Source organism: Ignavibacteriales bacterium, from assembly GCA_016709155.1.
Taxonomy (GTDB): domain Bacteria; phylum Bacteroidota; class Ignavibacteria; order Ignavibacteriales; family Ignavibacteriaceae; genus JADJEI01.
In genome coordinates, this window is record JADJEI010000001.1 from 1,095,755 (window position 1) to 1,557,127 (window position 461,373).

Annotated in this window: 349 protein-coding genes, 3 tRNA genes, 3 rRNA genes, 1 other RNA gene and 19 pseudogenes (2 of these 375 only partly in view); 193 read left to right on the plus strand and 182 right to left on the minus strand. The window is 35.9% G+C overall.

Features of this window, described 5'->3' with window-relative positions; genetic code table 11:
- On the plus strand, positions 1 to 424 hold the 3' portion of the coding sequence (locus tag IPH11_05630; protein MBK6913155.1) for a thioredoxin family protein. The gene continues 41 nt to the left of window position 1, outside the view; 424 of the gene's 465 nt are visible here — the last part of the coding sequence; its start codon lies beyond the left edge, outside the window; its stop codon occupies positions 422 to 424.
- A 55-nt stretch (positions 425 to 479) separates the two neighbouring features.
- Here the strand turns inward: IPH11_05630 and IPH11_05635 are convergent, their stop codons facing one another.
- Both IPH11_05635 and IPH11_05640 read right to left on the minus strand, forming a co-directional pair.
- Complete coding sequence (locus IPH11_05635) at positions 480 to 1,688, minus strand: aminotransferase class I/II-fold pyridoxal phosphate-dependent enzyme (GenBank protein ID MBK6913156.1); 1,209 nt, start codon at positions 1,686 to 1,688, stop codon at positions 480 to 482.
- A 35-nt stretch (positions 1,689 to 1,723) separates the two neighbouring features.
- Positions 1,724 to 2,203 carry an Lrp/AsnC family transcriptional regulator gene (locus tag IPH11_05640; protein MBK6913157.1) on the minus strand — a complete coding sequence of 160 codons (480 nt, stop codon included), beginning with the start codon at positions 2,201 to 2,203 and terminating at the stop codon, positions 1,724 to 1,726.
- A gap of 225 nt (positions 2,204 to 2,428) precedes the next feature.
- Here IPH11_05640 and rpiA point away from each other — a divergent pair, with 225 nt between their 5' ends.
- Entirely contained in the window at positions 2,429 to 3,094 is a 666-nt protein-coding gene (gene rpiA / locus IPH11_05645) for a ribose-5-phosphate isomerase RpiA (GenBank protein MBK6913158.1), read from the plus strand.
- 443 nt (positions 3,095 to 3,537) lie between these two features.
- Here rpiA and IPH11_05650 read toward each other — a convergent pair whose 3' ends face one another.
- From IPH11_05650 to IPH11_05695, 10 genes are all read right to left on the minus strand, one after another.
- On the minus strand, positions 3,538 to 4,119 hold the full coding sequence (locus IPH11_05650; protein MBK6913159.1) for a hypothetical protein: 582 nt from the start codon (positions 4,117 to 4,119) through the stop codon (positions 3,538 to 3,540).
- Between the two features lie 247 nt (positions 4,120 to 4,366).
- Positions 4,367 to 7,945 carry a CotH kinase family protein gene (locus IPH11_05655; protein MBK6913160.1) on the minus strand — a complete coding sequence of 1,193 codons (3,579 nt, stop codon included), beginning with the start codon at positions 7,943 to 7,945 and terminating at the stop codon, positions 4,367 to 4,369.
- A gap of 57 nt (positions 7,946 to 8,002) precedes the next feature.
- On the minus strand, positions 8,003 to 10,252 hold the full coding sequence (locus IPH11_05660; GenBank protein MBK6913161.1) for a glycoside hydrolase family 3 C-terminal domain-containing protein: 2,250 nt from the start codon (positions 10,250 to 10,252) through the stop codon (positions 8,003 to 8,005).
- Positions 10,253 to 10,263: 11 nt separating this feature from the next.
- Positions 10,264 to 12,075 (minus strand): family 16 glycosylhydrolase, encoded by a 1,812-nt coding sequence (locus tag IPH11_05665; protein ID MBK6913162.1) that lies wholly within the window; start codon positions 12,073 to 12,075, stop codon positions 10,264 to 10,266.
- Positions 12,076 to 12,155: 80 nt separating this feature from the next.
- A complete protein-coding gene (locus IPH11_05670; GenBank protein MBK6913163.1) occupies positions 12,156 to 13,181 on the minus strand; it encodes a PorV/PorQ family protein in 1,026 nt (341 codons plus the stop codon).
- Positions 13,182 to 13,195: 14 nt separating this feature from the next.
- Positions 13,196 to 16,318 carry a hypothetical protein gene (locus tag IPH11_05675; protein MBK6913164.1) on the minus strand — a complete coding sequence of 1,041 codons (3,123 nt, stop codon included), beginning with the start codon at positions 16,316 to 16,318 and terminating at the stop codon, positions 13,196 to 13,198.
- A gap of 19 nt (positions 16,319 to 16,337) precedes the next feature.
- Complete coding sequence (locus IPH11_05680; protein ID MBK6913165.1) at positions 16,338 to 19,064, minus strand: TonB-dependent receptor; 2,727 nt, start codon at positions 19,062 to 19,064, stop codon at positions 16,338 to 16,340.
- A gap of 95 nt (positions 19,065 to 19,159) precedes the next feature.
- Positions 19,160 to 21,784 (minus strand): T9SS type A sorting domain-containing protein, encoded by a 2,625-nt coding sequence (locus IPH11_05685; GenBank protein ID MBK6913166.1) that lies wholly within the window; start codon positions 21,782 to 21,784, stop codon positions 19,160 to 19,162.
- Positions 21,785 to 21,832: 48 nt separating this feature from the next.
- A complete protein-coding gene (locus IPH11_05690; protein MBK6913167.1) occupies positions 21,833 to 22,765 on the minus strand; it encodes a hypothetical protein in 933 nt (310 codons plus the stop codon).
- Complete coding sequence (locus IPH11_05695; protein ID MBK6913168.1) at positions 22,684 to 23,460, minus strand: hypothetical protein; 777 nt, start codon at positions 23,458 to 23,460, stop codon at positions 22,684 to 22,686. The genes IPH11_05690 and IPH11_05695 overlap by 82 nt, the downstream gene beginning before the upstream one ends.
- 267 nt (positions 23,461 to 23,727) lie before the next feature.
- Here IPH11_05695 and IPH11_05700 point away from each other — a divergent pair, with 267 nt between their 5' ends.
- A complete protein-coding gene (locus IPH11_05700) occupies positions 23,728 to 24,210 on the plus strand; it encodes a hypothetical protein (protein ID MBK6913169.1) in 483 nt (160 codons plus the stop codon).
- Positions 24,211 to 24,797: 587 nt separating this feature from the next.
- On the opposite strand, the gene IPH11_05705 is transcribed toward IPH11_05700, so the two are convergent.
- Positions 24,798 to 25,574 carry an SGNH/GDSL hydrolase family protein gene (locus IPH11_05705; protein MBK6913170.1) on the minus strand — a complete coding sequence of 259 codons (777 nt, stop codon included), beginning with the start codon at positions 25,572 to 25,574 and terminating at the stop codon, positions 24,798 to 24,800.
- A 201-nt stretch (positions 25,575 to 25,775) separates the two neighbouring features.
- Positions 25,776 to 28,301 (minus strand): glycoside hydrolase family 3 C-terminal domain-containing protein, encoded by a 2,526-nt coding sequence (locus IPH11_05710; protein MBK6913171.1) that lies wholly within the window; start codon positions 28,299 to 28,301, stop codon positions 25,776 to 25,778.
- 153 nt (positions 28,302 to 28,454) lie between these two features.
- Between IPH11_05710 and IPH11_05715 the strand changes: the two genes are divergently transcribed.
- Positions 28,455 to 28,685, plus strand: coding sequence for a hypothetical protein (locus IPH11_05715; GenBank protein MBK6913172.1), 231 nt, complete (start codon positions 28,455 to 28,457; stop codon positions 28,683 to 28,685).
- 245 nt (positions 28,686 to 28,930) lie between these two features.
- Positions 28,931 to 30,098, plus strand: a pseudogene (locus IPH11_05720) (IS4 family transposase).
- Here the strand turns inward: IPH11_05720 and IPH11_05725 are convergent.
- From IPH11_05725 to IPH11_05765, 9 genes are all read right to left on the minus strand, one after another.
- The gene (locus tag IPH11_05725; protein MBK6913173.1) at positions 30,062 to 31,258 is read right to left on the minus strand and encodes a hypothetical protein; all 1,197 of its coding nucleotides are present in this window, start codon (positions 31,256 to 31,258) and stop codon (positions 30,062 to 30,064) included. The pseudogene IPH11_05720 and the gene IPH11_05725 sit on opposite strands and share 37 nt — an antisense overlap.
- Positions 31,259 to 31,363: 105 nt before the next feature.
- Positions 31,364 to 32,632: a glycoside hydrolase family 5 protein gene (locus IPH11_05730; protein ID MBK6913174.1), complete on the minus strand. Its 1,269-nt coding sequence runs from the start codon at positions 32,630 to 32,632 to the stop codon at positions 31,364 to 31,366.
- Between the two features lie 138 nt (positions 32,633 to 32,770).
- The gene (locus IPH11_05735; GenBank protein ID MBK6913175.1) at positions 32,771 to 32,986 is read right to left on the minus strand and encodes a hypothetical protein; all 216 of its coding nucleotides are present in this window, start codon (positions 32,984 to 32,986) and stop codon (positions 32,771 to 32,773) included.
- A 33-nt stretch (positions 32,987 to 33,019) separates the two neighbouring features.
- Complete coding sequence (locus IPH11_05740) at positions 33,020 to 33,706, minus strand: prolyl oligopeptidase family serine peptidase (GenBank protein ID MBK6913176.1); 687 nt, start codon at positions 33,704 to 33,706, stop codon at positions 33,020 to 33,022.
- Positions 33,707 to 33,795: 89 nt separating this feature from the next.
- Complete coding sequence (locus IPH11_05745) at positions 33,796 to 34,635, minus strand: glycoside hydrolase family 16 protein (GenBank protein ID MBK6913177.1); 840 nt, start codon at positions 34,633 to 34,635, stop codon at positions 33,796 to 33,798.
- A 107-nt stretch (positions 34,636 to 34,742) separates the two neighbouring features.
- Positions 34,743 to 36,992 (minus strand): beta-glucosidase BglX, encoded by a 2,250-nt coding sequence (gene bglX / locus IPH11_05750; protein MBK6913178.1) that lies wholly within the window; start codon positions 36,990 to 36,992, stop codon positions 34,743 to 34,745.
- Positions 36,993 to 37,014: 22 nt separating this feature from the next.
- Positions 37,015 to 38,685, minus strand: a complete 1,671-nt coding sequence (locus tag IPH11_05755; protein MBK6913179.1) for a glycoside hydrolase family 3 C-terminal domain-containing protein — start codon at positions 38,683 to 38,685, stop codon at positions 37,015 to 37,017.
- A gap of 163 nt (positions 38,686 to 38,848) precedes the next feature.
- Complete coding sequence (locus IPH11_05760) at positions 38,849 to 39,817, minus strand: ROK family protein (protein ID MBK6913180.1); 969 nt, start codon at positions 39,815 to 39,817, stop codon at positions 38,849 to 38,851.
- 9 nt (positions 39,818 to 39,826) lie between these two features.
- The gene (locus IPH11_05765; protein MBK6913181.1) at positions 39,827 to 41,335 is read right to left on the minus strand and encodes a sugar MFS transporter; all 1,509 of its coding nucleotides are present in this window, start codon (positions 41,333 to 41,335) and stop codon (positions 39,827 to 39,829) included.
- Between the two features lie 298 nt (positions 41,336 to 41,633).
- On the opposite strand from IPH11_05765, the gene IPH11_05770 reads away from it, so the two are divergent.
- The 5 genes and pseudogenes from IPH11_05770 to IPH11_05790 all read left to right on the plus strand — a co-directional run bounded on the left by IPH11_05770 (position 41,634) and on the right by IPH11_05790 (position 50,322).
- Complete coding sequence (locus IPH11_05770; protein MBK6913182.1) at positions 41,634 to 42,947, plus strand: extracellular solute-binding protein; 1,314 nt, start codon at positions 41,634 to 41,636, stop codon at positions 42,945 to 42,947.
- A gap of 5 nt (positions 42,948 to 42,952) precedes the next feature.
- Complete coding sequence (locus IPH11_05775; GenBank protein MBK6913183.1) at positions 42,953 to 44,431, plus strand: ATP-binding protein; 1,479 nt, start codon at positions 42,953 to 42,955, stop codon at positions 44,429 to 44,431.
- A 14-nt stretch (positions 44,432 to 44,445) separates the two neighbouring features.
- A pseudogene (locus IPH11_05780) lies at positions 44,446 to 45,905 on the plus strand (sigma-54-dependent Fis family transcriptional regulator).
- Positions 45,906 to 46,066: 161 nt separating this feature from the next.
- Positions 46,067 to 48,424, plus strand: coding sequence for a beta galactosidase jelly roll domain-containing protein (locus IPH11_05785; GenBank protein MBK6913184.1), 2,358 nt, complete (start codon positions 46,067 to 46,069; stop codon positions 48,422 to 48,424).
- A 41-nt stretch (positions 48,425 to 48,465) separates the two neighbouring features.
- Positions 48,466 to 50,322: a cellulase family glycosylhydrolase gene (locus tag IPH11_05790; protein MBK6913185.1), complete on the plus strand. Its 1,857-nt coding sequence runs from the start codon at positions 48,466 to 48,468 to the stop codon at positions 50,320 to 50,322.
- Positions 50,323 to 50,656: 334 nt separating this feature from the next.
- Here the strand turns inward: IPH11_05790 and IPH11_05795 are convergent, their stop codons facing one another.
- The 3 genes from IPH11_05795 to eno form a co-directional block, all read right to left on the minus strand.
- Positions 50,657 to 50,857 carry a hypothetical protein gene (locus tag IPH11_05795; GenBank protein ID MBK6913186.1) on the minus strand — a complete coding sequence of 67 codons (201 nt, stop codon included), beginning with the start codon at positions 50,855 to 50,857 and terminating at the stop codon, positions 50,657 to 50,659.
- A gap of 76 nt (positions 50,858 to 50,933) precedes the next feature.
- Positions 50,934 to 52,325: a type I glutamate--ammonia ligase gene (glnA, locus tag IPH11_05800; protein ID MBK6913187.1), complete on the minus strand. Its 1,392-nt coding sequence runs from the start codon at positions 52,323 to 52,325 to the stop codon at positions 50,934 to 50,936.
- Between the two features lie 77 nt (positions 52,326 to 52,402).
- Positions 52,403 to 53,698 carry a phosphopyruvate hydratase gene (gene eno / locus IPH11_05805; GenBank protein ID MBK6913188.1) on the minus strand — a complete coding sequence of 432 codons (1,296 nt, stop codon included), beginning with the start codon at positions 53,696 to 53,698 and terminating at the stop codon, positions 52,403 to 52,405.
- A gap of 191 nt (positions 53,699 to 53,889) precedes the next feature.
- Here eno and IPH11_05810 point away from each other — a divergent pair, with 191 nt between their 5' ends.
- The 4 genes from IPH11_05810 (at position 53,890) to arsS (ending at position 57,148) form a co-directional block, all read left to right on the plus strand.
- A complete protein-coding gene (locus IPH11_05810) occupies positions 53,890 to 54,789 on the plus strand; it encodes an EamA family transporter (GenBank protein ID MBK6913189.1) in 900 nt (299 codons plus the stop codon).
- Positions 54,790 to 54,904: 115 nt separating this feature from the next.
- Positions 54,905 to 55,651 carry a DUF2064 domain-containing protein gene (locus tag IPH11_05815; protein ID MBK6913190.1) on the plus strand — a complete coding sequence of 249 codons (747 nt, stop codon included), beginning with the start codon at positions 54,905 to 54,907 and terminating at the stop codon, positions 55,649 to 55,651.
- 92 nt (positions 55,652 to 55,743) lie between these two features.
- Positions 55,744 to 56,076 carry a carboxymuconolactone decarboxylase family protein gene (locus tag IPH11_05820; GenBank protein MBK6913191.1) on the plus strand — a complete coding sequence of 111 codons (333 nt, stop codon included), beginning with the start codon at positions 55,744 to 55,746 and terminating at the stop codon, positions 56,074 to 56,076.
- A gap of 43 nt (positions 56,077 to 56,119) precedes the next feature.
- Entirely contained in the window at positions 56,120 to 57,148 is a 1,029-nt protein-coding gene (gene arsS / locus IPH11_05825) for an arsenosugar biosynthesis radical SAM protein ArsS (protein MBK6913192.1), read from the plus strand.
- 68 nt (positions 57,149 to 57,216) lie between these two features.
- Here the strand turns inward: arsS and IPH11_05830 are convergent, their stop codons facing one another.
- From IPH11_05830 to IPH11_05850, 5 genes and pseudogenes are all read right to left on the minus strand, one after another.
- On the minus strand, positions 57,217 to 57,792 hold the full coding sequence (locus IPH11_05830) for a T9SS type A sorting domain-containing protein (protein ID MBK6913193.1): 576 nt from the start codon (positions 57,790 to 57,792) through the stop codon (positions 57,217 to 57,219).
- 976 nt (positions 57,793 to 58,768) lie between these two features.
- The gene (locus IPH11_05835; protein ID MBK6913194.1) at positions 58,769 to 59,671 is read right to left on the minus strand and encodes a hypothetical protein; all 903 of its coding nucleotides are present in this window, start codon (positions 59,669 to 59,671) and stop codon (positions 58,769 to 58,771) included.
- Between the two features lie 69 nt (positions 59,672 to 59,740).
- Positions 59,741 to 59,975 (minus strand): annotated as a pseudogene (locus IPH11_05840) (T9SS type A sorting domain-containing protein).
- Positions 59,976 to 60,337: 362 nt separating this feature from the next.
- Positions 60,338 to 61,159, minus strand: coding sequence for a hypothetical protein (locus IPH11_05845; GenBank protein ID MBK6913195.1), 822 nt, complete (start codon positions 61,157 to 61,159; stop codon positions 60,338 to 60,340).
- A 232-nt stretch (positions 61,160 to 61,391) separates the two neighbouring features.
- Positions 61,392 to 63,755 carry a lamin tail domain-containing protein gene (locus IPH11_05850; protein ID MBK6913196.1) on the minus strand — a complete coding sequence of 788 codons (2,364 nt, stop codon included), beginning with the start codon at positions 63,753 to 63,755 and terminating at the stop codon, positions 61,392 to 61,394.
- 341 nt (positions 63,756 to 64,096) lie between these two features.
- Between IPH11_05850 and IPH11_05855 the strand changes: the two genes are divergently transcribed.
- On the plus strand, positions 64,097 to 65,014 hold the full coding sequence (locus IPH11_05855; protein ID MBK6913197.1) for a TIGR01777 family protein: 918 nt from the start codon (positions 64,097 to 64,099) through the stop codon (positions 65,012 to 65,014).
- A 148-nt stretch (positions 65,015 to 65,162) separates the two neighbouring features.
- Here the strand turns inward: IPH11_05855 and IPH11_05860 are convergent, their stop codons facing one another.
- Together IPH11_05860 and IPH11_05865 are read right to left on the minus strand one after the other, a co-directional pair.
- A complete protein-coding gene (locus IPH11_05860) occupies positions 65,163 to 66,491 on the minus strand; it encodes an adenosylhomocysteinase (GenBank protein MBK6913198.1) in 1,329 nt (442 codons plus the stop codon).
- Between the two features lie 90 nt (positions 66,492 to 66,581).
- Entirely contained in the window at positions 66,582 to 67,730 is a 1,149-nt protein-coding gene (locus IPH11_05865) for a methionine adenosyltransferase (GenBank protein MBK6913199.1), read from the minus strand.
- Positions 67,731 to 67,876: 146 nt separating this feature from the next.
- On the opposite strand from IPH11_05865, the gene IPH11_05870 reads away from it, so the two are divergent.
- Entirely contained in the window at positions 67,877 to 68,836 is a 960-nt protein-coding gene (locus tag IPH11_05870; protein MBK6913200.1) for a nitronate monooxygenase, read from the plus strand.
- Between the two features lie 56 nt (positions 68,837 to 68,892).
- On the opposite strand, the pseudogene IPH11_05875 reads toward IPH11_05870, so the two are convergent.
- Together IPH11_05875 and IPH11_05880 are read right to left on the minus strand one after the other, a co-directional pair.
- Positions 68,893 to 70,123: pseudogene (locus IPH11_05875) on the minus strand (4-hydroxy-3-methylbut-2-enyl diphosphate reductase).
- Between the two features lie 41 nt (positions 70,124 to 70,164).
- Entirely contained in the window at positions 70,165 to 70,638 is a 474-nt protein-coding gene (locus IPH11_05880) for a hypothetical protein (GenBank protein ID MBK6913201.1), read from the minus strand.
- Between the two features lie 78 nt (positions 70,639 to 70,716).
- Here IPH11_05880 and prfA point away from each other — a divergent pair, with 78 nt between their 5' ends.
- Positions 70,717 to 71,796: a peptide chain release factor 1 gene (gene prfA, locus IPH11_05885; protein ID MBK6913202.1), complete on the plus strand. Its 1,080-nt coding sequence runs from the start codon at positions 70,717 to 70,719 to the stop codon at positions 71,794 to 71,796.
- 18 nt (positions 71,797 to 71,814) lie between these two features.
- On the opposite strand, the gene IPH11_05890 is transcribed toward prfA, so the two are convergent.
- The 7 genes from IPH11_05890 to IPH11_05920 form a co-directional block, all read right to left on the minus strand.
- A complete protein-coding gene (locus tag IPH11_05890) occupies positions 71,815 to 72,090 on the minus strand; it encodes a hypothetical protein (GenBank protein MBK6913203.1) in 276 nt (91 codons plus the stop codon).
- Positions 72,091 to 72,264: 174 nt separating this feature from the next.
- Complete coding sequence (locus IPH11_05895; GenBank protein MBK6913204.1) at positions 72,265 to 73,833, minus strand: response regulator; 1,569 nt, start codon at positions 73,831 to 73,833, stop codon at positions 72,265 to 72,267.
- Positions 73,834 to 73,891: 58 nt separating this feature from the next.
- Entirely contained in the window at positions 73,892 to 74,230 is a 339-nt protein-coding gene (locus IPH11_05900) for an STAS domain-containing protein (GenBank protein MBK6913205.1), read from the minus strand.
- A 22-nt stretch (positions 74,231 to 74,252) separates the two neighbouring features.
- Positions 74,253 to 75,635: a sigma-54-dependent Fis family transcriptional regulator gene (locus IPH11_05905; protein ID MBK6913206.1), complete on the minus strand. Its 1,383-nt coding sequence runs from the start codon at positions 75,633 to 75,635 to the stop codon at positions 74,253 to 74,255.
- Complete coding sequence (locus IPH11_05910) at positions 75,636 to 77,273, minus strand: PAS domain-containing sensor histidine kinase (GenBank protein ID MBK6913207.1); 1,638 nt, start codon at positions 77,271 to 77,273, stop codon at positions 75,636 to 75,638.
- An 84-nt stretch (positions 77,274 to 77,357) separates the two neighbouring features.
- Positions 77,358 to 80,729: a hypothetical protein gene (locus tag IPH11_05915; protein ID MBK6913208.1), complete on the minus strand. Its 3,372-nt coding sequence runs from the start codon at positions 80,727 to 80,729 to the stop codon at positions 77,358 to 77,360.
- A gap of 5 nt (positions 80,730 to 80,734) precedes the next feature.
- Complete coding sequence (locus tag IPH11_05920; protein MBK6913209.1) at positions 80,735 to 81,418, minus strand: DUF4159 domain-containing protein; 684 nt, start codon at positions 81,416 to 81,418, stop codon at positions 80,735 to 80,737.
- A gap of 105 nt (positions 81,419 to 81,523) precedes the next feature.
- On the opposite strand from IPH11_05920, the gene IPH11_05925 reads away from it, so the two are divergent.
- The 3 genes from IPH11_05925 to IPH11_05935 all read left to right on the plus strand — a co-directional run bounded on the left by IPH11_05925 (position 81,524) and on the right by IPH11_05935 (position 83,739).
- The gene (locus tag IPH11_05925; protein MBK6913210.1) at positions 81,524 to 82,927 is read left to right on the plus strand and encodes a hypothetical protein; all 1,404 of its coding nucleotides are present in this window, start codon (positions 81,524 to 81,526) and stop codon (positions 82,925 to 82,927) included.
- Positions 82,928 to 82,952: 25 nt separating this feature from the next.
- Positions 82,953 to 83,417, plus strand: coding sequence for an EVE domain-containing protein (locus IPH11_05930; protein MBK6913211.1), 465 nt, complete (start codon positions 82,953 to 82,955; stop codon positions 83,415 to 83,417).
- A gap of 142 nt (positions 83,418 to 83,559) precedes the next feature.
- On the plus strand, positions 83,560 to 83,739 hold the full coding sequence (locus IPH11_05935) for a hypothetical protein (GenBank protein ID MBK6913212.1): 180 nt from the start codon (positions 83,560 to 83,562) through the stop codon (positions 83,737 to 83,739).
- Here IPH11_05935 and IPH11_05940 read toward each other — a convergent pair.
- Complete coding sequence (locus IPH11_05940) at positions 83,720 to 84,151, minus strand: GNAT family N-acetyltransferase (protein MBK6913213.1); 432 nt, start codon at positions 84,149 to 84,151, stop codon at positions 83,720 to 83,722. The genes IPH11_05935 and IPH11_05940 overlap by 20 nt on opposite strands.
- Positions 84,148 to 85,509 carry a DNA recombination protein RmuC gene (gene rmuC / locus IPH11_05945; protein MBK6913214.1) on the minus strand — a complete coding sequence of 454 codons (1,362 nt, stop codon included), beginning with the start codon at positions 85,507 to 85,509 and terminating at the stop codon, positions 84,148 to 84,150. Before rmuC ends, IPH11_05940 begins: the two co-directional genes overlap by 4 nt.
- A gap of 308 nt (positions 85,510 to 85,817) precedes the next feature.
- Between rmuC and IPH11_05950 the strand changes: the two genes are divergently transcribed.
- The gene (locus tag IPH11_05950; GenBank protein MBK6913215.1) at positions 85,818 to 85,967 is read left to right on the plus strand and encodes a hypothetical protein; all 150 of its coding nucleotides are present in this window, start codon (positions 85,818 to 85,820) and stop codon (positions 85,965 to 85,967) included.
- Positions 85,968 to 85,969: 2 nt separating this feature from the next.
- Here IPH11_05950 and hflX read toward each other — a convergent pair whose 3' ends face one another.
- Entirely contained in the window at positions 85,970 to 87,232 is a 1,263-nt protein-coding gene (gene hflX, locus IPH11_05955) for a GTPase HflX (protein MBK6913216.1), read from the minus strand.
- A gap of 3 nt (positions 87,233 to 87,235) precedes the next feature.
- Positions 87,236 to 89,335: a BatA and WFA domain-containing protein gene (locus IPH11_05960; GenBank protein ID MBK6913217.1), complete on the minus strand. Its 2,100-nt coding sequence runs from the start codon at positions 89,333 to 89,335 to the stop codon at positions 87,236 to 87,238.
- A gap of 219 nt (positions 89,336 to 89,554) precedes the next feature.
- Here IPH11_05960 and IPH11_05965 point away from each other — a divergent pair, with 219 nt between their 5' ends.
- The 3 genes from IPH11_05965 to IPH11_05975 all read left to right on the plus strand — a co-directional run bounded on the left by IPH11_05965 (position 89,555) and on the right by IPH11_05975 (position 90,923).
- Positions 89,555 to 90,022, plus strand: coding sequence for a MarR family transcriptional regulator (locus IPH11_05965; protein ID MBK6913218.1), 468 nt, complete (start codon positions 89,555 to 89,557; stop codon positions 90,020 to 90,022).
- A gap of 65 nt (positions 90,023 to 90,087) precedes the next feature.
- On the plus strand, positions 90,088 to 90,558 hold the full coding sequence (locus IPH11_05970; protein MBK6913219.1) for a DoxX family protein: 471 nt from the start codon (positions 90,088 to 90,090) through the stop codon (positions 90,556 to 90,558).
- Positions 90,559 to 90,572: 14 nt separating this feature from the next.
- Positions 90,573 to 90,923 (plus strand): nuclear transport factor 2 family protein, encoded by a 351-nt coding sequence (locus IPH11_05975; GenBank protein MBK6913220.1) that lies wholly within the window; start codon positions 90,573 to 90,575, stop codon positions 90,921 to 90,923.
- 46 nt (positions 90,924 to 90,969) lie between these two features.
- Here IPH11_05975 and IPH11_05980 read toward each other — a convergent pair whose 3' ends face one another.
- Entirely contained in the window at positions 90,970 to 91,635 is a 666-nt protein-coding gene (locus tag IPH11_05980; protein ID MBK6913221.1) for a T9SS type A sorting domain-containing protein, read from the minus strand.
- 294 nt (positions 91,636 to 91,929) lie between these two features.
- On the opposite strand from IPH11_05980, the pseudogene IPH11_05985 reads away from it, so the two are divergent.
- From IPH11_05985 to IPH11_06025, 9 genes and pseudogenes are all read left to right on the plus strand, one after another.
- Positions 91,930 to 94,394: pseudogene (locus IPH11_05985) on the plus strand (leucine--tRNA ligase).
- A 93-nt stretch (positions 94,395 to 94,487) separates the two neighbouring features.
- Entirely contained in the window at positions 94,488 to 95,765 is a 1,278-nt protein-coding gene (gene serS / locus IPH11_05990; protein ID MBK6913222.1) for a serine--tRNA ligase, read from the plus strand.
- Positions 95,766 to 95,770: 5 nt separating this feature from the next.
- Positions 95,771 to 96,789 (plus strand): annotated as a pseudogene (locus tag IPH11_05995) (DUF1016 family protein).
- A 111-nt stretch (positions 96,790 to 96,900) separates the two neighbouring features.
- Positions 96,901 to 98,649, plus strand: a complete 1,749-nt coding sequence (locus IPH11_06000; protein MBK6913223.1) for an ABC transporter ATP-binding protein — start codon at positions 96,901 to 96,903, stop codon at positions 98,647 to 98,649.
- The gene (locus IPH11_06005; protein MBK6913224.1) at positions 98,649 to 100,439 is read left to right on the plus strand and encodes an ABC transporter ATP-binding protein; all 1,791 of its coding nucleotides are present in this window, start codon (positions 98,649 to 98,651) and stop codon (positions 100,437 to 100,439) included. The genes IPH11_06000 and IPH11_06005 overlap by 1 nt, the downstream gene beginning before the upstream one ends.
- 26 nt (positions 100,440 to 100,465) lie before the next feature.
- The gene (gene fbp, locus IPH11_06010) at positions 100,466 to 101,485 is read left to right on the plus strand and encodes a class 1 fructose-bisphosphatase (GenBank protein ID MBK6913225.1); all 1,020 of its coding nucleotides are present in this window, start codon (positions 100,466 to 100,468) and stop codon (positions 101,483 to 101,485) included.
- An 845-nt stretch (positions 101,486 to 102,330) separates the two neighbouring features.
- Complete coding sequence (locus IPH11_06015) at positions 102,331 to 102,957, plus strand: hypothetical protein (GenBank protein ID MBK6913226.1); 627 nt, start codon at positions 102,331 to 102,333, stop codon at positions 102,955 to 102,957.
- Positions 102,958 to 103,226: 269 nt separating this feature from the next.
- Positions 103,227 to 103,976 (plus strand): hypothetical protein, encoded by a 750-nt coding sequence (locus IPH11_06020; GenBank protein MBK6913227.1) that lies wholly within the window; start codon positions 103,227 to 103,229, stop codon positions 103,974 to 103,976.
- A gap of 20 nt (positions 103,977 to 103,996) precedes the next feature.
- Positions 103,997 to 104,704, plus strand: coding sequence for a hypothetical protein (locus IPH11_06025; protein ID MBK6913228.1), 708 nt, complete (start codon positions 103,997 to 103,999; stop codon positions 104,702 to 104,704).
- 18 nt (positions 104,705 to 104,722) lie between these two features.
- Here the strand turns inward: IPH11_06025 and IPH11_06030 are convergent, their stop codons facing one another.
- A complete protein-coding gene (locus IPH11_06030) occupies positions 104,723 to 104,989 on the minus strand; it encodes a hypothetical protein (protein MBK6913229.1) in 267 nt (88 codons plus the stop codon).
- 58 nt (positions 104,990 to 105,047) lie between these two features.
- Here IPH11_06030 and IPH11_06035 point away from each other — a divergent pair, with 58 nt between their 5' ends.
- Positions 105,048 to 106,094: a glycosyltransferase family 9 protein gene (locus IPH11_06035; protein ID MBK6913230.1), complete on the plus strand. Its 1,047-nt coding sequence runs from the start codon at positions 105,048 to 105,050 to the stop codon at positions 106,092 to 106,094.
- Complete coding sequence (locus IPH11_06040; protein ID MBK6913231.1) at positions 106,091 to 107,368, plus strand: 3-deoxy-D-manno-octulosonic acid transferase; 1,278 nt, start codon at positions 106,091 to 106,093, stop codon at positions 107,366 to 107,368. Before IPH11_06035 ends, IPH11_06040 begins: the two co-directional genes overlap by 4 nt.
- Here the strand turns inward: IPH11_06040 and IPH11_06045 are convergent.
- The 20 genes and pseudogenes from IPH11_06045 to IPH11_06140 all read right to left on the minus strand — a co-directional run bounded on the left by IPH11_06045 (position 107,365) and on the right by IPH11_06140 (position 129,169).
- Positions 107,365 to 107,871: a DinB family protein gene (locus IPH11_06045; GenBank protein MBK6913232.1), complete on the minus strand. Its 507-nt coding sequence runs from the start codon at positions 107,869 to 107,871 to the stop codon at positions 107,365 to 107,367. The two genes, IPH11_06040 and IPH11_06045, sit on opposite strands and share 4 nt — an antisense overlap.
- Before the next feature lie 88 nt (positions 107,872 to 107,959).
- Entirely contained in the window at positions 107,960 to 108,313 is a 354-nt protein-coding gene (gene sugE, locus IPH11_06050) for a quaternary ammonium compound efflux SMR transporter SugE (GenBank protein ID MBK6913233.1), read from the minus strand.
- A gap of 15 nt (positions 108,314 to 108,328) precedes the next feature.
- Positions 108,329 to 108,643: a hypothetical protein gene (locus tag IPH11_06055; GenBank protein MBK6913234.1), complete on the minus strand. Its 315-nt coding sequence runs from the start codon at positions 108,641 to 108,643 to the stop codon at positions 108,329 to 108,331.
- A 305-nt stretch (positions 108,644 to 108,948) separates the two neighbouring features.
- Positions 108,949 to 109,386: a hypothetical protein gene (locus IPH11_06060; protein ID MBK6913235.1), complete on the minus strand. Its 438-nt coding sequence runs from the start codon at positions 109,384 to 109,386 to the stop codon at positions 108,949 to 108,951.
- Between the two features lie 62 nt (positions 109,387 to 109,448).
- Positions 109,449 to 112,232, minus strand: coding sequence for an excinuclease ABC subunit UvrA (uvrA, locus tag IPH11_06065; GenBank protein ID MBK6913236.1), 2,784 nt, complete (start codon positions 112,230 to 112,232; stop codon positions 109,449 to 109,451).
- Between the two features lie 144 nt (positions 112,233 to 112,376).
- Positions 112,377 to 113,090, minus strand: a complete 714-nt coding sequence (locus tag IPH11_06070) for a sulfite exporter TauE/SafE family protein (GenBank protein MBK6913237.1) — start codon at positions 113,088 to 113,090, stop codon at positions 112,377 to 112,379.
- 11 nt (positions 113,091 to 113,101) lie between these two features.
- Complete coding sequence (locus IPH11_06075; protein MBK6913238.1) at positions 113,102 to 113,554, minus strand: FixH family protein; 453 nt, start codon at positions 113,552 to 113,554, stop codon at positions 113,102 to 113,104.
- Positions 113,541 to 115,006, minus strand: a pseudogene (ccoG, locus tag IPH11_06080) (cytochrome c oxidase accessory protein CcoG). The gene IPH11_06075 and the pseudogene ccoG overlap by 14 nt, the downstream one beginning before the upstream one ends.
- Before the next feature lie 22 nt (positions 115,007 to 115,028).
- Positions 115,029 to 115,898, minus strand: coding sequence for a c-type cytochrome (locus IPH11_06085; GenBank protein ID MBK6913239.1), 870 nt, complete (start codon positions 115,896 to 115,898; stop codon positions 115,029 to 115,031).
- Entirely contained in the window at positions 115,873 to 116,079 is a 207-nt protein-coding gene (locus IPH11_06090; GenBank protein ID MBK6913240.1) for a cbb3-type cytochrome c oxidase subunit 3, read from the minus strand. Before IPH11_06090 ends, IPH11_06085 begins: the two co-directional genes overlap by 26 nt.
- A gap of 13 nt (positions 116,080 to 116,092) precedes the next feature.
- A complete protein-coding gene (gene ccoN / locus IPH11_06095; GenBank protein MBK6913241.1) occupies positions 116,093 to 118,222 on the minus strand; it encodes a cytochrome-c oxidase, cbb3-type subunit I in 2,130 nt (709 codons plus the stop codon).
- 35 nt (positions 118,223 to 118,257) lie between these two features.
- Positions 118,258 to 118,428: a cbb3-type cytochrome oxidase assembly protein CcoS gene (ccoS, locus tag IPH11_06100; protein MBK6913242.1), complete on the minus strand. Its 171-nt coding sequence runs from the start codon at positions 118,426 to 118,428 to the stop codon at positions 118,258 to 118,260.
- A complete protein-coding gene (locus IPH11_06105; GenBank protein ID MBK6913243.1) occupies positions 118,416 to 120,842 on the minus strand; it encodes a heavy metal translocating P-type ATPase metal-binding domain-containing protein in 2,427 nt (808 codons plus the stop codon). The genes ccoS and IPH11_06105 overlap by 13 nt, the downstream gene beginning before the upstream one ends.
- A 208-nt stretch (positions 120,843 to 121,050) precedes the next feature.
- Positions 121,051 to 121,515, minus strand: coding sequence for a DUF2269 family protein (locus IPH11_06110; GenBank protein MBK6913244.1), 465 nt, complete (start codon positions 121,513 to 121,515; stop codon positions 121,051 to 121,053).
- Between the two features lie 79 nt (positions 121,516 to 121,594).
- Positions 121,595 to 121,711, minus strand: a 5S ribosomal RNA gene (gene rrf / locus IPH11_06115).
- A 91-nt stretch (positions 121,712 to 121,802) separates the two neighbouring features.
- A 23S ribosomal RNA gene (locus IPH11_06120) occupies positions 121,803 to 124,807 on the minus strand.
- A gap of 132 nt (positions 124,808 to 124,939) precedes the next feature.
- Positions 124,940 to 125,012 (minus strand) — tRNA-Ala (locus IPH11_06125).
- A gap of 52 nt (positions 125,013 to 125,064) precedes the next feature.
- Positions 125,065 to 125,138 (minus strand) — tRNA-Ile (locus tag IPH11_06130).
- 93 nt (positions 125,139 to 125,231) lie between these two features.
- Positions 125,232 to 126,776 (minus strand): 16S ribosomal RNA (locus tag IPH11_06135).
- Together the 16S, 23S and 5S rRNA genes with 2 tRNA genes alongside form the textbook arrangement of a ribosomal RNA operon.
- A 336-nt stretch (positions 126,777 to 127,112) precedes the next feature.
- Positions 127,113 to 129,169: pseudogene (locus IPH11_06140) on the minus strand (acetate--CoA ligase family protein).
- A 168-nt stretch (positions 129,170 to 129,337) separates the two neighbouring features.
- Between IPH11_06140 and IPH11_06145 the strand changes: the two are divergent.
- The 4 genes and pseudogenes from IPH11_06145 (at position 129,338) to IPH11_06160 (ending at position 132,307) form a co-directional block, all read left to right on the plus strand.
- On the plus strand, positions 129,338 to 129,553 hold the full coding sequence (locus IPH11_06145) for a hypothetical protein (GenBank protein ID MBK6913245.1): 216 nt from the start codon (positions 129,338 to 129,340) through the stop codon (positions 129,551 to 129,553).
- Entirely contained in the window at positions 129,519 to 131,108 is a 1,590-nt protein-coding gene (locus tag IPH11_06150) for a hydrolase (GenBank protein MBK6913246.1), read from the plus strand. Before IPH11_06145 ends, IPH11_06150 begins: the two co-directional genes overlap by 35 nt.
- A complete protein-coding gene (locus IPH11_06155) occupies positions 131,074 to 131,529 on the plus strand; it encodes a hypothetical protein (GenBank protein ID MBK6913247.1) in 456 nt (151 codons plus the stop codon). Before IPH11_06150 ends, IPH11_06155 begins: the two co-directional genes overlap by 35 nt.
- A 128-nt stretch (positions 131,530 to 131,657) precedes the next feature.
- Positions 131,658 to 132,307: pseudogene (locus IPH11_06160) on the plus strand (NUDIX hydrolase).
- Between the two features lie 2 nt (positions 132,308 to 132,309).
- On the opposite strand, the gene IPH11_06165 reads toward IPH11_06160, so the two are convergent.
- From IPH11_06165 to IPH11_06185, 5 genes and pseudogenes are all read right to left on the minus strand, one after another.
- Positions 132,310 to 132,780 (minus strand): (4Fe-4S)-binding protein, encoded by a 471-nt coding sequence (locus tag IPH11_06165; protein MBK6913248.1) that lies wholly within the window; start codon positions 132,778 to 132,780, stop codon positions 132,310 to 132,312.
- A 91-nt stretch (positions 132,781 to 132,871) separates the two neighbouring features.
- Positions 132,872 to 133,768 carry a hypothetical protein gene (locus IPH11_06170; GenBank protein MBK6913249.1) on the minus strand — a complete coding sequence of 299 codons (897 nt, stop codon included), beginning with the start codon at positions 133,766 to 133,768 and terminating at the stop codon, positions 132,872 to 132,874.
- Between the two features lie 560 nt (positions 133,769 to 134,328).
- Positions 134,329 to 135,004: pseudogene (locus IPH11_06175) on the minus strand (phage antirepressor protein).
- The gene (locus IPH11_06180; protein ID MBK6913250.1) at positions 134,976 to 136,574 is read right to left on the minus strand and encodes a proline--tRNA ligase; all 1,599 of its coding nucleotides are present in this window, start codon (positions 136,572 to 136,574) and stop codon (positions 134,976 to 134,978) included. The pseudogene IPH11_06175 and the gene IPH11_06180 overlap by 29 nt, the downstream one beginning before the upstream one ends.
- A 201-nt stretch (positions 136,575 to 136,775) precedes the next feature.
- Positions 136,776 to 137,033 carry a hypothetical protein gene (locus IPH11_06185; GenBank protein ID MBK6913251.1) on the minus strand — a complete coding sequence of 86 codons (258 nt, stop codon included), beginning with the start codon at positions 137,031 to 137,033 and terminating at the stop codon, positions 136,776 to 136,778.
- Positions 137,034 to 137,272: 239 nt separating this feature from the next.
- Here IPH11_06185 and IPH11_06190 point away from each other — a divergent pair.
- Together IPH11_06190 and IPH11_06195 are read left to right on the plus strand one after the other, a co-directional pair.
- Positions 137,273 to 138,572 (plus strand): annotated as a pseudogene (locus tag IPH11_06190) (sodium:proton antiporter).
- Positions 138,573 to 138,587: 15 nt separating this feature from the next.
- Positions 138,588 to 139,142, plus strand: coding sequence for an inorganic diphosphatase (locus tag IPH11_06195; GenBank protein ID MBK6913252.1), 555 nt, complete (start codon positions 138,588 to 138,590; stop codon positions 139,140 to 139,142).
- A 19-nt stretch (positions 139,143 to 139,161) separates the two neighbouring features.
- Here IPH11_06195 and IPH11_06200 read toward each other — a convergent pair whose 3' ends face one another.
- The 9 genes from IPH11_06200 to IPH11_06240 form a co-directional block, all read right to left on the minus strand.
- Positions 139,162 to 140,376, minus strand: coding sequence for a U32 family peptidase (locus IPH11_06200; GenBank protein ID MBK6913253.1), 1,215 nt, complete (start codon positions 140,374 to 140,376; stop codon positions 139,162 to 139,164).
- An 83-nt stretch (positions 140,377 to 140,459) separates the two neighbouring features.
- On the minus strand, positions 140,460 to 141,707 hold the full coding sequence (pepT, locus tag IPH11_06205; protein MBK6913254.1) for a peptidase T: 1,248 nt from the start codon (positions 141,705 to 141,707) through the stop codon (positions 140,460 to 140,462).
- A gap of 35 nt (positions 141,708 to 141,742) precedes the next feature.
- On the minus strand, positions 141,743 to 143,206 hold the full coding sequence (locus tag IPH11_06210) for an OmpA family protein (protein ID MBK6913255.1): 1,464 nt from the start codon (positions 143,204 to 143,206) through the stop codon (positions 141,743 to 141,745).
- 113 nt (positions 143,207 to 143,319) lie between these two features.
- Positions 143,320 to 143,667 (minus strand): hypothetical protein, encoded by a 348-nt coding sequence (locus IPH11_06215; GenBank protein MBK6913256.1) that lies wholly within the window; start codon positions 143,665 to 143,667, stop codon positions 143,320 to 143,322.
- Positions 143,668 to 143,679: 12 nt separating this feature from the next.
- The gene (locus IPH11_06220) at positions 143,680 to 145,113 is read right to left on the minus strand and encodes a hypothetical protein (GenBank protein MBK6913257.1); all 1,434 of its coding nucleotides are present in this window, start codon (positions 145,111 to 145,113) and stop codon (positions 143,680 to 143,682) included.
- A gap of 11 nt (positions 145,114 to 145,124) precedes the next feature.
- Complete coding sequence (locus IPH11_06225; GenBank protein MBK6913258.1) at positions 145,125 to 146,387, minus strand: hypothetical protein; 1,263 nt, start codon at positions 146,385 to 146,387, stop codon at positions 145,125 to 145,127.
- Positions 146,388 to 146,587: 200 nt separating this feature from the next.
- Positions 146,588 to 146,746, minus strand: a complete 159-nt coding sequence (locus IPH11_06230) for a T9SS type A sorting domain-containing protein (GenBank protein ID MBK6913259.1) — start codon at positions 146,744 to 146,746, stop codon at positions 146,588 to 146,590.
- A gap of 1 nt (position 146,747) precedes the next feature.
- Positions 146,748 to 146,900, minus strand: a complete 153-nt coding sequence (locus IPH11_06235; protein MBK6913260.1) for a hypothetical protein — start codon at positions 146,898 to 146,900, stop codon at positions 146,748 to 146,750.
- A complete protein-coding gene (locus IPH11_06240) occupies positions 146,897 to 148,183 on the minus strand; it encodes a carboxypeptidase regulatory-like domain-containing protein (protein MBK6913261.1) in 1,287 nt (428 codons plus the stop codon). The genes IPH11_06235 and IPH11_06240 overlap by 4 nt, the downstream gene beginning before the upstream one ends.
- A 70-nt stretch (positions 148,184 to 148,253) precedes the next feature.
- Here IPH11_06240 and IPH11_06245 point away from each other — a divergent pair, with 70 nt between their 5' ends.
- The 13 genes from IPH11_06245 (at position 148,254) to IPH11_06305 (ending at position 169,843) form a co-directional block, all read left to right on the plus strand.
- Positions 148,254 to 148,811, plus strand: coding sequence for an RNA polymerase sigma factor (locus IPH11_06245; protein ID MBK6913262.1), 558 nt, complete (start codon positions 148,254 to 148,256; stop codon positions 148,809 to 148,811).
- Between the two features lie 57 nt (positions 148,812 to 148,868).
- Positions 148,869 to 149,837 carry a hypothetical protein gene (locus IPH11_06250; protein ID MBK6913263.1) on the plus strand — a complete coding sequence of 323 codons (969 nt, stop codon included), beginning with the start codon at positions 148,869 to 148,871 and terminating at the stop codon, positions 149,835 to 149,837.
- Between the two features lie 10 nt (positions 149,838 to 149,847).
- A complete protein-coding gene (locus tag IPH11_06255) occupies positions 149,848 to 153,315 on the plus strand; it encodes a CHAT domain-containing protein (protein ID MBK6913264.1) in 3,468 nt (1,155 codons plus the stop codon).
- Between the two features lie 210 nt (positions 153,316 to 153,525).
- Positions 153,526 to 154,983, plus strand: coding sequence for a hypothetical protein (locus IPH11_06260; GenBank protein MBK6913265.1), 1,458 nt, complete (start codon positions 153,526 to 153,528; stop codon positions 154,981 to 154,983).
- 34 nt (positions 154,984 to 155,017) lie between these two features.
- Entirely contained in the window at positions 155,018 to 155,404 is a 387-nt protein-coding gene (locus IPH11_06265) for a hypothetical protein (GenBank protein MBK6913266.1), read from the plus strand.
- A gap of 201 nt (positions 155,405 to 155,605) precedes the next feature.
- Positions 155,606 to 156,661, plus strand: coding sequence for a T9SS type A sorting domain-containing protein (locus IPH11_06270; GenBank protein ID MBK6913267.1), 1,056 nt, complete (start codon positions 155,606 to 155,608; stop codon positions 156,659 to 156,661).
- 194 nt (positions 156,662 to 156,855) lie between these two features.
- The gene (locus IPH11_06275) at positions 156,856 to 159,438 is read left to right on the plus strand and encodes a TonB-dependent receptor (protein ID MBK6913268.1); all 2,583 of its coding nucleotides are present in this window, start codon (positions 156,856 to 156,858) and stop codon (positions 159,436 to 159,438) included.
- 14 nt (positions 159,439 to 159,452) lie between these two features.
- Entirely contained in the window at positions 159,453 to 162,569 is a 3,117-nt protein-coding gene (locus tag IPH11_06280) for a hypothetical protein (GenBank protein ID MBK6913269.1), read from the plus strand.
- 27 nt (positions 162,570 to 162,596) lie between these two features.
- Entirely contained in the window at positions 162,597 to 163,616 is a 1,020-nt protein-coding gene (locus IPH11_06285; GenBank protein MBK6913270.1) for a PorV/PorQ family protein, read from the plus strand.
- Between the two features lie 191 nt (positions 163,617 to 163,807).
- The gene (locus IPH11_06290) at positions 163,808 to 165,823 is read left to right on the plus strand and encodes an insulinase family protein (GenBank protein ID MBK6913271.1); all 2,016 of its coding nucleotides are present in this window, start codon (positions 163,808 to 163,810) and stop codon (positions 165,821 to 165,823) included.
- Complete coding sequence (locus tag IPH11_06295; GenBank protein ID MBK6913272.1) at positions 165,721 to 166,413, plus strand: insulinase family protein; 693 nt, start codon at positions 165,721 to 165,723, stop codon at positions 166,411 to 166,413. Before IPH11_06290 ends, IPH11_06295 begins: the two co-directional genes overlap by 103 nt.
- 40 nt (positions 166,414 to 166,453) lie before the next feature.
- Positions 166,454 to 169,270 (plus strand): M20/M25/M40 family metallo-hydrolase, encoded by a 2,817-nt coding sequence (locus tag IPH11_06300; GenBank protein ID MBK6913273.1) that lies wholly within the window; start codon positions 166,454 to 166,456, stop codon positions 169,268 to 169,270.
- 12 nt (positions 169,271 to 169,282) lie between these two features.
- Positions 169,283 to 169,843 carry a PDZ domain-containing protein gene (locus IPH11_06305; protein ID MBK6913274.1) on the plus strand — a complete coding sequence of 187 codons (561 nt, stop codon included), beginning with the start codon at positions 169,283 to 169,285 and terminating at the stop codon, positions 169,841 to 169,843.
- A 127-nt stretch (positions 169,844 to 169,970) separates the two neighbouring features.
- Here the strand turns inward: IPH11_06305 and ispD are convergent, their stop codons facing one another.
- From ispD to IPH11_06365, 12 genes are all read right to left on the minus strand, one after another.
- Positions 169,971 to 170,645, minus strand: coding sequence for a 2-C-methyl-D-erythritol 4-phosphate cytidylyltransferase (ispD, locus tag IPH11_06310; protein ID MBK6913275.1), 675 nt, complete (start codon positions 170,643 to 170,645; stop codon positions 169,971 to 169,973).
- The gene (gene queA, locus IPH11_06315; protein MBK6913276.1) at positions 170,642 to 171,673 is read right to left on the minus strand and encodes a tRNA preQ1(34) S-adenosylmethionine ribosyltransferase-isomerase QueA; all 1,032 of its coding nucleotides are present in this window, start codon (positions 171,671 to 171,673) and stop codon (positions 170,642 to 170,644) included. The genes ispD and queA overlap by 4 nt, the downstream gene beginning before the upstream one ends.
- A 68-nt stretch (positions 171,674 to 171,741) precedes the next feature.
- On the minus strand, positions 171,742 to 174,540 hold the full coding sequence (locus tag IPH11_06320) for a pyruvate, phosphate dikinase (protein ID MBK6913277.1): 2,799 nt from the start codon (positions 174,538 to 174,540) through the stop codon (positions 171,742 to 171,744).
- A 54-nt stretch (positions 174,541 to 174,594) separates the two neighbouring features.
- The gene (gene lpxK, locus IPH11_06325) at positions 174,595 to 175,638 is read right to left on the minus strand and encodes a tetraacyldisaccharide 4'-kinase (protein MBK6913278.1); all 1,044 of its coding nucleotides are present in this window, start codon (positions 175,636 to 175,638) and stop codon (positions 174,595 to 174,597) included.
- A 173-nt stretch (positions 175,639 to 175,811) separates the two neighbouring features.
- Positions 175,812 to 176,300, minus strand: a complete 489-nt coding sequence (locus tag IPH11_06330) for a DUF374 domain-containing protein (GenBank protein ID MBK6913279.1) — start codon at positions 176,298 to 176,300, stop codon at positions 175,812 to 175,814.
- The gene (gene lpxB, locus IPH11_06335) at positions 176,287 to 177,432 is read right to left on the minus strand and encodes a lipid-A-disaccharide synthase (GenBank protein MBK6913280.1); all 1,146 of its coding nucleotides are present in this window, start codon (positions 177,430 to 177,432) and stop codon (positions 176,287 to 176,289) included. The genes IPH11_06330 and lpxB overlap by 14 nt, the downstream gene beginning before the upstream one ends.
- A gap of 3 nt (positions 177,433 to 177,435) precedes the next feature.
- Entirely contained in the window at positions 177,436 to 178,038 is a 603-nt protein-coding gene (locus tag IPH11_06340; GenBank protein MBK6913281.1) for an isoprenylcysteine carboxylmethyltransferase family protein, read from the minus strand.
- 25 nt (positions 178,039 to 178,063) lie between these two features.
- Positions 178,064 to 178,783, minus strand: a complete 720-nt coding sequence (locus IPH11_06345; GenBank protein ID MBK6913282.1) for an MtnX-like HAD-IB family phosphatase — start codon at positions 178,781 to 178,783, stop codon at positions 178,064 to 178,066.
- A gap of 1 nt (position 178,784) precedes the next feature.
- A complete protein-coding gene (locus tag IPH11_06350) occupies positions 178,785 to 180,632 on the minus strand; it encodes a hypothetical protein (GenBank protein MBK6913283.1) in 1,848 nt (615 codons plus the stop codon).
- Between the two features lie 135 nt (positions 180,633 to 180,767).
- Entirely contained in the window at positions 180,768 to 184,358 is a 3,591-nt protein-coding gene (smc, locus tag IPH11_06355) for a chromosome segregation protein SMC (GenBank protein MBK6913284.1), read from the minus strand.
- Between the two features lie 12 nt (positions 184,359 to 184,370).
- The gene (locus tag IPH11_06360) at positions 184,371 to 186,956 is read right to left on the minus strand and encodes a hypothetical protein (protein ID MBK6913285.1); all 2,586 of its coding nucleotides are present in this window, start codon (positions 186,954 to 186,956) and stop codon (positions 184,371 to 184,373) included.
- 114 nt (positions 186,957 to 187,070) lie between these two features.
- Positions 187,071 to 187,826: a triose-phosphate isomerase gene (locus tag IPH11_06365; protein ID MBK6913286.1), complete on the minus strand. Its 756-nt coding sequence runs from the start codon at positions 187,824 to 187,826 to the stop codon at positions 187,071 to 187,073.
- Positions 187,827 to 187,943: 117 nt separating this feature from the next.
- Between IPH11_06365 and IPH11_06370 the strand changes: the two genes are divergently transcribed.
- The 10 genes from IPH11_06370 (at position 187,944) to IPH11_06415 (ending at position 201,631) form a co-directional block, all read left to right on the plus strand.
- Positions 187,944 to 189,104, plus strand: coding sequence for an MFS transporter (locus IPH11_06370; GenBank protein ID MBK6913287.1), 1,161 nt, complete (start codon positions 187,944 to 187,946; stop codon positions 189,102 to 189,104).
- 736 nt (positions 189,105 to 189,840) lie between these two features.
- Positions 189,841 to 190,878, plus strand: a complete 1,038-nt coding sequence (locus IPH11_06375; GenBank protein ID MBK6913288.1) for an SPASM domain-containing protein — start codon at positions 189,841 to 189,843, stop codon at positions 190,876 to 190,878.
- Between the two features lie 100 nt (positions 190,879 to 190,978).
- Complete coding sequence (locus IPH11_06380; protein MBK6913289.1) at positions 190,979 to 191,926, plus strand: AEC family transporter; 948 nt, start codon at positions 190,979 to 190,981, stop codon at positions 191,924 to 191,926.
- Between the two features lie 192 nt (positions 191,927 to 192,118).
- Complete coding sequence (gene gpmA, locus IPH11_06385; protein MBK6913290.1) at positions 192,119 to 192,865, plus strand: 2,3-diphosphoglycerate-dependent phosphoglycerate mutase; 747 nt, start codon at positions 192,119 to 192,121, stop codon at positions 192,863 to 192,865.
- A 210-nt stretch (positions 192,866 to 193,075) separates the two neighbouring features.
- On the plus strand, positions 193,076 to 194,647 hold the full coding sequence (locus tag IPH11_06390) for a DUF4301 family protein (protein MBK6913291.1): 1,572 nt from the start codon (positions 193,076 to 193,078) through the stop codon (positions 194,645 to 194,647).
- A gap of 17 nt (positions 194,648 to 194,664) precedes the next feature.
- Entirely contained in the window at positions 194,665 to 195,915 is a 1,251-nt protein-coding gene (locus tag IPH11_06395; protein MBK6913292.1) for a hypothetical protein, read from the plus strand.
- Positions 195,885 to 196,586 (plus strand): hypothetical protein, encoded by a 702-nt coding sequence (locus IPH11_06400; GenBank protein MBK6913293.1) that lies wholly within the window; start codon positions 195,885 to 195,887, stop codon positions 196,584 to 196,586. The genes IPH11_06395 and IPH11_06400 overlap by 31 nt, the downstream gene beginning before the upstream one ends.
- Positions 196,587 to 196,598: 12 nt before the next feature.
- Complete coding sequence (locus IPH11_06405) at positions 196,599 to 199,547, plus strand: GH92 family glycosyl hydrolase (protein ID MBK6913294.1); 2,949 nt, start codon at positions 196,599 to 196,601, stop codon at positions 199,545 to 199,547.
- The gene (locus tag IPH11_06410) at positions 199,544 to 200,518 is read left to right on the plus strand and encodes a glycoside hydrolase family 130 protein (GenBank protein MBK6913295.1); all 975 of its coding nucleotides are present in this window, start codon (positions 199,544 to 199,546) and stop codon (positions 200,516 to 200,518) included. The genes IPH11_06405 and IPH11_06410 overlap by 4 nt, the downstream gene beginning before the upstream one ends.
- 9 nt (positions 200,519 to 200,527) lie before the next feature.
- Positions 200,528 to 201,631: a carbohydrate-binding family 9-like protein gene (locus IPH11_06415; GenBank protein ID MBK6913296.1), complete on the plus strand. Its 1,104-nt coding sequence runs from the start codon at positions 200,528 to 200,530 to the stop codon at positions 201,629 to 201,631.
- Positions 201,632 to 201,634: 3 nt separating this feature from the next.
- On the opposite strand, the gene IPH11_06420 is transcribed toward IPH11_06415, so the two are convergent.
- Complete coding sequence (locus IPH11_06420; protein ID MBK6913297.1) at positions 201,635 to 202,198, minus strand: hypothetical protein; 564 nt, start codon at positions 202,196 to 202,198, stop codon at positions 201,635 to 201,637.
- A gap of 270 nt (positions 202,199 to 202,468) precedes the next feature.
- Positions 202,469 to 203,263 carry a hypothetical protein gene (locus IPH11_06425; GenBank protein ID MBK6913298.1) on the minus strand — a complete coding sequence of 265 codons (795 nt, stop codon included), beginning with the start codon at positions 203,261 to 203,263 and terminating at the stop codon, positions 202,469 to 202,471.
- A 398-nt stretch (positions 203,264 to 203,661) separates the two neighbouring features.
- Here IPH11_06425 and IPH11_06430 point away from each other — a divergent pair, with 398 nt between their 5' ends.
- From IPH11_06430 to IPH11_06450, 5 genes are all read left to right on the plus strand, one after another.
- Positions 203,662 to 204,954, plus strand: coding sequence for a T9SS type A sorting domain-containing protein (locus IPH11_06430; GenBank protein MBK6913299.1), 1,293 nt, complete (start codon positions 203,662 to 203,664; stop codon positions 204,952 to 204,954).
- 146 nt (positions 204,955 to 205,100) lie between these two features.
- A complete protein-coding gene (locus tag IPH11_06435; protein MBK6913300.1) occupies positions 205,101 to 206,945 on the plus strand; it encodes a tetratricopeptide repeat protein in 1,845 nt (614 codons plus the stop codon).
- A gap of 7 nt (positions 206,946 to 206,952) precedes the next feature.
- Entirely contained in the window at positions 206,953 to 208,206 is a 1,254-nt protein-coding gene (gene clpX / locus IPH11_06440) for an ATP-dependent Clp protease ATP-binding subunit ClpX (protein MBK6913301.1), read from the plus strand.
- A 27-nt stretch (positions 208,207 to 208,233) separates the two neighbouring features.
- Positions 208,234 to 209,490 carry an asparagine synthetase B gene (locus IPH11_06445; protein ID MBK6913302.1) on the plus strand — a complete coding sequence of 419 codons (1,257 nt, stop codon included), beginning with the start codon at positions 208,234 to 208,236 and terminating at the stop codon, positions 209,488 to 209,490.
- Between the two features lie 48 nt (positions 209,491 to 209,538).
- A complete protein-coding gene (locus IPH11_06450) occupies positions 209,539 to 210,195 on the plus strand; it encodes a fumarylacetoacetate hydrolase family protein (protein MBK6913303.1) in 657 nt (218 codons plus the stop codon).
- A 4-nt stretch (positions 210,196 to 210,199) separates the two neighbouring features.
- On the opposite strand, the gene ruvA is transcribed toward IPH11_06450, so the two are convergent.
- The 9 genes and pseudogenes from ruvA to IPH11_06495 all read right to left on the minus strand — a co-directional run bounded on the left by ruvA (position 210,200) and on the right by IPH11_06495 (position 219,610).
- The gene (gene ruvA / locus IPH11_06455) at positions 210,200 to 210,781 is read right to left on the minus strand and encodes a Holliday junction branch migration protein RuvA (GenBank protein MBK6913304.1); all 582 of its coding nucleotides are present in this window, start codon (positions 210,779 to 210,781) and stop codon (positions 210,200 to 210,202) included.
- A 7-nt stretch (positions 210,782 to 210,788) separates the two neighbouring features.
- Positions 210,789 to 211,324 (minus strand): annotated as a pseudogene (gene ruvC / locus IPH11_06460) (crossover junction endodeoxyribonuclease RuvC).
- A gap of 54 nt (positions 211,325 to 211,378) precedes the next feature.
- Complete coding sequence (locus IPH11_06465) at positions 211,379 to 212,104, minus strand: YebC/PmpR family DNA-binding transcriptional regulator (protein MBK6913305.1); 726 nt, start codon at positions 212,102 to 212,104, stop codon at positions 211,379 to 211,381.
- Positions 212,105 to 212,125: 21 nt separating this feature from the next.
- Positions 212,126 to 213,835: a single-stranded-DNA-specific exonuclease RecJ gene (gene recJ, locus IPH11_06470; protein MBK6913306.1), complete on the minus strand. Its 1,710-nt coding sequence runs from the start codon at positions 213,833 to 213,835 to the stop codon at positions 212,126 to 212,128.
- 27 nt (positions 213,836 to 213,862) lie between these two features.
- An RNA gene (rnpB, locus tag IPH11_06475) (RNase P RNA component class A) lies at positions 213,863 to 214,274 on the minus strand.
- 251 nt (positions 214,275 to 214,525) lie between these two features.
- Positions 214,526 to 215,248: a hypothetical protein gene (locus IPH11_06480; GenBank protein MBK6913307.1), complete on the minus strand. Its 723-nt coding sequence runs from the start codon at positions 215,246 to 215,248 to the stop codon at positions 214,526 to 214,528.
- A gap of 11 nt (positions 215,249 to 215,259) precedes the next feature.
- Positions 215,260 to 216,369, minus strand: a complete 1,110-nt coding sequence (locus IPH11_06485) for a Nif3-like dinuclear metal center hexameric protein (protein ID MBK6913308.1) — start codon at positions 216,367 to 216,369, stop codon at positions 215,260 to 215,262.
- 180 nt (positions 216,370 to 216,549) lie between these two features.
- Entirely contained in the window at positions 216,550 to 218,556 is a 2,007-nt protein-coding gene (gene ispG, locus IPH11_06490) for a (E)-4-hydroxy-3-methylbut-2-enyl-diphosphate synthase (protein MBK6913309.1), read from the minus strand.
- A 268-nt stretch (positions 218,557 to 218,824) separates the two neighbouring features.
- Positions 218,825 to 219,610 carry a class I SAM-dependent methyltransferase gene (locus IPH11_06495; GenBank protein MBK6913310.1) on the minus strand — a complete coding sequence of 262 codons (786 nt, stop codon included), beginning with the start codon at positions 219,608 to 219,610 and terminating at the stop codon, positions 218,825 to 218,827.
- A 204-nt stretch (positions 219,611 to 219,814) separates the two neighbouring features.
- On the opposite strand from IPH11_06495, the gene IPH11_06500 reads away from it, so the two are divergent.
- The 7 genes from IPH11_06500 to IPH11_06530 all read left to right on the plus strand — a co-directional run bounded on the left by IPH11_06500 (position 219,815) and on the right by IPH11_06530 (position 227,542).
- Entirely contained in the window at positions 219,815 to 221,347 is a 1,533-nt protein-coding gene (locus tag IPH11_06500; GenBank protein ID MBK6913311.1) for a DNA primase, read from the plus strand.
- 10 nt (positions 221,348 to 221,357) lie between these two features.
- Positions 221,358 to 221,696 carry a hypothetical protein gene (locus tag IPH11_06505; protein MBK6913312.1) on the plus strand — a complete coding sequence of 113 codons (339 nt, stop codon included), beginning with the start codon at positions 221,358 to 221,360 and terminating at the stop codon, positions 221,694 to 221,696.
- Positions 221,697 to 221,966: 270 nt separating this feature from the next.
- Entirely contained in the window at positions 221,967 to 224,135 is a 2,169-nt protein-coding gene (gene recQ / locus IPH11_06510) for a DNA helicase RecQ (GenBank protein MBK6913313.1), read from the plus strand.
- A gap of 176 nt (positions 224,136 to 224,311) precedes the next feature.
- A complete protein-coding gene (locus IPH11_06515) occupies positions 224,312 to 224,500 on the plus strand; it encodes a 4Fe-4S binding protein (GenBank protein ID MBK6913314.1) in 189 nt (62 codons plus the stop codon).
- 56 nt (positions 224,501 to 224,556) lie between these two features.
- Entirely contained in the window at positions 224,557 to 224,919 is a 363-nt protein-coding gene (locus tag IPH11_06520; protein MBK6913315.1) for a four helix bundle protein, read from the plus strand.
- A gap of 80 nt (positions 224,920 to 224,999) precedes the next feature.
- Positions 225,000 to 226,166: an NAD(P)/FAD-dependent oxidoreductase gene (locus tag IPH11_06525; protein MBK6913316.1), complete on the plus strand. Its 1,167-nt coding sequence runs from the start codon at positions 225,000 to 225,002 to the stop codon at positions 226,164 to 226,166.
- A 791-nt stretch (positions 226,167 to 226,957) separates the two neighbouring features.
- A complete protein-coding gene (locus tag IPH11_06530; protein ID MBK6913317.1) occupies positions 226,958 to 227,542 on the plus strand; it encodes a T9SS type A sorting domain-containing protein in 585 nt (194 codons plus the stop codon).
- Between the two features lie 128 nt (positions 227,543 to 227,670).
- On the opposite strand, the gene IPH11_06535 is transcribed toward IPH11_06530, so the two are convergent.
- A complete protein-coding gene (locus IPH11_06535) occupies positions 227,671 to 228,552 on the minus strand; it encodes a T9SS type A sorting domain-containing protein (protein MBK6913318.1) in 882 nt (293 codons plus the stop codon).
- A 300-nt stretch (positions 228,553 to 228,852) separates the two neighbouring features.
- A tRNA-Ser gene (locus IPH11_06540) sits at positions 228,853 to 228,938 on the minus strand.
- A 128-nt stretch (positions 228,939 to 229,066) separates the two neighbouring features.
- On the opposite strand from IPH11_06540, the gene hisN reads away from it, so the two are divergent.
- Positions 229,067 to 229,849, plus strand: a complete 783-nt coding sequence (hisN, locus tag IPH11_06545) for a histidinol-phosphatase (protein MBK6913319.1) — start codon at positions 229,067 to 229,069, stop codon at positions 229,847 to 229,849.
- A gap of 9 nt (positions 229,850 to 229,858) precedes the next feature.
- On the opposite strand, the gene IPH11_06550 is transcribed toward hisN, so the two are convergent.
- The 4 genes from IPH11_06550 to IPH11_06565 form a co-directional block, all read right to left on the minus strand.
- Positions 229,859 to 230,611, minus strand: a complete 753-nt coding sequence (locus IPH11_06550) for a hypothetical protein (protein MBK6913320.1) — start codon at positions 230,609 to 230,611, stop codon at positions 229,859 to 229,861.
- A 99-nt stretch (positions 230,612 to 230,710) separates the two neighbouring features.
- A complete protein-coding gene (locus tag IPH11_06555; GenBank protein ID MBK6913321.1) occupies positions 230,711 to 231,859 on the minus strand; it encodes a hypothetical protein in 1,149 nt (382 codons plus the stop codon).
- 14 nt (positions 231,860 to 231,873) lie between these two features.
- Positions 231,874 to 232,713: a hypothetical protein gene (locus IPH11_06560; protein ID MBK6913322.1), complete on the minus strand. Its 840-nt coding sequence runs from the start codon at positions 232,711 to 232,713 to the stop codon at positions 231,874 to 231,876.
- A gap of 125 nt (positions 232,714 to 232,838) precedes the next feature.
- Entirely contained in the window at positions 232,839 to 233,819 is a 981-nt protein-coding gene (locus IPH11_06565) for a hypothetical protein (GenBank protein MBK6913323.1), read from the minus strand.
- Between the two features lie 504 nt (positions 233,820 to 234,323).
- Here IPH11_06565 and IPH11_06570 point away from each other — a divergent pair.
- From IPH11_06570 to IPH11_06600, 7 genes and pseudogenes are all read left to right on the plus strand, one after another.
- Positions 234,324 to 235,797 (plus strand): annotated as a pseudogene (locus IPH11_06570) (glycosidase).
- 30 nt (positions 235,798 to 235,827) lie between these two features.
- Positions 235,828 to 236,517 carry a glycosyltransferase family 2 protein gene (locus IPH11_06575; GenBank protein ID MBK6913324.1) on the plus strand — a complete coding sequence of 230 codons (690 nt, stop codon included), beginning with the start codon at positions 235,828 to 235,830 and terminating at the stop codon, positions 236,515 to 236,517.
- A 3-nt stretch (positions 236,518 to 236,520) separates the two neighbouring features.
- Positions 236,521 to 237,864: a TIGR04283 family arsenosugar biosynthesis glycosyltransferase gene (locus IPH11_06580; GenBank protein MBK6913325.1), complete on the plus strand. Its 1,344-nt coding sequence runs from the start codon at positions 236,521 to 236,523 to the stop codon at positions 237,862 to 237,864.
- 61 nt (positions 237,865 to 237,925) lie between these two features.
- A complete protein-coding gene (locus IPH11_06585) occupies positions 237,926 to 238,531 on the plus strand; it encodes a DUF547 domain-containing protein (protein MBK6913326.1) in 606 nt (201 codons plus the stop codon).
- Complete coding sequence (locus IPH11_06590) at positions 238,512 to 238,658, plus strand: hypothetical protein (GenBank protein MBK6913327.1); 147 nt, start codon at positions 238,512 to 238,514, stop codon at positions 238,656 to 238,658. Before IPH11_06585 ends, IPH11_06590 begins: the two co-directional genes overlap by 20 nt.
- Positions 238,659 to 238,692: 34 nt before the next feature.
- Positions 238,693 to 238,908 (plus strand): hypothetical protein, encoded by a 216-nt coding sequence (locus IPH11_06595; protein MBK6913328.1) that lies wholly within the window; start codon positions 238,693 to 238,695, stop codon positions 238,906 to 238,908.
- Positions 238,909 to 238,922: 14 nt separating this feature from the next.
- Positions 238,923 to 239,453, plus strand: a complete 531-nt coding sequence (locus IPH11_06600) for a TlpA family protein disulfide reductase (GenBank protein ID MBK6913329.1) — start codon at positions 238,923 to 238,925, stop codon at positions 239,451 to 239,453.
- Between the two features lie 77 nt (positions 239,454 to 239,530).
- On the opposite strand, the gene IPH11_06605 is transcribed toward IPH11_06600, so the two are convergent.
- The 3 genes from IPH11_06605 to IPH11_06615 form a co-directional block, all read right to left on the minus strand.
- Positions 239,531 to 240,562 carry a PorV/PorQ family protein gene (locus tag IPH11_06605; GenBank protein MBK6913330.1) on the minus strand — a complete coding sequence of 344 codons (1,032 nt, stop codon included), beginning with the start codon at positions 240,560 to 240,562 and terminating at the stop codon, positions 239,531 to 239,533.
- Positions 240,563 to 240,834: 272 nt separating this feature from the next.
- The gene (locus IPH11_06610) at positions 240,835 to 241,077 is read right to left on the minus strand and encodes a thioredoxin family protein (protein MBK6913331.1); all 243 of its coding nucleotides are present in this window, start codon (positions 241,075 to 241,077) and stop codon (positions 240,835 to 240,837) included.
- 66 nt (positions 241,078 to 241,143) lie between these two features.
- Positions 241,144 to 241,833, minus strand: coding sequence for a Crp/Fnr family transcriptional regulator (locus IPH11_06615; GenBank protein MBK6913332.1), 690 nt, complete (start codon positions 241,831 to 241,833; stop codon positions 241,144 to 241,146).
- A 449-nt stretch (positions 241,834 to 242,282) separates the two neighbouring features.
- On the opposite strand from IPH11_06615, the gene IPH11_06620 reads away from it, so the two are divergent.
- Both IPH11_06620 and IPH11_06625 read left to right on the plus strand, forming a co-directional pair.
- Entirely contained in the window at positions 242,283 to 244,490 is a 2,208-nt protein-coding gene (locus tag IPH11_06620) for a family 20 glycosylhydrolase (protein MBK6913333.1), read from the plus strand.
- 15 nt (positions 244,491 to 244,505) lie between these two features.
- Complete coding sequence (locus tag IPH11_06625) at positions 244,506 to 245,555, plus strand: N(4)-(beta-N-acetylglucosaminyl)-L-asparaginase (protein MBK6913334.1); 1,050 nt, start codon at positions 244,506 to 244,508, stop codon at positions 245,553 to 245,555.
- A 192-nt stretch (positions 245,556 to 245,747) separates the two neighbouring features.
- Here the strand turns inward: IPH11_06625 and IPH11_06630 are convergent, their stop codons facing one another.
- On the minus strand, positions 245,748 to 246,626 hold the full coding sequence (locus tag IPH11_06630; protein ID MBK6913335.1) for an endonuclease/exonuclease/phosphatase family protein: 879 nt from the start codon (positions 246,624 to 246,626) through the stop codon (positions 245,748 to 245,750).
- A 52-nt stretch (positions 246,627 to 246,678) separates the two neighbouring features.
- On the opposite strand from IPH11_06630, the gene IPH11_06635 reads away from it, so the two are divergent.
- A complete protein-coding gene (locus IPH11_06635; GenBank protein ID MBK6913336.1) occupies positions 246,679 to 247,335 on the plus strand; it encodes a CoA pyrophosphatase in 657 nt (218 codons plus the stop codon).
- Positions 247,336 to 247,397: 62 nt separating this feature from the next.
- On the opposite strand, the gene IPH11_06640 is transcribed toward IPH11_06635, so the two are convergent.
- The gene (locus tag IPH11_06640; protein MBK6913337.1) at positions 247,398 to 247,634 is read right to left on the minus strand and encodes a hypothetical protein; all 237 of its coding nucleotides are present in this window, start codon (positions 247,632 to 247,634) and stop codon (positions 247,398 to 247,400) included.
- 112 nt (positions 247,635 to 247,746) lie between these two features.
- On the opposite strand from IPH11_06640, the gene IPH11_06645 reads away from it, so the two are divergent.
- The 24 genes and pseudogenes from IPH11_06645 to IPH11_06760 all read left to right on the plus strand — a co-directional run bounded on the left by IPH11_06645 (position 247,747) and on the right by IPH11_06760 (position 277,865).
- Complete coding sequence (locus IPH11_06645; GenBank protein MBK6913338.1) at positions 247,747 to 248,460, plus strand: hypothetical protein; 714 nt, start codon at positions 247,747 to 247,749, stop codon at positions 248,458 to 248,460.
- A gap of 292 nt (positions 248,461 to 248,752) precedes the next feature.
- Positions 248,753 to 251,470: an SLBB domain-containing protein gene (locus IPH11_06650; GenBank protein MBK6913339.1), complete on the plus strand. Its 2,718-nt coding sequence runs from the start codon at positions 248,753 to 248,755 to the stop codon at positions 251,468 to 251,470.
- Positions 251,471 to 251,500: 30 nt separating this feature from the next.
- Complete coding sequence (locus IPH11_06655) at positions 251,501 to 252,547, plus strand: hypothetical protein (protein MBK6913340.1); 1,047 nt, start codon at positions 251,501 to 251,503, stop codon at positions 252,545 to 252,547.
- 91 nt (positions 252,548 to 252,638) lie between these two features.
- Positions 252,639 to 253,250: an adenylyl-sulfate kinase gene (cysC, locus tag IPH11_06660; GenBank protein MBK6913341.1), complete on the plus strand. Its 612-nt coding sequence runs from the start codon at positions 252,639 to 252,641 to the stop codon at positions 253,248 to 253,250.
- Between the two features lie 107 nt (positions 253,251 to 253,357).
- Positions 253,358 to 254,239 (plus strand): sulfate adenylyltransferase subunit 2, encoded by an 882-nt coding sequence (locus IPH11_06665; protein ID MBK6913342.1) that lies wholly within the window; start codon positions 253,358 to 253,360, stop codon positions 254,237 to 254,239.
- Between the two features lie 33 nt (positions 254,240 to 254,272).
- A pseudogene (locus tag IPH11_06670) lies at positions 254,273 to 256,068 on the plus strand (adenylyl-sulfate kinase).
- Positions 256,069 to 256,106: 38 nt separating this feature from the next.
- Positions 256,107 to 257,042: a sulfotransferase domain-containing protein gene (locus IPH11_06675; GenBank protein MBK6913343.1), complete on the plus strand. Its 936-nt coding sequence runs from the start codon at positions 256,107 to 256,109 to the stop codon at positions 257,040 to 257,042.
- Positions 257,043 to 257,209: 167 nt separating this feature from the next.
- Entirely contained in the window at positions 257,210 to 257,965 is a 756-nt protein-coding gene (cysQ, locus tag IPH11_06680; GenBank protein ID MBK6913344.1) for a 3'(2'),5'-bisphosphate nucleotidase CysQ, read from the plus strand.
- A gap of 2 nt (positions 257,966 to 257,967) precedes the next feature.
- On the plus strand, positions 257,968 to 258,918 hold the full coding sequence (locus IPH11_06685; protein ID MBK6913345.1) for a sulfotransferase domain-containing protein: 951 nt from the start codon (positions 257,968 to 257,970) through the stop codon (positions 258,916 to 258,918).
- An 18-nt stretch (positions 258,919 to 258,936) separates the two neighbouring features.
- Positions 258,937 to 259,725 carry a sulfotransferase domain-containing protein gene (locus tag IPH11_06690; protein ID MBK6913346.1) on the plus strand — a complete coding sequence of 263 codons (789 nt, stop codon included), beginning with the start codon at positions 258,937 to 258,939 and terminating at the stop codon, positions 259,723 to 259,725.
- A 32-nt stretch (positions 259,726 to 259,757) separates the two neighbouring features.
- Entirely contained in the window at positions 259,758 to 260,579 is an 822-nt protein-coding gene (locus tag IPH11_06695; protein ID MBK6913347.1) for a sulfotransferase domain-containing protein, read from the plus strand.
- 37 nt (positions 260,580 to 260,616) lie between these two features.
- Positions 260,617 to 262,167, plus strand: coding sequence for a flippase (locus tag IPH11_06700; GenBank protein MBK6913348.1), 1,551 nt, complete (start codon positions 260,617 to 260,619; stop codon positions 262,165 to 262,167).
- A gap of 18 nt (positions 262,168 to 262,185) precedes the next feature.
- Positions 262,186 to 263,568 (plus strand): hypothetical protein, encoded by a 1,383-nt coding sequence (locus IPH11_06705; protein ID MBK6913349.1) that lies wholly within the window; start codon positions 262,186 to 262,188, stop codon positions 263,566 to 263,568.
- Positions 263,569 to 263,766: 198 nt separating this feature from the next.
- The gene (locus IPH11_06710; GenBank protein MBK6913350.1) at positions 263,767 to 264,546 is read left to right on the plus strand and encodes a glycosyltransferase; all 780 of its coding nucleotides are present in this window, start codon (positions 263,767 to 263,769) and stop codon (positions 264,544 to 264,546) included.
- A 1-nt stretch (position 264,547) separates the two neighbouring features.
- Complete coding sequence (locus tag IPH11_06715; GenBank protein MBK6913351.1) at positions 264,548 to 266,059, plus strand: hypothetical protein; 1,512 nt, start codon at positions 264,548 to 264,550, stop codon at positions 266,057 to 266,059.
- Between the two features lie 20 nt (positions 266,060 to 266,079).
- On the plus strand, positions 266,080 to 267,081 hold the full coding sequence (locus IPH11_06720; protein ID MBK6913352.1) for a glycosyltransferase family 9 protein: 1,002 nt from the start codon (positions 266,080 to 266,082) through the stop codon (positions 267,079 to 267,081).
- A 146-nt stretch (positions 267,082 to 267,227) separates the two neighbouring features.
- Entirely contained in the window at positions 267,228 to 269,696 is a 2,469-nt protein-coding gene (locus IPH11_06725) for a T9SS type A sorting domain-containing protein (GenBank protein MBK6913353.1), read from the plus strand.
- A 422-nt stretch (positions 269,697 to 270,118) separates the two neighbouring features.
- Entirely contained in the window at positions 270,119 to 270,982 is an 864-nt protein-coding gene (locus tag IPH11_06730) for a sulfotransferase (GenBank protein ID MBK6913354.1), read from the plus strand.
- A 19-nt stretch (positions 270,983 to 271,001) separates the two neighbouring features.
- Positions 271,002 to 272,195: a glycosyltransferase family 4 protein gene (locus IPH11_06735; protein ID MBK6913355.1), complete on the plus strand. Its 1,194-nt coding sequence runs from the start codon at positions 271,002 to 271,004 to the stop codon at positions 272,193 to 272,195.
- On the plus strand, positions 272,179 to 272,958 hold the full coding sequence (locus tag IPH11_06740; protein ID MBK6913356.1) for a hypothetical protein: 780 nt from the start codon (positions 272,179 to 272,181) through the stop codon (positions 272,956 to 272,958). The genes IPH11_06735 and IPH11_06740 overlap by 17 nt, the downstream gene beginning before the upstream one ends.
- Positions 272,959 to 272,987: 29 nt before the next feature.
- On the plus strand, positions 272,988 to 274,295 hold the full coding sequence (locus IPH11_06745) for a UDP-glucose/GDP-mannose dehydrogenase family protein (protein ID MBK6913357.1): 1,308 nt from the start codon (positions 272,988 to 272,990) through the stop codon (positions 274,293 to 274,295).
- 90 nt (positions 274,296 to 274,385) lie between these two features.
- On the plus strand, positions 274,386 to 275,066 hold the full coding sequence (locus IPH11_06750; protein MBK6913358.1) for a WecB/TagA/CpsF family glycosyltransferase: 681 nt from the start codon (positions 274,386 to 274,388) through the stop codon (positions 275,064 to 275,066).
- Complete coding sequence (locus tag IPH11_06755) at positions 275,066 to 276,124, plus strand: NAD-dependent epimerase/dehydratase family protein (protein ID MBK6913359.1); 1,059 nt, start codon at positions 275,066 to 275,068, stop codon at positions 276,122 to 276,124. Before IPH11_06750 ends, IPH11_06755 begins: the two co-directional genes overlap by 1 nt.
- Before the next feature lie 340 nt (positions 276,125 to 276,464).
- Positions 276,465 to 277,865 carry an undecaprenyl-phosphate glucose phosphotransferase gene (locus IPH11_06760; GenBank protein ID MBK6913360.1) on the plus strand — a complete coding sequence of 467 codons (1,401 nt, stop codon included), beginning with the start codon at positions 276,465 to 276,467 and terminating at the stop codon, positions 277,863 to 277,865.
- A 64-nt stretch (positions 277,866 to 277,929) separates the two neighbouring features.
- Here the strand turns inward: IPH11_06760 and IPH11_06765 are convergent, their stop codons facing one another.
- From IPH11_06765 to IPH11_06840, 16 genes and pseudogenes are all read right to left on the minus strand, one after another.
- A complete protein-coding gene (locus IPH11_06765; GenBank protein MBK6913361.1) occupies positions 277,930 to 279,078 on the minus strand; it encodes an acyl-CoA dehydrogenase family protein in 1,149 nt (382 codons plus the stop codon).
- A gap of 2 nt (positions 279,079 to 279,080) precedes the next feature.
- On the minus strand, positions 279,081 to 280,622 hold the full coding sequence (locus IPH11_06770; protein ID MBK6913362.1) for an amino acid adenylation domain-containing protein: 1,542 nt from the start codon (positions 280,620 to 280,622) through the stop codon (positions 279,081 to 279,083).
- A gap of 3 nt (positions 280,623 to 280,625) precedes the next feature.
- Positions 280,626 to 280,881 (minus strand): annotated as a pseudogene (locus IPH11_06775) (acyl carrier protein).
- Positions 280,882 to 280,908: 27 nt separating this feature from the next.
- Positions 280,909 to 281,730 carry an SGNH/GDSL hydrolase family protein gene (locus IPH11_06780; protein MBK6913363.1) on the minus strand — a complete coding sequence of 274 codons (822 nt, stop codon included), beginning with the start codon at positions 281,728 to 281,730 and terminating at the stop codon, positions 280,909 to 280,911.
- Entirely contained in the window at positions 281,675 to 283,192 is a 1,518-nt protein-coding gene (locus IPH11_06785; protein ID MBK6913364.1) for a hypothetical protein, read from the minus strand. Before IPH11_06785 ends, IPH11_06780 begins: the two co-directional genes overlap by 56 nt.
- Before the next feature lie 15 nt (positions 283,193 to 283,207).
- Positions 283,208 to 285,760, minus strand: coding sequence for a hypothetical protein (locus tag IPH11_06790; GenBank protein MBK6913365.1), 2,553 nt, complete (start codon positions 285,758 to 285,760; stop codon positions 283,208 to 283,210).
- 250 nt (positions 285,761 to 286,010) lie between these two features.
- Positions 286,011 to 289,211: a VCBS repeat-containing protein gene (locus IPH11_06795; protein ID MBK6913366.1), complete on the minus strand. Its 3,201-nt coding sequence runs from the start codon at positions 289,209 to 289,211 to the stop codon at positions 286,011 to 286,013.
- 40 nt (positions 289,212 to 289,251) lie between these two features.
- The gene (locus tag IPH11_06800) at positions 289,252 to 289,692 is read right to left on the minus strand and encodes a T9SS type A sorting domain-containing protein (protein ID MBK6913367.1); all 441 of its coding nucleotides are present in this window, start codon (positions 289,690 to 289,692) and stop codon (positions 289,252 to 289,254) included.
- 119 nt (positions 289,693 to 289,811) lie between these two features.
- Positions 289,812 to 292,451: a VCBS repeat-containing protein gene (locus IPH11_06805; protein ID MBK6913368.1), complete on the minus strand. Its 2,640-nt coding sequence runs from the start codon at positions 292,449 to 292,451 to the stop codon at positions 289,812 to 289,814.
- Positions 292,452 to 292,540: 89 nt separating this feature from the next.
- Positions 292,541 to 295,816, minus strand: coding sequence for a VCBS repeat-containing protein (locus IPH11_06810; protein MBK6913369.1), 3,276 nt, complete (start codon positions 295,814 to 295,816; stop codon positions 292,541 to 292,543).
- Positions 295,817 to 295,971: 155 nt separating this feature from the next.
- Positions 295,972 to 296,565, minus strand: a complete 594-nt coding sequence (locus tag IPH11_06815; GenBank protein ID MBK6913370.1) for an ASPIC/UnbV domain-containing protein — start codon at positions 296,563 to 296,565, stop codon at positions 295,972 to 295,974.
- On the minus strand, positions 296,505 to 298,922 hold the full coding sequence (locus IPH11_06820; protein ID MBK6913371.1) for a VCBS repeat-containing protein: 2,418 nt from the start codon (positions 298,920 to 298,922) through the stop codon (positions 296,505 to 296,507). The genes IPH11_06815 and IPH11_06820 overlap by 61 nt, the downstream gene beginning before the upstream one ends.
- Before the next feature lie 370 nt (positions 298,923 to 299,292).
- Positions 299,293 to 300,276 (minus strand): hypothetical protein, encoded by a 984-nt coding sequence (locus tag IPH11_06825; GenBank protein MBK6913372.1) that lies wholly within the window; start codon positions 300,274 to 300,276, stop codon positions 299,293 to 299,295.
- Positions 300,277 to 300,392: 116 nt separating this feature from the next.
- Positions 300,393 to 301,844, minus strand: coding sequence for a glycosyltransferase family 2 protein (locus tag IPH11_06830; protein MBK6913373.1), 1,452 nt, complete (start codon positions 301,842 to 301,844; stop codon positions 300,393 to 300,395).
- Complete coding sequence (locus tag IPH11_06835; GenBank protein MBK6913374.1) at positions 301,837 to 302,955, minus strand: glycosyltransferase family 4 protein; 1,119 nt, start codon at positions 302,953 to 302,955, stop codon at positions 301,837 to 301,839. Before IPH11_06835 ends, IPH11_06830 begins: the two co-directional genes overlap by 8 nt.
- A gap of 8 nt (positions 302,956 to 302,963) precedes the next feature.
- Complete coding sequence (locus IPH11_06840) at positions 302,964 to 304,322, minus strand: SpoIID/LytB domain-containing protein (protein MBK6913375.1); 1,359 nt, start codon at positions 304,320 to 304,322, stop codon at positions 302,964 to 302,966.
- 144 nt (positions 304,323 to 304,466) lie between these two features.
- On the opposite strand from IPH11_06840, the gene rocF reads away from it, so the two are divergent.
- Positions 304,467 to 305,384: an arginase gene (gene rocF, locus IPH11_06845; protein MBK6913376.1), complete on the plus strand. Its 918-nt coding sequence runs from the start codon at positions 304,467 to 304,469 to the stop codon at positions 305,382 to 305,384.
- Positions 305,381 to 305,881 (plus strand): hypothetical protein, encoded by a 501-nt coding sequence (locus IPH11_06850; protein ID MBK6913377.1) that lies wholly within the window; start codon positions 305,381 to 305,383, stop codon positions 305,879 to 305,881. The genes rocF and IPH11_06850 overlap by 4 nt, the downstream gene beginning before the upstream one ends.
- A 2-nt stretch (positions 305,882 to 305,883) precedes the next feature.
- Here the strand turns inward: IPH11_06850 and IPH11_06855 are convergent, their stop codons facing one another.
- Positions 305,884 to 307,059, minus strand: coding sequence for an anti-sigma factor (locus IPH11_06855; protein MBK6913378.1), 1,176 nt, complete (start codon positions 307,057 to 307,059; stop codon positions 305,884 to 305,886).
- Positions 307,056 to 307,487, minus strand: a complete 432-nt coding sequence (locus IPH11_06860; GenBank protein MBK6913379.1) for a sigma-70 family RNA polymerase sigma factor — start codon at positions 307,485 to 307,487, stop codon at positions 307,056 to 307,058. Before IPH11_06860 ends, IPH11_06855 begins: the two co-directional genes overlap by 4 nt.
- Positions 307,488 to 307,813: 326 nt before the next feature.
- On the opposite strand from IPH11_06860, the gene alaS reads away from it, so the two are divergent.
- The 4 genes from alaS (at position 307,814) to IPH11_06880 (ending at position 315,221) form a co-directional block, all read left to right on the plus strand.
- Positions 307,814 to 310,399 carry an alanine--tRNA ligase gene (gene alaS, locus IPH11_06865; protein MBK6913380.1) on the plus strand — a complete coding sequence of 862 codons (2,586 nt, stop codon included), beginning with the start codon at positions 307,814 to 307,816 and terminating at the stop codon, positions 310,397 to 310,399.
- Between the two features lie 63 nt (positions 310,400 to 310,462).
- Positions 310,463 to 311,839: an oxygen-independent coproporphyrinogen III oxidase gene (gene hemN / locus IPH11_06870; protein ID MBK6913381.1), complete on the plus strand. Its 1,377-nt coding sequence runs from the start codon at positions 310,463 to 310,465 to the stop codon at positions 311,837 to 311,839.
- A 1,707-nt stretch (positions 311,840 to 313,546) separates the two neighbouring features.
- A complete protein-coding gene (locus IPH11_06875) occupies positions 313,547 to 313,975 on the plus strand; it encodes a T9SS type A sorting domain-containing protein (GenBank protein ID MBK6913382.1) in 429 nt (142 codons plus the stop codon).
- A 142-nt stretch (positions 313,976 to 314,117) separates the two neighbouring features.
- Positions 314,118 to 315,221, plus strand: coding sequence for a PP2C family protein-serine/threonine phosphatase (locus IPH11_06880; protein ID MBK6913383.1), 1,104 nt, complete (start codon positions 314,118 to 314,120; stop codon positions 315,219 to 315,221).
- An 8-nt stretch (positions 315,222 to 315,229) separates the two neighbouring features.
- Here IPH11_06880 and IPH11_06885 read toward each other — a convergent pair whose 3' ends face one another.
- Positions 315,230 to 315,997, minus strand: coding sequence for a LytTR family transcriptional regulator DNA-binding domain-containing protein (locus IPH11_06885; GenBank protein MBK6913384.1), 768 nt, complete (start codon positions 315,995 to 315,997; stop codon positions 315,230 to 315,232).
- Between the two features lie 273 nt (positions 315,998 to 316,270).
- Here IPH11_06885 and IPH11_06890 point away from each other — a divergent pair, with 273 nt between their 5' ends.
- The 3 genes from IPH11_06890 to ettA all read left to right on the plus strand — a co-directional run bounded on the left by IPH11_06890 (position 316,271) and on the right by ettA (position 320,085).
- Positions 316,271 to 317,005: a hypothetical protein gene (locus IPH11_06890; protein MBK6913385.1), complete on the plus strand. Its 735-nt coding sequence runs from the start codon at positions 316,271 to 316,273 to the stop codon at positions 317,003 to 317,005.
- Positions 317,006 to 317,044: 39 nt separating this feature from the next.
- A complete protein-coding gene (locus IPH11_06895; protein ID MBK6913386.1) occupies positions 317,045 to 318,265 on the plus strand; it encodes an ammonium transporter in 1,221 nt (406 codons plus the stop codon).
- Between the two features lie 113 nt (positions 318,266 to 318,378).
- Positions 318,379 to 320,085 carry an energy-dependent translational throttle protein EttA gene (gene ettA / locus IPH11_06900; GenBank protein MBK6913387.1) on the plus strand — a complete coding sequence of 569 codons (1,707 nt, stop codon included), beginning with the start codon at positions 318,379 to 318,381 and terminating at the stop codon, positions 320,083 to 320,085.
- Positions 320,086 to 320,133: 48 nt separating this feature from the next.
- Here the strand turns inward: ettA and IPH11_06905 are convergent, their stop codons facing one another.
- The 4 genes from IPH11_06905 to IPH11_06920 all read right to left on the minus strand — a co-directional run bounded on the left by IPH11_06905 (position 320,134) and on the right by IPH11_06920 (position 324,146).
- Positions 320,134 to 321,345 carry a M48 family metallopeptidase gene (locus IPH11_06905; GenBank protein ID MBK6913388.1) on the minus strand — a complete coding sequence of 404 codons (1,212 nt, stop codon included), beginning with the start codon at positions 321,343 to 321,345 and terminating at the stop codon, positions 320,134 to 320,136.
- 14 nt (positions 321,346 to 321,359) lie between these two features.
- Positions 321,360 to 321,917 (minus strand): LemA family protein, encoded by a 558-nt coding sequence (locus IPH11_06910; protein ID MBK6913389.1) that lies wholly within the window; start codon positions 321,915 to 321,917, stop codon positions 321,360 to 321,362.
- Positions 321,918 to 321,958: 41 nt separating this feature from the next.
- Positions 321,959 to 322,345 (minus strand): zf-TFIIB domain-containing protein, encoded by a 387-nt coding sequence (locus IPH11_06915; protein ID MBK6913390.1) that lies wholly within the window; start codon positions 322,343 to 322,345, stop codon positions 321,959 to 321,961.
- 490 nt (positions 322,346 to 322,835) lie between these two features.
- Positions 322,836 to 324,146 carry a citrate (Si)-synthase gene (locus tag IPH11_06920; GenBank protein MBK6913391.1) on the minus strand — a complete coding sequence of 437 codons (1,311 nt, stop codon included), beginning with the start codon at positions 324,144 to 324,146 and terminating at the stop codon, positions 322,836 to 322,838.
- A gap of 344 nt (positions 324,147 to 324,490) precedes the next feature.
- Between IPH11_06920 and IPH11_06925 the strand changes: the two genes are divergently transcribed.
- A complete protein-coding gene (locus tag IPH11_06925; GenBank protein ID MBK6913392.1) occupies positions 324,491 to 327,235 on the plus strand; it encodes an insulinase family protein in 2,745 nt (914 codons plus the stop codon).
- A 376-nt stretch (positions 327,236 to 327,611) separates the two neighbouring features.
- Positions 327,612 to 328,466: a c-type cytochrome gene (locus IPH11_06930; GenBank protein ID MBK6913393.1), complete on the plus strand. Its 855-nt coding sequence runs from the start codon at positions 327,612 to 327,614 to the stop codon at positions 328,464 to 328,466.
- Between the two features lie 82 nt (positions 328,467 to 328,548).
- On the opposite strand, the gene IPH11_06935 is transcribed toward IPH11_06930, so the two are convergent.
- Together IPH11_06935 and IPH11_06940 are read right to left on the minus strand one after the other, a co-directional pair.
- Positions 328,549 to 328,809, minus strand: coding sequence for a hypothetical protein (locus IPH11_06935; protein ID MBK6913394.1), 261 nt, complete (start codon positions 328,807 to 328,809; stop codon positions 328,549 to 328,551).
- A gap of 347 nt (positions 328,810 to 329,156) precedes the next feature.
- Positions 329,157 to 329,750, minus strand: a complete 594-nt coding sequence (locus tag IPH11_06940) for a hypothetical protein (protein MBK6913395.1) — start codon at positions 329,748 to 329,750, stop codon at positions 329,157 to 329,159.
- Between the two features lie 247 nt (positions 329,751 to 329,997).
- On the opposite strand from IPH11_06940, the gene IPH11_06945 reads away from it, so the two are divergent.
- Together IPH11_06945 and IPH11_06950 are read left to right on the plus strand one after the other, a co-directional pair.
- A complete protein-coding gene (locus tag IPH11_06945; GenBank protein ID MBK6913396.1) occupies positions 329,998 to 332,022 on the plus strand; it encodes a PAS domain S-box protein in 2,025 nt (674 codons plus the stop codon).
- The gene (locus IPH11_06950; GenBank protein MBK6913397.1) at positions 332,019 to 333,380 is read left to right on the plus strand and encodes a sigma-54-dependent Fis family transcriptional regulator; all 1,362 of its coding nucleotides are present in this window, start codon (positions 332,019 to 332,021) and stop codon (positions 333,378 to 333,380) included. Before IPH11_06945 ends, IPH11_06950 begins: the two co-directional genes overlap by 4 nt.
- Before the next feature lie 38 nt (positions 333,381 to 333,418).
- Here IPH11_06950 and IPH11_06955 read toward each other — a convergent pair whose 3' ends face one another.
- The 3 genes from IPH11_06955 to IPH11_06965 all read right to left on the minus strand — a co-directional run bounded on the left by IPH11_06955 (position 333,419) and on the right by IPH11_06965 (position 336,450).
- Complete coding sequence (locus IPH11_06955) at positions 333,419 to 334,522, minus strand: hypothetical protein (protein MBK6913398.1); 1,104 nt, start codon at positions 334,520 to 334,522, stop codon at positions 333,419 to 333,421.
- Between the two features lie 40 nt (positions 334,523 to 334,562).
- Entirely contained in the window at positions 334,563 to 334,940 is a 378-nt protein-coding gene (locus IPH11_06960; GenBank protein MBK6913399.1) for a hypothetical protein, read from the minus strand.
- Between the two features lie 130 nt (positions 334,941 to 335,070).
- On the minus strand, positions 335,071 to 336,450 hold the full coding sequence (locus IPH11_06965) for a HAMP domain-containing histidine kinase (GenBank protein MBK6913400.1): 1,380 nt from the start codon (positions 336,448 to 336,450) through the stop codon (positions 335,071 to 335,073).
- A gap of 234 nt (positions 336,451 to 336,684) precedes the next feature.
- On the opposite strand from IPH11_06965, the gene IPH11_06970 reads away from it, so the two are divergent.
- Both IPH11_06970 and IPH11_06975 read left to right on the plus strand, forming a co-directional pair.
- The gene (locus IPH11_06970; protein ID MBK6913401.1) at positions 336,685 to 337,158 is read left to right on the plus strand and encodes a YbaK/EbsC family protein; all 474 of its coding nucleotides are present in this window, start codon (positions 336,685 to 336,687) and stop codon (positions 337,156 to 337,158) included.
- 157 nt (positions 337,159 to 337,315) lie between these two features.
- Positions 337,316 to 339,352, plus strand: coding sequence for a M13 family metallopeptidase (locus IPH11_06975; protein MBK6913402.1), 2,037 nt, complete (start codon positions 337,316 to 337,318; stop codon positions 339,350 to 339,352).
- Between the two features lie 230 nt (positions 339,353 to 339,582).
- Here IPH11_06975 and IPH11_06980 read toward each other — a convergent pair whose 3' ends face one another.
- The 7 genes from IPH11_06980 to IPH11_07010 form a co-directional block, all read right to left on the minus strand.
- Positions 339,583 to 340,047, minus strand: coding sequence for a TerB family tellurite resistance protein (locus IPH11_06980; protein ID MBK6913403.1), 465 nt, complete (start codon positions 340,045 to 340,047; stop codon positions 339,583 to 339,585).
- On the minus strand, positions 340,047 to 341,588 hold the full coding sequence (gene malQ, locus IPH11_06985) for a 4-alpha-glucanotransferase (protein ID MBK6913404.1): 1,542 nt from the start codon (positions 341,586 to 341,588) through the stop codon (positions 340,047 to 340,049). Before malQ ends, IPH11_06980 begins: the two co-directional genes overlap by 1 nt.
- Positions 341,589 to 342,307: 719 nt before the next feature.
- A complete protein-coding gene (locus tag IPH11_06990; GenBank protein MBK6913405.1) occupies positions 342,308 to 343,978 on the minus strand; it encodes a T9SS type A sorting domain-containing protein in 1,671 nt (556 codons plus the stop codon).
- Positions 343,979 to 344,116: 138 nt separating this feature from the next.
- Positions 344,117 to 344,668: a hypothetical protein gene (locus tag IPH11_06995; GenBank protein MBK6913406.1), complete on the minus strand. Its 552-nt coding sequence runs from the start codon at positions 344,666 to 344,668 to the stop codon at positions 344,117 to 344,119.
- Entirely contained in the window at positions 344,628 to 344,801 is a 174-nt protein-coding gene (locus IPH11_07000) for a hypothetical protein (protein MBK6913407.1), read from the minus strand. Before IPH11_07000 ends, IPH11_06995 begins: the two co-directional genes overlap by 41 nt.
- Positions 344,802 to 345,061: 260 nt before the next feature.
- A complete protein-coding gene (locus tag IPH11_07005; GenBank protein MBK6913408.1) occupies positions 345,062 to 348,301 on the minus strand; it encodes a PD40 domain-containing protein in 3,240 nt (1,079 codons plus the stop codon).
- A 117-nt stretch (positions 348,302 to 348,418) separates the two neighbouring features.
- Positions 348,419 to 349,210 (minus strand): alpha/beta fold hydrolase, encoded by a 792-nt coding sequence (locus IPH11_07010; protein ID MBK6913409.1) that lies wholly within the window; start codon positions 349,208 to 349,210, stop codon positions 348,419 to 348,421.
- A gap of 128 nt (positions 349,211 to 349,338) precedes the next feature.
- Here IPH11_07010 and IPH11_07015 point away from each other — a divergent pair, with 128 nt between their 5' ends.
- Complete coding sequence (locus tag IPH11_07015) at positions 349,339 to 350,829, plus strand: glycogen synthase (GenBank protein ID MBK6913410.1); 1,491 nt, start codon at positions 349,339 to 349,341, stop codon at positions 350,827 to 350,829.
- A gap of 99 nt (positions 350,830 to 350,928) precedes the next feature.
- Entirely contained in the window at positions 350,929 to 351,585 is a 657-nt protein-coding gene (gene msrA, locus IPH11_07020; GenBank protein ID MBK6913411.1) for a peptide-methionine (S)-S-oxide reductase MsrA, read from the plus strand.
- Here msrA and corA read toward each other — a convergent pair.
- Positions 351,582 to 352,604 (minus strand): magnesium/cobalt transporter CorA, encoded by a 1,023-nt coding sequence (gene corA / locus IPH11_07025; protein MBK6913412.1) that lies wholly within the window; start codon positions 352,602 to 352,604, stop codon positions 351,582 to 351,584. The two genes, msrA and corA, sit on opposite strands and share 4 nt — an antisense overlap.
- 176 nt (positions 352,605 to 352,780) lie before the next feature.
- Between corA and IPH11_07030 the strand changes: the two genes are divergently transcribed.
- The 6 genes and pseudogenes from IPH11_07030 to IPH11_07055 all read left to right on the plus strand — a co-directional run bounded on the left by IPH11_07030 (position 352,781) and on the right by IPH11_07055 (position 358,176).
- Positions 352,781 to 353,071: a hypothetical protein gene (locus IPH11_07030; protein ID MBK6913413.1), complete on the plus strand. Its 291-nt coding sequence runs from the start codon at positions 352,781 to 352,783 to the stop codon at positions 353,069 to 353,071.
- A gap of 20 nt (positions 353,072 to 353,091) precedes the next feature.
- Positions 353,092 to 353,343: a hypothetical protein gene (locus IPH11_07035; GenBank protein ID MBK6913414.1), complete on the plus strand. Its 252-nt coding sequence runs from the start codon at positions 353,092 to 353,094 to the stop codon at positions 353,341 to 353,343.
- A gap of 20 nt (positions 353,344 to 353,363) precedes the next feature.
- Positions 353,364 to 354,071 carry a hypothetical protein gene (locus IPH11_07040; protein MBK6913415.1) on the plus strand — a complete coding sequence of 236 codons (708 nt, stop codon included), beginning with the start codon at positions 353,364 to 353,366 and terminating at the stop codon, positions 354,069 to 354,071.
- Positions 354,004 to 355,089 carry a hypothetical protein gene (locus tag IPH11_07045; protein ID MBK6913416.1) on the plus strand — a complete coding sequence of 362 codons (1,086 nt, stop codon included), beginning with the start codon at positions 354,004 to 354,006 and terminating at the stop codon, positions 355,087 to 355,089. The genes IPH11_07040 and IPH11_07045 overlap by 68 nt, the downstream gene beginning before the upstream one ends.
- Positions 355,090 to 355,181: 92 nt before the next feature.
- Positions 355,182 to 356,383: pseudogene (locus tag IPH11_07050) on the plus strand (ATP-grasp domain-containing protein).
- Between the two features lie 437 nt (positions 356,384 to 356,820).
- Positions 356,821 to 358,176 carry a cytochrome C peroxidase gene (locus IPH11_07055; protein ID MBK6913417.1) on the plus strand — a complete coding sequence of 452 codons (1,356 nt, stop codon included), beginning with the start codon at positions 356,821 to 356,823 and terminating at the stop codon, positions 358,174 to 358,176.
- A gap of 70 nt (positions 358,177 to 358,246) precedes the next feature.
- Here the strand turns inward: IPH11_07055 and IPH11_07060 are convergent, their stop codons facing one another.
- The 4 genes from IPH11_07060 to IPH11_07075 all read right to left on the minus strand — a co-directional run bounded on the left by IPH11_07060 (position 358,247) and on the right by IPH11_07075 (position 362,347).
- A complete protein-coding gene (locus IPH11_07060) occupies positions 358,247 to 360,424 on the minus strand; it encodes a S9 family peptidase (protein ID MBK6913418.1) in 2,178 nt (725 codons plus the stop codon).
- Positions 360,425 to 360,538: 114 nt separating this feature from the next.
- Positions 360,539 to 360,823, minus strand: coding sequence for an N-acetyltransferase (locus IPH11_07065; GenBank protein ID MBK6913419.1), 285 nt, complete (start codon positions 360,821 to 360,823; stop codon positions 360,539 to 360,541).
- Positions 360,824 to 360,950: 127 nt separating this feature from the next.
- On the minus strand, positions 360,951 to 361,556 hold the full coding sequence (locus IPH11_07070; GenBank protein MBK6913420.1) for an HAD family phosphatase: 606 nt from the start codon (positions 361,554 to 361,556) through the stop codon (positions 360,951 to 360,953).
- Positions 361,557 to 361,570: 14 nt separating this feature from the next.
- On the minus strand, positions 361,571 to 362,347 hold the full coding sequence (locus IPH11_07075; GenBank protein MBK6913421.1) for a hypothetical protein: 777 nt from the start codon (positions 362,345 to 362,347) through the stop codon (positions 361,571 to 361,573).
- Between the two features lie 194 nt (positions 362,348 to 362,541).
- Here IPH11_07075 and IPH11_07080 point away from each other — a divergent pair, with 194 nt between their 5' ends.
- On the plus strand, positions 362,542 to 364,956 hold the full coding sequence (locus tag IPH11_07080; protein MBK6913422.1) for a carboxypeptidase-like regulatory domain-containing protein: 2,415 nt from the start codon (positions 362,542 to 362,544) through the stop codon (positions 364,954 to 364,956).
- 53 nt (positions 364,957 to 365,009) lie between these two features.
- Here the strand turns inward: IPH11_07080 and IPH11_07085 are convergent, their stop codons facing one another.
- Complete coding sequence (locus IPH11_07085) at positions 365,010 to 365,264, minus strand: RNA-binding protein (protein MBK6913423.1); 255 nt, start codon at positions 365,262 to 365,264, stop codon at positions 365,010 to 365,012.
- A gap of 375 nt (positions 365,265 to 365,639) precedes the next feature.
- Between IPH11_07085 and IPH11_07090 the strand changes: the two genes are divergently transcribed.
- The 3 genes from IPH11_07090 to IPH11_07100 all read left to right on the plus strand — a co-directional run bounded on the left by IPH11_07090 (position 365,640) and on the right by IPH11_07100 (position 368,142).
- Complete coding sequence (locus IPH11_07090) at positions 365,640 to 366,437, plus strand: alpha/beta hydrolase (protein MBK6913424.1); 798 nt, start codon at positions 365,640 to 365,642, stop codon at positions 366,435 to 366,437.
- A 184-nt stretch (positions 366,438 to 366,621) separates the two neighbouring features.
- Positions 366,622 to 367,467, plus strand: coding sequence for a neutral zinc metallopeptidase (locus IPH11_07095; GenBank protein MBK6913425.1), 846 nt, complete (start codon positions 366,622 to 366,624; stop codon positions 367,465 to 367,467).
- 36 nt (positions 367,468 to 367,503) lie between these two features.
- The gene (locus tag IPH11_07100) at positions 367,504 to 368,142 is read left to right on the plus strand and encodes a hypothetical protein (GenBank protein MBK6913426.1); all 639 of its coding nucleotides are present in this window, start codon (positions 367,504 to 367,506) and stop codon (positions 368,140 to 368,142) included.
- Positions 368,143 to 368,166: 24 nt separating this feature from the next.
- Here IPH11_07100 and gmd read toward each other — a convergent pair whose 3' ends face one another.
- From gmd to mgtE, 7 genes are all read right to left on the minus strand, one after another.
- Positions 368,167 to 369,294 (minus strand): GDP-mannose 4,6-dehydratase, encoded by a 1,128-nt coding sequence (gmd, locus tag IPH11_07105; protein ID MBK6913427.1) that lies wholly within the window; start codon positions 369,292 to 369,294, stop codon positions 368,167 to 368,169.
- A 28-nt stretch (positions 369,295 to 369,322) separates the two neighbouring features.
- Positions 369,323 to 370,291 (minus strand): GDP-L-fucose synthase, encoded by a 969-nt coding sequence (locus IPH11_07110; protein MBK6913428.1) that lies wholly within the window; start codon positions 370,289 to 370,291, stop codon positions 369,323 to 369,325.
- Positions 370,292 to 370,293: 2 nt separating this feature from the next.
- Entirely contained in the window at positions 370,294 to 371,916 is a 1,623-nt protein-coding gene (locus IPH11_07115; protein ID MBK6913429.1) for a hypothetical protein, read from the minus strand.
- Positions 371,917 to 371,998: 82 nt separating this feature from the next.
- A complete protein-coding gene (locus IPH11_07120; GenBank protein ID MBK6913430.1) occupies positions 371,999 to 373,165 on the minus strand; it encodes a DegT/DnrJ/EryC1/StrS family aminotransferase in 1,167 nt (388 codons plus the stop codon).
- An 84-nt stretch (positions 373,166 to 373,249) separates the two neighbouring features.
- The gene (gene rfbC / locus IPH11_07125; protein ID MBK6913431.1) at positions 373,250 to 373,795 is read right to left on the minus strand and encodes a dTDP-4-dehydrorhamnose 3,5-epimerase; all 546 of its coding nucleotides are present in this window, start codon (positions 373,793 to 373,795) and stop codon (positions 373,250 to 373,252) included.
- A complete protein-coding gene (rfbA, locus tag IPH11_07130; protein ID MBK6913432.1) occupies positions 373,782 to 374,666 on the minus strand; it encodes a glucose-1-phosphate thymidylyltransferase RfbA in 885 nt (294 codons plus the stop codon). Before rfbA ends, rfbC begins: the two co-directional genes overlap by 14 nt.
- 76 nt (positions 374,667 to 374,742) lie before the next feature.
- Positions 374,743 to 376,122, minus strand: a complete 1,380-nt coding sequence (mgtE, locus tag IPH11_07135) for a magnesium transporter (protein MBK6913433.1) — start codon at positions 376,120 to 376,122, stop codon at positions 374,743 to 374,745.
- Positions 376,123 to 376,297: 175 nt separating this feature from the next.
- On the opposite strand from mgtE, the gene IPH11_07140 reads away from it, so the two are divergent.
- Positions 376,298 to 377,428, plus strand: a complete 1,131-nt coding sequence (locus tag IPH11_07140; GenBank protein MBK6913434.1) for a 4-phosphoerythronate dehydrogenase — start codon at positions 376,298 to 376,300, stop codon at positions 377,426 to 377,428.
- On the opposite strand, the gene IPH11_07145 is transcribed toward IPH11_07140, so the two are convergent.
- Together IPH11_07145 and IPH11_07150 are read right to left on the minus strand one after the other, a co-directional pair.
- Complete coding sequence (locus IPH11_07145; protein MBK6913435.1) at positions 377,425 to 378,180, minus strand: TonB family protein; 756 nt, start codon at positions 378,178 to 378,180, stop codon at positions 377,425 to 377,427. The genes IPH11_07140 and IPH11_07145 overlap by 4 nt on opposite strands.
- Positions 378,181 to 378,274: 94 nt before the next feature.
- Positions 378,275 to 378,817: a hypothetical protein gene (locus IPH11_07150; GenBank protein MBK6913436.1), complete on the minus strand. Its 543-nt coding sequence runs from the start codon at positions 378,815 to 378,817 to the stop codon at positions 378,275 to 378,277.
- A 93-nt stretch (positions 378,818 to 378,910) separates the two neighbouring features.
- Between IPH11_07150 and IPH11_07155 the strand changes: the two genes are divergently transcribed.
- The 3 genes from IPH11_07155 (at position 378,911) to IPH11_07165 (ending at position 382,164) form a co-directional block, all read left to right on the plus strand.
- Complete coding sequence (locus tag IPH11_07155) at positions 378,911 to 379,738, plus strand: DUF2911 domain-containing protein (protein MBK6913437.1); 828 nt, start codon at positions 378,911 to 378,913, stop codon at positions 379,736 to 379,738.
- Positions 379,739 to 380,026: 288 nt separating this feature from the next.
- Positions 380,027 to 381,508: a TIGR03790 family protein gene (locus IPH11_07160; GenBank protein MBK6913438.1), complete on the plus strand. Its 1,482-nt coding sequence runs from the start codon at positions 380,027 to 380,029 to the stop codon at positions 381,506 to 381,508.
- A gap of 314 nt (positions 381,509 to 381,822) precedes the next feature.
- Positions 381,823 to 382,164: a septal ring lytic transglycosylase RlpA family protein gene (locus IPH11_07165; protein MBK6913439.1), complete on the plus strand. Its 342-nt coding sequence runs from the start codon at positions 381,823 to 381,825 to the stop codon at positions 382,162 to 382,164.
- A 108-nt stretch (positions 382,165 to 382,272) separates the two neighbouring features.
- Here the strand turns inward: IPH11_07165 and IPH11_07170 are convergent, their stop codons facing one another.
- Together IPH11_07170 and plsY are read right to left on the minus strand one after the other, a co-directional pair.
- Positions 382,273 to 383,268, minus strand: a complete 996-nt coding sequence (locus tag IPH11_07170; protein MBK6913440.1) for an NAD(P)H-dependent glycerol-3-phosphate dehydrogenase — start codon at positions 383,266 to 383,268, stop codon at positions 382,273 to 382,275.
- A 12-nt stretch (positions 383,269 to 383,280) separates the two neighbouring features.
- Positions 383,281 to 383,943 carry a glycerol-3-phosphate 1-O-acyltransferase PlsY gene (gene plsY, locus IPH11_07175; GenBank protein MBK6913441.1) on the minus strand — a complete coding sequence of 221 codons (663 nt, stop codon included), beginning with the start codon at positions 383,941 to 383,943 and terminating at the stop codon, positions 383,281 to 383,283.
- Positions 383,944 to 384,158: 215 nt separating this feature from the next.
- On the opposite strand from plsY, the gene IPH11_07180 reads away from it, so the two are divergent.
- Entirely contained in the window at positions 384,159 to 384,323 is a 165-nt protein-coding gene (locus tag IPH11_07180) for a hypothetical protein (protein ID MBK6913442.1), read from the plus strand.
- Between the two features lie 46 nt (positions 384,324 to 384,369).
- Here the strand turns inward: IPH11_07180 and IPH11_07185 are convergent, their stop codons facing one another.
- The 4 genes from IPH11_07185 to IPH11_07200 form a co-directional block, all read right to left on the minus strand.
- Positions 384,370 to 384,888 (minus strand): methylated-DNA--[protein]-cysteine S-methyltransferase, encoded by a 519-nt coding sequence (locus tag IPH11_07185; GenBank protein MBK6913443.1) that lies wholly within the window; start codon positions 384,886 to 384,888, stop codon positions 384,370 to 384,372.
- A 42-nt stretch (positions 384,889 to 384,930) separates the two neighbouring features.
- The gene (locus IPH11_07190) at positions 384,931 to 385,470 is read right to left on the minus strand and encodes a NifU family protein (GenBank protein ID MBK6913444.1); all 540 of its coding nucleotides are present in this window, start codon (positions 385,468 to 385,470) and stop codon (positions 384,931 to 384,933) included.
- Between the two features lie 301 nt (positions 385,471 to 385,771).
- Positions 385,772 to 386,635 carry a hypothetical protein gene (locus IPH11_07195; protein MBK6913445.1) on the minus strand — a complete coding sequence of 288 codons (864 nt, stop codon included), beginning with the start codon at positions 386,633 to 386,635 and terminating at the stop codon, positions 385,772 to 385,774.
- A 118-nt stretch (positions 386,636 to 386,753) separates the two neighbouring features.
- On the minus strand, positions 386,754 to 387,107 hold the full coding sequence (locus IPH11_07200; GenBank protein ID MBK6913446.1) for a hypothetical protein: 354 nt from the start codon (positions 387,105 to 387,107) through the stop codon (positions 386,754 to 386,756).
- A 326-nt stretch (positions 387,108 to 387,433) separates the two neighbouring features.
- On the opposite strand from IPH11_07200, the gene IPH11_07205 reads away from it, so the two are divergent.
- The 34 genes and pseudogenes from IPH11_07205 (at position 387,434) to IPH11_07370 (ending at position 428,582) form a co-directional block, all read left to right on the plus strand.
- Positions 387,434 to 388,405 carry an asparaginase gene (locus IPH11_07205; GenBank protein ID MBK6913447.1) on the plus strand — a complete coding sequence of 324 codons (972 nt, stop codon included), beginning with the start codon at positions 387,434 to 387,436 and terminating at the stop codon, positions 388,403 to 388,405.
- Between the two features lie 63 nt (positions 388,406 to 388,468).
- A complete protein-coding gene (gene lpxA / locus IPH11_07210) occupies positions 388,469 to 389,272 on the plus strand; it encodes an acyl-ACP--UDP-N-acetylglucosamine O-acyltransferase (protein ID MBK6913448.1) in 804 nt (267 codons plus the stop codon).
- A gap of 26 nt (positions 389,273 to 389,298) precedes the next feature.
- The gene (locus IPH11_07215) at positions 389,299 to 390,630 is read left to right on the plus strand and encodes an oligosaccharide flippase family protein (protein ID MBK6913449.1); all 1,332 of its coding nucleotides are present in this window, start codon (positions 389,299 to 389,301) and stop codon (positions 390,628 to 390,630) included.
- Positions 390,631 to 390,634: 4 nt separating this feature from the next.
- Positions 390,635 to 391,648, plus strand: coding sequence for a glycosyltransferase (locus tag IPH11_07220; GenBank protein ID MBK6913450.1), 1,014 nt, complete (start codon positions 390,635 to 390,637; stop codon positions 391,646 to 391,648).
- A complete protein-coding gene (locus IPH11_07225; GenBank protein MBK6913451.1) occupies positions 391,645 to 392,001 on the plus strand; it encodes a hypothetical protein in 357 nt (118 codons plus the stop codon). Before IPH11_07220 ends, IPH11_07225 begins: the two co-directional genes overlap by 4 nt.
- A gap of 41 nt (positions 392,002 to 392,042) precedes the next feature.
- Positions 392,043 to 392,432, plus strand: a complete 390-nt coding sequence (locus IPH11_07230; protein MBK6913452.1) for a DUF268 domain-containing protein — start codon at positions 392,043 to 392,045, stop codon at positions 392,430 to 392,432.
- Positions 392,432 to 393,268, plus strand: coding sequence for a glycosyltransferase family 2 protein (locus IPH11_07235; GenBank protein MBK6913453.1), 837 nt, complete (start codon positions 392,432 to 392,434; stop codon positions 393,266 to 393,268). The genes IPH11_07230 and IPH11_07235 overlap by 1 nt, the downstream gene beginning before the upstream one ends.
- Positions 393,269 to 393,275: 7 nt before the next feature.
- The gene (locus tag IPH11_07240) at positions 393,276 to 394,385 is read left to right on the plus strand and encodes a glycosyltransferase (GenBank protein MBK6913454.1); all 1,110 of its coding nucleotides are present in this window, start codon (positions 393,276 to 393,278) and stop codon (positions 394,383 to 394,385) included.
- A 3-nt stretch (positions 394,386 to 394,388) separates the two neighbouring features.
- The gene (locus IPH11_07245) at positions 394,389 to 395,516 is read left to right on the plus strand and encodes a glycosyltransferase family 4 protein (GenBank protein ID MBK6913455.1); all 1,128 of its coding nucleotides are present in this window, start codon (positions 394,389 to 394,391) and stop codon (positions 395,514 to 395,516) included.
- Positions 395,516 to 396,481 carry a hypothetical protein gene (locus IPH11_07250; GenBank protein MBK6913456.1) on the plus strand — a complete coding sequence of 322 codons (966 nt, stop codon included), beginning with the start codon at positions 395,516 to 395,518 and terminating at the stop codon, positions 396,479 to 396,481. Before IPH11_07245 ends, IPH11_07250 begins: the two co-directional genes overlap by 1 nt.
- Positions 396,430 to 396,912 (plus strand): annotated as a pseudogene (locus IPH11_07255) (sugar transferase). Before IPH11_07250 ends, IPH11_07255 begins: the two are co-directional and overlap by 52 nt.
- Before the next feature lie 52 nt (positions 396,913 to 396,964).
- Positions 396,965 to 400,090 (plus strand): T9SS type A sorting domain-containing protein, encoded by a 3,126-nt coding sequence (locus IPH11_07260; protein ID MBK6913457.1) that lies wholly within the window; start codon positions 396,965 to 396,967, stop codon positions 400,088 to 400,090.
- A gap of 684 nt (positions 400,091 to 400,774) precedes the next feature.
- Positions 400,775 to 401,422: a hypothetical protein gene (locus tag IPH11_07265; protein ID MBK6913458.1), complete on the plus strand. Its 648-nt coding sequence runs from the start codon at positions 400,775 to 400,777 to the stop codon at positions 401,420 to 401,422.
- Positions 401,423 to 401,674: 252 nt separating this feature from the next.
- A complete protein-coding gene (locus IPH11_07270) occupies positions 401,675 to 401,800 on the plus strand; it encodes a T9SS type A sorting domain-containing protein (GenBank protein MBK6913459.1) in 126 nt (41 codons plus the stop codon).
- 954 nt (positions 401,801 to 402,754) lie between these two features.
- Positions 402,755 to 403,177, plus strand: a complete 423-nt coding sequence (locus tag IPH11_07275) for a nuclear transport factor 2 family protein (GenBank protein MBK6913460.1) — start codon at positions 402,755 to 402,757, stop codon at positions 403,175 to 403,177.
- 21 nt (positions 403,178 to 403,198) lie between these two features.
- Positions 403,199 to 403,756: a GNAT family N-acetyltransferase gene (locus IPH11_07280; GenBank protein ID MBK6913461.1), complete on the plus strand. Its 558-nt coding sequence runs from the start codon at positions 403,199 to 403,201 to the stop codon at positions 403,754 to 403,756.
- A 41-nt stretch (positions 403,757 to 403,797) separates the two neighbouring features.
- The gene (locus tag IPH11_07285) at positions 403,798 to 404,298 is read left to right on the plus strand and encodes a cytidine/deoxycytidylate deaminase family protein (protein ID MBK6913462.1); all 501 of its coding nucleotides are present in this window, start codon (positions 403,798 to 403,800) and stop codon (positions 404,296 to 404,298) included.
- A 3-nt stretch (positions 404,299 to 404,301) separates the two neighbouring features.
- Entirely contained in the window at positions 404,302 to 405,174 is an 873-nt protein-coding gene (locus IPH11_07290; GenBank protein ID MBK6913463.1) for a DMT family transporter, read from the plus strand.
- A 142-nt stretch (positions 405,175 to 405,316) separates the two neighbouring features.
- Positions 405,317 to 405,712: a hypothetical protein gene (locus IPH11_07295; protein ID MBK6913464.1), complete on the plus strand. Its 396-nt coding sequence runs from the start codon at positions 405,317 to 405,319 to the stop codon at positions 405,710 to 405,712.
- Positions 405,709 to 406,965: a hypothetical protein gene (locus tag IPH11_07300; GenBank protein ID MBK6913465.1), complete on the plus strand. Its 1,257-nt coding sequence runs from the start codon at positions 405,709 to 405,711 to the stop codon at positions 406,963 to 406,965. Before IPH11_07295 ends, IPH11_07300 begins: the two co-directional genes overlap by 4 nt.
- Positions 406,966 to 407,143: 178 nt before the next feature.
- Complete coding sequence (locus IPH11_07305; GenBank protein ID MBK6913466.1) at positions 407,144 to 407,320, plus strand: hypothetical protein; 177 nt, start codon at positions 407,144 to 407,146, stop codon at positions 407,318 to 407,320.
- Positions 407,321 to 408,632: 1,312 nt separating this feature from the next.
- Positions 408,633 to 409,142 carry a T9SS type A sorting domain-containing protein gene (locus tag IPH11_07310; protein MBK6913467.1) on the plus strand — a complete coding sequence of 170 codons (510 nt, stop codon included), beginning with the start codon at positions 408,633 to 408,635 and terminating at the stop codon, positions 409,140 to 409,142.
- A gap of 349 nt (positions 409,143 to 409,491) precedes the next feature.
- Positions 409,492 to 413,550 carry a response regulator gene (locus IPH11_07315; GenBank protein ID MBK6913468.1) on the plus strand — a complete coding sequence of 1,353 codons (4,059 nt, stop codon included), beginning with the start codon at positions 409,492 to 409,494 and terminating at the stop codon, positions 413,548 to 413,550.
- 683 nt (positions 413,551 to 414,233) lie between these two features.
- Entirely contained in the window at positions 414,234 to 414,887 is a 654-nt protein-coding gene (locus tag IPH11_07320; protein ID MBK6913469.1) for a hypothetical protein, read from the plus strand.
- Positions 414,775 to 415,839, plus strand: coding sequence for a T9SS type A sorting domain-containing protein (locus IPH11_07325; GenBank protein ID MBK6913470.1), 1,065 nt, complete (start codon positions 414,775 to 414,777; stop codon positions 415,837 to 415,839). The genes IPH11_07320 and IPH11_07325 overlap by 113 nt, the downstream gene beginning before the upstream one ends.
- Positions 415,840 to 415,873: 34 nt before the next feature.
- Positions 415,874 to 417,502 (plus strand): T9SS type A sorting domain-containing protein, encoded by a 1,629-nt coding sequence (locus IPH11_07330; GenBank protein ID MBK6913471.1) that lies wholly within the window; start codon positions 415,874 to 415,876, stop codon positions 417,500 to 417,502.
- Positions 417,503 to 417,543: 41 nt separating this feature from the next.
- On the plus strand, positions 417,544 to 418,938 hold the full coding sequence (locus IPH11_07335) for a T9SS type A sorting domain-containing protein (protein MBK6913472.1): 1,395 nt from the start codon (positions 417,544 to 417,546) through the stop codon (positions 418,936 to 418,938).
- Positions 418,939 to 419,103: 165 nt separating this feature from the next.
- Positions 419,104 to 422,109 (plus strand): T9SS type A sorting domain-containing protein, encoded by a 3,006-nt coding sequence (locus IPH11_07340; protein MBK6913473.1) that lies wholly within the window; start codon positions 419,104 to 419,106, stop codon positions 422,107 to 422,109.
- A 454-nt stretch (positions 422,110 to 422,563) separates the two neighbouring features.
- A pseudogene (locus tag IPH11_07345) lies at positions 422,564 to 425,169 on the plus strand (valine--tRNA ligase).
- Positions 425,170 to 425,296: 127 nt separating this feature from the next.
- Complete coding sequence (locus IPH11_07350; GenBank protein ID MBK6913474.1) at positions 425,297 to 425,437, plus strand: hypothetical protein; 141 nt, start codon at positions 425,297 to 425,299, stop codon at positions 425,435 to 425,437.
- 178 nt (positions 425,438 to 425,615) lie between these two features.
- Positions 425,616 to 426,863 (plus strand): DUF1015 domain-containing protein, encoded by a 1,248-nt coding sequence (locus tag IPH11_07355; protein ID MBK6913475.1) that lies wholly within the window; start codon positions 425,616 to 425,618, stop codon positions 426,861 to 426,863.
- Positions 426,864 to 426,968: 105 nt separating this feature from the next.
- Positions 426,969 to 428,073 (plus strand): annotated as a pseudogene (serC, locus tag IPH11_07360) (3-phosphoserine/phosphohydroxythreonine transaminase).
- Positions 428,074 to 428,169: 96 nt separating this feature from the next.
- The gene (locus IPH11_07365) at positions 428,170 to 428,379 is read left to right on the plus strand and encodes a hypothetical protein (protein MBK6913476.1); all 210 of its coding nucleotides are present in this window, start codon (positions 428,170 to 428,172) and stop codon (positions 428,377 to 428,379) included.
- On the plus strand, positions 428,286 to 428,582 hold the full coding sequence (locus IPH11_07370; GenBank protein MBK6913477.1) for a hypothetical protein: 297 nt from the start codon (positions 428,286 to 428,288) through the stop codon (positions 428,580 to 428,582). The genes IPH11_07365 and IPH11_07370 overlap by 94 nt, the downstream gene beginning before the upstream one ends.
- Positions 428,583 to 428,587: 5 nt before the next feature.
- Here the strand turns inward: IPH11_07370 and IPH11_07375 are convergent, their stop codons facing one another.
- Positions 428,588 to 428,968 carry a DUF2203 domain-containing protein gene (locus IPH11_07375; protein ID MBK6913478.1) on the minus strand — a complete coding sequence of 127 codons (381 nt, stop codon included), beginning with the start codon at positions 428,966 to 428,968 and terminating at the stop codon, positions 428,588 to 428,590.
- 113 nt (positions 428,969 to 429,081) lie between these two features.
- Here IPH11_07375 and IPH11_07380 point away from each other — a divergent pair, with 113 nt between their 5' ends.
- Both IPH11_07380 and IPH11_07385 read left to right on the plus strand, forming a co-directional pair.
- Complete coding sequence (locus tag IPH11_07380; GenBank protein ID MBK6913479.1) at positions 429,082 to 429,708, plus strand: thioredoxin family protein; 627 nt, start codon at positions 429,082 to 429,084, stop codon at positions 429,706 to 429,708.
- Positions 429,709 to 429,941: 233 nt separating this feature from the next.
- Entirely contained in the window at positions 429,942 to 432,341 is a 2,400-nt protein-coding gene (locus IPH11_07385) for a M28 family peptidase (GenBank protein ID MBK6913480.1), read from the plus strand.
- A 107-nt stretch (positions 432,342 to 432,448) separates the two neighbouring features.
- Here the strand turns inward: IPH11_07385 and IPH11_07390 are convergent, their stop codons facing one another.
- A complete protein-coding gene (locus IPH11_07390; GenBank protein MBK6913481.1) occupies positions 432,449 to 432,733 on the minus strand; it encodes an HU family DNA-binding protein in 285 nt (94 codons plus the stop codon).
- Positions 432,734 to 432,956: 223 nt separating this feature from the next.
- Here IPH11_07390 and IPH11_07395 point away from each other — a divergent pair, with 223 nt between their 5' ends.
- The 3 genes from IPH11_07395 to IPH11_07405 are packed head-to-tail and all read left to right on the plus strand — an operon-like array spanning position 432,957 to position 436,295.
- The gene (locus IPH11_07395; GenBank protein ID MBK6913482.1) at positions 432,957 to 433,274 is read left to right on the plus strand and encodes a hypothetical protein; all 318 of its coding nucleotides are present in this window, start codon (positions 432,957 to 432,959) and stop codon (positions 433,272 to 433,274) included.
- 39 nt (positions 433,275 to 433,313) lie between these two features.
- Positions 433,314 to 434,906, plus strand: coding sequence for a hypothetical protein (locus IPH11_07400; GenBank protein ID MBK6913483.1), 1,593 nt, complete (start codon positions 433,314 to 433,316; stop codon positions 434,904 to 434,906).
- Positions 434,907 to 434,918: 12 nt separating this feature from the next.
- Positions 434,919 to 436,295 (plus strand): hypothetical protein, encoded by a 1,377-nt coding sequence (locus IPH11_07405; GenBank protein ID MBK6913484.1) that lies wholly within the window; start codon positions 434,919 to 434,921, stop codon positions 436,293 to 436,295.
- Here the strand turns inward: IPH11_07405 and IPH11_07410 are convergent.
- The 5 genes from IPH11_07410 to nifJ form a co-directional block, all read right to left on the minus strand.
- Complete coding sequence (locus tag IPH11_07410) at positions 436,285 to 437,004, minus strand: response regulator (protein ID MBK6913485.1); 720 nt, start codon at positions 437,002 to 437,004, stop codon at positions 436,285 to 436,287. The two genes, IPH11_07405 and IPH11_07410, sit on opposite strands and share 11 nt — an antisense overlap.
- The gene (locus IPH11_07415; GenBank protein ID MBK6913486.1) at positions 437,001 to 438,134 is read right to left on the minus strand and encodes a histidine kinase; all 1,134 of its coding nucleotides are present in this window, start codon (positions 438,132 to 438,134) and stop codon (positions 437,001 to 437,003) included. The genes IPH11_07410 and IPH11_07415 overlap by 4 nt, the downstream gene beginning before the upstream one ends.
- Before the next feature lie 173 nt (positions 438,135 to 438,307).
- A complete protein-coding gene (locus IPH11_07420; protein ID MBK6913487.1) occupies positions 438,308 to 439,453 on the minus strand; it encodes a metallophosphoesterase in 1,146 nt (381 codons plus the stop codon).
- Positions 439,454 to 439,648: 195 nt separating this feature from the next.
- On the minus strand, positions 439,649 to 440,638 hold the full coding sequence (locus tag IPH11_07425; GenBank protein ID MBK6913488.1) for a dihydroorotate dehydrogenase-like protein: 990 nt from the start codon (positions 440,636 to 440,638) through the stop codon (positions 439,649 to 439,651).
- 37 nt (positions 440,639 to 440,675) lie between these two features.
- Complete coding sequence (gene nifJ / locus IPH11_07430) at positions 440,676 to 444,269, minus strand: pyruvate:ferredoxin (flavodoxin) oxidoreductase (GenBank protein ID MBK6913489.1); 3,594 nt, start codon at positions 444,267 to 444,269, stop codon at positions 440,676 to 440,678.
- A 640-nt stretch (positions 444,270 to 444,909) separates the two neighbouring features.
- On the opposite strand from nifJ, the gene IPH11_07435 reads away from it, so the two are divergent.
- From IPH11_07435 to radA, 10 genes are all read left to right on the plus strand, one after another.
- Positions 444,910 to 446,634: a T9SS type A sorting domain-containing protein gene (locus tag IPH11_07435; protein MBK6913490.1), complete on the plus strand. Its 1,725-nt coding sequence runs from the start codon at positions 444,910 to 444,912 to the stop codon at positions 446,632 to 446,634.
- 14 nt (positions 446,635 to 446,648) lie between these two features.
- The gene (locus IPH11_07440) at positions 446,649 to 448,436 is read left to right on the plus strand and encodes a T9SS type A sorting domain-containing protein (protein MBK6913491.1); all 1,788 of its coding nucleotides are present in this window, start codon (positions 446,649 to 446,651) and stop codon (positions 448,434 to 448,436) included.
- A gap of 370 nt (positions 448,437 to 448,806) precedes the next feature.
- The gene (locus IPH11_07445; GenBank protein MBK6913492.1) at positions 448,807 to 449,403 is read left to right on the plus strand and encodes a PH domain-containing protein; all 597 of its coding nucleotides are present in this window, start codon (positions 448,807 to 448,809) and stop codon (positions 449,401 to 449,403) included.
- Positions 449,404 to 449,451: 48 nt separating this feature from the next.
- The gene (gene ccsA, locus IPH11_07450; GenBank protein ID MBK6913493.1) at positions 449,452 to 450,276 is read left to right on the plus strand and encodes a cytochrome c biogenesis protein CcsA; all 825 of its coding nucleotides are present in this window, start codon (positions 449,452 to 449,454) and stop codon (positions 450,274 to 450,276) included.
- A gap of 5 nt (positions 450,277 to 450,281) precedes the next feature.
- Positions 450,282 to 451,577 (plus strand): glutamyl-tRNA reductase, encoded by a 1,296-nt coding sequence (locus IPH11_07455; GenBank protein MBK6913494.1) that lies wholly within the window; start codon positions 450,282 to 450,284, stop codon positions 451,575 to 451,577.
- Complete coding sequence (gene hemC / locus IPH11_07460; protein MBK6913495.1) at positions 451,574 to 452,512, plus strand: hydroxymethylbilane synthase; 939 nt, start codon at positions 451,574 to 451,576, stop codon at positions 452,510 to 452,512. Before IPH11_07455 ends, hemC begins: the two co-directional genes overlap by 4 nt.
- A 2-nt stretch (positions 452,513 to 452,514) precedes the next feature.
- Positions 452,515 to 453,135 (plus strand): hypothetical protein, encoded by a 621-nt coding sequence (locus tag IPH11_07465; protein MBK6913496.1) that lies wholly within the window; start codon positions 452,515 to 452,517, stop codon positions 453,133 to 453,135.
- A 33-nt stretch (positions 453,136 to 453,168) separates the two neighbouring features.
- Positions 453,169 to 453,939, plus strand: coding sequence for a uroporphyrinogen-III synthase (locus IPH11_07470; GenBank protein MBK6913497.1), 771 nt, complete (start codon positions 453,169 to 453,171; stop codon positions 453,937 to 453,939).
- Positions 453,940 to 453,956: 17 nt separating this feature from the next.
- A complete protein-coding gene (locus IPH11_07475) occupies positions 453,957 to 455,012 on the plus strand; it encodes a uroporphyrinogen decarboxylase (protein ID MBK6913498.1) in 1,056 nt (351 codons plus the stop codon).
- Positions 455,013 to 455,032: 20 nt separating this feature from the next.
- Positions 455,033 to 456,382: a DNA repair protein RadA gene (gene radA, locus IPH11_07480; GenBank protein MBK6913499.1), complete on the plus strand. Its 1,350-nt coding sequence runs from the start codon at positions 455,033 to 455,035 to the stop codon at positions 456,380 to 456,382.
- A 1-nt stretch (position 456,383) separates the two neighbouring features.
- Here the strand turns inward: radA and IPH11_07485 are convergent, their stop codons facing one another.
- Positions 456,384 to 457,262, minus strand: a complete 879-nt coding sequence (locus IPH11_07485; protein MBK6913500.1) for a matrixin family metalloprotease — start codon at positions 457,260 to 457,262, stop codon at positions 456,384 to 456,386.
- A gap of 154 nt (positions 457,263 to 457,416) precedes the next feature.
- Complete coding sequence (locus IPH11_07490; protein MBK6913501.1) at positions 457,417 to 459,045, minus strand: alkaline phosphatase family protein; 1,629 nt, start codon at positions 459,043 to 459,045, stop codon at positions 457,417 to 457,419.
- Between the two features lie 204 nt (positions 459,046 to 459,249).
- Here IPH11_07490 and IPH11_07495 point away from each other — a divergent pair, with 204 nt between their 5' ends.
- Positions 459,250 to 459,678: an OsmC family protein gene (locus tag IPH11_07495; protein ID MBK6913502.1), complete on the plus strand. Its 429-nt coding sequence runs from the start codon at positions 459,250 to 459,252 to the stop codon at positions 459,676 to 459,678.
- Positions 459,679 to 459,966: 288 nt separating this feature from the next.
- On the opposite strand, the gene IPH11_07500 is transcribed toward IPH11_07495, so the two are convergent.
- A protein-coding gene (locus tag IPH11_07500; GenBank protein ID MBK6913503.1) for a TonB-dependent receptor crosses the window boundary here: on the minus strand, positions 459,967 to 461,373 show its 3' portion. It continues 876 nt past the right edge of the window; 1,407 of the gene's 2,283 nt are visible here — the last part of the coding sequence; its start codon lies off the right edge, out of view; its stop codon occupies positions 459,967 to 459,969.

A 461,373-nucleotide genomic window follows, 5' to 3' on the forward strand; every position in this document is an offset into this window, starting at 1 on the left:
CACAGGCTTTTTAAATTCTGGCTGCGGAAATACCGGATCAACTGATTCATTGGATTGGCATACAAATCTTGAAGAAGCAATTCAAATAGCTCAAACTGAGAATAAAACTATTCTGGTGAACTTCACGGGTTCAGATTGGTGTCAGTGGTGTAAAAAACTTAGTGCAGAAGTTTTTACGCAAAGTGATTTTGAAAAATATGCAAATGAAAATTTAGTCCTGGTCAAATTAGATTTTCCAAGATCGATTGAACAGACTGTTGAAACAAAAATGTATAACAATAATTTAGCTCAACGTTTTGGCGTTAGAGGATTTCCGACAATTATACTTTTGAACAGCTCAGGAAATTTAATTAATACAACCGGTTATCAACCTGGTGGTGGTGCCGCTTATGTGCAGCATTTAAGATCATTGATAGGATCATAATTGGAAAGAGGAGTAAGCTAAAGATTAATCTCTCATTTTAGCTTACTCCATCCTTTTAGCTTTTTATCATACCAACTTTTATCAGCGAGTTTTTGATTCGTTCAAAAGTGCGTTCAATATTATTATCCAACCCGATAGAGAATCGAATAAGTCCCTCACTAAGTCCCATACTTGCTTGCTCTTCTTTGGGTATTTCAGAAGAAGTACTTGAGCCGGGTGAACTAAATAATGTTTTAAAATAACCGAGACTAACGGCAAGATATCCCACTGATTCTTTTTGCATCGCTTCCATCAACTCATCAGCTTTTTCGATTGTACCGGCATCAAAAGCCAGCATACCACTGTAACCGAATCCTTCGTTCATCAAATTATTCATTAATTGATAACCGCTGTGTGACGGCAGCCCGGGGTAAAAAACTTTTATCCCAATCTTTTCTAAATTTTCTGCGATAAACATTGCATTCTCAGAATGTTTCTTCATTCTGATATGAAGCGAATGCAAATTTTTCAAAATACTTGCAGCGCGGTAACTATCAAGAACAGGACCGAGCAGCATTGACGCACCTGAATTTATATCAGTCAATTGGTTGATAAATTCTTTGGAAGAACAGATACAGCCGGCAACGCAATCACTTGTCCCATTAATATATTTCGTCAATGAGTGAATAACTATATCAGCTCCCAATTGAATTGGCGAAATCACCATAGGGCTAAAAGTGTTATCAACAACCAGATTGAGATTATTTTGTTTGGTGACTTCGGAAAGTTTTGGAATGTCCGCAATTTCTAAAAGCGGGTTGCTTATAGATTCGCAGTATATCATTTTTGTTTTCGAATTGATTAAATTTTTAACAGCATTAATATTACCGGTGTCAACAAAATGAACCTTTATCCCCACCTTCGGAAGAAAGTTTTTGAAAAAAGCATAAGTTCCACCGTAAATCGTTCTGCTGGAAATTATTTCATCACCGCTGCTGCAAATTTGAAGCACTGCACAACTAATAGCAGACATACCGGAGGCTGTTACAATTGCCGATTCACTTCCTTCAAGCTTTGCGAGTGCTTCTGAAAGGTGTTTGTTAGTAGGGTTCCAATGCCGTGAATACAAAAAACATCCTTCAATTTCATGATCGAAAAGATCTTTCATTGTTTTTGGATTTAAAAAAGTATAAGTTGAAGAATCAGTTACTGACGGATTTACATCTCCATATTCTCCAAAGACAAGGTAGTCTTGTATTTCACTGCAGGGATCAAATTTATGCATGGGATTTTCTCCTTCTTTATTAAAATGATTTTTAATTATAGTTCGTCTGTGTTATCAATTGGAATTTTTGTGCTTTGTTTAAAGGCTGATAAAATGAAAGTTGTATTCACTCTGCTGACACCTTTAATTTTTGTCAACTTTTCCAAAATAAATTTTTCATAATCAGGAATGTTTTTCACTACAACTTTCAGTAAAAAATCTTCTTTCCCGGTAACATGAAAACATTCAAGAACTTCTTCTAATTTATTTATCTCTTTTACGAACAGATTAATTGTGGGAAGTTGATGCTGAACTAATGAGACAGAAACCATTGCAAAAGTTTCTCTGCCAACTTTTTGCGGATTTACTAACGCGACATATTTTTCAATTACACCGGAGTTTTCAAGCCGCTTTACCCGCTCGAGCATTGCCGGCGGTGATATACCAACTTTGGAAGCAAGTTCAACATTGGTAATTCTTGCATCAGTCTGTAAAATTTCAAGAATCTTTCTATCAGTTACATTCAGTTTTAACATGAAACAATTCCGAATAAATATTATAAAAATTTATTTCAAATATACTGGTAAATCTACCATAAGCAAACTATAATTATACTTTTATCTTATTATTCCTAATATTATTCTGCTAATATTGATAAATACTTAATCATTGATAATGAATTTCCTTTTAGCATTTAAACCAAATTAAGTACTCTTTACTATTTTGTAAACAAACATTTAAAAATTATTTATGAATATCTTATGAACGAAAAGCAAATCGCTGGAGAAAAAGCAATTGAGTATATTCAAGACGGATTTACAATTGGACTTGGTACAGGTTCAACCGTTTATTATACAATTATGAAACTGGGAGAATTAGTCCGCAGCGGTTTAAGAATTACTGCTGTATCCACTTCAGAAAAAACTACCAAACTTGCCGAAGCACAGGGGATAAAAATCTCTGACATAAATGATGTTCAAAAAATTGATTTAACCATTGACGGCGCTGATGAAGTTGATCAACATTTTAATGGTATTAAAGGAGGAGGAGGTGCATTGCTATATGAAAAGATTGTAGCACTTAATTCAGAAAAGGTAATTTGGGTAATTGATTCTTCAAAACTTGTTGATCAGCTTGGCAAATTTCCTTTGCCGGTTGAAGTAGTACGATTCGGCTGTAAAAAAACTTTTGACAGATTTTCCGCACTCGGCTTTAATCCTGCATTTAGAATGGGAGGACCGTTTTATTACATAACTGATGCTGGAAATTATATCATTGATCTTCAATTAGGCAGGATAGAAAATGCCATGAAACTTGAACAAATTATTAATTCTATCCCCGGTGTTGTAGAATGCGGACTATTTATTGGAATGACTAATACTATTATAGTTGGAAAAAATGGTGATGCTAAAATAATTTTAAAATAAAAGCCTTTACTTTTTTATGGTAAAGGCTCTGAGCTGTTAGGTTGACAGGTTTGCTGGTAAATTTTTTTTATTCTGTCTAAGGATTTATTTGGTACTCAACTTCTTGATCTGATGAGAAACTTTTCGCGAATTGAAGAAAGCAAGAAATCCCAAAGCGACGATGTATGCTAAAACCCCTATTTCTATTGTTGACATGGATAACTCCGAAATTATTTTTATGTTGAATAATTAATTTTGGATTATGGAAACAAGTTTAATGCCATTGAAAACTACTTAATTTTGACTATTTCGGTAAAGTTCGTTACATAATGGATAATTTTGACATGTCTAACTTGTAATAATTACAAGCAAAATTTTCCGCCATAGTTTTTAAATTGGTTTGAAGCCTTCACCAATCAGAATTATTAGCTTATCCTACTTTATTGGAGCGGAAAGTAAATCTCTTATTTTATTATGAACTTCTGAAAATCTACAATCTTGGAAAATGTAGTATTGCTTTTCAGCTCAACTATTTCACCGGGTGGAGTTCCGATTAATTTGGTGGGTGAATAAAAGGCGGGATTGTCAATAATCTTATTGTCGAAATCAATAAAATCCCATCTGCCAAAAAAACTATCACGTAAACTATCTTTTAACAAAACAGTAGCTGAGAATACTAAGTTGGGGTCAAGGTTGCTGTTCCAAATTACTCCAATAGCTTTTATCTGCTTAATCTCAAATATAGAACTACTATCTTGCTGATCAAACGGAATTGTAATTCCATTTTGCTCTGAGATTACCTTATTCAATCTATCCTGGGTTTGCACTCTTTTAAAGTTCATTTCATCAAAAATTTTTTTTATGTCTGCATACCTTTTTTCTGATTGAGCTTTGATTAGTTCATTGTTCAGTTTAACGACTTCTGTAATATCTCCTTTAGCGTCGTTATAAATTTTGGATAAGGGTCCATCAATTTTTTGTGAGCAGTCGATAATTAATAATAGCGTAAGTAGAAGGGGAGAAAAAATTTTGATCAAGTTATTCATACAATTCCAATTATTTTCTTTTAAAATATTAATGTGAAAATATACGAGAATTATTTTGAAGAAAACAACCAGGACTTATTTAGAGTGGTTATTAAAAGAGACTTCTGATGGCATTGCCACACTCTTTCATTCGTGGGCAAAAGGGATATATTATTAAGTTGATTCCCGCTGATGTTTACCCCGATGCGACCGGTGCGAGAATGATGGCAATGCCATTAGCAATTTAATTTTCAGAAGTCTCTAAAAATTATTTCACCAATAAAAGTTTTTTTGTGATATTAAAATCACCCGCCTTCATCCGATAAAAATAAACTCCACTGCTAAGTTGTGATGCATCGAATCTGATAGTATAAAATCCCGGAGGCAATTCCTGCTCAACAAGAGAAGCCACTTCCTTACCAAGCACATCATAAACTTTTATTTCGACAAATTGTTTTTCGGGAATTTGATAATTTATAAATGTAGCCGGATTGAAAGGGTTGGGATAATTATTACTCAAGAAATATTGATCAGGAATTTCCAGGTTTTGTTCATCAAGCGAAGTTACATAAACATCATTCTTTTCACCGGGTGTTCCGTGTCCGGAGGAGGCTGCCCAGCTCCCGGCTAATGAATTATCAAAGTTAGGATTTTTAAGTGACAGTGTTGGCCCATTACCATTTGGCTCGGTTGGCCACGGATATTCATCATCGAACTGAACAGAATCTATAGCATTTCCAGAGTTATCAAATAATCGCACAATATCCCCGGTGGAGGAAAGACCGAACCCCAGATCACCAATTACATTTTTTACATCAGGAAATAAAATTTTGAATGCAGCGGTGTCCCTGCAAATTATCAAATAATCATCTGAGGAAATTTGGACACCGGCGGGAATTATAAATTCATGCGAGTCGTCTGAATCTTTTATTATCCAATTAGATAAATCAACCGGGATGGAAGTATTATTATAAATTTCAATCCAATCTTCAGTGTTAAAATCTGCGGATGAGCTATAATTAATTTCATTTATTACCAGCGGATTTTCTGTCGAATCAACTTCAAAAACTGCAGTAAGGCTTAAATTAGAAATTAACGTGTAGTCAATTTCTGTTTCCGTGCTGTTTACATTACCCTCCCATCTTACAAATTTAAATCCAAAGTTTGGAATAGCTTTAATCTTAATCGGAACCGAATAAAAATATTGTCCAAACCAGGGGAAATCATCCACAAAGATCGAATTGATCTTAATTCTTCCCGCACCCGGATATGAAGATTGAATAAAAACCGGGCCCATACCCTGCAAGTTGAATTCGTCCATAATAAATCCGCGTAATTGTACAATTCTATTAGCGGAAAATTGTCTCATACCTTCAATATTATTTTCCCAATCAACTGCAGACTCGGGCCATTTTGATTTATGTCTTGCCATTTCCTGCAGTAAAGTTCCCCGAAATTCGTTAATAAGATTTATTACTCTTTCAGAAAGGAAAGTGGAATTAAGATGATCCGCAAAAGTATTGATAAATTCATTCCTAAAATCACTATTCAAAGTCAAAGTACGCAGCAAGAAAGTTGACCAGGGTGGGTTAGGCCAGCCGGGACCATTATCTTCTAATGCAAAAGCAAGTGTATTGTGTCTGTATGCGTTTGGATCAAACAGACCAAATCCAAAATCAGTGTCGAATAAAATCCATCTCCATTTGCCCCCGGCAGTCTGTGGGCGCCAAAATTTAATATTGTTTCCGGGCCAATCTGTGTTGTCGAAATATATTTCAGAAACTTCGTATCTAATAAAATTGGAAATGTCCATCATCATTTTTACCCAATCATAATTTGAAGCGACAGTAATATCTTTAGTTTCTAAAAAATTTAATAAATTTTGATAATGGAGGTTTGAGCCGGCGAGTGCATAAGAACCGTCAAGCTCAAGAAGATCAATCGAATCCGGGTTTACATTATTATTATCCGCGATAAAAGTTTCATTAACTTTTTCACGAATGTTATGAATACCCCAATATTCACCATTCAAAAATAAAACAGCGGGACGATACGCCTGATGATCTAACCCAATATCTTTTACTAATGTCTGCATCATACCGTCTCTGAAAATAGAATACATCCAATCATTACCAGCATTACGAAGCACAATGGATTCAAAACTTGATATTGGTTTATCATCAAAGATTTTATAATCAATTTTCTTATCGCCGTAAGTGTCGCGCATAAAAATAGCAAGCGATTTTTGAGCTTGTCCCCTGCTCCAATTTCCAAATATTTTTACTCCGGCATCTCCACTAAAAGCTGCGGAACCATCAGGCTCAAACATTTCGATATGAATTGGTCGTTCCCAATCCTGCCAAAAATTTGCCCCAAAGTACGGATAGCTTGGCTCAGCACTGTCACCAAGCACATATATCCCCCATTGATCATCCCAAAGATTAAAGGGAGCAGTAGAGATAGAAACTACAGGCAATTGTGTTTCAAAATTTATTATGTAAGAATTTGTAATTGTTTTACTAGGTAGTGCACCACTAAGGTAACATACAGCACGAATAGTAGAAGTTTGCGAAATATTTATTGGCAGTACATAAAGATTAGAAGTATCGCCAGGAATAGACCCATCAGTTGTGTAGTAAATCATTGCTCCACTATCCTGTGAACTTAAAGTTAAAGTTAGTGGACCGGAATAAAATCCACTTGCTGCTGAGAAGGATGGTGCACTCGCAATTGTAGTATAACCCAATGTACTATTTGATTGACCCGGTGTTGGTTGAGTAAAATAATTTAGATTGATTGAACCATCGGGGAATCTGCCAAGAGAAATGTCAGTTGGCATTGTAGAATAAATTATACTATCTGCTGTTCCTCCGAGCGGCGAAGTTAGAAACAACCCTCCACCTTGTGAATCCAGTTTAAAATTCGTATGAAGCATGGGGAAATGGAACTCTAATAAATCAGAAGTTCCTCGTGGTTCGGCAGGCGGATTTACCATGCCGAGAGTCAAAAATGGAATCAGAGTTAAGTCTGATGAGCTTGTCCCGTAATTATGCACCTCGATTGACAAAATATTTTCGCCGGGAAGAAGTAAGGATTCAATATCGGGTAAATAATATGATGGGGGCTGCAATCCCTGATACAAAAATGCCTCGATAGCATTATCCGCCCATTGATTCCATGCTGGAATAATTCCCGGTGTTCCGATATTAGCACGAGCAATTTCAACTCCATTTAAGTATGCAACAAATCCATCATCATAATCAACATGCAGAATTGCATATTTAATATTTGTAATATCTTCTATATCAAATTTTTTCCTGACAAACACAGCAATTACATTTGAAGTAATAGTTGAGTCGTCTCCATCACCATAACCAAATCCACTTGGACCTTCCTGCCAAAATTGATCATCAAAATTTACATCCCGCCAATTCGAAGGAGGGGCAGTTACTGCGGAATAATAGCGCCAGCTATCACCTTTGTCAATAATTGTTTCCCAGTGGTTAGCAAAATCATATCTGTTTTTTGAGGAAGCAAATAAATAAATATAGTCTTGCGGGATCAACTGCACTTCGGGGAAAACCCATTTGAACTTGTCAGTTGAATCCTCGCTTAAACCATAATTTAAAAGCGAGATAGTATCTACCGACGAGTTATATAATTCGATCCAATCCGAAAACTCTCCATCTTCATCTTTAATTGTTACCGAGTTGGATGGCATCAATTCATTAATAAAAATATTTTGGGAGAAAACTTCACCCGCGCAAATTGTAAAGAAAAACATTCCTACTAAATAGTAATAGGAAATGTATTCTACTAATCTGTTATGTTTTGCATCATCCTTCATATTATTTAGTGCAAATATATTGATTTAAGGAATCAATACTTTTGACATATAAAAAAATCAATTTAATGTAAATTGAGCCGAAAGTTTATCAATCATTACATTAAACTCACCTGCTTCAATGATTCTTTTGTTGTCTCTTCCTATAAATGAAAGTTGATCCGGAGTAATAGTGAATTCAACTACTTGACTAACCCCGGGCTGCAATGAAATTTTATTCATACCTTTTAATTGTTTTACAGGTCTTGAAACCGAACCAACGAGATCTGAAATGTAAAGCATAACAGCTTCTTTACCCGATTTTTCCCCGGCATTTTTTAAAGTTACCGATACTTTTATTGCTTCATCTTTATTAAAAGATGTTTTATTCAAAGTTAGATTTGAATACTCAAACCTTGTATAACTTAACCCGGATCCAAATGACCATTGAGGGTCATAAGTATTCGAATCGAATTCTTCCATTGGTTTGTGGTCATAGGTTGTAAACCCATTCGTATATTTTGGATATGAGAATGGTAGCTTGCCATCAGGGTTATAATCACCGAAAATTATATCTGCAATTGCCCGTCCACCCTCCATGCCCGGCAGCATAGCTACAAGAATTGAATTCATCCCGGGTTCAATTCTGCTGATTACTCGCGGTCGTCCTTCAAGTAAAACTAAAATTATAGGTTTACCAGTTTTAGATAATTCATCAGCTAATTTCAGTTGTACATCATCGAGTGTAAGATCATTTAGATTGCCGGGAGATTCGCAGTAAGCTTTTTCGCCAAGACACAAAATTACAGCATCAACTCCGGCAGCTTTATCTACTGCTGTTTTAATATCAATTTCAGAATTTAATGTGGTTCCCGGTTCATAAATAACATTATTGCTTCCAACTTTTTTCTGCACTGCTTCGAGTACTGTTAATTTTTCCTGCGGATAGAGCGATTCTTCGTCACCCTGCCATGTAATTGTCCACCCTCCATTCATCACTGAAAGTAAATTTGCGGTTGGCCCGGTTACTAAAATTTTTATTTTTTTAGATAGCGGAAGAACGCTGTCTTCGTTTTTCGTAAGTACGACAGACTCGTGAGCTGCTTGTAAATTTATATCAGAGGATTGAATTGCAGCAAACTTTTTTATCAGAGATTGATCCGGATATGGATTTTCAAACAGACCTAATTCAAATTTCACAGTTAAAATTCTTGAAACTGCTTCATCAATTCTTGTCATCGGAACGGAACCTTCATTAACAAGTTCCAATAAATAATTATAAAAACTAAAATCGTACGGCACCATGCTCATATCTACTCCAGCCATAACAGCCATACGCACAGCATCCTTTGGTGAAACGGCAACTTTATCTCGTGTATAAAGTCTGATTATATCTTCCCAGTCCGAAACTGTAAATCCTTTAAAGTTCAATTCTCCACGCAATACTTCTGTAAGCCAATGATAATCCGAATGCATCGGGATCCCATCAACTTCAGAAGAATTTATCATAATAGTTTTTGCCCCCGCCTTAATTCCAGCTTCGAAAGTGGGAAGGAAATATTCCCGCATCATTCGTTTTGAAATCCATGCCGGGGTTCTGTCCTTTCCATTGATCGGGAAACTGTAACCAAGATAGTGTTTAAGACAAACTGCTATTTTATTTGGAGCGCCGATATTATTTCCTTGTGCGCCTTCGATATAACTGACGCTGATTGAGGAAGCAAGGAAAACATCTTCACCAAATGTCTCCCAAAATCTTGACCACAACGGCTGTCTGCCTATATCCATCACGGGATAGAAATCCCATCGAATTCCTGATGCTCTAACTTCAAGAGATGTGATTTCGCCTGATTTCTTCATCAACCACGGATTAAACGTAGCTGCCATATTTATTGCCTGGGGAAAAAGTGTTGCGCCTTTAGTATAAGTTGCTCCATGAATCGCGTCAATGCCATAGAGAATAGGAATGCCAAGATTGGTTTTTTTTGAAGCAATATCCTGAATCTTAGTAATCACTTCGTGCCAGTATTCTACTGAATAAGCTACGTCATAGACGTTTAGAATTGAGCCAACATGGTATTTAGTAATTGCCTCATCAAGTTTTTGAAGATCAAGTTCGTGACTTGTGTTTTTAGTGCCTTGTGTTTTTGAAACCGCTTGAAGAGTTATTTGAGTCATCTGCCCGATTTTTTCTTCAACTGACATCTTTCCTAAAAGTTCTTTTACTTTGTTTTGAATTATTTCCTGATCAGTTAACTTATGGTACGAAGAGTTAAATCCGACAAAGAAAAAAATCGTAAATAGCGATAGAAGGTATTTTGATAATTTCATATTTGAATAATTTATTTTAATAAAATAATTTTTTGGGTATGTGTTCCATATTTTGACTGCATTGTAGCCAGGTAAACACCTGAACCGATAAGCCTATTGGAGCTGTTAACAGATTGCCATTCTATTTGGTGATAACCAGAAGCAACCTCACCGGCATCTTTACTATAAATTAAATTACCAAGAATGTCGTACACCGAAAAAAAAACAGGACTTTGCTGAGCGAGATAGAATTTTATAATTGTTGAGCCGTTAAAAGGGTTGGGGTAATTTTGTTCAACTTTAAATTGGTTTGGTAAATACTCAGATTCATCCATTAAACCGGTAGTGTTTTGAGTAATTACTATTCCATTCAAAAGTCCATTATTAATTTTTGCAGCAAAATAAATTTCAAGTATTCCATCCTCAACATGAATGTTTGTAAACGGAGCTTCGTAAGCCGAATGACTACCTACGAGCTGGTAAATGTCAAGATTAGTTAATACTTTATTTTCTTCGATATAAACATCAAATTTTCTTTGACCGGTTGATGTGAAGAAATTCTCCGAGAACATCAGCTTAACATCGTAGTTACCATTAGGAACGCGAATTTGATAATTAACATTCCCATTTATTTCCGAGTGATAGATATCATCTTCTGTCGTTCCTGTTATTTGATAAGTATTCGAATATAAATTGCCATCGAGATATCCATATTCAGTAGTTTCATTCCACTCTTGTTCAGCCAGATATCCAAGAGCGGAAACCCCGCCGCAATTAATTTTTATGGGAAATTGAAGTTGTGATGCCATAATCAAACTAATCGCACGTGTGCTCATTGTGTTGGGTGATATGGCTCTATCCTTAATGTTTTGAACAACAATTGTTTTAGTTGAATTTAAATTTAAACCTGTCACACCAAGCTCAACAACTTTAAAGTCAGGTAACAATAACGCTGAATTTATTGTAACATCTGAAATGAAATAATTAGAAACAGTTTCCGCAGATGCCTCATCCAATTCCTCGCTGAAAGCTACGACCACTTTTGATTCAGATTCTCCTCTTGCAAATAAAACTACAGGGGGCTGCACATCAGAGTAACCAAGATTTGTTTCTTTCGTTAAGCACAGAATCAATTTCCCATCCTGAAATACAGCATTCTCCTGAACAAAATCGCAGCCATTTCCTTCAAAAGTATGAGTGGCTTTATCCCACCGACCTGTGTCCCACGAATCGAACTCATCAGTCCAGTCGTGAGTGAAATTATTATCGGTACCATAATCGCCGGCCCCGGGGGTGTAAGAGTAGTAACTTACCCAATCATAGAAAGCGAACGCCGGAAGTGCCTCCGGGTTAAAAACTCCAGCCCAATTTTCATATTGAGGGTTCCAGATATTCATCATGATTTTTTGATCTTTGGTTAGAGTTTGAATATGAGCGCCTGTTTGCCGAAGAACTTCCACGTTATCAATGAACCACGCTACATAATCAGGAGTCCATTCAAAAGCATACGTGTGATAATCGAGATGGGGGGAAGAGAAAAGTGGATAATGTCCCACATGATTAGCCTGGCCCGGTGTGATAGTATTAAACTGAACATCGTTCGGATATCTGCCAAGTATTTCGATATCTATTTCATTCCAGTTTTGGCTTCCGCCTTCATCATGATAGGTAAAGAAAGATGAAAGCATTCCTTCGCGCTGAGCAGATTTTATGCTTGCTTCAAATCTTCCATAAGTGTAAGCTAATTTGGTTCTGTACTCTGCACCTTTATAAATTTTGGCAGAGGAATTTATACTGAAACAGAATATCAGTATTAAAACAAATATAAACTTTAGGTTTATCATAAAATCCTTTCAAAAAAAATCTCTCCTCTGTCCTAAAAATAATTAATCGGCAGAGGAGAGCAAGGAACAACAATGAAAAATTAAAAATTTATTCCCACATTAAATTTTTGAATATTGTTCAGACGACCAAAATCCTGGTAAGCATAATCAACAGATATTGCAACATTACCAAGCAGGCGTTGTTTTAATCCGAATCCAAGAGAAAAAGATTCTTCCGAGTCATCAAGAAATAAAGATTTAAATCCGCCTCTGATAAAAACGAAGTCATTAAAAACATATTCGGCGCCAAGATTTACACTTTCAAAATTGTCGCTGAAGTGCATCGCATCAACAGAAACTGTAATTTCGTTATCATCAATCTTTAGCGGTTGATAAGCAAGACCAACACGGAAATTTAACGGGAGATCCCATTCGTCGGTTTGCAGTTCAGCCGGAATACTTCCGTTATTGCCGGTACTTCCCGGATCGGGGTCATAAAGTACAAGAGCAGAAGTTCCTGTCATTTTCATTTTTGAACCAAAATTAGAGATTGACATACCAAGCACTATACCATCAAAGGGGGTGACATACTGAACACCCATATCGAGGGCTATTGCATTAGCAGACATTTTCCAGATATTTTGGTAAATAAATTTCGGGTTGAATCCGATCGAAAAATTATCAGTTAGCTGAATTGCCCAGGCAATACTGAACGCAGCATCTGAAACCGAAAATGTTTCGCCGGTTCCTTCGGGCTGTTCAACAGTAGTAACATCCATCTCACCATAATCCGACATTGTAAGACTCATTCCAACGGTACCAAAGTCGCCGAGGTTATAAGTCATTGCCATAAAATTATAGTTCAGATCGGCGAACCACTTGGTATGATCAACTACAAAGCCGAATCCCTCCACCTTAGTAATTCCGGCAGGGTTCCAGTAAAGTGCAGTTGGATCATCAGTAACCGCAACGAAGGCACTTCCCATAGCGGTTGCGCGAGCACCCTGCCCGATTGAAAGAAATGGAGCTGCAGTTGTTCCTCTTTTGGATACGCTTGTTAAAAATCCCTGGCTGAATAAAGAGGAGCTGAGTAAAAGAAATAGTATAGATGTAATTATTATTTTCATTTTCATTCTCCGTCTTATTTAATTATCGCAAATTTGCCGATCTTTTCACCAACCCCGGGGGCATCAACGTGATAGACGTACAATCCATAAGCTATATCCATGCCATCTTCCGAGACAAGATTCCATGAAATAGCGCCTTCAGTCGCACTGGTATTTTTATACAGAGTTTTCACAAGCGCTCCTGCAACGGTATAGATCCTGATCGTGCACTCTGCGGGCAGGTTAATAAAATCAATTCGTCTTTCACCGCGCCCGGTTTGATTGAGATTTCTTCGCTCCCAGCTATTCGACGTGATGTATGGATTAGGAACCACTCCAATTTTATCAAGATCATCTTTTGCTTTAGTATTATCAACCTCAGCAGATTTAGTACTGAAGACGAAATAATCTCCTGTGTTAAAGTATTTTTTAGTTTGAATACGGAATATATCTCCCGCTTCGGGGAAAACTGTAAATGGAATTCCAATAGGTTCGAACCACCCGATTTTCCACACATACTTTCTTGTTTCTAAAGTTGAACTATTTTCTAGAAGTAGAATTTCATCGCCTAAAGTTAAAGTCTCGCTTTCATCCTTATCTAACAATTCTATACCAATATCATATCCACCAGTAACATTTCTTGCAACAAAGTTAATCGGAATACCTGTAAATCTTGTGGATTCACTATAATCACCCAGAAATTCAACTTCATAATCTGAAGGCCATGGTAAATCATAATCAGGATATTCACTGTCTTCTGAAACAGGCATATTCAAGGTACTTGAGCCAGTTAGCCATCCAGTATTATCCTGATCAACGGCTACGGAATCAGCATTGTTAATAATTACCGATATACCATCAAAAGGAGTCCCTAATTTGCTCCCGCTAAAGGAGGCAGAATCTATTTCTGCAAAGATAGTATCTATAACTCCGTTTAATTCTCTGGTCAGAGTGTAAGATTTAGTTCGATAATATGGAATTGTATCAACGCCGGTAAAAATAACTTTATATACAGCCCCATCCTTGACTTCAGCTTGACTTAGCAGCACAACATCCATTGAACCAGTACCAAATCCCTCAGTTACTCTTGAGAGATCGCCGATGATTTGCGGCGGGATATAACCGCTCGCCGGTGCATTCGGAACAAGGACAGCGGTGTTAATATCTACAAACTGAACATTGCCCACAAGATCTTCGGTGATGATTTTCGTGTTTTCAGAAGGGATAAGTCCTTTTGTACCTAATAAAGGATCTCCCTGGTCATAAGCAACAAGTGCGTAGTAATATTTCTGTCCATTGACTATATCTTCATCAATATAAGAATGCTGCAGTCCAGTTTCATCTCCGCGCCAGAAATGAGCACCATTAATTCCGACAGGATCCGGTCCTTCAATCCCATCCTTAAGATCAAACTGTGCGATTGGTTTCCAGTACTTTGGCTCACCTTTAGAATCAGTGATGCTTTTGATATCCTGAAACTCTGCTTCCTGGCTTCTGTAAATCATGTAACCTTCAAAATCCTTTTTATATCCGAGCGTAGGGTTTCCCTGTTCAAATCCTAAAAACGGATCGCGGGATTCTTCTGAAATACTATTCCAAAATAGAAAAACTTTTTTATCTCCGGCAACGGCAGTTAAAGTTGGTTTATAAGGAGGCTTGGCAAAATTATAATTTGCATTATAAATCTGCTGAACAGTTTCTTTATTGAAAACCATGTCTTCGTACTCAGTTCCAAAAACAAGTGCAACTGAGAACCTTTCACTTGTATTAATTTTAAGCGGGAAAGGACCCGAGCCAAAAAGAATTTGAATATTCGAATTTTGAATTGTTGTATCGAATGTTGTATAATTCATTTTTTCCCAGATTACATCATCATTCTTAGGCCAGATTGCCGTTGGTCCTTTGTTTGTTAATCTTTCAATTGCAAGACTTGTTAAACCAATTTGATCAGATTCATCTTTATCAGTAATATCAAAATTTGGTTCGCCTAAAGTTGGGACTCCATCACCCTCTCCGACGTCCGGATTAGTGTATTGAGGATCGAACGGACCAACACCATCCTGTCCAACGTCACTATTCAGGGGCTCATTTTCCTCTGCGTCCCAAATACCATTTGCATTTATATCTAGGAACGGAATCCAATCACCATCATTATCAAATCCGTCATCTCTTTTTTCATCCACCATAGGGGCACCATTTATATCAGTATCCTCATCGTCATTAATTCCATTAAAAGAGTTTCCCGGGCTTTCGAGAAACGCATAACCAACATAACCTGGCACCCAATTATCCGGAGGAGCTTTTAAATCGTTATCAAAAGCATAAGTCAGATCTAATAAAGTATTATAGTTAGCATTATCATCTGCACCATCGTCAAGGTCGCCAACTCCTGTATCGCAATAAAATCCAAACAGTGTAGAATCATAATCAGCATCAGCAAGATTAAAAATTTCATAATGCCAAAAAACAATATCTTCGGCAAGTACATGAGACCATTGAAAGCCTCGTGTTTCAACTCTTATCCCCAGTCCTCCTCTTTCAGGAGCAGATAAAATTGGTTGATAAGAATAAGGTGGCCTGTTAAACTCTTTATCTCTCGAGTCATCGTAAACATAGAATGCTTCAACATCGGCGTTAAGAACCCCCCTTCCAAAATAACCATACCAAAATCCATCCCATTCGGAAGTAATTCGAGGTAGGGCGTCAGGCCAGGATTCAGGCCAGGTGGAAGATTTAGTACTGATAGCAGGTTCTTCAGAGGAAGAATTAACATAGCCGGGCACAGGTTCAACAACCCATAGCTCACCGGTAGAAGGATCAATATCAACCTCCTCTCTGTAAGAGGTTTGGGCAGGATGAATAACCTGATTATTACCGGGGGCAATAACTTTTGCAGTTACAATTGGAGTGCAGCCATCAAGATAGCTATGCCCGGTACCTTTGGGCCACTCACCGGAAGGTCTATCCGGCCAGGAGCCAACCTGTCCATCATTTCTAAAAATTGTTCTGATTAGATTTCCATCGAGAATACCTTTTTTACGATAAGTTTTATCGCCAAGCGGATCGTCCCGGTATAATTGCGTCTGAGGATCAACCTGTGCAAGCAGGGTGGTGGAAAATATAATCAGGATTAAAGCAAGTAAAAAATTGTTTTTCATTATTTAAGCTCCATATAATTTAAAATCCTACTCCAAACCCAATTCTTATTTGCCTTGGGGAAGAATAATCTGTAGGGACTTTCAAATATTCTTCTTTGGTATTTAATCCGAAAATTGTGCCTGTATATTCCTCGGCAGCAAGGTCAATTCCTGCACGCCCGGTTGAGCCACTTACTCCATATTCATTTTTAATATCAAGCACGTTGTAAACTATCAAATAACTATTAATGTAGAGTCCGAAAACATCAAATGTTTTTGTTGCCTTCAGATCAAGGTTGACAATTGACGGTTTTCTGCCGTTGTTTTCGAACCTGAGTCCTCTTGTATAACGCGGATCAACTGTGTAGGGGGAACCGGTTCCATAATTAAAAATTAATCCCACACTCCAATCGGATAAATCTCCTACGGTTAAAGAAATATTAAGTGTAGAGGATTGATCCCAATTTAGCGGCACCAACTTCTTTGTTTCTTCAACGGGAGGGTCAGATTGATTATTGTAGAATAGTTGATACGGATCGGATGCATTGCCTTGAGCAAGTTGATAAGTGTAATCAACTTTTGCGCTAAATAAATCGGAATGTCTTTTTTCAATTGTTAAAATTAATCCTTTAACATTTCCATAATCTCTATTAATGAATCGACCGTATGTGAAGCCTTCATAAGTTTCCAGAATTTCCAAGCCAAGTAAATTTCTAATATCGCTGTAATATGCGGTTATGTCAGCAGAGATATTTGGAAATAAAATTTGCTGTAATCCTATTTCGTACTTAACAGTTTTTTGTGCTTTGAGTTCAGGATTGCCGATTACATTATTAACACCTGTTGTTTGATCAATAATATATGCGTTGTTAACGTATAAATTTTCGAAACTTGGTATTTGGAAAAAGTGACCATAAGAAAAGTGAATAGCACCTTGATCCGAAATCGGGAACGACACTCCAAGTCTTGGACTTATTTGCCATTCCGCTTCTGCTTTTCTTGGATCTAAAGTTCCATATTTTGCAATGGTGGTATCATAGAAATTGGGATTGTCAAGCGGGTTTTCCAAATCAATTGGTAAAGTTGTGTTAGAATTAAAATAATCGAATCGTACACCGGCATTAATGATCATAATATCGTATTCCATTTTATCCTGAATGTACCCGGCAAATTCATAGGGTCTCCTTAAATAATAAACATGCTCTGCGGTTCCTTCCTCGCTGTAGCCCGGGGTGAAGATCGCATTTCCAAGTGAATCTATTTGACCTTCAGTTAAATTTCGCATGTTCTTCCAGTGATTCACAATTTCATGAAATCTTGATTCAATGCCTAATTTGATTTTATGTTCTTTGTTCAACTGTGATTCAATCGCAAACATTGCGAGATTGGATTGAGTGTATCTATCATATCTATCTGTTTCATTGCCGCCATAATTAAAAGTATAACTTGAAATAGCGTTGTGTACATTCGGGTCAATATAGCGGGCATCAAGTTCATCGGGATATAAATAACCCCAATATTTATTAAGATTGGAACTGAATTTTAAAGTTGCGAAAGTACTCTGTGATGGGAAAAAAGAAATCTGAAAATTATTTATCGCACTTGTTCCGTAATGATTTTTTGATCCATCAGGAGCAAGCCGCTGTGAATGATTGTAATATTTATTCCATGTGTCATCAAAGAAAAAACTATAACTGAATTTCCAGCTTTCGAGATTATAGGTGAGCTTAGCATTAAAGGATTTCTTTTCATAAGGATTCATAGATACAAAAGCACCATCACCGGTATTATTATTAATAAAGATTTCCGGATGACTTTCATCAGGAATTGTTGGAGGAAGATCGCCAATGTTATAAACCCGTTTGCCGTAAAGCGAACCATCATCGGTAAAATATCTGCCTGTAGCAAAAAACGTAAGTCCATCTAAAAGTTTTGTGGGACCACTTAAACTAAATTGTAAATCCTTCGGTCCGCTTGTATTTACTTTATTAAGATTCCAGAAAATATCGGTGTGATCAGTAAAATAATTTCCAATGTATGCTGAAGCAGTGCCTTCATAATTTTGAGAACCATCCTGCGTTACAATATTTACAACACCGGAAAGCGCCTGACCGTATTCCGCATTAAAAGTTCCGCTGATAACTTCAATCTGTCTGATTGAACTATTCTCAACCTCAATTCCAAGTGAGCCGTTAAACACATCATTAACAGGGATACCGTCAACAAGGTAAGCTACTTCATCACTTCGACCGCCGCGGAAGTGTCCATTAACTACCCCTGCCTGAAGATTAACGATTGCCTGCATATTATCAACAGGCATCATTTTAATATCCTCGGAGGAAACAATAGTGGAAGTGGAAGTAAGATCTTTCGTTATCATTGGTTGTTTTGCCTCCACAACAACTTCCCCAAGTGTGATTGCCCCGGAACTTAATTGAATATCAATTTCAGTTGTGAGATCTATTTTAATAACAACTTTTTCGATTCTTACTTTGTTGTAGCCAACTGCACTTGCAATTAAAGTATATGTGCCGGGAGGAACATTATTAATGTAATAATCTCCTTCCAGATCCGCGGCTGCACCAAAATAAGTCCCTTCTATAATAACATTTGCACCGACAATCGGTTCACCTGTTTCCTGATCTGTTATCTTGCCCCTCACCCTTCCTGTAGTTCCAGCAAATATAAATTCAGAGAAAAGAAGCAGTGAAATAATAACTGCGATCAATGAAAACTTAAACGAGATGCATAGTAATTTTCTTGTCATACTCTTGCCAATATTTTCTTATTTAATCAGATTAAAACTATTATGAATAAAATAAAAGGCAGTCTCTTTTTTCAGAGACTGCCTTTATCATCAAGTTACTTCATTAAAATCATTTTTTTAGTATCGGTAAACGAACCGCTTTCTATCTTGAATAGATAAACACCGGAAGCGAGTGATTCACCATTAAAGTTTACTGTGTATTGACCCGGAGCCTGATTAGTATTCACTAACTCAGCTACCTGACGACCAAGGACATCATAAACCTTTAATGAAACATTACCGGCTTTTTCAATTGAGTAATGAATCTGTGTAGTCGGGTTAAATGGATTAGGATAATTTTGCGACAAGCTGTAATTGGTTACTACCTGTCCGTCGTTTCCTGCATCCAATACCCAGTCTTCTGCCCAGGTATATGACCATTTATTTGGATGCTGCCAACCCACATCCTGATTTGTTGCAGAGTAGAACATTATGCCTTCTCGTTGTGCAACAGGGTCTCCATCATTATCATTAATACCAAAATCAACCGGAATTCTCATTCCCTGAGTAATATATATTCTATCTGTAGTTGCATTCGGATCATTTCTTTTTGTTGCAAGATCACTCAGTAAAATTCTCGCTTCAACTACATAGCCTGAAGGGAATTTTTCACCAAAGAAATAATTTGGACCTTCAACAAGAAGCGAATCATAAGAAGCTGTGCCGTCATCATTTCTGGCAAGCTGCTCATTGAATCTTAGGTGATAGTCAGGATTGTCTCCACGTTGATAGGAAGCATGCATTGCCCCTTCCCAATTATAGAGCCCTAAAAATAAATCAGGTGCATCAAGTAACCAGGAACCTAAAGTTGCATCAACAGGGTAAAAAACATCATCATCTACATCGTAAGCTACATATAAATATTCCTGGTCTATAGCTAACCATGCTGATGCAGAACAATCAGCATCGTCTTCGATAGTATATTGAGGATGACCAAAAGGATCGGTATCATCAGCATACATTTTGAATTCCTGAATTCCCTGCCATTCGCCTAAGTCGCCATCAGCGACAAAGTTTGGAATATCAAATGAAACTACAGCAACTCCAACAGCATCGTTTGTTGTACCGCCGGAAAATCCGGGTTCGCCGATATTTCCAGCAAAATCGGTACATACGATTGCGTAGTAAAAAGTTACTGATTCACTTACTTTAGGAGATAATAGTAAATGTTCATAAACCTGAATATCTTCGGGAATATTAGGAGCAATTAAATCAACACCGGGAGCTGTAATATCGGTAATAGGATTATTGCTTGCATAAACATCATAATGCTCACCTGATTCATCAGGTACATCAGCCCAGGTTACTAAGTTAGTATTTGTGCCGGGAAATACTGCAATGGATTGAGGAGCCGGAGGAGGCTCATGATCATCAAATTGGAAACCTGATTGTTGAAGAACATCGAACAAAAGAGTTCCTGATAGTTGTTCACCTTGTGTTCCATACTCATTACCTCCACCCGAAAGTTCAATTTTCCAGGCAACTATTGAGGTGGGGTTAAATTGCTGATCACCTTGAGGATTCCACCAGGGTTGAGCAAAGCCGTCATTCGGAAAGTGCTGATGCCCGTCAGGATCTGTCCAGATCAGTCCGGTATCCAATGGCATATAATATCTTGTCCATTCCGAAGCCTGGTCAAGATCAATTGGAACCTCTAAAACCCAGTCCTCATTTACACCGGTATTATTCTCTATAACAAAGAAGCGCATTGTTAAACGATCGTTTGTTCCAACATGAGGAGTAGGATTTTTTATAAAAAGATCTAATGCAGTTCTGTTTCCAAAACTATCAGGAGGGGCTGCAAGGTTTCTTTGCATGTTAAGATAACCGCCCCAGCTTTCGGAACAGTTAACCGTATAATCTAACTCCATAGAACCTGTTCCTTCAACATAGTCCGAATTGTTATTGGATAATGTAGCGGAACCTGTAAAAGCATCAACTACAAAAAAGTCGGAAGGAGTATCATCAAAAGTATGAAGTGGTGTATAGCGGCTTCCGATTACTTCCATTTTATCTAAAAGAATTGAACCCGAGGCAGTTGGGGGAGGTGTTCCGCCGCCTGCTGTTAGATAAACAAACGCCATTTCAAATCCTTTAATTTTATCAAGTTGGAGAGTACCATCGCCATCAGCGAATTGATATACAAATCCCTGGGTATTGTCACCTCCTTGTTCTATCTCTACTAATGGCATCAAGACATTTATCCAACCGCCTGAAACATCTGAAAAATCAATTGCTGTATGATGCAGCCAAAGGTCTCTTTCACCTGCGGCATTAATTTCGGCAAGCTTGACTTCCATAAAAAATGTACCATCCTGACTAAATGCAACCGGATTAGTAACTTTATACCACATACTTAGATGAGTGCCGGTAGAAAAATCAAGATAAGGTAGAGCATCTGTATTGCCGGGTGTATATGTGGTCCTTACGCCATAGCCGCCCCAGCCTTCGGCACCTTCGATAGAATAATCAACCTTCATTGATCCCGTGCCTTCATAATGGTCGGGATCATTACTAAGGTTCATAAAACTAGCAGTGCCATTGGTAAACCAGTTCACATTCAACTCAGGCGGGTCAAGAAAAAAGGGACCAACCGCATTGTCGAAATTTTGAACAACCCATTGCGCCTGAGAGATAGACACAACGGATAATATGAAAAGAACTGTTAAAAATCTTTTCATTTTGTTTCTCCTTTTGTTTGTTAAAGTTAGTTATTTATTATTTTCTGTTTAGTTCCACAAACTCCAAACGCTTACTACTATCAGTACTATCACCCCTGACATAATTAAATTCATTCTAATATCTTTTACTTTTTTAAATGATGGAAAAGCCAGCATTAATTCAGAAAAATTTTCGTTCAGTGAAAATTGCAATCTATTGCTTTGCTTTACCTCTCTTGCCCTGAATATAAAACTTAAACTAAAAATCAGAACTGTGCTGCTGATAAAAAGAAAAACTGCGAAGTGTAAAAAGTTGATTTGTACGAGCCAGTTAAATATAGGGTTATCAACAACGTTCCATTTAATTAATAATTCAGTGAGCAATCTTCCCAATCCGATAAACTCTCCTATAACTAATGTGTAAATAGCAGCCTTAGCATTAATATTTTTGAAAAATATTCCGACAAGAAATACTGCCGTTATAGGAGGGGCTACAAATGCCTGCACTGATTGAAGAAATAAATAAATCTGTGAGTTAAGCATTTTCATTAATGGAACAGTCAAAATAGCGGCAACGACAATTGCCGTACTCGCAAGCCTTCCAACTAATACTAATTTTCTATCGCTTGCTTCGGGATGCTTTAATTTATAAAAATCATTTGTGAATAAAACCGCTGTACTGTTAAATACACCGGAGAGTGAAGACATAATAGCCGCCAATAATCCTGCGATCACTAACCCCTTTATTCCCGAAGGAAGAATATTACTTGCAATTAAAAATGAATACGCCTCATCGCCGTTAATTTCAGGATAGAGAGCAACAGCGATGAGACCGGGAACCACCAATACAAAAATAGGAAGCACTTTTAAGAGCGCAGCTAACAATGAACCACGTCGTGCATCATTCAAAGACCTTGCACTCAAAACTCTCTGAACGATATATTGATCCGTGCACCAGTACCAGAATGCAATAATAGGTGCGCCAAAATTATCCCCGTCCACGGATAATCCGGGTCGCTGATAGGTTTGAACATATTAAAAAAATCACCCGGCAGTTTCTGCTCAAGTCCGCTGAAGCCGCCTACTTTATCCAATCCGAAAAACAACAAAGCGCTTGCGCCGGCAATCAGCACCAAACCTTGTATCATCTGTGTGCGCATTACTGCATTTGCGCCGCCGATTACGGTATAAAGTCCGGTTATCAAAACTATTATTATTGATGAAGTATAAATGTTCAATCCGAAAATATTATAGAAAAGTAATCCGCCTGCAAAAAGTGTGACAAGAATTTTAGTAAACAGATAAATTAAAATCGAAAACGCTGCAAAAAATTTTCTTATCCTTCTATCAAATCTCTGCTCTAAAAATTCAGGCATTGTTACTACGCCTGATTTTAAGAAAATCGGCGCCAGGAACCATCCGAGAAATATTAAAATAAAAATCGCCATTAACTCGAACTGCCCGACAGCTAATCCTCTTGCAGAACCTGAGCCTGCTAATCCAATAAAATGTTCACTCGAAATATTTGTAGCAAAAATTGTAATGCCTATGGTTATCCAGCCCATATTTCTTCCAGCAAGAAAATAGTCTGAATAACTTTTATCTTTTTTCCTTGATGAATAAAAGCCAATGCTCAAAACTACTATCAAGTAGCCGAACAGAATTAAACCATCAAAAGTGCTGAATGTGCCTATCAATTTTAGCCGGATTTTTTTTCATTTTTTAAGGCAGAAATAATGCCAGCAAAAATACTTCAATCGTATTGCTGTTTGCTCTTTTTTTATAGGTTTAGTAAGTGAGAACTACAATTGCTTATTAAATTGATAAGCAGAGGTTATTATTTTAATAAACCTTATCCTGTAAAAGAATTTATACGAGTAAGGGAATTTTTCTAATTTAGAATTGTAAAGGATTAATATTTAATAATTGTGCTTTTAATGAATAAGTAATCTGTGGAATTAACAATGCTAAGAAAAATCTTCATTGTCTTTTTGACCGCTACAATTTTCATTAGCTGTACCTCTCCCTATTATTTAGAAAAGCCTTACGACACAACTCAATCAATTCAGACATTAAATAAAATCAACTATCTTGGCGCACATTTTAATTCTGAAATCCAATTTGTTGATGGAAAGGAAGTGTCAGCTGATTGGTTGAATGTTTCAGGTGATACATTAACTTATGTCCGGGAAGAGTTATCAGATACGCTCAATGTTTTAATTAGTGAATTGGATTACATCGAAATAGAAAACACTACGAGAAGTACAATAGTGGGGATAATATTCGGAATTGTATTTTCCGCTGCGCTGGGTGTTGCTCTTTCACTTGGCTCAAGTAGCGAATTAGGCGGCTACGGCATTTTAATAGCATTTGCACTTTCATTTGGTCTCGGATATTATTCCGGTTCTTCTATTAATGATGTTGAAATTTTTTATTTCCATCATTGAATTTGAACATCAAAAAAAAGTCCTGCCTACCAAGCGAGGCTCTTTATAAGAAGTACTTTTCGCTAAGCAAATTATTAAAAAAAAGACATCTTCCTCGTTTCAAAAAAGCAGCCATTATGCAGTTATAAAAATAAATTCCACCCGGCAACTATTTCCTCTAAAAATCATCCTAAGTCTCGAAAATCGCTTGTTTTCGCACAGTTTATCAGACATTCTACGCCAGTGGCATCGTCACCCGTACAGATTATTCCTCCACCGGTACCAGGCGCGGCTCCACCAGTACTGAAAATGGTTCCACCAGTACCAGTGAAGTCACAACCAGTGCCAGTGATGTCACAACCAGTACCAGTGATGTCTCCGTCGGTACCAGTGGTGATCCAACCAGTACTGATTACATCTCTATCAGTGCCAGTGAAATCTCCATCAGTACTGATGATGTCTAAATCAGTACCAGTGAAGTCTCCACCAGTACAGATGACGCCTCTATCAGTACCGATAATGTCTCTTTCAGTACCGGTGCCGCTGCCATCCGCAGCGTTTATAAAAAAAGTCCCTTATTAAAAAGCGGGACTTTTATTTATTGGTGTTCAATTTTTTATTTGCTGCGCTATAAATTTTGCCATAGCCTTATGCCCTAGAATAGAAAAATGAATCCCGTCACCGAAGAGATAGTAGTCGTCAACATTTTCATCAATATTAAAAGCAGCAGCGCAATCGTGAGTTTTTATACTTGAGAATTTTAATTTCTTAGTTAATAATTTTTGGGGGGAGTTTCTTTGTCTGTATAAATTATCACGCAACTGATATTCATAAGGCAGTAAAAATAAATTAACATTTAATTGGTTTTCTTTTGCGAGGCTATCAATTTCAATTAAATCGTTAAGAGCTTGCTTGAAATGTTTATCCTCTCTTTTATAAAAGTTTTTATCATATAGATAATAAGCTTTTGGGCGATCCGAAATAATGCTCTTGAGCAAATGATAGAAATGGTAATTATTCCGCAGGAAAATTACTATCTCATTCCAAAAGGAATCATTTGCAATTTCAGGTGAATCGGAAACGGGAAGGTTGGAGTAAACATCATTCAAACACCAGAAGATGTAAATGTGTTTTATTCCTGATTCATTTTTTTCATCATCAATTAACTTTTTGACAATGTTTTTGTAGTCGTGACTTGAATACCCGATTAAGGAAGGGTTAAGAATTGTAATCATAGCAGACGAATTATTAAGTATGCCCGCAAATGTCGAATCATTTTCTACTCCGATACCCATCGTGACAGAATCTCCGAGAAATAAAATTTTATTTTTTGATTTTCTTCCGGATGAGTATTGCAAGAATCCTGATTCATCAACTCGTTTCAATACATCGGAACTTAGTCCAAATGAGTTTGGCTATATCCCTGCGAATCATAAAAAACGCTATTCTTTAATAACGATTGTTGTGTGCCGGGGAGTTTTATTTCAGGATAAAATATTCTTGTACCTGCTTCTAGAAGAAAAAAAAGTAGGATCACCACAATGAAATTATATATGAAACTAAAAAAGAATTCTCTTTTCAAAATATTACTTCAAACTAAATTTTTCTCTCAACTTAATATCCTGTGATGAACTTCCAATTAAGATTTCAAACTCACCATTTTCTGCAGTCCATCCTTTTGTTTTGGGATCAAAGAATGAAAGCGCTGATTTATCAATTATCATTTCAACAGTTTTTTCTTCGCCAGGATTTAAACTTACTTTCTTAAATGATTTTAATTCCTTCACTGGGCGATCAACACTTGATTGTACATCTTTAACGTAAAGCTGAACAACTTCACTCCCTTTTACATTTCCCGTATTCTCAACTTTTAATGTTACAGTTAATTTATTGTTCTTTGTGATTTCTTTTGATGACAATTTTAAGTCATTGTATTTAAATGTTGTATAACTTAAACCAAACCCAAAAGGGAAAAGTGGTTTGATATTATTCTTTTCAAAATGTCTGTAACCAACATAGATTCCATCTTCATAAACTGTTGTGCTGTCTAATTTTTTATAAGTATCATAAGCAGAACAATCTTCCCATCGTTTTGGGAAAGTCAATGGTAATTTGCCGGATGGATTAGTTTCTCCAAGTAAAACTTCTGCAATTGCATTGCCAGATTGTTCACCTGCAAACCATGCTTCAATCAAGCCATCAACATTATCTAACCATTTATCCATTAAAACAGGTGAGCCGGTTGTTAAGACAACAATTGTATTTGGATTTACATCTGCAACTCCTCTAATTAAATCATCCTGTTCGTTTGGAAGCACCAAATCTTTTCTGTCAAATCCTTCGCTTTCATAATTAGCATTTGTCCCAGCAAAAATTATTACAATATCAGAATTCTTTGCGGTTGTAATTGCATCAGTAATCAATTGATCATTTGGTTTTCTCCATCCAAATTTTACTATGGCACCGCCACCGTTTTCATAATACTCTAATTTTATTTTGTAAAGATTGCCTGCAACTAACTTTTTATTGTAAGAATTGGTTAAGTAAGCATGATCGTTCCAATCGTTTATTACAAGCTCATCATCTATATATAATCGTACACCATCATCACTACCAACATCAAAAGTAATTGCTCCTGATTTTTCGGGTTTTACATATCCTGTCCATCTAACAGAAAAATTATCTTTTTGAAAATCTTCAAACGGACCCTCATCATTCCACATAAAGTTTATTTGATTATCGACTATCACTTTTACCGGTTCGCCTTCAAGATTCATATTAGTAAAATATTCGCCTTTCAATCCATTTTCTTTTTGATTTTTTTCTGTGAATAAAAATTTAGGGTCAATTGGATTTGTATCACCATTGATCATCGAACCCTGAGCAAAATTAATCTTTACTTTGCTGCCTATTTTATTTTGCAATGCTTCAAGCGGACTAACAGATTTAAATGGTACAACCATTGAACTGCCACCACCACCAGTAACTGCCACTTTACTGTTAGGTCCAATTACGGCTATTGATTTTATTTTATTCAAATCTAATGGAAGAATAGAATTATCATTCTTTAATAATACAATTCCTTCTTTTGCAATATTTAATGCAACTTGTTTATGCTCATCAGTATTAACTTTTGTTGAATCAAATTTATAATCGTCAAACAACCCAATTGTAAACATTACTCTTAAGATTCTTCTAACTTTATCATCAAGTTTTGATACGCTGAGTTCGCCGCTTTTAAGTTTATCTAGAAGAGTTTCTTTGTTTAAATATTTTCCCTCTGGCATTTCAAGATCTAATCCACCGTTAAAGACAGGAAGAGAAGTATGAACAGCGCCCCAATCGGACATAACCAATCCGTTGAACTTCCATTTATTTTTTAATACATCAACCAATAGAAAATCATTTTCGCTGCAATAAGGACCATTCAGTTTATTGTACGCACACATAACTGCAAGCACATTTGCTTCTTCAACTGCCGATTTGAAAGCAGGAAAGTATATTTCATTCAAAGTTCGTTCATCAACAATTGTGTTTACAAAATCGCGTTGATGTTCCTGGTTATTTGCTGCAAAATGTTTTACTGTTGCAACAACATTTTCTTTCTGCACACCTTTTATATAATTAACGGCAATGCGAGAAGTAAGAAATGGATCTTCACCAAAGCTTTCAAAATTTCTTCCGCCCATTGGAATGCGAGCAATGTTAACGCAAGGAGCCAGAATTACATTCCTGCCTTTCGCTTTTGTTTCTGTCGCAAGAACTTTTCCAAACTCAGTTACGATATCTGGATTCCAGGTTGCGCCAAGTAAAATTCCGGATGGCAAAGCGGTTGAATTATCCCAGCGGACGCCAAGCGGACCATCAGACATATTTAATGGTGGAATGTTAAGTCGTTTAATAGCTTTTGTTTCAAACCCGGTTCCGCCAAGCATTTCAATTTTTTCTTCAAGCGTCATTCGCTTTAACAGGTCTTCAACTCGTTCTTCGATACATAAAGATTTATTTAAATAAGCAGATTTCATTTTTATTCCTTCACCACTGTCTTTAAAGCTTAGTGATATAAAAGCTATTACTATTATTGATAATACAATAAGTAGTTTTGATTTCATCGCATTTATCCTTTTAAAAGGTTTTATGAATAATTCACTAAAAATATTTACTCAATCTTTATGGTGTGTTTACCTTTAGTGATTTTAAAACTTTTATAATTGTTATTTCCGTGTTCAACGTTTAACTCAAAATCATTATCACAAATAACTTTGATGTTAATTGGAGAAATTACTTTTTCTCTTTTCTCAGCAATCACTGAAACATTAACATTACCAAATTTTAGATTTTCAATTCCATGTTTATCAATTCTTGTTAAATGCCACGTTAAAGAGTTATTAACTCCATTTGGACGAAGACCAATTATATTTTCAATTAAAAGTTGGATTGGTCCGCAGCCAGTCCAGCCAACAAAATCAGCGCGAGACCAGCTTCCTCGAGTGTAAGCTTCGGAAGAATAATTTTCCCAGATAGTTCCTGTCTTTTTATAAACTTGATAAATTCCATTTAAATATTCTTCGGTTGCAAGAGTTGCAAACTCATTAAACTTATAAGCAAAATCACTACTGTCCGGTTGTTCGAACGGGAAGTAGCCGTAAGATATTTAAATATAATATGTTATTAAATATTTTCATTGTTATCGATTTGAAATTAAAATTGTCGCAACAAATTAAAATATTGGAGCGACAAGGTGAATCAAGGTCAAACAATCTTTTCTCAAATTATGGATTATATACCAAAATATAGTTTTGATTCTTGCGTTAAAAAATATCGAGGTAACTATAAAGTTCAATCATTTACTTGCTGGGAACAATTTCTTGTTATGACATTTGCACAATTAACATACAGAGAATCCTTAAGAGATATTGAAACTTGTCTCAGAGCTATGCAAATAAATTATATCATATTGGCATCAGAAGTAAAATATCGCGATCAACTTTAGCAGATGCTAATCAAAATAGAGATTGGAGAATTTATGCCACCTTTGCCTACATACTTATAGACCAAGCTAAAGAACTTTATAGAGACGATAAATTTTTCAAAGAACTAGATGAAACTATCTACGCACTTGACTCAACAACAATAGATTTATGTTTGTCTTTATTTCCTTGGGCAAAATTTAGAAAGACAAAAGGCGCTATAAAAATTCATACACTTTTAGACCTGCAAAATAATACCCATCGTTTATAAGCATAACTGACGGCTCTGTGCACGATGTTAACATATTAGATGAGCTCATTACAGAAATCGGCGCATTCTATATCGTCGATAAAGGTTACATTGATTTCGAACGTCTCTATAATCTGAACATCAATAGCGCTTACTTTATTACCAGAGCCAAATCTAATTTTCAGTTCAAAAGAATTTATTCTCACCAGGTAGATAAATCCTTAGGACTAATTTGTGATCAATCTATTTTTCTTAAAGGTTTCTATCCATCAAAAGATTATCCCGAAAAATTACGTCGCATTAAATATTTTGATTCTCAAAACAATCGCCGACTTGTTTTTCTTACGAATAATTTTCGTCTGCCCGCTATAACTATTGCTAATCTTTTTAAGCAACGATGGCAGATTGAATTATTCTTTAAGTTGATCAAACAGAATCTTAAGATTAAATCTTTTTATGGTAATACTTCTAATGCTGTTAAGACACAAGTTTGTATTGCTATTTCTGTTTACGTCCTTCTTGCAATCATAAAGAAAAAATTAAAAATAGAGTACTCACTCTACACTTTTTTACAATTGATTAGTATATCAGTTTTTGAGAAAACTCCCATTATTTCAATGTTTTCTGATTCCAATTACTTAAATGAAATTAACTATAACGATAACCAATTGTCCTTATTCGACTTATAACCGGACAGTAGTGAAGCAAAATCATTACTAACTCCGAATTTATCCAAGCCTTTAATTATCATTACGTTAGTTGGAGCCCAAACACTGCCAAGCCAATATTCACCTTCAGCTTTAAAATGTTTATCATCAACAGATAAAGAAGGGAAAGGAATTTTTCTCCAGAATGTATGTGGATCTTTTAAATTTTGTAAAAGTTTATCAGCTTTATTTTTGTCAGCAACTCCAGCAAGCATAGGCCAGAAACAAGCAACAGTTTTATATTTTACTTGATTGCCTTCATCATCAACATCGTAATAAAGTCCATCCTCTTCATTCCACATATATTTATTTATTAATGCAGAAATTTTATCAGCTTTATCTTTAAACAATTTTGATTTATTTGAGAGTTCAAGTTGAAGTTCAGGTTCAAGATTTGGATCAAGCAATATTTGATTACACATTTCAGATATATCATTATACATCATCACCATTTGAGCTGACATATCAACCCAACCTGAGCCGCTACGTGGGGTGTTATCCATTCCAGAACCTAAACCGGTTTGCCAGTAAAGATTATGTTTTGTGTTTTCTTTTTTACGATGCTGTTCTAACCACTCAGCATATTTTTCTAAAACCGGGAGTACAATTTTAAACCTGGATTTATCACCGGTGATTTTAAAATTTTCCATTTCAGCCCAGCTAAACAACGGCGGATTAACTGTGTGTTCTCTACCTTCATAAACAAAATCTTCTCCGGTAGCTTCAACAATTTCTCTGCAGATGTAACCATTTTCATATTGTCTGCAATAAAAATTATCTAACGATTGAATTGCAGGAAAAATATGATCAGCATAACGGGCAAACATTAACATAAAAAAAGTATCCCACTGGAAAATGTTTGGTGCAAATGCTTCATCAATATATGCAGAGACAAATGGAGAACCGGTTGGTGGATTTTTATAATGATCAAAAGCTAATTGCCAGGTTTTCCAGTAAAGTTCTATTTGCTCAGGATTATTTTCTAAGATGGGCGAGGGAAGTTTGTTCTTACTCGTTTCAAAATTTGGAATTGCTGATTCAGTAAAAATTTTTTTTGAAAAATATTTACCTCTAATTCCAGTATCCTCGTATTGTGCAAATACGATAATCGGTATTAAAATAAATAAAAAAAATTTTCTCATCTTGCATATCTTAAAACAAAATGTCACATTGAGCTTGTCGAAATGTGACCTAACATTTATGATTTAAGTCATCCTTCGACGAGCTCAGGATGACATTGGAATATTTTATTTAACACCAAGTGCATTAATATATTCATCATTAACAACACAATTTTTAAGCTTGCAATTTTCTAAATACTGTTTTAATGACGCTCTAACTTTTTCAAAATCGGGTCTGTTATCTCTGATGTATCCATAATCCAGTCCACCGCCTTCAGCAAACTTAATTATCAAATCAAAATTTTCCGGTTGATTGATTGAAACAATTCCTCGATCACTATTCATTTTTTTGTAAGGCCAAAAACACCAGCCAATATTATTTTCTTCAAGCAAAGTTCTAAAACCGCTTATCCATTCGTTTGTGTTTTCACCTGATTCCCCAAGCCAGATCGGTGCATTAAATTTATCTCTTAAATCTACGTGGCGCTGAATAACATCTTGTTTAACTTCTGTCCAGTACGTGTGAAATGAATAAACAAGTTTATCATCAAACGGGGGACCGAAAGGTTCAAAATTTGTATTCCACTGTGCGCCGCCGAGAAACACTATATGATTTTTATCAACCTCTCTTATTGATTCAGTTATTCTTTTGTAAAGCGGTTCAAGTGTTAAGTTTAATTTATCTTTATCAAAATAATGTGCGATAGGCTCATTTAATAAATCATAACCAATTATTATTGTTTCATCTTTATAAATTTCTGCAAGCTTATGCCAGATTTTTATTGTTTGAAGCTGGCTCGCAGGACTTTCAAACAAAAATGGATAACCATAACTATCATCAATGTTGTCACCGGTTTGACCGCCAGGTGCACAGTGCATATCAATTATTACGTAAAGATTTTCTTCTTTGCACCATTTGATTACTCGATCTAATAATGCGTAACCAACTCCTTCTAATTTTCTTTCTGGATATTCAGTAATAAATAATTTCCAGTTAAATGGAATTCTGATTGAGTTGAATCCAAGACTTTTTATAAAATGAATATCTTCTTTAGTGATGTAATTTTCTCTGAATGAATCCCAGAAATGATTTGCATCTTCTTCGCCAATTAAAATATCAAATAAATCATAAATCATTCTTGGTGAACTTACTTTTTGAAAGTGAAACATATAACCTTCCGGTACAAGCCAGTTGCCAAGATTCATTCCCTTTAACAAAATTGGTTTACCATCGGGAGTTACAATTTCTTTCCCTTTTACGGATACAAATCCATCTTGCGAAAAAGCGGAGCTTATAAAAAATAATGTAAATGTAAATAGATAGATTATCTTTGTCACACTGAGATTGTCGAAGTGTGACTTTTTTAGCAACTGGTTAATTTTATAAATATCCATTTTTATTTTTACCTTTTGAAAGATTTGTTAAAAATCAAAGTCGCTAATTGAAATTTATTTTACTTACAATCATTTATAAAAAATAATTATTCATCATGATGACAGCAGAAAGTCCTGTTGAGCCTGTCGAAGCATAACCTAATTGTTTTGTTCTTCACCCTTCGAAGAGTTCAGGGTGACATCTGAATGTTTAATTTCAAAAGTAGATTTAGATATTTGAATTGAGTTGTCCTTAAAAACAAAAAGTCCCCTACTTGCACAATGCGGACAAGATTTTTGTGCGATTACAAATTTTTCAGTTTCAATCAGATTATCATTCTTAAAAAATGATCTAATCTTTTTAAGTAATTTCATTTACATCTTCCATCAACAACATCCATTAAACATTTACTTTCTTTCTAAAGATTGTTCAAGAAACCATTCATAAAGTTCTTCGTTGTTATAAGTTTCAGTCCAGCTATCGTGATTAGCTTCAGGATATATTGTAAGCTTAACATTAGAACCATAATTTTTAAGAGCTTTTACCATATCCTCTGCAGCATTAACAGGCACAACATTATCCTTAGCACCATGAAAAACCCAAATAGGTATTTTAGAAATTGTATTTGCTTTTGAAGTATCAGCCCAGCCGCAAACCGGAGCAATTGCTGCAAAACGATTTGGTTGTCTTAGTGCCAGTTCCCATGTCGCATGCCCACCCATACTTAAACCGGTAACGTAAATTTTATTTCTATCCACACGATATGTTAATTCCATCTCATCAAGTAATGCTATTAAAACATCAACATTCCAGAAAATATCATCGGGACATTGCGGCGAAACCACAATGAATGGAAAATCTTTCCCTTCGCCAATTAACTTAGGGAGTCCATGAATTTTAACTTTTTCAATATCAGTTCCTCTTTCACCCGATCCATGAAGAAATAGTACAAGTGGAAAATCTCTATCTGATTCGTTATAATCTATTGGAAGGTAGAGAAGATAATTCGCCGTTAGTGTCAGTTTAATTTCCTTCTCAAAATTATTAAATGTTTGTCTTTCTGATTGTGCGTTTACTGATGATGAATAAATCATAATTATTAGCGCAATAAATGTTGTTAGAATTTTCATTTTAATTCTCCTATAAAAATAATTCTAAAAAAATCATCTTTGTTCAATCCAATTCAATTTTTCTTATAGACTCGTACATAATCAACTTCCATTTGTGCAGGAAAAGCAGCTACATCAATTCCCTCTGCCCCACCCCAATTACCGCCGACTGCAAGATTCAAAATTAAATGAAATCGTTTATCGAAAGGCCAATACTGCCAGTCTTTGTTTTCATTTGTAAAAGTAAAATACATTGTGTCATCAATATAAAAATCAATATGATCCTCAAACCATTCAATTGCATATTTATGAAAACTCGTGATAGCGGTAGGAATTGTAAGCAAAGCAGTCTTTTGAGTTCCGATTGTATGATTGTAAGCTAATGTATGAATAGAACCATGAATAACATTCGGATCATAACCTACGTGTTCCATAATATCAATCTCACCGCTTGAAGGCCAGTTGCCATATTCCCAATCTGTCGGCAGCATCCAGATAGCTGGCCAGGTTCCCCGTCCGGCAGGAATTTTTGCCACGACTTCAATACGCCCGTAAAGCCAATCGCCTTTATATTTTGTTCTCATTCGAGCCGAAGTAAAATCACGGCTTTGATAATCTTCATAGATAGCTTTGATGACAAGATGCCCATTTTCAATAAAAGAATTTGTTGGGAGGTTGGTGTAGTACTGCAATTCATTATTCCCCCCGCCATCGCCGTTTACTTCATGTTCCCATTTTGTTAAATCAATGTTTGCTGCAGTAAACTCGTCATTCCAAACTAAAGTATAACCGGGAATTTCCGGAATGTCGCTTGTTGGAGTTGTAGTTGAATCTTCTTTACTGCAGCCTGCAAAAGAGATTGAGATGATAGCTAATTGCATCAGTATGATTTTTAATAATAATTTTCTTTCCATTTTTCACCTTTTGTTTAAATTATTGCAAATTAGTTTTCTGCTATAGGCAATCCATAAAAGTTTAAAGTTTGCTTTGTCGAGAACTCGTCTTGATAACATGCTATTTTTTATTCAACTAACTCAAACTGTGATTCTATTAAATCAACAGAGTCTGTCCCAACGTAGACTTTAAACATTCCTGATTCTGATTTGAATTTCATATCAGCAGCAGTAAATCGTAAATCTTTTTCGTGGATAGTAAAGTTGACAGTTTTTTCTTCACCACGTTTTAACATTATCTTTTTAAAACCTTTTAATTCTTTTACAGGACGAGTAACGCTTCCAACTAAATCTTGAATATACATTTGTACAACTTCTTCACCTTCGTACTTGCCAGTGTTTTTTACTTTTACTGATACAACAATTGAATCATCTTGAGTTATTTTATTTGTGCTAAGATTTAAAGAACTGTACTCGAAAGTTGTGTAACTTAATCCGTATCCAAAAGGATAAAGCGGAGTTAAAGGAAGATCGAGATACTGGGAAGTGTAGTGGTTTTCCTTATCTCCGGGTCTTCCTGTGTTTTTATGATTGTAGTAGATTGGAACCTGACCAACGGTTCTTGGAAATGTTGCAGGTAATTTTCCACTTGGATTGTAATCACCAAATAAAACTTTTGCAATTGCATCACCAGCCATTGTACCGGCAAACCAGGTTTCTAAAATTGCATTTGCATTTTCATTTAACCAATTTATAGACAGTGGTCTGCCATTCATTAAGACAGCTATAATTGGTTTACCTGTTTTAAATAATTCTTTTGCAAGTTCTTCCTGCACGCCGGGTAAATCAAGTGAGGAACGACTGCATGCTTCACCACTCATATCTCTATCTTCGCCGATGCATAAAATTATCACGTCAGATTTTTTTGCTTTTGTTACAGCATCCTTAAATCCTGATTTATCCTGATCATCAATATTACATCCTTTTGAGTATAATATTTGTGAACTTCCATCAACATAATTCTTAAATCCTTCAAGCACTGTTGTTACATCAGCAGTATCACCTAATCCACCCCAGCCGCCAATCGGATCTTCACTATTGTTTGCAAGTGGACCAATTACAGCAATTTTTTTGTAATCTTTTTTAAGTGGAAGAATATTTTTTTCATTCTTTAACAAAACAAATGATCTTTTAGCAACTTCAAGTGAAGCTATTTTAATATCGTTGGTCATTATATTTTTTTGTTCGCGTTCTTTATCGCAGTAAGCATAAGGATGATCAAACAGACCGAGCATAAATTTTATTCTTAAAATTCTTTTTACAGATTCATCAATTGTGCTTTCATCAACTTTACCATCATCAACAAGTTGTTTAAGATGTGTGATGTAGGAGCGTGATTCCATATCCATATCTAAACCGGCATTTAAAGAAATCTCGCCAGCTTGTTTAAGATCGGAAGCAAAACCATGATTTATCATTTCACCAATCGAATTCCAATCACTAACTACAAATCCTTTAAATCCCCATTCATCTCTTAAAATATCATTAAGTAAATATTTACTTCCGGAAGAAGGGATGCCGCCAATCTCATTAAACGAAGCCATTAATGTTTGAGCCCCGGCTTCGACTCCTGCTTTGTATGGTGGTAAATAAACATCGCGAAAAGTTCTTTCAGAAATATCAACAGTATTATAATCTCTTCCGCCCTCGGCACCACCATAACCAGCATAATGTTTTACGCAAGCGATGATATTTAAATCAGAAAGATTGCCTTGATAACCGCGAACATGAGCAGCAGCCATTAACGAACCCAGATAAGGATCTTCTCCAGCGCCTTCCATAATTCTTCCCCAGCGTGGATCGCGTGCAATATCAACCATTGGGGAAAATGTCCAATGTATTCCTGCAGATGCAGCTTCTATCGCCTGATAGTGAGCCGACAATTCAATTAATTCCGGCTGCCATGTTGCAGCCTCGCCAAGGGGGATGGGAAAAGTAGTTTTAAATCCGTGAATAACATCGAGTCCAAACATTAAGGGTATTTTCAATCTTGATTCTTCAACAGCAATTTTTTGAAGTTCATAAGTAAACTCAGCACCAATTGCATTCAGGAATGACCCGATTTTTCCTTCGCGGATTAACTGCTTGTATTCGTCATCTACTGATATTTTAATTGTCGGACCCCACCCTATACCGTAAGAAAGTTGATTGAGTTGTCCAATCTTTTCATCTAAAGTCATTAAAGAAAGCACAGAATCAACCCGTGCAGAGATTTTATCCGAATTTGAAATGTTTGTTTTATCAGATGAAGAAAATGAGAAGAATAGAATTATTGATAATATAAATAAGGCTGAATGAATTTTTTTGGAATGAATCATTTAATTGCTCTTACTAATTTGTTCAATAAGTTAATCCAAAACCATAAGGAAACAGAGGATCATAATTTGCATCACCAAAGTTTATTGGAATTTGAGAAACGGATTTTGCCCAGGAAAAACTTAGTTTACCGGTAGGCGCAAAATCTCCAAACAAAACATCTGCTACCCCCTGCCCTTCAGTGCCAGGCAGCCAGGCAGCAACAAAAGCATCGCAATCATCTATTACATTTCCTAAAATTAGTGGACGACCTGAAATAAGAATTATTACAAAAGGAATACCTGCTGATTTTACATTTGCAATTGTTTGCAGGTCTTCGTCTGATATTACAGGATTATTGTTATCACCATCAAATTCGGCGTAAGGAGTTTCACCAATTACCACAACAGCAAGATCATTATTTTCTGCATCGGTTCCATCCTCTGAATAATTTACAATTGTAGAAGTTGAAACAGTATTTTGAATTGCTTCAAGAATTGTTGTTCCGGTTGTAATATCACCGCTTCCCCCCTGCCAGGAGATTGTCCAACCGCCACATTGGTAGCCAAGGTTATCTGCCGATTTTCCAGCAACTAAAATTTTACCTGTTGTTTTTGAAAGAGGTAAAAAAGAATTTTCATTTTTTAATAGCACGAGAGATTGTCTTACACATTCACGAGCAACTTCACGATGTTCAGCAGAACCAATTTGTGTAGTAAATGATCTGTCTGTGAATGGCTTGTCAAACAGCCCTAATTTGAATTTGATATTAAGAATTCTCCGAACTGCATCATTAATTCTTTCGATACTGATTTTCCCTTCATTAACCAATTCTTTCAAATTAGTTATAAACTCAATGTACTTATCAGGAACCATAACCATATCAATCCCGGCGTTGATAGATATTTCGATATCACTTTTATAATCTCCGGGAATTGCATCAATTGCAGCCCAATCGGAAACAAGAAATCCATCGAAACCAAATTCAGTTTTTAAAACATCCGTCAGCAAATATTTATTTGAGTGCATCTTCACACCATTCCAACTGCTGAATGAAGCCATCACCGAACCAACGCCTGAATTTATTGCAGACTGATATCCGGGCAGATGAACCGTTCTTAAAAATGTCTCATCACAAACAGTATTGCCCTGATCATCACCGTTAACTGTTCCACCATCGCCGGCAAAATGTTTCGCACAAGAAAGGATTGCACCGGGCGCGGAAAGATCATCACCTTGGTAGCCTGTAACTTCGGCTTCGGAAAAGATAGAGACAAGTTCCGCATTTTCAGAAAAACTTTCATAAGTCCGACCCCACCTTTCATCAAGAGCAACTGCAATGCAGGGGGAGAATGTCCAGTCTATCCCTGTTCCGGAAACTTCAGCAGCCGTAATTTGTGCAGCCTGTTTTACCAATTCCGGGTTACGTGTACAGCCCATTCCGATGTTGTGTGGAAAGATAACCGCACCTTCAACATTATTGTGACCATGCACTGCATCAATACCATATATCAGCGGAATTTTTAGTCTTGTTTGAAGCGCAATGCTTTGATAGTCATCGTACATATCAGCCCACCCTTGCGGTGAATTATCTTCTGGAGCAGAACCGCCGCCGCTCAGCAGTGAGCCGAGATAGTATGTTTTTATGTCCTCAATAGATTTTAAGTATGCGCGATCAACCTGCGTCATCTGTCCGATCTTTTCGTCAAGAGTCATTTGTTGAAGCAGAGTTTCAACTTTGTCATCAATGCTCTGTGGTTGATCAATATTGTTGCTTGAATCATCAGTGCAGGCAAAGCTAAAAAGAATAATAAGTGCTAAATTTATTTTTAGAATTATGGTTTTCAATTTGATATTCAACCTCTTAAAAAATATTCATTTAATTTTTATTTTTATCAAGTTCATTCCAAATAAGAGCCGCTGAACCAAGTATTGCGGCGTTCCCATTTTTTAGTCCTGAAGGAAGAATTTTTACTTTGTCTTTAAAAATATTGAGCATGTATTCTTCCATATATTTTTTAGTTGGTTCTAAAATTAATCCGCCGGCATTGGCTAACCCGCCGAAGATAATTATCGCCTCCGGACTTGTATGTGCAACAGCGTCCGCCAGCTTTATTCCGAGTATCTTTGCAGTTAGATCGAATGCCATCAATGCAATTTTATCTCCTTTTAATGCTGCATCGCTTATCATTTTAGAATTCAACTCATCGAAAGAAATTTCAGATAACAAACTTTGATAATTTGTATCGGCAAGTAGTTCAAACACAGTTCGTTTAATTCCACTTGCAGAGGCGTAAGTTTCAAGACAGCCTTTTCTGCCGCATCCGCACTGCCTTCCACCTACATCATAAATTGTGTGCCCGATCTCACCTGCAAATCCATCGTGCCCATAAACAAGCTCGCCGTTGACAATAATTCCACTCCCTACGCCTGTACCAAGAGTAATAACAATAAAATCTTTTAGACCTTTACCTGCACCAAATTTCAATTCGCCAATTGCTGCCGCGTTTGCATCATTAGTAATTGCACACGGAACTGAAAAATATTTTTCACATAATTCGACAATATTTACCGTTCCCCAATTAAGGTTGGGTGGAAGTTCGACTGTTCCTTTATAATAATTTGCATTCGGTGCACCGACTCCTATTCCAACAAGTTGATAATTATTTTCAAGAGAAGAAAAAAGTTTTTTTACTTCGGGATGGAGCCGGCTAAATAATTTTTCAGCGCTTTCTTGAGAATGAGTAGGAAATGAAAACTCAACTAATAATTTTCCTTCCGGATCAACAAAACCAAATGCAGTGTTAGTTCCGCCGATATCAATTCCAAGTACTACTTTTTGTTTCATAAAATTATTTTAAGCAGTTTTCGCGAAAGTTGGAATGTGTCCCTTCAAACCATAGAAGGCGATATAAATGTAACAAAGCACCGGCAAAATAAATGCGTGATGAATTCCAATATTATCAGCAAGAAATCCTTGAGCTAAAGGAATTAAAGCCCCGCCAACAATTGCAGTACATAAAATCCCTGACCCCTGCCCGGTGTGTTTTCCTAAACCGTCAATAGCCAGAGTGAAAATTGTGGGAAACATTATTGAATTGAATAAACCAACAGCAAGGATACTCCACATGGCAAACTGTCCAAAAGTTAGCATTGAAGTAATTACTAATACAGCGGCTACAACCGCCAAAATTGCGAGCGTTCTGCCCGGCTTTGTTTTTCCAAGGTTGAAAGCGACATAATTAATAAACACTAACAGAAGGAAAGTTAGTGTTTTTGAAAATCCAGCAAATGAAAACGAGGATAAGTTTTGATATTCTTTTGTAACGTAACTTGCCAGACAAATTGCAAGTATAAAAACTCCAAGAGCATAAAAGTTTCTTTTTTTCAAATCAGTTAAACCGGAAAGAGTAATCGAGCCGAAAAATCGTCCTATCATTGCCCCGCCCCAATATAAAGCAACGTAAGTGCCCGCCTGACTTTCTTCCATCCCCAGAAGCTCCTTAAAATAATTAACAAGAAAGCTTCCAATTGCAACTTCACCCCCTACATAAACAAAAATTGCAACTGCGCCCAAAACTAAATGTCTGTATCCCCATGCGCTTTGGTGATGATGGTCAAAACTTCCATTATCACCTGAGCCTGAACTTGAGCTTGAACTTTGATTTGCTGCTTCAATTTTAGGAAGCTTGAACAATGCAATAATTACTGCAATTAAAACAAGCATTCCGGTCAACACCAAATATGGCGTCTGTACTGATCCTGCTTCCATCAGCTTGTAAGCTTCTTGATCGGACAAAGTAAGTTTAGCAATTTCATCGGCACCCTTTACTGCAATAGCAAGAATAAGAATAGATCCTATTATAGGTGCAATCGTAGTTCCAAGTGAATTAAATGCCTGCGACAAATTTAATCTGCTCGATGCAGTTTCAGGCTTGCCTAAAATTGCCACATAAGGATTTGCCGCCACCTGAAGTAATGTAATTCCGGAAGCTAAAACAAATAGAGCTAATAAAAATATTTCGTAAGAACGATAGCCGGCGGCAGGATAGAATAATGCTGTACCACCTGCTGCGGTTAACAATCCGATAATGATACCGGACTTATAACCAATTTTCTCTACAAGAATTCCCGACGGAAGCGAAACAATTGCATACGCCGTAAAAAAAGTAAACTGAACCAGCATAACCTGTGTATAATTAAGATCAAAAATTGCTTTAAGGTGCGGGATAAGAATATCATTCAAGCTTGTAATGAATCCCCACATAAAAAAGAGTGACGTTAAAACAATAAGTGCTGGTGTATAATTAGTTCCATTGTTGACCGGTGAATTGTTAACATTCGTTGAAGGTGTTGAAACAGCCATGAAGTTCTCCAGATTATTTCTTACTGATATTATTGAATTTGTTTATGGACAATTTTTATGCCCTTATTTATTTTATAATTTTTCTAAATGGCAATATGATTTCAACTAAATATTACTTACGGCAAGAATTTCAAAATTTCTTAATTATCATTTTAATAAGTTTGGTTATTAAATTGATAAATCATTGTACAAATAATAAATACTTTTTAACATTTAAGATTTTTAAATTGAGTTTGAAATTTTCGAACTAATAATGTTCGAATACTAAAAATGAATGTAGCCAAATAACAGACAACAGATGAATCTCGAAAAAATATTTTATGTTGTGATAAGCACAATTCTTGTGATTGTTCTTGTATTGATCAGCTATCTTTTCACTCCTTTTGGAATAGAGAATAATTCTAATCACAAACTTGTTACAATTTATTATGTTGATCATATCTCAACAGCACATCAAAAAGTTATAGACATTTTCAATAAAAAATATGAGGGGCAAATAAAAGTTGAAACGATCAATCTATCATTCGAAAAATTTAGCACGAATGAAAGGAAGGAACTGCTTGCAAGATATTTAAGAAGCAAAAGCAGTAGGATTGATATTTTTTCAGTTGATCAGATTTGGGTGCCGCGTTTTGCAAGGTGGGGTGTACCGCTTCAAAATTATTTAGACAGCAATGCTGTTAGCAGCCTCATTCCAAATGCTATGCAGACTTGTTACTTCCAAGATACTCTTCTTGCTGTTCCTCTATACATAGATATTGCTGTGATGTTTTACCGGGATGATCTTTTGAAAAATTTTCCTGATTATAATTCCATTGTTAATGAACTAAGCAAGTCAATTACCTGGGAAAATTTCATCAAACTTCATCAAAGGATTAATTCTCAAAGTCCTTTTTACACTTTTCAGGCAGATGATTATGAAGGTTTGCTGTGCACATTTACTGAATTAATGGCTGGTCAAAATAAATTGATTGCAGATAAAGATGAAAATATTTTTGTTAATACTCCGGAAGGTAAAAAATCACTTCAGCTTTTAGTTGATCTAATTCATAAATACAAAGTTTCACCCAAAGAAGTTACTTATCTAAAAGAAAATGAGAGTTTCAAATTTTTTGCTGAACACAATGGTTATTTCCTTCGCTCGTGGTCAAGCATGTTTGATGATGAAGTTGAATATCTTACTGATGAAATGCGGAAAAATTTGAAAATGGCACCGATGCCACATTTTGAAAATACCAAACCAGTGTCGGTATACGGGGGGTGGAATTTAATGATTTCGAAATTCTCCGGAAAAATTCCTGAGGTAATTAAGTTTGTAAAATTCCTGATGAGTGAAGAGTCGCAAAAAGTTATGTTTGAAGAAGACGGGTATCTTCCGACAAATATAAATATTTATAACGATTCGGATTTTACTTCAAAGCACAAAGAAATTATTTTTTTCAAAAATCTATTTAAAACAGGAGTTCATCGTCCATTCATGGAGGGCTACACAAACGTATCCGACATACTTTCTTATTATTTGAATTCATCCATAAAAGGTGAAACCAATGTTGAGGAGGCACTCCGTCAGGCAGAAAAGAAAATATTAGAAAAATCTATTATGGTTAAATAGTTAATATGAAAACAAAAAAGGTTTTTGAAAAAATAAGAGAATATCATTTTGAATTTAAACATGTTACTGTTCTCTTCATTGTACTTTTCGCTTTTCAGTTAATTGTTTCATTTATAAATAAAGCCGCAATACGAAATTTTCTTAACACTACTCAGGAGTGGTATCAAAAAGAATCTGCAGAAGAAATTGCAAACCTCACCACCACCTCAATCGAACTTGTGCTCGAATCGTTCGATCCAAAAGAAGAAATTCGAAAAGAAAAGGCTGAAAAAGTAATTCAGTCATTTGATATTATTTTCAGTCAGCAGCAGTTAAAGCATAATATTCAAGGGCTTTATATTCTTGTGCGCAGAGGTGATAACATTTATGCAATTGATGACGGTAAAACTCTTTACTCTTTCTTAATTGATCATGCTAAAGTTGATTCTGTCTTTGATAGGCAAAAGTCAAGAGTTGTAAATATATACAAAGAAATTGAAATGGACTTGAACTCTAAGGAACAAATAATCAGCATTTTATCGGAGGAAAAAACTTTTAATATTTTTGTTCCATTCGTACTCCGAGGAGAATATATCGGTGCTGTTTATATGAGAAACACTCCCGATTTTTCTTTTATCACCGATGAAATTATTTCTAACTATGATGAAACTTCTATAATCTATATTTCTCTTATACTCCTCGGGTTACTTGCGATGTATTTTATTTCATCATACACAGTAAAGGAAAGAGATGAAGCTCAGAAACTCTTATTTGACGAACATGAAACAAGTTTGACGAAACAAATAAATTATCAGAAGGAACTTGTTTTTACAAAACGGATCTACCACACCCACCATAAAGCTGAAAAAATTATGGGATTTATTAAAGAGGATTTGCGTAAACTTTCTTCTGAAAATATTAATGAAATTAAATACCGTGTTAGTAAATATTCTAACTTCATTTCAAGAGTGATCTATGATATGAAGTGGTACGATCCGCCAATACAAACAATACGCAATGCAATGTTCAAAACGAATTTGAATGAGGTTATTAAATTTATTGTCAATAATATTTTTTTACGCGTTGCTACAGCAAGCTCAGCTTTTAAGATTAGTCTTCAACTTGATGATAATCTTCCAATAGTTAACGTAAACGAATTTGTTATTTGGGAAATCATTGAGCCATTGATACAAAATTCATTAGACCATGGAGGTGAGCAAAACCTGGTTATTGATATAATTACAAACTATGATGCTGAAACAAATCAGAGTACTATAATTTTACAAGATAACGGCAAAGGTATTTTGCCCGACCTTCTTGAAAAAAATGAAGAGGGATTGAAAAAAATCTTTCTGGAAAATGTTACAACTAAAAAAACGGAAATGCAAAACAGCGGATACGGCTGTTATATCTCTTATGAAATTTCAAAACGCTGCGGCTGGGATATTGACGCTGATAATACTGACGTCGGCGGGTGCAGATTTACTATAACTATTCAAAATTAAAATCGGAAATCTCGATGCTTGGAATAAATAAAAAAATTCAAATACTGCTTATTGAGGATGAAGAATATGACGTTAGACGAGTCAAAAATACTGTTCAGCCTTTCGAGGATAACATCATCATCTCAGATATTGTCTCAAATGGAAAATCGGCAATTGATCTTTTAACCTTGAAGAAAGATATATTCGACATTGTGATTATGGATTTTCAAATAGCCGGGGGTATTATGGGTGAATCTCTTATTCAAAAAATTAAGGAGATTGAACCTTCCATTCAGATAATCGTAATAACAAAAATGACGATTAATATTTCAGATTATAATTTTGCCAATCGCTTGTTAAAGGCTGGGGCTTTCTGGTACTGCACAAAATACCCCGGTGATATTGAGGAATATATTTATCAACCAACCGATTTCATTTTAAGTATTTTTAATGCTTACGAAAAATGCCTGCTCGAAAGAGAAAGATCGCGTTCGAATGCAAAGTTAGTTAAAAACGTTGAAGATGTTTTGATTCAAAAAAGAATCATAGGCAGTTCACAGGTTATTTCGCAGTTAAAAAGTGAAATTGGAAAATATGCTCAAAGCAATGTTAACACCTTAATCAGAGGTGCTTCGGGCACCGGCAAAGAACTTGTTGCTTATAATATTCATTACAGAAGTCAGCGCAAGCTTGAAAATTTTGTTGTAATAAATTGCGGCAGCCTTCCAAATGATTTAGTCGAAAGTGAACTATTTGGATATGAAAAAGGTGCGTTCACCGGAGCCGATAAAAAAAAACTTGGACTTTTTGAAATAGCAAACAACGGAACTGTTTTTCTTGATGAGATTACCGAGCTGCCTTTGCAGGCTCAGGTAAAAATCCTTCGCGTAATTCAGGACGGCGAAATTGAAAAAATTGGTCGCACAGAAAAACTGCGCGTGGATGTTAGAGTGATTGCCGCAACTAACCGTAATATCGAGGAGGAGGTAAAAGCAAAACGCTTCAGAGAAGATCTTTACTATCGCCTTAATGTTCTGCCGATTTATGTTCCCGAACTAAAAAACCGTAAAGAAGATATTCCACTACTAACAGATTATTTTCTTTCGATGTTTAGTGTTGATATGGGAAAAGATAAACCGGTGATTCCGCAAGAAACAATTGAGATAATGACGAACTACGATTGGCAGGGAAATGTGCGCGAATTAAAAATGTCATTCAACGATTTTTATTTACTGACCAAAGTGTAATTACTCCTGCAATTGCAAAAAGAGCCATTGAAATTATCGACCCGATCAGCGGCATAGACAGTTCGGACGAATACAAATTTTTTACTCCCAATAAAATAATACCATTAAAAGAAATGGAAAAAATCCTTCGCGAAAAGTATTTTAAATTTGTCAGAGAAAATACTTCCTCGGATACAGAGGCTGCAAAACAGCTCGGTTTAGCTCCGCCAAATTATTATCGCATGTGTAAAGAACTTGGACTAAAATAAAATTTATTTATCTTTTTAATAATTAGATCTTATTAGAATAATAAGAAAAGATTTGATTCAGTATTTATTAAAGCCGTTTAGTTTAATACACCGTAGAAAAATCTTGGTACTATAGTTGAACTGCCTTTTATAAATTAGCATTATAGTTAAAGGTTCAAATTATGTTTAACAGCGTTATTCCCGCATTTAAGAAATTATCAATCGTTATAATCCTCTTATTCTCTACAGATTCATTTGGGCAGGTTGCGAGTCTTGAAGCAACTTTCAGTTTAAATGAAATCGAAGGTATAAATGTTCCTTACCAAAATGGAATGCCCGTACCTTCATTTGAAAAACAAAATCGTAGCATTATCAATCTAAAAGGCGAATGGAAAAAACAAAGATTTAACGCTGACGATAATATCACACTCGCTAAACGTGATGCGGCAGGTTATCAAAATTTAATTAATGAAGCCGCCGAAAGGTACCTTCCTTCCTATGATGACAGCGGTTGGGAAACAAAAATACTTCCCGCCGTTGAAAATGAAATGCATACTTATCCAACCGTGCCGGAATATTATGAGGATGGGGTGTGGTATCGAAAAGAATTTAATGTTGATGCAGCCGATGTAAACAACTTTATAAAATTAATGTTCTATTCAGTCAATTATGTCGCCGATGTTTGGGTCAATGGTAATTATCTCGGCTATCACGAAGGCGGTTACACTCCATTCGCTTTTGATGTTTCACCATTTCTTAATTACGGCGGATCAAATCTAATAGCTGTACGTGTTGATAATCCGGGATGGGGCAACAGAAATGATATTGTTCCATACACAGATTGCGATTGGTTTAATTACACGGGTATAATTCATGATGTTTATCTTGAAATAACAGATCGTGTTTCTGTGATCAGAGCTAATATAGTTCCGCAAAATATAAGCGGCGATGTTCAGACCACACTTATAATTTCAAATAATGACAATGCTGAGAAAGATGTTACAGTAAATATGCAAGTATATGAGGCTGATATAAATGAGAGTAATATCCATTCCGAATCAGCTTCCGAAATTTTAGGTTCATTGATAAGTGTTTCGGGTGTAATTACTACTTCATTATTAATTCCTGCGGATTCAATTGGAGTTTGGCAGACAAATATCACTGTCACCAATCCAAAACTCTGGTCAATGAAAGCACCAAATCTGTACGTGATGAAAATTTCATTATCAGTCAACAGTGTTGTTGTTGATGAATATTACACTCAGTTTGGTATTAGGAAATTATCGCTCGATGGTGATAAGGTTAGACTAAATGATAAAGTTATTTTTCTGCCCGGTGTCGCTCGCCATGAAGATCATCCAATGCTTGGCAGAAGTATTCCGATTGATACTATCTATTCTGATTTACAAAAAGTTCAAGCTATTAATTCTGTTTCATTACGAACTGCACATTATCCAAATCATCTTCAAACATATTTACTCGCAGATAGGATGGGGATTGCAATTATCGAAGAAATTCCTGTCTGGCAGTTTGATAATCCTACTGCCTGGGAAATTCAAAACAACACAAGACACATTCACGAGCAAATGTTCCGCGAGATGATTTTTAAAGATTACAACCGCCCTTCGATTTTTCTCTGGAGTACAGTGAATGAGTGTCTTGATGTACCTAATAGAAAAATTTTTATCGAAAAAGTAAATCAGGATTTGAAACAAAATTATCCCGATGGAAGATTCATTGTTCAATCAGCCGCTGCAAATAGACCAGGACCCGAAGATGATTCTCAAAACGTTTGCGATGCTTTAGGATGGACTATGTACTTCGGGATTTTTTACGGCGACTCATACTTCGCCGATACATTTAATTTTATTAACGATGCTAAATCATTTTTCCCGGACAAGCCGATACTCGATACAGAGTTTGGTTTCTGGTCTTCTGAAAATGGTTCCACAACTCAGGAACAGGTTGATGTTTTCACTTTAACATTCCCGGCTTTTCAAATACATGCGGCGTTAAGTGCAAATGGCAATGTTAATGAAAATGGTGCGCTGCTGGGTTGCACCTGGTGGTGTATTTTTGATTGGTATTCAAATGGACATCCGTTTGGATATCAAAGCATGGGTTTGTACGATATGTTCAGAAATACATTAAAACCTGTTGGCAATGTTTTAAAGAGTGCCTACTCACCATATTTCCAAAACGGAGGCACAGCAACCGGAATCAACGATTTACAAATTGAAGTGCCGGAAAAATTTTCACTTGGACAAAATTATCCAAATCCATTTAATCCCATAACTGTTATTCGTTATACAATCCCAACAACTCCCCTCTCCTTTGGCGAGGGGTTGGGAGTGAGGCTAAAAGTGTTTGATGTTTTAGGTAATGAAGTAGCAACACTCGTAAACGAACCACAACAGCCCGGAACATACGAAGTAGAGTTTAACGTAGGACAGGCTTTTAGCCTGTCAAGCGGCGTATATTATTATCAACTACGCGCAGGTGATTTAATTGAGACGAAGAAAATGATCTTACTCAAATAATATCAAGTCGCATTCATTATTAATAATTTAGATAACTAAAAATGAAAACCTTTAAACGAAAAATTATTTTGTTAGCAGTTCTCAGCGGACTTTTTCTAATTCAATGCAGCCTGAATGCTCAAAACTATTTGCACCGTGATAACAAAACTATCTTGGATGGCACGGGGCAGGAAATTTTGCTAAAAGGAATTGGTCTCGGCGGCTGGCTTTTACAAGAAGGCTACATGCTTCATACTTCTGCGTTTGCAAATGCACAATGGGAAATAAAAGAAAGAATCTTAGATTTGATCGGCGAGACAAACACAGAAACTTTTTATGAAACCTACAGGGATAATTACGTAAGAAAGATTGACATTGATTCTTTAAAAAGCTGGGGCTTCAATTCAATTCGTCTGCCTTTTCACTATAATCTTTTTGCGACTAATACTAATCCTCCGATATTTCTTGAAAAAGGATTTGAAATAGTTGATTCACTATTAAATTGGTGCGAAGTCAATCAGATCTATCTCATACTCGATATGCACGCCGCACCCGGCGGACAAAGCGATGAACCAATTAGTGATTACAATTCGGCATATCCCTCCCTCTGGGAAAGTGAGCAGAATAAAAACCTCACAGTTCAAGTGTGGCGAAAAATTGCCGAGCATTATAAAGATGAACCATGGATCGGCGGCTATGATTTACTAAATGAACCCAAATGGGATTTGCAGCCGAACAATCAACCACTGCGCGACCTTTATATTAGATTGACAGATACAATTCGCGCCGTTGATAGTAACCATTTACTGTTTATCGAAGGCAATTGGTTTGCAACCGATTTTACAGGGCTAACCCCTCCCTGGGATGATAATATGAGTTACAGCTTCCACAAATATTGGAACGGTAACACCCAATCATCAATTCAATATTTAATTGACTTAAGAAATGAAACAAACACTCCATTGTGGCTTGGCGAGACCGGCGAAAATTCCAACAAGTGGTTTACAGATTGTGTTGAGTTAATGAAAAATAATAACACTGGCTGGGCGTGGTGGCCCCATAAAAAGATTGAATCAATTGCCGGTCCTCTCTCGGCAATTTTGCTGCCTGCTTATCAGGTGCTGCTTGACTATTGGGGCGGAACCGCTGGAAGACCATCGGAAGAATATGCCTTTAACGCTTTAATGGATCAAGCAGATAAATTAAAACTTGAACAATGTACTTTTCACAAAGATGTTATTGATGCTCTTATGCGTCAACCGTTTAATGATACTACCATTCCATTTGCGGTTAACCAAATCCCGGGAACTATTTATGCAACCGATTACGATTTAGGAAATTTATTTTCTGCGTACAACGATACTGATTTTGAAAACACGGGGAGTGGCAGCACATGGAATAACGGCTGGTCTTTTCGTAATGATGGAGTTGATATTGAAGAAAGCGCTTCTCCTGAATCTAATGGTTTTGATGTCGGCTGGACTGCCACAGGTGAATGGCTTAATTATACAGTCGAAGTTTTACAAAATGGTAATTACGATATTCATCTAAGCATAGCCGCACAGAACAGCGGCGGCATAATTACACTTTTACTTGATGGTCAAGCATTTGGTCCTGCGTTTAATGTACCTGTAACAGGTGGGTGGCAAAACTGGCAGACAATTACCGCCGAAAATATTTTTATTCCAGCCGGCAATCATACCTTACAAATTAAATTCTTTTTCGGTGGATTCAATTACAGTGCCGCATCATTTGATCTGGTTACTGCGATTAATGACATCGAATCTTCGCTACCAAATGAATTTGTACTTGAACAGAACTATCCAAATCCATTTAACCCCGCAACTGTTATTCGTTACACAATCCCAACAACTCCCTCTCCATTGGCGAGGGGTTGGGGTAAGGCTAAAAGTGTTTGATGTCTTAGGTAATGAAGTAGCAACACTCTGTAAACGAACCACAGCAGCCAGGAACCTACGAAGTAGAGTTTAATGCAGGACAGCTATTAGCCTGTCAAGCGGAGTATACTACTATCAATTAGGTGCAGGTGATTTTACTGAAATAAAGAAAATGATCTTACTCAAGTGATAAAAATCAGTCAGTTCCTTATTACCTCCTCCCGAATTTATTTCGGGAGGAAAATAAAATGAAAACCACAATTTGACAGTTTAACAATTAAACAATTTGACAATTCAAACCGGGCGGAAGCTGGCAATCACTGCAGCATCAAAATCCTGCGAACAATATGAATACTTAATTTTCTGTATCTGCGGGGAAAATTTTTTCTGCTCCTTCAAGCTTTCCAATCAAGCGCTCGGGCTGGTGTATCAGCAGCGGCAAGCATCGTGAACATATAAAAATATTCTTGCCTGAATAAACTAAGTTCACAAGAGGGATCTCATTTTCAGTAATGCTGCAATTTAAGCAGTGTTTTTCGTTTTCAGTATTTTTCATAATAAGACCTATCAGTTGATCAATTGAAATTATTTAGTAACCGCAAAGACGGAAGTCTGTGCTGTAGAATTAATTTCTACAAATTAAAGTACATTTTATATTCAAAAGGATGGGGCATTGTTCCAATTGAATGGATTTCCTCATTCTTGGTTTTTGTCCATTGATCCAAAAGCTCATCAGTAAAAATTCCACCGCGATAAAGAAATGAATTGTCTAATGCAAGTGCATCCAATGCCTCTGCAAGATTTCTAGGAAGAAAATGAATTTTTTCATTACTGCTGTCATCAAGAAAATTTTTGTCGTAAGGTCCAAATCCTTCTTTACGCGGATCAATTTTATTCACAACTCCGTCAATGCCCGCCAATAAAATTGAGATCAAACAAAGATATGGATTCGACGTAGCATCTGGCGGGCGATATTCAAATCGTGTTTCATCTGGATTAGTTACGTATTTCGGAATGCGAATAGCACCTGCACGATTACCCATTCCGTAAGTCAATGCCACCGGTGCTTCAAAACCCGGGATTAATCTTTTATATGAATTGGTACTTGGATTTGTAAAAGCTGAAAGGGCGGGTGCATGTTTTAATATTCCGCCGATGAAATATCTTCCAAGCTCGTTCATGTTTCCATATTCACCTTTTTTATAAAAAAGATTTTTACTGTTCTTCGTAACAAAGAAATGCAGATGTAATCCGTTGCCCGCCTGCTGATACATCGGCTTGGGCATAAAGGTAACGAATAAGTTTTTGCGGCGCGCCAGGTTGAAAAGGATATACTTGCTTGCAATAATATTATCAGCCGTTTCAAGCAGGTTACTAAAGTAAGTTTCAATCTCCTGCTGTCCGCGTTCACCCACCTCGTGGTGGTGATATTTAACTTTGATTCCAAACTTCTTTAATATTTTACATGCTTCATCTCTAAAATCATCGTACTCATCAAAAGGATTAGCGGAGTGGTAGGCTTTTTTATAAAACTCTTCTGCGTGTTCAACCCTATAAAAAGATGATGAAGTACGAGTATCATATTCAACTTTAGAAAAAATATAAAACTCGAACTCAGGTCCCCACCATGACTTATCAGCATTAGTAACTTGCTTTAAAAGATTTTCAGCTTTTTTAGCGAGGAATCTTCCATCCTGTTGGAAAGGAGTATGTTTAGGATCAGTTAAAACGATGTGAGAGTTAAAGCTAAGTGTTGGTGCATCTCTAAATGGATCAAGCACTGCTGTTTCGAGGTCAGGCAGAAGTACCATATCACTGTTCTCAACCTTTCTGAACCCATAGCTTGATCCGTCAAACCCCACCCCTTCTTTAATCATCTTCTCAAGAATTCCGTCATAAACAGGAAGCGAGATATGATGAAGCCTGCCGGTTAGATCAATTGCTTTAAGATCAATGACTTCAATTCTATTTTTTTTAATTAGGCTATTACAATATTTGAGATACGAGGTTTCAGTTTTAAGCATAAAGTTTAATCAGTGGAAAATTTAATAAATGTTTTTAGATAAAAATGCCCGACTGAAATTCAATCGGGCAAAATATTTTAGCCGTTATAATTTAAGGCTGCAATACCGGGAAAAACTCCTGTTGTATCAAGCTCTTCTTCAATCCTAAGAAGTTGATTGTACTTTGCAATACGATCTGTCCTCGAGGCGGAGCCGGTTTTAATTTGTCCTGCATTTGTTGCAACTGCAATATCTGCAATGGTTGTGTCTTCTGTTTCACCGCTTCTGTGGCTGATTATGTTTGTGTAACCTGCGTTCTTTGCCATCTCAATTGCATCAAGTGTTTCAGTCAAAGTTCCAATCTGATTGACTTTAATTAAAATTGAATTTGCAACACCAAGTTCAACTCCTTTAGCGAGCCTTTCAGTGTTGGTTACAAAAATATCATCGCCAACAAGCTGAATTTTGCCGCCGAGTTTATCTGTTAATAGTTTCCAGCCGTCCCAATCATCTTCAGCCATTCCATCCTCCAAAGAAACAATAGGATATTTGCTCACCCATTCAGCCCAATAATCAACCATCTTCTCAATACTGATTTCTTTGTTTGGAGCGGATTTAAAAAGATGATAAGCGTTTTTTTCTTTTATAAAAAATTCGCTGGCTGCAGGATCAAGTGCAATTGCAATTTCGCTTCCGGTTTTATAACCGGCTTTTGTGATTGCTTCAAGAATAACTTCGATAGCTTCTTCATTTGATTTTAGATTTGGTGCAAATCCACCTTCATCACCGACAGCAGTGTTGTAACCTTTCTTTGCAAGTACAGATTTCAATGCATGAAAAGTTTCTGCCCCCATCCTTAAAGCCTCAGCGAAGTTTGGCGCTCCTACAGGCATTATCATAAATTCCTGGAAGTCAACATTATTATCAGCATGCTTACCGCCGTTAAGAATATTCATCATTGGAACCGGAAGTGTTTTTGCGTTAACCCCTCCAATGTATCTGTAAAGCGGAAGCCCGAAAAACTCCGCAGATGCTTTTGCACACGCAAGAGAAACACCAAGCATAGCATTTGCCCCAAGATTTCCTTTGTTATCAGTTCCGTCAAGAGTAATTAATAAGTTATCAATTGCAACTTGTTCAGTCGCATCAAAATCTATTAATTCATCTGCAATTTTTTCATTAACATTTTCAACAGCTTTCAAAACTCCTTTACCGTTGTATCTATTTTTATCTCCATCGCGAAGTTCAACAGCTTTATGTTCTCCTGTAGATGCACCGCTCGGTACGGCTGCTCTTCCTATCACTCCCGATTCGAGTTGTACTTCAACTTCTAAAGTTGGATTACCTCGTGAGTCAAGTATTTCTCTTCCCCAAACATCTATTATTGTAGTCATTATAATTCTCCTGATTCCTAATTTTAATTATTAACGATATTCTTTATGAATGTACAGCACAAAATTAGCCAACCTGTACCGAAAAGAAAAACGAAGTGATGCACGGCATTGCTAATCTAAGATTTATTTTAGGCGGGTTAGATTTAGTTGTAAATAATTCTAAATTGTCGTTCAATTAAAAAATAAAAATAATGATTAAAGAAAACTGGAAAGCATACGCAGCGTGGTTTAATATTTGTGTTGTCTGGGGAACAACTTACCTTGCAATCCGAATTGGAGTAGCGGATATACCACCGATGCTGTTCGCCGGGGTTAGATGGTTAACTGCGGGTAGTGCTATTATTATTTTTCTATCACTTAGAAAAATTAAACTGCCTGATAAAAAAGATTTACTTCCACTTTCTGTAATGGGTCTATTGATGCTTGGTTTGGGTAATGGACTTGTTGTATTTGCAGAACAATGGATCCCGAGCGGCTTAACTGCACTATTAATTACAACCACCCCCTTCTGGATGATTGGAATAGAATCTATTTCATCGGGAAGAAAAAAATTCAATGGGACAATTATATTCGGATTGATTCTTGGATTAGTCGGAATACTATTGATTTTCGGTGGTAATATAAAATATCTCTTAATAAAAGAAAACCTGATTGGCGTATTGAGTTTACTCGCTGCAGTATTTTTTTGGGCATCGGGAACAGTTTATTCCAAATACAAAAAACTATCTGTCACTCCCTTGATGGGTGCATCCATTCAAATGCTGGCGGCTGGAGTACTTCAATTTATATTGGCGTTATTTCTTGGTGAACTTTCACAAATAAAATTTTCGACCGAAAGTGCACTTGCATTATTGTATCTCATCACATTTGGTTCTATTATTGGTTACGGCTCTTATATTTATGCAATCGCGCACTTACCTCTTTCGCTGATTTCGACTTATGCTTATATCAACCCTACAATCGCAATTTTATTGGGGTGGCTTGTACTAAATGAAGAAATTTCCATTGTCATTTTATTTGCTGCAGCAATTATATTAACAGGGGTCTCGATTGTTAAATATGGAATCTCAAAATTGAGAACAATTAATTGACTGTAAGGATATTTTGTAAGTTTATTGTAAAAACCATTTTATTAAAATGTTAATTACTTTACAATTGTAATTGAAAATTTTTATTACATTGAAACTAAAACAATAGAAATATTCTGTGGAATTGATTAATAAAAAACGGGCGGTAGTTCTTTTTACAGCTTCTCCTGAAATGGAAACAGGCAAGAAGCTTATTGGCCTCAAAAAAAGAAACAAAAAATTATTTGAAATTTTTCAATCTAATATTTCTAAAACCGTTAACGATGCTAGAAAACAAATTTCATTCGACTTCGTAGTTTCATCTGATTTTACTTCCAATAATTCTATCCGCTTTGGTTCGTATAACATTTTACAGTCCGGGAAAAACTTTGCTGAAAGATTTGAGAATACTCTTCATCAAATGTTTTCAGACAAATATGAAGAAGTAATTATTATTGGAGACGATTGTGTCGCTTTTGATTCTAAACTAATCATTGATGCCTTTAATAAATTAAGCTCTAATGATTATGTGGTTGGTCCAGCCTCCGATGGAGGATTCTATCTTTTAGGATTAAAATATTTTCAGCACGAAACATTTAAAAATATTCAGTGGCAGACAAGCTCTGTCACTAACGAGCTTATTACAAACATTTCTAATGGAGGAAGCACCTTTCAATTACTTCCTGTCCTTTCAGATATTGACTCTGAACATGATCTTTATGAATGGCTGAATAGCAGTAGTTCAAAAATTTCTCTCGCTTATTCTCAAATAATAAAATTACTTACCGAGCCAATTCTATTCTTAAAAGAAATAATCTTTTCCATATCATCAAAATCATTCTCACTTCATTTTTCAAATCTCCCTCCCCCAGCTTTTTGCCGCTAAACTGAAATAACCTGATCAAGGTCAAGGTCAGGTTCAAGTGATATTTTAATTCAATTTTGATTTTATCTTTTAAACAAGAGGAATTTCTTATTATGGATACATACTACAATCCAAAAGACTTAAATAAATTTGCCGAAATGAGTGAAGGCGCGCCCGAATTATGGAAAAAATTCAGCGCTTGGTACGGCGCTGTGTTTGCTGCCGGCGCACTAACCGAAAGAGAAAAAGCGTTGATAGCCCTTGCTGTGGCTCATGCAGTTCAATGTCCATATTGCATTGATGCTTACACGCAAGAATGTTTATCAAAAGGTGCCGACCTTGATCAAATGACTGAGGCGGTTCACGTTGCATCAGCCATTAGGGGTGGGGCATCATTAGTCCACGGCGTGCAAATGAAAAACGTGAATGAAAAGTTAACAATGTAATCTTTTATTAGAAGGAACTTAAATGCAAATAAGACATAAAAGCATGAAGGCTTTTGGTGAAAGCCTTGCGCTCGCAAATGAACAATTAAAAATCTTAAATGATAACTCAACAACATTTCCTCACTTCGACGATAAATATAAGTTAACCGGTGAAGATGCACTAACGGCTGGAAAAGTTGAGATACTCCAGGTTAATGTTGGAAAAATGTGTAATCAGGTTTGCAAGCACTGCCACGTTGATGCCGGACCCGACAGGAAAGAGATAATGACTAAAGAAACAATGCAATACTGCTTAGACGTTTTGCAAAAAACAGCAATTGCAAAAGTTGATTTAACCGGCGGCGCTCCCGAAATGAATCCAAACTTCAAATGGTTTGTTGATGAAATAAAAAAACTTGACCGCCATGTAATGGTGCGTTCTAATCTTACTATCCTTCAGGCTAATGGCTTTGAAGATTATGCCGATTTCATGGCTAAACATAATGTCGAAATAATTTCTTCGCTTCCTTATTACAAAGCTTCCTTCACTGATAAACAGCGGGGGGATGGGGTATTTGATAAATCCATTGCCGCAATTAAAAAACTGAATGAACTTGGCTATGGTAAGGATAATACAGCATTGACACTTGATTTAGTTTATAACCCTGTAGGTGCATTCCTTCCCCCTTCACAGCATCAATTGGAACAGGATTACAAGCGCGAACTGCTGCGAAATTTTGGAATTGTATTTAATAATCTTTACACAATAACTAATATGCCGATCAGCAGATTTCTTGATTATCTTATCGAATCAGGTAACTATGAATCCTATATGCAGAAACTGATTGACTCGTTCAATCCTTCAGCGGCATTAAATGTTATGTGCAAATTTACTTTGTCAGTCGGCTGGGATGGGGCATTATTTGACTGCGATTTCAATCAGATGCTCGAAATGAACCTTAACCATGGCGCGCCAAATCATATCAGGGATTTTGACATTACAAAACTTGAACAGAGAAGAATAATTACCGGACAGCACTGTTACGGCTGTACCGCCGGCGCCGGTTCAAGCTGCGGCGGAGCTACTGCTTAAAGTGCAACAGCGATAATAAGTTTAAAAGATGACACCAATTGAGTGATGTCATCTTTTTTTCAATTTCATCATCTGATTAGTATCATTTTTTTTGTTTCAATAATATTGACCGTTTGCAGCCGATAATAATAAACTCCGCTGGAAAGTTTATCGGCATTAAACTCTACTTCATAAGTGCCTGGCTGCTGTGTTTCGTTTACTAATGCTGCTACTTCATTGCCCAAAACATCAAACACTTTTAGCCTCACCCCCAACCCCTCTCCAAAGGAGAGGGGAGTTGTTGGGATTGTGTAACGTATAATTGTTGTTGGATTAAATGGATTTGGATAATTCTGCTCTAATGCAAATGCATCTGGTTTAATAAATGAAACTTCTACCGTTTTGGAATATTCAAACTGTCCATCATTATCAATTTGTTTTAGTCTGTAGAGATAACTTCCAGCAGAAACATCATCATCAATAAAAGAATAACTTTTGGGTGAATTAGAATTTCCATTACCATTAACAAAACCAATCTTCTCCCAAACATTACCTTCAACTTCCCCTCTGGAGAGGGGACTGAGGGGTGTGTTTCGCTCTATCTCAAAACCATAATTATTCACCTCCGTTGCCGTCTGCCAATTAAGAATTACTTTATCCGTCATTACTGCTGCTGTGAATGAAGTTAGTTCAACAGGAAGTGGTGCGTCAGGCCAGATTGGTGCAACTACTATTTCATCTATAGAAGCATTGGGAGTGGAAGATAACGGGCTTGCTGTGAAGTTTTGGCGAATACCAAATCGTGCTATACTTGTGGGATCAGATGTCAAATTAGAAATCTGCGACAAATCAGGAGAAGGTTCTACACCATTAAGGATGGGGTTAATCCAGAGCTTAGCAACATCATTGTTGTTACCTGTTATAATCTGATAACTGACAGCAATCAAATAAGTTGTTCCAATTGCGAGATCATAGCTGCTCCAAACAGCGCCGGCGTTTGAGGATGTTGCACGCAACCCAATTTGAAATGTGTTTGCTGCAGCTCCCAACCGAATTGAAACTCTGGCAAGGTGAATCGTTGTGCTGTTAACAGGAAGTAACAAAGCAAAATAATCGCCAATTGAACTCGAATTATCAGCTAGCCCGGTTGTGTTTTGTACATTCAATAAAAACAGCGCATAAGTTGTTGAGCCAACTACCTGATCGGTGAACTGTCTATACACATCTTCAGCAGACCCAGCGGGTGAAAGGATATCAATTTTATTTCCTGCACTTGTTACATAATTAGGGTAGGATAAACTCCCGGAAGAAACAGGAATATAATTAGCATTGCCGCTGAAACTAATCCAATTGCCCGCACTTACATTTCCACCGGTACCGTTTGGTGCATCCGTCAACTGCCCTGTTGAATAGTCAAAAGCTTCTGTAAATAATTGATCGGGAGGAATTGGGTTAACAGTTCCACTGCAACTTAGATTTATTGTTGCAGCAGCACCGCCTGAATGAATAATAAGTTCATTATTATAGTTTTCAACGCTCAGCCCGGATTTCAATCTTACTGATATAGTATTATTCAGACTTGTTCCGTATTCTGAGAAAGTAAGTGTGGGATTCCACGACGCCCCCCCATTCGAGGAAATTTCATAATCTAGTTGGAGCGGTAACTAATACATCGCTCTCATCTAAATTTGAACCGACAAAAGAATAATTTTGAGTTGCTGATGGACCTGATCCAACCGTGTAACTGAAATCACTTAACCCGGTTGGGGATAATGTAAATACTGCTGAACTCCCTGTAGGAAGGGTGACATCTGCCCATGAGGTTCCGATCCTTAGTTCATCTAATTCTATGAATGGTGTTGATGCGGTACCATCCTGTCTGATCAAAATTCGGTTAAGATTTGTTAAATCATTATCTAACGTGTTTGTAATAATTATGTCGGGTGTTGGTGCAATGCCTCCAAAAGTTGAAACATCAGGGTTTAACCAAAGTTTGGTAATATCATTTGTTACCCCTGATACCAATTCATAAGAAACTACCACAAGCATAGTTTCGTGAACGGAAAGCGTATCAGTTAACCATATAGTATTTGCACTTTTCGTACGGGCATTTAATCCAATAGCAAATCCCTCGCCATATTTTTTAAGCCAAACTGTACCTCCAAAAGAGGTACTTACCCCCTCTGTAAATCCGGAAAAATATCCGCCTGTAGAATTTAAGCCGGCGCGATTTGTAACATCACATAGAAAAGAATAATAGACTGTGCCTGTTGTTTGCTGAGTAAATAATTTAGCGGCATCAATACCGGCGCCGTCAAAAGAAATTTTATTTCCGCTTGGTGCACCAAAGCCCGGGAAAGACAAATTTCCTGAAGTAATCAGAAAACTATCTCCCGTGTTTAGTCTTGTCCAACCGCTTTGTGTGCTGAGTGATTGCCCGGCTGTGTAATCTATACCATCATAATGCGGTAACGTTACCTGGCTGAATACTGTATTAACATAAATCAGAGCAATCGTTAAAAAGATTTTCTTAATGCATTTCATATTCCCTCGCTGAAATAGAATAAGTCTAAAATTTATAATTAAATAAAATCTTACCCGTTGTTTAATTAATTAACGTAACAAAACCATCTTTTTATTTTCCACAAAGTCTCCCGTCTGCAGCCGATAATAATAAACTCCGCTGGAAAGATTATCGGCATTAAACTCTACTTCATAAGTGCCCGGCTGCTGCTGTTTCGTTTACAAGCGCTGCAACTTCATTGCCTAAAACATCAAAAACTTTTTAGCCTATGTCCCCAACCCTCTCCAAGGAGAGGGGAGCTGTAGGGATTGTGTAACGAATCATTGTTGTTGGGTTAAATGGATTGGGATAATTCTGCTCTAATGTAAATGCATCTGGTTTAATAAATGAAACTTCTACCGTTTTGGAATATTCAAACTTTCCATCATTATCAATTTGTTTTAGTCTGTAGAGATAACTTCCGGCAGAAACATTATTATCAATAAAAGAATAATTTTTTGGCGAATTAGAATTTCCATTACCATTAGCAAAACCAATCTTTTCCCAAACATTATTTCAACTTCCCCTCTGGAGAGGGGATTGAGGGGGTGTGTTTCGTTCTATCTCAAAACCATAATTATTCACCTCCGTTGCCGTCTGCCAATTGAGAATTATGTTTTCATTATTTACTAATCCTGAAAAAGAAGTTAACTCGACCGGAAGGAAATTTCAATTTGATTAGAGTATTCGAAATTGTCCAAAAATATATTTGCAACATTTCCAGCACTTTTTTCACCATAAAACATCCAAGAATCAATATTCATTAAAACTGGTAATGATGACGTGCTACCCTCATCCAAAATCAATGAACCGTTTACCCACAAATCAATTTTGTCTGAACCAACATTTTCAGAAGAGCCGTAAGTATAATTAATGCTTGCGTTAGAATTATTTCCAACAATTTCAACGAGGTAGTCACTCCCTTGGCTAAATGGATTGCTTGCTAAGCTTACCCATGTGCTGTTATTAAGAACACTTGTTGTAATTGTTCCAGAAAGATTAAATACCCACCTTAAACCTAGAAAAGTTTGTGCAGCCGAAAAACCGCTTCCATCTGAATATCGGTCTCCATCGCCAACAAAAAGATACCAATTCCCAGAACTCGCCCCTATTGCCGATCCGTCGCTTGCACCAAATCGAATATTAAATATTAATGTGAAAGCTTGAGCAGGCAAGTAATCATAAATTGAAAATTTATTTACAGAACCTGCTGTTGGTGCGACAATTCTTAAATAGGAAAGTTCACCAAATGAAATAACTTGATTTTCTAGATTAAAACTCCCGCCGCCGCCTAAACTCATACGAATAAAATCTTCACCACCGTTAGTTGTTGGTTGCGGTAGAAATGTTGTACTTGTGGTATTATCGGTATTGTATGTGCCCTCAGAAGTACCAAACTCATATAACCAAGGTTGAGCTAATGATGATGAAAAAAGTATTAAAACTACGACACTAATTTTTTTTATCACAATTCCCTCCGGGAATAATTTATTGAAATAGTTAATTATCAGTCAGAAAACTTACTGCTGTCTATATGATAATTTTTATTTTTCCAATAGATTTTCTGACACATTATCAAACCGTGAACAAAACTAAAAAAATATCTATCAAATGTCCAATTAATTTTTCAATAATTTTAAAATAAAAAAGTCCCGCCAACAAAGCGGGACTTTTTATAAAGGAGCTAATCTATGGGGAAAATTATTTAATCAAAAGCATTTTATGTGTAGCAGTAAAGCTGCCGGTTTGCAGTTTATAAAAATAAACACCGCTGCTAAGTCCGCTTGCATCAAAAGAAACATTATAAAATCCTTCTGCCTGCTCGCTGTTAACAAGTTCCGCCACTTCTTTACCTAAAATATTAAATACCTTAAGGCTAACAAACTGTTTTGCCGGTATGGAATATTTTATAGTAGTGGAGGGGTTAAAAGGATTAGGATAATTCTGGCTTAAAGAAAATTCAATAGGAGCAGTTACATCCACCTCAATAATTTTTGAATATTCAAAAGCGCCGTCGTTATCAATTTGTTTTAATCTATAAGAAAACTTTTGTGCGCCGTTTATTGCATTATCAACAAAAGAATACTGCTTTGGTGAATTGCTGTTGCCGTAGCCTTCTATAAACCCAAGACTTTCCCATTCAGCATTGCTTAATTCTGATTGCAGTTTCTGAACTTCAAATCCGTAGTTATTTACTTCGGTAGCAGTCTCCCAATTAAGGTGAACTGCATTGCTGATAATAACCGCAGAGAAGGAAGTCAGTTCGACAGGTAGAGGTGGAACAGTAATTAAATCAGTTCCAAAATAAAAATCAGAGTTGTTATTGTCGGAATCCCAACCACTGCCGTCAACTACGCCATAAGTATTATTGCCGTTATTATCTTTTCTTCGGATACTCGAAGTAGCGTTAGCAGGTCCGGCAGCAGGACCAAATCCTTCAAACATTGTTGCAGTGGTACCGTAGCCAACAAAATCAATAACACTTGCATTTGGTAAAGCAAAGTCACCTACTAAAGCGGTTTGATTATTTACAAGTGCAACTTTGCCGCTGCTGTTTCCCAAACCAATAATTGTGGTTGAGTCATTCGGGAAAATCGGAAGTGGAATTCCATTTGGTCCGGCAGAAGCAAACCTAACCAAATAGTATGACTGAGCTCCGATAGTCTGGGTAAGATTAACTTTGGACCAACTGCCAGTTGTAAGAGTAGCGGTGTGATATTGCAGAGACCATGTAGATAAATCAACGGGCAATGCAGTCGGGTTGTAAAAAACAATATAATCATTAAGATAAGTAGCCCCAGGGTTACCGCCGCCGCCGTAAATTTCTGCAATTACAACTTGATTGGCTAAGAAGTTACTATTAAGGGGCGGGTTAGCAATAATATTTGGTTCAGTATAAACATCGCTTACATTATTGTTTGCATCCCAGCCGCTTCCATTAGTTAAACCGTAAGTATTATTCCCGTTGTTATCTTTTCGTCTTATACTACTTTGATTTCCAACAGCGGCTGTTGCAGCTCCGGAACCTTCATAACCATTAGTTGTCAAACCCCATCCTACAAAATCCACGATATCAGTACTGGTTGTTACAGGATTGGCGCCTGTTAATCCGGTTTGAGTTCTGACAATTGCAAGTTTTCCTCTGTTTTGTCGGATATTCGTAGCCCCAATTAAGTTTGGAGTGGGCAGGGGATTTCCAACACCGCCGCTTGAAAATAACTGAATAAGATAATAGGTATGCGGAGCAACAGTGCCGTTTAGATTTAGCACACTCCACGTTGTATTGGTAGCATTGGCATATTGAAGAGACCATGTGGAAATGTCCTGTCCAGAGTTTGAAGGATTATAAAGTACCACATAGTCATTCATGTAAGCAGCGCCAGATAACCCACCGGAACCATAAACTTCGGCAATAACCAAATGGTTAGCAAAGGAAGTAGAAGCTAAAGGATAGTTGGGAATCAGGTTTAAACTGCCCTGAACAAAAAAATCATTTGCATTAACACCAGAATCCCACCCACTGCCATTACTGCCATAGGTATTATTTCCGGAATTATCTTTTCTTCGAATACTCGTAACATCAGATCCGGCTGGTGCAGGGCTGCCGCCTTCTGATTCGTTAGCGGTGCCATAGCCGACAAAGTCAATTACATCGGGATCAGCGAGACCTGTTATTGCAGTAGTGTTGCTTACAAAGGCAACCTTTCCACCCAAAGGGGAAATAAAAAATGAACCGGTAACGTCAGGATGAAAAGGTAACGGAACTCCATCACCAAAACTACCGGCTGCTTCCTGAATCATATAATATGAACCGGCAGGAATACTGCCTGTCAGGTTCGTAACCGAATAAGTACCGCCAGTAGCTGAAGCAAACTGAACAGACATACCAGAAAGATTTACACTTGCGCCAGTAGGGTTGTAGAGAATAATATAGTCATTTAAATATGGAGCGCCGGCATTTCCACCCCCTCCAAAAACTTCAGCAACAACAACGTGTGTTGCCACTTGAGCAAAAGCCAGGTTTACGAGCAGAAATGAAACGAGTAGTAAACATATTTTTTTCATAATAACCTCTTAAAAGTAATTTCCAATTTTATAAAAAATATACAATTTTATTATATCTACAGATTTATTTTAATCTAATAGTTAAACTCATCTAAATTTAATGATTATCCATCTCAATGTCCAATTAATAATGAATTTATTTTAAGAAATATTTTTTGATTAGCAATAAGTAATTTCAAGTTTTTTTTGTTAAATAGAATTTCTAAATAATCAAGAATTAAACCTAAATTAATTTATAGAAATTTTAAGAATATTCTGCAGATGAATTCAGATTTAGGTTAATTTTTCCTTTTTGTGGGATAATTTTACATCATTTATTGGCTAAATACTGAACTAACATTATGAGCAAAACAATAATTATAACAGGCGCCACAGGCTTAATTGGTAAAAAACTTACTAAGGCATTGCATGATAGAAATGATAAAGTAATTATCTTTAGCAGAGATATTAGAAAGGCTAAATCTCTTTTCCCTAACATAAAGGAATTTATTGAATGGGATTATCATAAACCTGAGAAATGGAAATCTAAACTTGAAAACGTTGATACTGTTGTTCATCTTGCTGGAGTAAATTTATTTTCAAAAAGATGGAATGACGAATTTAAAAAATCTATAATCGAATCTCGCCAGGTAAGTACAAAAAACCTTGTTGATGCTATAAAATCCTGTAGTAAAAAACCTAATGTCTTTATTTCTGCTTCCGGCATTGGATATTATGGAGATTGTGGGGATAATGTCTTAGCTGAAGATTATCCAAATGGAAAAGATTTTCTTGCAGAAGTTTGTAAAATATGGGAAAGTGAATCAGCTAAAGTTGAAACGGCAAATGTAAGAAGTGTACAAATCAGAACTGGATTAGTTTTAAGTCCAGAAGATGGGGCATTAAAACAAATGCTTCCTTCATTTAAGTTTTTTATTGGTGGTCCACTCGGTAATGGCAAACAATGGGCATCCTGGCTGCATATTGATGATATTGTTGGGATATATTTACACGCAATAGATAATAAAAATCTATCAGGTGCTGTTAATGCTGCATCTCCCAATCCAGTTAGGATGAAAGAGTTTGCTAAAAGATTAGGGGATGTTTTAAAACGCCCTTCACTATTTCCTGTTCCCAAACTTGTTTTGAAGTTAGTTGTTGGAGAAGCATCTGAAGTAGTAACTGCAAGCCAAAGAGTAATTCCAGATAAACTATTAAACAGTGGTTATCAATTTAAGTTTACAAATTTGGAAGATGCAATGAGAGACTTGCTAAAATAAAAAAGAGACTGTAACAAAAGTTTCATTTTGTCAGTCTGAGCCTGTCGAAGACTGACCCTTTACAAAAACTGTCACACTTCGACAAGCTCAGTGTGACAGGGAAATTTACTTTTGACACAGCCTCTTCAATTCATAAGAATGATCACTATTAATATCTATAGTAATCAGGTTTAAATGGTCCTTCTACAGTTACACCAATATACTTAGCTTGTTCTGGAGTAAGAGAATCAAGCTCAACACCAATTTTCTTTAAATGTAATCTTGCTACTTTTTCATCAAGATGTTTGGGCAAAGTATAAACTTTGTTTTCATATCTTTCCGGATGATTCCAAAGTTCTAACTGAGCAAGTGTTTGATTTGTAAATGAGTTTGACATTACAAATGATGGATGACCGGTTGCACAACCAAGATTAACCAATCTTCCTTCTGCAAGCACAATTATATCTTTTCCATCAATTGTGTATTTATCAACCTGCGGTTTTATTGTGATTTTCGTTTTACCGTAATTTTTGTTTAACCAAGCCATATCAATTTCAGTATCAAAATGTCCGATGTTACAAACAACTGTTTTATCTTTTAAAGATTTAAAATGTCTGTCAGTTACTATATTCATATTTCCTGTGCACGTAACCACAATATCAGCTTCTTTAACTGCATCATCCATTTTCTTTACTTCATAACCTTCCATCGCAGCTTGCAATGCACAGATTGGATCAATCTCTGTTACGATAACTCGAACGTGTGCATTTTTTAATGATTCCGCTGAACCTTTTCCAACATCACCAAATCCAGCAACTACAGCAACTTTACCAGCAAGCATAAGATCTGTTGCTCTGCGGATTGCATCAACTAATGATTCTCTGCATCCATATTTATTATCAAATTTAGATTTTGTAACTGAATCATTTACGTTAATTGCAGGAATCGGAAGGGTTCCTTTTTCCATTCTTTCATATAAACGATGAACACCTGTTGTGGTTTCTTCAGATAATCCTTTTATACCTTTTGCTAATTCAGGATAAACATCCAAAACCATATTTGTTAAATCGCCGCCGTCATCAAGAATCATATTTAATGGTTTTGTTTCATCACCAAAAAATAAAGTCTGTTCAATGCACCAATTAAATTCTTCTTCATTCATACCCTTCCATGCAAAAACTGGAACGCCAGCAGCGGCAATTGCTGCAGCAGCATGATCTTGTGTGGAAAAAATATTACAGGAAGACCATCTCACATCTGCACCAAGCTCAACTAAAGTTTCAATCAACACAGCAGTTTGGATTGTCATGTGAAGGCAACCAGCAATACGAGCGCCTTTAAGTGGGTTCTTTCCTTTGAACTCTTCTCTCAATGCCATCAAACCAGGCATTTCGACTTCTGCTAATTCAATTTCTTTTCTTCCCCATTCAGCTAATTTAATATCTTTAACTTTATACGGAAGTGTTAAGTCAATTTTTTTATCGAGTGTTACACTCATTATTATATCCTTTTAATGTTTTTATAACTCACTTTTACTCACCAATTACTAAACACAATTACTTTACCAAAAAGTTCAATAATGGATTAATTATTTTTTTGCATACTTCTTAAACACAGAAACAAGATCAAGAGCTTCCCAGGTAAATTCTTTTTCACTTCTACCAAAATGACCATAAGCAGATGTTGCTTGATAAATTGGTCTTCTTAATTTTAATCGTGAAATAATTCCTTTGGGAGTAAGATCCACCTCTTTCTGGATCATCTTAGAAATTTCAGAATCAGAAATTACTCCAGTTCCTTTTGTATCAACAAAAACAGAAATTGGTTCTGCTACGCCGATAGCATAAGAAACCTGAACCAAACATTCTTTAGCAAGTTTAGCAGCAACAACATTTTTTGCAATATGTCTTGCAGCGTAAGTTGCACTTCTATCCACTTTACTTGGATCTTTACCAGAAAATGCGCCGCCGCCGTGTGGCGCCCAACCACCGTAAGTATCAACAATAATTTTTCTGCCCGTTAAACCGCTGTCTCCGTGTGGTCCGCCAATTTCAAATCTACCTGTTGGATTGACAAAATATTTTGTTTTGCTATCAAGATATTTTGATGGGATAACTTTTTTAATAACATTTTGAATTACATCAGTTTTAATTTTACTTTGCTTTGCATCTCCATCATGCTGAGTAGAAATAACAACAGCATCAACTCTTAATGGTTTTCCGTTGTCATCGTATTCAATTGTAACCTGTGATTTTGCATCGGGACGAAGATAAGGCATTAATTTTGGATTTTTCTTTCTGATATCAGCAAGTTTTTTTACAAGTTTATGAGCAAACATAATAGGCATCGGCATTAGCTCCGGTGTTTGATCGCATGCATAACCAAACATAATTCCCTGATCGCCTGCACCGCCGGTATCAACGCCCATCGCAATATCCGGTGATTGTGAATGAATTGCATTTAACACTGAGCAGGATTCCGAATCAAATTTATAATCAGCTTTAGTATATCCAATCCTTTTTACGGTTTCTCTTACTACGGCAGGAACATCAATGTAAGTTTTTGTTGTAATTTCACCACCGACTAAAACTAATCCTGTTGTAACAAATGTTTCGCAAGCAACTCTGGCTTCCGGATCCTTTGCATAAATTGCATCTAATATTCCATCGGATATCGCATCACTAACTTTATCCGGATGACCTTCAGAAACTGATTCTGATGTGAAGAAAAATGACATCTTTTAATATTCCTTTAATGATTTTTTAATTTGCTATGCTTGATTTTTGAGTGCCAAATTTAACTAATCCCCTCATGAGATACAAAATAACTTTAGCAGGATTTAGCTATCTTTTGAATACTATTTAATGAACTCTTGAGATTAAAATGAAAACAAAAATCACAGAACTACTACACATTAATTATCCAATAATTCAAGCTGGAATGGTTTGGGTATCAGGTTGGAAATTAGCTTCTGCAGTTTCTAACTGCGGAGGTTTAGGATTGATTGGCGCAGGTTCGATGAAACCTGAGCTATTAAACGAACATATTCAGCAATGCAAAGCAGCAACGGGCAATCCATTTGGAGTTAACATTCCTTTATTAAGAAAAGATGCTGATGAACTTGTAAAAGTCGGTTTAGATAATGGTGTAAAAATATTTTTTACTTCTGCGGGTAATCCAAAAACATTTACATCAATTTTAAAAGAAAAAGGATGCATAGTTGTTCATGTTGTTGCAAATCTAAAATATGGATTAAAAGCACAAGAAGCTGGCTGCGATGCTGTTGTTGGTGAAGGTGTTGAAGCCGGTGGCCATAATGGCGCTGATCAGTTAACTACATTTTGTTTGATTCCGCAGCTTGTTGATAAGTTAACGATTCCTGTAATTGCTGCTGGTGGTATTGCAGTTGGAAGAGGGATTGTTGCCGCACTTTCTCTCGGGGCAGAAGGTGTGCAGATAGGAACTCGCTTTGCTGCAACTGTTGAATCATCAGCGCACGAAAACTACAAGCAAGAAATTGTTAAATCAGGTGATCAGGATACAACACTTGCTTTTAAGAAAATTGGCTTGGTTAGAATGATAAAAAATGATTTTGCAATTCGTGTGATGAAAGCAGAATATGAAGGATGGAATGAAACTCAATTACTTGAATTACTCGGAGCCAAACGTGAACGTGCAGGAATCTTTGAAGGTGATTTAATTGAAGGGGAACTTGAAGCAGGGCAAGGTGTAGGATTGATAAACGATATTCCTACCGTTAAGGAATTATTTGAGAGATTAATTAATGAATACAACGTGGCAAATGGAAACTTAAGACAATGGAACGCGGATGACACGGATTGAGCGGATTTGCACTGATAGAATCCGTTAAGGCCAGCGTAATCTGTGTCATCCGTGTTCTATTCTTGTGGATTCAAATACATGCGAATCACTTCATCAACATTTTTATCATCTGGAAAAAATGAATGAACCTTTCGTAATACCGCTTCAACCACTGCATCCGGGCAGCTTGCACCACTGGTTAATAAAATATTAACAACTTCTTTTGGGGGAGATAATTTTCTGTTTCGATTTCTTTATGATTCTTAAGATTAAAATGTGTGATTCTTTTCTCAGATATAATTTTGTCTTCAGACGAGATAAAATAAGTCGGTAACTTTTCTTCACACAATTCAACAATATGCGAAGTGTTAGATGAATTATATCCGCCAACTACAATAGCTAAATCTGCTTCAACATTTAATAATCCATACGTTGCTTCCTGATTATCATTTGTTGCGTAGCAAAGTGTATCGCGTGTATCTGCAAAATGTTTTTTAAGATTTTCGATATCATATTTTTTTATCATTGTATCTTTTAGCAAATCTGCAATTGCCTGAGTTTCTGTTGCAAGCATTGTAGTTTGATTTACTACTCCGATTTTTTGTAAATCCTTATCAACATCAAACCCCTCTGAAAATCTGCCCGAAAAAGTTTTATAAAATTCATCTTCTGATTTATTGTTCAGATAAAAGATGCAAGTAATTTAGCTTCTTCAATATCTCTAACAATAACTGATGCTGTTTTTATTTTGCTGTGCGAAAATGTTGCACGAGTTTCTTCGTGGTAAGATTTGCCGTGAATTATAACAGTAAAATCATCATCTCCAAGTTGATTACTTCTGTTCCAAACTTTTTCTACAAAAGGACAAGTTGTATTGTATCTATAAGGATTAATTCCAAGTTCATTAAGTTTTTTTTCAATCTCTAAAGTCGTTCCAAATGCAGGGATAATAACAATGTCCTCTTTGGTCAATTCATTCCAATCAATTAATTGTTTTCCAGATGTATCCATTAAAAACTTTACACCAAGATTTAGCAAATCATTGTTAACTCCTGGATTATGAATCATTTCACTTAGCAAAAAAATTCGTTTACCAGGATTTTCTTCGATAGTTTTATATGCAATTTCGATAGCGTTTTCTACACCGTAGCAGAATCCGAAATGGCGTGCAAGAAAAAATCTAACCGAACCAAAATCTAATAGCGTTGGTGTAAAATCTTTTTTTCTGGGATCAAGATCTTTACGTGTATTCTTAATTTTAGTTATAAAAGAACTTCTGTAAATATTTGGGATGTTAAAATTTTTCAATTAATATATTCTATTTAAAATATAGATAAGCATAAATAAATCTATAAATTATTTAGTTCATCAGTTGTGACATTGTAATCAATAATAAATTTTTCTTTGGATGGACGATTCAAAATAAATCCCGCAAATACGCCGGTAAAAATTAACAGATGTAGGTAATTGCCGGTTAATAAAAAGCTAACTAATGAAAAAAGATTGGCACTTTCGAGCATCGCCCAATTAACAATTGATGCAGTACGATACTTCATAGCTTTACTTTTAACATCAAGCGACTTATCAACATTTTGCGAATATTTATTGTATAAAAATTTGGAGAGAAAAATCATCGAAATAGAATAGACCGGACTAAGGTAAAGCAGTATCGAATCTAAATCCAGGTTTCTTTGAATACTGTTCTGGCTTGCAATAAAAAAAACAACTCCGAAAAAAATCAATTGCCCTAAAGATAGAGCTACAAAAATAATATTCAGCGAAGTAAAAAAATTTTGTTTAGCAGAGCTGTTGAATGCTTCCATCATACGCCTAATTTAATAGTAATTTAGAAATTGAAATTTAGGTTTGCTATATTTGCAATCCAAAAATGAATAAAAACAATGGACTTATTAAGCAAATTAGAAAAAATCAAAATAAGATACGAACAGATTAACCAGATGCTCTCCGATCCTGAAGTCATGAATGAGAGAGAGAAAATGGTAAATCTCAGCAAAGAAAGAAGCGAACTGGAAAGTATTGTTGAATCTTACGAAAAATATTCCCAATTGATAAAAAATATTCAAGGCAACAAGGAATTAATAAACTCGGGTGTTGATAAAGAGCTTGAAATGCTCGCCGAGGTTGAACTTGGAGAATTAGAAAATCAAATGACTCTGATGGAAGACGTTATAAAATTGCTGCTTCTTCCAAAAGATCCGAATGATGATAAGAGTGTGATTTTTGAAATACGAGCCGGCACCGGAGGAGAAGAAGCTGCTCTATTTGCTTATGATCTTTTCAGAATGTACACAAGGTTTGCCGAAACAAGAAATTGGAAAGTTGAATTTATAGACATCAGCGAAACTGGTCTTGGTGGTCTGAAAGAAGCTGTTTTTACTATCGAAGGCGAAGGTGTTTATGGCGATTTGAAATTTGAAAGCGGCGTTCACAGAGTTCAGCGTGTGCCGGAAACTGAAGCTAATGGGAGGGTGCATACTTCCGCTGCATCAGTGGCAGTTCTTCCCGAAGCAGAAGATGTTCAGGTGGAAATAAATCCAAATGATTTGAAGATTGACATTTTTCGTTCCGGCGGTGCAGGAGGACAAAATGTGAATAAGGTTGAAACTGCTGTTAGAATGACTCATCTGCCTACCGGGCTTGTTGTTCAGTGCCAGGATGAAAGGTCGCAATTAAAAAATAGACAAAAAGCATTAAAAGTTTTGAAGGCGAGGATTTATGATCTCGAACTAAAAAAACATAATGATGAAATTTCCGCTCAAAGGAAATCAATGGTGAAAAGCGGTGATAGAAGCGATAAGATACGCACATATAATTTCCCCCAAAATAGAATGACTGACCACAGAATTGGACTGACTCTCTACAATCTTTCAAACATTATTAACGGCGATTTAAACGATTTGATTGAACAACTTAAATTAGCCGAGAGGACTGAAAAACTTCAGGCTGCCGGTTCAGAATAACTGTTTCAAATTTATTTTTTAATACTTCCTGCCTCTAATTAATTCGATTAGTTTGATAAGATAGAATAATACAAAACCCGATATTGATGTTGCGACAATTTGTAAATCAACCGAGAAAGTCGCGCTGTTTCCAATCAAGTAAGAAATAAATTTACCTAATATTAAAAAAGCCAAGAGAAGTGAGAAACCATAAATTCCAAAAATTATCGGGGAGAAAATTGGTTTTATAATTTCCTTCATGGAAAAGCCGGCTGTTGGAAATGTAATTGACTTTCGAATAATTGCACCTTTCATAGTTCACTTCTTTTTGTTTGAATTAATATTTATGATATATCTCACTATCAAATACTTTGCCTGTTTTATAATGGATAAATATTAAGGAATTGAAGAATTTTGGGAAGGGAATTTTTTTTTATTGTCTCATTAGAAGAAGGCGAGTGAAAAAAAGACAAGAATAAAACTTATCGGTTAGTCAAATTTGCATTTTATTGTAATCAGGCTGATGTCATCTTCAAAAATACCGCCGTTGAAATTTTCGAATTCTCTTTTAAGCTTTTGAATTGAATCAATATCGGGATTCAATGAATCAAGAACTGTTTGCAATGCTGATTTTCCAAACTGCTCGCCATCTTTATTTCGTGATTCGATAATGCCATCTGTCATAATAAAGATTTGATCGCCATTGTTCAAATTGATTTCCACTGTGGAATAATTACCTTGCTCTGCAAATCCAAGCAGCAAACCATCGGCAGAAATTTTTTTTACTTCGCCGGATGCAAAGCATTTAAAAATTAAAGGAAGATCCCCCGCCCCGGAATATTTCAATATTTTATTTTTCTTATCTATAACTACAATAGACAAAGTTGCAAATACTTCTGCTACTTTAGCATCTTTAAAAACGCTTTGATTAACTTGCTGAAGAATTTCGCCGGCTGAAATTATCTCTGTGTTTTGAAGCACCATACGCAAAGCAGATCTTACATAACCTGCATAAGCAAAAGCAAAATACCAGGCACCCCACCTTTTACCCATTACATCACCCAGCACTACCACTATATTATCCTCGTTTAATAGAAAGTAATCTATAAAATCTCCTCCCGGAACTCCTTCGTACGGTACATGCCAGTGCTTTATTTCAAATCCTGCAAAATCCGGAAAGGTATCGGGTATTACTTTTGCGCGCATTAACCCAGTGGCATGACTTAGTTCGGAAACAATTTTATCTTTTTCTTTATCTAAGCTTTTTAAAATTGCATTAACTTTTGCTACTATAACTCGCGGTCCGGAAGTTTTGACGACATAATCTGTGATACCTAAATCATAACCATCAAGAATATCAGACTCATTTCCTTTTGCAGTTAAAAAGATGAAGGGAATTGTTTTTAACTGCGGATCCTCAAGCAGCATTTTTCTAAATTCAAATCCATCAACTTTAGGCATCATTATATCCGAGATTATTATATCGGGAGAAAAGTTTTTTATGAGGTTGAATCCATCCACAGCATTATTAGCAACTTTACAATCGTAACCTGCTTTTGAAAGGTTATACTCGAAAAGTTTTGACATTGTTGGATCGTCATCAACTAAAACAAGTTTTGGGTTGTGATGGGTAAAAGATTTTTCAAGGTCCTTCCTTACTCCATAAATCTGATGAATTTCAGCCCGCCGAAGGAGTGAAGCTACTTTAAGCAGGAGTTCTTCAACATTAAATGGTTTTGTAATAATATCATCACCTCCAACCTCCATTGCATGGGTTTTATCTTCGAGTGAGCTTTTTGCAGTTACAAAAATGAACGGCAGCAAACGATACCTTTCGTCATCTCGAACTTTCTGACAAAATGTATAGCCGTCCATTCCATCCATCATTACATCACACAAAACGAGATTAATATTTTCATTCTGTAAAACAGTAAATGCTTCAGCAGGATTTTCTGCAATGTGAATGTTATAATTGCGGGATTTTAAATGGTGGGTTAAAAGCTTACGAATAATAAGATCATCGTCTATAACTAATATTGAATTATTTGCTGCCTGCATCAACGTTCATTAGTAACATAAAGAGAAATTTAAAAACTAATTTGAGATTTCGTTTTAATTAAAGGAAACTATTAATTGCGTCCTCTCTTGTTTTATATGTTTCGAAGACCCGATACATTCTTGTGAGTTCGAACATTGAATTAACAGCTTCCTGAAAGCCGACCAATCTTAAATCACCACCGATAGCAGTAACTTTCTTAAGTGAGATTACTAAAGCCCCAAGAAAAGTGGAATCAATGAATTCACATTCAGTAAGATCAACCACAATATTTTTTTGACCGGCTAAAATATCTTTCGCTAAAATTGTTTTAAACTCCTCTGCTTCACGAAGAGTAGCTCGTGTAATAGCTACATGATGAACAATTACCTTTCCAAATTCTTCTCTAATAAAGTCCATTTTTTTTTGCTTTCAAATTTTATTAATCGAATGCCCTGTTTTCAATTTCATATTTTTCCATCAGCCTGTAAATCGTAGCTCTTCCAAGCTGAAGTTTTTTTGCCGCTTCAACTATATTCCCTTTTGTTACTTTTAAAGCGTGACGAATAGATTCTTCTTTAAGCCTTTCAAAAGGAATAATAGTGTCGTCACTAAAAAGTGTTCCCGAATAATCCATCATATCCATCGGCTCAGTAGTACGAATATGCGGGGGTAAATCCTCAACATCAATTGTATCATTTTCTGTAATAATCACACAGCGTTCAACAGTATTCTCCATCTCGCGGATGTTTCCAGGCCAACTATACTCATAGATACATTTTAAGGCTTTCTTGCTGAAACCTTTAATATTTTTATTTAATTTTTTATTTAATACAGAAAGAAAATGTTCAGCTAAAACCCAGATGTCTGTCTTACGAAATCTTAATGGTGGAATCGAAATGGGGAATGAATTAAGTCTGTAATACAGATCTTCCCTGAATTCTCTTTGCTCAACGGCTTGTTTCAAATCACGGTTAGTAGCAGAAATAATACGGACATCGGTTTTGATCAGTTCAGTTCCACCAACTCGTTCAAATTCCCTTTGCTGAATTACTCGAAGAAGTTTTGCCTGAAGCAGCATTTCCAGTTCTCCAACTTCATCAAGAAAAATTGTGCCTTCGTTTGCAATTTCGAATTTGCCAAGCTTTCTTTGATGAGCACCAGTAAAGGAACCTTTTTCATGACCGAATAATTCACTTTCAAGAAGTTCTCTTGGAATAGAAGCACAATTAACAACAACAAAAGGTTTATTTTTTCTGTTGCCATTAAAATGAATTGCACGTGCAATCAGTTCTTTCCCGGTGCCGCTTTCACCATAAATGAGTACGGTTATATCATTATCTAAAACTTTATGAACAAGTTTGAGAACATCCTGCATCTTGCCGTCAGCGGAAACAATATTATCAAAGCTGTATTCTTTTTTTACATTTTCGCGCAGGTTTACAAGTTCGCGCGTGAGATCATAATTTTTAATAGCATTTTTGATAGCGAGTTCAAGCTTTTGCTGATCAATTGGTTTTTGGAAATAATCATAGGCGCCAAACTTTAAAGACTCAACCGCCACCTCAATACTTCCTTGAGCAGATAACATTATTACCGGTAAATTTTCATCAAACTGCTTAACGCGCCTGAGAATTTCCAATCCATCCATCCCGGGCAGCATAATATCTAATAGAATTACATCGGGTTTAGAGTTAAGTTTTCTCAAAAGGTCTTCACCGCGAGAAAATACTTCCACGTTGTATTTCCATTTATCCTTTACCCAAAAAGATAATAATTTAGAAATTGAATGTTCATCATCTACAATAAAAACTAACTTCTCCACTTAACTTCCTGAATTTAAATTGATCTTAAGGCTTTTCAGCAATCTTATTATAACGCTGGTGCCTTTGTTAACTTCGCTTTGGATTTCGACATAACCTTTATGCAAATCCACAATCTGCTTAACAAAAACCAAGCCAAGACCTGTGCCGGGATTTTCCGAGTCCTTTCTTTGCACCCGATAGAACTTTTCGAATATAAAAGGAAGGTCTTTTTCTGGAATTCCTGCACCTGTATCACTAATTATGACTTCCGCCTCTTTCATTAAATTGTTAACGATAACGGTTATTCTTCCATTTTTATCGGTAAATTTTATAGCATTACCTATTACTCCGCAGAAAACTTGTGAGATTTTTTCACGGTCTGCAAATAAAAATATCTCCTCAGTGGGAAATTCTGTGGTTAGAAATATGCTTTTTTCCTGTAAATCGGTTTTAAAACATTCAATTGTTTCTTTAATCAATTCGGCTAAATCAAAATTTGATTTATTAAGTGCAATTGTTCCGCTTTCGATTCTGGATAACTCGAGCACATCGTTAATCAGTTTAGCTAATCTTTTTCCTTCGCTTAAAATTATCCGGTTAAAATCCTTCCTCATATCTTCGGGTAAATTATCATCGGATTCTATAGTTTCAGAAAATCCAATAATTGATGCAAGTGGAGTTCGAAGTTCGTGGGAGATATTTGAAATGAACTCATTCTTTAATTTATTCAATTCAACCAATAATGATTTTTGTTGATGCGCCCTGCGTCTTTCTATGCTTAGAAGGCGTTCAGATTCAATCAATTTTGGCTTCAAGTCATTGATTATTGCTTCTAAGTTTTTTATTTGACTTATATTTTTTGCTGCTCCGGCAAGTCCGCAAATTTTATCCGGAGTACAAATTGTTTTGATGGTCATCAGGTAAAAAAATTTTTCGCCGAGATCATCAGTTAAAATAACTTCAAAGTTAATTTCCTTTTTGGATAACAAAACCTCTTTCAACAATTCCTGAATTTTTATTTTGTTTGAATCTTCAATTATATCAAGAAAATGTTTTCCTATTAGTTTTCCTACGGACTGGTTTATAGCTTCTGCACCTTTTTTATTTACTTTAGAGAACTTTCCCTCTCTGTCAAGTATGAATAACAAATCTTCTGAAATGTTAAAAAAAATTCTCTGGTCAACAAAATTTTCGCCGTTTGAATCCAAAGGATATATCATGTTCGTCTCAGCATCATCTTTAATCAATTCGCTGATGTTTGCCCACTCGCGAACCTGATAGTTGAGTGTCTTAATCACTTTACTCAATGCTTCAGAAGAACTATTCCCATAATTTTCACTTTTTGAAGAAAGTAGAACAAGATAAATATCAAACTGTTTTTCGCTTGAATTTAAGAGATGAGATATTCGAAATGATTTTACCGCCAGTGATGATGCTGTTTCTTTAATTATGGGATCACCTTCGTAAGTGATTCGATCGGAACCGGACAACTTGTAAAGATTTAATAAAATAGAATTCAGCGATTCATAGTTTGAAGGGTCGTTACCGGCATAACTTAAAATTTCAAAGTCGGTTTTTGTTGCTTTGAATAAGTAGCTGATGCTGCTATTGCTAAGTTTAGCTATAACGTTGAGAGTATTACTGATTAGGTCAAGCATTAAATCATAATATTTAATATAAAAAATATAATGATTTTACTTCTTAATCAAACAGATAAAATATGAATGTTAATTGAAATGAAATCAATTTCGGATTTTTTCATTTTGAAGTGCTTCATAATAATTTTTTATAAGATTTTCATAATCTTTTTTATACCCTTCCTTAACAGCCGAGTTCAATTCATCTAAAATTTTATTTCCTTTGGGATCTTTATTTAGATTAAGATCAGCCGGTGATTGACCAGCGATATTTTTACCGGTGTAAGATTCTCTCTGTTTTTCAAAATCTCTTTCGTTAATTGATTTTTGAGCATCAAGCATTTTAGAAAGAATGTTCTCCTGATTCTGAATCAACTCGTCATCTAATTTTTGAGTTTTCATATCTGTAATTACCTCCTGCATCTGCTCAATTACTTTATCCAAATTTCCCGGAATCGTTTTGGATTTACCTGACAGTTCTGCCTCCTTTTTCAATTGCTCAAGTGACTTTTGGATAGTTTGCTGTTGACCTGCCAAACGCTGAAGCTCGCCTTGCTGCTGCATTGATAAAGTACCTTGCTGCATCTGTTTTAACATTTGAGTAAGATTATTGAGGCTCATTTGCTGCCCTGATAGTTTTTGCATTTGCTGCATTAAGGACATCATTCCCCCCTGCCCGCCCGACTGCATCATTGATTCCATTGAACCCTTCATCATGTTGGCGGCTATGTTCAGGTTCTGCATCGCATCAGTCTGCGGGATTGCAGAATAATTTCCGTTTCTATTTTGGAGTGACTGAAGCGATTTTTGCATTTCTTTCTTCGCATCGCCAAGAGCTTTCCCCATTTCGGGAGTAATGGCAAAAGTCTTTTGTGAAAGCTCGGACATTTGCTTCATCAATTTATCGAGGTTTGCAGAGATTTCATTTTGCTTTTGCGATAGTTCAGAATATTCTGAAGAATTCTGATCCATATTTTGAGATCTGTTTTTTAATTCTTCCTGCTGCTTGGATAGCATTAAAATATTATCCATCATTTTCATCATATCGGAAAAAGTCTGCATCTGATTTTGCTGATTCATTGATTGCTGCATCTGCTGCATCATTTGATTCATCTTTTGCATGTTTGAAGAAATTTGTTTTTGATTTTGCATAGCAGACTGCATATCATTTTGCTGCATTTGTTTCATTGCGTCTTCAGATAGCTGCTGATTTTGCTGCTCGTTAAACTCTTTCATCATCTGCTGCATTTGATCATTCGGCATATCTTTAAAGTCATCCATTTTATCAGCAAGCTCTTTCATCTCCTGCGAAAGCTGCTCGAGTTCTTTAGAAATGTCCTCTTGATTTTTTTTTAATTGTTCTTTTTGCTCAGCGCTATTTTGATTTTCAGTTTGCTTTTGATTTTCTGACTGCTCTTCTGCAAGCTGCTCTGTGCGTTTTGTTAATTCGTCAAGTTTTTGTTCAATTTGAATTCTTTTAAGGAGATTCAAAGTTCGTTCAATACCCTTCTGAAATTTTTCCTCATCCATTTTAAAATCTTCAAGCGCCTGCTGATTCTGATCTCGCTTCATATTTTGCATCATATTCTGAAGCTGCTTCATGGCTTTCTTCATTTCTTCGCTCGTAAGTTGATCGAGCAATTCCTGAAGCTCCATATATTTTTCCAGAGTTTCTTTTGAAAGTAAATTATTTTCCTGAAGTTGATCCTTCATTTTGTCAAACTGCTGGCTCGTTTCATCTATTTTCTTCTGAAGGTCTTCAAATTTCTCTAATGATTTTTGAACCTGATCTTTCTCATCCCAACTTAATTCAGTTTTATCTTTCTTTAAATCCTGTGTTAATTTATTTAGCTCTTCTTTCAACTCGTTCGCATCTTTCAATGTTTCTTTAAGGTCAGTTTGAATTTCATTTTGTGTCTTGTCGGCGAGATTTAATAATTCATTCAAAGATGGTACACGAATTATAAACGACGAACTTTTCGTTGATTTTGGACCGCTGATATTATCATTATCAAAAACTTCAAAGAAATATTGAACTTCATCATTGGCAGCTAAATTCATAAAAGATAAATTCCAGATATAATTCACATCTTGTTCTCTGTTCTTTTTTACAACTGGTAATTCAATTTTTTGAAATGATTTTTCCTCGTTAGAATTTTCAGTTTTGATTTTATAGTTCAAAATTAATTTATCGAAGCCGTAATCGTCGGCAATTTTAGCAAACAGCGGCTGGCGATTATCATTTGGAAGAATTGTGTTTTTATTCGGTGCAATAACTTCAATTTGTGGATATTCATCATTCAGGACTTTTACAAAATAATTAATCGGCGAAAGGTTATTCTTATTTAATTGGTCGAAAATGTCGGCATGATATTCTACATTTTTCGAAATTCTGAAATTACCCATAGCCTCACTGCCATTGATTGAAAGTTTCACAAATGATGAATCGGAAAAAAAGAGCTGTCCATATTTCAAATCTTTGGAAGAAATTATTTTTATACTAACCTGGCTGCCGATTAAACCAGTCACATTTCCATTATCTTGAATAGAATATTTTTTCATGCCGGAATAAGCAGGGGGAGTTACCGTTACTTCAAAATTACGAATTACCGGACGATCAATGACTTCAATTCTGAATTGATCGCTCGAAATATTTTCGGCGAAAGCAAAATACTCAAGCGAAGTTCTTACATTTTTTAAATTAAAATTAAATATTCCGGTTGAGTCTGGTTTTAAACCGATATTCTTAAAATCAGTTTCCTCATCTGATTTAATAGAAAAAAATATTTTTTTTGGCGCATCACCGGTGAGCGAAATTCTAAAATATACATTCTCCCCTTTGGTAATTTGTGCATTCCCCGGTTCGATAGTGATGTAAAATTTTTGCGGGGGAAGAAATTCTGTATTGAAATTCATAATTCGAATCGAAGCGCTTCCAAGCCCGGGAATGAAACTGAACAACAAAATAACAAACAGAAGTAGTGCGCTTGAATAGTGAAATATCAGTCTGGCACGTTTGAAATTTACAATTGATTCAAAGCGAACATTTTCAACCTTGTGGTAAACCTGTTCGAACGCTGCACCAATTAATGAACTTGAATACGTGCTTTTGTTTAAGTCAGCCGCTGCAAGCTGCATTGCATTGAGTAGGTCATCTTGAACAAAATTAAAATGCTTTCCGACTTTTTGAGCGGTCTTTAGAAAATCAAACTCGCCTAATAAACCAAAAAATTTTAACAGTGGTAGTAAAATTTTATTACCGGCAAGTGCTAATAAAATTAATAGCAGCACAAAGAAAATGATTGTTCTTAAGATTGAGGAAAAATAAAATAAAACTTCGAGTATGCTGAAAAAAGTTCCTGAAAGAATAATCACATTGAACGTGAGAATTACCCCTAACAAGATTTCGAGCAAATATTCTTTTTTGATCAGAATTTTTAAACGCGAAATAATTTCCTTGTAATAATTTGAATTCATAAACTTTAATTTATTTTAACTCCGTTCGATAAAGCCCAAACAATAATATTCGCACCAAATCTCAAAGCTTCTTCGCGTTTCTCTTGCGGATCATTGTGTACTATCTGATCAGCCCAGCCGTCGCTTGGATTGGATTCGTAAGTGTAATAAACAGCAAGCCTGCTGCCTAAAAATATTCCAAAACCTTGCGGTGGTTTATTATCATGTTCATGAGTTTTCGGCGGACCGTTTTGGAAATCAAATAGACAATGGTACAACCCGTAATTGAAAGGAATTTCAACAAGCTCATTTTCCGGAAAGACTTTTTTTATTTCTCTGCGAATAGCTTTATCCATTCCATAATCATCATCAATATAAAGAAAGCCGCCGGAGTCAAGATATTTTTTTAACCTTTCGACTTCATCGGAAGAAAAAACAACATTGCCGTGCCCGGTCAGAAATAAAAATGGGTAAGCAAATATTTCTTCACTTGATAAATCAACGAATTTATATTCTGGCTTCACAGAAATATTTGTATTAGCCTGCACAAAGTTTAAAAGATTAACCTCGGCAGAAGGATCATTGTACCAATCTCCACCGCCATTATATTTTAAGCGTACTATTTGAAATCCTTCTTTGCTCTGCGAAAAACAAATGACCGAAGAACAAAGGATGGAAACGAGAAATATTTTGAAAAACATTTTCTTCATAATTTAAGTTATCCAACATTAACATTAATTTCAATACAATTTATTTAGAATTAAATTTATTTATAACAATTTTCTTTTATTTCAAAAAATAAGTCAGTTCTACTGATGACAAAATTTTCTTTCGTACTAAGTGTTGTTCTGCTATTCGTAATGTTTTTCGGATACTTAAATTTTCGGCAGGACGACGCATATATATTTTATACTTATGCAAAAAATATTGCAGAGGGCAACGGTTACGTTTATAATTTGGGGGAAAGAATTAATGCAACTACTTCACCTCTTTATACATTAATTCTGGCAATGTTATACTTTATTACTCAAAACTTTTCCAGGGATATTTTCCCGTTGTTAGGCAATTTAATTGGAGTATCTTCTTTAGCCGTAATCATTTTATCGGTCAAAAATATTTGGAAAAACTCTGATGCGTTTAAATTCTTCCCATTAATTCTACTGGCAAACCCATTACTTAAGTTTGGCTTTGGAATGGAGACATTTCTTAATCTTGCTCTGATCACTCTATCGGTTTTAATGTTCACAAAAAAGAAATACGAACTTGCTTTTTTGTTCGCCGGACTTTCAGTACTTGCCAGATTGGATTCAGTGCTTTTTGCGGGGATATTGTTATTCTTTTATATGATAAAAAACAAAAACCTGTTTCCAATAAAATTAATAATGATCTTAGTTTTAACTGTTGCGCCATGGTTTATTTTTAGTTTTTTTTATTTTGATTCGTTCTTGCCGACAACGATTGCAGTAAAATTATCTCAGGAGAAATTTCAGATGCATGGAGCAGGATTAATTTTTCTGAGAGGATTTTTTAATGCAATACCCGGAACTTTATTCAGTGCATCATTTTTAATTTTAAGTTTCATTGTTTGTACATTTTATTTAATCAAAAGAAAATCTGTTTTGATACAGAATGAAGGTATTTTAATAATTTTTTTCTATTTCGGAATCTTGTTTTTTGTTTATACTTTTATTCTCAACGCACCGCCGTATCAGTGGTACTATACACCATTTGCAATTCCATTATCAATTCTTTTTACATATTTTTTATCAGATATCATAAATAAAGAAAATATTAAATATCTTGTTTTAACTTGCTTATTCATTATTGCAACAATTCTACCTCTCAAAACTATAAGCCAAGGATTTAATCCGAAGTATTCTAATTATACTGAAGCTATTGAATGGTTAAATAAGAATGTTTCCGATAACACAATTCTGGGAGTTGATGAAATTGGAATAATGGGGTATTATTATAAAAAAGGTAAAATTGTAGATGCACTCGGTCTGGTAAATCCCGAAGTTGTATCTCACCTAAATCAAAAAGATTTTGGCTGGTATATTTCAAAATATCAACCGGATTTCATTATCAATGACTACCCCAAAATTATGAATCATGCCGGGCGTGATGATGAAAGATTCACTAAGCACTATTCCCCCGTAAAAATATTTGAATCACACGGTGAAAAAGTTGCTGTATTTAAAAAACAATCTAAAATATAAAATCAAAAATAAAAGTGAGAATGAATTGAAAAAATATTGGCTCATAAAATCAGAACCTGAAAATTTTTCTATTGGAGACTTGAAGAAAAGTAAAAATAAAACAACCTGCTGGGATGGAGTTAGAAATTACCAGGCAAGAAATTTTATTCGTGATGAAATGAAAGTTGGAGACGGAGTTTTATTCTATCACAGCAACGCTGATCCGCTTGCTGTTGTCGGAGTTTGTGAGGTTGTAAAATCTGCTTATCCCGATCCTACACAATTTGATCCCGACAATAATCATTTTGATCCGAAGGCTGATCCTAAAAATCCTACTTGGTTTATGGTTGATATTAAATTCAGCAAAGAATTTAATTTACCGGTAACATTAGAAAGCATTAAAGCAAATTCAACATTAAAAAATATGAGACTTATTCAGCGCGGGAACAGATTATCAGTGATGCCTGTAACAAAATATGAGTGGGATGAAATTTTGAAGATGGGAAATTAAAATCACAAGAGTACAAATGATTTATGAATTCAGTAATTTTGAATTAAAGAATTTATTGTTCCTTGAATAAAATTTCGGGGCTGTAGCTCAGTTGGGAGAGCGTCCCGATCTAATCGGGAAGGTCGTTCGTTCTAAATAAAAATTGAAAATCGGGGGGGGCGGCGGGGGGGGGGGCCCCGCCCCCCGGGGGGGGGGGGGGCGGGCGGGGGGGAAAAAGAAAAATTTGGGGGGCGGGGGCCCGGGGGGGGGGGCCGGCCCCCGCCGGGAGGGGGGGGGGGGGTTCCCGATCAGCTCCACTAAAATCAAATTTTCTTCTCCATAAAAAAATGAGGGATGGCATCGAAAAGGGTGTGGGAATTGTTTACAAGTTTATAACCGTGATGTTTGTAAAACTCCACGGCAGTATCACGCGAATTCAATACTATTGTTTTTGCTCCAAGTTCAATTACTTTATTTTCAAGTTCGGATAAAATCGCTGCACCGACGCCCTTGCCTCTATAAAAATTTTCGACAGCCATAAATCTTATTTGTGCTTCATCTTTATTATTGAAATGAGCCCTGCCTGTTCCGACAACATTATTTTCATCATCAATTGCCATCACAGTAATTGCCGAGTTCTCGTATTCGTCTATCTCACTTCCTCGCGGCTGATTCCACGGTGCGCGCAGAATTCGCCACCGAAGATCATAACATTTCTCCCATTCTTCACTCGTCACCGGAGTTTTAATGATCATTGATTTTCCAGCGAATTATTTTCCTCATCTAACTGGGAGCGATTCACTACTGAAGTTGGAAGAGCTTTGGTTGTTTTTGCACCAAGCTTTTTAATTTTTTCAGATCGGCTTATTAGGTTGCCCCTCCCTTCTGTTAGTTTGTTCATTGCTTTATCGTAATTATCTTTTGTTGAAATTAAGCCTTTTCCAACAGAAATTAAATCATCTACAAAAGCTGTAAACTTATCGAGCATTTCTCCGCTTTGTCTTGCAATCTCAACCGCATTTTTATTCTGACTTTCCTGACGCCAAATGCTGGCAATTGTTCGAAGCGTTGCAAGCAATGTGGACGGACTTACGATAACAATATTTTTTTCAAATGCATCGGTAAAAAGTGAAGCATCATTTTGGACTGCATAAGCAAATGCTGGCTCGATTGGCATAAACATCAAAACAAAATCTAAACTTTCAAGCTGATAAAGATTTTGATAATTCTTCCCACTCAGATTTTTTATGTGCGACCGTATTGAATTAATATGTTCACGCAAACCAAGTTGTTTCTCGTGCTCATCTTCAGAAGAGATAAATTTTTCATAGCCAACTAATGAAACTTTTGAATCAATGATGATGCTTTTATTTTCCGGTAAGTTGATAATTACATCCGGTTGAAATCTTCTGCCTGATTCAGCAGTAATGCTTTCCTGAACGACATATTCCCTACCTTTTACGAGTCCGGATTTTTCAAGAATACTTTCAAGAATAAACTCGCCCCAATTACCTTGAGTTTTACTTTGTCCTTTCAATGCAGATGTCAGATTGTTCGCATCTTTGCTCATTTGCTGATTAAGCTCGTGCAGAATTTTTATCTGCTGAATGAGGCCGGCTCTTTCTTTTGAATCGGTGACATAAACATCCTCTACTTTTTTCTCGAAATCTTTTATCTTTTCACTGAGCGGCTTTAGTATTTGATCAAGGTTGGACTTGTTCTGCTCGGTAAACTTGCTGCTTTTTTCTTCAAATATTTTATTGGCAAGATTTTCAAATTCTTTTATAAATTTTTCCCGCACCTCTTCTATTTCAGCTTTTTGTTCGCTAAGTTTTTGCTGAAGATTTGCGTAATCAGACTTCAATGAGGAGAGAGCGGTAGTAAGATCAATAACTTTTACACGCTCTGCCTGAAGTTCGGATTCAAGATTTGATTTATCCTTGACAAACCCGGAGTTTCTTTCTTCCAATTTTCCAATTTCAACTTTGAAAGAATTGATTTGCTCATTGAGCTTATTTGCTTCATCAATCGAAATTGTTTTTTTGCTTTTGAAAAAGAAGTAAGCAACTACAAATCCAACTACTAAACCAAGGATGAGATATATTATTTCCATATTATCCTTTTAATATTTGAAGCAATGGAATGCAGGTTTCGCTGATTTTGATCTGCTCAATCTTCATCTTGTGCCGAGTCACCTGAATCAACTGCTTTCTATTTTCTTTGATCCGTAAATAATTATGCTTCATCAAAGTTTATTTTCTTCAATGCTTGATTCTAAAATACATGGATGATAAAAATATGACAATAAAAAGTAGAGCGAAAATAAAACATTTTTATAAGCGGTCTTTTTCCAATTCTAACTATTTGCAAGTAAGCAGTGAAGCAACTTACTTTGAATAAAGATTAATAAGAGTTTTTTTTATGAGTATGTACACAATAGTTTTTATCGGCATTACGTTTCTTGTTTTACTTGGTCTCGCATTGTTTTTCATTTTCGTTAATTGGCTGTCCAACAAAATTGATAAATCAGATAGGCTGGGGCAGCAAACGAAAAAGAAAAATGAGAAGTAAATTTAATTACGAATCAATGCTTTAATTTTTTCAGCATTCGTTTTGCTTGCTCTGATTTTCAATTTCATCACATCGTCTTCGTAAGTAACTGATTTTACCTCCGCTAATGAATGAATTAATGCAGCAGTTTTTGAATCTGTGATTTTTAATTTCAACGTTTTTTCAATAAATGAATCCTCGATAATACTAAGCACAGCTTTAATTAACTTTTGAATGTTGAAACCTTTCACTGCGGAGATGATAATCGAATTCGGAAATTCATGTTTGATGAATTCAGTACGGTTTCTATCACTAAGCAAATCAACTTTATTAAATACTAATATCGAAGTTTTATTTTCACAACTCAATTCCTGCAAAGTCTTTTCAACAACTTTAATATGGTCCTGGAAATAATCGTGCGAAATATCCACTACGTGCAAAATTATATCTGAATCTCTAACTTCATTTAAAGTGCTTTTAAAGGAAGCAACAAGATGAACCGGAAGTTTTCTGATAAATCCAACAGTATCGCTTAAAAGCATTTTTTGATTTTTAATTAAGTCAATAGTTCGTGTGGTGGAATCAAGAGTTGCAAAAAGTTTGTCTTCGGCAAACACATTTGATTTTGTTAAAAGATTAAACAGAGTTGATTTGCCTGCATTGGTATAACCGACTAATGATATTCTTGTCAGATTTTTTCGCTCGCTGCTTTGTGTAATCCGCTGAGATTCTATCTTCGACAAATTTTCTTTTAAATGGCTGATCCTGTTGCGAATGATTCTTCTATCTGTTTCAATCTGCGTTTCGCCGGGACCTTTTGTACCAATGCCGCCATATTGTTTTGAGAGATGAGTCCAAGCACGCGTAAGACGCGGCAGTAAATATTGAAGCTGCGCAAGTTCGACTTGTGTTTTTGCTTCTCTCGACTTTGCGCGTGAAGCAAAAATATCAAGTATCAATCCGCTGCGATCAATAATTTTTTTATTAACTAATCTTTCCAGATTTCTTACCTGAACCGGCGAAAGATCATCATCAAAAATTAATAAGTCAATATTGTTCAACTCCACCAGCGAAACAAGTTCTTCAGCTTTTCCTTTTCCGATATAGTAAGCCGGATCGGTTGAGTAACGACTTTGAATAACTTTTAATATTGTTTCAGCACCGGCTGTTATTGCTAATTCTTCGAGTTCGTTTAAATGTTCTTCAACAACTTCGCGTGAAAGATCTTTTGTGTTTAATGCAATTAATATCGCACGCTCGGTAGTTTTATTTTTAGTCTCGATCAAATTTCAATTCTCCGCTATGTCTTTTTTTGTATTTCTCGCTAATAACATTTCAACGAATGCGATTAGAAGTGCTGCAATTAAAAAATATTTCCACAATTCCGAACCGTATCTTGATTGAAGCACAAGCGAAACAGGATTTTTATCTTTCGGAATATTTTTTAACGTGCCTTTAAAATTTATCTTTTCAAAATATTCCTGAATTTCGGAATCATTCTCATACCTGGTTTCAGACTCAAGCGGGTTTACGTTCACCGAGAATTCTTCAACTAATTTTTCTCCCGAATATATTTTATAATTACCCGCCGTTTCAGTTTTGGAATAATTGAAAACACCGTTTTGATTTTGTGAATTGGTTTTAATGAATTCCTCCTGAGAATCAGGTCTTACAATTTTTATATTAGGAGAAATGATAATATTGTTTGAGATTAATAACTCATCGCCGGCTAAATAATTATTTATCTCTCTGTCTTTTGCAGAAAGATAAAAGACTGATTTATTCATCAAAGGAACAAAAATACTTTTTAACGGAAAACTGCTCCAGCTTAAAACCGGTGATGCACTGCAAAGAATTATTTTTCCCCTGCCTGCTTTATATTCACTCAAAAAATCGGAGCCATCATTTAATCGTATTATCTTTTTCGCCCGCTCATCTGCTAATAATTTATAATGAAGATAAATTTCCGGTGATTCAAACTGCTTTTTAGTTTCGTCCTCAAAAATATTTTGAAGCAAAGGATGCCGCAGTTCAATTTTATCAAATACAAAAAATTTATTATCCGAATTAATTTTACCCGAAACGGATACTTGTTTTGCCAAATTAAAATATGAACAAATATTTTTGAAAGAATTTAAGTCTTCTTTTGATGAAGGAAAGATTAATATCCCACCTCCATTTTCGAGATATTGTTTTAATTTTTGCAGACTTGATTCAACTGGTGTTCCAATTAAAATGACAGAAGAATATTTTTTCAAATCGTAAGATTGAATTTGATTCAGCGAAGCTTCATCAACTTGTAAGTTGCCGCCGTTAGAAGCATTAAGAGCAAGGTTGATAAATTTAGCGTCACTTTTTTCTTCAGAAAATATTATTACAGGAATTTTATCCGGTACGTAAATATTTAGGTACCTATTGTTATCACCGTTAATATCATCATCTTCAAGCCGCGCTTGTACTTCAACGAATCCAGTATTTTTGATTGTTGATTCAATATTTATTTGTATTGACTTACCTGATTCAACACTAAAACTTTTTTGAGCATTCCTTTCTCCGTTAATGAAAAGAGAGACCACATTGTTTTCAGTATTATTGTTTGAGTGATTTGTAAGTTGAGCTGAAAAAATTACAGATTTATCTTTTTCAAAAATCTGAGAGCTGCTTTCAATTTTGTCAACCGAGATATTTGAAAAATTTTTACCGGAATAATTAATTGTGTAAATACGAATTTTTTCATCAAATAGATTTTTGAGATCGCCCATCGAAGTTGCATCTGCAATCATATTACTTTGAAAATCCGAAAGTATATAAATCTCCTTATTAAAATTATTAGACCGCTTAAGAATATCCCCGGCATTTAAAATTGCTTTTTGAAAGTTTCCTCTTTTATCACTGCTTTTAGTTTGTTCAATCTTCTTTTTTAACTCTTCAACATTTGAAGTGCTAAAAATATTATCAGGATTATCATCACTGACAAAAATAATTGCGGCATCATCGCCTTGCTGAAGCAGGTTTGCAAGTTTTAACGCCGCTGTTTTTACTTGATTTAATAAAGAGCCCTTTTCATCTACCGCAGACATACTTATTGTATTGTCAATAATAAAAACGACGGAAGTTTTTGCAGCGGAGGTTGTGCCGCCGATAGCAACCCCCTTTAAAGTCGGTCTTGAAAAAGCCATAACCAATAAAAGTATGATCAGTACACGCAGAGCTAAGAGAAGCCATTGTTTTATTTTAATTCTTCGAAGCTTGCTTTTCTGAAGTTCTTTAAGAAATGCAAGTGTACTGAATTCTATTTTTTGTAATTTTTTCAGATTCAATAAATGAATGATTACAGGAATAGAAGCCGCTGCAAGTCCAAATAAAAAAGCAGGATTAAGAAATTCCATTATATTATTAACATATTTTTGATAAAATAAAATTAAGAATTATTGATGATAAAACTACTTGTAATAATTCTGGCTAAAGAGATCTTCCAACCCTTGTTATAAAACATTCAAGGTTTTTAGAAATAACTTTAGATGAATGACTCATACATTTAAGAATATTTCCCTTGCTTTGAAGAAGTTATCATGTTATGTTTGTGTCATAACACATTAAAAATATTTATGGGCGAAGTAATAAAAAAAAGATTGAAACAGCAGAAGTTCGAGAGCTATGAACAGGAAGCAATGCTTAACCTGATCATTTCGAGCTTTTGGTTAAGATCTAAAATTGATTCAATCTGCCAGGAGTTTGAGATAACAGTCTCGCAGTATAATGTTCTCAGAATCCTTCGCGGAATTTATCCCGATGGATACCCGCGTTGTGAAATAATCAGCCGCATGCTTGAGCCATCACCTGATGTTACAAGGCTAATTGATAAATTAATTTCTGCGCGCTTTGTCGAAAGATTCAGTTCTAATGAAGATCGCAGACACTCAATTTCGCGAATTACTAAAAAAGGATTGGCTCTGTTAGATACTATGAAACCCAAAATGGATGAGTTTGAAAAATTTATTAGGAATTTAATGCCAACTGAAGAGTTCAAGAAATTATCCGAACTTTGTGAAAAAATCTACGGCGTAGATTTGTAGTTTTTTTTAATCAATTGTGTGTTATGACATACTAAATAATAATTAATAAATGAAAGGTAAACGATATGTCTCAAAACAAATTTCTGTTCTGGTTCTTTAATACTAATGAAGATAAACTTGCTGTATTCTTGCGAATTGTAGTCGGAGTTGTAATATTTCCTCACGGTGCTCAAAAGTTACTCGGCTGGTTTGGCGGCTACGGTTTTGATGGAACAATGGGATTCTTCACACAAACGTTAGGCATTCCATATCTGTTTGCGCTGCTTGCAATCATTGCTGAGTTTTTCGGCGGACTCGGTCTTATAACAGGATTGCTGACAAGACTTTCTGCTTTTGGTGTTGCGTCGGTAATGTTCGTTGCAGTAATGCTTAATCATATTCCTGTTGGCTTCTTCATGAACTGGAGCGGACAGCAGCAAGGAGAGGGTTTTGAATATCATATTCTGATGATTGCTTTGACAATTGCTGTTATAGTTAAAGGCGCAGGTTCATTTTCACTCGATAAATTCATCTTACAAAAATTTTCTAAACAATAAATTAAGGAGTTACAATGTCACTAAAAGAAAATGTTCAAGAATTAATTAAAATGATTCTCGAAGGCAGAACGATGGAAGCTTTCGAAAAATTTTATGACGAAAATGTTATAATGCAAGAAAACAATATGCCCCCAACAATTGGCAAAGAAGCTAACAGAAAAAGAGAATTAGAGGCGGTCAGCAGCATTACTGAATTTAAGAGTGCTGAAGTTAAAGCAGTTGCGATTGGAGATGATGTCACAATGCTTGAATGGTTCATGCACTTCATACATAAACAATACGGAGAAATAAAAAGCAGTCAGGTTGCAGTTCAAAGATGGAAGAACGATAAAATTATCAGCGAAAGATTTTATTACGGCAGCTAAACTGTTAAAGGGGATCGTAAATGATTCCCTTTTTATTACATCAATTTTACTTCAATAGTAACATCTTCTTCATTGAAATATAATCTCCGGATTGTAAGCGGTACAAATACACTCCGCTTGCAAAGTTGCTTGCATTAAAATCAACTTCATAATAACCAGGTTCTTTTTGCTCGTTAGTTAAAGTCGTTACTTCGTTGCCAAGAATGTCGTAAACCTTAAGTGTGACATTCTCAAAAGTCCCCTCCTTTGGAGAGGATTTAGGTGAGGCTGGAATTGTGAAGCGAATTTTTGTTGTTGGATTAAATGGGTTTGGATAATTCTGTTCTAACTTATATTCTGTTGGTGCTGCATATCTTAAAATAAATTGCCTGGTTTGAAAAACACTTTTGTTGTCTGTTAAAATAAACTCAACCGTATCTGCTTCTGTTTTACCGATGTTATAATTCACATCAAAAGTAAAAACAATATCTTTTTCTTCCCCCGGTTTTAGAGATACAACTTGTTCTTTGTTGTTCACAAATCTTATATACTCCAAAGTCCCTCCTCTGGAAGGGTTGAGAAAGCTGCTTATCTCTGCAGATTCTGTTGTGGATACATTTGAGAGTTGCAGTACTATCTGATTGTTCTTAACACCTGGTTGAACATTATAAGTATTTTGTGCCACTATCGGTATTGATAGAAGCAATATTGTTAATACTATTCTTTGTCCCATACCTTATCTCCTGTTTTATTGCATGATGACTTTTATGATCTTAATAAATCAGTATGATCGCAGTAACATTGTTTTTTCTCTTCGTGCAACTCTGTAGTACTCCGTGTAAGTACCATCATCAGCTCATTTCACGGAGAACCACTGAGATTTTTTACTGAGAGCCACAGAGTTTAATATTAAATTTGATTTAAATTAGTCTATCGCATATACAATTCGTTTTGAAAATCCAAATTTGAATTCCCTTCCCTTTTGGCTAAATTTGGCTTCGATTTTCAACAATTATGATATAAAAAAATGCGTTATCCTTATACAGAAATAGAAGCAAAATGGCAAAAGTTTTGGGAAGACAATAAAACTTACAAAACCGATTTATCTAAAACAGATAAAAAACTTTATACGCTTGTAATGTTCATTTATCCTTCAGGTGCAAAACTTCACATCGGGCATTGGTATAATTACGGACCAACAGATAGCTGGGCACGATTCAAAAAACTTCAGGGCTATAATGTTTTTGAACCGATTGGGTACGATGCTTTTGGTTTGCCGGCAGAAAATTATGCTATCAAAACAGGAATTCATCCACAAGACAGTACATTAAAAAATATTGAAGACATTCGCGAGCAGCTTAAGAAAATGGGCTGCATGTATGATTGGGATGCTGAGTTAATGACTTGCGCTCCTGAATATTACAAATGGAATCAGTGGATTTTTCTGCAAATGTACAAACGAGGACTAGCTTACAGAAAAAATGCTCCGGTAAACTGGTGTCCAAAAGATCAAACAGTTCTTGCAAATGAACAGGTTGTTGATGGCTGCTGCGAAAGATGCGGAACAACTGTTATCCAAAGAAATCTTTATCAATGGTTTTTTAAGATTACTGATTACGCTGATCAGCTTCTTGATGGACACAATAAAATCGATTGGCCTGATGAAACTATTTTGAAACAAAAAAACTGGATTGGCAAAAGTGAAGGTGCAGAAGTTAATTTTAAAATAGTTGATAACAATGATGATGAGATAAAAGTCTTTACAACTCGTCCGGATACATTATTCGGGGTTACTTATGTTGTGCTTGCACCGGAACATACTCTGGTTGATAAAATCACCAAGCCAGAATTTAAATCTGGAGTTGATGCGTATCGTGAATCAGCAAAAAAATTAACTGAGATTGAACGTACTTCAACAGTAAAAGAAAAAACCGGAGTCCCAACCGGAGCATTTGCAATCAATCCTGTTAACGGAGAAAAAATCCCAGTTTGGATTGCTGATTATGCACTTATCACATACGGAACAGGTTGTGTTATGGCTGTTCCTGCACACGATGAAAGAGATTTTGAGTTTGCTACCAAATTTAATCTTCCAATCCGTAAAGTAATCTTGCAGAATGGAACAAATGAAACTGATGAATTAAAATCTGCTTTTACTGAAGTTGGGACAATGGTAAATTCCGCACAGTTTAATGGAGTTCAATCGGATGAAGGTATAACGGAAGTTATAAAATATCTTGAAGAAAATAATTTTGGCAAAGCAAAAATTAATTATCGTTTACGTGATTGGTTAATTTCCGTCAGCGTTATTGGGGAACACCAATACCAATTATTCATTGTCCATCTTGTGGTGAAGTTCCGGTTGAAGAAAATGAATTGCCAATTAAGCTTCCGTACGATGTTGATTTTAAACTTGGAGGCGAATCTCCGCTTGCCAGAAATGAAAAGTATATAAATGTAAAATGTCCAAAGTGCGGAACAGATGCTAAACGCGATCCAGATACAATGGATACGTTTGTTGATTCATCGTGGTATTACTTACGTTTTCTTGATCCTAAAATTTCTACATCTGCATTTAACATAGAGCTTGCAAATAATTGGACTCCTGTTGATATGTATGTCGGTGGTAAAGAACATTCTGTAATGCATCTTCTTTATGCAAGATTTTTTCATAAATTTATACGCGATATTGGTCTTGTTAACAGCGACGAACCATTTGCAAAACTTGTACATCAAGGTGTTATCACAAAAGATGGCGCAAAGATGTCGAAGTCGCGCGGTAATGTAGTAAATCCGGATGAGTTTACTACAAAGTACGGCACTGATGTTTTCAGAATGTATTTAATGTTTATGGGTCCGTATGATCAAGGCGGTGATTGGAGTGATAAGGGAATTTCCGGTGTTGAGCGTTTTGTAATTCGCAGTTACGAGTTGTTTAATCAGTACTCGGATATTATCAAACAAGCATCCGCAAAAGATAAGTATGATATTTCTGCGTTATCAGAAAATGAGAAAAAAGTTTATCGCAAATTAAATCAAACACTAAAGAAGTTTGGTGAAGAGATTGAACATTTTAGATTTAATACAGCAATCGCTTCTTTAATGGAATTGATAAACGAACTTAAGGTTTTGGAAAATTGCAGTAAAGAAATTCAGAGTTATGTTTTGCAAAGATTTGCATCAATGCTTGCACCTGTTGCGCCGCATCTGGGGGAAGAATGCTGGCAGATTATCGGAAATGATAAATCAATCTTCCAGAATCCGGTTGTGTTTGAAGTTGATAAAGATGCATTGGTTGAAGATACTGTAAACATTGCAGTTCAGGTAAATGGGAAGTTACGTGCAACAATCTCTGCTCCAATGAACAGTGAGCAAGATTCAGTTAAACCACTTGTTTTTGCAGATGAAAAAGTAACTAAGTTTACTGATGGCAAAACAATCGTAAAAGAAATTTTCGTAAAAAATAAAATTTATAATATTGTAGTAAAATGATTTACCACTTAGACACTTAGAACACTAAGTAACACTTAGTGAATCTAAGTGAACTTAGTGTCTTAGTGGTAAAGACTTCTTGAAAGGTTTAGAATGTTAGATATAAAACTTATTCGTGAAAATCCAGACAATGTAAAGCAAGGAATTGCAAACAAGAATGAGAAGAATCGTATCGATGAACTTCTTGAGCTTGATAAACAACGCAGAGATATTATTGCTCACGCTGATGAATTGAAATCAAAACGTAATTCAGTTTCTCAGCAAGTTGGACAAATGAAAAAATCCGGACAGGATGCCACAGAAATTATTGCCGAGATGAAAAGAGTTGGTGATGAAATTGCCGAGTATGATGCAAAGTTAAGAACCATCGAAGAAGAGATTGATACAATTTTACGATTCATCCCAAATCTTCCTCACTCTTCTGTTCCGGTTGGAAAATCTGCCGAAGAAAATGTTGAAGTACGACGCTGGCTGCCAGAAGGATTTAAATTTGAACATGATTTTAAACCGATGGATCATGTTGAACTTGGAAAGAAACTTAATATCCTGGATTTTGAACGCGGTGCAAAAATAAGCGGTTCCGGTTTTCCTGTTTACAAAGGTAAAGGTGCAACACTTGAACGTTCGCTGATCAACTTTATGCTTGATTATCATTTACAGAATCATAACTACTCAGAAATTTTTCCACCGTTTCTTGTGAACAAAGAATCATTACGTGGAACAGGTCAGCTTCCAAAGATGGAAGAAGATATGTACACGATTGAAAAAGATGGATTGTATGCAATTCCAACTGCGGAAGTGCCGATTACAAATATTCATCGTGATGAAATTCTTAATGAAAAAGATTTGCCAATAAAATATGTCGGCTACTCAGCTTGTTTTAGAAGAGAAGCCGGATCTTACGGAAAAGACTCAAAGGGATTTTTACGTGTACATCAATTCAACAAAGTTGAAATGGTAAAATTCGTAAAACCGGAAACTTCTTATGACGAGCTTGAATTATTGGTTAAGGATGCTGAAGATATTTTACAAGCGTTAAATATTCCTTACAGAATTTTAATGTTGTGCTCCGGTGATTTAAGTTTTTCAGCAGCAAAATGTTATGATATTGAAACATGGTCGCCTGCAGAAAACAAATGGTTAGAAGCATCATCGTGCAGCAACTTTGAAGATTTTCAAGCTCGGCGTGCAAGCATTCGTTTTAGAAACGAACAAACTAAAAAACCTGAGTTCGTTCACACGCTTAATGGCAGCGGTTTAGCAACAAGCAGATTGATGGTTTCTCTTTTGGAAACTTATCAAACTCCTGAAGGAAAAATTGTTGTACCAAAAGTTTTGCATAAATACACCGGGTTTAATGTTATTGATTAGATTAAATGAGTAAAAAATCATTATTACAAGACAAGAACTATCAGAACTTTGTTAGTGAAATCAAGGCAAGGATTCGACTTGCCCGCATAAAAGCTTCCAGATCAATTAACAAAGAATTGATATTTTTATACTGGGATATCGGTGAAGCGATAATCAATAAGCAATTGCTTCACAAATGGGGCGACTCGATTGTAGAAACTCTTTCAAAAGATTTACAAAACGCCTACCCTGATGTAAATGGATTTTCATCTCGTAATTTATGGGACATGAAAAGACTTGTTGAAAATTACTCTGACAATGAATTACTGCAACAAGCTGTCGCACAATTACCATTCGTAAAAAAGAAAAAACTTAGCAATAACTTTATGCTACAGGCTGTCGCAGAAATTCCCTGGGGACACAATCTTCTTATACTTGGTAAAATAAAAAGTTTAAATGAAAGACTATTTTATATTACTGCATCTGCTAAGTTTGGATGGAGTAGAAATGTTTTACTTAATCAAATCAAAGGCGATGTTTACAGGCGTTTAATTAGAGAGAAAAAATTAAATAATTTTTTAAAAATATTACCTGCCGATTTTGCTTCACTTGCTGAAGAATCTTTAAAGAGCTCATATAACCTTGAGTTTCTTGGAATAGAAAAGCAAGTTAAAGAAAGAGAACTGGAGAATTTATTAATCAATCATCTCCGCGATTTTATTCTTGAACTGGGGTATGGTTTTTCATTTATAGGACAGCAGTATAAAATATCTGCAAGTAACAAAGATTATTTCATTGATCTTTTATTTTATCATCGTTTCTTAAAAGCACTAGTAGCAATTGATTTAAAGATCGGAGAATTTGAGCCAGAACACGCTGGCAAAATGGATTTTTATTTAAACTTGCTAAATAAAAAAGAAAAAGCAGAAGATGATAATCCATCTATTGGCCTAATTTTATGTGCTGAGAAGGATGATCTGGTGGTTGAGTATTCATTAATGTCCAAGTCTAATCCCATCGGTATTGCTGAATATTCTTTCACTAAAAGTTGCCCAAAAATCTCAAAGGTAAAATTCCATCAGGAAGTGATTTCAAAGAAGCTTTAACTTTAATTAGATCTAAAAATTTTTAATATATCACCTCCAATTGTTTTTTAATGAAAAACCTTTTAACGCTAAAAAAATATTTTATTAGATATAAAACCAAATTGTTTTGGGGAATGCTTTTCATTCTTATCTCTAATGCTGGCACAGTTTATTTGCCAATCTTATTGAAAGATGCTATAAATGATTTACGTAATAATGTAAGCAATCAACAATTACTAAAGTACGCGCTTTTAATTGTTGGTACTTCAATCGTTGCGGGAATTTTCAGATACTTAATACGTCAGACAATCATCGTAGTATCACGAGAAATTGAGTATGATTTGCGTGGTGATTTTTGGGCACACATTCAAAAACTTCCACTGAGATATTTCCAGAATAACTCAACGGGCAATATAATGTCTCACGCCACCAATGATATTAATGCAGTCAGAATGTTTATTGGTCCCGCTGTTATGTATTCCATAGATACGATAATAAGATTGATTATTGTTGTCGCGATAATGGTTTCAATAAATTTTTCGCTCACGATTTATTCGCTGCTGCCTCTACCTATTTTATCTTATGGAGTTTATAGAATTGGAAAATTGATTCACGAGAAGTACACAAGGATTCAGGAAAATTTTTCTGAGTTAACCACACGAGCACAAGAAAATTTTTCAGGGATTCGTATCATCAAATCTTATGTGCGTGAAGAGAACGAAATAAAAAGATGGAATGAACTTAGTAAAGAATATCTTCGCAAGAATATGAATCTCGTTCGAATCCAGGCTTTAATTATGCCGATACTTTATATGATAACCGGCATCTCCATCATTGTTGTTATCTGGATCGGCGGGGGAAAAGTTATTAGCGGAGAAATGAATCTCGGTGATATTACTGCCTTTATAATTTACCTCGGAATTCTAATTTGGCCCGTAATTGCATTTGGCTGGGTGATGAATATTATTCAGCAGGGCGAAGCAAGTATGAAAAGATTAAACAAGATTTTAAATGAACCTTATGAGATTCAGGATCTATTATCAGCAGATATTACTGTAAAAGATTTAAAAGGTGAAATTGAATTTAGAAATGTTTCATTCAAATATTCAGAAGCACTGCCTGATATATTAAAAAACATTTATCTTAAAATTCCTGTTGGTTCAACACTGGCAATTGTTGGACATACAGGCTCGGGTAAAACAAGTTTGATTAATTTAATTCCAAGATTGTATGATGTTACTTCAGGAAATATTTTTATTGATGGTAAGGATATTAGGAATATTCCGCTCGATGTTCTAAGAACTAATGTTGCAGTTGTTCAGCAGGAGTCATTTTTATTCTCAGATTCAGTTTATGGAAATATTGCCTATGGATTAAGAGAAGTTGATAAACAAAAAGTTGAAGAAGTTTCTCGCATTGCAAACTTTAATAAAGATGTCGAATCCTTTCCCAAAGGTTATGAAACAATTGTTGGTGAAAGAGGAATAACATTTTCAGGCGGACAAAAACAAAGAGCATCACTTGCGCGTGCACTTGCTGTCGATCCCAAAATATTAATTCTTGATGATTCATTCTCTGCAGTTGATACACACACAGAAGAAGAAATTTTAAAAAACCTAAAAGAGTTTATGAAAGACAGAACAAGTATAATTATCAGCCATAGAATTTCTACTGTTAAAGATGCTGATAATATTGTTGTCCTTGCAGATGGAAAAATAGTTGAGCAAGGCACGCATGATGAGCTTGTTGAGTTAAATGGCCTTTATGCAGATTTGCATTACAAGCAATTATTGGAAAAAGAACTTGAAGAATTAAATTAATGAGCGATAATAAACACGACGACGAAATATTAGGTAAAGCATACGACTCCAAGTTGATGAAGCGGCTTCTTACTTATATTAAGCCATACAAGAAGTATGTTATCATAGCAATATTGTTAAACATTTTTGTTGCCTCTCTTGGTCCGCTTCGTCCTTATCTTACCAAAGTTGCAATTGATGATTACATTGTTCACTCAAACTATCGCGGTTTGATAATAATCGCATTATTACTTTTTGCTTCCCTCATTCTACAAGCTGTTGTACAATATTTTTTAACTTACTACACACAATATCTCGGACAAAGAACCTTATATGATATCCGCACACAAATTTTTGAACACACACAAAAACTTGCGCTAGAATTTTTCGATCGCACACCGATTGGCAGAATTGTTACGCGCGCTACAAATGATGTGGAATCACTCAGCGAATTGTTTTCGTCCGGAATTGTAATGGTGTTTAGTGATGTATTTATAATACTGTGGATACTCGGCTTTATGTTCTTTATGGATATTCCTCTTTCCTTCGTTACACTTTCTGTACTTCCTGTTTTAATCTACGGAACGTTTCTATTTAGGAAAAAAGTTAGAGAAAGTTATCGTGATGTTCGCTTTCATCTTGCAAGATTAAATTCTTATATGCAGGAACACGTAACCGGAATGAGCGTAGTTCAGATTTTTAGAAAAGAAGCCGATGAGTTCAAAAAGTTTTCCGAGATAAATGCAGATCATTGTGAAGCAAATATTAAATCTATTTTTTATTATGCAATATTCTTTCCGAGTGTTGAGTTACTTAGCTCAATTGCAATTGCATTAATCGTTTGGTACGGCGGCGGAGAAGTAATCCAAAGTACCTTAACAATCGGCGTGCTGTTTGCGTTCATTCAATATACTGAAATGTTCTTCCGTCCCATTCGTGATCTTTCTGAAAAGTATAACATACTTCAAACTTCAATGGCTTCGTCGGAAAGAATTTTTAAACTGCTGGATAATCAAACATTTATAAAAAATCCCGGGGACGCCGTAAAGCTTAATGGAGTGTCGGGTAAAATTGAATTCAAAGATGTTTGGTTTGCGTATGATGATGAAAATTATGTTTTGAAAAATATCAACTTTAATATTAATCCCGGCGAAACAGTTGCAATAGTTGGTCACACGGGTGCAGGCAAATCTACTTTGATAAATGTTCTAACAAGATTTTACGACATAAACAAAGGTGCTGTTTTATTGGACGGAATTGATATTCGTAATGTTGATAAGCGTGATTTAAGAAAATATATTTCGATTGTTCTGCAGGATGTTTTTCTTTTTTCAGGAACCGTTGAATCAAATATTAATATGGATAACGATCAAATAAGTATGGATAAGATAATTGCCGCAGCAAAAACCGTCGGTGCAGATAAATTTATTTCCAATCTTCCTAATCAATACGATGAGGAAGTAAAAGAACGCGGTGCAACTTTAAGCGTGGGGCAAAAACAATTAATTTCTTTTGCCCGTGCTTTAGCTTATGATCCAAAAATCTTAATTTTGGATGAAGCAACTTCAAGCATTGATACAGAAACCGAGCAGTTGATTCAAACTGCAATTGAAAAACTTTTAGTTGGAAGAACAGCTATCGTAATAGCTCATCGTCTTTCAACAATACAAAATGCTGATAAAATAATTGTAATGCATAAAGGTGAAATAAGAGAAATTGGTAATCATCAGGAGCTGCTTGCAAAGCGCGGCATTTATTACAAGCTGTATCAACTGCAGTATAAAGATCAGGAAAATATTAAAGCGTCATAAATTCAAATAAATAAAGGAAAGCACAAATGCCTACAGTAAAATTCATGACTCTCGCCCGTCATATCATCGAAGGAGAAAGAATGCACCCCGAGGCAACCGGTGAACTTTCAGACCTTCTGCACGATCTATCTCTGGCTGCAAAAGTAATTTCGCTCGAAGTCAACAAAGCAGGTTTAATAGATATTATTGGCTTCACAGGCAGCGAAAATGTCCATGGAGAGAAAGTAAAAAAATTGGATATACTCGCTCACGAAATGCTTGTCAAAGCGATGGATCATGGAGGTCATCTTTGTGCAATGGCTTCGGAAGAGGAGGAGGATATTATTCACATACCCGATCAGTTTAATGTTGGCAAATACGTTCTTCTGTTTGATCCGCTTGACGGCTCATCAAATATTGATGCGAATATTAATATCGGAACTATTTTTTCTATATTCAAAAGAAAGAGTCCTGAAGGCACACGCGGTACACTTGCAGATTGTTTGCAGAGAGGTGTAGATCAGGTTGCTGCAGGGTATGTTGTTTATGGATCAAGTACAATGCTGGTGTACTCTACCGGTCATGGCGTGCATGGATTTACGCTTGACCCCTCCTTCGGCGAATTTATTCTCTCACACGAAGACATAAAAATTCCTGAGAAAGGAAAAATCTACAGCATCAACGAAGGTAATTATTTGTACTGGCATCCCGGTCTAAAAAAATACATTAAATATTTACAGCGCGAAGATAAAGAAACAAACAGACCATACTCCGGTCGTTACATCGGTTCGATGGTTGCTGATATTCATCGCACATTACTTTACGGCGGAATATTTATGTACCCCTCCGATTCAAGAAGTCCCAATGGCAAATTAAGATTGATGTATGAATGCAACCCGATGGCTTATTTAGTTGAAGCAGCAGGTGGACGGGCAATCAACGGCAAACAAAGAATTTTAGAAGTACAGCCATCAAGCCTTCACCAACGAGTACCGATTTATATCGGCAGTCCTTATGATGTAACTGTAGTTGAAGATTTCTTGAAGAAAGAAGAACTTGGTAAATAGAAACTTCTTAAAAATTCTCTGTGTCTCTCCGTGTTATGGATTAGGAATAGTGACACAGAGTTCCACAGAGAAGACACAGAGGAATTAGAATTTTTCAGAATTTTTTTTAGTTTAATGCCGAGCGTTGTTTTTATGTTGAGGATTCAAAGCTTTATAAGTGTGTTAGGGGAATAAATAATTGAATTTCCATCTTACTATATAAACCGTTGAAACGGTTATTATTTTTTTGTTTATCAGGTTCTCAACGGGATTAATCCCGTTGAGAATCTGACCGTTTTATTTTGAAAACCGTTTTAACGGTTTCAAGAACTATTACATCAAATGCGTCAGCCAACTGACAATTTTCGTGCGCTTTGTTCAGAATCTGGATTTCTGTTTGAGGGAACCCGGGTAAGTAGTTTTTTCTATAACGTACACAGTTCGAAAATCTGATATTATTCAGGTAATTGCGGCAGGTAAATTTTGAATTTTTAAGGCTGATAAGTAGAATTTTTGCACTCTGGTTCAATATCCAAACGAGGCATTTGGATATGCAAGCGAGGCGTTCAGATAATGAAGTTGATTTTTGGTGATTCAAATGTGGCATTTGGATATCCAAATGTGGCGTTTGAATATCCAAATGAGGCTCTTGGATGTTCATTTTGAGTTTAGATCATTCAAGTATGCCATTTCAATATCCAAATGAGGCATTTGGATATGCATGCGGGTCACCAAAAAGCCTAAAAGGGCTTAAAATAGTCAGTTTTCGAAGGTTTTTAAATTTTATAGGCTGTTTTTAATGCAAATAATGAGGTTTTTTTAACTGTAATTCTTCATCAAATCATTAAATAAAAGGAGACAATAAAATGTCACGAAAACGAGTCTTTTATCCAACCTTGTTAGGGAGTGTTGTTCCCTACCTCCAGAATTTCAAGGACAAATTGACTGCAGGACTTGCTGCCAAGTATAGCAGTACACCTGCATTCCAAACACAACTTGGAACCTGGATTACTGATTCCACTGCGGCAATCAACAAAGCCGTTGCTGATGCAGAAACAGCCCAGCAAAGCACCACCCTTCAAAATGAACTTCTGTTCACAGTAAAGGATGGTCTGCTTAAAGAGATCAGACGCATTCAGGATCATACAGCATTTGATGAAGCAGATGCGCAAGCGCTTGGTTTCCGGGTTGATAAACCCCCCGTTGACTATAACACAGCTAAACCGGTTATTACCGGGGTAACTGTTCTCAGTGACCAGGTTATTATTGACTGGATTAAAAAACATATGGATGGGGTAATTATCTTCGCCAGTTATGACGGAGTGACTTACACCGAGTTGGGACGCGACACCCGCTCTCCCTTTGAGGACAAGCGTAAAAACGTTGTGCCCGGTAAACCCGAAACCCGTTATTACAAACTCAGATACTTGAAAGGCGATCTCCCTGTTGGGCTTGAGAGCGATGTAATAAGAGTGGTTGCCCTGATAGACTAAAATGTATATCGTTCGCTGTTAATGTTCCAAGGGGCTGTTGTATAAGTTGAATAAATAAAAAAAAACAATAAGAAGAATTACGGTTAATCAATCAGCTTGTGCAGCAGCCCTGATATTTTATTTGCGGGATGATTCGCCTAATAAAATAAAATTTATTGCTTTTGATATTGCCATTCATAAAAAAATGATTTATGTTTAACAAAGGTTAAAGGTGAACCATTTAACTTAAAATAAATAAATTTATAAATTATTTTCCGTGAGGTTCAATTATGGGAACTACTTTTTCCAACCTGTGCAAACAGTTTATTTCTGTTTCGGTTTTTTTATTTCTTTTTTCTTCTATTGGTTTCTCTCAATTTTTTGTTGATCAGGATAAGATTGATCTGGCGCGACAGCAAAATGTAAAAGGATATTGGGCAAAACCAGAGGACACAAAAGGCAAAAATGTTTATCTCGAAAGCTTTCATAAAGCTGGTTATTCATCAGATATCAAAATCGGTTTTGATAAGCTGGAATATAAAAGCGATGATTCGATAATAGTAACCTTAAAAAGAGGATATGAAAATGAAACCGATAGCGAGTATGTAAGTATTTCAGGTTGTCAAGAATTATTTTCCAGCCAAATAAAAATCAAGAGATATGAAAGTGGTACTTATGGATTATATCTAAAGAAAGGGAAGCGAATTGATATTATTATTAAACACAAGGATAGAAAATTTGTCAGACTAGCTTTTGGCTTGGGAGGAATTTTCGGTTCAAGTGAAGGTAGAGCTTATATCATTGTTTTTCAAGATAAGTACCAAGAAGGAGAAATTGAGGGTTTTGAAGGAACACCTGATAATACTTTAACCCCTGTTGAAGTACAAAAATATATGCAAATAGAAGCTCAAACTATACAAGTAAAGTCACCTGATATAGAAAACTCAATAAACTCATTTTCATATTTACAGCGGAATGTTAAAGCAAGAACCGAGAATAGCCCTATTATCGGACATCAGATTTCTAAAGGTAACCAATAAACAGAATAGAAAATATAATAATGAAATACATGTTATTATTACTAATAGTTTTTCTTTGCCAGAATTGTACAAGTATTGAATTAAATAGTTTTGGGAAGAAGGAAACGGGGGGATTATTAATTGCATATGATGATATTAATTCTACTACTCTTGTGCTATTAGAAAAAGAATTAATTATTGAACCATTTAATGAGCGAATAGCTTTTGTTAATAATTTGGACCTAGGATTATACACACTATCTGCTGAATTAAATAATACTAATATTATTGTTGAAAGTATCAATGTAGTCAATGATTCTATAACAATTTTACCATTAGAATATTTTATTGCGTTAAGAAAGGATACAATATCTTGGATAAAACATTCTTTCACTTTTCATTCAAAAATTAAAGATTATGGGCTAAGCCCAAACTGCAGTATAGCGGGTAAAGTAATTGATGGAACAAGTAACAAACCAATAAATCAGGCCTTTGTTTTTTTAAAAGAATTTCCTTGGTGGAGTGATAACACCGATGAAAAAGGTGATTTTTGTATAAATAACATATTACCTGGATTTTTTACAGCTGTTTGCATTTCACAAAATTATCATAAAGATAAAGTTATCAATATTCAATTATGCCTAGATTCTGTAAGCCGAGTGGAATTTTACCTTACTCCTTCTCTAATTCCTGAAGAACCACTTAATAGAATTTGGTCGAAAAATTTTATTCCTGGAACGTGCAAATAAATCCATAAATCAATAAAACTATCTCTTAATACTCTCGAGTTCAGTTTTTATCTTACCGGCGAGTTCTGTTTCGCTAATACCTTTAAGCGTAAGTTTACAGTTTTTAACAATCGTGAGCGGGGGGTCGCCTTCTCCCGTCATATATTTAAATAGATTGTAGCCCAGCCTATTGCGGTCATTTGCAATAGGAAGAAACTCAGCAAAGCTTTCAGTTATGGTATAAACTTTTTTCTCTAAGGAATCACTTGAAAAATGTTTTGTGTTTGGGGGAGGAAGTGTCGTCATAATTTCTCTTTTTTTTATTTCAAACTTAAAATAACCTCAAGTAATCTCCAATTAAACAATGAAAGTAGTTCCGTTCTTTCATAAATTTAAAATAAAAATTTTAAGAATATTGATCCCCGAAAAATTAAATAAGGTTCTTATAATCAGATTAAGTTCATTTGGCGATGTACTGCTTACGACCCCTTTGATCAGAGTGCTAAGAGAATATGATAAAGATGCTAAAATAGATTTTATAGTGCGTAAACAATATTACGATTTACTGAAGCTGAATCCTGCTATAAATAAAATTTTAGTTTATGAAAACGATAAAAAGAAAATTGCAGCACTTCGAGCAAGTTTACTTCGTAACAAATATGATCTGGTTATTGATCTTCAAAATAACTTGCGCAGCCGGTTACTATTAAGAGGGATACAATTGATAATCTTTAGATTTAATAAGCATTCAATCAGGAAATTCTTATTAGTTAAATTCAAAATAAATTTACTTAAAAACCTGCCTCCGATTCCAGAAAGATATATTCAAACAGTTTCCGGTTTGGCTTCTGACAAGGAGGGGTTAGAATTTTACACCGACAAAGTTCATAGTGATGGACTATTGAACAAAACTAATCTTATTGGACTTTGCCCAGGTTCACGGCATTTCACAAAAATGTGGGGTAAAGAAAATTTTATCACACTCGGAAATATTCTGACTGAGAATGGGTTTTCTGTTGTGCTGTTCGGCGGTAAGGATGATATGAGTATCTGTTCTGAAATCTCCTCGAAAATTAGCGGATCAATTAATTTATGTAATGATAATGATGCTCTTCAAACTGCTGCAGATATGAAAATGTGTAAAGCAATTGTATGCAATGATTCCGGGCTGATGCATCTTGCCTCAGCGGTCAAAGTGCCAGCCGCAGTTATACTTGGTTCGACAGTAAAGGAGTTCGGATTTACGCCGTACATAAACAAAAATATAATTATAGAAAACAATTCATTAAGTTGCAGACCGTGTTCACATATTGGTAAAGATCATTGTCCCAAAGGGCATTTCAAATGTATGAGTGATATTTCACCCGAATTTGTTTTCGAAAACATAACTGAGCTATTAACGCATTTATGAAAACCGTCTGGCAATTTTTATATAATTTTATAGTTATACCTCATCTTTATGCCGCGCTGCGTTTGTTAGGGTTTTTTAACAGTAAAACCCAACGGGGGATAAATGGACGCAAAAGAGTTTTTGAAAATATAATCATTACTGCCCTACGATTAGACAAATCAAGACCTGTAATCTGGTTTCATTCATCTTCGCTGGGGGAATTTGAACAGGCAAAACCTATTATTCAAAAGTTGAAAAAGGAAAAGGAAGTTAATCTAATAGTCACTTTTTTTTCACCTTCAGGTTATGAGAATTCACTTAAATATCCGTATGCCGACATTGTAAGCTACATTCCATTTGATACAGCACATAATGCGAAAACATTTATACATATTGTAAGACCCGCAATCGCTATAATGATGCGATATGATATTTGGCCAAATCATATCTGGACAATGATAAAGGAGGGTGTCCCTGTATTTATTGTTGATGCAACAATGCGTTCAGATTCAACCAGACTTTTACCAATAATAAAAAATTTTCACAAATATTTATTTAAAGATTTGGACAGGATACTAACTGTTGCTGAAGATGATTTGCAAAATTTTAAGAAATTTGGCTGTACCGAAAAGCAGCTGCGCGTTGTTGGCGATACACGATTCGACAGGGTTTATCAGCAAAGCCTCGTTGCTAAAGAAAAAAGTCTGCTGAATGAAAATCTTTACGAGGGCAAAAAAGTTATAGTGGCAGGAAGCACATGGGAACAGGATGAAGAAATAATTTTACCGGTATTTCAAGCGCTGGCAAAATATGAAAAGAATATTTTATTTATCATTGCACCGCACGAGCCTACTTTAATTCATCTTGAAAATATTGAGAATGAATTTGCGGGTAAAGTTTCCACGATCAGATTTTCATATTTGAATAATTACAACAACGAACAAATTATTCTTGTTGATTCTATTGGAATATTACTATCGCTTTATTCCTACGCAGATGTTGCATTTGTTGGCGGAGGCTTTAAAAATAGTATTCATAACGTACTCGAAGCCGCTGTTTATGGTATCCCTGTAATATTTGGTCCTAAAATAGAAAACTCGAAAGAAGCCCGCGATCTTATTACTAATGGCGGCGGTATCTTAGTAAAGAACAAACAAGTGATGTATAGAAATCTTCGAACTTTGTTAAACGATGACGAATCCCGGAATCAAAAGGGAAAAGCAGCGCTTGATTATGTTAAAAGAAATGTGAGTGCAACTTCAAAAATTCTTGAAGAAATTTATAAGTACATTTAAAGATATTTTTCCTTTAAAATATCAATATGATGTTTTTCATGACCGGCGATAATAAATAAAAGTGCAAGCACCGAAACTTCTTTCTCTGCCGCAATACCTTTCCGGCTTAATACTTCTTCATCAAAACTTTTAAATAGAAGCATGTTCGTTTCACGAATCAATCTAAACTCGTAGTTCAGATCGAACAATTCCCGCTCATTAAATTTCCCCTCCCTTACATAATCATCCTGCTCCATGCTCGGCAACGGTTTTTTTTCATTGCGCGCAATACAGAGCGCACGATATGCCATTATTCTTTCAACATCCATCAGGTGACCAATAACTTGCTTGACTGTCCACTTGCCTTCAGCGTAAGCATATCTGCCTTTCCATTCTGGAAATGAATTTAGTATCTGCTGTGTTTTAATGGATTGTTCATTCAAGAGATGAAGAATATTTTCACCCTCAATAAGGTCAATATATCTCGAATAGTAAGGCGCATAATCATTAGCCGAAGGACGCATAGCAAAACTCCTTTTATTGCATTGGCAAATTTGATTTTCTGAACTACAATAAAATAATAAATCTAATTTGTATTATCAGTGTAATTTCTTATTTATCTGAAAAAATTTTTAAGCCGATTATTCCTGCAACTATTAGGAAAATAAAAAATACTCTTATTGTTTCTTTTGATTCTCCGAATAAAATGATTCCAAGTATTGCTGTACCGGCTGCACCAATCCCTGTCCAAACAGCATAAGCTGTGCCCACAGGTAAGACTTTTATACAGATCGCAAGTAATCCCATACTTATTATCATACAAACAATTGTAAAAATACTTGGAGTAAGCTTCGTAAATCCTTCGGAGTATTTTAACCCTATAGCCCAAGCGACCTCAAAACAGCCTGCAATAAAAAGCAATAACCATGCATAAAATGGAGTGAGATGTTGAAGTAAAGAAGTAATTGTTCTGGTCAAAGTTTATTCTTCAAAATTAATTTTAGTAATTCTTAATGGTGTTCCCGGCAGCCTTTGATTTGCAGGGACCTCTCCAATGATTCCGCTGAAAATAATTCGACAGCCGTCAATTTTAAATTGATCGGGAATTGAATCCGGGAGAAATCTAATATCAGTCAATGAATCGGGAACGACTACAAATAAAGCCGGTTCTTTTATTAATAATTTTACTGTGCCGCTGTGATTCATAATGTTTTTCACATCTTGAGAGTTGATTTTACTAATGATGATAAATAATAAGAAGAATATTATTAGACCGTATTTGAAATTACTTTTCATTTTTTAATTAGATTTTAAAGTTGGAGGAATAATTTCATTCCAACTTCTATAATATGATAAAATTCATAAGCATAACATATATCGGAAATATTTTTTAGTACGAATTATTTCAGCACTAACTAAAACGATGGAACTCTAAATTCAACTCCTGCTGAAATTGGATACAAGTTATTATTCTGATTAAATAAATCCAGATAACCTGCCATAATATTCAGCCCCAGTCCTTCAATTAAGTTCAAAGAGAACCCGAGAGAAACATTAAACATTAATCCGGAAATAGATTTTCCGGTTTCTTCATCTCTCGACTAATAAATAAAAACATTCTGCATATCATAAACATCCATCCAAACCGAACCTTTATTGAGCGAATATCCACCAAATACAATTGCAAATATTGGTGAGATAAATGCATCTCCTCGCTTAAGGCTCGCTCCGAGTGTAAGAGTAACCATTTTAGTTTTTTCTCCCGTGTAAATTGCATGGTCTTCTGGAATAATCAATAGCCCCAAGCCTCTTCCGGAATATTGAAACTCAGAATAACCGAAAAATAAATTAGTTGCTATATGAGCAGTTAGTGAATACTTTGCACTTATTTCCCCCCCCACTCCATCGTTCCAATAAGACAAATCTTTAGATAAATCTAATAATGTTTTAACGCCCTTCAGTTCTATGCTGAAATTATTCTGAGCAAAAATAAAAGGGGTAATAAAAATAAACAATAGAACAGCTATAATAGATTTCATATAAACTCCGTAAATCTTAGTCAAACGTAAACAACAGAAATCAAAATGTCAAGCTATTACATTTAGATATTTAATATAGGCTTCAAATATTTACCTGTCCAGGATTTTTCATTCAATGCTATTTCCTCAGGAGTTCCGGTTGCAACAATCTCCCCGCCTTTTTCCCCAGCTTCGGGTCCGAGGTCAATTATATAATCAGCACATTTTATTACATCAAGATTGTGTTCGATTATCACAACTGAATTGCCGCGTTCGATTAGCAGATTAAAACAGTTCAGCAATTTTGAAATGTCGTCAAAGTGAAGTCCCGTGGTTGGCTCATCAAAAATAAAAAGAATGTGTCTGAGATCTTTCTGAGCCGCAAGGTAGGAGGCAAGTTTTATTCGCTGAGCTTCACCGCCCGACACAGTATTGGATGGCTGCCCGAGTTTGATATATCCCAACCCAACATCGGCGAGAACTTGAAGGTACTTTGTAACTTTAACATCACCATCAAAATAAATGAGTGCTTCATCAACTGTCATTTCTAATACGTCAACAAGATTTTTGCCGCGGTAAGTTACATCGCGAATTTCCTTTTTGAAGCGTGTCCCGCCGCAGTCATCGCATTGAAGATAAAGGTCGGCAAGAAACTGCATTTCGACTTTGATGAATCCATCCCCCTCGCATGTTTCGCATCTGCCGCCGGGAACGTTAAAGGAAAAATATCCCGGTTTATAACCTCGTGATTTGGATTGATGTGTTGATGCAAAAATATCCCTGATATGCTCGAATGCTTTTACATAGCTGATAGGATTAGAGCGCGGCGATTTTCCGATTGGCGATTGGTCCACGATTACAAGTTCATCAATATACTGCCCGCCTTTGATTTCCTCGCACTTTCCAACATTGGAGGGGGCATAGCCACGCATCTTAGCCAGTCCTGCGTATAGTACATCGTGGATTAGAGTACTTTTTCCCGAACCGCTCACACCTGTCACAACTACAAATTTATTTAGAGGGATATCAACATTAATATTTTTTAAATTGTTTTCGGAAGCACTTGTTATCCTAATCTCTTTTTTCTCATTTGTTCTTCTTGTTGATGGAACAGGAATTACCATCTTCCCCGATAAATATTTGCCGGTCAGGGATTTTTCGTTTTTTACTATTTCTTCAAAAGTACCCAGAGCAATTATCTCGCCTCCGTTTACACCCGCCTTTGGTCCCATATCCACAATCAGATCGGCATGCTTCATCATATCGGGATCGTGTTCCACTACAAGAACTGTGTTGCCTAAATCTCTTAATTTTTTCAAAATATTAATTAGTCGTAAGTTATCGCGCGGGTGAAGACCGATACTGGGTTCATCTAATACATAAAGCGCTCCTACTAATGATGAACCAAGTGAAGTTGCAAGATTTATTCTCTGCGTCTCTCCTCCTGAAAGTGTGCTGCTTAATCTATCTAATGTTAGATAACCAATCCCAACATTACTTAAAAACGTTAAACGTTTAATTATCTCCTGAAGCAATCTATCACCAACAACTCGATCATAGTCATTCAGTTTAAGCTGAGTAAAAAATAATAGTGCTTGATCGATAGGAATTTTAATAATATCATGAATTGATTTCCCATCTATTTTCACTTGCAAAGCTTCTCTTCGTAAACGTGAACCTTTGCAAGCCGAGCAAGTTGTGTAGCCGCGATATCGGCTGAGCAGCACGCGAATGTGCATCTTGTAAGTTTTAGTTTCGAGCTTTTCAAAAAATTTATCAATGCCGATATAAGTTCCAAAACCGTTGCGAATAGCGCTTACTTGTTCATCGGTTAATTCTTTAAAAGGGATACGCAATGGTATTTTGTACTGTTTTGCATTCTGAACAAGATCGCGAAGGTAGGTGCTATACTTTGGAGATTTAAATGGTGCAATGGCTCCATCAATTATACTTAGATTTGGATTGGGCACGACAAGATTCATATCAATGCCGATTGTTTTACTGAAGCCCTGACAAACCGGACACGCACCGAATGGATTATTGAAAGAAAAAAATCTCGGCTCCGGTTCTTCATATCTGATTCCACAGCACTCGTAATATTTATTAAAATCTTTTTGCTCGCCGGTTTCAGCATTTATGATCACGATTCTGTTTTCACCCTCCTTAAAAGTAACTTCAATTGAATCGGCAAGATTTTCCCTCATTTTTCCTTTTTCAACTTTAAATCTTTCAACCACAACTTTAACATCAGTTTTTTTCTTAGGAGAGATTCTCTTTTCATTCAAATCAATTAAGGAGTTATTATAGTAAACACGAAAGAATCCTCGCTTTTTTAGTAAGTCAATTTCATCTTTAATTTTATGATGTTCGTGTTCGTGAAGTGGAAAAGCTAAATAAAACTTACTGCCTTCAGTTTGTTCTTCGAGCCAGTCAGAAACGGTGGTGGTTGTATCGCGCTTAACAACACTGCCGCATTGAAAGCCAATAGTTTTGCCAATGCGTGCAAAAAGCAAGCGGAGGTAATCATAAATTTCAGTAGTTGTTCCAACAGTTGAGCGCGGATTTCGTGAGCCGGTCTTTTGTTCGATAGCCACAGCGGGACTTATTCCTTGTATCAAATCAACATCAGGTTTGTTCATTCGTTCGAGGAACTGCCGCGCATAGGCAGAGAGGCTTTCGACATACCGGCGCTGTCCTTCGGCATAAATTGTATCAAACACAAGCGAAGATTTTCCGCTGCCGCTTACGCCTGTAAAAACGATCAGCTTGTTTCTTGGAATATCGAGATCAATATTTTTAAGATTATGCTGCCGAGCACCTTTTACTATTATTCTTCGTTCTTTGGATGGAATTGATTTATCTGTCATTTCAATAAAATAATTTTGAACAGTTAATGTAATAAATTGATTTGAAATAAGTGGATGGAAAATGAAAATCTAAACCTCCGATGTTTTCTACGAATGGGTGTATTCCTCACTAAACCTTAGCTGTTTAGAGAATAAATATCGTTTCTATTCACACATTTCTTCAGTACTGAATGGCTGTTGTGAAAGTCCGGGACTAAGGTAGGGGATCCCGAGATTAAGCCCGCGAAGGATAAATATTATTGCAAGCATTGCTGCAAGGGCAGGTACGGCACGGTTGATTTTATTTCTGATCTTAAGCGAAAAATATTTTCCGAATATCGAAACTGCAAGCATAGCAGGAATTGTACCGAATCCAAAAAGGATCATAAACGAAGCCCCGGTAATTGCATCGCCCGAAGCAATTGAACCGGCTAATCCAACATAAACAAATCCGCAAGGAAGCAGTCCATTTAATAATCCAATCAAGAACATTGAGGAGAAAGATGCGTGCGAAAATAATTTTCCAATTGAATTTTTAATGGGTGATGATATTTTCCTAACGATTTCGCTTTGCGTGATCCTGGTTTTCAGACTTCGCGGAGTAAGTACAGTTATAAGTATTGCTGCGCCGAGACCAATTGATAAAAATTGTTGAAAGCCATAGATATAAAATCTGCTTCCAATAAAACCAAATACAGCGCCAAGGAAAGAATATGTAATTACCCGTCCAACGTTATATAAAACCCTTCCGGCAATAAAAGAAAGATTATTGGAAGTTGGAACGGGGAGGGCAAGAGCAATCGGTCCGCACATGCCGACACAATGGAAGCTTCCGAAAAAACCAATTGCAAGCGCCGAAAGTAATTCTACATTAAACATTATTAAATGGGTTACTGAATGATCAATGAGCTTTCAGAAAAGAATGAATCGTTATCAACACTCCATTCAACTTTGACTTTCCAAAATCCCTTGATAAGTTTTGCAGTTGATATTATCATCTGACCATTTTCATTTATTTGAACAGGCAGTTTACCATCGTACTTTGAATCGGACGGACGATAGAGAAAAACATTACCAATAATTTTCCCGGTGTTTATCGAATCGGGGAAAGTTAAAACAATTCCGGCATTTGATAATTGAATATCAACTTCCATTCTCAGTTCGTGCGTTCGGTTAAGTTTATCAATCTGCCTCTGATACTTCAATTCCTTTTCATAATAATTTTCCGTGACAAGATCAACTTTTTCGTTCATAAAAGTAAAAACTGAACCAAGTGTGATTATCATAAAAACAATAATCGTGATTAGAATTCCTGTTCCCCAGTTAAAATTAATCTTTTTCATCTTCATCAACTTTATGTTTAACAGGTCCGAGAAAAGAAGTATTGATCTCTGTTAGTAGTTTGTCATTCCCATAAACGGCTATTGTAATTGGGGTATTCATTTTCTCTAATTCGGATTTCGGCAGAACTATCATAAATTTTGCATCATCAATTTCCTGTGAACCTAAAACGATTTTATTCCCGATTAATTTTAATTCGCCGTCAATGCCTTTAAGTTTTAGATCAATTGAAGTTGGGTCAAAAGTTTTATTGACAATATTCAAATCATACAAATTGCTGATCTTATCATTCGGCTGTTCCTGGAAAAGAAGCCCCGGTGTACGCAAAACATTTATACTGAAGTTGGTGCGTGTCGCAAGCAGATAACCAATAACTGATAGCAGCACAACCAGCAAAATAGAATACCCGATCACTCTCGAAGTAAATTTTAACTTTGTACCCTTCTCAATTCCATTAAGAGAAGCGTAACGAATCAATCCTTTTGGGCGTTTAACTTTGGTCATAACGTCATCACAGGCATCAATACACGCTGTGCAATTAACACATTCCAATTGTACGCCGTTGCGAATATCAATGCCGGTGGGGCAAACATCCACGCAAAGATGGCAATCAACACAATCACCTTTTTTAGATTCTGCGTCAGTCTTTTTTATTTTACCCCTGGGTTCGCCACGTTTATAATCGTAAGCAACAACAATGGAATCCTGATCGAGAAGCACGCCTTGTAATCTTCCATAGGGGCAAACAACTGTGCAGGCTTGTTCACGGAAATAAGAAAATACAAAGTAGAATGCACCGGAAAAGAAAAGAATTGCAATAAATCCTTTAAGATTTGCTGAAGGGGGCTGCGATACTATGGAAAGCAGCTTATCCATTCCGATGACATAAGCGAGAAAAAATTGGCGATAACAAAAGAGATTGAATAAAAGATTAAGTGCTTTGTGAATTTCTTAAAAAATTTCTCTCCCGTCCAAGGTGAGGCTTTTAATTTAATCTGTTCACGAAAATCGCCTTCGATCCAATATTCAATTTTCCTGAACACCATTTCCATAAAAATAGTCTGTGGACAAACCCATCCGCAGAAAACTCTTCCAAAAACAGCAGTGAACAAAATGATAAATACAATTGTCGCAATCATCGCAAGCACGAAAATATGAAAATCGTGTGGACCGAAAGGCAGACCGAATAGGACAAAAGTTCTTTCGGGAAAATTAAAAAGAAGAAATTGCTGTCCGTTTATTTTAATAAATGGACTGCCAAATAAAAATGCCAGCAGGAAAATACTTACTAAAGTTCTTGCGTTATAAAATCTGCCGGAAGGTTTCTTAGGAAATATCCATTTTCGTTTGCCTTCTTTAGTAACCGTTGCAAGTCTGTTCCTGAATTCTTTATTTTCTTCCGAAGCTTGTAATATTTCAACTTCGGATTTTTCTTTTTCTAATTTTTGTTCCATAAAAAATCATATTCTAATTAAATTAACTTCCCGGCTGAACTGAAGTAGAATCAATTTGGGGTGAATAAAGATCACCTTGTGGTTCCTTTGGTGCAGCAGGCTTGGTTCCGTAAAGCGACATTATGTAGCTTCCCACCTCCTGCATCTGCACCGCACTCAACTGAGTCTGCCAGCTAATCATGCCTTTAGCAGGGACACCGTATTTGATGGTCTTGAATATGTTTTGGATTCCACCGCCATGTATCCAGTAATCATCAGTTAAATTAGGACCAACTAAACCACCCCCATCGGCAGCGTGGCAGGCGACACAAAAAGTTGCGAATGTTTGTTTGCCCGATGATAGTGAAGCAGCATCAGTTAATTCCGTAACTGTATTTTCAGTAATTAATGCACCACTGCGGATAAGTTCGGCTTTAATTTCATCTGCTTTTTTAACTTCAGCTTGATATTCTGCAGCCATTAGCGGGCTTGATTCGAAAACATGATAGTCTAATAAATAATAAACTGCAAAAGCAATCGTCAGATAAAACAGCCACAAATACCATGGCGGCACACTGTTATCGAGTTCTTTAATTCCGTCGAAATCATGATCAGCTAATAAAACTTCGCTTTCTTTTTCTACAGGTGTCGAGCGTGTGAGAATCTGTCTGATTTTACTCCAGGTAGAGATATATCCGGCAGGCTTGGGTTTTCCCTCCCCCATGCCAAATAAAAAGAAAGCAGCAATTATCATAAGTAAAATGCCGATTATAAATATCGCAACAAGCTGATAATAATTATCCGGTAAATCAGGATTATTAGTCTGAGCTTGTATCGGCGGTGTAATTAAGAATAAAAATAAATTAAAAAGGACTGTAAATAATTTTTTAAAGTTTGTCATTGTATCCACCATTAAAATTATTATTCTGAGGTTTAGTTGCTTCAAGAGGAAGTTCGCGCATTTTTTTCAAATAATTTTTATCAACTCTCATCGCCCAAATAGCTAATGCGACAAAGAATATAAAAAAGACCAGCAGGGAAATGATTGGGTAAATCCCCACTCCTTCGATTGAACTAAGATAATTTTCAAACATAATTACTTCTCCTCTACTTTACTGCCGATTGATTATTTGCTTTAATATCTTTGCCAAGCCTTTGCAGGTAAGCAATCAAAGCGATTATTTCTTTATCAGGTTCAGCAGGTGCGCCGGCATTTTGCAAGTCAGTGGCAATTTCTTCTGCCTGTTTAACTAAATCATCATTTGCAATATTTTCATATCCTTCCGGATAAGGAACACCAAGTGATCTCATTGCATTTATCTTTGCCGCAGTAGTGGTAGTGTTCAAAGTATTTTCGATCAGCCAGGGATAATTTGGCATAATGGATCCTGGAGACATTGAAGTGGGATTTTCCATGTGCAGGTAGTGCCACAAGTTCGGATACTTCCCTCCTTCGCGCTGCAAATCCGGTCCTGTACGTTTTGATCCCCACAAAAATGGATGATCGAAAACAAATTCACCGGCTTTTGAATATTCCCCATATCGCTCTGTTTCAGATCTGAATGGTCGAATCATTTGGGAGTGGCAGCTGTTGCATGCTTCTCTGATGTAAATATCACGCCCCTGCAGCTCAAGGGGGGTATAAGGATTTACACTTGCAATTGTTGGAATATTGGACTTGACAAGAAAAGTGGGAATAAATTCAACAAGTCCGCCAATTAGAATAACGACTAAAGCTGTTATAGTAAAATAAATTGGTTTTCCTTCAAGCCAGCGATGTCTTGTTCCTTTTTTGAAAGGATCATTGAATGGATGAAGAGCAGGAGCTTCGGCTTCTTCTTCAGCAAGAAACGATCCCTGCTTGATTGTTTTATAAACATTATATACTAATAAAACAACTCCTGTTAGGTAGAGAGTACCGCCGATAGCTCGTATAATATACATCGGAATAATCTGAAGTGTAGTTTCAAGAAAATTTGGATATTGAAGAACACCGAGATCAGTAAATTGTTTCCACATTAATGACTGGGCAATTCCTGACCAGTACATTGACGAAGCATAAAACACAATCCCAAGTACTCCAATCCAAAAATGGATGTTGGCAAGTTTCTTTGAATAAAGTTCAGTTCGCCAAAGTCTCGGGATCAACCAATACAATACTCCAAATGTTAAAAATCCATTCCAGCCTAAAGCTCCAATATGAACATGAGCAACAATGTAATCAGTATAATGTACAATGGCATTTACATTCTTAAGTGACATCATCGGACCTTCAAAGGTTGACATACCGTAAGCTGTGACCGCTACAACTAAGAATTTCAATATTGGATCTTGCCGAACCCTATCCCAAGCTCCTCTTAAAGTAAGCAGTCCGTTTATCATTCCCCCCCAGCTTGGGGCAATAAGCATTATTGAAAATACAGTGCCTAATGATTGTGCCCAATCAGGTAAAGCTGTGTATAGAAGGTGGTGGGGACCAGCCCAGATGTAGAGAAATATCAATGCCCAAAAATGAATAATGGATAACCTGTATGAATAGATTGGTCTATTGGCTGCTTTCGGCATAAAATAGTACATCAAACCCAAATAGGGAGTTGTTAAGAAAAATGCTACTGCGTTATGCCCGTACCACCACTGAACCAATGCATCTTGAACACCGGCATAAACCGGGTAGCTCTTTAAAAATGTTACCGGTAATTCAATTGAATTTGTAATATGGAGAACGGCTACTGTAACCCAGGTTGCAAGATAAAACCAAATTGCAACGTAGATATGACTTTCTCTCCTTTTAATTATAGTTCCAATCATATTTATACCAAAGACAACCCAGATTAAAGTGATAGCAATATCAATGGGCCATTCAAGCTCAGCATATTCTTTGCTTGTGGTAATTCCAAGAGGAAGTGTAATAGCTGCTGCAACTATGATTGACTGCCATCCCCAAAAATGTATCTTGCTTAGAAGTTTACTAAACATTGGTGCTTTACACAGCCGTGGCAGCGAGTAGTATATTCCCATAAAAATTGCATTGCCAACAAAAGCAAAAATGACTGCATTTGTATGGAGTGGTCTGATTCGACCGAAAGTCAAAAAAGGAATATTAAAATTAAGCGAGGGGGCAAATAGCTGCGAAGCGATCAGCAAACCCACAATCATTCCAATCACTCCCCAAAAGATCGATGCTAAAGCAAAGTTCTTTACTATTTTGTTGTCGTAATAGAACTTCTCTAACTCCATATTTTCTCCTTATTGAACTGAAAGAATATTTTTTATTAATTGATTTTATTGTCCGATTTATTTTTGTTTTTATCTTCAAAAAGCATTCTGATTGAGGGTGTATATGTGTCATCGTACTGTCCGCTTTTTACAGCCCACAAGAACAAAATCAAAAAACCTAATGCAACAAATACGCTTATTAAAATCAATACCGCTATGACCGAGATAATAAACCTCTCTTTCTTGCAATTAAATTTGTTGATAGAGTTGCAATTACTACAGCGGTAATTGAACTTAGCGGCATTAAAATCGCCGCAAGCAAAGGTGTTAGTAACCCCTGCAATGCAATGCTTAATCCAAAAAGATTGTAAGCAATTGATACAGCAAAATTAAACAAAATTATTTTAACGCTCGTTCGGCTAAACTGAATAAATTCAGATAATTTTATTAATTGACTGCCCGCAAGAATTGCATCGCAAGCGGGTGAGAAAGTATTTATATCCTCGGTTACAGCAATTCCAACGCTTGCCGCGCTTAATGCACCAGCATCATTTAATCCATCCCCCACCATTAAAACATTTCTATTTGATGAGCGTAATTTCTTAATAAATGCAAGTTTGTTTTGAGGTGAATGATTAAACATCAACTTGCTATCTGAAGCAAAATATTTTTTGAGATTTTCCCTTTCACTTTCATTATCTCCCGAAAGTAAAAACAAACTAAATTTTTTACCCAATTTTTTAAGAGTGTTTTCAATACCAGATCTGTATTGATTTTTTATTACAAAATATCCGAGCACTGCATCATTGATGGAGACATAAACTCTTGTGCTTTCTATTCCGGAAGAGTCATTTATCTGAGTTGTATCAACCTCAACAAATTTTTTAGAACCAGCTTTAACTATATTCCCGTAAATTTTCCCCGAGAGCCCGCTGCCAGTATGTTCCTCAAATTCTTGAACCTCCAAATGGCGCTCAGTATTTATTGAATCAAAAATTCTTTTGCTCAAAGGATGGGTTGAATTCCTAACCAAAGAGCGAACCATTTCTAACTGGAATTCATTCAATTGATTGCCAACAAACTTAACTTCAGATTTAGAAGTCTGTGTGATTGTTCCGGTTTTATCAAATACAATCGCATCAATTTTCGAAAGCTCTTCAACAACTTGAGCGTTCTTCAAATAAAAATTATTCCGCCCAAAAATTCTCATCGTATTGCCGAGAGTGAACGGTGTTGAAAGGGCAAGCGCACAGGGACATGCGACAATCAATACAGCAGTTAAAACATTCCAGCTTAATGCCGGGTCAATTGTGAACCAATAAGCAAATCCTGCAACTGCAATTATAAGTATCGCAATGGTAAAGTATTTGCTAATCATGTCTGATAGTGTTGCGAAATTGCTCTCAGAATTTTTAATAAAAGAGTCATTATTCCAAAGTTGAGTTAAATAACTCTGAGAAACTTCCCTGATAACTTCGAGTTCGATAGTGCCGCCAGCTTGTCTTCCACCAGCATAGATTAGTTCGCCCGAAACTTTTTTGATTGGTACAGATTCACCAGTAACGAAGCTGTAATCAATATTCCCCTCCCCATTAAAAAGTATAGCATCAGCAGGGATAATTTCATTCTTCCTGATGATTATCCGATTACCCACGCGAAGATTTGCAACTGGAATTGTTTTCTCTATGTTGTCGATTTTTATTGTCACTCCCAGTGGGAAGTATGATTTGTAACTTCTTTCAAAATTTAGTGAGTCATAAGTTTTCTGTTGAAATAATTTCCCGATTAAAAGGAAAAAAACTAACCCCGTAAGTGAGTCAAAATATCCTGCTCCATGAGTAATAAATATTTCATAAATGCTTCGAATAAATATCACTATAATTCCGACTGATATTGGGAAATCAATATTAATAACTTTTTTCTTTAAACTTCTATAAGCTGATAGAAAGTATTCTGTTGCTGAATAGAAAAAAACCGGTAGTGCTAATATTAAATTCAGGTAGGCAAAAATTTGACGATAGAAGAATTCCGATTTGTCAATTGATAAATATTCGGGAAAGCTAAGCAGCATAATATTCCCAAAACTGAAAGCTGCAACTCCAATTTTAAAATATAATTTATTACTTACAGAAGGTTTGTTGTACCCTTGCGTTGATTCTATATTCAACTGGGGCTCGTACCCAATTGAGGCTAATAGCGCAACTATATTTTTTAAACTGCTTTCATTATTAGCAAATCTTATGTTCAATTTCTTTTTTAGAAAATCAACCCTGGAATCTAATATAGCTGAGTTTATTTTAGACAAATTTTCCAGTAACCAGATACAGGAGCTGCAGTGCATCTGTGGAATACTGAATGTTACTGTGGTGATATTCTCATCCTTAAAATCAATTAATTTCGATTGAATTAAGGAATCATCAAGGTAGTCAAGTTTTCGCAGGTTTAGATCGGAAAGAGTTATCCCGGGAGATTTTTCCAAATCATAATAATTACAAAGTTTGTTTTGATCTAATAACTCATAAACCGTCTTACATCCATTGCAGCAAAAAGCTTTATCATCAATTAAGATTGAATCGTCAATGCAATGTTCTCCGCAGTGATAACAAATCAGTTCCTTTTGAATTTGTTCTGGTGCTGGCATTAAGTAAACATACTAAAAATGAGAGTTACAAAAGTTTAGCTTTGTTTTCACATAAATGAAAAATATTTGGTTAATAAATATAGCAGATTAAAAAATCCGATTTATAAAAATTTTCAAGAACACTAAAAATTTTCTGCCAATATAAAAAACGCTAAGTGATTCAATTCTCAGAAAATAGAACTTAGGTATAAAAAATCTTTGCGTGAAATTAAAAATCAGTTTTCAAAATCATTAAAACTACTGCGACCCAAGGAGATAGAGTTGCAACCGTACCCCATAAATCCCATTGTTTTGATAACTTAGAATATTCATCCCAACTAAATAGTTTTTCATTCGAACACAAAACTAAAATTTTCTTTTGCAAAGGAATTACTTTAGCCATAAAAACCACAGCAGATATGAAATACAAAATCAATGATAGAAATATCCAATCTGTTTCCAAAAAATTATAACCTGCATGTCCGGCAGCTCCAATTCCGAATACTAAAAGAAGTATAACGCCGGGCATAGTAAAATATTTATCAGCCTTTTGGATTGCTTCAAAAGTTTCAGCAATTCTTAATCTGTCCTTGCCCTGGTCAGCTCGCGATTTCCAAAAAGGAACAATTGTAATATTTCCTAAGAAAATAATTGAAGTAATAACGAGCACAAGTTTTAAAATCAGATACACCATAATTCTTCTATCTCCATTTAATAAAATAATAAACTTTAAAATAAAAAACCCCGCTTATAAAAACGGGGTTATAAAATAAATTTGGCAGCGACCTACTCTCCCGCACACCTGCGCATGTAGTACCATCGGCGTTCTGGGGCTTAACTTCTCTGTTCGGAATGGGAAGAGGTGTAACACCCAGGCTATAACCACCAAAATTTAAACTTGATTGCATTTAGCAAACTCAATAAAAAGAAAGCTGGTAGAGCGAGTCTAACAAAGCATAGATAGATCTGTATATAAAATAATTGATTAAGCCTCACGACTTATTAGTACTGCTCGGCTGAATTCCTTACGGAACTTGCACCTGCAGCCTATCAACCTCGTAATCTCCGAGGAGTCTTTAGTCCCGATAAATCGGGAGGGATACCTAATCTTGAAGCGTGCTTCGTGCTTAGATGCTTTCAGCGCTTATCACAACCGTATATAGCTACCCAGCGATGCCACTGGCGTGACAACTGGTGCACTAGAGATACGTTCACTTCGGTCCTCTCGTACTAGAAGCGACCCTTCTCAAGTATCCTTCGCCCGCATAGGATAGGGACCGAACTGTCTCACGACGTTCTGAACCCAGCTCACGTACCGCTTTAATTGGCGAACAGCCAAACCCTTGGGACCTTCTTCAGCCCCAGGATGCGATGAGCCGACATCGAGGTGCCAAACCTTACCGTCGATATGAACTCTTGGGTAAGATCAGCCTGTTATCCCCGGCGTACCTTTTATCCTTTGAGCGACGGCACTTCCATTCGCAGCCGTCGGATCACTAACTCCTGCTTTCGCACCTGCTCGACTTGTAAGTCTCGCAGTCAAGCTCCCTTTTGCGTTTACACTCGCCGCACGATTACCAACCGTGCTGAGGGAACCTTTGAGAGCCTCCGTTACATTTTAGGAGGCGACCGCCCCAGTCAAACTACCCGCCTAACACTGTTCCTGATCCTGATTCAAGGACCGAGGTTAGAATCCAAATAAAGCAAGGGTGGTATTTCACCGTTGGCTCCACCGAAACTAGCGTCCCGGCTTCAAAGCCTCCCACCTATGCTACACATACTTTACCCGAACCCAATGTTAGGGTGCAGTAAAGGTGCACGGGGTCTTTCCGTCCATATGCGGGTAACCGGCGTCTTCACCGGTACCACAATTTCACCGAGCCCGTGGTTGAGACAGTGCCCAAATCGTTACACCATTCGTGCAGGTCGGAACTTACCCGACAAGGAATTTCGCTACCTTAGGACCGTTATAGTTACGGCCGCCGTTTACTGGGGCTTCGATTCAATGCTTCTCTTGCGATAACATCTCCTCTTAACCTTCCAGCACCGGGCAGGTGTCAGTCCCTATACATCGTCTTGATTGACTTCGCAGAGACATGTGTTTTTGTTAAACAGTCGCTTGGGCCATTTTACTGTGGCCTTATTCAGCTTTGCTTGTACAGCATTACTTACTAAAGGCACCCCTTATCCCGAAGTTACGCAGTCAGTTTGCCGAGTTCCTTAACCACGGCTCACTCGAGCACCTTAGTATATTCAACTCATCTACCTGTGTCGGTTTGCGGTACGATCTGATATGCAACTCTTGTACGAAGATTTTCTCGGCAGTATGCTTACGACCAGTTTGTGTCCTAGGGACTCCCATTTGCGTCTCGGTCTTAAGAAGATACGGATTTGCCTGCATCTTCAACCTACGCGCTTAGACCACCTAATCCAACAGGCGGCTGGTCTTCACTTCTGCGTCACTCCTTACAATTCTTAGTCGCTACACACCAGGTACAGGAATATTAACCTGTTTTCCATCACCTACGCCTTTCAGCCTCGGCTTAGGGATCGACTAACCCTGAGATGACTAACATTGCTCAGGAAACCTTAGATTTTCGGTGTGCCGATTTTTCATCGGCATTATCGTTACTTATGCCAACATTTGCTTTTCTATTCGCTCCAGCATGGCTCGCACCACACCTTCAATGCAGATAGAATGTTCCTCTACCCCCCGCAAAGCGGGGTCATAACTTCGGCAAGTAGTTTAAGTCCCGTACATTGTCGACGCCGAGTCGCTAGACTAGTGAGCTATTACGCACTCTTTAAATGAATGGCTGCTTCTAAGCCAACATCCTAGTTGTCTAAGCAACTCAACATCCTTTCTCTGTTAACTACTATTTAGGGGCCTTAGTTGATGATCTGGGTTGTTTCCCTTTTGGCAATGAAGCTTATCCCCCACTGCCTGACTCCCGAGAAACATGTAAACGGAATTCGGAGTTTGTCTGGGTTTGGTACCGTTGTGACGGCCCTAGCCCAATCAGTGCTCTACCTCCGCTACACTATAACTCGAGGCTAGCCCTAAAGCTATTTCGAGGAATACGAGCTATTTCCGAGTTTGGTTGGCCTTTCGCTCCTACCCTTACCTCATCCAAGCGGTTTTCAACCCACATTAGTTCGGACCTCCACCCCGTTTTACCGGGGCTTCATCCTGGACAAGGGTAGATCACACGGTTTCGCGTCTACCGCACGTTACTTAGTCGCCCGATTAGGACTTGCTTTCGCTTCGGCTCCGTTTCTTAAAAACTTAACCTGGCAACGTACGAGTAACTCGTTGGCTCATTATCCAGAAGGCACGCTGTCATCCCGATAAATCGGGACTCCAACTGCTTGTAAGCATACGGTTTCAGGTACTATTTCACTCTCCGGCTAGGAGTGCTTTTCACCTTTCCCTCACGGTACTTATTCGCTATCGGTTACGAGAGAGTATTTAGTCTTAGGAGATGGTTCTCCCGGATTCCCACAAAATTCCACTTACTTCGTGGTACTTGGGAACACTTTTCAAAGAGTTGTACTATTTTTGCTTACAGGACTATCACCTTCTATGGTTAAACTTTCCAAAATATTCAGCTAATAATACAATTTGTAACTCTTCGGCTTATTAGTAATTCAGCCTAAAAATGCCCCGCGACACCGCTAACACAACGGTTACTTCCTTTAACATGTTAGACGGTTTAGACCGATTCCTTTTCGCTCGCCACTACTAGGGAAATCGCTATTGCTTTATTTTCCACCAGGTACTTAGATGTTTCAGTTCCCTGGGTTGTCTTCACACAACCTATGAATTCAGTTGCGGATGTCCCGACATTACTCGAGACGGGTTATCCCATTCGGAGATCCACGGGTCTTAGGCTATTTCCGCCTGTCCGTGGCATATCGCAGGTAGTCGCGTCCTTCATAGACTTCTCGTACCAAGGCATCCACCGTATGCCCTTAGTAACTTAATCAAAATTTTTATACACAGATAAATTTGTGCTTTTTGTTATTAGACTCAGTAAAACATTTGGATAATCCATTTGTTTTTACTCTACCATACTTTCAAAGAACATTGTTCAAATAAAGAGAACAAAAACTTGTTGTGGAGCTAATCGGGATCGAACCGATAACCTCCGCCTTGCAAGGGCGGCGCTCTCCCAATTGAGCTATAGCCCCAAAATTAAAATGATTTTGGGGATTGACCATATTAGAGCAGTTTCACCCGAAGTGGGCCTGAGTAGAGTTGAACTACTGACCTCACGCTTATCAGGCGTGCGCTCTAACCATCTGAGCTACAGGCCCAGGTTCTAAAAGAGAACTAAAAGCCATAATAGGCTCGGGAAAAAAAGAAGAGTGAGTGTGTTGCAGTCAGAAAACAGTTCTGATTACTCTTAGAAAGGAGGTGATCCAGCCGCACCTTCCGGTACGGCTACCTTGTTACGACTTAGCCCCAGTCACCGGTTTTACCTTAAACAGTTCCCCCCTTGCGGTTAGGATACTGGCTTTGGGTACTCCCGGCTTCCATGGCTTGACGGGCGGTGTGTACAAGGCCCGGGAACGTATTCACCGCGGCGTGCTGATCCGCGATTACTAGCAATTCCAACTTCATGGAGTCGAGTTGCAGACTCCAATCCGAACTGGGGATGCCTTTAGTGGATTGGCTCCACCTTGCGGTTTCGCTACCCATTGTAACATCCATTGTAGCACGTGTGTAGCCCTAGGCGTAAGGGCCATGCGGACTTGACGTCATCCCCACCTTCCTCACTACTTGCGTAGGCAGTCCTATTAGAGTGCTCAGCATTACCTGATGGCAACTAATAGTAAGGGTTGCGCTCGTTGCGGGACTTAACCCAACACCTCACGGCACGAGCTGACGACAGCCATGCAGCACCTGTACAAGTGCCATTGCTGGAGGGGTACTTTCATACCCTGTCACTTGCGTTTCAAGCCTAGGTAAGGTTCTTCGCGTTGCATCGAATTAAACCACATGCTCCACTGCTTGTGCGGGCCCCCGTCAATTCCTTTGAGTTTCAACCTTGCGATCGTACTCCCCAGGTGGAATACTTAATGCGTTAGCTGCGGCACTGATCCCAATGGGACCAACACCTAGTATTCATAGTTTACAGCGTGGACTACCAGGGTATCTAATCCTGTTTGCTACCCACGCTTTCGCGCCTGAGCGTCAGTATCGGACCAAGAGACCGCCTTCGCTACTGGTGTTCTTCCAGATATCTACGTATTTCACCACTACACCTGGAATTCCGTCTCTCTCTTCCGAACTCAAGATTAACAGTATCAAAGGCAGTTCTACAGTTGAGCTGTAGGATTTCACCTCTGACTTATTAACCCGCCTGCGCGCCCTTTACACCCAGTGAATCCGGACAACGCTTGCCCCCTACGTATTACCGCGGCTGCTGGCACGTAGTTAGCCGGGGCTTTCTCTGAGGGTACAGTCAAATTCAGATCCTTACGAAGCTGAATATTTCGTCCCCTCTAACAGGAGTTTACAACCTTACGGCATTCATCCTCCACGCGGCGTTGCTGGGTCACCCTTGCGGGCATTGCCCAATATTCCTCACTGCTGCCTCCCGTAGGAGTCTGGACCGTGTCTCAGTTCCAGTGTGGCTGATCATCCTCTCAGACCAGCTACTGATCGTAGCCTTGGTAAGCCGTTACCTTACCAACTAGCTAATCAGACGCAAGCTCATCTATAGGCGTTACATTGCTGCAACTTTAACAACATCATCATGCGATGCCGCTGCATCATATAGTATTAGCCCCGATTTCTCGGAGTTATTCTATACCTAAAGGTAGATTGCTTACGTGTTACGCACCCGTGCGCCACTTTACTAAAGATATTGCTACCTTATTCTCGTAGACTTGCATGTGTTAAGCACGCCGCCAGCGTTCGTCCTGAGCCAGGATCAAACTCTCCGTTGTAGAGTTTAATTTTATGTAATCTTGGCTTTTGTTCGCTTATTGAAACCGTTTAACTGACTGGTTAAACGCACTCACTCTTTCAAAGAACATTTAATAAAAATTGGGTTACAAATGTAGGATATTACTTACTGAAAGTCAATAAGTAATTAATTTTTATCATACATCAATGATTCAAATTTTTAAGAACTATTATAAAATAGACTTACAAAAATAGACTTTTGAATATTAAAGTCAAGTAGTTTTAAAATAAATCTTTCGATGAAGTTGTTTTCATTTTATAAATCGAGTTTTATATCCTAAAAGTTGTTAACGTAAAATTTATGTTTTTGATTTAATTTAACACTTAATCCTTACATCCACAGCGTAGATTTTATTATCTGCGGTAACAAATAATGGGTTCAAATCCACTTCTGTAATTTCCTTGTGATTGACCATCATTTGAGCAAGATTTTTTATCGCAGATTTTATTGCATTCATATCTGCTGGTTCTTCTCCTCGAACACCTTGAATTATTTTACCAATCTTTGTCGAGTTAATCATTTCATAAATATCATTATCGGTTAGATAGGCAGAGCGCATTACTGTATCATCAATGTATTCAACATATTTACCGCCAGAGCCGAACATTATCATTGGACCGAAGCTTAAATCTCGAAATGCTCCGATTAATAGTTCAAACTTTGTTATCAAAAAAGGTTGAATGAGAAATAAATTAATCGGGATATTTTTTGAGTGAAAATTCATTAACATTTTTTCCGCTGTTTTTATTAATTCTGATTTTGTCTTAATGTTTAACTCAACACCATTCAATTCAGTTTTATGGATTATTTTATCACCAATTCCTTTTATCACTATAGGGAAGTTAAAATCTTTATTCTTCAGTTCCTCAAAACTTAATATTTCATTGTTGATTAATGGCAGCTTATAGTACTCACACAATTCTGCTATTTCACTTGTGGATAAAAACTTTCCCAGCTTTTTATTTAATGTAAAATTTTTTGTTTTTGCATCTTTTTTAATTCTACCATTATTTGATTTTTATTTTGAAACTTTAACAAATTATTAATAACAACCGCCGGATCTTCGGGTCTCTTAAATAAAGGTCGCTTTGATTTTGATTCGGTTCGGTACTCCTGCCAAAATTCTGGTAACGGCATTACAACCTGAAAAATTGGCTTTTCAGATTTAATGTCATTGATCTCTTCAATAACTGAAAGGGCTTTAACCATTATTGGTTCAACAAAAACTGAAATTACCGTATCCACATTTTTATCCCCTATAAGAATTTCGTTTACAGCTTTAAACTGTTCAGCGCTACCGCCTGGGAGTAAATCAACAGGATTATTTACACTCCCTTCACGATGAACGATATCCCTTAGCTTTCTTTTTGTTTCTGGGGATAGTTCCGCAAGTGCAAGATTGTTTTTTTCAAGTGTATCAACTGTTAGAATTGCTGGTCCCCCGGCATTCGTAACTACTGCAACTCGATTTCCTCTCGGTGCTGGAAAATCTTCAAATCCTTTGGCACTGTTAAACATATCATTTAAATCATCCGCGCGAATAATTCCAAACTGAGTTAAGATTGCATCAACCACCTTGTCACTGCTGCCAAGAGCGCCTGTGTGTGATGAGGCGGCTTTTATTCCACTCGAAGTTCTCCCCCCCTTAAGAACAATAACCGGTTTTATAATTTTATCTTCAATAAAATATTTAATGAACTTCTCGCCATCAACAAAACTTTCTAAGTAATAAGTTATCACACTTACATCTTTACAGTTCTGCCAGTATTCTAAAAGATCATTTTCATTTATATCAGCTTTGTTACCAACGCTTATAAATTGTCCAAATCGAATATCAGTTTCGCGCAATGAATTTAGTACTGCGGCGCCAATGGCTCCACTTTGCGAACAAAAAGCCATAGTCCCTTTTTGTGGTTCTTCAGCAACAAATGTTGCATTCATTTTAATTGATGGAAGCGCATTAATAATTCCCATACAATTTGGACCAACCATTCTTGCTTTGGATTCTCGTATAAATTTTAGAATTCTCTTCTCGGCTTCAGCACCAGCCTCACCTGTTTCTTTAAATCCAGCCGTAATAAGAATGATTGCCTCAATTTTTTTTCTAATTAGTTCTTTTAATGTTTCTTCAACAAATTGTTTTGGCACCATTACAATCGCAAGATCAATTCGATAATTTATATCGCTTATCGTTGGATAGCATCTGTAACCAAGAATTTCCTCTGTTTTGGGATTTACAAGTGCAAGATCACCTGTAAATCCATATTGTTTGACTGATTTTGTTAATTCGTAACCAAGGCTTTTAGGTTTTGAAGATGCACCCACGATGCAAATTGATTTAGGGTAGAAAAAAGAATCGAACAAACTGGACATACATTTTCCCTTTATTTTTATAAACAAACTTAATAGAAACAATTAAATCAATTATAATTAACCACTAAAAAATATTTTTAACCTTTCCTACAGAATTATTTTTTTACTCATAGTAACTATTTTAATATTTCGTTAGTCTTAATTAAAAACAAAGAATCGTCAACAATTATGAATTTTTTTTTAGTCTTACTGGTTTTCATTTTCATCTATTCATTTTCAAAAGCACAAATTGTTACTCCAAATTTAGACAAAGTAGTAAACCTTCACACGGTTGATGAAGATATATTAATTGATGGGGTGATTGATCCAAATTTGGGGTCAAGCCGATTCGGCAATCAACTTTTTTCAGTTGCAGCCATACTTCAACCAAACTCCTTCGGTTAAAACTGTAGCCAAGGTTCTAACGACAAATGGTGCACTATATTGTTTGATGATTTGTTTCGAAGAGTTGGGAAAAATTCAACAAACAACAGGTATGCTTGACCAATTCAGCGGAGATATTGTATCTATAATGCTCGACACATTTGGAGATAATAAAACCGCATATAAATTTGCTGTTACTGCTTCAGGTGGACGTGCTGATTCCCGGCTGCTCGATGATGCAAGAAATCGTGACTATAGCTGGGATGGTATCTGGTTTACTGAATCAAAAATTTATGATTGGGGTTATGTTGTTGAAATTCAAATTCCTTATAAATCTATACAGTATGATGAAACTTTAACTGAATGGGGTATAGATTTCGACCGCTGGTTCGGTTACAATTCTGAAGATATATACTGGTGTGAGTACGAACAGAATGAAGGTCAAAGAATTTCCAAGTTCGGAACTCTGCTTCTAAACGATTTTAAACCTCAGGTAAAAGGATTAAATCTTGAAATTTATCCTGTTGCAATTGGGAAGCTAAATTATATTGGAAATGAAAAATACGATTTCGATCCTGATATAGGGCTTGATGTACTTTATAATCCATCACAAAAATTAAAATTTTTATTAACTGTCAATCCTGATTTTGCACAGATTGAAGCTGATCCGTTTACATTTAATATTTCCCGGTATGAAACTTTTTTTAGCGAGCGCCGACCTTTTTTTACCGAAGGAAGCGAGGTATTCAATGCATCCGGCAGGCAAAACAACACTGGCTTCTACCGCCCCCTTGAACTTTTTTATTCGAGACGAATAGGCAAAAAACTTCCAGGGGGAAATGAAGTCCCTTTAACCTTTGGCACAAAAGCATTTGGACGGTTTGGTGATTGGGAGTACGGCGGGTTTGTTTCAATGACCGGCAAAACTGATTATTCAATTGAAGGACAAAACATTGCCGAACCAAAGTCAATATTTGGTTCGGCAAGAATCAAAAAACAAATTTTTCAAAACTCAACAATTGGAGTTTTATTTGTTGGGAAAAAGAATCAAGATAATATCTATGGAGTTATTGATATTGACGGCGCATTCAGAGAATCGACCTGGCAGCTTGCCTATCAACTTGCCCGATCCATTAAAAATGATCAGGGTGATTTTGCCGGCTCTGCGGGATTTACAATGTTTGGTGAAAATTGGTTGAACCTTGCTCGTATTCGGTACGTTGGAAATAACTTTGATATTAATGAAGTCGGTTTTGTGCCCTGGCAAGGGACGACTGAATTCGCTGGCATCTCAGGTCCATCGTGGTATTTTGATGATGGTTACATTAGACAAATACTTCTTTATGGCGGTATCGCCGGAAACTACGAAAAAATAGATGCATACACTGATTTGCAGGCTATTATAGGATTCAATATGCAGTTTAGAGACAACTGGGGATATGAAATAACTTTCGGGAAAGGTAAAACTAAAGATGCTGGAAAAACTTTTTCATCTTACGATTTAAATATCAGCAGCTGGTATAATATTTCACCTGTGTGGAATGGGAATCTGTGGGGGGATATTCAAAACCTATAACTTCTCACGTGATTATCTCGCCTTCTATGCATTCACCGGAGCTTCGATTGCCTGGGATGCTTTGAATGTTTTGAATCTTGGTTCGGATATTAATGTTTATATCGAAGGCAATCCAGAAGGGTTGGTGGAAGATGTTACTTACAATATGCGCCCGTATGCAGCTCTAACCCCATTTAACAATTTTAGTTTGAGGATTTATGTTGATAACGTTTATGTAAGATCAACAGATAAATTAGAAAGTATAATTTTCGGTTTGTTATTCTCTTATAATTTTTCACCTAAAAGTTGGATTTATTTTGCATTTAATGAATTTAGAGATCGAAGCCTCCAATTCGACATTCAGGGAAATTCTCTTCCCTTAAAATTCATCTTAACAGATAGAGCAGCAGTAATTAAAATAAAATACCTTTATTACTTTTAATTTTTTCTCATTTACCTCAACACATAAAATTCCTTAGAATCATTTTTCTATTCTAAGGAATTTCTATTTTAAAGAGTAAATTTTTAATTACTAAGAATTCTTCTTTTTCTTTTATGATGATTTTCAATATGAGCAATAAAAATAATTCAGACGATAAAAACTTACCACCTTGGTTAAAATGGGCTAGAGAAATTCAGACACTTTCTCAAACAGGGCTTGCATTTGCACAAACGAAATATGAAACGGAGCGATACAATCGTTTAACAGAAATAGCCGCTGAAATTATTTCGCTCTATTGCGAAGCTGAATCTACCGAATTAGCAAAAATATTTCTATCACATCCGGGTTATGCAACTCCTAAAATTGATGTTCGTGCTGCAGTGATTAGTCAAAACAAAATATTACTTGTTCAGGAACGATCAGATAATTGCTGGGCTATGCCCGGCGGCTGGGCTGATGTTGGTGATTTACCTTCCGAAGTTGCAATCAGAGAGACAAAAGAAGAAAGTGGATTTGATGTACAGCCAAAAAAAATAATTGGCGTGTTCGATGCAAATAGATCAGGAAGACCATTGGAATTTTTTTTCATGCATTCAAAATTATTTTTTTGTGCGAATTGATCGGTGGAGAGGCGACAGACAGCGAGGAAACTCTTGAAGCAAAATTTTTTCCATTCGATAACCTTCCCCCCTTTTCACAAAATCGAACTAATCACAAACACATTGATGAATTATTAAAACATTTATCTGATCCAAACAGAATGACTTTTTTCGACTAACTCTAACCTTGAAAATTATTTTTTTTGTGCGTGCCGTCGCAAAATGGTTTGCTTGCGGATCCCCCACATCGGCAAAGTGAAACACTGCCTTTTGACTTCACTTTATTTCCACGAGAGTCAAATATGTCAAAATTTCCCTTAATATTTATTGGACCATTTTCTGAAACTACAATTTGAATTGCATCCCCCCGCTTTAATTCGCTACCTGACTTTAATACCTCTTTGACAGTTAATGCACCTGACGGACATTTACTGACAGTTTCCAAAATTTTCTCGGTGCTTTCTCCAAAAATATTTATCCACGGTGATTGAGTTGAGTTAAAAACTTTTGGCAGCCCATGAATGCAATTAGCGGAATGCTGGCATTTTGATGCTTGCCACAATATCGTTATTTCTCCATTTGAGTACTCTTTTTTTATATCCATTTGTTTGTTAAAATTTAAGATCGTGCTATTATCTGCTATGTCAGGCATTCATTTTTTAATTTGGAAATATTGGTTTTTATTGAAAAGAACAATAGCGTTTTTCAGTTATAATCACAGAAATGCATTTTAATTTTACAAATTACATGCTAGAGATTTTTCTTTTCTTTGTAAGCCCTAATTTAATGGCGACTGCGCTAACAGCTTGTGTACTTCGATTAACTTTGCCGGCTAATTCCTGAAGTGGAATTCGCCCATAATTTTCTCTCATAATTTGGAATTCCTCTTCAGTCCAGGAACGACTTCTGCCCGCACTAACTCCGAGCGGTCCAACTATTGTGATAATTGCATTTATGCTTCGACCTAATTGGCGTGCAATTTCTTTGGTGGGGATTTTTTTATAATTACGTATTATAAACTCCTGATCCTCTTTTGTCCATGATCTGCCTTTATCTCGCAGCTTCAACCCCTGCCTATTTGCTTGATGAGATACCGCACTATGAGTAAGCCCAAGTTCCGAAGCAATTTCTCCATACGACTTTGTTTGATAGTTCTGCTTCAAATAATCAATTTCTTCCTTAGTCCATTCATGATCATGTCTTGGTCTGTTTATTCCAAGCACTTGCGCCTGTAATAGAACCGCGTATTTAGATCTATTCAATTTTTCCGAAATAGACTCAAGTGCATTTTTTCTATCCGAATATAATTCACGTAAAATATTCTTTTCTTCCTCTGTCCACGATGGTGATTTTGCTGCACTCAGGTTTAAAAATTTTGCTCTGTTCATAATTGAAGGAATACTTCGACGAAGAGTATGAGAAATGGATAAATTTTTCCGATCGGCGTAATGCCTTATTAAATAATTGTCCTCCCATTTTTCCCAAGGTCGCACTTTACTAAACCGAATACCAAGTTTTGCCGCCTTTGCCATAACATTATCGGGTTTTCTGCCTAATAATTTTGCCACGGGTTTTGCACCTTTTTTACTATATAATCTTTTAAGGATTTTTATTTCTTCTTCCGACCATTTATTGAGCATTATTGAGTTCCCTGAAATGTTTGAATGCTATTTATTTGTTTACTGGCTAAATTTTTATGATGAATTTATAGGTTTGAATTCGAATTAGATTTGAAAACGTCTATTTGATTTTGTTTATTTTTTACTCTAATATTCCTAAAACATCTAACACATTCACGTTTTAGTAGAATAACTTAAGTACTTTGCAAATATAGAATGAATAATTATAAAAAGGAAAGCCTCTTTAATTAACGAATTTACCTATACAATTAAATATAAAAATATTTTCTATTCGTTTTGCAGCGGCATTATATGGTTGTTGTTTTCAAATTATATGAAGGAAAGTATTTGGAATTGTTAGAATAGGGAAGATCAACTCTTAATATATAGAGAAGCATCGAAATGCATCTTTGCTTAAAAAATTATCCCAACAACTCCTTAATCTTACTTATCGTATTACTCAAATCAACAGAAAAGCGTTGTGCTGTATTAACATCGAATATTCTAATTAGATATTTTTTTGCTCTCAGGATTTTTAGAAAATTCTTTGGAGAAACAACAGAATGTCCAAGTTTTTTTCTCTACTTGTTTTCTTGCATCGCCGCGATTTTTCCTCCGGCATTTGCATCTGACTTTAATTTAGTACCTCCTTTTGAATCTTCTGTACGGTGTATCTCAATAGTTGATCGTTCGCCAAGCATTGTAAAAATAAGCTCAAAGTCATCCATCTTGATCGCGGAGATTTTCTCTCTGTAATTTTTTCAGTTTTTTATATTGCGCAGGAGTAACTCCAAAAGTTGCTTTTGATATTTCTGCGGTTAAAATTTCATAATCTTTGTTTTCTTTAGCTCCACGCTTTTGCCATTCATCAGTTAATTCTTCCCGGATTGCAATGCCGCGCATTCTTTTTTCAATCCAATCTTCAGAATATCCTTTAAGTTTATAAAGCATTCTTGTTCTTTTAGATGCTAATTCAGGATTTTCAATTTCCTGAACTCTTTCATATCCCACCTTTGCAAGCCATCTTTTAAATGGCTCTGCCTTGGGTGAAGGAATTGATTGGATTAATCTAAAAATACCTTCAGTATTCCAGCAGTACATTTTTTGGCTGCCACCCGCTGTTTCTATTTTTAGCTTAAGGGGTGGTACAAATTGTACCGCTCCTTTGCTAATCAATTTTTCGAGCTCTGGATCTCTTTGCCTAAGTCGCTTAAAGTATTGTGCCGGATCAGTTGAATCTGTGTTTCTTTTCGCCAATTACAACCTGGATTGGCATACCAAGTAAATCTGCATCATTAAATTTAAATCCTGCAGTTACATCGCGATCATCAAATAGAACTTCTATGGATTGCTCATTTAAATCTTTGTAGACTTTTTCACAAGCATCTACGATTTCCTGCTTCTTCAAATTCAATCCAAGTAAGTGAACTTGAAATGGTGCAAGAATTTTATCCCAAATAATTCCATTTGCATCGTGATTTTGCTCAATATAACAAGCCATTACACGTTCCACTCCAATTCCGTAACTTCCCATAATAATAGGATGTTCGTCACCTTTTTCATCAGTAAACAATGCACCCATCGAATCGGAATATTTTGTCCCAAGTTTAAATATATGCCCAAGTTCAATTGCGGGAAAAACTTCAAGATGCTTTTCACATCGCGGGCAGCCTTCACCTGATTTTACCGTTCTAAAATCTGCGTACTCAATTGATGGAATGTCACGATTAAAATCAATTCCGCCAATATGATAATCATTTTTATTTGCACCGCTAAACATATTGTTTGCATCTTTCAAACGATTATCTGCAATAATTCTTCCATTAAATCCAACCGGACCAATTGAACCAGCATCTGCCCCAGAAATATTTTTTAATTCTTCCGGATGAGCAGAGCGAACATTGCCGCCAAGAACTTTTTCTAGTTTTGTTTCATTCACTTCATCATTACCAAGCATTAAAATTAAAACAGGTTTATCGTTATGAATATAAATTCTGGATTTTGCACATTGTGTTTCATCTATCTTAAGAAATTCACAAAGCTCATCTATTGAATGAACATTTGGTGTTGATATTTCATAAATAGTTTTACTCTCAGCATCTCTTTCAACAGAATCAATTCGTGATGCAGCGACCTCAACATTGGCAGCATAGCCGCAAGCTTCACAATAAGCAACTGTATCTTCGCCGGCAACAGATTTAACCATAAATTCTTCGGAACCAGTTCCACCCATAGCACCGCTTGATGCACCTACTACAAAATATTTTAGCCCACAACGATCAAATATGTTTCTATAAGCTTTATCGTGTAACTTGTAGGATTTATCCAATCCTTCCCAGCTTGTATCAAAGCTGTAGGCATCTTTCATCAAAAATTGTCTGCCACGAATTACGCCGCTTCTTGGTCTTGGTTCATTTCTAAACTTAGTTTGGATCTGATACCAGATTTGCGGCATATCTTTGTACGATTTTACAACATTGCGTGCGTGATAAGTCATAATCTCTTCATGAGTTGGAGCTAAAACATACTCGCGATTTTTTAGATGAAACATTGTATCACCAAAAGCTTCAACACGATTTGTTTCTTCCCAAATTTCCTTAGGATTAAGTGCGGGAAGATGAAATTCCTGTCCTCCAATTGCATTCATTTCTTCACGAATGATTTCTGAAATTTTTCTAACGACTCGATAACCAAGCGGCAGAAATGAATAAATTCCGGCAGATAACATTCTGATCATTCCTGTTCTAAGCATTAATATGTGACTGATAACAACAGCATCGTTCGGAACTTCTTTTAGGGTGGGAACAAAAGATTTTGATAATCTCATTGAATATTTTTCGTTTTAATTTGTTTGATGGAAATTTTGAGTGGAAAAATACTGATTTGAAAAGGCTTATCAAAGTTGGTTAAATTATAATTAAATGGATAAATTCTTTATATATAACTCACCCTACGCATTTATCATGCTGATTGCATTGCCACAGAATCACATAAATGATGATTTTGAGTAAGGAGAGTCCAACTGTCTTTATAGGTAATTTTTACACGCCAGCAGTAAATTTTCACTTCCTATCACCTTATTTTCGCTTCCTGTCATCTTATTTTCGCTTCCTGTCATCTTATTTTCGCTTCCTGTCATCTTATTTTCGCTTCCTGTCATCTCATTTTTGCTTCCTATCATCTCATTTTCGCTTCCTATCATCTCATTTTCGCTTCCTGTCATCTTATTTTCGCTTCCTGTCATCTCATTGTCGCTTCCTATCACTTTATTTATGTATGCTGTCAATTGATATCTTTGGCATTCAACTTGACATTTAGCAGCAATAATATGATATGTTATGAAAATAGACTGAGGTTTTACTTAATTAACCCGCCGTACTCATTTGTCATGCTGATGGCATTGCCACAGAATGGCATAAATGCTGATTTTGAGTAAGGTGAGTATATAAGATATAATTTTGATTGTAAATTCTTTAAGTTCACCCTTGTAGATTTTAACAATTATAAAATTATTGAAAGTATTTTATGGAACATTCTGCTCAGGTTGAAATACCCCTTCTAAGCTTATTACCTTTTGTTTTAATGCTTGTATCAATTGCTGTTTTCCCTTTGTTCTGGAATCACTTTTGGGAAAAAAATAAAAATAAACTTTATGTTGCAATAGTACTCAGTATTCCGGTAGTCATCTATTTACTGACAAATAATTTTTCTCATCAGTTAATTCACACGATGCTTTTTGATTATGTGCCGTTTTTAATTTTGCTTGGTGCACTTTTTACAATAACAGGCGGAATTCTTTTAACAGGAGACATAGAAGCTAAACCTAAAATCAATACTCTCTTTTTAGGAATTGGTGCGGTACTTGCTTCACTAATGGGAACAACCGGCGCGGCGATGCTTTTAATCCGACCGGTAATTCAAACAAATAAGGAGAGAACATTTAAAGTACATACTATATTATTTTTTATTGCAATAGTAGCTAACTGCGGGGGCTTATTAACTCCACTGGGTGATCCGCCATTATTTATGATGTATCTGCGAGGTGCGCCATTTACCTGGTTTTTCCATTTAGCACCTGAATGGTTTGTTACAAATGCACTGTTATTAATTATCTATTTTTTTGTTGATACTTATTATTACAAGAAAGAACCTGAATCAGCAATAACGAGAGATGAATCCAACATCAGACCGATAAAGATTGAAGGCAAAAGAAATTTTATTTCCTTGATTGGAGTAGTTTTGGCGGTCGCTTTTCTTAATGAACAATATCTTTCTTTTATCAATATTAATCCTTACTTCAAGTTTATAAGAGGCTGTAATTGTTTTGATGGCATTTTTATCAATGCAGTTCACTCCAAAACTTTTACGCGCATCAAACAACTTTACCTGGCACCCAATTGAAGAAGTTGCATATTTATTTTTTGGGATTTTTATAACGATGGTACCTTGTCTTTTATATCTTGAATCTAATGCAAAACAACTTGGTGTTGAGACAGTAAGTCAATTTTATTATTACACAGGATTACTCAGCAGCTTTCTTGATAACACTCCAACCGCTGTAACGTTTCATTCCCTTGCTTTAGGACTTGGAATTACTGAGGGAACTTTAGTGGCAGGAATTCCAGAATTATTATTAAAAGCTATATCAACAGCAGCAGTATTTTTTGGTTCGATGACGTATATTGGCAATGGCCCAAACTTTATGGTTAAAGCTGTTGCGGAAGAGAATAATATTAAGATGCTGGATTTTTTCAGTTATATGTTTAAGTTTTCAATAATAGTACTTTTACCAATTTTTATTTTAGTTCAATTACTTTTTATATAAAATAGAAAAGAAAAAATGTATTCAAAACCATTTCACCCCTGGCATAATGTTAGTCCCGGAAAAGATATACCAAAAACTGTAAACGGAATTATCGAAATACCTAAAGGTTCAAAAGGTAAGTATGAGCTTGATAAAGAAAGCGGATTATTAAGATTAGATCGTGTTCTTTATTCATCTGTTCATTATCCTGCTAACTATGGATTTATTCCACAAACATATTGTGATGACAAAGATCCATTGGATATTCTTATAATCTGCTCAATTGATGTTGATCCGCTTTGTATTATCGAAGCAAAAGTCATCGGGGTTATGCACATGATTGATGATAACGAGCAGGATGATAAAATTGTTGCGGTTGCTAATAATGACATGGCAGTTAATTACATAAATGATATTACAGAACTTCCGCCGCACACTGTTGTAGAATTAAGAAGATTTTTTGAAGATTATAAAAAGTTAGAGCACAAACAAGTTATAGTTGAACAGTTTCTTGGACGAGAAGCTGCTTACAACATAGTTAACAATGCGATTGAGTTATATGATAAGATGAAAGATAGTTTAACGAAGTAGAGTTGTATAAGCTACGTTTCTACAATTTTTCAATTAAATAAACTTTATCATTTCGTCTAACAAGAGAAGGAATTTCTAAAGTTATTTCATCTCCTCTTTTAGCAGACGAATTGTCTTTATCATTTACAGTTAGCTTTTCTAATTTAATATCAAGCACTCCTGTTGTTTCTCCCATTATTAAAATTTCATCACCAATTTTTATTTGACCTGATTCCATTAAAATGTGAGCGACTTGAATATTGCTAAAATAATTTACGACTTTACCCGCATAAACTTTTCTTGTGGTTGCTTTACTACCATTAACTCCAGCGTATTCCTCCGATGAAGGAATGCCAAAATAAAATCCAGAGGAGAAACCACGGTTATAAACTTTTTCAAGTTCGCCAAGAAATTTTTTTTTCTTCACTTCATTCAATCCCCCCTCAAAATAAAGATCTATCGCCTGCCTGTAAATTGAAACTGACTTAGCAACATATTCCGGCGATCTTTTTCTTCCTTCAATTTTAAATGAATTTATTCCGGCTTCAATTAACTGATCAATAAATTCAATTGTGCATAAATCTTTGGGTGACATTACATAATCTTCACCAATGATTAGAGATTTATCAGTTGCAGAATCAATCACTTCATATTCTCGTCTGCAAGGCTGGACACACTCGCCGCGATTTGCACTTTTGCCAAATAAATGGTGACTCATAAAACATCTACCACTAACCGCAATACACATTGCACCGTGAACAAATGCTTCTATCTCCAAATCAGTTTTTGCACGAATCTTCTTAATCTCTTCTAATGAACACTCACGCGCCATAACAATTCTTACTGCACCCATTCTTTTATAAACATCAGCAGCAAGTGAATTTGAGATTGAGCTTTGCGTGGAAATACAAAAAGGAAATTCGTGTTTATAACATAAATCAGCAACGGCAAGATCAGAGCAGATACTTCTATCAACGCCGTTTTGTTTGGCTGAAATAATTATTTCTTCAAGCTCAGCAATCTCTTCTTCAAAAACAATTGTGTTAAGTGTAAGATATGTTTTTACCTTGTGTTCTTTACAAAAAGAAACTACTTCGGGAAGTTCATCAAGAGTAAAGTTTGCAGCCTTTGCACGCATATTAAGTTTATCCAAGCCAAAATAAACAGCGTCTGCACCATTGCTAACAGCAGCCCGCAACATAGTCCAATCCCCTGCTGGAGCCATAAGTTCTGGTTTGTTGTTTTTAGTTATCATATAAAAGAAATGGCACACAGATGACACTGATTAAACTGATCAGCGCAGATCAGCAAAATCAGCGTCATCCGCGTGCTATTGTGTTAAGCTTTTTCTTCCCAAACTTTTGCAACCTCAACAATTGTCTTTACTGCCATTTCCATATCTTGAATTGCGACCCATTCAAGCTGTGAATGGAAACTATGCTCGCCTGCAAAAATATTTGGTGTTGGCAATCCCATAAAAGATAAACGCGATCCATCCGTACCGCCGCGAATTGGATGCATGATTGGTTTTATTCCTAATCGCTCCATTGCTTCAACAGCGTATTGATTAACGTGCGGATGTTTGTCTAAAATTTCTTTCATATTTCTATACTGTTCAATTACCTGGAATTCCATTCTTGCGCCGGGGTATTTTGCAACTGTTTCCTCCGCAAGTTTTTTTAGAAAATCCTCGTAGTCTTTAAGCTTTGATGTTATAAAGTCACGGATGATGAATTTAAGAGTAGTTAATTCTTCATTCCCATTAAAATATCCGCAATGAACGTAGCCTTCTCTGCCATCGGTTGTCTCAGGAGATAATGTGCCTTTAGGAAGATTATCAATAAAGTACGAAGCAACTTTTATTGAATTAACCATTATATTTTTTGCATAGCCGGGATGAATGTTTTTGCCAAAAAATTTTATAACAACAGCATCGGCAGAAAAAGTTTCAGTCTCAAGTTCGCCTTTGCTTGATCCATCAATAGTATAAGCATACTTTGCGCCAAGTTTTTTTAAATCAATCTTTTCAGTTCCTCTTCCAACTTCTTCATCAGGAGTAAAGCAAACTTTAATATCTCCGTGTTTAACTTCTGGATGAGTCAATAGATAATTAACTGCATCTACAATTTCAGCAACACCTGCTTTATTATCAGCACCTAATAGCGTAGAGCCGTCGGTGGTAATGATATCAAATCCAATCATATTTTTTAGATCAGGATTATCATCAACAGAAATAACCCATCCTCCATTTTCAAGTTTAATATCCCCGCCATGATAATTTTTTCTAATCATTGGCTTTACATCTTTTCCAGTTACCGCAGGAGAAGTATCAACGTGCGCGATGAATGCAATCGGATCAACTTTTTTATTTGTGTTTGATGGAAGAGTAGCCATTACATAACCCCACTCATCCATATGAGCATCTTTTAATCCCAGCGCTTTTAATTCTTCCGCAAGATCTTTAGAAAGTATTTTTTGTTTTTCAGAGCTTGGAAATGAAGTTGATTCTTCATCTGATTGTGTATCGTATTTAACATACTTTAAAAATCTCTCAACACAAGTGAATTTATAATTTGCATCGAACATATTAACCTCAAGTTTTTAGTTTAAGAAAATTTGCTTCAATTAATTTTAATGATTTTAACTCTTCTATTTTTTGCTCTACCTTCTTCGGTTTTGTTATCGGCAATAGGGAATTCCTTACCAAGCCCGACAACTTCAAACCTGTTTTTCATAATTCCTTTTGATACAAAATAATTTAAAACGGATTCGGCACGCATAAGAGATAATTTTTTGTTCCCTTCCGCAGAACCGACATTATCAGTGTGTCCTTCTATTCTCCAGCGGCTTAATGGATTTTCCTTCATTGATACAACTAATTTGTCAAGTTCGGCGTAAGCGGTGGGTAATAGCTGAGCGCTGTTAAACCCAAAATTGGTCGCACCGCTAAGGGTTACTTCTTTAATTTCCTCTTTTACAATTTTCGGCTCGACAACAGTGCATCCATTCTGATCTATCTTATCACCAAGTGGTGTGTCCGGACATTGGTCGAGAAAATCCGGTAAGCCATCTTTATCCGAATCAATCGGACAGCCATTTGCATCAACCTGAACATCATAGGGAGTGGCAACACACTTATCAAGATAATCCGGAACGCCATCAGCATCACGATCAAAGGGACAGCCAAATTCATCAACCTCAACTCCAAAGGGAGTATTTGAACACAAATCCATATAGTCGGGGATATTGTCTTTGTCTGAATCAAGCGGGCAGCCGTCTTTATCAACTTTGACTTCTTTTGGCGTTGAGAAACATTTATCGAGATAATCGGGAACCCCATCCTTGTCTCCGTCAAGAGGACAGCCAAACTCATCAACTTTTACTCCGGCTGGTGTATTTGGACAAACATCTTTGGAGTCAACGACACCATCATTATCAATATCATTTTGCGTAAAAAATGCATAAGATAATCCAGCAGACAAAGTAAAAAATATGTCGTTGCTTTTTCCTGATGCAATATCATCAAGAAAATCATTTGGACTTATCTGCACACCGCCGGCGAGATTAATAGTTGTGTTATCAGTAATCAAAAATCTAAAGCCTAATTCACCGTTATAATTTAATTCATTTTTCTTGTAAACATCTGCAAGATTATTTGGCAGTTTTTGATCGGCTTCGCCTTTTGGATCAAACCATAAATTTGAAACACCCGCAAATAGATAAGGAAATACTACTTCACCTAAAGAAAATGCGTAAACAATTCCACCACCAAAGAATCCAATTTTAGTTCGAAAAATAGTTGGATCAAATCTCGTATCCTCTCCCGATATAAATCCACCACCCCCAAACGCTCTTAATCCAAAAGAGCTTTTTGTTGAAGAAGCAAAGAAGTATTCGAGAGTTGCTCTACCGAAATAATCAAATCCACTGCCCTTAAAGTCAGTGTATTCAAGTGTCGAACCTCCTTCAAAGGATAAAACAAGTGTACCCGAAAACGGATGATATAATTGATTAGAAATTTTTTGTGCGTGGACTGAAATAGAAAAAATTACAGCAATAAAAACAATTCTAAAAAACAGATTCATAGATTTCCTTAATTTTTGAATTACGATTCAAATTTAAGGTTATTTACGTGTAAATTAAAATTGAGAATTATTGTGTATAATAAAAAAGCTGCACGAGGCAGCTTTTAATAGTTTTATTTCATTATTATCATCTTCTTAGTTTCAACAAAACTACCGGCCCCGCTCACGGGGTAAACTCGTAGTTGGTAGTAATACACTCCGCTGGACAGGCTGATAGCCTGTCCTACGTTAAACTCAACTTCGTAAGTGCCGGGCTGCTGCTGCTCGTTTACGAGTGTTGCGATTTCATTTCCAAGTACATCGTAAACTTTCAATGTTACATAAACGTCACCCTTCGATGGCAAAGCCACAGGCATGCTCAGGGTGACAGAAGGGATGGTGTATTTTATTTTTGTTGTTGGATTAAATGGATTTGGATAATTCTGCTCCAATGTAAATTCTGTTGGTGAATTTATTTCCACTTCAACTGTGTTTTAATATTCATAAGTTCCATCATAGTTAATTTGTTTTAATCTGTATTGATATTTTCCAGCAGAAAGATTTTCATCAGTGAAAGAATAACTTTTTGGTTCGGTAGTAGTACCAAATCCGGGAACAAAACCGATGACCTGCCAATCCGTTTGACTATTGACGTTTGACATTTGACTCCTCTGCATTTCAAACCCGCTGTTATTTATCTCCGTTGCTGTTTGCCAGTTAAGTGTTACGTTGTTTTGCTGTGCTGTTGCCGAGAAGGAGGTTAGTTCGACAGGGACAATGTCGCTGGAGATTCTTACAAGCCATATTTGATCGTTTAATGGAGCTTGTGCCTCTATACCCGTACTAACATAATCCCCATTTGACATTTGAATTATTGAAAAGAAATAAGAATCTAAAAAAGTAGTATTAGGATTAGCTTGATCAGGATAACCCTCAATATATTTTGTCCAAAGAGTATCACCTAAGGAGTTAGTTCTAATTATCCAACCGTGACTAATCCAATCGTAAATAGATCCTCCTCCGGTTACAATATAACCACCATCTATAGTTTGCTGAACCGAATAACCGATATCATAATCATTATCGTAGTCATAAGTTTTTTCCCATTCTACATTTCCAAGGGAGTCGGTTTTAAGTAATGCGAGATTCCAACCTTCAAGGGTTATGCCACGCATTCCTGTAATTATTAGTCCTGAATCCTCTGTTTCTTCAGCCTGACGAAAGGAGTCGTATGATTCACCATATTTCCTTGTCCATAGTGTGTCACCAAGTAAATTTGTTTTTAGTAACCAAGCACGCTCAGTTGGTGTACCTGTTTTGCCAACGATCAAAAAGCTTACGTCCTTAACACTTCTTATATTATAGGCTATGTCATCCCCACTATTTCCATAAATTCTTTCCCAAATATATTGACCATTAAGATCAGTCTTTAATAAATATAAATTTGAATTCTTTTCCCCAGCTAAAACATATCCGTCTTCAACAACTTCGAGACCCCAGCAAATATCATCATTAACCTCACCGAATGTTTTTGTCCATAGTGTATCACCAAGTGAATCAGTTTTAATGATGTAATAATCCAGCCCACCTGCGCCAAAAGAGTTTGTTGCTCCACCAATGATAAATCCTCCGTCATTGGGTTGCTTCATCGCGTAAGCATAATCATCACCACCTCCTCCGTAAGTTTTTGTCCAAAGTGTGTCGCCATTGGCGTCTATTTTTATTAACCACACATCAAATCCACCTAAACCATAAGATCCAGTATACCCTGCAATGCAAATGTTACCATTAGTTGTTTCGATTACTGCTCTGCCAAAATCATCAGCGGTGCTAAGTCCAAAGTTTTTCTTCCATAATATGTTTTGTGCACTAATCGCATTAATTAAGAATAAAATTAATACTATTATAAATACATTGTGATTTTTCATTTTAATATCTCCTACTCAGCGTTGTGTTTAACACAAAAATCCGTCAACGTATCTGCCTTTATCCAAGTATTATTTAGATATAATACTGCAGTACTATCGGTGTAAAATTCTCCGACTGGACAATCCTTACCAACAAATGGATTGTATCCCTCCGGGCTGTAAAACGTATTATTTTTTATCGAGCCCCAAGATGGGGTATTATATGGTGATGGATCAGCAGAGTCAATTCTGCATGTAGGGCGCTCAGGATCTAATGATTTTATTTTACTGCCTTGTATTGAAGAATAAAAATGCCCAACCCTTGGATGTGCATCCTGTGTGATTCCCACACCCTTTCCACCAGTTATCTTGCAATTATAAATTTGTACAAGTGGTTTCTCTGAATGTTTTGAACTGTCTTTTTCTCCAGCTTCTATTCCTGATTTGATTGGATAAACTGTGTTAATCTCACTATTTGTTACTGTGAATTGGGCAGACTTATATACAATAACTGAGTCTGTTTCATTTATGTGAACATAGTAAGAACTATCCTTATTAACTACTGCACCAATTCCGTCGCCTTGACTAATCACATTCGGATCTTGTCCAGTTGCATAAATAATTGTTGAATCAATTACAATTCTATAAGCCCCTACTTGCATTCCATCCCAACCTGAATACATAACGTAACATCTCCTGAATGTTGCATCATCACCGAGCAGCTTTACTCCACTTGGTGCTGCAATTACCAATGTATCATTTTCAACTGCCGCCCAGCCGCAATTAACTATCGAATCATTATAAGCGTAAAAGTAACTCGATGCTGCGTCCACTCTTATCCCAAATCCTCTGAACTTTCTGATCTGTATATCTTTGATTGTAATGTTATCAGCATTCTCAAGATCAAATCCCTTAATGCTCCAGAGGTAAGGGTCATCATCAAAAGGGTTTGATTGCCCTTGCAGTATAGTCTTGGTTTTTCCCTTACCAATGAAAGATAAGCCGCTAAGATTGCTGATAAAAATACTATCAACAACAAAAGTTGAGTCAATGAGATAGTAAGAAGTATTTGAAGTTAATTTGTCCTGCATATCTTTAAATGAGTAGGCATTCGTCCAACTCGAGCCTGAGTGATCACCCGTTCCGTGAGGAGTTACATACTTAACAGCATTGGTGGAGGGGGATACACTGTTGTTATCTCCAAATAAATTGGAATTAGTGTTATTATAATTAGCAGCTATGAAACAATAAACTGCTGCAAAGAAAAGAACTGAACGAACAAGAATGATTTTCATTAGAGCCTCCTAAATATTATTGAAAAAATGTTAAATAAGGTTTTCGATGGTTTTAGCCCGCAGATAATACTTATATAAACCTTTTTGAAATTCCTGAAACATTTTACAAAGATGAATGGAGAAAGTCAATAACCTGAATGAGTGAAAATAAAAAGATGACATCCCGAAAAGCCGGATGTCATCTTTAAGGAAGAGGGAAATTATTTTAATAAAAGAATTTTCTTTGTTTGCCTTGAACCGGGTGAGACAAGATTCACAAAATATACTCCTGAACTTAGCTGAGAAGCATCGAATGTAAACTTCTGCCTGCCTGAAGCTATCTCACCATTGTAAAGTTCTGCAACTTGCTCACCGAGCAAATTAGTAATTTTTAGAGATACATTTGTGCGGAACCGGAACAGAAAATTCAATCGTTGTGGAAGGATTAAACGGATTGGGATAATTCTGATATAGCACCATTTCATCGGGAATTATATTTCCACCATTATCAGCAGATGTGAGATAGAATGTCACTCAATACTATCTACCATAGGGTTTAGAGGATCAACACTAAACTCTTTACTAAAAGCATCTGAAAAACCTATTCTCTGAGCAACAAGTTTATATGTTCCTTGGGGTAGAAAACCGATATCGAAAGTTCCGTCAATTTGCGTGAATCCATAATTGTAAATTAAATTATTTGTGATTGACTGAGCATAAAGTATAACATCAGCGGGAACAAAACTTTTCCCCGGCATAATATTTACGAATCCACTTCCTTTGCCCCCTCCAAAGGAGGAGTCTCTTAGCAGAGCTATATTTTTTCCTGTCACGGGAGAATCAACTAATACTGAATCAGCTAATTGCCAGAATACCGTTGAAGTTGGATCACCATAATACGAAGGGACAAAAAAATCTGAGAAAGCCTGCACATAATAATAGCCAGGATTTATAATATTCTTTGCACTAAAAAATCCTTGATTATCAGTAAACACAGTGTAAATATTATCCGGCATCGGAACATCGTTTAATTGAATCATTTTACTCGGGTTATGCCCCCCTGTACGAATTACAACAATTCCTTTTGAGGGAAAACCGGAAACACTATCAACTACCTGCCCGGAAAGAGATTGATTAGTCTCAAGCATTTTAGATAATGTAATATTAATATTTACTGTCGAATCAGCTTCCAGTATTATTTTCTTTGCATAAAAGGGTGCAAACTGACCATCATAAAATCCAACATAGAAGGAATCTTTTTGCGCTGCGATGGTAAACTCTCCGGGCGGAAGCATGCAAGAAAAGTTACCATTAATATCAGTAAAAGATTTTTTAAGAATATAGTTACCGCCGTATATAATATTAACTTCGGCTTCGGGAATTGGATTAGTTCCATCAGTAATAATACCTTGAATTATTCCGGTGCTTTGATCATCATCAAAAAAATCAATTTTAATTTTTAAGTCCTCAATCGGTTCTTCTCCATTATTATAAACGAATAGTGTGTCAGTAGTATCGAAAGAAGAGATATAATAAAACCCGATAAGGATACAATCCATTTTTACGGAATCGCCCGGCATCAATTGATTTGGACTTTGCCATGGTCCATCAAATCTTAGAAAATACAAGTCATGATTATACTGGATTGAATCTATTACTAACGGCTGATCACCTTCATTAATTAAATAAACCGATTCAAACCTTTTGAAAATATCCTCAAATTCAATTTCTCCCGGCTCGATGTCTAATTTAGGCTGAGCCAATAAAAAAGAATTAAACCCAAGTAGTAAAATCAAAAGTTTTGAAAAATTTTTCATATCAATTTATAATTTTAAGATTTGTATTTTTTGTTTAGTAAGTTTACGCATTAAAAAGTGACAAAAAAACTTGGCAATAGATAATTTAAATTACATAAATTTTAGTCAAAAAGAACTTGATGAGTTGTTTCGAGCTTCTTTGGCAGGAGACTCCAAAGCGTTCCGAACACTTTCAATCCATGTTCGGAATATTGCCTTTAGCTATTTCCAGTCTAAACAGCGTCAGGGAAAAATAATTAATACTGATGATGTTGACGATTTGACAAACAACGTTTATTTGGCATTTGCCGAGCAATATCAAAAGGTAGAAAACCTTGAATTCTGGCTTAGAAGAGTTCTTTTTTTAAGTTTTATTAACTGGTATAAAAAGAATAAAGCTAATCGAACTTTCGAGTTAGAGGAAGCCCGATATCTTCACGATACAAGTTCTAACCCGGATCACTCAATTGATGCAGAAAAAATTAACTCAATTATTGACACACTTGCAGGAGACAAACAAAAAATTATCCGAATGCGATTTTATGAAGATTTGAAATTCAGTGATATAGCAATTAAGTTAAACAAGTCAGAAGACGCCATAAAAAAAATGTTTTATAGAACTCTCGGTGAACTAAGAGGCAAATTTTAAATTGTCACCTTTTGGGAATTAAAATAACTATTGTATTGTGAAAAAAATAAAATTATAATGAACAACTTTGAATACATCCTGGATTTACTCCAGAAAAAATCGCTTAGCGAAGTCGAAAAGCTTAAGCTTGAGGAAATTCTTAAAAATGACCTTGAGGCTAAGGAATTTTACAATACCTACATCAAGTTAGGTAAAGCACTAAAGAAATCCGACCATATCTCGTTTGACGAATTGAAAGATTTTATATTAGTCAAAAATAATCTTGAACCGGAAGACCAAAATATTCTAGCTAAAATTCCCTGGATTGAAGCCCATCTGCAAGAATGCGCCGCTTGCAAAGATCAGTTCACAATGATCAATTCCGAATATGCCGATGTTGAAAATTTTCTAACTGACAAATTCGCCACAAATTCAGATAAAGCTTTTAATTCAAATTCTAAAAAAGCTCCCTTTTTTAGAAAGATGAATCCGCAATATTATGCGTTCGCCGCAGTGCTGTTAATCGGCGTATTATTCGGATCATTATTTTTAGTTTCAGAATTAGCAACACCCTCGGCTTTCAAACACGCATCTCTCGAAGATAAATCCGATTTCTATATTAGCAGAGGAAGAACTACTGATTATTTTCAGGAAAGCATTAGCGCTCTTGATAATAAAGATTACAACGCAGCCATTTCTTATTTAAAAAAAGATATTCAAGAAAATTCTAACAGCGAAACAATTTTTTATACACACTATGTTTTAGGATTGGTTTATCTTGAAATTGCTGAAAGTAATTTCATAGGCTTATTTCCTTCATATAATAAATCGAATGCAAAGGATGGGTTGAAAAATCTCCAACTGTCAATTGAGAAAAACCTTTCCGGTAAATATCAGAATCTCTCAATGAATGCACATTTTTATATCGCAAAGGCTTACTTGATGCTTGACGATAAAGAAAATGCAAAAAAATATTTGGAGAAAGTTATTGAAGAAAAAGGTAGTAAAATGATTGAGGCTGAAAATATTCTGAGTGATTTGGAGTAGTCTGTGTTCAATGATTATATACAAGACATCCATATTATTGCTGCTGATACTTTCCTTGTTTCAGCCCGCCGATAAAAATTTTTCCGGTTCTGAAAATAATGACTTAAAAAAATCCGACAAATTTTCTGCTTCAGATTCGATTTACAAATCTGTAATTACAGCCAATTGGAATGTTGAACTGTTAAAATCTTATCAGAGAATTATCCTCAATTCTGATATTAACTCCAACCATGAAAAACAAAAATTAGAAAAATTACACGATGGTTTTGAGAAGTCATTTTTATTTGCAATGATTTCCAACCGCGATGGAAATTACGACCAAATGTTCGACACCCTCTATTCAAAATTTTCAAATCATCAGGATTTTCTCCCTTATTACGAAGAGCTTATTTTCAGTGCATCTGCTACCGATAGATTATCAATGCTTGATGCAAAACTTAATGGAGATAAATCCTTCGACGAATCGTTCGATAAAAATATTTTGCTCTATTTTATTAATTCGGCAAAAGGAAAGTACAAAGACGCAGAAAAATTTATAACTCAGTTAGTTGTGAATGATACCACAAATTATGAGTTGTTTTTTCACTATTCATTCTTGCAGAGGAGTCTTGGAGATTATCAATTAGCACTTACAGTAATTAATAAAGCCCTGAAGCTGGCTGAAAAAGACAAATGGTTTCAAATAAAAGCATTACTTGCAAAAGGTTCGCTGTATTTTCTTTCCGGCGAAAATGAAAAAGCATTAACAGAATATGAAAGTGCATTAAAACTTTCACAAAAAGTCGGCGATAGACAAAATGAATCCAAAGCCATGGTTGATGTTGGAATCATGTCGGACATGAATGGCGAAGTGGAAAAAGCAAGAGAGTATTTCAATAAGGCAATAACGATTTCAAAGAGTATTAACGATAATGAAAATCTCGCATTCGCTTATTCTGAACTTGGCGTATCATTTTCTTTCACAAATGAATTAATTGATGCGAAAGAGAATTACAAACGCAGCTATCAGATTTATAAAAGTCTTGGAAATAAAATGAGGTTGTCATTTTTATCCGATAACCTCGGAAGAATTTATCTAAACATATTTGACTTTAAATCTGCACTTAAATACTACAACGATGGGGTAGAATTTGCGGGCGATAACAAAAGAGCGCTTGCATTAAATCTTACCGGAATAGCCGATGTGTATTCTAATATATCAAACTACAGCGAAGCATTAAAATACTATCGCAAGGCACAAGAAATAACTTCCGATATAAAAGAAATTGATTTGTCTTCTCTGATAAACTCGGGGCTCGGAATCCTTAACTTTAATCTTGAAAGATTTTCCGGGTCGCTCCAATTTTTTGAAAAAGCATTTTCCGAAAGTGAGGAGGCGGGAAACCTTTATACTTCCGCCGACCTTTATAATAAACTTGGCATTGCTTCATTCAAATTAGACAGCCTTGACAATGCAAAAATGTTTTTGCAAAAATCAATTACACTCTCTAAAAAGATAAATTCATTTTACACTGAAACGCTTTCCACACTCGACATTGCTTTGGTTTATTTTGAATCGGATCAAACTAAGGAGGCTCGAAACTATATTTCTATTGCAAAAAACTCCGCATCTAAATATGGCTTCGATAATATTCTTTCCGAAGCACAGTTAATAGAAGGGAATATCTATTCCAAAGAAAATAATTTTAACGAAGCAAAAAATAGTTATCTGTCTTCTCTGAATATCGCACGCAGGTTAAATGAAACTAATCTCCAAATTGAAGCACTGCATTCATTAGGAAATTTATTTGCCGAACACAGTTTGAACGAAGCTGCTGAATCTTATTTCAAGTCTGCTGTTAAATTAATTGAGGATGTCTCCCGCCCTTTGTTTGAAGAAAATGAAGTACAGATTTTTTATTTTTCATCTAAAGCTGAAGTATATAACTCTTATGCAAATCTGTTGTTAAATCAGAAAAGATTTGGAGAAGCATTTGAATTGATTGATCACTCAAGATCGAGAAACATGATGCAGAACCTGAGCAATATCAAGCTTCAGGCGGCAGTTGGCAGCGATTCCTTGTTAGAAAAAATTTACGAATACGAGTGGCTGATTCATTCTCAGCTTCTTTCGGAGAATGAGATAGACTCGGTTAAAATTCAATCTCGTCTTCTTAAAGAAGAAATCGTAAAGACTGATCCATCATTAGCAAAATACTTAAACTTCGACAGCAGTCATTCAATTAAAAATATACAGAATGGTCTTTCAGAAAAAGAAAACTTCATTTCAATTTATTCTAATAAAAGATTCACCCATATTTTTTTAATTACGAAAAAAGATTTTCAGCATTTTGAAATAAACAAAGGTCAAGGCGATATTCTTTCAATGCTCTCGTCTATTTCTCCTTTTTATGATGACAGCATTTCAGACCATGAATTTTATAATCAGGATTTATTTTCATTCAATGCAAAATCAGCTTTTGATTTCTACTCAACTTTGCTCAAACCGGTTTTAACAAAAGTTAATAAAAGCAGTGATATTATTTTTTCACCATCAACTGAACTAATAGCATTTCCATTTGAATTTCTTGTTAAGTCTTTCGATAATAATTCCAGTCCCTATAGTTATAATGATAAAGAATTTCTGATCTATGATTATAATATTTCATACGCAAACTCTGCTGCTAATTATCTCGAGCTAAAAGAAAATAAAAAACTTAGTAACAATAAATCCTTGATCATCGGAAATCCTTTTATCAACAGCAGCACAAACGAATTTGCAGACAGAAGAGGATTACTCGAAGAAAATTCCGGTGTACCGCGAAATGTGGCGTTACTTCCTTTAAAATATTCCGAAGAAGAAATTAGCGGGGTGGGAAACTTGATCGGCGCAAATCAAGTATTAACAAATACAGAAGCCACCGAAACAAACTTCAAATTAAATTGTGAGAATAATAAGATCATTCATCTTTCGACTCATTCAATGCTCTTCAATAAACAGCCGGTCATTTTCTTTTCAAATTCTTACGACACTGAAAACGACGGCTTTCTCGAGGCATCTGAAATTGTTCAGTTGAAACTCAACAGCGATCTGGTTGTGCTCAGTTCGTGCAATTCCGGTTTGGGCGCCATTGATGCATCCGAAGGAATACTCGGAATGTCAAAAGCATTTTTTGAATCTGGATCTAAAAGCGTAGTGGTTTCTTTATGGGAAGTAAATGATAAATACACCTCAAAATTTATGATCCTATTTTACAAAAGATTAAGCGAAGGCTTTGATAAATCAGAAGCGCTGCGATTAGCAAAACTTGATTTCATAAAAGAATATTCCCCCAACCCTTTTTACTGGAGTGCTTTCATACTGAATGGTAATATTTCAAAAATAGATTTGAAACAGAGTGTAAACATGCAGCCTTACATTATCGGACTACTTGCGATATTTACAGTTTCAGTATTATTCATATATTGGAGGAGAAAGCAAAAATTATCTGCGGTATAAATTCGTTATTTTTCATCTCTCCTCCATCTCAATTAATGTCTTAAAATTATAATATCTTGAAAGTCGCATCCTGAAACTTTCAGGGTAGCAGAGTCAATTATTGAACTTCGAATCCTTCATTTCAAATTAACTTTTCCCCTCGTTAATGCATTTCAGCTATTTTATTTATAAATTCCTCCCGGAAATTTAATATTACTTTGAGGCTTTACTATGAAACCAAAAATATTCCTTCCACTCCTGCTTTCATTCTTAATTCTTAATTCTTCATTGTTAATTAGTACCGTCAGGTACGTCAGTCCCACCGGCAGCAGCACCCCGCCCTACACAACCTGGGAAACCGCCGCCGACAGCATTATGGAGTGCATTAACATCTCCGTGTTTGGCGATACCATTTACGTTGCCAACGGTACTTACAAAGAGCAGGTAGTTATGATTCCCGGCTTAAGTCTTATTGGCGCAGGTATGGATAGCTGTGTGATTGATACGAGAGAAATAGTAACATCAAGTTTTCACGCAGTTGAAGTTGTTGATAGTTGTATCTTTAAAGGATTTTATGTCATCGTTTCTTATGATTCCGATACTGGAGATGGTATCGCAGGAGGTGGAAAGAGTTTAATTACAATGAATAAGACTTCAAATGCTACAGACGGTATTCTTGTTGGTCAAGATCCAACTGTTTATAAAAATATTTGTTTGAACAACAGAACCGGGATTGAAATATTCAATTCAAATTCTTTGGTTAGAAGTAACATCATTAGTAGCAATCTTTATCAAGATTTTGGGATCGATATTTCGGCTTTTGACTTAACATTTACACCAGTAATTGATTCAAATTATATTGAAACAACTGGCCACGGAATCGGAATTGCCTTTGGCAGCAAACCCACAATAACTAACAACACAATTATTTTAAAAGCAGATTATTCTAAGGGATATCAGGGAAGTTATACAGATACAGCTAAAGTTTTTAATAATATTGTTATAGCAAGCCAATACTTACCTAATTCTGATGGCTTTGTAAATACCGGGGTTCCTCATCAGACTTATAATAATAATGTATTTGGTGAATTGGGAGATGGTTTTATCTTTACAGGAGATGATAGCCATTTAATACAATTAGTAAATAACTCTATAATTAATGCCAATAATGGTATAATTAATTGTGGAGGTCAAGGTATAAGTGCACATTACAATAATTCCTGGAATAATGACTTCAATTACAGTGGCTTTACCCCCGACAGCACAAACCTATCAGTTGATCCAATGATAGTAAATGATGACTCAACCGAAGGTGATCTCGATTTTCATCTTCAAAAATATTCTCCCCTGATTGATGCAGGTGATCCCATCATACTTGACAGAGATGGAAGCAGAAGTGACATTGGTCTTTACGGCGGACCTTACGGCTGGAGTTACACGTATAATGATTTAGCACCCCGTCCTCCACATAATCTTACCGCTGTTGTTGAAGATGGATTGATAAAATTAACCTGGAATAAAAACACTGAAGCAGATTTTTCACATTACAGAATCTACCGCGATACAGTAACTAATTTTATCTATGACACAACCAAGATAGTTGGAATAACAAGCGACACTTTATTTTATGATAATCTCCCAATCACTAACAAAGAAAAAAAAATACTATTATTTAGTTACAGCATTTGATAATCAGAATAATCAATCAGAACCAAGTGAAGAAGTGACAGTGACAATAACAGGCTTGACAGAACATCCCCCGATAGGCGATGATGGATTTAGATTATTGAGTAATTATCCAAACCCTTTTAATCCATCAACAATAATTCCATACAGGTTAAAAGAAGCGGGATATGTAAAACTTTATGTGTATGATGTAAAAGGAGAATTAGTAAAAGTCCTTGTGAATCAGTGGCAGAACAAAGGTTATTATGAAGTAGTATTTCAGCCCAACACAGGAGAAAGAGAAAGAGCAAACAGTTTTGAAGCCCCGATGGGACCATATTACAGCGACATAGCCACAGGCATATACATCTATCAGATAATGGTAAGGGGGGAAGGAGACATTCCCGTTTTTTCAGATATGGGAAAGATGATACTTCTGAAATAAAATATTCATTTTCAGAAACCTCCGGTGGCAATGCCATCAGATGTTTAGCAAGAATATTATAAATCATACAGACTAAGAAATCACTAAGACTCCACACTCAGAATTAGCCTGATCACACTGAATTATATTTTATTAGTATATTTGATAAAGAAAAGACTCGAACTATATTAAACAACATTTAATAATTTTATGAGGTAAGCTATGAAAAAATTATTTACTGCTTTTTGTGTTTCGTTTTTGGTTTTATCGTTTACATTTTCTCCATCAGCTCTCGCACAGTCAATCTTTACAGAAGATTTTGAAACCGGTACGGCAAGTACTGAATGGCAAGCTTTCTTTGCAGGAGAAGATATGTTAGCCGCAGTCCCGATGGCTAATGCACCCATCCCCCTTTTAACCGGCGGTAGTTATGTTGGTTGGCTTCAGGACGTTGATACTTCTTACACAGGAATTGCTCTCGCAATCGCCGGCACTACTGACCTGATGGATTATTCAATTGAAGCAGATGTTTATTGTTATGTTAATCATCCCGACGGGTCAGCATATACCGGGTTGGTAATTTATGCAGACAGCACTATCGGGACATACATAAAGATGACTGCCGATTTTGATGCAGTTCCTTATCCGCGAATCAGGTTGTTTAATAACCGATTTAATTTTTCTACTTTTACCTACTCTTTTGATTATTCTTACAAAGCCGATAGTATCCCCGGTGGCATTCCAACAGAAAATGGCTGGCACAAAATGAAAGTGGAAGTAAAAACACTTAACGCAGACAGCACGGCTTTCTGGTGCTACTTCGATGGACAGTTATTAGGCACCGTTCCCGCAATTGATAGCGGTGAAGATAGAATGAGCTCGGGTAAATATGGTGTATATATTTTTCAGAATGGTTTTCCCCTCCCCGGTTACTTCGATAATATCACTGTTAATTCGCTCGTAACATCTTTGGATGATAATTCAAATACAGGGTTGCCCGATGGATTTTATCTTGAACAGAATTTTCCAAATCCATTTAATCCAGAGACAAATATTGCTTATCAGATTTCTACAGGTAACTATGTAACACTTTCTGTTTATGATCTGCTCGGACGAAAGATAAAAACGCTGGTCTCGAAAGAACAATCAGCCGGCAGTTACACAGTCAACTGGAATGGAACCGATGAATCAGGAAATAATGTACCGACAGGAATTTATCTATACACTTTAAGTGCAGGAAATTTTACATCCAGCAAGAAAATGATTTTGTTGAAGTAAGGCTCTATTTGACTGAATAAGATTTCATACGTGCTCTCGAAAATAAGTTTTGTGATTTTCAGCTGACTATGGGTCTGACACAGAAAATTTAAAGTCAACCGGTGATGATTTCAAAATCTATTTTCGAGAGGTCATTTAATTTATCAGATAGTTATAATTTCTGAGAATAATAATTGAAACAGGAGTTAATTCATTTGAAAAATCTTCTAAAAAATATTTCGTTTCGCTGCTTTGTAAGTATATTCGTTTTTGCGTCAATTATTAATTATGCAGGAACTACCGGAAAAATTTCCGGCACTGTTAGAGATGCCGAAACAGGTGAACCACTCCCGGGATGTAACATAATTATCGAAGGTACAATTTTAGGCGCCGCCAGCAACTTAGATGGTGATTTTTTCATTTTAAATATTCCTCCCGGAATCTACAGCTTGCGTGCTACTATGATTGGTTATAAACCTTACAGCATCAGCAGCGTTAGAGTGTTGATAGATCTTACTACTACATTAGAAATTGAAATGGAAACTCAAGTGCTCAATCTTGATGAAGAAGTTGTTGTTGTTGCTGTACGCCCGTTGATTCAAAAAGATGTTACTTCAAAATTATCTGTTGTAAGTTCGGATGAAATATTGAATATGCCGGTTAATAATGTGCAGGATATATTATCCACCAAAGCCGGATTTACCACTGACTCCGAAGGACAGCTTCATGTTCGCGGAGGAAGAACCGGCGAGATTGGTTATATGATTGATGGAGTTAAAGTTGACGACCCTTTATACGGCGGTTTTAACAGCGCTCTGAATAAAGATGCTATTAATGAAATGCAGGTTATCAGCGGTACATTTAATGCAGAGTACGGTGATGCAATGTCAAGCATAGTAAATCTTGTTACAAAGGATGGGGGCTCAAATTTTCATGGTAAACTTGAATATACTTCACCAATGATAAATTCTTCGCCATACAGAAAACCAAACCCATTCGCCGGTGTGGTTGATCAATCTGACTACGAAAACATTAAAATGTACGACGAGCAAATTATCCCCATTCCCGGCTTAATGACTGCTTCGTTAAATGGTCCCATAGCTGCCGACTTGTCTTTTTTGCTCTCAGGCGTTTATAGAAATGAAGATAGTTATCTCCCGCATGGCTATAATGTAGAGGGAGATGGATTTGCTAAACTAACCTATTCAATGACTCCCACAATTAAAATCTCTCTTTCCGGACAAATGACCGGGCAAAAATTTCAAGGCTACAACCACGCATGGAAATATCTCAGTGATCATCAAGCACATACTGAAATTCAATCAACCAGACTTGGAATAGTTTTTACACAAACACTTGGCAACAGCTTTTTTTATACGGCAAACCTATCAAGATTTAAAAATCACAGAATAGTGCAGGTGGGGGATAAATTACCGTCAGAATATATAATGGGAAGAACCGGCGAAACAGTTTATTTTTTTGTCGAGGGAGACGATTCTGAATTTGCTGATAATAATACCGTTACTTACCGTGGAAAAGTTGATGCGACTTTTCAAGCAAATATTAATAATCAGTTTAAAGGCGGTTTCGAATTAGTAAAACATGATATTAATGTGCACGAAGAATCAGAACCCTGGCCTTCAGGTGCACAGTTCAAAGATATTTATTCAAAAAACCCAATTGAGTTTAGTGGTTATTTGCAGGATAAAATTGAGTATAATTATTTAATAGTTAACGTTGGCTTGCGGTTTGATTATGTTGATCCAAGTGCAACTATGTGGCCTGATATCCGCAGGTTCGGATATTTTGACGAAAATAATAACTGGATACTCGCTGATGAAGTAAAGGTTGATCCTAAAACTCAAATCAGTCCGCGCATCGGATTAGCTCATCCAATTACGGAAGATGCTGTGCTTCATTTTTCTTACGGTCATTTTTTTCAATACCCGGATTACAATTCTTTATACTATAACAACGGCAGAGATATTAACACCTCCCTTCCATTAATTGGGAACCCAAATGTTAAAGCCCAAAAAACAGTTTCTTATGAAGCAGGAATAAAATACAAATTAAGTGAAAGCTGGGCATTGGATTTAACAGCATGGAATAAAGACATAACAGACTTGCTCTCAACTTTACAGATAAGTTATCTATCCCAGGATTATGTGGTCTTTTTTAATTCTGATTATGCAAGTGTAAAAGGAGTTGATCTAACAATCAGCAAACGTTACAGTAATTATTTTTCAGGTTCGATTGATTACACTTATATGGTTGCTAAAGGAAATAACTCACAGCCGTTGGGCGGCTACTTTAATGCTTTTACAAAAGAAGAAATCCCCCACCAGGAATATTTTCTTGATTTTGATCAACGTCATAAGTTTGCAGTGAATTTGAATTTCAACATTCCTGAAAATAGCGGAATAAATATTTTAGGAATGGATTTACTCTCCAATCTTAATATCAATATTATTCTAAAAGCTAACAGCGGTTTGCCATACACTCCGTATGTAGATCCAACTGTTCGAATTGATATAAACTCAGGAAGAAAACCATGGACTTCCACGGTTGATATTCGAGCAATAAAAACGATTCCTTTTTCAGGAGTTGCGGCTGCAATTTTTTTAGAAATAACAAATCTTCTCAACACAGAAAATGTTGTCTATGTTTATTCGCGCACCGGAAAGCCTTTTGATACGGGGCAGCCGGGCTTGGTAGGATCTTCTCCAGATGCAGATCATAACCCAACATACATCGGACCGCCGAGAATTATAAAGTTTGGCGTTCAATTTGTTTTGTAACTAAGGAAATTTTTATGAATAAAATTTTAAAAAGATATTTACTTTCTTTATTCCTTTTTATCTCTGTTGCTGTTACCGTTAATGTACAGGCACAGATTCAATCCTGCGAAAGTTGCCATGGTGAAAACGTAAAAAATTTAACGCTTGTCCCTAAAATCTTATCAAGCGAAGAAAGAGGAATCGGGATAATGGATAAAGGACAAGTTGTAAATTACCTCGGCAACTACGGCGTCCTTTCAAATTTTCACGAATATTTTAATGAAGCAATCCGCTGGCCCTCTGATGCAGGCGCACAAACTCACTACTGCTTTGGTTTAGGATTGATTGTTGCATCAAAGGGAAATGTAATTACTTCAGTTGTTGGTGCTGCCACTGACAAATACGACTGGGTTCCGAAAGATGGTTCGCGCGGACAAATATTTTCCGGCGATGTCATTACTCCTCCCCCTGACGAAACTCCATTTCTCGCAATGAGCGATAACCCCGACACCTGGACCGAAGGATATTTTGATGATTTTGGCAATTGGATCAGCACACCGGGAGAAAGACATTGGCCAGGAAAATTTAGAATAAATATTGATGAGTCATCTCCCGACTTTGGACAGGAAGTTCAAGGCGAATTTGTTTCCGACCGTGATATTTACTCCGTGTTTGATGACAAAATTAATTCTAATCCAAATGGACCACTCGGGATTGAAGTTGAAGAAATGGCTTATACATACGGACGTCCTTATGCCGAAGATCTGCTGATCTGGGAATTCACAATCCATAATAAAAGCGGGCAGCAGCTTGACAGCGTTTATGTTGGCTATTATGCTATCTTCCGACCGGATTATGACAACCAGGATTTAATAAATATCATTGATAGCAATCCAAATGACGGGAATGCTAAAGGTGACTTTGTTTATGTTTGGGATCGCAATAACACTAAAGATGGAGCCTGGGAAAGTGATCCCACCGATCTTGGAATGGTGGGGTTAAATATTCTCGAGACTCCTCAGAACATGGGTGTGACTGATTTTCATTATTTTAACAGAGACGTTGCCCCATCCATTGACGAACAAATGTGGCCTATTATTTCCAGCAATCCCAATGATCCTAATCTAACAATTCCTGATGCTTATTTCCATGGTGCTGACACTCGAATAGATGATACACACCCCGATGTTTTAAATCAATATTTCCCCGAAGGTGCGCCATTAAACTATTTTATAATGACAGGACCATTAACATTGGCTCCTGATGAAACTGTAATTTCCTCTGTTGCTGTTGTGATGGGAAATTCCGGTAATATTCCTTTTCAGCCTGATACCACCGACCTTATGAAAAATCTGCGAGTGACTCAGCAAATGTTCGAAAGAAAACTTCAGGGCTCTGGTCCGCCTAAAACTCCAACTGTTCAGGTGCAAGCTCTTGATAAAAGTGTTCGCATCTTTTGGGATTCCGATGCTGAGAATTCTAAAGACAATTTAACCGGCAAAAAAGATTTTGAAGGATATAAAATTTATCGCAGCGATAATCAGGGGAAAACGTGGGGAAGTCCAATCACAGATCAATTTGGAAATGTGATTGGATACAAGCCGATAAAAATTTTTGATTTAATTGATGGAATAAAAGGACCTGACCCGGCATTCAATCAATCACTCGGCGATGACACTGGTTTGAAGCATACCTTTACAGATGAAAATTTAATTAACGGAATTGAATACTGGTATTGCGTTACTGCTTATGATAAAGGCAATCAAACTATAGATAGTCTCGAACAATCTTATCAGTCGCCATTAGGTCATTCAACATTAGAAAGCAGTACAGTTTCAGTTGTGCCGGGTGTGCTGCCGCAAAATTATGAAGACGCAACTTTCGCCCCGGGGCTTAATCCTGACGGTTCTATCCCCCCAATCGGCGGAATTTGTCAGGGACTTGTTGAACTTGATATTGTTGATCCGGCAGCAATTACAGATGATAATTATTTAATTACTTTTGTTGATTCAACTTTAGAAATTGCCGGGGCTGATTCTAACTATGTGCTTGGATTTAATCTTTACAGAATTTCTGCTGAGTCCGGAGATACAACATTACTGCTTGATCATCATTTGTTGTCGGATGAAACCGAAGATAATTTGCCTATTACGGATGGATTCCGTCTAACAGTTTTAAATTCGCCATCAGGAACCTCATTTGTCGGATGGACAAAAGTGAACGGTGATACCTCTACCTTCTATTGGAACACAAAACCGGTCGAAAGATATATCGGAAGTCAGGAAGTTGTTCAGGAAGAGGTTTATACTATTGATGATTATCAGATTACAATTGACACTACCATTTCAGGTGGGCTTTCTGCGCGGCTTTATGATTTTTTCTCAGGCACTGTTTACGACACGATTATTCATCTGCCGCTAAAAGTAGAAGTAATTACAGATCTTCAAAATCCTGTTGATGTAAGTAACAATACGTGGCTGTTTGAATTTGCTATTCCCGCCCCCTGGGAAGAGTACAGAAAATTTTATTACAGTCCGATAGGGTGGGACCTTTTGCCAGGCGGTTCAGCCTACACTGCCGGCAGCCCGGGGTTTTATGAAAAATATATTGACATTTTAAATTTTGAAAAGTACGAAGTAATCCCTGAGGCAGGTGACACAATAAAGACGGGTTTACTTTTACAAACCAATCACCAACCTGATACTTACATTAATGCTGATGGAGATACTGTTCATATAGCCGCAACTCCTCCTTCGCAAGGCGATCAATTTACGATTCGAACTTATAAACCATTTAGAAAAGAAATTCGGTATGAATTCAATACAAAAAAATTAAATTATTCAAACACGGATGCAATTGATTTAAATAAAATCCGTGTGGTACCGGATCCTTACATCGTGTCGAACGAATGGGAAACTTCACAGTTTGGGAAAAAAATTATGTTCAATCATTTACCGAATGAATGCAAAATCTCTATCTATACTGTTGCCGGAGATTTTATTATTGATCTCTATCATCAGGATAATACCGGATATCAGTTCTGGGATATGCGCACTTATAATGATCAATACATTGCGTACGGTTTATATGTTTATGTTGTTTCAACTCCCGGCGGTCAGAAAAAAGTCGGGAAATTTCTTGTCATTAAATAGTTGACAGACATTATGGAGAAATTGCAAATGAAAACATTTATTACTTTTATTCTGGCTGCAACAATTCAACTAACAGTTTTTGCAGGTGATTTTTCAAAAGTTGGAACTACTGCAGCGCAGTTTCTAAAAATTGGAGTGGGTGCACGAGCAATGGCACTTGGCGGTTCATTTACTGCTATTGCGAATGATGTCAGCACTTTATACTGGAATCCTGCCGGGTTAACAAATCTTCAAAATTTTTCTGTTGCAGTATCTCATACTGAATGGTTTGCAGAAATCTCACACGATTTTGCCGGCGCAGTTTATTCCTTAAATGAAAGTGATGTTATTGCGTTGAGTGTTGTTGGATTAAATACAAGTGAGCAGGAAGTTACAACAGTAACCCAGCCTGATGGAACTGGAATTTATTATGACGTTAGCGATCTTGCAATCGGACTAAGTTATGCCCGTGCTTTAACGGATCGTTTTTCTGTCGGCTTAACTGCCAAATACATTCAGCAAAATCTTTATAATGAATCAGCCAACACATTTGCTCTTGATCTTGGAACTTTTCTGCGAACCGGTTTTCACGATCTCATAATTGCTATGAGCATTTCCAACTTTGGTGGAAGTATGCAATTGGAAGGGCGCGATTTAATTACTGTAACAGATATTAATAGTAATATTTCCGGCAACTACAATACCGATGCGCGGCTTAAAACCGAAGCATGGGCGCTGCCATTAATTTTCAGGGTGGGTGTTGCAATGAATATAGTCGGCGGCTCCGATCCGTTTATTGCTTCAGATCAAAACAGATTTACTCTTGCAGTTGATGGAGTTCATCCGAATGACAACACTGAAAAAGTAAATATCGGCGGTGAGTATGCCTGGGACGAAATGGTTTTTGCAAGGGTCGGTTACAGGATGAATTATGATCTGGAAAAATGGACTTTCGGTTTGGGATTATTGATGGATGTTGGAAGTCAAAAAGTTGGCTTCGATTATGCATTAATTGATTTTAACGATTTAGGTAAAGTTTCACAGTTTTCAGTTGAGTTAAGATTTTGATTGTTATTTGAAAAAAAATTTCAGGGGAATTATTATCTGCTTTTGCTTTTCCTCTGTCCTATTTTACTTTTCGATAGCATAAGAATATCAATTACAAACTCACTAATTTTCCTTATAGAAAAAAATATTTTAAAAAGTCATCCAATATTTTCATAAAGATGTATTTTACATCTAAACAAAGGAGATAATAAATGTTAAGAAAATACGCTAGTCTGCTTAGTGTTCTCTTAATCAGCATAATAATTTTTCAGGCATCTTTTCTGAACGCCCGGCAAATTGAAAAGTATAAAGCTGATACTTTACCGAAAGGTGTTTCGATTTATCAATTAGATAACGGAATGCAAGTTCTGCTAATTGAAAATCCTGCGCTTCCCATGGCGGGGGTGAATGTCGCAGTAAAAGTCGGTTCAGCTTACGAAACTTTTTCAACAAGCGGAATGAGCCACATGCTCGAACATTTACTTTTTAACGGAACAACTACTCGAAATCAAAAGCAGCTTTATGATGATGTTGATTTAATTGGCGGATACAACAACGCAAGCACAGCAGAGTTCTACACTAATTTTATGATGGTAACTCCTTTCGAAAACATAAAAAAGGGAATGGAAATTCAAGCGGACATGCTTTTCAATTCAACTTTGCCTTTAGAAAAATTTGAAAAAGAAAAAGGAATTGTGCTTGAAGAAATTTCTAAAACTCTTGCCGATCCGCAAGAACAAATAGAACGCAACACACTATCAATTCTATATGACGGGCATTCTCTTTCTTTACCAACTCTTGGAACTTATTCAACCATACAATCAATGTCCCGCGATAATGTTTTTTCTTTTTATAAGAATAATTATGTCCCGAATAATATGATACTAACTGTGGTTGGTAATTTTCAATCAGCTTCTATGCTTGAAATCATTAAAGAAATTTATGGTCAATCTAATCCGGGCTTAGTTCAACGCGAAATTAATTCCGAGTGGAAAATAGGTTTACAATCACCTGAATTTCATGGACTTTATACAGGAATGATTTATAATCGTTTCTATGACGGCGAAGAAAATTTCTTGCAGTTATTCTATGAACTTCCAAACAGTTCATTTTTAGAGTATTATGATTTGATTAATCTAACTTTAGGTAGAGATCAAAATGCCATTCAGGATTCATTAATAAAACAATTCCCGCTGAAAGTTAAATCAATAAATTTATCCACGCGTTTATCTCCTTTCAAAAATTTTATAGAGGCAAAAATTCTTTTGGATAATCCGGCGGACTATAATGCCGTGATAAATTCGCTTTCAAAAATGTTTGCAGATTTAAATTTTAGTTTGACGAGTGAAACAATTGAAGCAGAGGCAATTAAAGCCCGCACGGAGTTTTTAAAAAATATTGAAAAGCCTCACATGTTCGGAATTTATAATTCGAATGAATTGGTCATAAAAGGGATTGAGTCGGTACTTGCTTCTTATGAAAGCAAAGCTTTTTATGAATCCGCAAAAGAACTTGAACTTCTGAAAATTACTTCTCATCCTTTGGTTATTATTCAGTCGCCGAGCATTAAAGCACAAACCGATACAGTTAAGACATCAAATGAAATAAAATTATTTGAAGATAAATCAACAGGCAAATCTTTAATCGCAGTTCAGAATGATGTTAGCGATCTATTGGCAATTCATTACTTAGTGAAACATAAAGCGTTTTACGAATCTAAATACGGCAAGGATGCGGCAAAAATTCTGCACGATTGTTTTAACCAGCGCCTGGAGTCAGAAGCAAATAAAAAAATCAGCAATAAGTTTGGACTCACATTTATTGTAAATGATAACCCATACATACCGATGGATGATATTTACCTCCACCCTGATTTTGGTTATATAAGAGTTGAAGGCTTGGCAGATGATCTTTCCAGTGCGATTAATTATGTGAATGATCAAATCAAAAATTTTGTCCCGACTGAAGCTGAATTTAACAGCGCCGTTGAGCAGATCAACAATATTAAAATGATGACGATGGGGGGAGATAAAGCAAAGCATTTGTTTGAGGAATCTTATAAATCTTTAGTCTATGAATCAGATCCGTATTCAAACAATCAAGTAGTTCTGACTTATGAAAATTTATTGGCTTTTGCAAAGGAATATTTTCACCCGGGGAATATGATTGTATCTGTTGTCTCCCCAGAAGCCTTGAAAGCATTCATAAGCTTTTTAATAACTTTATAACCGAACCTATTTTAGAGGAGCCGGGGGTATATTCTAAATCACTTATTCTTAACCAAAAGGAAACTGCAATTGAAAAAGACGGGCAGGGTGAACGGTCATATTTATTTTGGGGATTTACAAAAAATATTGATTCCAAAGATGCCCCAGCCTTACAGGCACTTGCATTAGTTCTTGCCGACGATATTATTTTTGACATACGGGAAAAGCAGGGAATGGCTTACGGTATGAGCGCAGGTATTGAAGTAATAAATGACAAAGCTCTTTTCTACATATCTCAGGGAACCCGACCGCAAAATGTTGACAAGTTGGTCCCGCAATATCCTAATTTTTTTACGATGGCTGCCGCTGATACTCTAACAGAAGGCGAGTTACAAAAATCAATAAATATGTATTTGGGAAAAATGATGTTCAGAAGATTATCAAGCATCAATCAGGCATATTATCTTGGCAACTCACTTTATTTTCAGAATAATTTTAATTACGATAAACAATTTCTCGAGAGTTTAAAAAACGTAAAACTAAGCGATGTGAAAGAAGCCGCTAGAAAATATATGCAGATTAATAACCCTGTATCTGTAATTATTAGATGAACGAACCAACTTAACTTTAGATTCTTATTCGGAGTACATCATGTATAAAAAAATTTTATTTACACTAACTTTTATTTTTTGCACAACTTTAACTTTTGCATCCGAAACACTGCATCATAAAATATCTGTTACTATTGATCCGTCAAAACATTTTATTGAAGCTTCCGATGAGATTAAGATTCCTGCTAATCAAATTAAACCGGATATGTTTTTCCTGCTAAATAATAATCTTACTGTTACAAGTGAAACTCCCGGAGTATTAGTCAAATTAGAAAAGAGCGGAATTAAAGCTGAGGATTTGGGAATTGATAGGGAAGATTTCAATACTTCAAGTGATTATACTCAAAATAAATATTCACTCGTTTTTGATAACTATAAGGGGGGAGATGCCACTTTTACGCTTAAATATAACGGGACAATAAATTATCCAATTGAACAATTGGGTGAGGAATACGCAAGAGGATTCAGTCAAACTCCGGGCATTATTGATGAGAAAGGAGTTTACTTAGCAGGATCAACTTTCTGGGTCCCGTGGTTTAGTAATGAATGGATAAGTTTTGAATTAACAGTGACAGTTCCGCAAGATTGGAATGTAGTCAGTCAGGGAAATCGAACATTAAATGAAACAAAGAATGAAAGCCATGTTATTCGCTGGGATTCGCCCGAACCGATGGAAGAGATTTATTTAATCGCTGCACAATTTACAGAGTATTCTAAATTTGCCGGTTCGATTGATGTGATGGCTTTTCTTCGTACGCCTGATGAAGCACTTGCAAATAAATATCTCGAAGCAACTGCACAGTATCTTGAAATGTACAGAAAATTAGTTGGTCCCTATCCATTCACAAAATTTGCACTTGTAGAAAATTTTTGGGAGACCGGCTATGGCATGCCTTCTTTCACATTGCTGGGCGAGCAGATAATTCGTTTCCCGTTTATTCTTAATTCCTCTTATCCCCACGAACTATTGCACAACTATTGGGGCAACAGTGTTTATGTAGATTTTAAAACCGGAAATTGGTGCGAAGGTTTAACGGCTTATATGGCGGATCATCTAATTGCAGAGCAGCGCGGGCAGGGGGAAGAATACCGGCGCTCGACTCTTCAAAAATATACCGACTATGTTAAGTCCTCAAATGATTTCCCATTGAGCGAATTTGGTTCACGCTATAATGCTTCATCGGAAGCAATTGGCTACGGTAAAAGTTCGATGATGTGGAATATGCTGCGTGAAAAAGTGGGAGATGATTTATTCATTCAAAGCTTTCAAAAATTTTATCAAGTCAATAAATATAAAGCAGCGTCGTTTGATGATATTCGATTGTCATTTGAAGAGGTTACAGGGAAAAACTTAAAACAGTTTTTCGATCAATGGGTTACTCGAAAAGGCGCTCCGGAATTAGCACTCTCAAATGTTTTGGTTCAAAAAGAAAATGAAAATTATCAATTAAATTTTACTTTAAAACAAATTCAAAGCGAAGACGTTTTTATTTTGGATATTCCGATTGCTGTTTCGTTTGAGAAGAACATTGAAATAAAAAAAGTTGAGATGACTCAAAAAGAACAAACGTATCAACTAACATTTTCAGAAAATCCCTTATTGGTTCAGGTTGATCCTCAGTTCAATCTTTTCCGTAAACTTAACTATAACGAAATTCCTCCCTCCCTTTCCAAAATATTTGGCTCGGAAGAAGTACTGATCCTGTTGCCTTCAAAAGCTGATCCTGTTAAACAGGAATATTATAAAAAACTAGCAGACATTTGGGCAGCAGATTCGTCACAGAATTTCAAAATATCTTTTGATAATGAAATATCTGAATTGCCTCCAACTGCAAGCATCTGGATTTTTGGGGCAGAAAATATTTTTAGCGATATAATAAAAGCCGGCATTAAAGATTATAACGCCGAGTTGACCGAAGATATGGTACGATTTGGCGCTGCTTCTTTTGATGCTAAGAAGAATAGTGTGGTGATATCTGTTCGTCATCCAAATAACCCGGCGGCAGTTCTTGTTTTTCTTTCAACTGATAATAAAGAAGCCATTGAAGGACTTGCAAGAAAACTTCCTCACTACGGCAAGTATAGTTACCTTGTGTTTGAAGGAAATGAACCAACTAACATTGGCAAGGGCGAATGGGAAACAGTAAATTCGCCTTTGTCGACAAAGGTGGGTGCTGATGAACAGTCACCATCTTTCAAAAATTTTACAGAAATACCTAAACGAAGCGCATTAGCCTCGCTTGATCCTGTTTTTTCTTCAGATCGAATGATGAAGACGATAAATTATCTTGCAAGTGAAGAACTGCAGGGTCGTGCGCCCGGCACTGAAGGAATTAACAAAGCTGCCGATTTCATAGTTGAAAAATTTAAAAGCGCAGGATTATTACCCGGCGCTGATGACGGTACTTACTTTCAAAGCTGGGATGAAGTTGTTGATGCAAATGGAAATAGAGCGCCGGTCAAAAATATTATCGGGATTATTCCAGGAATAAATCCGGATTTGAAAGATGAGTCCGTAATTGTTTCGGCACACTATGATCATCTCGGTCTTGGCTGGCCTGAATCATATAAAGGAAACGAAGGAAAAATACACTTTGGCGCCGATGATAACGCGAGCGGTATTGCAGTGATGCTCGAGCTTGCTGAACTGCTTGGTAAATCATTAAAGCCGCAGCGAACAATTATTTTTGTTGCTTTTACTTCGGAAGAAAGCGGATTGCTTGGTTCTAAATATTATGTGAAAAATATGCAGCACTTCCCAGCTAAAAAAGTTATCGGAGTTTTAAACTTTGATACATTTGGAAGACTTGGCAAAAACAAAATATTAGTTATTGGCAGTAACAGTGCGAATGAATAGAAGTTTATATTTATGGGTGCAAGTTATGTTACGGGCGTTGAATCAGAAATGGTTACTCAGGAACTTGATGCTAGTGATCAGGTTAGTTTTATTGAAGCAGGAATTCCTGCTGTACAATTTTTTTCAGGTGCAAATGAAGATTATCATAAACCTACAGACACTCCTGATAAAATAGACGCATCGGGCTTAGTTAAAGTTGCCACATTTGCACGCGAAGGAATTTTATATTTAGCTGATAGGTTAGAACCGCTAACTTTCCAAGGTCAGACAACCGATGATACAAAAAAAACAGAGACACAAATTGTCGGACGAAAAGTTTCAACCGGAAGTGTTCCTGATTTTGCATTCTCAGGAGAGGGTGTTCGCATAGCTGATCTTTCGTCTGGTTCTCCGGCTGAAAAGGCGGGGTTACAGAAGGGTGATGTCATAATTAAAATTGACAAATATGATGTAAAGAATTTGCGCGATTACTCCGAAGCATTAAAAAAATTCAATCCAGGCGATGTAGTAGAAATTATTTATATCCGCGATGCTAAGGAATATAAAACTCAAATTGAGCTGATTGCAAAGTAGGAGGCTGTCTCAAAAGTAATTTTTACTGTCACACTGAGCCCGTCGAAGTGTGAATTCACTATGGCATTGCCATAAGTCTTCGACAAGCTCAGACTGACAAAATTAGACTTTTGAGACAGCCTCGGCTTTACTTTATCAACTTTCTGATTATATCTACATCCTCCTTAGTAGTCACTTTGAAATTAAATGCCGAGCCTTCCACTATATTTATTTTTATACCCACCCTAAATGCGAGAGTTGATTCATCGGTACAAATCAGATTTTCCTCATAAGCTTTTTTCATCGCAAGCATAATATCTGCATACTTAAATATTTGCGGTGTTTGAACGTATAAAACATCCGTTCTGTCAATGTAATGCTGTACCAACTCTCTGCCTTTGAGTAATGTATCCTTTGCCTTTATGCATACAATTGAATTACCGCGCTTTACAGCGGTTTTTATGGCATCTTGTAAAACGTTCATCGGCAGAAGAGGTCGGGCTGCATCGTGAATAATTATCAGGTCATCCTTTTCAGCGTTGATAGATTTTAAAGCGTTGTAAACAGAATCCTGACGTTCCACCCCTCCACAAACAACTTTAGTAAGCTTTGTTATGGCATATTTCTTTTTCAACTTTTTGAGCAAATCAAAATATGAATTATCTACTGCCGCGATAATTTCATCAACAAATGGACTTTGCTGGAAAATATCAAGCGTGTGAGCAATCATCTCTTTGCCCTTCAATTTTAGATACTGCTTTGGAGTCTTTCCGCCTGCTCTTTTGCCTTTTCCTCCAGCAGGAATTATTGCGTAAGTTCTCATAGAATCATCATCGCATCACCATAACTAAGGAACCGATAGTTTTCCTTAACGGCTTTCTTATACGCCTTCATAACGAATTCTGTATCACCTAAAGCAGCAACCAGCATTATTAAAGTTGATTCAGCAAGGTGGAAGTTTGTTATTAATTTTTTGGTTACCTTAAAATCATACGGTGGAAAAATGAATTTGTCTGTCCACCCCCTCGTGGGCTTTACAAAACCGTCAGCGGTGGTGCTTGATTCCAAAGCACGACTTGCACTTGTTCCTACTACGAATACATTGTGTTTTGCATTCATTGCTTTGTTAATTATTTCCGCAGATTTTGCCGGAACTTCAAAAAATTCCGAGTCCATCTTATGCTTTGTTAAATCTTCAACTTCCACAGGTCTAAAAGTCCCTAATCCTATATGAAGAATTACAGGTACGATGTGGATTCCTTTTTTCAGAATCTTTTCCACTAATTTTTCAGAGAAGTGGAGCCCTGCGGTTGGTGCAGCAACAGACCCATCAACTTTAGCAAATACTGTCTGATAATTTTCTTTGTCCGATGGTTCGGATTCTCTTTTAATGTATGGCGGCAGGGGTGTGTGCCCAATTTTATCAACAGCCTTAAACACATTTGGCTGATTGAAACGAACCGTTCGACCGCGAGATGTAGTGTTGTCAATAATTTCACACCAAAGTTTATCATCAAAATAAATTTTGTTTCCTATTCTAACTTTTCGCGCAGGATCAACAATGACATCCCAGATGCATTCAGTTGTGTTGAGTTCTCGCAATAAAAATACTTCGATTTTTGCCTGTGTTTTTTCTTTTTTCCCAAACAACCTTGCTTGAAAAACACGCGTTTCATTTACTACCATTACATCGCCCTTTTCCATGTAATCAATTACATCGGTAAATACTTTGTTCTCCATTTCCTGCGTTTCTCTATTGAGAACAAGCAGGCGTGATTTATCTCTCGGAGTTACGGGATATTTCGGGATTAAATTTTTTGGCAGATTGTATTTAAAATCTGATAACTTCATTCTTGGTACCTATCTAAATTGTTTATAAATTTTTGGGCAGAGCAATAACTCTGCCCGGGAATCATTAATTATTTTTTCTTTCTAATTGCAGTTTTTTTCTTTGCAGATTTTACTGCCGGTTTAGCTTTTGCTTTTTTTGCAGAAGACATTTCCTTGATCATAGCACGCGCTGCTGCAAGCTTAGCAATCGGCACTCTAAAGGGGGAACAGCTTACATAATTCAACCCTATCCTATGACAGAATTCGACCGATGCTGGTTCGCCGCCGTGTTCACCGCAAATTCCAAGTTTAATATCCGGTCTAATGCTTCTGCCTTTTGAAACAGCTATTTGCATTAACTGACCGATACCTTCAATATCAATTACCTGGAAAGGATCTTCGGGAAGGATTTTCTTTTCGATGTAATCTTTTAGGAATCCGCCAATGTCATCTCTTGAATATCCAAATCCCATTTGAGTCAGGTCGTTTGTACCAAATGAAAAGAACTGCGCATAGCCTGCAATTTTATCTGCAGTCAACGCTGCTCTTGGAATTTCTATCATTGTTCCAACGAGATGAGGAATTTTTTTGACTCCGAATTTTTCAATTACTTCAGCATAAACTTTTTTAATTATTTCATACTGATGTTTTAATTCGGTTTCAATTCCAACTACCGGGATCATTATTTCGGGGAAGGGTTTTTTACCCTCTTTTATCAATTCAGCCGTAGCTTCAAAGATAGCCCGAACTTGCATCTCTGTAATTTCGGGATAAGTGATACCCAGCCGAACACCCCGATGCCCCATCATTGGATTGTTTTCGTGTAATGCTTCAGCGCGCTCATTTAATTCATCAAGTGAAATACCAAGACTTGAAGCAAGCTTTTCTCTTTCTTCAATTCTGTTTGGAACAAACTCATGTAAGGGGGGATCAAGAGTTCTGATTGTAACCGGAAATCCGTCCATTGCTTCGAGAGTTCCTTTCATATCGTTTTTAACATGCGGGAACAGTTCATCAAGAGCTGCTCTTCGTTCAGCTTCGGTTTTAGAAACAATCATTTTTCTCAGTTTGAATAATGGTTCTTCGGAATGTTTTCCGTAAAACATATGTTCTGTTCTGAAAAGACCAATTCCTTCGGCTCCAAATGAACGGGCTTTAACTGCATCATCCGGAGTATCAGCATTGGTTCTTATCTTCAATCTTCTAACCTGATCGCACAGCTTCATCAATTCTCTGAAGTAAGGATTTTCATCGGCTGATTTAATCATCGGCAATTGACCCGCATACACATAACCTTTTGTGCCGTTCAAAGTCAGCCATTCACCTTCGGCAATTTTAGAGTCTCCAACAGTTAGATATTTTTCATCATAATTTATTTTAATTCCTCCTGCGCCAACGATACAACATTTGCCCCATCCTCTTGCAACAAGAGCAGCGTGACTTGTCATTCCGCCTCTTGCCGTAAGAATAGCTTCAGCGGCTCGCATGCCTTCGATATCTTCCGGATTTGTTTCTTCGCGGACTAAAATTACCTGCTTGCCTGCTTTATTCCATGCAACTGCATCATTAGCATTAAATACAACCTGACCTGCAGCGCCGCCGGGACCTGCTGGAAGTCCTTTCGCAATTACTTTGGATTTTTTTTCAACGCTTGCATCAATTATCGGGTGAAGAAGCTCATCAAGTTGAGAAGGCTCAACGCGCATTACAGCTTCTTCTTTTGAAATTAATTTTTCATGATACATATCGAGCGCCATTTTAATAGCGGCAGGACCGTTTCTTTTTCCCACGCGGCACTGAAGCATGTAAAGATGACCTTCCTGAATTGTGAACTCTATATCAAGCATATTTTTATAATGATGTTCAAGATTATGCTGAATTTGATGAAGGTCTTTATAAACTTCGGGCATTGCGGTTTCAAGCGATGAGAGATGTTTGTTGTGTTCACTCTTCCCAACTTCATTTATTGGATTTGGAGTTCTCGTTCCGGCTACAACATCTTCCCCCTGTGCATTAGCAAGCCACTCACCGTAAAAATGATTTTCTCCGGTTGCGGGATTTCTTGTAAAAGCAACACCTGTTGCTGAAGTGTCCCCCATATTTCCAAAAACCATGGATTGAATATTAACTGCAGTTCCCCAATCATCCGGAATACCTTCGAACCGTCTGTAAGAAATTGCGCGCTTACCATTCCAACTTGCAAACACAGCACCAATTGCGCCCCAAAGCTGTTCCATTGGATCTTCGGGGAAGGGTTTATTTAATACTTCTAAAACCTTTGCGCGATAGATTTCGATTAATTCTTTTAAGTCGTCAGAAGTTAAGTCGGTGTCTGAATGCACACCTCTTTTTTCTTTCATCTTTTCCAATTCTTTTTCAAGATGATATCGAATCCCCCTACCATCAGAAACTTCAATTCCTGCGGCTTTTTCCATTACAACATCGGAGTACATTTGAATTAATCTTCTTTGAGAATCGTAAACAAACCTTGGATTTCCGGTCTTTCTGATTAATCCTTCCCGGGTAACATCATTCAAACCGACGTTTAGAATTGTTTCCATCATTCCCGGCATCGAAGCCCTCGCACCACTTCTTACAGAAACAAGCAAGGTATTTTCAGTATCTCCGAATTTTGCCCCCATTTGTTTTTCAACTTTGGCAAGCGCATCATTTACTTGCTTGTTAAGTTCTTTGGGATATTTTCTTTTATTAGCATAATAGTAAGTGCAGACCTCAGTCGAGATAGTAAATCCTGCAGGTACAGGCAGACCTATATTTACCATCTCAGCAAGATTAGCACCTTTGCCGCCGAGAAGTTCTTTCATCTCGGCTTTTCCTTCGGCTTTTTTTCCGCCAAAGTAATAAACGTACTTATGAGTTTTTTCCATTTGATTCCTCCGGAATTATTTTTTCTTTTGATTTATCATAACATAAAGATTTTATTACGCAAGTTTATTAAGTAAAAATTTTTTGAATTTAATTTCATCATCCATCACAAGAATGATTTTTAAATAGAAAATATCTATGTCATCCAATTCCTTTGAGTATTTAGAAAGTTTTACCGCATCCTTTTCAGTTGTTACCACAGAGTGTGAGTTGCTTGTATAAAATTTCTTTCTAATCCTTTCAACTTCCTTTAATGAATATTTTTTATGATCCTTAAAAATCATTTTGTTAGTTGTATCAACATTAGTCTGCCGAAGGATATTCAAAAAAGAAAATGGGTTTGCTATTCCCGACACTACTAATGATTTCTGTCCTTTAAATTCTTCAAGGTTGTATTCCTGTTTTGAATTAAGATCAATAAAACTTATCGCTTTGTAATGGGCGGTAAATACAGGCACGTCTTTAAAATACTTTTTTCTCTTTATAGGAATATCTTCAGGCTCCGAAAATTTCCGATTAATAATTACAGCATCCGCTCTTTTTACAACGCTGAATGGTTCACGTAATGTTCCTGTAGGAAAAAGCTTATGGACAAAAAAATCAGACGATAACAAAAATCTCTGTTCAAAGACCAGTAGATTTACATCTCTTTTTATCCAGCGATGCTGAAATGCATCATCAAGAACCAAAAAATTTATCCCTGTTTCTTCAATTAGCCGAACAGCGCCTTCAACTCTGTTTTCGCAGACTGCCGCAGGAACTTTACACTCGAGAGCAGTGTGATACATTTCATCACCGCTTTGTTCAACAGTTGTTAAAATACCGCTCCCTTTTGAAACCAATTGATACCCTGTTGAGCTTCTGCCGTATCCACGGCTTAGTACGCCGACATTTTTATTTTCATTCTTCAAAAGGTTGGTAACGAATATTACCGTTGGAGTCTTTCCACTTCCGCCGAGCGTTATGTTTCCAACAGATGTGACTTTTGCGTTTACAGATTTTGATTCAAAGAACATTTTATCAAATAAAAAATTTCGGATGCTGATTATGGCTCCATAAACAGGAATAAAGGGAATCAATATCAGTTTCAGAAATTTCATTTAACAATTAAATATTTCGGCTTCTTTTTGAAGCTTGCGAAGTTCTTCTTCGCATTTTTTTATGACAGAAGAAGTCTGCTCGTAACTGCAATTCTTATCAATATAAATCGGGTCAGAGTAAACAACTTTTGCTCGCGAAAAAAAATACGGTACTTGAAATTGGTCCCAGCTATTTAATAATTTCTTTTTTTAAAACCAATACCCGCAAGTAAAATTGGTATTCCACTTTTCTTTGCTGTAATAACTGCACCTGCCTTAAACTTTAATGCTGGTCCGCGGGGTCCATCGGGAGTAATAGCGATAGAACAATTATTTCTCGCATAATCAACCATAACCCCAAGTGCAATTTCCCCCCCTTTACTGCTTGAGCCTCTAACAACTATGTATTTCCATTTCTTCAAAGTCTTTGCAAGCAGATCACCGTCTTTACTTTTACTGGTTAAAGCAACTGTGCTGTTCCCGCCATGCAAATACCAGCCAAGCAGCATTGTGTTGTGCCAGAAGGCGATAACAAAATTTTTGTTTTCGGCCCGGAGTTTATCAATTGCGTCAGAATTAATTTTCTGAATTCTTAAAGATTTACAAAGAACATTAATCAATGATGCGAGAAAAATATTACCTAAAAATCTTAAGGAGTTTTGTTTTGCTTTATGCAGTTTCATTTAAAGTATTTAGAATTATTTTTGCTGCGCGCTTTGAGGCACCCTCGGTTCCAAGTTTTACTTTTAATGCTGTCAATTTATCCTTCATATTTTGATAGAGCATTTTATCTGCTAAAATAGTTTTCGATCTTTCATAGATTGAAGTTGAGTTAGCTTCAGTTTGAATAAGTTCGGGAATTATTTTTTCTTCAGATAGAATATTTACTAACCCAATGCTTTCCAACTTCACAAGATTTTTACCGATAAGGTAAGTTATCCAGGTTGTCTTGTAAACGATAATCATGGGTAATTGATGAAGCCCAGCTTCAAGAGTAGCAGTGCCCGATTTTATTATCCCGAATTTTGAGTGATTCATAAAATCGAAAATATTTTCTTTAACTATTGTATAATTTTCCAACGAAGATAAATTGCGAAATATTTCTGTGTTCATATTTTGTGCAGAGGCAACAACTACCTGTAAATTGAATTCGCGCGAGAGTTTTGTCGCAGCTTCTATTTCTGCTGGAAAAATTTTTTCAACTTCATGTTTTCTGCTTCCGGGCAGAAGCAGCAGAATTTCTTTTTGATCATCCAGATTATATTTTTTTATCAATTCAGTTTTGCTCAAATATTTATGAACAGCGATCCGTTCCAGCATTGGATGACCAACAAACTCAACCGGCACATTATTATTTTTATAAAGAGTTTCCTCAAACGGAAAGATAACAAGCATCTTATCAATGGTTGAGCGAATCTTTTCAATCCTTGAGGAGCCCCATGCCCAGATTTGAGGAGAGATGTAGTAAATTATTTTTAAGCCGAGCACCTTTAATTTTTTTGCAATGCTTAAATTAAACCCGGGATAATCAATCAGGACAGCAGTCGTTATTTTTTTCAGCTTAACCAATTTAAGAATTTCTCGCTGCACTTTTTTAATGAACGAAAGGTGTCTGACGACTTCGACAAAACCTAAAAATGAAAGTTTATTTATATGAAAACTGATATTCATTCCTTCTTCAATCATCTTATCCCCGCCAATACCGAAAATATTAATCGCGGGCTGCACTGCGCGTAATTCTTTTATCAAAGATGCTCCGATCAGGTCTCCCGAAACTTCGCCAGTAATAATCAATATGTTGTTATTAGCCGTCATCATTTATAAAATACTATCTATCCTTGCTCGGATAATCCATTTAATCAATATGGTTAGTATCACAATAGAAAATGCCTGAAGAGTTCTCCGTTCGGACTTTAATCCTCTGCTTAAATTAAATTTTGGCTGTGTGATCCTCAATTCTTTGTAGGCAGAAAGTCTGGGAAGAAATCGGCGGACGTTTTTCGAATAGGTTTCGTAATCTACACCAAAAGTTTTTTTCAAATAGCCTTCTTCTTCTTTGACTATTGTACTGTATTGGAAAAGAAAGAACGCAAGTGCAATTATTTGCAGGTAGGGGAAAAGGGCGAAAGACATAAAACCAATTCCAAGGTACATCAAAATATTTCCAACATTCAGCGGGTTTCGAACATAGCTGAAAGGACCGCTTACAATTAAATAAGTTCCCCCAACCTCACCGGTTGTGCGGGTTTCGCTGCCTGCCCAGCTAACACCCCAAAGACGAATTAACTCACCACTCAGTGCAAGTGCAAAGCCGAAAACTAATCCCCAAATGTTGGCATTCTCGTAAACCAACATGATAATTACAAATGGAATAGGAGTGTAACTTCTGTACTTGAAAATATTTTTCGCGAAATCTGACATTGTTTTTCTTTGTTTGATTTTAAATTTATTCTGCTTTATATACTTCTTTACGTTTTAGCTCAGCACGATGGCGCTTTTTTAAATTCTTTTTTGATTGAAGCTGTTCGAGTTTATTTTTTACATCTAAAAAATTATTGAAAGGGAAGTAACTTATCCTATTTCGTTCGCAATATTTGAGCAGATCATCTTTGGCAAAAATGAAATCACAAAAATCAATTGTATATTTATCAGAATTTCCATCACCGATGTAAACAGTGTATTCATCATCGCCGCTGTTATTAATGATATGATTGCGTTTACAATTTGCCGAACTGCTGCATGCAATATCATAAAAAGGAAATGATGGAATCAATTTTCCGGTGTTAGAAATTTCAAGTTTGTTGGCAAAATATTTTATATTACTCAGGTTTTCCTGGTCAAATATTCTCTCAATATAGTAGTCAAAACCATCGCTTAGCACATAAAGTTGAAACCCATTGATTCTGCAGTGCTCGTTGAAAATCGCAAAGGATTTATCAATTGGGATAGTGCTGATAAATGAATTCAGTTGATCTTCGGAAATATATTCGACAGAATTGCAAAGTTCAATCCAGCAATCGCGGGAAGATATTTTGTCCGTTAATAACTGAGCGATGAGCGGTTCAACTTTTTCGGGGACACCAAACTTTTCGAATAAAGCTTCTCCCACATCCCGGGTTGTAATGGTGCCGTCAAAATCAACAAATATTTTAAATACTCGATTCATTTTATTTTGTAATCACCATTTTTTTTACGTCAACAAATTCGTCGGATTTGAACCTGAAGAAGTAAATTCCAGGCTCTAAACTTTCAGCAGAAAAAGTAATTTCATTTTCGCCGGCATTAAATAATTGATTAGAAATCTCGCCGATTTTTTCTATTCGATTATTAAAAAACTCTACTGTCACTCTTTTAGGAGCTGGTAAATAAAAAGAAATTTTAGTATGGTCGCTAAAAGGGTTGGGGGAATTTTGTGCAACGATGATTTCATCAGCGCCTTTGAAATATACTATTTTAGAAACTTCAGAGGATTGTTCGTTTCCTTCGTTATCTTTTTGAACTATTCTATAATAAAGAGTACCACTTTCGTATGGAGTATCAAAATATTCATAATAATTTGCGTTTGATTTACCGTGAGAATTCTCTACGTGCACTTCTTGCCAGCCTGTAATGCCTGAATCAGTGAGAGAAGTTTTTTCGATTGTATATTCTGTGTCGCCGGTTTCATTAGCACTGTACCAGGAAATTTTAATTTTATCATTTATCAATTCTGATTTAAAGCCTACGATTTGAGAAATGTAAGTGCCCGTACTGAAAATTTTTTGCCCGTATATTTCGTTCGCTTTGTTTCGTGTGTCTTTGAAGATAGCTATGGCACCGCCTCGTTTATCGGATATAAGGGAGAGGTAACTTTTAAGTGAATTTGAATGCGAGCCAACCAAAACTCCTTTGTCATGCCAAACTAAATCGCCAGATGAATTAATCCTTTGAGAATAAATGTCACCCGTGCCCGAATCTCCGCGTTTATCAATCCAGGCAAGCACAGCGCCATTTTTACCATCACTTATTATTTTCTGCCCGAATTGATCACTCTTTTCATTTACAGGTTTAACCGGTCCATTTTTCCAAATTGAGTTTCCTTTAAGATCAAATTTTTGCAGAAAAACTTTATGATCATTTTTGATTTCATTTGTCCAGCTTACGATTATACTGGAGTCATACGCAACAGCCTGTGGATTGGATTGATTACCTTTTTGCTTTGTAATAAACTTTCCGCCGCGCTCCCATAAAATATTTCCTTTTATATCAATTAACTGATGATAAATATCTTTATCCTGGGATTGTGTTTGCCAGCAAGAATATATTTTATTTAAGCCGCTCAGTTGGACTGAGAAAGTTGTGATGCTTTGTGATGTACTTGAAACTGTTAATGGTTTACTCCCCCACAATAATTTGCCGGTTTGATTAATGTGTTGAGCATATAAGACATTTTTATTTTTTTCGGATTCAATCCAAAAAATAAAAACACCGCCGCTTTCGTCAACTAAAATGTTTGTGTTCGATTTTCTGTTTGACGAAGAATGTACTATAATTCCTTCATCCTTTCCGACAATTTTCCCATCAACATTCACCATTTTTACTTTGATAGAATAAACTGGATTAAGGTTTTTAGATTTAGCGATATAACAAATTAAATTCTGTCCTTGATTATTAACTGCTACCGAATAATCGTTTACTTCTTCATCCGGATTTGTAAGTTGTAACCCGCTTGGCGACCAAAGTAAATTTCCATTCGAAGTCACTTTCTGCAAGTAGAGATCTCCGGAAGCATTATGCGTGTAATCTTTCCAAAGCACAACAGCCGTACCGCTTGCAGATGCAGTTGAAACAGGATTCAACATCGGGCCGGAGAGCTGTGATATTTTTTTACCATCAGCTCTGAAACTAACTTTCCCGCTTCCATCAAGATGAATAAATAATACCTGACTTCCACCAAGTTCCTTCTTGTCCTGCCAAAAAATAAATGTTCCCCCCTTTGAATCATCCACGACGGAAATATTAACTGGATCTATCACATCAATCACCAGTTTAGTATTTTCATTTGTGTTATTCACCCATTGGGCATTAAGCGAAATGGTTAAAGCCAAAACGGACAGGGAGTAAAAAGAATTTTATGTATTGTTTTAGTTTTCAATTATTGTATAAATATTTTAACTGGCAATGTTGAAGTCATCATTAAATCTTACGCTCACAAGTTTTGAAATTCCCTCTTCCTGCATTGTAACGCCGTAAAGAGTTTGAGCTGCTTCCATTGTTCTTTTATTGTGAGTGACTACAATAAATTGTGTGTCATTGCTAAAGTCTTTTATAATTTTTGTAAAGCGATCAATATTAGCATCATCAAGCGGAGCATCTATTTCATCAAGAATACAGAACGGGCTTGGCTTTACGAGATAAATAGCAAAAAGTAATGCAATCGCTGTAAGTGTTTTTTCGCCGCCCGAAAGTAATTCTATAGAAGTTGGTCTTTTGCCTTTTGGTTTTGCAACAATTTCAATTTTTGCTTCGAGCGGGTCAGCGTTTTCTTCAAGCCGCAAGTCTGCTTCGTCACCCGGATTAAATAAGCCCCGAAATATGTTCGTAAAATTTGCTCTTATTTTTTCAAATGTTTCACTGAAAAGCTGCTGGGCTGATGTATTGATTTCACTGATTGTTTCAAGCACATCTTTTTCTGATTCAATAAGATCAAGTCTTTGCTTGCTCAGGAAATCAAACCGCTGTTTTTCTTCTTCATACTCTGAATATGCAAGTAGATTTATGGGTCCCAGATTTTTCATCTGCTGCTTTAAATTATGTACTTCTTCGGTTCTGCTTTTAAAATCAAAATTTTCCAAATCATCAAATGCTTTTTTACTAATCGTGAGTGAGTAATCTTCTTGAATCGAAGTGAGAAGGTTAGAAATTTTTATATCAAGTTCCTGCACGTGCAGATCGGCAGAATGGATTTCGTTTGACAGAATTTCCCGCTGCTGCCTTAAAGTGCGTAATTGATTTTCAATTTCGGTTATTTGTTTTTTAATTTCGTTATAGTTTGTGTCTATATTTTTCTCTTCTTCAAGAAGAATATCCTTTACTTTTTCGAGTTCAATCAGATTAACACCATTTTGATCAAGATTTTTAACAACCTGTTTTTTTTCTTCGATGGCAGAGTTAATATCATTTTCTCTTTTTTTAATTGAATCAATTATTGTTTCGAGATTTTCATTAGCTCTTTTGACTGAATTTTCCGTATTTCGTTTTTCACCGAGCATCCTTTCCAATTGAATGCCGTTTTGGTTATAGAGATTGAGAGCAGTGTTGTACAAAATATCAACGGAAGCAAAATCATTTTCCAGATTTTCAAGTTCGATATCAGCTTCTTTTTTCTGTTGAAGGATTTTTTGCAGTTCGTGATTCAGGTTTTCTTTTTTGGTGTCAATCCTATTTGATTCATCTGCCAACAACTGGATTGTTTTACGTGCAGATTCAATTTCATCATCAGCTTTTTTCTTTTCAAATTCAAATTGCGTAATCTGCTTTTCAATGTTTGAAATTTCATTCATCAACAATCTGCCTTTTTCCGAAAGTACGCGAAGATCAATTGCAGAAATTTGATTTTCGATTGTTGTTATTTCGTTCTTTAGATTGTTGATTGCCAGTTCACGTTCCGGAAGTTCATTTAATAAACCTTCGAGGAGCTGCTGCCTGCCGAACATCGAATCATCTTCGAGCGGAGTTGAGCCTGCTTCGACCACGCCGTTTTGATCAATAAAATCGCCGGTTAATGTAGTGAATTTGAAGAGAGGATATTTTTCGGAAAATTTAAAAGCATTTTCAAGAGAATCAACAACTGCAGTGTCGGAGAGATTTTTTTGAAAAACCTTTTTCCATTTGTCTTCGGTTTTTATGAAAGTGTATGCCCAGCCTAAGAAGCCGTTTTCTTTTTCTAATTTTTTCTTTCTTCTATTTTTAAGAAAAGAAAATAAATTGTCGAGTAAACTCTTGGACGGATTTTCTAATCTATTCAAAATAAAAGAAACTTTACCTATTCCGTTTTCTTTCAGGTAAGCAATTCCGTTCCGAAGGTCTTCAATGGTTTCAATAAGAATATTATTCAGATTATTCTTTAAAGCGGCTTCAACAGCAAAGCGGTAATGCTCATTGGAGGAACCAACATTAGCAAGCAAAGCCTTATCTCCTGCAGCCCAGCCCGAATAATCAAGCAATGCACGAGCTCCTTTAGATACACCCTCCAATTTACTAATTAAGCTTTGTATGAATTTAATTCTTTCCTTTATTCCGTTTAATGTGCTTCGGCTGTCAAGCTCGCGGTTTTTTAATTCATTCAGATTCTTTTCGAGCTGTTCCTTTTCGTTCTGTTTATGAAGATAAAATGCCTCGGCTTCTGCAAAATTCTTTTCGGCTTGTTGTTTTTCAACTTCAAGGTCTTCAAGAAATCCAACGGACTTTGCCACGTTATTTGTTAATGAAAGGATTTTGGAATTGAGATTGTTTATCTGATCATTTTTTTCTTTAAGATTTTTTTCATGATTAGACAATTCATTCTCTTTAGAGGATATTTCCCTGAAATTATTCAGAATAATTTCTGAACGGCTCTTCAGGTAATTTCTTTTTTCATCAAGTTCAATTTTTATCTGGTTTACTTTTTCTTCGGATGCTTTTTTTTGAGCTTCCATCAGGATTATCTGCGAAGAATGCTCATCTATTAGTTTGTCGGAATTGTTAAGGAACAATTCTGCTTCTTTTTGTTTCAAGCTAAGCTCGTCTAATTCCTGCTGATAACGCAGAATATTTTTTTCAAGCAGGTTTTTCTTTTCCTCATCTACGGAAATATCTTTTTGAATTAAGAAAATGCTTTCAGTTTGGTTTTCAATTGACGAACGTTTTTCTTTCAGAAGCAATTCAGTTTCATTTAAAGAATTTTTGATTAGTTGAAGTTCTGAGTCAAGGCGAGCAAGTTCTGATTCGGATAGTAATTTCTTTTTAAAATTTTCTTCTTTCAGATTTTTAAATTCATCTTTTTGAAAATGAAATAATGCAAATTCTCTTTCAGCAAGATCCAATTCCAATTCGCGCAAAGTTGTAGAAAGTTTATTATGCTTATCTGCACGCTTGGCTTGTCGTTCAAGGGAATTTACTTTTTTCTCAACTTCTGAAACAATATCATTTACACGGGTTAAGTCAGATTTAACTTCATCAAGTTTGCGAAGAGCCAATCTCCGGCGAAGTTTATATTTATTTACGCCCGCAGCTTCTTCAAACAGAATACGCCGCTCATCAGCTTTACTGCTTAATATTGTTTCAACCATTTTAAGCTCGATAACTGAGTAAGCATTTGCGCCAATTCCCGTATCCATAAAAAGATTGGTGATGTCTTTTAAGCGGCAAATATTTTTGTTAAGAAGATATTCGCTTTCGCCGGATCGAAAAATTCTACGTGTAATAGTTATTTCGGAATATTCAGACGGTAAAATTCCTTTTGTGTTTTCAATAGTAAGCGAAACCTCCGACATGCCCATCGGCTTTTTATTACTCGTTCCATTGAAGATCACATTTTCCATCTTATCGCTGCGCAAAGCACCACTTCTCTGCTCGCCAAGCGCCCACCTAATTGCGTCAACTATATTGGTTTTACCACACCCATTTGGTCCTACAATTGAAGTGACGCCGCTGTTGAAATCAACCACAGTCTTATTTGCAAAAGATTTAAATCCAAATATTTCTAACTTTGATAAATACAAATAAAGTCCGTTTTAGATAAGTTGAAATTGTTTAAGTGTTAAAAGGAAATTTTCAAGAAATGAATTGTTCAACTCTGCAAAAAACACAACTGCTCCAATAACAACAAAAAGAAAAATTGCTGAGTAGAAATAAACTGCCCCGGCATTCACATCAAAGATTACGCTAATACCTTTTAATAAACGATAAAAAATCCAAATCAAAAAAATGAATAAAGAGAAATAAATATATGTATTTGCAATTTCTGCACTAAGTGTTCTGTAGAGTATTATTCCGACCGGTATTAATAATGCGAGAGGAAGGTGCGCCCAAACGGTAGTAAAAAAAATACTTGAAAAGTAAACACGTGTTTTAACAAAAAAAGAAAATACCTTAACCAGAACAATGACATCAATTAAAAACAATCCGAATAATACTGAAAGCCAAAATAGCGCTGCTGATGGATGCCAGCTTAAAAATGTAACGGTGGATGAAACAACTTCGCTTCCGAGTGATTGCAGCAGCTTATCAAAGAGAACACTGTTTCTTAAATAATAAAGTAAATTTGCCGTGATTAAAGCGGAGACAAGAATTATGATTAGCCCAAGAAATGCAGAGTGATAACCCGAAATAATTCTTTGGTCACGAACATCCGCAAAAAAATTATATGGTCTTAATAATGCCCGGCTTGTATCTTCGCGAAATTTTTTGCCTGAATTGATCAGAACACCCATCATCAAAGCGAGAGCAAGTCCAAATACAATAAATATCATAGGTGAATCATCTTTGCGGCTGCCAATTGGAATGGTGACTTTATCAAGATTTTTGAGTTTTGCTGAAATAACTTTATAAGTTAAAGAATTGGTTCTTCTATCTTCTCTTAAAATTCCTGTTTTATAAATATTATTGCTTCCATAACCTGATACAACAGAAGATAAATCACCGCGGTAATCAAACATAGAATTAATGAAATAAGCAGAGAGCTTTGATGTGGAAGCATAAGCAATCATGTCAGAATAAGACTTTGCTTGTGCTTCGAATGAAAACGGATTGAGATATCCATCCGTATTTCCTGAATTGACTAAATAAGTTGCCTCCGAAATAAACACCCTGCTTTCACCGAGTTGAGTTTTCAGTTTTTCAACTTCTTGAATAACCTCATTTATATTTTTGTTAAGCACTTCAAGCCCGAATGCATCTAAATTATTCAATTCGGTAATTTCAGCATCACAAAAAGATGCATAAACAATTCCCTTAAATTTTTGTTTTACATCGGCAGATAAAAATTCAATCAGTGATCTATGTTCGGGACTTGACGACAAATAAGAACCGCCAAGACCAACGCCGGCTACTGCAAAATACTTACCGAAACTTCCGTTCATATTTTGGATAAAATTACTGCATCTTTCTCTAAAGTTCTGATCAATCGAAAGATTTTCAGGAATTGAATTCAAAGGTAATTCAATAAAGGAGAACAGCCCGTACTTGCCGCATAAATAAAGAAAGTATGGGTGGGGGATTGATTTGGCAAATCTGACCGCATTGAACCCGGTTTCTTTTATCGTTTTTATATCATGCTCCATCTTTCCATAATCAGCTAAACTTCCAAATTCGCCAAAGGAGGGGATATAAGTCACACCATTTAGCTGGTAATCCGAGCCATTGAGCAATAAATTTTCGTTTGTGAAGCGAAGTGAATAAATCCCATAATCCATTTCTCTTTCGTCAAGTATTTGATCTTTAGAAAGCACCTGGAATTTTATCTTGTACAAATATGGATTTTCCGGCGACCAAAATTTTGTGTCCTGTAGAATTGAACTTTGTGTAAAAGATTTTTCCGTATTTGGTTTTAGCTGGATAGGTGATTCTGAAAGCAAAGAAGCATTTCCGGCAATATCTATTAAAAATATTTTTAAGAAGAATTGTTCATTTGAGATTAAAGAATCTGCATTCTTTTTTGTAAGCCTGTTAGAAACTTTAATATTCGAAGTAAGCTGTACTTTTCCTTCATTAATCTCTGTTGTAGTATAAAAATTTTCAATGGCAACGAGCGGTAAAACCTCGATGAAAACATCCCTGATTATTCCGCCATAATTATTAGGAAACAAAAATTTATTTTTAAGAGGAATGGTATTTTGCGAATCAAGTTTATAAGTAAGAGATACTTTTATAATATTAGCTTTATCTGATTTTAAAACATCTTTTGGCAAATCAATTCTTATCGGCAGCTCACCACCCGAGTGACGATAGATAATTACATTATTGAGGGAAATATCGGCAGTATAATTGATCCCAAAAAAATTAAGCCTTAATTGGTTGGAGGTAATTTGATTTTTAGTAACACTAAATGATTTTTCATAAACAATATTTCCATCACCATAAAAAACAGAGGGAACTTTTATTTTAAGTTTAGTTATTTCATCATCATCAGGCGTGTAGATTTTCCAATTTCCATTTAAAGAAATTATCTGAAGCTTATCATTTTGCTGCAAAAAGGAAGGATCTGCTTCCTCAAGATTATAGTAAGCAGGTTCTTTAAATACAATCTGGCTAAAAGAAAAATTGTAAAAAATTAAAGAAATTGTAATACACAGCAGAAAAGAACGGAAAGGAAAAGACATTCTTGAATTATCGCTTATTTTTGAAAAAAAATCTTTCAAATTTACGAAATACAGGAGGGGAAATCAATTCAATTCTTAATAAATCAATGAAGCTAAACGGCTAAAACAAACTTTTTAAGCCGATAATATAATTCCCATAAAAGAATCTGCTTTCAAACAAGCGCCGCCGACAAGTGCACCGTCAATGTCATTTTGTGAGAGCAATTCCTTAGCGTTATCCGGTTTTACGCTTCCGCCATATTGAATTACGATATTTTCAGCAGTGGTCTTTCCAAATTTATCCAAGATTAAACTTCTTACAAACGAATGTACCTCCTGTGCTTGTAAGGGTGTGGCTGTTTTTCCGGTGCCAATTGCCCAAACAGGTTCGTAGGCTATGATAACATTTTTCATTTGTTCAACCGAAATTCCATTCAAGCCATTTAAGACTTGTCTTTTGATAACATCGTTCGTAATTCCGCGTTCTCGTTCTTCCAATAATTCTCCGATGCAAAAAATAGGGTTCAGTCCTGCCGATAAAGCCTTTTTAATTTTCTTATTAATCATATCATCTGTTTCGCCGAAAATATGCCGTCGCTCGGAATGCCCGATAATTACAAACCCGCATCCAACAGATTTTAACATCGAGGAAGAAACTTCGCCGGTAAAAGCACCGCTGTCTTCAAAGTGAATGTTTTGTGCGCCCAATTTTATCGCACTTCCCTCGATCAGCTTTGATGCTTCTGACAATGAAGTGAAAGCGGGACAGATAATAACTTCACAATTAGCTTTACTATTTTTTAAAAGATTTTTTAATTCGACGATCAACTTTTCAGAAGCTTGAAGGTCATTGTTCATTTTCCAATTGCCGGCAATTACTTTTTTACGCATTATTTCCTCTAAGATTATAATATTTGTTAAACAAAATTAAGAAAATAAAAATGTCTTTGCACTTTAATAGACTTGTGTTTTTTTTCAAAAAAACCCCGAAGAAATTTTAATAAAAATATGAAAACAAAAATATCCCGTCCTGTTTTAATCCTCGGAATGGTAAGCCTGTTTACCGACGTTGCCAGCGAGATGCTTTATCCAATCACTCCAATTTTTTTAACTGCCGTGCTTGGCTCATCAATGGCAGTTGTAGGAATAATCGAAGGCATCGCTGAAATAACAGCAGGTCTTTTGAAAGGATATTTCGGAAATCTCTCCGATAAAATCGGTAAGCGCTCGGTATTTGTATTAATCGGGTATGGAATTTCGGCATTGGCAAAACCGCTTCCGGGAATTTTGCAATCAGTTCCAATTGTGCTTGCCTCAAGGGTGGGTGATCGAATCGGCAAGGGAATCCGCACAGCACCGCGCGATGCTTTGCTCGGAAGTTACAGTAATGGAAACTCGGGTGCAGTCTTTGGATTTCACCGCGCAATGGATACACTGGGGGCGGCTATCGGTCCTTTGGCAGCACTGGCACTGCTGAATTTCTTCCCCGAAAATTTCCAGTTGATATTTTTAATTGCATTCGTGCCTTCTGTTATTGCCGTTGGATTTACTTTTTTTGTAAAGGATAAACCGATTTCGGTAAAATCAAAAACTCATTTTAATTATTTTGAATTCTGGAAAAGCTCACCAAAGCATTACAAAACACTATTGATTTTAATTACGACGTTCTCGCTTGTAAACAGCAGCGATGTTTTTCTGATATTAAAATCGAAAGATATTTCTCATTCAAGTTCGCTTGCGATATTCGGATATGTTTTTTACAATATTATTTATGCTGCTGCCTCCTACCCCCTTGGCGGACTTGCAGATAAATACGGCAAGAAAAAAATCTTTACATTCGGACTGCTAATTTTTTCCTTTGTCTATTTAGGATTTGCTTTTATTGATAATATAAATATTGTCTGGCTGCTTTTTGCGCTCTATGGAATTTACGCCGCATCAACCGAAGGAATTTCCAAAGCGTGGGTCTCCGATATTATTCCCGATGAACAGCGCGGGACTGCAATTGGATTGCTGACAATGTTGTCAAGTTTTGCAATTATGCTCGGCTCATTTGCAACCGGCGTTTTGTGGGATCAATTCGGATCGCGGGTGCCATTTACTTTATCGGCAATAATAAGTTTTGTAGTTATGATTTTTCTGGTGCGTGTAAAAGTTTCTAATGATTAAAAAAATATTTTGTCCTACTGAACTGAAAAAAAATTTTTTTCCTCTTCAAAAAAATTTTTTGGAAATTTTTTTGGTGCTGTTTGGGGTTTGGGTTTTTTTTTTTGGGGGGGGCCCGGGTATGTAGGTTTTTCTTTTTGATAAATCGTTCGATAACTCAAATGCTGTTTGATAATTGCCAGGGGTAATTATTCACGCTTTTGGAACTATTTTTGACGTTTGAGGCGTGCCGCAACAATATCAATGGATAGTGGTTCGATATCATTGGATGGCTCATTGGTCCCGATTATGCGTTTTCGAGACAAAATGAAGGCTCAATGATATGATTGGACGATCCAACAATATCAGTGGAAGGCTCAATAATCTCGATTATGCCCTTTCGAGATCGTTGAACCTCTCAATAATATCAATGGATGACGCTTCGATATTGGTGCGAGATTCATAAATAGTGGAAAATGCTCAAAACAACCAATTTTAGAAGGTTTTGTAGTTATAGGTGTGATTTTTATTCGAAAAATGAAGTTTTTTTGACCTGCCAAACTGCTTCCATTAAACAGAAAAACATAGTACAATTTAGTGAATAACAAAAAGAAGAATTACAGTTAATCAATCAGCTTGTGCAGCAGCCCTGAATAAATTTACACATTACTTCGGCGGGATTTTTATTTTGTCAAAATCTAACTTCACAAAAATCCTTTCGTTATATTTGATAAAGTTTTTATTTAAGAATAATAGATAGATGAATTCTTTCTTTTTTAACACATATCTCTCTTTGTGGCAGAGAATACCAATCGGCATTCAGCATAAGATTTCGCATTGGCTGGAGCATTCGTTCAACGCCAACACACTTACCCCCAACCTTCCCAAAGCTGCTATAATTGATCCGATAAATATCTGCAATCTTGATTGTCCGTTGTGTGCATCAAAGAATCAGAATTATGAAAAAGGGAAAATGTCTTTCGATACTTTTAAAATGGTGCTTGATAAAATTCCCTCTCTTCGTGTTGTTATACTTTTCAATTGGGGTGAGCCGCTTCTGCATCACGAAATATTCAACATCATTCGCGAATCTGTTAAACGAAATATTTACACAATCACTCACACAAATTTCAGCTTCAAACAAAAAGAGGATTTTTTTGAGGAGCTTGTCAAGTCGGGATTGCATCAACTTGTAATCTCTGCAGACGGCGCCTCGCAAGAGACTTATGAAAAGTACAGGGTGAAGGGAAACTTCGATTGGGTGAAACGAAATATGGAATTAGTTGTTTCAGCTAAAAAGAAATTAAAAAAACGCGATCCTAAAATCGTATGGAAATTTTTAGTCAACCGTTACAACGAGCACGAAATAGATTACGCAAAACAGCTTGCAAAGCAAATAGGAGTTGAACTTCTTTTTGATAAAATGGGACTGGCGGATGACATCCCCGATCTTGCTTTCGCGGGAACTCTTGAAGAACGAATGAAAGAGTGGCTGCCGCAAAATCAAAATTTTATTTTAGATTATTATAAAAACGGAAACAAACTTCCGTTAAACGATGAAGCCTGCAATCAGCTATTCAAATCAACTGTAATAAATCCGGATGGCAAAATCACCCCCTGCTGCTGGGTAACAAGCAAAGAAAATATTTGGGGTGATTTAACCAAAGAAACATTTGAAGAAATCTGGCACAACGAAAAATATCAATACTCAAGAAGTTTATTCAATAAAATTAATTATGAAGGAAAGATTGATCAAACTGTCTGCACAAAATGCGAAATCTATCAAAGACTGAGATAGAATTACTCATTCTTTGTCACGCTTCGACAGGCTCAGCGTGACAGACGCCTGTCATCCTGAGCTTGTCGAAGGATGATATCAATAAAAAAAAATTTCGCCTATGATAGAAAACATAATCTTCACCACTAACACAGTTGCGCCGGTATTCCTTATGGTTGCATTGGGGTATCTATTAAAATGGATGAACATCATAAACGAAAACTTTGTGCAGGTAATAAGCAAGTTTGTTTTTTCTGTATCGCTGCCGGCATTTATATTTATCGAAATCAGCGAATTGGATTTAAGCAAGGCACTTGAACTTGGACAGATTGGGTTTATTTACGCAGGCACTTTATTAATGTTTGTTTTAAGCTGGGTAGTTTCAATACCGTATATAAAGGATCCGCGTGACAGAAGTGCTTTTATCCAGGGCGCATTCAGAGGAAATTATGCAATAGTTGGACTTGCTCTCATCTCAAGTCTATTTGGTAAAAGCGGTTTGGGGAAGGCTACAATTTTGCTTGCGTTTGTTTTACCATTGTATAATGTGCTTGCAGTAGTAGCGTTAACCGTTCCAATGAGAAAAATCAAAAAGCTAAATATGCAAGGAACATTTAAAGAAATTCTTTTTAATCCATTAATACTTGCTGTAATTATAGCCCTCCCCTTCTCAATTTATAAAATTGAACTTCACCCCGCAATTTTACAATCAATCAATTATCTTTCTGACGTCGCTTTGCCGCTTGCTCTGATTGGCATTGGCGGCTCGCTGAACATCGAAGAAATTAAACGCGCTTCATCAATTGCAATATCTTCTTCCGCAATCAAAATTATTTTTGCTCCTTTAGTGCTTACACCGCTTGCATATTTGTTTGGTTACAGAGGAGTAGATCTTGGAATCATGTTTATTTTGTTTGCTTGTCCGACTGCTATCGTAAGTTTTATAATGGCAGAAACAATGGGAGCAAATGGAAAACTTGCAGGCAATATTATTCTGATTACAACTCTTGCTTCCGTAGTCACTATTGCTTTTGGAATTTTAGTAATGAAAAATATTGGCGTAATTTAATTTTGATTGTAGTAATGACGTATTGATTAATTGTTTAACTGTTAAATTGTTTTGTTAAAATATTGAAACAAACATGGCTTCTTTGTATCGTTTGACATTTTACGTTTGACTTTTGACGTTTCACATCTCTTATTCATTCTTTATTTTTGAATTGAAGATTTTAATAACACAATACAAAGCATAGGAGAAAAAATGTATAAAGTAATTTTATTACGCCATGGTGAAAGTGTTTGGAATAAAGAAAATCGTTTTACCGGCTGGACAGATGTTGATCTTTCTGAAAAAGGTTTAGCAGAAGCAAAAAAAGCCGGCGAAGTTTTGAATACAGAAGGATACAAGTTTGATATCGCATACACTTCGGTTCTAAAGAGAGCAATACGAACACTATGGATTACACTTGATGGATTGGATTTGATGTGGATTCCCGTTATCCGCAATTGGCGTTTGAATGAAAGACATTACGGCGCATTACAAGGATTAAACAAAGCCGAAACTGCAGAAAAATTTGGCGAAGAACAGGTTAAGATTTGGAGAAGGAGCTATGACACACCCCCACCTGCATTGGAATTAACTGATGACCGCTACCCTGGAAAAGATCCGCGTTATGCTGAATTAAAAGAGAAAGAACTTCCAGTAACTGAATGCTTAAAAGATACCGTCGCTCGTTTTGTTCCTTACTGGGAAGGTACAATCGCACCGATGGTCAAGTCAGGCAAAAAAGTTTTAATAACTGCTCACGGAAACAGTTTAAGAGCACTTGTAAAATATCTTGATAACGTTGGTGAAAAAGAAATCATCGAGTTGAATATACCAACTGGAATCCCTTTGGTTTATGAGTTGGATGATGAATTAAAACCGATAAAACATTACTATTTGGGTAATCAAGAAGAAATACATAAAGCCGCTGCCGCCGTTGCCGCACAGGGGAAGGTGAAATAAAAATGTTTGAACGAATACTGTACTGTTTTAGATAAATGTTTACGAACTTAATAAATCAGGCTGATCAATGGAATAATAACTTACTCTTTAACGTTAATCAAATTAGCAAACTTGAATATCTTAAAGAGAATATTAAATAAGAACCTTATATTTGAAAAAACTTTTTCAGCATTCTATTAATCTACTTTTATGAACCAGGATATTCACAAGTTGAAATCACTTCTTACCGAGAATGATTATCGGCAGCTTAAAGAAGAAGGACATGCATTTGAGCATTTGGTTGATCAAATAAAAATATTTGAATTGGGTCTCTCCCCGATTATATTAAACAGAGCTGCAAAAATAAACGATGGTATCAAATCATTTAACGAAGAACAAGTTTTAAACTATTGCCGCATATTCGATGAACAAATAAAATATAAGTCGGTGATTAAATTTACACCGGCAAGCGGTGCGGCTTCACGAATGTTCAAGGAGCTTCAGAATTTCTACAAGGCGAATAATAATTCAACTCTTAACGACCTAAAATCAAAAGCATCACTAAATAAAAACTATGCCTGCATACTCGAATTCGTTTTAAACATTAAAAAATTTGCTTTTTATGACGAGCTGGATTCATTTGCTAAAAAGAATAATGAATCCGTCTCATCGCTCATAGCTGAAAATAAAATTCGAGAATTGATTGGACTCGTTATTTCATCCCGGTGCTTAAACTATGCCAACCTTCCGAAAGGTGAAATAAAATTTCACCGCTACCGCAATGGAAGTAGAACTGCATTTGAAGAGCACCTGGTTGAGGCGGTGGGTTACTCTCAAAATCATTCGGGTGAAATTAAAATCCACTTTACAATTCCAGAAGAATCGCAGCAGCGTTTAATTGATTTGTTTGAACAAGTTAAAATTATTTATAAAAGCCGCGGACTTGATTTTTCAATCAGCACTTCATTCCAGAATAAATCTACCGACACATTTGCGGTTGACTTAAATAACAATCCGTTTCGTGATTCAAATGGTAAATTACTTTTCAGACCAGCCGGGCATGGCGCTCTTTTACAAAACTTGAATGATATTGATGAAGATATTATTTTCATAAAAAACATTGATAACATTTCTCCGGAATATCTTCATCCACAAAATGTCAAATACAAAAAGCTCCTTGGCGGGATATTGATTAATACACAAAATAAGATTTTTAATTTCATTCAACAGATTGCTGACGGCAATATTAAAAACGAAGACATTCATTCAATAGAAAATTTTTCGGCAGAAACTTTATCATTTACTTTCCCGCCGGAATACACTCAACTTGATGTTAATTCAAAAGCAAAATATTTATTTAATAAATTAAACCGCCCCCTCCGGGTTTGCGGTATGGTAGTGAATGAAGGACATCCCGGCGGCGGTCCATTTTGGATAGAAGAAAAAGACGGTACTCAATCACTTCAAATCATTGAATCAGCACAAATTGATTTAAACAATGAAAAACAGAGGTTGATATTCAATTCATCCACACATTTCAACCCTGTTGATATTGTGTGCTCGATTAAAGATTTTCAGGGAAACAAATTTGATCTTCACAAATTTATAAATCCATCTACCAGCTTAATTGCCATGAAATCAAAAGACGGCAGAGAATTAAAATCACTCGAACTACCTGGCTTGTGGAATGGCAGCATGCATTATTGGAATACAATCTTTGTCGAAGTTCCTAAGATCACTTTTAATCCTGTGAAAGAAGTTAACGATTTACTGAAAGCTGAACATCAGCCCGAAGTTTTATGAATAGGATTTGTTAAAATATGAATCTTGCATTTATAGATTGGCTGATTGTAGTTTTATTTACGAGCGGGACGATATTTAGTGTGTTTGCAACGCGGCACTACTTAAAAAATGTTGCAGATTTTCTTGCAGCCGGAAGGACTGCCGGTAGATATCTAATCGGAATGTCGCAGGGGATGGCGATGCTCGGCGCAATTACGATTGTTGGTTACTTCGAAATGAATTACATCGCCGGGTTTGTGATGAGGTGGTGGGAATTTGCAATGAGTGTTGTTCTCGTAGCAATCACAGTTTCCGGATGGGTGGTGTATCGCTTCCGACAAACAAGAGCCTTGACAATGGCGCAATTTTTTGAAATCAGATACAGCCGTAATTTCAGAATCTTTGCCGGGCTTCTCGCTTATTTTTCCGGTATAATTAATTTCGGGATTTTCCCTGCCGTTGGTGCACGTTTTTTTATTTATTTCTGCGGTTTACCATTTACATATCAACTGTTTGGTGTTGAAATATCAACCTATGCTTCTGTGATGTTCTTTCTTTTAGCTATATCTCTTTTCTTTGTTTATGCGGGGGGACAGATTGCTATTATTGTCGCAGATTTTCTTCAGGGTATTTTTGTTAATGCTGTCTTTGTAATTATTGTGATTTACTTTTTATTTACTTTCGATTGGAATATTATATCAGAGACTTTAACTTCGACACACAAAGAAGCATCGCTTATCAATCCTTTTCACACAGCTCAGGTTAAGGATTTTAATTTTTGGTATTTTTTGATTGGGGTTGCCGGAGTTATCTATGGGAAACTTTCATGGCAGGGAACACAAGGCTACAATACTTCAGCGAAGAGTGCTCACGAAGCAAAGATGGGAGATGTGCTAAGCAACTGGCGTAACATTCCGCAATACTCGTTGTTTCTTGTTTTCGTTCCGGTTATCGCTTACACTGTTATGCATCACCCTGAATATTTCATTCAGGCAGCCTCTGTAAATAATACTTTGTCGAAAATAAATTCAGAAGCTATAAGAAGTCAATTAACTGTTCCACTGGTACTCGTTAAAATTCTTCCCGTTGGTTTAATGGGTGCTTTTGCAGCTGTTATGCTTGCTGCTTTTATTGGTAATCACGATACTTACCTTCACTCGTGGGGAAGTATCTTTATTCAGGATGTGATTATGCCTTTTAGAAAAAACCATTCTCACCCAAACAACATATACGGTTGCTGCGGTTTTCAATATTGGGGGTGGCAATCTTCATTTTTATTTTCAGTTTAATTTTTCAACAAAGCGAATACATTTTTCTTTTCTTTGCAATTACGGGTGCAATATTCGCCGGGGGCTCGGGTGCAGTAATTATCGGAGGGCTTTATTGGAACAGAGGGACAACTGCTGCAGCGTGGAGTGCGATGATTACAGGTTCTACAATTGCCGTGGGGGGAATTATCGTCCATCAAATTGTCCCGGGTTTTTTCATTAATGGACAGCAGTTTTGGGGAATTGCAATGGCTTCTGCGGCGTTAATTTATGTTATTGTTTCTTTGGCAGGCAAGAAGATAAAGTTTGATTTGGATAAAATGCTGAATCGCAGAAATAATAACACGGATGCTGCAGTTGTTAATTCACTTACTCAAAAAGGATGGTTAATATTAGGGATGGGGGAAGAATTTACCCGCGGTGACAAAGTAATCTATATTTTAACTTACACCTGGACTTTACTTTGGGTTAGTGTTTTTGTGATTGGAACAGTTTTCAATTTAACCTCTGAGATTTCAGATGAAAGTTGGATGTTGTTCTGGAAGATTTTTATCTGGAGTAATCTTGCTCTTTCTATTTTTGTGGTTATCTGGTTCGCAGTAGGGGGAGTGAAAGATTTGAAAATTATGTTTGCCCTTCTAAATAGTCAGACTAAGGATGAAAATGACACCGGTTATGTTGACAGAAACTAAATGAGATGAATTATGAAAATTTTCTTTTTTCTTTCTTTTGAATTACTATTATCAAGTTTAATTCTCACGAATGCTCAAACTAATTATATACAGTTTGTTGATCCATTTATCGGCACAGGTAAAAACGGGCACACTTTCCCCGGAGCGACTCTCCCATTTGGGATGGTGCAATTGAGTCCTGATACTGATAATGAAGGCTGGGATTGGTGTTCCGGCTATCATTATTCTGATAGTAGTATAATGGGATTTAGTCACACCCACCTTAGCGGAACAGGCATCGGCGACTATGGGGATATTTTATTCATGCCAGCCACCGGTGAACTAAAAATTGAACCCGGAAGCAAATCCAATTCCGAGGAAGGTTACCGATCAAAATTTTCTCATAAAAATGAAAATGCCGAACCCGGTTACTATTCTGTGATGCTGGATGACTATAATATTTTTGCAGAACTAACTGCTACTTCAAGAGCAGGATTTCATCGTTATAACTTCCCCGGCGGCGATGGTCATTTGATTATTGATCTCCGGCATGGAATTCAGGATAAATGTACAGATGCTCAAATAAATATTGAAAGTGAAAATACTGTCTCCGGGTACAGACGATCGGTGGGGTGGGCGAAAGATCAAATAATTTATTTCTATGCTGAATTTTCCAAACCGATTTCTTCCTATAAAATATTTTCTGAAAACAAATCAGATTCAATTTTAAGATCATTTAACAATTCAGAGATTGTAGCAGCACTGAATTTCTCTTTTAATAAAAGTGAAGGGTTATTAGTCAAAGTGGGTATTTCTTCAGTGAGCATTGAAGGAGCCAAAGATAATCTTGAGACTGAAATTCCGGATTGGGACTTTGATAAAATAAAATTGAAAGCCTCTGAAATATGGAATGATCAGCTTTCTAAAATTGAAGTTGAAGGCGGATCGCTAAAATACAAACGGATTTTTTACACAGCTTTATATCATTCCTGCATCGCCCCGAATTTATTTATGGATATTGATCGTAAATACAGAGGATCTGACAATGCTATCCACACTGCAGATGACTTTGAAAACTATACCGTCTTTTCTTTGTGGGATACATTCCGAGCAGCACATCCTTTATTTACAATAATTGAACAAGCGCGTACAAATGATTTCATCAATACATTCCTGCGTAAGTATGAGGAGGGTGGAATATTACCCGTTTGGGAACTTGCAGGCAACGAGACTTATACAATGATAGGCTACCATTCTATTCCGGTTATTGTTGATGCATACGTTAAAAATATTCGCGGCTACGATGCTCAAAAATTATTTTCTGCCATGAAACAAAGCGCCATGCTCGATCATTTCGGTTTGCAATATTACAAGCAATATGGTTACATACCTGCAAATAAAGATTATGAATCTGTTTCAAAGACCCTTGAATATTCGTATGACGATTGGTGCATTTCTACTATGGCAAATCTGCTTGGAAAGAAAGAAGATTTTTTAGAATTTAATACTCGTGCACAATTTTATAAAAATATATTTGATCCTTCAACCGGTTTTATGCGTCCCAAACGAAACGGTGATTGGGCAAAAACCTTTGATCCTTATTCAGTCAGCGGTGATTTCACCGAAGCCAATGCTTTTCAATACACGTTTTTCGTTCCACAGGATATAAACGGACTAATTAAATTTTATGGTGGAAATGAAAATTTTATAAAAAAACTTGACGAATTATTTAATGCCACAGGCAACTTAACAGGCAGAGAACAAGCTGATATCACTGGCTTAATTGGACAATATGCGCACGGCAACGAGCCGAGTCATCACATGGCATATTTGTATTCGTTTGCTGGTGCTCAATGGAAAACTGCTGAAAAAGTTCGTGAAATATTTAATTTGTATGATGATACACCCGAAGGATTAAGTGGTAATGAGGATTGTGGTCAAATGTCTGCGTGGTACGTAATGAGTGCGATGGGGTTTTATTCTGTTACTCCTGGTTCTGATATCTACTTGCTCGGAAGCCCTTTATTTGATAAGGTTACAATTCATCTTGAAAATGGAAAACATTTCGAATTAATCGCTGAGAATAATTCTTCAAGTGATAAATATATTAACTCTTTAGAGATGAACGGAGTGGAATATAACAAATCATTTATAAGACATTATGATATTGTTCAGGGCAGCAATTTGAGGATACAAATGAGTTCATCTCTAAATAAAAGTATATTTAACGTAACCACCTCTTTTCCAGTTTCAGAAATAATTGAAAATAAAATACTCCCCCTGCCTGTTATCGAATCAGAGTCTATGGCATTCAACGACTTGCAAACTATAACTATTCATTCTTTCAATCCGTCAGATATAATTTACTATTCAGTTTCAAAGGATTCTATTCAAAATAATTTTATCCTTTACGAAAAACCATTTGAAATAAATGCCTCCTGTTATGTTAAAGCATTTGTCACAAATAATGATATTAAAAGCATGACTGCAATTGCAGAGTTTATCAAACTTAGCCACAAATGGAGCATCGCCATAAACCGGCCTTACAGCAATCGTTATACTGCAGGGGGAGACAACGCCCTGATAGATCAGATACGCGGCTCAAACAGTTATGGCAGCGGGAATTGGCAAGGTTACGAAGGAAATGATCTTGATGTCATTATTGATTTGAAAGAAAAATTAAATGTGCAAAGTGTCTCGATAAATTGCCTGCAGGATATAAATTCATGGATATTCTTTCCTGAGTATGTCGAAGTGTATTTTTCTAATGATAATAATAATTTTGAATTCGCAGGAAAAGTTTCGACTAAAATTTCACAAAAGCAAGAAGGAAGTCTGATTCAGGAATTCAAGCTTGATGATTTAAAAATATCTGCAAAGTTTGTTAAAATTATTGCTAAAAATTTAGGTGTCTGCCCCGAATGGCATAAAGGTGCCGGTGGAAAATGCTGGGTCTTTGCTGATGAAATTATAGTTAAATGATTTTTATGTTAATTCGTAATCCAAATAATCCATTAATCTCGCGGGAAGATATTCCCGATATAATTCCATTTTTAAGTAATGTTAGCTCGGTGTTTAACCCCGCTGCTGTAATGTTTAATGATGAATTCGTGCTTTTACTTCGCGTACAAAGCAGGGGGCGGGAAACTTTTTTAATAAAAGCAACAAGCAAAGATGGATTAAGTTTTACTATTAGTAAAAAATTAATTCTTTTTGAAGGTATTGAATCAATTACCGATGTTATCTATCATATCTACGACCCGCGTTTAACTAAAATAAACAACACTTATTACATCGTTTTTGCAATTGACACTGATTCGGGTTGCAAATTAGGCTTAGCGTCTACTTTAGATTTCGAGAAATATCATTTCCATTCTTTAATTTCAAATGAGGAATCACGCAACGGCGTTTTATTCCCCGAAAAAATAAATAACAAATACTATCTTCTGCATCGTCCCAATAAGCTGATGCTTAATGGCGATGTAATTTCCGGACAATCAATTATACTTTCCGAATCCAGTGACCTGGTAAGCTGGCAAAATGTTGGTGAAGTATTTTCAGGCAGACCTCATTATTGGGATGAACTAATTGGTTCTGGACCACCGCCAATTAAAACACGCAAAGGGTGGCTTCATATCTATCACGGAGTGGCAACTCATTTCAGCAGTATAAATATTTATCAAGCAGGGGTGGTGTTATTAGATTTGCAAAACCCTGCAAAAGTTCTAGCACGTTCAAGAAATAATATACTTGAGCCGCGGGAAATGTTTGAGCTTACCGGTCAAGTTCCCAACGTTGTATTTCCATCGGGCATTATTGTTGATGAATACGACAGTAAAGGATACGCATCTGATAAAGGTAAAGTTATAATTTATTACGGTGCTGCAGATTCATCAGTTTGCTCAGCAGGAACGACGATTCACGATCTAATTAATTCTGCGATCAATGATTAGGAGATAAAAGTGATCAAGTTTCAATTTAAGTTTTTCGTATTAATTTTATCTTATTTTTTCCCCTTGTCCGCTCAAGTCAAATTTTTAACACCACAAATTCCATTTAATCCAAGAACTTATGTTTGTGTCAAGGCGAGTTCCGATATTATAGTTGATGGAGATTTAATTGAATCTGAGTGGGAGAAAATAAAATGGACTGATTCATTTGTTGATATCGAAGGGCACCTCAAACCCCAGCCTCGTTTTCAAACGAGAGTAAAGATGCTTTGGGATGAGAATTACTTTTACATCGGTGCCCAACTTGAAGAACCTAATCTTTGGGCGACACTTCAGCAGCGAGATACAGTTATTTATCAGGATAATGACTTTGAAGTCTTTTTAGATCCGGACGGCGATTCCCACTTGTATTACGAACTGGAAATAAATGCTCTAAATACCGTTTGGGATCTTCTGCTGATAAAGCCTTATCGCGATGGAGGCCCCGCAATAAATTCTTGGGACATATCTGGTTTAAAAAGTGCTGTTCATTTAAACGGCTCTTTGAATGAAACTTCAGACATTGATTCTGGATGGACAATTGAACTTGCTATTCCTTGGGCGGTGCTGAGTGAATGTGCCGGAAAAAACACCCCCCCTTCACCCGGCGATTATTGGCGCATAAATTTTTCCAGAGTTGAATGGAAGACAGAAGTTGTACATAATAAATATCAAAAAATAGTTGATGAACGAGGGAATAATTTACCGGAAGATAATTGGGTTTGGTCACCCCAAGGATTAGTTAATATGCATTACCCGGAAATGTGGGGTTTTGTTTTGTTCAGTGATGAAAGCGATTTTTTTGCAGCAGAAGATTTTAATCTCCCTGATATCGAAAAAATAAAATGGAGCTTAAGACAGGTTTATTATTTCCAAAAAAAATATTTTGCAGCAAATAGTAGATTTGCCGAAAAGAATGAAATTCAAAATGAAACAAAATTTTTAGGGTTAGACTTTATTAATGCCATTCACTTTACTATAGCACAAAAATCATTTGAGGTAATTTACCAACAGATAAAATCTGCAGAAGTTATTAAGATTGATGAAACTGGAAAAATATCTACTTTTTTCCGATAGAAATTATGAGGATTTTAATTCTTCTCGTTTAACAGAGTTAACAACTTTACCGTTTAAAAAATAAGTCTCCTGTTGAATATCGCCGGATTTTTTATATTCCACCCATTTGCCGTTTTCTTGACCATTATGAAAGTAGCCGATTTTTTTTAACGAGCCGTCAGGATAATACCATAACCATTTGCCGGTTAATTTATCGCTTTCAAAATTTCCCACACTTTCTAAATTACCATCGGGGAAAAAATATTTCCATTCACCTTCATTTTTATTATTAACCATTTTACCGAATACTTCGATATTTCCAGATAAGTTGTACACAATAAAATTTCCTTGCTTTATTCCATCTATAAGATAATACTCAATGATTTTAGTTGTGACGGTATCGAGTATCATTCCTGTGAATGGAGTTTCGCTTCCAATATTGTATGTTAAACTATTTCTCACTTCAAAAGCATTTCTTATAATTTTCTTTTGAGGCCAGGTAAATAGTAAAAGAATTATCATTACCGGAATCATGAAAAGAAGGAAATACAGAATTCGTTTATTGTACCTGGAAGCAATATAGCGCATAGCATTCCTTATGAAATAATTATTAATAGTTTAAGCGTCGTGAACGACTAATCGTTCGCAGTTTGATGCACAATATAAATGCCAGTTGAAATCATTTGCTGGCAATCAAAAAAATAGGTTTTACTATTCTCTATTAGAGAAAAGTATTTAGATCTTTCTAATTATAATACAATTAATTAAAGGTATAATTATTGTACGAGGTCGAAATAGTTTAATAATACTTTAATCAATCAATAAAAAAATTAAATGTTAAGATTGAAAGAAAAATAGCTAAATATTTTTAAATAATTCCTTCGCATCTTTCTCGAGCCATCTTTTGTGATATTCAAACCAGCGCGTTGCGTAACCAGATTCACGTAAGGTATCACGAGGATGAATCAAGGGCAGTAATTGAATTTCCCTATCACCAAGTTTTATTGGGTGAAGTCTGCCATAAATTGAATAGTCAGCAAGACGGACTTTTTCGAGACCATGGTGGCTCAAAAACATTTTCAGTGGCAGGTCTCCTAAAGAAATTAAAATTTCGGCTTTTGATTCATTTATCTCCGCCAATATTTCTTCTCGCCGACAGCTATCCACAAGTTGATTTTTCAATTCCGTAGATGGCACAGAAGGTAGAGGGAGAGAACTATCAGCGGTCAACCTCGAATACCTTTTAATCGCCTTTCGTTGCCCACGGTTCATCAGACTAAAAGGAATCATGTCGCAAAGCCAGGAATCTTTCCTAATTACACCAAGCGGCTCTAAAAATAATTTATCCAATGAACGCCCAATCGGTCCGTTAATTTCTTTCCCCTCGGGAATAAGAAGACCAAGTTCCTCCGGAATATTTATACTTTTTATAATTTGTTCGGCTCGTTCCTGATCGCCGCACCAGTATAGTTCAGGTTCGCTCGCTACAGGAAGAGCGCGTGCTAATATCTTGCCGCTTCTTTCAAGCCAGCGTGCTTGCACAGTTCCGGAATATACACCAAGTATAAAAACTTTTTTAGGAGTTCGATCTGTTTGAAATAATTTTACAACCGGTAATCCAAACGGGAAAACTGCTTGATCTACTGTATCCATTTAAACCTCAACTTCCTTCAATAAATTATGAAAGAATTTTTTTAATGACGCTGTAAACTTGTAAATACGTTAATTAAAAGTAAAGAGCTTACCTTTAAAATTTTTAACAGGAACAAATTGCTGACTTTAGAATTGCTGCTTAAAATTTTGCGTAACTAACCGGGTTATTAAAAGAGTAACTAAAAATTATTTTAATATTATTAATTTTTATTTTGTTTTCATTAAAAAGAGAATTATTATTGCCTCATCATAAATTGCTTTGCTTTTAATTTCAAACTAATATTTTTTTTATACAACCTTTTTAAGTGATAATAATATCTCCACGTTATTTTATACAGTTTTTAAAAAATGCGCTCTATTAAATAATAATATCTAATAACCATTCATCGGAGGTTCGTATGAACATCATCTTTCACAAAAACATTGTGAAGCATTTGGGGATTTCTTTTTTCATAATTCTTTTTTGCGGCTCAATATTTGGGCAACAGAAGTCTGTTATTCCAATTCTGAAAAGTAATGGAGGAAATAGGGTAATTTTGCCTTCTTCATCTCCATCAGCCGTTCTTTATGATCAGACCGCAACAGTTGATTCGTTCGGTACTACTTCTCAAGATTTCGAAACAATCTATGATGCGTATGATACTCAAGCGGCAGATGACTTTAAAGTTCCTTCCGGAGTATCCTGGTCTGTTACAAGGGTTTTTGTTCCTGGTTTTTACACTCTTGATGCCGCACCTACAGTTGACGTATGGTTTTATCAAAATAACCGACCCACATCACTTCCAGGCACTCAAATTTATAGCGCACTCGGTATAGTTCCAACGCTTGATGCTACAGGTACTCTGACAATAGATTTACCGACACCGGCGGATTTGTGTTCTGGAACATGGTGGGTTTCAGTACAGGCTAATTTGGATTTTGGAGCCGGCAGTCAGTGGTTTTGGCTAAATAGTTTTGGTCAGTTAAACAGCGAGTCTGCTTGGGAAAACCTCGGCGACGGATTTGCAACAGGCTGTGATACAACGTGGCATCGTAGAGTTACCGATTGCTTAGTCGGGGATGCATCCTCATTTGATATGGCATTTCGATTAGAAGGAACAGTTGGAAGTGCTTGCGCAATTACGGTTACTGTTCCTAATGGTGGAGAAAGCTGGGCTTTAGGAAGCACACACGATGTTACCTGGACAGACAATATTCCTGATAATGTGAGTATCTCACTTCTCAAGGGTTTTACAAAAGTTCTGACTATTTCGCCAAACACTCCAAGTGATGGACTTTTCAGTTGGACTATTCCAACCACTTTGACACCTGGCTCAGATTATAAAGTACAAATACAAGGTAAGGTAAATAGAGTTAAAGATAAAAGCAATGGTAATTTTACTTTAACTGCAGCAACTGATAAATCATTAACCGAAGTTGAATTGGCGCAAAATTATCCTAACCCATTTAACCCAAGCACAATTATATCTTATGCTATCCCATTTGAAGGAAATGTAAATATAATTGTTTATAATGTAATGGGTGAAACAGTTAGCGAATTGGTCAATTCTGTTCAGCAACCAGGCAATTATCAGACTGAATTTAATGCCTCTAACATAGCAGCCGGTATGTACTTCTACAGAATTAATGCAAAGTCATTGGATGGAAAACAGAATTTCACCGAATCAAGAAAGATGTTGTTACTGAAATAAGGAAGAGTATCTTAATACTAGATTAGTGGTTCTTTGTTCTTGAAAATAGGAGCGGCATCAGTCGCTCCTTTTTTATTTTCTGATCAAAAAATTACCCCACCCGTTTTATACCTTGAATCAACATTTGTAATTGCTATTTTTGAGGTATGAAATTTCTAATTAAGCTTTCTATTATTTTACTTTTCCTGTCCGGGATTAATTTTCCGCAAATCAATGACGACCTTAATCGTTTTCAGCTTGCTCAAAGATTTAAGGAAGCTGGAGATTACACAAAAGTATTGCCAATACTTCAGCAGCTTTACGAAAAGGACCAGAATAACTATCAGTATTTTGTTTCGTTGAATGACACCTATCTGCAATTAAAAAATTATTTTGCATCAATTGATTTAATTGAAAACCGTTTAACAAAATACCCGAATGATATTAATTTATTCGGAATGCTTGGCAGCAGTTATTATCTCGCGGGTAATGAAAGTCGGGCTTTTGAAGTTTGGGATAAAGCACTTGCACAATTTCCTCAAAACACAATCAACTACAGAGTCATTGCAAACTATGCTATCGAACGACGAGCATTTGATAAAGCAATAAAAATTTTTCAAAAAGCAAAATCAATTTCTGAAGACAAAATTTCTTTTTCTCTTGAACTTGCAAATCTGTATGCACTAACATTTAGATTTGAAGGAGCAGCCGAAGAATATTGTGAAATTTTATCGGTCAACACTGCACAACAATCTGTTATTGAAACAAGAATTTCAACTCTCATCGATAAACCGGGGGCATTGGATGCCGTAATTAAGGTATTCGAAGAATGGGGTAGTAATCGTAACATTAGTTTCGGCGAAATCCTTGCTGATCTTTACTCAATTAATAAATCGTATGACAAAGCTCTCGAACTTTATCAAGATATTGACAAGTCATTAAATAAGCAGGGTGTTGAGCTTTATAATTTCGCACTATCTCTTTATAATGAAAAAGAATTTTCTCTAGCGCAAAAGGTTTTCAGGTTAATCATCGATAGTAATACAGACTCACCAATAATTCCATCGTCAAAACTTGGCTATGCTAAATCACTCGAAGCTGAGTTGGAAAATGAAATTAATAATGAAAATTATTGGAAACCCCTGCAACCAGTAATAAAACTGAACTCTGAAAAGATTGAAAATATTATTAGTTCATATAAAGAAGTTGCGGAGCTTTATCCTGATACAGATATTTCCGATGAGGCGCTTTTGCAAATCGGAAGAATTAAATTCTACCGGCAAAATTTAGTTGAAGAGTCATCCGATATTTTTCATTCAGTCGCAACTCGATATGCTTTTTCGAAATTCAGTCCGGCTGCTTTCATCGAACTCGGAAATGTTTTTTTATACGAAGGCGAAATTGATTTGGCAGAATCATGCTTTACAACTGTTTTGAAGAAAACTAAATTATCGGCTGAAGATAAAAGCATCGCAAATTTCAAGCTTGCAAATATTTACTTTTATAAAGGAGATTTCCCGGCTGTTAGGGAAAAACTTTTAGAAATAATGAATAACTTGAAAGATAATTCGGCGAACGATGCAATTGAGCTTTCACTTCTGCTGAACACTTCACTAAACGATTCTTCTAATCTGCTTAAATTTTCCGCTGCGGAGTTTCTTGTTGTTCAGAAAAAATTTAATGAAGCTTTAGATATTTATAAACTTCTATCTGAAAATCCGCAGGCATTCTTTCTGAGCTCGGTTTCAAAACTAAGACAAGCCGAAATTTTTATTGCCTTAAACGTTTTCGATTCTGCCATTCAAATTTTAGAAGCAATAACTGAAGATGAGACCTCTAATATATTTTCTGATAAAGCATTATATTTGAAGGGAAATATTTATCAGTTTGGGAAGAAAAATTCTGCTCGTGCAATCGAGGCTTATGAAGAACTTTTAGCCCTATTTCCCAATTCTATTTATAATGAAAACGCTAGGACAGAGATAAAAAAATTAAAAAGTAAATTAAGTTAGGTTTAGAATGGCTAAAAAAACGAATCAAAAATTTGTAAAATGTTCCTTCTGTGGAAGAGAGGGAAGCGAAGTCAGCAGCATGATTGCCGGACCGGATGTTTACATTTGTGATATCTGCGTTAGCAGCAGCGTGGATATTTTAAAAAACAATCTTGCGGCATTTAACTTTACACAGAAAAATAAACCGGGTAAAGCGCATTCTCCTCAATCAATTAAAAAGGCACTTGATGAATTTGTTATTGGTCAGGATAGGGCAAAGAAATCTTTATCAGTTGCTGTTTATAATCACTATAAAAGAATCTCAACTCAAAAATCTTTTTTTGAACTTGATGATGTTGAAATCGAAAAGAGCAATATACTTCTGATTGGTTCTACAGGGGTGGGTAAAACCCTGCTTGCACAAACGCTCGCCCGCATTCTTGATGTTCCCTTTGCAATTGCTGATGCAACTACGCTTACAGAGGCAGGTTATGTCGGCGATGATGTGGAATCTGTTTTGGTTCATCTTTTACAGGCAGCTGATTATAATCTTGAACGCGCACAAAAAGGTATCGTTTATATTGATGAGATCGACAAAATCGCACGCAAAAGTGAGAGCACATCAATCACACGCGATGTTTCCGGCGAAGGGGTTCAGCAAGCATTGCTAAAAATTCTTGAGGGAACCATTGCCGGCGTTCCACCTAAAGGGGGCAGGAAACACCCCGAACAAAGTTTAATTAATGTAAACACTAAAAATATTTTGTTCATCGTCGGCGGTGCGTTCGAAGGAATTGAAAAACTCATCTCTTCTAGAATAAACAAAAATCGTATGGGCTTCTATTCTAACCTGAAGGATAAAACATCCGAAGATGAATTACTGAACTTTATTTTGCCCGAAGACTTACTAAGATTTGGACTGATTCCGGAATTAATAGGCAGAATCCCTGTAATCGCACCGTTGCATTCATTAAGTAAAGAAGCATTAAAAAGTATTTTAACAGTTCCGAAAAATGCCATCCTGAAACAGTATAAAAAATTATTTTTAATGGAAGGCGTCGAACTTGAGTTTGATAAATTTGCGCTTGACGCTATTGTTACGAAAGCGATGGAAAGAAAAACCGGTGCACGTGCTTTACGTTCAATCGTAGAAGATTTTATGCTTGACATTATGTATGAAATTCCGAACAGGGAAAATCTTGATAAATGCATTATCACAAAAGATGTGGTTGAACAGGGTGCTGAACCTATCTTTATTGAGTCAGATCGAAAGTCAGCCTGATTTTTTGTATCTGCAACTATTAAATTCATGATTAAAATAATATTTGCTTTGGTCTTTTTATTTTGCTCAATCTTACCGGCTCAAGCAAAAATATTAATATTTATGGATCTGGAACAGACAGATCATCTAAAAGCTTATGGCATAACTTTTCACGCTCTTCAAAAAGAAGTAAAAGCAGACTGGCTTCTTAATTTCCGCGGCGGCTCATTCCTGATAGATTATTCCAATGAAATTGCAAATGAGTGCAGACTCGAAAATGTTTCATTCAGTTCCCTCTCCCTTTCGGAGGCTGCGCAAATTTATTCCGAAGTTCAAAGCGAAGAAAATAACATGGATGTTATTAGATTGGAGAAAGCACCTAAAATTGCTGTTTATGTTCCACCGGGATTTCAACCCTGGGATGATGCTGTTACGATGGTTCTTGAATACGCAAAAGTTCCTTACGATAAAATTTGGAATGACGAAATTCTCCGCGGTGACCTTTCAAAATATGATTGGCTACATCTTCACCATGAAGATTTCACAGGACAATATGGAAAATTTTATGCGAGCTTTAGCAGTGCGCAATGGTACATTGATCAGCAGGTTCAATATGAAAATAATGCAAAGCAAAACGGCTTTAGAAAAGTTTCCGATATGATGAAAACCGTTGCAGTTGATATTAAAAATTATGTCGGGCAGGGAGGGTTTTTGTTTGCAATGTGCTCAGCAACCGATTCTTATGATATTTCACTTGCTTCATTAAATACTGATATTTGTGCGCAGATGTATGATGGAGATGCTGCTGATCCTGACGCCCAGCAGAAACTTGATTTTAGCAACACGCTTGCTTTTGAAAATTTTAAGCTTGAAATGAATCCCTATGTTTATGAATACAGCGACATTGATATTCAACCACTTGAAATAGGCAACCAGCAAAATGATTACTTCACGCTATTTGATTTTTCTGCTAAGTACGACCCTGTGCCAACAATGCTAACTCAAAATCACGTGAACGTAGTTCGCGGATTTATGGGGCAAACAACGATGTTCAGAAGAAGTACTCTAAAAAAATCTCTTGTTGTTATGGGTGAACGCGAAGGTACTGATCAAGTACGATATATTCATGGAAACTTTGGAAGGGGGACTTTCACTTTTTACGGCGGTCACGATCCTGAAGACTATCAACACGCTGTTGGTGATCCGCCGACAGATTTGTCCCTCTTTAAAAATTCACCCGGCTACAGATTAATATTAAATAATATTTTATTTCCAGCGGCAACGAAGAAGAAACAAAAAACATAATTCCGTAGGACAGAATTTATTCTGTACTTAACTGATTAACTATTAAATATGAAATCAATCAAAATAAAAAACAGCAGTAAGGAAATTCAAATAGGTAAAATAGTTTGCGTCGGCAGAAACTACGCTGAGCATGCACGTGAACTTGGAAATGAAGTTCCGGAAAAACCTGTAGTATTTCTCAAGCCAGCATCTGCAGCAATTCAGTCCGGAGGTAAAATCACCTATCCATCATTCTCGAATGAAATGCATCACGAAGTTGAACTTGTTCTTCTTATCGGTGCTGAAATTAAAAATGCTTCATTGTTAGAATCTGAAAATGCTATTATTGGTTACGGACTTGGACTTGATATGACTTTGCGTGATGTTCAAAATGAATTAAAGAAAAAATCTCACCCATGGACAATTGCTAAATGCTTTGATACTTCGGCAGTTCTTTCGGATTTTACCTTGAAAGAAAATTATTCACTTACTCTTGAGGAAGAAATTTCTCTTTCTATTAATGGAATTGTAAAACAAAAAGAAAAATTGAATAAGATCATTTTTAAACCGCCACAAATAGTTCAGTACATTTCTTCATTGATGCGCCTGGAAGAGGGTGATTTAGTTTATACAGGGACTCCGGCGGGGGTGGGAAAAGTGGAAAGAGGCGATAACATTACTGCCAAAATTTTGCCTTTTGCCGAATTGACAGCAGAAGTGATCTAAATAGTTACTGATTAAGAATGGAGAGAGCTTTTTTTATTAAATCTTCAAGCGAAATATCAATCGAGCTGGACAAAATATCCCGCACAACTTTATCCGCAATCTTATTGTTATAGCCAAGCGTTGTTAGAGCAGAAACAGCTTCATTTTTTTTACTGACAGGAATTGAAGATGCCCCTTCCTCAGTAACAGCATCCACTTTATTTCTAAGCTCAAGTACTACTCGTTCGGCAGTTTTTCTACCAATACCAGGAACAGCAATTAGTCTGGAAGTATCACCTGATTGAATCGCATGTTTTAAATCATCAGTCAGAATGCCGGACAAAATACTAAGTGCTAATTTTGGTCCGATGCCGCTGATAGAAATAAAAAGTTCAAACATTTCTTTTTCAGGTTCAGTATAAAATCCAAAAAGTGAAATTGAGTCTTCCTTCACATTTGTGTGAATGAAAAGAGAAACATTTTCTTTTTCATTTATCTTCTCAAATGTATTTATGGAGATACTCACATTATACCCCACCCCATTTACATCAAGTAATATTTTTGTAGGTTTCGCCGAAATAACTTTACCTGTTAAATATCCAATCATTTCAGCCTCATTGAATTACCCGTTCGGGAAATGCTTCGACAAAAGATTTCCAGTCTTTACTTTTTTCACAGGCGATTTCATTCTGAATGCATGACACAACGCCGTTGCAAGCGCATCACTTTCATCAAGCTGCATTTTTACTGATTTCAAATTAAGCAATGTCTTAATCATAAAACTTACTTGTTCTTTTGATGCGGCACCTTTGCCAACAACTGATTTTTTTATTTCGCGCGGTGAGTATTCACTTACAGGGATTTTATTATGAACTGCAGACAATATTGAGACCCCCCTTGCATATCCGATCTTCATTGCTGATTGAACATTTTTCCCATAAAATGCTGTTTCAATTGCGAATTCATCAGGGCTATAAAGTTTAATAATTCTAAACAACTCATCATAAATAATTTCAAGTTTTTCTGATAACGATTTTGTACCTGAAAGTCTTATTACTCCGCTTGAAATTCTTTCCAATAATGAATTATGAGATTTTATAATTCCATATCCTGTCACAATTGTACCGGGATCAATTCCGATTATTATCATTATAAAAAATAATTTGCAAAAAATGAATGATAATTAATATTTAGTTCTTGCAGCCTACTCAATAAAGTCAGCGTTAGAAAAAACATTCTGAACATCATCACAATCTTCAATGGCTTCAATGAGCTTCATAACTTTTTCTGCATCCTCCCCCTGAACGGCGATTAAATTCTTTGCGATCCATTGTAAAGAAGCATTTTCAATTGAGATATTTTTGGCAAGCAAAGCCTTTCTAAATGGTTCAAACGCTTCGATGGAAGTTTGAACTTCAAAATAATCTTCCTCAGTTTGGAGGTCATCGGCGCCGGCATCAATAACAATTTCCATCATATCATCTTCGGTCTTACCTTGTGTCGGCAAAGTAATAATTCCCTTCCTATCAAACATCCATGAAACAGAACCGCTTTCTGCCATAGCACCCCCATGTTTACTGAATAAATGCCGTACTTCTGCAACGGTTCGGTTTTTGTTATCAGTAGCCACTTCAACAAGTATTGCGATGCTTGCAGGTCCGTACCCTTCATAAGTAAGTTCGTGATAGGTAACTCCTTCTAATTCACCGGTAGCTTTTTTAATGGCTCTGTCAATATTATCTTGAGGCATATTCTGTGCTTTAGCATTATCAACGGCTAATCTCAATCGTGGATTGCCGGCGGGATCGCCCCCGCCCTGTCTTGCGGCAATTGTAATTTCTTTTATCAGCTTGGTAAATATCTTGCCTCTTTTAGAATCAAGAACAGCCTTTTTTCTTTTTATGGTTGCCCATTTTGAATGACCGGACATTTTATTATCTCCTGATTATTTTCAATTTATTTTTAAATCTTTAAGTTTTAATTGGGGAAACTCTTTACCATCTCTAATAAGTTTATCAATGGAGAACACAATATCAAATTTAACTCCTGGAATTTTAATGGAATCCAGAAATTCCCCCATATTAAATCCAACTGAGTCGAACACTTTATTAATAGTATTTTGCTTAAGAGTAACGATAAGATGATTAGCGCCAACAATACGAGGGTTGGAAACAATACTTACCCCTTCAGCAAGAAATACTGGTCTCATATTCCCGGGACCAAAGGGAGAGAATTGCTCGAGAACCCGAATAAACTTTGGTGTAATTTCAGAAAATTTGATTTTGGAGTCTATCATTAGCTCGGGGGATAAATCTTTATCATTAATCGAATCCTTAACTATTTGATTGAAACGGTATTTAAATTCTTCTAACTTTTCAAGTTCTATCGCAAGCCCTGCAGCAGCCTGGTGACCACCAAAGTGAATTAATAACTCTTCACATTTTTCAAGTGCTTCATAAATATTAAAATTATTAATGCTTCTCGCTGAACCTTTGGCAATTCCGTCAACAGTTGTAAGCATAATTGTAGGGCGATAATATTTTTCAACAATCCTGGAAGCGACAATCCCGATGACACCCGGATGCCAATCTTCCTGGTGTAAAATTATAGGGACTTCATTTTCAAGATCAACTGACGAAGCAATCAATTCAAGAGCGCTGTCAAAAGTATCAACATCAATTTTTCTTCTCTCATAATTTTCAGTTTCCAGCACACTTGCAAATTCAAATGCTTCATCAATGTTATCGGTAGTTAAAAGATCAACAGCACGTTTTGCATCACCAAGTCTTCCAACAGCATTTATGCGCGGTGCAAGAGTAAATACCACTTGCCCGGAGGAAAGACTGCCCGGATTGATACTGCATTTTTCAATTAATGCTTTAATTCCAGCTCTTGGATTGGAATTGATAAGATTTAATCCTTCGTGAACGAGGATTCTATTTTCATCAGTTAAAGAAACAATATCGGCAGCGGCAGCAAGTGAAACTAAATCTAAATATTTAAATGGGAGATCGCGTTTCCCAATTCTTTCAGCAATTCCCTGAGCTAATTTAAAAGCAACGCCTGCTCCGGAGAGAAATTTAAAAGGGTAATTACATCCCGGTTTTATCGGATCTAAAATAGCAAAAGCATCAGGAAGTTCTTCTTTTGGATGATGGTGGTCGCAGATGATAACATCAATCCCATAACTATTTGCAAGCGCAGTTTCATCAATCGCAGTTATTCCACAGTCAACACTGATCAGTAAAGAAGCCCCTTTGTCGTGAATGTTCTCTATACCGGCTTTTGAAATTCCATAACCTTCAATTAGTCTTTGCGGAATATAAAACTCAATCTTTGCATCAAGTTCTTTTAGAAACATGTATAACAGCGCTGTGGCACAAGTACCGTCAACATCGTAATCGCCGTAAACACAAATCAGTTCATTTTCTGTAATGGCTTTAATGACTCGCGAAGTTGCTTCTTCCATTCCATTCATTAAAAATGGATCGTAGAGAAATTCTAAGGACGGGCGGAAAAATTTTTTTGCGTCGTAAAAATTATTTATACCCCGTTGCACAAGAAGGCTTGAAAGAGCTTCAGAAATATTCAGGGAATCAGCCAAAGCTGAAACTGCAAAATCATGATTTGTTTCTTTAAGAGTCCAACGCTTTTGTAGCATAGTAAAAATGTTATTCAAAGAACTAAAGATCAGCTTGATCTTGTAAGCCGAATTCTGTATCCCGAAAATGAGGATGACAATTATTTATCTGGGACTGCTATTGCTAATAGTCTCAAGCGGTTTACCCGGAAGTACAACAATGCGAACCACATTGCAATTCGGCGAACCGAAAAATTACTTCCCTATTTAACCTTGCATCGAGCGGGGTTTGCCATGTTCCAATTTATGGAATCCAATTAAGGACCTTCGATGTTACCATCGCAGCGGTGAGCTCTTACCTCGCCATTTCAACCTTACTCCGAAATCTTCGGGGCGGTATTTTTTCTGTGGCACTTTCCGTATCCCGCTTTAGCAGGACCCCGGGTGTTACCCGGCACTCTGTTCTTTGATGTTCGGACTTTCCTCCACGATAAATCGCGGCAATTGCCCGGATCAAGCTAGTCTTTGAATTCTTTATGTTAAAAATTTTGTTAAAAACAACTGTGATTAGCCTTTGATTGTTTTATAACTTTTATTACTTACTTCAAATATAATAAATATCACCGCTGATGTCAGCAGAAAATTTTATTTGGGTGAATAATCTGCTTTTGGGCAGTGTTGAAATGAACTTCAAGAAGGCTAATTCAATATTGATTTCAAATGGAAAAATCTGAAAAATTTATTTAGAAACGATTGTGAAAACGGGTAATATTATTCGTCTGTTTCTGAAATTTCATGTGAAACTAAAATTCTACCGCAATATTCGCAAAAGAAAATTTTATTATTTCTTCTGATTTCAAGCTGCCTTTGTGCCGGAACAATGTTATGGCAGCCAGTACAGGCAGATCTTTTAATCGTCACCACAGCTTTCCCTTTTTTAGCTTTTCTAATTCTAACATAAGCTGCATAGTCAGGTTTCTTGATTTGAACTTCTATTTTTTTTCGTTCTTCTAATAGCTTCGATTCTTCCTTCTGGTTTGAAGAAATAATTTCTTTTAATTCTTTTTGTTTAACCTTCAACTCTTCTGCCAGTTCCGTAAGCAGCGGAGTCATATCCTCAATTTCCTCAGTAAGTTTTTTACTCAAATTAGCAAGCGAATCATTTTCAGCCTCAGATTTACTGATTTGTGATTCGGAGTGATCAATCTCTTTTGTAAGTGCATCGTATTCTTTATTGTTGCGTACAGCGTATAACTGAGCTTTAAATTTTTTCTGATTTTCCTTTAATTTTTCAGCTTCAGTTTCATTCTTTTGCCGCTTATCCAGGGCTTCTTTTTTTTGTTTTTCTTTGGATTCCACTTCCAATTTGATGGACTCAATTTTATTTTCGAGATCCTTGACGGCATTCGGTAAGTCGCCTCTTAATTCTTCAAGATCATCTAATTGGTCATCAATTTTTTGAATCTCATAGAGATATTTTAATCGGTTATACAATTCATTTCTCCTTAGTTGTTATAAAATTCTATTGGATTTGTAGTTCGTTTATTTTGAAAAATTTTTATTCCTTTATCAAAAATATTTTGCGTGATTCTTTTTTGCAGTTCATGAAGCACAAAAATCTCTGTTTCATAATGCCCGGCGTCAATCAGTAACATTTTTTTATTCGCTTCATGAAAAGTATGATAGCGAACATCCGCAGTAATAAAAGCGTCTGCGCCTAATTTCATTGCAGATTTAATCAAGTCGCTTCCGGAACCTCCGCAAACTGCAACTCTGTTAATTGCCTTTTTATTTCCTGCGGTAAATCTGAAGTCTTTTACGCTCAATTTTTTTGATACATATTTTAAAAAATCTTTTTCACTCATTGGCTTTTCAAGAAATCCTATTGAACCGGCTCCATATTTTTTGTTCTCATTTTCAATTGGATAGATGTCAAATGCTGGTTCTTCGTAAGGGTGGTTTTTTTTAATTGCTTCAATTATATTTTTCAGATTCCATTTGTCGGAAATTATTTCAATTCTTACTTCATCGACTCTTTCTAATTTCCCTTTTAATCCAACAACCGGGCTGCTTTTGTTGGAACCAATAAAAGTACCTTCGCCATTTAATCTGAAACTACAATTGTTGTATTCACCTATCGTACCGGCACCGGTTTTAAATATTTCAGCAGAAACTTTTTCAACAAAATTTGGAGGAATAAAGATCACAACTTTAACCTGATCTGCATTAAACGGCTCTAAAAATTTTATATTTTTTAATTCTAATTGCTTTGCTAATTGAAAACTCACTCCATCTTTTGTGAAATCGAGATTTGTATGGGCAGAGTAGAGAGTTATTTTGTGAGTAAGCAGCTGCTGAACGAGCTGTGAGGTTGAATCATTGTCTATTGCGATTTTTTTAAGCGGATGAAAAAGCAACGGATGGTGTGTGATGATCAGGTTACATTTTTGGGCTAATGCTTCCTTGATAACATCTTCGGTTAGGTCAAGCGAAAGTAAAATATTTTTAATTTTACTTTTTGAAGAACCAACCTGCAGCCCTACGTTGTCGTTTTGCCAGGCAATCTCCTTCGGAGCCCAGGATTCAATATGTTTAAATAATTCAGCGCACGTCATAACAAAAAAAATGCACTTCAGTTTTTGAAGTGCATTCTATAAATAATTCTTCGGGTTAATAGAGTTGTAAGAACTCTTCGCCGTAAGAAACCTGTTTAAAATTAGTAGTTTATCAATCATATTTTGTGCCCAAATATAAAGGAAACGACACTCAATCGCAATAATAACTTTGACTAAAAATTAAATTGTAGGCTCAACCCAATTTTCATCTTCTTTAATAATATTTATCAATTCTTCAACGGCATTCTTTGCAGGAATATTTCTTCTAACAATATCTTTTTTCCGGTAAAGAGTAATTTTATCAACACCGGAGCCAACATAACCATAATCCGCATCAGCCATTTCGCCGGGACCATTGACAATACAACCCATAATAGCAATTTTCACACCTTTGAGATGTTCGGTCCGCTTTCTAATCATCTCGGTAGTTTCTTGTAAATCAAATAAAGTTCTGCCGCAACTTGGGCATGCAATATATTCAGTTTTAGAAATTCTTTGCCTTGACGCCTGAAAAATATTAAATAGTAACCGATTGATTATTTTCTCTTTAGTCTCTGTTTTTTTCACAAAATTTTTTACATAATCGTTTGATTGCGGTGCGCTAATTTTCAGATTATTTACAGAAACCCAGACTCCATCTCCAAAACCATCTATTAATAATGCACCTAAATCAGTTGCTGCATAAAGCTGTAAGTTTTCAAAATTAATTTCATTGTAATTTCTTTTTATTACGACAGAATTTTGATTTCCATTAATTAGAAATTCGAAAAATGCACGACGTTGTTCAGCGACCCCATGCGAATTACTCGTTTCCAAAACTAAAATGATTGAATGATCTTCTTTTATTCTATTCACTAAATCATTTGTCAAATCAATTAAAGAAAGTGTTAGAAAATTGAATTGCGCAGAAATTCTATTCGAAGAAAAATATTCGTTCATTTTAAGGAGCGGGAAACTATTACTACTATTTTTCAGCCCTTGCCATGTACTGTATTCGTAAACAGCTTTCAATCCATTTGGACAATCAAACGGCAAAATATTTTTCCCAAGATAAATAAAATCAGCCGCCGTATCTGACAGCATCCATTTATCGGTGGATTCATCATAGGTGTAACCAATATCAATTAAATCTTTCGGAGAATAAATTCTGCGATTACTAAAATCTGCAAAAATTCTTGGGACATTATTTCCGCCAATTCCGATATTCTCGAATGAAATTCTTTTATTGTAATTGAATGGGTCAATTGGTAAAACATCAATTGGTTTTATTGGCTGATGCTCCTCCCTTTTTTTATAACGATTGGCTAATGCAATTGCAACAGGCGCTTCGAACTCGGGATCTTCAGTTAACGAAACTCTGATCGTATCGCCTATACCATCTTCGAGCAGCGCACCAATTCCAAGTGCGGATTTAATTCTCCCGTCTTCGCCCCCACCTGCTTCAGTTACTCCGAGGTGAAGCGGATAATTCATGTTTTCCGCTTCCATTTTGCTGATGAGGAGTCTGTATGCTTGAACCATCACCTGCGGATTGCTTGACTTCATGGAAAGAACGATGCTGTGATAATTTTCAGTTTCACAAATTCTTAAGAACTCTAATGCCGATTCTACCATTCCAAGGGGAGTATCGCCGTAGCGGCTCATAATTCTATCAGAAAGCGAACCGTGATTTGTTCCGATTCTTAAAGCAGTGCCATGTTCCCTGCAAATTTTTACTAAAGGTGTAAAACGCTCGCGAATTCGTTCAAGCTCTTCTTCGTATTCTTTATCTGAATATTCTATTAATTCAAATTTTTTCTTATCAACATAATTACCGGGATTTACGCGAACTTTTTCAACAATTCTTGCGGCAAGCTCTGCGGCATTTGGAGTGAAATGAATGTCTGCAATCAGCGGAACATTATATCCGCGCACACGAAGTTCTTTTTTTATATTCTCAAGATTTTTAGCTTCATTTATACTCGGCGCAGTAATTCTAACATACTCGCAGCCGGCTTCAACCATTCTGATTGTTTGTTCAACAGTGGCAATTGTGTCCATCGTATCTGTAGTTGTCATTGATTGAATACGAATAGGATTTCCCCCGCCCACAGGAATGCCGCCTATAAAAACTTCTCTTGTTTTTAAGCGCGAGAATTGGGTTACACTGTTACAATAATTTTGTAAATGAAACTTTGATAAAGCCATTTTTCCCGATCTAGTATAAAAATTAATAAAACTCTGTTAGCATAAAACAAATATAAATTCGTCCATAATTTAAGATGAACCTGGAGAAAAAGTAACTACAACATAAGCAGATTAATAAGTCACCTTACGCAGGGGAGTATAAACCTCCGAGGTTTTGTAAATAGTATCTTTCTGAGGCTGTTTTTTAGCGCTAAATAGAAAATATTTTCATAAACTTATTCATCGAAACCTCGGAGGTTTGCTGTTTTGCGTAACATGAGTTAATAAGTCAGGTTTTAATAAGAATATGTGGACAGCGGATTAACTTTTTATTATTAATTTTATTTAACATTCTATCAATCAAAATATTTTTTCGATTTAAAACAGTGTATCGAAATCTTTTCAATTCTTTCCATGAGTGATAGTAGTAATGATTTGCCATAGCCGAAGCACCAATTTTTTGAAAATATTTTCTGTTATTCTCCTTTACAGCATTGATTTTTTTTTGCGGATATATCGGGCTATCGAAAATGTGAATCTCGCTATTAAGTTTTAAGTATCTAATAAGACGATTTATCAAAGCAGGCAGATTGTCAAAATATTGGAGCGAACTTGCGAGAATTATTGCATCGAAAGAATTAAATTCAAAAATATCGTCGAAGATATCTCCATAAAAAAATTTCATTCGTTTATTATTCTTAAAAACTCTTGCTGCCTGTTCAAGTTCGACTAAATTAATATCAAGTGCGTAAAGGAAATTTGATGTGTCCTTTGAGAGTTTATTTCCAAGCCAACAATTACCTGCCCCGATTTCAAGTATCAATTTATTTTTTCTTTTTGAAAAAATTTTTACTAATTGCTTATAAGATTCAGCCTTTAATTTCCAATCTTCAAAAAGTGGATTACTATTTTCAAGAAACGGTAGTTTTTCCAATTCTTCATCCGAGTAAATCGAATTTGTTTTTTGCAGATACAATAAATAATCCGTTTGAAATCCATGAAATGCTCCAGGTTTTCCGAGATAGATAATATTGTCTTCCTCGATAGAGGAAATTTTTGCTTTATGGATGATCAAGTTTAAACTCTATACTAAAATTTCTGAATAAAGAAAACAGTAAAAAATAATCAATGCGTATTAAAACTGTTTTATGAAATCAAAGGTTTCTCCTGCTCAAAGTTAACAATTTTTATTTAATAAGTCACCTTTTGATTTTTAACTTCAGTGTATATTTCATCAATTACTTATATTTCCATTCCAAAAAATTATCGCAATTAACAAGTGAAAATATCCGAACAAAAAATAGACGAGATTCGTGCAGCGGCAAATATTGTGGATATTATTTCCGAGTCGGTTCAGTTACGAAAACGCGGAAAAAACTTTCTTGGATTATGCCCGTTCCATACGGAAAAAACTCCTTCCTTTACAGTAAGTGAAGAAAAACAAATCTATCATTGTTTTGGCTGCCACTCCGGCGGCAATGTTTTTAAGTTTTTAATGGAATATGAAAAAATATCATTTGTCGAATCTGTTCAGGAGCTTGCAGAAAAATTAGGGATTCAATTAGAAGTTGAAGAAAATGTCAACCCGGAATTTCAAAACGAACAGGAAATTCTTTATGATATAAACACCGAAGCTGCTAAATATTTTTCAAATAATTTATTAAATGATTCAGAAGGACAAATTGCGAGAGACTATTTTCAAAAAAGAAATATTAAACTACAGACTATGCGCGCCTTTGGTTTGGGCTATGCTTTAAATGGCTGGGAAAATCTAGTAAACTTCCTTCACCAAAAAAAAATTGACCTTGAGAAAGCGTTACAACTTGGTCTAATAAGCCGAAGTAAAGACGGAAGAATTTATGACACTCTGCCGGGTAGAATAATTTTCCCGATCTTCTCACCTAACGGAAGAGTGGTTGCTTTCGCCGGAAGAAAATTACGCGAATCGGATGGGGGCGGTAAATATATTAACTCTCCCGAATCGGCAATTTATGTTAAGGGAAAAATTTTATACGGACTTTCTCACGCAAAAGATGATATTCGAAAACTAAATAAAGCCATACTTGTCGAAGGTTATATGGATCTTATTTCTCTTTATCAAAATGGAATTAAGAACGTTGTCGCTGTGTCCGGAACTGCGCTCACCGAAGATCAAGTATTATTACTTTCACGTTATACTAAAAATGTTGTCCTTCTTTTTGATTCTGATACCGCAGGTATTAAAGCTTCTATGCGAAGCATCGAACTTTTATTGAAAAAAGAATTTGAAATTAAGATTGCATCACTTCCCGCCGGTGAAGACCCTGATTCTTTTGTAAATAAATTCGGAAAAGAAAAATTTGAAGAGTTTATTGATCGTGCTCAAAACTTTCTTGAGTATCAAACTGCTTATTATGAAACACAGGGAATGTTTGATGATCCAACAAAAATGGCTGAAGCTATACGCGATCTGGTAAAACCAATTGCATTAGTTAGTGATGAGTTGAAGCAAACTGTTCTAATAAAATCAATCGCGAGCAAGTTTAATCTAAGATTCAGCTTAATTGAAAATGAACTAATTAAACTAAAACAAAAAACCTTTAATAAAATTAGTTCGATTTCAAATAAGCTTGAACAATCAGCAGACAATAAAACTGATAATTTTGTGCTCAAACTAATAAAACAAATTGAGCATTTTGGAACGACTGAAAAAGATTTAATTAAATATCTTTTTAGTAACGACTTAACAGTAGTTCAGTACTTACATAATTTAATAGCTGTTGAGGATTTTGAACATCCCATCTATAAAAAGAATACTAGAATTAACCTTTGATGAAATGGAAATGAATGGAAAAATTGAAACCGATTCTGTTCTTAATAGAATAGATGATGATGAAATGAAAAGAATACTTAGGATAACTATTTTAGAAGAATATTCAATTAGCCATAGATGGGAAGATAATTCCCAACACAATGATCAAATTAACTTTTATAGATCCGTTTACGATACCGTGATTAAATTAAAAGAATACAGATATAATGAAAACCTGGAAGTTATAAGAAATAAAATTGAAAAATCTCAAGATGAAGAAGAAACTATTAACTTAATGAGCGAATTAGATAAGTTGTTGTTCTATAAAAAAGAATACTTTAGGAATATACCAGTATTAAATATTATATAAATTGTTTTTGATCATGGTTATGTAAAAAAATGGCCAGTTAGAAACTTTATTGATTAAAAACAATTATTCAGGTTAATGAAAGAACAACAACAACTTCAAAAACAAAAAAAAATCAATTCGTGAAGAACTTGAAAAGCAATAAAATTAACACAGTGGTTCTCCGTGCTTCCTCCGTGTTTCTCTATGAAAGCATTTAAAATTCGATTTCACGGAGAACCACCGAGAAGACACAGAGGCACACGGAGATATAAGATCACTACATGAATCCAAATGCAAAAAGCTAAACAAATTTTAAAGGAAATATTCGGCTACGATACTTTTCGTTCACTTCAATACGAAATAATAGAAAACATCTTAAATAAAAAAGATTGCCTTGTTGTAATGCCGACAGGCGGGGGCAAATCTTTGTGTTATCAAATCCCTGCACTGCTTTTTGATGGATTAACAATCGTAATTTCGCCGTTGATTTCATTGATGAAAGATCAAGTGGAACAGCTCAGGCAGCTTGGTGTTGAAGCAGCTCTATTAAACAGTTCTCTTTCGTCCGACGTGTATAATTTTAATTATCAGAATGTGGCAAACAAAAAAGCAAAGCTGCTTTACTTAGCGCCCGAATCGCTTCAAAAAGAAGAAATAATTTACTTGCTTAAAAATATATCCGTTGACTGCATTACAATTGATGAGGCTCATTGCATTTCGGAATGGGGACACGATTTTAGAAAAGATTACAGACAGTTAGGCAATTTTAAACTTACTTTTCCAAATGCCGTTTGCATTGGATTAACAGCAACTGCAACTCCGCGTGTTCAAGAGGATATTATGAAGAACTTGAAAATGAAGCAGCCAAAAAAATTCATTGCAAGCTTTAACAGGGAAAATCTTTATCTGCAAGTGGTCCCCAAGAGAAGCCCGTCAAAACAAGTGATTGATTTTTTGGATCAGCATAAAAATCAATCGGGAATTATTTATTGTTTCTCGCGCAAGCAGGTTGATAATTTACACGAAGAATTATCTGAACTTGGCTATTCTACAAAACCTTATCACGCCGGTTTATCGGATGAAGAAAGAAACACAAATCAGGATTTGTTTACAAAAGATGAAGTCCAAATAATCGTTGCTACCATTGCCTTTGGGATGGGGATAAATAAGTCAAACATTCGATTTGTAATTCATCATGACCTGCCTAAAAATCTTGAGTCATATTATCAAGAGATTGGCAGATCCGGGCGAGATGGAGTTAGAGCTGATTGCCTTCTGTTATTTAGTTATGCCGACATTTCTAAAATAAATTATTTCATAGATCAAAAAGAAGATGAGCACGAAAGACAATCTGCTAAAACTCATCTTGAAGCAATGATCAAATATTCTGAAACGGAAATCTGCAGACGAAATCCATTGATAAATTATTTCGGCGAAAGCTACAACGAATCTTATTGCGGAATGTGCGATAACTGCCTTGAAGATGAGAGTGAAAATCAAAATGTTGACGCAACTATTTTTGCCCAGAAGTTTTTATCGGCAATTAAAAGAACAGGGGAAGTCTTTGGACTAAATTATATCGCCGATGTTCTGCTTGGAAATGAAACAGACAGAATACTAAGTAACAATCACCATAAACTAAGCGTGTTTGGAATTGGCAAGGAGTTGAAGAAAAAGCAATGGCAGATGCTTGCTCATCAATTAATCAGGAAGGGAATAATTTTAAGAGACACTGAGTTTGGCAGTCTCAAGTTATCCCTATCCTCAAACGAAGTTTTATTTAATAATCAAAAAGTATTTGCACTCGTTAAAGAGCCAGAAATCAAGGCGAGAAAAATTTTAAGAAGTGAAGAGAGTTACGATGCCGAGTTGTTCGAATTACTGCGTAAGAAAAGAAAAGAAATTGCTGACGAAAGAGGTGTTCCTCCCTATGTTGTTTTTGCCGACAGCGTGCTTATTCAGATGGCGAAAAACTATCCGCAGAACGAAGGCGATTTATTAAGAATCAGCGGTGTTGGTATTAGAAAATTAGAAAACTTCGGAGGTACTTTTTTATACCTAATTAAGAACTATGTTCAAAAAAATAATTTGAGTCTGAAGAATGAAAAAAATCATCGCAGAGCTAAATCTATCTTATTGAATGAACCTCGCTACAGAACAGTCGGCAAAGAATTTCAAGATGGAAAATCTATCGAAGAATTGGCAGATGGATATAATGTTCAGGAACAAACAATAGTAAACCATATTGCAAGATTTGTAGCTGAGGGCAATAAATTGAATACAGACGGATTGTTTTCAAGAATTTCAGTTGAACCGGCAAAACAAAAAATTATTTTTGAAGACTTTGAAGAAAACGGCACGCTATCATTAAAAAATATTTTTGAAAAATTTAATGGTGAAATTTCTTATAATGACATTCATCTCTTAAGACTTATTTATCTTAACAATCATAAAAAATAATTTTAATGAAATCTCTGTGTTTCTCCGTGACTTCTTCGTGTTGCTCTGTGAAAGTATTCTTGGATCCTTACATGGAGAACCACTGAGGAAAGCATCTATCAACTTCTTAATTGTAAATTGTACATTATACATTGTAAATTAAAATGAATTATCGGCAGGCAAAAAATGGAAAATTAATGATCGAAATCCTTCCGGATAAGTGCGACTTTTGCGGCTGCTGCGTGGGCGTATGTCCCGAAGATGCAATTGAACTAAAAGAAGCAGAAATATTTATCATTGATCCACGCTGTACGAATTGTTCAAAGTGTGTGTGGTCTTGCCCGATTGAAGTTATTAAGTTTAATAAAAATGGAGTTGTGGCATGAGAAGTCTTCAGTCCACAGTCTTCAGTGCTCAATTAGAAATATAGAGCAAGCTTATAGTGAGCAGTTTTAGAGATTTGAAAGTTTATCAAAAAGCATTTAAACTGGCGATGGATATTTTTAATATAACAAAATCATTTCCAGAAGAAGAAAGGTATGGTCTAACAATTCAGATTAGAAAATCTTCAAGAAGTGTATGTTCATCAATTGGGGAAGCATATAGAAAAAGGAAGTATCCTGCTCACTTTGTTTCTAAAACCACAGATGCTGATATGGAAAATTCTGAAACACAGGTGTGGTTAGACTTTTCTTTAAGCTGCAAATACATGAATAAACAGATTTATCAAGAGTACAAAGAACGATCTGAAGAGATTGGAAAAATGCTAAATCATATGATCGAAAATCCAGGGAAGTATGAATAATAATTTATCAACCGTTCTAAAAATTGCAGACTGCCCACTGAAGACTGTGGACTTATTAAGTAGAAATAGTCAATCCATAAATGAAAACAAAATATGATATAATAGTAGTCGGTGCAGGTCCCGCCGGAAGCATGGCAGCACGATTTGCAGCAGAGCAGGGTGTTTCCGTTTTGATGCTTGAGAAAGACCGGGATGTTGGTTATCCAGTCCGCTGCGGCGAGGCTATCAGCAAGGCTGGGGTAGAGGAATTTATTCCAAGCGATGACAAATGGATTGCCGCCAGGATCAGCAAGTTTTCTTTCATCGCTCCTGATGAAACTGAAGTGATTGTTGATTTTGGTGATGCCGGTTACGTTCTCGATCGCAGAATTTTTGATTACGAACTTGCACGAACTGCCGCCGAAGCAGGCACACATATTATTACACGCGCTTACGTGAACGGGTTATTGTTTGATGATGGAAAAGTTATCGGAGTGAAATATGAATATCAGGGCGAGCAAAGGGAGGTTAAAGCAAAAGTTGTAATTGCCGCTGATGGAGTTGAATCGCGCGTTGGTCGCTGGGCTGGATTAAAAACTCATATTGACTTTCGCGATATGGAAAGTGCAGTACAAATTACTGCCGCAAACATTCCTGTTGATCAAAGCACTCTTTACTTTTACTTTGGTAAAGATGTTGCCCCTAATGGATATTTCTGGGTCTTTCCGAAAGGACACAACAAAGCCAATATTGGTCTTGGCGTAAGTGGATTGATTGGCAAGAAAAAATCTGCACAATCTTATTTAAATGATTTTATGGATAAGCATTACCCAAACGCTCCTGTGCTTACTACAATTGCCGGGGGGGTTCCATGTTCAATAACTCTTGATAAAATTTCTGCTCCCGGAATTATGCTTGTTGGGGATGCTGCACGACAGGTTAATCCACTCAGCGGCGGGGGTATTGCAAGTGGAATGATTGGCGGAAAAATTGCAGGCACAATCGCGGGTGAAGCAATCAAAAAAAATAATATTGATCAGATCTTAACTTATGATAAAGCTTGGAACGACAGACTTGGCAAACGCCACGAAACTTTTAACAGAATAAAAGAAGGTATATATAATTTTTCTGATGACAAGTTTAACAGCATCGCAAATTCAATTTTAAAAATCCCAATTGAGAAAAGGACGCTCGGTAAAGTTTTTACAACTTCACTTATGCATAACCCATCCTTGCTTATTGATATTGCAAAAGTGTTTGTTGTGTAGCAATCAAAACCGATTGACTTTGTAATTGTTTTGTTCTACATTTCAGTAGAATAATTAACGAGGTTATAATGAAAACGTTATTCTTTCTTAGCGTTCTTTTGTTCTCGGCCCAATTCTTCCCGCAATCACAATTATTAAAAGTTGGCAGTGCCGCACAATTTTCAAATGAAACGATTGAGTATTGGCTTGTACTAACAACCGGCATAGTTAATATCAATGACAAAGAATATTTCACACGCCAAATTTATTCCCCATGGTCAGATCAAGCTTTCTTTTCTAATATTGCTTATGAAAGAATTGAAGGTGATAGCTCCTATTACATTTTGAATAGTAACAATGAAGATTCTTTGATATTTAATTTTAATTGGGACGCTGGAAAAATTATTTCGAGAGACACCAGTGATAACAATATTATTGAAGAACGAATAGATAGTATCAGCATTGGAACTATATACATTCCGCAGGACACAATTTATTATATTAGTAATTACAGTATCGATGTTTCGACAGGTGACACAAGTTATTGGATACCCCCTTATTATGAATACACAAAAAAACTTGGCAGAATTGGACAGGGAATTTTTGTTTTTATGAGCGGAGCTAAGATTGATGGAGTCAGATATGGATTTGTACTTCCCTACCCCGAAGAAATTACTTTCTCGGCTGATAGTATTTATGTACAAGCCGATGGAGATTCAGGTTCAATTTATATTGTTAACAACTCTGATTACTATGTAAGTCTCGATTCGATTTTGACAAATTCGATTTATGGATATAATGGAAAATTCTTCATGAGGGGGAAGGAGCATTTTTTCTACCTGGTACAATACTACCCTAATCAATACAGCGATACACTTACAATTAATATTTCCGCTCATGATTCTATTATTGTCTCATTCTTCAATGTTGACCTTTGCCCAATCTGTGTTAATAGTGTTGAAACTTTTTTCCAGGACACACTACAGTTTGAATTTTCTTTCCATGAATTATATAATTACACTTTTTCTAAATTGATTGGCATTTCAGGACAGGGTCATCTATCAGCAGTAGGGGTGGAGGAAGAGTTACCGTATAATTTTGAATTATTGCAAAACTATCCAAACCCATTTAACCCAAGTACAAAAATAAAATACACAATCCCAACTGTCACCCTGAGCTTGTCGAAGGGCGACACGTACGTCACTTTAAAAGTCTATGATGTACTTGGAAATGAGGTGGCTGTTTTAGTTGATGAATTTAGACAAGCAGGAATTTATGAAGTTACTTTCGATGCTTCACAATTATCATCCGGAATTTATTTCTACACTTTGAAGGTTTACCCCGTAAGCGAGGCAGGAATTTTTATCGAAACGAAGAAACTGGTTTTGATGAAATAATTGAAAACGCTGCTGAATTGTTTTTATGTTTTAAAATTTAAATTACCAAATCAATTTTGGTTAAAATTATATAAGATAATAAGGCTTCGAAATTTCTGTCGAAGCCTTATTCAGAAGGGAAAGTAAAGTTATTTTATTAACGTCATTTTTCTTGTGCTGATAAATTTTCCAGCCTTTAATTGATAGAAATAAATTCCATTACTCAAATTAGCAGCGTCAAAATTTATTGTGTACTCACCGGCACTTTGTTCTTTATTTACTAACTCTGTAATTTGATTCCCAAGCAGGTCATAAACAACTAAAGTAACATATTCGTTTTTCGGTAACTCGTATTTTATTTGTGTTGTAGGATTAAAAGGATTGGGGAAATTTTGATTCAACCGAAATTCTTTCGGTAAAATTTTAACCTCTTTTATATCAGTCAAAAGAATCGTACCCTTCAGCCAAAAATTTGAATCCCATGGATGATTACTCCAATCACCCCAGATCTCCATTTCTGCATCACTCATTCCATCTTTTCCAAATCGGTCACCGCCAGGATAGCCTGCATTGAGATCACATCCTTGTGCAGAATTGACCATGTTGGAATCATAAGCGCCAACAAGGTAGGTGGAAAAGATAAGTTTGGTTGGAGAGTTCAAATCAAGATTGAGATTTTCCCAGAAGACCCAGCCGCCTGTAAATGTATCACCAACGACAACTTCATTTGTTTGGAGGATTGTACCAAGTGAGTCTCTAATATTTAGTTTTAGAGTAACTTCGTGTCCGGTGCCGGTTCCATTGATAGCTGAATCAAAGGGTGCGGTAAAATAAAACGCAAATGACTCAAGTGTAATTGCTTGCTCAATTGTTATACTTTGAGCAACACCAGATGTTCTTTGTGAGCCAGCTCGATTATCCCCGCCATACCAGCCACTTGCATTTAGTGTGTCGAATCTGATTTCATACGATTGTGAGTAAACAGTCATTGAAAACATCAAGAATGATAGAATAGAAACAACAATTTTCATTTGTAACCTTTCTTTTTTTAGTGATATGATAATTTCCTAACTACCCTCAGAACAAATTGTGTGCCTTAGAATTACTTAAGAGATTTTGACTGAAAAAATTGCACACTTTAAAAAATCTCAAAACATTCAAAATTCTCGCTTCTATCATTTGAAAAATAATCTAATTTCTGCGAATAAAATTTAATTATATCTGCTATTGTGAAGATGTTATTTTTACCTGAAGAAAAGACCGAAACCTGAGTCAAAATATTTTAGACTCTGATGCAAAAAATCCCTGAATTATAAACTCAGGGATTTTAGCGGAGAGACAGGGATTCGAACCCCGGAATGCCAAAGGCATTAACGGTTTTCAAGACCGCCGCATTCAACCACTCTGCCATCTCTCCGTATTTTTACTAATTACCTGAATTTTATTTATAAACCGCCTCCCCCATTTAATAAAAATCATTTAATCTACTGCAAATATAAAAATTGTTTATCTTTGGGCAAAAAAATTATCTGCAACTATATAACTATGCCACAAACTTTTACTCCATACTTAGATGAGTTCAAACATTTTGCAAAGCTGCTTTCAATGGAAAGTGCAAAAATTATTAAACAATACTTCCGGACACAAATTAAGGTAGAGTCCAAAGAAGATAGTTCACCTGTTACCATTGCCGATAAAAAAGCAGAGGAAGCAATGCGTGAATTAATTTCTAAAAACTATCCCACATTCGGAATTATAGGTGAAGAGTTTGGAATTCATAATCCAGAGGCAGAATATAAATGGATTCTTGACCCAATAGACGGCACAAAAAGTTTTATTTGCGGCGCACAATCTTTCGGAACTTTAATCGCACTGACTAAAAATAATGTCCCAATTTTGGGAGTTCTCAATCAGCCCATTCTAAATGAATTTTTAATTGGTGATAATTATTCAACTGAGCTTAATAATTCAATAGTAAATGTTAGAAAATGCGAAAGACTTAACGACGCAGTTTTGTTAACTACCGATCATCTTAATATTGCGAAGTATCAGCGAACTGATAGATTTGAAAAACTTATCAAGCTTGTTAAGCTTTATAGAAATTGGGGAGACTGTTACGGCTATTACTTGGTAGCTACGGGTTTCGCAGATATAATGATTGATCCGATTATGAGCCTTTGGGATACGGCTGCCATTTTACCAATCATTAAGGGGGCTGGAGGAATAATTACAGATTACAGTGGTGGAGAGCCACTTAATGGCAATAGTATAATCGCATCTGAACCGGGTATTCATTCTGAAATAATCAAAGTATTGAATGAGGATTAGCTTTGTAATTTAGAACAGAAATAGAAGTACGATTGAAATTATTCCAGCAAGAAGAGAAATTATTTTTGAATGTTCCGTCCTGAATATTATAACTGTTGAAATAATCCAAAGCATTAAAAATAAAATCGGTTGTAAATTAAATAAGTCGGTAATTTTAGGAACGAAATGATTTATTGCTCCAATCTCATAGCTTAATTTTAATGGAGTAAAAATCAGGAATCCGAAAAAGAAAAATATTGTAATAAACGCGAGCTTTTTAATTTTCTGATTAATGTTGAAATATTCCAGCCCCGTTCTCACTGCAAGCGTCATTCCTAAAATAAGGAATAAGGAATAATAGAAATCAAGCATCGAAGGAATTTTTCCGGTTACTTTCATTTCAATAAAATTATTTTGGGGGATAGTTTTTGTCTTATCGCCTTGCTTGAAATTTATTCTATAAAAAATATTTTTACCAACTTTCTGCGGCGGTATCATTGCAGAGTAAGTGCCTTTCCCAAAAGTCATATCAATTATTTGCAAGTCTTCATCAGTAGTTTTCCATTCTAATATCCCACTTAGATTTTTGTTATCGGTTTGAACTAAAATTTTTATCTGCTCATCTGCCGGGGCAGTTTTTTCTAATCTATATAATAGTTCGGAATTTCCGATTGCAATGACTCCGGTCAATGGATAATTACTGCTTGTAATTTTTTGTAGATAAAATGAAAGAAATACAATTACAACTGCAGAAATCCAAAGTATAATATTTTGCTTAACCAAATTTAAACTCTGATTATTTTTAAATTAAAGATAAATAAATTTAGCGAGAGAGAAGAGAAAGGATTCTCATCCGGATTGTATGTCCGGATGAGAAGTATATTAAAATGAAGTGCCTATTTTGAATCTGAAATTAGCGAAGACGGAAACTGCCCCAAAATTACCTTCATTATCTTTGGTGAAAATAACAGAGGGACCAATAGCAAATGCACTAAAGCCCCAACTTTCCGCAATCTTCTGAACAAGAATATCCAGGACAAATTGATTCTGCCGTACTGGACTTTTAACCATTGCATCAAATCTAAAATCGAAAGTGCTGCCTGCTAAAGATAATTCTCTACCGGTAAGTCCTATGTGCGTTTCATTCAGATATCTTGCGACATCAACTTTCGCCCGCGTTGAGCCAAGTACCCTAACCGGATAGCGAAACTCCCAGTTAAAATAATCTCCACTTATGATAAGAGATTTATATCCAAGTGTATCACCCCGATGAAAATACTCTGTATCGAAAGCACCAAGCTTTGTTTCGGCAGATTTATCAGATTTCATATAACTGACCTGGAAAAAATTTCCAAATGGAATAACATATCCTATTTGAAATCCTGCAGAAGCATAAACATTATTATGAATGTTTGTTGTTCTTAAATCTGTAAAGGCATCAATCCTTCCGAAGCCGCCTCCAAAAAATCCAAGGATGTGAAAATTTGCTTCAATGAAATTTGTTTCAAGCGGACCGGAATAGGGGGTTCCAAGTCCCATCGAAAGTCCAATATCTTTTTTAATTGGAATACCAACCCGCTCACCTCCGAATAATTGAAGGAAGGGATTTATGTATTGCAAGGTAGGGGATATTTGTGACAGTGTGGGTGGATCAAGCACTTTACTAATCCTTATCTTTTCAATAACTCTTGAAAAAACACTGCCGAAGTGAATGTCCTCTTCAAGATTTATCTTAAAAGGATAAGTAATTACACGTGCACGAGTTTGTGCATCCAAAGCAAGAAAAGGATAGAGAGCACCTTTTATTGAAATTGTCTGATTGTTTGCATCACGCAAATCAGCAATGATTTCTGCCTTTGGGTCAGGTGGATCAATAAACAATTCAGTCTGAATTTGAATGAACAGACTATCGTCTAAAGGCTCCATCTGAAAGTAAACTATTGGTTCTTCTTCATCCTGAGCTTTAATTATTGGTGAAGAAAAAACAAAAATGACAGAAACCAACAAGAAAGAATAAATAAGAGAACGCATTTTTTTATCCGTAATTATTTTGAGAAATCTGTGAAATAAAATGAATCGCCAACCTGTACTCTGTCTTTAGACTTCTCATCAACTACAGTAAAAAAGAAATTAACTTTATATCTGCCATCCGGCTCCCTTAAATTGCCGAATTTATCTAACCAATCATCAAATTTATTTTCGGTAGATGCAATTTTTAACGAAACATTATAAACAAGATCGCCTTTCGAATTTTTTTGAGGACCGCTAACAGAAATTGGACCCGAGTTTGAAACTTTTAGTTGTTCCGGTCTTTCATCCATAATTGTAACTGTGAATACTGTAATTCTTTGCAAATCCTGAACATAAATATCACTACCGTTCATTTTTGTAGTAACACGCTCGATTTTTACATCCGGTGGTCGGTTAGCCACTACTTTCATTCTTTCTTCCTGGCTTCCAAACTTTGCAAGCAGTTCAGTCTGGTCAGTCAAATCGAATCGTTTTTCTTGCCCCGGGGGTATAACCACAATCGGATTACTCATATTTCTCGGATCGTAAATCTTCGTTTCAACATCGCCAGTATTTTTAGCAACATTCCATGTGTGCTGGATAAAAGTTTGCTTAAGCCCGATCGGTAGTTGGGTAAGTTTTTGTTCCTCAACAGGCTTTTCTTCCTCTATTGGAGGAGGAGGTGTTTCTTCTACGATTTCATTAAATTTTTCGACTTGTTGATTTAATGCAACTAATCTTTGCCGTAAGGCTTCATTTTCAACAACTACATTTGGATCAATCTGTATTGAAAATTTAATATTCTGCTTTGCTAGTGAATCAAGCAATGTAACTAATGAATCTCTTATTCGCTTATCTACGGTATCTTCTTCCAATGCTACTCGGCGCAAATCAAGATCAGCACCTTTTAGCGCAAGTACTGTAATTACAAAAATGTAAAGTACCTGGTAGATAATGAATTTACTATCTCTGCTTTTTTTTTAATGTTTTCATCTTCATTTTATTTTTTAACTACAATAGCTTCAAGATGCTTGAGACTTTGAACAGTCTTCTCATCACTTAAAGAAGTTGAAGCCTGATGAATTGATGTTGCTACTCCTTTAAGCTGTTCAAGCCTTTCAGAGCTGATTGAAGGAGAATTATTAATCTTGTCAACAAGCGAATAAACCGCTGAGAAGTTTTTCATTATAACTTCACTCAATTGAGATGACTGAACTAGTAACTCTTTGTACTTGGAAATATCCTCAACAGAATTAGAGCCTGATTTTAAACCAGATTGTGAGCTAAACTGCTTTATCAAAGCACGAGAGTTTTCAATTTGTATTCTTGAGAAATACCTGTCTTTAATATCCTGAACGTGATTGACCACATTCTGAAACTTTACTCCTAATTCATCAAGAACCGGTTCAAAAAGTTTGCCGAGTGCAAGTACGATTAAAGCCTTCACTTCAAATGGAACCGATAATCCAAGAAAAACCTCTTCACCAAATCGAATACTTATCAATAGAATAGCCGCTCCGATAAGCGGTAATGCTGTGGAAATACTATCTATCACACTTGTATAAGAATCAATAATTCTATCAATAGTTTGAGATGCAGGTGTTCTAATAATTTCCAGCTTGAGATTACTATACGCCAAATAAGAAAGAAATAAAAAAAGAGAATAAACAACTAATGGTAACCACCAAAAGCTGTATGGTGAGACCATCGTTGGATCTGGTGTCCAATTTGGAAAGAGCGATTGCGCCATGTTCATGGTTATATTTCCCAAGATTGGTACGTATGAAAGATCTAAGAAAAAGGAAACAAAGAGTGCTATTACGGAGATCATAGCCGGTTTGATAATAAGTGCAAACCTAATATGGTTCACCGCACTTTTTGTGTACTTATCAAGTTCTTCTTCAAGTCCGTTTTTCAGGAAGAAGTCATCTTGATTTGAAGAATTAAGTTCTTCGTCTTTTTGTTTTGTGTTGTCTGCCATCACTAACCTTCAGATTACTAAAAATTATTGTTAATTATATTTGCATTTACGTTAAGAAAAATTCATTTCGGAACTTTCTTAAACAATTATAATGCCACACTTACTAACTGCTAAATACTTTTCAGATATTTTACCAGTTAAGAATGAATTTAATAAAATTCATTCAATTAAGCTCAATTCTATTTTGGGTGAAAATAAATCCCAAGCTCTTTGATTATTCTATATTTTATTGAAAATATTCTGAAAAGGTATGTTATATCAGAAAAGCGAATTGAAAATTATGAATTTATATAATAATTTCAAACTTTACTTTTATGCACCTAGATTCTGACTTGAAGTGTAATTCGGTAAAAATGGAAGTAATTATTACATATTATAATACAAGCCAGCAAAATTTATAATAAAGAACTTTTAATTGGCTGTGTAATCTTTTTTACATTTTAACAGCTAAAATAAAGTAATTTTGGCTGTCTCTTTAAAGATATTTTCTTCAGATAACAATGAATAATGGTCCGGAACCTCAAACTATACGAAATAAATACAAGAGTGTGGCTCAAACGATTTGGCGAATCGGCAAAGCTCTCTTCTATTCCAGATAATATATTAGACGACTTTCAGTCCAAGGGTCTAAATATTATTTGGTTGATGGGTATTTGGAAAACTTGCCCGGACTTAATTGATAGATGCTGCTACGAACCGGAACTCGTTACAGCCTACGGCAATGCGCTTAAGGACTGGAGCCGGGAGGATTTAATCGGTTCACCTTATTCAATTGACTGTTATCAGCCAGAGGCGTTTGTCGTATCCGCAGAAGAATTGCTTATACTAAAAGAAAAATTAAACAAAAGAGGTATCAAACTTTTCTTGACTTTGTACCGAATCATTTTAGTGCTGAAACCACATTTTAAAATCGAATCCTGAAATATTTTTACAAGCTGATGAGGAAACTTTCATTAAAAATAGCTATGGATTTTTTAAGGATGAGGTTTCAAAAAAAATTTTTGCTCACGGGCGCGACCCTCTTTTTTCACCATGGACTGATACAGTACAGGTAAACTACTTCAATCCTGCAACCCGAAAATTTATGATTGACACGCTGTTAAAAATTTCTGAACTATGCGATGGCGTCCGTTGCGATATGGCTATGCTCGTGCTTAATAATGTTTTTTACAATACTTGGGCAGGAATTTTAAATAAAGCTAATTACAGCAAACCCGAAAATGAATTTTGGTCTGATGCCATTAGATCAATTAAAAATAAAAAGCCTGATTTCATCTTTCTGGCAGAAGCCTATTGGGACCTTGAATGGAATTTGCAGCAAACTGGCTTTGATTATATTTACGACAAAAGATTACTCGATAGACTTTCTGTCAATGATGTTGCAGGAATAAAAGCTCATCTTACTGCCGAAAAAGATTACCAATTAAAATTAGTGCGATTTATTGAAAATCATGATGAACCGAGAGCTGTTTCAAAATTTGGTGTTCAAAAATCACTGGCAGCGGCGGCTATAATTAGTACTATTCCCGGAATGAAATTTTATCACGATGGTCAATTCGAAGGAAAAAAGATTAAACTTCCTGTTCAACTCGGTCGTGAATCAAATGAAAAGATTAATCTTACGGTTCAAAGTTTTTACACAAAAATGCTTGAAATTACAAAGCACCCTATATTTATCGAAGGCGACTGGGAACAACTTGAGCCCATTTCTGCAGGGGGAAATAATCAATCATTTCAGAATATGTTTGGCTGGCGATGGATACTCGGCACTGAAGAAAGGATAATTGTTGTGAATTATTCAGAAACAACTTCACAATGCAGGCTCAAAATGCAGATGAGAAGTTTTGCACCTAAATTAATCCTTATTGATTTATTAACTGAAGAGATTTATAAAAGATCACCTGAAGAAATAAAAACTATCGGTTTATTCATCGAGCTTAAAGCTTACAACATGCATATTTTCACTTCGATTAGTTGAACTATTTATTTCGAACCCCTATCTATATAAATGAAAAATATATTCGTAATTATTCCTGCATATAACGAAGAAAAGTCTATCGGGCTTGTTATTCACGAAATACCAAAGCACATTGTAAGCGAAATTATTGTCGTCAATAATAATTCAACCGATGCGACGGATGAGCATGCTAAACTTGCCGGGGCAACAGTTCTTTTCGAATCGTACCAGGGTTATGGCGCAGCTTGTTTAAAAGGAATCGAATATCTAAAAAATAAAAATTGTGATATTGTAGTTTTTATGGATGGCGACTTCAGCGATTACCCTGAAGAGTTAAGCCTTTTAATTAACCCCATCCTTCAGGATAATTTTGATTTCGTTGTTGGAAGCAGAATATTAGGAAAAAGAGAGAAAGGATCCCTGCCCTTTCAATCGCGCTTCGGCTCTGTTGTTGCTGGACTTCTTATTAATTTATTCTGGAGAATCAAGTACACTGATCTCGGTCCCTTCAGGGCAATAAAGTTTGAGAAACTTCTTCGGCTAAATATGGATGACAAATGGTACGGCTGGACAGTGCAAATGCAGATACGTGCTGCAAAACAAAAATTGAAGATAATCGAAATTCCTGTTAGTTACAGAAAACGAATAGGAAAATCTAAAGTTACCGGTACACTAAAAGGAACTGTTATGGCAAGCATAATTATTCTCAAAACAATTTTCAAAGAATTTTTTATCTTTTAAAATATGAAGTACTCATTGATAGTGCCGTGCTTGAATGAAGCGAAATTTATTACAGAGTGTTTACGGAGTATCCGAAAAAGTTTTGGCAGTGACGAAATTATTTTAGTTGATGGCGGAAGCTCCGATAAAACTCTTGAACTGGCTTATCTTTTCGATGTTAGAATAATTAAATCAACCAAAGGCAGGGGCATACAAATGAATGCCGGTGCTGAAAAAGCAAGTGGTGATATTCTAATTTTTGTTCACGCAGATACTTTTATTCCTGATAATGCAAGACAGCTAATTGAGAATGAATTTGCAAACCCAATTATCAAAGTTGCAACTTTCAGATTGGGTTTTGATGCCGACCACAAAATATTAAATTTCTATTCGAAGTTTTCGAATTATGACTCAATGTTTACTAAGTTCGGCGATCAATGCGTAATAATCAGGAAAAGTTTTTATGACGTGCTTGGTGGTTTCCCTAAGTGGAGTATTTTTGAAGACGTTCAATTATGGAGCAAAGCCAGAAAGAAAACAAAAATAAAAATACTCGATGCTGCAGTAGTTACCTCTGCCAGAAAATTTCTTCTTGGCGGAATTGCCCGGACGCAAATTCAAAATGCGCTTCTATTTATAAAGTATTTTCTTGGAATGGATCAAACTAAAATTGCACAAAGCTATTACTCGATGAATATTAAAAAGAAAAATGCAATTATAATTTTCGCTAAGTATCCTAAACACGGAAATGTGAAAACCCGTCTTGCAAAAACACTTGGCGAGAATGTTGCAACAAAATTTTATATTAGCTGTGCCTCGCACGTTTTCAAAGAATCTCTAAAATTGAAAAAGACGGTTGTACCCTTCCTTTTCTATCCGGATCGAGAACAATCAGATGAGTTAAAAAACTGGGCAGGTAGAAAATTTATTTATAAAATTCAGAATGGCACTGATCTCGGACAACGAATGTCAAACGCTTTCGCCGAAGTTTTTAAAAATAATTTCGAGAAAGTATTAATTATCGGGACAGATATTCCCGATCTGTCATCCGGTTTAATAAATCAAGCATTATCTGAATTAGACAAAAACGATATTGTTATTGGACCTTCAACTGACGGTGGTTATTATTTGTTAGGAATGAAAAAATTTCACCTGGATTTATTTAATAATATTCAATGGAGTTCCGAGGAAGTATTAAATAAAACTTTGAATATTATTAATCAGCAGGATTTAATGTTTACTTTACTTCCTAAGCTAATGGATATTGACACTGAAGAAGACTTAAAGCTATGGTACTTAAAAACGAATACTAAGAATTCTCATCCAGTAAAAGAATTCATAAAATTGACTTTACAACAGGCAAATTAATTGAAACTAAAAATATTTAAAAAATCCATGGATGATCGTTTTCTGCGTTTTCGCTTTTAATTTGAATGCTCAATATCCTACCGATAATTTGCACAAAGAATTTACAAAGGTACTCGGATTAAATGTCAAAAATGGAAAAGTTGATTATAAAAATCTTTGTGCTGATAAACGCTTTGAATCTTATTTGCAACTGCTTTCATCAACCGATCCATCCTTATTAAAAAGCGATAATGAAAAACTAGCATTCTGGATAAATGCCTATAATGCTTTCACACTAAAAATTGTTTGTGATAATTATCCGGTTGAAAGTATAGTTGATATTGGCAGCGGTGGCTTGGTTGTTGGACACGTGCTTGGCACAACGGTTTGGGATAAAGAATTTATTACCATTAACAAAAAGAAATATTCTCTCAATGATATTGAGCATAAAATAATCCGGGAGAAATTTAAAGAGCCGCGAATACATTTTGCACTTGTATGTGCTTCTATTAGCTGCCCGCCTTTGCGCGATGAAGCTTTTACAGCGGAGAAACTTGATGATCAATTAAATGATCAGGCAAAAAATTTTCTTAATGATAACTCCAAAAATGTTTTTGATCTAAAAAATCGAAAGGCAAAAATTTCTAAAGTATTGGATTGGTACGGAGATGACTTTGCAGGAAAATGATCAACAGATGCTTAAGTATCTTACAAAACATTTACCCGAAAAAATTGCTGCTGACTTGAAGAATCATTCGGATAAATGGAAAATTGAATATCTTGACTATAATTGGAATCTTAATGAATTTAAATAAGGGAAAAATTTTTATTAAATAACGGAAAGAATAAATGGCACAAAAAAAATCGTTAAAGAATGATAAGCCAATCGGCAAAAAAACAGTGGAGAAAAAACCTCTCCTTGATGCTAAACAGAAAAACAGAATCTGGACAATTGTTATTCTGGTAATACTTTTGATTTTTTTTATAATCAATAATACCAAGGACGAACCCGAACAGGGACAATATCCACCTAATTTTTCACCAACACAGATTAATAATAAATAATTAAGGAGTTTTTAATGAAATATATTTCTGTTCTTGTAATCTTATTTTTATTTTCATTTAACGCACTTGGCTGCAATACAAAAAATGAATCCCCCGAATCCAAATTGAATGAATCTTCTTTAACTTCCGGTGATAATAAAGCATCAAATTTTATTTTGAAAAGTACTGATGGAAAAGAAATCAAGTTATCGGATTACAAAGGAAAAATAATAATATTAGATTTTTGGGCAACCTGGTGTGGACCATGCCGCAGAGGTATTCCTGATCTTATCTCAATTCAAAAAGAGTTTCAAAATGATGTTGTTGTCATTGGTATTTCTTTAGATGCTGAATCAACCAAAGATGATATTAAACCATTTATGAAAGAAATGGGAATTAATTATCCAATCGTTTACGGCGATGATAAGGTTGTAACTGATTTCGGTGGTATTGAAGCTATTCCAACTTCATTTGTGATTGACAGGCAAGGCAACATAGTTGATCAACATGTGGGCTTGGTCTCTAAAGATGTTTTTACAAATAAAATTAAAGAGTTGAAAAAATAATTTTTCTTTTGATCTTATTTCAATATAAAAAATCCCGGCATCAACCGGGATTTTTTATTAACTATTTTTTTTAGAGATCAGAGTCCTTCTCTCAAAAATTTTGGTTGTTCGAGAGTAAGGATGAGAGAAATTCTGTGTGTATCGGGTAATCTTTCAATTTCAGAGGAACTAAAACGGGCAAATGAATAGTCGAGATTCAACTTCGGAAGTTTAACACCGGCACCAACTGTAAATTGTTTTACATCATTATAACCTGCTCGAATAAAAACAAGGTTGCCGTAATTGTATTCGAATCCTGTGTGAGTATCAAAACTAACCGGACCAATATTAAAGTACGATGCAAATTGTCTGTTCTCAAATCTAATATCAAAATCAACAGCGGGCGTTAATCTTCCCCAAAGAATGTCCAAACCGTAAGCAGCACCTAATTTAAGAGTCGGACTTACAAGTTCATTTCTTCCGGTGCTCCAGGAAACAAGGGTGGTGGTAGCATCCTGAAGATTTGCACCAAGCCAAAGATTTTCCATCGGAGTATAAAGTGCGCCAATGTCAAAACCAATTCCATTTGCAGTAAACTCGGCAATATTTCTACGGATCACTTTTATGTTTGCACCCCAATAAAAATCCTCGGAGTGACGTTTAGCAAAAGTCAAATAGAACGCCCAATCCTGATTGCTGAATTCAGTTATGGCTCCATAATCTAATCTGTCGTCGCGAATATCAGTAATACCATCGCCGTTTGCATCATACAAGGCACTTCTTGTATCAGGTATTCCATCTACACCGAGCCGCATCACACTTAATCCAAAACTCATATCGGTTCCAAAAGGAATAGCAACAGCACCGTAATCATAATTAACTAAATCACCGAATTGTTCCGCATGCATTAACGATATTTGAGGATAATTAAGATGAGCTAAACCGGCAGGGTTGTAATAACCGGAAGTAACATCATTGGCAAAAGCAGTAAATGCCCCACCCATACCAAGCGCTCTTCCACCAACCCCGATTGCCATAAATTCGCCAGCATACTTGGCAATTACAGTTTGAGCATTTAGTTGAGTTAAAGAAAAAAGTAAAACTGTTGATACAAAAATCTTTTTGAACATTGAACAAACTCCCGTTAAATATCAAAATTGATTATTTCTGCTGCCAAAATTGGTAAATAGATTTTCAAAGTCAAGGCTAAATTTTCTTGATTAAAAATTACATTGAGATTGAAGATGGATTTGAGAATAGGTTAGTGATTTTATAGGGCAGCAGAATATTGTCTTTAATGAAACTGAAATAAGCTATTTATTTTAGATTACTGATTCAATAAATCGGTGAAGCTGGAAAATTTATTTAATTAAGTAGAAGCTTGATTGAAAATTATTAAGTCTCATCGAGAATTTTCAATTTCACTAATCCTCTTTAGTAACTTGCCGCTGTCAAAATCACCATAAGCATAAAGTTCATCCTGAATAAAAAGGGCTGGTGCGATAAAAATTCCCTTCTGTTTGACCCGGTTAATGTGATCAACATGATATGAAATATTGGAATTCTGATTTGCAATGTTCCTGATTTTTTTTTCGACCTTTTCGCAGGAAGTGCAATTTTCGGTAACAAAAAGAGTAAGTGTCATTTTTTTTAGGACAAATATAAACCAAGCAGCACAAGCTCTTTTGTCGTCTTCAAGACAAAAAGCAGACTATTTTAGCAATTCCTTTAACTTATCCGGTTTCTTAATTACTAATTTTTTTCTGTCAAAATCAATAATGTGATTATCTCTTAATTCTGTTAATACAGTATTCACAGTTTGTCTTGAACAAGCAGTCAATTCAGCTATATCCTGATGTTTGAGGAAAGGCTTAACGAAAAATTCATCCCCAACTTTTTTACCCTGTTCTTCAGATAGTTTTATCAGGAAAGAAACAATCCTTTGATTAGCGTCCTTAAAAATCAACTCCTCTATTCTCTCAGAATATTTTTTTAGTCTAAGCCCTATCAACCTGGTAAGTTTTAGATTGAGCCCGGGATTTTTATCAACGAACTGTTTGAATTCTTCTTTGTTGATTGCACAAACTGTGCAATTATCCATAGCGATGGCAAAATCTGTTCTTTGACCTTCGTCTATGAAAGCAAGCTCGCCAAAAACCTCACCCATGTTCACCAAACCTAATATCATTTCTTTTCCGTCAGTTGAGCTTCGGGTCAATTTTACTCTACCTTGTTTTAAGAAAAATATTGAGTTTGATGGTTCTTTCGCAAAATATATTGGCTGGTTTTTCGGAAATTCGTGCATGGAAGAAATTTGCCCCAGCTCCATCATACTATTTTCCTTTAATTCCTTGAAAATGTTAAAGTTTTCCAGGTACCATAGTTTTGTTTTCTCTGCCATAGCTTCACTCGATTTTGATGATTGTTTGCTTAGTTACTGATAGACACAAGTCAAATTAGATATTTATGATGTAAATAAAAAGAAAAAATATTTGTTAATAACCGCTCCTTTTTAAGCTTTTATTATCTAAACCTTAGAATCTGTCAGGTGCACGACATTTTTTTTGCATAACATCAGTTAAAATTGAACCGTAAAAATAGAACAAACATAATCATTTGAGATCTATTGCCCATTACTTTGTGGAGCACCCTCTCACTTCACTAAGTCTAAGCCCTCTAATTTTTTAGAGGGCTTTTTTATTTTAAATATTATTTCAAACTGAATCAAACATAATTAGTTTTGCATAAAAGAAAGTTATCATTTAGTAAATAATGTATTCTAAAAATATTTTCGCCAATCTATATTTATTTTTTTTTATATGTTTAACCTGCCTTCAGGCACAGGAACAAATGCAAATTAAATCACCCACATTGATTCCAATTCCAACTAATTATTATTACATAGATGAAGAGTTCAAATTCAACGATTGTACAGCAATCTTAATTGACAAATCCGATCAGGAATCTTTCTTGCTTGCATCTTACCTTTCGGAAAAAATATCAAAATCAACCGGCAAAAGTTTAGCAATAATTGATAAAAAAGGATCGGGTGAACAAAATAATTTTATTGCATTATTGACTGATAATTCCAAAAGTTCGCTTGGTGATGAAGGCTATGAATTGAGTGTATCTAACAAAGTTGTCTTTCTCTCAGCGTATAAACCATCCGGATTATTCCACGGTATTCAAACTATCAGGCAATTACTCCCGCCTGAGATTGAAAAACTAAATGGTTCTGAAATTCAAAATCTTTCGTTACCCGGGATTATTATTTTAGATAAACCAAAATTTCCCTGGCGTGGAATGCTTTTAGATTGCTGCCGTCATTTTATGGATAAAGAATTTGTTAAGCGATATATTGACTTATTAGCTTATCATAAAATGAATGTGCTGCATTGGCATTTAACTGAGGATCAAGGATGGAGGATTGAAATAAAAAAATATCCGGAGCTAACAGAAGTTGGTGCATGGCGAAAAAATGATGATGGAACTCTTTACGGCGGTTATTATACGCAGGAAGATATTCGTGAAGTGGTTGAATATGCTAATTCAAGATACATAACAATCGTTCCCGAAATTGAAATGCCCGGTCATTCTATGGCTGCTATCACGGCTTATCCTCAATTATCCTGCACCGGTGGTCCGTTTGATGTTGCTGCAACGTGGGGAGTTTTTAAAGATGTTTATTGTGCAGGTAACGACAGTACATTTACTTTTCTTGAAGATGTTTTAACCGAAGTGATTCATCTTTTCCCCGGAACATACATTCACATCGGCGGTGATGAGGTTCCAAAAGATAGATGGAACAAATGTGAGAAGTGTCAAAATAGAATTGAGTCGGAAGGGCTTGGAAATGAAGCCGAGCTTCAAAGTTATTTTATTAAACGAATAGAAAAATTTCTCTCGTCAAAAGGGAAAAGATTAGTTGGCTGGGACGAAATACTTGAAGGCGGGCTGCCACCCGAAGCCACTGTACAATCTTGGAGAGGCATGGATGGGGCGATTACCGCAGTGCGTTCCGGTCACGACGCGGTCGTTTCGCCTACAAGTCATGCTTATTTTGATTATGACCTTGCTACAACCGATCTTGAAAAAGTTTATTCGTTCAATCCAATCCCCCCCGTGTTAACTGCTGAAGAGCAAATACATATTCTCGGCGGCGAATGTAATATGTGGACAGAAAGTGCACCGCAGGAAAAAATAGACAACAAAGTATTTCCCAGAATTTTAGCTATGGCTGAAGTTTTGTGGAGTGCCAATCCTGATCGAAACTTTGATGAATTTTTCCAACGGGTTTATTTCCATTATAAAAGATTGGAATTTTTAGGAGTAAAATTCGGCAGTGAAAGCAGTCCGCTAAAGATATCTTCTTATTTTAATCCGGACGATCTCTCGATCAATGCCGATATTATTTCTAAGGACAGCTCGTTAAACATTTATTATTCCACTGATGGCTCAACTCCCTCTGAACTCTCCAATGTGTATTCGAATACTTTAAAGTTTTTTGGTTCTGCTAAGTTAAAATGCAAAGCATTTAAAAACGGTATTCGTTATGGTGAAACTGTTGAGAAGGAATTCATTTTTCACCGAGCTTTGGGATTGAAACCTTCATTTACATTTAATTACAGCGATAAATATAATGCCGGTGGGGATTTTGCTTTAACTGATGGTGTAAAAGGTTCACTGAATTTCAGAGACGGTTTGTGGCAGGGCTTTGAAGGCGATGACATCGAGGCGGTTCTCGATTTGAAAGGGACTCAGATTATAAATGAAATATCTATCGGATTCATTCAAGATGTAAGTTCGTGGATATTTTCCCCGGTTAATGTGGAATTTTATTCTTCTCAGGACGGGGTTGATTTTGAACTAATAAAATCATTTGAAACAGAAGTAACTAAAAATCCTGATGTTCAGATAAAAAATTTTAATTCACAGTTTGAACATTTATCAGCGCGGTATATTAAAATAACGGCAAAGAATCTTGGCACTTGTCCTGACTGGCATTATGGCGCTGGCGGTAAAGCATGGATATTTGCAGATGAAATTATCATTAAATAATCGAAAGTACACATTATGAGAAGAAGAAATTTTGTTAAAGCTGCTTCAATAAGTTTGAGTTCTGCACTGCTTACTAAAAATTCTATTGCGAAATCGTTAAACACTTTTGGTCAAATTAATAAGACTACTAAGCCAATTGTTATATCAAGCGGAAATGGCTTGCGTGCTACGGAAAAAGCAATGGAGCTTATTTTAAAAGGTGAAGACGCCCTTGATGCCTGTATCGCCGGAGTAAATATTATTGAAGATGATCCGAATGATCACTCGGTTGGTTACGGAGGAATTCCAAACGAGGAGGGTGTGGTTGAACTTGATGCCTGTTGTATGCACGGACCGACTCATAATGCCGGCGGTGTTGCAAGCATTCAAAATATTAAAAACCCTTCAAAGGTTGCTAAGCTTGTAATGGAAAGAACCGATCACGTATTAATTGTCGGGGAGGGTGCGTTAAAATTTGCAAAGGCTCACGGCTTCAAAGAGGAAAATATTCTTACCGATGAAGCGAGAGAAATTTGGTTGTACTGGAAAGAATCTTTAAGCAATAATGATGATTGGTTTACTCCTGATGGAAAGGAAGTTCCTGAAGCAGTTAAAAAATATTTCGGAATCACAGGAACAATTTCCTGCCTTGGGATAGATTTGAACGGTAATATTTCCGGTGTTACTACAACAAGCGGGCTTTCGTTTAAAATTCCGGGCAGGGTTGGTGACAGCCCGATTATAGGCGCGGGACTTTATGTTGATAATGAAGTCGGCGCTTGCGGCTCGACCGGGCGGGGTGAAGAAAATCTGAAAAACCTATCCTGCTTTTTAGTCGTTGAAAAAATGCGCGAGGGACTTTCGCCTGCTGAAGCCTGCATCGAAGTTTTGAAACGTGTTGATCATAATGCAAAGATGCCTTCGCTGCGCAATGAAAAAGGACTGCCAAACTTCGGGCTGACTTTCTATGCGATAAATAAGAATGGCGAGTTTGGCGCTGCTTCTATGTTTGGACCGCTCAAGTTTTCGATAAATGAAAACGGCAATAACAGACTGGAAGAAGCGAAGTATTTGTATAGCTGGTAGAAATAGTATTCCTCAAAAAATTTCATTGAGACTTTGGTTATGTGGCTGCCTTTTTGAATACTCACATTGCAAAATCGTTTTATTTCTGGATTTAATTTTTCATTATTCATTGTAAATTTTTAATTAAAAAAAGGACGTACGCGTTTCCTCAAAGCAAAGCTGCCTTTATAATACGTAAATGTAATTTATCCCTTATTTCTCAATTTCAACTTCAGCAATTACAGGAAAATGATCTGAAGGATATTTGCCGTCAAAAGTTTCAGAAATTACTCCGTGTTCTTTCACTTTTACTTTGTCGTTGACAAATATGAAATCAATTTTATTGCCCGGCTTAATATCATTTCCAAAACCATTAAAAGTTATGTGCGAGCCGTAGTGAATATTGCTGTTCACTGTTTCGGCATCATTCAGATGAAATCTTTTTTCACCATCTATACCGTTGGTCAAAATTGAATAGGGAGGGGAATCACTTTTGGTATTAAAATCGCCGGTAAGGATGGTGGGGTTATCGCCTGCAATTTCTTTTATCTTTTTAAGAATAAGTTTCGCACTGTTGATGCGCGCCGATTCACCAATGTGATCGAAATGAGTATTGAATACAAAAAACTTTTGCCCGGAACTTTGGGAAGTAAATTCAGCCCAGGTGACAACTCTTTTAAATGCAGCATCCCATCCTTTCGAAACTGAATCGGGCGTTTCTGAAAGCCAGAAAGTTGATGTGCGAATCAACTTATATTTTTCTGTGTTAAAAAATATTGGCGAGTACTCCCCTCCTTCTTTGCCGTCTTCCCTGCCAACCCCAACCCAATCATATTTTGGAAAAGAATTTTTAAGATCAATTATTTGAGAATGAAGCGCTTCCTGAAGTCCAAAGATATCGGCTTTGTTAAATCTTATAACCTCTGCGACTAAATCCTTCCGGGAATTCCAGGAATTATTTGCTTCATCATCAGCGCTGCCTGCGAAGCGAATATTGTAAGTCATTACTCTTAACTCAGCATTATTCTGAGCTGATATGAATGAAGCCAGAAAAAGAAAACATATCAACGACCAATAATTTTTCATAAACATTACTCACTCTCTTATTATTTTGAAATGAAAATTATAAAAATAAAACCGACTTATGAATTCAATAAATATTGAAACACTTAAAAGAAACCTTCCCAAAGAACCGGGAGTTTTGGGTAAAGAAGAATACTTCAACTCCGCAGTCTTAATTGCGATAATAAAAATCAATGGCAAAGATAATTTTCTTTTTGAAAAACGTGCTGCGAACATCAGGCAAGGGGGAGAGATTTGTTTTCCCGGCGGAGAAATAGATCTTAAAACAGATTCAACTTTTGTAGACACAGCATTAAGAGAAACTAAAGAAGAGCTTGGCATTCCGAAAAATAAAATTGAAATAATCGGTTCCATGAATACATTAGTTGGACCAATGGGTGTGACTGTGGATCCGGTAATCGGGTTTTTAAATATTAACTCCATCGAAGAAATAATTTATGATGAAAAGGAGGTGGAAAAGATATTTGCTCTGCCAATAGATTTTTTCTTCAAACAAAAGCCGGAAGAATTTAAACTTAAGATGGAAATACAGCCATCCTATATTAATGAAGCGGGCGAAAATATTATTCTACTTCCAGCAGAAGAACTTGGGCTGCCGGTTAGATACACTAAGCCGTGGAAAGCTAAAGTACACACCGTCCTTGCTTACAGAACAGAGTTCGGAACTATTTGGGGCATCACTGCTAAGTTGATTTATGAATTTATAAAGCTTGTTTGATGTTGAATGGCAATGCCATCAGCGTTCGGTGAGTTAATTAGAAAACAATCTTTAATCAGTCTTTACAGGTAATTTTTACAAGCCAGCAGTAAATTTTCGCTTCCTGCCACTCTATTTTCCCTTCCTATCACTTTATTTTCGCTTCCTGTCACATAATTTTCGCTTCCTATCATCTCATTTTTGCTTCCTATCATCTCATTTTCGCTTCCTGTCATCTCATTTTCGCTTACTGTCGTCTCATTGTCGTTTCCTGTCGTCTTATTTTCGCTTACTATCACTTTATTTATGTATGCTGTCAATTGATATCTTTGGCATTCAACTTGATATTTAGCAGAAATAATATGACATCTAATGAAAATAAACTGAGATTTTCCTTAATCAACTTAATATTTAACAAAAAAAGGTAGCACAATGGCTTCAATATCGGAACAATCATTCGGTCAAAGGTACACAAAAGCAAGGGGTTTGCAGACATATCTTGGAACAATTCCAACTTATGCACCAGTTAACCCGGATTTAGCAATTCCGGCATTCACTACATTTCTTGACGGCGTTTTGACTTCTAATACTGATGTAGATGCAAAGTTGACTATTCTCCAAACTGAAAGGGACACACGCCTGAATCTTTATTTGAATTCTGAAACAGGATTGATAGTCCGCTGTGCTCAGATACGCGATCACTTTGCTTCAACTGAAACGAAGGGAAAGAAAAGTAAAAATTTTGAGAAGGCGCAAAAGATTACCCAGCGTATGCGCGGCAGAAGGCTTGGCAAAATTCCCCCCACCCCTCCCGGCGGAACCCCTGCTAAAAAGATTTCTACAAGTGAAGTTAGTTTCGGCAGCGTACTTGCAGCAGGCAGAGAATTGCTTGAGGTGATTAAATCTGTTGCCGGGTATGCGCCAAGTAATACTAACATAACTGTTGCAAACTTTACTTCTTTCTTAAATAGTATTGAACAGAAAAACACACTTATTTATCAGAGGCTTGAGCAGTATGATAATGATGTTGAAGTAAGAATGGAAAAGTATATCACACTTAAGGATAGGGTAAGCAAAATTAAAGCTGCACTTGCATCACAGTTTGGTAAAAATTCCAATGAATATAAGGATTCGCTTAGTTACTAAATCACCTAACACAGTTTGTTAGTTCTTTGTGTCTTAGAGCCTTCGCGGCAAAAAAAGATAACGCATTATGCCGCGAAGGCAGCAAGTTTCACAAAGGTTATATCGTTTAACTCAATCTATGCGCTTGGTGAGTTACTAATTATTAGCAGCATGAAAGGTTTATTAAATGAATGAACTAAAAATTTGAAAACAATACATTTATAGTTATTTTAGAACCATAAAAAATGTGCTCCTCAAACGTTATCATAATATTCACTTTTAAAAACGAAATTAAAATTTGGAAGATTTTCTTATGAAAATTATACGGTATTCTGTAAAGATAATTATTCTAACAGTAATTGTTTTATGTTCGACGACATACTCCCAAACAGAACAGCAAATACAACAAAAACTTGATGAGTATAATATTCAATCCGAAGCAGATATTCAGGCAGAATTGACAAAACGCGGCATGACCGAAGATGACGCAAGACGATTTGCTGCTCTTTACGGCATTGATTACGATCAGTTCATTCAACAGTATATTGTAAATTCACAGCAGCAAGTTCCGGTTCCACCACCCCAAACACCGCAGATAAATCAGCCGCCTCAGCAGCAAAACCCGGTGGAGAATCCTCCAACTGAGGTTCAGCAGGAAATTCAGGCTCCTCCTCCACAGGTTGTTAATACAACCCCTACGGAAGTAAAAGCACCGACCAACGAACAAGGACTCGAATATTTCGGCTACAAAATTTTCCAAACAATTCCGGCAAGTTTTGAACCTTCGAATGTTGGAACAATTGATCCGGGCTATTTAATTAGTCCGAATGATGAAATAAAACTTTCAATCTGGGGGGATGTAGAATTTCAATATCCGCTTAAAGTTGATCCGCAGGGAAATATTTTTATTCCAACTGCCGGGCAGGTATTTGTGCTTGGAGTACCATATTCGGAATTAAAGAACAAACTAACAGCTTACCTTTCCCAATTTTACGAAGGCTTAGCATCAACCCCACCTACGGTATTTCTTGATATTCAATTATCAAGTTTATCACCTTTGCGGATTTTTGCTTTAGGTGAAGTTCCAAAACCAGGCGGGTATAACATAAGCAGTTTCGCAACGGTATTTAATACTCTTTACAGTATTGGTGGACCTCTTGTTTCAGGCAGCTTACGTGAAATTCGTGTTGTACGCAATAACAAAGTAATCTCAAAAATTGATCTATATGATTACCTATTGAAAGGTCAGTTAATCGGCGATACAAGACTTCAGAATAATGACATCGTTTTTATTCCGCCGCGACAAAAAACACTTTCGATAACAGGCGAGGTAATGCGATCGGCAGTTTATGAATTGAAAAGTGGAGAGGGATTGAGAGATCTTATTTACTTTGCCGGAGGATTAAAAATTACTGCTTACACAGGCAGAGTCCAGATTAAAAGAATAAAACCGTTTGATCAAAGACAACAATTCTCACTTGAACGTGAGGTTATAGATGTTGATTATTCAAAAATTATGAGCGGCGGCAGTGACTTCGAACTATTTGATGGAGACGAAGTAACAGTATTTCCAATCCTTAATCAATTGGAAAACTTTGTTCAGTTGTCAGGAGCGGTTTATCGCCCCGGTACATTTGAATACAGGAAGGGGCTAAGAATTTCCGATTTGATTTCAGAAGCTTATGGATTATTGCCGGAAGCTTTCCAGGGTAAAATTGATGTGACAAGAGAACGTAAAGATAAAACTCAAGAGTTTCTTTCATTGGATTTAAGAGCTGCTTTGACTGGCGATCCAAATAATAATATTTTCCTCCAGCCTAAAGACTCACTTAGAGTTTATTCTATCTACGATTTAGAATCTCCTCGAAATGTTTCAATTAATGGGTATGTAAAAACAGCGATTACTATTCCTTATGCTGATAGCCTAACTATTTTTGATATGATTTTTAGAGCCGGTGGTTTGCAAGATCCTATTTTTAAGGGAAGAGCTTATACTGTCAGGGGTGATCTGATCCGAATTAACCCTGATGGATTGACTACAACTATAATCCCTTTCGATCTTGAAAAGGTTTTGATGAACATAGGAGACAATCTTGCACTTAAACCCGGCGATAAGATAAGTATTTATAGATTAGATGTGGAAAAGAATGTTGATGAAGTAGTAACTATCGGAGGGGAAGTAAAAATTCCGGGGAAATATCCACTTAACAAAAATATGACACCGATGGATTTGATTTTACAGGCAGGTGGGTTTATAGATGGCTCGTTAAGATCAGAAGTTTATGTAAATCGAATCCTTCCAGAAGGCTACCCGGGTGAAAAACTAAGCGAAAGTTTCACCATCCCATTGCCAAAATCGTTCGACCCAAAAGATTACAATGATGAAAATAAATTTTATTTAAAAGATAAAGATATTGTCCTTGTCAGGAAAAATTCCGAGTATGAACCTCAGAAAACCATAAAGGTTTTTGGTGAAGTAAAATATCCCGGCGCCTATATTCTTAAAAATAAGAATGAAACAGTGGCGGACCTTATCCATGAAGCTGGGGGGGTGACATCAGAAGCATTTTTATATGGAGCTTACTATTCCCGAAACAATCAAAGATTGATAGTAAATTTGGATGCATTAATTAACGACGAAGATGAAGAAGAAAATATTAACCTTCTTACAAGTGATAGCTTGTTCATTCCTAAAACACCCAACACGGTTTTGGTAACCGGCGAAGTTAATAATCCTGGGTTGTTCAAATTTGTTGACGGCGAATCTGTTTACGATTATATTGAAAAAGCCGGCGGTTTAACTAACAATGCAGATTATGCTCTTTATTCTCAACCAAATGGCGAAACCATTAGAGTTGATTTTGGACTGTTCCAGGGAGACCCCGGTGTTTATGACGGATCAATAATCAGAGTGACAAATCTACCTCCGCCAGCCCCAACTGAAGGGGTTGATGTGGGGAAATTGATTACTGACATGTTTGCGATAGTCGCAAGTGTTTTGACTATTATTGTTCTAGCAACAAAGCTATAAATAACTGAATAATTATTAAGCCAATAAAGAATGAATAAAGATAACAACGAATTAGACAAAACAGGCGAATCGCCAAGGTATAACAATAAAAGAATAGATTCTTTAATTGATAATTTAGTACCCTTTTTAAAGATTCTTTATCTGCGTAAAAAATTTATACTTATCTCTGAAGGTATAATTGCTATTGCCTCATTCATAATTCTTTGGTTCGTTATCCCATCTACTTATGAAGTTACCGTTACTGTGCTTCCTGAAACAATGACTTCATCAACATTAAGCGCACTAAGTGGTCTTGCTTCATCAGTTGGAGTGAATCTTAACACGGGTGGTGCCACAACAATTTACTCTAATTTACTTTTAAGTGAGGCTGTTTTAGAACCTGTTATTCTAGATAAGTACAGAATTCCCGGTGAGAAGGACTCTGCTAACTTAATAGATATTTTTGAGATTGAGCCAGTAGAAGATTATCCTTTACCGACTCAAAAAAGACTTCAATTTATTTCTTGCTATGAGATGTTGGCTGAAAAAGGTGGGATTGTCTCCGAATTAGATGCTGCAACTGGTGCTTTATCTATACTGGTTACGATGCCTGCGCCAAAACTTGCCGCCGAAGTAGCGAATAACCTACTCATTTCTTTGGATGATTATATGAAAAATAAGCGTCAGTCAAGTGCAAAAAACTCGCGGATGTATCTTGAGGGCAGGGTAGCTGCTTTACTTGATTCGTTGACTCAAGCAGAAAATAAATTGAAAAAGTTTAATGAACAAAACAGAATGATTGCTCAATCGCCTCAATTACTTCTTGAACAATCTCGTTTACAGAGAAATGTACAGGTTTATAACACTACTTATTCAACTTTAAGATCATCTCTGGAAGCAGCAAAATTAGAAGAAGTTAAGGATGTACCAGTTGTAAATATTAGGGAGTGGGCAAAAGATCCAGTCACCAGTTCGGGACCCCATAGAACAATATTTTTTGTAATTATTATTGTTTTTACTTTTGGTTTAATTTGCTTCTCAATTATTCTGAGACCGAGGATCATTTATTATTCTAAATTGATAAGAGGAAAAAACTGATAACCACTTTTTAAAAATTATCTTTATCTATCACACTCAGTATTTAACATCAAAACCGGGCATAGACCCTTATACATCTTAAATTTATTTAATGATTAACTCTTCAAATATACTTTGGCATCAAGGCAAAATTACAATCTCGGATAGAGAAAAGCTAAACGATCACCCCGCTGCTTGTTTATGGTTTACAGGTTTATCAGGAAGTGGTAAATCAACATTAAGCGTTGAAGTTGAAAGCCTCCTTTTTCAAAAAGGAATTCATAATTATATACTTGATGGAGATAATATCCGGCATGGATTAAATAATGATTTAAGTTTTAGTGATGCCGATAGGAAAGAAAACATTCGCAGGATTGGCGAAGTGGCTAAATTGTTTGTTGATGCAGGAATGATTGTTCTGACAGCTTTTATCTCCCCCTTTAGAGCTGACAGAGATTTTGTCCGCTCCTTGATTCCTGAAGGCAAGTTCATAGAAATATTTGTTGATTGTGATTTAGCAACCTGTGAAAAAAGAGACCCGAAAGGACTTTATAAAAAAGCCCGCGAAAATAAAATTGGTGATTTCACAGGATTGTCTTCGCCTTATGAGAAACCTAAAAATCCCGAACTGGTAATTTTTAATGGGGAAAATTCTGATTTAAATAAAAATGCAACTCTGATAATTGAGCTTCTGCTTCAAAAAAACATCATTGGAAAAAGTTGAAGGTTGGCCTAATATTTGCTTATTTTAAGCCTCAATTTTAATCTTTTAATTTTATCTACTTTCTATTTATTAATTTTTTAATCTAAAAAATACTCAGGAAAAACTATATGGATCATTTAGATCAATTAGAAAATAAAAGTGTTCATATCTTCCGTGAAGCTTATGCGAATTTCAAAAATATTTGTATGCTGTGGTCTATCGGAAAAGACAGCACGGTTCTTCTTTGGCTAGCACGAAAAGCTTTTTTCGGACACGTACCCATTCCATTAGTTCATATTGATACGCATTACAAAATACCTGAAATGATTGAGTATCGCGATCGGCTGGCAAAAGAGTGGAATTTAATTATGATCTATGGTCAAAACGAAGAGGCTCTTCTAAACAAACAAACTTTCCCCGATGGCAACGTTGATAGAATCACCTGCTGTGTCAATTTAAAAACTGAAGCACTTAAAAATACACTGAGCGGTAAATGGAAACGTTACAGGCTGAATAATGAATTAGGCGAATATGAAGTTGACAAAAACACTGAACCCTTTACCGGAGTAATTGTTGGTGCTCGATCTGATGAAGAAGGAAGCAGATCTAAAGAAAGATATTTCTCTCCAAGGGATACAGAAAACCAATGGGATGTTGGCGATCAGCCGCCGGAATTCTGGAATCAATTTAAAACTGATTTTGCTCCAGGAACACATCTCAGAATACATCCATTACTTGATTGGACCGAACTTAATATCTGGGAATATATCAAACGAGAAAATATCCCTACTGTCTCTCTATATTATAATAAAGGTGATGGGAAAAGATATCGCTCGCTTGGATGCTACCCTTGCACATCGCCGATAGAATCTGCCTCAAGAAACGTTGATGAAATAATTGAGGAATTAAAAAGCGGCAAACTAAAAAATATTGCCGAAAGATCCGGAAGAGCTCAAGATAAAGATGATGGTGGGGGTCTTGAAACTCTCAGACGAGATGGATATATGTAATAATTATTAAAAACAAATAAACTGAAATTTAAAATGATCATGAAAGAACAAATGAATATTGTAATTGCCGGTCACGTTGACCATGGCAAAAGTACAATTATAGGAAGATTATTAGCAGACACAAATTCACTACCCGAAGGTAAACTTGAGCAAATAAAAACAATGTGTGAATTAAGTTCAAAGCCTTTTGAGTATGCCTTTTTACTTGATGCATTAAAAGATGAACGGTCGCAGGGAATTACGATAGATTCAGCAAGAGTTTTTTTCAAAACTAAAAAAAGAGATTATATAATTATTGATGCACCAGGTCATATAGAGTTTCTAAAAAATATGGTTTCAGGGGCTGCAAGAGCCGAAGCAGCTTTACTTGTAATTGATGCTCACGAAGGAGTACAGGAAAATTCACGAAGACATGGTTATATGCTTTCGATGCTTGGTATAAAACAAATTGCAGTAATAGTTAATAAAATGGATTTGATTAATTATGATAAGAAAAATATGAAAAAATTGTTGTCGAATATTCTAAGTTTTTAACTGATATTAATGTTGTCCCAACCCGATTCATTCCTGTCAGCGGGATAGAAGGAGAAAATATTGCTTCTTCAAATGGCAAAATGCCTTGGTACACCGATCGTAATCTTTTAGACAATCTGGACGATTTCGAAAAAGAAAAACCCGCTCTAAATAAACCATTTAGAATGGCAGTTCAGGATGTTTATAAATTTACAAAGTTTAGAGACAGCAGAAGGATTGTTGCTGGAACAATAGACAGTGGAACTATAAAAGCAGGAGACGATGTAGTCTTCTACCCCTCCGGCAAAAAAAGCAAAGTCAAAGCTATCGAGGTATTCAACCAGAAGACTCCGGATTTTGCTCAAGTCGGATTTGCGACAGGATTTACTTTAGAAGAGCAAATTTATGTGACGCGCGGCGAGATGGTGGTTAATGCTATTGAATTAAAGCCGCAGGTTGCAAAGAGAATAAAAGTGAATTTGTTCTGGTTAGGGAAAAAACCATTAATAAAGAAAAAGGATTATTTCCTGAAACTTGGAACTGCAAAGGTAGGTTGTAAGCTCGAAGAAATTCAGAGAGTAATTAATGCATCCAACCTTAATGCACTCGATACAAACGATCGCATAAACAGACACGATGTTGCTGAGTGTACTTTGGTTTTAAACAAAGCAATAGCATTTGATAAATTAGAAGACATCGCTCAAACAAGCCGCTTTGTAATTGTTGATGAATATGAGATAGCCGGCGGTGGAATAATTAAAGAAGGACTTGAAGATAAACTAACCTGGGTCAGGGATACAATATTACTTCGAAATTATAAATGGCAAAAAAGTATCCTTTCGAATGAACAACGCGCAGAGAAATACAATCAAAAGGCTACAATAATTATTCTTACAGGATCAAAAAAATCCGGCAAAAAGGAAGTTGCAAAAGCATTAGAAGCAAAACTTTTTGCTGAAGGTAAATATGTTTACTTCCTCGGAATTGGCAATGTTCTTTACGGAGTTGATGCAGATATAAAAGGTAAAGAAAATAATCGCGAAGAACATTTGAGAAGGCTTGGCGAAGTTGCACACATTCTACTTGATTCCGGAGTGATACTATTATTAACTGCTTTAGAATTAACACAGGATGATCTTGAAATATTAAAATTATCAGTTGACCCCGATAAGATAGAAGTAATATGGGTTGGTGAAGAAGTAACCACTGATATAGCTCTTGATAGTAAAGTGCCCGGTTTAATAGATGTTGATGAATCAGTCGAGATGATTAAGAATTTACTTTATGATCAGGGGATAATTTTTAAACCATGGTAAATTTTCCAAATAAGGAATAGACTTAATAAACAATTTTAATGAATAATTTACCCGATGCAATCCATATAGGATTTTCCAAATGTGGCTCAACTTTTCTACAATCCTATTTAAGGCAGCATTCTAAAATTTTCTTAACCCATAAGTTACATTTTTTCAGCCCTTTCGATTTTGATAATTTTAAAAAGGGGATTGAGTACTACAGTCAACATTTTAAATTGGCTGGAATTGACTCAGTTAAAGTTGATAGTGATGAACACATTGTCCTTCCGATTTATCACCCGGTATTAGGCTCCGCAGCCACAACAATTGATTCTGTCAAAACAGTAGTTCAAAGAATCAAAGCAACGGTTGAAGATGTGAAAATAATCCTAATTATTCGAAATCAAGTTAGCCTAATATTATCAAGATATTCCGAGTATTTGCTTGCAGGAGGGAAATATTCATTCAAAACCTTTTTAGATGAAAACTTATGCTGCAGCCTTGATCAAAAGAATTACTACCAAAATTTTTATTCAGAAGTGATTAAAATATTAAATAAAAATTTCTCCGAATCTAATGTTTTGGTTTTACTGCAAGAGGAATTCTGGACCGAACGCAAAAAAGTAATCGAAATGTTATGTGAATTTTTAAATATTAATGTTGAATACCCGACAAATACAAAAATTAGAGATCGTCGTATCGGACTTTCATACAGAGGGATGATTTTTATGCGTGCCTTGAATAGGTTGCTAGTAATTTCTCCCGAGAATTTTTTAAACCCTGCGAGAACAAAATTGCCTTACGGCATTTATAAGTTTTTTCAGCGACTGATTCGATTGATTGATTACTATCTCCCTAAAAGTTTTAAAGGTAATCGAGATCAGATTTTTCCAAGCCAATTGAAATTAAAAGTTCAGGATATTTTCAGAGAAGATAATATTAAGCTTAGTATTTCACTCAATAAAGATCTCAAATCTTTGGGTTACTTAACTTAAGTGCGTTTAATAGAATATCCATCTAAGTAAAGAATGAATCGTACTCCCAAATTGAAATTCATCTTTAGTAGCAATAAAAAACAAAACATATTTATAAAAGTATTCTTACTTTTTATGTAATTAAATAAAAAAATTAAAGATCAACTTTAACAACGAAAGTGAATTAAATGAATTTTGATATCAATAAAATTATAGAAATTGCAAAGAACGCTGGTGATGGCATAATGAGCATTTATCAAACCGATTCTTTTGAAGTTGAAATGAAAAGTGACAACTCCCCCCTTACCCGAGCGGATAAAGCTTCACATTCGGTTATTGCTAAAGGTCTTTCAAAATTGTATCCAGATATTCCTATACTATCCGAGGAAGGTAAATCTATTCCTTTTGAGACTAGAAAGAACTGGAGTCATTTTTGGTTAGTTGATCCATTAGATGGCACAAAAGAATTTATAAAAAAAAATGATGAGTTTACTGTTAACATAGCATTTATCAAAAATGCTGTCCCCATAGCCGGAGTTATCTATGTCCCTGCACAAGAAGTGATGTATTATGGAGTTGTAGGAAAAGGTGCTTATAAAAAAATAGGTGAACAGGCTCCAGTTGAAATAACTGTTTCACAGAATTTAGAAGAGGGATTGATTGCTGTTAAAAGTCGGTCACATTCGTCTGAAGATGAGGAGAAGTTTTTTGCAAATTATAATATAATAGATACAATCTCAGTTGGTAGTTCACTGAAGTTTTGTATGGTTGCCGAAGGTAAAGCTCAAATTTATTACCGAAATGGACCTACTTGGGAATGGGATACGGGAGCTGGACACGCTATAGTTTCAGCAAGTGGTGGAAAAGTTTCTGGAATTGGCCAGGATTTAAATTATAACAAAGAGTCTCTTCTAAACAGCAGCTTCCTTGTAACAGCAGAATAATAATGAACCAGCAGAAACCTCTTATTATTATTGGTGCTCACAGATCGGGGACTACTTTTACCGGAAATATGATTTCACTTTCAGATGAAGTTTGTTATATAAGGGATCCATTTGCAAAATATAGAAGGGCTGGTCTATTTCAATTACGTCCTAAAAATTTTTTCACTTACATAACTGATGTGAATGGAAACGAATATCACGAAGCTTTTCAACGAATGATTCAATTTAAGTATACTTTATTCAAAGAATTAGGTTTTGTTAAAAAGTCGATTGATATCAAGCCTTTATTGGGGGATATTTTCAGATTTAAAGTTGCAAAAATGAAAAATAAACGAGCTTTACTAAAGGCTGCCACTGCTTTATTCTCCACTGAATGGCTACAAAAGAATTTTGATTTTCGGGTCTTAGCTTTAATAAGACATCCGGCAGCTTTCATCAGTAGTTTAAAAAGGTTGGATATTACTCACCCCTTTGTTGAATTTGTGAATCAACCTTTATTAATGAAAGATCACCTTCAACAATTCGAAAGTAAAATAAACGAATATTCACAAGTGCAGTTAAAAGCTGGACATACAAAAACTCCAGACATTATTGACCAGGGAATTTTACTTTGGAATATTATTTATAGCTTTATGTTGAAGATGAGAGAGAAACATCCTGAATGGTTAATGCTAAACCACGAAGATATTTCTTTTGAACCAATAGAACATTTTGAAAAAATATATGAACATTTTCAACTCAATTTTACAGACGGTATCAAAACTAAAATTATTGAATATACTTCCCAATCAAATCCTTCTGAGGCTGTAAAAGGCAAATGGAATTCTCTGAAAAGAAATAGCTCACAAAATGTAAAAAATTGGAGGCACAGATTATCACCCGATGAAATAAGCAAAATTTATGACGGCACTAATGAGATTGCAAAGAATTTCTATAAATCAGAAGATTGGTAAACTCAACAAATATTTTTAATGAAAAAGAAAATCTTAAAATTTATCTTTCAACATCCGCATATTTATTCACTGTATTTGTCAGCCAGAAATTTTGATGCCCGGACTTTTTTTTCCATCAAATCTTATCACATCAAGGATGTGGTAATCTGTGGTATGCCCCGATCAGGTTCCACTTTGCTGTTCAATATCATTAAAGAAATGTTAAGATTACACTATACTAAGATTGATCCATATTTTATAAATGATAAACAGTATAACAAGCTTCTTAAAAGTGAAATTTCTTTGGTGGTAAAAAAGAATCATCGCTATTCGCCGCTTTTAAAAAAAAGAATTATGAAAGAATTGTCAATTGGATTTTTCACCCATCGAGATATCAGGGATGTAGTTGTCTCGTTGAAACAAAAGGGCAGAATACCTGACTTTGATAAATGGGCAGATAGGGGAAGACTCCGCAAAATTGTAAATGATGCTTTACTTTATGCTGCGACCCGGAAAGTAACCATGATAGAATATGAGCAATTGTTAAATCAAAAAAAAAACGTGATTGATCAATTGGAGAAGATGTTAAAGTTTAGATTGACTGATGAAGAAAAGGAAAGTATTATTCAAAAAACAGATATTGATAAAACTAAAAAAATGCTTGAATCTAGGAATGAAAGTGGACAAATAGACTATTCAAATCATTTGCATCAAAATCATATTAGCGATGGCAAAGTTGGGAAATGGAAAGATTTATTGACCGACGATGAAATAATAAGGATAAATAATGAAGCAAAAGATTTTCTAAATCTTTTCAATTATAAATAATTCACTAATATTTTTATTCTAACATTTAATTTATGATCAAAGTAAATCTCGGCAGTGTCATTAAACGATATATTAAACCCGGTAAGCCTATCGGAGATAATCTAAAAATTCTCCGGACCGATACTTTTTTAGTTTCATATCCCAGATCGGGTAATACATGGATGAGATTTTTATTAGGGAATTATCTCTTCGGAGAAACATTTGATTTCCTTACAAAAGAAAAATTTATTCCTGCAATAAGGGCAAATACAAATAAAGAATTGCTAAGGGTACCTCAACCACGAATTTTAAAGAGTCATTCGCAATACACACCCATATATCCAAAAGTAATTTACATAGTCAGGGATCCAAGGGATGTAATAGTATCTCATTATAATTGGGCAAAGAAAAATCCAAATAAAAAAAGAGACAACTCAAAATTAAACTTTGGACAGTATGCTGAAATTTTCTTTAAGGGCGACTTCTCCTTTGGAGGATGGAATGAACATGTGCTTGGATGGAGAAACAACTCTCATAAAATTAAAAACGGGTTTCTGTTTATCAAATACGAAAATCTAAGAAATGATACTTTTAACACTCTAAAAAAAACCCTGGAATTTTTAAATATCGCTACTGAAGAAAATAAAGTTATAACCGCAATCGAGAAGACTTCATTCGATCAAATGAAAAAATTAGAAAAAAAACAACAAGCAGAGCTTAAAGAAATTGCCTCTCCGACTGGTAATATTGATTTTGTCGGCAGCGGTAAAAGCGAGTGGCAGTTTTATTTGAAAGGCGATATTAAAGAAAGATTCAAGTCGTATTTAGAATCTACAATGATATCGTTGGAATATGGGCAAGATTCTAATTGGTAATAATAAACGGACAATTAAAAATTTAAATATTTAGAAATTGAATCAACTAAAAAATAAAAACGTGACTCGCCAATTGGCTAAGGGTGGGCTAACCGGAATCTCCGGATACCTTTTATTAAAACCACTTAACCTGCTAACGAGCGTTCTTCTTGCAAGATTTTTAGGAGCTGATGGTTTTGGGCTCTACTCTCTTGGTTTAAGCATAAATGTTTTGCTAAATGTTTTTACCAATTTTGGATTTCCGCAGGGGATTGTAAAACTTTCCATAAAGTACCGGACTGAAGGCAGCAAAGAGAAAGTAAAAGGAGTTCTCTACTCCAGTTTGATTTTCTCGGTAAGTCTTTGTGCGTTGATTGTCATTACTCAGCTAATATTTGCCGAAGAAATAAGCAAAATGTTCTTTGAGAATGATTCGTTAGCAAGTGTAATTATTATCTTCGGTTTATCAGTCCCCTTCAATACTCTTTATACTTTCCCGGCAGCCTTCGCACAATCGTTCAAAAAAATAAAATACCAATCTATTATTCTAAATATTACCAGACCTTTAAGCTTTTTACTCTTCACGATTGTCGTTGTTTCTTTTAAGTGGGATCTTGACGCAGTACTTTATGCAAATCTAATTTCGACAATTGTAACGGCTATAATTGGATTTTATTTTATACTTAAGTATTTCCCTGAATTTTATCAAGCGAAAATTAAACCAATTTACGAGTTTAAAAATTTGATAACCTTCTCTATGCAGACTATGTTCACTGGTTTTCTGTCGATATTAATGATAAAAATTGATAGAATTATGATAGGTTATTTTTCAACTAGTTCGGATGTTGGGATTTATTCTGCAGCAGCAAACTTAGCAATAAATGTGACTTTTTTCCTCACTCCCTTCGCAATGATTTTTTCACCAATTTCTGCTGAATTATTTCATTTAAATAAAATAGACGAATTAAATAAAGCCTTTAAAAATGTAACCCGTTGGCTGCTAATTTTTACTCTCCCATTGTTTTTTATTTTCGCAGGCTTTTCCAAAGAATTGCTGTTAATGTTTGGGAAAGACTTCTCAATCGGAGGGACTGTTCTTATATTAATCTCTATTGCAGAATTGATAAATGTTTCTACAGGACCAGTGGGTATTTTGCTGAAGATGTCAGGACATCAACTTATTGATTTAAAAATTTCAATTCTTGTGCTGGTGATTAATGCTTCGTTGAATTACATTTTAATCCCAATCTATGGACTTGCAGGAGCAGCAATTGCAACTGCTATAGCAATTACAGTTACTCATTCGATCAGGCTGTTAATAGTATGGAAATATTTAAAAATTTTCCCTTATGACATAAATACATTGAAACCGTTTATTTCATTCTTAACGATGGGAATCATATTTTTTATTATTGTTTATTTTTTAGAGCCCGTTACATTGATAAAAATAATAATTGGTACATTTTCATTAGTTGGTTACACACTTCATTTCTTCTTATCGAAGAAAGATGAAGAAGATATTTTTATTTTGAACTCACTGAAAAAAAGATTGTCTAAAAAAGATAAACACAATAAAAAAAATAACTCCGATATTAACGAGTCTGAATAATTACTTTATAATTTAATAATGATATCTATCATTTTCTTAATATTAACAATTTTATTCGCTGTCTACATCCTTTATAGATCTAGAGAAGAATATGAGCTGCTGTTATTATTGCCTATTATAATCTCTACCAGTTTTTTTGGCTTCTCACCTTTTGAGATCAATATAAAAGGGCTTATTCAAAGCGACGATATTGCATTTCTGTTAATGTTTTTCTTAGTTCTTTTCTTTATTAAAAAAGATATTTATTTAACCTCACGTTCAGTTTTTTATTATAGGTATGGCTATCTATTTGTATTGCTATTAGCGTACTTTATTTTTGTCTATGTGCTATCTCTGATTCAGTATCAGGATTACACCGCCACTACAAAAATCTCGAGAATATTTTTTCACTACTTTGCATTTTTTGCTTATTATTTTATCATTGTAAGAATTGAAAAAGATAGAATTATTCGACTTTTTAATATAATTGAGAAAATTACCCTGGTTTTAACTTTATTTTTTATTTTAGACTCGGGCTTTGGTATCTCAATTTTTGCAGCTACAGATCAGTTCAATATCTATGCAGGGGATGTAGTTGAAAGAAATCTTGCAACTTTTCCTCTGTTTTCATTTTTCATTCTTGCACGATTAAGTCTTAAAAGAGAGGTCAATTGGTACAACATTCTGGGAATTCTAGGGATTTTATTTGCAGTATTTTTGCTCATTACTCGTTCCCTTGCAGCCGCGGCAATTATTATTTTATTTGCTGGCTTCTTTTTCAGGGATAAGGTTCTAATTAAGTCCGGTAAAATAAGTAGGTTAATAGCCCGTATAGCAGTAATCACCATTTTATTTACAGCGATACTAATTACTGTTTTTCAATCTCAGATAAAATATTTTGCGACAAAAGTTGAAGACATAACATCCGCAAGTAGTGTTGATGCAATAGTGGAAGGTACTTCTTTATATAACAGATATTTGATCATTGAAAGCAGAGTTTCCAAGGTGTGGGAGGTGAACCCATTCACAGGGTTAGGAATGTTACACCCGGAAGAAGCAAGAAAAGTATTTTATCCTGATCTTTTTATAAGAAGGCAGGATAAGCCTGGAACAGTGATTGTGGGTGATCAATCTTGGGGAAGTTACATCGGTAGTGTAGGATTTTTGGGTGTGCTTCTTTATTTACCACTGATGTTATATCCGCTATACTACCTTTGGAAGAGAAAAACTTTATATTCACTTAATATAGATTTCTATACTGTACTACTTGCGCTAATTATGGAAGTTGGCATGAGATCGTTTTTTAGCAGGAATTTGTTTGTCAGCTTTCACTTATTAATATTTTATTATGTACTTATTCTCTACTTTATTGAACTTTATCATAACGAAAACATTACAAATAATAATACTGCCCCAAAATGATTTGTTTTTTATTCTTTGATAGAAAAAAATTTTAGACTTAAAAATTATCGATTTTATTTGTAATTTAGTTTTCAACAGGTGAAGTCAAAGCGAACAGCAATTAGCGAATAAATACAGTCAGATAAAGCAAGCAGCATAAATTCTTTGTAATGCCTTCAATCAATTAATAATTAACAAATTTAAGAGAAAATATTTTTAATGGATAAAATATTAGCCTCCGTGGTAGTTCCAACATTTAATTCTGAAAGATTTCTGGAACAAACACTACATTCTTTATTTCAGCAAGATTATAATAATTTAGAAATTCTGGTCATCGATGGTGGATCCACTGATGAAACAGTGAATATTATTAAAAAATATGAAAAACAAATTGCATATTGGGTTAGTGAAAAGGATAGCGGACAAAGTAATGCTCTGAATAAAGGTTTTAAAAAAGCCAGGGGAGAAATAGTTGGATGGTTATGTTCGGACGATCTGCTATACAAAGACTCAGTTCGTATAGTTGCAGAAAAGTTTACCAAAGATGATGAGGTAGGAATTGTTTATGGAGACATTGATCAAATTAATTCCAATGGCAAAATTTTTAGAAAAATAAAATATAAACCAATTTCTGCTGACTATATTCTTAATGTCCACCATCCCGTTCCGCAGCAGGGTTCTTTTTATAGAAGAAGCCTTCTTGAAAAAGTTGGTTACTTAAATGAATCTTTACATCAGGTTATGGATTATGATTTATTTATTAAACTTCTTAAAATATCTAAAGGGGTTTATGTGGGACGCGCTTTGGGACAATTTAGAATGTTCGAAAGTAATAAATCAACTATTCAAGGTGCATGGGTCGGTTCTATCGAAGGATTTAGAGTTGGAAAAGAGCATGGCGCTAAAATAATTTCAAGAGTAACTTTTTTACGCTTGAAAAGAATGAGTCGGTTTTTAATAAAAAAAGTATTCGGAATTAAATTACATAAGGAGCGTTAAAATGTTCACTAAGAAAAAATCATTCGTGTTAATAAATACGACAGTATTTTTTTTAATATTATTTTTATTCAGTCCGCAAATGTTGTCTCAAAAAAAATTGATGTTTGGACTAAATTCTGTTTTCACAGATCCGGTCCTACACAAGATCATCTCATTGCCTCAGCCAACATTGCTTGAAATGTTTAAAGATTATCACATACAATACCTGAGATACCCTGGGGGAATACCAACCAGGTATTATTTTTGGGATAGACCAGACTTGATCGATGAAGCTCTGAAATACCACTCCAGCTATCTTGAACAGAGAGGTGATAAAAGAAGTGAATACTACTCCAACTATTCTGAAAAAGTTTCTGTTCCTGAAACTAACTATAAGGACTTTTTAAATTTTTGTAATAAGAATAAAATCATTCCGATCATTGAACTTAACACAACACTTTATGTAGATAACAACAAGCTTTATCAATATGAAAAATTTCAGAAGCAAACAAAAAACATAAGTATTCAGGAAAACCGTTGGGAAAAAATTGGTGAATCTGTAAAATCACAAATGAAGTTTACTCATACAATTCTTGACAACGTAATTTGGGAATTTGGTAACGAAGATTACTTTATGTTCGACGCAGAAGAGTATGGTACAATTGTAATTAATCTTATGGATATCATCCATAAAAATTATCCCAACGATAAAATCATTGTTGAGATGTCCAATAGCTGGTCGAAAGGCGCTCGAAAAAAGCAGTGGAATAAAACTTTTATAGCTTTTTTAGACAAAAAAGGAGCTCTAAATAAAATTGATTATTTTGCCCCGCATTTTTATGATGCAGGGGGGGAGCAATATGACAACTCGAGCCAGATGGTTACAAAAATTCTAAAAAATAATGTAACTAACTTCGAAAATGCAATCATGTCAAATTTTCCTTCTGGTTTTCAGCCTAAGTTATTCTATACCGAATATGCCTGCGTTTTAACTTCCTTGGATAATAAAAATTATAGCACACAACTTCATGGATTGTTAACATTAAATTATTTTATGCGATTTTACGCATCTCCGAATATAGTTGGGATCATACAACATGCGTTTACTACTATAAAAAATGCATTCTTCTATGCACCTTCCCTGACTAGTCGGTTTGATTATATAACTGAAAAAAACAGCAATTCAGATATATTTTCTTATATCCCCCCTCAATCAGAAGCCGTTAAATTATTTTATAATACTTGTGCTGATAATGTTGTTAGTTTTTATTCGACTGATTCATATTTGTTCCTATGCACTGAAACAAATAACCAATTCAAAGTTCAAATCTTAAATTTTGAGGACAATCCTGCGGATGTTGATCTAAGTAGTATTTCGTCTAATATTGGAAGCAAAAAAGGCTTGGTTAATACATATATTTTTGACGATTTAAACGCCCACTATTGGAACCCTGAAAAAAATGTTAAAAAATCAGAATTAAATTCAAATAAGATATCTGTGCCAAAACATTCATTTACTTCAATCGTTTACTGATTATTTTTCTCGGAATTTACGTGAGAATTGTAATCTTTGTCGGTGGTGGAATCGGAGATGTATTAATGACAACTCCAATGTTCAGAGCCATCAAGAAAAAATATCCTGAATCAAGAGTTGTTGTAACTGTTATGGGGTCAAGTCAAGCTACAATTCTGCTTAATAATTCTAATGTAGATTTCATTATAAATCTAAAGAGTCCTAAGTGGTCAGGTGCGTTAGGATTTATTCGATTATTATTATTTTTTAATAAAGAGAAATTTCAGTACAGTTTTTTAAATCATATTGCAGAAAGAAGAAAATATTTTTTACTTTCTTTTCTGTCAGGTACAAAAAACAGGGTCGGTTTTAATAGATCTAAAGTTGCTAGGGAAAAGACCTATTTTCTATTTGTCAAATTACTAAATCAACCGATTAACTATAATTTTAATTCTAAATTAAGAACTGAATTAAATTTGGAACTCCTTAAAGTGCTCGATATTCGAGATAACGATATTTCCTATGATTTACCAATAACAAAAAAAATTATTAAGAAGAAAAGAAAAATTATAGGGATACATCCGGGCAGTAATACCGGTGGTGAATTAAAAAGATGGCAATTTGAAAAATTTGATGAATTGTGCAAAAAAATCAACGAGGCTTTTGGTTTTAGTATTAGATTCTTTATTGGTCCCGAAGAGGAATACCTCTCCAAGAGAATTAATCCTAAGTATGAACAAATTATAAATGTAAGCTTACTGGATGCAATAGATAAAATAGCAGAGTGTGATTATTTTATTAGTAATGATAGTGGATTAGCTCACATCGCGGCAGCTTTTAAAGTTCCAACTATTGTACTCTTTGGCCCAACGCTGAAAAACGAATATATTCTGCCGACGAAGTATATTGCAATTGATTCTGGAGAGCTTGAATGCAGACCCTGCTTTCACCTTAGAAAGCCTTGCCCAATTGATCAGTTATGCCTCAAAAATATTACAGCTGAAGAAGTGTTTTTTAAGTTTGCCAAATTAATTGAAGCTTAGCTCACCATTGCTTAATTAAATAAATTTTATTGTTTTTTTTAATTGTAACTTGAGATTTAAAATCATTTGAAGTATTTTAATTAAGTATAAAAATTGTAATAGTCAATCAAACCCAGGTTTTAGAAGTTTAAATAGGAGTATTAATCGTGAAAAATTCATGTTTTATTTTGGTCATTTTCATAGTTTTGACATTGTTTACGAGTTCTACATACTCGCAGTTTTCAACACAATACAAAACAGAAAACGTATTTATCGTAGCTATTGACGGATTAAGATATACAGAAGGGTTTGCTTCCGGGAATACATACATTCCATTTCTATGGGATAGTTTAGCTCCTAAGGGAACAATTTATACAAACTTTTACAACACTGGAGTTACAACTTCTAATTCTGGACATTCTCAAATTACTAACGGAGTAAGACAGTTATTGTTGGTCAATACAAACTCAAGAAACCTGCCGGAAGATAAATCAAATATGTGTCCCTATGATTTAGAATACTCAACGATATCCGAGAAGAATCAAAATCCATCCCCTGATAATATAAGTATAGATACAGATTTAAGACCCACAGAGCCAACTGTTGGAGAATATTATCGTAAATTCAAAGGCGCACCAAAAGAAAAAGTTTATTACATAAATGGACATAGCAGAATATGGCGTAACCCGGTAAGCCTTTTCCCTGGTTATGGACCGGATTACGCACCGGTTGTCGTTCCCGTATATAGCGACCTTGAAACTCTTGATACTGCGTTTGCCGTGATTGAGCGTGATCACCCGCCTCTTTGTTATGTTCTTTTTGGTGAAGTAGATGCTGCCGGACATTCAGGTGATACCACAAGATATCTTGGACAAATAATGCAGGTTGATTCACTCATATTTCAACTCTGGCAAAAAATTCAATCGGACTCCGTTTATGCGAACAAAACAACAATGATAATAACCACCGATCATGGGAGACATGATGAACAACATGGAGGGTGGAAAAGCCATGGGGATCAGTGCGGAGGCTGCAGGCACGTTTTTCTAATTGCGCTTGGACCTGATATCAAACCAAATACAATTATTGAAGATGTACATGATCATGTTGACATCGCCCCAACCGTTGGGGAATTATTGAAATTCCCGACCCCTCTTGCGCAAGGAAAAGTTTTAAGTGAAATGTTAGTCTCCAAAAGTCTAACTAATCATTCAGTAACTGGATATCCAGATCAAGTATCTTCTGTAATAAATTTAAGCCGGACAGGAGGTTTTTCACGTTCACCTTCTATTACAAAGAATAATAATGGTTTGCATGTAGTTTTTTCAGATAATAATAATGAAAAGAGTGAAATCTATTATACTAAAAGTACTAATAGTGGAACTAGTTGGAGCAGTCCTCAAATAATTTTGACAGATCCCAATCCTTCTGGATACGAATTAGAACCGGCTATTACATCTGTTGACAGTAATAGTTTATATGTTATCTCGTCCGGTTACCATTATTCGCCTACCGAATCAACTTATCTCTGGCTTTTAAAAGGAATATTAAGCGAAAACTCCGGCTTAACCTGGAATACAGAATCAGTACTTGATACTCAGTTAACCATTAGTTCAAAACCAACAGTTGTGTCAACAGGAAAAAATATCACAGCGATTTCAACCGTATCTCATTCTTTGAAAAGTGTGGTAAGTACAGACGGTGGTCTGACATTCAGTTCTTCCGTTCTAGTTTCAAAAACGGGATTTCCTCAAGTACCTACGGCGACATATATGAAATCAACTTGTTACTCCGTGTGGCAAAATGTTTCATGGTTTGAACCCTATTGGAAACTCTGGTTTGGAAATCAGCCGTGGCTTGAGGAAACTGCAGTTACTCCAAACGTAACAGATAGTTATCCCTATTTTCCTTCAATTAGCAGCGATAATGCCAAGCGGATTCACTTAGTTTATTCTTATGCTTATATCCCTGATTCATTAGCACCGGTAGAATGGCGGATAGATTATCTGAGAAGTCTGGATTCCGGTAAAACCTGGCAGAACCCAAGTACAATTTCTGGTTTAACAAACTCTTTTCTGCCTAAAATAAAGATTTCTGATAATGGAAAAGTTTGTGCAATATGGTCTTCGTTTACCAACAATAAATGGAGTATTCGGGGTTCTTATTCCACTGATGCCGGAGTTAGTTGGGTTGAGCCTTTTCAGATTACACAGAAGCAGGAGTTTTCACTGTACAGTGACTTTTATATATCTAAAGATACTTTATTTGTGGTCTGGCAGAATTTTAGCAGAGGAAATTGGGAATTATTATTCACTAAGTATGTGTTGAATAGTCCAAATGAAATGAATAAAATCCAGAATAGTGAGTCGCCAATTGTATTTTCACTTGATCAAAATTATCCAAATCCGTTTAACCCAAAGACAAATATTCGATTTCAATTGCCAAAGGATTCTTTTGTCAGTTTGAAAATTTTTGATTTACTGGGAACAGAAGTATCAACTTTAATAAATGAGGAACAATCAGCAGGAATTCACGATATAGATTTCAATGCTTCTGACTTACCCAGTGGAATATACTTTTATAGAATTCAAGCTGGCAATTTTATAGATACAAAAAAACTAATTTTGCTGAAATAGTATCAAATGATTTAGATTTAAGACAGGATCTTTTTTTTCTGCGAACCGATTTTTTAAAATGGACTAAGTGTTTTTTATTCATTTTATTAATGTGGAATTGTCCGAACTTAGTCGAAATTTGATTTAACTTTATTAGTGAATAATTAGGACTTTTTCAATTGGAAGGACATTGAGTGTGGTTTTGATTGATTTTCGAAAAAAATGAGAAGGAAAAAAGACTACTTACAAAATAGCGTTCCTCACAAATTTTTTAATTTCTTCTTAAATCTGTATATTTTCAACTGTTATTTATAAAAAATTAGTGACAAAGCAAAATACCTCCATTCGGATTTTGATTTAGAATATTCCAATTTGAAATAGATTTTCTCTTTTCTCATTTTTTTGACTTATTTCCACTATAGTTTTCGTAAAAAAACGTATTAATGGTCACTAATACAGACAAGCTAAAAATACTTTACATAATGGGTGCCGGTAGAAGTGGAAGCACCATCTTTGGTATTTTATTAGGAAATATGCCCTGTAATTTTTATGGCGGAGAACTTCATATGTGGAATTTGCATGCTGGAAATGCAAATAACGAAAGAATTGAAGTTAAAGCTTTTTGGGAAAGAGTAAAGCTTGAAATGCCCGAAGTTGAAAATTATTTTGGTGATAAATATTATAAGTATTTGGAATATCACAGTTCTTTCCTTTTTTGTCCCTGGCTTACAAAAAAAAAACTTATTTCGGAATACCATGAGTTTAATAGACAGCTTATTTCATCAATCAAAAAAGTAGCTAATAAAGAGTATGTGATTGACTCTTCACACTATCCTTTTCGGGCTTTATGGCTTAGTAAAAATAAAAATATTGATACACATTTTATTTATTTATATCGGCATCCATTTAATGTGGTTGAATCATTTAGTAAAAAAAATATAGAACACAAATCAAAAAACCCGGTTTCCGCAAATATCTATCTATTTTTTGTAACTCTTCTTTCTTTAATTGTGTACTTCTTTCTTCCTAAAGGTCAAAAAACTAAAATTAGGTATGAAGATGTAATTACAAGTCCTGAATTAGTAATAAATAAGTTCAATAAATTACTTAACGTACAAAATACTGTTATAGATTTTGATAGATTAAATATTGGATATGTTTTCCAGTCTAATCGTATTCGCCATTTTGAAACAATAGCTTTGAAACCAAAAGAATCAATGAACAAACTTAGTCTGTTCTGGAAATGTTTTACAGTAATTTGTCAATTCCCTTTTTTACTAATCAATAAACGTACAAAAAATATATAGGGAAATTTTTAGTATACAAATGTCAAATAGTAAAAAACAAATTTTAATCGCTCATCAATCTACAATTCCACATTATCGTGTTGCTTTCTATGAGGCAGTTGAAAGGCTTCGACCTCGATGGTGGGAGTTTACTGTGATGTATGACAAAGAAGAGGCTGATAATTTTTTTTACATGTCTTCAAACATTAAAAACTTTAATTTTCAGGTTAAGGAAACAAAAAGCTATACTCTGAACATTTTAGGAAGAAGATTAATTTTTCAAACATTTCCTTTCACCTCCATTAAGTATGATCTTTTAGTTGTTGGAAATGCCATGAATAATATTGCCTATCCCATTTCGTTTATTAGAAAGTTATTTGGCAAACCTATTGCATACTGGGGTCATGGTCGCGATGTTTTTACGTTAAAAAAGAGTTTGTTAAAAAGGATGACCGATGGATTCAAGATGATACTCTCAAATTTAGCTGATGGTTTCTTTGCTTATACAGAGGGCGTTAAAAAATACCTTGTACAGGGCGGCATTACTCCAAATAAGATTTTTCCTCTTTATAACACTATTAACATTGAAGAGAAACGAAAAGAATATGAAATAATCCTGCCAGACCGGGAAGCACTACGTATTAAAATGGGAGTTAATTCTAAAAAGGTATTGCTAATGGTGGGGAGGCTGACTAAAGAAAGGCGGATGGGATTTTTTCTTGAGTCATATAAACATTTATTATCAATTGATAGATCCTATAAATTATTTATTATCGGCGGTGGAAATAAAAAAATTGTTGAAGAATTCCAGAATCAATTTGGAAAAGAATTTGTCGAATTTCTTGGAGTGGTCCCTGACGAAGAAATCGCAAAGTATTATGTAGCTAGTGATTTATTCGTTTATCCCGGCTCAGTTGGATTAGCACCTTTACAGGCGCTATGCTATAGTCTTATACCAATTGTTATAGATTCAGACACACATAGCCCGGAATTTGAATATTTAAATAAAAGCAATTCTATTATACTTCCTAAAAATACTGATGCAATAGACTATGCAAACACAATTAAATCATTTATAGATAATAAAGAAGAATTAATTAAAATACAAAATCATGCTTGGGATTCTATTAAACACCTAACGATAGAAAACATGGCAAGAAATTTTATAAGTGGAATTAATTTTATACTGGACAAAGAAAGGAATAGTAGTAGCGGTTATGGTAATAAGTCATAAATATAAATATCTCTTTGTAGAGTCACCAATCACGGGCTCAACTGCGATAAGTGCAGAACTTCGTGAAAAGTATGATGGAAAAGAAATATTAAGAAAGCATTCCAGATATTATGAATTTCTAAATGTAGCAGGAAAAGAAACTGCAAATAACTATTTTATTTTTTCAACTATTAGGAACCCCTTAGATGCTCAAGTAAGTGCTTATTTCAAATATAAAACAAATCACCAAAATAGATTTACTATTCCCACGGAATGGAAGAGATATGGCGGTAGTTTATCTGAGAAAGACTTAAGAATCTACAAATATGTAAAAAAACATAATTTGGATTTTAGTGGTTATTTTAAGAAATATATAAAACTGCCTTACGATACTTGGGCAAGACTTTCACATAAAAACTTTAATTACCTTATCAGGTATGAAAACATTCAGCAAGATTTTTCAGAAGTGCTTAAAAGAATCGGAATTCAACAAGATAGACCCCTACCTGAAAAAAACAAAACCACAAAAGATAAAAATTTTCTGGAAATCTATGATCCATCCATCCGACAAAGAGCGGTAAATATTTTCGGACCTTTCATGAAAGAATGGGGGTTCGAATTCCCAAAAGAATGGGGAGAAATAAAAATCTCACCTTTCGCACAAATTGAATACGAAATTGTTGGTTTTATGAAGAGTATCTATTGGAGGCTTACTCCTAAATCAAACGCAGTACAACGTAAAAAATTGTTGGGGGAACTTCAACAATTAAAGATCCATTCATAAAATTATTATAATCACTTAAAGGATTAAATTTGAATATCTCAATATTTGGACTAGGGTATGTTGGTTGTGTAAGTCTTGGTTGTTTAGCCCAAAATGGACACATTGTTATCGGTGTAGATGTTAGTGAAACTAAAGTTGATTTAATCAATAGCGGAATTGCTACAATCGTTGAAAAAGATATTGATGAAATTATAAGAGCTCAGTTTAATTCGGATAAAATTAGAGCAACTATGGATCCGAAAGAAGCAGTCCTGAATACCGAGATATCAATCATTGCCGTAGGAACTCCTTCTTCTGTAAATGGTCATCTCATACTTGATTATATTTATAAAGTTGTCGAAAATATTGCAGACGCATTAAAACAAAAAAATGGATTCCATGTGATTGCTATCAGATCAACTGTGCTTCCCGGAACTTGTGAGAAAGCTGCTAAAATGATAGAGAAAATTTCAGGCAAAATATATAATAAAGACTTCACCGTTGTATCGAACCCCGAATTTCTTAGGGAGGGTACGGCGGTTAACGATTACTTCCATCCCCCATACACACTGATTGGATCTGACAGCAAATCAGGCTCAGAAAAAATGTCTCAGCTCTACAGTGAAATTGACGCAGAAATTGTAGTTACTTCTATAAAAGAAGCGGAAATAATTAAATATGTAAATAATACCTTTCACGCTTTAAAAGTCAGCTTTGCAAATGAAATAGGAAATATATGCAAAACACTTGGGGTTGATTCACTTGAAGTAATGAAGATTTTTATTAAAGACAAACAATTAAACATTTCTCCTTATTATTTAAGACCGGGTTTTGCGTATGGTGGTTCCTGTCTGCCTAAAGATCTTAAAGCACTTCAAACTTTAGCTCATGATCTATACCTCGACACTCCTGTTATTCAGAGTATAAATAAAAGCAACGATATTCAAATTAAAAGAGCAGAAAAAATAATTACAAATTGCAACAAAAATAAAATTGGGATTTTGGGATTAAGTTTTAAGGAGGGAACGGATGATCTTCGAAACAGCCCTTCTGTTAATTTGATTGAGACTCTTCTTGGCAAAGGATTTACAATAAAAATTTATGACAAAAGTGTTCAGTATTCTCAATTGACCGGAAGAAATAAAGACTATATAGACCAGCATATCCCCCACCTTGCTAAACTAATGGAAAGTGACGTTGAACACTTGATCATGAATAGCGAGTTATTAGTAGTTTCGACACGGGAGAAAGAGTTCGATGAAATCCTAAGTAATATTCAGGATAAAAAAATAATTGACCTTGTTGGTCTTGATAAAGAGTTTCTAAATAAACCTAATTATTTCGGAATCAACTGGTAGTTTGTGATAAAATTTCCTCCTAAATACTCTTTATTCGGTGTTGATTATTCAGCGACTAACTATGAATCTGCAAGCGATTTAATCATCCAAATGGCAATACAAAGAACGAGTTTTGCGGTCTCTGCTCTTGCTGTTCATGGGCTTATTACCGCAGTTCGGGATATAAAACTAAAATCAGTGATCAAGAAAATAGATATGATTGTTCCTGACGGACAACCAATTCGCTGGGCGCTTAATAGCTTTCATAAAATAGGACTAAAGGACAGAGTTTACGGACCAACATTAACTCTTTATGTTCTGAAAAAAGCAAATGAAAAGAATTTGAAAATTTATCTTTATGGCAGCACAAAAGAAACTCTTAATAAATTTTCTTTATTTATAACACGAAGTTTCCCCAATGTAATAATTTCAGGAATTCATGTCGATCGTTTTAGAGAAGCAACCCCGAAAGAAAACGAGGAAGATATAAAAAAAATTAATGCTTCAGGTGCTAACATTGTTCTTGTTGGAAGAGGTTGTCCAAGACAAGAGATTTGGGTCGCTGAACATCAAGGCAAAATACAAGCCGCAATGATGGCTGTGGGTGCCGCTTTTGATTTTCATGCCGGAACAGTAAAACAGGCACCCAAATGGGTTCAGGATTACGGCTTTGAATGGTTGTTCAGGCTTATTCAAGAACCAAAACGATTGTGGAAACGATACTTAATTACAAATAGTTATTTCATTTTATTATTTTTTAAAAACAAATTTATTCACAGGAGCTTTACTTAATGAAAAAAATGATTGTCACCGGTTCAAGCGGATTAATTGGAAGCGAAGTAGTTACATTTTTTGCTCAACGGGATTGGATGGTATTTGGAATTGACAACGACATGCGCGCAGATTTTTTTGGACCAACCGGTGATACAAGATGGAATCAAAAAAGACTTTCAGAACTATACAAAAATTTTAAGCATAATGAAATTGATATTCGCAATAGGGAAGCAATACTTGAATTTGTCAAGACAATTAATCCGGATGCAATAGTTCATACTGCAGCACAACCAAGCCATGACCTTGCTGCTTCCAGACCTTTTGATGATTTCGATGTTAATGCTGTTGGTACGTTAAACCTACTCGAAGCTAATAGAAGAACTAACCCTGAAATACCATTTATTTATATGTCAACTAATAAAGTTTACGGTGACGCACCCAATGAACTTAATCTTGTTGAGTTGGAAACACGCTGGGATTATGCTGATAAAAATTTTTATAATGGAATTAAGGAGGATTTTAGAATTGATCAGTCCAAACATTCGCTTTTTGGAGCCTCAAAGGTTGCCGCTGACGTAATGGTTCAGGAGTATGGAAGATATTTTGGGATGCCGACTTGTTGTTTAAGGGGAGGATGCCTAACGGGTCCTAATCACAGCGGTGTGGAACTACACGGATTTTTAAGTTACCTGATAAAGTGCAATGTTGAAAAGAAAAAATATAATATTTACGGTTATAAAGGCAAACAGGTACGAGATAATATCCACTCGCTTGATGTCGTGCGTTTTATGAATGAATTTCTGAATTATCCCCGGGTTGCGGAAGTTTATAACCTCGGAGGTGGACGAGACAATTCTATCTCAATACTCGAAGCATTTTCAATGATTGAATCTATTTCCGGGAATGCAATGATATATGAATATTTTGACCAAAATAGAATTGGTGACCATATATGTTATATATCTAATCTTCAGAAAATGAAAGAACATTACCCCAATTGGGACATAACAAAAGACTTGAAAACTACATTTCAGGAAATTTATGAGGCTTGGGGGAAAAAAATAATTAAAAATTAAAATTCCTAGCCAGATTTTCAAAATAGATTTAGGGGACAGTTCAGATTAAATTCTTCATTTTATTTTCTGATAAATAGAAATATCTTAGATTAAGTTACCAGATTGCGACACATAATCTTAAAAATAGATTTTTTTATTTATTCTTAGACTTGGATATTATTCAAAGCTGTAAATATTACAAATTTTTACTTTTTGAGACTTATAATTATCTAATTCTGACTAAAATATTGCCTGAAATTGATATTTTTTAGGTATGATAATTGATTAAATTATTTTCTAATTCGGAGTGACATAGCTCTTCGCCAAATAATTTGACCTAAAAAAGAATTATAAAATTTAGATGTTACAGTACCAAAAATCGTTACGATATATTAGGCTCTTACTCGACATATCCACAATTGTACCCGCATACTTTATCACCGTTTGGATGGAATTTTATCCAAAGACACCTGTATTCAGCTATAAAATATTTTTCATATTAATTTTTCTTGTCTTAGTTTGGCCGGCCTCAGCAACTTTTTCAGATGCATATGACGAATTTCGCTCAAGAAACTTTACATTTGAAATTGCTTCTGTGGTAAAAAATGTATTCATTCAGTCGATAGCTGCTATAGTTATTTTATTTTTTGCCAAACACAAACATCTGGATGAAGCATTTATTGTAATATACCCCACCTTACTTTTCCTTCTATTGCTTATAAACAAAATGATAGTCCGGAAAGTTCTCCAACTGCAGAGAAAAAAGGGAATGTTTTTAAGGAACCTTTTAATAGTTGGTACCGGCGAACTGGGAATGAGTTTTTTCGATATTCTTCAAAAAAATCCTCAGTTTGGTTACAGAGTAGTCGGCTTCGTAGACGATAAAAAGAATACCGTCCTGAATGGATTATATCGTGGCGATATTGGCAATTTGGATGAAATACTCTCAAACTCAGAAATCAATGATGTTATAATTGCACTTCCGGATTATTCAGCAAACAAACTGGAAGGTGTTATTAAAACTTGTGAAAACCACACTATACGAGTAAAAGTGATTCCAGATTATTTCAAATTTATGTCATCCAAATATAAATTTTCAATGTTTGGAAGATTCCCAATTGTTTCAGTAAGAGAGGATAGATTAAATGAATTCCATTGGCGATTAATAAAGAGAGCCTTGGATCTTGGGGTTACCCTGTTCTTATTTTTACTTATTTTCTGGTGGCTTTGGCCAATTATAGGTTTCGCAATAAAGATGAGTTCAGCAGGCCCTATTTTCTTTAAACAAGAACGTTGGGGAAGACATAACCAAAGATTTATTGCTTATAAATTTCGCTCTATGAAGACAGATTGTGCTGAAATTTCTTCTACGGGAAAATATGTGCAGGCTACTAAAAATGATCCGAGAATTACTAAAATTGGAAATTTTCTTCGGAAGACAAGTCTTGATGAATTACCTCAATTTATTAACGTTCTTAAAGGTGAAATGAGTTTAGTAGGACCGAGACCTCATCCAACACCGCTAAACCTTGAATCAAAAAACCAAGTTTATTTATACATGCTTAGGCATCTTGTAACTCCCGGTCTGACGGGTTGGGCACAGATAAAAGGTCACAGGGGAGAAACGAAAACAGTGGAAGATATGCAACAGAGAATTAACCACGATGTGTGGTATATTGAAAACTGGTCATTCTGGTTGGACATTCAAATCATTTTGCTTACCATTTGGCTGATGATTATTGGAGATCAAAAAGCATATTGATTATTCTCTGCATTTCAAAACAATAATATCAGACCAGTGACAATGAAGTAAGGTTGAATTAAATTTACAGACCTAGCCACCGTGCTATTATGTTTCTTTGCACCTCATTAGCACCCGAATAAATTGTTCCTGCCATTGAGTCTCTTAGAATTCTTTCAACTTCATATTCTGTTGTGAATCCGTAACCGCCAAATATCTGAACTGTATCCATTGCACATTTGATTAAGGCTTCACTGACATAAACTTTTGTAATCGAAGCATCCATTGTAACGTGTTTCCCTTTGTCTAAAAGCCAGGCTGCTTTATAAACCAGGTTCCTTGATGTTTCAATTCTGATTTTCATATCGACAATTTTGTGCGAGATCGCTTGATAGGAAGAAATTTTATTGCCTGAAGCTTTTCTTGTTTTTGAATACTTAATAGCTTTTTCTAGTAACCGCTCCATAGTTCCGATATGTGCAGCAGCAATACAAATTCGTTCCCAATCCATTGAATAAGCAAAAATTGTTGGACCTGCTCCAAGCCCGCCTAAAACAGCTTTCGCGGGTACAAAAGCATTATCTAAGACTATTTCACCTATTGGACTTGTACGAAGACCCATCTTTTCGAACTTTTGGCCAGGTATGTACCCCGGTGTATCCCGCTCAACTAAAAAAACAGAGATGCCGCCATAGTAACCTTTGTCAACATCGCTCATCGCATACAAAATTGCAAGATCAGCAACCGGACCATTGGATGAAAAAGTTTTTGTGCCTGTAATTCTAAATCCATCTTTATCGGGTAAAGCTTTGGTTGACATATTAAATGCATCACTACCTGAACTGGGTTCAGTCATTCCATTAACAGCTATAATAGATCCATCACAAAGACGGGGGAGGTACTTTTGTTTCTGTTCTTCATTGGCGTATTTCCAAATGGGTATTACACAAGCAAGTAGATGTGCACATATTGAAAAAACTAAGCCTCCATCTTCACACCCGTACCCCAACCCTTCTAACGCGATAGCCGTTGATACGGCATCTAATCCAAGTCCGCCATATTCTTCCGGCACGGGTAAACCCTGTAAACCCATTTCGCCGCACTTTTGCCAAAGATCGCGGGAAAATGTTTGTTGTCGATCTCTTTCAATTACGTTGTTATTCAGTTCTTTTTTTGCAAATCGAATTATTTCTTTTTTTAGATTTAATTGGTCTTCGGTATATCCAAAATCAATCATTAATACTCCTTCAATTTCTGATAGTCAATTTTATTTGTAGAAGTTTTGGGTAGTGATTTCTGAAAAGAAAATCTATCAGGAATCATATACTGAGGAAGATTATCTGAACTAAATTGCTTCATCTTAATCATTGATTCTTCAGCCGTATCATTCATTACGAGAAATGCTTTCACCAAAACACCCCCATCCTTATCTGTCCCTGTAATTGCGGCAGCTTCTAAAACTGCTGGATGTTTATAAAGTGCAGTTTCAATTTCACCAAGCTCCACGCGGTAACCACGTCGCTTAACCATCCTATCTTTCCTGCTGACATAAGTATAATTTCCCTCCTCTTCTTCGATAACAAAGTCTGCGATTTGATACCATTTTATTCCGTTTTTATCTTTGAAAAAAACGGCTTCGTTTCTTTCCGGAAGATTCCAATAACCTTGCATTATTGGTCCTGTAACACAAAGTTCGCCTTCAGATAATTTTGGTACCAATTCACATTCATCATTAAATACTTTACACGTTAAATGTGAGCAATCCTTGCCTATTGGGAATGGGGTGGTTTTATCATCGGGAATTTTATCAGGGATTTCATAATAAGTACATACGTTAGTTTCAGTAGGACCGTATAAATTAAAATATCTTTTATCCGTCCAAATTTCTTTTAAAGCTCTTAAATGTTTAATTGGAAAAACTTCTCCGGCAAAATGAACAATTCTAAGTTTTGAATGATCCAATTTCTCAAGTTTACCAAACTTTAACAATAAAGTAAGTATTGAAGGAGTGGAATACCAAATCGAAATCTTCTTTTCTGAAATTAGCGGGGCAAGAGTCATTGGCTGTTTTCCGGTTTCTTCATCAATTAAAACGAGTGTTGCACCGTGTTTCAGCGAAACATAAATATCATGAATTGAAAGATCGAAATGAAAAGGTGCGTGAGATGAGAATCTGTCATTTTCATTTGGCTTAAAAGTCTCTGAACACCAATCGACAAAAGCTAAAGCGCCTTTGTGAGAATATTTCACTCCCTTAGGATTTCCAGTTGAGCCTGAAGTATAAAGTATATAGGCTAAACTATCATCAGGATCATCACACTTGATATCATCGAAAGTAGAAGCTGCCGGATTATTTTTTCCCGGACCATCAATTATGACAAGCTGTTCACCAAATTCAAAGTGAACTTTTACTTCGCCCCATCCCAATGCTTCTTTAAATCCTTCGAGAAATTCTTTTTCAATTATTACAAGCTTCACCAGGCAATCGCTCATAATGAAGGCATTTCTTTTTGGGGGCGAACCCGGATCGACCGGGACATAAGTTGCATCAGCTTTTAGAATTCCAAAGATCGCCGATACCATATCAATTGTTTTATGAGAATAGATGCCCACACGATCGCCATTGACAACACCCGCCTTGGTCAATTCATTTTTGATAACACTGGTTAGCGAATCCAGTTCGCCGTAAGAAATGCTGCCGCCTTGCAGATTTTCAATTGCATTTTTATCGGGGAATTTAGCAGCAGAATTTTCTAACAGGTTATGAAGTTTCATCATTGATCAGCCTTTTTTAGATTGAACAAAGTTTGCTATCTGAGCGATCGAATTTAAGTTATCCTGATCCACTTCGTTTGGTTTGAATTCAATTCCGAATTGGTTCTCAAGAAAAGTAACAAGTTGTAAAGTTGAAATTGAGTCAAGAATCCCGCCGCTGATCAGGGGTGGAATCTGCAAGCTCATCCGGATTTCCGCCTTCAAAATATTCATCGAGAAGGTATTGCTTAACTACTTGTTTGATCTCATTTGTGTCTGCCATTTTATATCTCCTTATTGGATTGGTTGATTAAAAATTAAGTTTAATTTCGTTTTGCTTTTTCAATAGTTGTTTATAGAGTAAATCTGCTATCAATTTATGTCCCTCACTGTTCGGATGCATATCCCATGGGGCAACCCATAATTTTTCTTTATCAAAATCTTTAAATACATTCTCAAGCGAAATTACAATAAACCCGGCAGCCTCAGCTTCTTTTTTTAATTTCTTAACGCTTCTATCATCCTCATTAAAAATGCCTTCTAATGTCGGTAGAAATACCCAGACGGGAATTGCATTATTTTGTCGGCAGTTTTTTACAATTTCACTATATCCCCAAGAAACAACACGATCACCATATTGAAGTAGTTTTTTCTGAACCTCATTACGGCTCATTTTATTATTAATACCGCTTTCAATTTTTAACTTTTTTAGAAAGTCAAATTCTAAATCCAATTTATCATCCAGAAAGAATCTAGTTGACCTATCAACAACTCTTTTGTTTTCTTGAGAATGCGCAAAGTAAAAGACAACATCAGGCTTAAAATTAAAAATTTTATCTTTGGTTTGTTTAACACATTGAATCAGATGATACCCCCCAACAGAAAAGTTAAGTATTTCAATTTTTTTGTTTGGATCAGTGATAAATTCTGAGTTTAAACGATCTTCAAGCAACTTCTCAAACATCATATCGTTTTCAACACCGGATCCCATCTCAACTGAAGTACCTAATAAAGCAATTCTCAAAGTGTTAGCGGGCTTTTCAATTGTGTATTCTTTATCGCGCATTCCTAAACTATTAGTAACAAGATTTGCTCTTTTTAAATATTGTGCTTTTAGAAGGAAGCAGCTCAATAAAATATAAATCGCCGGTTTCCTTAACAGCTTCGCTCTCATAAAGCGGTTTCCAATCAGGTGGAACCGCAGCTTCATTTTCTGCTAATTCAGTAGTTAGAACATTACCTTTTAGTATGGGTTCGTAATAACCTCTTTCTGCGACCTCGGCGTCTTTAGCATTTGGTTTATTTGAGCTAATGATTGAGACAACTCTTCCAAGTCTATTTTTCTTAGGCAGATAATATTCCTGAATTCCTATTAGAAAAAGTAATAAAATTGTCAAACCGGAAATCAGCACACTCTTATTAAAAGTTTTGTTTTTACTAAAACCTGAGGCAAGATATTTATTTATCGGGAACTGGATTATTGCACCAATTAGAATGAGAAGTATAATTGCGCCAACAAGAACCGACAACTCCGAAATGCTAACACCCTGAAGCATGGACATAGTTTCTATCCACTCGGCTACTGAACTGCTCATCCAAAGCGACCACAAAATATTCATAAAGATAAACATTCCGGTGATTTGAGCAGAAAGTTTTAAAGCGTCGCTAAATGTCCAGACTTTTTTGCCTAAAGATTTTTTCTTTTTCTTTTTTTCCTGAATTACTGAATTGATAACTATGAGAATTCCAAAAATACCCCAGAATAATCCATCAACTAAAGTGATAGGGAAGATTCCCTGAATCCACAACCATTGATACGAATGAAGCATCCAGGTGATAAAAAAAACAATCAGTAAGGTTATCACCGTAGCAATTGTCTGCGTTATGTAATAATAAACAAACTTGAAAAGCAAAAGTTGAATAACACCCCTCACCATCCATTGAATTCCTTTTTGATAAATATTATCTGCGGAGGAATCATAGTAAGTCCTTAAATAAGTCTTATAATCCACAATCGGAAACAATGGGAATAGTACATTCGGAAGTAAAAAGAAATAGGATAGATGCTGCCAAATATTTGCTTCAATTGGTCTCTGCTTCATTTCATACAAGTAAAGAACCATCCTGAACATGAAAATTGAACCGAAAATAGGTACTATGCTAGCGCCCCACTCGGTCTGTATTACGCCTGTCCTTACCAACAAAAGGAGTGCAAACCCTAAAAATATAATTGAAACTTTAAGCCAATAATTTAATCGTAAGTTTGCGATTAGGATAAACAGGGAACCAAGAAGGAAAATTATAAATGCATTTAAGGCGCCAATAACAATACCATAAGTGATAAAAGAAAGTAAAAGGAAGAACGGAAGCTTGTACTGTAATGGAAGGATGGAATGAATCAGAAATCCAATTCCGATTGGTACTAAAGCTAAAATTATTCCATGCTCTTCTTCAACTTTAAATTTGGAAATAACGAACAAGAGCAGCGACAATTCTATAAAAAGTAAAAGCAGTTTTTTAAAATCGATTGATTCAAATTTCTTTTCGTTTATTATTCCAACGGGTACTGGAAATATTTTATTAAGTAATGCCATAAGGATTTAATTAGGTTAAAAGTTTTTAATATTAAATAAAATATTTTTATTTTTCATCAATTTGGTGTATAACATATTGGCTATTAGCTGATGACCTTCTACATTAGGATGCCTGTCCCACGGCTGCACCCATAAAGTTAACAAATCGTGACCATCGTAAACCTGTGAAAGATCTATAGTTATTTTAAAGCCTGCTTCTTTGGCGAGTTTGCTCATCTCGGCATACTCTTCTTTGCTATCTAAACCTTCAAGTGTGGGCAGGAACACCCAAACAGGAACCACGCCCGAGTTATTACATTGCTCAGCCATTTTTTTATACCCCCAACGTATTAGTTCTGTTTTAACGTTATCCAATTTTCGAAGAAACTCACTTCGAGGCATTTTCTTATCTAACTTAGCATCTTTAATTATTTTCTTTAAAAAATCATATTCAAGATCTGCCCCGGATAAAATTTGTTTATACAATCTGCCTATCGCTCTATCATATTCCCTTGAGTGACAAATATAAATTACTGCGTCCATATCATATTTTAATACTTTTGAATCAATAAGTTTTACGCAATGAGTCATGCCATAACCGCCAACACCAAAATTAAAAAATTCATAATTATTAAACTCGGAAACGGGTTTCTCAAGGTTTAATTTATCTTCAATTAGCCATTCATATCCTTGGTAAGCCTCCACTCCCGAAGACATCTCAAATGACCCGCCAAGCAGAGCCATCCTGAATGTTCCGTTGGGTTTCTCCAATGTGTATTCTTTATCCCTTAATCCAAAAGAATTAATTTCGAAGGCAGTGCCTTTAAATGTTGTTTTAGTGTTTGGGATAAGTTCGTCAACTACCATATCGTGTGATTTTCTAATTGCAATGTTTTGATCTTTCTCGTGCCAATCTTTTGGAGTCACTTCTTTAATCTGAATATCAAGACTTTTAGTAAGCTGATTGCTTGAAAGGATAGGTTCGTAATAGCCTCTTTCAGATTCTTCTATGTCTGCTACATTTAATCTTTGCTCTTCAATAGGTCTGATTAGAACAGAGAATTTTGAATCCTCGGGTAAATAATATTCGTGCATTCTTGCAATTAAAATTACTATGAGACTTAAAAAAGCTATCCCGGAATTTTTTAAAAAAGATTTTTGAGTAATAATATTTGAGATTAATAATTTTTCAATAGGGTATTGTATCATCGCACCTAACACGGTAACAAGTACTAATACTAAAATGATTATTAAAACTTCGTTTGAACTGCTGGTTTGAAATACCGAGATCAAAGAAATCCATTCTCTGATAGAAACACTGCTCCATAAAGACCATAAAAGACACATAAAAACAAACATTGCAACAATTTTAGCGGAAAGTCTTAGAGCCGGTATAAAACTCCACCCTTTTTTTGCAAGATTTTTCTTCTTCTTTTTCTTCATCTGAAGAACTGAATTGATAGTAACAAAAATTCCAAAAATTCCCCAGAACAATCCATCAACCGACGTCAAAGGAAATGAGCCGGTAAGCCAAAAAAATTGATAGGAGTGAAGAAGCCATGTCAATAAAAACATAATCATTAGCGTAATAACTGTAGCCGTTACCATACCCATTTTTCTCAATTGAAAGAAAATCGGATAATAAAATATTTTCATTACAAAATCTTTCCAGTAAATATTTATCCTCCTCCAGAAGTCACTAAATCCAGATGCGAGTAAATATTTATTAAAAATTTGCGGTAAGTCCAATCCAAATAAACAAAGGACGCCTACTATAAGATGAGCTTGACCAGAAATTTTGAAGAGCAAAGCATAATTAGATAATAAATAAACAATCAATGTTCCGGTATCTACTACTTTAGATGGCGAAGAAACAAAATACATATAGATTATTCTGTAAAGCAGTAATTGTATAACACCGCGAATGATCCATTGAATACCTTTTTGGTAAATCTCGTATTGATCCTGATCATAGTATGTATGTAAATAAGTTTTAAAATCCACAATGGGAAAAAGAGGGAAGCTTACATTAGGAATCATAAAAAAATATTGAAGCTTCATCCAAATGGAACTCTTCAAATCATTTTTCTTTATCTCATATATATAAAGAATCATCCTAAACATAAACATAGAGCCAATTACTGGCATCACAAGAGGTGCCCAGGGCGTTGGTATAAAATTTAGTCTTAAAAGTACTAGACCTACTGCTGAAAGAACTAATAATAAAACCTTTACAACAAAAGAAATTGGAAGCTGAGCTATCCCAATAAAAAAGAGTGCTATCGTTATTAGAATAAGAGTATTCACAGTTCCTAAAACAAATCCAAAAGCAATCATCGAAGACAGGACAAAGAAGGCTGATCGATATTTAATTGGAAGCATACTATGAATAACAAATGAGATAAATAACGGAAGAATAATTAGTAGTAAGCCATTCTGCTCTTCTATTCTAAACAAATAAACAACTAATAATGTTAGCGCAAGTTGGAAAGTGATTAGAATAAATTTTGAAAGATTAAATGTAATACTTGATTCTTTAATTGAGGTATGGTTAGTTATCTCCGGGAACCAATTCTGTAAATTGCTCATAATTTTAAAACAATAATTAATAATATTATGCAGTTATTCGAAATCGAAAGTTCGAATTTTAAATGAAAAAAATTTTTGAAGACATAATTGAGAATTATAAATAGCAGAAACGAAGAACATTTTGATCGGAATTCACTTTGAATTTAAAGTCTGCAATTTTTTGTGACGCAAATATAGACTTTTTTAGTGAAATTCTCCCCTAAGTTTATAATTTTTTATAAAGAAAATAATTTAAATAATCATAGCTGCATTACTTCATCAAAATCAATTTTTTTGAGTCGTTAAATGTCTGTCCTGATTCCAAACTTTTTGCAAAAATGCGATAAACATACACACCGCTTGGTAAACTTTCTGCATTAAATAATAGTTCGTAAAATCCCGCTGCCTTAACGCCACTTTCTATTTGTCTGATCTTTCTACCGAGTATATCGAATACCTCTATTTTTACTTCAGATTTATCTTTCAACTGATAGCTTATAGTTGTTGTTGGATTGAATGGGTTAGGGTAATTCTGATTAAGTGAATATTCTTCAGGAATTATTTGTTTTTTTTCTAAGCTGGGAGTCTTTTCGGCGTAACTACCTTCAACTATCGTGAGCAGTTGATTAACATCAATTTTTCTTAGTATATCAACTACTCCACTTGGCCAATTAACTATCAAGGAGTCTATCATTATGGATTCGCCTACGCCAAAAATTAATGTCAAACTATTCTGTGACTGATAACTGATCTCGTTATATAGACTTCTTCTTGTACTTTTACCTTCTAAAAAAATTTGTGCAGTAGCACCGAGACCATCACGATTACTTGCAGTTCCCTTGAGATTTATTTTCAGCCAATTATTAGTCCAGCCATTATTTTTCAATAATTTACTTTGAGTTCCATTGGCATTTAGAATTACGATATCAGAATAACCGTCGTTGTTATAATCACCAATAGCATTACCATAACTGAAAGATGTATCAGATTCTATTCCAGTTGTTAAAGCCTGTGCAAATGTACCGTTGCCTTTATTCCAGAATAACATATCTTCTCTTGTTTGGTTTCCGGCTATTCCGTTAGAAACACTAACAAACAGATCCAGGTCACCATCGTTATCATAATCCAAAAAATTGGCGCCCCAGCATACTTTCCCCACATTAATTCCTAACAAACCAGCAACCTCACTGAAAGTACTGTCTCCATTATTCTTTAGCATCCTGTTACCATCAGGACCATTTGTTAAATACATGTCTATCCAACCATCATCATTAAAATCACCTGCAGCAATTCCCATACACGCCATCTGAAGGTCAACCCCGGACGATGTACTTACATCTGTAAAAGTTCCGTCCCCATTGTTTTTAAATAACGTATTACCCTTCATAAGATCATTCGCACAATAGATATCCTGGAAACCATCATTATTAAAATCCAACCAGCTTACAGTAAGAGCTAGTCTGCCAGTGTTAGTTACTTTAGTGGTTTCACTGACATCTGTAAATGTTCCATCTCCATTATTATGATAAAGTCTATTGCCCTGAAAATCATCTCTATTCCCGACATACAAATCCAAATAACCATCATTATCATAGTCGGCGAATGATGCTCCTGTGCTCTGCTCTAAAAACATTGATAAACCGGATATACTTGTTACGTCTGTAAAAATTCCTCTTTCATTTCTGTAAAGTCTGCTAACGCTTCCCAGATTTACGACAAATAAATCTTTATCCCGATCATTGTCATAATCTGCCCAAATAACAGCCTTACTTCTGCCTAACTCACTTATCCCCATCTTATTAACTATGTTCTTAAATGTTGTGGTTTTATTTCGAAGATGTTGAATGTTTTCTCCTATTCCGCTGCTGAAGGTAATATCATCCAAACCATCTCCGTTTGCATCGGCAAAACTTACCCCCCCGGCAAAAAAATCTATGTTATAACTGTGGTTTACTTTCATCTGGCTGCTTACATCAGTAAATGTCACTGGATTTGGTTGAAGCAGAGTTTCTCCTTCCACTGCATTTAGTTTCTGATTGACTAAAACATTCCTATAAACATCCTCTAGTCCATTAGGCCATTTAATAATAATTGAATCAATAACTGTCGATTGCCCTACGCCAATTGTTTCTATAAAACTATTTTGTGATTGATAACTAATCCCGCAATGTGTAGTTCTGATAAACTTTATTCCCGAACGCCAAATTTCAATTACGCTTCCAATCCCCTCCCTATTACTGACGGTTCCCTCCAATCCTATTTTTATCCAGTTGTTTGTACCGCCGGAATTTTGAAATAACTGAGATTTATGACCGTAGGCATTAAGAATTGCGACATCGAGATATCCATCGTTGTTGAAATCCGCCGTTGCACTACCATAGCTATAAAATGTGTCAGCTTCCAACCCGGTATCGAATAATTCGGTGAATTGACCATCGCCATTATTTCGAAAGAAAGTGTTGTTTCTTGCGGGATCATCTCTGCCTTGCAAACCGCCACTATTATTTACAAGTAAATCCAAATCACCATCATTGTCATAATCAAAAAAAGAAGTCCCCCACCCAAACTTACCAACACCAATATGAAGGTAGCTTGCCTTTTCAGTAAAAGTTCCATCTCCATTATTATGGAGAAATGCATTGCCTTCGTCCACATTTGTTATGTACATATCGAGAAATCCATTGTTGTCATAATCACCGATTGCAATTCCCATTCCAGACACATACACATTTGCTCCCGAGGCAACACTTACATCCGTAAATGTACCATCGCCATTGTTTTTAAATAGTGTGTTGCCCTGATGTAAATCGTTTGCATTATAAATATCTAACCATCCGTCATTATCATAATCTAAAAAAGAAATTGCAAGAGGAAGTTTCCCAAAATTGGAAACACCTGCAAAGTCAGTCACATCCGTGAAGGTACCATCACCGTTATTATGGTAAAGATGACTGCCAAAATTCCAGTCTCTTGTTCCAATGTAAAGATCGAGCCAGCCATCCTTATCGTAATCAGCCCAGCAAGCTGCAGTAGAAAAAGTTATATCAAGAGGAAGTCCAACCGCACTCGTTACATCAATGAACTCTCCATTATCATTTCTATAAAGATGATCGAAAGAATTTCTATTAGTTATTAAAAAATCTCTGTCTCCATCATTGTCATAGTCTGCCCACAACAAACAGTTTGCTCTTTGAGTATCGCTTAAAGCAGTTTGATCCACGATATTTGTGAAATACTGACCATCAAATTTGTAAAGATGAATTTTTTCGCCCGTCACTGTTGGTAATGTCAAATCTTCTAAACCATCCTTATCGAAATCACAAAAACTTAATCCAGCATTAAAGAAAGGCCAATAATAAGTGTGATCAATACCTAAGGATTCTGCAACATCTGTAAATGTTACTTGCGCGATTAGATTTTTATTACTATTGATAATTAAAAAGCTGATTAAAATTAATATGGCAGTTTTCATAAGGCCTCCTCTATTAATAAATCTTGTAATTAATTTCTTATTATTTCAACAGAATCATTTTTTTAGATTCAGAAAAGTTACCTGCTGTCATTTTATATAAGTAAATTCCACTCGGTAATCCTGCTCCATTAAACTCAACTTTGTGATACCCGGCTTCCTTCTGTCCTAACAGTAATTCTTTTACTCTTTGACCTACTATATTGTATATCTCTATTCTTACTTCTGTCCCTTCCGGCAGCTGATACTCTATTACCGTTGTCGGGTTAAAGGGGTTGGGGTAGTTCTGTCTGATTAAATATTCTCCCGGTATATCCAACTCTTTCTTCCTCTCCGTTGTTGGCTGTACGTTTAACACTCCCTCTGTTATAGTTAGTGTTTGATTTACTGCCGGTGATGTTATTTTACTTCTCTGCCCGCTTGGCCAGTTTACTATTATTGAGTCCACAACTGCCGATGTGCCCAATCCTATCGTCTGTGTCAAACTGTTTTGTGATTGGTAGCTTATCTCATTGGTTACCACCCTGTGTGATACTTTCCCGCCAGTATATGTCTCTATTCTGCTGCCTATTCCATCACGATTACTAACCGTAGCTTTCAGTTTTATTTTATCCAGTTGTTTATACCACCGTTATTTTTCCACAACTGTGTCTTGGTTCCGTTAGCATTTAATATTGCTATATCCTGATATCCATCATTGTTATAATCTCCTATGGCATTTCCATAGCTATATGATGCATCTACATCCAAGCCTGTTCCCACTGCTTGTGCAAATGTACCGTTGCCTTTATTCCAGAACAGTACATTCTGTCTTGAGGGATCCCCCTGTCCGGTTGGTCCATCTGACACGCTGACAAACAAATCCAGGTCTCCATCATTATCATAGTCTATAAAGTTACTTCCCCAGCAGACCTTCCCGATGTTTAGCCCCAGTGTGCCTGCTAACTCGCTGAAGGTGCCGTTGCCGTTGTTCTTTAACATCCTGTTACCATCAGGGCCGTTGCTTAAATATATATCCTGCCACCCATCTTCGTTATAGTCTCCTAATGCTATACCCATACAAGCCATCTGAAGACCCGCTCCTGATAATTCACTTACATCTGTAAATGTTCCGTTGCCGTTGTTCTTAAATAATGTATTTCCCTTCATAAGATCATTTGCACAATAGATGTCCTGATATCCGTCATTGTTATAATCTAACCAGCTTATTGTCAAGCAAAGTTTTCCAATGTTTTCAACTTTTGCCTGTACAGTCACCTCTGTGAATGTTCCATCTCCATTGTTATGATATAATATATTCCCTTTTAGATCTTCTCTTTGTCCAACGTATAGATCCAGCCAGCCATCGTTATCGTAATCTGCAAAAGCTGAACCCGTACTCTGATCAGAAGAAAGTGATAACCCAGCTATGGCTGTTACGTCCGTGAATGCCCCGCGGTTGTTTTTATATAGTCTGTTTACTCCACCAAGATTTGTTACGAATAAATCTTTGTCCCGGTCATTGTCATAGTCTGCCCATATTACCGACATCGATTGCCCTGTCTCATTTATCCCCATTGTCGGAGTTATATTCTTAAACTTTGTGGTTTTATTTCTCAAGTGTTGTATGTTCTCTCCTGTTGTGCTGCTTAGTGTTATGTCATCCAGTCCATCTCCATTGGCATCAGCAAAACTTATTCCTCCAGCAAAAAAACTTATGTTATAGCTATGGTTTATTTTTACCTGATTTGTTACATCGCTGAATGTAACTGCACTTTGCTGAGCTAAGGTTTCCCCTTCTATTGAGTTTATCGTACTGCCCGCTGGTATGTTTGTGTATATATCTACTATCCCGCTTGGCCATTTTATCTTTATCGTATCTATTACTGCTGCCTGTCCTATCCCTATTGTTTCGGTAAAACTGTTTTGTGATTGGTAGCTGATTCCACAATGTGTTGATCTGATAAACTTTTGGCTTCCAAGGGTTACTTCAATAATACTCCCGACACCATCTCGATTGCTAATAGTACCTTCAAGGTTAACTTTGAACCAGTTATTACTTCCGCCGCTGTTTTTCCACAATTGTGTCTTTGTTCCGTATGCATTTAGTATCGCTAAATCCAGGTATCCATCGTTATTGTAATCTGCCACTGCACTTCCGTAACTGAATGATGAGTCGATATCTAAGCCTGTCCCCGTAGCTACTGCAAATGTCCCATTACCTAAATTCTTATAAAGTATATTCCGGTTGTCTAGATCACCCCTTGCACCTGGTCCGTCTGAAGCACATACGTGTAAATCTAAATCTGTGTCATTATCGTAATCGAAAAACTCTACTCCCCAGCATAGTTTGTTAAATGCTACTCCTAATTGATCTGATACTTCTGTAAATGTTCCGTCTCCATTATTTTTTAATAGTTTATTACCATCCGGCATATTCGATACATACATATCCAAGTATCCATTGTTATCATAATCTCCTATCGCTATGCCCATACCAGAGACAATAATATCTGCCCCCGCCTCAACGCTAACATCTGTGAATGTTCCATCAGTATTGTTGCGAAATAATGTATTTCTACCCATCAAATCATTTGCGCAGTATATGTCCTGCCATCCGTCATTATCATAATCCAGAAAAGATACAGCCAATGGTAAACGAGTAATATCCCCCACCCCGGCTTCAATAGTTACGTCGATAAAAGTGCCATCACCATTATTATGATAAAGGTAACTTCTCTGGTCAACAGCACGATTTCCCACATAAATGTCCAACCATCCATCATTATCATAATCTGCCCAAGCTGCTGCCATGGTTTGATTTGCAAGTAAGGTTAATCCTGCTGAAGCAGTAACATCTAAAAAAGTTGAAACTCCATCATTACGAAATAATCTACTAGTGTTCCCCCTATCAGACATAAAAAAATCTTTGTCGCCATCATTGTCATAGTCTGCCCAGACCAATGTCTGTGAACGATGTGCATTGGAAATCAAGAGCTGAGAACGAATGTCTGTATAACTACTTCCATCGTAATTCAGGATTTGAATTTCTGCGCCAAAATTACTTAAAGATAAATCTTCCAGACCATCAAGATCAAAATCACAGAAACTTAATCCTCCGGCAAAAAAACTTATATTGGTTGTATGATCTATACCTAGCTGAGGGGCGACGTCAGTAAAGGTTACATTTTGTGAATTTGTTTTGATTGCAAATAAAGCTACAATAAAACAAATAGTTATAACTCGAAGAATTTTTATTGACATAAATAGTAGTCCCTTTTAATAATAATACGTTTCGCTTAGTAATAACCGATGAAATAAAACCATATGGCGAAAGAAATATGCTTGATTAATTATTTCAACAGAATCATTTTTTTAGATTCAGAATAGTTACCTGCTGTCATTTTATATAAGTAAATTCCACTCGGTAATCCTGCTCCATTAAACTCAACTTTGTGATACCCGGCTTCCTTCTGTCCTAACAGTAATTCTTTTACTCTTTGACCTACTATATTGTATATCTCTATCTTTACTTCTGTCCCTTCCGGCAGCTGATACTCTATTACCGTTGTCGGGTTAAAGGGGTTGGGGTAGTTCTGTCTGATTAAATATTCTCCCGGTATATCCAACTCTTTCTTCATCTCCGTTGTTGGCTGTACGTTTAACACTCCCTCTGTTATAGTTAGTGTTTGATTTACTGCCGGTGATGTTATTTTACTTCTCTGCCCGCTTGGCCAGTTTACTATTATTGAGTCCACAACTGCCGATGTGCCCAATCCTATCGTCTGTGTCAAACTGTTTTGTGATTGGTAGCTTATCTCATTGGTTACCACCCTGTGTGATACTTTCCCGCCAGTATATGTCTCTATTCTGCTGCCTATTCCATCACGATTACTAACCGTAGCTTTCAGTTTTATTTTTATCCAGTTGTTTATACCACCGTTATTTTTCCACAACTGTGTCTTGGTTCCGTTAGCATTTAATATTGCTATATCCTGATATCCGTCATTGTTATAATCTCCTATGGCATTTCCATAGCTATATGATGCATCTACATCCAAGCCTGTTCCCACTGCTTGTGCAAATGTACCGTTGCCTTTATTCCAGAACAGTACATTCTGTCTTGAGGGATCCCCCTGTCCGGTTGGTCCATCTGACACGCTGACAAACAAATCCAGGTCTCCATCATTATCATAGTCTATAAAGTTACTTCCCCAGCAGACCTTCCCGATGTTTAGCCCCAGTGTGCCTGCTAACTCGCTGAAGGTGCCGTTGCCGTTGTTCTTTAACATCCTGTTACCATCAGGGCCGTTGCTTAAATATATATCCTGCCACCCATCTTCGTTATAGTCTCCTAATGCTATACCCATACAAGCCATCTGAAGACCCGCTCCTGATAATTCACTTACATCTGTAAATGTTCCGTTGCCGTTGTTCTTAAATAATGTATTTCCCTTCATAAGATCATTTGCACAATAGATGTCCTGATATCCGTCATTGTTATAATCTAACCAGCTTATTGTCAAGCAAAGTTTTCCAATGTTTTCAACTTTTGCCTGTACAGTCACCTCTGTGAATGTTCCATCTCCATTGTTATGATATAATATATTCCCTTTTAGATCTTCTCTTTGTCCAACGTATAGATCCAGCCAGCCATCGTTATCGTAATCTGCAAAAGCTGAACCCGTACTCTGATCAGAAGAAAGTGATAACCCAGCTATGGCTGTTACGTCCGTGAATGCCCCGCGGTTGTTTTTATATAGTCTGTTTACTCCACCAAGATTTGTTACGAATAAATCTTTGTCCCGGTCATTGTCATAGTCTGCCCATATTACCGACATCGATTGCCCTGTCTCATTTATCCCCATTGTCGGAGTTATATTCTTAAACTTTGTGGTTTTATTTCTCAAGTGTTGTATGTTCTCTCCTGTTGTGCTGCTTAGTGTTATGTCATCCAGTCCATCTCCATTGGCATCAGCAAAACTTATTCCTCCAGCAAAAAAACTTATGTTATAGCTATGGTTTATTTTTACCTGATTTGTTACATCGCTGAATGTAACTGCACTTTGCTGAGCTAAGGTTTCCCCTTCTATTGAGTTTATCGTACTGCCCGCTGGTATGTTTGTGTATATATCTACTATCCCGCTTGGCCATTTTATCTTTATCGTATCTATTACTGCTGCCTGTCCTATCCCTATTGTTTCGGTAAAACTGTTTTGTGATTGGTAGCTGATTCCACAATGTGTTGATCTGATAAACTTTTGGCTTCCAAGGGTTACTTCAATAATACTCCCGACACCATCTCGATTGCTAATAGTACCTTCAAGGTTAACTTTAAACCAGTTATTACTCCCCCCGTTGTTTTTCCATAGTTGTGTCTTTGTTCCGTATGCATTCAGTATCGCTAAGTCAAGGTATCCATCGTTATTGTAATCTGCCACTGCACTTCCGTAACTGAATGATGAGTCGATGTCTAATCCTGTCCCCGTAGCTACTGCAAATGTCCCATTACCTAAATTCTTATAAAGTATATTCCGGTTGTCTAGATCACCCCTTGCACCTGGTCCGTCTGAAGCACATACGTGTAAATCTAAATCTGTGTCATTATCGTAATCGAAAAACTCTACTCCCCAGCATAGTTTGTTAAATGCTACTCCTAATTGATCTGATACTTCTGTAAATGTTCCGTCTCCATTATTTTTTAATAGTTTATTACCATCCGGCATATTCGATACATACATATCCAGGTATCCATTGTTATCATAATCTCCTATCGCTATGCCCATACCATCAATAATGAGACCAGCACCGGAAACATTACTAACATCCGTAAAAGTACCATCGGTGTTATTGTGGAAAAGAGTATTCCTTTTATTGAGATCATTCGCAACATAAATGTCCTGCCATCCGTCATTATCATAATCCAAAAAAGATACGGCAAGCGCTAAATGTCCAAAGTCTGAAACACCGGCAAGAGTTGTTAAATCCGTAAACGTACCATCGCCGTTATTGTGATATAAAAAATTACCAACAACGAGATCCCGATTCCCAACATATAAATCTAACAGACCATCATTATCATAATCTGCCCAGGCTACCGGCATAGTCTCATTTACCGCAAGAGATAAACCAGCCGAAGCAGTAACATCAATAAAAGAAAAATTACCTTCATTGCGGAATAATCTGCTTGTCGCTCCTCTGTTGGAAATAAAAAAATCTTTATCACCGTCATTGTCATAGTCTGCCCAGATTGGAGTTTCTGATCTTAGGTTGTTAGCAATTCCGTATTGCAAGCTAACGTCTATATATTGAGTGCCATTATACTCAAGTATTTGAATTTGCTCAAAATATTTACTTAGAGTCAAATCATCAAAACCATCCTGATTAAAATCGCAGAAACTCAGCCCGCCAGCAAAAAAAATTACGTTACTTGTATGGTCTATACCTAATCCGGAGGCAACATTGGTAAAAGTAATTTGTTGAGGATATATAGGAAAGGAATTTAAAAAAACAATAGAAAGCAATGAGATATATTTGAACACACCCCCGTAAGGAGTTTTAGTGGGACTAAAAAATTTAATAAACAACTTTTGTTTATTGTGAAAAAATGATTTTAGAATAATTAACATTAATTCTTTTATGTTTCCTTTGTTTTAATAAAATTCACTAACCGGCATGAGGAAGAACAGGAATTAAAAATATAGCGCTTAAATAAAAAAATCTCTCTCCACTCATAAGAGTGGAGAGAGCTAATAAATCATGAGTAATAGTGGTTAAGCACCTATTACTTCATTAAGATCATTTTCTTCAAATCGTTATAATGAATACCAGTTGATCTTTCGTCAACAGTAATTCTATAAAGATAGATACCCGAACTTAAACCCCTCCCTATATTATTAGCATCAAAATTCACTGAATAATATCCAGCACTTTGTTCACTATTTACTAAATCGGCAATCTTTTCACCAGTTACACTGAAAATTTCGATTTTGACAAAAGCATCTTCAGGTAATTGATATTTAATTACAGTAGAAGGGTTGAATGGATTTGGGAAATTCTGATCCAAACCAAACTGCTGCGGTAGTAAAATTTCCTTTGATAATTGAGGTTGAGCCAGAGTGCCCTCGGTGATAGTAAGTGTCTGATCAACTGCTACACTAGTCAAGGTAGTAACAGATCCACTTGACCATGTAACTTTAATCTCATCAATAATGCTAGAAGTACCAACACCGATAATTTGTGTTAAACTGTTCTGTGACTGGAAACTAATTTGACTATGAACAAATCTTTTAACAGTATTGCCGCCAACTGTAACTTCTATAACAGAGCCAATAGCGTCTTTATTACTTGAGACACCATTAAGTTTAATTTTATCCAATGATTAGTAGTGTTGCCACTGTTTTTCCAAAGAGTAGTTTTGGTACCGAAACCGTTTACTACGGCTATATCAGAAAAACCATCGTTATTAAAATCACCGATCGCATTGCCGTAACTTTGAGATTTATCCAGATTAATCCATGTGTAAACGGGAGTTGAAAAAGTGCCATCACCATTGTTAGCGAACAACACATTTTGGCTTTCAGGATCAGACATTCCGTTTCCATGAGAGACGCTTACGAATAAATCTAAATCACCATCATTATCATAGTCAACGAAATTACCACCCCAGCATATTTTGTTTATCAGCAAGCCAAGGGAAGATGCGACATCTGTAAATGTACCGTCGCCATTATTCTTGAGGAGACCGTTACCAACTGGACTATTTGAAACATAAATATCAACGAAACCGTCATTGTTATAATCGCCGACAGCTAATCCCATTGCAGCAAAGTGAAGATCAGCACCAGAGCTAACACTTACATCTGCAAACGTGCCATCACCATTATTTTTGAAGAGTGTGTTGCCTTGTTCAAAATCGTTAGCTAAGTATATATCCTGATATCCGTCATTATTAAAATCTAACCAGGTAACTGTCAAATTAAGGACATCAAAATTTGAAACTCCAGCAGTCGTAGTGACATCTGTAAAAGTACCGTCACCATTATTATGGTACAGGTAGTTTCCAAGACTGTTAACTCTGTTGCCGATGTAAACATCTAACCAACCATCGTTATCATAATCAGCCCAAGCTGCGGACATAGTTGAGACGTTTGCAGTTGATAAGCCCGAAGTGGCTGTGACGTCTGTAAAACTGGAAGGTGAATCGCGGCGATATAAATGACTTACATTATCAGCATTAGCTATAAATAAATCTTTATCACCGTCATTATCATAATCAACCCAGATAATGGTTCTGGAAGAAGAAGTTTCAGAAAGTCCCAATCTTGTAACAACATTCTTAAAGTCACGTGGAGTTTTGTTTCTAAAGATTTCAATATTATTACCACCTTCGGTACCTAAAGTTATATCATCAAGTCCATCTTTGTTAAAATCAACAAAACTTACACCCGCACCCATGAAATCGACATTATATGTATGGTCTATTCCGAGGTCGATTGCAACATCTCTAAAATGCTGTATTGGTGCAGCCCATGTTCCTTCAACGACATCTATAAGCTGTCCAACCGGTACATCTCTTAATACATCAACAATACCACTTGGCCATAAAATTCTAATTGAATCAATGACTGTTGCTGTACCGACACCAATCGTATTGGTTCTGCTGTTCTGTGATTCAAAACTGACGGCACTGTGAGTCGTTCTGATAAATTTACTACCTCCTTGATAAACTTCGATCACACTGCCGAAACCATCAAAATTACTTGAAGTTCCCGATAACAATATTTTTATCCAATTATTTGCACCGCCGCTATTTTGATATAGTTTGGTTTTAGTACCATTTGCATTGAGTACAACCAAATCCTGCCAGCCGTCATTATTAAAGTCACCAATCGCATTACCGTAACTGTAATCATTGTCAGTCATCAAACCAGACCCTGAATTTACAGTAAAAGTGCCATTACCGTTATTTGTATAAAACACATTAGTTCTTGCAGGATCACCGGGACCGGTAGGACCATCAGAAACTGAAACAAATAAATCGAAAAGAGTATTTCCAATGTTCAAATCATTTGCACTATATATATCCTGAAAACCATCATTATTAAAATCAAACCAAGAAACTGTTAAGTTCATTTTACCAAAATTAGCAACACCTGCAGTTGCAGTAACATCAGTAAATGTTCCGTCACCATTATTATGGTAAAGAATGTTACCTAAAGCAAAATCATGTGCACCAACATAAAGATCAAGCCATCCATCATTATCATAATCAGCCCAAGCAGCTCCGGAGAATTCTCCGATGGCTGTGCTCATACCACAGGTAGCAGTGACATCGGTGTGTGTGCCATTACCCGAGTTATGGTATAACCTAACGACTTCGTTTGCATTTACTACAAGAAGATCTCTTTCGCCATCGTTATCATAATCAGCCCACAACACTGTTTTGGAGCGGAACAATTCAGAAATTCCCATTGGAGTAACTCGATCTCTGAAATCTGTAGTTCTATTTCTAAAGATCATCATATTTTCAGTTGTTTGAGTACTCAGGGTAATATCATCTTTACCGTCCATGTTTATATCGGCAAAGCTAACCCCACCTGCAAAGAATGAACCATTCCAAGAATGATCAATCCCCATGGGGATTGCAACATCAGTGAATGTTTGTGCCTTCACACCAGCTGACACTATCAGCAGACTTAAAAGCACGAGAAAGAACGTTTGTACTGTTTTCATTTTAACCTCTCGTTAATGATTTGTGATTATTAATTGTATAAAAACTTATTTTTCGGTTACTAATTATTATTCACTAGTTGAGTGATTTATTATTTTTTGTAAAAAGGGATTTTTAAATCAATTAAGCAAAATTTGGTTAGTGATAATAGTTTATTTTGATTTAAATGTCAAATGGTTTCTAGATTTTTTTTTAAAACATTTAGAATTAGTAGAAGAGATAAAATCAAGTACTGTACCACAGAAAACGAATGATTATATCAAACTTAGCAAATTTATTTTATGTCAGATGTATCAGAATAAAAATTGATACTATAAAGAGACATTTACATTTTCGCTAACAGCGTTATAATTTCCTATAGTTGAGTTCAATTCATTTGTGAAACCAGGACTTTGCTAATTCACTAGTCTTCAAATAATTTAGAAGCAAATCAGAAATTTTACTTTTTCCCTGATCATTTGGATGAGTCCCGTCCGGTTCAAAGTCACTAATCTCCCAAACCAACCCATCACTTCTTGGAGTTAATGCATTAGCCCATAGATATGGACCCCAAAGTAAAAGTGGAGCCTGAACCGTACCTTTTAATGGATCAAAATTTAACTCAGCACTACCATTAATCTGATCGAGGATTAACCATCTTACTGCGAATCCGCTTTCGTAAGCGTAAGGTTCGGGATTTTTATCGATTAGTGCATAACCACCATAACTGCGACTCGATAAATATACAATTTTAATGTTGGGGAAATTCTGCTTAAGTCTTTGCATAGTGGTTATTAGATATTCCTTCAGTGTTTCGGTGGCTTGGGGCCAGCCAGTGCTGGGGTATGCTAAAGCTAATTTTACCCAGGCAACCTGAACTTGTTCATTCGTTAGCCCATCATTTTGAATCCTTTGTTCAAGCACTTGCCAAGGTTCGTCAGTGCCTGCCCAGTCTTCAGCAGTCATTCCAACTTGAGCTCCATTGGTGATTTCAAGAAAGGGGGAGGTTTCAGAGTCTGAATTGGCAAGAGAAATAAAATCTTTAAACTCAATCGAAGTGTTTGACATGCCGATAGAAATAAATCCGATTTTCCCATCTGAAGATGAGTCACCGTTTTCGTCCAGCGGAGTTATTTCATTAAGTATATTTTGGGCTGCGCTTATATGATCTGCGGGTGGTTCATTCGATCCATTTCCATACAATCCACCCTCCTCGCCGTTGTAGGTTTCAGAGGAACTCATATCCATTATTGGGACTAAATTACTAAAATCATTTCCAGTATTGACCGAGTTGGACTTGTTGGAACCGCATCCTGCTTGGATTACGATTACCAAAACTACTATATAAAGTAAATATTTTATTTTGTTTTTATACACAAAATTTTGATTCCTAAATTTCATTTTCTATTTCCTGAATTCTGATTATTATTTCGATTGGTTATAATTGGTAGATGCCGAGCGATAAACAAGGCACTTATTTTTTACCTTCTCCCCTATTTTTTCCTGTTTAGTATTTCATCCGTCCTTATAAAATCCTTGTACCAATTATTCTCATTTTCTTTCTCTCTGCTTAGCTGTGAATCTGTGTTATCGTGCCAGCGACGGCATAAATAAAGTGGCTCGAAAATTCTTGATATTTTATAATTTCGAATTATTTCTAATACTACTGCGTAATCTTCACCATAACTTACATTTGGAAATTGAATTTGTCTTATCAACGGTGTATAATAAGCTCGCGGTGCTCCCAGCCCATTTATTCTTAATGCATTGTTACTGCCATTGTCATCTGTCCATTCTGTGTGGTTAATAATTCCGGGGGGAATTTCATTCAATTGAAAATCAACAAGTTTATAACTTCCGATTAACATCGCGGTTTTTTCCTGATAAAATTTGGAAATTATTTTTTTTAATGTTTGGTCATCAAGATACAAATCATCACTGTCAAGCTGGACAGAAAATTTTCCGCATCTTTCATCGTTAATTGCTAAATTCCAACACCCTCCTATTTCCAACGTTCTATTTTCAGGGATAATGTGAATTACTCGCGGATCTTTTTTGTTGAAGGATTTAATGATTGAAGACGTTTTGTCATCTGAATGGTTATCAACAACAATAACATTAAACTCAAATTCTGTTTTTTGTCCAAGTGCTGATTTTATTGCATCAGCAATTGTAGCCTCACGGTTCTTTACAGGAATAATTACTGAAGCCTCATACTTGAATGACGATTCATTTATTTCAATTAGTTTTGAAGGATTGGAAATGAATGCGCCAATTTTTTTTAAATGATCTGTTACAACTTTCTCTCTTTCAATTTGAATATCCTTTTTTGATATATCCACATATTCAAATTGTTTTTCAAAATGAATTTTATCTGTTGATTTCTTTTGTAAGTAAAGCCATTCTGGAATTCTTTTTATCACTGAATTTCTGGAGGCAAATAAAACCAGCGAGTAAAAACCAGAGCAAGTTAATTCTCCAAGTTCGTTTGAATATTTTTGAAGTAAATCCCTGCTTATCAATACCATAGAGCCAAAATCGAAATCGTCTCTTACGCTGCCATATTGATAATCAATTAAAGGATTTGATTTAAAGATTTCTCCCTCCAAAATTTTATAGTCAGAGAAAGTAATTCCAGCTGAGTATGTCTCCGCAATTTTTATTAACCTAAATATTGCCTGAGTATTTATTTCAATTTGATTCTTATCGAAAACGAAAAGTGCAAAATCTGTTTTTGTCCTGTTTAATAATTCATCAACAACTAATGAACTAAAAATATTTTTAATAAGTATTTCATTAGGGGAAGCATGAATTTCTTTATCATTTTTATTTGATAAAAAAATTATCTTTTCAACCAACTCATGGGCAAGTAATTGTCTGGCTAAAATACTACCTTGCCCATTGCCCGTTGAATAAAGAAATGCTGTTATTTTTTTATTATTCATCTTGATTCAATTCCTGTTTATAAAAACGGATAACACGGTCAGTCAAAATATTTAGATCAAATTTGTTGACCGCACGCTCTCTTGCTTTCACCCCCATATGTAACCCTAATCCAGGTTCTGAAAGTAGTTTCTGAATTTTCTCTGCAAGATCGTTGGCATTTTTATTTTCAAAAAGAAATGATGTTTCTCCATCAATTGCGATGTCAAGTACTCCATCCGAATTAGAGCAAACAGATGGTTTCGCCATTGCCATGGCTTCCACCAAAGCAATTCCAAAGGCTTCCGAGTGTGAAGGAAAAACAAAAATATCCATCGCTGCTAAGACTTCCGGGGTATCGCTTCTGAATCCCGTGAATAAAATATTTTCTATACTAAGTTGAGAGGCTAATTTTATTATTTGAGTTGCATAATCATCCTCACCGTGACTGGCTTCTCCGACAATCAAAAAGCGTAATTTATCATTCTTCTCATTTAATTGTTTTGCCGCAGCGAGAAATTCTTCGTGACCTTTGCCCGGACTGAATCTTGCAAGCATTCCAATTACAATTTCATTATTTGATATTTTCAATTCGGTTCTAACTTTTTTTCTATCAACTTTTTCGGGGTCAAACCTTTCAGTATCAATTCCATTATGAAGTAAAATAATTTTATCTTCAGTCAAAGCAGTTGTTTCGAGTAGATTTTTTTTAATCACATTACTTATTGCAAAGGCTTTATTTACTCTATTGTAAATCTTGTTATGAAGGAAATCCTTTTTTTCAATAAATGAACCTACCTGTTTTGTGAAAAACAAAGGCACCTGTAATTGAAATATTTTTAGAGCCGGAACCAGAAGCCATAAGTCTTTCGAGGCTTGCGTGTGAATTAAATCAAATGCTTCTTTGCGTAATGTTAAGCCGCATTTGATGATTTCGGAAGGATTAAAATATCCGCGAAACTTTATTGCGTGTGTAAGTATTCCGGCAGCGCTTGCTTCAACATGAATTCGTGAATCCCGAATACAAAGAAGTTTCACTTCATTATTCCTTCGAATGAGCTGCTTAGCTGCTGTTAATGTAAACATCTCCATCCCCCCCCAGCTTTTTGAAAGACAGGAATATAAAATTTTCATCTTGCTGTCTAATAAATTTTTGTGATTCGTGCATTACTAAAATAATGCATCAAAATTTCGTCAAACATAAACCCCCGGTATGCCATTACTGCAGCACCAATTTGACAAAGCCCGACACCATGCCCCCATCCTGCACCCCATATTATAAATCGCATTGGAATGCTATCTCTAAGTTCTCCTCTTTCAATCACAATTGCTGAACTCAGCAAATGAGTTTTTGAAAGAACTTTTCTAATTTCCAATTCTTTACCTATAACAAAAGTTTTTTTTGAGCCTACAATTCTAAGCTTTACCAGTCTTGCAGATTTTCCTCTTTCAACAGGTTGAAGGTCAATAATGCTTCCGAAATCAATTCCGGTTTTTTGTTTTATTATGTCAGAAAGTTCCTGCTGTGTATATTCAACTTTCCAGCGGTAAAAATTTTTTGTCTCACGATCATAATCCTGCAATACTTGCGAAAGAATCCGATTATCCAATGTATTACAAAACGCAGGCGGATTTCCTTTGATCCATTTACTAGAATTTGCTTCACTGGTGAAATCGAGATTATAATTATCCGGTTCAAATTTGTAATCAAGAACAGATTTTAAATAATTATGATGAACAGGCTGCCAAACATTTTCGAATTCTTCAGTAATTCCTCCGCAGGATTGAGAATAACGGGCATCGCAAATATTTCCACTATCAGTAAGCACTTGCCCCATTGTTTGTTCGATTGCCTGGCGTGCAATTTCAGTTGTTATTTTTGTTACGCCATGAAATCTTTGGCAGTGATCATCAGAACAAACATCATAAAGCTCATGCTCCTGTTTATCATACCAAACTATTTTTTCACTTTCGCTTTTATTTTCAATTTGAGCCGGGACAGATTCAACTTCACTTTTTTCTATTGATTTATTTTCCAACTGACGCAGAAGCCAGCTTCTTGAAACAATAGCATGAGCTTTCAATAATTGCAAGGAAGATTTTGCACTCATCTCCGAAGAGATAACACTGACAAGATAATTTTCAAGAGGGAGGAAATTTATTGCAATGATCTTTTGCCCGTGCTTTAAAAGTTTAAGCTGATAAATAAACCTCTGTTTCTCTTTTCTCTCCCAATGAAATTCTTTACCGATTGGTACCTCTTTAATCAAAAACGATTCTGCAATCGGGTCTGTCGGTTCAAATATGATTTCATCACTGATTTCCATTTTATCGGATTTACTTCGGCAAATAATTCTGTCATTAATTATTTCAGCGGAAAAGGGTCCGCTGAAAATTTGTCGAAATCCGAAAGAATGAAAGTCGCCGTATAACTCAAAATCAATTTTATCGGCCGTTAAAATCCCGACAGTAATCCACGGCTCTTGTTTAAATTTTTTCATTAATAATTTCTCAAATCCACTTTTTGTGAACCAAATATAATGATAAGCGCAGAAATATTTATTCAGCAATAGATATGACTTATTAGCAAATTATTTTCAATCTCTCTAAATTGAATAAAAAGAATAATCATTTTATAAATCATAATGGTTCAAAAAGAAAAAGTAAGTATAATCGGGTTTCCTATGGATCTTGGATCCGGCAGGCGGGGTGTTGATATGGGTCCTTCAGCTCTAAGGATTGCTGAACTTAGTTCCAAGTTAATAAATCTTGGTTATGAGGTTGAAGATTTAGGAAATGTTCAAATAGAAATAATGGAACGCCAAAAAGTTACTGACGAAAAACTCAAATACTTAAATGAAATTCTAAAGACATCAAAACTATTAGCGTCAAAAGTTGAAAATATTTTAGGTAGAAATAGATTTCCATTGATAATTGGCGGTGATCATTCTATGGCAATAGGAACAATTGCAGGTATTTCGGCTCATTGTAAGAAGAACAAATTACGACTCGGTGTAATCTGGATTGACGCACACGCGGATATGAATACAGATAAAACCACTCCTTCGGGAAATATTCATGGAATGCCATTGGCGGCATGCATGGGTGTGGGAAATGAAAAGCTGGTTAATTTTTATGGATTCGCTCCAAAAGTTAAACCCGAAAATGTTGCCCTAATCGGAATCAGAAGTGTTGATAGTGAAGAAAGAAAAACAATCAAAAAACTTCAGGTACCGGTCTATACTATGTCTGATGTTGATAAGCTTGGTATTCACAGAATTATTTCGAGAGTACTGAAGCAATTCAAAGAAAAGGTTGATCATATTCACGTTAGTTTTGACGTTGATAGTGTGGATCCATCAGTAGCTCCGGGCGTTGGAACACCTGTTGCAGGGGGTTTGAGTTATCGTGAAACTCACTTACTGATGGAATCAATTGCTGAGTGCGGATGTATGTCTTCATTAGAGGTCACCGAAGTAAACCCAATTCTGGATAATAGAAATCAAAGTGCCGTATTTACAGTTGATGTTATTGCGTCAAGCATGGGGCAGCGTATTTTGTGAACAGTTCGAAAATTATTTTCCCCATCGTTATCCTTTTGCTGCTTGTATTTTATACTTTGAAATTTTTCGATGTGATTTATTTTTCTTTAGTTGAATTGGCAGCGTTCATTTTTTGTTTCTGGGGTTTTAAAAAAGCTGTGGATGGATTTAGTTCTGCTGATCGCAGAAAAGTTTTCTTCGGTACAATAATCTTTCTTTCTAGCCTGACCGTAATCATCCTTTATCATTTCGAATTTTTTACTATTAGAGAAATGATTATACCTGTAATATTAATGATACTGGGTGGGGGTTTTCTCATGCTGTTTTTTACCTCTACCGATAACATAATGCTGGCGTTTGTATCCGCTGTATTATTTGGTTTTAGTTTATTAATAGTTATAAATAGTGGCAGGGCTGATATAGTGCTTTTCTTAAAAAACCTTTGGGAGCTTATTCTAAACTTGTGGTATTTGTTCTTGTTGTTATTCGGGATAGTCTATTTATTCAATAGAAAGTGAATTCACTCAATACCCCCTTCAAATAAAATTTTACTCCCGGGTGCATCCGTCTTGTCATCAGGGTCTTCAATTAATAAAAATTTACTTCCGGGCTGAATTAAAAAATCTGAAAAAGTAAAGTTTTTAAAATCCATTCGCTGTAAAGAAGTAAAGACACTCAAGGAATAATAATCTGCTCCAACATTTCCCCAAAGATGATATGCTCTGCCCGTTTCGATAGCAGGTAATTCCGATAGCTGCAAAACACCCCTGCCTTCTGATGGATCAAGAAATACTTTGGCAAATCCGTTATCAAGTTTATTTGTTCTTTGCAGATTTACAACTCTTAATTCCCTGGAATCGAGAATGGCTTGCAAAGAGGAATTGCCTTCAAACTGAGCTGAAAGAGTTGTGATTTCCTGATTTAGATGATCAACCTGCATTTGATAATTATCTACATCCGAAGAGAACTTGAAATACATAATTACTAATCCAACAGCAACTATAAAAAACAAAACGAAAGAAATAATTTGAAACAGATAACTTTTTTTCTTCGGTGCATAATCCTCAAATGTGTTTCGTCTGCTTTCAGGCTTATAAGGTAAAACATGCTTGCTGCTTTGCGGAATATTTAATTCAGTACTTCTATCTTCTTCCTGAATATCAATTCCCGGTTCGTTAGTAATAAGCTGGGAATTTTCTTTTTGTGACTCTGCTTTTACTTTACCAACAAGTTTTTCGATTTCATTCTCAAGCTTCGTGCTTACATTTTCAAGCGATTCAACTTCCTCAAACTCATCATCAATTTTCATTAAACTTGGCGGCTCTTCATCAACCGGAAAATCTACTCCCGGGGTTTCCTCTTCAACTTGAACAGCAGGCAAGTCTTCCAAAATATTTTCTTGAATTTCGGTGGTTGGTTCACTGATAATTTCAGAATTGTTCAAAGTCGCCTGTTTCACTTTTGTCCTTATCTCGTCTTTTATCCGATAAAGTTTTCTTGCAACTTTATCTTTCAATTGAGATGGAGGGTTTTCAATTTGTAGAGTGACAGGCAGTAGTGACAAATCATTTTGAAGTGCTGCCAGCTCGGTTAGGAAAGAATCATCTTGAAATTCAGAAGAGTCCTTTAATTCAGAGAGTTTTTTCCAGCCGAAAGAAATAGCAAGTTGAAGTTCTTTTCTTTCTTCTGTAGTCATACTGCCTCCCCCTTAGATAGATTATCTCTCAAAATATTTACAGCAACTTTAATTTTGGCTTTCACCGTTTGCGGTGGGATGTGAAGTCTTGCCGCAATTTCATCAGAAGTTAATCCTTCGTAATAGGCAAGGTTAATTACGTATTGCTGGGCGTCAGTCAATTTTTTAAATGCCTTATCTATTATTTCTTTTCTATCCAGTGCCAGTTTTATCTCGGGCAATTCTGATTTTAAAATGGAGTGTGGAATTATATTCTCATCTTCAAAAGAGTCATCATATTCCGGAAGAGACGTTGAATCTTTTTGCCGGCTTAAAAAATCCAACGCTTTATTTCTTGTTAGATTAATAATCCAACTGTAAACATTTCCATTGTCGAAGTCGAATAAATTGCTTTTGCGCCAGATGATTACAAAAACATCGCTAAGAATTTCCTCACAATATTTTTCTTCCCCGAAATCTTTTTAACCATTGTAAAAAGTATTGGAGAATACCGATTGTATAATAATTCTAACGCTTTGGAATCAAATTCTGATACCTTACGCATTAGTTCTATATCTGAAAAATTGGTGCCTGTTATCATCACATTATTTAGAGAAGTTTTTATGTTACTGCAAAACTAAATTTAAGTAGCATTAAAATCAACTTTTATTAGAAAAGTTTCAACGAGATAATTATAAAACTTCGCTAATTTTATAGTTAATTTTCTTAAATCCTTATTTAGTATTTTTAACAGTTAAATAGATTAAACAACGAAATGACTTCAAATGAAATAAGACAACAATTTTTAGTTTTTTTTAAAAGTAAACAACACCGGATAGTGCCATCCTCTCCGGTTGTTCCGTATGATGACCCAACTTTGCTTTTTACAAATGCAGGGATGAATCAATTTAAAGATGTTTTTCTTAATACTGGAAAACGTGAATATCTTCGTGCAGCCGACACGCAAAAATGTATCCGCGTTTCAGGCAAACACAATGATCTTGAGGAAGTCGGGCACGATACTTATCATCATACTTTTTTTGAAATGCTTGGCAATTGGTCGTTTGGTGATTACTATAAAAAAGAAGCAATTAAATGGGCTTGGGAATTACTAACAGAAGTTTGGAAATTGCCGAAGGAAAGACTTTGGGCAACGGTTTATAAAGATGATGACGAAGCTCTTAAATTTTGGGAAACTCAAACTGATATAAATCCGAAACACATTTTAAAATTTGCAGAGAAAGATAATTTTTGGGAAATGGGTGAAACCGGTCCGTGCGGTCCGTGTTCGGAAATTCACATTAATGTTGGTGATGATTTTGATAATCCCAAATACGTAAATGCCGGCGTTCCCGAATGCATCGAAATTTGGAATCTTGTTTTCATTCAATATAACCGTGACGAATCAGGAAAACTTAATGACTTACCTGCAAAACACGTTGATACAGGGATGGGCTTCGAGCGCGTTTGTGCAGTACTTCAAAATAAAAAATCAAACTATGATACCGATGTTTTTACTCCGCTGATTAATAAAATTGAAGCGATAAGCAGCATAAAGTATAAAGCAAAAGATCACCAGATAGCAATGCGCGTAATCGCTGATCATATTCGAGCGCTTACTTTTGCAATTGCTGATGGCGCTGTGCCGGGCAATGAAGGGCGGGGCTATGTACTGCGAAGAATTTTAAGACGCGCAGCTCGTTACGGCAGAAAGTTAAAATTAAATGAACCTTTTCTTTTCCAGCTTGTGACGGTTATTTCTGAAACGATGGGGGGTGTATTCCCTGAAGTGAATGAAAAGAAAGAATACGTGCAAAAGGTAATCAAAGCTGAAGAAGAAAGTTTTAACGCTACACTTGATCGTGGGATAGAGCTGTTCGATGAAGTAATTAAAAAACTCAATCATAAAAAATTGAAAACTATTCCCGGCGAAGCGGTATTTAAACTTTATGATACATTCGGTTTTCCTGAGGACCTCACAAATATCATGGCTCAGGAAAAAGGATTTACAATTGACGAAGATGGTTTTAATAAGTTAATGGATCAGCAAAAGGAACGTGCACGCGATGCTTCAAAGGACAAGTTTGCTTCAGTTAATATTTCCGCAAACGACCTTTCGACTTTTAATCTTTTGAATAATTCTGCAACAGAATTTACAGGCTACACCGAACTAAAATCAACTGCGAAAGTCATTGGAATTAAAATCGAAAATGATAATGAGTTGATTATCCTCGATAAGTCTCCCTTCTATGTAGAATCGGGCGGACAAATAGATGACCTCGGAAAACTGATTTTCGAATCTAATTCTTTTAATGTTGTTGATGTTTTTAAAGTTGATAACAGAATTATTCATGTCATGGAGAACGACAGCAAAAATATTTTGAGACCCGGGACTGAACTGATTGCCGAAGTTGATTCAAACCGCCGATGGGATATTATGCGAAATCATTCTGCTACTCATTTCCTTCATAAAGCTTTGCGAACAATTATCGGAACTCATGTTCAGCAGGCTGGGTCTTATGTTGGGCCAGATAGACTGCGATTTGATTTTTCTCACTTCGCAAAATTGAGCACCGAAGAATTACAAGACATCGAAGCACTCGTTAATGAACAACTCCGCAGAAATCTTAAGTTGATTCATCATCGCGATACACCATTTGAACAAGCAAAGAAAATGGGCGCACTAATGTTCTTCGGTGATAAGTACGGCGACAAGGTTAATGTTGTTCAGTTCGGCGATTTTACTATGGAGTTCTGCGGCGGTACTCATGTCTACAATTCTTCGGAAATTGGTTTATTCAAAATAATCAGTGAATCTTCTGTTGCCAGCGGCGTAAGGAGAATTGAAGCGGTTACAGGTGCCGGAGTTGAAAAATATATTCATTCACAACTTGAACAACTCAAAACAGGCGAACAAAAAATCGAAGAACTTTACGAAGCTAAAAAGAAACTTGAAAAAGAAATTGCCGAATTGCGGATGAAAGATAAGCTCGGACAGCTTGATCATATCCTCTCCCTTTCATCTGAAGAAAAAGGAATAAAAATATTTAAAGGAAAAGTTCATGCCGATAGTATGGATGAACTAAAATCCTTTGGCGATGAAATGAGAAGTAAAATGGGCAGCGGTGTTGGCGTTCTAATAGCACAAATTGACGATAAAGCGGGCATTGTTGCCGTTGTCAGCGACGACCTGATCAAGCAGAAGAATCTCAGCGCCGGAAAAATTGTTGGCGAGCTTGCAAAACTTGTCGGCGGCGGAGGGGGTGGACGTGCACATCTTGCAACTGCCGGCGGTAAAGATGTTCAGCATATTGTTACGGCACTAACTAAAGTTGAAAAAATTATCTCGAAATTTTTATAGCAAAACGAAAACAATTGTAAAGAATTGCCGCCCGATAAATAATAATGATTAAATGGAGATTTTATGTTCGAAGTTGATTTAAACAAATTTAAAAAATATGACAAGCCTGGTCCACGCTACACAAGTTACCCGACGGCTCCCCAGTTCAACGAAAAATTTACGCACGAAGATTATCTTGATGAAATCATAAAGACTAATTATGGAAATAATCTCCCCGACCTTTCGCTTTATTTCCATCTTCCTTATTGCGACACTTTGTGTTATTTCTGCGGCTGCAATATGCTTATCACACGCAACCGCGACAGGATCAAAGAATACATAAAATATCTTAAAAAAGAAATTGATCTGATTCGTACTTATTTACTGCCTGACAGAAAAGTTATTCAGCATCATTGGGGCGGGGGAACTCCGACACATCTAAACCCCGATGAAATAAATGAACTTGCTTCGTACATTGCTTCCTCTTTCAACTTCAACGGGAATGCTGAAGTTAGTTGTGAAATTGACCCGCGTGAACTTAGCCGCACTCATCTCGAAGCATTGCGCAGTAACGGCTTTAACAGAATAAGCATGGGGGTGCAGGATTTTAATGATAAAGTTCAGAAAGCAGTAAATAGAATTCAACCCGAAGAAATTACACGCCGGACTGTACAGTGGGTTCGCGAGCTTGGTTTTCAAAGTATTAATCTTGATTTGATTTACGGTCTGCCTTTTCAAACGGTTGAATCATTTGCTGAGACTGTTGATAAAATAATTGATGTTTCACCGGACAGAATTGCTGTGTTTAATTATGCACACGTGCCCTGGATGAAAAAACACATGGCGCTGATTCACCCCGAAGATATTCCTGCTGCAGAAGTGAAACTGGAAATACTAAAAATGACAATTGAAAAACTTTCTTCTGCCGGATATGAATTTATTGGTATGGATCATTTTGCAAAGCCAGATGATGAACTTGCAATTGCTTTTCGTGAAAAAAAACTTTACAGAAATTTTCAGGGATACAGCACCAATGCGGGTGCCGATCTTTATGCTATGGGAATAACTTCGATCTCACAGTTAAAAAATATTTACGCTCAAAATTTTAAGACTGAAAAAGAGTATTATTTATGTCTCGATAATGAAAGGATCCCCACTACAAAAGGTTATAAATTAACCGACGATGATCATTTGCGCAGAGAAGTGATAATGAAATTAATGTGTGACTTCGAATTGAACTATCAACCTATCGAAGAAAAATTCAAAATAGATTTTAAAAAATATTTTGCTGCCGGTTTAAATAATCTTAAAGAAATGGAAGAAGACGAACTGATTGAGATTTCCGATAGCGGAATGAAAGTTAAAAATATGGGACGAATGTTGATTCGAAATATCGCGATCAATTTTGACGGCTACATAGAGCGTAAGGAAGACACTGCAAAGTATTCTCGCACTGTTTAATATTTTTTAGAACAATAAGACATAACAAAAAATAATATTGCAATATTGAAGTAGAGCATTGATATTTTTTATAGTTTAACAAGTATAAATTCATGACTTTTGAAATTTAACCCCGGAGAAAAAATGAAGCACATCTTTGCAATGAAAAGTTTCGGCATTATAAATCATTTTGTTTATTTATTCTTACTCGTTTTTCTTATTTCACCAGATTTGATTTTCCCTCAAACACAAATTAAAAAATTGGATAAACCACCGGATCCATCTGCTCATAAAGAAATAAAAAGTGATGGTTACGTTCCGATTTCAAGGGAAGATCAATTAAGGTCTCCTGCATATAAATATTTATTGAATAGTATTACTACCTCACAAGTAAATGTTGATGAAAGCGGATTAAACATTGTGGGGGATGCTGCTAATGAACCTTCAATTGCTGTGGATCGAAATGACCCGAATAAAATTGCAATAGGATGGCGGCAATTTAATTCTATCAATAACAGCTTTCGACAGGCAGGATATGGATATACTGCGGATGGTGGACAAACATGGACATTTCCCGGTGTGATCGAACCCGGCGTTTTCAGATCGGATCCTGTGCTGCGCAGCGATGCCGATGGTAATTTCTATTACAATAGTTTAACTAACGAGCCCACTTTTATGTGTCAGGTATTTAAATCAACCGATGGAGGAGCCACATGGGATGGGGGAATTTTCGCTGAGGGTGGGGATAAACAATGGATGACTATTGATAAAACTAATGGACCCGGACTTGGAAATTTTTATGCGTTTTGGACTCAAAGTTTTAGCGTTTGTTACCCGGGATTTTTTACCCGTTCAACTGATAATGGCGGAAGTTTTGAAAGCTGTACTGAAATCCCGAACTATCCCTACTGGGGTACTCTTACAGTTGGTCCCGAAGGAGAGCTTTATGTTGGTGGATCAACCGGTTCTGATTTTCTTGTCGCGAAATCAAATAATGCACAGAACTCAGGTGAAACGATTATTTGGGATTTAAGTACGCCTGTTAATCTGGATGGCTTCATCTCTTTTGGCGGTGGACCTAATCCCGGAGGTTTGCTTGGACAAACAATTATAACAGTGGATACATCAAATGGTACTTATCACGGCAACGTTTACTTATTATGTTCTGTTCAAAGAAATTCTACCTCTGACCCGCTGGATGTTATGTTTGCAAAAAGCACAGATGGAGGGGTTACTTGGAGTACTCCCATGAAAGTTAATGATGATCCCGGTACATCGGCATATCAGTGGTTTGGAACCATGTCGGTTGCACCTAATGGTCGTATTGATGTAATTTGGCTTGATACACGAGATAATCCCGGGACTTATTTATCCGCCTTATATTATTCAAATTCTAAGGATGGTGGAGAAACATGGTCATCGAATGAACGGCTTTCTGATTTTTTTGATCCTCATGTGGGCTGGCCCCAGCAGAATAAGATGGGTGATTATTTCGATATGGTTTCCGAAAACACGGGAGCACATCTGTCGTGGGCTGCTACATTCAATGGAGAGCAGGATGTTTATTATAGTTTTATTACCGATACAACTATTGTTCCAGTGGAACTTCTTTCATTCACTGCCTCTGCTGCAGCCAATGTTGTTACTCTCGAATGGTCAACTGCAACTGAATTAAATAATCACGGTTTTGAAATTGAGAGAAGCTCCGATAAAACAAATTGGAGAATAATGGGTTTTAGAGAAGGGAAAGGATCAACTTCAGAACCGCAGGAGTATTCTTATTCAGATATATTATCGGAGATAACCCCCTCCAAACTTTATTACCGATTAAAGCAAATAGATTTCAATGGCGATTTTGAATACTCAAATATTATAGAAATTGAAATTGCACCTTCAGCATTTTCGCTTGCTCAAAACTATCCCAATCCGTTTAATCCAAGCACAAATATTAGTTATCAATTACCCGCATACGGTTTTGTATCATTAAAAGTTTATGATGTATTGGGGAATGAAGTTGCAACACTTGTTAATGAAGAACAAAAAGCCGGTGTTTATTCAATTAACTTCAACGCACAGCTGTTAAGCAGCGGAGTTTATTATTATCAATTAAAAAGTGGAAATAATATTCAGACAAAGAAGATGATTCTTACAAAATAGTAAAAATCAGTAGTGGAATCGCAGTTCGCTGCGATTCCACTGTTGAACGAGGCTCCTATATTATTTACCCCCGACCGTTTATCAAAACTTTTTTGCTCCATTTGAAATATCTAACTAAGTTTTTAATAAAGATTATTTTAATTTGAACTATAACAACACCCAAAATAAAAATCAGACGTTTCATCACACACTTCGCGATGACATCAAAAAAATAAATCTTAAAAAAGATATTCAAAAAGAATACCGAAGCTTGAATGATTTTTATCTTGACCCGGATAAAAAAGTTCGGCTCGAATCGATGACCCCAATTCAAAGAGGGGTGCATAAGTTCGGCTGGTTGATAAAAAGTATGTTTCTTCATTTAACACCACTTAGACGGATTCTAGTTCTTCTTGGTGTGATTTTTTTATTCACTGGTAGAAGTATTTCCATAAATAATGAGTCGTTTTCTACTAATGAAGGATTATTTGGTGGATTGTTAATTTTATTCGTATTGTTTCTTGAGTTAAAAGATAAACTGCTTGCCAGACACGAACTTGAAGCCGGTAGAAAGGTTCAGCAGGCTTTAATGCCGGAACAAAATCCCGAAATTGCCGGGTGGAATATCTGGTTGTTTACTCGTCCTGCAAATGAGGTCGGTGGAGATCTTGTTGATTATTTACGGCTGGATGAAAACAAGACTGTTTTAACTATTGCCGATGTTGCGGGCAAGGGACTTCAGGCTGCACTGATGACTTCAAAACTGCAGGCAACAATTCGTGCACTTGCAACAGAAATTAAGTCTCTTTCAGATTTTGGTAAAAATATTAATAAAATTTTTCATCGCGATAGCCTGCCGAATTTATTTGCATCAATGCTTTTTATTCAGATTGATTCCGATTCGGGCAAAGTAAATTTTATAAATGCCGGTCACTTCCCTCCGCTTATCGTTAACGACAAAGAGATTAAAGAACTTTCCAAAGGCGATATTGCTCTTGGACTTATTTCAAATGCTGAATATAATAAGCGAACTATTTTACTCCAGCAAAATGAAATTTTTATTGCATATTCAGCTGGTGTAGTTGAGGCAAGAGATCAGTATGGCGAATTCTTCGGAATGGATAGATTTCAAGAGCTAGTACAAAAATCATCTAATAATTCGCCGGAGCAGATTGGCAAATATATCATTTCGCATCTGGAACTATTTATTGGTGATAATACTGCTGCCGATGATATATCTTTAATTATTATGAAAAGAGATACTTAGCATAGAGTTTAAACAGAAAATGTTTTCTTCATAATGTTCCCGTATCTCTGACTAATCGGAAATGGAGTGGATATGTTTTTAAGATAAACATTGTAGCTTCTAAATCCAGCCTTCTCTATCTTATCTAAAAAAAGCATGTTAACAATTGTAGCCCTATGAATTCTCAAAAAATCTTTTGCGGGCAAAGTTTCAACCCAATTTCTAATAGATTTTCTAACAATAATTTTGCAGCCATCTTCTGTAGTTACTTTAGAATATTCTTTAAATGCAGAGATACATACTATTCTCGAAAATTCTACGAGCTTTAGTTTTGTGCCGATTTTAATAAGTATGTGATCAATCTTTTTTGCATGATTTGAAAAAGCATTTTCTGTAGAAATAATCTTATCAGTTAAATTTGCCTTTATAACTTCAATCTTTCTAAGCCGTTTTTTTATTGATCTTAAAAGAGACTCGTGCCTGAGTGGTCTTACCAGTACATCATCTGCACCCATTTCCATTGCTGCTCTAATGTGCGCACTATTAGAGGTAGATGTAATTATCAGAAGCGGAATGCATTCCGTTGCTAAGTTATCATTTAACTTTTTAATAACGGCAAGTTCTTTTTCATAATCATTAATATCGCATACCATAACGTCGGGGGAATATCTCTCAGCTATTTTTAAACCATCAGATTCACCAAACGTTATATATGTGCTGTACCCAGAAGATTCCAACACATTTTGAAATTCGAAATTCTGTCCCTGGCTACTATGTATTATTAATATTTTTTTCAAATCGTAGTATATCAAATGCAACAAGATTAAAGTAATTGACTCCAAATTAGTTTTAACCTTTTAAGCAAACAATAAAATAATGTTTAATTGTAATGACCCAATCCGCACGCTTACAGCATATTTGTTGCGCTTGTTGATTTTTCAATTTAATGTAAAAAACATATTAACTAAAATTGTACAGGTAATTTTAATTTTTATGAAATACCAAAATCAAAAATTCAACCGTTTCTATTCTTCACATCTCAAAATCCACTATTTAAAAGGAAAATATTTATGATATTTAATTTTAAACAATTATTAATGGTAATTATTATCTGCGCTGCGGGCATCTCATTTGCGCAGGATCTTAGTTTAAGTGCCGGTGCTGATATTGTTAGCAGATACATTTGGCGTGGACTTAATGTAAATGATGCAGTTAATATTCAACCGGCATTAACATTATCAGTTTCAGGTTTTAGTGTTGGATTCTGGGGCTCATATAGCTTTTCTAATAATTCGGGTGATAATACTTTTGGACAGGAAGTTGATACCTGGATTGGGTACAATTATTCTTTTGAAAATGGAATGGGTATTGGTGCACTTTTAACAGACTATTATTATCCTAACACTGGAATCAAGTGGGGAAACTTTAATAACTACGATGACGTTAATGGTGCAGGCGCACATACGATTGAAACAGGACTTCTTTTAAGGGGCCCCAATTCTTTTCCAATTTCTCTGTCCGGTTTTATCAATGTTTATAATGATGCAGGCAACAACACATATTTTCAAATTGATTATCCAACATCAGTAGCAGAAGTTCCTCTTAACTTTTTTGTTGGCGCATCAGGCGGCAGTGAAGAAAATCCAGGTTACTATGGAACACAATCCTTTAACGTTATAAACGTTGGTGTTAAAGCGACAAAATATGTTAAGATTACAGAAGATTATTCTTTACCTGTTTCTCTAACATTTTTAATAAATCCAAGAACAGAAATTTCTTATCTCGTTTTTGGTTTAACGTTTTAATGGTTCAAATTATTTATCATTTATTGAAAGGACCTTTTTATGTTCGATACTGGTAGTACTGGTTTTATGCTTATTGCAACCAGCCTTGTTATGCTCATGACTCCGGGTCTTGCTTTTTTTTATGGTGGACTTGTTGGCAGAAAAAATGTTTTAGCTATAATGATACAAAGTTTTGTTTCACTTGGATGGACAACTGTACTTTGGTTTACTTTTGGTTATTCACTTTGTTTTAGCGGGGGCGAAGGAGGAATAATTGGTAATCTTAATATGGCATTTCTTGCAGGGACAGATCTCAATTCTATTTTTACTGGTAACAATCAAATACCTCTTTACGTTTTTTGTTTATACCAGATGATGTTTGCAATTATAACTCCAGCCCTAATAACCGGGGCATTTGCAAATAGAGTACGATTTCCTGCTTATATGTTTTTTCTAACTTTCTGGTTGGTGTTTGTTTACTTCCCGCTCGTTCACATGGTTTGGGGTGGTGGTTTATTAGCACAGTGGGGTGTGCTTGATTTTGCTGGTGGAATTGTTGTTCACGCAAGCGCAGGTATGGCTGCACTCGCCTCGGTATTTTATGTGGGCAAAAGAAACACTGCCGAAAGAGGTCCTCACAGTATTCCTCTTGTTGCACTAGGCACAGGATTACTTTGGTTTGGATGGTATGGATTTAATGCCGGAAGTGAACTTCAGGTTGATGCTATAACAGGACTTGCATTTTTAAATACTGATGTTGCTGCTTCATTCGCCGCTATCACCTGGTTAATTTTGGCATGGACGCTGGAGAAAAAACCAAAGTTTGTTGGTTTGATGACTGGTGCTGTTGCAGGGTTAGCCACAATTACTCCTGCTGCTGGATTTATTACAGTGCAATACGCCGCACTTATCGGAATTATTGCCGGAGTTGTTTGCTATTTTGCCGTATCACTAAAAAACAAAATGCAGTGGGATGATGCTCTTGATGTTTGGGGTGTGCATGGCGTTGGTGGATCAATTGGTGTTATTATGCTTGGACTATTCGCTACCAACAATGTAAATCCTATGGTTACAACCAATGGATTATTTATGGGTGGTGGATTCAGCTTCTTCTGGAAACAAGTTATAACAGTGACAGGGGTTTGCGTATATGCTTTCGTTTTTTCTTATGTAATGCTCTGGTTAATAAATTTTGTTACTCCGGTTAAAGTTACCAAACAAGAAGAAGAAGCCGGATTAGATAGTTCGCTTCATGGTGAAATGGCTTACGAACAGGATTAAATCCATTCCATAATTCTCATCCTCCGGTGATTAATAGTAATTACCGGAGGTTTGTTTATCATCATCCTTCCTTTCCTTATTTTTACACATTACAAAATCAAAAGAAAGATTAAATGAGCGCAGAAGTAAACAAAATTATTTACTCTATGGTTGGGGTAAGCAAATTCTATAATGCCGAAGGCACGGCAAGCCGCAACAAACCTATCCTAAAGGATATTTACCTCTCGTACTTCTACGGTGCAAAGATTGGTGTTATTGGTTTAAATGGATCGGGTAAATCATCACTGCTAAAAATTCTTGCCGGAGTTGATAATAATTTTAATGGTGAAACTGTTTTATCTCCCGGTTACACGATTGGTTATCTTGCACAAGAACCACAACTTGATGATACAAAAACTGTAAGGGAAATTGTACAGGAGGGTGTTCAAGCACTCGTTGACTTATTAAAAGAGTACGATGCAATAAATGCAAAGTTTGCAGAACCGATGGATGATGATGAAATGACAAAGCTGCTTGAACGACAAGGTGAAGTGCAGGAAAAGCTTGAAGCAATGGGCGGCTGGGATTTGGATGCACGACTTGAAATGGCAATGGATGCTTTGCGCTGTCCACCATCGGATACTTTGTGCAAAGTTCTTTCGGGAGGTGAAAGAAGACGTGTTGCACTTTGCAGATTGCTTCTTCAAAAACCGGATATTCTTTTACTCGATGAACCAACAAACCATCTTGATGCTGAAACCGTTGCGTGGTTAGAGCATCATCTGCAAAAGTATGAAGGAACAGTAATAGCGGTTACACACGATAGATATTTTCTTGATAACGTTGCTGGCTGGATACTTGAACTTGATCGCGGTGAAGGAATTCCGTGGAAAGGAAATTATTCTTCGTGGCTTGAGCAGAAACAGGAAAGACTGCGTGTTGAAGAAAAACGTGAAAGCGACAGACAGAAAACTTTACAGCGCGAACTTGAATGGATAAGAATGAGTCCGAAAGCTCGTCACGCAAAATCTCAGGCAAGAATTACTTCTTATGAAAATCTTCTTAAGGAAGAAAAAGAAAAGGGACAAAAAGATCTTGAGCTTTACATTCCAGTTGCAGAGCGACTTGGCGATATCGTAATCGAAACAGAAAAACTTAACAAAGCTTATGGCGATAATATTTTAATTGATAATTTAACTTTCTCAGTTCCTCCCGGAGCTGTTGTTGGAATTATCGGAGCGAACGGCGCTGGTAAAACAACTTTGTTCAGGATGATTACCGGACAGGAAAAACCAGATAGCGGAAATATTAAAGTTGGTGCTACAGTTAAGCTCTCTTATGTAGATCAATCGAGAGATGCATTGAATCCGGAAAAAAGTATTTGGGAATTAATCTCCAACGGAGAAGATACAATTATGCTTGGCAACAGGCAGGTAAACTCACGTGCTTATGTTGCACAGTTTAATTTTTCAGGTGCAGATCAACAGAAAAAAGTTAGTATGCTTTCCGGTGGAGAAAGAAATCGTGTGCATCTTGCAATGATGTTAAAACAAGGCGCAAATGTTATTCTGCTTGATGAACCAACAAACGATCTTGATGTAAATACTTTGCGTGCACTTGAAGAAGGAATAGAAAAATTTGCCGGATGTGTTTTGGTGATAAGTCACGATAGATGGTTTTTAGATAGAATAGCAACACACATATTAGCATTTGAAGATGAAAGCAAAGTCGTTTGGTTTGATGGGAACTATTCCGAGTACGAAGAAAAACGTAAAGAGCGATTAGGCATCACAGCAGATCAGCCGCATAGAATTAAGTACAGACATTTGACGAGAAGTTAATCACAAATTAATCTTATCCCGATTTTATTAACTTAATTTCGGGGCACATTAAATATTATGAACCCTCCCGCACTTAGGACATTTGAATGAACTTTGTTTAAAGGCTGGGGGAATCTTTATTTTTAGTCCGCAGGTACAATTAACGAATTTGAAATCATTTAACTTCATTAAAACATCACCTACTTCACGCTTGGCAGATTTCATTTCTTCAAATGTTTGCTGCGTAACGAGTGGTTGAAGTATGCCAATGCTTGCAGGATCATTTAAAGCGGACGGTGGGATTAAATCTGATTTTTTCCCTTTCACCATTTCAAAAGCCTGCTGATAATTCTTAAAGTTTGCCCCCTGCTGCAGATTTCGCAAAATTCTAATGCGCTCCGAAATTGGAGGATGCGTACTTGAGAGATCGGAAAGTTTCATGCCTTTTTTCTTCAAAGGATTGACGATGTACATGGGTGCAGTAATCTTATTAGCTTTTTGAAGATCTAAATCAGAATTAGAAATTTTTTCAAGTGCAGCAGCAAATCCTTCTGGATATCTTGTCAATCTAACTGCTGAAGCATCGGCAAGATATTCTCTTTTTCGCGAGATAGCGAAATAGAGCAGCCTTGCAAGAATGGGGGCGAGTATTGCAAGCACAAGTGCAACTATCATAATAATCAATTGTGCCTGTCCGCTGCTCTTTGATGATTTTGATTTATAACGCGAACCTCCACCGAAATACAAGCCGCGTAAAAATACTTCCGAAATGATTGTGATTGCTCCAAGCATCATTCCGGCGAATGTCATCAGAAGAACATCTCGATTAATAATGTGTGACATCTCGTGAGCAACCACCCCCTGCAGTTCGTAACGGCTTAATCGTTCAAGCAAACCGGAGGTGACCGCAATAGCTGTCTTTTCAGGCTTCACGCCTGTTGCGAATGCATTCGGCGCCGGGTCATCAATGATATAAACTTTTGGCATGTACGGAAAGCTTGAAGCTATTTTCATTTCTTCAACAACATTAAAAAGCTGCGGATGAATTTCTTGACTGACTTCTTTCGCGCCGCTGACGCCGAGAAGAATTTTACTGCCGCCAAAATAACTAACTGTAGAAAGGATTGACCAAAGTATTAATGCGAAAAATATTCCAATAAATCCGCCTGCATCGGGTTCGTAAAAACTGCCGAATACATATCCGATGAGGATGAGCAGAAAACCCATCCCCACGAAAAGTGTCATTGACTTTCTTTTATTTGCCCGAATTAATTCCCACATAATCAGTATTTGTATTAGGAGAAACTTACTTTCGGGACTTCTTTTTCTTTAACATCTTCAACCTGGAAAAATTCTTCCGTTTTGAAATTGAACATACCCGCAATAATATTTGAAGGAAACATTTGGATTTTATTATTGAAAGTTAATACCTGATCATTGTATGATTGGCGTGCAAAAGAAATTTTATTTTCAGTGGAAGTTAGTTCTTCCTGAAGCGCAAGGAAATTCTGGTTAGCTTTAAGGTCGGGGTAATTTTCAACCTGCACACGGAGCTGTCCGAGCGCGCCGCTAAGCATATTTTCTGCGGAGGCTTTTTCTCCCACAGTTTGTGCATCCATCGCCTGACTTCGATACTTGGTAATGTTTTCCATTATCTGACGCTCATGCGTCATATAACCTTTTACAGTTTCGATAAGGTTGGGGATTAGATCATGTCTTCTTTTTAATTGAACATCAATTTGCGCCCAGGCATTTTTAACCTGGTTTCTTAAACCGACCAACGAGTTGTATATCGAAATAAAAAACATTGCAATCAAGAATATGACGCCGAGAAATACTATAAAGTAAATCATCTTTTTCTCCTTTTATTTTTATTAGAAATATTTTTCAATGACTAAATCCGTGATTTGAAAATTTCTTTTAATAATGTTATCATTTTATCATCCTCCTTTAGAGAAGCCGCACATAAAATTTTTTCCAGCTCACCCTTATCAAACCAAAGTCCATGATCGTTGGGGCATTTATCAATAATAATATTTGTATTTACTGCTTCAACTTTCAACATTTTTTTTCTGCAAGCCGGACATTTGTATTTTTTTTCTTTTACTTTGTTATTTACTCTGAATGAATTTAAAAGTCTATTTCGCTCATCTTCATTTTCAATTAACATTTCCAATTCACCACCATCAAGCCAAATGCCCCCGCAGTTGAAGCAACTATCTATTTCAACCTGGTTCAGTTCAAGTATTACCATCGGATCTTTACAAACAGGACAGTTCATATTTTATTCTATTTTGAAATTTTATTTCGGGTAAAATAATATTTATTAAGGAATAATCATTTAGGTAAGAACTTTTATAAAATTTTCTCAAGTTTTTCCAAAAGGTTGTTCAAAGCAAAATAGTTTGGCGCAATATTTAGTTCTCTCTGCATTACGAGTAGAGAATGAGATTAGAAATATTATTATATGCTCTCACATTTTTGTATGAAGCCTCTACTTAAAATGTACCCCCATGTACTGGACAGCATACTAAGATAATTTAATGTGTTATTGTTATTTATATAAAAATCCTTCTCAATACAATTCAATTTTAATTTATTTTACTGATATTAAAATTATTTTGGACAGCTGTGATTTCGATTAGGAAATTACAATTAGGGATATGTGAATAGATAAATAAAATGCATCCCAAAATCTCTACTTTAACCTGCGATCAAAAAAAAGACGCACCGTGATTGATGCGTCTTTTGTTTTTATTATTTACAACCAATTAACTTTTTATGCCTGCAATATCTTCAAGCATTTTTGTAGTTAAGGATTTTGGTCTTTCAATTGGATAGCCGAGTGCTCTATCCCAAATTATGTTTGCACAAACGCCGAGCGCTCTGCCAACACCAAAAAGTACTGTGTAGAAGTCGTATTCTTTAACGCCGTAATACCATTGAATAACGCCTGACTGTGCATCAACATTAGGCCACGGGTCTTTTGCTTTTCCCTGTTCGAGTAATACAGGAGGGGTTACTTTGTAAATTAAATCAACATACCTGAACAATGGATCATCTTTTAAATGCTTCAGGCAGAATTCGCGTTGAGCAATATAACGGGGATCTGTTTTTCTTAATACAGCGTGTCCGTAACCGGGAACGACCTGTCCGCTTTTCAAAGTATCCCAAACGAATTGTCTCATCTCTGCTTCGGTAGGAACTTTGCCGCCCATCTTCTGATAAACATCCTGAATCCATCTTAACACTTCCTGATTCGCAAGTCCGTGAAGCGGTCCTGCTAATCCATTTATCATTGCAGAGATTGCATAATAAATATCGGACAAAGCGCTTGACACGAGATGACCAGTGTGAGCACTAACGTTTCCGCTTTCGTGGTCACTGTGCAGAATAAAATAAAGTCTTGATACATCATCGTAAGGATTTTTAATTCCCATCATGTGAGCAAAGTTTGCACCGAAATCCATTTTGGGATCTGGAGCAATGATATCGCCGTTCTTGTATTTCCATCTGTAGATAAAAGCAGCAATCTGTGGAATTTTTGCAAGCAGGTTTATTGCGTCTTCATAAGTGGGGTCCCAATAATCATTTTTCTTTAAATGACCTTCGCTATATTTCTGAGCAAACAACGAGTCTTTCTGCATTGATAAAATAGCAGTTGAGAACATAACCATCGGATGTGAATCCTTTGGCATAGCTTTGATAATATTGAAAACATAATCAGGAACATGCTGACGATCATTGAATTCTTTTTTTATTTCTTCGATGTCTTTCTGCGTCGGGATATCACCTGTTAACAGCATATAAAAGAATCCTTCGACTGAAGGCATTTCACCCCCTGCTGCTTTAGGAAGCTTTTCGAGAACTTCAGGAATTGTTAATCCGCGGAATCGTATTCCTTCATTTGGATCGAGATAGGAAACATCTGTTACAAGTGATTTAACATCTCTTGCACCGCCAATTGCCTGCCCGATGTTTACTTCACCAATTTTAACATTGCCATACTCCTTTAATAATCTTTGGGTTCTTGGACGCCAGGCTTCAATTTTTTTAAATAATTTTTCTTTGATATTAGACATTTATACCTCCGAGGTTATTTTGTTTTTCGTTTAATTGGATGGGTGACATTGTTGATTAACCCTAAATCTGAATAGGCTTTTTGAAGAGATCACATCGCTGCAATCTTTATTAAGATTTGAATCATTACAGGACCTTGAAATCATTAGAAATCCCCTTCCAGAAATTTATAAGTCCAATTTTTTTTTAATAATTGCTTTATTAAAATATTTACACTACAAACTTAGCACCTTTTTTTAATTATAAAAAGACAATCTTCCGTTCATCAATATTATTTTCCGATTACGGCTTGAACAGAGTAAATTTGAATACAAAAAGACTAAAATTTTAATTGAAAGGAAAGATGATGCGTAATATATTTTTTCTCTTATTCATATTTATGCTCGCAATTCAGATTTCTGCCCAGCAAACAAGCGCAGAATTACTGAAAGGCATTGATATTAAATATGAAAAATTTGTATTGGATAATGGACTGACACTGATTGTTCACGAAGATCACAAGGCGCCGATCGTTGCAGTGAACATCTGGTATCACGTTGGTTCAAAAAACGAGAAAAAGGGTAAAACCGGTTTCGCTCATTTGTTCGAGCATTTAATGTTCAACGGCAGTGAGAATTATGATAATGATTACTTCCAGGAAATGGAAAAAATCGGTGCGACCGATCTTAACGGAACTACGAACGAAGACCGTACAAATTATTTTGAAAATGTACCAACTTCTGCAAGTGATATTGCTCTATGGATGGAATCGGACAGGATGGGGCATCTCATCGGCGCAATTACTCAGGCAAAACTTGATGAACAGCGAGGTGTGGTTCAAAATGAAAAACGACAGGGTGAAAATGAGCCTTATGGCGGCGTGTGGGAATTGATTACCCGCGCAACTTATCCTGCAGGACATCCATATTCGTGGTCAGTAATTGGTTCCATGGAAGATTTGAATGCCGCTTCACTCGAAGATGTTCAGGAGTGGTTTAAAACTTCTTACGGTGCTGCAAACGCTGTTATTGTTGTTGCTGGTGATATTGATTCAAAAGCGGCTCTGGAAAAAGTAAATAAATATTTTGGCGATATTCCTTCCGGTCCCCCGATTTCTAAACACGATGTTTGGATTGCAAAAAGAACAGGCGAGCAAAGAGAAATCATGCAGGATCGCGTACCACAGTCGAGAATATTTAAAGTTTGGAATGTGCCCGAGTGGGGAAGCAAAGAAGGCACCGATCTTGATCTTTTAACCGACATTCTTTCTTCCGGGAAAACTTCACGGCTTTTTAAGCGATTAGTTTATGAGGAACAAATTGCTACAAATGTTTCTTCTTATGTTGACTTAAAAGAAATTGCCGGGCAGTTTTATATTGATGTAACTGCTAAACCCGGACAGGATTTAAAAAAGATTGAACAAATAATTGATGAAGAATTAAATAAAATAATTACCGAAGGTCCAAGTGAAAAAGAATTAGAAAGAGTAAAGACACAGTACTTCTCAAGATTTATCCGGGGCAGTGAACGCATTGGCGGCTTTGGCGGCAAGTCCGATATTCTTGCTTCAAATATGACTTACGGCGGAACTCCTGATTATTATAAAACCACACTGCAGCAAATCTCCAAAGCAACTGTTTCGGGAATTAAAAACACAGCAGCAAAATGGCTGAGTGATGGAGTTTACGTTCTCGAAGTTCACCCATTCCCCGAATATACAGTAATGGATGCGGGTGCAGATAGAACAAAACTGCCTGAAACCGGCGAAGCTCCCGAAGTTAAATTCCCGGAAATTCAGCGCACAACTTTATCAAACGGATTGAAAATAGTTTTAGCCGAGCGTCATTCGATTCCTGTTGTAAATTTTAATATGATTTTTGATGCCGGCTATGCTGCTGATCAGTTTACAAATCCGGGAACTTCAAAGTTAGTAATGGATATGCTTGATGAAGGGACTAAAACTAAATCGTCTCTTGAGATTAGTGAAGAGCTGAATATGCTTGGTGCCAATATAAACAGCGGATCATCGCTTGATAATTCAAGTGTTTCGCTCTCTTCTCTGAAAGCAAACCTTGACGGCTCGCTTAAAATTTTTGCAGACGTAATTCTTAACCCATCCTTCCCCGAAAACGAATTGAGTAGATTGAAGAAACAATTACTCGCTACGATTCAACGGGAAAAAGTAACTCCGATACAAATGGCACTTCGCGTTTTTCCAAAACTTTTATATGGCGAAGGTCATGCTTATGGCAATCCACTTACAGGATCAGGAACAGAGGCATCGGTAGAGAAAATCACAAAAGATGATTTAATGAAATTTCATAAAGACTGGATTGTCCCCAACAATGCAACTCTCGTTGTTGTTGGTGATATTACTTTAAATGAAGTTAAATCAAAACTTGAAAACCTTTTTAAAGATTGGAAAAGCCAAAGCACCCCCGAAAAAAATATCAGCGTCGTTGATGATAATTTAAAACCCACTGTTTATATAATGGATAGACCTGGTTCGCAGCAATCATTAATTCTTGCATCAAGCATTGCCCCCAAAAGGTCTTCGGAAGATGAAATAGCAGTTCAAACTGCAAATAATATTCTTGGCGGACAGTTTACTTCAAGAGTTAACATGAATCTTCGTGAAGATAAACATTGGTCTTATGGTGCCTCTACCTTCATAATGGGGACTAAAACACAAAGACCGTTTATTGTTTATGCTCCTGTTCAGACTGATAAAACAAAAGAATCAATGTCCGAAATAAAAAAAGAACTGACGAATGTACTTGGCGAAAAGCCAATTTCGCTAGAAGAATTTGAAAAGGATAAAAAGAATCAAATATTAAGTTTGCCGGGAAGCTGGGAAACGATGGGCTCGGTTGGTGGTTCGCTTTCAGAGATTGTTGTTTACAATCTTCCTGATGATTACTTCGCGAAATATTCCTCAAACGTTGCGTCATTAAATTTAAATGAAGTAAAAGATTCTGCCGGCAAATTTGTTAAGCCGGCAAATCTTATTTGGGTTGTAGTTGGCGATAGAAGTAAAATTGAGGAAGGTGTAAAAAGTCTTGGCTTCGGCGAAATCAAATATATTGATGGCGATGGAAATATAATTCAATAAAGTATTTTTTATATCTAATATTAAAGCCGGCATTGTCCGGCTTTTATATTATTAATGAAGACTTCTGAGAAGCTGAGACCGGATGGTCATGCTGATGGCATTGCCATCGGAGTGGAAATATACTAAATCTAAATTTTTTAAAAGTTTCTAATTATGAACATCGTTCTGTGTAGTTATTTAAAATTTTAGCTTTTGAATGCAATAGTACTTAGCTTGTGTGAATAGAACTTCACAAAGACTAAAATTGATTCTCTTAATTGAGAAGCCAAAGTAAGCGAAATACCGCTTTTAACTAATAATAATAAGATTTTTATTGGCACAATCGTTGGAAGTTCTTAAGTGTTTTAATTTATTAACCAAAATATTAGAGGCAAAAATGAAAATTATATATTCAATTCTTGGCGTTTTAATGTTGTCTTTTATCGTTGTTAGTTGCAGTGATAACACAACAGATCCTGTTGCACCAACTCCTTATGAGTTAGCAAGTGCTTCAATGGGTGGTATTATGTATGATAATTTTTTCTCAACTGAAGCTGGTTTTGATACTCTTAATCCAAATTATGCAAACTTCAAAGCACACGGAGATTTCTTCCGTTGTAAACAATGCCATGCCTGGGATCGTTTAGGTCGTGAAGGTTCTTATATCAGTAGAGCACCTAAAACAAGTAGACCAAATATTGCACCTGTAAACTTATTTTTAGCTTTACAGGCAGATGATCCGCAAGAAATTTTTGACGACATTAAAAATTCTGTTGGAAGAAGAGATCTTGCTTTTGATTTAACTACTTATGACCCGACAACGAACTTTACAGAAGGCGATAAAATGCCGAATTACTCACAAGTTTTAACAGACACTCAAATTTGGGATTTGGTAAAATTCTTAAAGGAAGGGGCAATTGATGTAACTCAGCTTTATGATTATACAACAAGCGGAAGTTATCCAACAGGAACAATTACTTATTCAAACATTGGTAAGGATGGCAATGCAACAAACGGTAAAACTTTTTTCGCTACCGAATGCGCTGGCTGTCATGGAACTGACGGTAAAACCTTAGAACTTGAGGGAATGTCTGTCGGGCAATTCTTACGCAGCAAGCCAAATGAAGTTCAACAGAAAGTGAAGTTTGGTGCACTAGGAACTGCTATGCCCGGTCATTTTGATATTACTGTAGCTCAGATGAAAGATCTTTATAAAGCATTAACAGACACAACTGCTTTCCCTGATTTATAATTTTCATTTATCATCCTCTCTTATAAAAAAACCGCTCAATCATTTGAGCGGTTTTTTAATTAAACATCTAAATTAAAGTTGGCTAATAGATGTAGATATAAATATCATTGTCAAAATTGTTTATTATTTCCCCATCCCTTTTCATTCCGTACTCTTCAATAAAATAGCGCTCGATTGAATAAGCATCAAGAAGGGTATCAACTTTCCATTGCTTGCATTTTGATTTGCCTGATTTTTCTAAACTTACTAAATCAGGTTTGTCGGAGATACCTATGCTGTGATTCTTAAGTGCATCACTAAATGTTTTGTAAATGTTGTACGTTATAGATGATATTGCTTCCATAAACGTTCCTTAAAATATTCGCTTTGATCTGCCATAAATCGTACCAACAAAACTGATGTTGAAATGATTCAATTTTTAACAACTTCCTGCTCCAAGAAATAAAAAATGGAATAAATTACCTGTAAAGACAATCCTGTTGAAGCGATTAGTTGCTGACTGATGAATAATTCAAAGCTGGTAAAAAACAATAATAGTAGTGTACTCAAAAGTTGGATTCAAAAAGTCTCGCGGGAAAATGGGAGGGTTAAATTATTTTTTTTTGCATTTTTTTTCGTATAGAATTTATTGATTTATGATTGCTTAATAGAATTGAGACGGCAATTTCTTACCGTCTCAGTATTTTTTCATTAACCTTTTCTACCCTTTCTTTCACCCTTCGGACCGGTTCCATCACAGTTAGGAGTTCCACTGCCCGAGCCATATCCGGTTCCGTCTTTTGGACCGATCCCGCTATTGCCTGTTCCATCATTTGGTCCCCACTTATGTCCACCTTTACCAGATGAGTTGTTTGATCCGTATTTCATTTGTCTCCCCGTTCCATCATTCGGGCGAACGAAATCAGAATCCTGCCCATTTGGAATACCATCGCCATCAGAATCAACAGCGTTATCATTTATACCATCTCCATTTAAGTCAATGAATCCTTTGCTGCCGCTATTCCCATTTTTAATTTTTGCGCCGGAATAATCTTTATCACGACCGTTTGGAATGCCATCGCTGTCAGCATCAGGCGCATTGTCATTAAAACCATCATTATTCAAATCAACAAACCGATTACTGTGCTGTTGGGTTTGAGTTTGAACTTCATTTTGAGTTTGAACTTTGATTTGATTTTGGTTTTGATCTTTTGTTTCCTCGTTCTGTGCATTTATCGAGGGTGAAGAAAAAATCATCGCTGTCAGTGCAACAAGCACCGCGAAAATATTTTTCTGATTTTTCATTTTAAGAACTCCTTTTGTTTAATGAATAATTCAGTCGGGATATTCCAATTGTTGTGCCAAAGGGAGTGGGTGTTTTTTTTCTTTATATTGGGGAAAAATAAAATCAATTAAAAATAAATACGACTTTACTGACGTAAATGATCGTCAATAAAGACGAGTGTTATATCGAATCGAAAGCAGAAATATTGAATCATACAAGCGCACATTTACTCCTTCTTGAAGTACTAATTAATAAGTAATTTTAAATATGAAGTTAAAATTTAAACTGCGTCCTGCCGTCGTTGTTTCCATAACAGCTATCATTGGAATTGTGATGATTGCCTCCGCTTATATTGAACTTCAGGAAAGCAAAAAGGAAATCTTTCAACTATTATTTGAGCACTCCTCATCGCTTTTAGAAACCATTGTACAAAGCAGTAAGAACGCACTAAATTCAGGCAGCGAAATAGAAACGCTGCTTACTGAAAAACTGCTCGATAATGCAAGATTAATAAAACAGCTTGACAATCTTAATCTGCTTACAAATGAAAAACTAAGAGAACTTGCTTCGACAAACAATCTTTTCCGAATTAATATTTTTAATAAAAGCGGAAATAGAATAATGACCAGCAGAGTCCCCGAACCTGATCATCCTCATGGAGAGTTTAATGTTAATCGTTTCGATGAGCTTGAACCTATTCTATCCGGGCGGCAAAGTGAGTTGATAATTGGGATTAAAAATGCGGAATATACAGATGAACAGCGGTTTGCAGTTGCCGTAAAAAGAACTGGAGGCGGGGCTATTGTTATAAACCTTGATGCTAAAGAGTTTCTTGAATTCAGAAAAAAAATCGGTATCGGCAAAATTGTTCGGGACATTTCGGATAACCATGGGATCGAATTCATTGTGCTTCAAGATAGTCTTGGAATCCTTGCAGCAAGTGCAGACGTTGACTCAATTTCTTCTGTTGAAGAGGATATGTTTATTGCACACTCCCTTAATAGCGATTCTGTAAGGACGCGTGTGATTGAGTATAACAAGAAAAATATTTATGAAGTCACAAAACGATTGGTCATTGACGGTGAAACAATTGGAATATTTCGGCTGGGTATTAGTATGGAAGACATCGAACGAGTCGAACAAAGGATGATCAGAAGGTTAGTAATTATTTCTCTAATTCTAATGGCTATTTCGGTAATTGTTTTGAGTATAATATTTACCTCGCAGACCCTCAAAGCCGTATCAACTGAATTTGATAAATTCAAAACTACCGCTTCTTCTGTGCTGGAAAATATGGGTGATGCAGTAGTTGTAATAGACAGTAATGATAAAATAACTTTGTTCAATAAATCGGCTGAAAAATTATTCGATAAATTTTCCTCCAAAGTAATTGGTACCGAGATTTCAAATTTGTTCGGTGAAAATTACAGTTTGATCAAAAATAATATTATCTCCTCATCAGATTCCCCAATTTATTTTGAACAAATACTAACCATTTCTTCCGAAAGTAAATATTTATCTTTTAGTATCACTAAAAATAAATCAACCCGGGGCTCACCCGATAATTTTACTCTGGTAATAAAAGATTTGACTACAATTAGGAAGCTTGAAGAACAGGCTAAGCGAAACGAAAAACTTTCTGCAATGGGGGAGCTTGCCTCAGGTGTTGCTCACGAAATACGAAATCCGATTAATGCAATAGGGATGATTGCACAAAGATTGAATAAAGAATTTTCACCCGCCTCGGATGCAGCTGAATATCATAAGATCAATCAATTGCTTAAATCGGAAGTTGATCGTATAAATAAAATAATTACTCAATTTCTTAATTATGCGCGGCCGGTTGAAATCCGGAAAAGTAAAATTGATGCAAAAATTTTTATTGGTGATTTGTTCTCTCTATTTCAACATCAAGCAAAAGTTAAAAACATAAATTTTATAAGCGGAACAATCGACTCGTTTATTTTTAATATTGATGCTGAGTTAATGAAGCAAGCGTTGATTAATATTTTACAGAATGCCTTCGAAGCAACCGAGCAAAATGGTACTGTTAAAGTTGAATCTTATAAAGAGAGTACTAATGCTATTATTACAATTTCAGATACTGGAATAGGCATCTTCGAAAAAAATTTAAAAAAAATATTTGATCTTTACTTTACTACTAAAAAAGACGGCAACGGACTTGGATTAAGTATTACTCAAAAAATAATTTCCCAGCACAATGGAAGTATTGAATTATTAAGCGAAGAAAATATTGGAACAACATTTAAAATTATTTTACCACTCTTATGAAAAACTACAACATATTAATTATTGACGACGAATCTATCCAACGGGAGATATTAGCTGGCTATTTAAAGAAAAAAGGGTATAAAATATTTTCTGCTTCATCCGGTGAAGAAGGAATAGCAATCGTAAAAAATAATTTGATTGACATTGTGCTTTCTGATTTTAAGATGCCTGATAAAACCGGATTTGAAGTATTAGAAGAAATCAAACTGTTAAATCCCGAAATTAATTTTATAATGATTACTGCTTATGGAACAATTCAAAATGCAGTGCAAGCAATGAGGGCAGGTGCTTATGACTACCTTTCCAAGCCCGTTGATCTTGATGAACTTGATCTTATGCTGGAACGAATATTTGAACATCAAAAATTAAAATCAGAAAACGTTTACTTAAAAACCCAGCTTCAGGGAAAATATAAAATCTCTTCATTAATTTCTCACTCACCAAAGATGGAGGAAGTGATAAGCATTGCAGCGCGTGTAGCAGACAGCAAAGCTACTGTACTCATCACAGGCGAAAATGGAACAGGAAAAGAAGTGCTTGCAAAAGCTATTCATTATATAAGCCCGAGGAAGGATGGTCCATTTGTCCCTGTAAATATTCCTGCATTATCCGAAAGCCTGCTCGAAAGTGAACTGTTCGGACATGAAAAAGGTGCGTTTACAGGTGCTGAAAAAATGAGAATTGGACGTTTTGAAACTGCAGATAAAGGGACGATCTTTTTAGATGAGATCGGCGATATTCCTCTTTCAATTCAGGTTAAATTACTGCGGGTTTTACAGGAGCATCAAATAGAAAGGGTGGGTGGTGCATCCCCAATTGAAATTGATGTTAGAATTATTGCAGCTACGAATCAAAATCTTGAGAAGAAAATTCTCGATGGTACATTTCGGGAAGATCTTTTTTACAGACTTAATATAGTGGCTATTAAGATTCCGCCGCTTCGAGATCGAAGGGAAGATATTCTTCCACTTGCGGAATATTTTATGGAGAAGTATCGCCTTGAAAATGCTAAGGAAAAGTTTGAACTTTCTAAAGAAGCTGCGGATGTATTACTAAAGTACAGTTATCCCGGAAATGTTCGTGAACTTGAAAACATTATTGAACGCGCCGTAGTATTAGCGCGTGGTAATTTCATTAACCAATCTGACCTGCCGGGAAACGTAAGAGGCTATCTCCCTGAATTCGAATTACCCCAACCTGGTTCGGGAGAATTGAACGAACAAGTGGAAGCGTTAGAAAAAAGATTGATTTTTGATGCGTTAAAAGAATCGAAAGGTAACCAAACAAAAGCCGGCAAGCTGCTCGGAATTACTGAGAGGAATCTTCGCTATAAATTGAAGAAGTATAATATCAAATAGATTATCCGTCGCATCTAAATTTATTTCTGCACGATTTACTAAAATCCCCATTCAATCGAGATCGAAAATAAATTATTATCGAAGTTATAGTAATAGTCGTTGGAATTATTTTTAATGTAATTCCAATTCAACAGCAAATTGAATCCACTAAGGATTGAAGATAAATTAAAATCAATTGAGGAGCCGAATGAATATTTGTCGTCTTCACGTTGATTGCTAAGATTTGTTCCGTCAGCAAGTGCGATAGGAAGACCTGGGAAATAGCTGCTCTCATAATTTATTTCAGCTTTAAATAAAATTGTTGGAGTAATTAATTGAGAAATTGTAGAACCAACTTCGTATCCTTCGCTTGAATAAATATCATTAAAAATTTCTTCTTCATATAAAACATAATCTCCGGATTTTGTAACTCTTGATCCATCACTAAAATTTTTTCTGTACGATAAAAATCCGGACAGCCCTGTACTTGGTGTAATAGGCAAACCTGCTTGAAAATAAAAGCTTAATTGAGAACTTGAGTTTATTGAATTCTCTTCCGTCAAGGTTTCTAAATAATTTTTATTGTCAAACTCAACACCACCAAGTAATGCAAGATTATTATCAAAATTAAAAGTACCTTTTAAGAAAATTTTATTTTCGAGATGTGAAAAAACAGGAAAACTTTTATAATCATTTTTATTAAAAATATATCCGCCAATAATTCTATTATACTCATTAAGTGACTGACTGTAATTAGCGTAGAACGAAAGCTGGGTGAAATCATAAATTGTGTAATCATCACGGTTTTGACGTTGAGTATAATTTGCCCCGATGTTTAATGGATTCCCTTCTTCAGAAAAAAGATAGGTTTCAACCATTCCAAATTTATGTGTAGTGAAATTTTTGTTCTGATTTTCATTATAAAAACCGATCCCGCCCAAATAATAAAATTCAAAGTTGTTTTGCTCTGTTTCGATATCATAACCAACTGATGGGGAAAAATAATTCACAAAATCAGAGACAGCAGTATAATTGTTAAAAATATTGTCATCATAATATGAATTGAGATAGGCTGATAAAGATAACTGTCCATAACTATTGCCCAGGGGCAAAAGCAATAATAGAAAGCATAATTTATAATTAATTAAATATTTGAATTTCATTTTAAAATAATTTTACGGATTTGGACTAATTAAAAATCTTTCATCCACCCTGACCCTGCCCGTTGTTATTGTTGTTGCCGCCGCGTCCGCTTTGTTTATTTTGATATCTTTTCCGAATTTTTGAAAAGCTCATCCCGGAAACGCGGTTATCATTTATTCCATCACCATCCTTATCAACAAACACATCTTTTTTCCTTTTTGATTTATCGGTCAAGAGAGATTGATCGGATTGGCTAAACCCATTTTTATTTCCTGGTTCGATGCTATTTCTATTTTTTAATTGATCTTGATCCTGAACTTGAACTTGATCTTGATCTTGATCCTGAACTTTGTCCTTCTGCTTTGTGCTGTCATCAACCTGGGCAGTTAAATAACCGGCAGAAAGAAATATTAGCGATATGATAATTATATTTTTCATTTACTGTTTTAAATGAATTAAAACCAAACACTGTGCCAGTGATTATTATTCAATTATTCAATATTTTATTTAAACTATGGGAAGGAAAAGACGAAGTAGAAACAGAATGCCGACTATAAAGTCGAAAAATTTAATAGGGGAAAAATATGATGAAGCACGTTCCGGGTCTTTCCTTAGAACCAAGTGAGGAAGGACTTTCGAAACTGATTGTGCCGTTGTGTTTATCAATGACTTCTTTCACAACCGACAATCCAAGCCCTACCCCTTCAAAAGAATTTAGGGGAATGTTTGATGCTCGATAGAATTGAGTAAATATTTTGTCTTTTTCTTTTTGAGGAATACCGATTCCATTATCGCAAATTTTTAGTAGTATTCCGTTGTCGTTGCCATCAATAGAAATTACAATTGAACCTTCGCTGCCAACATACTTAACAGCATTGCCTATAAGATTAGAGATGGCAATTTCAATTAAGAATTTATCTCCGTTAAAATTTTTGAATATGCTTCTATGATCATCAACAGTAATCGCGATATCTTTTTGCCGGGCTAATTCTACTGCGTTGGAAACTAATGAATCAACAACTTGCTTAATATCAATTTCTTCTTTAATAATTTCGTCCTGAAGCTTCATTCTTGAAATTTTCAGGATGTTATTTGTAAGTCTGATAGCTTCATCGGTTCGAATTTTTGCACGCTCAAGCTTTTCTTCAACTTTCTCATTCAGCGGACCAACAAATTTTTGAAGTACGAGGTCAAGATAGGATTGAATTGCAGCTATTGGAGTTTTGATTTCGTGAATAATGCCGACAATATATTTTTGCTTCTGAATTTCAGCAGCATTTAAATCATCGATAGATTTATAAAGCTGCTGCTCTCTTTTGTAAAGCTGCTTCGCAATCCAATTTGCAATCAGCACACTTGTAAAAATTACAAATGAAAAAATCATCACAAACAGCAGCACATAATTTGATTGATAAACGAGGTGGGTGCTTGCTAACCCGGAAATATGATAGTGAGTAATTTGAGAATAGTACTCAAAATAAATTAAAAGAGAAAACGTTATGACAACTAATCCGGCTATTGAATAAATAACAAACCCCGGCAGGATTAAACTTCCAATAACAATATGAAATACAGAAATAAAACAAATTGGTGTTTCTGCTCCGCCGGTAAAACGAAAAAGAAATACCAGCGCTGTCAAATCAAAAAGCATTTGCAGTAAAGAGAGGTGTAATGGATTAAAGCCATAAGGTTGGGGTTTTAAAAATCGTCTAATCCAGTGTAAGAAAATATTATAGAGTAAAATTATTCCCGAAAGGATAAGTAATGCGTTATACTGATAACTACTCAAATCAAACCGAAGCACAAATTGTACAAAGTTGATAAAGACAAGCAGCAAAAGCACTGCACCATAACGAAGTTTGATGAGCCAAAGATTACGCCGGCGAATTGCTTGCCAGAATTCGTCATAATGATGCGTCCATTCAGGAACGAGATTACCTAATTTCATTTTATGCTTAATGATAAAATATTTTTTTGTTAAACTACTGACATTTACATTTTCTATCAAATTAGCTTGGTTGTCCATCGGAAAATATTAACAAATATTTCAAGTTGAATTTGCAATTACTTCTTCTTACATTTTACGGAACGAAAAAACACCTTAAGACGATTTTCTTTCTTATGCCTTAAGATGTATGGATAAAATATTTTAATATTACTAAACCATACTAACGAGGTTAATATGCCGCTTACAAAACTCAAAAAATATCTTGATGAAAATAAAATCAAGTATATTATAATTTCGCATTCCTCGGCTTACACAGCCCAGGAAATTGCAGCTCGTGCGCACATTCGTGGAAGGGAACTTGCTAAAACTGTTTTACTAAAAATTGATGGGAAAATGGTGATGGCGGTTTTACCTGCGTCGTACAAAATTAACTTCGAGCAGCTTGCTAAAGAATTAAATTCTTCCAATGTCAGACTTGCATACGAGCAGGAGTTTATGGATAGATTTCCTGATTGCGAAATTGGTGCTATGCCTCCATTCGGTAATCTTTATGGGATGGAAGTGTTCGTTGCGAAAAGTTTGATGCAGGATGAAGAAATATCCTTTAATGCTTGCTCGCATACAGAACTTATTAAACTGTCGTTAAAAGATTTTGTATCGTTGGTAAAACCAAAAATAATTCAGTTCTCGGTTCAATCTAAAATCTGATTGATTATTATTGCTTACTAACCCGCAAAATTATTTTGATTATTTTATTGGCAGAATAAACTATCCTGACTTTTACTTACCGTTTATCAAATATCTTTGCTTAAATTTTCAGTAGTACTTTAATTTGTAATTAAAAATAATATCAATAAGGAGTCGTATGAAAAATCGTTCATTATTTTTTATAATGTTCTTATCCATTGTGTTGATTGTACAAAACTTTGCACAAATAAGCGGTGACAAATCAAAAACACTTGATCCGCAAAATATTGATTCATCAGTTAAACCAGGAGATAATTTTTATGAATACGCTTCGGGCAATTGGCTGAAAAATAACCCCATCCCTGATGAATACAGCAGGTGGGGAAGCTTTGAAATACTAACCGAAGAAAACTATAAAATCTTAAAGCAAATTCTCGAAGAAGCATCAGTATCAAATGCACCGCTTGGAAGTGTGCAGCAGAAAATTGGTGATTATTGCTTTGCGGGAATGGATACTGCTTCAATTGAATCTTTAGGTATTAATGCTATTTCAAATTATTTAGAAAAGATTCAAAACATCAATTCAGAGGAGAATTTAGTAGAAGTAATTTCAGAAATGCATGTGAATGGTCAAAATCCGTTATTCAATTTTTTTGTCTCTGCTGATGCAAAAAACAGTTCGATGGTAATTTCACAATTATTTCAGGGCGGGTTGGGGTTGCCCGATCGTGACTATTATTTAAAGGATGATGATCGTTCGAAAGAAATTAGAGAAAGATATGCATTGCACATTTCAAAAATGTTCAGCCTTTCCGGCAGCGATGAGTCAACAGCTCATAACGCTGCTGCGGTCATCATGAAAATTGAAACTCGCTTAGCGGAAAACTCAATGGATCGAGTAGCAATGCGCGATCCAAATTTAACTTACAACAAAATGACTTTTGCTGATGTAAAAAATCTTGCTTCAGGATTTGATTGGGATTTGTACTTTAATTTTACCGGAGTAAATGATCCCGGTGATATAAATGTCGGGCAGCCGGATTTCTTTAAGGAAATTGGAAGCATGATGAATGAAGTTTCACTGGATGACTGGAAAATTTATTTAAGATGGAATTTGTTAAGAGGAACTGCAAATTTGTTGAGCAGTGATTTTGTGAACGAAAGATTTGACTTCACAGGAAAATTTCTTAATGGTCAAAAAGCAATGCAGCCTCGATGGAAAAGAATTCTTCAATCAACAAACTTTGCACTTGGTGAAGCACTTGGAAAACTTTTTGTAGAAAAAACTTTTCCGCCTGAAGCAAAACAAAAAGCGCTTCAAATTGTGAACAACCTTCTTGAAGCAATGGGGGATAGAATTAACAATCTTGAATGGATGAGTGATGAAACGAAAAAACAAGCGATGATAAAATTGGATGCGTTTAATGTAAAGATCGGTTATCCGGATAAATGGAAAGATTATTCTGATTTGAAAGTGACCCGAAATTCTTTCGTTGAAAATTTGATGGAAGCAAACCGATTTCAATTTAAAAAAGATCTTGAAAAAATCGGCAAACCTGTTGATAAAACTGAATGGCTGATGAATCCGCAAACTGTGAATGCATATTATGAACCTACAAAGAATGAAATTGTTTTTCCGGCTGCAATTCTTCAACCTCCATTTTTTGATCCCGAAGCTGATGATGCAATTAATTACGGCGCAATGGGCGGGGTTATCGGTCACGAAGTAACGCACGGTTTTGATGACGAAGGAAAACAGTACGACGCTGAAGGCAATATCCGGAATTGGTGGACGTCGGAAGACGAAGCGAAATTTAATGAGCGCGCTCAGGTTATGATCAATCAATACAATTCATTTATGCCCATTGATACAAACAGAATAAACGGCGCATTAACTCAAGGCGAGAACATTGCCGATCTTGGCGGCTTAAATGTTGCTTTTACTGCATTCAAAAAAACAGAACAGTTCAATGAAAATAAATTGATTGATGGATTTACACCCTCCCAAAGATTTTTCCTTTCGTGGGCAAATGTTTGGAAAAATAATATCCGCGATCAGGCTTTACTGCTGAGATTAAAAACAGATCCGCACTCGCCGGGAAAGTTTCGCGTACTTGGACCACTTAGCAACATTCCTGAATTTTGGGATGCGTTTGATATTAAACCAGGTGAGCCAATGAGAAACGAAGGCGATAAGCTTGTAAAAATTTGGTGACATATTTATTCGTAGACGCTGTTTCAAAGGAGTCATTACACGGCAATGCTATCGGAATCTTATATTTTAGATTTATCCGGTATTAAGGAGGCTGTCTCAAAAGTCTCATTTTGTCATCCTGAGCTTGTCGAAGGATGAGCTTGTCGAAGGATGATGGCATTGCCACTGAGTGTGACAGTAAAAATTACTTTTAAGACAGCCTCGACAAAATTGAACCTTGCGGACTGTCTCTACATTTTTAATTCTTTTTTTACTATTATTTTTGAATCTATCATATCACGATGCTCAAGGTTGAGCATCGTGGTAATTTTTCTGATTAAGCCTTCCTCGTGCGCATCTATTTTACCATCAATAAAGATTAGCTTCCATAAATTTTTCAACAGTTCAAACTTTTCTTCATTTGAAAAATGCTGATTTATTGTATCTGTGAATTCGTAAAGGCTGATACTTTCTTTTACTTCCGACTCTGAAAGTTTTAATAGCTCATTTACAGATTCATCATCGAGTAGAAAAATATTTTTCATTGTTTCAAAAATGTGGCTGCGTTCTTCTTCGGTAAAATTCAAATCTGATTTTGCCATTTCAAGGAACAATGCGCACGTAGCTATTTGAATTTTATTATCTTCTTTTTCACTAACAGAATTAACGCCGCTTATATTTTTGCCGAGTAAAATATTTTTAATGTAGTCAAACATCATTCTTCCTCAACTTTAATTTCTTCATCTTTTTCCGTTTTGGGTTTTGGCGGACGCTCGTAAAGCTCAGCAAGTTTTTTCAAAGATGCCGGAAGAAATTCCGGAATTTGATTCCAGGTAAAACGCCAGCTCCAATTCCCGCCAAGTTTTCCGGGAAAATTCATTCTTGCTTCACCGCCAAGATTTAAAATATCCTGCATTGGAATTATAACGATGTTTGCAACTGAAGCATAAGCTGCACGAATAAGATTAGCAGTGATATCATCACTTTGAATGTTAAGATAATTTTTCACATGATCGTAAATATCTCTTCTTTCAATTTTTGCCTTTTCAAAATAAGCACGGGTAGTATCGTTATCGTGTGAACCGGTGTAAACAACACAATTGGAAACAAAATTATGCGGCAGAAATTTCGTCTCCATCTTTTCGCCAAAAGCAAACTGAAGAATTTTCATTCCGGGGAAATTAAATTTATCGCGGAGTGCTTCAACTGATTTTGTAATTACACCAAGATCTTCTGCAAGAATCGGAATCTCACCAAGATGTTTGCTTATAGAATTAAAAAGTTTTTCACCGGGAGCTTTTACCCACCGCCCATTAACGGCAGTTATTGCATCCCCCTGAACTTCCCAATAAGCATCAAGCCCCCTGAAATGATCAATGCGAATAATGTCTATCAGTTCAAGCAGACCTTTAAATCTTTTCCTCCACCAAAGAAAATCATCTTTCTCCATTTCCTTCCAGCGGTAAAGCGGATTTCCCCAAAGCTGTCCGGTTGGCGAAAAATAATCCGGCGGAACACCGGCAACTGTTTCAAGTTTGCCTTCTTCATTAACAGTGAATAAATTTTTATTAGCCCATAGATCAGCGCTGTCATAAGCAATGTAGATAGGCATATCGCCGATTATTTTTATTCCTTTTGTGTTCGCATAATTTTTAACAGCTTTCCACTGTTTGAAAAATTGAAATTGAATAAATTTTTGATAAAGAATATCATCTGCAAGTTTTATCTGCCATTCTTTTAATGCGGATGCTTCACGAAGAACCAAATCTTTCTCCCAGTTTGTCCAAAGCCCGCCGCCATGAAATTCCTTAGCTGCCATAAACAAACTAAAATCCTCCAGCCAACCGGAATGATCTTCACAAAATTTATTGAACTCATCTGCCTGCTTGTTTTTATTTTTTTTGAAATTTTGAAATGCTGAGAAAAGCAGATTTTTCTTAAAATTAATTATCCCGCCATATTCTATTTGATGCGGATCAAATTTCGGATAGGATATTTGTTCGGCAGTCAGCAATCCTTCCTCAAAAAGTTTTTCGGGACTAATCAAGATTGGATTGCCTGCGAATGCAGAGAAACATTGGTAGGGGGAATCGCCATAGCCGGTTGGACCTAACGGAAAAACCTGCCAGAGTGTTTGCCCGGAGGTTTCAAGAAAATCAATAAAATTTAAACACTCTTTACCAAGATCACCAATTCCAAATTTGCCCGGAAGCGAGGTGGGGTGAAGAAGAATTCCTGCTGATCGGTTAAAATTCATGTGAAGCCTTATTATTTTGAAAATAAAATTAAGAAATAAAGGTGGGAAATAGAAAGTCCCGCTTTTTTGGCGGGACTTTTTTGAAGCAGGCAGAAATCTATCCAGCTGTTATTGTGAAAACACGGCAGAGACAACCAGAGCCTCAAACTGCTTAGGCAATTCTATAAATTAATGATTATTAATTCAACGGACTTTTCCGTACGGTCAAAAATTTCCCCTTTAATATTTGATCTTCTTTAAGAAAAGTATTGATCAGCTTAGTATAAATGAAATCCGGTGTACAACGGATTGCATCGGGGATACGCCGGATGTCGCCAGAATACACCGGACGTTATCGGGGGTATTGCGGATTTCACCGGGGTTACCGCTGATGGCGCCAGGAGTACCGCGGATGTCATCGGGGGTACCGCCGGTGACGCAGGGATGCGCCGGATTGCGTGCGGGATACCCCACTTTTTAACAGGAGTACGCCCGGCAATATCGGGGATATCGCAGGTGATTTCGGGGGTATCGCGGATCCTTTCCGGTGTACCCCTGGCGGTACAAGGCGTACCGCGGATGACATCCGCTGTGCGATTTTTGGCAATTTTCGAGGTTTGGATGGGTTTATCTGGGAAATAGTTGCGGATGGGAAGGGATTGGAAGGTGAATATTACTTGAATGATAAAAACCTCCGATGGCATTGCCATCGGAGGTTTTGAGTAGTGATCCTTATTTAATTATTTTATCAACATCATCTGCTTCGATTCATTGAATAAATTTTTTCCATCCTTCATTGTAGTGATTCTATAAATGTAAACACCACTTGAAAGAGTGCTTGCTTCAAATGTTTTTTCGAAGTTACCTGTTTCGAGTTCTTCATTTACAAGTACTGCAATTTCTCTTCCAAGTATATCATAAACTTTAAGCGTTACAAAACTTTTCTCTGGAATTGAGAAAGTTATTGTTGTAGTTGGATTGAAGGGGTTGGGGTAATTTTGTTCAAGTGAAAATTCTAATGGTGTACTTATTTCCACTTCAATTGTGTTTGAGTATTCAAATGTTCCGTCAAAATCAATCTGTTTTAATCTATATGAATATTTCCCACTTGTAACATTTTGATCTGTAAATGAATATGATTTTGGTTCGGTTGTCGTTCCGAAACCAGTTATATATCCAATTTTTTCATAATTACTGCCGAATAGTTTTCTTTCAATCTCAAATCCCTGGTTATTAGTTTCAGTTGCCGTTGCCCAGTTAAGAAGAACTTTATTTTCCCCTACTGATGCTGTAAATGATGTGAGTTCTACAGGAATCATTTCATCGAGCGGTCTCTTCCAGACGCCGCCGTGGTAAGTTCCGGCAAATAGATTCGCGCCCGAGACGGAAAGGGCTAAGACATAAGTATTGGTCAATCCATTATTAATCTCCGTCCAGCTAGTGCCGTTGTTGGTGGAAAGAAAGACCCCGCCGCCAGTTCCGGCAAATAGGTTCGCGCCCCCTGCTCCATTGGGGGAGACGGCAAGAGCATTTACCAAAAGATTCGTCAAGCCGCTATTAACCGCCGTCCAGCTAGTGCCGTTGTTGGTGGAAAGAAAGACGCCGTGGTAACCAGTACCGGCAAAGAGATTCGTGCCAGAGACTGCGAGAGTATATACAGAAACATACATAGATAAACCATTGTTGATGGCTGTCCAATTTGTACCGTTGTTCGTAGAAAGAAAGACACCGTTGCCAGTTCCGGCAAAGAGATTCGAGCTCGAGACTGCAAGAGACAAAACAAGAGAGTTAGTCAAGCCGTTATTGACTTCGGTCCAGTTAGAGCCGTTGTTGGTGGAAAGAAAGACTCCGCCGCCCTCAGTTCCGGCAAAGAGATTCGCACCCGAGACGGCAAAAGCATTTACTTTAAGGTTCGTCAATCCGTTATTGGCTCCAGTCCAACTTGTGCCGTTGTTGGTGGAAAGAAAGACTCCGCCGCCCCAAGTTCCGGCAAAGAGATTCGTGCCCGAGACGGCAAGGGCATAGACATCAGTATCAGTCAAACCAGAATTGACCGCAGTCCAGTTTGTTCCGTTGTTGATGGAAAAAAAGACACCGCGGTAATTAGTTCCGGCAAAAAGACTCGTGCCACTGACGGCAAAAGCCTTGACATCAGTGTTAGCCAAGCCGTTATTGACTTCATTCCAGCTTGTGCCGTTGTTGGTGGAAAGAAAGACACCGCCGAATAAAGTTCCGGCAAAGAGATTCGTGCCCGAGACGGCAAGGGCATAGACTTCAGTATCAGTCAAACCAGAATTGACCTCCGTCCAGCTTGTACCGTTGTTGGTGGAACGAAAGACACCACCGCCATAAGTTCCGGCAAAGAGAATTGTTTCCGAGACGGCAAGGGCCTGAACATTAGTATTGGTCAAGCCGGAATTAACCGCCGACCAGCTTGTGCCGCTGTTGGTGGAGATAAAGACGCTGTCGCCAGTTCCGGCAAAGAGATTCGTTCCCGAAACGGCAAGGGCAATTACATAAGGAGTCGTTAAACCAGAATTAACGGCTGACTAGCTTGTGCCGTTGTTGGTGGAAAGAAAGACTCCACCACCATAAGTTGCGGCAAAGACATTCGTGCCAGAGACGGCAAGGGCAATTACAATAGTATTGGTCAAACCAGAATTGACCGCCGACCAGCTTATGCCGTTGTTGGTGGAAAGAAAGACTCCGCCGTAATCAGTTCCGGCAAAGAGATTCGTGCCGCTGACGGCAAGAACCTTGACAATAGTGTTCGTCAAGCCGTTATTGATTTCGGTCCAGCTTGTGCCGTTGTTGGTGGAAAGAAAGACTCCGCCGAACTCAGTTCCAGCAAAGAGGTTCGTGCCGCTGACGGCAAGAGCATTTACTTTAAGATACATCAATCCGTTATTGACTCCAGTCCAGCTTGTGCCGTTGTTGGTGGAAAGAAAGACTCCGCCGTCATAAGTTCCGGCAAAGAGATTCGAGCCCGAGACGGCGAAGCATTCAATAATGCCGCCACCCGGTCCATTTGTTTGCACCCACTGAGCATTTGTAATATTACTAAGAATTACGAAGGTGATAAATAAAGCTGCTCTTTTCATAAATTTTCCTCCTTAGAAAAATATTATTATTATTTTTTTCTTTATTTACATTCACATATTTAAGCATCGTATCAAGCGGTAATTTCACCTTTTCAAAACCTAAATCATCTCTTTCTTCAATGTGCGCCATCATTAACAGGGGTAAACTTAGTTCAATTTATAATTAAGCGCAAGATTTGCAATACATTTTATTATCTGACTGTAATCTCAAAATAAAATCCTCCCCGCTAAATATTCTTTAACAATAAAAGTAATTTTCAATCATTTCAAATAATTAAAAAAGGCTGCCTCCGTTAGGTAACGGATAAAGCAGCCTTTCAATTCATTTAGACCAATCGTTCTGGTAATCTTCAAAATTTTTGATTGAAGATTTTGAACCGCCTTTTGTTCATATTACTTCACAGGATAATCCGGCACAGTTGGAAAAGTAAACGGATCATCTTGAATTTTTTGAAGCGCTGTTTCAATCGCTTTATCAAGCTGATTGTCTTTTCCCATCATCATTGAAGCGGGATCGTTATCAATATAAATATCGGGATCGGCACCGTGATTTTCCACAAGCCATTTCCCTTCTTCACCAAAAAATGCATTGTTGGATTGATTGATGCTTCCATTGTCAATTGTAGTTTGTGCATTTATAATTCCAACCAATCCCCCCCATGATGGAACGCCCACAACTGTACCGAGATTGTTAGCTTTAAAATCTTCCACAAACGCTTCGCCGTCGGAACCGTTATACTCATTTGAAACAACAACAAACTTTCCGGTTGAAGTGCTGCCCGGGTATCTGAACGGTTCCATATCGCGCAGTACATTATAAGAAGACATTTTTCGTTCGAGCTTATCAATTAAGAAATATTCGGTCCAGCCGCCGCTGTTTCTTCTTACGTCAATTATCAATCCTTCTTTGTATCGGAAAGCACGCCAGTATTTATCGAACTCACCTATCCCCCCCGAACCCATTGCTGTAATATGCATGTAACCAAGTTTGCCGTTGGATTTATCGAGCACATACTTAATGTTATCGGTAATCCATCTTGCATAACGCAGTTGAGAAGAATTTTTAATAGGTTTAACCTCGTAAGTTATTGCACCATCCTTTGAGGGTTTGCTGTTTACGGTTACCGTTATTGTTTGTCCATCGGTTACTTGCAAATATTTGAAATAGTCATCCGGGGCCTTAATTTCATTTCCATTGATTTCAATAAGATAATCTCCTTCTTTCAAATCAATGTCAGGTCGTGACAATGGTGAAGTGTAAGAAAGGAACCACTCCGTTGGTCCATAGATTTTTTCAAACTTGTAGAAGCCGGAATTATCTGCTTTTAAATCAGCGCCAAGCCAGCCGGTAAACATTTTCGATTCGGGTGACTTCCACAAATCATTATCACCCCCACCAACATAAGTATGCGAAACACAAAGCTCGCCAACCATCTGCGACATCATCCAGTTTAATTCGTTTCGCGAGGAAAGGTATGGAATGTATGCTTTGTATTTTTCACCCATTGCCTTCCAATCGCGTCCGTGGAAATTTTTATCATAAAAGAAATCGCGGTAGAAACGCCAGCAGTCATCAAATATCTGATTCCATTCATTGTAAACGTTGACTGTGTAACTCATCTTATCAAGATTTAATTTACTGCCTAAAGTTTTCGATTTGAAAACATCATTAACTGACGAAGTGAAAAAATCTTTTTCTTTTCTGAAAATTATATTTTCTCTGTTTGTTGAAAGATCGTAATCCCTGATTTTCTCATCGAGAATGTTTTCCATCTTTGAAGCCATATCATAAATATGAAGGTTCCATTTAGTGTCATTTCCGGGTTTGAAAATCTGCTCATACTCATCTTCGGTGAACTTATCAACCGAGCACCACAATATTTTTCCGTTTCCTGCTTTAAGGTAGAAGTAATTTCCGGCATCAACAGGAAGGGGATAAGTTCGATTTTTAATTCCATCGAGGTCAATCCTGAAAGATTCATCACTTGATGTTTGAATCTTCACCACCGGATCGGCAAAGGGTGGAGTTTCGTTATCGCGAAGCTGAACAACCATCACCTGCTGCGGTGTGGTGACAACATGGTTATCCTCATAAAAATCCATTTGAATATCAAAATTTCTACTCGAAAGATAATAGAGATATTTTCCATTTGCATCGAAGGATGGGTTAAGATTATCGAAGAAATCATCAGTGATTGCAAATTTTTTATTCTGCTCAAGGCTGTAAAGATAGATCACATTGTTGCGGTTAAAATTTGTAAAGCTGTAAGCGATCCATTTGCTATCGGGCGACCAGCTGTAATCGCTCTCTTCCCAATAGAATTCATCATTCTTAAGTTGATTTGATTTGTCAACTTCAACAAGCTTTTTCGAATCAACATCTATGTAAAATAATTTGAAATCTTTATTGCCAAAAAGAATTTTCTTTCCGTCAGGCGACCACAAAAGGTGATACACAAATCTTTCAAGATTATCGGTAAGCTGAATCCACTCCCCGCCTTCTGCAGGTTGAATGTACAATTGATAATCTCCGGTTTTATCTGAGAAAAAAGCAATCCATTTCCCATCGGGAGAAATTTGAGGATACATCTCACGCGTGCCGGAAGTGTTCGATAAATTTTTGCTGCCGCCTTTGCCGGTTGAAACATTAAACAAATCGCCTCTCGCTTCAATCAAGGCAGTGCTTCCGTCATTCGACACATTCATAAAGTGCACATAATCTTTTGGATTGATCACTCTATCACGAAGTGCCCATCTATCAGAAGGAATGTTTACAGATATTTTTTTAGTTGAATTATTTTTTGAGTCAAGAATATTAATGTATCCGTTCTGAATAAACACAATTTGCTCGCCATCAGTTTCTGCCCACATTACGTCAAAGTCATTAAATTCAGTTGCCTGATGAATTTCTTTAGTGGTAAGATTTTCAAAATAAAGATTAGAAATTCCATTCGTACGGTCTGAAACGAAATACATCGAGTTATCAGTTATCCACATCGGGTAACTGTTTTTACCAACGTAGTCAGAGATTGGCGTGAATTCATTTTTTGAAAAATCATACATCCATATATCCTGATACCACCCGCCTTTGTAACGCTTCCAGTAATATTCCTCCTGACCTTTTCTGCAATAGAGCATTTTACTGCCGTCAGAGTTAAAACTGCAAAGCACACCGCGGTCAATCGGGAAACGTTCGGGCGCGCTTCCATTTTTGTTTACGAAATAAAGATTGGGATCGCGCATAATATAATTTTCAAAGAAGGAACGATAAACAACGCGGTTGCCATCCGGAGTCCATCCAATAGTCTGAGCACCGCCGGGATTGTAAGTCAGACGGGTGGGGGTTCCACCTTCGGTAGGAATTGAATAAACATTTGTCCCGCCGTCGTACTCGGCAGTGAAGGCAATTGTTTTTCCATCGGGAGAAAACTTTGCAGACCACTCATTTCCCGGCGCATTAGTAATTCGTGCAGCAGTTCCGCCGTTTGAACTAACAATCCATAGATCGCCTTCGTAAGTGAAAACAATTTTATCTTTGTAGATGTCGGGGTAGCGCATAAATCTGCCTTCGATGGCAGAAGAATTTTGGATGAATAAGAATGAAATGAATAAAGAAAGAAATATTTTTTTCATAAAAACCTCTATTTACTTGATGTTCAAACTTAGGGAAAAGATGTTTTAGAAAAAATCAAGTTAAACTCCCGTTGGTGGGTTTATCAAATTATACAGCCATTCAAATAAAAATGAATATCAGATAATAGATGCTAAAAAGCTGTTGATCTGTTCATTGACAAAATCCGGGTTTTCGACCGGCGACATATGACCGGAGTTTGGAACAATGCTAAATTTACCCGCCGGGATTTCATCTGCCATTGATTTCATTACTGAAGGTGGGGTTAGTTTATCATCGTCACCGCATAAAACCAAAACAGGTATTTTTAAAGTCGAAAGCGATGGTGAAGAATCTGTTCTACCCGACATTGCAAGCAAGCATCCTTTAACAGCAATCGGATTTGAAGCCATTGATGTTTCAATAATTGCTAAATAAATATCGCTGTTTTGCTTCATAAAATTTTCCGAAAAACAATTTGGAACAAACCCGGAAACAAATTCTTTTACTCCATTTGTGTTTATCAATTTAATTGCTGCTGCTCTTTTTAATTTCCCTTCATTGGTATCTGATTCCGATCTTGTATCGCAAAGTATTGCTGCTTTAAATTTATTTGGTATTCGCTCGAGAGCACGAAGAGAAATATACCCACCCATAGAAAGACCGCACAAAACCGGACTGTTCAGCTTCAACATTTGAATAATTGATTCAAGATCATCAACAAATGATTCGAGAGTATATTGACCATCCCCCGCAGGTGAAGCACCAAGTCCGCGAACGTCGTAAGTAACGCAGAAATATTTATCTTTAAGCTCTTCGACCTGATTATTCCACATGGAGTGATCAAATGGGAAGCCATGTACAAAAATAATAGATGGATTTTCCTTACGTCCGGAAGTAAAAACTTTTAATGAATTAATTGAAGTTTCCATTTTGTCTCCGTTGTTATTAATATAAAAGATAAATCTTTGAAATAAATTATGCACTATTTCTGAAAAAACAATTTTATCTGCATAATTGATTTTCTATTTTTCAATAAAGAAATTAAAAAGATATGAAAATGAAAATAGCCATAGCTGCGGCAGAAGCAGTTCCTTATGCAAAAACAGGAGGACTGGCAGACGTTGCCGGCTCACTTCCAAAAGCACTCGATAAACTCGGGTGCGAAGTAAAATTATTTATTCCGAAATACTCTTCCATAGACGAAACTAAATTTGGTCTTCGATACAATTGGACGATCGGCGAAATGCCGATAAGAGTGAACGGGTATGTTCGTTCTGTTCATCTTCATCAGGCAATGCTGCCGGATTCGAACGTAGAGGTAAACTTTATTGATTGTCCGCACTATTTTCACCGCGGTAGAATTTATACAAACGATTTGGATGAAGATGAAAGATTTATCCTTTTTTCAAAAAGTGTAATTGAAACATTGCAGCGTCTAAGATGGATACCCGACGTTATTAATTGCAATGATTGGCAAACAGGGTTGATCCCGCTTTATTTAAAAGATAATTATAAGTGGGATAGAATGTTTGACAACACAGCAACGCTTTTTACTATTCATAACATTGGTTATCAGGGAAGATTTTCAAAATCAACTATAGCCGCTGCTGAAATACGAGGAAATTTATTTTATCCGAATGGTCCTGTTGAACACGATGGATCCGTTTCTTTTATGAAAACAGGAATTTTGTTTTCTGAAATTATTAATACTGTCAGCAACACATACTCACACGAAATTCTGACTCCCGAATATGGCGCGGGGCTCGATGCTGTACTTCGCTCAAGAAGCGAAGATTTGTTTGGTGTTTTAAATGGAGTGGATTATAATGAATGGAATCCTGAAACTGATAAGTACATTCCATTTCATTATTCATTAAAAGATATGTCGGGCAAAATAAAAAATAAAAAATTCCTTCTCGAACATTTCAATATGCCGTTCAATGAGAATGTCCCGTTGATAGGAATTGTTTCCCGTATAGTTGAACAAAAAGGGTTTGACATTTTTTCCGAGGCTTTAAATTCGATAATGGGGTTAAACGCACAATGGATTATTCTTGGCAGCGGGGAGGAGCAATATGAAGAATTATTTCGCATGCTTCACAAACACCTCCCTCAAAAAATATCAGCCTATTTAGGATTTAATAATGAACTTTCTCATCTGATCGAAGCTGCTTCGGATATATTTTTGATGCCTTCGCGGTATGAACCTTGCGGGCTCAATCAAATTTATAGTTTGAAGTACGGAACTGTTCCGGTTGTAAAAAAAACCGGCGGACTTGCCGATACAGTTAAAGATTGGGATGAAGAAATGCACTACGGCTCCACTCATGGCAATGGATTCTCCTTTTACGATCACTCTGGTTTTGCTTTATACAAATCTTTAGAGCGCGCAGTAAATGTTTTCCATACTAAAGAAGTCTGGAATAAAATAATATATAACGGGATGACCAGTGATTTTTCGTGGCAGCGCTCTGCTGAGAAATATATTGAACTATACAAACTTGCTGTACAGAAGCACAAGGAATTGTTCACTCAAAAATTGCCTTGATCAGTCCTATTAATATTGTTGATATTTTCCATTGAATATCTTTCAGTTAATTACGAATTAAATTCTATAATCAATTTCAGAAAGCGATGGAGAAATTATATGCGAACAATGATTTTAGTTTTAACAATTTTTTCAACTGTGGTTTTGCAAGGCTGCCAGGAATCTAAAAATGAAAACCAAATAAAGAATAAAAAAAATATGAATGAAGTACAAAATAAAAATCTTACTACTGCTACATTTGCATCCGGTTGTTTTTGGTGCACGGAGGCAATTTTCGAAAGAGTAAAAGGAGTTTATTCAATTGAATCCGGGTACACCGGCGGCACAATTGAAAATCCGAGTTACCAGCAAGTAAGCAATGGAAATACTAATCATGCAGAAGCAATTCAATTAATGTTTGATTCAACAGAAATCACTTATGATGAATTACTCGAAATCTTTTGGAAGACCCACGATCCCACCACCCTTAACAAACAAGGAGCTGACACCGGTACACAGTATCGTTCCGCAGTTTTCTATCATAACGAAGAACAAAAACAAAAAGCCGAATTCTATAAAAATGAATTAAACAAAGCCGGCTTATGGAATGATCCTATTGTAACAGAAATAGTTCCATTTAAAAAATTTTATAAGGCAGAAGACTATCACCAGGATTATTACGAGAATAACCCCAATCAAGGCTATTGTGCTTATGTGATCACACCGAAAGTGGAGAAGTTTGAAAAAATATTTAAAAACAAATTAAAGAAAGACTAAAACCATTTTTTTCTTTTAAAATAATAAAGCATTCCGGCAATCAGTGTAAAAGAAAATATCCAGAAACCCCAGGGGTAAATCCAGCGGATATTTAACTCCGGCATGATTTTGAAATTCATTCCATAAACACCTACAAGAAAAGTAAGCGGAATAAAAAGCGTTGAGATAATAGTTAGGACTTTCATAATCTCATTCATTCTGTTGCTCAAACTTGATAGATAAGTATCAAGCATTCCACTCACAATATCGCGGAGTGATTCTATTGTTTCGATTATTTGAATTGTATGATCATAAACGTCGCGAAGATATATTTCAGTACTTTTTTTGATTAATGGCGAATCTCTTCTTTGCAAAATGTTGATCACTTCTCTCAGCGGCCAAACTGATTTTCGCAGCATAATCATTTCGCTTCTAAGGTTATGAATTCTGTGAACATTTTTATTCTGTGGTGAAGTGATAACTTGATCTTCAAGTACTTCGATAGTTTCGCCAAGTTTTTCAAGCAGGAAAAAATAACTGTCAACAACTGCATCAATACATGCGTAAGCAAGATAGTCGCTTCCTGATTTTCTTATTTTACCCTTACCGCTTTTCAGCCTTGCTAAAATCTCTTTAAATGGATCAGTATCATTTTCGACAAACGTTAAGAGTAAATTCTCTTTTAAGATTAAACTTACTTGCTCACTTTTCAGTTCATTTTGCGAATAGAAAAAAATTCGTGCGACGATGAAGAGATAATCATCAAAATCTTCAACCTTTGGGCGCTGCTCTGTATTCAAAATATCTTCGATGGTCAAAGGATGTATTCCAAACTGATAGCCAATTTTTTCAAGCGCATCTACATTGCTTAATCCTTTGATATTTATCCATGTTAGAGTGTCATTATTAATCAGTGGAAATATTTTCTCGACATCCTCAAAAGTTTTTTCTTCGAAAATATTTTCTGAATAGAGGATTAAAGAAATTGAAATAATTTGAGATTTTTTATCTCCGGTATAGATGAATGAACCTGGTGAGATGCCGGCGGGTTTTTTCTCGTTTTAATTATTTTTTTCATAGTTGAAATGGAATTTGTAATTGGTATTATTCATTTGACATAATTATTTTTTTTAGTCCGAGTGAAAATATCGTTGCCTGAATTAAGATTCAAATTTATCTTTTACAAATAAATTTTTTTTAATATTAATAGCCATTAATGAAACTTCAAATAAGAGAACTGAAGAAGAACAATTGGAATGATCTAGAAGCACTATTTGGAGAGCGCGGGGCTGTTGGAGGCTGCTGGTGCATGTGGTGGAGAATATCAAGATCAGTTTATGAAAAGCAAAAGGGTGCGGGAAATAAAAAATCTTTCAAGCAAATTGTTAACAAGGGAAGAGTGCCCGGATTACTTGCTTATCATAAAAAGCAGCCTGTAGGCTGGTGCTCAATCGAACCCCGCGAAAATTTTCCAGTGCTGGATCGTTCAAGAGTACTGAAAAAGTAGACGAGCGACCAGTTTGGTCATTGTTTGTTTTTTTCATACACAAAGATTTTAGAGATAAAGGAGTAAGTATCGAACTGATTAAAGCTGCGGTTAATCACGCTAGAAAGAAAGGTGCAAAAATTGTTGAAGGCTACCCGCACGAGCCAAAGAATAAAGAAATGCCGGATGTATTTGCACACACGGGTATTTATTCGGCATTTAAACAAGCAGGGTTTGTTGAAGTTGAACGAAGATCTGCGTCAAGACCAATTATGCGTTATCATATTGATTGAGAAATAAAATTTATCAACAAATGGAAAAAAGAAAAATTAATAGGAAGAAAATTCCGCAACAGTGGCTAACCCATTTTGAAAATTCAAATTTTCTCGAATCACCAAACTATAGCGACACAATAAAATATTTTCAAAAGTTTGAAGTTGAATCACCGTACGCAAAATTATTAACAATTGGAATTAGCCCGCAAAGAAGAGAAATAAAACTTTTAGTTATATCGAAAGGGAATGAATTCACTCCTGAAGAAGCAGCTAAAAGCAGTAAGGCAGTTGTACTTATTCAAAATGGAATTCATCCCGGAGAGATTGAAGGCAAAGATGCTTGTATGCTTTTACTGCGAGAAATTCTAATCACAAAAGAAAAAGAATATCTGCTCGATAATATTATTCTTTTAATAATACCGGTGTTTAATGTTGATGGTCACGAAAGATTGAGCTACTATAATCGTCCAAATCAAAATGGACCAAAAGAAATGGGCTGGCGAACCACTTCGCAAAATTTAAATCTTAATCGCGATTACATGAAAGCTGATACTCCTGAAATGCGTTCGTGGTTAAAAATGTTTTCTGCATGGCTTCCTGATTTTATGATTGATAACCACACCACTAACGGCGCAGATTATCAATATCATGTTACTTATGGTATTGAGAAATTTCAGAATGTTCATCCTCTACTTTCTACATTCGTCAAAAAAAAATATTTACCTTTTCTTTCTTCAACATGTTGAGCAAGATGGTTTTCTAACCGCTCCTTATATTGAATTTAAAGGCAGTACTCTTGAATCGGGAATTGTTGATGTCCCATTAATGCCGAGACTATCTACAGGATATTGTGCTGTGCAAAATCGAATTTGCCTGCTCGTTGAGACTCACAGTTTAAAACCTTTTAAGAACAGAGTTTTCTCAACAAAGTCAATGATGCTTCATTCTTTGGAATTTATAAATCAAAACTTTAAAGAAATTAAGAGACTAAATAAAAGAGCTGACGAAAGCTCAGTAGTTGAGTTTTTTAAAAAGAAAAATAAAATTCCGGTTCATTTTATTCTTACTGATAAGTTTGAAAGGATGAGATTTAAGGGGTTCAAATCATATCAGGAAGAAAGTCCGATCACCGGGGCACTGATTACACGATTTACAAATTCTAAAACCGAATTTGATATTCCCATTTTCAATAAATCTATAATCGGGGATTCCATAACCCTGCCGCTTGCATATTCAATACCTAAACAATTCACTAATATTATTGAAATATTAAACTGTCACCGAATTGCATATTTTCAATTGGAAGACAACGCAAAAGTTCGGATTGAAAAATATAGATTTACCAAAGCAGAATTTTGGAAGCGACCATACGAAGGAAGATTATTAGTTGATGTTGAACACGAGACAACAACAGAAGAAGTTTTGTTACCGAATCGAACTTTTATCGTACCAACTAATCAACGGACAATCAGGGTTATTGCAAATTTATTCGAACCAAAGTCTCCAGATTCATTTGTAAGCTGGGGCTTCTTCAATGCATTCTTCGAAAGAAAAGAATATGCTGAAGATTTTGTAATGGAGCCTTACGCTAAAAAAATGTTAGATGACAATGTGAAATTAAGAAATGAGTTTTTCCATTTAGTAAAGGTGGATGAATATTTCAGGCTTAATCCACTTGAAAGGTTGGATTTCTTCTATAGACGCTCTCCATTTTTCGATAATGGTGAAATGATTTATCCGATATTTAGAATAATTAATTTTTAAAATAAATTGATTCTCAGTCGAACTATTGCTAAAATGAATCTAAAATAATTTGAAGTTAATAAATCAGTACAACATGCTTGAAGGAAACTAAAATGCCGTTGACTATTCTTTGCATAACAAGCTATGAAAAAGGTCAGGAATTTTTACGAGCTGCAAAAAATCTTGGCTGCAGAGTTTTATTGATCACTTCCAAAAGTCTTGAAGAAGCGAATTGGCCGCGCGAAAGTATTGATGAAATTTTTTACATCGCAGATATTGATAAAGAATGGCAGATGAAAGACTTGCTTTATGGTGTCAGCTACCTTGCCCGAACAGAGAAGATTGACCGCATTGTTCCGCTTGATGATTTTGATGTAGAACGTGCTGCGGCACTTCGTGAACATCTTAGAACACCGGGGATGGGTGATACAACCGCAAGATATTTTCGCGATAAACTTGCAATGAGAACGCGTGCTGCAGAAATGAAAATACCTGTTCCGGAATTTATTCATATTCTAAATTATGATGCCATTAAGGAATTTATGCAAAAAGTGAAATTCCCGTTGATCATTAAACCGCGAATGCAGGCTGGCTCTCACGGAATGAAGAAAGTTAATAACGAAGCTGAAGTTTGGAAAAGACTTAACGAACTTGGCGATGAACAATCATTTTTTTTAATGGAGAAATTTATCCCCGGCAATATTTACCATGTTGATTCAATCATTTACGAAAAAGAAATCCGTTTTGCATTAGCTCATCAATACGCTAAACCGCCCATGGAAGTTGCTCATGAGGGAAGGGTTTTTTCTACACAAACCATGCTTCGCGGAAGTGAGGATGAAAAAAAACTTCTTAAACTTAATGAAAAAGTTCTTAAAGCAATGGGGATGGTAAGAGGGGTATCACACACAGAATTTATTAAAGCCGATATTGATGGTAAATTTTATTTCCTCGAAACTTCAGCAAGGGTTGGCGGTGCTAATATTGCAGAACTTACAGAAGCAGCCTCGGGAGTTAATCTCTGGCGCGAATGGGCAAAAATCGAAATATTAAAGGGAGAGGAGAATATCACTTACCGGAAATTCGAAATGATTATGCAGGCTTACTTAATTCACTTGCCAAGCAGGAATATCCGGACTTGAGTTCTTACAACGATTCTGAAATTTACTGGAAACTGGAGAAAAAGTACCACGCAGGATTAATAATTAAATCCCATTCATTTGAAAGGATAAATGATTTATTAAGAATTTATACCGCAAGATTCTATCAGGATTTTTTCACAACGCAGCCTCTTTCAGAAAGAGCAGGACACTGAATTCCGAGCGGTGTGTATAAATGAATTTTAAAGCATTCTTTTGAGACGCATCTGTTTTTTACTATCTTTTTGAAACAGAATAATTTTTCACTCCCTTAGAATTTCATTTGAATTAACAACTATCAATTATTTTTTGCTGGGGTATAATTCTTGATTCATTATAAAATAATTTTATCAGCCTATTGTTTTTGTTTATTCAATGTTACATATTTGCCCCCGAAAATTGCAACATTCGTTATTCTCTGAATTTTCTTTCAATTATTTACGGTTAAAAAATTAATTATTAAAAATATAAATGTAGCATCTTTGTAATCGAATAGGAATTTTCAAGGTTTTAGAATTCATTTCAAAAGTTACAGATTAAGTATAAAAACAAATTTCCTGTTATTTCTAATTAATCAATCATCAACTTAAATTACTCAATGAGAGGAGTGATTATGTTAAAAAACATGTACGAAAAGTACAAATCAATATGGAATGTGACTGCTGCTATGTTTGTAGCTTTTATATTCCTTGCAGTTTTGCCGGGATGTCAGAAAGATGAAGATCCGGTTCAAACTACAACTGAAGATTTAGTAGCTAAATACAATCTTCAGACTTTAGGTTCGATACCTTATCCCGCAGATAATCCGCCTATTCCAGAAAGAATAGCTTTAGGCAGATTACTTTTTTATGATCCAATTCTTGGCGGTGAACAGGATGTTGCTTGCGGTACTTGCCATCACCCACAATTTGGATTTAGCGATTTCCGTCAATTACCTTCAGGTACGGGCGGTTTTGGCTTAGGCCCAAGTAGAACATTGGGTGTATGCGCAAGCAGTGGTTTGGATGTAACCTTAACTCCACGCAATGCACCTTCATGTTGGAACTTAGCTTTCAATACTGACGATAGCGGAAGCCCTTCCTCTAACGGTGTTATGTTCTGGGACGGAAGAATAAGCAGCTTGGAAATACAAGCAAGTCGTCCGATTACTTCCAGAGTTGAAATGCGAGGTGATGCTTATGGAATGGATGATGTTGAAGCTGGAAATATTTCAGTAACAAAAGTTGTTGAAAAATTACGTGAAATACCTGAGTATGTTCAGTTATTTACAGTTGCTTTTCCATTAGAAGCTTCTCAGCATACTAACAACCCGAAGATGGTGATTGACTCATCAACTTATGTTAGATCAATAGGATCATTCGAAAGAGAATTAGTTGGTCGTTACACACCCTATGATAATTTCGTGAGAGGCGATGCGAGTGCCTTAAATGAAATTCAGAAACAAGGACTTGAGCTTTTCTTTGGAAAGGCAAAATGCAGTACTTGCCATAGCGGTCCGATGTTTACTGACTTTGAATTTGTTGTAAACGGTGTCCCACAATTCGGTCCCGGTAAAGGTGTTATTCCTGGTGATGATACCGGTCGTGAAGAAAAAACACTTGACCCTGCTGATCGTTATAAATTCAGGACACCTACATTGAGAAATGTTGAATTAACTGCTCCTTATATGCACGATGGAATTTTCGGCACACTTGAAGAAGTAGTTCAATTTTATAACAACGGTGCTCAACCACGTCATTCAAGCATATCCGATGATATGTTAGATCCTGTTTTAACTACACCGCTTGGTTTAACTGACGATGAAGTACAGGCAGTTGTGGAATTTATGCGCGCCCTTACCGATCCGGGTGTTGCATTACCATCATTTTATTTAACTGTTCCGGAAGTTGTTCCCAGCGGTTTGACTCCATTATTCGGAGTGAATGATTGGAATATTATCGGGCAGCCGGTAGTTACAAACAACAAATAATTTTATTTGTTATAAAAAAAATCCCCGAAACTTTTTTCGGGGATTTTTTATTTTAAATATGCTTTTATGTTTACTCAGTAATTAATTCTTTCCCAAGAAAATTTCTGAACCAGAATTGGACTTGTTCTCTTATTGCATGATTGAATTTTGGCCAGCCCACTCCATGCCTTTCGTTCGGATATAACATCAATTCAAAATCTTTATTCAGTGTAGTAAGTTTATCAATCAACTGAATTGTGTTTTGCATGTGCACGTTGTCGTCCATTGTCCCGTGAGTAATTAAAAGATGTCCTTTGTAATTATCAGCGTGCGTAATAGACGAGGCAAAATTGTATCCATCAGGATTTTCCGCTGGAGTATCCATATATCGTTCTGTATAAATATCATCATAAAGACGAAAATCAGTAACAGAATATTCTGCAACTCCATGAGTGAAATAATCAGCGCCATAAGTTAAAGCCATACAGGTAACATAACCACCATAGCTGCCGCCTGTAATTCCAATCTTAGTTTCATCAACAAATGGTTTTGACCGGAGCCATTTAACTGCTTCAATATAATCATGCATTTCCCACTTACCGAAATTGCGATGCATAAAGTCTGTCCCCTTTTTCCCAAAATGACCCGAACCTCTATGATCAACACTCATATAGATTATTCCATTCTGAGCCAGATAATATCCATTGAGCCAGTACTCGTAGGAGTTACTTACTGTTGGTGCACCAGGTCCGCCGTAAATATCTATAACAACGGGATACTTTTTTGATTCATCAAAATCCGGAGGTAAAATCCATTTAGCAGGAAAATCGAAACCATCGCCCGAAGGAATAGTAAACAACTCTACATGACCTAGCTTGTACTCATTCATTGCAGAGAGTTTTTGATCACCGAGCAGCCTGATTGACTGCCCATTGCTGTTAAGCATGAATATTTTTCTTGGAGTTTGAATATTAGTGTAGCGATCAATAATAAAATTTCCGTTTGGAGATACAGTACAGTTATGAGTACCAGCTTCCGAAGTTATCTGAAGAAAATTATCGCCGTGAATATCAACTTTATAAAACTGTGTCTCTGTAGATTTATCTTTTGAAGCATGATAATAAACCAATCCGGCTTCTTCATCTACGAATGAAATATCCGTCACAGTCCCTTCACCGGAGGTAATTTTGGAAATCAGTTTCCAGTTTTTATCATAATAGTAAATATTTTTCCATCCATCAATATCTGAGCGTAGTAAAAAGCCGTTTCCATTTTTAAAAACATACACGTCTTCTAAAAATTCTACCCACGTTGGCTGAGTTTCCTGATAGACTAAATTTCTTTTCCCATTAGTTGGGTCAGAGGAAAATATTTTTAGAGTGTCCTGCCCTCTGTTTATCCATTGATAGAAAAGTTGTTTGCTGTCGGTGTTCCAAAAAACCCACGCTACATAGCGATCAATATTTTCGTCCGTTTCAATCCAGGTCGTTAAACCGTTGTTAATATCCGCAACGCCAAGTTTGACCATTGGATTAGGATCCCCTGGTTTGGGATAATGTTCCCACTCAAGTTCACCGTGAATTCCATCGGCACGAAATAGTGGAAATTTTGGAACCGGTGAATCATCAAACCGTAAATAAGCAATCATCTGGCTGTTTGGCGACCACCAAAATGCAGCATAGTTTGAAGCACGACCAAGTATTTCCTCATAATAAACCCACGAAGCATAGCCATTATAAATTTCATCTGCACCGTCAGATGTTAGCTGCTTCTCAACGCCCGATTGAACATTGACAAAAAATAAATTATTTGAACGTGTGAATGCAATCTTATTTCCGTCTGGAGAAAATTTGGGATTTTTTTCTTCTTCGATATTTTCAGTTAATCGTTTAAATATATTTTCTTTAAGAGAATAATAATAGATGTCATTATCATTAACGAAACAGTAACTATTTCGATCTTCAGTTACATCGTCACTTCTTTCTATTGAGAATCCATCGGGAAGATTTTTATTAACCTCGGAATAATTAATATATACTTCCTCCTCACCTGTTTCAGCATCTACTTTTAATAATACTGAATTGCCGTCAATGCTTTTAGTTTCAAGATAGTGGTTATCATCAAGCCAGCCCTGCAGGCGCGGCAGCGGTCCAAGTAACCTCGGTTCACCTCTCGAATATACTTGTTCGTAAGTGAGCTGCTTGTCTTGTGCTGAGATGAGGAAAGAAAAGAGAAGAAAAAGTCCTATTGATATCTGCAATTTTTTCATGAATGCTCCAATAGTAATAATGATTTAATGCTTAAAAATAATAATTAAACACTTCCGCTGAAGTCATTTTTTATAAAAAAATTCTCAAATAAATATCAGGCTGAAAGATTTGAATCAACTTCCGATTATTACATCGTGGAATTCGGAGTGTCTTTCCAGAAATGTCCAGATGTATGGGCAAGTAGGTATTACGATTAGAGCGTTCTCGCGGGCATACTGAAATGCTTCTTTAACAATTTCCGAAGCGATTCCTCTACCGCGGAAATCATACGGAACATAAGTATAATATAGATCAATTGTATCCTCCCCCCTCATTCGATATCTCAGATAACATTCTTTGCCGTCAACGGTTCCAGTAAACTTCTTGTTCTCGATATCGTGTGTTACTTCAATCTGCATAAAATTTCCTTGATTGATTTTTATGTAAAAATTATAACGTGTTGTAGATTATTGAATATTTGTTGGTGCTAATAAAATCAACTTTTTTGAAATAGTCAATATTGATTTAAATACTAATAACTATTTTTTATAAGACCTCTCTTACTTGAAACTCTTGAATTAGATTTTCATAGCTGACAAAATTTATGGCATCCCAACCTAATTTAATTGCAGCATCACAGTATTCCTTTACATCATCAATAAATAAATGTTGAGCCGGCGGAAACCCTGAAACAGTTTCCACTGCGCGGTAAATTTTTTCTTCGGGTTTTACGGCCCCTACCTTATGTGAAAGGATTAAACGATCGAAGTGTTTCAGAAAGTCAAATTTCTCCCACCCAAATTTTTTATGAATCGAATTGGTATTTGAAAGTAAAATCAATTTATAATTTTTTTTCAACTTAGGAAGTAAATTTGCAATGTCCTGGTTTACTCTGAATATTTCAGAAAAAAATCGGCAAAAAGTTTCGCTGTCAATTTTATAATCAAGGATATTCAGCATCTTATCAATGAACTGTTGATCTGTCATCGTGCCGCTTTCATAACTGCGGTGAATATGATAATTATTTTTGTATTCAGCTAAAAATTTTTCCCCCAACCCTGATGAAACTTTATTTAACCGATCAGTCATTATTTTATAATCGAATGGAATTAGAACGTTACCAAGATCAAACACAATTACAGAATATTTCAAATTCATTTTTTTATTTATTTAATTGTGAATATTTCATCTTTTAATCCTGAGTTTGTTTTAATTGAGCTAACATTAAACTCAAGCTGTTGGGCACCAAAGGACTGTTTAATTCTGAAGGGATATTTAACACCGTTCACCGGCTTGTAATCATAGAAAAAAGTTTGCTGATCAAAAGCACCCTGCTTGGTAACAACTTTTTTTTCTTCTTTCACTTTATAGCCTGTTTCAGCATCAAAGAATTGAGCCCAATTTGTTCCGCTTGGCAATGTGAATCTAACTTCATAACAATTTTTAGCCTCTATCATTTTCATTCCAATTAAAGTGATTTTAACTCCATAGTCAGCGGGATGAAGGATAAAATCAAGAGTTGCTTCTGCTTTTAATTTCTCAAGTTCTTCGTCCAAAATTTCAATTTCATTTTCTCCGGTTGACATTACACCTTTTTGCCCATCATAAAGTAATTGCTGGTTGAAGGTCCCGAATTTTATATCCTGCTTTAATTTATTGGGTGATTTCTGATAGGAAACAATCGTAACATTTTGTCCTTGAACAGTGCCTCGCATAACGGTCGTACGGTCAACAACATTTTTAATTGAATCTGAACCACCAATAGACTCAATGTATTTCTGAATTACTGAATCAGCGGTTAAATCCTTCGGACTGACTAAACTATCTGCGTTCGTAATCGTATCAGCATCACCAAAGATGTAGTTGGTTATATGCCCATAGGCAGGAGGGAAATATGTAAACAAAAGTAAAACAATAAATTTTAGAAATTTTTTTAATTTCATTTTTGATACCTTTAATATTCTTTTTTCGATATAACAAAATAGAAACTCCGCTCTAAATATTGAAGTAAATGCTGCACGAAATGTAGGTGTATATACATTCCCCGTAATTATTTGACCACTTGTCAATATGATCTTTTCAATTTGAAGGAAGAAAACATATTTTAGAACAAGGTAAAATCAATTAATAAATTATTATGAAAACAATTTCCTTTCTTTTGGTGTTTATTTTTTATCACTCCATTTTATTTTCGCAGAGCGATTTTTTTGTTCGCGGCAAAGTTACCGATGAGGCTAACAACCAACCTTTACCATTTGCAAATATAAGAGTTGATAAAACAAGTCTTGGTACTTCAGCAAACGCCGAAGGCAATTATGAATTGAAACTTGCTCAAGGCAAATACGATTTGATAGTTTCATATATTGGATTTATTTCGGATACTATTTCAATCAATCTTGATTCAGATAGAAGTGAAATTATCTTTTCACTTTTTCAATCCAAAGTGGATTTACCCGAAATAGTAATCCTGCCAGGCGAAAACCCCGCCCTCGAAATAATAAGAAAAGCAATTCTGAAAAAGCATGAACGAGAATTGAAAATTACTGATTACGAATTCGAGTCTTACACAAAAGGACTTGTGAGATCACAGAAGGAAATATCGGCAGGCAATAACAGCGTGGGGATTGGCATCGGGGCAGATTCGAGCGAATTGAAAATCACAGGTATTCTTGAAAATCAAAGCAAAGGATATTTCAAAAAACCTGATGGCTTCAAAGAAATTATTCTTGCAAGAAAACAAAGTTCAAATTTTCCTGCATCAATAAATATTCTTACCGGCGGAAGATTCATCCTAAATTTTTATGATGATGATGTGAATTTTTTCGGCAAGGATTTGCCAGGACCTTTAGCAGAGAACACACTCGACTATTATTATTTCTACATACAAAAAACTTTGGCCATTGATGACAGAAGAGTATTTCAACTTTACATGTCACCCGATGATAAAGATGATCCTGGTTTCGAGGGAAGTATTTTTATTACCGACAGTACTTTCGATTTAATTAAAGTTGATGTGCAGTTAAATCGGGCTGCAAATACCGGAGGAATTTTAGATACGAATAATATATTCCAGCAGTTTGCTTTGTTCGATGAATCAGTTTATATGCCCGTTGATTATAGATTATTTATTAAAGTAAATTTTATGGGACTTGCAAAGTTTGGTTTTGAAATGAACACTATTCTATATAATTATAAAATCAATAGCAGCATTAGTAATGATATTTTTAACAAAGCAATAATTACGGTTCTTCCGGAAGCCGATGAAAAAGATTCAACATATTGGTTCGCCACACAAACGATCCCGAATACAACTGAAGAGCAATTAGCTTATGAGAGAATTGACAGCTTAAAAAATATTCCTACAAATATTTGGGACGATTTTTCTATTTTCTCTACGAAAATGAATCTTTCTGAAAATGCCTCGACAAGTGCGCCGTTAGGTATGTACCACTTCAACAGGATTGAAGGACATTCTTTTGATTATGGTGTATGGTTGTATGAACTGAATAACCGACGAATAAGTTTATCACTCAATACAGGGTACGGGTTTTCCGACAAAAAATTCAAATGGAATTTTAATTCGAAAGTTCTACTCGGAGATTACAGAACTATCAGTATGAATCTGAATCTTTTTAACAAATTAAAAATCCTTTTTGATAATAGTGAAAATTATAACGAACTAACGAGTACGCTGCTTTCGCTGATTTCTAAATACGAATTCAGAGATTACTACTACTCACAAGGAGGCGGTATTAACTTAGAGGGAGAAGTTTTTCCAGTGCTAAAACTTCGTCTGGGATTTAATCACTCAAAAGATTTAATTGCTGAAAATAAAACTAATGTTTCTTTATTTTATGATAAGAAAACTTACAAAGCTAATCTTCCTATAAACGAAGTTACAATAAATTCCGTTTCAAGCGGCTTTACAATTGATTTCAGAGATTACATCGAAGATGGTTACTTCAGGAATAGAGTTTCCTTTGGAAAATCTTTTGTACTGCTTTCCGGTGATGTTACTTATTCATCTAATGATTTTTTGAGATCGGATTTTGATTTTACCACTTACGAATTGAAGTTGAGCGGCGCTTTGCAAAACTTCAGAAATTCTTCTTTAAGATTTTTAATTTATGGGATGTATAACGATGGCACTCTGCCATATCAAAAATTATTTTCACTACCGGGAAATATTGATTTAACTTCCCGGGAATTTACGTTCAGGACTTTGAATCTGAATCAAGTTGTTGGCGAAAGAGTTTTAACAATAAATATTGAACAAAACTGGTATGATGAAATTTTCAAAACTTTAGATTTACCTTTTCTAAGCAAGATGCAACTTCAATTAAACACATTTATTAATATGGCAATTGTAGAAACCGGAGAAAATACCAGCTCAATTGTTCCGAACAATATTGATTCTTTCCCTCATCCCTTTTATGAAGCAGGATTCGGAATCGCGCATCCATTGATTCCATTAAAAATCGAATTTGCGTGGAAATTAAATTACAGGGGAGAAAATAATTTTAGAGTCGGAATTAATTCGTTTATTTTTTAATAAAAAAAAGCGCTCAAAAAGAGCGCTTAAGAATTGGCAAGAAAACCTTCGAATCATTTTTCCTTTGGCTTTGCTTCACTTACAATAATGTTACGTCCATTTACTTCCGTACCATTCAATGCTGTGATAGCTGCACTTGCTTCGGATTCATTTTCCATTTCAACAAATCCAAATCCTCTCGATTTACCGGTCTGACGATCGGTAACAACTTTTGCAGTAACGACTGCGCCATGAGATTCAAACATTTCCCTCAAAGCTTTGTCGTTAACTGCCCAGGGAAGACTCCCTATAAACAATTTAGTACTCACGAACTGACCTCTGAAAAAATAGTGAAAAAAAAACTCGGTGCTTTCACCGCACTAAAACTTAGTACAAAACTATTCAAAAAACAAAAACTTTTTTAATTTATTCGCACTTTTTCTTCACACTTTCTTACTTTAAAATAAATTTATCCTAAAAATATTTAACAATTTTAGACTATAATTAGTAAGTCTCGAAATAGGTTAAGGAATGCGTGGGGTGCTGCTATGCCTGTTTGCATAAGAATAACGATTGTGGCAGTGCCATCAGAGATCTCTATTTAACAAGAAATACTTTAAAGAATATCCCTGCGTTAATTATCACTTACTTATTATTTTATGTTTCAATTTAAAAAAATTTCAAATTAAAAATATTTTAATTCAATGTCAGAGGAGAATAAAAAAAATAAGCGGAAACCGGGGCAAGAAAGAGATGAAATCATTGGCAAAGTAGAATACTATCGCCAGTTTAATTCAAAATTATTGAACAACAAAAGAGACATTGTTGTCTGGCTGCCAAATGGTTACAACCCTCAAAAACATCCTGATAAGACCTATCCGGTTCTTTACATGCACGATGGTCAAAATATAATTGACCCTAAGACTTCTTATGCCGGAAAGGACTGGCGCATTGATGAAACAGTAACTAAACTTATCCGACAGAAAAAGATAAAAGAAATAATTGTTGTGGGAATCTATAACACCACTGATAGATTAGAGGAGTACAGCTGGAGTGATAAGGGACAGAAATATTTAAGTTTTATTATTGATGAGTTAAAGCCTTTTATAGATTTCGAATATAAAACGAAGACAGGGAAAGAAGATACTGCTATAATGGGCTCATCTATGGGGGGATTAATTTCATTTTATGCTGCGTGGCACCATCCGGAAGTTTTTTCAATGGCTGGCTGCCTTTCAAGTTCATTTTATTTTAATAACGATAGAAGTATTAAGCAAGTTGAATTATACAACGGTCCTAAAAAGCATGTTAAATTTTATATTGATCATGGTGAGGATGGGTTAATCAGAGGGCAGAAAATGTTCTGTTTGTTGACCCAAAAGGGTTATGTCGTCGGGACTGATATTGATTACCAATATGTCCCCGGAGCCGAACACAATGAAAAAGAGTGGGCAGCAAGATTGGAAAGACCGTTGTTATTCTTTTTTAAAGAGAAGAAATAGCTATTTAAATCATTCACTGAGAGTGATCGCGATTTTTCGGAAGAGCAAAACATTCTATTGAATTATTTTATTGCCAATTTGCCTCAATGTGGTTGATTTGCTTCATTGCCAAATTATTTTCTAAAGTGTTAATTTACGGATAGTCAACTTTAATTAATTTATAAATTCATTTAAAGGTCATTTTATGCGCTGGCAAGGAAGAAGAGGAAGCTCAAACATTGAAGACAAACGAGGGCTTTCATCGAAAGGCATTATAGGCGGGGGTATCGGTGGAATTGTAATCATTCTGATCGTTATGCTTTTAGGCGGCGATCCAACTTCGCTGCTGCAAAATATTCAAACAGATCAACAAACATCCAATTCTAATTATTCTGAAACAGCAGAAGAAAAAGAACTCGCACAGTTTGTTTCCGTAGTGCTTGCAGAAACTGAAGATACATGGCATAAAATATTTTCTGACCTTGGTGAAAACTATCGTGAGCCAAAATTAGTTTTATTCACGGGAAGTGTGCAATCTGCCTGCGGTACGGCAGGTGCATCAACCGGACCTTTTTATTGTCCCGGTGATGAGAAACTGTATATTGATTTAAGTTTCTTTGACGAACTCCAAAAAAGATTTAAAGCACCCGGAGATTTTGCAATGGCTTACGTGATTGCTCACGAAGTCGGACATCATATTCAAAACCTTTTAGGAACAATGGATAAAATGAATCAACTTCGCTCACGATTAAGTGAAGAAGAGTACAACAAATACTCAGTCAGATTAGAACTTCAAGCAGATTTTTATGCAGGAGTTTGGGCACATTACACTGACAAATCGAAAAGGCTTCTTGAGGAAGGTGACTTAGACGAAGCAATAAATGCCGCAAGTGCTGTTGGCGATGACAGAATTCAAAAGCAGTCACAGGGCTATGTTGTTCCCGAATCTTTCACTCACGGTACTTCGGAACAAAGAAAACGCTGGTTCTATAAAGGATTTACTACCGGTGATATTAGGCAGGGGGATACATTTGGCACCGATAATCTTTAATTTAATTTTTATTGTTTAATTGTTAATAGGAATTTTATGAAATTATTTGTTCTTACTCTCACACTTGCACTTACTCTCTTTAGTTGTTCATCTAACCAACTTGTAAATCTTAGAACCGCAAAAGATATCGTTAAAGATTATTATGAATCAGGAAAGTTCGATGAAGAAATGTATGATGTAATTGAAGATGCAAAAGAAATGTTTAGTAAAGTTGAGATTAAGAAAAACTCCGCTGTAATTTTTGATGTTGATGAAACTGCGCTTAATAATTACGGCTTAGCCAAACAAATGGATTTTGGTTACGTTTATGAACTAAACAAAAAATGGAATGAAGAACTAAAAGCTCCGGCAATTAAACAAACTCAGGATTTATATTTTTACTTCCTGAATAAAGGAGTTAAAATTATTTTTCTTACCGGAAGAAATTCCTCCGAATATGATGTCACTTATAAAAATCTTATTCAAGCCGGCTATACAAAATTCGATACCTTGATTACTCAAAGAGAGGACGAGCAAAATATAAAATCACAAGAATTTAAAAGCAAAAAACGGACTGAGCTAACTCAACGTGGTTATGAAATTCTCGGAACTGTCGGTGATCAGTGGACTGACCTTACGGGTGCTTATACAGGTATCGAAATCAAACTGCCAAATTATTTGTACGAGATAAAATAAATGGCTGAATGTTGACACAGATTCTTAAAATCCTCTCATCAAAACTTTTTCAAAATCCGCTTTAGTCATCAACTTAACTAACTCTTTAAATCCTATTTGAGTCTTCCAGCCTAAAAGTTCCTGAGCTTTTGCGGGATTACCTATCAGCAAATCAACTTCTGTTGGTCTGTAATATCTTGGATTAACGGTAATGACGGTATCACCTTCCTTTAATTTATCGGTGATTTTATATTTAAAATTATTTTTGTTTTTGGAGTCACTGATCAGTTGAGCAGCTTTATCAAGATTTATTTTTTTAATTACGCCGATTTCATTTTCACCCTTCCCCCGCCATTCAATTTCAATTCCCAATTCATTAAAAGTTACCTCACAAAACTCTCGAACGCTGTGTGTTTCATTTGTAGCAAGCACAAAATCTTCAGCAGTATTGTGCTGCAAAATTTTCCACATACCTTCGCAATATTCAGGTGCATATCCCCAATCTCTTTTTGAATGCAGATTTCCCACCGAAAGATTCTCCTGCAAACCTGCCACAATTCTTGAAACTGCACGCGTAATTTTTCTCGTAACAAAAGTTTCCCCTCTCCTTGGCGACTCGTGATTAAACAAAATACCGTTGCAGGCAAAAATGTTATACGCTTCACGGTAATTAACAATAATCCAGTAAGCATAAAGCTTTGCTACTCCATAAGGCGAGCGCGGATAGAAAGGAGTTTTTTCAGTCTGCGGGATCTCCTGCACCTTACCAAATAATTCACTTGTAGATGCCTGATAAAACTTCACCTGTCTTAAACCAACTTCACGAATTGCATCAAGAAATCTGAGTGTGCCAAGTCCGTCAACCTGTGCAGTATAATCCGGAACTTCAAATGAAACTTTAACGTGACTTTGTGCAGCAAGATTATAAATTTCATCCGGCTCAATTTTTTCCAGCAAGCGATTCATATTACTTGTATCAACAAGATCGCCGTAATGCAGAAATAATTTTTTATTGAGGATTTCGGGATCGGAATAAAGATGATCAATTCTCGCTGTGTTAAATGAACTGCTTCTTCTGATTATTCCATGAACCTGATAACCTTTTTGAATTAGTTGTTCTGTTAGATAACTCCCATCCTGCCCTGTAATTCCTGTAATTAGTGCTTTCTTCATTTTTTCCCTGTATAATTAAATATTAAAGTTACTTAATGATATTTTTTAAATACCATTTGTACGTCTGAGTGATCCCATCTTTTAATTTTGTTTTGGCTTTCCATCCAAGTTTATTTATTCTTGAAACATCCATAAGTTTACGCGGTGTTCCATCGGGCTTTGATGAATCATGAACTATTTTACCATTAAAGCCAACAACTTCTGCAATTAAATCAGCAAGATCTGAAATAGTTAAGTCTTCACCGGTACCAACATTTATTTGTGAGATTTCATTTTCGTATAAATCTTTTGCATTGATATTTTCTAAAAGAAAAGTAATCGCCTCTGCAAGATCTTCAACGTAAAGAAATTCTCTCTTTGGTTTTCCCGATCCCCACATCATAACTGTTTTACTTGCATTTGATTTTGCTTCGTGAAATTTTCTGATTAACGCCGGCAGCACATGCGATGTTTGAAGATCAAAATTATCATTAGGTCCGTAAAGATTTGTCGGCATTGCTGAGAAAAAATTACAGCCGTACTGCTTGTAATAACTTTCGCAGAGTTTTATCCCCGCAATTTTTGCAATTGCATAAGGTTCATTTGTAATTTCAAGATAACCTGAAAGCAGCGATTCTTCCTTCAAAGGCTGGGGCGCAAGTTTTGGATAAATGCAAGAACTTCCAAGAAAAATTAATTTCTCTACTTTATTTTGATAAGCAGAATGAATAAGATTTGCTTCTATGATCAGATTATCGTACAAAAACTCAGCACGAAAAGTATTGTTTGCATGAATCCCACCAACCTTTGCAGCAGCGATAATTACAACTTGTGGATTTTCATTTTGAAAAAATTTTTGAACCTCATTCTGTTTTTTCAAATCAAGTTCAGCAGAAGTTTTCACTAAAATATTCTCGTACTTGTTTTGAGTCAGATTACGCATCACTGCAGAACCAACCATTCCGCGATGTCCGGCGATATAAATTTTCTTCGTTTTATATGAATTATCAAAAGTCATTATTATAATCCGTAATAAACCGCAAAGCTAAATTGGTTCGTGCTTTTATTAATGAAACTCAAATCAGATTGCTGCGCCTCGTTTTTAGTTTGCTGGAAATCTAATTTTGCAAAAAGTTCGTGAATAAATTCATAGCTTGCTGAAAAACCAAAGTAAGAAAAGTTATTTCTTAAACCAAAAAGAAAAGGCGGCTGCGGTTGCGAGTATTGCTGAATTAAAGTTCCTGCCTCACCCTTTCGAATATACTGCCCCCATACCTTTACCTGAAGCCCGCGAAGAATTCTATAATTAAGTGAAGCATAAAACAAATCTGCATTTGCCCCCATCCAATGACCAAGTGGGTACGAACCGCTTTGGTATGTTTGAGTAGGAATAAAATGGCTGTAAACAAAAGGGAATATTTTAGTGAACTCCGTCGTGAACGTTAAATTATTAATTGGAAGATCCGTAATTGAACCGCCGATTGTTAAACCCATTTGATTGCGTTGATCCTCCGAATTAAATAGTCCGGAGAGTGTTATCTCGTCAATAAAAAGTGTTGAATATACATGCGTATTCTTCAAATGATTTTTTGAGCTGACGCCAAAAAAGAATTGCGAGTTTGAACCGGCGGAGTTGTTTTGTCTGCTGAGATAGTGATCAACAACTCTGAAGAATGCTAATGGGAAAAAATAAACCGGCTCAAGCTTATCACTATATATAATAGATTCACCAAGCGAAATGTCCAAGCCTTTCAAAGGTGTTATTGTTAAGGTATGAGAAGCAAGAAATTTATCTCTAAACAAAAATCTTTGTCCATCATTATAAACAGGATAGAAACTATTAGAATCTACTATGTCCGAAGCAAGCCAGGCATGAATGTAATTAAATCTTAACCAGCTTACAGGCTGCACATCTAATCTAATAAATGGAAAGGATGGGGCTTTTTGAGAAAGTACAAGCTTGCCGCTTTCACCGTATCCCCATTCTAAAAAATCTTTCCCAACTGCAAAACTTCCCCAACTCCAACCAGTTGCAATTGTAGTTTTGCCTTCACTGTATTGAATATTAGTTCCATGCCCCCTTGAACTGATGCCTGTAACCGGGGTAAAACTTTTGCTGAAATCAACTCCTTTCCCATTTTCTGAATTATCCCTAAAATCAAAACTAAAACCAATAGCATCAGAAACGTACCCGTAAAAATACACACCGTTCCAAAAATGATTATTGCGCAGTCCATCATTTTTTCCGTAAGAGTAACCCAAAATTGGACTCAGATTAAAAGTAAACAAATCATCTTTGTAAGAAAACAATCTCATTCGTCCAGCATCATCTTTGCCTAAATAAGAGAAGTGCTTTGTAGTATCGGTTTTCAAATTCAATTCATAAAAGAAATCCTGCTTAAAAAATTCAAGCTCTTCTTTTTCAAGCGATGTTAATTCAGAAAGTTTTTCAGAAACTTCACTAAGTTTCTCTGAAATATATTTTCGAGAAAGAGGTTTAATTTCATCATTGAAAGTGATTGTTCCTTTCTGACTTAAACGCGAAAGGAAATTATAGACATCCCGATGCAGAGGTTCATAAACTACCTGTGCCTGCATTTGCAAACAAGTCACTATAAAGAAAAGAACAATTATTTTTTTCATTTAAATTTCCTGATGATTTTTTAGCTAAATTATAAACGTGCTGCAATTTGAAAATAAATATAAAAAAGTACTGCCGATATTTTTAATTGACCGACTCTTTAATCTTTTCCACCACAAAAGCGATTTGTTCTTTGGAAACGTCAGGATAAATCGGAATTGCTAATGAAGTTTCAGTTGCATTTTCAGCAAATGGAAAATCTCCCTTTTTATAATTGAGATTTGAGAAGCATTCCTGTTGATGGAAAGAAACGGGGTAATAAATTTCGGATGATACTTCATTATCCGCAAGATATTTTTTCACTTCGTCTCTGTTTTTCATCCTGATTATGTACTGATTATAAATATGATAATTAGTTAAGCCGTTTATATTTTTACAAACAGCAGCAGGCAAAAGCACTTTATTTTTTTCATCAAATGAAGTTCTACCCACCCCTTCGGACAAACCTGATTGAATAAACATACTATTATAGGTTTCGGCATTTTCTCTTCGTTTGGCAGACCACGAATTTAAATGAGGTAATTTTACATTCAGTACGGCGGCTTGTAAAGCATCTATTCTGAAGTTTCCACCAATCACTTTGTGATAATATTTTTGTTCGCCGCCATGTACTCGCATAATTTTTAATTTATAAGCAAGTCCATCATCGTTGGTTGCTACTAATCCACCGTCGCCGTAACCGCCAAGATTTTTACTCGGGAAGAAAGAAAAACAGCCGATGTCGCCGATTGTGCCGACACATCTGCCATCCTTGTACTGCGTGCTGATTGCTTGTGCCCCATCCTCAATAACACGCAAATTGTGTTTGCCGGCAATCTCCATTATTTTATCCATCTCGCAGCTTTGACCATAAAGATGAACAGGAATAATAGCTTTGGTTTTGGATGTAATTTTAGATTCAATTTGATCAACATTAATATTGAAAGTAACCGGATCAATATCAACAAAAACGGGGGTGGCATTTAATCTTGAAACAACTCCTGCTGTTGCAAAAAAAGAATAAGTTGGGACAATAACTTCATCATCAGGCTTAATACCAATTGCCATCAGCGCTAACAATAGAGCATCTGTGCCGGAAGAAACTCCATAGGTATATTTGCAGCCGAGAAATTCACTTAACGATTTTTCAAGTTTCTCAACTTCTGGACCAAGAATAAAATATTGTGATTCAGAAACACGAAGCACTGCTTCGTCTAATTCTTTTTTAAGAGATTGATATTGCGGGTGTAAATCTAATAATGGAACTTTCATTAATTCTCCGTTAAAAATATTATGATAAAATTAAATAGAAACGAAAGGAAAAATAATTACGACGATAGTTCAGCCGCCAAATCGTTAGATAAAATCTTTTTCCATTTTGTTGAATGGAATTGCAAACTTGTCCTTCTCGGATACAATTGGTAATTCAACTTTCCAATCAATATTCAATTCGGGATCGGAAAAAAGAATTGCTCGCTCGTGTTCTTTGCTGTAATAGTCAGTGCATTTGTAAGCAAAAATTGCAAAATCAGAAAGCACTGAAAATCCGTGAGCGAATCCCGGCGGAATCCAAAGTTGTTTGTGATTTTCAGCGGAAAGTTCTTCTGAATGATATTTCCCAAAGGTGGGTGAATTGAATCTTATATCTACTGCTACATCAAGCACAATTCCAAACAATACAAAACAAAGTTTTCCTTGCACTTTATCACCAATTTGATAATGCAGCCCTCTTACAGTTCCTTTTTGTGACTTTGAAATATTATCCTGAACAAAATTAAAATTTAATCCTGCTTCCTGATATTTTTTCAAGTTAAACGATTCAAAAAAATAGCCGCGGCTGTCTTCAAATACTTTTGGTTTGATAATCAGAACTCCGTCTATAACAGTTTTAAGAATTTCCATGCGGTTCTATATTTTCTTTCAATATTTTTTCGAGATAATTCCTGTACAAAGAATTCGGCATTGCTGACACAAGTTTTCCAAACTCAGAAAATGTTATAAAAGATTTGTTGAATGCGATCTCTTCGAGGCAAGCGACTTTCAACCCCTGCCTGTCTTCAATTACGCCAAAGAAATTTGAAGCAGCAAGTAACGCTTCGGGAGTACCTGTATCAAGCCACGCGACTCCGCGTCCAATCTTTTCCACCTTAAGTTTTTCTTTTAACATATAGGTTTTATTAACATCCGTTATTTCAATCTCCCCCCTGGCTGAAGGCTTAAGATTTTTTGAAATATTTATAACTTCATTATCAAAAATGTATAAAGCGGGAACAGCATAATTTGATTTTGGGATTTTAGGTTTTTCTTCGATTGAAATTGCTTTGCCTTCTTTGTCAAATTCGACTATACCATATCTTTCAGGATCAGTTACTTTGTAGCCAAAAATTACTGCGCCATTTTTTAGCTCAAGTGCTTTGTAAAAAAAATCAAGATAGCCGTAGAAAATATTGTCACCCAAAATAAGCGTAACGCAATCACTGCCAATAAATTTTTCGCCAATAATAAAGGCTTCGGCAATTCCGTTTGGTGCATCCTGCAAAGCATAGGAAATATTTATACCAAGATGCGATCCATCTCCAAACAAATGTTTGTACATCGGGATAGTCTCTTTATTTGATATAATAAGAATGTCTTTTATTCCGCCAAGCATTAATATTGATACGGGATAATAAATAAGCGGCTTATCATAAATAAGCGCTAATTGTTTGCTGTAAACTTTTGTGATGGGATAAAGACGGGAGCCTGCCCCGCCGGCTAAAACTATTCCTTTCATATCTGAAATATATTAAAATTCCCTTTAAGTGATTTGAGATTCAGAACCATTAACTTCAAATTTATTTATAAGATTTTTATAATAAAGTTCCTCTTAAAACGAACAGAGCAACGGTGAAATAAATCACAACCCCGATTACATCAACTAATGTTGCTACTAATGGTGCCGAAGAAGTAGCCGGATCAAGTTTTAATCTTTTCAAAATAAATGGAAGCATTGAACCTGACAACGTTCCCCACAGAACCACTCCCACTAAGGAAATACTTACGGTTGCCCCGATTAAAGCCCAGTGTTCGCCGTAAGCATCAGATGAAATGCCCCATACCGTAATCCTTAAAAATCCTATTAATGCTAATGCGCTTCCAAGGGCTAATCCGGTTATCAATTCTCTTTTAAAAACCATAAACCAATCTGTCAAAGTAATTTCACCGAGTGACAAAGCTCTGATAACTAATGTTGCTGCCTGTGAGCCTGAGTTACCGCCGCTGGAAATGATCAATGGAATAAACAATGTCAAAACCAATGCGCGGCTAATTTCATCTTCAAAAAACGCCATCGCAGAAGCAGTGAACATTTCACCGATGAATAAAACTGCAAGCCAGCTTCCTCTTTTTCTTAGCATAGTTGGAAGTGAAATTGTTGAATATGCTTCATCCAACGCCTGAATAGCTGCTAACTTTTGAATATCTTCTGTCGCCTCTTCTTCGGCAACATCGAATACATCATCAAATGTAACTATACCAATTAACATTCCAGCACTGTCAACAACGGGCAACGCCACCCTGTCATATTTCTTAAAAACTTCTACTGCAGATTCCTGATCATCGTTCACATGAAGTTCGACAAAATTTTCATCCATTAAATCAGCCACAGTGTTATGAAGCGGCGCAAGAAGAAATTCTTTGATCTTAACGTCATCAATTAATTTCCCTTTATCATCAATTACATAAACTATATTAAGCGTCTCTTTATTATTTCCATGTTCACGAATGTAATCCAAAGTTTGTTGAATTGTCATTTCCGGTTTAATAGCAATGTAATCGGGCGTCATTAAACGACCGACGCTATTATCAGGATAACCGAGTAAGGCAACGGCGATTTTTCTTTCTTCGTGAGATAGCAATTGAATCAAATGCTTGGCAGCGGATGCCGGCAATTCTTCAAACAAAGCTGTTCGATCATCAGGGTCCATTTCATTTAGAATTGAAGCCACTTCTTCTTTGCCCATTGCTTTAAGAAGATTTTCCTGAAAGTCGAAATCGAGATATTCGAATGTATCAGCAGCTATATCTTTTGGCAGCAGCCTAAAAACTAATACCTGATCTTTCTCGGAAACCTGGTAAAATAATTCAGCTATATCTGCCGGTGTCCACTCACTCAGTACTTCCTTGAGGGTGCCAAATTGCCGGTTTTCTATTAACGATAGGATTTCAGGTTGGAGTAATTGACTGAGCATTTGCACCTTCTCCTATTTTAAGTGAATGATTTGGTTACTACTTATTTACATGCTCAAAATTTAATTTAAGTGCGTTACAAAATAGATTTTGATCGCTGAAAAAACAATTGATCTTCTGCTTTATCTAAAAATTTTTCACTAACTTCCTATTAAAAATGGAGACAGTCTTTCGATTATGAAAATTATTTGCGATGAAAATATATCTTTTGCCGAAGCAGCTTTCACACAGTTTGGAAAGGTTGAATTGATGCAAGGAAGAAAAATAAACAATGCCACTCTACTCAAGGCTGATGTTTTAATTGTTCGATCAATCACCCGGGTGGATAAATCTTTACTCGAAAATACTAACATTAAATTTGTTGGCACGGCTACCATTGGGACTGACCATGTTGATATAAATTACCTCAATAAAAAAAATATAAAATTTACTGATGCTGCCGGATGTAACTCCGATGCAGTAGCCGAGTATCTTTTTACTGCGCTGTTCAGAATTTTAGTTGATAAAAATATTTCATTGAAGCATAAAGGCATAGGTGTTATTGGCGTTGGCAATATCGGAAGCAGAGTTGTAAAATTGGCAAGGGCGGCGGGACTGGAAATTATTATGAATGATCCGCCACTGCAAAGAAAAACAAGCAATAAAGATTATGCCCCATTAGAAGAGGCTTTGCAGGCTGATATTGTTACATTTCATGTTCCGCTTCTTTTGGATGACAAAGATAAAACGATTCACCTGCTTGATCAGAAAAAAATCAAATCAATGAAAGATGGAATTATTTTAATCAACGCCTCGCGCGGACCCGTGATTGATAATACCGCCCTGTTATCTTTTATAGAAAAAAAGAAATTAAATGTTGTGCTCGATGTTTGGGAACACGAACCCGAAGTTGATATTAATCTTCTCAATCAAACATTAATGGCAACCCCGCACATTGCCGGTTATTCGCTCGAAGGCAAGGTGAATGGTACCTATTTGATATACAAAAATTTTTGCGATTTTCTTGGGGAAGCCCCAACCTGGAAGCCGACTCTTGCAATACCCGAAGATTCACTTATTGAAGCAGAAGAAAATAAATCAGATGAAGAAACCCTGGATTTTATTTTTTCGAAAGTTTATCAAATTCGCCGTGATGATAAAAAGATGCGACACCTAAATGAGCTTGATGCAAAACTTCGCCCCTCTTATTTTGATTTAATGCGGAAAGAATATCCTTACCGCCGTGAGTTTAATAATTATTCTATAAAAAAAGCACCGAAACATTTGAAAAAAATTCTTCAAGCATTCAGATTTAATTTAGTGGATTAATCATCCTTTAATTTAAATTCAATTGGAATGATCATCTGAACATTTATTGGTCGCCCGCGCTGTAAACCAGGTTTAAATTTTGCGTAGTAAACGATTGTTCGCGCTGCATCATCACAGCCAAACCCAAGCCCTTCAACAACGTCGGCAGATGTAACATCGCCGTTTTTATTAATGAATGCTTTTATTTTAACCACACCTTCAATTTCGTTTTCACGTGCATCATCAGGATAGAGAACTTTATTCTGCAGTTTCTTCATTCCTCCAACCGGTTCGGGCATTATCTCTGCAGTTAAATAATAGGCGGGATCATCTTCAAGTTCGTCGTTCACTTCAAGCGGCACAAGCTCTTCAACTGATGAATTTTTCTTTACCACCTTTCTTGTTTCAATATTTTCACTGGAAGCCAATTCCTCCAATTTAATATTTTCTTTTTCCGGGAATAGCGGTTCCTGCACCATCCTTCCTTCGACATACATTACGTCTTTTTGATAAACACCAAGTGAGTCAAAATACGAAGTGGGTCCTTCGCGCTTGCCCGCTTCCACTACAAACATTTCGTAAAGAATTCCTGCGGCAGTATAATTTTTTATAAGTCCACTGACTTTGCCGTTTATGTAGTTCAACTCTTGTTTCAAATTCCCATTATCATAATAAATCCAGGCTGCACCATTGCGGACTTTATTTTTATAACAAACCTTTGATTCAATTTTACCATTGGGGAAGTAGGAGATTAACGTATCTTGTTGCGCCAATAGGTTCAGGTTAAAAAATAATATAATGGCTATTAAAAAAAATTTGTTCATGGATTGACTTGATTCATAAAATTTAAACGGCAAAAGATAATATTTAATTTTGAGTAATAAGAGGCAGAATAATTGCAACGATAAAAATCAGAATTGCAATTCCTAAAAAGAAATAACCAACCTCAGCATCGTATTTTAAAATTCCTATTTCACTTAGAAGATAGTTCCAATCGTGATAAACTTTATTGCCGCCTAGAAGTGGAAGTTTTTGCTCTTGTGCATCGGCAGCATAGACAGAAATATTAATAAAATTTTGTCCAAGCCAAAGCAACGAAAACTGCACTCCTGTTCTATAAAAATTTCTAAAAAAATATAAAGCAATAATTGAAGGAATAATTATCTGCATCAAAGTTCCGCCAAGCGTGTAAATATACTTTCCGAATAACATAAAGAAAACATGCCCTGCTTCGTGAATTACAAGATCAGCGTTATCAATTAGTCCATAATTGCCGCGGTTCAAAATCCAGTAGAGTGCAATTGGGATTATAATTATCGAGGGGATCCACTTCTTTACAGAATCCCATTTCGAATATGGCTGAGCCTTTTTTAGATTTCGCTCAAGTTCTTTTAAATCTTCAGTTTTCAATTTTGTTCAGAATAAATTCAGTTTTATCTTGCATTAAAATAATAATCAAATCCCTTTGTTCAATTTAAATATAATTTTATCGAAAGGATAAATATGAAAAAGTCCGTTTTGTTTTTATTTGTGATAGTTTTTGCAATCGGTATTTTTGCGCAGGATTTCCGCACACCCCGCCCAAGCCCCGATGCAACGGTAAGCCAGTATGTTGGAGTAACAAAAATCACGATTGATTATAGCTGTCCCGCTGTAAAAGGTCGTACAATTTGGGGCGAGTTGGTTCCATTTGGAAAAGTTTGGCGAACCGGCGCTAATGAAGTAACCTCTATCACTTTTGATGATGCAGTAAAAATTAATGGGAATGAACTCCCTGCCGGTACTTATGGAATTCACACCATCCCCAATCAAAATGAATGGGAAATAATTTTCAGCAAGGATACTAAAGTTGATGGCGGTTCCGGTTATGAAGAAACAAAAGATGCATTACGTATAAAAGTTACCCCTGAACCAAATCCGTTTACAGAAAGAATGACTTTCACTTTCTCGGAAATGACTGAAACTTCTACTAAAGTAAATCTTAACTGGGAAAAACTAAAAGTATCATTTAATATTGAAGTTGAAACTCAGCAACTGACTCTTGATAAAGCAAGAAATTCTTTTAAGTCAGGTGAGCTTATGGCCGCGGCAAGCTACTGCCTGCAAAATAATATCAATCTTGATGAAGGATATAAATGGATTCAAGCTTCAACAATGATTAATGAAAATTATTTCAGCACAAGATTGCTTGCACAATATCTTGCAAAGATGGATAAGAAGAGCGAAGCCATCGCTACAATGGAAAAAGCAATCGAAATGGGAAGCAAAATGCCCGACCCTCCTTTTGATTTTGAAGCTATGAAAAAAATGCTTGAAGATTGGAAGAAGTAAATTCCTCAGACAATGTTTTGAACATTAAAGAGACGTTTTAAAGTTTTTTATTAACACACCATGCCTTGGCTGACAAATTGTTTCATATTCAATACGTCAGCCACTGGATGGCAATGCCAACACTTATGCGACAACCTTTACCTTATTTGTGGCACATTTCGAAATTTCTTTTCAACTAATTATGATATTGAACTTTATTAGTGCAGTAACTAAATTTACTCCCACAATCGTCTCATCACATATGAGTTGAACTAGTATTTCAAATTAAAAATTCTGATATGGTTCAAAATGAAATTGATTAATCCATTAAAAATTGTCTCGATTTTGTTATTGACCTTCTGGATAAATTTGTTCTCACAGGATACAACTTCTATAGCTGTTATTTATAATATCAACTCCCAAATGAGTAATGAAATTGCAAATTATTACGCTTCCAAAAGAAACATCCCATCCTTGTATTTGCTTGGTATTAGCTGTGTCACCGATGAGGTAATTGATAAAGATTACTACGATCAGTATATACGTGATGTCGTTCGATATCAAATTGAAAGCAGGGGAATAAAAGATAAAATAAAATATTTAGTGACAACAAAAGGGATGCCTCTAAAAATAAAATCAAGTCCTGACAAATGTCAAACCGTTCAACCAGGCGGAGGTTCAATCGAATCATTTCTTTGTTTGCTATTCTATGACCTTGACGATTACTGTGGCGGCTTGGTCGAAAATCTTTATTATAAAGAAAATGCTGTGTTTAATAGTTTCGAATTTGATTACAAAAAATTTTGCCCTGATACAATGACTGCAAAAATTTCGTACCTCTCAAGTCGTTTGGATGCATATACAATTGAAGATGTAAAAGCAATGATTGACCGGGGACTGAGCGGCGATCTTAGCCTGACAGGAAAAATTATTTTAGATCGTGACCCTTCTATTAGTTATGATCGAATGATAGAAGCAAATAATAATCTCACAAATCTTGGATACGCCTCAAATTTGGTTTTTGATAATTCTAATGTAAATATTGCTTCCATAGGTTCGAATCAAACGGCAATTGGCTATTGCGGTAATGGCAGTCATGCTTCTGTAAATCCCTTCATGGGGTGGGACTCGTCTATTGGATATTTGGGTGGCGCAAACTTTTTATGGGAAAATGGTGCTGCCTTTTCGACTTATGAAAGTTTTAACGCCAATAGTTTTTATTACCAGGATAATGGATGTGATTTCGGTGGAGGAAATGGGCAGTTACTCGGACACGTTGCACGTCAAAATTTAATCGCAGATTTTATTCGGGATGGAGGAACTGTTGCCGTTGGCAATGTTTATGAACCTTCAGCCCATAATATTTTGGATGAATCAATCTTTTTTGTCCGATATCTCGAAGGGCATTATTTTATTGATGCTGCTTATATGTCTTTACCTTTGCTTAGATTTCAAAATGTTGTCATTGGCGACCCGCTTTGTTTAATAAGCAATAAAATTCATGGCAATGGAGCAAATGTAATTGACGAAGATTTTGAACTTCTGCAGAACTATCCAAATCCATTTAACAACGTTACTACCATCAATTTCTATTTGAAATTTGAAGGAAATGTTAGAATTCAAATAATGGATACTCTTGGAGAGGTAGTGGAAGATTTGGTAAATGGCTTATTAACTTCCGGAAATCATCAGATAAATTTTGCCCCAAAAAATCTGGCATCAGGCACATATCTTTGTACACTGATATTTAATGGGAAAATAAAATCAACTAAGCTTATGTTGCTGAAATAAGTTTACTGCCAAATGAATCCGGTTTGACTATAATACTTAAAAAGTCAGATATTTATGGATTCCTATTTGTACCTAAGATTGCATATTGACCGTTGATGCCTTAAGCTGTTAAGCCTATTTTTGAGTTGTAAAAAAAAGAATTAAATAATCTGAGGTATTTATTGAATAAATTATTAAAGTTGTTCCTATCCGCACTATTGATTGCGTTTGTTGGATTTACGATTGTCAAAAGTGACAATAATATTAAGATTGAAGAAGAATATAGTCAAGATTCTATAACCGCGGATGAAGAAACAAATTTAGTCAACACTACAATGGTAGATTTTATCCCTAAAGGTGAAATGAAAGCATCCTGGTATGGACCTAAATTTCACGGAAAATCTACTGCAAACGGTGAAATTTATGATCAGACGGCATTTACTGCCGCACATAAAAACTTAAAATTTGGCACTTTATTAAGATTAACAAACTTAAAAAATGGAAAATCAGTAGTAGTAAGAATTAACGATAGAGGACCTTACATTCATGGCAGAGATCTCGATCTATCAAAAGCTGCAGCAGAATCTTTAGAAATGATGAACCCCGGAGTTATCAAAATCAAAGTTGAAGAGATAAAAATAAAAGGTTTGAACAATCCGGTAGTAGCAGTTAATTAAAAAAACTTTCATTTTAAAAATTGGCCTGTTTATTCAGGCTATTTTTATTTTAAAACTAACTTTTGGAGAAAAACTGTTTACACCTACTGAAAACAGAAGATTATACTATCACTCCATCTTCATATCACGTGTCATTAAATCAAGTGTAGCTTTTATCGGGTCTTTATCTTCAAACAAAATCCTATAAACTTCGGTTGTAATTGGTGTTTCCACATTAAATTTATTAGCTAATTGAGAAGCCGACTTACTTGTTTGAACACCTTCGGCAATCATTTCCATATTCTTTAAAATATCTTTTAATTTTTTGCCGGCACCAATTTGCTCTCCAACGAAACGATTTCGGCTGTGTCTGCTCATACAGGTAACTATTAAATCACCCATTCCTGATAAGCCTGCAAAAGTTTCAGGAAGTGCTCCCATCGCAAGACCCAATCGGGAAATTTCTGCAACCCCGCGAGTCATTATAGCTGCTTTTGTATTATCTCCATATTTCGCTCCATCAATTATTCCAGCTCCGATTGCAATTACATTTTTGAATGAGCCGCCAAGTTCAACACCTAAAATATCCGTTGAAGAATAAACCCGGAAGTACGGAGTCATAAAAGCGACCTGGATTAGTTTGGATGTTTCATGATTTTTTGATGCAGCAACAACGGCAGTGGGAATTTTCCGGCTGACTTCTTCAGCATGGCTGGGACCGGAAAGCACCGCAATTTGGTTCTCATCCAATTCAGCAATTTCATCTTTAAGCATTTGAGACATTGTCATAAGCGAGTTGTTCTCAATTCCTTTTGCAACACTCAGCAAAATTGTATTTTTAATTTCACTAAAATCAATTTGATGAATAACACTTCTCAAAAATTGAGAGGGAACGGCAAGTACAAGTACATGTTTCTTATTTACCGCTTCGTTAAGGTTATGCGTAATTATTAATTCTGTTGGAATTTGAATACCGGGCAGGTAAATTTCGTTAGTTCTATTTTTACTAAGGAGTTTAGCGTAGTTGCTTTTATATTCCCACAGAGTAACTTCATGCCCATTATTATGCAGAAGTATTGCCAGTGTAGTTCCCCAGCCTCCAGCACCAAGGATAGAGATTTTCATTAGTATTTAGATTTAACTTTTTTTGGAGAAGCTAAGTTTGTTTTCGCTTCCGTTTAATATGCGAACAATATTTTTTCGATGATTAAAAATCACAAATAGAGATACAAAAACCACAAATGGCAATAGAGTATTATAACCTTGAATATCAACATTGAAAATATTTTCGCGGATTATTAATGCAAGCGGAACGGCAACAGCCCCCAAAATAGAGCCAAGCGAAACATATTTGGAAATAAACACAACAACTATAAACACACCAACAGCAATTAACATATCTACTGTAACTATCATCAACAGCATACCTAATGCAGTTGCAATTCCTTTACCCCCCTTGAAACCTGCAAACACAGTCCAAACATGTCCGATAACGGCAGCGATGCCGGCTATAATTTGAACCAATGTAAAATCATCAAAAGGGGTCGCATTTTCAAATGGAATGTTGCCATAATGAAGCCTTGCTATAACGATTACGGCAATAACGCCTTTCAGGACATCAAGAAATATAACAAAGACTCCATGCTTCCATCCCAAAACTCTCATTACGTTTGTTCCTCCGGCATTGCCGCTGCCGTGCTCACGTATATCAATTCCTTTAACAGCTTTGCTGACTATTATGCTAGTGGGAATAGAACCGACGAGATATGAAAGAATTATGATTGCTGCAAGTAAAAACATATTTAAACCTTAAAATTTGATCAAAAACTAATCAGATTATCGCTAATATCCAAAAGTTTTTTAATGATTAACTATTTCTAAAAAAGAATAATATTGCGTTAGATACTTCATCGCGTACAATGATTCAACTTTAAATTAATCCATTAAGTATTAAAGTGCTGTTTTTATTTAAAAAATCATTGCCTATATTTGAACACAAAAAAAGGAATTAAATAATGGCAAAACAACAATCATTTGCTGATAAAGCAAAATCAAAAAAGAAACAGGATGGAGTTAACGTTAAAGTGATTAAGACTGTTAAAACCGAAAAAGGGACATTCAAATTTCACGAACGTTTTGTTCGTCTTGATGATGTTTCGAAAGTTTCTGAAATAAAGTGATTTGAAGAAGCGGTGATTAACCGCTTTTTCTTTTTATAATGGAACTTCATTCCTGCTCGAACAATTCAAGACTAATTGAACCCTCCAACCGGAGTAGCTTTTCTTTCACTTCCAATCCTCCTGAATAACCTGTCAATTTTCCATTCTTGCCAATCACCCTATGACATGGGATAACTATCGGCAATGGATTTAAACCCACTGTTCGCCCGACTGCACGAATCGTATTTTTACCACCGGCTTTTTCTGCAATTTGCTCGTAACTTTTTGTTTCACCCCATTGAATTTTTAAAATCTCATTCCAGACTTTTAACTGAAATTCAGTACCTTGAATATCAATAGAGATTTCAAATTTTTTCCTTTTACTTTCAAAGTATTCTTCTAATTGAATGAAGATATCAAAAGTGTATGGATCATCGTTCCTGAGTTTTGTGGCATTTTTATAATTTGAAATTAGCTGTTTATTATTGATAATAATTTTTCGCAAACCAATCGGCGAGCTGATAATATCAAACCTGATTTTACTGATTACTGCCGATGAGATGAAAATATTTTCGGGATTATTCATTTAACAATAACGGAAAAACTATTGCCTGATTTAATTAAATTTTTATCCGGGGACAACTTCAATTGCCGGATCAACATCTCGCTTCAGCAATCCTTCAATTGCGCTAAGAGTGCCGCTTATCGAACTCGGGCAGCTTCCACAAGCGCCTTGATATCTGATCCTAACTGTAAACCCCTCGATGCCAAGAACTTCAAGCCCGCCGCCATCACCTGCAAGTGCAGGGCGAACCCGCTGATCTAAGATCTGATTAATTTGTTTTAAAAGAGCGTCGGAATTTGCATCAACAGTAATTTCTTTTTCAGCCGGGATAAGGTTTTTATCGAAAGATTTTAAAAAATTAATAAACGGTTTCTGAATTTGCCCCCAGCTTACATCCTTATTTTTTTCGATGGTGACAAACTTATCCATATAAAAAACTGACTCTACACCAGTAATCTGAAAAATACCCTTTGCAAATGGATCTTCGGCTGCCGATTCGGCAGTGGAGTATTGTCTTTTTTCGTGGAGAAGTAATTTCTCACTCAATATAAATTTTAATGCCTGTGGGTTTGGCGTTAGGTCAACATCTTGTACTATTAACATTATTATTCAACTCCTATTTTTTTTCAAAATTAACTTAAGCAATTCTAAACTTCAAGTCGAATGTTTTTATCTGAATTTTTAGTGTGGTTTGAAATGAAATATAAAGAGTAGCGTGAATAACAATTTTAACTTTTTCATTTTAATATCCCCTTTTTAGTATTTTTAAATGGACAAAATGAGCAAACACTAAATCTTTAGTGATGCTAAACGTGATAGTTGTCTAATTACCCGGCATAGCAGGATCAGTGTTATGCTGGTTTTATTTTATTGGTGGCGATCTATCCATTTTATACTCCTTTTCTTAATATTTTTGACCGATTATTATTTTTGCTTGTATTCCCTCATATCCTGTTGTGGCAACTAATTTGTTTCTTGCATCAACAGATAAATATGCTCCGTTTGTTAAACCTATTTGGTTCATATAACTTTTCCACGATATGCCATTGAAATGTAAAAACTCACCAAATGCACCAGCAATGAAAACATCATTAACATCTTGTCCCTTAATTTTATTTTCAAAGTAACTTGTAATATCAAGTGGATCTCCTTTCCATATATTTTGGTGTAACTTGAATTTTTCATAAGTACCCGAACCTACCAAGTAATATTTCCTGTTTGGTATAAACCAAATACCAAATAATGGTTCTTCTATACCATTCTTATTTAATATTTCAACATTGTCATTTGTAATTTTTAATACTTCTTTATCAAAACCTTGAAAAATATTAGCCGCCACAGCCAGTATCTCCCACTCCCCTGTCTTATCGTTGTAGTCACCCCAAATGTCATTTATATTCAATTCCGTTCCGCTTTCTATCTTCTGCCAGCCGCCGCTTACGCCGGAGTAGTGCGCAATGTTACCCCCGTTACCTACTACATACAAATCCTCACTCGATGTGCCCCAGATTTTGTTGATAGTGAAGGACCATGGTAAACAAATAGTTGTAGTTTGTACTCCATTTTCTATTCTAGTAATTTGATCGCCATCTACTCCAATCCAAATATCATTTTCATTAAAAATCTGAATTGATCTGGCTGGGTACGATGATAAGTTTTGCTGTCCACAAATTGTATAAAACATTATTCTTTTTAATTCCCACTGACTTCCATCCCAGTGAGCAGCATTATAAGCGTGAGGGTCGGGGTTGCCAAGCGAGTCATTCATATAAATCTCGCCAACTGCCCAGATGTTGTTCTCGTCTATTATAGCTACATCGTAAAGTACACTGCTGCTGTGCTCGCCAAACTCCCAACTCTGCCAGGTAAAGTTGTGGCTTGTGGTGTCAAGTGTTTGGGCTGTTACGGTTTCGCTTTTTATTGTCGTGTCTGGTTAGTCTTGCTTTAAAGTTGTGAGGTTTGTTTGGTAACAAACTGTCTATGTAAAGCACTGTGTCACTACAGCACAGACTGATAGCCTGTGCTACAGTGTCTTTTAATAATATTATTTCAGAGGGAAAGGTTATGCTGTCGGTTTTAATGCTCAACCAAACTTCAGTGCAGGAAACATCTTCAACAGAAAGAGTGATTTTGCGTAAGTCAGGCGGCGGAACAACAGGAGGGGGTTCACTGCTGTCGCAGGAGAGTGATGTAATGAGCAGAAACAAAGCAAAACAAAAATAACCGAACAAGCGAACCATAAAAGTACCTCCATCAAAAAACACAATTAAGAAAAACAGGAGTGAAAATTAAATGCGGGAATTAGCCGCAACGAAAATTGCACTCCATAATTTCAAGATAACGAATTAAATACAGCAACAATAATATCGTTGCTCCCTAAAAAATTTTTATTACAACAAAGATGAATTTTGTTTTAAAAAATCAATCAGTAATAATGTACGAAAGAGGTTTTAAAAAATTATAGAAGTGAAATAAAATATGCGGGTAAAAAATAAGCGCTGAATTTATAAATCATTTTATAACTTTGCTCATCGGATTTTATTTCAATAATACACTACTCGGCTTAATGAAGAAAATACTTATTGTTTTTACCGGCGGAACTTTTTCGATGATGATTGATAAAGAAACCGGCGGAGCTATCCCCCGATTTTCCGGCGAAGAGTTGATGAACATGATTCCATCTGCAAAATCACTTGCTGAAATTCATTGCTTTGACTTTGGTAAATATCCTGGTCCGCACGTTACCCCCCAACTAATGCTTGATTTATCTCAGAAAATATCTGCTCAACTTGCAGCAAATAATTTTGATGGGGTCATCGTTACTCACGGAACAGACACACTTGAAGAGACTGCTTACTTTCTTGATCTTACAGTTAGAACTGATATACCAATCGTGATGATCGGCTCAATGAAAAACAGTTCGGAACCTGATTGGGATGGTCCTCAAAACCTAATTGATGCAATTCATATTTGTTTAAATGATAATTCTAAAAATCTCGGCGTGCTCGTTTGCCTTAATGGCGAAATAAATTCAGCAAGTGAAGTAACAAAAATTTTTTCCGATTCGGTCGAATCTTTTAAAAGTTTGGACTTTGGTACACTCGGTTTCGTTCAGAATGGAAGAGTAATTTTAAACCGGCTGCCGCGTCATCTCGAAAAAATTGTTACAAGAAAAATTGATACTAACGTTGATCTTCTCACAGTCTATGCCGGAATGGATGAAAAGTTTTTCAAGTATTCAGCCGACAGCGGAGTTGATGGAATTGTAGTTGAAGCGCTGGGTGTTGGCAATGTGCCTCCCCCTGCTTTTGAAGGGATTAAATATGCGGTTGGAAAAGGAATCCCGGTCGTACTAACTTCCCGGTGCCCGGCGGGAGAAACTGATGACATTTATAGTTATCCCGGCGCCGGTAAACATCTGCACAATCTCGGAGTTATATTTTCAGAATATTTGAATGGTCAAAAAGCTCGAATAAAATTAATGATTGTGCTTGGTTTAACAAAAGACATAAAAAAAATAAGAAAATATTTTGAATGAAAGAGCAGTTATTATGCTTTTTATAAATAATTTTTTAACGACTATTATTAACACGGAAGCAAAATGATTATTCATCCTACAGCTATTATTGATAAAGAAGTTCAACTTGGAAAAGATGTTCAAGTTGGAGCATTTGTTGTAATTAAAGGCAGCGTGATAATTGGTGACCGAAGTGTTATTAAAGATCACGCAATTTTATATGGACCAATTTCTATGGGGGAGGGCAATACGGTTCATCCAGGCGCAGTTGTCGGGAACATCAGTCAGGATTTGAAATACAAAGGCGAAGCATCGCAGGTAATTATCGGCAACAACAATTCAATTCGTGAATGCGTAACAATTCATCAAGGTACAATTGCAAATGATGGAAAAACTATCATCGGGAATAATAATCTTATCATGGCTTATACACACATTGCTCACGATTGCATACTTGGTAATAATATTATAATTGCCAATTCAACTCAGCTTGCCGGTCATATTGTAATAAATGATTTTGCTTATATCGGCGGCTTGGTGGGCATTCATCAATTTGTAACTATCGGGCAAAATTGTTTTGTGGGTTTTATGAGTCGAATAAACAGAGATGTCCCTCCCTTCGTTACGGTAGAGGGAAACCCTGCACGCGAAAGGGCGATAAATGTAGAAGGATTGAAAAGGAAACATTTTACCACGGTTGAAATCTCAGCATTAAAAAAAGCCTTTAATATTTTTTTCGTTCAAGGAAAATCAATGAATGAAAAATTAGATTTACTTAAAAAGGAAGAAATCTCCGATGAGCCGCATGTAATTTTATTAAAAGATGCTCTTTCATCAAGCGCCGAAGGGAAATATGGAAGAGCGCTCGAAGCTTTAAGAAATAACTAAACCGTTTCTCTCAACTTCACTAAAAAATGTTTTTATTCAACGATATTATTTTTCTCTTCAAACAAAAAAGAAATGATTTACCTGTTTCGGAAATCCTGTGGGTTATTGCCGGACAAACACTTAATGTGATTCTTGGATTTGCAATAATTAAAATCCTTTCGCGGATGGGTACTGAAAGCTACGGCAATTATGCTTTGATTATTACTTTCGCTGCTTTACTCGGATTAATTTTTTATGGCCCGCTTCAGCAGGGATTTATCAGGTTTTATTATGTTTATTCCAATAAAGGATTGGCGAACGTTTACGCTTCTCTCCTGATCAACATCCTTTTAATATCATTTTTTGTTTTTATCGTAATTGCAATTGCTGTCGGGTTTTTAAAAGATTTTATCTCGATTCCTTTTTCGTTTTTATTTGTACTTACTGCAAGTGCTTTTGTAATCATCTCGAAGATAAGTGAGACTTTTAATTCACTTTTAAATTTGTTGAGGAAGCGAAAAGAAAATGCAATAATTCAAACACTCGAGAAGATCTTACAGGTCATTCTTCTGTTCGTTCTTCTTAATCAGAAAAGATTATTACTTGTTGAAGTTATTTCACTTTTATTATTTACTTCCATTGTCTTCGGGATTTTGAAGATGATTTTATTTAGAAAATTTTTACCGGATGAAAAAAAATCTTCATCAGAAAATTTGACAAATGGGAAAAATGAAATGAGAAGAACCACTGCCGCTTACATTATTCCATTTCTAATTTGGGGAATCAGCGGCTGGCTTCAATCAAACGGCGAACGATGGATTATCAACGGCTTGCTGTCTGTTTCCGATGTCGGAATTTATGCAATAATGATGTCGCTCGTTAATGCATTAGTTGCAATACCAAACAATATGGTTGCTGAGTTCGCCACCCCCATAATTTTTCAACAGTATTCTGATTTAACAGACAAGACAAAAATTAAAACAGGTTTCAGATATATCAGTTTAATAACCCTTGTCGTTTTTATTCTATCTATTTTTTCTGCTGCAATTACTTTTTTTATTGGCAAAACATTTATTGAATTGATAAGCAGTAAAAGCTATTCCGGCTATTGGCAGTTGCTTCCATTTTTATGTTTGGGGACAGGACTGTATTTAACCGGGCAGGCTCAAGCGTACCTTGGGATGGCTCTCAATCTTCCGCAAAAATATTTACTGCCCAAAATTATGATTGGCATTTTGTCAATTGTTTTTAATTTCATTTTTATAAATGCATTCGGGATAAACGGAATTGCTTACACAATCTTGATCACTGGTTTATTATATCTGCTTCATATAAGTTTTATCAATAAAAAAATTATTTCCGAACATCATCTTCAATGATCAAATGAAAATACTTACAGTAATGATGAAATATGATTATGGAGTTGAACAGCGCGGATACTCGTATGAATATTATAATGTTCATCTTCCACTTTGCGATGTTGCGGGAGAAAATAACGTTATCTTGTTTGATTTCTTTGTCGAGTTTAATCGAAATGGAAAAGCCGCGATGAACAAAAGGTTGAAAGAATTAATTAAAATAGAAAAGCCTGATTTATCAATCTTTTGCCTTTTCAGAGATGAATTTGATGACTCGGTGCTTGACGAAATTCGCAGCTTCACAGAAACTGTTGCTTATTTTTTTGACGATCCATGGCGACAGGATTTCGTGCGGCGATGGATAAAACATTTTAACTACTTTACAACTTCGGATTACTATTCGCTGATGAATTACTATTCCGAAGGGATTGAAAACGTTATTCACTGCCCATTCGGATATAATGAAAATATTTATAAAAAATTTGATGTTGAAAAAAAATATGATGTCTCCTTTGTTGGCGGTCAAAATGGATACCGCAGTTGGTTGATAAATATTCTTAAAAAAAATAAGATCAATGTAAATGTTTTCGGAAGAGATTGGAATAACAAAGGAGGGTGGATTACACAGGAGGAAATGGTGATGATTTTTAACCAATCCAAAATAAACCTTAATTTATCAAATAATTTTTCTAAGGATTACAGATTTTTACTCTACTCTCTATCCAAACCGCGTGAACTTATTAGAGCCATAAAAACTAAGAAATATAAAGAGATGGTAAAGGGGAGACATTTTGAAATAAATGCGTGCGGCGGATTTCAATTAAGTTTTTTTGCTCCCGCTTTAAATCTCGTTTATGAAATAGATAAAGAAATTGCTGTCTATGAGGATATTTCGAGTATCGCCGACCATATAAATTTTTTTTTGAATAATGAATCAATAAGAAATAAAATTGCTCTTAAAGGTTATGAGAGAAGCCAAAATGACCACAGCGCTCAAAAATATTTGAAGAATTTAATCAATACAGTGATTGGCGCATGAAGTTTATTTCAAAAATTCATTTGTACCTGCAAACATTTGGATTTTATCCAAGAAAATTTTATAACTCATTCAGAGGCATTCCTTCGTACATAAAAAATTTCAATTCATTTAATCACTCGATAAAAAATGATAAAAATGATTTTTCAATTACTCGGTTGTTTCCTTGTTTAGATGATAGGTTTGCAAATGCCGGCGATTTTCAAAAGCATTATTTTCTGCAAGACATTTATGCAGCCAGAAAAATATTTCTGAATAACCCGTTAAAACACGTTGATATTGGCTCGCGCATTGATGGATTTGTTGCTATGTTGCCTCCTTTAGGAAGATTGAAATTTTCGATATTAGAAAATTAAATTATCATTTCCCCAATATTTCGTTTACCCAAGCAGATTTGATGAGCAATAATTTTAATATAATTGATTATTGCGACTCTCTTTCCTGTTTACATGTGCTTGAACATTTTGGTCTCGGAAGATACGGTGATCCTGTTGATATAAATGGTCATATAAAAGGTTTTAACAACATTCATAAGATTCTTAAGCAGGGGGGAAAATTCTACTTTTCGACTCCAATCGGCAGACAAAGAATCGAGTTTGATGCGCATCGAGTTTTTTCGCTTTCATATCTACTTAAATTGATTGAGCCCAAGTATAAAATAAATTCATTTGCTTATATAGATGATGCTGATGTGCTTCATCAAAATATCGAATTGGAGAAAGAAAATATCAGCAGCAACTTCAACTGTAACTTTGGCTGTGCTATTTTTGAATTGACAAAACTTTAATGAATTTGAAAAATAATTTTCCATTAGTCTCAGTTATTATTCCAGCATTCAACTCTGAAAAATATATTGCAGAAACTATCAATTCAGCTCTTTGCCAGACGTATAGAAATATCGAGCTAATCATTGTTGATGATGGTTCAACAGATCGAACATTAGAAATAGTAAAACAAATTTCGTTAAAAGATAATCGGGTAAAATATTTTTCTATCCCTGCGTCAGGTCGTCCTTCGGTTCCGAGAAATTACGGCGTACAAAAGGCTAACGGTGAGTTTATCGCTTTTCTCGACAGCGATGATTTGTGGCATAAAAGAAAAATTGAACTGCAACTAAAAAAAATTCTTGCCTCACCTTCATCGGCTTTCATTTATTCTATGAGCATTACATTCGGTGATGTAAATCCATTCTCGAATGAGTATGAATTGTTACCACTTCCATTTAGAGCCGCAAAAAATAAACATGATTTATTAACAATCGGAAATACTATTCCACTATCATCTGTTATTGTTCGTAAAGAAAATTTGCTTATGGCAAATGGATTTGATGAAGACCCGCTTCTGCAGGTTGAAGATTACGACTTATGGATCAGGCTTTCAGAAAAAAATGATTTTATTTTCTTTCCGGCGGTATTAGTTAAGTACAGAATTCACTCCAATCAATTTTCAGCGGATTGGGAAACACATAAAAATAGACTAATCTATCTTTCAAAAAAAAGAAATCTTAATTTGCCAGAATATAAAAAAATCAGAAATAAAGGATTTGCTTTCTCATTTATCAGAAATTTGATTAATCTAAAACTTTACTTGATATACAGTTTTATAAATTTATTAAGGCATTAATAAATTGATGAAATCATCTAACATTAAAATACTTTTAATAACTGCGCGTGCTGATTACGGGGGGGGACCCGAACATGTCTTCCGGCTTCTTTCCGGATTACAAAATGATTTTGATTTCTTTATTGCCTGTCCCTTTGAAGAACCTTACTTTAATAAATATCAAAAGATTGTTTCCGAGAAAAAAGTACTCCGAATTCCACATCGAAAATTTACATTTAAAGATTTAATCAGAATTAGATATTTTATTTTAACAAATAATATTCAAATAATACATTCGCATGGTAAAGGTGCCGGTATTTACAGCAGAATTTTAGCAGCAATTACAAATGTAAAATGCATCCATACTTTTCACGGCGTTCATTTAAATCAGTATAATGCTGTTTCCAAAGCTGCGTATAAATTGATTGAAAGATTATTAAGTCGTAGCACAAATGCTTTTGTTTCTGTCTCTCAAAGCGAATACGAGTCTGTTCTAAAAAATAAATTTGCTGATAAAAATAAATTACACATCATCGAAAATGGTGTTGTAATTCCGGAACTTTCCATCAACGAAAATGTCTTTTATACCGAACCGTTTTTAATAACCTCCATTACAAGATTTGACTATGCAAAAAACTCCTCCCTACTGATTGACATATTGGAGCACTTACATAAAACAAAATCACTTAGCAAATTTAAATTCGTATTAATTGGCAGCGGACCTGAGGAAATTTCTATCAAAAATAAATTAAAAGAAAAACAATTCGCCTCTTATGTAGAGTTCACTGGAAATCTATCGAACCCGGAAGAAATATTGAAAAAATCATTTTGTTATTTTTCAACTTCAAAATGGGAGGGGCTGCCGCTTGGAATGCTGGAGGCAATGGCGCAAGGACTTCCCTGTATTGCCACTGATGTTCCGGGTAATCGAGATCTGGTGATAAATCAAGTTAACGGGTTTTTATTTAATTTAACACAGCCGCAAATGGCAGCTAATTTTTTAACCAAACTTTCAGATGATGTAAATCTTTGGCGAAAGTTTTCAGTAAACGCAAGAAACCTTGTAGTTGAAAAATATTCCTTGAAAATTATGCTTGATAAAACAAAAAATCTTTATGAAAATATTAGCAGGACTTAGATTTTGAAAACAGCAATCATCCACGAGTGGCTCGTTAATTACGGAGGATCGGAAAGGTGTGTTCAATCTTTCGTAAATCTCTGGAAAGATGCACCGGTTTATTCTTTGGTAGATTTTTTGAATGATGAAGAAAGAAAAATTATTCTAAATGATAAACAGGCTGTTACTTCATTTATTCAAAAACTTCCATTCGCGAAAAAGAAACACCGCAATTATCTCCCTTTATTTCCGATTGCTGTTGAACAATTTGATTTAAACGAATTTGATTTAATCATTTCAAGTTCTCACGCTGTTGCAAAGGGGGTACTTACAAATTCGAATCAGCTTCACATTTGTTACTGTCACACTCCAATTCGTTATGCGTGGGATTTAACTCATCAATATTTGAATGAAGCCGGACTTTCGCACGGTTTGAAAAGCATTATTGTAAAATCAATTCTTCACTACATAAGAAATTGGGATATCGCTTCATCACTTCGCCCGGATTATTTTATCGCAAATTCAAAATACATCGCCCGAAGAATAAATAAATTATACCGCAGAGATGCTGATGTAATTTATCCGCCGGTTGATACGGAGTTATTTCCGGTTGAAAAAAATAAAGATGAATATTATTTAACTGCTGCCAGATTTGTTCCTTATAAAAGAGTTGATTTAATAGCAGAAGCATTTAGTCAAATGCCGGATAAAAAATTAATAATCATCGGCGATGGTCCCGAAGAACAAAAAATCAAAACGAAATCAGGAAAGAATGTTGAGTTAGTTGGTTATCAAAAAACAGCGGAGTTGAAAAAATATTTACAGAAAGCTAAAGCATTTGTCTTCGCCGCTGAAGAAGATTTTGGAATTTCTGTAATAGAAGCGATGTCCTGCGGAACTCCTGTAATTGCCCTTAGTAAAGGCGGCACTGGTGAAACTGTAATTGATGGACAAACAGGAATTTTATTCGATGAACAAATTTCTGCTTCAATTATTTCTGCTGTAAAAAGATTTGAAAGTAAGATTGATTCATTCGATCCTGCAAAACTTAATCAATATGCAAAGCAATTTGACAGAAAAATCTTCGAACAAAATATTTTAAATTTTGTTGAAAAGAAATACAATCAGTTTAATGAATTTCGCAGTAAATAATGTTAGCTAATAGAAAATCATATTATTATCTCAGACTTTTTCTTGATCTGGCAATCATCAACTTATCATTTATTGCTGCTGCTGTAATTGCTCAATCGTTTGAAATACTAATTGCACGAACGCACATGTTCATTCTGCTTGCTGTGCTGAATTTTTTGTGGTACTTTTTTTCAAATGTAATTAATTTTTATGATGAATTCGCGACCCGATATTATTCATTTCAGATTATCAGCATCTTTAAAATATCTTTGGTTTTATCTGCTGCTTCGGTGTTTTTCATATTTGTAACAAAAGAAGATTTATTCACTCGAAATTTCATTTTGATTTTTACAGCACTAACGGCTGCAGCGATAAGCCTTCGTATAGTTTCACTCAAATATTTATTAGTCTTCAAGCGCAGCAGAGAGAAGCACCTAAAAAATCTATTAATACTTGGGGCAGAAAAGGTTGGTGTAAATTTTTCAAAAAAAATAACGGAGAGAACCGATCTTGGTTACAAAGTAATCGGCTTTTTGGATGACAGCGGAAAGCAGGGGGGTGAATTAAATACTCTCGGCAATTTGAATGATCTTGAAAAAATTTTATCCACGACCAATGTAGAATTGGTAGTTGTGGCGCTTCCGCTGGCTGCCTATACAAAGCTTGAATCAATTATTGCAGCCTGCAATAAACACGCAGCAAGAATCTATATCATTCCCGATTATTTCAAGTTTGTTTCCAAAAAATTTCAAATAAGTATGTTCGGAAATATTCCGCTCATTGCAGTTAGAGAAGAACCATTATCAGAATTTCACTGGAGATTTCTAAAACGCACAGCCGACATAATTATTTCAAGCATTTCAATTGTATTTATTCTTTCCTGGTTAACGCCGCTAATTGCAATCTTAAATTTATTCTATAGCCGCGGACCGGTTTTTTCTTTCAAAAAAGATTCGGAGTTCAGAATAAATTATTCAACTGCATAAAATACCGAACGATGCATGTATCCAAAGAAGATGAGTTTATTCCTGTTGTTGAAAATGATCTGCGTTTAACGAGAGTTGGTAAATTTATGCGTCGTTCAAACATTGATGAGCTGCCGCAATTTATAAATGTTTTAAAAGGTGAAATGTCAGTGGTTGGTCCACGTCCGCATTCAATTCCCTTCAATGAAATTTATAAAGACATGGTTAATGAGTTAAAAATAAGAAGCTGGGTGAAACCCGGGATAACAGGATGGGCACAGATAAACGGGCTTCGCGGCGATGTGCCTGATTTTGAAGAAAATAAAAAACGAACAATAAAAAGAATAGAAAATGATTTGTGGTACATTGAAAACTGGTCATTCTGGCTCGATGTTCAGATTATTTTATTAACTATTTGGCAAATGATAAAAGGTGAAACAAAAGGAATTTAATTTTTAATCAATTGTTTTTGTTCGATCAAATTATTAACAAAAGGGATAAATCATGAAAAAGCAGTTACTGTCTTTAGTCTTGTCTTTTATTTTGATTCTTACCACCTCCATACTATCGCAGGTTGGAACCGGAGGAGAACCATACAGCTTTAGTCACTTTATCAATGGCGCAATTGAAACTTTGCTTATGCCTGCCGTTGATGTGCAAGCACTATTAGCCGAAGATGAACTCGAAAAAGATAAAGGTATTCCATTTAGGTTCGGTACACCAATTGATGTTAGTCTTAATTTACAGAATTCAGGTTCGTGGGAAATTTTGCCTGACGGTTCAAAACTATGGCGATTGAAAATAATTTCAACCGGTGCATCAACACTGAATTTAATGTATGATGATTTCTGGCTTCCTGAAGGCGCTGTACTTTATCTTTATAATAAAGATAGAAAAGAAATTATTGGTGGATTTACAAAACTCAATAATAAAGAGAATGGCAAATTTGCCACCGGCTTAACCCGCGGTGATGAAGTTACTCTCGAATATCTTGAACCTGCCGTTGTTGAATCACCGGGTATTATAAGTATTTCAAGAGTAGTTCACGGTTACAAAGATATTTTTAATCATTTAAAGGAAAGTGATGATTTTGGTGAATCCGGTTCATGTAATATAAATGTGAATTGCCCCGAAGGTGATCTTTGGCAAAATGAAAAAAGAGCTGCTGCTATAATTTTAACAGGCGGGGGTTTCAGGTTATGTTCCGGCAGTTTGGTTAATAATGTCAGAACTGATCTAATGCCTTATTTTCTTACTGCAAATCACTGTCTTGGCGGAAGCGACGACTGGATAATCATGTTCAACTACGAAAGTCCGAACTGCAATAACATTGATGGACCATTAAACTACACGGTTCAAGGCACAACGCTTAAAGCAAGTAATTCGGATTCGGATTTTGGTTTGCTTCTTCTGAATGAAGCAGTGCCTGACACTTACTATGTTCATTATGCCGGCTGGAGCGCGATTGATGAACCCGCAACTTCCGGCGCCGGAATACACCATCCTTCCGGCGATATTAAAAAGATTTCTCTTTCTCTTCAACCTTTTGAACACGATACCTGGAGCGGTACACCGCCAAATTCTCACTGGAGAGTTCGCTGGCAGCCCGATGGTTCGTTAGGCGTTACAGAACCCGGGTCTTCCGGTTCACCAATTTATGATCAGAATCATAGAATTGTTGGGCAGCTTCATGGCGGACCTTCCTCATGCACTGCTTCCGATAAGTCGGATCAATATGGAAAATTCTCGATGTCATGGGATAGAGGAACAACGCCTTCAACACGATTGAAAGATTGGCTTGATCCGGATAACACAGGTGCATTAGTACTGGATGGATGGGATCCAACTATCGGTGATCCTGATTCTATTCCCCCTACCACAATTACTGATCTTGAAGTTATTGATGTTACTTCAAATAATGTTACTCTTAGCTGGACTGCACCTTCCGATACTTCTTTCGGCGGAGTGAAAGTTTATGATGTGCGTTATTCAAATTCAGCAATTACCGATACAAATACTTTTAATTCAGCCACCCCCTATCCTTTCGCAGGAAATCCTGCACCTGCCGGCACTCCCGAAAATCTAACAATTAGCGGGCTGGATTTTAATACTCAATATTATTTTGCGATTCGTTCGAGAGATTTTTGGTATAATTGGTCTGATGTTTCAAACTCACCAAACACAAATACTCTTGATGTTCCTGAAATTTCTGTGACCCCGGATTCTATTCACAAAGATGTGCTTCCGTTGTCTTCAGATGTGGATACGGTTTTCATTTCAAATAGTTCATTAAATCCGTCAACTCTTGATTTCAATATATCGCTTGAGAATAATTCATTTCCCGGGAATGTTTTGCAGATGAGAGTTATTCCATTCAGTATTCAAAAAAATAATTTAGAAAATCACGGATCGAAAGATAAACCTCAGACTTATGACGGTGTAAGCATTGATGGCAGCGGTGGTCCTGATAACTTTGGCTACAAGTGGATTGATTCTGATGATCCAAACGGTCCGGAATATCTTTGGAATGATATTTCATCAACCGGGACACAAATAACAAACTGGGGCGGAAGCCTTGATGATGGTTATGCAGGTCCAATCACACTGCCATTCAGTTTTGAATTTTATGGCGTTGCGTATAATCAAATTTATGTTCATACAAATGGATTCGTTTCCTTCGGCTCAATTTCAGATTTATATTATGATAATGACCCCATCCCTTCGACTAACCTGCCTAATAAAATTATCTGTCCCTTCTGGGATGATCTCGATGGAAGCAATCAAGGCACTGTTCATTACAAAGCTGATGCAGATCAGTTTAGTGTTCAATACACTAACTGGCAGCATTACCCGACAACAGGCTCTTTCACTTTCCAATTGGTTATAAAACAGAATGGGAAGATTTATTACTACTACAATAATCTTTCCGGCACATTAAACTCTGCAACAATTGGAATTGAAAATGAATCCGGAACAGACGGGCTGCAAGTAGCAAACAATGCAACTTACGTTCACAATTCACTTGCTGTTTTAATCTCAGCCGATCCTGATTGGCTTACAACTGGAGTAACTTCAGGTACTATTTATAACGGTGGAAACGTGGCAGTTGAACTTCTGTTTGTTACCGAAGATTTTCCGCTTGGTGATTACTCCGAAAGAAAATTGAAAGGGGGAAGTAATTGGGAAGGGGTTTCTTTCATCAAAGGAAAGGGAACAACAACCGAGCCGGCTTCCTATTCATTCTCCGATAAAAATTTGAAGGTGGGTACTTATAATTACCGGCTAAAGCAAATTGATTTCGACGGTAAAGCAACCTACAGCAGGGAAGTTGAAACTGAAATAACTGCTCCGAAGGATTATGCACTTTATCAAAACTATCCCAATCCTTTTAACCCCGTTACTACAATTAAATATTCCATTCCTGAAACAGGGGTAGGGCAATTTGTTTCAGTAAAACTAAAGGTTTTCGACATTCTCGGAAATGAAATAACTACTTTAGTAAATGAACAAAAACAGTCCGGCTATTACGAAATACAATTTGATGCTTCGCAGCTTGCTTCCGGCACCTATATTTATAGAATAGAAGCAGGGAAATTTGTCTCTTCTAAAAAACTGATGTTTATGAAGTAAAGTCAGACGTCAAATGTGAAATCCCAAAGGGACAGGCGTTAAACGAAAGACGAAAAAAGTTAAACGAAAAGGCAGCTTTGCATTTTTATGCAGGGCTGCCTTTTTTATTGCCACAATAAATTCAGCACTGATTTTTTACCTGTAATATTTTTTTACACTTCTGTGATTATTTCCTCTCACTTAATTACTTTACTAGCGACTAAATTTTGTAAAATTATTTTTCCTTTGTTTTTAGCAAAATTTTCGGGGGGGGTGACTGACATAATTGTTGCTTGTAAATAATTCGTTATCTTGAAATTATGGAGTGCAATTTTGGTTGCGGCTATTTTTCCTGCCGTTTAATTTTCTTGCACAGAAGTTTGGTTAAGCATTAAAGCCGACAGCATAACCTTCCCTTCTGAAATAATATTATTAAAAGACACCGTAGCACAGACTATCAATCTGTGCTGTAGTGATACAACACTTTACATAGACAGCCTCTTACCAAACAAACCTTACAACTACAAAGCAATACTAACCGCAGACACAACAATAAAAAGCGAAACCGTAACAGCCCAAACACTTGATACTACAAGCCACAACTTTTCCTGGCAGAGTTGGACTTTTGGCGAGCACAGCAGCAGTGTACTTTACGATGTAGCCATAATAGACGAGAATAACATCTGGGCAGTAGGCGAGATTTATATGAATGACTCTCTTGGAAACCCAGATTCGAAACTTTACAATCTTATAAAATGGAACGGAACTGAATGGAAGCAAGAAAGAATTTATTTCACAAATAGTCAAGGACAATCTTTTCTTGCGACTATGAAATCAATTTTTGCTTTCGATGCTAATGATATCTGGATTGGGCAAGATCAGTTGATTCATTGGGATGGAAGCGATTACATTGAATATGAACTTTCGGATGAAGTTTTTCAAAGTTGGGTTAACAAAATCTGGGGCACATCGAGTGAAGATTTGTACGTTGTAGGCAATACAGGCAACATAGCGCATTACTCCGGACCGAGCGGCGGCTGGCAAAAGATAGAAAGCGGAACGGATTTGAATATTTATGATATATGGGGGGATGTTAATCAACAAACAGGGGAGTATGAAATAATCCTTTTAGCTTCTGACCATGTTTCAACAAATGGTACGAAATTATTTTTAATCAATAATAGCAGTTCAATAGAAATTTCATCAGAAGGATTACCCCTTTCTATGAATTCACTCTGGTTTAAAAGTAACAGATTTTATATGGCTGTAGGTGACGGATATTACACGACCAAGCAATTAGGCAATGGATGGATTAGGGATTATACCATACCCTTTTTTATAAAACAACTATAAGGGGAATTAATTACAATGATATTTTTTTAGCAGGAACTTTTGGTCTATTAATGCATAACAATGGAGTAGAGTGGAAGAGCTATCAATACACTGTGACAACATCAGAAGATTTTTTCTCCAAAGTTTCTCTTTCAAATAATATTATCTGTGCTGTAGGTGCTAGAAATAATAATGCTGTCATTTATATCGGAAAAAGATGAAAAAGGTTCACTTAAATAATAAGTTCAAAAAACAAACTTTCAGGAGGTATTTATGTATAAAACATTTTTATGGTACGAAATAAACTTCAACGCAAACAAGCTTGCAAGCGGAGTTTATATCTACACAATAAAATCAAATGACTTTACTGCTTCTAAAAAACTGATGCTTCTGAAGTAATTTCTCATAAATTTTAAACCTCCGATGGCAATGCCATCAGAGGTTTTTTTATAGTTTTACATCAATTTTTATCACTTCAAAAAAAATGATATTTGGTGCTATCAATATTCCTTTATTCGCTGCCCCGTGCACAAAAACATCGTTCCGTATTCAAGTTTGCAGCCTCGTTTTCAAAAATTTAGCCCTATAATCATCTACCGCTAATTTGGTTGGAGTTTACCTTCGTTTCATAACTCTCTACGGCTTCCCGGGAGACGTCTTCCGTCCGTGCGTACATATCTACCAATCGCCGGTAGATATGTAAAAACCCGGCGTACTCGTCTTCCAATTCTTCGGCGATATGCCTGCAATCGGCGGCGATAACTACGAAGCTTAGGGAGACATCCACCAAACGTGCGCAGGCATCTACCATCAACGCGGCGACATCTACCGGTTTAGCGTAGTCGTCTTCCAGGGTCGTGTAGAGTGCTCAAAATCTTATTTTTTGAATGAAGTCAGGCAGGTACAGTGTTAAAAAGCAGATCGAATTAAACAATAAAAGCGTGCCTGAAAATAAAAATTTGGTGTACTCCTGTCTCCCCTGCTGTACATATAGTGTCAACCTTGCTACCCCCGATTTAATTCGAAGTGAAAAGTTTCGGAAAATGATATACCGAAAAGAAACTCATAATGAAAAGTAAAACTTAGCCAACAAACCGTCTCTCTTTATTTTAGATTCTTTAAGTAGGCAGTCAAATTATTATATTTGCCTGTCATTCGTTAGAATATATTAAAGATGAATTTTTAATTTTATTATTTGTAATTAGTTCATAGCATTATCGCGAAATGAAATAAACTGAGATTGTAAATTTGATAAGCAGATTATTAGTAATGCAAAATTTTGGTTAGTGAAGTCAAAAAGTTATTCGATTAAAATATTTTAGAGGTTAAAATGAAAAGGTTAATAATTTTTTTATGCTGCTGATCCCGGTCACCATTGTACCGCAAACTGATGAACAAATAAACGAGGTTCAAACTCAACTCGTTAATTTAATGCGGATGGAGTTCAAAGCTTTTCAGATAAAAGATGAATCGGCGTGGAGTTCACTTGTTGATGATGAAGCAATATTTACAGGGGTCGAAGAAGGTTTTAAAACAAAACAGGATATCGTTTCAGAGATGAAAAATGCGCCGGAGTTTTACCGCACTGCTTCCGAAAATTACAACGGCATAATAGTAAAACTTTTTGATGATGTGGCAGTTCTTTCCTGCACCTCCACCCTTGCTTTAAAGGATAAAGAAGGACAGCCGGTTTCAATTCCTTTTCGCTTCACACGAATTCATAAGCTTGAAAATGGTAAATGGAAATTGATCTATCACAACGGGCTGCCAATTTGAAAATTTCATTTTAACATCAGAATGTTGTTTGAACAAAATATAATTCTCGAAAGCGATTTTGTTTTATTAAAGCCGCTATCAATTGAAGATAAAAATGGCTTTACAAAAATTGCTTTTGATAAAGACATCTGGAGATATTCAGTTAACAGAATTTATGATGAAGTTGAACTAGATCAATTTATTTCAGAAGCGATCTCATCAAAAGAAAAGCAATTGCGTTTTCCATTTACTATTATTGATAAAGTAAAAAATAAAATTGCCGGCAGTACGAGTTTTGGAAATTATTCTTCTATAGATAAACGAATAGAAATTGGATGGACCTGGCTCGGAAAAGAATTTTGGGGAACAGGTCTAAATCAGCACTGCAAAAAACTCCTGATTGATTTTGCTTTTGTAAATCTAAAACTTGAGAGAGTTGAATTTAAAACCGATGTTTTAAATATTGCCGCACGGAATGCGCTTTTAAAACTTGGGGTAGTTGAAGAAGCTGTCCTTCGCAGCCATACACTGATGCACGATGGAAGGAGGAGGGACACGATTTATTACAGTATCTTAAAAAAAGAATGGATAAATAGATAAAAAATATTTTCATTATTTACATTGAAAGGAATTTTTAAGTAATGCCGGATATAAACAAAAGACCAACCTGGGACGAGTACTTTTTAAAACTTGCAATGCTTGCCTCCGAGCGCGCAACTTGTCCGCGTATGCACTGCGGCTGCGTACTTGTAAAAGAGCGTTTCGTGCTTGCAACCGGTTATAACGGTTCACTTCCGGGTCAGCCGCACTGCGATGAAGACGGCTGTCTGATTGTTGATAATCATTGTGTACGAACTAATCACGCTGAGATAAATGCACTTGTGCAGGCAACAAAGCATGGGGTAAACATTACCGGTGCTACGGCTTATATCACAAATATGTCGTGTACTACTTGTGCAAAAGCTTTGATTGCAGCAGGAATTATTCGCGTAGTCGTCTTCTCTGATTTTCATGACACACTTGCAACTCAGTTTTATTCTCAAGCAAATGTTGAAGTTGTGAAAATGGATATGCCTGAAAATGTAATCCACTACGATTTGAAAAATTATTCATCCGCCCAAAAGACGGAAAATTCAAAATAGAAAATGATATCGCCGCCTTACAAATACTGGCTGCCCCTTCCGGCAATAATATTTTGGGGCGCATCGTTTATCGCTACAAAATATCTGCTTGATGAATTAACTCCCGAAGCAATTATTTCGATGAGATTAATCCTTGCTATTATCTTATTAAGTTTGATTGCTCTTTACACTAAAAAAGATTTCACAATCAACCTGAAAAGTCATCTCTGGATTTTACTTCTTGCATTGATTGCAGTCTTTCATTTGTGGATTCAAATTACCGGTTTGAAATTTACAACCGCAGCCAACACCGGCTGGATTATTGGCACAGCTCCGATTTTTATGGCACTGCTCGGTTTAATTTTTTTCAAAGAAAAATTAACCGCCGTTAAAATAACAGGAATTGTTATCGCAATGCTTGGTTTGCTTTTACTTGTTGGCAAAGGTGACATTACAAATATTGATTTGATAAAAAACAAAGGTGACTTGCTTGTTCTCTCCAGTTCATTCACCTGGGGAATTTATTCAATGATCAATAAAAAAGTTTCGCTCAATTACTCTCCGATGATGACAATTCTTTACTTGTTCATAATGATGGCGGTAATTATTATTCCATTCAATTTCAATTCAAAAACATTCAACTCTGTTGTTCATCTTTCTACTATTGGATGGATTTCAATTTTATTTCTCGGTTTACTGTGTTCGGGAGCGGCTTATGTAATTTGGGCATACGCACTTCGCGATATGGAATCTGCAAAGGTAGGTGCTTTTCTTTACTTCGAGCCATTTGTTACTGTAATTTCAGCCTGGCTTTTTCTTAAAGAAGAAATTACTTTGCTTATGCTGTTAAGCGGACTGGTTATAACTGCCGGAGTTTTTCTTGTAAACAAAGATTGATAAGTGAAATATTCTTGCCCTATTTTCTGAATGAGAATAAAAATATTTTTATTAAGTTTGACATGAAACAATTAGGAGAATAAATGAAACTATTAAAACTTTTACCGCTGCTGTTTTTATTTTTTCAGCAGCATGCTCAACATTGGTGCTTCAACCTGCAGATTTCAATTACCCCGTTGAGTCTGTGATTTCAATCGGGGACGATGGTATTGCAATGGATGAAAGATATTCATTATCCTTCAATACAAAACAGTTATTCTTTGACGAATCGGGTGATTCACTCGCTTATGTCGGCAAAGAATTACGGATGATAAGAAACACTCAGGGTTATTATTTCATCACGTCAAAAAATTTCAAAAATGTTTACGTCTTTTCTGTTGATGAAAGTGCAATGAACATGAAATCAAAAATTTTAATCTCTGAAACAGGAATTCAAAACCCCGCCTTCAATCAGAGAAATTCTTACATCGAATTGATGGATGGATCGAACAAAACTAAATTAACTTCTGAAGGAATAGAAAGTGAGGAGCAGAAATGAAAAAATTATTTTTATTTTCAACAGTAATCTCTCTTTTCCTTTTTGCCAATTCATTTGCTCAATCCGATTATGAAATTGTAGAAAATTTTAAATCGAATATTAAGCAGATTGAGCAATCCATCCGCAACGTTGTAACACTTGATGAACTGAATGCAGTTTCGCCAAAGATTGACGCACTCAGAACTAACTTCAGGGCAAATAAAGAATTGCTTGATAAAAGTCTTTACCCCGATAATTTTGATAAGTCAATTGAGAAATTAGAAACAGCTTTCTCAATCCGCAGTAAAGATTTTATTCAAATTGATGTGCTTCAGACAGAAGTTTACGGATTGAGAGAACAGGTGGATGTACTTAACAAACGCAACACCGAGCTGATCAATCAACTTGCTGTGCTCGAATCAGAAAGCAAAGTAAATAAAAATAAAATTGCTCAGCTTGAAAAAACAATTGCAGAACTAAAAGCCTCATTGAAAAAGCGTGATGAATTAATCATCAGTTTGATTGACAGCTTGCTTCCCTCCTCGATGATTAGCGGCGAACTATCTGCCGATCAGAAAGATCAAATATTTAACGGCTCCGAATCCAACAGCGTGCTTTACAATATTAAAAGATCAATCCGTGATAACCTCCGTTTCCTTGATGTGACAACACTTAAACCTGATGATGTTGCAGAAATAAAAAGGGAGCAGCAGGAATTCTCCCGTGTCTGGAAAAGTGTTGGACCAAAAATGGTTGATATCTATGCCGAGAAGAAGGGCGATGCAAACGACCTGAAAGAAATTGATGCGGCATTTAACTCCTGGCACGATGCATTAAGAGATGAAGTGTGGAATTCTATAAGAGAAGAATTTTCAATTTATAATTTGAACCTGCGAAGCTTTTCTTCGGGCAATGAATTTACAAACTCGGTTACTGCATTTATAAATGATGAAATTAAAAATGTTGGCGTGCGCGATGAAGTGCAGGTAAAAAGAACTTATACCGCATTTGCAGACAGCGTTTGGTTCGGCACTATAAAACCGCAATGGGTGTCATATCTGGTTGATAACAAAATGATGACTGATGCACAAAAGGATACCATTGAGACGAAGCTTTCCGAATGGAAAGAAAAAGTTGAACCTGAGGGATTTAATTGGTTGTATTTAATAATTGGTGCACTCGTTGTGCTGGTGATAGTTCTCCTCATTATAAAGAGAAAACCAACGCAGCCAAAATTCGAACCTCCTAAAGATGATATGAAAGAAACCGTTTAAATAATTTTGCTCGCTTAATTTCATTTCTAAAAGATGATACTCCACTTATCGGGGTATCATCTTTTTGTTTTCACTCATTCGTGTGATTGACTTTCTCCATTTCTTTTAGTAATATATTTCAGGTACATTTTATAATTAAGAAAAAATCCTTTGTATTCAGAAATGGATTAAAATAAAAATGAATGACAAAATAAAGATAGCCTTGCTGGTATTTAATTTTTCAATATCTCCATTAATGGCTCAGTGGATAAGCGATTCTACTATAAATAATCCAATTTGCGTCGCCAACCTAGAGCAGGTATTCCCTAATATAGTCTCAGACGGAAATGGAGGAGCAATAATATTCGGCGGATAGAAGAAATAATGAAATGGATATATATGCTCAACGTATTAGCTCCGATGGTTATATTGAATGGATTGTTGATGGTGAGATGATCTGCACAGCCGATGGTGATCAACTTTACCCCATAGGTATTAGTGATGGAATGGGAGGGGCGATCATTGTTTGGGAAGATGAACGAAATTCGAACAGGGACATATATGCTCAAAGAATAAATTCGAGTGGTACTCCATTATGGAGTGCAAATGGCACCCCAGTTTGTGAAGCTGAAAATGATCAGAGATTTCCCAAAATGGTAAGCGATGATTCGGGTGGGGTCATCATCACATGGAGAGATGAAAGGAATGGAGTTTTCAATTATGATATTTATGCCCAAAGGATAAATTCGGATGGAATTGTAGAATGGGGTAAAGATGGAATTCCAATTTGCTCAGAAGTGCAGGAACAACAAAGTGCAACAATTTCAAGAGATGGTCATAGCGGTATTTTTATCGCTTGGACGGATTTTAGGAGTAACAGTTCTTATGATATTTATGCTCAGCATATACTATCGGATGGTTTGGCTCAATGGTCAGTAAACGGAATACCAATTTGTACGGCTGTTAATAGTCAGTATGATCCAAATATAATAAGTGATAACGATCAAGGTGCCATAATAAGTTGGGATGATGAAAGAAATAACAATCTCGATATTTATGCACAAAGAATCGATTCCGTAGGAAATTTCCTGTGGATAATAAATGGAGAAAGGGTTTGTGCTGCTGCCGACGATCAGGAGTTTCCTTTAATGGTGAGCGATGGTAACCATGGAGCTATTATTGTTTGGTGGGACTTTCGTTCAAACAATTTTTATGATATCTATGCTGCTCGTGTTGATCTTGACGGGAATTTTCCTTGGATAATTAATGGAATTCCAATTTGCGTTGCAAATGATGATCAATGGTTCCCGTATATTTCAGAATCAGAAAATGGCAGTGCAATTATTTGCTGGTATGATGATAGAAATTACATAACTTCAGCTGCAGACGTCTATGCTCAAAAAATAGATTCCTCCGGAAATATTCTGTGGCAGTCCAATGGTGTAGTTATTTGTAAGGCTCCTGGAAGCCAGTATTTACCAGTACTTATTTCAGATACTAATGGTGGTGCAATTATTTCATGGTACGATGCTCGAAATGGAATTGATAATTTAGATATTTTCGCTTCAAAAATTTCTTTTGATGGTAGAATCCCTGTTGAACTAACCTCCTTCACAGCCACAGCAGAGCAAAACACCGTTTCGCTAAACTGGCAAACAGCAACGGAGACAAATAACAGTGGGTTCGAAATGCAGAGGAGTCAAATGTCAAACGTCAAAAGTCAAATGGATTGGAAGGTAGTTGCTTTTATTCCCGGATTTGGGACTACTGCAGAACCTAAGAGTTATTCTTTTACCGATGAAAATCTCTCTTCTGGTAAATATCAATACAGATTAAAACAAATTGACTTCGATGGAACTTTTGAATATTCAAATCAAGTAGAAGTTGAAATAACTTCAACAACAGAATTTTCTCTTGCACAGAATTATCCAAACCCATTTAACCCAACGACCAAAATAAAATATACCATCCCCTTTGTCACCCTGAGCTTGTCGAAGGGCGACATATTGGTTTCGTTAAAAGTATTTGACGTTTTGGGAAATGAAATCACGACACTTGTAAACGAACAGCAGCAGCCCGGCATTTACGAAGTAGAATTTAATGTGGGACAGGCTATCAGCCTGTCCAGCGGAGTGTACTACTACCAACTACGGTCAGGCAGTTTTATTGAAACTAAGAAGATGGTCGTGATAAAGTAATCTTAATTGAGGATGTGATAAATAAAATTAGAATATTTCAGGTGAAGAATTAGGAGTTGATCTAAAAAAATTTATTGTGAAACACTCGAATGGTTCAGATACAACCGGGATAAGTTCTGGTGAACTATGAAACAGTTAAAGGAACGGCATCTCTTAGATTTGAAGACTAAACTATAGGAACTCCAATTTCAGTAAGAAAAACTTCTCATACATCAAACTTTTTAATTAGTAAAGAAAAATACTATGAGTGAAAATCAATTATCATTTTTAAATGAATATTATACTATATTTTAGCAACCTATTTTAGAATAAGACAACAATTAAGTCATAGCTTGTCCATAGTAAGATATTGAAAACAACTTCTCTTATATTTTTCTTTTTAGTTCTGTTCTCTCAATTCTCAACAGCACAGAAAACCAATTCGTTTAACCAAACTGATTCTCCGCTTATCACAAACTACCTCCCAAAAAATTATTCGGCGAATGTTCAAAACTGGGCAGTGATACAGGATCATCGGGGTGTGCTTTACTTCGGGAATGGCGAGGGAATACTTGAATATGACGGCGTTTCGTGGAGAATAATATCAATACCAAATGATGTGGCAAGATGTTTTGCAATTGATGAAGATGGGAAAATCTATGTGGGGGGGATAAATGAATTTGGTTATCTCAAGCCTGACTCATCCGGAGCGTTGAAGTATATCTCATTAAATAAATTTATCTCTAAGCAAAAATTAAATATCGGCGATCTTTTCAGAATAATCATAAATAAAGATGGGCTTTATCTACAAACTTTTTCAACCTTAATGTTATTTGAAGAGGACAAAAATATTAAGGGCTCTTTTCTGAAAAGGATAACTAAAAACCCGTCAATAAAAATCTGGAGCACCAAGACACGGATTAACCCCATCATTTCACTTGATAACAGATTATTTGTTCACGAAAGAAATGTGGGACTGCAGGAAATGATTAACGGAAAGCTGGTAATGCTTCCGGGCGGTGAACAATTTGCACAGGATTTGATTTGCATCTTGCTGCCTTATCCATCCCCAGCTTCAAACTACCAATCCCATAATCAAAAAATTCTTGTTGGTTCGTTGAGATATGGAATGTATTTATTTGATGGTAATAAATTTGAAAAATTTGAGAACGATGCTGATAAATACATTATTGAAAATCGCCTTTATTTTCAAGGCTCACTCCTTGGTGATGGAACTTATGCTTTGGGAACTCAGCTTGGCGGCATTGTGGTGATTGATCAAAATGGCAAACTAAAAAAGATCATTGATAAAAAGTCAGGGTTGAATGACAATACGGTCTGGGATCTATTCTATGACGATGAAGGAAATCTTTGGGCTGCACTTGATAATGGAATTTCAAAAATACTTTACCCTACCTCAGTAAATTTTGTTTCCGAAAAATCGGGATTTGAAGGATCAATCCACTCAATTAATAAAATTGATAACAAGCTGATATTGGCAACTAATTCAGGCTTGTATTCTCTCGAAGAAAATAATTCCGATACTCAACACTTCCAAAAAGTTGAGGGCATTTCTGTGCAGTCGTGGGATATTTTACCGTTAAAGAATTCCTACCTTGCAATTACCAACGATGGTTTGATAGAATTGCAATCTAAAAAAATTCACGTGGTGGATAACCTCTTAAGATATTCTTATTGTGCTATTCAATCTTCATTTCATTCTAACATTATTTTTGCAGGACTTCATAACGGGCTTGCTGTGTTTGAAAATACAGAACATGGTGTTAAAAGTATTGGAAAGGTTGGTGGTATCGAGAATGGAATCGAAAATATTCTGGAAGATTCAAAGGGAAATCTCTGGTTGAATGATATTTCCGGATCCGTGTTTAAGGTGCAACCCCCGGGTGAAGTTTCAAATCTTAATGGATATAAAGTGATTCTCGATCTTAGCGAATCGTTGAATGGTAAAAGATTAAAAATGTTTAAATATCTCGGGAAAGTTTATTTCTATTCAGAGAGGAATATTTTTCAGTTAAATGAAAAAACCCGTAAGGTTGCTCCGGCAGAATTATTTTCAAAAATATTTTCTGACACAAGCCATTCAATTATTTATATTTATCCGGACAGAAACGAAGTGCTGTGGTGCGCTGCAAAGATCGAAGGGAAAATAGTTCTGATTGAAATCAGTTTCGTCAATGGCAGACAAAAAATATTAGCTCATAAATTTCCGGAACTATTTGAAGATGACATTCCATCCGGTTTTGTTTCGCTTGCATTTTACGTTGAAAATAATTTTCCCAAAACGCTCTGGATAGGCGGGGGAAATATTCTTTTTAAAAATAACTTTGATAAAAAATTACTATATGGCAAAAGTACATCGTTTAAATCATTGATCAGGAAAGTTTCTGTTACAGGAAACAAAGTTTTATTCAGTGGTTATGAATCCGGAACGGATATACAAAATGAAATATCTTTTTCAAATAACTCACTAATCTTTGAATTTGCTGCCGCAAGTTTTATTAATGAACAAGGAAATGATTTTCAATATTTGCTCGAAGGATTCGATCAGAATTGGAGCGAGTGGTCTGATGAATCAAAAAAGGAATACACAAACCTTTCCGCAGGAGAATATAATTTTAAGGTAAGAAGCAGAAACGCGCTTGGAATGATCGGTGATGAAGCATCTTTTCGATTTGTTGTACTACCTCCCTGGTATCGTTCCTGGTGGGCTAATATTTTAGGAATTATTTTCCTTTTAATTCTGATCAATTATATCATTAGATACAGGGTCAAATATTTAAATAATAAAAATATCATCCTTGAAAAACTTATAACCGAAAGAACGGCGGAGATAAGCGAACAGAAAGTCACGCTCGAAAAACAAGCTAATCAACTGCAGGAGCTGGATCAAATTAAATCTAACTTTTTTGCAAATATCTCTCACGAATTCAGAACCCCGCTAACATTAATTAAAGGACAATTAGAAAATGTAATAGGAATAGTAAAGGATGAAGCAGTAAAGAAAAAACTTAATATAGCTTTCAATAATTCTAACAGACTTAATCGTTTAATAAATCAAGTGTTGGATCTATCCAAACTCGAATCGGGAAAATTAAAACTCGAAATTGAAATGACAGATATAGTTTCGCTATTGAAAAATCGTGTCGCTTCATTTGATTCGCTGGCAGAACAAAATAAAATTTCGCTCGAATTCTATTCTAAAATTGAAAGCCTTTTTTTAAATGTTGATAAGGAAAAAATAGAAGAGGTAATTGATAACTTACTTTCAAATGCTTTTAAGTTCACTCCCCCCAACGGAAAAATTAGTTTAATGGTTGAGAGAGAAAAATCCGGGTTTACTGAAAATGCTGTCATCTTGGTTAGTGATACAGGTATTGGTATTGAGGAAAATAAACTTCCAAATATATTTGATAGATTTTTTCAGGCTGACAGCTCATCAACAAAACAATTTGAAGGAAGCGGACTCGGACTTGCGATAGTAAAAGAACTCGTAGAAATGCATGGCGGCTCAATATCGGTGGAAAGCAAATTAAACTCGGGCACAACTTTTTCGATACGACTGCCGCTGGAAGAAACTGAAATGATTATTTCTGAAAATGACGAAATCAAAACTTCGGAAAATTTACAACAGGATGAAGACAAACCGTTGATTCTAATTGTAGAGGATAATTTTGACGTTCGAAATTATATTAAAGAAAATCTGGAGCATCATTATAAAATTGAAGAAGCCGTGAATGGCGAAGATGGAATAAAAAAAGCAATCGAAACAATCCCTGATTTAATTATCACAGATGTAATGATGCCAAAAGTAGATGGGTTAGAACTTTGCACAAACTTAAAAAATGATCAGCGAACAAGCCACATCCCAATAATTATTTTAACTGCAAAAGCCGGCGAGCAAAACAAGATTGATGGTCTGCAAATTGGCGCTGATGAATTTCTTGCAAAACCATTTAGCCCGCGCGAGCTTGAAATCCGCGTCGGCAATCTCATTCGTATCAGACAACTGCTCAGAGAAAAGTATAAAGAAATTTCTGTTATAAAATCAGAAGATGTAAAAGCCAGTCCAATTGATAAAGAATTTTTAGATAAGGTTTTTGGACTGATAAAAAATCATCTTGAAGACAATCAATTCAGCGTACAAAAATTAGCTGACGAAATGGCGATTAGTGTTTCGCAGCTAAATAGAAAATTAAATGCGTTGATTAACCAATCGGCAGGAAAATTATTCCGATCAGCTAAACTTGACTACGCCGCAAAACTTCTTGAAAAAAATGCCGGTAATATCACTGAGATTGCATATCGAATAGGCTTTGCCGATGTTTCAAGTTTTACAAACAGTTTCAAGGAAAAATTCAGTGTTTCGCCATCAGAATATCTTAAGAATCTAAAAAAGACTTCTGAATAACTCATGTTACGCAAAACAGCAAACCTCCGAGGTTTCGATGAATAGGTTTATGAAAATATTTTCTATTTAGCTCTAAAAAACAGCCTCAGAAAGATACTATTTACAAAACCTCGGAGGTTTTATACTCCCCTGCGTAAAGTGAATGAATAAAATGAATTCTGCCAATGCCATCTGAAGCCCCCGATAATTCTTTTAACTGTGCTTCTAAATAACATCGTTTTTGCCGGCGTCACTTTTTTTTTAGTACGTTCTAAATATTTTTTTCGCCAAATCTATCTTTTTTTTTAATCCACCTAATTGCTTTCCATTTCCATCATTTTACTTATGCAGTCTGACGATATTATTTTACTTAATCCCAGATTATTTATCTAAACCATCAAATTGTTTTCGCAAGATTCATGTGATAGTGAGCTCGAGAAAACCGATAGTGAGCTCCGTCAATGTGATAGTGAGCTCCAGCAAAGTGATGGCAGGGAAGGAATTTCTTTATACGGGTAAAAATTACTTATAAAGCTTCTAAATAATAGTCCCTTCCTTTTGTATTTCTTGTGATTATACCAGAAGTCTCAACCTCTAAATTCGAAGTCTGCTCAAAACTCTCAATTCTTTGCTCAATATTCCTAATTATTAGTTAATACCTCAAGTTAATTTTGGGTTGTTAAATTAATCTAAGGACTAATCCAATGAGAAATATCTCCAAAACAGTTTCGGTTTTATTTATCGTGTTGTATTCAATCACTTTTGCTCAGTTAACCAATGAAATAATTGATCTTGGCACCGGCGGTATCAGCGGCATTTCTAATAACGGTCAATTTGTCTGCGGAATGAGCTATCCATCTCCGGCGTTTCTCTGGAGTGAATCCACAGGTAGAATTGAGCTGGGTTCAATGGAATTTTCAGAAGCTTACGGCGTTTCAAATAATGGAAAAGTTGCCGGCAGATTTTACGATCCATCATTGCCTGCCCCGGGCGGTAACCCAACTCTTAGAGCAGGTTACTGGGAAAATGGTAACTGGAATGCTTTAGTCGTGCTTCCCGGTTTGGTCCCATTAGATGAAACAAGCTTTACACATGCTTACGGTATTTCGGGAGACGGCTCCAGAATAGCCGGAATGCAATGGCATGAAAACTGGACAGTCGAAGCTGTTTATTGGGAAAACGATACCATTGTTGGTTTAGGACAAACTAATGGTGGAAATAGCCGCGCAAATGTTTTATCATTTGATGGATCAATTATCGCCGGATGGAATGCCGGACCGGGCGGCGTACCTGATAGGTCAGCTTATTATTGGGATCCCGCTCCACATTTTATGGGGGGTTCGACCCTGCCTATTTAGTCGGAGAATCACGGGGATAAATTCTGATGGCAGTGTCATTGTTGGTGGTTCAGTCTGGCCATTTATTTGGACTGCTGCAACCGGTATGCAGCAAGTTGTTGCAGATTCCTCTGATTATTGGTCCGGTGATGCTTTGGGAATTTCTGATAATGGAACTATCGTGGGCTTTGTTGACCCGGGGGGGTTTAATTATCAGGCATTTATCAAAAAGTCCGGTTGGTCAGATATTGTATATCTTTCAACTTATATCTCTGATAGCCTTGGAATTACAGGCTACACCGATTGGTATTTCGCTTTTGGTCAGGCAATTTCAGCAGATGGAAAAACAATCGGCATCTCTGCATACTCGCCCGCCGGTGAACCCAAAGCATTATTGTTAAAAATAGATCAGCAGGTTCCTGTTGAATTAACTTCGTTTGCTGCAACAACTGACAATCAAGTGGTAAATCTAAACTGGAGCACTGCAACTGAATTAAATAACTCCGGTTTTGAAATTCAAAGAGTAAATCAAAATTCAATTTGGATACCGATAGGCTTTATAAATGGAAATGGAACAACAACTAATAAGAACGATTATAATTTTATAGATCAGAATCCTTTGGCTGGAGTAAACAAATACCGATTGAAACAAGTTGACTTCGATGGCTCCTTCGAGTATTCACACGAAGTTGAAGTAGAGATAGTACCGCAGAAGTATATCCTTAATCAAAATTATCCCAATCCTTTCAATCCGGAGACAAATATAAATTTTAGTATTTCCAAAGAAGAATTTGTAAAAGTAAATGTGTTCAATTCACTTGGAGAAGAAGTTGAAGTATTATTCAGCGGACAGTTGAATGCAGGTTCGCACACACTAATATTTAATGCAGAGAACTATGCAAGCGGTTTGTACATACTTAAACTAACGGCAGGAAACTTTTCCCAAACAATAAAAATGAATTTAATGAAATAATTTTTTTGTAATCAAATAAACAAATACAAAACGAATGAATGATTTAATTAAGATCAAAAACTTAAAAAGCTTCTTAGTGCTTTTTATATTTTCTTTATGTTCATTACAACTTTTAGCCCAAAGCGATGTAAGGTTTTTTAATTTAGGTTTTGGCGGAGGCGCCAAAGTTTCGAATAATGGAACTTATGTTGTTGGGTCGAATTATCCCGCTGCAGGTTTTATTTGGTCAGAGGCGGCAGGCAGAGTCAGCCTTGGAAACACTTATTCTGAAGCTTTTGGAGTTTCCAATAATGGAAGAGTTGCAGGGTCTTTCATTGATTCGAACTTAATAGCTCCGAATGGTAACCCAACTCTCAGAGCCGGTTATTACGACAGTCTCAAGTGGATGCCGCTTGATGGTTATCCCGGCTATCCGGTGCTTGATGAAACGTCTTATAATTATGGCTATGGAATCAGCGCTGATGGCTCTATAATAGTTGGGATGCAATGGCTTCCGATATACAAAACAGAAGCTTGTTATTGGGATAGTGCCGGACTTCACATGCTCGGACGAACAGGAGGGCTTAGCAGTAACGCACTTGATGTAGCCAATGTTTCGAATGGATTAAAAATCGTCGGTTGGGATGGCTTACTCAATGGTCCTGGCAGACGAGCATTTTACTGGGACCCCACCCCTCACTTTATGGGCGGTTATGATTCTTCTTATCCGGATGGGCAATGCTTTGGATTAAATTCGGATGGAACTAAAATTGTCGGTGGTTCAACAGGAGCATTATTTGTATGGACAGAGGGACAAGGAATGAATTGGTTTAATACTTCTTATTTAAACTCCGGCTCTTATGCTAAGGATATTTCTGATAATGATATTATTGTTGGATATGTTGACGTTGGCGGTTTTAATTATCAAGCATTTATTAAAAGACCCGAATGGGATGATATACTACTACTTCAAGATTATCTTATAGATAGTTTGGGTGTAACTGAAGCAGCCGACTGGCTAAGTTCATTTGCAAATTCTATTTCTGCCGATGGCTTAACGATTACCGGTACGGCTTATCCAGCCTCCGGAGGACCAATTGCTTATGTGCTGAAGTTTGCAAACTCTGTTCCCGTTGAATTAAGTTCGTTTACTGCAACAACTGACAATCAAGTGGTAAATCTAAGCTGGAGCACTGCAACTGAATTAAATAATTCCGGTTTTGAAATTCAAAGAGTAAATCAAAATTCAACCTGGATACCTATTGGATTTATAAATGGAAATGGAACGACTGCTAATAAGAACGATTATAATTTTATAGATCAAAATCCTTTGGCTGGAATAAACAAATACCGATTGAAACAAGTTGACTTTGATGGTTCTTTCGAATATTCACACGAAGTTGAAGTTGAGATAGTACCGCAGAAGTATATCCTTAATCAAAATTATCCCAATCCTTTCAATCCGGAAACAAAAATAAACTTTAGTATTTCCAAAGAAGAATTTGTAAAAGTAAGAGTGTTCAATTCGCTCGGAGAGGAAGTTGAAATATTATTCAGCGGACAGTTGAATGCGGGTTCGCACACACTAATATTTAATGCAGAGAACTATGCAAGCGGTTTGTACATACTTAAACTAACGGCGGGAAGTTTTTCCCAAACAATAAAAATAAATTTAATGAAATAAATCAACTAACATTTAATGACTTAATTACAAAGGAGAATCTCATGTATAAAAAACTAACTATCTTTTTCACGGCGCTGATAATTATTGTTATCAACTTCAACATCGAAGCACAACCAACAGCGTATGCTTTTGATGGCGCATTTTTTAGATACGGCACTATTGATTTAAACTCAGGCGCATTTACATCATTGAATTTTCTTCCACAAGGAAATGATAAATATCCTGTTTCCGGAGATAACGATGGCATAAACAGTCAATATACCATTATGGCTAATTTTAGTCTTACCGGTTTTTATTTATACCATCTGGATTTTGTATCACTCACAGCAGACAGTATTGCCGAGGTTGGACCACTGGCTGCCGGACAATCACAGATTAGAGCACTTGCTCACAACACAGTGAATGATGTGTGGTATGTGATAAGCGGTAATGATTTTGCCGATGCTTCCGTGTTATACACATTGAATCTTAGTAACGGGGAATTAACCGTCGTCGGAAATATTCAAAATGCAAATTTTCCTGCGGCATTCGCTATTGACTGCTTCGGGAACGCTTACGTTGTCAATATCGAGTTTGCTGGATTTTCAACTGCTGCTGTATTTTACTCATTAAATCTTACGACTGCTGCGGCAACTCAAATCGGTACTGATTTGGGACTGCCCGACGTGAGTTTTGGAAGCCAGGATATGGACTTTAATCCTGTTGATAGTACTCTTTACTGGGCTGGATACTGGATAGCAGGATTTAATGAAGGCGGGTCTTTCAGGTTGATTGATGTCAATAATGGCACTTCCACAGAGATTGGGACTTATGTCCAGTTTGAAACAATAACCGGCTTTAGTATAAATGCAAATTGTGTAATCCCTGTTGAACTAACTTCTTTTTCGACTAAAGTAATTAATAATTCTGTCTCTCTGGATTGGAGTACGGCAACTGAAACAAACAACTCCGGTTTTGACATTGAAAGAAAATCAGCAAATAGCAATTGGCAAAAAATTGGATTTGTCACCGGTTCGGGCACAACAACTGAAAAAAGAAATTACTCGTTTACGGATAACTCTCTTAATTCGGGGTCTTACTCTTATCGTTTAAAGCAAATTGATTATAACGGTCAGTTTGAATATTCCAATGAAGTTGAAGTTGTTATAAATCAGCCGATGGAATATTCACTTGATCAGAATTATCCAAACCCATTTAATCCATCTACAACAATTGAGTTCACAATTCCTCAAGCATCGAGTGTAAACTTAGTAGTTTATAACATACTTGGGCAGGAGGTAAGAACACTCGTAAATGAATTTAAAGAAGCCGGTATCTATAAAATGAACTTTGACGCCAAAGAATTGAATAGTGGAATGTATATTTACAAACTTGAAGCTGCTTCACCGACAGGGTTGGTATTCACTCAAGTTCGCAAGATGTTGATGCTAAAGTAATGTTATTGCTCAATATAAAATCATTGTAAAAATTTTTTAATGATTGATCTATAAATTTTTTCTGAAGATGACATCTAATTCAATGGTGTCATCTTCCTTATAATATTTTATAGTTTTGTTATTTTTGATAAATCAAAATCAATTAATAAATAAGGGAGAATAAAAGTGCGCCAGAAAAAATTTTATTTTGGCACTTCAAAACTAAAAACTATACTAATGGTTTGGGTTGTTCTGTTCACAAATTCCATATTCGCTCAAATAAAACCTGATGCAAATATCAATCAATATGATCTGGATGGCAACGCCGCGTTTTTCCAGATTCAAAACACAATGAATAAATATTGGGATTCGCTTGGCGTTAAAAATGGATTTGTTTTAGAAAATGGAGTTGAAAAAAAAGTTCCAAATTGGAAACTTTACAAACGATGGGAATACTATTGGGAACAAAGAGTAAACCAGACTACCGGAGAGTTCCCCCAAACAAATTCTATTGATGAATATGTAAAGTATAAAAACTCCCACCCAACTTTAAATAAAGAAAATACTTTTAACGAAAGCTGGGTAAATCTCGGTACAAATTCTTCCGCTGGAGGATATTATGGTATTGGGAGGATAAACTGTATAGCTTTTCATCCTACAGATGCTAACACTTTTTGGGTCGGCAGCCCTTCCGGCGGTATATGGAAAACTACTGATGGTGGAACTTCGTGGACAAATTTAAACGACAATCAATCTGTTCTCGGTGTAAGCGCAATAGTTATTCCAAGTGATTACGCAACTTCAAATACAATATACATTGCAACCGGCGACAGGGATGGGGGTAGTATGTCGGGCTTAAGTGGCGGACAAGCTGCAGACAATGCAAGTATTGGTGTTTTAAAATCTACTGATGGCGGAGCAACGTGGAATACAACAGGGCTTTCGTACACAACGAGTCAAAAAAAAATTATTTATTCGCTGGTAATCCATCCTACAAATAATTCAATTTTATTTGCCGCAACAACAGATGGAATATACAAAACTACAGACGGGGGAACGAATTGGATACGTAAGACTACGAGTGTAAGGTGTAACTTGGAATTTAAGCCTGAGGATCCAAGTATAATATATGCTTCAAGCATCGGATATTCTCAAACAAATTTTAGTAGGTCAACAGACAGTGGCGAAAGTTGGCCGTTTATTACAGTAGCAATAGATGGCAGGCGTGGTGAAATTGCAGTTTCACCTGCTGATCCTACAGTTGTTTATTTGCTTGCTGCAAACAGTGGTGGTGGTGTATATGGTGTTTATAAATCAACAGACAGCGGGGCAAATTTTTCCGTAGTTAATTCAGGTTCACCTGCTGGTATGCTTGGATATTATACTGATGGACGCGGGCCGGCTACCGGACAAGGCAGTTACGATTGGTGTATTGCAGTTGATCCTTTAAACGCTAACACAGTATATATAGGCGGCATCATCACCTGGAAATCAACCGATGGGGGAGTTAACTTTACCGCACTCAACAACTGGACAAGTAGTTCTGGACCACCGCCTTATGATTATAATACAATCGGCGCGCCCGTTGTTCATGCAGATAAACATACTTTAGCGTTTCAGAATTCTACTACACTTTTTGAAGGGAACGATGGTGGTATTTACAAGACAACCGATGGTGGCTCAAGCTGGACAGATCGGACTAATGGAATGGTAATCAGCCAGATATATAGATTAGGGGTTTCGCAAACCATCAGTACAAAGACAATTACAGGTTTACAGGATAATGGTTCAAAATTATTTAATTCAGGTACCTGGTCTGATGTAACGGGTGGAGATGGAATGGAGTGTATCATAGATTTCTCTGACGCAAACTATATGTATGCAACTTATGTGCAGGGACAAATAAGACGAAGTACAAATGGTTCGACATTCGCTTCTGGCTATATAACAGCAAATATACCCGGTGGTCAGCCAACAGGAGCTTGGGTCACTCCTTACATAATTGATCCAAATAACAGTGCAACACTTTTTGCCGGTTATGATAAAATTTGGAAAACTACAGATAGAGGTGATAGCTGGACGAGTGCATCTCAACAGTTAAGTGCAACAACAAAGTTACGTTCGCTTGCAATTGCACCATCAAACTCTAATGTTCTGTACACAGCAGATCAAACAAATATGTGGAAGACAACTGATGGTGGTGCAACAAACTGGACAACTGTAACTTTACCTGTACTCTCAGGAAATTCTATAACATACATCGCGGTGAAAAATACTGATCAGAACACTTTATGGATTACGAGTGGAGGATTTACTGCCGGCTCAAAAGTTTTTGAATCCACTGATGGCGGCTCAACGTGGACAAGCATTTCCACCGGGCTTCCTAATCTTCCGGTTATGTGCATTACTTATTACAAAGATTTAACTGATAGAAATGTTTTATTTGTTGGAACTGATGTCGGAGTATATGTGAAAGACGGTTCATCTGATTGGGCTTCCTATAGCAGCGGCTTACCAAATGTTGTAGTAACGGAATTAGAAATTTTTTATAATTCAAGCGGAACCGATAAGTTGAGAGCCAGCACATTCGGACGCGGCTTATGGGAGACTGATATAAACTCCCCCCTTCCGGTTGAGCTTTCATCATTTACTGCTGCTGTTGAAAAGAATAAAGTAACACTAAAATGGATTACACAAACTGAAGTAAACAATTATGGATTCGAAATTCAAAAAAGAAAATCCGATAGTGATAATCAATGGATTAAAATTGGATTTGAAAATGGTTACGGAAATTCCAATTCACCAAAAGAATACTCCTTCGTTGATGCGGAATTACTTTCAGGCAATTATGAATATAGATTAAAACAAATTGATAATGACGGGCAAACAGAATACAGCGATATTCTAGAGGTGGCAATTGATGTTCCATTAACATTTGATTTAGCACAAAATTATCCAAACCCATTTAATCCAAGCACAACAATTAGGTTTTCACTGCCGGAAGCATCTATTGTAAAGATAAAAGTTTTCAATGCACTTGGCGAAGAAGTGGCAAGTCTTGCAGATAAATTATATGAACCGGGTTCACACGAAATAATTTTTAATGCTGTAGATCTTACAAGCGGAATTTATTTTGTGCGAATGGAAGCAGGTGCTTTTATATCCACAAAAAAAATAACCTTGATGAAATAATTAATCTTAGGCTGTTTAAAAGACTATTAAAATTGTTGAGCCTCCAAAGCACATTAAAATAGTTTCCCAACTTTTAGGCAGCCTAATTCTTCAACAACACAAATGCAAAAACCATCAAAAGATTATAGATATTACCTATTGATAATTAGTGCAGCCATACTCGCATTTCTGATTTTCGTGCAATTTTTTTAACCATGTTTTAGACTTTTTTAATTCCCCTCTTGAGAGGGGACAAAGGGGTGTGTTCTTTGCCGCTAAATTATTCATTAAAACCATGGACTTCTCAGTTCAGCTAATTTATCTTTAAATTCATTCTGTCTTAATCAGCTTTAATCTGCCCAACCTGCGACATCTGCGTGCTATTGCCTATCTTCCCTACTCCTCAATTTTCCTTATATTTACAACTCAAAATTTCACTAACAGAGATACAGATGTCTGCAAAAAGTTTTCCGAGATACCAAAAGCTTATGATCCTTCTCGGGTAGAAGATAAATGGTATAAGTACTGGAATGATCACGGTATTTTTAATTCTGATATAGACGAAACAAAAAAGCCATATACAATAGCTATCCCCCCACCAAACATAACCGGTATGTTAACGATGGGACACATTCTTAATAATTCACTTCAGGATATTTTTATCCGCTCAAAACGTATGCAAGGTTATAATGCTTGCTGGGTTCCGGGCACTGATCACGCATCCATCGCTACGGAAACAAAGGTAACAAAGTTTTTAGCTGATAAACAGATTGATAAATATCAAATTGGGCGTGAAGCATTTTTAGAACACTGCCAGGATTGGAAAAAAGAGTACGGCGGAATAATTATTCAGCAGTTAAAAAAACTCGGTGTTAGCTGCGATTGGCGGCGCGAACGTTTTACAATGGATGATGAATATTATCACGAAGTTATAAAAGCGTTTGTTGAACTCTACAATGAGGGAAAAATTTATCGCGGTTACAGAATGGTTAACTGGGATCCCGCAAATAAATCTGCAATTTCAGATGAAGAAGTAATATTTAAAACGGTTAACGGAAAACTCTGGTATTTCAAATATCCTGTCATGGATTCTGAAGAATTTGTTACTGTTGCAACAACACGACCCGAAACAATGCTTGGTGATACAGGTGTTGCCGTTAACCCAAATGATAAACGATACAAACATCTTATCGGCAAAAAGATTTTGCTGCCAATTGCTGATAGAGAAATTCCAATCTTCGCTGATTTTTATGTTGATATGGAATTTGGAACCGGTGCAGTTAAAGTTACTCCCGCTCACGATGTTAATGATTACGATATGGGGCAGCGCCACAAACTGGAAATGATAAATATCTTTAATGATAATGCAACAACAAACAACAATGTTCCCGAAGAATTTCAAAACCTCGATCGTTACGAAGTTAGAAAAAAAATTGTTGCAAGAATGGATGAACTTGGCTTCCTTCATATGATTGAAGATTATCAAAACAAAGTTGGATATTCTGAACGCGGTAATGTTCCGATTGAACCATACTTAAGTGAACAGTGGTTTATGAAAATGGATGACCTTGCAAAGCCCGCTGTTGATGTTCTACAACAGGGCAAAGTTAGATTCTATCCAAAGCATTGGGAAAAAACTTATTTCCACTGGATGGAAGGAATTCGCGATTGGTGTATTTCCCGCCAACTTTGGTGGGGGCATCGAATTCCTGTTTGGTATTGTGTTGGTGATGATCATTGTAAGTTAGAATGTAAACAGCCTATTGTCTCTCTCACTCCACCGGAAAAATGTCCACACTGCGGTTCAACAAACCTTAAACAGGATGAAGATGTTTTAGATACATGGGCATCAAGCTGGTTGTGGGCGCACGCAATATTTAAAACCGAAGATGAAAGAAAATATTATTATCCGACTAACACGCTTGTAACCGGACCTGATATAATTTTCTTTTGGGTTGCGCGAATGATTATGGCTGGTATGCATTTTCAAAAAATATTCCTTTCAGCGATGTTTACTTTACAAGTATCATTCGTGATTCTCAAGGAAGAAAAATGAGTAAATCTCTCGGCAATTCACCAGATCCGCTAGATGTAATTAGAGATTATGGTGCCGATGCTCTGCGTTTTACTGTAATCTATCTTGCGCCGCTTGGACAGGATGTAATGTTTAGCACAGAGAAATGCGAGCTTGGCAGAAACTTTGCAAATAAGATTTGGAATGCCGGAAGATTTTTATTGATGAATGCCGAAAATATTTCTCTTAACAAAGATCTGAAAAATGCACACATTGACTTTGCGGATGAATGGATATACTCTCGTTTAAACAAAACTATTCTTCAGCTTAATAAAGCTATGGATGAGTTTGAAGTTAATAACGCAATAAAACTTATTTATAGTTTTATCTGGAATGACTTCTGTGATTGGTACGTTGAGATGATAAAGAACCGACTTTATGCTGATGATGTTGAGGTTAAATCTGCAGTTCTAACACGTGCAATTTCAATCTTTGAAGATGCACTTAAAATGCTTCATCCGTTTATGCCTTTTATTACAGAAGAGCTTTGGCAATTGATGGGTGAAAGAAAAGATGGAGAAAGTATTTCTACTTCTAATTATCCTGCCGTGGATGAAAAGATGATTAAAGATTCTGCTGATGAAGAAATGGATTTTGTAAAAGATATTATTACTGCAATAAGAAATATTCGCGGTGAGATGAACATTGCACCTTCTAAAAAAGTTAATGCGATGATCAAATCTTCTTCAGTTAAAGATTATCAAATTGAATACATTAAAAAACTTGCAAAAGTTGAAGAGCTAAAAGTTGATGCGAATATTCAAAAACCAAAAGCAAGTGCTTCTGCAGTTTTAAGAGGTGTTGAAATATTTATTCCACTTGAAGGATTGATTGATCTTGATGTTGAGAGACAAAAAATCCAAAAAGAAATAACCAGACTTGAAGGTTCACTTGCAGGAATTGAAAAGAAACTTTCCAATGAAAAATTTGTTGCCAATGCTGCTCCGGAAGTTGTTGAAAAGGAGAGAGCGAAACAAAAGATTGGAAAGAAAATATTATTAAATTAAAAGAGATATTATCTAATTTAAATTAGTCTTATTGTCATCCTTCGACTTCGCTCGGGATGATAGTTGATCAAAAAACTTTTGTCACACTGAGCTTGTCGAAGTGTGACTTAAAAATGGAGATCAATGTATGTATTATAAACTTGAAGACTTTATAAACGATTGGAAAATCGAGTCCGAATCAACCTTAAAAATATTTAATAATCTCACAGATGAATCACTAACAAAAAAAGGTGATGACAATGTACGATCTACCGGAAAACTTGCCTGACACATCACACTTATTCGATAAAAAAATACTTTCAGAATTTAAAACTCACAGCGTAATACTTCTATTTCTAATGTTTATCACTCTAAATCTCAATTCTTTTAATTGGTTTATTGATAGAATTTTTAAGATTTTTGAATAAGCAATTTTCAATATTATTTAATCAAGGGAAAATATTTTTATGGCTGTTATCAGACCCTTTAAAGCACTTAGACCTACAAAAGAAAAATCCCAGCAATTTGCAAGCGTTCCTTATGATGTAGTTAATCGTGAGGAAGCGAAACAATTTGCCAAAGGTAATCCACTTAGTTATCTGCACATCACACGATCAGAAATTGATTTGCCTGATGTAAAAGATGTTTACTCAAAAGAAGTTTATTTAAAAGCAAAAGAAAATCTTAATAAGATAATTGAACAAGCTCCATTAAATGTTGATGAAAAACCACATCTTTATCTGTACAGATTAATTATGGATGGAAGATCACAAACAGGAATTTGTGCAACCTTTTCTGTTGATGATTATGATAATGATGTTATTCTTAAACACGAAAAAACCCGCAAGGTAAAAGAAGATGATCGTACAAATCACATCATTACAACAGAAGCACAAACAGGTGTTGTGTTTTTAACTTATCGCGGAGTTAAAACTGTTAACGAGCTTGTTGATAAAACAATGAAAAGCATAAAGCCCGAATATGATTTTACTGCACCGGATGGAATTCAGCACACAGTTTGGATTATGCCGGATGAAAATATTTTAACGATTGAAAACGAGTTTGCCAAGATTAATAAACTGTATATTGCTGATGGACATCATCGTGCAAAAAGTGCAAGTCGTGCAAGAGAAGAAAAGATGAAAGCAAACCAAAATCATACCGGAAGTGAAGAGTATAATTATTTTATTGCTGTGCTTTTCCCGGCAGATCAGTTAAAGATTCGTCCATACAATCGTGTTGTGTTTGATTTGAATGGATTAAGCAAAGCAGATTTTATGGACTCTGTTGCTGATAAGTTTACTATTACTCCAACTACAGATAAAGAACCCAAAATCAAAAATACTTTTTGTATGTATATTGATAAAGAATGGTTTGAACTTAAACCAAGAGATTCCGTCTTTGCAAGTTTGTCTTTAGAAAAATCGGTTGGAGAAAAACTTGATGTAAGTATTCTTCAAAACTTTTTATTAAATCCTGTACTTGGAATTGATGATTCGCGCACAAATACAAGAATAGATTTTATTGGCGGAATACGCGGAACAAAAGAATTGGAAAAAATTGTTGATTCTGGTAAAGCTGCAGTTGCATTTTCATTTTATCCGGCTGGACTTGATGACTTGATGAATATTTCAGACGCTGGTGAAGTTATGCCGCCAAAATCAACCTGGTTTGAACCTAAGTTAAGAGATGGATTGTTAACACATTTAATTTAAATCTCCGTGCCTCTGTGCCTCTGTGGTGAAGAAAAAAGATTTACCACAGAGACACGGAGCCACAGAGAAAATCACAAAGAAAATAAACTTAAAGGAAAAAATATCATGGAAAAAAGAATCTATAACCTAAATGCTGGTCCGGCAGTTTTACCGGAAGAAGTTTTGCTTGAAGCACAAAAAGAATTATTTACTCTTCCGAGAGTTGGAATGTCTATCCTGGAAATTTCTCACCGCTCAAAAACTTTTGATGCAATTCTTGCCGATGCTAAAAGTGGAATCAAACAATTGTTAAATGTTCCTGATAATTATGAAATTTTATTTTTACAGGGCGGCGCAAGTCTCCAGTTTTCAATGGTGCCTTTAAACTTAATGCCTCCTAAAAATAAAGCAGATTATATCTCAACAGGAAGCTGGTCCAAGAAAGCAATTAAAGAAGCAAAGCGCGTTGGAACTGTTAATGTTGCCGCATCCACTGAAGAAGGTGAAGGAGATAAAAAATATTTTAAACGCATTCCAAAACAAAGCGAATTGAAACTTGATCCTGATGCTTCTTATGTTCACTTTACATCCAACAATACAATTTACGGAACTGAGTGGATGAGCGAACCTGAAGTTGGAAACGTTCCGCTTGTTTGTGATGCTTCATCAGATATTCTTCACAAAAAAATTGATGTGAGCAAATACGCTATGATTTATGCCGGTGCTCAGAAAAATATTGGACCATCGGGAGTTGTACTTGTTATTATCAGAAAAGATATGCTTGAACGAAGTCAGGATTCTCTGCACACAATGCTTAATTATAAAATCCAGGCAGAAAATAATTCGATGTATAATACGCCAAATACTTTTGGAATTTATATCATCAAACTTGTTACAAAATATCTTTTAAATCATAGGTGGACTTGATAAGATGTATGAAATCAACAAAGCAAAAGCGAAACTTCTTTATGATGCAATTGATAACAGTGATGGATTTTATAAAGGGCACGCAGCAAAAGATTCGCGCTCTTTAATGAATGTTACATTTAATCTTGCTACTCCAGATTTAGAAAAGAAACTAATTGATGAAGCAACAAAAGCCGGGTTCATTGGATTGAAAGGTCATCGTTCTGTTGGCGGATTGCGTGCATCAATTTATAATGCGTTTCCAATTAAAGGAGTAGAGGCGCTTGTGGCTTTTATGAGTGATTTTCAAAAGAAGAATGGATAAGATTACTTGTAATTCCAGGCGGTAAAAAATAATTTTTACCGTTTAATTTTTAGAGAATAACAGAAAAATATTTTTAAAAGTAAAAAAAGGAATATTATGAAAAACATTATAATAGTATTTACAACGGCAGTGTTATTTATTTCCTGCGGAAAAGAAGAAACAAAGTTTGAAGCATTTAGTGCCGAAGCTTTTGCTTATGATTTGGGCGGCAGTTGGGAAGTAAATGCAAGCACACGGGTGAAAGGGATGGCTCAAAAGAAGACGGCGAATATTTTGTTGCTGCTATTTCGTATTCGGTTGATCTAACAAAACCCTCCGGTGAAGTTGTTAAAAATGTTTATGAAGACAAGCAGGATTTTTCTAAGGATGAAGAATTTATTGATATACCATTAGAGGTTCAGTTTGTTCTTGATTCTACCTACACCTCCGGAAATTACAAAGCTACTTTTCATGTAAAAGATAATTCGACAGGCGAATCAACTGAAGTGTCTGCTGATTTTAAAATGTAGTGTGATCAGGCGAAATATTCGGGAGGAATAAGCTTTCTTGAGGAGTACCCGGATTCAAGATCGTGATAGTATTTAATTTCATCTTCGTCACTTCGCCAGCAGAGTAAAACATCCTCTCCGTTTATCATTGAAGGAAAATCAACTAAGCCTATTTTAAAATTGGGATCCTTAAAGTAACAGCCAATTTCTTCCAGCTCAAGCATAAAGCCGTCAATTTCAGAAGCAAGTTTTTTAATTCGTGAATCCTCGTCAAGATTACCAGCAAGTTCTTCTGCAATCAACCTCATTTCTGCAGCGTTGTCAAGAATATCGCGAACAATGTTTTTGACTAAAGGAAGTGTGCGATTAGCCTCTGCTATTGAAAATAATTTAATCTCTGTTGTCATGGACTTAGTTTATTTAAATTTACTGTTACAAAATTAGTATTAATAATCAATAAAAAAAGACAAAGAAAAACTGTTCGAAATTATTTTTGAAATAACACGAAGAAAAAAATTATATGAGTAGTACCAATCTATTAAAAACAATTAGTGAAACCGGCATATCGTATGCGGATTATAAAAGTATTTTAATGCGGCAAGTTCAAAATTATAATGATGAATTGGCGACAGAGGAAGAAAAAAATCAAATTCAAAACAGAAAACTGAATTTGCAAAGAACTAATCGGCTTGATAAACATTTTCATCCTTCGGAGAAGAGCATTCAAAAATTTCAACAAATCAATTCAAAGCAAATATGGATGATCATATCCGAAACCTGGTGCGGTGATTCTGCACAAAACCTACCAATAATTTCGGCACTAACAAATCTTTCGAATTATATTGAACTAAAAATTCTTTTTAGAGATGAACATCCGGAAATTATGAATTTGTATTTGGAAGGAGGAGGCAAAAAAAGTATTCCAAAATTAGTTTCCTTTAACGAAAATGGAGATGAACTTTTTCAGTGGGGACCTCGCCCGCAGCAGGCAAAATTACTGTTCGACAAAATGATTTCCGATGGTATTGATAAAGATGAAAGAAGAAAAGCCCTTCATCTTTGGTACGGACGTGATAGAGGCATCTCTGTTGAAAATGAACTCGTTAATCTTATCGAAGTATTTCTAAGGGTTATTGTTCATTCATAGCAATAGTTTAGTAAATATTTTTATAAGTGAGAAAAGAGGATTGAAAAATTATCCGGGTTGAGATTTGATTATTACTAATGTCAAGAAATAACTCGAATTAAATCATTAAACCTATCCGACCTCGACTGCTCGCAGTCGTATGATTTTTGATAGTAAATATTCTATTGTAACTCAATTTCAAAGTTGCTTAGTTAGTAATAAATCATTTACAATCATAATCTTTAGGGGATAGTATGAAAATAATTTTTCAACTCCTGGTTTTCTCCGTGATAGCACTTCAATTCAATCTTCATTCTCAGTCACCCATCGTTCAGCAAATAGTTGATTCAGCCAATCAGGATTCGCTGATGTATTTTGTAAAGGAATTATCCGGCAATGTTCCAACAATTATCAATGGGACATTACAAACAATAGTTTCCCGTAATAAATATCAGCCCGGCAACGCTCTCGCCGAAACTTATATTAAACAAAAACTTCAGTATTACGGATTAACAACTTCTATTCAATCTTTCAGTTCAACCGGTAAAAACGTTTTAGGCGTTCAGGTGGGGTCAGAATTACCCAATCAAAAATATATTATCTGTGCACACTATGATGACATGCCTTCAGGCTCAACAGCCCCCGGAGCAGACGACAACGCAAGTGGGACTTCAGCCGTATTGGAAGCAGCAAGAATTTTTTCGCAGTACACATTTCCTTTTACCATTGTTTATGCATTATGGGATGAAGAAGAACAAGGGCTGGTAGGAAGTAATTATTATGCCAATCAAGCTGCTTCGTCCGGAGATTCAATCATCGGTGTGATAAATATGGACATGATAGCTTATGATTCTGATAACGATATGGTCGCTAATATTCACACGCGAAATGTTGGAACTTCGCTTGAACTTTATGATAAAATGATTGAAGCAAATATTCAATACGGGATTAACTTCAACCTTGTTGAATATAATCCCGGCGAAGAATATAGCGATCACGCATCATTCTGGAATGCCGGCTATGGAGCAATTTTATTGATCGAAGATGATGCAGACTTTAATGCTTACTATCATAGTGTCAATGATCTTATCATTCATTTTAATGAAGCATACTATTTAAAGTCTGCAAAACTTGCTTTTGCTACACTTGCCTCATTTGCGCTTAACCTGAATATGCAAATTATTCACACGCCTTTTGCTTCAATTGATTATTCGCAGGATATGGAATTAACAGCAAACATAGTTACAGGTTTAAATATTGGAAGTGGAATTTCGGGTCCGCGACTTTACTACCGCACAAGCACAGGGGGAGGTTTTTCTGATTTTATTGAGATAGCCGGAACTCCTTTAATGAGTAATACAGAGTATAGTTTTATTATCCCTGCTCAGCAGCTTGGAACAATTGTGCAGTATTATTTGGCAGCACAGGATGATAATTCGTCAGTTGTGGTAACCCTTCCCACTGGTGGAGGCGGGTTTAATCCACCGGGAAATACTCCACCGCCGCATGCATTCCAATTCTACGTTGCCCCGGTTACTTTTGCTCTGGTTGATTCGGCTAATAATACAAATAATTGGCAGTCAACAGGCGGGTGGAATATTACAACTCAGAAATTTGTTTCCGCTCCTTACTCCTTTACTGAATCTCCTTCGGGCAATTATCAGAGTAATACAACGGCGACTTTTACTTATTTAAATGAAATAAACCTTTCAAATATTTTGGGCGCTTCACTAGAGTTTTACACTCAATGGGATATTGAAAATGATTGGGACTATGGACAAATTCAGGTTTCTACTAATGGTGGAACAAACTGGACTGCTCTCGAAGGACTTTACTCAAATCCCGGGACAGGGACTTTTCAACCGCCTGATGAACCTTTGTACGATGGTTCGCAGCTAACCTGGGTCGTAGAAAATATAGATCTAACTGAATTTATTGGTCAAAGTGTTAAGCTCAGATTCTATTTCCAATCCGATCAATCTGTTACCGGAGATGGATGGTATATTGATGATATACGATTGATGACCTTTGCAATTGTTCCGGTAGAACTAACATCCTTCACCGCAACTGCAACGCAAAACTCCGCTTCGCTTAACTGGCAAACAGCAACAGAGACAAATAACAGCGGGTTTGAGATTGAAAGAAAACAAGTCGGCAGTCCGCAGTCTTCTGTCAGCAATCTGGAATGGAGTGTTGTTGTTTTCGTTCCCGGATTTGGAACTACCACTGAACCAAAGAATTATTCTTTCATTGATGAAAATCTTCCTGCAGGAAAATATCAATACAGATTAAAACAAATAGACTTTGATGGAAGCTTCGAATACTCAAACACAGTTGAAGTTGAAATCTCTTCACCAACAGAATTTACATTGGAGCAGAACTATCCGAATCCATTTAACCCTTCAACAAAAATAAAATATACAATCCCCACTGTCACCCTGAGCTTGTCGAAGGGTGACGTTTATGTAACATTGAAAGTTTACGATGTACTTGGAAATGAAATCGCAACACTCGCAAACGAAACACAGCAGCCCGGTACTTACGAAGTTGAGTTCAACGTAGGACAGGCTATCAGCCTCTCAAGCGGCGTGTATTATTACCAGTTACGGGTCGGTGGTTTTGTTGAGACAAAGAAGATGATTTTGGTGAAGTAATTTCATAATAATTGCCATGAAATAATCCATATCATCAACAATATTTAAAAAGAAAAAAGGGATTGATAATTAAGTCAATCCCTTTTTAATAAAAGCCTGCAGTTGAATTATTTCAGAACAGCGTCTTTAGCTTGTTTAGCAATTCTGAATTTCAATGCCTTCTTTGCTGGTATAACCATTGTCTCGCCGGTGGCTGGGTTTCTGCCCATTCTTTTTTTCCTTTGAACTACAAGTAATTTGCCTAAGCCGGGAATCACGAATGCTTTCTTAGCTTCTCTATAAGCTAAGCCTACTATTTCATCAAGAAAAACACCAGATAACTTTTTTGTTGTTCCGGTTTTTTTAGCTAGATGATCTATTATCTGGGATTTGGTCATTGATTTGTAAGCCATAAATAGTGCCTCTCCTTAATTAATGAATAATTATTTCAATGGTTAAAATAAAGATAATTTGTCTCAAAGAAAATGTTTTAATAGAATTATTCGAATAAATTTTTACCGGCATATTTATGTTGAAGCCTGTTTATAGTAGTAAAACAAATACTACTTTGCGGCTTAAATCTCATTTAAGTATTTTCACAACACTATTAAATAAATTTAACGGTACTTTCATTTAATGAAAAATTTTTCTTTTCTCGTTTTCATCTTTACCATCAGCAGTATTTATGCACAGCAGGATTCGCTTTCCATTTTTAAAAGTTTGCCTAATGATACTACTTTTGTCAGCGACTCTTCTTTGACTGACTCCTCTTCATTGGTAAGATTAAAACCTGATTCACTTATTGTGCTTAATTTAAAATGTTTTTCGGAAAATTCATTTTTCATTAATAATAAAGATATCACATTCAATGATTACCGGTATGCCGGTGATTTCTTGAGAATATTTCCTTTTACTTTTATTAAAGATCTCGTGTTTATCGGGCTGCCGAATTAAATATATTTGTGTGGTGTACCTTCCTCTGCTGCAACTTATATGAACGATGGAATTTACTTTAATAACAGATTTAATCTGCGAACTGATCTGAATCATATTCAAACAGAATCAGTTGATTCAATCGAAGTAATAAATCTACCCAGGGGATTTTTATACGGAGCAGAACTTAATCCTGTTGCGATCAACTTTATTGAAAAAGATATTTATTCAAAACAACCTTTCACTAGAATTAAGTATTACGAAGGACCGTTTGGCGAAGCTTTTGTAGATGGTAAATTCAGTATAAATGCTTTTAAAAGAATTAACATTTCTGCAGATGTTTCAAACAAAAAAGTGGATAACAGATATGTTAATTCTGATTTTAGCCTTTGGCGTGCAGGTGTAAAAGTTAAATATTTTCTATCCAACTCAATTAACTTAATTGGAAGCTACTATCATATTAAATCAGTAGCCGGGTTTAATGGTGGGGTTGATGTAGACAGCATAGCTACTTACTCGACAGATATAAACAACATATTGTACGATAATGTACTTGCGCCGGTAAAATACCCCACGCGATTTCTAAAATCTACCCAGCATCATTTCGCATTACGCACCCTTGCTGATTTTGAAGGGTGGGGACGTTCTGATATCCAGCTCTACTATAAATTTACGCTCGATGAAGATTATGAACCGCTGAGCACTTATGAAAATAAATTAACAAACAAGAATAAAGTAATCGGCATAAGCACCTCACAAACTTTGAAATACGGTTTTTGGAAATTGATTTTATTTGGAAATTATGAGAAACAAATTTTACGCGACATAAATGTCGTTCCGCCCTATTTCAATGAAGATACACTGAATATTAATTCAATTTCATTTTCTGCAATCGGTTCATTTTATTTATTTGATAGCACTATTGTTCCTTCCTTCTTTTCAAGAATAAAAAACCAAAGCTCCGATGCAAATTATCCTTTGACTTATAATAAAAATCTTTTCGGTTATGGAGCAGATGTGGCATTAAGAATTATTGATGAAATTAAAATTTATCTGGGCATTTCGTCATTCGATCAATATTTTACTGAGTGGAAACAAATGATCATCGAAGAAATTGGTGTTGAAGCCGAGTATAAAATTGTCAGCGCAAAATTAAAATTTTTCAACATGAATAATAGGTACACCCAAACCATTTATCCGATGATAGATTACACCGGTTATAATAGTAATGATTTTATCGGTGCTTCACTTAATGCAAATATTAATCTCTGGAGTTTTTCTCTTGAAACTTTGACAAGCTTTTATCACAATTCCGACCCGAATACAGGGGCAAATGTTCTTGATGTACCTGATGCAACTTTTCGAGGTGGGGTCTATTTTATAGGATCGGCATTTGATTCTAACCTGGACATAAAAACAGGATTTGTTTTTAACTATACCGGGAAGCAAATAATCACTGACCATCAGTTTTTTAATTTGGTTGTTGATCCCTCTTACAAACTTGATTTTACGCTTGCTGGTCAAATTCAAAAGGTAGCAACTGTTTATTTCACTTGGGAAAATTTATTCGACAACGACTACTTTATTACGCCATATTATCCTATGCCAAACAGGAATATTCGTTTTGGTCTATCATGGGAATTATTTAATTAAACTATTATTCTGATGTCTGTTTTTAGTTTCCGCTATAACATTACAGAAAAAAAAATATTTATATTTTTAATCCTCGCTGCAATTCTAACTGAAATATTTTATTTGATCCTTGCTTTTAATTCGGAGGGTAAAGAAAGTATTCCACTTTACATGTTCGTTTACTTTGAAGCTTTTTTAATATTTTTCTTTTCCTGGCTCATAATCAAAAGAGTTCCATTTAACGAAAAAACCGACAGTGAAATTCTAAAGTTATTTTCGAAAATTATTTCTATAAATTCAGATGAGCAGTTCAAATTAAAACTACCGCTCTTTATTATTGTAACTGGATTGCTGTTCAGATTAACTCTTTTTCCATCCACCCCTTCTACATCGGATGATGTTTACAGATATGTTTGGGAAGGTAAAGTTGTTGTGAACGGCTTTAATCCATTTACCACTCCCCCGAACTCAAATGTACTCAGTTCACTTCAGGATTCTAATTACACTAAAGTCACTTATAAAAATATTCCGGCAATTTATCCGCCTTTTTCTCAATTAGTCTTTGCGACGGCATACATTTTAACAGAAGATAATCTTCTCGGGCTAAAGTTAATTTATTTTATTTGTGAATTTTTCACTTTAATATTTTTATTAAAACTTCTTCACTTGAAAAAAATAAATTTAAACAGAATAATACTTTATGCCTGGCTTCCATTGCCGATTATGGAATATTTTGTGAATGTTCATCTTGATCCGGTTGGAATAATGTTTCTGATTATCGCAGTTTATTTTATTGAAAGGGAAAAATTTGCGGGCGCATCCGTTTTTCTTGCACTCTCATTTTTATCAAAACTGATCGGAATATTTTTATTGCCTTTGATTTTTAGAAAAGCCGGGATCAATAAATCAGTCCTATTTATTTTCATCTTTAGTTTTGTTTCAATAATCTTTTACCTGCCATTTGCTGATGAAAGTTTTTCAACATTTACAGCATTTTCGACTTATTTATCCAACTGGGAATTTAACGGATCAATTTACAATTCATTTAAGGTGCTGTTCAGCAACAGTGAAACTGCACGAATGATTTGCGGGATTATCTTTATCTCATTAGTTGTTTACATCTCATCCACATATAAAGATTTTTCAAAGGCGGGGTTTTATATTTTTCTATGCTGGGCAATTCTATCAACCACACTTTTTTCATGGTATCTTGGCTGGCTTGCAGTTCTAAATCCATTTGTAAACTTTTTTTCTGTGATGAGTTTGTTATTTACAATAAACCTTACGAACTTTTCTCCGCTTGGCAATGAATGGCGCGAATATGGATTTGTGCTTGCAATAGAATATGTGCCGTTTTTTCTGCTGCTGGTTTACGATTTTCTATTCGAAGCCCGAAAAATTAAAGACTGAGCATATCTTTAAATTTAATTGCCTGCCTGCGCGAGACTTCAATTTTATGCCCGCCTTTTAGCTTTACAAGCAAACCGCCGTTAAGCCAGGGTTCTATATTTTCTACCCATTTTAAATTAATAATGTGTTTTCGATTTGCCCGAAAAAACGCTTTGTTGTCTAATCTTTCATCAAGATAATTAAGCGTTCTCAAAATCAACGGTTTATGTTCATCGAAAAAAAGACGCACATAATTTCCTTCGGATTCAAACAACCGGATGGTAGAAAGTTTTACAAACCAGCATTTATCCCCATCCTTTACAAATATCTGATCGTTTTCGGTAAGGGCAGGGGCTTCCAATTGAGAGACAATTTGTTTTTTTTGCTTTTCCAGAATTTTTTTAACCGTATCCTCAAGACGCTTTGGTTCAATTGGTTTTAAAAGGTAATCCATTGCATTGAAATCGAATGCTTTCAAAGCGTACTCGTCATAAGCAGTTGTGAACACCACGATCGGGACACTGTCAAGTTCCTCAAGTAGTTGAAATCCTGTTTTGCCGGGCATTTGAATATCAAGGAAAATAATATCCGGATTTAATTCGGTGATTTTATTTAACGCATCGTCAGCATTAACAGCTTCTCCGACAACATTTATTTCTTTGAATGGTTCAAGAAGTCTTTTCAATTCAGTGCGTGCAAGGCGTTCGTCATCTATTATTAAAGCTTTCATTTTTTACCTCCGGTTGGAATAACTAATTCACTTAGTACTTCATTTTTATTTAATGCTAAAATATTTAAATAAGCATCTTCTCCATATAGAAGATTTAATCTTTGTTTCGTATTACTAATTCCAAAGCCTTTTGAACTGCGAAATAACTCTTCGTCAAAATGCCCGGTATTATTTATTCTAATAATAACTTTATTTTCTGCCTTAGAAGCAGTAACAGTTACGCTGCCCCCACCAGGCTGTTTCGAAATTCCATGCTTGATCGCATTTTCAACAAGTGTTTGAATCATCATCGGAGGGATTTCAATATTTTTAACCGCCTGATCAACTTCCAATTTGTAATGTAGTCTTTCCTCAAATCTGATCTTTTCAAGTGCGAGATAATCCTTCACGGTTTGCATTTCGTCATCAAGCGGTACGGTTTCTGTACGCTCTATTTTTAATGAGTATCTTAAAATATTAGAAAGCCGCGTTACCGCATCTTTTGCGTTTGAAGGGTCTTCTTCAATAAGTGCCCTTATGCTGTTCAATGCATTAAACATAAAATGTGGATTGAGCTGCGACTTAAGAGTTTTTAGTTCAAAATCTTTTACTGCCGCTTCCCATATCAATGATTCTATCTCTACTTTTTTATAATTTTCAAAATAGTGAAGCGACAAATAAATCAGCGACCAAACAAAAACTACACTGCTCATATTAAAGACACCAATAAAGGGGGAGATTGGTTTTATCTCGTCCGAAGAATATGTGTTTGTTGAAAGTGCGACAGCAAGAATGAACCCATAAATTAAAGCGCCTATAATAAAACTTGCAAGAATTGTTCTCGGTAGAATTTTTCTGAGTGGTAAATCGAGCCAATTACTTTTTTTTATCTGTGCCCGGTAAATATGAGTGAAACTTATTCCAAGCTGAATCATGTAAAGCGCAATAATAGTTCGCTGCCAGTTTAACTCGCCAAGAAAAGCTGTAACAATAATGTTGATGAAAGCAAAAAAACTCCAGCCAAAAAATTGACTTAGCCAATATGCTCTTTTACAACTAATCTTTTTCCGCGAATGAATTGATTTCTCAGATTTCAGAATTTCATCCTGATAATTATTTACTAAATCCGAATTTGCTATTAATGCTTTCAAAATATAAATCTAACTTTGTGAAAAGAAAAAGAATCTTTTGAACAATCAAGATTCAATAAACTACTGCCTAAAAGTAGTTTGATTAATTATGAAAGTGCTGAAATATTCTTTCTGCGGATTAAAGAAATGATAGGTGGTTTGCTGAAAATAATTTCTGATTTATTAATGCAGTTCTAATTCGTAAAATTCAACTTAATATTAACGATCTCAGCATCACTTGCAAGTTTAACCCGCGGACCCCAGGAACCAACACCAGACGATACATAATAATGAGTGCTGCCTTTTTTCATGTACCCCCAGCTTAATTCATAAATTAAATTGGTTATTAAATTGATAGGAAACATTTGCCCATTGTGCGTGTGTCCCGATAATTGAAGAGCGATCCGATTGTCTTGTGCTTCTTTTAATTTGTATGGGGTGTGGTCAAGTAATATTACAGGTAAGTTTTCCGTTGAACTATTCAAAATTTCAGATAATGATTTACGGCGTTTTTGTGTAAAATTTTGTTTACTAACATCTTCTCTTCCTACCAGAATGAAACTGTTGTTGACAACTTCCGAAGAATCACGCATTACCTTTATTCCGTTTGCAGTTAAATATTTTACCGATTCTTCTCCACCGTTTATATACTCATGATTTCCTGTGGAAGCATATACCCCATACTTAGATTTGAACCGATTCAGTGATTTCCCAACTCCTCTTTGAGTTAAGATGTGGGGTTTGTCGTCAACAACATCACCGGCTATTAATATAATATCCGCATTAAGTTTATTTACTTTTTCGACAATCTGTTTTAAGAAAGACTCGCCATTCAAAGGGGAAAGATGAATATCTGAAAGCATCACAATATTTAACTGATTAAGATTTGCATTTTTTCCATCAACATTTAGATAAAGATTTTTAACCTTAAAGTTTGTTGAATTAATAAACCCAATCAAAATTATTGTGCTTGACAAAAACAAAACTACCGCAGCAGCAATTTGCTTTGATAGCTCATAGTTGCTGTTGATAAAGGTTGGAAAAATTCCTAAATAATAATTCGCAACACGTGCTAAATCAATAAATAAAATAAATAGTGTTAAATAAAGAATGAAAGCAAACCAGAACGAACCAATCCACAAAAATAAATCATACAAAAGGGGGTGAAGAAAAGAATGGAGAAATTTCGCCGCAAGATATCCAAAAGCAAATAATAAAAATGTAAAAATATAAAATGGTTTAAGGAAGGTTATGGCTGAAATTGCCTGCCAGCCCCGGATAAAGATGTAATAATTTATAAGTGAGTAGAGAATAAAAAATATCGAAAAGAAAACAGCCATGTATTTGCCTAATTTTTTATTTCAAATTAAATACAAAAACCCTAAGTAAAAGTGATCTTTATAACAAGTGAGTATCCTAAAGAGGGAGCCGCTGCAGTTCCGGGCGTGCGACCCGGAAAATTGCTTAATTGAGTGTGGGTAGTAGAATCGGATCTAAGAAAAAATGCTCGAAACTACAACGGCTTATTTTGAAGTCTATTTATAAGTATTTAATGCTCTCATATAATTTGATCTCTCAAGTTTTGCAGGATCAGAAACACTCTTATAACTCATGCTGCCGCGCATTTGATCGAGAGATTCATATTCATTTGCTTCCATCCAGTACTGCAGTTTACTGATTACATCTGCAATGTGCCCAATTCCAAATTTTAATAAAGCAGAAAGCATTTGTGTAACTTTTGCCCCCGCCATTGTCATTTTGATCACATCTTCTTCGGTGTAAACCCCGCTTGTTGCCGCAAGATCAGCGTCAACTCTGCCGTAAAGAATTGCAGTCCAGCGAAGTGGTAATCTCATTTCCATCGGCGTTGTTAATAAAACATTTGGAACTACTTCAAGTTTTTCAAGATCAATATCGGGCTGATAAAACCTATTGAATAATACCAAACCGTCAGCTCCATTTTTATCAAGATGGTCAGCCATATTACTAACTGAGGTAAAGAATGGATGCATTTTGACAGCAACAGGAATATTAATATTCATTTTAACTGACTTAACTATATCGATGTACGACTTTTCAATATCAAATGATGGTGTAATCATGTCGGTGGCAAGTCTGTAAATATTTAACTCAAGTGCATCGGCACCGGCTTGTTCAATTTTTTTTGCATAATCTATCCACCCGCCTTCTGATTTACCATTAAGACTTGCTATGATTGGAATATCAACTGCCTGTTTTGCTTTTCGTATGTGATCAAGATATTCTTCCGGACCAAGTTTGTAATCAAATGGTTCGGGTAAGTAGCTTGTTGCTTCGGCAAAACTTTCAGAGTGAACGCTTGTGTGATGATGAAGTTCGAGAGCATCGTGTTCAATTTGCTCTTCGAAGAGCGAATACAAAACTACAGCACCCGCGCCGGCATCTTCCATTTGCTTGATGTTTTCAATTTCATGAGAAAGTGGTCCTGCAGAAGGAACAATAGGTGATTTAAGTTTTAGTCCGAGATATTCAGTTGTAATGCTCATATAATTATCCTGATATTAAAATTTATTTTCATATAGATTATTTTTGATTTGTCTTTTCTTCTGCGCCCAAAGAAGCAAGCTGTTCGTAATGTTTCCATTTTTGAACTACATCATCCTGAGCTTCTGCAATCAATTTTTCAGCTTCAACAGGATGAGATTTGGTCAACATTTTGTATCGAGTCTCGAGATAAGCATAATCTTTCAAAGGAATTTTCAATCCTTTAGAATCAAGTTTAAATGGATTTTTTCCTTCGGCTTCCCAATCCGGATGATACCTGTAAAGCTGCCAGTAACCGGAATCAACCGCTGCTTTTTGATTCTGCATTGCGGTACCCATATTTATTCCGTGAGCAATACAATGGCTGTACGCAATAATTAATGATGGACCTTCATATGCTTCTGCTTCAAGAAATGCTCTTAATGTGTGCTGATCATTTGAGCCCATTGCAACTTTTGCTACGTAAACATTTCCATAAGCCATTGCCATCAGACCCAGATCTTTTTTAGCTTGCGGTTTTCCGGATGCAGCAAATTTTGCTACTGCCCCTCGAGGAGTAGATTTCGAACATTGCCCGCCTGTGTTAGAATATACTTCAGTGTCAAGCACAAGTATATTTACGTTTGCGCCTGAAGCAAGTACGTGATCCAATCCACCGTAACCAATATCATAAGCCCATCCATCACCTCCCATAATCCAAACGGATTTTTTTACGAGGTAATCAGAAAGACTTAAAAGATTTTTTAAATCGTTTGATTTTCCATTAGAGGTTGATTTAACCAATTCGTTCAATTTATTATTCAATACTTTAACTCGTTCACGCTGATCGTAAATATCGGATTCGTCATTTTGTTTTGCACTAATAATTTCATCAACGAGTGTCTGTCCAATCTCGGAAGCAAATTTTACTAACAATTCTTTAGCGCGCTCGCTATGTTTATCAATTGCTATTCTAAAACCGTAACCAAACTCTGCATTATCCTCAAACAACGAGTTTGACCAGGCAGGTCCTCTTCCATTTGCATCAACAGCCCAGGGGGTGGTAGGAAGATTTCCCCCATAGATTGATGAACAGCCGGTTGCGTTTGCAATCACTGCGCGGTCGCCAAAAAGCTGACTGACTAATTTTACATAGGGAGTCTCACCGCAGCCCGAGCAAGCACCGCTGAATTCAAAAAGCGGACGAAGGAATTGCGAATCTTTTATTTTTCCAACGTTCACTTTTTTTCTATCGAGATCAGGAATGTTAAGAAAGAAATCCCAGTTAGCTCTTTCTTGTTCGCGCAGAGGGAACTGCTCATTCATATTAATTGCTTTATACTTCGTCTCTTTTTTATTCTTCGCAGGACAAACATCAACACAGATTCCGCATCCGGTACAATCCTCGACAGCTACTTGAAGGCTGTAAATCATACCGTCACCGTAATCCTTTGATTTAAATTTTGTTGATTTAAAATCCGAAGGAGCATTTTCCAGATATTTTTCTTCGTAAACTTTTGCCCTTATTGTAGCGTGAGGACAAACCATAACACATTTGTTGCATTGAATACAAGTTTCGGGATCCCAGACAGGAACTTCGAGAGCTATATTCCTTTTTTCCCATTGTGAGGTTGCAAGGGGGTAGGTTCCATCTACCGGCATTTTACTTACGGGCAAAAGATCTCCTTCGCCTGCAATCATTTTTGCAGTAACTACGTGAACAAAAGCTGGAGCATTCGCAGAAACTGCAGGCTGCAATTGTCTCCTGCTTGTAATTTTATTTGGGACTGTTACTTCAAATAAATTATCGAGCGTTTGATCAACAGCAGCAAAATTCATTTGAACAATTTTATTGCCTTTCGCTCCGTAAGTTTTTTTAATCGAGTTTTTAATTAATTGTATCGCTTGCTCTTTCGGGAAAATATTTGAAATTGCAAAGAAGCAAGTCTGCATAATTGTATTGATGCGAACACCCATCCCTGTTTGGTTGGCAACTGTGTAAGCGTCAATAATGAAAAGCTTCATCTTCTTTTCAATTAAATCTCTTTGAACTTTTTCAGGAAGTGAATCCCAAACTTCTTCTTTCGGAACCTTTGTGTTCAAGAGGAAAGTTGCATTAGGTGCTGCTTGTCGAAGCATATCGGTTTTTTCCAAAAATTCCTGCTGATGACAGGCAATAAAGTTAGCTTTATTAATAAGATAGGTTGATTGAATATTTTTAGGACCAAATCTAAGATGGGAGATAGTCATCGAGCCTGATTTTTTCGAATCATAAACAAAATAACCCTGGGCAAAGTAATCTGTTCCTTCGCCAATAATTTTTATCGAATTTTTATTTGCACCAACCGTTCCATCTGCACCAAGCCCATAAAATTGTCCGCGAAATGTTTCTTCAGATTCTACCGAAAAGGCGGGATCAAAATCAAGGCTGGTATTCGTTACGTCTTCAATGATTCCAACTGTAAAATGGTGTTTTGGTTTATTAAGACTTAGATTATCAAAAACAGTTTTAAGCATTGCTGGTGTAAATTCTTTTGAAGATAAGCCATAGCGTCCGCCAACTATTTTGGGATAAGCAAATTGAAGATCGCCATTAATGTGAGTTTCTGAAATCGCATTTACTATGTCCAGATAAAGTGGTTCACCTCCGGCTCCGGGTTCCTTTGTACGATCGAGCACAGCAATTGACTTTGTGGTTTTTGGCAATGCTTTAATAAAATGACTTAAAGAAAATGGTCTGTACAATCTTACTTTAACTAACCCTACCTTTTCACCTTTTGCAGCAAGATTGTTTACTGTTTCCTCTGCGGCTTCTGCACCCGAACCCATCATCACGATAATTCTTTCAGCATCTGCAGCACCTATGTAATCAAACAGATGATATTGTCTTCCAACTAATTTTGCAAACTTGTCCATTTGTTTCTGAACAATATCGGGACAGGAATTGTAGAATGGATTGACAGTTTCTCTTCCTTGAAAATAAACGTCGGGGTTTTGTGCAGCACCGCGCATGAAAGGTCTGTCTGGTGACAAACCTCTAAGGCGATGTTCTCTAACAAGATCATCGTCAATCATTCCTTTCATATCTTCTTTGGAAAGTTCTTCAATTTTCATCACTTCGTGTGATGTTCTGAATCCGTCAAAGAAATGTAAGAATGGAACGCGTGCTTCGAGTGTTGATGCTTGAGCGATCAGTGCAAAGTCCATTACTTCCTGAACACTGTTCGAACACAACATTGCAAATCCAGTTGAACGAGTAGCCATAACATCACTATGATCACCAAAGATCGAAAGCGCTTGTGCTGCAATTGATCTTGCAGAAACATGAAATACTGTAGAAGTAAGTTCGCCTGCTATTTTGAACATGTTGGGAATCATCAAAAGTAATCCCTGCGAAGCGGTGAAAGTTGTCGTCAACGCTCCGGTCTGAAGTGCGCCATGAACACTGCCTGAAGCCCCCCCTTCACTTTGGAGTTCTTTTACAGTCGGAATCGTTTCCCAGATATTTTTTCTTCCCACAGCCATCCACGAATCACACCATTCGCCCATATTTGAAGAAGGGGTGATGGGATAAATTGCTATTACTTCATTTGTATTATATGCAACATGAGCTGCAGCTTCATTACCGTCTATTGTTACTTTTTTTCTTTCCATTTTATTTCCATTAGAATTGTTAAAATTTCCACAAGAATTAAGTTCCCATACTTAGCCAAAACTATACCAATAAAAACATGCTGAAATCATTGATTAAAACAATTATTATTAAATATTTTTATCAAATAATAGAATTGAAACTTCGATATTTCTTGAAATTGAGAATAACAATGTGATCAATATTAAATTGAAAACAATTACAAATTTTTGTTGAATCGAACCAATTGAAACCTTCGAGGATTAGAAAAACCCCAAAGTTTTTTTGAAGGGAGATTTGATCACATAGCGACAGGCAATTCAACAACTCACCTTAAAAAAATAACTTTACATTCACTTTGATTTTGTTTAAGTTTTCACCGAGGAAAAGAAAATGAATAATTTCTTGGCACGATATTTAGCTCTCTCTCTCTGCAATTGCGGATTGGAATTGAATTATTCTTTTTCACATTAGACTTTTGTTTGTATGAACTGCCTGCAGTTTACATACCATTCCAAACCATTCTACATTCTAAATTCTGCATTGTACATTTCCCCACCGGATTTACGTAGCTTGAGAAATCCAACTGTCACATTGAGCGTGTCGAAATGTGACGTTAATCTAACAGTGTTTTCTTTCCCTAAGAATTTTTTAAGGTAAAAAATGAAAAGCAAAATATTTATTGTCCTGATTTTTATTATAAATGGTCTGTGTCTTGCACAGCAAAACACTTTTAACAAAGAAGCTGAACTGAAAAAGTTTGTTGAACGCCGCGGAAAGGTTGAAGAAACTTCTCCAAATATTTATAAACTCACTTACAGAGACGGTTCTCAAAGAGTATTTAACTTTAATCAGAGCGAAAAGTTAAATGAGATAGACAACGGTATAGACACAACTATAATAAATGTTTGGGAAATAGACACAACAAAATTTGCTGGTATGTTTAAGTTTTGGCAAGAGGTTGAGGTAGCAAACACAGAATTTTTTCCAGTACTTATTGATGATTTAAACAAAAATAATTTGCCCGAGCTATATGGGTATAGCAATTACTCCACACTTGGGTCACAACCATATGGTGGCCCAGTAAAGGTATTTGAATCTAATGAAACTGGAATATATCAGAATATTTTTACATATGATTCCACAACTATTTTTGTACATGCTTTAGGTGATATTCATAACCCTGTGGGAAAGGAGATATATTTAAGATCCCGAATAACAAACAGTGGAACGGTTTATAAAGGCGATTCGTTTGGGCAATTGCCGACAAATTTCGATTTCATCTTTTACTATAATAACCAATTCCAAATAAATGATATGACATTTGGAGATTTTGATATAAATAAAATAACTGATTGTGCATTTACTAGTGCCAATGATGGTGGTATCCCAAGAATTATTTTAGGTGAATTCAGGGATAGCATAAATAATTTTGTTACGGTATTCGAGCAAGTAACTGAAGGTGAATGCCCATCGGGTTTTGCAATAGGCGATTTTGATCAAGACGGGAAAACTGAATTAGTTTCAAGTACAGGAAATGGTAATATATACATAATAGAAAATAATAATGAGAACCAATATTCACTTGTTAGTCAATTCTTATTTCCTTCCTTAGATGCGTATATGCAAACAGTAACAAATGATATTGACGGAAATGGTAAACCAGAATTCTGGATTGGTGGTCAAAATCTTCTTGATGGAATTACTACTTATCAATGTTATGAATCAGACTCTGATAATAGTTATCATCCTATAGCAAGAATAGAATTGAGATATTCGGTTTCTCTCGGGACAAATTATATTCAGGCAGCGGATATTGATGATGATGGAAAGGAAGAACTGATAATTTCCAGCGGTAATAATATCTTTATTCTAAAGTTTGTCGGTTCAAGCGGAGAACATATTTACAAATTGTTATATGCCAAATTAGGCGAGGCTACACAAATAGGTGCTGAATTTTATCCAGTTGCCATTGCTGATCTGGACGGGGACGGAATGAAGGATTTGCTCCTGCCATTTCGTAAATATGTTGAACCGATCGTATATGCTTTTAGTTATATTCTCCGTAAATCGAATACCACCGGGGTGGAAAATGAGAATTCTCAAATTTTTCAAGATACATTTATCAGCAGTTATCCAAATCCGTTTAATGCAACAAGTACTATAAGTTTTCAACTAAATGAGACATCAAAAGTTCAAATAAAAATCTTCAATACCTTAGGGAAAGAAATAACAACGCTGTTAGAAAAAGATCTTACTCCCAACAGCTACACAATAAGCTGGGAAGCAATTAACAAAAATGGTGGTCCACTACCAAGTGGTGTTTATCTAATTGTTCTACAAACAAAGAATTCGATAAAATCAATCAAAACAATTTTATTAAAATAAAAATGGAGTTTTAAATGTTAGCAAAAATAAATTCGCAAAAGGCGATCAACTATTCTGTAAAACAAATAGCAATTTTAATAGTAATACTTTTATCATCTGCGATTTTTTCCCAAGCACCTAACTGGACAACCATTAAAGAAACAAATGTTTTTACCGGTACAGAATTTACTCAGCCTGATGTTGATATTTTCACGAATGGTTATGGAAACCACGTCATTATAAAACGAAAAACAGAGTTGAAATATTTCAGAATGAATGCAAATGGCATCGCAACTGATTCTGCCCAAATTGAGAGCTACCTTGAAAGTACGCCAGTTGTTTCGCCAAGTATTTCAGGTGATGCTTCTAATTTATATATTGTTTACAGAAATTATGAGGCAACAACTCTAACAGCTAAAGTTAGCACAAATGGTGGCAGTTCGTGGGACTATATCTCGCCAAACCCTTCGAATAGCAATTCATCACAAATTGAATCTGTAATGTCAAACGGTAAACTACACGTTGTTTATGAAGTCTCGGGTTTAATTAAATACCGAAATTGGAATGGAACATATTGGTCATCCGAGAAATCCGTTTCAAACAGCGAAATTGGTTATTTCCCTCGCATTATTGCCTGGTATTTAGGGAGCGTTGATAGGGTTTATTTTTTATATGATAAAGCTAATTCTAACGAGGGGCGATGGAGAGAGTTTAATGTTGCAAATAATAGTTGGGTAACCAGCAGCCCACAAACTGCATTTACAACTTCCGATTATTCCTCCCCAACTGGTTTTATGGTTGATAATTCATATATCTTTTTTTATTATGCTATCGGATCAACCGATCATTTCTTCCAATACACCATTCGACGTAAGACTGATAATTTACACATTGATGATAGCTTTGCTGAACCATATAATCAAACTTATAAAACTTTTTCAACAACCACTGCGAACAATGTATCTCACACAGTCTTTTTTTCAGAGGGTCAGCTACTTGATGGTGTAGCAGAGTATGGTCTAAATAGAGCGAAAGGTAATGGTAGTGGGACTTCAGATATCGATCTAGTATTTACGAATCCAGATCTTTCACCAATCTTTGAAGTATTAAATATCTCTTCTTCTGGAAATGATGTGCACGTAATATGGTTAGATAATTTACCAGGACACAATCAATATAAATTGCGCTATATTTACGATGACCAAGCCCCCCTTACACCAACAAACTTTACAGGCACAACATATAATAATCATCCTAAACTAACCTGGAGTTTAATAAATGGACCAGATGTGGTTTATGAAATTCATCGTAAAGTATCTCCATTAGGCGAACCTGCCGGTACCTGGCAGCTATTAACTGATAATGTTAGCGCTAGTACTTCATCTTATGTTGACAATGGTTTTGAAATCACCGGTCAACACAGAGAAGGATTTGTAGAATATAAAATGAGAGCAAAAGATTTACAGCCTATCTTTTCTGCTTTTACAGGCGTTGTATCTTATTCATACTATGGAGTTAATAAAATTAACTTCGGAAGTGTTAAAGAATTCTCCCTCTCCCAAAATTATCCCAACCCTTTCAACCCAAGCACAGTTATTTCTTACTCCATTCCTTTTGAGGGAAGTGTGAGACTCAGAGTATTCAATATGCTTGGTGAAACAGTAAGCGAGCTTGTTAATCAAACTCAAACTGCTGGTGAGTATCAAACTACTTTCGATGCAGGCAATCTTGCCTCTGGAATGTATTTCTATTCAATCGAAGCTGTCTCTTCTGATGGCTCGCAGAATCTCAAAGAAGTGAAGAAGATGCTGCTGCAGAAATAATTACAGACGTCAATGTAAAATCCCATAGGGACAAGCGTTAGACGATAAACGTGAGACGAAAAGGCAGTTTTGCATTTTTATGCGGAGCTGCCTTTTTTATTTAATAATTCATGATACTCTGTTGTCGTGCCGATGGCAAGGCCCCGGAATGACATAATTATTACTTTTGCGTAAGTGAACTATATGATTACAAATTTTTACGCTCAATATTTTGGAATTCACCAACTACTCATGCATATAGAAAATGTGTGAACGTATAGCAGTTTTTTCTACAATTCGATTCACTGCGATAATCCAACGACATTCAGTATGAATTTACATTGCAATCAGCTATTTTTTGCTATTAAAAATATTTCGGAAGAGAATAATTATGAGAACCCTGCTTAAAACCAATGAAAAAATAATTTTCAAAACTTACAAACATTGGCTCGTACTGGTTCCTGCAGCATTAATTGCGCTGCTTATTTCCGGTTTTAGTTTATACTTTTATTTCTCAGCAGAGACTAAAAATATTATTTTTCTTTTATTAGTACTGTTTGCTGTTGGCTTTTTTGTTTATAAATATTTCGAAAGACTTTACGATGTTTGGGTTGTTACTAATTTGAGAGTGATTGATGAGGAAGGGGTATTTTCGATAAAAGCAAAAGAGAGTCCACTGGAAAAAATAAATAACACTTCCTATCAACAAAGTTTTTTAGGAAGACTTATGAAATATGGAAACGTTCAAATTCAGACAGCTGCTGAGTTGGGGATGACAAACTATTCTTTTCTTATGTACCCAAATAAATTAAAGGACGCAATTACCACCGCACAGGAAGAATATAAAATTTATCAGCTAAAACTTCGCTCGGATTCTTACTCACCTGATGAGGCAACCAAAGTCTGCCCGTTTTGTGCCGAAACTATTAAAGCTAAAGCTGTCGTTTGCAGATATTGCGGTAAAGAATTACCCCCGCCAACAGCTTGATTTTATTTTAGCACTTAATTAAGTGATCACTAAAAAACAATTAATAAAATGAAAACTGTCATAGATATAATAAATAGTATTCTTCCATTCAGTTATTTACTAACTTTTTCGATTTATACATATGATTTTATGAAAGGGACAAAACATTTTACAAATTCAAAACGGCTGTTTCTGTTTCTTACTTTACTTTTGCATGCAGCGTTCTTGTTAATGCGTACAATTGAATTTAACCACCCTCCAATCACTAATGTATTCGAAATATTTACTGTGCTTGCTTTCGCTATTAGTTTTTCATATTTCATTTTAGAATTAGTAACTGATATAAGAGGAACCGGCCCATTTATTATCATCATTTCAATTATCTTCCAAATAATTTCAACTATTTTTATTCAGGATTTACTCATAGTTAAAGAAGTGCTTCGTAATAATCTGCTTGGCTCTCATGTACTTAGTGCTTTGATTGGATACTCCGGAATTACTATTTCGGCAGTTTATGGATTTTTATATCTAACTCTTTACAAAGATTTAAAGTATAATAGATTTGGTTTGGTTTTTAATCGTTTGCCATCGCTCGAAATTCTTGAAAAATTAAGTTTCTACTCAGCAGTAATCGGATTCTGCCTGCTTACAATCGCAATTACAATTGGTATCATTTGGCTGCCGACTGCTTTTCCTGATTTTTCTTATACAGATCCAAAACTTGTTGGCACTTTAATAGTCTGGCTTCTTTACGGAATTGGTATCCTCAGTAAGTTGTGGGGAAAACTTCGGGGGAGAAAATTAATCTTATTATCTATCGTCGGATTTATTATTGCAATTTTGTCTACTTCGCTTTCTAATTTTTTAGCAAAAAGTTTTCATTCATTTTATTAACCTCAATGAATCTATTTTCTGTTTCAATAAATCATCGGACAGCACCAGTTGAACTGAGAGAATCTCTTCATCTCAGCAAGGATGAAGTGAGTTATCTTATTTCGAAATATAAAGAAGGTTTACTTGGGGAAGGACTAATTATTTCTACCTGTAACCGTACAGAAATATACGGAGTTCCATCAGAAAATAATTTTTCCCACACTGATATTCAAAAACTTTTAGTCGAATTTAAAAGTGATAAAATATCCGGGGCAGAAAATTTTCAGAATTTCTTTGCCCGTGATTCTGTTAAACATTTATTTAGTGTGGCTTGCGGAATAGATTCGCTTCTAATCGGTGATAATCAGATTTTCAAACAAGTGAAAGATTCTTTTCAAATTGCCGAAGAACAAAAGTTTACCGGAACATTAATGAAAAAACTTTTTGATTCTGCCTTACGCGTTGGTAAACGAGCAATCACCGAAACAGCTATCAGCGAAGGTGCTGTAACTATTAGTTTCGCCGCAGTTCAGCTTATCGAAAAAATATTTTCATCACTTTCTAAAAAAACTGCAATTGTTATTGGTGCCAGCGAAACAGGCGAACTGGCAGCGCGACATCTTGTGGACAGAAATATAGGCAAGCTGTTAATTACAAACAGGACATTTGAAAAAGCCGAAAAATTAGCCGATGAATTACGCGGCAAACCAATTAGGTTCGAAGACTTTAAGCAGCATCTGCACCTTTGTGATATCATCATCAGTGCAACGAGTTCTGACAACTTTATCCTGACAAGAAGCGATATTAATGCCGCTATGAAAAAAAGAAATTATGCTTCGCTTGTAATTGCAGATGTCGCTATCCCAAGAGATATTGATCCCGATTGCAAAAAAATTGATTATGTATTTTATCATGATATTGATTCGTTAAATATTATTGTTGATCAAAATCTTGCTAAGCGTAAAAATGAGATCCCAAAAGTTCAAAAAATAATTGAAGAAGAAACAGAGAACTTTTTTAATTGGTTCAACTCGCTTCAAGCGGCACCGACTATAAAAGACCTTCATGATTATTTTGAAGCTGTAAGGGCAGAAGAAGTAGAAAAAAATATAAATAAATTTTCTGAAGCCGATAAAGAAAAATTTGAAATAATCACCAAAAGAATAATTAATAAATTACTGCATCACCCCACAATTGCACTTCGCAAAGCTGCGGGTGAAGAACAAAATTCAAATCAAGTTGTGGAAAAAATTAATTTGATCCGCGAATTATTTGGAATTGATCATACAACAAATAAAATAGATAAAGAAGAAAATAAGTGAAGAAGAAAATAATCATAGGCTCAAGAGGAAGTGAACTTGCTTTATGGCAGGCAAAATTTATTAAATCGTCTTTGGAGAAAAATAATCGCTTCGTTGATGTTGAAATTAAAATAATCAAAACAAAGGGCGATAAAATCCTCAACGTCGCTCTTTCCAAAATTGGTGATAAATCTCTTTTCACAAAAGAACTTGAAGTTGAACTGCAGAATGGCAATATTGACTTAGCTGTTCATAGTCTGAAAGATCTTCAGACGATCTTACCGGACAAACTTCAACTAACCTGTGTTACAAAACGACATCCGGTTGAAGATGTTTTAGTCGCACGAAAGAAAGGCATTACAATTCATAATTTGAAGGAGGGTGCCATTGTAGCAACAGGATCATTGCGGCGCCGATGCCAACTTTTACACATTCGTCCGGATATTCGAATTGTTGAACTTAGAGGGAATGTTCCTTCCAGAATTCAGAAATTTATAGATTCGGATTGGGACGCAATTATACTTGCCCGGGCAGGTGTTGAAAGACTAAAATTAAGCAGATATATTTCTTCAATAATCAGTACAAAAGATATTCTTCCCGCTGTTGGACAAGGTGCTTTAGGATTAGAAACACGCAAAGATAACTTTAGAATAAATGAGATATTACTACCCCTTCATGACGAAAACACTTACATCGCAGTAGCTGCCGAACGTGCACTTCTAAAAACTCTTGAGGGCGGCTGCCAGGTTCCTATTGGAGCTTTTGCCGAAGTAAAATCGAGCGGCTTATATCTTGACGCACTCGTTGGCTCGCTGGATGGTTCATTGACTTTTAGAAAGAAAATTCGCGGAAGCAAATTTAATCCTGAAAAATTGGGTCAATCGCTTGCAAGAGATTTATTGAAGGCTGGTGCTAAAAAAATATTAGACGAAGTTTATTTAACAGTAAGGAATTAATTATGAAAAATTATAAAAGTTATCTCAGAATATTTTCATTTTTACTTTTATCTATTTTGTTATCCATAGTTCTAATCTCTTGCTCTTGCAGCAAATGCGGACAACAGGAGGAAGCAGTTGTCCCATTAGAAATATTACAAAAAGCAAATGCTTTCATTACTGCAAAAACGGGAGAAGATTTTTTCAAGAATTATATTTCACCGGATTTTTACCAAACAAAATTTGTCTCGCCATATTATGAAATGGTTTATCGTTTTTTTATTCCTGATAAGCCATTCGTTGACAACCTGATTCACTTTTCAATTGATACACTCGGAAATATTAATGCGAAACGGGAAATAATAGGTATCCCCGAATATTTACTTTCGCCCGAATCTTGCCAGTTTAACATTGATGAAGATAGAGCCAGAGAAATTGCAGCAGAAGATAAACTTGAGGATGGGGTAAAGGATTGGAAAGTCGGCTTTGTTTGGGATGTAAAATATAATCGTTACACCTGGCATGTACTTGCTACTTTTTATGAATTAAAATATGACGATGGCTACAAAGGCAATGGGCGTGAACTCATTATTGATCCAAATTCCGGTGAAGTGCTGGCACGAAATGATTGGAAAATTAATTGAGATCACTACATGCAGTAATTGTATTTACTTGATATGCTGCCGCTGAAAAATAAAAAGGTGGTCATCTGCCGCGCACTTGATCAATCATTTGAATTATCAGAAAGATTAACACAGCTCGGTGCTCAAGTCATTTCCTTTCCGACAATAAAAATTTTACCTCCTTCGGAATGGACAGAGGTTGACCACGTAATTAACTCAATAAAAAATTTTGACTTTATCATTTTTACCTCGGCAAATGCTGTAAAAATATTTTACTCAAGAATTTTAGAAATTAAAAAGAAAAAAGATTTCAAATACGCACAGGTAATTTGTGTAGGCAATAAAACTAAAACTGCTTGTGAACAGCTTGGAATAAATGTTAATTTTATCCCGGATGATTTCTCTTCTGAAGGTATTATAAATAAATATAAAACTGTTTTAGCCGGCAGAAAAGTTTTGTACCCTCGATCTTCTATCGGTAGAAAAGAGATAATTACTCAACTTAAATTATTAGGAACTGAAATTACTGCGGTTGATATTTACAGAACGATCGCACCAACTGATTTGGAATTTGAGGAAGTACGTTCGTTATTAATAAAAACTGCTGTTGACATTTTTATTTTTACAAGTCCATCAACATTCGAAAATTTTTTAATTCTTCTGAATATTGAAGATCCTGGAAATTATTTTTCGGGGAAAATTGTTGCTGCAATCGGTCCAACAACAAAAAAAGCGATTGAGGAAAGAAGTGTTAAGGTGTCGATCATGCCGCAAGTTCATTCGATGGATGGATTAATGACTGCTGTCGCAAATTATTTTTCATAAATTAAAAAGGAAAACTTTTGTCAAATATTATAAATGATTTATTCTTACGCGCTTGTAAAATGCAGCCAATCGAACGAACGCCAATCTGGGTTATGCGTCAGGCAGGGCGGTACTTACCGGAGTACCGTGCTATTCGAGCCAAAGCAGATTTTTTAACAATGTGTAAAACTCCCGAACTTGCAGCCCAAGTTACTTTGCAGCCGGTTGATATTATTGGTGTTGATGCAGCAATTATTTTTTCAGACATACTCATTATTCCCGAAGCTATGGGAATGCATCTTGAAATGCATGAAGGCAGGGGTCCCGTCTTTCATCACCCGATTAGAAATAACGATGACTTCAAAAAATTAAAACGTTTTGATCCTGCAGATAAATTAAAATATGTGCTCGATGCTGTTGAACTAAGCAAAAAAGAATTGAACAACCGCGTACCATTAATTGGATTCAGCGGTTCACCGTGGACATTACTTACTTACATGGTTGAAGGAAAAGGCTCAAAGAATTTTGTTGAAGTGAAAAAACTAATTTACAATAATCCAAAACTAGCGCATTCAATTTTGGAAATGCTTGCTGACATAATAGCAGACTACCTTTCAGCAAAAATTGAATCCGGCTGTAACGCAGTTCAAATTTTTGATACCTGGGGAGGGGTACTTTCACAAAGTGATTATCTGGAATTTTCACTGCGTTATGTAACTAAAATAATTTCTCAATTGAAAAGAAATGATGAGCCGGTGATATTCTTTGCAAAAGGTGTCCATCATAATTTAGATAAAATAGCCGCAAGCGGTGCAAATGTACTTGGACTCGATTGGACAATGGATTTGGGCGCAGCTAGGCAAAAAGTGGGGCACTTAGTTGCACTGCAAGGAAATCTGGATCCAACCGTGCTTTACGCAAATCATAATTTTATTAGAGAAGAAGCGCGAAAAGTTTTAAATTCATTTGGAAAAGGGAGTGGTCACGTTTTTAATCTTGGTCATGGTATTCTTCCCGATGTTGACCCTGAAAATTTAAAAGCACTTGTACAATTTGTAAAAGATGAAAGTAAAGAATATCATAAAAACATTTAAAAAAGATTTTAGCTAAAATTATGTCAAAGACAAAAATAAAATATATTTGTTCAAACTGCGGTTATGAATCTCTGCGGTGGATTGGCAAATGTCCCGAATGTGATAAATGGAACAGCTTCACCGAAGAGATAATAGAATCTGGATTGCGCAAACCGAACATTTCTAAATCAAAATATGTGGTCAATAATATTTCTGATATTTCTGCAAATGAAGATGAAAGAATTTTAACTAATATTTCTGAGTTTGACAGGGTACTTGGCGGGGGTATAATGCCGGGCAGTATTATTCTTCTTGGTGGCGATCCCGGAATTGGAAAATCAACTCTCGCCATGCAGGCAGCCGCTAAAATTCGGCAAAAAGTTTTATACGTAACCGGAGAAGAATCTGAAAAGCAAATCAAGTTGCGCTCGGCAAGATTAAAAATAAATTCGGATAATTTTTATGTGCAGGCAGAAACAGAGCTGTCAAATATACTTGGAGCCATCAAAGAAATTGCACCAGCCGTCGTTGTGATTGATTCAATTCAAACTACTTATAGAAATGAATTAGAAAATTCTGCCGGTACGATAACTCAGATTCGTGAATGTACTGCAATGCTTATGGAGGAGGCAAAGAAAAATCATTACTCCGTTATCATCATCGGGCATGTAACAAAAGATGGAATGATTGCCGGGCCCAAAATTCTTGAACACATTGTAGATACAGTTCTTCAGTTTGAAGGTGAATCAAATCATTCTTTCAGGATTTTACGTGCGCAGAAAAACAGGTTTGGCAGTACAAATGAAATTGGTGTATTTGAAATGATAGAAGAGGGATTGCGCGAAGTATCAAACCCAAGTGCGCTTTTCTTAAGTGAGAGAGGAAAACAAATTCCCGGCTCGGTTGTTACTTCAAGTATTGAAGGCACCCGCCCCATCCTGCTTGAAGTGCAGGCACTTGTCACTCCGTCCAATTACGGCTATCCGCAGCGTGTTTCGAATGGATTCGATCAGAAAAGATTAGCGATATTGCTTGCCGTTCTTGAGAAACGGGCAGGGGTAAGAGCATCTGCAAATAATGTGTTCGTAAATATTGCAGGTGGGATCAGAGTTGCGGAACCGGCGATTGATCTTGCTGTTTGTGTTAGCATAGCTTCAAGTTTGTTCGATAAAGTTGTTGATAATCAAACAATTCTTATCGGTGAAATTGGCTTGGGGGGAGAAGTGCGAAGTGTTGGTAATATTGAAAAAAGAATTCAGGAAGCACAAAAACTTGGATTTTCAAAAATTATTTTGCCTCTTTCAAATCACAAATCTCTTCAGAATAATTTTTCTGCAAAATTAATTCCTGTGGAATACCTAAACGATGCGATTATTTCACTATTAAAATAACCTATCGTCCGTATGAATATTCAACATTTCCAACAAAATCCATCAACGATTTAATCGAGTTTTTATCCGCCGAAGATAAATCAGCATAATTCATTTCGGGAGAGGAATCCGGATTTATGTACGGGTACATAATATCATTTTCGTCATTACTATGCCCCAGCCCTAAAGAATGACCAAGCTCGTGAACAATGGTAGCTTTCACTTCGCCATCTGAAACAATTTCATTATTGAACTTAAGTAAACTTATTTCAATGGTTGATTCTTCAATTTCTTTTTGCCTTCCCATTTCATAATCAGTTAGTCCTAAATAATTTTCCTCATACTTTTTCATAAGGTTTTCGACGAATGTAATCACGATATCAGCATTCTTTTTCGAACTAACTTCCTGAAATGATATTCTGCTGTCGGATTTTTCCCAAACTTTTAGAGCATAAGAAATGTACTTACTGAATTTCGACTTGAAATATTTTGAATTGCTTTTGGGGACATAAACCTTTAATGGAAAATCAGTGTAACTCCAATGTTTTCCATCCCACAGAGTTTTTCCCGACTTATCAATTTCAAAATAATTATCGCCATAATTTTTACGATAGTTGTCGTTTCGGTTTGTTACTTCGTTTCGTCTATCAGAGTAAGTGTCATTACGATTTCGGTGATACTCACTGTAATCATTTTTATTAATGTAATGATTGTTCGCATTATCGGCTGCATCTAAGTTTGAAGTACTGTGCTTGTCATAATTTTCATAATAATATTCGTGCCCCGATGAAGTAGGTTTTGTAGAAGAAGATCTGCCCTGTGAATAAACTTCAAAGTTTAATGGCAGCGCAAGCATCAATAAAACCGATGCTATAAAAAATCCTGTCTTGATTTTTTTCATAAAAGGCTCATAAAATTGTTTTTGAACTAATGTTAAAAATCTTGATTGTACAATAAAAAATTATTACTCAAAAATCCAGAGAAAAAAAAAGTTTTTTCTTAGAATAAAGACTGAATACTATCCAGAGTAATTATCGAAATAAAAATCTAAAAATTTACCGGATAATTGGAATTCCAATGCAGGCACTTGGCTCAGTTATGTTTAATAAATTACAGATAGTAGCTGCAATATCAACTATAAAAACAGATTCGTTATTCGTCTGAGCGGGAACATGCCAGCCGTAAAATATCATTGGCACATGCGTGTCATAAGCATACTGACTTCCATGCTGTGTGCCTTTTTCCTGAAAGTTTATTAGGTAACCGGGCAGTAAATTAAAAATCACATCACCTGATTTTGTAGGATTAAATCCATTCAGTAAAAAATTGTTTGACTGACGTGAGGCATTCATTTTTTCTAAATCATCCCTTGAAAAGATAGATTGAATTTGCGGGAAAGTATCTCGTAAATAATCTACAAATACTCTTTCTATTTCATGAATATCAAGATTTTGTTTTTTGATCAGGTCTCTGTCAAAAAATATTTGCTTATTTGAAAAACTTGCGATTAATTTTTCATCTCCCCATTCCCTCAATGAAAAAGATTTTAGAGAATCCAAAGTGTGCTTATAATTAATTTCTCCGGTTGGAATTCTAATATCCCGAAGGTAGGCGGGGGTTTCAAGAGCCGCATGATCGGTAGTTAAGAATAGAAGATAATTTCCCATACCCACTTGCTGATCAAGAGTATTTAACAATTCCATAATTTGTTGGTCAAGTCTGATAAAAGCATCCATCATTTCGTAAGAGTATGTGCCATACTCGTGCCCTATATGATCAGTTGCAGAAAAGCTGATTGCAAGAAAATCAGTTTCTTTTCCAAGTCCAAGTTTTTCATTTTGTAAAGCAGCTTTAATCAAATCAATAAGAATCTGATCCCCGGATGGTGTATTTTGAAATTCCTGATAAAGTTCTTCGCCATTTAAGTTATTAAACGAATGCGGGAATGAAGTTTTATTTTCTTTAAATCGGTCTTTTTCATATTCGGAGTTATCCGGCGGATTGATTAAATAATTTTTAGGGGGAAGCAATAAATTCCAATTTTCAGATAAATATTTTTCAACTAATTTTCTTTTGTTAAAATCTTCTACCCACTGCGGCAGCGAGGACATATAATAGGATGAAGTAATAAAATCGCCTGTCTTCTCGTCATACCAATAAACACCATCAGCCAAATGCCCGCCGGGTAAAATGGCTCCGCGATCTTTCAATGAAACAGAAATTACTTTTGATCTTCCATTTGTGAATAACTTTAACTGATCAGTTATAGTTGTAGACAATAAATACTTAGGCGACTTCCCTCCTCCCTTATCATCGCTGCCCACATTGTTGTAATTATTATCTTCAACACAGTTGGCTATTTTCTTTTTCTGTTTATCATAAAAATCATTTGCGATTACGCCGTGATAAAATGGAACAGTTCCGGTATAAATTGAAGCGTGTCCCGGACCGGTGCTTGTGAAATCATAATTATAATGGGCAAAAGTAAAATTTGATCCTTCATGCATTAGTCTTTTAAATCCATCGTTACCATAAAATTGATTGAAGCGTGATAGATATTCATACCTCATTTGATCAACCACAATTCCAACCACAAGCTTTGGTTTTGAATTTTCTTGTGCAGGAGTTATTTGTATAAAAATTAATTGAATTAAAATTGAAATAATTTGGATTTTGATTTTCATTAGTTCACCCTGTCAGTAATTTTTTTTAATCTCATTTTTTCTATTCAAAATTAATCATTCTATGCTTATCAGGACTTAAATTTTAAGTGCTAATTCAGAATTAATAAAGAAATAATATTCCCCGCTAAAAAGGATTTTCTTAAATTGATTTTAGAATTTAATCTATTTATCATTTCTATCAATTTATTAATAAGGAGAATAATTATGTCAATTAGAAAAGCTAATGCAGAATGGAAGGGCGACCTGAAAACAGGCAAGGGCGCTATCAACACTGAAAGCGGTTTGTTGGAAAACACTGCTTATAATTTTGTTTCAAGATTTGAAACAGGCACAGAAACTAATCCCGAAGAATTAATTGGAGCCGCTCATTCAGCGTGTTTTTCAATGGCACTTGCTAATTCTATTTCCGGTGCCGGATTTAAAGTCAATTCAATTAAAACCGAAGCGAAAGTATATTTAGAAAAATTAGAATCCGGTTTTACAATTACAAAAGTTGAACTTGATACGGTTGGCGATGTTGAAGGCATTGACTCCGCAACATTTTTATCACACGCCGAAAAAACAAAAACAGGCTGTCCTGTATCAAAAGCATTAACAGGACCAACATTGGTTTTAAACGCAAGATTGAAATAGACTTTTCGTATGTAAATTGAAACCTCCGATGGTATTTCCTTCGGAGGTTTTTTCTCGTATTTCATCCAATTTTTTCCCTACAGAACAAGTATTCTCTTTTGGTATTTGCTCCTTTTCACAAAAGCGGGGACCTAATATAAAACCAATGGATTTCCGTTTGCACGGGAATGATAATATGAATATCTCAGAAGTCTCTTCAAGATAATTAATTTGGAGTAACGCAGTTTTGATTAATGCCATATCCTGTCTATCAATAAACCACTTCGGTGTAGTAAAAATCATTCTCCGCTAAAACTCTGCACTGATTCCAATCGAGGGTAAGATTCCAATGGAGGCGGAATCATCAACTTTCATTTCACGGAAATCCCACCGAATGCCGCTGATGTTCTTTCTGTTATAAATATTTTGAATATCTATGTAAGTGATTAAAGTCCAACCGATAAAATTCCATCTTCGGTCAACACGTAAATCGAGACTGTGATTATCGGGAAGCCGAAGTGAATTAAAGTTATTTATACTTTGTGTTCCATCTGTATTGTAGGGGGTGTATGGTTTTCCTGTTGAGTATCTGAACTTAATACTCGCTTCCCATTCATCATTAAAATTATAACCCCCGCTGAAATTAAATATCCACGTTTGGTCGTAACTGCCTGTTCTGCTTATTCCGTCAAGCGGAATAAAATCAGCCTTGCTGTATGTTAAGCTCAACACCCCATAGAATGGCGTATCGGAAAGTTTTTTCTGAGCAGAAAATTCCACTCCCCTTGCTGTTCCTGTTCCCGAACTAACTAATGGCTCTAAACCGAATGCTGAGAAATTATCATCGGAGCCTGAATAACCCGCCCCGGTATTTGCGAGTACAAGATATTCTCTCAGCTCACTTGCGGAATAATCTTTATACTCTTTATAGAATCCTTCAATTTTAACTTGAGTGTCTTCAGAAATGCGATGTTCAGTTCCAATAACAAACTGATTATTTTTTATGTAGTTTAATTTTCGTTTGTTAGGTGAATACGCAAACCATACATAAGAAGGCGCCTGACTGTATGTGCCGGCACTAAAATTTATGCTTGTCAATTCTGTTATTTGATATGAAAGAGAAAATCTTGGTGTGAGAACTGTTGCTTTCGCTAATGGATTAAAATAATCTATTCTTGCACCAACGTTAGTAGTTAGTCTTTCAGAGAAAACTGAATGAAGATTAAAATAACTGCTGAATTTATTAAAGTGATTGTCCGTTAAAGATTGATTAACGGGCAGAGTGTCCCCAAAAGTTGTAATGAAAGCCGGGAACAGTATATCATTTTTAACCCTGATAACTTTAAACCCCATCCCCGCATTAATTTCAAACTGTTTTGAAAATTTTATTGTTAGATCGGACTTTAGTGAGTTTTCTTCTTCTTCGGCAATGTTTTTAAAAATAGGATTTAGTAACGAATCACGCTGAGATGTATCGAAACTTGTATAACTCCTTCCATAATTGATGTCAATAAACCCGTTATAAAAAATATTTCTGTACTTAAGATTTGTAAAATATTGTTTTTGATCGCTGCCAAGTATTCGGCTGTTATCATAACGTTGATCCTCGGTATCGTTAAAATATTTTACATTGTCATAAGCGCCGACAAACAAAAATGAAATTGAGTTCTTTCCATCTATTTTAAAATTATATTTTGATAAGAGATCATAATACTC

Excerpts from the sequence above, each read along its gene's own strand:
- IPH11_05635 (MBK6913156.1), bottom strand. The coding sequence starts at position 1,688 with ATGCATAAATTTGATCCCTGCAGTGAAATACAAGACTACCTTGTCTTT.
- IPH11_05640 (MBK6913157.1), bottom strand. The coding sequence starts at position 2,203 with ATGTTAAAACTGAATGTAACTGATAGAAAGATTCTTGAAATTTTACAG.
- rpiA (MBK6913158.1), top strand. The coding sequence starts at position 2,429 with ATGAACGAAAAGCAAATCGCTGGAGAAAAAGCAATTGAGTATATTCAA.
- IPH11_05650 (MBK6913159.1), bottom strand. The coding sequence starts at position 4,119 with ATGAATAACTTGATCAAAATTTTTTCTCCCCTTCTACTTACGCTATTA.
- IPH11_05655 (MBK6913160.1), bottom strand. The coding sequence starts at position 7,945 with ATGAAGGATGATGCAAAACATAACAGATTAGTAGAATACATTTCCTAT.
- IPH11_05660 (MBK6913161.1), bottom strand. The coding sequence starts at position 10,252 with ATGAAATTATCAAAATACCTTCTATCGCTATTTACGATTTTTTTCTTT.
- IPH11_05665 (MBK6913162.1), bottom strand. The coding sequence starts at position 12,075 with ATGATAAACCTAAAGTTTATATTTGTTTTAATACTGATATTCTGTTTC.
- IPH11_05670 (MBK6913163.1), bottom strand. The coding sequence starts at position 13,181 with ATGAAAATAATAATTACATCTATACTATTTCTTTTACTCAGCTCCTCT.
- IPH11_05675 (MBK6913164.1), bottom strand. The coding sequence starts at position 16,318 with ATGAAAAACAATTTTTTACTTGCTTTAATCCTGATTATATTTTCCACC.
- IPH11_05680 (MBK6913165.1), bottom strand. The coding sequence starts at position 19,064 with ATGACAAGAAAATTACTATGCATCTCGTTTAAGTTTTCATTGATCGCA.
- IPH11_05685 (MBK6913166.1), bottom strand. The coding sequence starts at position 21,784 with ATGAAAAGATTTTTAACAGTTCTTTTCATATTATCCGTTGTGTCTATC.
- IPH11_05700 (MBK6913169.1), top strand. The coding sequence starts at position 23,728 with ATGCTAAGAAAAATCTTCATTGTCTTTTTGACCGCTACAATTTTCATT.
- IPH11_05710 (MBK6913171.1), bottom strand. The coding sequence starts at position 28,301 with ATGAAATCAAAACTACTTATTGTATTATCAATAATAGTAATAGCTTTT.
- IPH11_05715 (MBK6913172.1), top strand. The coding sequence starts at position 28,455 with ATGTTAATTGGAGAAATTACTTTTTCTCTTTTCTCAGCAATCACTGAA.
- IPH11_05725 (MBK6913173.1), bottom strand. The coding sequence starts at position 31,258 with ATGAGAAAATTTTTTTTATTTATTTTAATACCGATTATCGTATTTGCA.
- IPH11_05730 (MBK6913174.1), bottom strand. The coding sequence starts at position 32,632 with ATGGATATTTATAAAATTAACCAGTTGCTAAAAAAGTCACACTTCGAC.
- IPH11_05735 (MBK6913175.1), bottom strand. The coding sequence starts at position 32,986 with ATGAAATTACTTAAAAAGATTAGATCATTTTTTAAGAATGATAATCTG.
- IPH11_05740 (MBK6913176.1), bottom strand. The coding sequence starts at position 33,706 with ATGATTTATTCATCATCAGTAAACGCACAATCAGAAAGACAAACATTT.
- IPH11_05745 (MBK6913177.1), bottom strand. The coding sequence starts at position 34,635 with ATGGAAAGAAAATTATTATTAAAAATCATACTGATGCAATTAGCTATC.
- bglX (MBK6913178.1), bottom strand. The coding sequence starts at position 36,992 with ATGATTCATTCCAAAAAAATTCATTCAGCCTTATTTATATTATCAATA.
- IPH11_05755 (MBK6913179.1), bottom strand. The coding sequence starts at position 38,685 with ATGACTCTTGACGAAAAGATCGGACAGATGACGCAGGTTGATCGCGCA.
- IPH11_05760 (MBK6913180.1), bottom strand. The coding sequence starts at position 39,817 with ATGAAACAAAAAGTAGTACTTGGAATTGATATCGGCGGAACTAACACT.
- IPH11_05765 (MBK6913181.1), bottom strand. The coding sequence starts at position 41,335 with ATGGCTGTTTCAACACCTTCAACGAATGTTAACAATTCACCGGTCAAC.
- IPH11_05770 (MBK6913182.1), top strand. The coding sequence starts at position 41,634 with ATGAATCTCGAAAAAATATTTTATGTTGTGATAAGCACAATTCTTGTG.
- IPH11_05775 (MBK6913183.1), top strand. The coding sequence starts at position 42,953 with ATGAAAACAAAAAAGGTTTTTGAAAAAATAAGAGAATATCATTTTGAA.
- IPH11_05785 (MBK6913184.1), top strand. The coding sequence starts at position 46,067 with ATGTTTAACAGCGTTATTCCCGCATTTAAGAAATTATCAATCGTTATA.
- IPH11_05790 (MBK6913185.1), top strand. The coding sequence starts at position 48,466 with ATGAAAACCTTTAAACGAAAAATTATTTTGTTAGCAGTTCTCAGCGGA.
- IPH11_05795 (MBK6913186.1), bottom strand. The coding sequence starts at position 50,857 with ATGAAAAATACTGAAAACGAAAAACACTGCTTAAATTGCAGCATTACT.
- glnA (MBK6913187.1), bottom strand. The coding sequence starts at position 52,325 with ATGCTTAAAACTGAAACCTCGTATCTCAAATATTGTAATAGCCTAATT.
- eno (MBK6913188.1), bottom strand. The coding sequence starts at position 53,698 with ATGACTACAATAATAGATGTTTGGGGAAGAGAAATACTTGACTCACGA.
- IPH11_05810 (MBK6913189.1), top strand. The coding sequence starts at position 53,890 with ATGATTAAAGAAAACTGGAAAGCATACGCAGCGTGGTTTAATATTTGT.
- IPH11_05820 (MBK6913191.1), top strand. The coding sequence starts at position 55,744 with ATGGATACATACTACAATCCAAAAGACTTAAATAAATTTGCCGAAATG.
- arsS (MBK6913192.1), top strand. The coding sequence starts at position 56,120 with ATGAAGGCTTTTGGTGAAAGCCTTGCGCTCGCAAATGAACAATTAAAA.
- IPH11_05830 (MBK6913193.1), bottom strand. The coding sequence starts at position 57,792 with ATGACGGATAAAGTAATTCTTAATTGGCAGACGGCAACGGAGGTGAAT.
- IPH11_05835 (MBK6913194.1), bottom strand. The coding sequence starts at position 59,671 with ATGAAATGCATTAAGAAAATCTTTTTAACGATTGCTCTGATTTATGTT.
- IPH11_05850 (MBK6913196.1), bottom strand. The coding sequence starts at position 63,755 with ATGAAAAAAATATGTTTACTACTCGTTTCATTTCTGCTCGTAAACCTG.
- IPH11_05855 (MBK6913197.1), top strand. The coding sequence starts at position 64,097 with ATGAGCAAAACAATAATTATAACAGGCGCCACAGGCTTAATTGGTAAA.
- IPH11_05860 (MBK6913198.1), bottom strand. The coding sequence starts at position 66,491 with ATGAGTGTAACACTCGATAAAAAAATTGACTTAACACTTCCGTATAAA.
- IPH11_05865 (MBK6913199.1), bottom strand. The coding sequence starts at position 67,730 with ATGTCATTTTTCTTCACATCAGAATCAGTTTCTGAAGGTCATCCGGAT.
- IPH11_05870 (MBK6913200.1), top strand. The coding sequence starts at position 67,877 with ATGAAAACAAAAATCACAGAACTACTACACATTAATTATCCAATAATT.
- IPH11_05880 (MBK6913201.1), bottom strand. The coding sequence starts at position 70,638 with ATGGAAGCATTCAACAGCTCTGCTAAACAAAATTTTTTTACTTCGCTG.
- prfA (MBK6913202.1), top strand. The coding sequence starts at position 70,717 with ATGGACTTATTAAGCAAATTAGAAAAAATCAAAATAAGATACGAACAG.
- IPH11_05890 (MBK6913203.1), bottom strand. The coding sequence starts at position 72,090 with ATGAAAGGTGCAATTATTCGAAAGTCAATTACATTTCCAACAGCCGGC.
- IPH11_05895 (MBK6913204.1), bottom strand. The coding sequence starts at position 73,833 with ATGCAGGCAGCAAATAATTCAATATTAGTTATAGACGATGATCTTATT.
- IPH11_05900 (MBK6913205.1), bottom strand. The coding sequence starts at position 74,230 with ATGGACTTTATTAGAGAAGAATTTGGAAAGGTAATTGTTCATCATGTA.
- IPH11_05910 (MBK6913207.1), bottom strand. The coding sequence starts at position 77,273 with ATGCTTGACCTAATCAGTAATACTCTCAACGTTATAGCTAAACTTAGC.
- IPH11_05915 (MBK6913208.1), bottom strand. The coding sequence starts at position 80,729 with ATGAATTCAAATTATTACAAGGAAATTATTTCGCGTTTAAAAATTCTG.
- IPH11_05920 (MBK6913209.1), bottom strand. The coding sequence starts at position 81,418 with ATGAAGAAAATGTTTTTCAAAATATTTCTCGTTTCCATCCTTTGTTCT.
- IPH11_05925 (MBK6913210.1), top strand. The coding sequence starts at position 81,524 with ATGACAAAATTTTCTTTCGTACTAAGTGTTGTTCTGCTATTCGTAATG.
- IPH11_05940 (MBK6913213.1), bottom strand. The coding sequence starts at position 84,151 with ATGATCATTAAAACTCCGGTGACGAGTGAAGAATGGGAGAAATGTTAT.
- rmuC (MBK6913214.1), bottom strand. The coding sequence starts at position 85,509 with ATGGAAATAATATATCTCATCCTTGGTTTAGTAGTTGGATTTGTAGTT.
- IPH11_05950 (MBK6913215.1), top strand. The coding sequence starts at position 85,818 with ATGAGTATGTACACAATAGTTTTTATCGGCATTACGTTTCTTGTTTTA.
- IPH11_05960 (MBK6913217.1), bottom strand. The coding sequence starts at position 89,335 with ATGGAATTTCTTAATCCTGCTTTTTTATTTGGACTTGCAGCGGCTTCT.
- IPH11_05965 (MBK6913218.1), top strand. The coding sequence starts at position 89,555 with ATGGGCGAAGTAATAAAAAAAAGATTGAAACAGCAGAAGTTCGAGAGC.
- IPH11_05970 (MBK6913219.1), top strand. The coding sequence starts at position 90,088 with ATGTCTCAAAACAAATTTCTGTTCTGGTTCTTTAATACTAATGAAGAT.
- IPH11_05975 (MBK6913220.1), top strand. The coding sequence starts at position 90,573 with ATGTCACTAAAAGAAAATGTTCAAGAATTAATTAAAATGATTCTCGAA.
- IPH11_05980 (MBK6913221.1), bottom strand. The coding sequence starts at position 91,635 with ATGGGACAAAGAATAGTATTAACAATATTGCTTCTATCAATACCGATA.
- serS (MBK6913222.1), top strand. The coding sequence starts at position 94,488 with ATGTTAGATATAAAACTTATTCGTGAAAATCCAGACAATGTAAAGCAA.
- IPH11_06000 (MBK6913223.1), top strand. The coding sequence starts at position 96,901 with ATGAAAAACCTTTTAACGCTAAAAAAATATTTTATTAGATATAAAACC.
- IPH11_06005 (MBK6913224.1), top strand. The coding sequence starts at position 98,649 with ATGAGCGATAATAAACACGACGACGAAATATTAGGTAAAGCATACGAC.
- fbp (MBK6913225.1), top strand. The coding sequence starts at position 100,466 with ATGCCTACAGTAAAATTCATGACTCTCGCCCGTCATATCATCGAAGGA.
- IPH11_06015 (MBK6913226.1), top strand. The coding sequence starts at position 102,331 with ATGTCACGAAAACGAGTCTTTTATCCAACCTTGTTAGGGAGTGTTGTT.
- IPH11_06020 (MBK6913227.1), top strand. The coding sequence starts at position 103,227 with ATGGGAACTACTTTTTCCAACCTGTGCAAACAGTTTATTTCTGTTTCG.
- IPH11_06025 (MBK6913228.1), top strand. The coding sequence starts at position 103,997 with ATGAAATACATGTTATTATTACTAATAGTTTTTCTTTGCCAGAATTGT.
- IPH11_06030 (MBK6913229.1), bottom strand. The coding sequence starts at position 104,989 with ATGACGACACTTCCTCCCCCAAACACAAAACATTTTTCAAGTGATTCC.
- IPH11_06035 (MBK6913230.1), top strand. The coding sequence starts at position 105,048 with ATGAAAGTAGTTCCGTTCTTTCATAAATTTAAAATAAAAATTTTAAGA.
- IPH11_06040 (MBK6913231.1), top strand. The coding sequence starts at position 106,091 with ATGAAAACCGTCTGGCAATTTTTATATAATTTTATAGTTATACCTCAT.
- IPH11_06045 (MBK6913232.1), bottom strand. The coding sequence starts at position 107,871 with ATGCGTCCTTCGGCTAATGATTATGCGCCTTACTATTCGAGATATATT.
- IPH11_06055 (MBK6913234.1), bottom strand. The coding sequence starts at position 108,643 with ATGAAAAGTAATTTCAAATACGGTCTAATAATATTCTTCTTATTATTT.
- IPH11_06060 (MBK6913235.1), bottom strand. The coding sequence starts at position 109,386 with ATGAAATCTATTATAGCTGTTCTATTGTTTATTTTTATTACCCCTTTT.
- uvrA (MBK6913236.1), bottom strand. The coding sequence starts at position 112,232 with ATGACAGATAAATCAATTCCATCCAAAGAACGAAGAATAATAGTAAAA.
- IPH11_06070 (MBK6913237.1), bottom strand. The coding sequence starts at position 113,090 with ATGTTTAATGTAGAATTACTTTCGGCGCTTGCAATTGGTTTTTTCGGA.
- IPH11_06075 (MBK6913238.1), bottom strand. The coding sequence starts at position 113,554 with ATGAAAAAGATTAATTTTAACTGGGGAACAGGAATTCTAATCACGATT.
- IPH11_06085 (MBK6913239.1), bottom strand. The coding sequence starts at position 115,898 with ATGGTGGATACAATGACAAACTTTAAAAAATTATTTACAGTCCTTTTT.
- IPH11_06090 (MBK6913240.1), bottom strand. The coding sequence starts at position 116,079 with ATGTTTGAAAATTATCTTAGTTCAATCGAAGGAGTGGGGATTTACCCA.
- ccoN (MBK6913241.1), bottom strand. The coding sequence starts at position 118,222 with ATGGAGTTAGAGAAGTTCTATTACGACAACAAAATAGTAAAGAACTTT.
- IPH11_06105 (MBK6913243.1), bottom strand. The coding sequence starts at position 120,842 with ATGCCAGCACCAGAACAAATTCAAAAGGAACTGATTTGTTATCACTGC.
- IPH11_06110 (MBK6913244.1), bottom strand. The coding sequence starts at position 121,515 with ATGGTGTATCTGATTTTAAAACTTGTGCTCGTTATTACTTCAATTATT.
- IPH11_06145 (MBK6913245.1), top strand. The coding sequence starts at position 129,338 with ATGAATTTTTTTTTAGTCTTACTGGTTTTCATTTTCATCTATTCATTT.
- IPH11_06155 (MBK6913247.1), top strand. The coding sequence starts at position 131,074 with ATGGGAATCTGTGGGGGGATATTCAAAACCTATAACTTCTCACGTGAT.
- IPH11_06165 (MBK6913248.1), bottom strand. The coding sequence starts at position 132,780 with ATGCCTGACATAGCAGATAATAGCACGATCTTAAATTTTAACAAACAA.
- IPH11_06170 (MBK6913249.1), bottom strand. The coding sequence starts at position 133,768 with ATGCTCAATAAATGGTCGGAAGAAGAAATAAAAATCCTTAAAAGATTA.
- IPH11_06180 (MBK6913250.1), bottom strand. The coding sequence starts at position 136,574 with ATGAGATTATCAAAATCTTTTGTTCCCACCCTAAAAGAAGTTCCGAAC.
- IPH11_06195 (MBK6913252.1), top strand. The coding sequence starts at position 138,588 with ATGTATTCAAAACCATTTCACCCCTGGCATAATGTTAGTCCCGGAAAA.
- IPH11_06200 (MBK6913253.1), bottom strand. The coding sequence starts at position 140,376 with ATGATAACTAAAAACAACAAACCAGAACTTATGGCTCCAGCAGGGGAT.
- pepT (MBK6913254.1), bottom strand. The coding sequence starts at position 141,707 with ATGTTCGATGCAAATTATAAATTCACTTGTGTTGAGAGATTTTTAAAG.
- IPH11_06210 (MBK6913255.1), bottom strand. The coding sequence starts at position 143,206 with ATGAATCTGTTTTTTAGAATTGTTTTTATTGCTGTAATTTTTTCTATT.
- IPH11_06220 (MBK6913257.1), bottom strand. The coding sequence starts at position 145,113 with ATGAAAAATCACAATGTATTTATAATAGTATTAATTTTATTCTTAATT.
- IPH11_06225 (MBK6913258.1), bottom strand. The coding sequence starts at position 146,387 with ATGAAAATCATTCTTGTTCGTTCAGTTCTTTTCTTTGCAGCAGTTTAT.
- IPH11_06240 (MBK6913261.1), bottom strand. The coding sequence starts at position 148,183 with ATGAAAAATTTTTCAAAACTTTTGATTTTACTACTTGGGTTTAATTCT.
- IPH11_06250 (MBK6913263.1), top strand. The coding sequence starts at position 148,869 with ATGAACAACTTTGAATACATCCTGGATTTACTCCAGAAAAAATCGCTT.
- IPH11_06255 (MBK6913264.1), top strand. The coding sequence starts at position 149,848 with ATGATTATATACAAGACATCCATATTATTGCTGCTGATACTTTCCTTG.
- IPH11_06260 (MBK6913265.1), top strand. The coding sequence starts at position 153,526 with ATGAAACCAAAAATATTCCTTCCACTCCTGCTTTCATTCTTAATTCTT.
- IPH11_06270 (MBK6913267.1), top strand. The coding sequence starts at position 155,606 with ATGAAAAAATTATTTACTGCTTTTTGTGTTTCGTTTTTGGTTTTATCG.
- IPH11_06280 (MBK6913269.1), top strand. The coding sequence starts at position 159,453 with ATGAATAAAATTTTAAAAAGATATTTACTTTCTTTATTCCTTTTTATC.
- IPH11_06285 (MBK6913270.1), top strand. The coding sequence starts at position 162,597 with ATGAAAACATTTATTACTTTTATTCTGGCTGCAACAATTCAACTAACA.
- IPH11_06290 (MBK6913271.1), top strand. The coding sequence starts at position 163,808 with ATGTTAAGAAAATACGCTAGTCTGCTTAGTGTTCTCTTAATCAGCATA.
- IPH11_06300 (MBK6913273.1), top strand. The coding sequence starts at position 166,454 with ATGTATAAAAAAATTTTATTTACACTAACTTTTATTTTTTGCACAACT.
- IPH11_06305 (MBK6913274.1), top strand. The coding sequence starts at position 169,283 with ATGGGTGCAAGTTATGTTACGGGCGTTGAATCAGAAATGGTTACTCAG.
- ispD (MBK6913275.1), bottom strand. The coding sequence starts at position 170,645 with ATGAGAACTTACGCAATAATTCCTGCTGGAGGAAAAGGCAAAAGAGCA.
- queA (MBK6913276.1), bottom strand. The coding sequence starts at position 171,673 with ATGAAGTTATCAGATTTTAAATACAATCTGCCAAAAAATTTAATCCCG.
- IPH11_06320 (MBK6913277.1), bottom strand. The coding sequence starts at position 174,540 with ATGGAAAAAACTCATAAGTACGTTTATTACTTTGGCGGAAAAAAAGCC.
- lpxK (MBK6913278.1), bottom strand. The coding sequence starts at position 175,638 with ATGAAATTTCTGAAACTGATATTGATTCCCTTTATTCCTGTTTATGGA.
- IPH11_06330 (MBK6913279.1), bottom strand. The coding sequence starts at position 176,300 with ATGAAACTGCATAAAGCAAAACAAAACTCCTTAAGATTTTTAGGTAAT.
- lpxB (MBK6913280.1), bottom strand. The coding sequence starts at position 177,432 with ATGACGGCTAATAACAACATATTGATTATTACTGGCGAAGTTTCGGGA.
- IPH11_06340 (MBK6913281.1), bottom strand. The coding sequence starts at position 178,038 with ATGTCAGATTTCGCGAAAAATATTTTCAAGTACAGAAGTTACACTCCT.
- IPH11_06345 (MBK6913282.1), bottom strand. The coding sequence starts at position 178,783 with ATGAATCGAGTATTTAAAATATTTGTTGATTTTGACGGCACCATTACA.
- IPH11_06360 (MBK6913285.1), bottom strand. The coding sequence starts at position 186,956 with ATGTCTTTTCCTTTCCGTTCTTTTCTGCTGTGTATTACAATTTCTTTA.
- IPH11_06365 (MBK6913286.1), bottom strand. The coding sequence starts at position 187,826 with ATGCGTAAAAAAGTAATTGCCGGCAATTGGAAAATGAACAATGACCTT.
- IPH11_06370 (MBK6913287.1), top strand. The coding sequence starts at position 187,944 with ATGAAAACAAAAATATCCCGTCCTGTTTTAATCCTCGGAATGGTAAGC.
- IPH11_06375 (MBK6913288.1), top strand. The coding sequence starts at position 189,841 with ATGAATTCTTTCTTTTTTAACACATATCTCTCTTTGTGGCAGAGAATA.
- IPH11_06380 (MBK6913289.1), top strand. The coding sequence starts at position 190,979 with ATGATAGAAAACATAATCTTCACCACTAACACAGTTGCGCCGGTATTC.
- gpmA (MBK6913290.1), top strand. The coding sequence starts at position 192,119 with ATGTATAAAGTAATTTTATTACGCCATGGTGAAAGTGTTTGGAATAAA.
- IPH11_06395 (MBK6913292.1), top strand. The coding sequence starts at position 194,665 with ATGAATCTTGCATTTATAGATTGGCTGATTGTAGTTTTATTTACGAGC.
- IPH11_06405 (MBK6913294.1), top strand. The coding sequence starts at position 196,599 with ATGAAAATTTTCTTTTTTCTTTCTTTTGAATTACTATTATCAAGTTTA.
- IPH11_06410 (MBK6913295.1), top strand. The coding sequence starts at position 199,544 with ATGATTTTTATGTTAATTCGTAATCCAAATAATCCATTAATCTCGCGG.
- IPH11_06420 (MBK6913297.1), bottom strand. The coding sequence starts at position 202,198 with ATGCGCTATATTGCTTCCAGGTACAATAAACGAATTCTGTATTTCCTT.
- IPH11_06425 (MBK6913298.1), bottom strand. The coding sequence starts at position 203,263 with ATGGATACAGTAGATCAAGCAGTTTTCCCGTTTGGATTACCGGTTGTA.
- IPH11_06430 (MBK6913299.1), top strand. The coding sequence starts at position 203,662 with ATGAACATCATCTTTCACAAAAACATTGTGAAGCATTTGGGGATTTCT.
- IPH11_06435 (MBK6913300.1), top strand. The coding sequence starts at position 205,101 with ATGAAATTTCTAATTAAGCTTTCTATTATTTTACTTTTCCTGTCCGGG.
- clpX (MBK6913301.1), top strand. The coding sequence starts at position 206,953 with ATGGCTAAAAAAACGAATCAAAAATTTGTAAAATGTTCCTTCTGTGGA.
- IPH11_06445 (MBK6913302.1), top strand. The coding sequence starts at position 208,234 with ATGATTAAAATAATATTTGCTTTGGTCTTTTTATTTTGCTCAATCTTA.
- IPH11_06450 (MBK6913303.1), top strand. The coding sequence starts at position 209,539 with ATGAAATCAATCAAAATAAAAAACAGCAGTAAGGAAATTCAAATAGGT.
- ruvA (MBK6913304.1), bottom strand. The coding sequence starts at position 210,781 with ATGATTGGATATTTAACAGGTAAAGTTATTTCGGCGAAACCTACAAAA.
- IPH11_06465 (MBK6913305.1), bottom strand. The coding sequence starts at position 212,104 with ATGTCCGGTCATTCAAAATGGGCAACCATAAAAAGAAAAAAGGCTGTT.
- recJ (MBK6913306.1), bottom strand. The coding sequence starts at position 213,835 with ATGCTACAAAAGCGTTGGACTCTTAAAGAAACAAATCATGATTTTGCA.
- IPH11_06485 (MBK6913308.1), bottom strand. The coding sequence starts at position 216,369 with ATGACGTGCGCTGAATTATTTAAACATATTGAATCCTGGGCTCCGAAG.
- ispG (MBK6913309.1), bottom strand. The coding sequence starts at position 218,556 with ATGGCTTTATCAAAGTTTCATTTACAAAATTATTGTAACAGTGTAACC.
- IPH11_06505 (MBK6913312.1), top strand. The coding sequence starts at position 221,358 with ATGAATGGAAAAATTGAAACCGATTCTGTTCTTAATAGAATAGATGAT.
- recQ (MBK6913313.1), top strand. The coding sequence starts at position 221,967 with ATGCAAAAAGCTAAACAAATTTTAAAGGAAATATTCGGCTACGATACT.
- IPH11_06515 (MBK6913314.1), top strand. The coding sequence starts at position 224,312 with ATGATCGAAATCCTTCCGGATAAGTGCGACTTTTGCGGCTGCTGCGTG.
- IPH11_06525 (MBK6913316.1), top strand. The coding sequence starts at position 225,000 with ATGAAAACAAAATATGATATAATAGTAGTCGGTGCAGGTCCCGCCGGA.
- IPH11_06530 (MBK6913317.1), top strand. The coding sequence starts at position 226,958 with ATGAGGGGGAAGGAGCATTTTTTCTACCTGGTACAATACTACCCTAAT.
- IPH11_06535 (MBK6913318.1), bottom strand. The coding sequence starts at position 228,552 with ATGAAAATTGTTGTTTCTATTCTATCATTCTTGATGTTTTCAATGACT.
- hisN (MBK6913319.1), top strand. The coding sequence starts at position 229,067 with ATGCCACAAACTTTTACTCCATACTTAGATGAGTTCAAACATTTTGCA.
- IPH11_06555 (MBK6913321.1), bottom strand. The coding sequence starts at position 231,859 with ATGCGTTCTCTTATTTATTCTTTCTTGTTGGTTTCTGTCATTTTTGTT.
- IPH11_06565 (MBK6913323.1), bottom strand. The coding sequence starts at position 233,819 with ATGGCAGACAACACAAAACAAAAAGACGAAGAACTTAATTCTTCAAAT.
- IPH11_06575 (MBK6913324.1), top strand. The coding sequence starts at position 235,828 with ATGAAAAATATATTCGTAATTATTCCTGCATATAACGAAGAAAAGTCT.
- IPH11_06580 (MBK6913325.1), top strand. The coding sequence starts at position 236,521 with ATGAAGTACTCATTGATAGTGCCGTGCTTGAATGAAGCGAAATTTATT.
- IPH11_06590 (MBK6913327.1), top strand. The coding sequence starts at position 238,512 with ATGACTTTGCAGGAAAATGATCAACAGATGCTTAAGTATCTTACAAAA.
- IPH11_06595 (MBK6913328.1), top strand. The coding sequence starts at position 238,693 with ATGGCACAAAAAAAATCGTTAAAGAATGATAAGCCAATCGGCAAAAAA.
- IPH11_06600 (MBK6913329.1), top strand. The coding sequence starts at position 238,923 with ATGAAATATATTTCTGTTCTTGTAATCTTATTTTTATTTTCATTTAAC.
- IPH11_06605 (MBK6913330.1), bottom strand. The coding sequence starts at position 240,562 with ATGTTCAAAAAGATTTTTGTATCAACAGTTTTACTTTTTTCTTTAACT.
- IPH11_06610 (MBK6913331.1), bottom strand. The coding sequence starts at position 241,077 with ATGACACTTACTCTTTTTGTTACCGAAAATTGCACTTCCTGCGAAAAG.
- IPH11_06615 (MBK6913332.1), bottom strand. The coding sequence starts at position 241,833 with ATGGCAGAGAAAACAAAACTATGGTACCTGGAAAACTTTAACATTTTC.
- IPH11_06620 (MBK6913333.1), top strand. The coding sequence starts at position 242,283 with ATGCAAATTAAATCACCCACATTGATTCCAATTCCAACTAATTATTAT.
- IPH11_06625 (MBK6913334.1), top strand. The coding sequence starts at position 244,506 with ATGAGAAGAAGAAATTTTGTTAAAGCTGCTTCAATAAGTTTGAGTTCT.
- IPH11_06630 (MBK6913335.1), bottom strand. The coding sequence starts at position 246,626 with ATGTTTATGAAAAATTATTGGTCGTTGATATGTTTTCTTTTTCTGGCT.
- IPH11_06635 (MBK6913336.1), top strand. The coding sequence starts at position 246,679 with ATGAATTCAATAAATATTGAAACACTTAAAAGAAACCTTCCCAAAGAA.
- IPH11_06645 (MBK6913338.1), top strand. The coding sequence starts at position 247,747 with ATGGCTTCAATATCGGAACAATCATTCGGTCAAAGGTACACAAAAGCA.
- IPH11_06650 (MBK6913339.1), top strand. The coding sequence starts at position 248,753 with ATGAAAATTATACGGTATTCTGTAAAGATAATTATTCTAACAGTAATT.
- IPH11_06655 (MBK6913340.1), top strand. The coding sequence starts at position 251,501 with ATGAATAAAGATAACAACGAATTAGACAAAACAGGCGAATCGCCAAGG.
- cysC (MBK6913341.1), top strand. The coding sequence starts at position 252,639 with ATGATTAACTCTTCAAATATACTTTGGCATCAAGGCAAAATTACAATC.
- IPH11_06665 (MBK6913342.1), top strand. The coding sequence starts at position 253,358 with ATGGATCATTTAGATCAATTAGAAAATAAAAGTGTTCATATCTTCCGT.
- IPH11_06675 (MBK6913343.1), top strand. The coding sequence starts at position 256,107 with ATGAATAATTTACCCGATGCAATCCATATAGGATTTTCCAAATGTGGC.
- cysQ (MBK6913344.1), top strand. The coding sequence starts at position 257,210 with ATGAATTTTGATATCAATAAAATTATAGAAATTGCAAAGAACGCTGGT.
- IPH11_06685 (MBK6913345.1), top strand. The coding sequence starts at position 257,968 with ATGAACCAGCAGAAACCTCTTATTATTATTGGTGCTCACAGATCGGGG.
- IPH11_06690 (MBK6913346.1), top strand. The coding sequence starts at position 258,937 with ATGAAAAAGAAAATCTTAAAATTTATCTTTCAACATCCGCATATTTAT.
- IPH11_06695 (MBK6913347.1), top strand. The coding sequence starts at position 259,758 with ATGATCAAAGTAAATCTCGGCAGTGTCATTAAACGATATATTAAACCC.
- IPH11_06705 (MBK6913349.1), top strand. The coding sequence starts at position 262,186 with ATGATATCTATCATTTTCTTAATATTAACAATTTTATTCGCTGTCTAC.
- IPH11_06710 (MBK6913350.1), top strand. The coding sequence starts at position 263,767 with ATGGATAAAATATTAGCCTCCGTGGTAGTTCCAACATTTAATTCTGAA.
- IPH11_06715 (MBK6913351.1), top strand. The coding sequence starts at position 264,548 with ATGTTCACTAAGAAAAAATCATTCGTGTTAATAAATACGACAGTATTT.
- IPH11_06730 (MBK6913354.1), top strand. The coding sequence starts at position 270,119 with ATGGTCACTAATACAGACAAGCTAAAAATACTTTACATAATGGGTGCC.
- IPH11_06735 (MBK6913355.1), top strand. The coding sequence starts at position 271,002 with ATGTCAAATAGTAAAAAACAAATTTTAATCGCTCATCAATCTACAATT.
- IPH11_06740 (MBK6913356.1), top strand. The coding sequence starts at position 272,179 with ATGGTAATAAGTCATAAATATAAATATCTCTTTGTAGAGTCACCAATC.
- IPH11_06750 (MBK6913358.1), top strand. The coding sequence starts at position 274,386 with ATGGCAATACAAAGAACGAGTTTTGCGGTCTCTGCTCTTGCTGTTCAT.
- IPH11_06755 (MBK6913359.1), top strand. The coding sequence starts at position 275,066 with ATGAAAAAAATGATTGTCACCGGTTCAAGCGGATTAATTGGAAGCGAA.
- IPH11_06760 (MBK6913360.1), top strand. The coding sequence starts at position 276,465 with ATGTTACAGTACCAAAAATCGTTACGATATATTAGGCTCTTACTCGAC.
- IPH11_06770 (MBK6913362.1), bottom strand. The coding sequence starts at position 280,622 with ATGATGAAACTTCATAACCTGTTAGAAAATTCTGCTGCTAAATTCCCC.
- IPH11_06785 (MBK6913364.1), bottom strand. The coding sequence starts at position 283,192 with ATGGCATTACTTAATAAAATATTTCCAGTACCCGTTGGAATAATAAAC.
- IPH11_06790 (MBK6913365.1), bottom strand. The coding sequence starts at position 285,760 with ATGAGCAATTTACAGAATTGGTTCCCGGAGATAACTAACCATACCTCA.
- IPH11_06795 (MBK6913366.1), bottom strand. The coding sequence starts at position 289,211 with ATGAAAACTGCCATATTAATTTTAATCAGCTTTTTAATTATCAATAGT.
- IPH11_06805 (MBK6913368.1), bottom strand. The coding sequence starts at position 292,451 with ATGTCAATAAAAATTCTTCGAGTTATAACTATTTGTTTTATTGTAGCT.
- IPH11_06810 (MBK6913369.1), bottom strand. The coding sequence starts at position 295,816 with ATGTTAATTATTCTAAAATCATTTTTTCACAATAAACAAAAGTTGTTT.
- IPH11_06820 (MBK6913371.1), bottom strand. The coding sequence starts at position 298,922 with ATGAAAACAGTACAAACGTTCTTTCTCGTGCTTTTAAGTCTGCTGATA.
- IPH11_06830 (MBK6913373.1), bottom strand. The coding sequence starts at position 301,844 with ATGAATAATAAAAAAATAACAGCATTTCTTTATTCAACGGGCAATGGG.
- IPH11_06835 (MBK6913374.1), bottom strand. The coding sequence starts at position 302,955 with ATGAAAATTTTATATTCCTGTCTTTCAAAAAGCTGGGGGGGGATGGAG.
- IPH11_06840 (MBK6913375.1), bottom strand. The coding sequence starts at position 304,322 with ATGAAAAAATTTAAACAAGAGCCGTGGATTACTGTCGGGATTTTAACG.
- rocF (MBK6913376.1), top strand. The coding sequence starts at position 304,467 with ATGGTTCAAAAAGAAAAAGTAAGTATAATCGGGTTTCCTATGGATCTT.
- IPH11_06855 (MBK6913378.1), bottom strand. The coding sequence starts at position 307,059 with ATGACTACAGAAGAAAGAAAAGAACTTCAACTTGCTATTTCTTTCGGC.
- alaS (MBK6913380.1), top strand. The coding sequence starts at position 307,814 with ATGACTTCAAATGAAATAAGACAACAATTTTTAGTTTTTTTTAAAAGT.
- hemN (MBK6913381.1), top strand. The coding sequence starts at position 310,463 with ATGTTCGAAGTTGATTTAAACAAATTTAAAAAATATGACAAGCCTGGT.
- IPH11_06875 (MBK6913382.1), top strand. The coding sequence starts at position 313,547 with ATGGGTTTTAGAGAAGGGAAAGGATCAACTTCAGAACCGCAGGAGTAT.
- IPH11_06890 (MBK6913385.1), top strand. The coding sequence starts at position 316,271 with ATGATATTTAATTTTAAACAATTATTAATGGTAATTATTATCTGCGCT.
- IPH11_06895 (MBK6913386.1), top strand. The coding sequence starts at position 317,045 with ATGTTCGATACTGGTAGTACTGGTTTTATGCTTATTGCAACCAGCCTT.
- ettA (MBK6913387.1), top strand. The coding sequence starts at position 318,379 with ATGAGCGCAGAAGTAAACAAAATTATTTACTCTATGGTTGGGGTAAGC.
- IPH11_06905 (MBK6913388.1), bottom strand. The coding sequence starts at position 321,345 with ATGTGGGAATTAATTCGGGCAAATAAAAGAAAGTCAATGACACTTTTC.
- IPH11_06910 (MBK6913389.1), bottom strand. The coding sequence starts at position 321,917 with ATGATTTACTTTATAGTATTTCTCGGCGTCATATTCTTGATTGCAATG.
- IPH11_06915 (MBK6913390.1), bottom strand. The coding sequence starts at position 322,345 with ATGAACTGTCCTGTTTGTAAAGATCCGATGGTAATACTTGAACTGAAC.
- IPH11_06920 (MBK6913391.1), bottom strand. The coding sequence starts at position 324,146 with ATGTCTAATATCAAAGAAAAATTATTTAAAAAAATTGAAGCCTGGCGT.
- IPH11_06925 (MBK6913392.1), top strand. The coding sequence starts at position 324,491 with ATGCGTAATATATTTTTTCTCTTATTCATATTTATGCTCGCAATTCAG.
- IPH11_06930 (MBK6913393.1), top strand. The coding sequence starts at position 327,612 with ATGAAAATTATATATTCAATTCTTGGCGTTTTAATGTTGTCTTTTATC.
- IPH11_06935 (MBK6913394.1), bottom strand. The coding sequence starts at position 328,809 with ATGGAAGCAATATCATCTATAACGTACAACATTTACAAAACATTTAGT.
- IPH11_06940 (MBK6913395.1), bottom strand. The coding sequence starts at position 329,750 with ATGAAAAATCAGAAAAATATTTTCGCGGTGCTTGTTGCACTGACAGCG.
- IPH11_06945 (MBK6913396.1), top strand. The coding sequence starts at position 329,998 with ATGAAGTTAAAATTTAAACTGCGTCCTGCCGTCGTTGTTTCCATAACA.
- IPH11_06950 (MBK6913397.1), top strand. The coding sequence starts at position 332,019 with ATGAAAAACTACAACATATTAATTATTGACGACGAATCTATCCAACGG.
- IPH11_06955 (MBK6913398.1), bottom strand. The coding sequence starts at position 334,522 with ATGAAATTCAAATATTTAATTAATTATAAATTATGCTTTCTATTATTG.
- IPH11_06960 (MBK6913399.1), bottom strand. The coding sequence starts at position 334,940 with ATGAAAAATATAATTATCATATCGCTAATATTTCTTTCTGCCGGTTAT.
- IPH11_06965 (MBK6913400.1), bottom strand. The coding sequence starts at position 336,450 with ATGAAATTAGGTAATCTCGTTCCTGAATGGACGCATCATTATGACGAA.
- IPH11_06970 (MBK6913401.1), top strand. The coding sequence starts at position 336,685 with ATGCCGCTTACAAAACTCAAAAAATATCTTGATGAAAATAAAATCAAG.
- IPH11_06975 (MBK6913402.1), top strand. The coding sequence starts at position 337,316 with ATGAAAAATCGTTCATTATTTTTTATAATGTTCTTATCCATTGTGTTG.
- IPH11_06980 (MBK6913403.1), bottom strand. The coding sequence starts at position 340,047 with ATGTTTGACTACATTAAAAATATTTTACTCGGCAAAAATATAAGCGGC.
- malQ (MBK6913404.1), bottom strand. The coding sequence starts at position 341,588 with ATGAATTTTAACCGATCAGCAGGAATTCTTCTTCACCCCACCTCGCTT.
- IPH11_06995 (MBK6913406.1), bottom strand. The coding sequence starts at position 344,668 with ATGAAAAGAGCAGCTTTATTTATCACCTTCGTAATTCTTAGTAATATT.
- IPH11_07000 (MBK6913407.1), bottom strand. The coding sequence starts at position 344,801 with ATGATGGCGCACATTGAAGAAAGAGATGATTTAGGTTTTGAAAAGGTG.
- IPH11_07005 (MBK6913408.1), bottom strand. The coding sequence starts at position 348,301 with ATGAAAAAAATATTTCTTTCTTTATTCATTTCATTCTTATTCATCCAA.
- IPH11_07010 (MBK6913409.1), bottom strand. The coding sequence starts at position 349,210 with ATGGAAACTTCAATTAATTCATTAAAAGTTTTTACTTCCGGACGTAAG.
- IPH11_07015 (MBK6913410.1), top strand. The coding sequence starts at position 349,339 with ATGAAAATAGCCATAGCTGCGGCAGAAGCAGTTCCTTATGCAAAAACA.
- msrA (MBK6913411.1), top strand. The coding sequence starts at position 350,929 with ATGCGAACAATGATTTTAGTTTTAACAATTTTTTCAACTGTGGTTTTG.
- IPH11_07030 (MBK6913413.1), top strand. The coding sequence starts at position 352,781 with ATGAAACTTCAAATAAGAGAACTGAAGAAGAACAATTGGAATGATCTA.
- IPH11_07040 (MBK6913415.1), top strand. The coding sequence starts at position 353,364 with ATGGAAAAAAGAAAAATTAATAGGAAGAAAATTCCGCAACAGTGGCTA.
- IPH11_07045 (MBK6913416.1), top strand. The coding sequence starts at position 354,004 with ATGTTCATCCTCTACTTTCTACATTCGTCAAAAAAAAATATTTACCTT.
- IPH11_07055 (MBK6913417.1), top strand. The coding sequence starts at position 356,821 with ATGTTAAAAAACATGTACGAAAAGTACAAATCAATATGGAATGTGACT.
- IPH11_07060 (MBK6913418.1), bottom strand. The coding sequence starts at position 360,424 with ATGAAAAAATTGCAGATATCAATAGGACTTTTTCTTCTCTTTTCTTTC.
- IPH11_07065 (MBK6913419.1), bottom strand. The coding sequence starts at position 360,823 with ATGCAGATTGAAGTAACACACGATATCGAGAACAAGAAGTTTACTGGA.
- IPH11_07075 (MBK6913421.1), bottom strand. The coding sequence starts at position 362,347 with ATGAAATTAAAAAAATTTCTAAAATTTATTGTTTTACTTTTGTTTACA.
- IPH11_07080 (MBK6913422.1), top strand. The coding sequence starts at position 362,542 with ATGAAAACAATTTCCTTTCTTTTGGTGTTTATTTTTTATCACTCCATT.
- IPH11_07090 (MBK6913424.1), top strand. The coding sequence starts at position 365,640 with ATGTCAGAGGAGAATAAAAAAAATAAGCGGAAACCGGGGCAAGAAAGA.
- IPH11_07095 (MBK6913425.1), top strand. The coding sequence starts at position 366,622 with ATGCGCTGGCAAGGAAGAAGAGGAAGCTCAAACATTGAAGACAAACGA.
- IPH11_07100 (MBK6913426.1), top strand. The coding sequence starts at position 367,504 with ATGAAATTATTTGTTCTTACTCTCACACTTGCACTTACTCTCTTTAGT.
- gmd (MBK6913427.1), bottom strand. The coding sequence starts at position 369,294 with ATGAAGAAAGCACTAATTACAGGAATTACAGGGCAGGATGGGAGTTAT.
- IPH11_07110 (MBK6913428.1), bottom strand. The coding sequence starts at position 370,291 with ATGACTTTTGATAATTCATATAAAACGAAGAAAATTTATATCGCCGGA.
- IPH11_07115 (MBK6913429.1), bottom strand. The coding sequence starts at position 371,916 with ATGAAAAAAATAATTGTTCTTTTCTTTATAGTGACTTGTTTGCAAATG.
- IPH11_07120 (MBK6913430.1), bottom strand. The coding sequence starts at position 373,165 with ATGAAAGTTCCATTATTAGATTTACACCCGCAATATCAATCTCTTAAA.
- rfbC (MBK6913431.1), bottom strand. The coding sequence starts at position 373,795 with ATGGAAATTCTTAAAACTGTTATAGACGGAGTTCTGATTATCAAACCA.
- rfbA (MBK6913432.1), bottom strand. The coding sequence starts at position 374,666 with ATGAAAGGAATAGTTTTAGCCGGCGGGGCAGGCTCCCGTCTTTATCCC.
- mgtE (MBK6913433.1), bottom strand. The coding sequence starts at position 376,122 with ATGCTCAGTCAATTACTCCAACCTGAAATCCTATCGTTAATAGAAAAC.
- IPH11_07140 (MBK6913434.1), top strand. The coding sequence starts at position 376,298 with ATGAAAATTATTTGCGATGAAAATATATCTTTTGCCGAAGCAGCTTTC.
- IPH11_07155 (MBK6913437.1), top strand. The coding sequence starts at position 378,911 with ATGAAAAAGTCCGTTTTGTTTTTATTTGTGATAGTTTTTGCAATCGGT.
- IPH11_07160 (MBK6913438.1), top strand. The coding sequence starts at position 380,027 with ATGAAATTGATTAATCCATTAAAAATTGTCTCGATTTTGTTATTGACC.
- IPH11_07165 (MBK6913439.1), top strand. The coding sequence starts at position 381,823 with ATGGTAGATTTTATCCCTAAAGGTGAAATGAAAGCATCCTGGTATGGA.
- IPH11_07170 (MBK6913440.1), bottom strand. The coding sequence starts at position 383,268 with ATGAAAATCTCTATCCTTGGTGCTGGAGGCTGGGGAACTACACTGGCA.
- plsY (MBK6913441.1), bottom strand. The coding sequence starts at position 383,943 with ATGTTTTTACTTGCAGCAATCATAATTCTTTCATATCTCGTCGGTTCT.
- IPH11_07180 (MBK6913442.1), top strand. The coding sequence starts at position 384,159 with ATGGCAAAACAACAATCATTTGCTGATAAAGCAAAATCAAAAAAGAAA.
- IPH11_07185 (MBK6913443.1), bottom strand. The coding sequence starts at position 384,888 with ATGAATAATCCCGAAAATATTTTCATCTCATCGGCAGTAATCAGTAAA.
- IPH11_07190 (MBK6913444.1), bottom strand. The coding sequence starts at position 385,470 with ATGTTAATAGTACAAGATGTTGACCTAACGCCAAACCCACAGGCATTA.
- IPH11_07195 (MBK6913445.1), bottom strand. The coding sequence starts at position 386,635 with ATGAATGACTCGCTTGGCAACCCCGACCCTCACGCTTATAATGCTGCT.
- IPH11_07200 (MBK6913446.1), bottom strand. The coding sequence starts at position 387,107 with ATGGTTCGCTTGTTCGGTTATTTTTGTTTTGCTTTGTTTCTGCTCATT.
- IPH11_07205 (MBK6913447.1), top strand. The coding sequence starts at position 387,434 with ATGAAGAAAATACTTATTGTTTTTACCGGCGGAACTTTTTCGATGATG.
- lpxA (MBK6913448.1), top strand. The coding sequence starts at position 388,469 with ATGATTATTCATCCTACAGCTATTATTGATAAAGAAGTTCAACTTGGA.
- IPH11_07215 (MBK6913449.1), top strand. The coding sequence starts at position 389,299 with ATGTTTTTATTCAACGATATTATTTTTCTCTTCAAACAAAAAAGAAAT.
- IPH11_07220 (MBK6913450.1), top strand. The coding sequence starts at position 390,635 with ATGAAAATACTTACAGTAATGATGAAATATGATTATGGAGTTGAACAG.
- IPH11_07225 (MBK6913451.1), top strand. The coding sequence starts at position 391,645 with ATGAAGTTTATTTCAAAAATTCATTTGTACCTGCAAACATTTGGATTT.
- IPH11_07230 (MBK6913452.1), top strand. The coding sequence starts at position 392,043 with ATGAGCAATAATTTTAATATAATTGATTATTGCGACTCTCTTTCCTGT.
- IPH11_07235 (MBK6913453.1), top strand. The coding sequence starts at position 392,432 with ATGAATTTGAAAAATAATTTTCCATTAGTCTCAGTTATTATTCCAGCA.
- IPH11_07240 (MBK6913454.1), top strand. The coding sequence starts at position 393,276 with ATGAAATCATCTAACATTAAAATACTTTTAATAACTGCGCGTGCTGAT.
- IPH11_07250 (MBK6913456.1), top strand. The coding sequence starts at position 395,516 with ATGTTAGCTAATAGAAAATCATATTATTATCTCAGACTTTTTCTTGAT.
- IPH11_07260 (MBK6913457.1), top strand. The coding sequence starts at position 396,965 with ATGAAAAAGCAGTTACTGTCTTTAGTCTTGTCTTTTATTTTGATTCTT.
- IPH11_07265 (MBK6913458.1), top strand. The coding sequence starts at position 400,775 with ATGAATGACTCTCTTGGAAACCCAGATTCGAAACTTTACAATCTTATA.
- IPH11_07270 (MBK6913459.1), top strand. The coding sequence starts at position 401,675 with ATGTATAAAACATTTTTATGGTACGAAATAAACTTCAACGCAAACAAG.
- IPH11_07275 (MBK6913460.1), top strand. The coding sequence starts at position 402,755 with ATGCTGCTGATCCCGGTCACCATTGTACCGCAAACTGATGAACAAATA.
- IPH11_07280 (MBK6913461.1), top strand. The coding sequence starts at position 403,199 with ATGTTGTTTGAACAAAATATAATTCTCGAAAGCGATTTTGTTTTATTA.
- IPH11_07285 (MBK6913462.1), top strand. The coding sequence starts at position 403,798 with ATGCCGGATATAAACAAAAGACCAACCTGGGACGAGTACTTTTTAAAA.
- IPH11_07290 (MBK6913463.1), top strand. The coding sequence starts at position 404,302 with ATGATATCGCCGCCTTACAAATACTGGCTGCCCCTTCCGGCAATAATA.
- IPH11_07300 (MBK6913465.1), top strand. The coding sequence starts at position 405,709 with ATGAAAAAATTATTTTTATTTTCAACAGTAATCTCTCTTTTCCTTTTT.
- IPH11_07305 (MBK6913466.1), top strand. The coding sequence starts at position 407,144 with ATGAATGACAAAATAAAGATAGCCTTGCTGGTATTTAATTTTTCAATA.
- IPH11_07310 (MBK6913467.1), top strand. The coding sequence starts at position 408,633 with ATGCAGAGGAGTCAAATGTCAAACGTCAAAAGTCAAATGGATTGGAAG.
- IPH11_07320 (MBK6913469.1), top strand. The coding sequence starts at position 414,234 with ATGAGAAATATCTCCAAAACAGTTTCGGTTTTATTTATCGTGTTGTAT.
- IPH11_07325 (MBK6913470.1), top strand. The coding sequence starts at position 414,775 with ATGGATCAATTATCGCCGGATGGAATGCCGGACCGGGCGGCGTACCTG.
- IPH11_07330 (MBK6913471.1), top strand. The coding sequence starts at position 415,874 with ATGAATGATTTAATTAAGATCAAAAACTTAAAAAGCTTCTTAGTGCTT.
- IPH11_07335 (MBK6913472.1), top strand. The coding sequence starts at position 417,544 with ATGTATAAAAAACTAACTATCTTTTTCACGGCGCTGATAATTATTGTT.
- IPH11_07350 (MBK6913474.1), top strand. The coding sequence starts at position 425,297 with ATGTATTATAAACTTGAAGACTTTATAAACGATTGGAAAATCGAGTCC.
- IPH11_07355 (MBK6913475.1), top strand. The coding sequence starts at position 425,616 with ATGGCTGTTATCAGACCCTTTAAAGCACTTAGACCTACAAAAGAAAAA.
- IPH11_07365 (MBK6913476.1), top strand. The coding sequence starts at position 428,170 with ATGAAAAACATTATAATAGTATTTACAACGGCAGTGTTATTTATTTCC.
- IPH11_07375 (MBK6913478.1), bottom strand. The coding sequence starts at position 428,968 with ATGACAACAGAGATTAAATTATTTTCAATAGCAGAGGCTAATCGCACA.
- IPH11_07380 (MBK6913479.1), top strand. The coding sequence starts at position 429,082 with ATGAGTAGTACCAATCTATTAAAAACAATTAGTGAAACCGGCATATCG.
- IPH11_07385 (MBK6913480.1), top strand. The coding sequence starts at position 429,942 with ATGAAAATAATTTTTCAACTCCTGGTTTTCTCCGTGATAGCACTTCAA.
- IPH11_07390 (MBK6913481.1), bottom strand. The coding sequence starts at position 432,733 with ATGGCTTACAAATCAATGACCAAATCCCAGATAATAGATCATCTAGCT.
- IPH11_07395 (MBK6913482.1), top strand. The coding sequence starts at position 432,957 with ATGAAAAATTTTTCTTTTCTCGTTTTCATCTTTACCATCAGCAGTATT.
- IPH11_07400 (MBK6913483.1), top strand. The coding sequence starts at position 433,314 with ATGAACGATGGAATTTACTTTAATAACAGATTTAATCTGCGAACTGAT.
- IPH11_07405 (MBK6913484.1), top strand. The coding sequence starts at position 434,919 with ATGTCTGTTTTTAGTTTCCGCTATAACATTACAGAAAAAAAAATATTT.
- IPH11_07410 (MBK6913485.1), bottom strand. The coding sequence starts at position 437,004 with ATGAAAGCTTTAATAATAGATGACGAACGCCTTGCACGCACTGAATTG.
- IPH11_07420 (MBK6913487.1), bottom strand. The coding sequence starts at position 439,453 with ATGGCTGTTTTCTTTTCGATATTTTTTATTCTCTACTCACTTATAAAT.
- IPH11_07425 (MBK6913488.1), bottom strand. The coding sequence starts at position 440,638 with ATGAGCATTACAACTGAATATCTCGGACTAAAACTTAAATCACCTATT.
- nifJ (MBK6913489.1), bottom strand. The coding sequence starts at position 444,269 with ATGGAAAGAAAAAAAGTAACAATAGACGGTAATGAAGCTGCAGCTCAT.
- IPH11_07435 (MBK6913490.1), top strand. The coding sequence starts at position 444,910 with ATGAAAAGCAAAATATTTATTGTCCTGATTTTTATTATAAATGGTCTG.
- IPH11_07440 (MBK6913491.1), top strand. The coding sequence starts at position 446,649 with ATGTTAGCAAAAATAAATTCGCAAAAGGCGATCAACTATTCTGTAAAA.
- IPH11_07445 (MBK6913492.1), top strand. The coding sequence starts at position 448,807 with ATGAGAACCCTGCTTAAAACCAATGAAAAAATAATTTTCAAAACTTAC.
- ccsA (MBK6913493.1), top strand. The coding sequence starts at position 449,452 with ATGAAAACTGTCATAGATATAATAAATAGTATTCTTCCATTCAGTTAT.
- IPH11_07455 (MBK6913494.1), top strand. The coding sequence starts at position 450,282 with ATGAATCTATTTTCTGTTTCAATAAATCATCGGACAGCACCAGTTGAA.
- IPH11_07465 (MBK6913496.1), top strand. The coding sequence starts at position 452,515 with ATGAAAAATTATAAAAGTTATCTCAGAATATTTTCATTTTTACTTTTA.
- IPH11_07470 (MBK6913497.1), top strand. The coding sequence starts at position 453,169 with ATGCTGCCGCTGAAAAATAAAAAGGTGGTCATCTGCCGCGCACTTGAT.
- radA (MBK6913499.1), top strand. The coding sequence starts at position 455,033 with ATGTCAAAGACAAAAATAAAATATATTTGTTCAAACTGCGGTTATGAA.
- IPH11_07485 (MBK6913500.1), bottom strand. The coding sequence starts at position 457,262 with ATGAAAAAAATCAAGACAGGATTTTTTATAGCATCGGTTTTATTGATG.
- IPH11_07490 (MBK6913501.1), bottom strand. The coding sequence starts at position 459,045 with ATGAAAATCAAAATCCAAATTATTTCAATTTTAATTCAATTAATTTTT.
- IPH11_07495 (MBK6913502.1), top strand. The coding sequence starts at position 459,250 with ATGTCAATTAGAAAAGCTAATGCAGAATGGAAGGGCGACCTGAAAACA.